General features: G+C 65.6%; 411 protein-coding genes, 9 tRNA genes, 25 pseudogenes and 2 riboswitches (2 of these 447 running past the window's edge). Of the genes and pseudogenes, 240 read left to right on the top strand and 205 right to left on the bottom strand.

All coding sequences use genetic code 11. The features are described from left to right. Together ACQ858_RS16140 and ACQ858_RS16135 are read left to right on the top strand one after the other, a co-directional pair. Window positions 1-94 (top strand): annotated as a pseudogene (locus ACQ858_RS16140) (MmgE/PrpD family protein) (it extends 1,263 nt beyond the left edge of the window). Window positions 95-98: 4 nt separating this feature from the next. Beyond that, entirely contained in the window at window positions 99-923 is an 825-nt protein-coding gene (locus tag ACQ858_RS16135; RefSeq protein WP_431273684.1) for an HpcH/HpaI aldolase/citrate lyase family protein, read from the top strand. Here ACQ858_RS16135 and ACQ858_RS16130 read toward each other — a convergent pair. From ACQ858_RS16130 to ACQ858_RS16105, 6 genes and pseudogenes are all read right to left on the bottom strand, one after another. After that, the gene (locus ACQ858_RS16130; RefSeq protein WP_431273683.1) at window positions 883-1,635 is read right to left on the bottom strand and encodes an arylmalonate decarboxylase; all 753 of its coding nucleotides are present in this window, start codon (window positions 1,633-1,635) and stop codon (window positions 883-885) included. The genes ACQ858_RS16135 and ACQ858_RS16130 overlap by 41 nt on opposite strands. Before the next feature lies 1 nt (window position 1,636). After that, window positions 1,637-2,631 (bottom strand): annotated as a pseudogene (locus ACQ858_RS16125) (Bug family tripartite tricarboxylate transporter substrate binding protein). A 198-nt stretch (window positions 2,632-2,829) separates the two neighbouring features. Next, complete coding sequence (locus ACQ858_RS16120) at window positions 2,830-3,984, bottom strand: mandelate racemase/muconate lactonizing enzyme family protein (RefSeq protein WP_431273682.1); 1,155 nt, start codon at window positions 3,982-3,984, stop codon at window positions 2,830-2,832. A 110-nt stretch (window positions 3,985-4,094) separates the two neighbouring features. After that, complete coding sequence (locus tag ACQ858_RS16115; RefSeq protein ID WP_431273681.1) at window positions 4,095-4,988, bottom strand: LysR substrate-binding domain-containing protein; 894 nt, start codon at window positions 4,986-4,988, stop codon at window positions 4,095-4,097. A 10-nt stretch (window positions 4,989-4,998) separates the two neighbouring features. Continuing rightward, a complete protein-coding gene (locus ACQ858_RS16110; RefSeq protein WP_431273680.1) occupies window positions 4,999-5,901 on the bottom strand; it encodes a LysR family transcriptional regulator in 903 nt (300 codons plus the stop codon). A 155-nt stretch (window positions 5,902-6,056) separates the two neighbouring features. Then, window positions 6,057-6,962, bottom strand: coding sequence for an SDR family NAD(P)-dependent oxidoreductase (locus ACQ858_RS16105; protein ID WP_431273679.1), 906 nt, complete (start codon window positions 6,960-6,962; stop codon window positions 6,057-6,059). Between the two features lie 161 nt (window positions 6,963-7,123). On the opposite strand from ACQ858_RS16105, the pseudogene ACQ858_RS16100 reads away from it, so the two are divergent. Further along, window positions 7,124-9,360: pseudogene (locus ACQ858_RS16100) on the top strand (NADP-dependent isocitrate dehydrogenase). Between the two features lie 36 nt (window positions 9,361-9,396). Here ACQ858_RS16100 and ACQ858_RS16095 read toward each other — a convergent pair. The 4 genes and pseudogenes from ACQ858_RS16095 to ACQ858_RS16080 form a co-directional block, all read right to left on the bottom strand. Continuing rightward, window positions 9,397-10,344, bottom strand: coding sequence for a pseudouridine-5'-phosphate glycosidase (locus tag ACQ858_RS16095; RefSeq protein WP_431273678.1), 948 nt, complete (start codon window positions 10,342-10,344; stop codon window positions 9,397-9,399). Between the two features lie 68 nt (window positions 10,345-10,412). Next, window positions 10,413-11,917: pseudogene (locus ACQ858_RS16090) on the bottom strand (class I adenylate-forming enzyme family protein). 13 nt (window positions 11,918-11,930) lie between these two features. After that, window positions 11,931-13,564 (bottom strand): annotated as a pseudogene (locus ACQ858_RS16085) (acyl-CoA dehydrogenase family protein). Between the two features lie 36 nt (window positions 13,565-13,600). Continuing rightward, the gene (locus tag ACQ858_RS16080; protein ID WP_431273677.1) at window positions 13,601-14,407 is read right to left on the bottom strand and encodes a thioesterase family protein; all 807 of its coding nucleotides are present in this window, start codon (window positions 14,405-14,407) and stop codon (window positions 13,601-13,603) included. Window positions 14,408-14,520: 113 nt separating this feature from the next. Here ACQ858_RS16080 and ACQ858_RS16075 point away from each other — a divergent pair, with 113 nt between their 5' ends. Together ACQ858_RS16075 and ACQ858_RS16070 are read left to right on the top strand one after the other, a co-directional pair. Further along, the gene (locus ACQ858_RS16075; RefSeq protein WP_431273676.1) at window positions 14,521-15,156 is read left to right on the top strand and encodes a TetR/AcrR family transcriptional regulator; all 636 of its coding nucleotides are present in this window, start codon (window positions 14,521-14,523) and stop codon (window positions 15,154-15,156) included. Between the two features lie 16 nt (window positions 15,157-15,172). Further along, window positions 15,173-16,606: an alpha/beta hydrolase gene (locus ACQ858_RS16070; RefSeq protein WP_431273675.1), complete on the top strand. Its 1,434-nt coding sequence runs from the start codon at window positions 15,173-15,175 to the stop codon at window positions 16,604-16,606. A 338-nt stretch (window positions 16,607-16,944) separates the two neighbouring features. Here the strand turns inward: ACQ858_RS16070 and ACQ858_RS16065 are convergent, their stop codons facing one another. The 5 genes from ACQ858_RS16065 to ACQ858_RS16045 form a co-directional block, all read right to left on the bottom strand. Beyond that, window positions 16,945-17,766, bottom strand: a complete 822-nt coding sequence (locus ACQ858_RS16065; RefSeq protein WP_431273674.1) for an NYN domain-containing protein — start codon at window positions 17,764-17,766, stop codon at window positions 16,945-16,947. 583 nt (window positions 17,767-18,349) lie between these two features. Further along, on the bottom strand, window positions 18,350-18,712 hold the full coding sequence (locus tag ACQ858_RS16060) for a hypothetical protein (RefSeq protein WP_431273673.1): 363 nt from the start codon (window positions 18,710-18,712) through the stop codon (window positions 18,350-18,352). Window positions 18,713-18,720: 8 nt separating this feature from the next. Further along, window positions 18,721-19,635, bottom strand: coding sequence for a DNA primase family protein (locus ACQ858_RS16055; protein WP_431273672.1), 915 nt, complete (start codon window positions 19,633-19,635; stop codon window positions 18,721-18,723). Between the two features lie 600 nt (window positions 19,636-20,235). Continuing rightward, the gene (locus tag ACQ858_RS16050; RefSeq protein WP_431273671.1) at window positions 20,236-20,556 is read right to left on the bottom strand and encodes a single-stranded DNA-binding protein; all 321 of its coding nucleotides are present in this window, start codon (window positions 20,554-20,556) and stop codon (window positions 20,236-20,238) included. A gap of 57 nt (window positions 20,557-20,613) precedes the next feature. Further along, window positions 20,614-21,591 (bottom strand): DNA-binding protein, encoded by a 978-nt coding sequence (locus ACQ858_RS16045; RefSeq protein ID WP_431273670.1) that lies wholly within the window; start codon window positions 21,589-21,591, stop codon window positions 20,614-20,616. A gap of 1,100 nt (window positions 21,592-22,691) precedes the next feature. On the opposite strand from ACQ858_RS16045, the gene ACQ858_RS16040 reads away from it, so the two are divergent. The 6 genes from ACQ858_RS16040 to ACQ858_RS16015 all read left to right on the top strand — a co-directional run bounded on the left by ACQ858_RS16040 (window position 22,692) and on the right by ACQ858_RS16015 (window position 29,711). Next, window positions 22,692-22,895, top strand: coding sequence for a hypothetical protein (locus tag ACQ858_RS16040; protein ID WP_431273669.1), 204 nt, complete (start codon window positions 22,692-22,694; stop codon window positions 22,893-22,895). Further along, the gene (locus tag ACQ858_RS16035) at window positions 22,892-23,287 is read left to right on the top strand and encodes a hypothetical protein (protein ID WP_431273668.1); all 396 of its coding nucleotides are present in this window, start codon (window positions 22,892-22,894) and stop codon (window positions 23,285-23,287) included. The genes ACQ858_RS16040 and ACQ858_RS16035 overlap by 4 nt, the downstream gene beginning before the upstream one ends. 170 nt (window positions 23,288-23,457) lie before the next feature. Further along, a complete protein-coding gene (locus ACQ858_RS16030; protein ID WP_431273667.1) occupies window positions 23,458-23,613 on the top strand; it encodes a hypothetical protein in 156 nt (51 codons plus the stop codon). Continuing rightward, a complete protein-coding gene (locus ACQ858_RS16025) occupies window positions 23,610-25,199 on the top strand; it encodes a type I restriction-modification system subunit M (protein ID WP_431273666.1) in 1,590 nt (529 codons plus the stop codon). The genes ACQ858_RS16030 and ACQ858_RS16025 overlap by 4 nt, the downstream gene beginning before the upstream one ends. 64 nt (window positions 25,200-25,263) lie before the next feature. Then, window positions 25,264-26,532, top strand: a complete 1,269-nt coding sequence (locus ACQ858_RS16020) for a restriction endonuclease subunit S (protein ID WP_431273665.1) — start codon at window positions 25,264-25,266, stop codon at window positions 26,530-26,532. Continuing rightward, window positions 26,529-29,711 (top strand): type I restriction endonuclease subunit R, encoded by a 3,183-nt coding sequence (locus ACQ858_RS16015; protein WP_431273664.1) that lies wholly within the window; start codon window positions 26,529-26,531, stop codon window positions 29,709-29,711. The genes ACQ858_RS16020 and ACQ858_RS16015 overlap by 4 nt, the downstream gene beginning before the upstream one ends. 89 nt (window positions 29,712-29,800) lie before the next feature. On the opposite strand, the gene ACQ858_RS16010 is transcribed toward ACQ858_RS16015, so the two are convergent. The 3 genes from ACQ858_RS16010 to ACQ858_RS16000 form a co-directional block, all read right to left on the bottom strand. Next, window positions 29,801-30,283, bottom strand: a complete 483-nt coding sequence (locus ACQ858_RS16010; protein ID WP_431273663.1) for a hypothetical protein — start codon at window positions 30,281-30,283, stop codon at window positions 29,801-29,803. A gap of 222 nt (window positions 30,284-30,505) precedes the next feature. After that, entirely contained in the window at window positions 30,506-32,182 is a 1,677-nt protein-coding gene (locus ACQ858_RS16005; protein WP_431273662.1) for an ATP-binding protein, read from the bottom strand. A gap of 819 nt (window positions 32,183-33,001) precedes the next feature. Beyond that, entirely contained in the window at window positions 33,002-35,278 is a 2,277-nt protein-coding gene (locus tag ACQ858_RS16000) for an AAA family ATPase (protein WP_431273661.1), read from the bottom strand. A 376-nt stretch (window positions 35,279-35,654) separates the two neighbouring features. Here ACQ858_RS16000 and ACQ858_RS15995 point away from each other — a divergent pair, with 376 nt between their 5' ends. Then, window positions 35,655-36,395: a class I SAM-dependent methyltransferase gene (locus tag ACQ858_RS15995; protein ID WP_431273660.1), complete on the top strand. Its 741-nt coding sequence runs from the start codon at window positions 35,655-35,657 to the stop codon at window positions 36,393-36,395. 87 nt (window positions 36,396-36,482) lie between these two features. Beyond that, window positions 36,483-36,716: a type II toxin-antitoxin system VapB family antitoxin gene (gene vapB / locus ACQ858_RS15990; protein ID WP_431273659.1), complete on the top strand. Its 234-nt coding sequence runs from the start codon at window positions 36,483-36,485 to the stop codon at window positions 36,714-36,716. A 212-nt stretch (window positions 36,717-36,928) separates the two neighbouring features. On the opposite strand, the gene ACQ858_RS15985 is transcribed toward vapB, so the two are convergent. Together ACQ858_RS15985 and ACQ858_RS15980 are read right to left on the bottom strand one after the other, a co-directional pair. Continuing rightward, window positions 36,929-37,189: a hypothetical protein gene (locus tag ACQ858_RS15985; protein ID WP_431273658.1), complete on the bottom strand. Its 261-nt coding sequence runs from the start codon at window positions 37,187-37,189 to the stop codon at window positions 36,929-36,931. Between the two features lie 31 nt (window positions 37,190-37,220). Then, window positions 37,221-38,450, bottom strand: a complete 1,230-nt coding sequence (locus tag ACQ858_RS15980; protein ID WP_431273657.1) for an FAD-dependent oxidoreductase — start codon at window positions 38,448-38,450, stop codon at window positions 37,221-37,223. Window positions 38,451-38,793: 343 nt separating this feature from the next. On the opposite strand from ACQ858_RS15980, the gene ACQ858_RS15975 reads away from it, so the two are divergent. The 8 genes and pseudogenes from ACQ858_RS15975 (at window position 38,794) to ACQ858_RS15940 (ending at window position 47,800) form a co-directional block, all read left to right on the top strand. Next, window positions 38,794-39,609, top strand: a complete 816-nt coding sequence (locus tag ACQ858_RS15975; protein WP_431273656.1) for a GSU2403 family nucleotidyltransferase fold protein — start codon at window positions 38,794-38,796, stop codon at window positions 39,607-39,609. Window positions 39,610-39,731: 122 nt separating this feature from the next. Further along, complete coding sequence (locus ACQ858_RS15970) at window positions 39,732-39,920, top strand: DUF1778 domain-containing protein (RefSeq protein WP_431273655.1); 189 nt, start codon at window positions 39,732-39,734, stop codon at window positions 39,918-39,920. A gap of 558 nt (window positions 39,921-40,478) precedes the next feature. Next, window positions 40,479-41,039 carry a T6SS immunity protein Tdi1 domain-containing protein gene (locus ACQ858_RS15965; RefSeq protein WP_431273654.1) on the top strand — a complete coding sequence of 187 codons (561 nt, stop codon included), beginning with the start codon at window positions 40,479-40,481 and terminating at the stop codon, window positions 41,037-41,039. A 125-nt stretch (window positions 41,040-41,164) separates the two neighbouring features. Next, a complete protein-coding gene (locus ACQ858_RS15960) occupies window positions 41,165-41,896 on the top strand; it encodes a hypothetical protein (RefSeq protein WP_431273653.1) in 732 nt (243 codons plus the stop codon). Between the two features lie 15 nt (window positions 41,897-41,911). Continuing rightward, window positions 41,912-42,838, top strand: a complete 927-nt coding sequence (locus ACQ858_RS15955) for a DUF2971 domain-containing protein (protein WP_431273652.1) — start codon at window positions 41,912-41,914, stop codon at window positions 42,836-42,838. A gap of 1,002 nt (window positions 42,839-43,840) precedes the next feature. Then, window positions 43,841-44,730 (top strand): annotated as a pseudogene (locus ACQ858_RS15950) (restriction endonuclease). A 12-nt stretch (window positions 44,731-44,742) separates the two neighbouring features. Then, window positions 44,743-44,931, top strand: a complete 189-nt coding sequence (locus ACQ858_RS15945; protein ID WP_431273651.1) for a hypothetical protein — start codon at window positions 44,743-44,745, stop codon at window positions 44,929-44,931. A gap of 850 nt (window positions 44,932-45,781) precedes the next feature. Continuing rightward, window positions 45,782-47,800 (top strand): alkyl/aryl-sulfatase, encoded by a 2,019-nt coding sequence (locus ACQ858_RS15940; protein WP_431273650.1) that lies wholly within the window; start codon window positions 45,782-45,784, stop codon window positions 47,798-47,800. A gap of 306 nt (window positions 47,801-48,106) precedes the next feature. On the opposite strand, the gene ACQ858_RS15935 is transcribed toward ACQ858_RS15940, so the two are convergent. The 8 genes from ACQ858_RS15935 to ACQ858_RS15900 all read right to left on the bottom strand — a co-directional run bounded on the left by ACQ858_RS15935 (window position 48,107) and on the right by ACQ858_RS15900 (window position 52,702). Further along, window positions 48,107-48,409, bottom strand: a complete 303-nt coding sequence (locus tag ACQ858_RS15935) for a type II toxin-antitoxin system Phd/YefM family antitoxin (protein ID WP_431273649.1) — start codon at window positions 48,407-48,409, stop codon at window positions 48,107-48,109. A 353-nt stretch (window positions 48,410-48,762) separates the two neighbouring features. Continuing rightward, the gene (locus tag ACQ858_RS15930; RefSeq protein WP_431273648.1) at window positions 48,763-49,032 is read right to left on the bottom strand and encodes a hypothetical protein; all 270 of its coding nucleotides are present in this window, start codon (window positions 49,030-49,032) and stop codon (window positions 48,763-48,765) included. A gap of 130 nt (window positions 49,033-49,162) precedes the next feature. Continuing rightward, entirely contained in the window at window positions 49,163-49,705 is a 543-nt protein-coding gene (locus ACQ858_RS15925; RefSeq protein ID WP_431273647.1) for an RNA 2'-phosphotransferase, read from the bottom strand. Beyond that, window positions 49,695-49,940: a BPSL0761 family protein gene (locus ACQ858_RS15920; RefSeq protein ID WP_431273646.1), complete on the bottom strand. Its 246-nt coding sequence runs from the start codon at window positions 49,938-49,940 to the stop codon at window positions 49,695-49,697. The genes ACQ858_RS15925 and ACQ858_RS15920 overlap by 11 nt, the downstream gene beginning before the upstream one ends. Next, complete coding sequence (locus ACQ858_RS15915) at window positions 49,940-50,494, bottom strand: HAD domain-containing protein (RefSeq protein WP_431273645.1); 555 nt, start codon at window positions 50,492-50,494, stop codon at window positions 49,940-49,942. Before ACQ858_RS15915 ends, ACQ858_RS15920 begins: the two co-directional genes overlap by 1 nt. A gap of 138 nt (window positions 50,495-50,632) precedes the next feature. Beyond that, window positions 50,633-51,914, bottom strand: a protein-coding gene (locus ACQ858_RS15910; RefSeq protein WP_431273081.1) for an IS3 family transposase whose coding sequence is annotated in 2 segments (ribosomal slippage) — window positions 50,633-51,575 and window positions 51,574-51,914 — 1,284 coding nt in all. Because the reading frame shifts where the segments join, the coding sequence is not laid out codon by codon here. A gap of 47 nt (window positions 51,915-51,961) precedes the next feature. Further along, window positions 51,962-52,258, bottom strand: a complete 297-nt coding sequence (locus ACQ858_RS15905) for an HAD domain-containing protein (RefSeq protein WP_431273644.1) — start codon at window positions 52,256-52,258, stop codon at window positions 51,962-51,964. Window positions 52,259-52,516: 258 nt separating this feature from the next. Beyond that, entirely contained in the window at window positions 52,517-52,702 is a 186-nt protein-coding gene (locus ACQ858_RS15900; protein ID WP_431276878.1) for a hypothetical protein, read from the bottom strand. Window positions 52,703-53,036: 334 nt separating this feature from the next. Between ACQ858_RS15900 and ACQ858_RS15895 the strand changes: the two genes are divergently transcribed. The 3 genes from ACQ858_RS15895 to ACQ858_RS15885 all read left to right on the top strand — a co-directional run bounded on the left by ACQ858_RS15895 (window position 53,037) and on the right by ACQ858_RS15885 (window position 54,052). Continuing rightward, entirely contained in the window at window positions 53,037-53,312 is a 276-nt protein-coding gene (locus tag ACQ858_RS15895; RefSeq protein ID WP_431273643.1) for a DNA-binding protein, read from the top strand. Window positions 53,313-53,410: 98 nt separating this feature from the next. Further along, window positions 53,411-53,602 (top strand): DUF7706 family protein, encoded by a 192-nt coding sequence (locus tag ACQ858_RS15890; protein ID WP_431273642.1) that lies wholly within the window; start codon window positions 53,411-53,413, stop codon window positions 53,600-53,602. 282 nt (window positions 53,603-53,884) lie between these two features. Then, entirely contained in the window at window positions 53,885-54,052 is a 168-nt protein-coding gene (locus ACQ858_RS15885; protein WP_431273641.1) for a hypothetical protein, read from the top strand. On the opposite strand, the gene ACQ858_RS15880 is transcribed toward ACQ858_RS15885, so the two are convergent. The 6 genes and pseudogenes from ACQ858_RS15880 to bktB form a co-directional block, all read right to left on the bottom strand. Beyond that, a complete protein-coding gene (locus ACQ858_RS15880; protein WP_431273640.1) occupies window positions 54,049-55,227 on the bottom strand; it encodes a hypothetical protein in 1,179 nt (392 codons plus the stop codon). The genes ACQ858_RS15885 and ACQ858_RS15880 overlap by 4 nt on opposite strands. A 63-nt stretch (window positions 55,228-55,290) precedes the next feature. After that, entirely contained in the window at window positions 55,291-55,950 is a 660-nt protein-coding gene (locus ACQ858_RS15875; RefSeq protein WP_431273639.1) for a hypothetical protein, read from the bottom strand. 55 nt (window positions 55,951-56,005) lie between these two features. Continuing rightward, window positions 56,006-56,287 carry a helix-turn-helix transcriptional regulator gene (locus tag ACQ858_RS15870; protein WP_431273638.1) on the bottom strand — a complete coding sequence of 94 codons (282 nt, stop codon included), beginning with the start codon at window positions 56,285-56,287 and terminating at the stop codon, window positions 56,006-56,008. A gap of 183 nt (window positions 56,288-56,470) precedes the next feature. Continuing rightward, entirely contained in the window at window positions 56,471-57,982 is a 1,512-nt protein-coding gene (locus tag ACQ858_RS15865; protein WP_431273637.1) for a tyrosine-type recombinase/integrase, read from the bottom strand. 375 nt (window positions 57,983-58,357) lie between these two features. Further along, window positions 58,358-58,433: transfer RNA gene (locus ACQ858_RS15860), tRNA-Lys, on the bottom strand. A 72-nt stretch (window positions 58,434-58,505) separates the two neighbouring features. Next, window positions 58,506-59,685: pseudogene (gene bktB / locus ACQ858_RS15855) on the bottom strand (beta-ketothiolase BktB). Between the two features lie 104 nt (window positions 59,686-59,789). Between bktB and ACQ858_RS15850 the strand changes: the two are divergent. After that, complete coding sequence (locus ACQ858_RS15850; RefSeq protein ID WP_431273636.1) at window positions 59,790-60,497, top strand: SDR family NAD(P)-dependent oxidoreductase; 708 nt, start codon at window positions 59,790-59,792, stop codon at window positions 60,495-60,497. Between the two features lie 202 nt (window positions 60,498-60,699). Further along, on the top strand, window positions 60,700-62,094 hold the full coding sequence (locus ACQ858_RS15845; RefSeq protein WP_431273635.1) for a DUF1254 domain-containing protein: 1,395 nt from the start codon (window positions 60,700-60,702) through the stop codon (window positions 62,092-62,094). 110 nt (window positions 62,095-62,204) lie between these two features. On the opposite strand, the gene ACQ858_RS15840 is transcribed toward ACQ858_RS15845, so the two are convergent. Continuing rightward, window positions 62,205-62,279 (bottom strand) — tRNA-Ala (locus ACQ858_RS15840). 100 nt (window positions 62,280-62,379) lie between these two features. On the opposite strand from ACQ858_RS15840, the gene ACQ858_RS15835 reads away from it, so the two are divergent. Next, the gene (locus ACQ858_RS15835; RefSeq protein WP_431273634.1) at window positions 62,380-63,246 is read left to right on the top strand and encodes an alpha/beta hydrolase; all 867 of its coding nucleotides are present in this window, start codon (window positions 62,380-62,382) and stop codon (window positions 63,244-63,246) included. Window positions 63,247-63,281: 35 nt separating this feature from the next. On the opposite strand, the gene ACQ858_RS15830 is transcribed toward ACQ858_RS15835, so the two are convergent. Then, the gene (locus ACQ858_RS15830; protein ID WP_431273633.1) at window positions 63,282-64,259 is read right to left on the bottom strand and encodes a GMP reductase; all 978 of its coding nucleotides are present in this window, start codon (window positions 64,257-64,259) and stop codon (window positions 63,282-63,284) included. A gap of 240 nt (window positions 64,260-64,499) precedes the next feature. Here ACQ858_RS15830 and ACQ858_RS15825 point away from each other — a divergent pair, with 240 nt between their 5' ends. Beyond that, complete coding sequence (locus ACQ858_RS15825; RefSeq protein ID WP_431273632.1) at window positions 64,500-66,872, top strand: UvrD-helicase domain-containing protein; 2,373 nt, start codon at window positions 64,500-64,502, stop codon at window positions 66,870-66,872. A gap of 126 nt (window positions 66,873-66,998) precedes the next feature. Here the strand turns inward: ACQ858_RS15825 and ACQ858_RS15820 are convergent, their stop codons facing one another. From ACQ858_RS15820 to ACQ858_RS15810, 3 genes are read right to left on the bottom strand one after another with little or no spacing between them, the layout of a single operon-like run. Next, window positions 66,999-67,793: a BPSS1780 family membrane protein gene (locus tag ACQ858_RS15820; protein ID WP_431273631.1), complete on the bottom strand. Its 795-nt coding sequence runs from the start codon at window positions 67,791-67,793 to the stop codon at window positions 66,999-67,001. A gap of 9 nt (window positions 67,794-67,802) precedes the next feature. Next, window positions 67,803-68,846 (bottom strand): homoserine kinase, encoded by a 1,044-nt coding sequence (locus ACQ858_RS15815; protein ID WP_431273630.1) that lies wholly within the window; start codon window positions 68,844-68,846, stop codon window positions 67,803-67,805. A 7-nt stretch (window positions 68,847-68,853) separates the two neighbouring features. Next, window positions 68,854-69,237 carry a hypothetical protein gene (locus ACQ858_RS15810; protein ID WP_431273629.1) on the bottom strand — a complete coding sequence of 128 codons (384 nt, stop codon included), beginning with the start codon at window positions 69,235-69,237 and terminating at the stop codon, window positions 68,854-68,856. A 98-nt stretch (window positions 69,238-69,335) separates the two neighbouring features. On the opposite strand from ACQ858_RS15810, the pseudogene polA reads away from it, so the two are divergent. The 3 genes and pseudogenes from polA (at window position 69,336) to ACQ858_RS15795 (ending at window position 74,562) form a co-directional block, all read left to right on the top strand. Then, window positions 69,336-72,129 (top strand): annotated as a pseudogene (polA, locus tag ACQ858_RS15805) (DNA polymerase I). Between the two features lie 129 nt (window positions 72,130-72,258). Beyond that, complete coding sequence (locus ACQ858_RS15800; protein ID WP_431273628.1) at window positions 72,259-73,536, top strand: M20/M25/M40 family metallo-hydrolase; 1,278 nt, start codon at window positions 72,259-72,261, stop codon at window positions 73,534-73,536. A gap of 126 nt (window positions 73,537-73,662) precedes the next feature. Further along, window positions 73,663-74,562: a LysR family transcriptional regulator gene (locus ACQ858_RS15795; RefSeq protein ID WP_431273627.1), complete on the top strand. Its 900-nt coding sequence runs from the start codon at window positions 73,663-73,665 to the stop codon at window positions 74,560-74,562. An 11-nt stretch (window positions 74,563-74,573) separates the two neighbouring features. Here ACQ858_RS15795 and ACQ858_RS15790 read toward each other — a convergent pair whose 3' ends face one another. From ACQ858_RS15790 to ACQ858_RS15780, 3 genes are all read right to left on the bottom strand, one after another. After that, complete coding sequence (locus ACQ858_RS15790) at window positions 74,574-75,518, bottom strand: LysR family transcriptional regulator (protein WP_431273626.1); 945 nt, start codon at window positions 75,516-75,518, stop codon at window positions 74,574-74,576. A gap of 154 nt (window positions 75,519-75,672) precedes the next feature. Continuing rightward, window positions 75,673-76,902, bottom strand: a complete 1,230-nt coding sequence (locus ACQ858_RS15785; protein ID WP_431273625.1) for a CaiB/BaiF CoA transferase family protein — start codon at window positions 76,900-76,902, stop codon at window positions 75,673-75,675. Window positions 76,903-76,965: 63 nt separating this feature from the next. After that, window positions 76,966-77,847, bottom strand: a complete 882-nt coding sequence (locus ACQ858_RS15780; protein ID WP_431273624.1) for a 2-keto-4-pentenoate hydratase — start codon at window positions 77,845-77,847, stop codon at window positions 76,966-76,968. A 41-nt stretch (window positions 77,848-77,888) separates the two neighbouring features. On the opposite strand from ACQ858_RS15780, the gene ACQ858_RS15775 reads away from it, so the two are divergent. Then, a complete protein-coding gene (locus ACQ858_RS15775) occupies window positions 77,889-78,863 on the top strand; it encodes a Bug family tripartite tricarboxylate transporter substrate binding protein (RefSeq protein ID WP_431273623.1) in 975 nt (324 codons plus the stop codon). Window positions 78,864-78,913: 50 nt separating this feature from the next. Beyond that, window positions 78,914-79,285 (top strand): PaaI family thioesterase, encoded by a 372-nt coding sequence (locus ACQ858_RS15770; protein WP_431273622.1) that lies wholly within the window; start codon window positions 78,914-78,916, stop codon window positions 79,283-79,285. Between the two features lie 8 nt (window positions 79,286-79,293). Here ACQ858_RS15770 and ACQ858_RS15765 read toward each other — a convergent pair whose 3' ends face one another. From ACQ858_RS15765 to ACQ858_RS15755, 3 genes and pseudogenes are all read right to left on the bottom strand, one after another. Beyond that, window positions 79,294-81,120 (bottom strand): IlvD/Edd family dehydratase, encoded by a 1,827-nt coding sequence (locus ACQ858_RS15765; protein WP_431273621.1) that lies wholly within the window; start codon window positions 81,118-81,120, stop codon window positions 79,294-79,296. Beyond that, window positions 81,117-82,135, bottom strand: a pseudogene (denD, locus tag ACQ858_RS15760) (D-erythronate dehydrogenase). Before denD ends, ACQ858_RS15765 begins: the two are co-directional and overlap by 4 nt. Then, window positions 82,132-82,959, bottom strand: coding sequence for a FadR/GntR family transcriptional regulator (locus ACQ858_RS15755; RefSeq protein WP_431276877.1), 828 nt, complete (start codon window positions 82,957-82,959; stop codon window positions 82,132-82,134). The pseudogene denD and the gene ACQ858_RS15755 overlap by 4 nt, the downstream one beginning before the upstream one ends. Window positions 82,960-83,120: 161 nt before the next feature. Between ACQ858_RS15755 and ACQ858_RS15750 the strand changes: the two genes are divergently transcribed. The 4 genes from ACQ858_RS15750 (at window position 83,121) to ACQ858_RS15735 (ending at window position 87,454) form a co-directional block, all read left to right on the top strand. Further along, on the top strand, window positions 83,121-84,194 hold the full coding sequence (locus ACQ858_RS15750) for an ABC transporter ATP-binding protein (RefSeq protein ID WP_431273620.1): 1,074 nt from the start codon (window positions 83,121-83,123) through the stop codon (window positions 84,192-84,194). Between the two features lie 38 nt (window positions 84,195-84,232). Continuing rightward, window positions 84,233-85,561, top strand: a complete 1,329-nt coding sequence (locus ACQ858_RS15745; protein WP_431273619.1) for an ABC transporter substrate-binding protein — start codon at window positions 84,233-84,235, stop codon at window positions 85,559-85,561. Window positions 85,562-85,676: 115 nt separating this feature from the next. Beyond that, window positions 85,677-86,579 carry a carbohydrate ABC transporter permease gene (locus ACQ858_RS15740; protein ID WP_431276876.1) on the top strand — a complete coding sequence of 301 codons (903 nt, stop codon included), beginning with the start codon at window positions 85,677-85,679 and terminating at the stop codon, window positions 86,577-86,579. Then, on the top strand, window positions 86,576-87,454 hold the full coding sequence (locus ACQ858_RS15735) for a carbohydrate ABC transporter permease (protein WP_431273618.1): 879 nt from the start codon (window positions 86,576-86,578) through the stop codon (window positions 87,452-87,454). The genes ACQ858_RS15740 and ACQ858_RS15735 overlap by 4 nt, the downstream gene beginning before the upstream one ends. Here the strand turns inward: ACQ858_RS15735 and ACQ858_RS15730 are convergent. Together ACQ858_RS15730 and ACQ858_RS15725 are read right to left on the bottom strand one after the other, a co-directional pair. After that, a complete protein-coding gene (locus tag ACQ858_RS15730) occupies window positions 87,444-89,204 on the bottom strand; it encodes a tetratricopeptide repeat protein (RefSeq protein WP_431273617.1) in 1,761 nt (586 codons plus the stop codon). The two genes, ACQ858_RS15735 and ACQ858_RS15730, sit on opposite strands and share 11 nt — an antisense overlap. Further along, window positions 89,204-89,599, bottom strand: coding sequence for a DUF6165 family protein (locus ACQ858_RS15725; RefSeq protein WP_431273616.1), 396 nt, complete (start codon window positions 89,597-89,599; stop codon window positions 89,204-89,206). Before ACQ858_RS15725 ends, ACQ858_RS15730 begins: the two co-directional genes overlap by 1 nt. Window positions 89,600-89,710: 111 nt before the next feature. Between ACQ858_RS15725 and ACQ858_RS15720 the strand changes: the two genes are divergently transcribed. Then, entirely contained in the window at window positions 89,711-90,073 is a 363-nt protein-coding gene (locus tag ACQ858_RS15720; protein ID WP_431273615.1) for an SPW repeat protein, read from the top strand. Window positions 90,074-90,208: 135 nt separating this feature from the next. On the opposite strand, the gene ACQ858_RS15715 is transcribed toward ACQ858_RS15720, so the two are convergent. The 4 genes from ACQ858_RS15715 to ACQ858_RS15700 all read right to left on the bottom strand — a co-directional run bounded on the left by ACQ858_RS15715 (window position 90,209) and on the right by ACQ858_RS15700 (window position 94,074). Further along, window positions 90,209-91,375, bottom strand: coding sequence for a mandelate racemase/muconate lactonizing enzyme family protein (locus ACQ858_RS15715; protein WP_431273614.1), 1,167 nt, complete (start codon window positions 91,373-91,375; stop codon window positions 90,209-90,211). Between the two features lie 40 nt (window positions 91,376-91,415). Further along, window positions 91,416-92,114 carry an SDR family NAD(P)-dependent oxidoreductase gene (locus tag ACQ858_RS15710; protein ID WP_431273613.1) on the bottom strand — a complete coding sequence of 233 codons (699 nt, stop codon included), beginning with the start codon at window positions 92,112-92,114 and terminating at the stop codon, window positions 91,416-91,418. Further along, window positions 92,104-93,069 (bottom strand): Bug family tripartite tricarboxylate transporter substrate binding protein, encoded by a 966-nt coding sequence (locus ACQ858_RS15705; RefSeq protein WP_431273612.1) that lies wholly within the window; start codon window positions 93,067-93,069, stop codon window positions 92,104-92,106. Before ACQ858_RS15705 ends, ACQ858_RS15710 begins: the two co-directional genes overlap by 11 nt. A gap of 66 nt (window positions 93,070-93,135) precedes the next feature. After that, the gene (locus tag ACQ858_RS15700) at window positions 93,136-94,074 is read right to left on the bottom strand and encodes a dihydrodipicolinate synthase family protein (RefSeq protein ID WP_431273611.1); all 939 of its coding nucleotides are present in this window, start codon (window positions 94,072-94,074) and stop codon (window positions 93,136-93,138) included. A gap of 125 nt (window positions 94,075-94,199) precedes the next feature. On the opposite strand from ACQ858_RS15700, the gene ACQ858_RS15695 reads away from it, so the two are divergent. Then, window positions 94,200-95,162, top strand: a complete 963-nt coding sequence (locus tag ACQ858_RS15695; protein WP_431273610.1) for a LysR family transcriptional regulator — start codon at window positions 94,200-94,202, stop codon at window positions 95,160-95,162. Here ACQ858_RS15695 and ACQ858_RS15690 read toward each other — a convergent pair. From ACQ858_RS15690 to ACQ858_RS15650, 9 genes are all read right to left on the bottom strand, one after another. Next, on the bottom strand, window positions 95,148-95,570 hold the full coding sequence (locus ACQ858_RS15690) for an acyl-CoA thioesterase (RefSeq protein WP_431273609.1): 423 nt from the start codon (window positions 95,568-95,570) through the stop codon (window positions 95,148-95,150). The genes ACQ858_RS15695 and ACQ858_RS15690 overlap by 15 nt on opposite strands. A 296-nt stretch (window positions 95,571-95,866) precedes the next feature. Next, on the bottom strand, window positions 95,867-97,168 hold the full coding sequence (locus ACQ858_RS15685) for a TRAP transporter large permease (RefSeq protein WP_431273608.1): 1,302 nt from the start codon (window positions 97,166-97,168) through the stop codon (window positions 95,867-95,869). Between the two features lie 2 nt (window positions 97,169-97,170). After that, window positions 97,171-97,716, bottom strand: coding sequence for a TRAP transporter small permease (locus ACQ858_RS15680; protein WP_431273607.1), 546 nt, complete (start codon window positions 97,714-97,716; stop codon window positions 97,171-97,173). Beyond that, the gene (locus ACQ858_RS15675; protein WP_431273606.1) at window positions 97,716-98,762 is read right to left on the bottom strand and encodes a TRAP transporter substrate-binding protein; all 1,047 of its coding nucleotides are present in this window, start codon (window positions 98,760-98,762) and stop codon (window positions 97,716-97,718) included. Before ACQ858_RS15675 ends, ACQ858_RS15680 begins: the two co-directional genes overlap by 1 nt. A 132-nt stretch (window positions 98,763-98,894) precedes the next feature. After that, complete coding sequence (locus tag ACQ858_RS15670) at window positions 98,895-100,499, bottom strand: indolepyruvate oxidoreductase subunit beta family protein (protein WP_431273605.1); 1,605 nt, start codon at window positions 100,497-100,499, stop codon at window positions 98,895-98,897. A gap of 101 nt (window positions 100,500-100,600) precedes the next feature. Beyond that, a complete protein-coding gene (locus tag ACQ858_RS15665; RefSeq protein ID WP_431273604.1) occupies window positions 100,601-102,754 on the bottom strand; it encodes a thiamine pyrophosphate-dependent enzyme in 2,154 nt (717 codons plus the stop codon). Between the two features lie 161 nt (window positions 102,755-102,915). Next, complete coding sequence (locus tag ACQ858_RS15660; protein ID WP_431273603.1) at window positions 102,916-103,527, bottom strand: c-type cytochrome; 612 nt, start codon at window positions 103,525-103,527, stop codon at window positions 102,916-102,918. Further along, on the bottom strand, window positions 103,524-104,096 hold the full coding sequence (locus tag ACQ858_RS15655; protein ID WP_431273602.1) for a PQQ-dependent sugar dehydrogenase: 573 nt from the start codon (window positions 104,094-104,096) through the stop codon (window positions 103,524-103,526). The genes ACQ858_RS15660 and ACQ858_RS15655 overlap by 4 nt, the downstream gene beginning before the upstream one ends. Further along, a complete protein-coding gene (locus ACQ858_RS15650; protein ID WP_431273601.1) occupies window positions 104,093-104,713 on the bottom strand; it encodes a hypothetical protein in 621 nt (206 codons plus the stop codon). The genes ACQ858_RS15655 and ACQ858_RS15650 overlap by 4 nt, the downstream gene beginning before the upstream one ends. Window positions 104,714-104,806: 93 nt before the next feature. On the opposite strand from ACQ858_RS15650, the gene ACQ858_RS15645 reads away from it, so the two are divergent. Further along, entirely contained in the window at window positions 104,807-105,718 is a 912-nt protein-coding gene (locus ACQ858_RS15645) for a LysR family transcriptional regulator (RefSeq protein ID WP_431273600.1), read from the top strand. Between the two features lie 67 nt (window positions 105,719-105,785). On the opposite strand, the gene ACQ858_RS15640 is transcribed toward ACQ858_RS15645, so the two are convergent. Next, window positions 105,786-106,145, bottom strand: a complete 360-nt coding sequence (locus ACQ858_RS15640) for a hypothetical protein (RefSeq protein WP_431273599.1) — start codon at window positions 106,143-106,145, stop codon at window positions 105,786-105,788. 353 nt (window positions 106,146-106,498) lie between these two features. On the opposite strand from ACQ858_RS15640, the gene ACQ858_RS15635 reads away from it, so the two are divergent. From ACQ858_RS15635 to ACQ858_RS15570, 14 genes and pseudogenes are all read left to right on the top strand, one after another. Continuing rightward, window positions 106,499-106,825 carry an ArsR/SmtB family transcription factor gene (locus tag ACQ858_RS15635; RefSeq protein WP_431273598.1) on the top strand — a complete coding sequence of 109 codons (327 nt, stop codon included), beginning with the start codon at window positions 106,499-106,501 and terminating at the stop codon, window positions 106,823-106,825. A 105-nt stretch (window positions 106,826-106,930) separates the two neighbouring features. Further along, window positions 106,931-108,013 carry an ACR3 family arsenite efflux transporter gene (gene arsB / locus ACQ858_RS15630; RefSeq protein ID WP_431273597.1) on the top strand — a complete coding sequence of 361 codons (1,083 nt, stop codon included), beginning with the start codon at window positions 106,931-106,933 and terminating at the stop codon, window positions 108,011-108,013. Beyond that, on the top strand, window positions 108,010-108,429 hold the full coding sequence (gene arsC, locus ACQ858_RS15625; protein ID WP_431273596.1) for an arsenate reductase (glutaredoxin): 420 nt from the start codon (window positions 108,010-108,012) through the stop codon (window positions 108,427-108,429). The genes arsB and arsC overlap by 4 nt, the downstream gene beginning before the upstream one ends. A 22-nt stretch (window positions 108,430-108,451) precedes the next feature. After that, window positions 108,452-109,144, top strand: coding sequence for an arsenical resistance protein ArsH (gene arsH, locus ACQ858_RS15620; protein WP_431276875.1), 693 nt, complete (start codon window positions 108,452-108,454; stop codon window positions 109,142-109,144). Between the two features lie 288 nt (window positions 109,145-109,432). After that, a complete protein-coding gene (xdhA, locus tag ACQ858_RS15615) occupies window positions 109,433-111,016 on the top strand; it encodes a xanthine dehydrogenase small subunit (protein ID WP_431273595.1) in 1,584 nt (527 codons plus the stop codon). Window position 111,017: 1 nt separating this feature from the next. Next, window positions 111,018-113,444: a xanthine dehydrogenase molybdopterin binding subunit gene (gene xdhB / locus ACQ858_RS15610; RefSeq protein ID WP_431273594.1), complete on the top strand. Its 2,427-nt coding sequence runs from the start codon at window positions 111,018-111,020 to the stop codon at window positions 113,442-113,444. Window positions 113,445-113,511: 67 nt separating this feature from the next. Beyond that, window positions 113,512-114,474 (top strand): LysR family transcriptional regulator, encoded by a 963-nt coding sequence (locus tag ACQ858_RS15605; protein ID WP_431273593.1) that lies wholly within the window; start codon window positions 113,512-113,514, stop codon window positions 114,472-114,474. Window positions 114,475-114,553: 79 nt separating this feature from the next. Continuing rightward, window positions 114,554-115,926 (top strand): annotated as a pseudogene (locus ACQ858_RS15600) (NCS2 family permease). A gap of 66 nt (window positions 115,927-115,992) precedes the next feature. Further along, on the top strand, window positions 115,993-117,534 hold the full coding sequence (locus tag ACQ858_RS15595) for an ABC transporter ATP-binding protein (protein ID WP_431273592.1): 1,542 nt from the start codon (window positions 115,993-115,995) through the stop codon (window positions 117,532-117,534). Continuing rightward, window positions 117,527-118,678, top strand: coding sequence for an ABC transporter permease (locus ACQ858_RS15590; protein ID WP_431273591.1), 1,152 nt, complete (start codon window positions 117,527-117,529; stop codon window positions 118,676-118,678). Before ACQ858_RS15595 ends, ACQ858_RS15590 begins: the two co-directional genes overlap by 8 nt. Next, window positions 118,678-119,598: an ABC transporter permease gene (locus ACQ858_RS15585; RefSeq protein WP_431273590.1), complete on the top strand. Its 921-nt coding sequence runs from the start codon at window positions 118,678-118,680 to the stop codon at window positions 119,596-119,598. The genes ACQ858_RS15590 and ACQ858_RS15585 overlap by 1 nt, the downstream gene beginning before the upstream one ends. A 111-nt stretch (window positions 119,599-119,709) precedes the next feature. Continuing rightward, window positions 119,710-120,872: pseudogene (locus ACQ858_RS15580) on the top strand (BMP family ABC transporter substrate-binding protein). A gap of 73 nt (window positions 120,873-120,945) precedes the next feature. Then, window positions 120,946-121,944 carry a Rieske 2Fe-2S domain-containing protein gene (locus ACQ858_RS15575; RefSeq protein WP_431273589.1) on the top strand — a complete coding sequence of 333 codons (999 nt, stop codon included), beginning with the start codon at window positions 120,946-120,948 and terminating at the stop codon, window positions 121,942-121,944. Beyond that, a complete protein-coding gene (locus tag ACQ858_RS15570; RefSeq protein WP_431273588.1) occupies window positions 121,944-122,996 on the top strand; it encodes an adenosine deaminase in 1,053 nt (350 codons plus the stop codon). The genes ACQ858_RS15575 and ACQ858_RS15570 overlap by 1 nt, the downstream gene beginning before the upstream one ends. On the opposite strand, the gene ACQ858_RS15565 is transcribed toward ACQ858_RS15570, so the two are convergent. Then, window positions 122,954-124,234, bottom strand: a complete 1,281-nt coding sequence (locus ACQ858_RS15565; protein WP_431273587.1) for an MFS transporter — start codon at window positions 124,232-124,234, stop codon at window positions 122,954-122,956. The two genes, ACQ858_RS15570 and ACQ858_RS15565, sit on opposite strands and share 43 nt — an antisense overlap. An 82-nt stretch (window positions 124,235-124,316) precedes the next feature. Here ACQ858_RS15565 and ACQ858_RS15560 point away from each other — a divergent pair, with 82 nt between their 5' ends. Further along, complete coding sequence (locus ACQ858_RS15560; protein ID WP_431273586.1) at window positions 124,317-125,255, top strand: LysR substrate-binding domain-containing protein; 939 nt, start codon at window positions 124,317-124,319, stop codon at window positions 125,253-125,255. A gap of 24 nt (window positions 125,256-125,279) precedes the next feature. Here ACQ858_RS15560 and ACQ858_RS15555 read toward each other — a convergent pair whose 3' ends face one another. Genes ACQ858_RS15555 through ACQ858_RS15545 form a run of 3 tightly spaced genes read right to left on the bottom strand, consistent with a single transcriptional unit; the run spans window position 125,280 to window position 127,980 of the window. Then, the gene (locus tag ACQ858_RS15555; protein ID WP_431273585.1) at window positions 125,280-125,546 is read right to left on the bottom strand and encodes a hypothetical protein; all 267 of its coding nucleotides are present in this window, start codon (window positions 125,544-125,546) and stop codon (window positions 125,280-125,282) included. 2 nt (window positions 125,547-125,548) lie between these two features. Continuing rightward, a complete protein-coding gene (locus tag ACQ858_RS15550) occupies window positions 125,549-127,750 on the bottom strand; it encodes a phosphocholine-specific phospholipase C (protein ID WP_431273584.1) in 2,202 nt (733 codons plus the stop codon). A gap of 14 nt (window positions 127,751-127,764) precedes the next feature. Then, window positions 127,765-127,980: a hypothetical protein gene (locus ACQ858_RS15545; protein ID WP_431273583.1), complete on the bottom strand. Its 216-nt coding sequence runs from the start codon at window positions 127,978-127,980 to the stop codon at window positions 127,765-127,767. Window positions 127,981-128,185: 205 nt separating this feature from the next. Here ACQ858_RS15545 and ACQ858_RS15540 point away from each other — a divergent pair. Continuing rightward, window positions 128,186-129,282, top strand: a pseudogene (locus ACQ858_RS15540) (BMP family ABC transporter substrate-binding protein). A gap of 24 nt (window positions 129,283-129,306) precedes the next feature. Here ACQ858_RS15540 and ACQ858_RS15535 read toward each other — a convergent pair. Together ACQ858_RS15535 and ACQ858_RS15530 are read right to left on the bottom strand one after the other, a co-directional pair. Next, window positions 129,307-129,969, bottom strand: coding sequence for an acyltransferase (locus ACQ858_RS15535; RefSeq protein ID WP_431273582.1), 663 nt, complete (start codon window positions 129,967-129,969; stop codon window positions 129,307-129,309). Beyond that, the gene (locus ACQ858_RS15530) at window positions 129,966-131,147 is read right to left on the bottom strand and encodes a glycosyltransferase family 4 protein (protein WP_431273581.1); all 1,182 of its coding nucleotides are present in this window, start codon (window positions 131,145-131,147) and stop codon (window positions 129,966-129,968) included. Before ACQ858_RS15530 ends, ACQ858_RS15535 begins: the two co-directional genes overlap by 4 nt. Before the next feature lie 176 nt (window positions 131,148-131,323). Between ACQ858_RS15530 and guaD the strand changes: the two genes are divergently transcribed. From guaD to ACQ858_RS15510, 4 genes are all read left to right on the top strand, one after another. Further along, window positions 131,324-132,613, top strand: a complete 1,290-nt coding sequence (gene guaD / locus ACQ858_RS15525; RefSeq protein ID WP_431273580.1) for a guanine deaminase — start codon at window positions 131,324-131,326, stop codon at window positions 132,611-132,613. Between the two features lie 209 nt (window positions 132,614-132,822). Beyond that, a complete protein-coding gene (gene dcd, locus ACQ858_RS15520) occupies window positions 132,823-133,389 on the top strand; it encodes a dCTP deaminase (RefSeq protein ID WP_106555705.1) in 567 nt (188 codons plus the stop codon). A 73-nt stretch (window positions 133,390-133,462) separates the two neighbouring features. Then, complete coding sequence (gene ypfJ, locus ACQ858_RS15515) at window positions 133,463-134,344, top strand: KPN_02809 family neutral zinc metallopeptidase (RefSeq protein ID WP_431273579.1); 882 nt, start codon at window positions 133,463-133,465, stop codon at window positions 134,342-134,344. A 161-nt stretch (window positions 134,345-134,505) separates the two neighbouring features. Further along, the gene (locus tag ACQ858_RS15510) at window positions 134,506-135,969 is read left to right on the top strand and encodes a DEAD/DEAH box helicase (protein WP_431273578.1); all 1,464 of its coding nucleotides are present in this window, start codon (window positions 134,506-134,508) and stop codon (window positions 135,967-135,969) included. A 95-nt stretch (window positions 135,970-136,064) separates the two neighbouring features. Here the strand turns inward: ACQ858_RS15510 and ACQ858_RS15505 are convergent, their stop codons facing one another. Then, a complete protein-coding gene (locus ACQ858_RS15505) occupies window positions 136,065-136,907 on the bottom strand; it encodes a symmetrical bis(5'-nucleosyl)-tetraphosphatase (protein WP_431273577.1) in 843 nt (280 codons plus the stop codon). Between the two features lie 23 nt (window positions 136,908-136,930). Between ACQ858_RS15505 and ACQ858_RS15500 the strand changes: the two genes are divergently transcribed. Together ACQ858_RS15500 and ACQ858_RS15495 are read left to right on the top strand one after the other, a co-directional pair. Further along, the gene (locus ACQ858_RS15500; protein WP_431273576.1) at window positions 136,931-138,235 is read left to right on the top strand and encodes a hemolysin family protein; all 1,305 of its coding nucleotides are present in this window, start codon (window positions 136,931-136,933) and stop codon (window positions 138,233-138,235) included. Between the two features lie 62 nt (window positions 138,236-138,297). Next, entirely contained in the window at window positions 138,298-139,431 is a 1,134-nt protein-coding gene (locus ACQ858_RS15495) for a zinc-binding dehydrogenase (RefSeq protein WP_431273575.1), read from the top strand. Between the two features lie 12 nt (window positions 139,432-139,443). Here ACQ858_RS15495 and ACQ858_RS15490 read toward each other — a convergent pair whose 3' ends face one another. From ACQ858_RS15490 to flgA, 3 genes are all read right to left on the bottom strand, one after another. After that, window positions 139,444-139,899, bottom strand: a complete 456-nt coding sequence (locus ACQ858_RS15490) for a flagella synthesis protein FlgN (RefSeq protein ID WP_431273574.1) — start codon at window positions 139,897-139,899, stop codon at window positions 139,444-139,446. Then, entirely contained in the window at window positions 139,896-140,183 is a 288-nt protein-coding gene (gene flgM / locus ACQ858_RS15485; protein ID WP_431273573.1) for a flagellar biosynthesis anti-sigma factor FlgM, read from the bottom strand. The genes ACQ858_RS15490 and flgM overlap by 4 nt, the downstream gene beginning before the upstream one ends. A gap of 111 nt (window positions 140,184-140,294) precedes the next feature. After that, on the bottom strand, window positions 140,295-140,999 hold the full coding sequence (gene flgA, locus ACQ858_RS15480; RefSeq protein WP_431273572.1) for a flagellar basal body P-ring formation chaperone FlgA: 705 nt from the start codon (window positions 140,997-140,999) through the stop codon (window positions 140,295-140,297). Window positions 141,000-141,174: 175 nt separating this feature from the next. On the opposite strand from flgA, the gene flgB reads away from it, so the two are divergent. The 21 genes and pseudogenes from flgB (at window position 141,175) to flgL (ending at window position 164,598) form a co-directional block, all read left to right on the top strand. Further along, complete coding sequence (gene flgB / locus ACQ858_RS15475; RefSeq protein ID WP_431273571.1) at window positions 141,175-141,582, top strand: flagellar basal body rod protein FlgB; 408 nt, start codon at window positions 141,175-141,177, stop codon at window positions 141,580-141,582. 38 nt (window positions 141,583-141,620) lie between these two features. After that, a complete protein-coding gene (gene flgC, locus ACQ858_RS15470) occupies window positions 141,621-142,016 on the top strand; it encodes a flagellar basal body rod protein FlgC (protein ID WP_431276874.1) in 396 nt (131 codons plus the stop codon). Window positions 142,017-142,042: 26 nt separating this feature from the next. Continuing rightward, a pseudogene (locus ACQ858_RS15465) lies at window positions 142,043-142,210 on the top strand (flagellar hook capping FlgD N-terminal domain-containing protein); the annotation flags it as partial. A 67-nt stretch (window positions 142,211-142,277) separates the two neighbouring features. Beyond that, the gene (locus ACQ858_RS15460) at window positions 142,278-142,730 is read left to right on the top strand and encodes a FlgD immunoglobulin-like domain containing protein (RefSeq protein ID WP_431273570.1); all 453 of its coding nucleotides are present in this window, start codon (window positions 142,278-142,280) and stop codon (window positions 142,728-142,730) included. Window positions 142,731-142,765: 35 nt separating this feature from the next. After that, window positions 142,766-143,998, top strand: coding sequence for a flagellar hook protein FlgE (flgE, locus tag ACQ858_RS15455; protein ID WP_431273569.1), 1,233 nt, complete (start codon window positions 142,766-142,768; stop codon window positions 143,996-143,998). A 22-nt stretch (window positions 143,999-144,020) separates the two neighbouring features. After that, complete coding sequence (gene flgF / locus ACQ858_RS15450; RefSeq protein ID WP_431273568.1) at window positions 144,021-144,761, top strand: flagellar basal-body rod protein FlgF; 741 nt, start codon at window positions 144,021-144,023, stop codon at window positions 144,759-144,761. Window positions 144,762-144,807: 46 nt separating this feature from the next. Further along, a complete protein-coding gene (gene flgG, locus ACQ858_RS15445) occupies window positions 144,808-145,590 on the top strand; it encodes a flagellar basal-body rod protein FlgG (protein WP_431273567.1) in 783 nt (260 codons plus the stop codon). Window positions 145,591-145,708: 118 nt separating this feature from the next. Next, window positions 145,709-146,356, top strand: coding sequence for a flagellar basal body L-ring protein FlgH (locus ACQ858_RS15440; protein ID WP_431273566.1), 648 nt, complete (start codon window positions 145,709-145,711; stop codon window positions 146,354-146,356). Between the two features lie 139 nt (window positions 146,357-146,495). Next, window positions 146,496-147,557, top strand: coding sequence for a flagellar basal body P-ring protein FlgI (locus ACQ858_RS15435; protein ID WP_431273565.1), 1,062 nt, complete (start codon window positions 146,496-146,498; stop codon window positions 147,555-147,557). Window positions 147,558-147,565: 8 nt separating this feature from the next. Next, window positions 147,566-148,549: a flagellar assembly peptidoglycan hydrolase FlgJ gene (gene flgJ / locus ACQ858_RS15430; RefSeq protein WP_431273564.1), complete on the top strand. Its 984-nt coding sequence runs from the start codon at window positions 147,566-147,568 to the stop codon at window positions 148,547-148,549. A 52-nt stretch (window positions 148,550-148,601) separates the two neighbouring features. Continuing rightward, a complete protein-coding gene (locus ACQ858_RS15425; protein WP_431273563.1) occupies window positions 148,602-149,120 on the top strand; it encodes a chemotaxis protein CheW in 519 nt (172 codons plus the stop codon). Between the two features lie 51 nt (window positions 149,121-149,171). After that, on the top strand, window positions 149,172-150,833 hold the full coding sequence (locus tag ACQ858_RS15420) for a methyl-accepting chemotaxis protein (protein WP_431273562.1): 1,662 nt from the start codon (window positions 149,172-149,174) through the stop codon (window positions 150,831-150,833). Beyond that, window positions 150,830-152,386: a methyl-accepting chemotaxis protein gene (locus tag ACQ858_RS15415; protein ID WP_431273561.1), complete on the top strand. Its 1,557-nt coding sequence runs from the start codon at window positions 150,830-150,832 to the stop codon at window positions 152,384-152,386. Before ACQ858_RS15420 ends, ACQ858_RS15415 begins: the two co-directional genes overlap by 4 nt. A 99-nt stretch (window positions 152,387-152,485) precedes the next feature. Continuing rightward, window positions 152,486-154,039, top strand: coding sequence for a methyl-accepting chemotaxis protein (locus ACQ858_RS15410; protein WP_431273560.1), 1,554 nt, complete (start codon window positions 152,486-152,488; stop codon window positions 154,037-154,039). Between the two features lie 99 nt (window positions 154,040-154,138). Further along, window positions 154,139-155,689 carry a methyl-accepting chemotaxis protein gene (locus ACQ858_RS15405; RefSeq protein WP_431273559.1) on the top strand — a complete coding sequence of 517 codons (1,551 nt, stop codon included), beginning with the start codon at window positions 154,139-154,141 and terminating at the stop codon, window positions 155,687-155,689. A 6-nt stretch (window positions 155,690-155,695) separates the two neighbouring features. Then, complete coding sequence (locus ACQ858_RS15400) at window positions 155,696-157,291, top strand: methyl-accepting chemotaxis protein (protein ID WP_431273558.1); 1,596 nt, start codon at window positions 155,696-155,698, stop codon at window positions 157,289-157,291. A 25-nt stretch (window positions 157,292-157,316) separates the two neighbouring features. After that, entirely contained in the window at window positions 157,317-157,799 is a 483-nt protein-coding gene (locus ACQ858_RS15395; protein WP_431273557.1) for a chemotaxis protein CheW, read from the top strand. A 31-nt stretch (window positions 157,800-157,830) separates the two neighbouring features. Further along, a complete protein-coding gene (locus tag ACQ858_RS15390) occupies window positions 157,831-159,537 on the top strand; it encodes a methyl-accepting chemotaxis protein (protein ID WP_431273556.1) in 1,707 nt (568 codons plus the stop codon). A gap of 17 nt (window positions 159,538-159,554) precedes the next feature. Beyond that, the gene (locus tag ACQ858_RS15385) at window positions 159,555-161,267 is read left to right on the top strand and encodes a methyl-accepting chemotaxis protein (RefSeq protein WP_431273555.1); all 1,713 of its coding nucleotides are present in this window, start codon (window positions 159,555-159,557) and stop codon (window positions 161,265-161,267) included. A gap of 174 nt (window positions 161,268-161,441) precedes the next feature. Continuing rightward, window positions 161,442-163,346 (top strand): flagellar hook-associated protein FlgK, encoded by a 1,905-nt coding sequence (gene flgK, locus ACQ858_RS15380; protein WP_431273554.1) that lies wholly within the window; start codon window positions 161,442-161,444, stop codon window positions 163,344-163,346. A gap of 43 nt (window positions 163,347-163,389) precedes the next feature. Continuing rightward, window positions 163,390-164,598 (top strand): flagellar hook-associated protein FlgL, encoded by a 1,209-nt coding sequence (flgL, locus tag ACQ858_RS15375; RefSeq protein WP_431273553.1) that lies wholly within the window; start codon window positions 163,390-163,392, stop codon window positions 164,596-164,598. 57 nt (window positions 164,599-164,655) lie between these two features. Here the strand turns inward: flgL and ACQ858_RS15370 are convergent, their stop codons facing one another. Beyond that, entirely contained in the window at window positions 164,656-166,071 is a 1,416-nt protein-coding gene (locus ACQ858_RS15370) for an esterase-like activity of phytase family protein (protein ID WP_431273552.1), read from the bottom strand. Window positions 166,072-166,303: 232 nt separating this feature from the next. Between ACQ858_RS15370 and ACQ858_RS15365 the strand changes: the two genes are divergently transcribed. The 11 genes from ACQ858_RS15365 to ACQ858_RS15315 all read left to right on the top strand — a co-directional run bounded on the left by ACQ858_RS15365 (window position 166,304) and on the right by ACQ858_RS15315 (window position 176,824). Next, entirely contained in the window at window positions 166,304-166,696 is a 393-nt protein-coding gene (locus tag ACQ858_RS15365) for a type IV pilin protein (protein ID WP_431273551.1), read from the top strand. Continuing rightward, window positions 166,690-167,262, top strand: a complete 573-nt coding sequence (locus ACQ858_RS15360) for a type IV pilus modification PilV family protein (protein WP_431273550.1) — start codon at window positions 166,690-166,692, stop codon at window positions 167,260-167,262. The genes ACQ858_RS15365 and ACQ858_RS15360 overlap by 7 nt, the downstream gene beginning before the upstream one ends. A 17-nt stretch (window positions 167,263-167,279) precedes the next feature. Next, complete coding sequence (locus ACQ858_RS15355) at window positions 167,280-168,473, top strand: PilW family protein (RefSeq protein WP_431273549.1); 1,194 nt, start codon at window positions 167,280-167,282, stop codon at window positions 168,471-168,473. Continuing rightward, entirely contained in the window at window positions 168,470-168,778 is a 309-nt protein-coding gene (locus ACQ858_RS15350; protein ID WP_431273548.1) for a pilus assembly PilX family protein, read from the top strand. Before ACQ858_RS15355 ends, ACQ858_RS15350 begins: the two co-directional genes overlap by 4 nt. Before the next feature lie 14 nt (window positions 168,779-168,792). Next, window positions 168,793-169,023, top strand: a complete 231-nt coding sequence (locus ACQ858_RS15345) for a hypothetical protein (RefSeq protein WP_431273547.1) — start codon at window positions 168,793-168,795, stop codon at window positions 169,021-169,023. A 43-nt stretch (window positions 169,024-169,066) separates the two neighbouring features. Then, window positions 169,067-169,999: a hypothetical protein gene (locus tag ACQ858_RS15340; RefSeq protein WP_431273546.1), complete on the top strand. Its 933-nt coding sequence runs from the start codon at window positions 169,067-169,069 to the stop codon at window positions 169,997-169,999. Window positions 170,000-170,025: 26 nt separating this feature from the next. After that, window positions 170,026-172,233, top strand: a complete 2,208-nt coding sequence (locus ACQ858_RS15335) for a pilus assembly protein (RefSeq protein ID WP_431273545.1) — start codon at window positions 170,026-170,028, stop codon at window positions 172,231-172,233. A gap of 31 nt (window positions 172,234-172,264) precedes the next feature. After that, a complete protein-coding gene (locus ACQ858_RS15330; RefSeq protein WP_431273544.1) occupies window positions 172,265-172,780 on the top strand; it encodes a GspH/FimT family pseudopilin in 516 nt (171 codons plus the stop codon). A gap of 195 nt (window positions 172,781-172,975) precedes the next feature. Further along, entirely contained in the window at window positions 172,976-173,752 is a 777-nt protein-coding gene (locus ACQ858_RS15325; protein ID WP_431273543.1) for a DUF6502 family protein, read from the top strand. Then, a complete protein-coding gene (locus ACQ858_RS15320; RefSeq protein ID WP_431273542.1) occupies window positions 173,749-175,086 on the top strand; it encodes a DUF5666 domain-containing protein in 1,338 nt (445 codons plus the stop codon). Before ACQ858_RS15325 ends, ACQ858_RS15320 begins: the two co-directional genes overlap by 4 nt. Window positions 175,087-175,168: 82 nt before the next feature. Then, a complete protein-coding gene (locus tag ACQ858_RS15315) occupies window positions 175,169-176,824 on the top strand; it encodes a Na/Pi cotransporter family protein (protein ID WP_431273541.1) in 1,656 nt (551 codons plus the stop codon). A gap of 77 nt (window positions 176,825-176,901) precedes the next feature. Here ACQ858_RS15315 and ACQ858_RS15310 read toward each other — a convergent pair whose 3' ends face one another. Continuing rightward, a complete protein-coding gene (locus ACQ858_RS15310; protein WP_431273540.1) occupies window positions 176,902-178,527 on the bottom strand; it encodes a purple acid phosphatase family protein in 1,626 nt (541 codons plus the stop codon). A 570-nt stretch (window positions 178,528-179,097) separates the two neighbouring features. On the opposite strand from ACQ858_RS15310, the gene ACQ858_RS15305 reads away from it, so the two are divergent. Further along, window positions 179,098-180,375: a lactonase family protein gene (locus ACQ858_RS15305; protein WP_431273539.1), complete on the top strand. Its 1,278-nt coding sequence runs from the start codon at window positions 179,098-179,100 to the stop codon at window positions 180,373-180,375. Between the two features lie 34 nt (window positions 180,376-180,409). Here the strand turns inward: ACQ858_RS15305 and map are convergent, their stop codons facing one another. From map to fliF, 15 genes and pseudogenes are all read right to left on the bottom strand, one after another. After that, complete coding sequence (gene map, locus ACQ858_RS15300; RefSeq protein ID WP_431273538.1) at window positions 180,410-181,201, bottom strand: type I methionyl aminopeptidase; 792 nt, start codon at window positions 181,199-181,201, stop codon at window positions 180,410-180,412. After that, entirely contained in the window at window positions 181,201-181,455 is a 255-nt protein-coding gene (locus ACQ858_RS15295) for a ParD-like family protein (protein ID WP_431273537.1), read from the bottom strand. The genes map and ACQ858_RS15295 overlap by 1 nt, the downstream gene beginning before the upstream one ends. A gap of 138 nt (window positions 181,456-181,593) precedes the next feature. Beyond that, a pseudogene (fliR, locus tag ACQ858_RS15290) lies at window positions 181,594-182,384 on the bottom strand (flagellar biosynthetic protein FliR). A gap of 13 nt (window positions 182,385-182,397) precedes the next feature. Then, window positions 182,398-182,667 carry a flagellar biosynthesis protein FliQ gene (fliQ, locus tag ACQ858_RS15285; protein WP_431273536.1) on the bottom strand — a complete coding sequence of 90 codons (270 nt, stop codon included), beginning with the start codon at window positions 182,665-182,667 and terminating at the stop codon, window positions 182,398-182,400. A gap of 10 nt (window positions 182,668-182,677) precedes the next feature. Beyond that, entirely contained in the window at window positions 182,678-183,436 is a 759-nt protein-coding gene (gene fliP, locus ACQ858_RS15280) for a flagellar type III secretion system pore protein FliP (protein WP_431273535.1), read from the bottom strand. Further along, a complete protein-coding gene (fliO, locus tag ACQ858_RS15275; RefSeq protein WP_431273534.1) occupies window positions 183,433-183,870 on the bottom strand; it encodes a flagellar biosynthetic protein FliO in 438 nt (145 codons plus the stop codon). The genes fliP and fliO overlap by 4 nt, the downstream gene beginning before the upstream one ends. Window positions 183,871-183,998: 128 nt before the next feature. Beyond that, complete coding sequence (gene fliN / locus ACQ858_RS15270; protein WP_431273533.1) at window positions 183,999-184,433, bottom strand: flagellar motor switch protein FliN; 435 nt, start codon at window positions 184,431-184,433, stop codon at window positions 183,999-184,001. Further along, entirely contained in the window at window positions 184,426-185,427 is a 1,002-nt protein-coding gene (fliM, locus tag ACQ858_RS15265; RefSeq protein ID WP_431273532.1) for a flagellar motor switch protein FliM, read from the bottom strand. Before fliM ends, fliN begins: the two co-directional genes overlap by 8 nt. A gap of 21 nt (window positions 185,428-185,448) precedes the next feature. Next, window positions 185,449-185,847: a flagellar basal body-associated FliL family protein gene (locus ACQ858_RS15260; RefSeq protein ID WP_431273531.1), complete on the bottom strand. Its 399-nt coding sequence runs from the start codon at window positions 185,845-185,847 to the stop codon at window positions 185,449-185,451. Between the two features lie 197 nt (window positions 185,848-186,044). Then, window positions 186,045-187,418: a flagellar hook-length control protein FliK gene (locus ACQ858_RS15255; RefSeq protein ID WP_431273530.1), complete on the bottom strand. Its 1,374-nt coding sequence runs from the start codon at window positions 187,416-187,418 to the stop codon at window positions 186,045-186,047. A 16-nt stretch (window positions 187,419-187,434) separates the two neighbouring features. Beyond that, window positions 187,435-187,890, bottom strand: a complete 456-nt coding sequence (fliJ, locus tag ACQ858_RS15250; RefSeq protein WP_431273529.1) for a flagellar export protein FliJ — start codon at window positions 187,888-187,890, stop codon at window positions 187,435-187,437. A gap of 14 nt (window positions 187,891-187,904) precedes the next feature. Then, window positions 187,905-189,326 (bottom strand): flagellar protein export ATPase FliI, encoded by a 1,422-nt coding sequence (gene fliI / locus ACQ858_RS15245; RefSeq protein ID WP_431273528.1) that lies wholly within the window; start codon window positions 189,324-189,326, stop codon window positions 187,905-187,907. A 52-nt stretch (window positions 189,327-189,378) separates the two neighbouring features. Next, the gene (gene fliH, locus ACQ858_RS15240; RefSeq protein WP_431273527.1) at window positions 189,379-190,155 is read right to left on the bottom strand and encodes a flagellar assembly protein FliH; all 777 of its coding nucleotides are present in this window, start codon (window positions 190,153-190,155) and stop codon (window positions 189,379-189,381) included. Continuing rightward, complete coding sequence (gene fliG, locus ACQ858_RS15235; RefSeq protein ID WP_431273526.1) at window positions 190,142-191,140, bottom strand: flagellar motor switch protein FliG; 999 nt, start codon at window positions 191,138-191,140, stop codon at window positions 190,142-190,144. The genes fliH and fliG overlap by 14 nt, the downstream gene beginning before the upstream one ends. Beyond that, on the bottom strand, window positions 191,130-192,851 hold the full coding sequence (gene fliF, locus ACQ858_RS15230; protein WP_431276873.1) for a flagellar basal-body MS-ring/collar protein FliF: 1,722 nt from the start codon (window positions 192,849-192,851) through the stop codon (window positions 191,130-191,132). Before fliF ends, fliG begins: the two co-directional genes overlap by 11 nt. Before the next feature lie 323 nt (window positions 192,852-193,174). Here fliF and fliE point away from each other — a divergent pair, with 323 nt between their 5' ends. From fliE to ACQ858_RS15115, 23 genes and pseudogenes are all read left to right on the top strand, one after another. Further along, entirely contained in the window at window positions 193,175-193,501 is a 327-nt protein-coding gene (gene fliE, locus ACQ858_RS15225; RefSeq protein ID WP_431273525.1) for a flagellar hook-basal body complex protein FliE, read from the top strand. Between the two features lie 163 nt (window positions 193,502-193,664). Beyond that, window positions 193,665-194,972, top strand: coding sequence for a FliC/FljB family flagellin (locus ACQ858_RS15220; RefSeq protein WP_431273524.1), 1,308 nt, complete (start codon window positions 193,665-193,667; stop codon window positions 194,970-194,972). A gap of 146 nt (window positions 194,973-195,118) precedes the next feature. Then, window positions 195,119-196,572: pseudogene (fliD, locus tag ACQ858_RS15215) on the top strand (flagellar filament capping protein FliD). A gap of 19 nt (window positions 196,573-196,591) precedes the next feature. Further along, on the top strand, window positions 196,592-197,014 hold the full coding sequence (gene fliS, locus ACQ858_RS15210; RefSeq protein WP_431273523.1) for a flagellar export chaperone FliS: 423 nt from the start codon (window positions 196,592-196,594) through the stop codon (window positions 197,012-197,014). Between the two features lie 32 nt (window positions 197,015-197,046). Continuing rightward, window positions 197,047-197,376, top strand: a complete 330-nt coding sequence (locus tag ACQ858_RS15205; RefSeq protein ID WP_431273522.1) for a flagellar protein FliT — start codon at window positions 197,047-197,049, stop codon at window positions 197,374-197,376. Window positions 197,377-197,396: 20 nt separating this feature from the next. Next, the gene (locus ACQ858_RS15200; RefSeq protein ID WP_431273521.1) at window positions 197,397-198,698 is read left to right on the top strand and encodes a flagellar hook-length control protein FliK; all 1,302 of its coding nucleotides are present in this window, start codon (window positions 197,397-197,399) and stop codon (window positions 198,696-198,698) included. Beyond that, the gene (locus ACQ858_RS15195; protein WP_431273520.1) at window positions 198,695-198,988 is read left to right on the top strand and encodes an EscU/YscU/HrcU family type III secretion system export apparatus switch protein; all 294 of its coding nucleotides are present in this window, start codon (window positions 198,695-198,697) and stop codon (window positions 198,986-198,988) included. The genes ACQ858_RS15200 and ACQ858_RS15195 overlap by 4 nt, the downstream gene beginning before the upstream one ends. 349 nt (window positions 198,989-199,337) lie before the next feature. Next, the gene (flhD, locus tag ACQ858_RS15190) at window positions 199,338-199,664 is read left to right on the top strand and encodes a flagellar transcriptional regulator FlhD (RefSeq protein ID WP_431273519.1); all 327 of its coding nucleotides are present in this window, start codon (window positions 199,338-199,340) and stop codon (window positions 199,662-199,664) included. Beyond that, the gene (flhC, locus tag ACQ858_RS15185) at window positions 199,661-200,266 is read left to right on the top strand and encodes a flagellar transcriptional regulator FlhC (RefSeq protein WP_431273518.1); all 606 of its coding nucleotides are present in this window, start codon (window positions 199,661-199,663) and stop codon (window positions 200,264-200,266) included. Before flhD ends, flhC begins: the two co-directional genes overlap by 4 nt. 65 nt (window positions 200,267-200,331) lie before the next feature. After that, complete coding sequence (motA, locus tag ACQ858_RS15180) at window positions 200,332-201,192, top strand: flagellar motor stator protein MotA (protein WP_431273517.1); 861 nt, start codon at window positions 200,332-200,334, stop codon at window positions 201,190-201,192. Between the two features lie 237 nt (window positions 201,193-201,429). Then, complete coding sequence (gene motB, locus ACQ858_RS15175; RefSeq protein WP_431273516.1) at window positions 201,430-202,356, top strand: flagellar motor protein MotB; 927 nt, start codon at window positions 201,430-201,432, stop codon at window positions 202,354-202,356. 17 nt (window positions 202,357-202,373) lie between these two features. Next, a complete protein-coding gene (gene cheA, locus ACQ858_RS15170; RefSeq protein ID WP_431273515.1) occupies window positions 202,374-204,413 on the top strand; it encodes a chemotaxis protein CheA in 2,040 nt (679 codons plus the stop codon). 145 nt (window positions 204,414-204,558) lie between these two features. Further along, window positions 204,559-205,821, top strand: coding sequence for an EAL and HDOD domain-containing protein (locus tag ACQ858_RS15165; protein ID WP_431273514.1), 1,263 nt, complete (start codon window positions 204,559-204,561; stop codon window positions 205,819-205,821). A 34-nt stretch (window positions 205,822-205,855) separates the two neighbouring features. Continuing rightward, the gene (locus tag ACQ858_RS15160) at window positions 205,856-206,698 is read left to right on the top strand and encodes a CheR family methyltransferase (RefSeq protein WP_431273513.1); all 843 of its coding nucleotides are present in this window, start codon (window positions 205,856-205,858) and stop codon (window positions 206,696-206,698) included. 61 nt (window positions 206,699-206,759) lie between these two features. Beyond that, window positions 206,760-207,425 (top strand): chemoreceptor glutamine deamidase CheD, encoded by a 666-nt coding sequence (gene cheD / locus ACQ858_RS15155; RefSeq protein WP_431273512.1) that lies wholly within the window; start codon window positions 206,760-206,762, stop codon window positions 207,423-207,425. A gap of 65 nt (window positions 207,426-207,490) precedes the next feature. Further along, window positions 207,491-208,516, top strand: a complete 1,026-nt coding sequence (locus ACQ858_RS15150; protein ID WP_431276872.1) for a protein-glutamate methylesterase/protein-glutamine glutaminase — start codon at window positions 207,491-207,493, stop codon at window positions 208,514-208,516. Window positions 208,517-208,675: 159 nt separating this feature from the next. Then, a complete protein-coding gene (gene cheY / locus ACQ858_RS15145; RefSeq protein ID WP_431273511.1) occupies window positions 208,676-209,065 on the top strand; it encodes a chemotaxis response regulator CheY in 390 nt (129 codons plus the stop codon). Between the two features lie 41 nt (window positions 209,066-209,106). After that, entirely contained in the window at window positions 209,107-209,748 is a 642-nt protein-coding gene (gene cheZ / locus ACQ858_RS15140; RefSeq protein WP_431273510.1) for a protein phosphatase CheZ, read from the top strand. A 293-nt stretch (window positions 209,749-210,041) separates the two neighbouring features. Further along, window positions 210,042-211,187, top strand: coding sequence for a flagellar biosynthesis protein FlhB (flhB, locus tag ACQ858_RS15135; protein ID WP_431273509.1), 1,146 nt, complete (start codon window positions 210,042-210,044; stop codon window positions 211,185-211,187). Then, on the top strand, window positions 211,184-213,277 hold the full coding sequence (flhA, locus tag ACQ858_RS15130) for a flagellar biosynthesis protein FlhA (RefSeq protein ID WP_431273508.1): 2,094 nt from the start codon (window positions 211,184-211,186) through the stop codon (window positions 213,275-213,277). Before flhB ends, flhA begins: the two co-directional genes overlap by 4 nt. Next, window positions 213,274-215,721 carry a flagellar biosynthesis protein FlhF gene (gene flhF / locus ACQ858_RS15125; RefSeq protein ID WP_431273507.1) on the top strand — a complete coding sequence of 816 codons (2,448 nt, stop codon included), beginning with the start codon at window positions 213,274-213,276 and terminating at the stop codon, window positions 215,719-215,721. Before flhA ends, flhF begins: the two co-directional genes overlap by 4 nt. A 10-nt stretch (window positions 215,722-215,731) precedes the next feature. Further along, the gene (locus tag ACQ858_RS15120; protein WP_431273506.1) at window positions 215,732-216,544 is read left to right on the top strand and encodes a flagellar biosynthesis protein FlhG; all 813 of its coding nucleotides are present in this window, start codon (window positions 215,732-215,734) and stop codon (window positions 216,542-216,544) included. Window positions 216,545-216,580: 36 nt separating this feature from the next. Continuing rightward, on the top strand, window positions 216,581-217,315 hold the full coding sequence (locus ACQ858_RS15115; RefSeq protein WP_431273505.1) for an RNA polymerase sigma factor FliA: 735 nt from the start codon (window positions 216,581-216,583) through the stop codon (window positions 217,313-217,315). Window positions 217,316-217,322: 7 nt separating this feature from the next. Here the strand turns inward: ACQ858_RS15115 and ACQ858_RS15110 are convergent, their stop codons facing one another. Next, window positions 217,323-218,501 (bottom strand): M20 aminoacylase family protein, encoded by a 1,179-nt coding sequence (locus ACQ858_RS15110; RefSeq protein WP_431273504.1) that lies wholly within the window; start codon window positions 218,499-218,501, stop codon window positions 217,323-217,325. A 9-nt stretch (window positions 218,502-218,510) separates the two neighbouring features. Continuing rightward, a complete protein-coding gene (locus ACQ858_RS15105) occupies window positions 218,511-219,488 on the bottom strand; it encodes a tripartite tricarboxylate transporter substrate binding protein (protein ID WP_431273503.1) in 978 nt (325 codons plus the stop codon). 166 nt (window positions 219,489-219,654) lie between these two features. Here ACQ858_RS15105 and ACQ858_RS15100 point away from each other — a divergent pair, with 166 nt between their 5' ends. Next, window positions 219,655-220,539, top strand: a complete 885-nt coding sequence (locus tag ACQ858_RS15100; protein ID WP_431273502.1) for a LysR family transcriptional regulator — start codon at window positions 219,655-219,657, stop codon at window positions 220,537-220,539. Between the two features lie 173 nt (window positions 220,540-220,712). Here the strand turns inward: ACQ858_RS15100 and ACQ858_RS15095 are convergent, their stop codons facing one another. From ACQ858_RS15095 to ACQ858_RS15065, 7 genes are all read right to left on the bottom strand, one after another. Then, window positions 220,713-220,985, bottom strand: a complete 273-nt coding sequence (locus ACQ858_RS15095) for a hypothetical protein (RefSeq protein ID WP_431273501.1) — start codon at window positions 220,983-220,985, stop codon at window positions 220,713-220,715. A gap of 178 nt (window positions 220,986-221,163) precedes the next feature. Continuing rightward, a tRNA-Thr gene (locus ACQ858_RS15090) sits at window positions 221,164-221,239 on the bottom strand. A gap of 11 nt (window positions 221,240-221,250) precedes the next feature. Then, window positions 221,251-222,258 (bottom strand): class 1 fructose-bisphosphatase, encoded by a 1,008-nt coding sequence (locus tag ACQ858_RS15085; protein WP_431273500.1) that lies wholly within the window; start codon window positions 222,256-222,258, stop codon window positions 221,251-221,253. A gap of 18 nt (window positions 222,259-222,276) precedes the next feature. Then, entirely contained in the window at window positions 222,277-224,967 is a 2,691-nt protein-coding gene (gene pepN / locus ACQ858_RS15080; protein WP_431273499.1) for an aminopeptidase N, read from the bottom strand. Continuing rightward, window positions 224,954-225,628, bottom strand: a complete 675-nt coding sequence (locus ACQ858_RS15075; RefSeq protein WP_431273498.1) for an HAD family hydrolase — start codon at window positions 225,626-225,628, stop codon at window positions 224,954-224,956. Before ACQ858_RS15075 ends, pepN begins: the two co-directional genes overlap by 14 nt. Before the next feature lie 11 nt (window positions 225,629-225,639). Next, window positions 225,640-226,744 (bottom strand): peptide chain release factor 2 gene (gene prfB, locus ACQ858_RS15070; protein WP_431273497.1). Its coding sequence is split into 2 segments (ribosomal slippage): window positions 225,640-226,662 and window positions 226,664-226,744, totalling 1,104 coding nucleotides; the frame shifts between segments, so codons are not numbered across the junction. A 93-nt stretch (window positions 226,745-226,837) separates the two neighbouring features. Further along, complete coding sequence (locus ACQ858_RS15065; protein WP_431273496.1) at window positions 226,838-227,755, bottom strand: alpha/beta fold hydrolase; 918 nt, start codon at window positions 227,753-227,755, stop codon at window positions 226,838-226,840. 218 nt (window positions 227,756-227,973) lie between these two features. Here ACQ858_RS15065 and ACQ858_RS15060 point away from each other — a divergent pair, with 218 nt between their 5' ends. Genes ACQ858_RS15060 through ACQ858_RS15045 form a run of 4 tightly spaced genes read left to right on the top strand, consistent with a single transcriptional unit; the run spans window position 227,974 to window position 230,511 of the window. Beyond that, complete coding sequence (locus ACQ858_RS15060) at window positions 227,974-228,975, top strand: aldo/keto reductase (RefSeq protein WP_431273495.1); 1,002 nt, start codon at window positions 227,974-227,976, stop codon at window positions 228,973-228,975. After that, complete coding sequence (locus ACQ858_RS15055) at window positions 228,972-229,463, top strand: aminoacyl-tRNA deacylase (protein WP_431273494.1); 492 nt, start codon at window positions 228,972-228,974, stop codon at window positions 229,461-229,463. Before ACQ858_RS15060 ends, ACQ858_RS15055 begins: the two co-directional genes overlap by 4 nt. Window positions 229,464-229,515: 52 nt before the next feature. Beyond that, window positions 229,516-230,148 (top strand): glycerol-3-phosphate 1-O-acyltransferase PlsY, encoded by a 633-nt coding sequence (gene plsY / locus ACQ858_RS15050; RefSeq protein ID WP_431273493.1) that lies wholly within the window; start codon window positions 229,516-229,518, stop codon window positions 230,146-230,148. A gap of 9 nt (window positions 230,149-230,157) precedes the next feature. Then, window positions 230,158-230,511: a RidA family protein gene (locus ACQ858_RS15045; RefSeq protein ID WP_431273492.1), complete on the top strand. Its 354-nt coding sequence runs from the start codon at window positions 230,158-230,160 to the stop codon at window positions 230,509-230,511. A gap of 7 nt (window positions 230,512-230,518) precedes the next feature. Here ACQ858_RS15045 and ACQ858_RS15040 read toward each other — a convergent pair. Both ACQ858_RS15040 and ACQ858_RS15035 read right to left on the bottom strand, forming a co-directional pair. Next, window positions 230,519-231,150 (bottom strand): annotated as a pseudogene (locus ACQ858_RS15040) (retropepsin-like aspartic protease family protein). A 47-nt stretch (window positions 231,151-231,197) separates the two neighbouring features. Beyond that, window positions 231,198-231,683, bottom strand: a complete 486-nt coding sequence (locus ACQ858_RS15035; protein WP_431273491.1) for a YajQ family cyclic di-GMP-binding protein — start codon at window positions 231,681-231,683, stop codon at window positions 231,198-231,200. 83 nt (window positions 231,684-231,766) lie between these two features. Here ACQ858_RS15035 and murB point away from each other — a divergent pair, with 83 nt between their 5' ends. Next, entirely contained in the window at window positions 231,767-232,819 is a 1,053-nt protein-coding gene (gene murB / locus ACQ858_RS15030) for a UDP-N-acetylmuramate dehydrogenase (protein WP_431273490.1), read from the top strand. Window positions 232,820-232,842: 23 nt separating this feature from the next. Here murB and argG read toward each other — a convergent pair whose 3' ends face one another. From argG to ACQ858_RS15010, 4 genes are all read right to left on the bottom strand, one after another. Then, window positions 232,843-234,177, bottom strand: a complete 1,335-nt coding sequence (gene argG, locus ACQ858_RS15025; protein WP_431273489.1) for an argininosuccinate synthase — start codon at window positions 234,175-234,177, stop codon at window positions 232,843-232,845. 14 nt (window positions 234,178-234,191) lie between these two features. Next, complete coding sequence (locus ACQ858_RS15020; RefSeq protein ID WP_431273488.1) at window positions 234,192-234,515, bottom strand: pyrimidine/purine nucleoside phosphorylase; 324 nt, start codon at window positions 234,513-234,515, stop codon at window positions 234,192-234,194. Window positions 234,516-234,642: 127 nt separating this feature from the next. Beyond that, window positions 234,643-235,161: a hypothetical protein gene (locus tag ACQ858_RS15015; RefSeq protein WP_431273487.1), complete on the bottom strand. Its 519-nt coding sequence runs from the start codon at window positions 235,159-235,161 to the stop codon at window positions 234,643-234,645. Window positions 235,162-235,237: 76 nt separating this feature from the next. Beyond that, complete coding sequence (locus ACQ858_RS15010; RefSeq protein WP_431273486.1) at window positions 235,238-235,591, bottom strand: ArsC family reductase; 354 nt, start codon at window positions 235,589-235,591, stop codon at window positions 235,238-235,240. A gap of 34 nt (window positions 235,592-235,625) precedes the next feature. On the opposite strand from ACQ858_RS15010, the pseudogene folC reads away from it, so the two are divergent. The 11 genes and pseudogenes from folC to ACQ858_RS14955 all read left to right on the top strand — a co-directional run bounded on the left by folC (window position 235,626) and on the right by ACQ858_RS14955 (window position 246,586). Then, window positions 235,626-236,932, top strand: a pseudogene (gene folC, locus ACQ858_RS15005) (bifunctional tetrahydrofolate synthase/dihydrofolate synthase). Between the two features lie 61 nt (window positions 236,933-236,993). Further along, a pseudogene (locus ACQ858_RS15000) lies at window positions 236,994-237,852 on the top strand (SPOR domain-containing protein). 16 nt (window positions 237,853-237,868) lie between these two features. Further along, window positions 237,869-238,354, top strand: coding sequence for a CvpA family protein (locus tag ACQ858_RS14995; RefSeq protein WP_431273485.1), 486 nt, complete (start codon window positions 237,869-237,871; stop codon window positions 238,352-238,354). Window positions 238,355-238,366: 12 nt separating this feature from the next. Further along, window positions 238,367-239,867: pseudogene (gene purF, locus ACQ858_RS14990) on the top strand (amidophosphoribosyltransferase). A 111-nt stretch (window positions 239,868-239,978) separates the two neighbouring features. After that, on the top strand, window positions 239,979-241,193 hold the full coding sequence (locus ACQ858_RS14985; protein ID WP_431273484.1) for an O-succinylhomoserine sulfhydrylase: 1,215 nt from the start codon (window positions 239,979-239,981) through the stop codon (window positions 241,191-241,193). Next, on the top strand, window positions 241,190-242,578 hold the full coding sequence (gene gltX / locus ACQ858_RS14980) for a glutamate--tRNA ligase (protein WP_431273483.1): 1,389 nt from the start codon (window positions 241,190-241,192) through the stop codon (window positions 242,576-242,578). Before ACQ858_RS14985 ends, gltX begins: the two co-directional genes overlap by 4 nt. A gap of 65 nt (window positions 242,579-242,643) precedes the next feature. Next, window positions 242,644-242,719, top strand: a tRNA-Ala gene (locus ACQ858_RS14975). Between the two features lie 34 nt (window positions 242,720-242,753). Further along, a tRNA-Glu gene (locus ACQ858_RS14970) sits at window positions 242,754-242,829 on the top strand. A gap of 59 nt (window positions 242,830-242,888) precedes the next feature. Next, window positions 242,889-242,965, top strand: a tRNA-Asp gene (locus ACQ858_RS14965). 204 nt (window positions 242,966-243,169) lie between these two features. Beyond that, window positions 243,170-244,717 carry a DUF6538 domain-containing protein gene (locus ACQ858_RS14960; RefSeq protein WP_431273482.1) on the top strand — a complete coding sequence of 516 codons (1,548 nt, stop codon included), beginning with the start codon at window positions 243,170-243,172 and terminating at the stop codon, window positions 244,715-244,717. 168 nt (window positions 244,718-244,885) lie between these two features. After that, window positions 244,886-246,586: a DUF6538 domain-containing protein gene (locus ACQ858_RS14955; RefSeq protein WP_431273481.1), complete on the top strand. Its 1,701-nt coding sequence runs from the start codon at window positions 244,886-244,888 to the stop codon at window positions 246,584-246,586. Between the two features lie 47 nt (window positions 246,587-246,633). On the opposite strand, the gene ACQ858_RS14950 is transcribed toward ACQ858_RS14955, so the two are convergent. The 7 genes from ACQ858_RS14950 to ACQ858_RS14920 all read right to left on the bottom strand — a co-directional run bounded on the left by ACQ858_RS14950 (window position 246,634) and on the right by ACQ858_RS14920 (window position 253,240). Next, a complete protein-coding gene (locus ACQ858_RS14950; RefSeq protein ID WP_431273480.1) occupies window positions 246,634-247,482 on the bottom strand; it encodes an OST-HTH/LOTUS domain-containing protein in 849 nt (282 codons plus the stop codon). Between the two features lie 778 nt (window positions 247,483-248,260). Then, window positions 248,261-249,542 (bottom strand): IS3 family transposase gene (locus ACQ858_RS14945; RefSeq protein ID WP_431273081.1). Its coding sequence is split into 2 segments (ribosomal slippage): window positions 248,261-249,203 and window positions 249,202-249,542, totalling 1,284 coding nucleotides; the frame shifts between segments, so codons are not numbered across the junction. A 60-nt stretch (window positions 249,543-249,602) separates the two neighbouring features. Next, window positions 249,603-250,244, bottom strand: coding sequence for a replication protein C, IncQ-type (repC, locus tag ACQ858_RS14940; RefSeq protein WP_431273479.1), 642 nt, complete (start codon window positions 250,242-250,244; stop codon window positions 249,603-249,605). Next, a complete protein-coding gene (locus tag ACQ858_RS14935) occupies window positions 250,241-251,227 on the bottom strand; it encodes an AAA family ATPase (protein WP_431273478.1) in 987 nt (328 codons plus the stop codon). The genes repC and ACQ858_RS14935 overlap by 4 nt, the downstream gene beginning before the upstream one ends. A 656-nt stretch (window positions 251,228-251,883) precedes the next feature. After that, complete coding sequence (locus tag ACQ858_RS14930; protein WP_431273477.1) at window positions 251,884-252,231, bottom strand: hypothetical protein; 348 nt, start codon at window positions 252,229-252,231, stop codon at window positions 251,884-251,886. Further along, complete coding sequence (locus ACQ858_RS14925; protein ID WP_431273476.1) at window positions 252,221-252,370, bottom strand: hypothetical protein; 150 nt, start codon at window positions 252,368-252,370, stop codon at window positions 252,221-252,223. Before ACQ858_RS14925 ends, ACQ858_RS14930 begins: the two co-directional genes overlap by 11 nt. Window positions 252,371-252,610: 240 nt before the next feature. Next, complete coding sequence (locus ACQ858_RS14920) at window positions 252,611-253,240, bottom strand: hypothetical protein (RefSeq protein WP_431273475.1); 630 nt, start codon at window positions 253,238-253,240, stop codon at window positions 252,611-252,613. An 861-nt stretch (window positions 253,241-254,101) separates the two neighbouring features. Here ACQ858_RS14920 and ACQ858_RS14915 point away from each other — a divergent pair. The 3 genes from ACQ858_RS14915 to ACQ858_RS14905 all read left to right on the top strand — a co-directional run bounded on the left by ACQ858_RS14915 (window position 254,102) and on the right by ACQ858_RS14905 (window position 255,807). Further along, on the top strand, window positions 254,102-255,124 hold the full coding sequence (locus tag ACQ858_RS14915) for a hypothetical protein (protein WP_431273474.1): 1,023 nt from the start codon (window positions 254,102-254,104) through the stop codon (window positions 255,122-255,124). Further along, window positions 255,082-255,429 carry a hypothetical protein gene (locus ACQ858_RS14910; RefSeq protein ID WP_431273473.1) on the top strand — a complete coding sequence of 116 codons (348 nt, stop codon included), beginning with the start codon at window positions 255,082-255,084 and terminating at the stop codon, window positions 255,427-255,429. The genes ACQ858_RS14915 and ACQ858_RS14910 overlap by 43 nt, the downstream gene beginning before the upstream one ends. Window positions 255,430-255,624: 195 nt before the next feature. Next, window positions 255,625-255,807 carry a hypothetical protein gene (locus tag ACQ858_RS14905; protein ID WP_431273472.1) on the top strand — a complete coding sequence of 61 codons (183 nt, stop codon included), beginning with the start codon at window positions 255,625-255,627 and terminating at the stop codon, window positions 255,805-255,807. A gap of 198 nt (window positions 255,808-256,005) precedes the next feature. Here the strand turns inward: ACQ858_RS14905 and ACQ858_RS14900 are convergent, their stop codons facing one another. The 10 genes from ACQ858_RS14900 to ACQ858_RS14855 all read right to left on the bottom strand — a co-directional run bounded on the left by ACQ858_RS14900 (window position 256,006) and on the right by ACQ858_RS14855 (window position 264,175). Further along, on the bottom strand, window positions 256,006-256,275 hold the full coding sequence (locus ACQ858_RS14900) for a hypothetical protein (protein ID WP_431273471.1): 270 nt from the start codon (window positions 256,273-256,275) through the stop codon (window positions 256,006-256,008). Between the two features lie 73 nt (window positions 256,276-256,348). Then, window positions 256,349-257,065, bottom strand: coding sequence for a hypothetical protein (locus ACQ858_RS14895; protein ID WP_431273470.1), 717 nt, complete (start codon window positions 257,063-257,065; stop codon window positions 256,349-256,351). A gap of 127 nt (window positions 257,066-257,192) precedes the next feature. Continuing rightward, complete coding sequence (locus tag ACQ858_RS14890) at window positions 257,193-257,900, bottom strand: hypothetical protein (RefSeq protein WP_431273469.1); 708 nt, start codon at window positions 257,898-257,900, stop codon at window positions 257,193-257,195. Window positions 257,901-257,982: 82 nt separating this feature from the next. After that, window positions 257,983-258,273 carry a hypothetical protein gene (locus ACQ858_RS14885; RefSeq protein ID WP_431273468.1) on the bottom strand — a complete coding sequence of 97 codons (291 nt, stop codon included), beginning with the start codon at window positions 258,271-258,273 and terminating at the stop codon, window positions 257,983-257,985. Window positions 258,274-258,871: 598 nt separating this feature from the next. After that, entirely contained in the window at window positions 258,872-259,855 is a 984-nt protein-coding gene (locus tag ACQ858_RS14880) for a hypothetical protein (protein WP_431273467.1), read from the bottom strand. A gap of 512 nt (window positions 259,856-260,367) precedes the next feature. Further along, window positions 260,368-261,528, bottom strand: coding sequence for a hypothetical protein (locus ACQ858_RS14875; RefSeq protein ID WP_431273466.1), 1,161 nt, complete (start codon window positions 261,526-261,528; stop codon window positions 260,368-260,370). A gap of 139 nt (window positions 261,529-261,667) precedes the next feature. Next, window positions 261,668-262,258 carry a DUF4272 domain-containing protein gene (locus ACQ858_RS14870; RefSeq protein ID WP_431273465.1) on the bottom strand — a complete coding sequence of 197 codons (591 nt, stop codon included), beginning with the start codon at window positions 262,256-262,258 and terminating at the stop codon, window positions 261,668-261,670. A gap of 2 nt (window positions 262,259-262,260) precedes the next feature. Next, window positions 262,261-262,869, bottom strand: a complete 609-nt coding sequence (locus tag ACQ858_RS14865; RefSeq protein WP_431273464.1) for a hypothetical protein — start codon at window positions 262,867-262,869, stop codon at window positions 262,261-262,263. A 40-nt stretch (window positions 262,870-262,909) separates the two neighbouring features. Beyond that, complete coding sequence (locus ACQ858_RS14860; RefSeq protein ID WP_431273463.1) at window positions 262,910-263,473, bottom strand: ASCH domain-containing protein; 564 nt, start codon at window positions 263,471-263,473, stop codon at window positions 262,910-262,912. An 81-nt stretch (window positions 263,474-263,554) separates the two neighbouring features. Next, window positions 263,555-264,175: a T6SS immunity protein Tdi1 domain-containing protein gene (locus ACQ858_RS14855; RefSeq protein WP_431273462.1), complete on the bottom strand. Its 621-nt coding sequence runs from the start codon at window positions 264,173-264,175 to the stop codon at window positions 263,555-263,557. Between the two features lie 335 nt (window positions 264,176-264,510). On the opposite strand from ACQ858_RS14855, the gene ACQ858_RS14850 reads away from it, so the two are divergent. The 4 genes from ACQ858_RS14850 to ACQ858_RS14835 all read left to right on the top strand — a co-directional run bounded on the left by ACQ858_RS14850 (window position 264,511) and on the right by ACQ858_RS14835 (window position 267,352). Then, window positions 264,511-265,002: a GIY-YIG nuclease family protein gene (locus ACQ858_RS14850; protein WP_431273461.1), complete on the top strand. Its 492-nt coding sequence runs from the start codon at window positions 264,511-264,513 to the stop codon at window positions 265,000-265,002. 132 nt (window positions 265,003-265,134) lie between these two features. After that, complete coding sequence (locus ACQ858_RS14845; RefSeq protein ID WP_431273460.1) at window positions 265,135-265,533, top strand: hypothetical protein; 399 nt, start codon at window positions 265,135-265,137, stop codon at window positions 265,531-265,533. Beyond that, window positions 265,533-266,363 (top strand): hypothetical protein, encoded by an 831-nt coding sequence (locus ACQ858_RS14840; protein ID WP_431273459.1) that lies wholly within the window; start codon window positions 265,533-265,535, stop codon window positions 266,361-266,363. The genes ACQ858_RS14845 and ACQ858_RS14840 overlap by 1 nt, the downstream gene beginning before the upstream one ends. After that, a complete protein-coding gene (locus ACQ858_RS14835) occupies window positions 266,363-267,352 on the top strand; it encodes a hypothetical protein (protein WP_431273458.1) in 990 nt (329 codons plus the stop codon). Before ACQ858_RS14840 ends, ACQ858_RS14835 begins: the two co-directional genes overlap by 1 nt. 1,081 nt (window positions 267,353-268,433) lie before the next feature. Here ACQ858_RS14835 and ACQ858_RS14830 read toward each other — a convergent pair. The 6 genes from ACQ858_RS14830 to ACQ858_RS14805 all read right to left on the bottom strand — a co-directional run bounded on the left by ACQ858_RS14830 (window position 268,434) and on the right by ACQ858_RS14805 (window position 276,901). Next, entirely contained in the window at window positions 268,434-268,733 is a 300-nt protein-coding gene (locus tag ACQ858_RS14830; RefSeq protein ID WP_431273457.1) for a hypothetical protein, read from the bottom strand. A 634-nt stretch (window positions 268,734-269,367) separates the two neighbouring features. Next, the gene (locus tag ACQ858_RS14825) at window positions 269,368-269,787 is read right to left on the bottom strand and encodes a KAP family P-loop NTPase fold protein (protein ID WP_431273456.1); all 420 of its coding nucleotides are present in this window, start codon (window positions 269,785-269,787) and stop codon (window positions 269,368-269,370) included. A gap of 134 nt (window positions 269,788-269,921) precedes the next feature. Continuing rightward, window positions 269,922-270,449: a hypothetical protein gene (locus ACQ858_RS14820; RefSeq protein ID WP_431273455.1), complete on the bottom strand. Its 528-nt coding sequence runs from the start codon at window positions 270,447-270,449 to the stop codon at window positions 269,922-269,924. Next, entirely contained in the window at window positions 270,404-271,066 is a 663-nt protein-coding gene (locus tag ACQ858_RS14815) for a hypothetical protein (RefSeq protein ID WP_431273454.1), read from the bottom strand. The genes ACQ858_RS14820 and ACQ858_RS14815 overlap by 46 nt, the downstream gene beginning before the upstream one ends. Continuing rightward, window positions 271,048-273,792, bottom strand: a complete 2,745-nt coding sequence (locus ACQ858_RS14810; RefSeq protein WP_431273453.1) for a hypothetical protein — start codon at window positions 273,790-273,792, stop codon at window positions 271,048-271,050. Before ACQ858_RS14810 ends, ACQ858_RS14815 begins: the two co-directional genes overlap by 19 nt. Continuing rightward, window positions 273,785-276,901 (bottom strand): hypothetical protein, encoded by a 3,117-nt coding sequence (locus ACQ858_RS14805; RefSeq protein ID WP_431273452.1) that lies wholly within the window; start codon window positions 276,899-276,901, stop codon window positions 273,785-273,787. The genes ACQ858_RS14810 and ACQ858_RS14805 overlap by 8 nt, the downstream gene beginning before the upstream one ends. A gap of 189 nt (window positions 276,902-277,090) precedes the next feature. On the opposite strand from ACQ858_RS14805, the gene ACQ858_RS14800 reads away from it, so the two are divergent. Continuing rightward, entirely contained in the window at window positions 277,091-277,411 is a 321-nt protein-coding gene (locus ACQ858_RS14800; RefSeq protein ID WP_431273451.1) for a hypothetical protein, read from the top strand. A gap of 230 nt (window positions 277,412-277,641) precedes the next feature. Continuing rightward, complete coding sequence (locus ACQ858_RS14795; RefSeq protein WP_431273450.1) at window positions 277,642-278,292, top strand: hypothetical protein; 651 nt, start codon at window positions 277,642-277,644, stop codon at window positions 278,290-278,292. A gap of 700 nt (window positions 278,293-278,992) precedes the next feature. On the opposite strand, the gene ACQ858_RS14790 is transcribed toward ACQ858_RS14795, so the two are convergent. Beyond that, window positions 278,993-279,406 carry an HAD domain-containing protein gene (locus ACQ858_RS14790; protein WP_431276871.1) on the bottom strand — a complete coding sequence of 138 codons (414 nt, stop codon included), beginning with the start codon at window positions 279,404-279,406 and terminating at the stop codon, window positions 278,993-278,995. Window positions 279,407-279,758: 352 nt separating this feature from the next. Between ACQ858_RS14790 and ACQ858_RS14785 the strand changes: the two genes are divergently transcribed. Continuing rightward, the gene (locus ACQ858_RS14785; protein ID WP_431273449.1) at window positions 279,759-280,313 is read left to right on the top strand and encodes a hypothetical protein; all 555 of its coding nucleotides are present in this window, start codon (window positions 279,759-279,761) and stop codon (window positions 280,311-280,313) included. 797 nt (window positions 280,314-281,110) lie between these two features. On the opposite strand, the gene ACQ858_RS14780 is transcribed toward ACQ858_RS14785, so the two are convergent. The 6 genes from ACQ858_RS14780 to ACQ858_RS14755 form a co-directional block, all read right to left on the bottom strand. Continuing rightward, complete coding sequence (locus ACQ858_RS14780; protein WP_431273448.1) at window positions 281,111-282,556, bottom strand: lactonase family protein; 1,446 nt, start codon at window positions 282,554-282,556, stop codon at window positions 281,111-281,113. A gap of 276 nt (window positions 282,557-282,832) precedes the next feature. After that, window positions 282,833-283,596, bottom strand: a protein-coding gene (locus tag ACQ858_RS14775; protein ID WP_431273447.1) for an IS5 family transposase whose coding sequence is annotated in 2 segments (ribosomal slippage) — window positions 282,833-283,281 and window positions 283,281-283,596 — 765 coding nt in all. Because the reading frame shifts where the segments join, the coding sequence is not laid out codon by codon here. A 52-nt stretch (window positions 283,597-283,648) separates the two neighbouring features. Beyond that, the gene (locus tag ACQ858_RS14770) at window positions 283,649-284,137 is read right to left on the bottom strand and encodes a trimeric intracellular cation channel family protein (RefSeq protein WP_431273446.1); all 489 of its coding nucleotides are present in this window, start codon (window positions 284,135-284,137) and stop codon (window positions 283,649-283,651) included. Then, entirely contained in the window at window positions 284,092-284,310 is a 219-nt protein-coding gene (locus ACQ858_RS14765; protein WP_431273445.1) for a TRIC cation channel family protein, read from the bottom strand. Before ACQ858_RS14765 ends, ACQ858_RS14770 begins: the two co-directional genes overlap by 46 nt. Next, window positions 284,307-285,569 (bottom strand): M20 family metallopeptidase, encoded by a 1,263-nt coding sequence (locus ACQ858_RS14760; protein WP_431273444.1) that lies wholly within the window; start codon window positions 285,567-285,569, stop codon window positions 284,307-284,309. The genes ACQ858_RS14765 and ACQ858_RS14760 overlap by 4 nt, the downstream gene beginning before the upstream one ends. Window positions 285,570-285,633: 64 nt before the next feature. Further along, the gene (locus ACQ858_RS14755; RefSeq protein WP_431273443.1) at window positions 285,634-287,148 is read right to left on the bottom strand and encodes an MFS transporter; all 1,515 of its coding nucleotides are present in this window, start codon (window positions 287,146-287,148) and stop codon (window positions 285,634-285,636) included. A gap of 214 nt (window positions 287,149-287,362) precedes the next feature. Between ACQ858_RS14755 and ACQ858_RS14750 the strand changes: the two genes are divergently transcribed. Both ACQ858_RS14750 and ACQ858_RS14745 read left to right on the top strand, forming a co-directional pair. Then, window positions 287,363-288,142: a hypothetical protein gene (locus ACQ858_RS14750; protein WP_431273442.1), complete on the top strand. Its 780-nt coding sequence runs from the start codon at window positions 287,363-287,365 to the stop codon at window positions 288,140-288,142. Window positions 288,143-288,249: 107 nt separating this feature from the next. Next, window positions 288,250-288,411, top strand: a complete 162-nt coding sequence (locus ACQ858_RS14745) for a hypothetical protein (protein WP_431273441.1) — start codon at window positions 288,250-288,252, stop codon at window positions 288,409-288,411. Between the two features lie 25 nt (window positions 288,412-288,436). Here ACQ858_RS14745 and ACQ858_RS14740 read toward each other — a convergent pair whose 3' ends face one another. Then, the gene (locus ACQ858_RS14740; protein WP_431273440.1) at window positions 288,437-288,589 is read right to left on the bottom strand and encodes a hypothetical protein; all 153 of its coding nucleotides are present in this window, start codon (window positions 288,587-288,589) and stop codon (window positions 288,437-288,439) included. A gap of 93 nt (window positions 288,590-288,682) precedes the next feature. Here ACQ858_RS14740 and ACQ858_RS14735 point away from each other — a divergent pair, with 93 nt between their 5' ends. Continuing rightward, window positions 288,683-290,236: a M30 family zinc metallopeptidase gene (locus ACQ858_RS14735; protein ID WP_431273439.1), complete on the top strand. Its 1,554-nt coding sequence runs from the start codon at window positions 288,683-288,685 to the stop codon at window positions 290,234-290,236. On the opposite strand, the gene ACQ858_RS14730 is transcribed toward ACQ858_RS14735, so the two are convergent. The 3 genes from ACQ858_RS14730 to ACQ858_RS14720 are packed head-to-tail and all read right to left on the bottom strand — an operon-like array spanning window position 290,237 to window position 295,358. Beyond that, window positions 290,237-292,216 carry an alkyl/aryl-sulfatase gene (locus tag ACQ858_RS14730; RefSeq protein ID WP_431273438.1) on the bottom strand — a complete coding sequence of 660 codons (1,980 nt, stop codon included), beginning with the start codon at window positions 292,214-292,216 and terminating at the stop codon, window positions 290,237-290,239. A gap of 44 nt (window positions 292,217-292,260) precedes the next feature. After that, a complete protein-coding gene (locus ACQ858_RS14725) occupies window positions 292,261-293,874 on the bottom strand; it encodes a GMC family oxidoreductase (RefSeq protein ID WP_431273437.1) in 1,614 nt (537 codons plus the stop codon). Then, complete coding sequence (locus ACQ858_RS14720) at window positions 293,871-295,358, bottom strand: coniferyl aldehyde dehydrogenase (RefSeq protein ID WP_431273436.1); 1,488 nt, start codon at window positions 295,356-295,358, stop codon at window positions 293,871-293,873. Before ACQ858_RS14720 ends, ACQ858_RS14725 begins: the two co-directional genes overlap by 4 nt. 138 nt (window positions 295,359-295,496) lie before the next feature. On the opposite strand from ACQ858_RS14720, the gene ACQ858_RS14715 reads away from it, so the two are divergent. After that, entirely contained in the window at window positions 295,497-296,627 is a 1,131-nt protein-coding gene (locus tag ACQ858_RS14715; protein WP_431273435.1) for an AraC family transcriptional regulator, read from the top strand. Window positions 296,628-296,649: 22 nt separating this feature from the next. Here ACQ858_RS14715 and ACQ858_RS14710 read toward each other — a convergent pair whose 3' ends face one another. Both ACQ858_RS14710 and ACQ858_RS14705 read right to left on the bottom strand, forming a co-directional pair. Continuing rightward, window positions 296,650-297,039 carry a DUF3597 domain-containing protein gene (locus ACQ858_RS14710; RefSeq protein ID WP_431273434.1) on the bottom strand — a complete coding sequence of 130 codons (390 nt, stop codon included), beginning with the start codon at window positions 297,037-297,039 and terminating at the stop codon, window positions 296,650-296,652. A 119-nt stretch (window positions 297,040-297,158) separates the two neighbouring features. Next, complete coding sequence (locus ACQ858_RS14705) at window positions 297,159-297,563, bottom strand: hypothetical protein (protein WP_431273433.1); 405 nt, start codon at window positions 297,561-297,563, stop codon at window positions 297,159-297,161. Window positions 297,564-297,690: 127 nt separating this feature from the next. Between ACQ858_RS14705 and ACQ858_RS14700 the strand changes: the two genes are divergently transcribed. The 6 genes from ACQ858_RS14700 (at window position 297,691) to ACQ858_RS14675 (ending at window position 302,260) form a co-directional block, all read left to right on the top strand. After that, the gene (locus tag ACQ858_RS14700) at window positions 297,691-299,436 is read left to right on the top strand and encodes an IlvD/Edd family dehydratase (protein ID WP_431273432.1); all 1,746 of its coding nucleotides are present in this window, start codon (window positions 297,691-297,693) and stop codon (window positions 299,434-299,436) included. Continuing rightward, the gene (locus ACQ858_RS14695; RefSeq protein WP_431273431.1) at window positions 299,433-299,897 is read left to right on the top strand and encodes an EVE domain-containing protein; all 465 of its coding nucleotides are present in this window, start codon (window positions 299,433-299,435) and stop codon (window positions 299,895-299,897) included. The genes ACQ858_RS14700 and ACQ858_RS14695 overlap by 4 nt, the downstream gene beginning before the upstream one ends. A 38-nt stretch (window positions 299,898-299,935) precedes the next feature. Continuing rightward, window positions 299,936-300,283 (top strand): GlpM family protein, encoded by a 348-nt coding sequence (locus tag ACQ858_RS14690; protein WP_431273430.1) that lies wholly within the window; start codon window positions 299,936-299,938, stop codon window positions 300,281-300,283. A 43-nt stretch (window positions 300,284-300,326) separates the two neighbouring features. Beyond that, the gene (locus ACQ858_RS14685; protein WP_431273429.1) at window positions 300,327-300,896 is read left to right on the top strand and encodes a DedA family protein; all 570 of its coding nucleotides are present in this window, start codon (window positions 300,327-300,329) and stop codon (window positions 300,894-300,896) included. A 148-nt stretch (window positions 300,897-301,044) separates the two neighbouring features. Further along, window positions 301,045-301,647 (top strand): HEAT repeat domain-containing protein, encoded by a 603-nt coding sequence (locus ACQ858_RS14680; protein ID WP_431273428.1) that lies wholly within the window; start codon window positions 301,045-301,047, stop codon window positions 301,645-301,647. A gap of 148 nt (window positions 301,648-301,795) precedes the next feature. Next, on the top strand, window positions 301,796-302,260 hold the full coding sequence (locus ACQ858_RS14675; protein ID WP_431273427.1) for a tetratricopeptide repeat protein: 465 nt from the start codon (window positions 301,796-301,798) through the stop codon (window positions 302,258-302,260). Between the two features lie 26 nt (window positions 302,261-302,286). Here the strand turns inward: ACQ858_RS14675 and cueR are convergent, their stop codons facing one another. Together cueR and ACQ858_RS14665 are read right to left on the bottom strand one after the other, a co-directional pair. Next, on the bottom strand, window positions 302,287-302,685 hold the full coding sequence (gene cueR / locus ACQ858_RS14670) for a Cu(I)-responsive transcriptional regulator (protein WP_431273426.1): 399 nt from the start codon (window positions 302,683-302,685) through the stop codon (window positions 302,287-302,289). After that, the gene (locus ACQ858_RS14665; RefSeq protein WP_431273425.1) at window positions 302,682-304,856 is read right to left on the bottom strand and encodes a heavy metal translocating P-type ATPase; all 2,175 of its coding nucleotides are present in this window, start codon (window positions 304,854-304,856) and stop codon (window positions 302,682-302,684) included. The genes cueR and ACQ858_RS14665 overlap by 4 nt, the downstream gene beginning before the upstream one ends. A gap of 220 nt (window positions 304,857-305,076) precedes the next feature. Here ACQ858_RS14665 and ACQ858_RS14660 point away from each other — a divergent pair, with 220 nt between their 5' ends. Next, window positions 305,077-306,039: a JmjC domain-containing protein gene (locus ACQ858_RS14660; protein WP_431273424.1), complete on the top strand. Its 963-nt coding sequence runs from the start codon at window positions 305,077-305,079 to the stop codon at window positions 306,037-306,039. Window positions 306,040-306,067: 28 nt separating this feature from the next. Here ACQ858_RS14660 and ACQ858_RS14655 read toward each other — a convergent pair whose 3' ends face one another. Genes ACQ858_RS14655 through ACQ858_RS14635 form a run of 5 tightly spaced genes read right to left on the bottom strand, consistent with a single transcriptional unit; the run spans window position 306,068 to window position 311,113 of the window. Beyond that, window positions 306,068-307,336 carry a c-type cytochrome gene (locus ACQ858_RS14655; RefSeq protein ID WP_431273423.1) on the bottom strand — a complete coding sequence of 423 codons (1,269 nt, stop codon included), beginning with the start codon at window positions 307,334-307,336 and terminating at the stop codon, window positions 306,068-306,070. Window positions 307,337-307,351: 15 nt separating this feature from the next. Then, on the bottom strand, window positions 307,352-308,083 hold the full coding sequence (locus tag ACQ858_RS14650) for a c-type cytochrome (RefSeq protein WP_431273422.1): 732 nt from the start codon (window positions 308,081-308,083) through the stop codon (window positions 307,352-307,354). Continuing rightward, a complete protein-coding gene (locus ACQ858_RS14645) occupies window positions 308,080-309,048 on the bottom strand; it encodes a DMT family transporter (RefSeq protein ID WP_431273421.1) in 969 nt (322 codons plus the stop codon). Before ACQ858_RS14645 ends, ACQ858_RS14650 begins: the two co-directional genes overlap by 4 nt. Further along, window positions 309,045-309,545, bottom strand: a complete 501-nt coding sequence (locus ACQ858_RS14640) for a methylated-DNA--[protein]-cysteine S-methyltransferase (RefSeq protein ID WP_431273420.1) — start codon at window positions 309,543-309,545, stop codon at window positions 309,045-309,047. The genes ACQ858_RS14645 and ACQ858_RS14640 overlap by 4 nt, the downstream gene beginning before the upstream one ends. 14 nt (window positions 309,546-309,559) lie before the next feature. Further along, window positions 309,560-311,113, bottom strand: a complete 1,554-nt coding sequence (locus ACQ858_RS14635) for a DNA-3-methyladenine glycosylase 2 family protein (RefSeq protein ID WP_431273419.1) — start codon at window positions 311,111-311,113, stop codon at window positions 309,560-309,562. Between the two features lie 111 nt (window positions 311,114-311,224). On the opposite strand from ACQ858_RS14635, the gene ACQ858_RS14630 reads away from it, so the two are divergent. Both ACQ858_RS14630 and ACQ858_RS14625 read left to right on the top strand, forming a co-directional pair. After that, a complete protein-coding gene (locus tag ACQ858_RS14630; RefSeq protein WP_431273418.1) occupies window positions 311,225-312,607 on the top strand; it encodes a phosphomannomutase/phosphoglucomutase in 1,383 nt (460 codons plus the stop codon). An 11-nt stretch (window positions 312,608-312,618) separates the two neighbouring features. Beyond that, entirely contained in the window at window positions 312,619-313,992 is a 1,374-nt protein-coding gene (locus tag ACQ858_RS14625; RefSeq protein ID WP_431273417.1) for a 3-deoxy-D-manno-octulosonic acid transferase, read from the top strand. A 27-nt stretch (window positions 313,993-314,019) separates the two neighbouring features. Here ACQ858_RS14625 and ACQ858_RS14620 read toward each other — a convergent pair whose 3' ends face one another. The 7 genes from ACQ858_RS14620 to ACQ858_RS14590 form a co-directional block, all read right to left on the bottom strand. Then, window positions 314,020-315,144 (bottom strand): autotransporter outer membrane beta-barrel domain-containing protein, encoded by a 1,125-nt coding sequence (locus ACQ858_RS14620; RefSeq protein WP_431273416.1) that lies wholly within the window; start codon window positions 315,142-315,144, stop codon window positions 314,020-314,022. A gap of 129 nt (window positions 315,145-315,273) precedes the next feature. Beyond that, a complete protein-coding gene (locus tag ACQ858_RS14615; protein WP_431273415.1) occupies window positions 315,274-316,812 on the bottom strand; it encodes a TolC family outer membrane protein in 1,539 nt (512 codons plus the stop codon). A gap of 125 nt (window positions 316,813-316,937) precedes the next feature. Next, window positions 316,938-317,273 (bottom strand): rhodanese-like domain-containing protein, encoded by a 336-nt coding sequence (locus ACQ858_RS14610; protein ID WP_431273414.1) that lies wholly within the window; start codon window positions 317,271-317,273, stop codon window positions 316,938-316,940. A 16-nt stretch (window positions 317,274-317,289) separates the two neighbouring features. Then, window positions 317,290-317,976 (bottom strand): protein-L-isoaspartate O-methyltransferase family protein, encoded by a 687-nt coding sequence (locus ACQ858_RS14605; protein ID WP_431273413.1) that lies wholly within the window; start codon window positions 317,974-317,976, stop codon window positions 317,290-317,292. Between the two features lie 19 nt (window positions 317,977-317,995). After that, window positions 317,996-321,235 carry an efflux RND transporter permease subunit gene (locus ACQ858_RS14600; RefSeq protein ID WP_431273412.1) on the bottom strand — a complete coding sequence of 1,080 codons (3,240 nt, stop codon included), beginning with the start codon at window positions 321,233-321,235 and terminating at the stop codon, window positions 317,996-317,998. A gap of 13 nt (window positions 321,236-321,248) precedes the next feature. Then, window positions 321,249-322,436 (bottom strand): efflux RND transporter periplasmic adaptor subunit, encoded by a 1,188-nt coding sequence (locus tag ACQ858_RS14595; protein WP_431273411.1) that lies wholly within the window; start codon window positions 322,434-322,436, stop codon window positions 321,249-321,251. Further along, window positions 322,433-323,107 carry a TetR/AcrR family transcriptional regulator gene (locus tag ACQ858_RS14590; RefSeq protein WP_431273410.1) on the bottom strand — a complete coding sequence of 225 codons (675 nt, stop codon included), beginning with the start codon at window positions 323,105-323,107 and terminating at the stop codon, window positions 322,433-322,435. The genes ACQ858_RS14595 and ACQ858_RS14590 overlap by 4 nt, the downstream gene beginning before the upstream one ends. A gap of 86 nt (window positions 323,108-323,193) precedes the next feature. On the opposite strand from ACQ858_RS14590, the gene msrA reads away from it, so the two are divergent. The 3 genes from msrA (at window position 323,194) to ACQ858_RS14575 (ending at window position 325,147) form a co-directional block, all read left to right on the top strand. Then, window positions 323,194-323,742 carry a peptide-methionine (S)-S-oxide reductase MsrA gene (gene msrA, locus ACQ858_RS14585; protein WP_431273409.1) on the top strand — a complete coding sequence of 183 codons (549 nt, stop codon included), beginning with the start codon at window positions 323,194-323,196 and terminating at the stop codon, window positions 323,740-323,742. Between the two features lie 105 nt (window positions 323,743-323,847). After that, window positions 323,848-324,156: an acylphosphatase gene (locus ACQ858_RS14580; protein WP_431273408.1), complete on the top strand. Its 309-nt coding sequence runs from the start codon at window positions 323,848-323,850 to the stop codon at window positions 324,154-324,156. A 43-nt stretch (window positions 324,157-324,199) separates the two neighbouring features. Beyond that, a complete protein-coding gene (locus ACQ858_RS14575) occupies window positions 324,200-325,147 on the top strand; it encodes an AEC family transporter (RefSeq protein ID WP_431273407.1) in 948 nt (315 codons plus the stop codon). Between the two features lie 6 nt (window positions 325,148-325,153). Here ACQ858_RS14575 and pdxH read toward each other — a convergent pair whose 3' ends face one another. Beyond that, window positions 325,154-325,801 carry a pyridoxamine 5'-phosphate oxidase gene (pdxH, locus tag ACQ858_RS14570; RefSeq protein ID WP_431273406.1) on the bottom strand — a complete coding sequence of 216 codons (648 nt, stop codon included), beginning with the start codon at window positions 325,799-325,801 and terminating at the stop codon, window positions 325,154-325,156. A gap of 45 nt (window positions 325,802-325,846) precedes the next feature. Between pdxH and ACQ858_RS14565 the strand changes: the two genes are divergently transcribed. Continuing rightward, entirely contained in the window at window positions 325,847-326,425 is a 579-nt protein-coding gene (locus ACQ858_RS14565; RefSeq protein ID WP_431273405.1) for a nucleotidyltransferase family protein, read from the top strand. On the opposite strand, the gene ACQ858_RS14560 is transcribed toward ACQ858_RS14565, so the two are convergent. Both ACQ858_RS14560 and ACQ858_RS14555 read right to left on the bottom strand, forming a co-directional pair. Next, complete coding sequence (locus ACQ858_RS14560) at window positions 326,412-326,951, bottom strand: superoxide dismutase family protein (protein WP_431273404.1); 540 nt, start codon at window positions 326,949-326,951, stop codon at window positions 326,412-326,414. The two genes, ACQ858_RS14565 and ACQ858_RS14560, sit on opposite strands and share 14 nt — an antisense overlap. 20 nt (window positions 326,952-326,971) lie before the next feature. Then, on the bottom strand, window positions 326,972-327,586 hold the full coding sequence (locus ACQ858_RS14555; RefSeq protein WP_431276870.1) for a gamma-glutamylcyclotransferase: 615 nt from the start codon (window positions 327,584-327,586) through the stop codon (window positions 326,972-326,974). 150 nt (window positions 327,587-327,736) lie between these two features. Between ACQ858_RS14555 and ACQ858_RS14550 the strand changes: the two genes are divergently transcribed. From ACQ858_RS14550 to ACQ858_RS14535, 4 genes are read left to right on the top strand one after another with little or no spacing between them, the layout of a single operon-like run. Further along, the gene (locus ACQ858_RS14550; RefSeq protein ID WP_431273403.1) at window positions 327,737-328,276 is read left to right on the top strand and encodes an OmpA family protein; all 540 of its coding nucleotides are present in this window, start codon (window positions 327,737-327,739) and stop codon (window positions 328,274-328,276) included. A 45-nt stretch (window positions 328,277-328,321) separates the two neighbouring features. Then, window positions 328,322-330,160 (top strand): phosphogluconate dehydratase, encoded by a 1,839-nt coding sequence (gene edd, locus ACQ858_RS14545; protein ID WP_431273402.1) that lies wholly within the window; start codon window positions 328,322-328,324, stop codon window positions 330,158-330,160. Next, entirely contained in the window at window positions 330,151-330,786 is a 636-nt protein-coding gene (gene eda, locus ACQ858_RS14540) for a bifunctional 4-hydroxy-2-oxoglutarate aldolase/2-dehydro-3-deoxy-phosphogluconate aldolase (protein ID WP_431273401.1), read from the top strand. Before edd ends, eda begins: the two co-directional genes overlap by 10 nt. Window positions 330,787-330,844: 58 nt before the next feature. Next, window positions 330,845-331,585 carry a haloacid dehalogenase type II gene (locus ACQ858_RS14535; RefSeq protein WP_431273400.1) on the top strand — a complete coding sequence of 247 codons (741 nt, stop codon included), beginning with the start codon at window positions 330,845-330,847 and terminating at the stop codon, window positions 331,583-331,585. 15 nt (window positions 331,586-331,600) lie between these two features. Here ACQ858_RS14535 and gloA read toward each other — a convergent pair whose 3' ends face one another. Further along, window positions 331,601-332,011 (bottom strand): lactoylglutathione lyase, encoded by a 411-nt coding sequence (gene gloA, locus ACQ858_RS14530; RefSeq protein ID WP_431273399.1) that lies wholly within the window; start codon window positions 332,009-332,011, stop codon window positions 331,601-331,603. Between the two features lie 55 nt (window positions 332,012-332,066). Then, a complete protein-coding gene (locus ACQ858_RS14525; protein WP_431273398.1) occupies window positions 332,067-332,603 on the bottom strand; it encodes a PaaI family thioesterase in 537 nt (178 codons plus the stop codon). 53 nt (window positions 332,604-332,656) lie between these two features. On the opposite strand from ACQ858_RS14525, the gene ACQ858_RS14520 reads away from it, so the two are divergent. Genes ACQ858_RS14520 through ACQ858_RS14505 form a run of 4 tightly spaced genes read left to right on the top strand, consistent with a single transcriptional unit; the run spans window position 332,657 to window position 337,940 of the window. Next, on the top strand, window positions 332,657-333,121 hold the full coding sequence (locus ACQ858_RS14520) for a MarR family winged helix-turn-helix transcriptional regulator (protein ID WP_431273397.1): 465 nt from the start codon (window positions 332,657-332,659) through the stop codon (window positions 333,119-333,121). Continuing rightward, window positions 333,114-334,364: an MFS transporter gene (locus tag ACQ858_RS14515; RefSeq protein ID WP_431273396.1), complete on the top strand. Its 1,251-nt coding sequence runs from the start codon at window positions 333,114-333,116 to the stop codon at window positions 334,362-334,364. The genes ACQ858_RS14520 and ACQ858_RS14515 overlap by 8 nt, the downstream gene beginning before the upstream one ends. Then, the gene (locus ACQ858_RS14510; protein WP_431273395.1) at window positions 334,361-335,785 is read left to right on the top strand and encodes an MATE family efflux transporter; all 1,425 of its coding nucleotides are present in this window, start codon (window positions 334,361-334,363) and stop codon (window positions 335,783-335,785) included. The genes ACQ858_RS14515 and ACQ858_RS14510 overlap by 4 nt, the downstream gene beginning before the upstream one ends. Window positions 335,786-335,843: 58 nt before the next feature. Next, complete coding sequence (locus ACQ858_RS14505; RefSeq protein WP_431273394.1) at window positions 335,844-337,940, top strand: site-specific recombinase; 2,097 nt, start codon at window positions 335,844-335,846, stop codon at window positions 337,938-337,940. Between the two features lie 272 nt (window positions 337,941-338,212). Here ACQ858_RS14505 and ACQ858_RS14500 read toward each other — a convergent pair. Together ACQ858_RS14500 and ACQ858_RS14495 are read right to left on the bottom strand one after the other, a co-directional pair. Continuing rightward, window positions 338,213-338,853 (bottom strand): annotated as a pseudogene (locus ACQ858_RS14500) (2-dehydro-3-deoxy-6-phosphogalactonate aldolase). Then, window positions 338,850-339,752 carry a 2-dehydro-3-deoxygalactonokinase gene (locus ACQ858_RS14495; RefSeq protein ID WP_431273393.1) on the bottom strand — a complete coding sequence of 301 codons (903 nt, stop codon included), beginning with the start codon at window positions 339,750-339,752 and terminating at the stop codon, window positions 338,850-338,852. Before ACQ858_RS14495 ends, ACQ858_RS14500 begins: the two are co-directional and overlap by 4 nt. Before the next feature lie 169 nt (window positions 339,753-339,921). Here ACQ858_RS14495 and ACQ858_RS14490 point away from each other — a divergent pair, with 169 nt between their 5' ends. The 7 genes from ACQ858_RS14490 to ACQ858_RS14460 all read left to right on the top strand — a co-directional run bounded on the left by ACQ858_RS14490 (window position 339,922) and on the right by ACQ858_RS14460 (window position 347,444). Continuing rightward, a complete protein-coding gene (locus tag ACQ858_RS14490) occupies window positions 339,922-341,193 on the top strand; it encodes an amino acid deaminase (protein ID WP_431273392.1) in 1,272 nt (423 codons plus the stop codon). A gap of 210 nt (window positions 341,194-341,403) precedes the next feature. Continuing rightward, a complete protein-coding gene (locus ACQ858_RS14485; protein ID WP_431273391.1) occupies window positions 341,404-342,297 on the top strand; it encodes a 2-hydroxyacid dehydrogenase in 894 nt (297 codons plus the stop codon). A gap of 9 nt (window positions 342,298-342,306) precedes the next feature. After that, window positions 342,307-343,053 carry a FadR/GntR family transcriptional regulator gene (locus ACQ858_RS14480; RefSeq protein WP_431273390.1) on the top strand — a complete coding sequence of 249 codons (747 nt, stop codon included), beginning with the start codon at window positions 342,307-342,309 and terminating at the stop codon, window positions 343,051-343,053. 75 nt (window positions 343,054-343,128) lie between these two features. Continuing rightward, a complete protein-coding gene (locus ACQ858_RS14475; protein ID WP_431273389.1) occupies window positions 343,129-344,505 on the top strand; it encodes an ABC transporter substrate-binding protein in 1,377 nt (458 codons plus the stop codon). Between the two features lie 27 nt (window positions 344,506-344,532). Further along, complete coding sequence (locus ACQ858_RS14470) at window positions 344,533-345,408, top strand: carbohydrate ABC transporter permease (RefSeq protein WP_431273388.1); 876 nt, start codon at window positions 344,533-344,535, stop codon at window positions 345,406-345,408. Further along, entirely contained in the window at window positions 345,405-346,256 is an 852-nt protein-coding gene (locus ACQ858_RS14465) for a carbohydrate ABC transporter permease (protein ID WP_431273387.1), read from the top strand. Before ACQ858_RS14470 ends, ACQ858_RS14465 begins: the two co-directional genes overlap by 4 nt. 117 nt (window positions 346,257-346,373) lie before the next feature. Then, entirely contained in the window at window positions 346,374-347,444 is a 1,071-nt protein-coding gene (locus tag ACQ858_RS14460; protein WP_431273386.1) for an ABC transporter ATP-binding protein, read from the top strand. Between the two features lie 65 nt (window positions 347,445-347,509). Here ACQ858_RS14460 and ACQ858_RS14455 read toward each other — a convergent pair whose 3' ends face one another. Next, window positions 347,510-349,309, bottom strand: coding sequence for a DEAD/DEAH box helicase (locus ACQ858_RS14455; protein WP_431273385.1), 1,800 nt, complete (start codon window positions 349,307-349,309; stop codon window positions 347,510-347,512). 231 nt (window positions 349,310-349,540) lie between these two features. Beyond that, window positions 349,541-350,773: a methyltransferase domain-containing protein gene (locus tag ACQ858_RS14450; RefSeq protein ID WP_431273384.1), complete on the bottom strand. Its 1,233-nt coding sequence runs from the start codon at window positions 350,771-350,773 to the stop codon at window positions 349,541-349,543. Window positions 350,774-350,995: 222 nt separating this feature from the next. Between ACQ858_RS14450 and ettA the strand changes: the two genes are divergently transcribed. After that, a complete protein-coding gene (gene ettA, locus ACQ858_RS14445; protein ID WP_431273383.1) occupies window positions 350,996-352,657 on the top strand; it encodes an energy-dependent translational throttle protein EttA in 1,662 nt (553 codons plus the stop codon). Here ettA and ACQ858_RS14440 read toward each other — a convergent pair whose 3' ends face one another. After that, complete coding sequence (locus ACQ858_RS14440) at window positions 352,658-354,028, bottom strand: TAXI family TRAP transporter solute-binding subunit (protein ID WP_431273382.1); 1,371 nt, start codon at window positions 354,026-354,028, stop codon at window positions 352,658-352,660. 157 nt (window positions 354,029-354,185) lie between these two features. Here ACQ858_RS14440 and ACQ858_RS14435 point away from each other — a divergent pair, with 157 nt between their 5' ends. Then, entirely contained in the window at window positions 354,186-354,413 is a 228-nt protein-coding gene (locus tag ACQ858_RS14435; protein ID WP_431273381.1) for a hypothetical protein, read from the top strand. Here the strand turns inward: ACQ858_RS14435 and ACQ858_RS14430 are convergent. Beyond that, window positions 354,383-355,398 (bottom strand): annotated as a pseudogene (locus ACQ858_RS14430) (P1 family peptidase). The gene ACQ858_RS14435 and the pseudogene ACQ858_RS14430 sit on opposite strands and share 31 nt — an antisense overlap. 190 nt (window positions 355,399-355,588) lie before the next feature. Between ACQ858_RS14430 and ACQ858_RS14425 the strand changes: the two are divergent. Beyond that, a complete protein-coding gene (locus ACQ858_RS14425; protein ID WP_431273380.1) occupies window positions 355,589-356,083 on the top strand; it encodes a Cd(II)/Pb(II)-responsive transcriptional regulator in 495 nt (164 codons plus the stop codon). A 3-nt stretch (window positions 356,084-356,086) separates the two neighbouring features. On the opposite strand, the gene ACQ858_RS14420 is transcribed toward ACQ858_RS14425, so the two are convergent. From ACQ858_RS14420 to ACQ858_RS14395, 6 genes are all read right to left on the bottom strand, one after another. After that, window positions 356,087-357,064, bottom strand: a complete 978-nt coding sequence (locus ACQ858_RS14420) for a glycerophosphodiester phosphodiesterase (protein ID WP_431273379.1) — start codon at window positions 357,062-357,064, stop codon at window positions 356,087-356,089. Beyond that, a complete protein-coding gene (locus tag ACQ858_RS14415; RefSeq protein WP_431273378.1) occupies window positions 357,061-357,603 on the bottom strand; it encodes a DUF1439 domain-containing protein in 543 nt (180 codons plus the stop codon). Before ACQ858_RS14415 ends, ACQ858_RS14420 begins: the two co-directional genes overlap by 4 nt. Before the next feature lie 83 nt (window positions 357,604-357,686). Beyond that, a complete protein-coding gene (locus ACQ858_RS14410) occupies window positions 357,687-358,469 on the bottom strand; it encodes an amino acid ABC transporter ATP-binding protein (protein WP_431273377.1) in 783 nt (260 codons plus the stop codon). Beyond that, window positions 358,453-359,106 carry an amino acid ABC transporter permease gene (locus tag ACQ858_RS14405; RefSeq protein WP_431273376.1) on the bottom strand — a complete coding sequence of 218 codons (654 nt, stop codon included), beginning with the start codon at window positions 359,104-359,106 and terminating at the stop codon, window positions 358,453-358,455. Before ACQ858_RS14405 ends, ACQ858_RS14410 begins: the two co-directional genes overlap by 17 nt. A 7-nt stretch (window positions 359,107-359,113) precedes the next feature. Continuing rightward, on the bottom strand, window positions 359,114-359,776 hold the full coding sequence (locus tag ACQ858_RS14400; RefSeq protein WP_431273375.1) for an amino acid ABC transporter permease: 663 nt from the start codon (window positions 359,774-359,776) through the stop codon (window positions 359,114-359,116). Window positions 359,777-359,788: 12 nt separating this feature from the next. Further along, complete coding sequence (locus ACQ858_RS14395; protein WP_431273374.1) at window positions 359,789-360,580, bottom strand: transporter substrate-binding domain-containing protein; 792 nt, start codon at window positions 360,578-360,580, stop codon at window positions 359,789-359,791. Between the two features lie 204 nt (window positions 360,581-360,784). On the opposite strand from ACQ858_RS14395, the gene ACQ858_RS14390 reads away from it, so the two are divergent. The 4 genes from ACQ858_RS14390 to ACQ858_RS14375 all read left to right on the top strand — a co-directional run bounded on the left by ACQ858_RS14390 (window position 360,785) and on the right by ACQ858_RS14375 (window position 365,735). After that, on the top strand, window positions 360,785-362,479 hold the full coding sequence (locus ACQ858_RS14390) for a long-chain fatty acid--CoA ligase (protein WP_431273373.1): 1,695 nt from the start codon (window positions 360,785-360,787) through the stop codon (window positions 362,477-362,479). Window positions 362,480-362,585: 106 nt separating this feature from the next. Then, window positions 362,586-364,343, top strand: coding sequence for a SulP family inorganic anion transporter (locus tag ACQ858_RS14385; protein ID WP_431273372.1), 1,758 nt, complete (start codon window positions 362,586-362,588; stop codon window positions 364,341-364,343). 79 nt (window positions 364,344-364,422) lie between these two features. After that, on the top strand, window positions 364,423-365,364 hold the full coding sequence (locus ACQ858_RS14380) for a metallophosphoesterase family protein (RefSeq protein ID WP_431273371.1): 942 nt from the start codon (window positions 364,423-364,425) through the stop codon (window positions 365,362-365,364). 14 nt (window positions 365,365-365,378) lie between these two features. After that, complete coding sequence (locus ACQ858_RS14375; RefSeq protein WP_431273370.1) at window positions 365,379-365,735, top strand: plastocyanin/azurin family copper-binding protein; 357 nt, start codon at window positions 365,379-365,381, stop codon at window positions 365,733-365,735. A 7-nt stretch (window positions 365,736-365,742) separates the two neighbouring features. Here ACQ858_RS14375 and ACQ858_RS14370 read toward each other — a convergent pair whose 3' ends face one another. Continuing rightward, the gene (locus ACQ858_RS14370) at window positions 365,743-366,606 is read right to left on the bottom strand and encodes a LysR substrate-binding domain-containing protein (protein WP_431273369.1); all 864 of its coding nucleotides are present in this window, start codon (window positions 366,604-366,606) and stop codon (window positions 365,743-365,745) included. A 66-nt stretch (window positions 366,607-366,672) separates the two neighbouring features. On the opposite strand from ACQ858_RS14370, the gene ACQ858_RS14365 reads away from it, so the two are divergent. The 4 genes from ACQ858_RS14365 (at window position 366,673) to ACQ858_RS14350 (ending at window position 371,636) form a co-directional block, all read left to right on the top strand. Beyond that, complete coding sequence (locus ACQ858_RS14365; protein ID WP_431273368.1) at window positions 366,673-367,857, top strand: YbfB/YjiJ family MFS transporter; 1,185 nt, start codon at window positions 366,673-366,675, stop codon at window positions 367,855-367,857. Window positions 367,858-367,874: 17 nt separating this feature from the next. Further along, window positions 367,875-368,468, top strand: a complete 594-nt coding sequence (locus ACQ858_RS14360) for a carboxymuconolactone decarboxylase family protein (protein ID WP_431273367.1) — start codon at window positions 367,875-367,877, stop codon at window positions 368,466-368,468. Window positions 368,469-368,562: 94 nt separating this feature from the next. After that, a complete protein-coding gene (locus tag ACQ858_RS14355) occupies window positions 368,563-370,284 on the top strand; it encodes an ABC transporter permease (protein ID WP_431276869.1) in 1,722 nt (573 codons plus the stop codon). A gap of 23 nt (window positions 370,285-370,307) precedes the next feature. Continuing rightward, window positions 370,308-371,636 (top strand): nitrate/sulfonate/bicarbonate ABC transporter ATP-binding protein, encoded by a 1,329-nt coding sequence (locus tag ACQ858_RS14350; protein WP_431273366.1) that lies wholly within the window; start codon window positions 370,308-370,310, stop codon window positions 371,634-371,636. Window positions 371,637-371,639: 3 nt separating this feature from the next. Here the strand turns inward: ACQ858_RS14350 and mnmH are convergent, their stop codons facing one another. Further along, window positions 371,640-372,707, bottom strand: coding sequence for a tRNA 2-selenouridine(34) synthase MnmH (gene mnmH / locus ACQ858_RS14345; protein WP_431273365.1), 1,068 nt, complete (start codon window positions 372,705-372,707; stop codon window positions 371,640-371,642). 243 nt (window positions 372,708-372,950) lie between these two features. Here mnmH and ACQ858_RS14340 point away from each other — a divergent pair, with 243 nt between their 5' ends. Continuing rightward, window positions 372,951-373,502 (top strand): ABC transporter ATP-binding protein, encoded by a 552-nt coding sequence (locus tag ACQ858_RS14340; RefSeq protein ID WP_431273364.1) that lies wholly within the window; start codon window positions 372,951-372,953, stop codon window positions 373,500-373,502. Window positions 373,503-373,597: 95 nt separating this feature from the next. Next, window positions 373,598-373,673, top strand: a tRNA-Gly gene (locus ACQ858_RS14335). Between the two features lie 33 nt (window positions 373,674-373,706). Here ACQ858_RS14335 and ACQ858_RS14330 read toward each other — a convergent pair. Together ACQ858_RS14330 and ACQ858_RS14325 are read right to left on the bottom strand one after the other, a co-directional pair. Beyond that, entirely contained in the window at window positions 373,707-374,036 is a 330-nt protein-coding gene (locus ACQ858_RS14330; protein WP_431273363.1) for a hypothetical protein, read from the bottom strand. A gap of 97 nt (window positions 374,037-374,133) precedes the next feature. Next, window positions 374,134-374,763, bottom strand: coding sequence for a flavin reductase family protein (locus ACQ858_RS14325; protein WP_431273362.1), 630 nt, complete (start codon window positions 374,761-374,763; stop codon window positions 374,134-374,136). A 35-nt stretch (window positions 374,764-374,798) separates the two neighbouring features. On the opposite strand from ACQ858_RS14325, the gene ACQ858_RS14320 reads away from it, so the two are divergent. The 6 genes from ACQ858_RS14320 (at window position 374,799) to ACQ858_RS14295 (ending at window position 380,369) form a co-directional block, all read left to right on the top strand. After that, window positions 374,799-375,686: a DUF3014 domain-containing protein gene (locus ACQ858_RS14320; protein WP_431273361.1), complete on the top strand. Its 888-nt coding sequence runs from the start codon at window positions 374,799-374,801 to the stop codon at window positions 375,684-375,686. A 147-nt stretch (window positions 375,687-375,833) separates the two neighbouring features. Further along, entirely contained in the window at window positions 375,834-376,700 is an 867-nt protein-coding gene (locus ACQ858_RS14315; RefSeq protein ID WP_431273360.1) for a branched-chain amino acid ABC transporter permease, read from the top strand. Continuing rightward, the gene (locus tag ACQ858_RS14310) at window positions 376,700-377,701 is read left to right on the top strand and encodes a branched-chain amino acid ABC transporter permease (RefSeq protein WP_431273359.1); all 1,002 of its coding nucleotides are present in this window, start codon (window positions 376,700-376,702) and stop codon (window positions 377,699-377,701) included. The genes ACQ858_RS14315 and ACQ858_RS14310 overlap by 1 nt, the downstream gene beginning before the upstream one ends. Then, a complete protein-coding gene (locus tag ACQ858_RS14305; protein WP_431273358.1) occupies window positions 377,694-378,458 on the top strand; it encodes an ABC transporter ATP-binding protein in 765 nt (254 codons plus the stop codon). The genes ACQ858_RS14310 and ACQ858_RS14305 overlap by 8 nt, the downstream gene beginning before the upstream one ends. Next, entirely contained in the window at window positions 378,445-379,152 is a 708-nt protein-coding gene (locus ACQ858_RS14300) for an ABC transporter ATP-binding protein (protein WP_431273357.1), read from the top strand. The genes ACQ858_RS14305 and ACQ858_RS14300 overlap by 14 nt, the downstream gene beginning before the upstream one ends. 35 nt (window positions 379,153-379,187) lie before the next feature. Then, entirely contained in the window at window positions 379,188-380,369 is a 1,182-nt protein-coding gene (locus tag ACQ858_RS14295; RefSeq protein ID WP_431276868.1) for an ABC transporter substrate-binding protein, read from the top strand. Between the two features lie 96 nt (window positions 380,370-380,465). Here the strand turns inward: ACQ858_RS14295 and ACQ858_RS14290 are convergent, their stop codons facing one another. Continuing rightward, a complete protein-coding gene (locus ACQ858_RS14290) occupies window positions 380,466-381,026 on the bottom strand; it encodes a DUF4124 domain-containing protein (RefSeq protein WP_431273356.1) in 561 nt (186 codons plus the stop codon). Between the two features lie 125 nt (window positions 381,027-381,151). Between ACQ858_RS14290 and ACQ858_RS14285 the strand changes: the two genes are divergently transcribed. Beyond that, window positions 381,152-381,532: a hypothetical protein gene (locus tag ACQ858_RS14285; protein ID WP_431273355.1), complete on the top strand. Its 381-nt coding sequence runs from the start codon at window positions 381,152-381,154 to the stop codon at window positions 381,530-381,532. A gap of 13 nt (window positions 381,533-381,545) precedes the next feature. Further along, on the top strand, window positions 381,546-381,779 hold the full coding sequence (locus tag ACQ858_RS14280) for a hypothetical protein (protein WP_431273354.1): 234 nt from the start codon (window positions 381,546-381,548) through the stop codon (window positions 381,777-381,779). Between the two features lie 18 nt (window positions 381,780-381,797). On the opposite strand, the gene gcvP is transcribed toward ACQ858_RS14280, so the two are convergent. From gcvP to ACQ858_RS14260, 4 genes are all read right to left on the bottom strand, one after another. Continuing rightward, window positions 381,798-384,725 (bottom strand): aminomethyl-transferring glycine dehydrogenase, encoded by a 2,928-nt coding sequence (gene gcvP, locus ACQ858_RS14275; RefSeq protein WP_431273353.1) that lies wholly within the window; start codon window positions 384,723-384,725, stop codon window positions 381,798-381,800. Between the two features lie 28 nt (window positions 384,726-384,753). Continuing rightward, window positions 384,754-385,131, bottom strand: a complete 378-nt coding sequence (gcvH, locus tag ACQ858_RS14270; RefSeq protein ID WP_431273352.1) for a glycine cleavage system protein GcvH — start codon at window positions 385,129-385,131, stop codon at window positions 384,754-384,756. A gap of 42 nt (window positions 385,132-385,173) precedes the next feature. Beyond that, window positions 385,174-386,265 carry a glycine cleavage system aminomethyltransferase GcvT gene (gene gcvT, locus ACQ858_RS14265; protein ID WP_431276867.1) on the bottom strand — a complete coding sequence of 364 codons (1,092 nt, stop codon included), beginning with the start codon at window positions 386,263-386,265 and terminating at the stop codon, window positions 385,174-385,176. Between the two features lie 124 nt (window positions 386,266-386,389). Further along, window positions 386,390-386,511, bottom strand: a riboswitch (glycine riboswitch). A 15-nt stretch (window positions 386,512-386,526) separates the two neighbouring features. Then, window positions 386,527-386,624, bottom strand: a riboswitch (glycine riboswitch). A 21-nt stretch (window positions 386,625-386,645) separates the two neighbouring features. Beyond that, window positions 386,646-388,178 (bottom strand): glycine betaine ABC transporter substrate-binding protein, encoded by a 1,533-nt coding sequence (locus tag ACQ858_RS14260; protein ID WP_431273351.1) that lies wholly within the window; start codon window positions 388,176-388,178, stop codon window positions 386,646-386,648. 127 nt (window positions 388,179-388,305) lie between these two features. Here ACQ858_RS14260 and ACQ858_RS14255 point away from each other — a divergent pair, with 127 nt between their 5' ends. Continuing rightward, complete coding sequence (locus ACQ858_RS14255) at window positions 388,306-389,397, top strand: ROK family protein (RefSeq protein WP_431273350.1); 1,092 nt, start codon at window positions 388,306-388,308, stop codon at window positions 389,395-389,397. Window positions 389,398-389,410: 13 nt separating this feature from the next. Here the strand turns inward: ACQ858_RS14255 and ACQ858_RS14250 are convergent, their stop codons facing one another. The 3 genes from ACQ858_RS14250 to ACQ858_RS14240 all read right to left on the bottom strand — a co-directional run bounded on the left by ACQ858_RS14250 (window position 389,411) and on the right by ACQ858_RS14240 (window position 392,861). Continuing rightward, window positions 389,411-390,100, bottom strand: coding sequence for a dienelactone hydrolase family protein (locus tag ACQ858_RS14250; protein ID WP_431273349.1), 690 nt, complete (start codon window positions 390,098-390,100; stop codon window positions 389,411-389,413). An 84-nt stretch (window positions 390,101-390,184) separates the two neighbouring features. Continuing rightward, window positions 390,185-391,564 carry a phospholipase D-like domain-containing protein gene (locus tag ACQ858_RS14245; RefSeq protein WP_431273348.1) on the bottom strand — a complete coding sequence of 460 codons (1,380 nt, stop codon included), beginning with the start codon at window positions 391,562-391,564 and terminating at the stop codon, window positions 390,185-390,187. 46 nt (window positions 391,565-391,610) lie between these two features. Next, complete coding sequence (locus tag ACQ858_RS14240; protein ID WP_431273347.1) at window positions 391,611-392,861, bottom strand: 5-methyltetrahydropteroyltriglutamate--homocysteine S-methyltransferase; 1,251 nt, start codon at window positions 392,859-392,861, stop codon at window positions 391,611-391,613. A gap of 147 nt (window positions 392,862-393,008) precedes the next feature. Here ACQ858_RS14240 and ACQ858_RS14235 point away from each other — a divergent pair, with 147 nt between their 5' ends. From ACQ858_RS14235 to ACQ858_RS14210, 6 genes and pseudogenes are all read left to right on the top strand, one after another. After that, window positions 393,009-393,773, top strand: coding sequence for a GntR family transcriptional regulator (locus ACQ858_RS14235; protein WP_431273346.1), 765 nt, complete (start codon window positions 393,009-393,011; stop codon window positions 393,771-393,773). Window positions 393,774-393,975: 202 nt separating this feature from the next. After that, window positions 393,976-395,145: an ABC transporter substrate-binding protein gene (locus ACQ858_RS14230; RefSeq protein ID WP_431273345.1), complete on the top strand. Its 1,170-nt coding sequence runs from the start codon at window positions 393,976-393,978 to the stop codon at window positions 395,143-395,145. Between the two features lie 131 nt (window positions 395,146-395,276). Next, window positions 395,277-396,149 (top strand): branched-chain amino acid ABC transporter permease, encoded by an 873-nt coding sequence (locus ACQ858_RS14225; protein ID WP_431273344.1) that lies wholly within the window; start codon window positions 395,277-395,279, stop codon window positions 396,147-396,149. Continuing rightward, window positions 396,149-397,102: pseudogene (locus ACQ858_RS14220) on the top strand (branched-chain amino acid ABC transporter permease); the annotation flags it as partial. The gene ACQ858_RS14225 and the pseudogene ACQ858_RS14220, both read left to right, overlap by 1 nt. A gap of 70 nt (window positions 397,103-397,172) precedes the next feature. After that, window positions 397,173-397,895 carry an ABC transporter ATP-binding protein gene (locus tag ACQ858_RS14215; RefSeq protein WP_431273343.1) on the top strand — a complete coding sequence of 241 codons (723 nt, stop codon included), beginning with the start codon at window positions 397,173-397,175 and terminating at the stop codon, window positions 397,893-397,895. Beyond that, a complete protein-coding gene (locus ACQ858_RS14210) occupies window positions 397,888-398,592 on the top strand; it encodes an ABC transporter ATP-binding protein (RefSeq protein WP_431273342.1) in 705 nt (234 codons plus the stop codon). Before ACQ858_RS14215 ends, ACQ858_RS14210 begins: the two co-directional genes overlap by 8 nt. Before the next feature lie 156 nt (window positions 398,593-398,748). On the opposite strand, the gene ACQ858_RS14205 is transcribed toward ACQ858_RS14210, so the two are convergent. Continuing rightward, window positions 398,749-399,363 carry an NAD(P)-dependent oxidoreductase gene (locus ACQ858_RS14205; protein ID WP_431273341.1) on the bottom strand — a complete coding sequence of 205 codons (615 nt, stop codon included), beginning with the start codon at window positions 399,361-399,363 and terminating at the stop codon, window positions 398,749-398,751. Window positions 399,364-399,407: 44 nt separating this feature from the next. Beyond that, window positions 399,408-400,076 carry a DsbA family protein gene (locus ACQ858_RS14200; RefSeq protein WP_431273340.1) on the bottom strand — a complete coding sequence of 223 codons (669 nt, stop codon included), beginning with the start codon at window positions 400,074-400,076 and terminating at the stop codon, window positions 399,408-399,410. Between the two features lie 77 nt (window positions 400,077-400,153). On the opposite strand from ACQ858_RS14200, the gene ACQ858_RS14195 reads away from it, so the two are divergent. After that, a complete protein-coding gene (locus ACQ858_RS14195) occupies window positions 400,154-401,104 on the top strand; it encodes a LysR family transcriptional regulator (RefSeq protein ID WP_431273339.1) in 951 nt (316 codons plus the stop codon). Here the strand turns inward: ACQ858_RS14195 and ACQ858_RS14190 are convergent. The 4 genes from ACQ858_RS14190 to dnaG form a co-directional block, all read right to left on the bottom strand. After that, window positions 401,049-402,182, bottom strand: coding sequence for an HPP family protein (locus ACQ858_RS14190; RefSeq protein WP_431273338.1), 1,134 nt, complete (start codon window positions 402,180-402,182; stop codon window positions 401,049-401,051). The two genes, ACQ858_RS14195 and ACQ858_RS14190, sit on opposite strands and share 56 nt — an antisense overlap. Before the next feature lie 10 nt (window positions 402,183-402,192). Then, the gene (locus ACQ858_RS14185) at window positions 402,193-403,431 is read right to left on the bottom strand and encodes a multidrug effflux MFS transporter (RefSeq protein ID WP_431273337.1); all 1,239 of its coding nucleotides are present in this window, start codon (window positions 403,429-403,431) and stop codon (window positions 402,193-402,195) included. A gap of 76 nt (window positions 403,432-403,507) precedes the next feature. Continuing rightward, window positions 403,508-405,820 (bottom strand): RNA polymerase sigma factor RpoD, encoded by a 2,313-nt coding sequence (gene rpoD, locus ACQ858_RS14180; protein ID WP_431273336.1) that lies wholly within the window; start codon window positions 405,818-405,820, stop codon window positions 403,508-403,510. A gap of 303 nt (window positions 405,821-406,123) precedes the next feature. Beyond that, window positions 406,124-408,058: a DNA primase gene (gene dnaG, locus ACQ858_RS14175; RefSeq protein WP_431273335.1), complete on the bottom strand. Its 1,935-nt coding sequence runs from the start codon at window positions 408,056-408,058 to the stop codon at window positions 406,124-406,126. A gap of 81 nt (window positions 408,059-408,139) precedes the next feature. Between dnaG and ACQ858_RS14170 the strand changes: the two are divergent. After that, window positions 408,140-409,021: pseudogene (locus ACQ858_RS14170) on the top strand (YihY/virulence factor BrkB family protein); the annotation flags it as partial. A 27-nt stretch (window positions 409,022-409,048) separates the two neighbouring features. Here ACQ858_RS14170 and ACQ858_RS14165 read toward each other — a convergent pair. Together ACQ858_RS14165 and ACQ858_RS14160 are read right to left on the bottom strand one after the other, a co-directional pair. Further along, window positions 409,049-409,808, bottom strand: a pseudogene (locus ACQ858_RS14165) (3-hydroxyacyl-CoA dehydrogenase). A gap of 163 nt (window positions 409,809-409,971) precedes the next feature. Beyond that, window positions 409,972-410,529, bottom strand: a complete 558-nt coding sequence (locus tag ACQ858_RS14160) for a phasin family protein (protein ID WP_431276866.1) — start codon at window positions 410,527-410,529, stop codon at window positions 409,972-409,974. Window positions 410,530-410,695: 166 nt separating this feature from the next. Here ACQ858_RS14160 and ACQ858_RS14155 point away from each other — a divergent pair, with 166 nt between their 5' ends. The 7 genes from ACQ858_RS14155 to ACQ858_RS14125 all read left to right on the top strand — a co-directional run bounded on the left by ACQ858_RS14155 (window position 410,696) and on the right by ACQ858_RS14125 (window position 418,357). Further along, window positions 410,696-411,625, top strand: coding sequence for a histone deacetylase family protein (locus ACQ858_RS14155; protein ID WP_431276865.1), 930 nt, complete (start codon window positions 410,696-410,698; stop codon window positions 411,623-411,625). Next, window positions 411,622-412,059, top strand: a complete 438-nt coding sequence (locus tag ACQ858_RS14150) for an acyl-CoA thioesterase (RefSeq protein ID WP_431273334.1) — start codon at window positions 411,622-411,624, stop codon at window positions 412,057-412,059. Before ACQ858_RS14155 ends, ACQ858_RS14150 begins: the two co-directional genes overlap by 4 nt. A gap of 126 nt (window positions 412,060-412,185) precedes the next feature. Continuing rightward, on the top strand, window positions 412,186-413,400 hold the full coding sequence (pncB, locus tag ACQ858_RS14145) for a nicotinate phosphoribosyltransferase (RefSeq protein WP_431273333.1): 1,215 nt from the start codon (window positions 412,186-412,188) through the stop codon (window positions 413,398-413,400). Further along, the gene (locus tag ACQ858_RS14140) at window positions 413,397-414,821 is read left to right on the top strand and encodes a sodium:proton antiporter (RefSeq protein ID WP_431273332.1); all 1,425 of its coding nucleotides are present in this window, start codon (window positions 413,397-413,399) and stop codon (window positions 414,819-414,821) included. Before pncB ends, ACQ858_RS14140 begins: the two co-directional genes overlap by 4 nt. A 2-nt stretch (window positions 414,822-414,823) precedes the next feature. Continuing rightward, window positions 414,824-415,810 carry a 2-hydroxyacid dehydrogenase gene (locus ACQ858_RS14135; RefSeq protein WP_431273331.1) on the top strand — a complete coding sequence of 329 codons (987 nt, stop codon included), beginning with the start codon at window positions 414,824-414,826 and terminating at the stop codon, window positions 415,808-415,810. 19 nt (window positions 415,811-415,829) lie between these two features. Beyond that, window positions 415,830-417,173, top strand: a complete 1,344-nt coding sequence (locus tag ACQ858_RS14130; protein WP_431276864.1) for a DNA recombination protein RmuC — start codon at window positions 415,830-415,832, stop codon at window positions 417,171-417,173. After that, the gene (locus ACQ858_RS14125; protein WP_431273330.1) at window positions 417,170-418,357 is read left to right on the top strand and encodes an MFS transporter; all 1,188 of its coding nucleotides are present in this window, start codon (window positions 417,170-417,172) and stop codon (window positions 418,355-418,357) included. Before ACQ858_RS14130 ends, ACQ858_RS14125 begins: the two co-directional genes overlap by 4 nt. Window positions 418,358-418,474: 117 nt before the next feature. Here the strand turns inward: ACQ858_RS14125 and ACQ858_RS14120 are convergent, their stop codons facing one another. From ACQ858_RS14120 to earP, 3 genes are all read right to left on the bottom strand, one after another. Continuing rightward, a complete protein-coding gene (locus ACQ858_RS14120) occupies window positions 418,475-419,368 on the bottom strand; it encodes a TIGR00730 family Rossman fold protein (RefSeq protein WP_431273329.1) in 894 nt (297 codons plus the stop codon). Between the two features lie 90 nt (window positions 419,369-419,458). Then, window positions 419,459-420,013: an elongation factor P gene (gene efp / locus ACQ858_RS14115; protein WP_431273328.1), complete on the bottom strand. Its 555-nt coding sequence runs from the start codon at window positions 420,011-420,013 to the stop codon at window positions 419,459-419,461. Window positions 420,014-420,140: 127 nt separating this feature from the next. Then, window positions 420,141-421,211: an elongation factor P maturation arginine rhamnosyltransferase EarP gene (earP, locus tag ACQ858_RS14110; RefSeq protein ID WP_431273327.1), complete on the bottom strand. Its 1,071-nt coding sequence runs from the start codon at window positions 421,209-421,211 to the stop codon at window positions 420,141-420,143. A 48-nt stretch (window positions 421,212-421,259) separates the two neighbouring features. Here earP and ACQ858_RS14105 point away from each other — a divergent pair, with 48 nt between their 5' ends. The 4 genes from ACQ858_RS14105 (at window position 421,260) to ACQ858_RS14090 (ending at window position 425,300) form a co-directional block, all read left to right on the top strand. Then, entirely contained in the window at window positions 421,260-421,742 is a 483-nt protein-coding gene (locus ACQ858_RS14105) for an OsmC family protein (protein WP_431273326.1), read from the top strand. Between the two features lie 4 nt (window positions 421,743-421,746). Next, window positions 421,747-423,708, top strand: coding sequence for an excinuclease ABC subunit UvrC (gene uvrC / locus ACQ858_RS14100; RefSeq protein ID WP_431273325.1), 1,962 nt, complete (start codon window positions 421,747-421,749; stop codon window positions 423,706-423,708). A gap of 138 nt (window positions 423,709-423,846) precedes the next feature. Beyond that, on the top strand, window positions 423,847-424,413 hold the full coding sequence (pgsA, locus tag ACQ858_RS14095; RefSeq protein ID WP_431276863.1) for a CDP-diacylglycerol--glycerol-3-phosphate 3-phosphatidyltransferase: 567 nt from the start codon (window positions 423,847-423,849) through the stop codon (window positions 424,411-424,413). Then, entirely contained in the window at window positions 424,410-425,300 is an 891-nt protein-coding gene (locus ACQ858_RS14090; protein WP_431273324.1) for a DMT family transporter, read from the top strand. Before pgsA ends, ACQ858_RS14090 begins: the two co-directional genes overlap by 4 nt. Before the next feature lie 6 nt (window positions 425,301-425,306). Here the strand turns inward: ACQ858_RS14090 and ACQ858_RS14085 are convergent, their stop codons facing one another. Beyond that, window positions 425,307-426,251, bottom strand: coding sequence for a LysR substrate-binding domain-containing protein (locus ACQ858_RS14085; RefSeq protein WP_431276862.1), 945 nt, complete (start codon window positions 426,249-426,251; stop codon window positions 425,307-425,309). Window positions 426,252-426,326: 75 nt separating this feature from the next. Between ACQ858_RS14085 and ACQ858_RS14080 the strand changes: the two genes are divergently transcribed. From ACQ858_RS14080 to ACQ858_RS14050, 7 genes are all read left to right on the top strand, one after another. Then, entirely contained in the window at window positions 426,327-427,223 is an 897-nt protein-coding gene (locus ACQ858_RS14080; RefSeq protein WP_431273323.1) for an alpha/beta fold hydrolase, read from the top strand. Continuing rightward, entirely contained in the window at window positions 427,220-428,305 is a 1,086-nt protein-coding gene (locus ACQ858_RS14075; RefSeq protein ID WP_431273322.1) for a tartrate dehydrogenase, read from the top strand. The genes ACQ858_RS14080 and ACQ858_RS14075 overlap by 4 nt, the downstream gene beginning before the upstream one ends. 222 nt (window positions 428,306-428,527) lie before the next feature. Further along, complete coding sequence (locus ACQ858_RS14070; RefSeq protein WP_007830705.1) at window positions 428,528-428,800, top strand: HU family DNA-binding protein; 273 nt, start codon at window positions 428,528-428,530, stop codon at window positions 428,798-428,800. Between the two features lie 17 nt (window positions 428,801-428,817). Then, a tRNA-Val gene (locus ACQ858_RS14065) sits at window positions 428,818-428,893 on the top strand. Between the two features lie 76 nt (window positions 428,894-428,969). Next, the gene (locus ACQ858_RS14060) at window positions 428,970-430,883 is read left to right on the top strand and encodes a SurA N-terminal domain-containing protein (RefSeq protein WP_431273321.1); all 1,914 of its coding nucleotides are present in this window, start codon (window positions 428,970-428,972) and stop codon (window positions 430,881-430,883) included. Between the two features lie 29 nt (window positions 430,884-430,912). Beyond that, window positions 430,913-430,988 (top strand) — tRNA-His (locus ACQ858_RS14055). A 116-nt stretch (window positions 430,989-431,104) separates the two neighbouring features. Further along, window positions 431,105-431,443, top strand: a complete 339-nt coding sequence (locus ACQ858_RS14050) for an H-NS family nucleoid-associated regulatory protein (RefSeq protein ID WP_431273320.1) — start codon at window positions 431,105-431,107, stop codon at window positions 431,441-431,443. A gap of 67 nt (window positions 431,444-431,510) precedes the next feature. Here ACQ858_RS14050 and ACQ858_RS14045 read toward each other — a convergent pair whose 3' ends face one another. After that, complete coding sequence (locus tag ACQ858_RS14045; protein ID WP_431273319.1) at window positions 431,511-432,497, bottom strand: NADPH:quinone oxidoreductase family protein; 987 nt, start codon at window positions 432,495-432,497, stop codon at window positions 431,511-431,513. Between the two features lie 128 nt (window positions 432,498-432,625). Between ACQ858_RS14045 and surE the strand changes: the two genes are divergently transcribed. From surE to rlmD, 5 genes are all read left to right on the top strand, one after another. Beyond that, window positions 432,626-433,390, top strand: a complete 765-nt coding sequence (gene surE / locus ACQ858_RS14040) for a 5'/3'-nucleotidase SurE (protein ID WP_431273318.1) — start codon at window positions 432,626-432,628, stop codon at window positions 433,388-433,390. Between the two features lies 1 nt (window position 433,391). Beyond that, window positions 433,392-434,165 carry a protein-L-isoaspartate(D-aspartate) O-methyltransferase gene (locus ACQ858_RS14035; RefSeq protein ID WP_431273317.1) on the top strand — a complete coding sequence of 258 codons (774 nt, stop codon included), beginning with the start codon at window positions 433,392-433,394 and terminating at the stop codon, window positions 434,163-434,165. A gap of 11 nt (window positions 434,166-434,176) precedes the next feature. Continuing rightward, window positions 434,177-435,103, top strand: a complete 927-nt coding sequence (locus ACQ858_RS14030) for a peptidoglycan DD-metalloendopeptidase family protein (protein ID WP_431273316.1) — start codon at window positions 434,177-434,179, stop codon at window positions 435,101-435,103. A gap of 173 nt (window positions 435,104-435,276) precedes the next feature. After that, entirely contained in the window at window positions 435,277-436,152 is an 876-nt protein-coding gene (locus ACQ858_RS14025) for a sigma-70 family RNA polymerase sigma factor (protein ID WP_431276861.1), read from the top strand. Between the two features lie 41 nt (window positions 436,153-436,193). After that, the gene (gene rlmD, locus ACQ858_RS14020; RefSeq protein ID WP_431273315.1) at window positions 436,194-437,630 is read left to right on the top strand and encodes a 23S rRNA (uracil(1939)-C(5))-methyltransferase RlmD; all 1,437 of its coding nucleotides are present in this window, start codon (window positions 436,194-436,196) and stop codon (window positions 437,628-437,630) included. Between the two features lie 53 nt (window positions 437,631-437,683). On the opposite strand, the gene ACQ858_RS14015 is transcribed toward rlmD, so the two are convergent. After that, complete coding sequence (locus ACQ858_RS14015) at window positions 437,684-438,385, bottom strand: Bax inhibitor-1/YccA family protein (RefSeq protein ID WP_431273314.1); 702 nt, start codon at window positions 438,383-438,385, stop codon at window positions 437,684-437,686. Window positions 438,386-438,554: 169 nt separating this feature from the next. On the opposite strand from ACQ858_RS14015, the gene ACQ858_RS14010 reads away from it, so the two are divergent. After that, on the top strand, window positions 438,555-438,962 hold the full coding sequence (locus ACQ858_RS14010; RefSeq protein ID WP_088957639.1) for a GlcG/HbpS family heme-binding protein: 408 nt from the start codon (window positions 438,555-438,557) through the stop codon (window positions 438,960-438,962). Between the two features lie 184 nt (window positions 438,963-439,146). Here ACQ858_RS14010 and hemP read toward each other — a convergent pair whose 3' ends face one another. From hemP to bfr, 6 genes and pseudogenes are all read right to left on the bottom strand, one after another. Further along, complete coding sequence (gene hemP, locus ACQ858_RS14005; RefSeq protein ID WP_431273313.1) at window positions 439,147-439,362, bottom strand: hemin uptake protein HemP; 216 nt, start codon at window positions 439,360-439,362, stop codon at window positions 439,147-439,149. A gap of 100 nt (window positions 439,363-439,462) precedes the next feature. Then, the gene (locus ACQ858_RS14000; RefSeq protein WP_431273312.1) at window positions 439,463-439,876 is read right to left on the bottom strand and encodes an ExbD/TolR family protein; all 414 of its coding nucleotides are present in this window, start codon (window positions 439,874-439,876) and stop codon (window positions 439,463-439,465) included. A 5-nt stretch (window positions 439,877-439,881) separates the two neighbouring features. Beyond that, window positions 439,882-440,596: pseudogene (locus ACQ858_RS13995) on the bottom strand (MotA/TolQ/ExbB proton channel family protein). A 19-nt stretch (window positions 440,597-440,615) separates the two neighbouring features. Beyond that, entirely contained in the window at window positions 440,616-441,302 is a 687-nt protein-coding gene (locus ACQ858_RS13990; protein WP_431276860.1) for an energy transducer TonB, read from the bottom strand. Between the two features lie 98 nt (window positions 441,303-441,400). Then, entirely contained in the window at window positions 441,401-441,673 is a 273-nt protein-coding gene (locus tag ACQ858_RS13985; RefSeq protein WP_431276859.1) for a (2Fe-2S)-binding protein, read from the bottom strand. A 143-nt stretch (window positions 441,674-441,816) separates the two neighbouring features. Beyond that, window positions 441,817-442,293: a bacterioferritin gene (gene bfr, locus ACQ858_RS13980; protein WP_431273311.1), complete on the bottom strand. Its 477-nt coding sequence runs from the start codon at window positions 442,291-442,293 to the stop codon at window positions 441,817-441,819. Between the two features lie 216 nt (window positions 442,294-442,509). On the opposite strand from bfr, the gene ahpC reads away from it, so the two are divergent. Both ahpC and ahpF read left to right on the top strand, forming a co-directional pair. Further along, window positions 442,510-443,082 (top strand): alkyl hydroperoxide reductase subunit C, encoded by a 573-nt coding sequence (gene ahpC, locus ACQ858_RS13975; RefSeq protein ID WP_431273310.1) that lies wholly within the window; start codon window positions 442,510-442,512, stop codon window positions 443,080-443,082. 81 nt (window positions 443,083-443,163) lie between these two features. After that, complete coding sequence (gene ahpF, locus ACQ858_RS13970) at window positions 443,164-444,738, top strand: alkyl hydroperoxide reductase subunit F (protein WP_431273309.1); 1,575 nt, start codon at window positions 443,164-443,166, stop codon at window positions 444,736-444,738. Between the two features lie 129 nt (window positions 444,739-444,867). On the opposite strand, the gene ppsR is transcribed toward ahpF, so the two are convergent. Next, window positions 444,868-445,689: a posphoenolpyruvate synthetase regulatory kinase/phosphorylase PpsR gene (gene ppsR / locus ACQ858_RS13965; protein ID WP_431273308.1), complete on the bottom strand. Its 822-nt coding sequence runs from the start codon at window positions 445,687-445,689 to the stop codon at window positions 444,868-444,870. 191 nt (window positions 445,690-445,880) lie between these two features. Between ppsR and ppsA the strand changes: the two genes are divergently transcribed. The 7 genes from ppsA (at window position 445,881) to dnaB (ending at window position 452,068) form a co-directional block, all read left to right on the top strand. After that, the gene (ppsA, locus tag ACQ858_RS13960; protein WP_431276858.1) at window positions 445,881-448,274 is read left to right on the top strand and encodes a phosphoenolpyruvate synthase; all 2,394 of its coding nucleotides are present in this window, start codon (window positions 445,881-445,883) and stop codon (window positions 448,272-448,274) included. 169 nt (window positions 448,275-448,443) lie between these two features. Then, window positions 448,444-448,929: a hypothetical protein gene (locus ACQ858_RS13955; protein ID WP_431273307.1), complete on the top strand. Its 486-nt coding sequence runs from the start codon at window positions 448,444-448,446 to the stop codon at window positions 448,927-448,929. A gap of 93 nt (window positions 448,930-449,022) precedes the next feature. Then, the gene (rpsF, locus tag ACQ858_RS13950; protein ID WP_184528076.1) at window positions 449,023-449,397 is read left to right on the top strand and encodes a 30S ribosomal protein S6; all 375 of its coding nucleotides are present in this window, start codon (window positions 449,023-449,025) and stop codon (window positions 449,395-449,397) included. A 4-nt stretch (window positions 449,398-449,401) separates the two neighbouring features. Next, on the top strand, window positions 449,402-449,704 hold the full coding sequence (gene priB, locus ACQ858_RS13945; RefSeq protein ID WP_431273306.1) for a primosomal replication protein N: 303 nt from the start codon (window positions 449,402-449,404) through the stop codon (window positions 449,702-449,704). Window positions 449,705-449,724: 20 nt separating this feature from the next. Then, window positions 449,725-450,006: a 30S ribosomal protein S18 gene (gene rpsR / locus ACQ858_RS13940; RefSeq protein WP_019655919.1), complete on the top strand. Its 282-nt coding sequence runs from the start codon at window positions 449,725-449,727 to the stop codon at window positions 450,004-450,006. 13 nt (window positions 450,007-450,019) lie between these two features. Then, window positions 450,020-450,472: a 50S ribosomal protein L9 gene (rplI, locus tag ACQ858_RS13935; protein WP_431273305.1), complete on the top strand. Its 453-nt coding sequence runs from the start codon at window positions 450,020-450,022 to the stop codon at window positions 450,470-450,472. Window positions 450,473-450,664: 192 nt separating this feature from the next. Then, window positions 450,665-452,068, top strand: a complete 1,404-nt coding sequence (gene dnaB, locus ACQ858_RS13930) for a replicative DNA helicase (RefSeq protein ID WP_431273304.1) — start codon at window positions 450,665-450,667, stop codon at window positions 452,066-452,068. Here dnaB and ACQ858_RS13925 read toward each other — a convergent pair. Then, window positions 452,065-452,775 (bottom strand): helix-turn-helix transcriptional regulator, encoded by a 711-nt coding sequence (locus ACQ858_RS13925; RefSeq protein WP_431273303.1) that lies wholly within the window; start codon window positions 452,773-452,775, stop codon window positions 452,065-452,067. The genes dnaB and ACQ858_RS13925 overlap by 4 nt on opposite strands. Window positions 452,776-452,783: 8 nt before the next feature. Next, window positions 452,784-452,912, bottom strand: the 3' portion of a protein-coding gene (locus tag ACQ858_RS13920) for a GyrI-like domain-containing protein (RefSeq protein ID WP_431273302.1). 414 nt of this gene lie beyond the right edge of the window; the window shows 129 of its 543 coding nt (coding positions 415-543); the start codon falls outside the window, past its right edge; its stop codon occupies window positions 452,784-452,786.

Raw genomic sequence — 452,912 nt, 5'->3', positions numbered from 1 at the left:
CGGCGAGAGCGCGACGGCGGACGAGGCGAAGGCCGCGTGCACCAGGATCTGGAACCTCACGGGCGAGGCGCGCATCGGCCGCCTGCTCGGGTGACGGCATGGCCTCGACCGTCCGCAGCCTGCTGTTCGTCCCCGGCCACCAGGGCGCGCGTTTCGACAAGGCCTGCCAGAGCGGCGCCGATGCGATCGTGCTCGATCTGGAAGACGCGGTGCCGCTCGACCGCAAGGACGAAGCCCGCGCGCAGGTCGTGCAGTGGCTGGCCGTCCGCAGCAAAGGCAGCGCGAGTCCGCAGATCGCGATCCGCGTGAACGGTGCGGAGACGCCCTGGCATGCGGATGACCTCGCCGTGTGCGCCAGCGCGGGCGTCGATGCGCTGATGCTGCCCAAGTCCGAAGACCCGGCGGTGCTGCGCGCCGTCGCGGCAAGGCTGCCGGCGGTCGCGCTGCTGCCGCTGGTCGAGACCGCGCGCGGCATGGCGCGGCTCAAGGAGATCGCTGCCGCGCCCGGCGTTCAGCGACTGGTGTTCGGCACCATCGATTTCCAGGCCGATCTGGACATCGAAGGCGAAGGGCTGGAACTGCTGTATTTCCGCTCGCGCATGGTGCTTGCCTCGCGCGTGGCCGGCATCCAGCCGCCGGTGGATGGCGTGAGCACCACGATCGACGACGCGGGGCGCATCGAGGCGGATGCGTTGCAGGCGAGGCGGCTTGGCTTCGGCGCGAAGCTGTGCATCCACCCGAAGCAGGTCGCGATGGTGAACCGGGGCTTCTCGCCGACGCCGGCGCAGATCGACTGGGCGCGGCGCGTGATCGAGGCCGATGCCGCAAGCGGCGGTGCACCGGTCGCGGTCGACGGCAAGATGGTCGACCGGCCGGTGGTGCTCAAGGCGCAGGCGCTGTTGCGTGGGGCTGAAGGGCGCTGAAATCCTGCGCGAAGAGCCGCCCGTGCCCGGGTGCGCGCGGGTCCAGTCCGGCGCAGCGCACCAGATCCCAGAATCCGGCGGGTGAGCTCGACACCACGGGTGTACCGAGTTCGGCTTCGACCTGCCGCACCGCGTCGAGCGTGACCAGTCCGCCGCACGAGATCAGGATGCCGTCCGCGCCCGGGCTCGCCTTGAAGACCGTCCTGCAAAGGTCCACCAGCACCTCGGTGGGCACGGCGGCGACCGCCTGCACGTCGGAGATCGAAAGGCCCTGGATGGCCAACGGCTGGAAGCCGCTGTCGTCGAGATAGCGGCGCAGCAGCAGGTTGACCTCCTCGATGTAGGCGGTCGCGACCGCCACCCGCTTCACGCCGAGGCTGCGAAGGCCGTTCACGATGGCATCGCTCATCGTGCTGCTGGGCAGGCCGGTGGCCCGTGTCAGCTCGGCCTGCAGCTCGCGGTTGAATGCGGCGCCGCGGAAGAAGCTCAGCGAGGTGCCCATGAGCGAGACGGCCTGGACCCCCTCGGCGGCCAGTTCGCGCGCCTTGCCGATCACCGCGTCGATGACTTCGACATAGCCGCGCGTGGAGATCTCGCCAAGGCCCAGGCCGCGCGCGCTGAATCGGATGCGGTCGCCGTAGAGGAGCGGGCCGTCCACCGGCACGGCACCGGCAGCCGGCGGCACGATCAGGCCCAGATGAGGCTGCGTCATGTCAGTTGCCCTCCGCCACGATGTGCTGGTCCGCGATGATGCCTTTCCAGCGAGCGGTCTCCTCGGTCAGGGCGCTGCGCAGTTGCGCCGGACCGGCGTAGGCGCGCAGCATGCCCTGCGCGGCCGCGGCGCTGGCGGCCTCGGGCGTGTCGAGCACGTTCTTCACCGCGGTCGAGAGCCGCTCGACGATCTCGTCGGGCGTGCCCGCGGGCGCGAGCACGAAGATGCGCGGCGCGACGTCGAAGCCCGGCAGCGCATCGGACAGCGGCGCGACGTTTTCCGCGCCTTCGAGCCTGGCCGTGTTCATCAGCGCCACCGCGCGCAGCTTGCCGGCCTTGGCCTGCGCCATGCCGGCCGTGGCGCTGACGACGCCGATCGGCACCGGCCGCCGACCACGTCCGGCACGATCTGGGCGGCGCCGCGGTAGGGCACGTGCAGCACGAAGCTGCCGGTGCGCTGCTTGAGCACCTCGAAGCCCAGATGCTGCACCGTGCCGACGCCAGAGGTCGCGAACGAATAGCGGCCCGGGTGGGACTTGAGCTCGGCAATGAAGTCCTTCGGCGTGCGCGCCGGGAAGTCGTTGCCGGTGACGATCATCAGCGGCGAGACGAAGGCGCCCGCCACCGGCTTGAAGCTGGTCAGCGGATCGATCGCGATCTTCGGCTGCAGCAGCTTGGCGGTCAGCAGGGCGCTGTCGCCCAGCATCAGCGTGTAGCCGTCGGGCGCGGCCTTGGCGACCATGTCGGCCGCGATCAGGCCGGTCGCGCCAGTGCGGTTTTCGATCACCACCTGCTGGCCCAATGCCGTCGTCAGGCGGGCGCCCAGCAGGCGGGCGGCGGCGTCCACGCCGCCGCCCGCCGAATAGCCGACCACGAGGCGGATGGGTCTTTCGGGGTATTTCTGGGCCCAGGCGGCCGGCGCTGCGAGTGCGCCGGCCGCGCCGAGCGCGAGCGCGAGGGCCGTGGCGCAGATCGCCCGCCGGCGCGGCTGCTTCATCGTGAGAAAAGGTGTTGTCTCCATCGTGTCTCCGTGATTTCGGTTCTATATGGCGCTGCGTGCCACCCGCACCCCCTGAACCCGGCACCGCCGAGGCCAGAAACCCCGCGGAGCCGGCTCCGCCGGTCCGCCGGGGTTGCCCCCTGCAAGGGGTGCCCGAGCCACACGAAGTGGGCGAGGCTGGGGGTGAGCGTCATCTCAGGCTTTGCCCTTGCCGTGGGATGTGGGCAGCTTCGCCAGTTCGCGCACGCGATCCGGGTTCGGTGCAAAGCCCAGGCCGGGCGTTTCGGGCAGCGTGAGCCAGCCTTGCTCGGGCACCGGCAGGCCGTCGAAGATCTGGCGCAGCATCTGCACCGCCACGTAGTGGTATTCGACCAGCCCGCCATTGGCGACGCCCGCATGCAGGTGCATGTTGTGAAAGGGCCATGCGCCGCCGTTGTCGATCGGCACATTGAAGGCCTGCGCCATGCCGGCGATCTTCAGGCACTGCGAAAAGCCCCCGGAGATGGTCACGTTGGGCTGCAGCACGTCGACGGCCTGGTGGACCAGCAGGTCGCGGAAGCGGAACGCCAGGCCTTCGTTCTGGCCGCAGGCGAGCGGAATCCGCGTGCGACGGCGCAACTCCGCCATCTGGCGCACGTCGTTCTGTGTCAGCGGCTCTTCGAAGAAGCTGATGCCGTAGGGCTCGATGCGCCGCGCGAGCTCGCTCGCATGGAACAGGTCGAGACCGCAGTTGGCATCCACATAGAGCTTCGCGTCGGGGCCGATCGCCTCGCGAACCGCGGCGACGCGCCGAACGTCCTCGTCGATCACCTCGTCGATCGGCCGGGGTTCGTCGCGACGCGCCAACGCATGGCCGCCGACCGTCATCTTGAGCCGCTGGAATCCCTGCGACACCCACAGCTTCGCGGCCTCGGCGAGCTGGTCGCGCTCGAAGAAGCCGAAGCCGAAGGTGGCATAGACCGGCACCCGCGCCCGCGCGCCGCCGAGCAGGCGCCACAGCGGCTGGCCCAGCGCCTTGGCCTTGAGGTCCCACAAGGCGACATCGAGCGCCGCGATGGCGTGGCTCGCGTAGCCGGTCTGGCCGCGCGGCGACATCAGCCAGTAGAGCTTGTCCCAGAGCCGCTCGGTGGCCATCGGGTCCTCGCCGAGCAGCGCCGGCGCCGCCACTTCGCGCACGGCGGCAGCGATGATTTCCTCTTCGGTGATGGCGGTCATGCCGTGGCCGACCAGGCCGGTGTCGGTTTCGATCTCGGTCAGGCAAAGCGAGAGCGAGGTCTGCTTGTCGAGGCCCAGCACATCGATGGTGACCGGGACGTTCAGCGGCGTGGCGCTGACGCGGATGATTTTCAAGAATGCCTCCTTCTATTCTTCGGCCCGTCGATTCTTGACGCGCCGCCCAGGGAGAACAATTCGTTTGTGGTCATCGCGAGCCTTCGCCGGACGCGAAGGCTCGCGCGAGGTCAAGCATTGTCCGGCCTCAGCAGATGCTCCAGCACCGACCGCGCGGCTGCCGTCAGATCCTGCTCGCGCCGCACGCACAGCAGGTGGCGCCGCGAGGCCCAGGGCGCATCCAGCCGGAGGCAGCGCAGGCGCAGCACCTGCAGCTGCGGCAGGATCGCCGCGAACGGGAGCACGCCGATGCCCACGCCCTGTTCGACCATGCGGCACACCATGTCGAAACTGCCGACCTGCATGCGTACCTTGAGCGGCGCCTGCGCTTCCTGCGCAGCGGCGAGCAGCACCCGATGCAGCGCGGTGCCTTCGCGTACCACGATATGGTCATGGCGCAGGAGTTCCAGGGTGCCGATGCGCTTGCGCCGCGCCAGCGGATGGTCACACCCGACCACCACCGCGAGCTCGTCGCTGCGGTACGGCAGGCATTCCAGTCCCTGTGCCGGCGTGTGGCCTTCGATCACCCCGATGTCGGCCAGGCCGGCGCTCACGGCCTTGACGATGTCGGTGCTCGCGCGCTCCTGCAGGTCGATCTTGAGCACCGGATGCAGCTTGAGGAAGGAGCCGATCTGGTCCGGCAGGAACTGCGCGATGGCCGAGGCATTGGCCGTGATGCTGACCACGCCGCTCACGCCGTGCTGGAAATCGTCGAGCTCCGCGTTGAGCCGGTCCATGGCCGACAGCACGGCGCGCGCGTGCAGCAGGAATCCGTGGCCGGCCGAAGTCAGCGCGACGCCGCGCGCATGACGCACCAGCAGCGGCAACCGCGCCCGCGCTTCCAGATCGGAAATCCGCTTGCTGGCTGCTGCCAGTGCGATGTGGCAGCGTTTGGCGCCTTCGCTGATGCTGCCGTGTTCCGCCACGGCGACGAACAGGCGCAGCGATCGGAGATCGGCCGACATCGCGCGCCGCCTACGCCTGGCGCGGCTGCTGCGCGAGGTAGTCGAACAGCTCGCGCGCCGATGCGGGCAGTTGCCCGCGACTGCGCGCGACGATCTTCAGCTCGCGCTCGGCCCAGGCATCGGCCAGCGGGACGATGGTGATCCGCATCGACCGCGCATGGCGCCGGGCGGAGGAAGCGGGCAGCACGCCGACGCCCACGCCGGCCTCGATCATCAGGCAGATGGCCTCGAAGCTGCCGACCTGGATGCGCGGGTGGTAGCCGCGGCCGGCGAGTTCGGCCTTCAGCAGCAGGAAGCGGTGGATCGCGCTGCCGTGGTGCAGGCCGACGTGCTGTTCTTCGAGCGTGTCGACGAAGGACACCGCGCGGGCGCCCGCGAGGTGGTGGGTATCCGGCGCCACCAGCACGAGCTGGTTGCGCCCGAACGGCCGGGCGTCGAAGTCGCCGGTGTGCACGTCGCCTGCGAGGATGCCGAGGTCCGCGCTGCCGTCGGCGACCGATCGCACGATCTCCTCGCTGAGGTGCTCGCGCAGATCCACCTGCACCGCGGGATGCTGCGTGAGAAAGCCCGCAAGCTTTTCGGGCAGGTACTCGGTGATCGAGGTGGTGTTGGCGAACACCCGCACATGCCCCTTGATGCCCTTGCCGAAATCCTGCATGTCGATGCGCAGGTGCTCCATCTGCTGCATGACGCGCTTGGCGTGGTAGAGCAGCGCCTCGCCGGCGGCCGTCAGGCTCACGCCCTGCGCATTGCGATGCAGCAACTTGCCGCCGATCGCTTCTTCCATCTGCTTGATGCGGGTCGACGCCGCCGCGAGCGAGATGCAGGCCCTGTCGGCGCCCCGCGTGAGGCTGCGCGCGTCCGCCACATAGGCGAACAGCTTCAGGTCAAAGAGGTCGAAATGCAGGTTCAAGCGACGAGGGCGCGGTCACGCGCGTCGGAATGAAAGCGTCCATTGTCCCGCGAAGCGAGGCGGGGAACACTGCGGAACCGGCTCTGCCGGGCCGCTGGTGTTGCCCCCGGCAGGGGGTGGAGAGCGACACGAAGTGCGCGAGCCTGGGGACGAGTCTATACAGGGTCCCAGCTAAACACGTCCGCCGAGCGATCCAGCGGAAAGAAGCTCGCCCGCATTGCCGGCATCGCATGCTCGGCGATCGTCCGCGGCGTCCAGCCTTCGGATCGGTGGATCGTGCGCACCGGCCGCGGCTGGCTGATCAGCGAAATCTCGTTGTTGCGCACCGAGAAGATCTGGCCGTTGACCTCCTTCGCCGCGTCGCTCGCGAGATAGACCGCCAGCGGCGCGATCTTGGCCGGCGTCATCTGCTGGATTCTGGCGACGCGGGCCTTCTGCTCCTCGGTGTCGGTCGGTATGGCGCCGATCATCCGGCTCCAGGCGAAGGGTGCGATGCAGTTGGAGCGTACGTTGAACTTCTGCATGTCCAGCGCGATGGATTTGGATAGCGCCACGATGCCCAGCTTGGCGGCCGAGTAGTTGGCCTGACCGAAGTTGCCGATCAGCCCGGAGGTCGACGTCATGTGGACCATCGCGCCCGAGTTCTGCTCCTTGAAGAAGGTCGCGGCGGCGCGGCTCACGAAGTAGGCGCCGTACAGGTGAACCTTGATGACCGCGTCCCATTCGCCCTCTGACATCTTGTGGAAGAAGCGGTCGCGCAGGATGCCGGCGTTGTTGACCACCACGTCGATGCGGCCGAAGTGCTCGACCGCGCACTGCACGATCCTTGCCGCGCTCGCGGCCTCGGCCACGCTGTCGGTGCTGGGCACCGCCTCGCCGCCCAGGGCGCGGATCTCGTCCACCACCTGCTGGGCCGGGCCGGCGTTGCGGCCTTCGCCATCGACGGCGGCGCCGATGTCGTTGACCACCACCCGTGCACCGTGGCTCGCCATGGCGAGCGCGATGTCACGGCCGATTCCGCCGCCCGCACCGGTGACGACCACGACTTTTCCTTCAACCATGCGAAATGCTCCAGAAATTGCTGCTCGATGACCCCGGAAGAATGCCACGGAGGGGATTGCGGCGGTTCGCCATTCCGAAAGAGGGGTTCGGCGACAATCGCGAGTTGGGCGAACCGGCTACCCCCTCGGTTCGGACATTCCAGTATCACGAAAGTAAGCGCATGAGCACGACTCAACCTTCCATCATCTACACGCTCACCGACGAAGCGCCCTATCTGGCGACCGCCGCTTTCCTGCCGATCATCCGAACGTTCGCGGCGCCGGCCGGCGTGAATATCGCGACGAGCGACATTTCCGTGGCGGCGCGGGTCCTGGGGGCTTTCCCGGAGTGCCTGACCGATGCGCAGAAGGTGCCGGACACCCTCGCCGAACTGGGCCGTCTGACCTTCAAGCCCGAGGCGAACATCATCAAGCTGCCCAACATCAGCGCCTCGGTGGGCCAGCTCAAGGTCTGCATCAAGGAACTGCAGGACAAGGGCTACAAGATTCCCGATTTCCCCGAGAACCCGCAGACGGCCGAAGAAAAGGACATCCGCGCGCGCTACAACAAATGCATCGGCAGCGCCGTGAACCCGGTGCTGCGCGAGGGCAATTCCGACCGCCGTGCGCCCAGGGCGGTGAAGGAATACGCGCGCAAGCACCCGCACAGCATGGCCGAGTGGAGCCAGGCCTCGCGCAGCCACGTTTCGCACATGCACCACGGCGACTTCTATCACGGCGAGAAGTCGATGACGCTGGACCGCGCGCGTGACGTCAAGATGGAGTTGGTCACCAAGAGCGGCAAGACCATCGTGCTCAAGCCGAAGGTCGCGCTGCTGGACCGCGAGGTCATCGACAGCATGTTCATGAGCAAGAAGGCGCTGCTGGACTTCTACGAGCAGCAGATCGAGGACGCCCACAAGACCGGCGTGATGTTCTCGCTGCACGTCAAGGCCACCATGATGAAGGTCTCGCACCCGATCGTGTTCGGTCATTGCGTCAAGATCTTCTACCGGGATGCCTTCGCCAAGCACGGCAAGCTGTTCGATGAACTGGGCGTCAACGTCAACAACGGCATGGTCGATCTCTACAACAAGATCGCCACGCTGCCCGAGAGCAAGCAGGAGGAAATCAAGCGCGACCTGCACGCCTGCCACGAGCATCGCCCCGAGCTGGCGATGGTCGATTCGGCCAAGGGCATCACCAACTTCCACTCGCCCAACGACGTGATCGTCGATGCGTCGATGCCCGCCATGATCCGCAACGGCGGCAAGATGTGGGGCGCCGACGGCCGCCTGAAGGACGTCAAGGCCGTGATGCCCGAGAGCACCTTCGCCCGCATCTACCAGGAGATGATCAACTTCTGCAAGTGGCACGGCGCCTTCGACCCGAAGACCATGGGCACGGTGCCCAACGTCGGCCTGATGGCGCAGCAGGCCGAGGAATACGGCTCGCACGACAAGACCTTCGAGATCCCCGAAGACGGCGTGGCCAACATCACCGACCTCGCGACCGGCGAAGTGTTGATGAGCCAGAACGTGGAGCAGGGCGACATCTGGCGCATGTGCCAGGTCAAGGACGCCGCCATCCGCGACTGGGTCAAGCTGGCCGTCACGCGCGCGCGCAACTCCGGCATGCCGGCGGTGTTCTGGCTCGATGCCTACCGTCCCCACGAGGCACAGCTCATCACCAAGGTCAAGATGTACCTGCATGAGCACGACACCACGGGGCTGGACATCCAGATCATGAGCCGGTGCGCGCGATGCGTTACACGCTGGAGCGCGTGGTGCGTGGCCTGGACACCATCTCGGTCACCGGCAACATCCTGCGCGACTACCTGACCGACCTGTTCCCGATCATGGAACTCGGCACCAGCGCGAAGATGCTCTCGATCGTTCCGCTGATGGCTGGCGGCGGCATGTACGAGACCGGCGCCGGCGGCTCGGCGCCCAAGCATGTCCAGCAACTGGTCGAGGAGAACCACCTGCGCTGGGATTCGCTGGGCGAGTTCCTCGCGCTCGCGGTGTCGTTGGAAGACCTTGGCATCAAGACCAACAATGGCAAGGCCAAGCTGCTCGCCAAGACGCTCGACGCGGCCACCGGCAAGCTGCTGGACAACAACAAGTCCCCGTCGCCGCGCACCGGCGAGCTCGACAACCGCGGCAGCCAGTTCTACCTGGCCAAGTACTGGGCGGAAGAACTCGCCGCGCAGACCGAGGACAAGGAACTGGCGTCCCGTTTCGCCCCGCTGGCCGAAGCGCTGGCCAAGGACGAGCAGAAGATCGTCGGCGAACTGGCTGCCGTGCAGGGCAAGCCGGCGGACATCGGCGGCTATTACCTGCCGGACGCGAAGAAGATCGAGGCCGTGATGCGCCCGAGCGCGACGCTGAACGCCGATCTGGCAGCCGTGAACGCCTGAGCGCTGCGCGCCGCGGCCGGGGCGCGGGGGCCCCGGTCAGCCCCTGGCGCCACGCCGCGTATGCGCGAGCGCCAGTGCCAGCCGTGCGCCGACCGCCGCGTTGTGCTTCACCAGCGCGATGTTCGTGGCCGGGCTGCGGTCGCCTGACAGCGCCTTGATGCGCGCCAGCAGGAAGGGCGTGACCGCCTTGCCGGTGATGCCTTGGGTGCCGGCCTCGGCGAGCGCCTGCCGGGTCAGCGCATCGATCTCCCCGAGCGACATTTCCGCCGACTCCGGCACGGGCGTGCTGAGCACGACGCCGCCCGTGAGGCCCAGGTCCCATTTGGTGCGGATGAAACGGGCCTGTTCGGTCGGGTCGTCCAGCCGATAGTCGGCGCGAAAGCCGCTGTCGCGTGTGTAGAACGCGGCGAAGTTGTCCTGCTCGCAACTGAGCACCGGCACGCCGTGCGTTTCCAGGTATTCGAGCGTGAGGCCGATGTCGAGGATGGACTTCGCGCCCGCGCACACCACCGCGACCGAGGTCCTCGCCAACTCCTGCAGGTCCGCCGAGATGTCGAAGCTTTCCTGTGCACCACGGTGCACGCCGCCGATGCCGCCGGTGACGAAGACCTCGATGCCCGCGAGCGCGGCGCAGATCATCGTCCCTGCCACTGTGGTGGCGCCGATGCCGCCGTTCGTGAGAACCGCCGGCAGGTCGCGCCGGCTCACTTTCTGCGCCTGGCCCGAACGGCCGAGAAATTCGAGTTCTTCATCGGAGAGCCCGATGCGGATTCGCCCCCGCATGACCGCGACCGTCGCGGGCTCCGCGCCGAGGCTGCGGATCACCGCCTCCACCTCGCGTGCGGTTCGGACGTTGTCCGGATAGGGCATGCCGTGCGCGACGATGGTCGATTCGAGCGCCACCAGCGGCCGGCCCGCGGCCTGCGCCGCCATCACCGGGGCGCTGAAGGTGAGCCAGGATCGGGGGAGATCGGCCAGGGCCATCACGGCACTATGCCAGAGCCCCGGTCGCGACCCACCAGGAAATTCGCATCGACGGCGGGCCGGTCGGGCTACGCCCTGATGAGGTGCTTGAGCAGCTTGCCGGTGGCCGTGCGCGGCAGCGAATCGATGAATTCATAGCCGCGCGGGATCTTGTAACGGGCCAGCTTCGGTACCAGGAACTCGCGCAGCGCCTCCTCGTCGAGCGTGCGGCCGGGCTTCGCAACGAGGACGGCTGTCACGGTTTCGCCCCACTCGGCGTGGGGCCGGCCGATGACCGCCACGTCCTGCACGTCGGGGTGGGCGGCGAGCACGTCCTCGACCTCCTTGGAGTACACGTTCTCCCCGCCCGTGATGATCATGTCGCGCAGCCGGTCGACGATGAACAGGAAGCCGTCTTCGTCGACGCGCGCCGGTCGCCGGTGCGATACCAGCCCTGGGGATCGAAGGCTGCCGCCGTGGCTTCGGGATTGTCGAGATAGCCCTTCATCATCGCGGGCGTGCGCAGGTGGATTTCGCCGACTTCGCCGGCGAAGCAGCGCTGGCCATCTGCGCGACGGACTTCGATCGCCACGCCCGGCACGCCCGAGCGGCCGATCGAGCCCGCCTTGGCGATGGCTTCCTCGGGATAGAGCACGGTGCCGAGCGGCCCGGACTCGGTCATGCCGTAGACCTGCACGAAGCGGTCGCTGCCGTAGCTGTCCGCCAGCTTGCGCGCCATGTCGGCGCCGAGCGGCCCACCGCCGTAGGCCCACATGCGCATCGCGCCGAAGTCGTAGGACTTGACGTCAGGCACCACCGCGAGCGGCGCAAGGAAGGCGATGGGTGCGCCGAAGGTGAAGCTGATGCGCTCATCGGCGAGCGCGTCCAGAAAGGCCTTGGGCGCATATTCGCGCAGCAGCACGGCGCTGCCGCCCATCAGGAGCGTGCCGAGCAGCCAGTTGTTGAGCGGTGACGAATGCCAGATCGGCATCGCGATCAGGGTGCGCTCGTTGCGCGTGAGACCGGTGCCCGCGGCGGCGCAGATCGCGGCAAAGAAGACGTTGCCGTGGGTGTGCAGGCAGCCCTTGGGTTTTCCGGTGGTGCCGGAGGTGTAGAGGATCTGGGCGAGCGCGTCGGAGGAGGGCGCCGGCGAGTCGGCCATGGGCTCGGCCCGTTCCACCAGCGCTTCGAGCAGCGGCATGCCTTCGGCTGCGCTATCGGTGGCGATCCACGTCAGCGAATGCCTGATGCGCTGCGCGACCGGGGCGAGCGCGCCGTCCACCACGCAGAGCCTGCTCCCCGAATGGGCGAGGATGTAGTCGATCTCCGGTGCCTGCAGCTTGTGGTTGATCGGCACCACGGTCGCGCCGAGCCGCCATGCGCCGAACATCGCGACCACGAAGCCGGGGGTGTTGAAGCAAAGCAGCGCGACCTTGTCGCCCGCGCCGACGCCCTGCGCGCGCAGCGCGGCGGCGGCGCGGCGCGAGAGTTCGGCAAACTCCGCGTAGCTGTATGAGTGGCCGGCGGCGCGCAGGCATTCCTTGTCGGCCTGCACGCGCGCGTGCTGGTCGATCACCGAAACGAAATCCGTCATCGTGCGCCTTGCCTCACTGCCGGGCGGCGCGCAGCAATGCGGCCGGATCGGTGGTGCCCGCACTGATGCCGGTCACCGGCCCCCAGTCGGGATCGAAGCGGCTGCCGATGAAGGCGGCCGATGCTTCGGGGCGCGCGTGCTGCAGCATCAGGCAGGCCTGCGCCGTGAGCACCAGCCGCTGCGTGAAGCGGCGAGCCCGGCGTTCGAGCTGCTCGGGCGGAAGCTGGATCGCGTCGCGCAGCCACTGCGTCTGCGCGAGCAGCGCCCTGTCCTGCGAGGCGACCTCCTGAAGATGGTCGAGCACGCGATGCGCGTCGTCGGGGTTGCGCGAGACGGCGCGCAGCACGTCCAGGCTCATCACGTTGCCGGAGCCTTCCCAGATGGAGTTGACCGGCGCTTCGCGGAACAGCCGACCCATCGGGCCGGTTTCCACATAGCCGTTCCCGCCGAAGACTTCCATCGCCTCGCCGGTCAGCGCCACCGCGCGCTTGCAGTTCCAGAACTTGGCGGCGGGCGTCATCAGGCGGCGCCATGCGACGTCGAGCGGCTCGGTCGAGCCGAAGTGCGAGGCGAGGTCCATCGCCAGCAGCGTCGCGGCTTCGGACTCCAGCGCCATGTCGCCGAGCAATTCGGTCATCACCGGCTGGTCGACCAGCGCCTTGCCGAAGGCATGGCGGTTGCGCGTGTAGTGCAGCGCCTGCGCGAGCGCCTGGCGGATGAAGCCCGCGCTGGACAGCGCGCAGTCGAGCCGCGTGTAGGTCGCCATTTCGATGATGGTCGGGATGCCGCGGCCTTCCTCGCCGACGAGCACCCCCAGGCTTCCTTGAACTCGACCTCGCTGCTGGAGTTGGAACGGTTGCCCACCTTGTCCTTCAGGCGCTGGATGTGGATCGCGTTCTTGGTGCCGTCAGGCCGCCAGCGCGGCACGAAGAAACACGACGAGCCGCGCTCGTCGGTCTTCGCGAGCACCAGGTGGCCGTCGCACATCGGCGCGGAGAAGAACCACTTGTGGCCGGTGATGAGGAACTCGCTGCCCCACGATCCCGCGCCGAGCGGCACCGCGCGCGTGGTGTTGGTGCGCACGTCGCTGCCGCCCTGCTTTTCGGTCATGCCCATGCCGACCGCGATCGAACGCTTCTGCTCGATCGGCACATCGCGCTCGTCGTGCTCCATGGCCGCGAGCTTCGACGCGACCGCGCCGTAGAGTGCGCCGTTGTGCCGCAGCACCGGGATGCAGGCCTTGGTCATCGTGGTCGGGCAGGTCGAGCCCGATTCGATCTGGCTGTGCATGTAGAGCGATGCGCCGTAGGCGGTCCAGGCGGAAGGCCGTTCGTCGAAGAAGGGCAGGTTGGCGATGCCGTTGCGCCGCGCGATCGACATCATCGTGTGCCACGCGGGATGGAACTTCACGACGTCGATGCGCTGGCCGGTGGCCGAATGCGTGTGCAGCTCGGGTTCGTAGTGGTTGGCGTCCTCGGCGGCGCGCAGCGTGGCTTCGCTGCCGTATTCGGCGCCCTGGCGCACGAGTTCGGCGTCGCGCCACTCGGCGCCCCCGCGCGCCACGGCGCGGCGCAATGCCGGGTCGCTGGTGTAGACGTTGTAGTCCTTGAGCTCGGGAACCTGGTTGTCCGGATGGATGCCGATCATGGCGTGTCTCCCTGAAGGGTGGTTGAGAAGAAAAGGTCAGCTGCGCTCGCGCAGCACCAGCGTCTGGATCGCGACGCCGATGGGCCCCTGCGCGTCGTACAGCCGCGACAGCGTCGTGCCCGTGCCGGCGCCGTCGGCCTGGGTTTCGGCGGCGACGCCGATCCATTCGCCGACGGGTTGGCGCATCAGGTGCACACTGAGGTCGGCGTTGGAGAACAGGTAGCGCTGCGCCGGCAGCACCCAGCTCAGTCCGTTGCCGAAGTCGGCGGCTGCACATGCGCGCATGGCCGGCGAGGTCGGCGTGTCCTGCACCATCGGCACGATGAGCCGGAACCATGCGGCGGCGGGGCCGGGTTGCGACGGATCGCCGTGCGCCACGCGCGATTCGATCGCGCCGCGGTGGAAGGACAGGCCTTCTGGCAGGCCGGGAATGCGCACCTGCCGATCGCATTGGTGCGGCTTCGGCAACAGTTGCGCGGACGACCAGCCGGGCAGCCCGGCGGGCAGATGGAGCGCCTGCGTGCGCAGCAGGAGCGCATGCGCGCGTGCGACCAGCGTGTCGCCGGCCAGCAGGTCGACACCGATGCGTGTGGTCGAACGGGAGGCCTGCGTGGTGCAGCGCGACGTCAGCGCGCCGAGCGGCACCGGCTTGACGAGCTCGACGCTCAGGCGTGCGAGTTGCCAGCCCGGTTCGGTCGCGGTGGATTCGGCGATGTGCGCGAGAAGCGCCGAGGGCGCACCGCCATGTTGCGCGCGCGGGTCCCAGGGCCCGCGTGCCAGTTCGGTGGCATGCCAGGTTTCGCCTTCGCGGACGAACACGGCGGACGGTCGGCTGTCGGTCATGGTGTCTCCTTGCGGCTTCTTTTGTGCGGCTCCGACCGGGCTGCACAATGCGCTCCGATGGGCGTCAAAAATTCTAGGAAGAACACGCGTCGCAGGTGTTCGGTTTCCGCCGCATGAAGACGAAGGTCAGCCGTTCCGCGTCTCTCCCCAGGAGAAAGCCGCGCCAGTCACGTGCGCGCCACACCTCGCAGGCGCTGCAGGATGCCTTTGTTCGGCTTTTGGTGGAACGCGGCTATGCGGGCATCACCATCCGCGAATTGGTCGCGGTGGCCGGCACCGGGCTCGGCAGCTTCTACGAGTATTTCGCGAGCAAGGAAGACCTCGCGCGCGTCTGCCTGCACCTTCGCTCGAAAGCGCTGCTGATGGCGCTGCACGATGCAGTGTCGCGGAACACCGGCCGGCCGTTTCGCGAGATCGTCGAGGCGGTCATCGAATCGCAGGTGGAGGCCCATCGCGAGCAGCCGCAGGAGTGGGGCGCGCACTACCTGTTGGAGCGGCACCTGTCCGGTCCCGAGGCCTATCGCAAGATGTACGAGCGCTTCGTCGACGAATGGGTCGCGGCGCTCGATGCGGCGGTCGATCTCTCCTGCGCTTGCGACAGGCGGGAGGCCGCGCGCGTGAGCTTCACCATCATGTACGGTCTCTTCGCCCACGCGCACATCGGTGCCGGCGGAAAGCCCGATCTGCAGGCGTTGTCGCGGCAGGCGTGCACCGCGATCTGCGCGTATCTCGAAACCCAACGGAAGTGAGGAACGGATGCTCAGGATGGTGAAACGGATCGCGCTGGTGGCGGTGACGGCCGTCGTGGTGCTCGTCGGTGTGCGCATCTACGACATCCAGCGCGGGCCCCCGCTCTCGTCGTGGCACACGCATGTGCCGCACGAGCTCTCGCGCGACGCGCTGCGCACCGCCGATTGGGTGGCCTACCTCGCGGCCGAGAACGCGGCCTTTGCGGAGGTGCGCACCGAGGTCACCGACAAGCTGCCGCCCGAGGCGCGCGTTCCGATCAACCGTTACTTCGAGGGCAGCCAGATGTATCCCGGGCGTTTCAGGCAGGACTGGAATCGCTCGTACGTGCTCGAACCCGAAGGCCCGCCCAAGGGGGTCGTCGTGCTGCTGCACGGCCTGACCGATTCGCCTTACAGCCTGCGCCATGTCGCCGCGATCTACCGCGATCGCGGCTTTGTCGCCATCGGCATCCGCATGCCGGGCCATGGCACGGTGCCCGCGGGGCTCACGCGCGTCGAATGGCCGGACTGGCTCGAAGCCACGAAGCTTGCGGTACGGGAGGCACGCCGCCGTGTGGCGGCGCCGCTGCCGCTGCACATCGTCGGCTATTCCAACGGCGGTGCGCTGGCGATGAAGTACGCGCTCGACGCGCTGGACGACAAGAGCCTCGCGCGGCCCGACCGGCTCGTGCTCCTCACGCCGATGATCGGCGTCACCGAGCTGTCGCGCTTCGCGGGCCTGCTCGGCTGGCCGGCCGTCTTCCCGTCCTTCGCGAAGGCGGCGTGGCTGGGGATCGTGCCGGAATTCAATCCGTTCAAGTACAACTCGTTCCCGGTGAACGGGGCGCGGCAGTCGTCGCTGCTCACGCGCGACCTGCAGGAGCACATCGTGCGCGAGGAGCGCGAGGGGCGGCTCGCGCAGTTGCCGCCGATCCTGACCTTCCAGTCGCTCGCGGACGCCACCGTGAGCACCAGTGCAATCGTCACCGGACTTTATGCGCGGCTGCCGGCCAACGGCAGCGAGCTGGTGCTGTTCGACCTCAACCGCAACGCCAAATTCGGCCCGCTGCTGCGCGATGCGAGCGATCCGCAGAGCAGCCGCCTGCTGCCGCCCGCGCCGAGAAGCTTCCGGACCACGTGGATTGCCAACGGCGACCCGGATACGCCACGGATGGTCGAGCGCGTGACCGAGGCCGGGGCGTCTGCCGAGCACACGCGGCCGCTCGCGCTCGAATATCCGCCCGATGTGTTTTCCCTGTCGCACGTCTCGCTGCCGTTTCCGGTGAGCGACGCGCTGTACGGGCTGCATCCCGACGGCAGGGAAGACTTCGGCATCAGCATCGGCGCCCTGGCCGTGCGCGGCGAGAACCGCACGCTGGTGGTGGGGTTCGACATGCTGTCGAGGCTGCAGTCGAACCCGTTCTATCCGTATGTCGCCGAGCGCATCGGCGAAGGCATCCCGGGACGCTGAGCTTTCTGGCGCCCAAAGAAAATGCCCCGCATGATCGAACATGCGGGGCATTGTGTGTTGGTGGGCCCTGAGTGACTCGAACACTCGACCTACGGATTAAGAGACGTTGGCTGGGCCCCGGTACGACTTTTCGTCGTCATCGAAAACCATTGTACATCAAGCACTTAGCCGAATTGCCCCGTCCACGACCGCCGTCATCCGCCGTCCTCCGGCGCTATCAGCGCTATCAAATGCGCTATCAAAAGTGCCCCTCGCGCCTATGCAGTTCGACGACCGAGCGACTCCGGTCTGGCCGCATCGAAGTGCCCGGGGATGCTGGCGTTGGGCAGCGAGCTCGCCTATGCGGCCGCGACTTGGCCGTCGTGTTGCTCATCCGCAGCATGGCTGCGAGGCGCCAGGCTCACCGACCAGTGCCCCCCGTTTTCCTGCTTGGACGACAGCAGGTCGTACGTCCTCACCATCGCGAGCAACCCCGAGTGACCGTACACCGTGGGTGAAAAGGCGGGGTCCGTGCGCTTGAGGTACTGGCCCAGCTGGCCCAGGCTCACTTTGCCTTCGGAGGTGTCGCTGGCGAGGAGCGTGACCGCGTCGACGACAAAGCGCGGCCGGCGCTTGACCGGCGGCTTGGAGGTTTCTGCATTCGCGGATTCCGTCTTGGCGTTCGGTGCTTTGGATGCCACCTTGGCTGCCGCCTCAAGGGCCGCATCCGTCGCCACTTCGGGACGAACCCATTCGAAGAACTGGTCGCTCGCGTTGCGCAGGGCATCCGGGGTCTTGGGCTCACCCACGATGCACACGGTGGCGCCGCGCTCGCGCAGTTTGCGGCACAGGTAGGCGAAATCGGAGTCGCTGGTGACCAGGCAAAAGGTGTCCGCGCGCTCGTCAAACATCGCCTCGAGCGCATCCAACGCGAGCGCGATGTCCGCCGTGTTTTTGCCTGACGCGTACTGGTACTGCAGGCACGGCGTGAATGCTTGACAAACGAGGGCCTCCTGCCACTTCGCGGCCAACGTGTTGTGGTTGCCGTACCCGCGTCGCAAGACGACCCGCCCAAACTGCGCGACCACGCGCAAAGCGTATTCGAGAACCTCGGGCGAGACGTTGTCGCAGTCCACGAGAACTGCAACGCGCGCCTCACCCCCGTTGGCGCCTGCCTTCATCTGGAAACCTCCTCCGATGTGCGCCCCATCATATCCATGGGCATGAAGGCGCCGGGAGGAGAGAGTCGGCCTGGGCGTCGGAATGCGCTACCGACCGGCCGACCGACAGTAGGTCGGTGCGTTGGGAAGGAGTGCTCGTTGGGGCCTTTGTCCTCCCTCGGTGCCGGGCGTCGTCGCGCCGCACTGCAGCAGGACTCTCGGCGCGAACGAACGCGGGCTACTCGGCGCAGCATTCATGGAGTTTTCTCGAACGCGCGCTTCAGCCTCCCCATTCCTTGGCCAAGGGCGCCTTTGGCGCCGCAGGTGCCCTTTGGGAGAGCGGGAGCCTTGCCTCCGTCAGTGGGAGCGTGCATGGCGTGGTGGGCCTGCTCTCGGCCGCATGCGGTCGGTGAGAGTCAGTCCCCGGGTTGGGCGTGTCGAGCGTGTCGGGGTGCTTCTGAAACTTACGCAAGAAGAGGATTTATGAGATAGAGGTTCGACGGGAGGAAGTTGTCGTTGTGACCCGGCACACCAGGCACGCTCGGCCCGCCTGCCCCCGAGTAACGGGACCGCAAATGCGGTCCCGGAACGCCTGACTACCGAGTCATCGCTGGCGCGATGGCACCGGACACACCTGAATGTTGCAGACGCGTCGGGGCACGCCATCGATGCGGGTGCGCCCCAGCGCCAACTCGCGGAACTGCTCGTGCATGCGCTTCCAGAACTGGGGCGAACTCACGGGACGCATCGCGTGTGTTGAGCACCATGTGTGATAGTGCTCGAAGACGGTGTCCTTGAGCGTGGAGCAGGCCGTTCCGAGCTCGATGCTGCAGTCGTCAACCCAGGCGGCGACGGAGTTCGTTTCGGCCTTGACCTCCTGCAGTACCGCGGTCATAGCCTTCGGCATATCGGGGTCGAACATTCCGCGCTGCTGCAGTCGAATCAGGCCTTCCAGTGCCCAGTTCAAGACGCCTGTCAGTTCGCGGTTAATGATGTGCTGGGCCAGAAGGGGTCCCGCTCCCGCTCGGGGACAGTGACCGCGAACGGGATGATGTCCCAGCGCCGCCAGAAGCCTGCACTATGGTCGGTGATGGCGGGGAGGTGGTTGCCGAGCACCAACCATTTGCCGCGGACGTGAATGCTCACCGGTTCGCGGTATTTGCGGTCGACGGGGACGCGTTCGCCAGCAATCATCGATTTGAGCCGCTGTTCGTCGATGGGCTTGCGAGGGACCTCGTCGACGTAGACCAAGCTCGCGCCCACCAGGACGGAGAGATGGAAGCCCACCAACTGGTCCAGGGCGATGGCGGCGACCCGTCCGTGCAGCGCCTGCACGACGTTCGCGAGGACGCCTTTGCCGTTCGCGCCCTCCCCGAGCCAGAACTGAGCTCGTTGATACCGGGCATCGGACAGCAGCGTGTACCCGATGTACTCCTGAACGCGGGAGCGGACGCCGACATCGGGGAGCACGCGCGCGAGAAACTGCACGAACATGGTCGGCGCCGGCGAATCCGGTTGATATTCGCACTCTAGGGCATGCGTCAGGCCGAGCGCGGGGTCCGCAGGTCGCAACTCCAGTGTCGTCCCGTTCAGATGAACGTAGCCATTCCGGGTCGGCACCACGACCTGGTCGGTCGGCGGCGGAAGCGCGGGTGCATAAAGGTTGGCAGCGCGATAGGCCTTGCGGGCGTTCTCAAAGCTCGCCCAGTCCGGTTCACGGTGTACGAGCCAGTGGTAAGCCTCCCGCTCAGCCGCGTCTTCGTCGACAGGGGACCAATGGGTTCCCGTCCAGCGATACATGAGCGACCCATCCGAGGCGACCTGGCCTGTTGAGACGACGTGGCTGGCGTATTCGTGGGGCCGGAAAGGCTTGCGGGTCGACTTCGTCATGCCCGCTCCCCCAGGTGGGGGGTCGCCTGGCGTCGGCCGCGCAGGGGCGTCGGACGCGCGCCGGGTGAGGACAGCGATGAGAGCCAGGCTTCAACATCCTCCTGTCGCCACCGCAGGAGTTTCGTGCCGGGCAATTGAAGACGCGGTGGAACGGCCTCGGGGTTGCGACGCAAGTCGCTCTTGATGGTGTTTGGGCTGCGCCCGAGCAGGTGGGCGACTTGGTTCAGGTCAAGTAGGGGAGTCATTCGAACATAGGAAGCGCGTTCCAGCACCGGATAGCTCAGTGAGCCCCGCGATGCCGCCAGGCGGTGCGCGAAGACGCCTGGAGACTCGTTTAGCCGCCGGATTTAAATGTTTGCGCGAATCCCTGGGACGCCGCACAAGAACGCCGATGTGTACCAGCGCATGGCGGCTTCAATTCGTTCAGGGGCAGCGGGAAGGTCAGAGCTCCGGGCCGTCAGGCCCACACGGCGACACCGAGCCGATGAGCATCCGCGCCCAGGCCATGCCTTCCGGCTCACGGCAAGAGCGGCCTACGCGAGGACGAAGAATATCGGCCACCGCGATGGTGGCCGATGTCAATGAGTGTGTGCTTGCCGGTCAGGTTGTCGGCGCTTCCGCCGCCGGCTGCGCGGCGGGCTTGACGAGCTTCGAGGCTTCGAAAGCGATGATGAGCAGCGTGCCAGTCGGCTTGCCCTCACGCGAAAGATAGAAGTCCGCCTTGAGCTTGCCGGTGACTTTGACGAAATCCCCTTTGGCCAGGCCGGGGTCTGAATCTTTCATAACCCTCACTGAGTACCAACACGGGTCCGCATCCGCGCCGCGTTGGCTCTCGCACATCCGAAACTCGTAGTAGCCCTTGCCCGAAGCCTTCGTTTCTTTTCTCACCGGTGGCGTGGCGACATTGCCAAATGCTTGCATGCTTGTTGTCCTATAGGTTGCTGATGGACTTCCCATCGCCTTCTATAGCGACCTCAATCAATTGGGGTCGGGCGCGCCGGAAAGGAACGGGGAGCGAGGTTCAGGCCAGCTGCCGAGTAAGGCCGGGCGGCGGTACGGCAGGTAGTTCTCCGAGAACCAACCGCCCGTCGAATGCTCTTCGCCTTTAGAAATGCGGACCTTGGGCAGCCAAGTTGGCAACATCTGGATGATGACGTGGCCCAACACCCGTCTCTCAGTGCTTGACGTTCCATCGGAGTACCTGACTAACGGGACACCGACCACTTCGAACAGCCCGCATTGAATCTCTCGCAGCACGTTGTTTGTTGTCGTAAGCGGATTCTCCTTCGACTCCAACTTCGCACGGGCAATCGCGACGGCCCGCCCCAGGATGCGGTCAGTTTTCGCCAGAACGACGATGCGCCTCAGCGGCTGACCGTCCGACGTCCTCGCGCCCATACTTTTGAACAAGGCACCGAGCGAGGCCTCGCGTGCGGAGCCCCTTTTGCTGCGGTCAATCTCGAACCACGTCGCACCGTCAGGCTCATATGCAACCACATCGGGGCGCAGAGCGCGCCACTTGTAGGCGTTGCCAACTCCCACATCTACGTTGAGCAATCCCTGGACAAGCGCGCCTTTCTCTTTGCCTCGATTGAGCTCGCGGAGGAACTCGGGCTCCGTGAGGGCGCGAAGCCCGCGCACTTCGCAGCAGACGGCGATGAAGCTGGCCCAAAGCATATGCTCCGGATTCGTCATGTCATTCACGCGCCGAACCGATGAGGCCGAGTCGATGCCGTGCTCCTGGAGCAGGTCTGCACCCTTCTTCGTCAGTCCGTAGACATGCTGCTGGCGGTCAGTTCGGTACCATTGCACTAAGCCAGCCTTCTTCATCCCGCGCACAGCCTTCTGTGCCGCTGTCAACGCGGCTTTGAACGGACGCTCGGGCCCGCAAAGCGCCGCGATGTCGAACGTTCGGATGACGCGGAATCTATTTAGCGCGGAGAGCGCGCGGAGCACGGTGGCGTCTCGCAACCTGCGTGGCGACACCACTGTGGTGAGCCCTCGGTCGACACCGGGGCGCGAAGGCGTCGAGTTCGCACCGCCCGGTGGTAGCGTAGATTCCTGCGCGGTGGCGGAGCCCGCACGCACCGGTGGCAAGGAGTCTGCGCTCCGTGGCCGATTGCGAATGGCTTTCAGGGCATGTGTGTTGTTATTGGGTGCGTCGGTGGAGCTCTCCATACTTGTTGATTGAGCCTGTTGCTGCGCTGTGAGCATCGGTGGTCCCTGTGGGGCAGAGTTTTCAAGGCCGCACTGAGTCGCTGGTCCTTCGAGCGGTGCGGGGTGTTCAACGTGTAGTGAACCGTTGCGCCACCGCTTTGCATAACAGCGGCCACCACGCAATGCCGCTGCTCCTCCATGCCCATCAATGGTTCGCAGCACGGCCGCTCGAGGGCAGGGGTCAGCTGTTCTTTCCCCTCGTGCAGCCTCTCGCGCCACGGGCGCTCGTCTCCGACGTTTTCGTCGCGACGTGCATCAATGCCGGCTGTGCGGTCGCCCGGCTTCGCCGGTGCAAAACCCCGCCGCCGACCGCACACCTTCTCTCAATGCCCGATGTCTTTCATGGTCGTCGGCCGCAACTGTCTCGTCAGCAAGCCGTCCCTCTACGCTTGCCCCATGTCCCGATATCAAACGTGCTCTCTCGGCCCATGGGGACCCCGTGCGTAGCCGTACGAAGTCGCCGACTTCGTACCCGCCATCGATGAGGGCTTGCGCTGGCCGGCGGCGGGGTTTTGCCCCGCCTCAGCCCGGCCGGTCGCGAGCAACTCGGTCCTCGTAGCTCTCCTGGCTAGGCCCTTCGCGACCCGTACACGCAACTACTGTGCACCAACGCCAGCGGCTGCACGCCGCTCCGTCCGCCCGCTGGCTCGGTCGATGAGATGGCGTGAGCTCCCATCAGGCCGGATGCTCAGGAAGCTGTTTGCTCAAGGCTAAGGGTGCCCTCGCCTCCCGTGGCGCGCACGGCTGCGCCATCCACGCCTGTCGTCCAGCCTTCCCGTGGCGAAGCCGATTCGCGACGAGCGCTATACGACGCATATCAACTCCCATGGGAACAAGAAATGCTCGTCATCGATTTCGGCAAACACTCTGCTCGCATCTATCGCCGCAAGGAGGTGCGGCAACCCGACGGCTCGTACAAGCGCCCCGATGTGCGCCTCGGAACGCTGCCCCTGACGGCAACCTCCCTTCCGCCGGACTTCCCGCGCCTGACCGATAAGGAGCTCGAGTCGCTGCAAAAAAATTCTTCGACAAGGCGCGGGTGAAGCTCGAGCAGCGCCGGATAGATGAGCAGGAGCGCGCACTGGACCCAACGCGACGTATCGTCGCTGTGCGCGAACTCCTTCAAGAGCTGATTCGCCTGAGCGAGGAGCGTCCGGTTGATGACATGGACTTGATGGAGCTGTTCAAGATGCTCCTGGCCTTGCGTAGTGCCGACCCGCTTTTTCCGATGCAGGCTGTCACAGCCGCCGCTTTTGCTGCCGCATCGGCGGCGGAATGCGGCGCATTTGGTACTCGTTCCGATGAGACGCCCCTGAAAGGTTCGGCGGTCACGATGAGATGGAACGAGGTCCGAGATGCGGTCATCGGCGCGGGCGAGTCGAGTCTCATGCGCGCCCTCCAGCGCAGGAAATGGGTCAAGGTCAAGGAAGACTGAAACGCCGACAGCCTCAGAAGTGCCGCCCACCCGAGGCGGCATTTCTCTTCCTCAACAATGAGTAGGCGTCCAAGTACATCAGTCGGATACATTCTGAAATCCGTAAAGAACTCGTAAAGATGCCTCGCACTTCCGACCGCCAAACTGCTCCGGTCAATCTCCGCATGTCCTTGGAGGTCAAGGACCTCTTGCGCTTGGCTGCCGGCCGCGAACACCGCACGCTCTCGAACATGCTGGAGCGCTTGGTGTTGCAGCACTGCGAGCGCGAAGGCATAGCGCTGCCGCCGGCAGTCGTGCCCGGCAGGGACAAGAAACAAACCCAATGAATCAAGACCTCAAGAAAACCCTCTGGGCAGCTGCCGACAAGCTCCGCTCGTCGATGGACGCCGCCGAGTACAAGCACATCGTCCTTGGCCTCATCTTCCTCAAATACATCTCCGATGCCTTCGACGAACGTCGCGCTCAGCTCCTGGCCGCGTTCAAGGACGAAACTAGCGAGCTCCATCTGCCCGACGCGGCGGACCACGCCGAGGCGCTGGAGGAGCGCGACTACTACACGATGGCCAACGTCTTCTGGGTGCCCGCTTCGGCGCGTTGGGAGGCCATTCGCGCGCAGGCAAAACAGGCCGACATCGGCGTGCGCATCGACGCCGCGCTGGAAGCCATCGAAGCCGACAACCCGCGCCTGAAGGGCATCCTCGACAAGCGCTTCGGCCGCACCCAACTCGAACCCGGCCGCCTCGGCGAATTGGTCGACCTCGTCTCGACCATCGGCTTCGGCGAGGGCCACCACGCGAAAGACCTGCTCGGCGAGGTCTACGAATATTTCCTCGGCCAGTTCGCCAGTGCCGAGGGCAAGAAGGGCGGCCAGTTCTACACGCCAGCCTCGGTGGTGAAAGTGCTGGTCGAAGTGCTGGCGCCGCACCAGGGCCGTGTCTACGACCCTGCCTGCGGCTCTGGTGGTATGTTCGTGCAGAGCGAGAAGTTCATCGAGGCGCACGGGGGCAAGGCTGACGACATCAGCATCTACGGCCAAGAGGCCAACCCGACCACCTGGCGTCTGGTGGCAATGAACCTCGCCATCCGCGGTTTTGCGGCCGACCTGGGCAAGGAGCCGGCTGACACCTTCCACCGCGACCAACACCCCGACCTGCGCGCCGACTACGTGCTGGCCAATCCACCTTTCAACATCAGCGACTGGGGCGGCGAGCGTCTGGCCGAGGACCGGCGCTGGACCTACGGCACGCCGCCGGCCGGGAATGCGAACTACGCCTGGCTGCAGCACATCCTGCATCACCTGAGCCCGCGTGGTCAGGCCGGCGTTGTCCTGGCCAATGGCAGCATGAGCAGCAACCAGAACAACGAAGGCGCCATCCGCAGGGCCATGGTCGAGGCAGATGTGGTGGACGTCATGGTGGCGCTGCCACCGCAGCTCTTCTTCAACACGCAGATTCCGGCCTGCCTGTGGTTCCTGGCCAAGGACAAGAGTGGCGCGTCGGTGCCCGGCGGCAAGAAGGGGCGCGACCGGCGGGGCGAGGTGCTGTTCATCGACGCGCGCAAACTCGGGCGCATGGACACGCGCGTGAACCGCGTGTTCGACGATGAGGACGTGGCGCGCATCGCCGCCACGGTGCACCGCTGGCGCGCCGATGGCGAGGACGGTGCCGCCGACGAGGCCTACGCCGACGTAGCGGGCTTCTGCCGCGCCGTGAAGCTCGCCGAGATTGCCGAGCACGGCCATGTGCTGACCCCTGGGCGCTACGTGGGCGCCCAGGCGGCCGAAGAAGACGACGAGGCTTTCAACGAGAAGATGGAGCGGCTGACTGCGCAGCTTGCTGAGCAGATGGCAAAAGGAGCGGAGTTGGATGCGGTGATTCGCGAGAGATTGGGGGCCATGGGATATGCGGTCTGACGGTCGGCTCGTTCAACTTGGTGACCTTATCGAGGTCAAGCACGGCTGGCCGTTCAAGAGCGAGTTGTTCTCGCAAGAGCTGACCGGCAAGGGGGTCGTCGTCGCGATTGGCAATTTTCGCTACTCAGGCGGATTTCGCTTTTCGGAGACCGTCTGCAAAGAGTATCGAGGCGACTACCCGGCCGGGTATGACCTGTCGCCTGGCGACATCCTTCTCGTAATGACTTGCCAAACGGCGGGCGGCGAAATCCTAGGTATACCTGCAAAGGTGCCAAGCGATGGACGCCTGTACCTTCACAACCAACGAATCGGGAAGGTGGTGCTGACGTCTGATGATGTCCGAGAGGACTTTCTATATTGGCTCTTTCTCAGCCCAGACTTCAATCGCTCACTCGTCTCGACCGCATCGGGAACGAAAATCCTTCACACGTCGCCATCGCGCATCTGTGACTATCGTTTCCTCCTGCCGGCGCCTGAAATTCAGCGCGAAGCCGCTCGGACCTTGGATGCGCTACAGGACCGCATCGACCTCCTGCGCCAAACCAACGCCACCTTCGAATCCATCGCCCAAGCCCTGTTCAAGAGCTGGTTCATTGACTTCGACCCGGTGCGAGCCAAGGCCGAGGGTCGGGAGCCCGCAGGCATGGATGCCACAACAGCCGCGCTATTCCCGGCCGAGTTCGAAGAATCGTCACTAGGGTTGATTCCGAAGGGGTGGCGCGTTTTGCCGTTTCTGGATGCCTGTGACCTTGCGGGTGGGGCGCAGCCGCCCGCGTCTACTTTTGTCGACGAACCGAGAGAGGGCTATATCCGGCTCCTACAAATTCGCGATTTCTCCTCTGATGCTCATCTGACTTTTGTCCCTGACTCAAAGAAGCTGAAGCGAGCTGGCGAAGATGACGTCTTCATAGGCCGCTATGGGTCAGCAAGTGGAGACAAGACGAAAGATTCGCTTGGTCGGGTGTGTCGCGGCTTAACTGGCGCCTACAACGTTGCCCTAATGAAGCTCGTGCCAAAGGAGGTCGGTAGAGAGTTCGCTGCTCAGATGGTTGATGCACCATCGTTCTATAGCTACTTGCAGGGCGTCAGCTCAAAGGCTGTTCAGTCCGGCTTCTCCAAGTCCGAGCTCGGGAATCTTGCTGTCGTAGTTCCGCCCAAACCACTTTCTAACGTATATGAAGCTACCGGGCTTGCAGTCTGGCGTCGAATAAAGGCAAATAGGGAGCACTCGCGTAGTTTGGAGGCATTGCGTGACTCGCTGCTCCCCCGCCTCATCTCCGGCACGCTCCGCCTCCCCGAAGCCCAGGCCCAACTCGAGGAGGCTATCGCATGAGCGGCATCAGCGAGGACGCTGTCGAGCAAGCCATGCTCGAATGGTTGGCCGACCTGGGCTGGTCCAGCGCCCACGGCCCCGACATCTCCCCGCCTGATGCCAAGACCCCCGGCACTGACCGCGCCAGTTATCGTGAAGTGGTACTGCCCGGCCGGCTACGCGAGGCCATCGCGCGGCTGAACCCACACATCCCGCCCGGCGCCCGCGACGATGCGCTGCGACGCGTGCTAAACCCCAACGTACCGGGCCTGGTCAACGTCAACCGCCAAATGCACCGATGGCTGGTGGACGGCGTGCCAGTCGAGTTCCAGAAGGATGGCGAGACGCGCGGCGACCGCGTGCGGCTGCTGGACTTCGGCGACGTGACAGCCAACGATTGGTTGGCCGTCAACCAGTTCAGTGTGCAGGGGCCGAAGCTCATGCGCCGGCCCGACGTGGTGCTGTTCGTCAACGGCCTGCCGCTGGTCGTCGTCGAGCTGAAGAACCCCGGCGACGAAGACGCCGACATCTGGGCTGCCTGGAACCAGCTTCAGGCCTATCAGCAGGACATCCCCGACCTGTTCCACGCGAACGTGCTGCAGGTCATCAGCGACGGCATACAGGCGCGCATGGGCTCGCTCACGAGCGACCGCGAGCGCTTTATGGTCTGGCGCACCATCGACGGCGTGGCCACTGACCCGCTGGGCGCGATGCGCGAGCTGGAGACACTGGTGCTGGGCTTGTTCCAGCGCGACCTGCTGCTGGAGTACCTGCGCCACTTCGTTCTGTTCGAGGACGATGGCCGGCTGGTCAAGAAGGTGGCGGGCTATCACCAGTTCCACGCGGTGCGGGCCGTGGTGCAGAGCGTGCTCAAGGCCTCGGCACCGGGCGGCACGCGCAAGGGCGGTGTCGTGTGGCACACGCAGGGCGCCGGCAAGAGCATCGAGATGACCTGCCCGGCCGGGGCGCTGATGGCGCACCCGGCCATGGGCAACCCCACGCTGCTGGTGGTGACCGACCGCAACGACCTGGACAACCAGCTTTTCGGCGTGTTCGCCGCGGCCAGCGAGATGCTGCGCGAGACGCCTGCCCAAGCCGACACTCGGCCCGAACTGCGCCGGCTACTGGCCAATAGGCCCTCGGGTGGCATCATTTTCACGACCATCCAGAAGTTCACGCCGGGCGAAGACGAGGACACTTTCCCCGTGCTCTCCGACCGACGCAACATCGTTGTCATCTGCGACGAGGCACACCGCACGCAGTACGGCTTCGAAGCGCGCTTGGTCAACGGCAAGGGTCAGCCGGCCGAGCCGGCGGCCAACGACAGTCAGGCACTTCGGGTGGCCGAGCCGCCGGCCGACTACCAAGCGACCAGCGCAGTGCGCTACGGCTACGCGCAGCACCTGCGCGACGCGCTGCCGGGTGCCACCTTTGTCGCCTTCACCGGTACGCCAGTAAGCTTGAGCGACCGCGACACCCGCGCCGTGTTCGGCGACTACGTCCATATCTACGATATCGAGCAAGCGGTGCGCGATGGCGCCACGGTACCCATCTACTACGAGAGCCGCTTGGCACGGCTGGAGCTGAAGGAGGCCAACGTCTCCACGCTCGACAGCGAAGTCGACGAGCTGACCGAGGACGAGGAGGGCGACGCCGCCAAGGTGGCCAAGCTGCGCCGTTGGGCCGCACTGGAGCAGCTAGTGGGCGCACCGCCACGCATCCAGAAGGTGGCGGCTGACATCGTGGCCCACTTCGAGAACCGACTGACGGCAATGGATGGCAAGGCGATGGTAGTGGCGATGAGCCGCGACATCTGCGTGCACCTCTACAACGCCATCGTTGCCCTGCGGCCCGAGTGGCACAGCGACGACCCGATGCAGGGCGCCATCAAGGTGGTGATGACCGGCTCGGCGTCCGACAAGGCTCTGTTGAAGCCGCACATCTACCCGAAGGAGGTGCGCAAGCGGCTGGAGACGCGCTTCAAGAACCCTGCGGACCCGTTCAAGCTGGTCATCGTGCGCGACATGTGGCTAACCGGTTTCGACGCGCCGTGCCTGAACACGATGTACGTGGACAAGCCGATGCGCGGCCACAACCTGATGCAGGCCATCGCGCGGGTCAATCGAGTCTTCAAGGACAAGCCGGGCGGCTTGGTCGTGGACTACATCGGCATCGCCAACGAGCTGAAGGCGGCCTTGGCTGACTACACCCAGGCCCACGGGCGCGGCAAGCCGACCATCGACGCACACGAGGCGCTGGCGGTGCTGCAGGAACAGATGGACGTGCTGCATGACATGCTGCATGACGTCGCGTACGCCGATTTCCGCAGCAAGGCCCGGCAGCTACTGCCGGCCGTGGCCAATCATGTGCTCGGACTCGACGAGGGAAAGAAGCGCTTCGCCGACACGGTGCTGGCCGCCAGCAAGGCCTTCGCCCTGTGCTGCACGCTGGATGAGGCGCTGGCCTACCGCGACGAACTGGCCTTCTTGCAGGCAGTGAAGGCGGCGCTGACCAAGCACGCGGGCACCGATAAGAAGCTGACCGACGAGCAGAAGGAACACGCACTTCGCCAAATTATCAGCAGAGCGGTCGTGAGCGATGAGGTCGTCGACATCTTCTCGGCCGCGGGCCTGAAGCGGCCGGACATCGGCGTACTGTCGGACGAGTTTCTGGAAGACGTGCGCCACATGAAAGAGCGCAACCTGGCCGTCGAGCTGCTGGAACGGCTGTTGAAGGGCGAAATCAAGTCGCGCTTCAAGACCAACGTGGTGCAGAGTGCGAAGTTCTCGGAGCTGCTGCAGCAGAGCCTGACGCGCTACCGCAATCGCGCCATCGAAACGGCGCAGGTCATCGAAGAACTCATCGAGATGGCCAAGAAGTTCCAGGAGGCCGCGCAGCGCGGCGAGAGCCTGGGATTGAACAGCGATGAGATGGCCTTTTATGACGCGCTGGCCATGAACGAGGCCGCTGTACGGGAACTGGGCGACGCGACCCTGAAGAAGATTGCGGTCGAGCTAACGCAGAACCTCCGCAAATCCATCACCGTGGATTGGGCCAAGCGCGAGACAGTGCGTGCCAAGCTGCGCGTCATGGTGAAGACGCTGCTGCGCCGCTACAAGTACCCGCCGGACCGACAGGAAGAAGCCACTGATACGGTGCTAAGGCAGGCGGAATCGCTGTCGGCAGAGTGGGCTATCTGAATCTCGAAAAAGGGGCGGCATAAGTTCCTGGTACGGGGTGCATAAGAAGGCCGAGCCCATGGCTCGGCCTTAAATGAACTGGCCAGTGCTCAGCTTTTCACCAGAGGGTTGTCGTACCCCCTCCATACCTGCTCACATGCATCGACGAGCGCGGCATTCTCGAGCGGCGAGAGCTTGACGAGCTTGTCGAGCAAAGGCCCCAACACATCGTCTGAAGCAGCGTCGTCTGCAGACTCGATGCCGTTGTCGTCTGCAACCATCGTTGCAACCGACAACTCGGCATCCCATTGCCAAATCTGGTTGCACTCCGTGTTGAGGATGTAGCTCCACTCCGCCTCGGAGAAGCGACCCTTCAGGCTGCGCTGCGCTTTGGCAACGAGGGAGAAGAATCGGGCGCCTGCCAATTCCAGCACGACTTCGGGAGCGACGCGGCTTTCGCGCAAGCCGACGCGCGCTGAGATGGCCTCGCTCAACTGATGACGTCGGACCGGCTGGTCGAAGTCGACAGGGTGGGGTGCGTCACCGTTCAGGGTGCGCAGGTCGATGAAGAAGGATTCGAAGGATTGAGACATTGAAATTTCCTTGAGATTGAAGGGTTGCTTTCGGGAACCTGCACCTGATACGCCTTGTTTGACGAGTCAGATGCAGGCGGTTTAGGTATGTGGTTTAAACGCTTCCGGAGAAGCAGGGCCGGGAGCTCGCGCGGTCATGGGTCGCTCGCCGCGGTGCGCCCGTATGCGGGGAACTGAGGTAACAAGGTAACGGCGACGCGCCGCCGCGCGGCGCGCCGTTTCTTATGCCGCGTCCAAGAACTCGTGCTCGTTGGTCGGCTGCAGGTCCTGGGGCACTTCGAACATCGTGACCTTTGCGGCGCCGAATCCGACGCCCATCCGCTGGGTACTTTCCTGGCCGCCTGCCAATCGGCGAAGAACGATTCCCCAGCCGCCGGTGGACCACTTGGTGCCGGCGAACACCTTGCGCAGCTCCTGATGTTCCGGGCTATTGACCACGTACAGCTTCCAAGTACCGTTTACCAGGACGACACGCATTCCAAGCTGAGCGAGCCGGGACATGATTTCGGGGTTGCCCGCCGGGTCGTCGCAGACGCGCTTCACAGCCTCGCCAATCGACAGGTTCCGGGTGACCTCGTAGATGCCCTGGATGTACCGGAAGGGCATCACCTTGGACAGCAGCGCTTCCAGGCACCGTTGCTCGTCGCTGACCGCGTGGATTTCGAGGCGCTCCTTGATGTCAAGTCGGCTCACGAGCTCGGCTGCATCGTCCGTGGTTGCCGGCCGGTCTTTCACGAACGTCCAATAGGACGCGAGAAGGGTCCCGACGGTGTCCGCCATGCGCCCGTCGCCGCCCGCGCGCAGAACCTCCTTGCGCACGACTTCTTCCGACAACTTGTAGATGTCCCAGCGGTCGATGAACCGGCGCGCCAGGCGAGGACCGATGTCCCGAGCCTGTGCTTCGGTCAGTTGTACCGCATCCGACTTGCGCCCCTTCGCTTCCAGCACGACCCAACGTGTCAAGTCCGCCGGCTCCATCTTGCCGGGGCTGATGCCCGCCGCGATGAAAGGGGAGAAGAACCGATAGCTCCGGGCTGTGCCGCTCGTAGTGCCCCGGACGATGCCGCTATCTCCTTCCTGAAGGCTGTACGACATCCGGGCAATCTCGAAGGTGTCCCTGCAACCCTTCTTAGCGGGGTCCGCCTCGAATTCATCGACGATGGCTGCACGCGAAGTGCCTCCGAGTTGCTGGTAGTACCCAGCCATCGTCTGCGGCCCGGTGCATGCGAAGGCGAGGGGCCCGAGCAGCCACTTGACGGATTCGAGGATGGTCGACTTGCCGCAGCCTGCAGGCCCGGTCAGCAGCACATGGGGCCTGCGCCGAACCGCGGTCGACACCAGGGCGACGCCCAGCCAGCCGAGTATCAGCTCGGCTGCCAGTGAGTGGTCCCACCGGAGAGACCCGAATGCGTCCAGGACGAGCCGCACGTCGTCATCGGTGGCCTGTGGCGTGCCGAACTCAAAACCGATTGCCGAGCTATGCGGGTAGACGTGCCTGCCGTGGACGCCGTGCGGCACGTGCCCGTCGGCTCGCCACATCTCGCGGCTGTTGACGGCAAGGTGGCCATCTTCCATCAGCCAAACACCGGTTCGACGTTCCGACGATTCGTTGTATGGGCCCTTGGCCTGGCAATCTCTGATGATGTCGGTGGCAAGTTCCCGATGGTCGAAGATGTTTGCCTTCTTCTTCTCGTCGAATCTGGTGTAGTTTTGGTCGCACCACTCAGCGCCGCAGAGCTGCCTGAGGTTCAATTCCGACAAGTCGGTAGGCGCGACCTTGACGACAGCCTTGTCCAGGCTGGTCAGGACAACGAGCTTGCCGCCGATGGTGCCAAGCGCGGTGTAGCCACCTGCGCAGGTGGAGGTCTGGGGAGCGTTGGTGTTGTTGGTTTTGTTCATGTGATGTCTTTCAGATGGCCTCAATGAGGCCGAGGCCGCTCACGTGTCGGCACCGGGTCGCATTGAGGAACCGGTTCGCCGAGGGGCTGGCGGGATGCCGTCGCGTGAGAGGTGAATGGGATTGGTGGGCGCGGGGGAGGCCGCGACAGTGGTGTGTATCGTGGAAGGGGCCCGGAGGCCTCAGTCCATGCTGATGCGGTTTTGTAGCCATTCGGGATGCCGCGAGGGCGGGTATTAGCCCGGCTCTACGGGTCGCTGGCTACGTCGGGTTGTTAATGAACCGGTCCGACGCTGGACGCGATGGGACGACAGAGCTGCGATGAGCTCCTGCGCGGAGGTGTTGCGGGTTGACCGAACTCGGAAAGGAGCGCGGCTTGAAGCAAACGTGCGCTTGATGGCACGACTGGCTTCGGGTGGCGTGTGGGCCCTAAGGCCTGCCTTGTGATGACCTAGTGGTCGAGATGTAACGAATTCTAACGTGACACCGACGAAAGCGCAAGGGTTGGGTGTTTTTATTGCGGCGGGTTGCCTGCCGCAACGTGCTTGGAGTTACCCAACAAATATGCGTTTTGTTGGGTAACTTCCAGGTGTCCTTGCGAGGCCAACGAGGGACAGGATACGGCCAGCGCCCGGCCGCTCGACGGCACTGCCTGGCCCCCGACTACGCCAGAGAGGTCAGAATGCGGCCAAACCTGACCATCGACCCAGCCGTTACTTCGCCTAGAAGCTGTCGTTCGCGGGTCACGACTAGCTCATCAACTTTGTGGGAGGCTCGACGAGCTGCCTCGCAGCAGGACTCCGATTACGTCGACCGGCCGACTAAATCGGGCCCGATGGGATTCCGAGCTTCTCGCGGTCTTCCTTCGCCTTGCGCTGAGTCTCTTCAACGCTCTTGAGCGCAGCTTGCAGCGCTTCAATGTCCTGGAGGAACTCGGGAATTGTTGGAAGCGTCGGCGGTGCCTCTACACCGCCTTCGTGGGTGTACATTGAAGTTCTGGTCATGCCGTCGTAGATGGCCTTGACGTGCTGGTCTTCCACTCGGACCGACCTAAGTCGCTGGGTTTGGATAGGCCGGCGGAAGCGCTTGACTGTCCCCGCGAACAGGTTCTCCTCAACCAGCAGTTCCCAACTGTCTCTGAGCTTTCGGTAGCCACTTCGGATGGAGTCGTTGAATGCCTCATAGTCGCCGCTTTCCTCAAACGCTGCGTCGGCTTTGCGGCATAGCTCTTTGAGCTCCTGGATGCGAGTGGCTATTTTTTGGGCCTCGAAGGGCAGCTTGTCGTCGCAGCGGCCCTTGACGTCTCTGCTGGCAAACACGTGCCGCACGGCCCACTTCTGACCCTGACGCTTTGCACTTTCAATTAGCTCGTAGGCAAACGCGAGGTCGTGGGTGAACACGATGACCTGGCGGCGCTTTGCTTCTTTCGCCAGACGAGCAGCAATGAGCTCCCGCCGGTGGTGGTCCAGGGACGTGACCGGGTCATCGAAGACGATGCCGGACTCTCCAGGCTCAAGCCCGACTTCCGCAAGGAAGGAGGCTAGGGCGATGGCTCGCTGCTCACCCTCGCTCAGTATCTCGGACGGCTTGATGCCCTTGATGGACTGGTTTGCGGTAACCAGCCGCAGCTGCTGCACCGTGCGACCCCGCTGGCCGGCCAAGTCGAGCTGGAGCGCTATGTCCTGAACACCCAGCTGGGCGAGTTCTCGCTTCAGAGCCTCCTGCAATTCGACGGTGACGACCAGCTGGTACAGCTCGGCGCCCTTCCTTGACAGCGCGGCGGTGTTACAGCACTTGATGGCCTCACCAAGCTTCCAGTCCATGTCATCCGCCTTGATGGCGGCCAAGACCAGAGGCACCAGTGGCTGGAGCCGAACGCGCGCGCCCAGTTCCTCAAGGCGTTTGGCCATGTGGGCACACTGCTCAGGCGTCAGCCCCTTGGTCAGCGCTTCGACGTCTTTCAGGAGCCTTTCGCGCAGCGCGACGAGTAGCTGCTCTGGAGAGTCCGGCAGCGGCGGCAGTTCAGTGATTTCCCGGCTTGGCGCCATCTCCTGAATGCGTGCCCTGCGCTCCTCGAGTGCGTTGACGTACTGAGTGATGCTCTGAGTCGACCCGGGCACCTTTTCTTCGAGCTCCGTCAAGAACGCTTTGTCGGAGGGGAATCCAGGCACTTGCGTTTGAACTAGGGGTTGGTAGAGCTGCGCGGTGCTCGCCCGCAACTCGCGGTACTTGGCTTGTGCATCCTCCTGCAAAAAGGCCAGGAAGTGCTCGATGCGGTGGCGCGCCGAGTCGGACAGTGGCTGCTGGCAAAGCACGCAGCTTGCGCCATCTGGGCCTGGATAGGCGGACCCCGAATATGGCAGCTTGGCGAACTCGATGGCGCTGTGCAGCAGCCGTTCCCAGGGCTCACTTCCGGTGCCTGGCAGGCATCCTTCGGCGAGCGCCCTGGAGGCCACTTGGCTGGCGTCGTATGCGGCGCGCAGCTGCTGGAATGAAGCGCGCAACCTTCCGACAGTCTCATCAGACAAGGCGGCCGATAGAGTGCCAAACTCCCTCGTCAAGGCTTCGAGCCTGATGCAGAACTGCCTCAATTCCTGCGCCATCTTCTGCGCCATGTCTGCTTGCATCTGATTCTTGATGCTCTGGAGGTCTGCCGTCTCCTGCTGGCTCAAATTCGCGAGCTTCTGGACATCCTCCGGTTTGGTAGCCCTGCTCAGGTTGTCAATCAACCTGCCGACCTCCGTAGCACCGCGCAAGCCGCTTAGCTGGCTGCGGTCGAAAGCCTTATCTTGCCGCTCCTGCATCAAGCGCTTCTGAATTGCCTGAAGCGCGTCAGAGACCTGTGTCAGCAAGTCCATCCCGTAAGGCACGTACGAGATGGCTGCCTGCTCGTCGATGAACACGCGAGCGCAGTGCGCATCGAAGACCGCGATGTGCGACAGCGCCGCCGGCCCGGTCGTGCCGTCTTGCCAAGACCCGCTGAATGGCTGGCCGCCGTCCGCCCATTCGAACTTGGCGGTGGCGGCGCCAGCAGCCAAGACCGTGAAGACGTTCGGCCAGATTCGCTCCGGTTCCTTGGCGCGGCAGGCTTTCTTCAAGGCGCGCGTGTATCCAGACTTACCGGAGCCGTTGTTGCCGTAAACAACGGTCAGTCCACCTGCCTCGAAGGTGAGGGATTCGTTCGCACCGATGGCGTTGATGTTCCTCGGCTCGCGGATGGCCGTCAGGCTGACGGAGCTGCCGGCTCCCCGCCTTGCGGCCGCTCCTTCGGCTGGAGTCGGACTGGAACGCGGCCCTGAGGGTCCGCGATACCGACGCCGGACTTGATGAAAGCTTCGAGGTCGTCGATGTCCTGCCCACTCAGGACGCCGTTGTCGACGAGGCGGCGCATCGTGTCCGACATCCAAGCTGAGTGTGACTCCGCCCACCTGCAAATCTCGGCCACCAACGTCATGCGAGCCTCCCTTCCTACCCATGATAGTTCAGCTCAACCGGGAAGCCGTCGGGACCGGCCCAGTCGTCACGATTGCAAAGTTGCGCCAATCGGCAGAATGCGGCCAACCCGACATTCACCAACATGGCCCGGTTCGCCCGGCGGCAACACGCATGATTCCAGGAACCGAGGGCTACGCGGAGCACGCTGCAGAACTGGTCAAGCGCTTTGAAGCGGTTTCGTTTGCCGAGAAGCACGCAGCCGTCATGCACCTCCTGCCTTCGGTGCCGTCGACCGTGCTCGACGTGGGTGCCGGGAGTGGTGCCGATGCTGCATGGTTTGCCTCAAAGGGCTACCGGGTTGTCGCAGTTGAGCCTACGGATGCGCTGCGCCTCGCAGGCCTCGAACTGCATCGAGCGCATCCCTTCGAATGGGTTGACGACAGCTTGCCCGACCTCGCCCGTATGCGGGCTCGCGACGAGAGGTTCGATGTCGTCATGCTCACAGCTGTCTGGATGCATCTTGACGAGCTGGAGCGTCAAAGGGCGATGCCGCGGCTTGCATCACTGCTCGCACCTGCTGGAATCCTGGTGATGTCCATCCGCCATGGCCCGGCGCCAAGCGAACGGCGCATCTTTGACTTGTCGGACGAGGAGACCATCGCTCTGGCCTTGGGATGTTCGTTGAAGAAGGTGTTTGGCCTGCGCACTGCATCTGTCCAAGCTGCGAACCGCCCGGCAGGAGTGACATGGTCGCGTCTTGCATTCCAACGGGTGACTTGACCGCCATGCGGGTGCCGGTGGGCGTCGCCGCTGAGAGGCAGAATGCGGGCCAATAGTAGCCGTCCAACCCGACATGAGGAGATTGGCATGTCCATCGGAACTGTATTCGTCAGCAAACGCACCCAGGCGGTCCGCCTCCCCTTGGACGTGCGCCTGCCTGAGGGCATGCACAAGGTAGAAGTACGCGTCAGGGGCAACGAGCTCATCATCGCGCCGCTCGGCCAAACTTGGGACAGCTTTTTCCTTGACGGCCCTCGCATCAGCGACGACTTCCTGCCCGAGCGCGCCAATCCGCACCAGTCGGAGCGGGAAGCGCTCTGATGCTGCGCTACCTGCTGGACACCAACATCTCCGTGTTGCAGCGGCGCCCTGTCGAGGGGTCTGGCTACTACCTTCAACGCGAACGCTGTTCCCGTCCGTCAAAATTCGGCCACACACCAGACACTCACGCCTGCCTTCCAATTCACGACAACCGGCCGGTCGACACGCCCGCAGAGCACATGAAAGCCGTCGCTTGCCGAGCCAAGCGACCTTCAGTCGCGGTCTATGAAGACCCCAAGACAAAGTGCTGCGCCCACGACGTACAGCAACCAGGTCTGCGGAGTCGCGTAGGGATAGAGCATCAGGGCCACGCCGAGCCATTTGGTGCGCGGACGACCGACACGCTTCCCGTAGCGGTAAACCGCAATTCCGATGAGGCCGAACAGAACGGTGCCAATGATGTAAGCCGGGCTCGGTAGCGAAATTCCGAGCGACTGCAGTGCCTGGAGGCTGTCCATGGAAGATTGGGCCATCAATAGGGTGCTCCTCCGGACGCCCGCGGCTTCAAGCGAGGGGAGCCGGTCCGCTAGGCTCGTTGGATGGCAGCGCAGGTGCGTGCGCCGTCGCTCCAACAGTACGGGACCTTGCGGGCGCCGCCAAGCTGCGCTTCATGAGCCAAGGTACGCCAGGGATGTGCAATCCCGTTGCGAATGCCACATCTCGCCAAAGTCCCTGGCCTTGTGCCTGGAAGCATGGCGTGAGCAGACGGCTCAGGGTCTGGAAGCCCTGGGAACGTCGAAGCCGTCGCGACGAATACGCCCGCGCCGCGCCCGCCACCCCGTATTGCTCCACTGCATGAGCGAGTGCGAGGGCGTCCTCCATGGCCAAGGTCGTTCCCAGTCCGAGCTGCGGGCTCATTGCATGGGCCGCGTCGCCAACTACGCATAGGGGGCCGCAGCCCATGGAGCGCGGCCAGGTATGGCGATACTTCGCGAACGCCAGGTCATCGTGGTGCCGAACCTGGCCGACAACAGGCGCTGCCTCCGGCCACAAGGTAAGGACATGACGCTTCCATGAGTCCAGGTTGCCTTCCCTCCAGTTGGCGTAGCGGTCGCCGCGGATGCTCCAGAAGAAGGAAAGACGAACGACCTCGCCTACAACCTCAGTGGGCAGGAGGCCCATCATTTCCGAGGTGCCTCTGAACCTCTGCAGCAGCAACGACGGATGCTCCCAGGCAGATACCCAGAACTGCCCCCACAGGGCGCCCCATCGGTAAGTCCTGGAAGGGCCGGCGATGCCGGTACTCTCTCGCAGGCTTGAGGCCGCCCCGTCGGCGATTGCGAACAGGTCGAAATCCAAGGAAGCAGTCTTCGTTGTCGTCCTCGCAAGGCCCTCGACGACGGTGAGGGACTCGATTTCGCGGCCCAGGGAAAAGCGAACGCCGGCGGCTTGTGCTGCCGTGTGGAGGACGCGAGCGAGCGCTGCTCGACCGACAGCCCGAGCGGGGGAGTCCTCATAGTCGATGTCGACCACGCGCCAGCCTCGGTGGGTGGTACCCAGAAGTCGTGCAATGGGGACACTGACCTCATCGAACTCTCGCCGCACACCTAGTTCTCCGAGGGCGCGAAGTCCTTGGGGCTGGATGAGCAAGCCAGCGCCCAGCGGCTCGAGCGTTGGATGCTTCTCGAAGACCTCGACGCGATGGCCTAGCTTGGCCAGCGCGATGGAGGTCGCCAAGCCGGCGGGACCGGCGCCGGCGATGCCGATGTTGAGTCTTGTTGACGGTTGGTGCATGCGGCTCGGACGATGGGTCAGCATATATCAGCCCAGGAGCGAGGAGCGCGTCTGGCGCGCGCTCGGCCGGCTGGCCTGCAAGCACGGAGTTACCCACTAAAATCCAGTTTTATTGGGTAACTCCGCGATGCCATCACTGAGGCCCCTCTTTCGCGTACAAGAACTGGCGTTCCGAACGCAGTACGCTGAACTGAAGGAGCGTAGTTCGTCGGGCGAGCCTCTGCTTCTTGGTACGCCCGGTACGCTCGTCAAGCGCGAGGGAACAGGCTATTCGTATTGGTACAGGGTCTACTACCCTGCGCCAGGGAAAAGGGCGGAGCAACTGATTGCCAAGGATGGCGACTTGGACGCGCTTGCCGAGGCTCAGCGGCAGATTGATTTTGCGCAGTGGGCTAACGCGCAGGTCCGCAATCTTCGGACTCTCGGTTTTCAGATGGCTGACAAGGGCGTCGCAAGCGTCCTAGTCGAGTTGCACAATCGGAACATGCTTGATGCGGGTCTCGTGCTGGTTGGAACGCTGGCTTACATGGCCTGGCTCAACGAACTGGGCGCAAGAGCAGTTGCAGTTCGAACCCAGGATGTGGACCTTGCGACACGCAAGCACCTCAGGTTGGGTGCGCCGCAGTCATTCCTCGATGCAATGGCAGCGACGAAGCTGGGCTTTTCGCCCGTGCCGGGCATTCCGAGCCAGGCGCCCTCGACGTCTTTGAAGTTGAAAGGGCGAGAGGGCCTTCGCGTCGACCTCCTGGTCCACGGCAAGGAACTGGGTAAGGCAGTCCCCATCCCACAGTTGATGTGGCACGCCGAGGCCGTACCGTATTTCGACTACCTGCTGGAGCAACCGCAACCTGGCGCATTGCTGGCGGGTGGCCACTGTATCCCCTTGATGCTGCCTCGGACCGAACGCTTCGTCTGGCACAAGCTCTACTCGAGTTCGTCGCGCAAGGGCTTTCCGGAGAAGGCGGAAAAGGACCTGGTTCAGGCCGCCACTCTGGCCGCAATTTTGGTTGAGCAGCAAGACGAGGCAATGGTCGACTCGTTCGGCGAGGTGCCAACCGGCATGCGAGCGGTCGTGAGGAAGCGATTGCCAGGCCTGCGCCGGGCGCTGGGCAGTCATCCGCAAACGCTTGAACAATTTGAGATGGCGCTTGCTCCATGAGTCTCGGCGTAGGCCCAACGACCGGATGCGGGCCATAGACCAGTCATTCGATGACAACGCCAAAATCGTTGTAGGAGGCGGTCTCTCGGGCCCGCGTCCTCCAACCCGTGCATACTGCGGCCATGCACGACGTACTCCCCGACCCAGCCGACCAGGTGCTGTTCAGCGTCGACGCGGAGCAGTTCTGCCAGTTCGCCGCGATGCTCAATGCCCCTCCGACGCCAAACCCCGGGCTGCAGCGCTTGATGAAAGTGCAGGCTCCGTGGACCTCCGGTCCGTCTGAGAGCCCAGATTCGGCGGGACAGCGATAGCTGCGAGCACCCCCTCGCTGACACGAATCGGGCCATGAGCGGACGGTCGGCGGTCTTTGCGGCGTGGTCGCGAACCCGAAGGGGTTGCTCTCGCGCACCCACGGCATGCTTCAAGACGCCTCTTCGCACGGGGGCATTTGTTCGCGTATTGTGTGAGCAGCATGAAAGTCAGCGAACTCACCGAACTCCTGAAGGGTTACGACCCAGATGCAACGGTCGTCATCTGCGACAAGTCGGACTTCGTCCGTGCGGGACTGATTCGCCCGCTCACATATTCTGAGCTCCGTCCGATGCAGTTGGGCGAGGTCGTCGAAGACTGCGGCCGATGGACTTGCCGGTGGAGCGAGCGACCCATAGATTGCGACGTCGACGGCCCATTGACTGGAATTTGCCTTGGGCCAGAGTAGCTGAGCCGATTCGACAAGTATTGGCTCAAATCAGCTCACACTGAGCCGATTCTCGCGGCTCAGGGGCCAAGAGGCCCGCCGGACACGAACAGCGCACGTGCGCTATGGCACAGTTCGGGCCAGGAGCGGACCTAGCGCAGGCCTGTCCAAATTGAACGCTGAACGCGTTGCCTTCCTCGACAACAGACCGGGTACATTTGCCCGCAAGCAGTCATTGACAGGTACGTCTCGCATGTCGGTCGCTTGGTCTTCGCTCACCTTTGCTCCTCCGCCTGAGGCCGTTCAAGAACTCGGTGCGTCGTGGGGGTGGCTCCTTCGCGAGCCGTTCACGCCAGTGCTCTTCTCGTCGCTCGGTGATGTGTTTATCGAGCCGGATTCCGGTGGCGTCTGGTGGCTGAACACCGGCACAGCCGAACTGACACGGGTGGCCGACTCCGTCGCGCATTTCGAAAGCCTTCTGAGCTCGGAGCTGGCGGACGAATGGTTCCTGCCGAACCTAGTCGGGAAGCTTCACGCCGCCGGCAAGGTGCCCAGACCTGGCGAGTGCTATACGTTCGTCACCTTGCCGGTTTTCCGCGAAGGGAAGTACGAAGTCGAAAACCTCAACCCGGTCCCGGCGCGCGAACACTACGGACTGACTGGTTCGATGCACAAGCAGCTGCGCGGTGTGCCGGACGGTGCACAGGTGCAGGTCAAGGTGGCCACGTCGTGACAACCAGTGTGTCCCCGCAGCGGGCAGGATGCGGGCCAACAGCAGCCGGTCGACGCCGAGGCAGAACTCGGCACGAACAGACATTCCGGCATCCATTCCAACACACGCAAAACTGGAGCATCACCATGGCCGGTCCCAGGGACGGTCTTTCTATGACGAAGGTCAACTACTCCGAACAACTCGGTATCGAACTTGGGCCTCTCATCGACGCGGCGCTAGCTGAGCGCGTCAGCGCCGAAGCAAGGCGGGCCCTGAGCGGAAACCAACATGCGGTTCAACTGTTCTACGCGGGCCTCCTCGGTACCCTGTATCGCGCGAAGGATGCGGCTCAGCACCTCGAGGTATTCAAGTCAGCTTGGGCGACCGAGCCGCGTGCGACACCTCAGGAGCGAGCGACGCAAGAGGAAGTGCTATTCGGCGCCGTGACTGCGGCAGCCTCCGCGGTAGAGAACCAAGTCTTCGCCGGCTTTGTGTTGGTTCAATCGACTCTGCAAGGGGGCTTCTCGAAGGGTGAACTCAAGGCGTCGCGAGAAAGGATGGTCAGGGCAATCGAGGCTGAGGCGCGGACCGCGGACCTGGGCAGATTTCTTCGGAGCAGCTTTGCTGACGCGGACTGTGCGGCCCTCTACGAGCTTCGAGACTTTCTCGTTCATCGCGGCAAGCTTCCTCGGAATCATTGGGTGGGCGGGCCTCACCACGGGACAGTCACCATCGCGCGCAACGTCAAGGACGACCCTGCAGTTTGGCTCACCAACCTAGCCATGAACGACGCAATGCTTGATAAGCCAGTGGCGTGGGCCGAGCGGCACCTTCACCAAGGCCTAGCCCTTCTTGAAGCGGCCCTAAAGCTGTTCTGAGGGGCCATTCAAAAGATGAACACAGCCTCGATTGCTTTTGCGCTGGCGCGGGCCGCTGGTGAAGCTATGGACGAATTTGAATCCGGCGAGCCGGATGAAGTTTTCCACTACACAGATGCGGGTGGCCTCATCGGAATCTTGGCCGCAAAGGGCGAACTTTGGGCCACTGACGTCCGCTGCATGAACGATGCCAATGAGATGACGCATGGGAACGTCCTGCTCCAGAAGGCCATTGAAGAACGCCGAGGTGACCCGGCCTGCACTCTTCTGTCTGGTCTGTTAGAGCATCCTGCGTTTCTCTCCGGAATAGTCTTCACAACGTCGTTCAGTTCGGAGCGCGACCTACTCAGTCAGTGGCGGGCCTATGCCGACAACGGCGCGGGGTTCGCCTTGGGGTTTCGGTCTGCGGGGTTGAAGGAGCTTACGTTGGACGGCAACAGGGTGGTGCAATCGCTGGTTAGAGTTGAATACGGTGCGGATGTTCAGAGACTACGCGCGCAGCGGCTTGTCAACGGCATTCTTGAAAAGCTCGAACCCCTGGGGCAGCGTACGCTCGATGCACAGGACGAACAGATGCTGGCGACGGCTCTCGGTCTTGTTCTTACAGCGGCGTCGGCAGCATCAAAGAACTCCGGCTTTGAGGAGGAGGCAGAGCATCGAATTGTTCTTCGCTCGCATCAAGACCCTCTCTTGGCGCTCGATGCGAGCCCCTCGTTGACGATGCCCGTATGTCAATTTCGTTCGGGGAAGTACGGCATCACGCCCTTCCTTAAGCTTCGCTTTCCCGATGGGATGCTTACGCGTGCGCTGAGTCGCATCGTGATGGGTCCAAGGGTTGCAGCGCCTGATTCGGAGCAGAAGGTCAGAGCGCTCTTGGCCAACGCAGGCGTGCAGAACTGGTCGACGTTTCCCATCGAGCGGGCTATGACTAGCTATCGATGATGCCAGTCGGTGACAGGAGGGCCCACCCCGGCGCGAGCGCGGACGTACTTGTCCAGAAGCAAGTCATGGTTCACCCCAACGAGCAAAATGCGGGCCACAACCGGTCAGTCGGCTTTGACGCAGAATTTGCGCAACAGACATCCCCACAAGCTCCATGAACTTGCTTGCAGCCGTCACCACCGGACTTTGCGCCACGTTGTTCCTGGTCGCCGAGGCCCACGCTCGTCGGGGGCGTCACGGCAGTGGCGAAGACCCGTTCCCAGAGCTCACTTACTACGTTGGCATCGTCCTCCTGGGGTTGTTCGTCCTCGGTGTGCTTGGCGCCGTCTGGAATCGTATTCGTCAGCCATCCAGGGATTCGAGAGCCCGCCAGGACGCCGCCCGGCGAAGAGCCGACAAACGTGCGGCACGCCGGGAGAGCAACACGGCTCGACGCCGGTAACGGAGCCAGGAGCGGCCGGTCGGAAGAGCCGCAGAATTTGGCCAGCAGCAGGCCCTGTAGGCCATACTGAAAGACACCATGCTTGCATGTCCAATCTGCGGCGCCACCACGCTGAAAGCGTATTTCGCGAAGTGCCTCACCTGTGCCAGTTGCCATACCGATTTGACGAGCAACGTGGGGACCGTAACGACGTGGGAGGGAATCATTGGTCTCTTCCTCCTCTGGATACCTCGCACGCTCCTATTTCAGCTTTTCGGGAGCGCCTGGTACGTCGATTGGGCAATCTTCTTACCCTTGTTTGTCATAGTCCACTTCGCCTTGCTGAGCGCGCTGGTCGAGCTTGTTCCCGCGCGTTCCAAGTAGGGCGCGCCGGAGTCCGTGGGCGTGTGGCACAGTTCGGGCCACAACCGTAGCCAGAAGCGGCCACTCGGCGTCGTCGAAGAATTTGTGCCGGATTGCGGTCTTTCGCGGCAAAGGCAGGGCGGAAGTGTCGAATCCGTCACGTTCGCCAGGAAGTGCCTTGAGGCAAACTGCCGACGTTTTTCACAACCTTCCACGCCATGGCACGACGAAGAAAGAGCAGCTTCGCGGAGGATGTCATCGACCTAGTCGCAATGCTTCCCTGGTATGTCGGCTTTCTCGCCGCCGTTGTTTCGTATCTCCTTCTGCATAGCGTGGCCACCTCCGCCGTTCCGGTGGTCACGAAGCCCGGAGATATGGCGAGCGTCATGACTGGTGCAGTCTGGCGAGGCCTGGGCAATTTCGCCCAGTACGTCATTCCGCCTCTATGTCTTATAGGCGCGGTCGCATCCGCATGGCGCCGCCGCGTGCGTCGAAGCCTTGTTGACAACGTGACCGCCTCACCGGCCTCAAGCGTCCTGGAAGGAATGACTTGGCAAGAGTTCGAGCTGCTCGTTGGAGAGGGCTTTCGGCTGCAGGGCTACAGCGTGCTGGAATCCGGAGGCGGCGGAGCAGATGGCGGCGTCGACCTGGTTCTGCGGAAGGGCGGCGAGAAGTTCTTGGTTCAGTGCAAGCAATGGCATGCCTTCAAAGTGGGCGTGCAAGTCGTGCGCGAGCTGTACGGCATCATGGCCGCGAAAGGCGCGGCCGGCGGCTTCGTGGTCACGTCGGGCCAATTCACGCAGGATGCGAAGGACTTCGCCAAAGGGCGCAACGTCACGCTGGTGGACGGCCCGATGCTGCACAAGATGCTGCAGCAGGCACGAAGCTCTCGCCCCGCTCGAACTCCGTCGGGGCCGCCAACGTCCCGACCCGTTGTGAGCAAGGCTACTGTTAGCGCTCAGACACCTCCGTCGTCGGCCGCAAGCACAGTTCCTGCATGCCCAAGATGCTCGCAGCCGATGGTCCGTCGGACCGCGAAGAAGGGGTAAACGCGGGGAACGACTTCTGGGGGTGTTCGGACTATCCGCGGTGCAGAGGCACGGCGTAGGCCGCCATCCAGGTGTCGGCCTTCAAGTCTCTGGGGCTGATGTTGGGCGTCTACGTCGCCTACAGCGTCGTCACCGGCGCCGTCTATGCGAGGCATCGAATGCGGGGTCGCACCTTTCGTCGTGAAGACGAGCCGGTTGCGTATTGGTCAGCCATCGTGGCATATGGGGCGCTCGCACTGATGCTCGTGTTCATCTTCTGACCTCATTGGCTTGGAGGCTTCTAGGACAGAATTCGGGCCATGAGCGGACGGTCGGCGGTCTTTGCGGCGTGGTCGCGAACCCGAAGGGGTTGCTCTCGCGCACCCACGGCATGCTTCAAGACGCCTCTTCGCACGGGGGCATTTGTTCGCGTATTGTGTGAGCAGCATGAAAGTCAGCGAACTCACCGAACTCCTGAAGGGTTACGACCCAGATGCAACGGTCGTCATCTGCGACAAGTCGGACTTCGTCCGTGCGGGACCGATTCGCCCGCTCACATATTCTGAGCTCCGTCCGATGCAGTTGGGCGAGGTCGTCGAAGACTGCGGCCGATGGACTTGCCGGTGGAGCGAGCGACCCATAGATTGCGACGTCGACGGCCCATTGACTGGAATTTGCCTTGGGCCAGAGTAGCTGAGCCGATTCGACAAGTATTGGCTCAAATCAGCTCACACTGAGCCGATTCTCGCGGCTCAGGGGCCAAGAGGCCCGCCGGACACGAACAGCGCACGTGCGCTATGGCACAGTTCGTAGCCATGAGCGGACATCGGGACCAGCGACCCGATTGGCCTTCAAAGAAGCCCACCAGGACCATCGGTACGGTGAAGCGCGAATGAAATCAGCACTAGCGGGCAACCGGCCTTGCACCAACGTGCAATGGCGGTGATTGCGTGGCGCGTTTAACGTAGACCGGCAATCTTTGAGCGGAGAGCAAATGCGTTAGCCCGCCGCGCCGGGATTCTGTGCGCACGTTTTCCGCCTATCGACCAGCAGGTTCGAAATCGCCGCGGCCCAACCGGCTGTGTAGCGCCCTCCCGGTCCATCTCTGTCGACATGAAAGGACTCGAAACCATGAAGGCCAAACTCCCGCTCCTCGCTTCCAAGATGAACGGAATGTGGCGGCGAAATCGTTTGCTTCTATGGACCGCAGCGGTTTCAATCGGATTTCTGTCGTCGCTCGCGCAATCGCAAGAGCAACCAAAGCCGGCCACCGACGCCACCAAGGCGGCCAACGCCAAGCTGCTTCAGGAACTGCCCTTCAACGACAAGACATCCTTCGAACTCGCGCACAAGGGCTTCGTCGCGCCGCTCCCGCAGAACGTGCTTACAGGTCCCAACGGCAATCCCATCTGGGACCCGGCCAAGTACGGTTTCATCAAGGAAGGCATGGCTGCGCCCGACACGGTGAATCCGAGCCTATGGCGACAGTCCCAGCTCATCAACATCTCGGGTCTCTTCAAGGTTGCGGATGGCATCTACCAAGTGCGCAACTATGACCTGTCGAATATGACCATCGTCGAGGGCAAAAGCGGCATCACGGTGATGGACCCTCTGGTCTCGTCGGAGACGGCCAAGGCGGCGCTCGACCTGTACTTCCAACATCGCCCCAAGAAGGCCGTCGTGGCAGTCATCTATACCCACAGCCACGTGGACCACTACGGCGGAGTGCGCGGCGTCGTGAACGAGGCGGACGTCAAGTCTAAGAAGGTGAAGATTTACGCGCCGGCCGGCTTCCTGGAGGCCGCTGTGGCCGAGAACGTGATGGCAGGCACGGCCATGAGCCGCCGCGCGAGCTACATGTACGGGAACCTGCTGCCGCCCAGCCCCACGGGCCAGGTCGGCGCGGGCTTGGGTACGACCACCTCAGCCGGAACCGTCACGCTTATCCCGCCCACAGACATCATTGGCAAGACCGGCGAAACGCGCACCATTGACGGGCTCACCTACGTCTTCCTGTATGCGCCGGGTAGTGAGGCGCCGGCTGAGTTCCTCTTCTATATCAAAGAGAAGAAGGCGCTGAACTCAGCAGAGGATTCGTCGCACACCCTGCACAACACCTACTCGCTGCGCGGCGCCAAGATTCGTGAGCCGCTGCCTTGGTCCAAGTACTTGAACCAGGCCATCAGCATGTGGGGAGGCGATGTGCAGGTGATGTACGGCATGCACCACTGGCCGGTGTTCGGCAACAAGCAGGTCAACGACCACCTGGCCCAACAGCGCGACATGTACCGTTACATCAACGACGAGACGCTGCGCATGGCCAACAAGGGCATGACCATGACGGAGATTGCCGAGCAGTTCAAGATGCCCAAGGCGATTGCCAGCAACTTCTCCAACCGCGGCTACTACGGCTCGGTCAACCACAACGTGAAGGCCACGTATGTGCTGTACCTGGGGTGGTTCATTGGCAATCCGGCCACGCTGAACGAGCTGCCGCCTGAAGAGACAGGCAAGCGCTACGTGGACATGATGGGCGGCGCCGACAACCTGATGAAGAAGGCCAGGGAGTACTACGACAAGGGTGACTACCGCTTCGTGGCGCAGGTAGTGAACAACCTCGTGTTCGCGGACCCGAACAACCAGGCCGCAAAGAACCTTCAGGCCGATGCGTTAGAGCAACTGGGTTATCAGGCCGAGAGCGGCCCGTGGCGCAACTTCTACCTGACCGGGGCCAAGGAACTGCGCGAGGGCATCAAGAAGCTCCCGACGCCGGACACGGCTAGCCCGGACACCGTGCGCGCGATGGACACGGAACTCTTCTTCGACTACCTGGCGATGCGCCTCGATGGCGAGAAGGCCGACGGCAAGACCATCCGCATCAACTTGGACTTCACCGACCTGAAGAAGAAGTACGCATTGGAAATGGAAAACGGGGTGCTCAACCACACCGAAGGCCGCGTGCTCAACAACGCGGACACCAGTCTCACACTGACGCGAGACACCATCAATAAAATCCTGCTCAAGGAAACTACTTTGAAGGATGCGGTTTCGTCAGGTGCGGTCAAGGTGCAGGGCGACCAGGGCAAGCTTGATGAGCTAGTCTCGTACCTTGACAACTTCGACTTCTGGTTCCCTATCGTCACACCATGACGACAGGTTGCCGGCGAGAACGCATAGCGCGCCGGCAACTATTTGCTGAACGGCGATGTGTTATCGAATGCCGCCTGCTTTCTCCGACACTCTAGGTTTGCTCAGAAAGCAGAACTGGCGTGCCAACGGGAGGTCCGCTTTCGAGGAGTTGCTAGTTCCGCTTTGGAGCACACACCGGCCGGTCGACGCAGCCGAAAGCAGCCGCTCGCGCAAGGAGGGAATGGGCACTACCCGGACATCTATCGCGCTTCAGACCGGACAACATGCCGTGGTCGCGGCATGCCGCGCAGCCGGCCGTCATGTCTTTCAGCGCAGTTTGCCGGTCGGCGTAACCCCGAGTGCTCTATCGAGCTCCCGTTCGTCCACAATCCGCCCGGCGGCAAGGTCCGCGAGTCCTTCCAGGGCTTCGCCGACCAGCACCAGGTTCGCATGCTCGGCTTCCAAAGCGTGGTAGTAGTCCAGTCTGCGCGCATCCACGAGCGCTACATAGCCGACCCCGTTCCTTGTCAGCAGCTTTTCGTTCCCACGAAGGACGACGTCATCGGCCAGTTCGGCCAGTCGGGCGCGCGCCTCGCTGAGCGGCACTACATCACTTGCGCGGATTGACATGGGAGTTCCTCGAAGAAGTCAACAGATAGCTGCCCAGGAGCCGACTTGAACTTTGTCGTCAATCGGAGGGCCCGTGCTCGACCGGCAGGTCGCCCATGGCTATTCGCGGCACTGGTAACAGGGTAACGGAGGTAACAACTCAACAACTCAAGCGCGGGACGCGAAGGACTCCGCAGCGGCAGGATGAGCGGACGGCCACGGAGGCCGGCACCGCCATCAGCCGATGCAGCCCAGCATTTGGCGGCAGGGGAACATCCAGTAGCACGGCGAATTTCCGAAAGGTCATCTCATCGACGATGAAGAGCACCTGGAAGTCGACGCCGAGCCATGTTCCGGACTGCCGCTCCCGCACATCAACCTCCGCCGTTGCTGCTTGCCGCGGTGATGGCACGCTGCGCCCAGTGCAGCGTGGCCGGACCGCTGAGATGCGCATCGGCGGCATATCGACGCTCGGCGAGTGTGGCGGCGAACTCCACATCGTCGCGACACAAACCGAGTGCGCGGGCTCCCATTGCCGCCAGTTCAGCGCAAGGATGGTCATGCACCCGGCGGATGACGTCTGGGTGCAGAGCTGATAGCAACGCGTAGTAGGCAGCATCGAACATCACGAGCGGTCGATTCATCTCGCTTGTCCACGGAGACCGCGCATCGCGCATTAGGTCACTTGCAATGCGCAGGTAGCGCTCTTTCCGGGCGGCTAGTTCTGAGCTCATTGCCGAATGCCTCCACTACACCTCCCGTGGTGTTGCGACGTCATGAATGCCGGAGGTACCGCGGCGGTACGAAGTCGGTCAGCCACACTCCGTTCTCCGAGAGCTGAAATTTCCGGCCGTCGCGATGCATTGAGTGACTGTCGACCACGAGCACGACCGCCGGCCCGCGCCGACCGCCGACCGAGAGCGCGGTCTCTTTGGTGGCAGACAGGTGCACTGCATGCCTTGTCATTGGCAGCAAGCCGTCTCTGAGAATCGCAGCAACGTGCTTTCGAACGGTGCCGTGATAGAGAACTGACGGTGGCGGAATGTCGAGCAGTCGAAGTTCAACAGGAACTGAATGACCCTGCGCCGCTCGAATGCGGCCGCCATCAGTTGATAGCACGAAGCGCCGCTTGTCGTTGGTCGCGACAATCTCCAGGAGCTCATCCAGCGAAACAGGTTCACCGTGCGCTTCTGCGCCCCTCGTCAAATCGGCGACATGGCACCATCCCTGCGGGTCCAGCGTCAGCCCCCAGCGGGCCGGGCTATGCCGTAGAACTTGGGCGAGTCTTCGCGATTTGCGAACGAGCTCAGGCCGCATCGCGCCTATCTTTCGCTACGTTGTTCGCAGTCACGGAACGACTCGGGATACGACCACCAAAGCGGGAGCGCGTCGGCGTGAGTCGCATATCAGCGATGTTCGGATAGTGCCGCAACAAGCGCATGGCATGTTCCCTCAGTTGCGCATCGCTCAGGTGTGCGTGGCCATGGGCCAATTGTTCTAACAGACGGCGAGTTTCGATGACGGCTCGCGTGTGCTCGCTAGGGACGGTCATCAACCCGCCCCTGCGCCGGTATGCATCGCCGCCAGCTTTTCCCTGAGCTCCCGAAGAACGTCGGGGTCGCTGATACCCATTTCCGCGTGGGACCGCACGAGTTTGCTGCGACAACAGTCGGGCCAGCCCTCGTCGTCGTCGTCGATGGCCAGCCAATCCCGCGGTTGGCGGCGCTGAACATCTTCCAGGACTTGGATGCCTCGGGGCTTCGCATCGAACGAGCTGGCATTCATCTCGCGATGGTACGTGGCACCGACGACGCGCTTGCGCAGAGCGTCTGGCAGCCGGCGCACTGCCTTGGAGTAGGAATAGTGGCGCACCCAGCTGGTCGACAGGACGATGCGAACGGAGGGGTACGGGACGAGGACATCAACGAGTAGTGCAGTGTGTTGGAATAGCACGAAGCTGGGGTCCGCTTTGATGTATGCGCCTCGGCGCGGATGCCACCAGACTTCGTGATGGTGTGCGACACCATCGAAGTCCAAGTAGATGAGAAGCTCGTCTCTGCCCGCTGGCGGGCGCGAACCGCGGCTCTCAGAGGACGTCGTCGTCATGTCGAAGCTCCCGGGCCGCCAGGCGTAGCCGAAATGCGGCTTGCAGCATGTCGTATTCGATATCGGTGAGCCCGAGACCTGGGGCGCAAAGGACGATGAACGCTCGACTGATGTTGCCCCTGTATTCCCGGCCCCGTCCTATTCGCAATAAAGCGCCTGGTCTGTTGATGGCACCTGGCGCGCGCGTGCGGCCTGTTGCCGCCTGAACTCCCGAGGCGAGCGCATTTTCAGCGATGAGTGCGGATGCACCTCGTTGAAGTGCTCGAAGGCGGCCGGCAACTGCGACAACACGGTCTGTGCGTCACGCAGGTCCATGCGCGCCACGTAGTCGCGTTTGAAGGTGTTGACGAAGCTCTCGGCCATGCCATTGCTCTGCGGGCTGCACACCGGTGTGTTGATAGGCGTCAGGCCCAGCGAACGTGCCAGCGCCCGCGTGTCCGCCGCGATGTAGGCCCCGCCGTTGTCGCTCAGGAACTCCAGCCGATGCCCCGCCGGGAGCGCCTCCACCGCCCCGAAGCGCCGCTCCACCGCTTCGATAAGCATCTCGCGCACCGGTTCGCCCGGCAGTCCCTTACCTTCCCAGGCCCGCCATGCCATCACCTCCCGGTCGCAGCAGTCTTTGGCGAAGGTGGCCGTCACCGTCTGGCCCGAGTCGCATTTGATTTCCAGGCCATCGGAGCACCAGCGCAGGTCGCTGCGCGCCACAGCCACGCGGCCTTCGTGCGTGCGGGCCGACTGGCGTCGTCGCGGCGCCTTGGGCAATAGCAGCCCGGCCTGCGCCATCACACGATAGACGCGCTTGGCATTGACCCGAGCATCGCCCCTGGCCACGCGCTGGCGGTTCACCAGGGCGCAGGCACGCCGGTAGCCATAGCTCGGCAACTCGGCAATCTCCTGCCGCAACTCGGCCAACAAGCCGGCATCGTCGCTGGGCGTGCGATGCGCGCGCCCGTCCTTCCAGTCCTCGTCGCGTCCCAGCAGGTCGCGCATATGCGAGCGCGCCAACCCCATCGTCCGGCAGACCGTCTTCACTGGTCTTCCCCGGGCAACAAGGGCGAGCGCGCAATCCACTTTTTTCCGCGGCGTACTCCACGGCTTCCTTGAGGATTTCGTTCTCCAAGGTCTTCTTACCCAGCACGCGCTGCAGCTTGGCGATTTCCGCACGGGCGGCTGCGAGTTCGGATGCCGGCACCACCGCTTCGCCTGCAGAGACGGCCGTCAATGCCCCTTGCCGCTCGAGCTTGCGCCACTGGAACAGCAGGCTGGCAGCCACGCCTTCCTGTCGGGCCACGAGGGAAACACTCATGCCCGGCTCGTAGGTGCGCCGCACGAGCGCTGCTTTCTCCGGGAGGGACCAGCGCCTGCGGCGCTGGTCTTTCAAAATCACCTCTACCGACTCCGTATGCCTAGTCGTATTCATAGTCCTATTCCTATCTGAAAGATAAGCGATAGGACGGGACCGGAGAATCAGGGGGCTATCTCACGACTGTCCGGCGGATGGGCTCTGACGAGGCCGGTACCGGACAAATAGTCGTCCAGCACGACCCAGTCGTCCTTCGCTTCGGGATGCGCCCCAAGCCATGCGCAAATCTCGTTCCAACGCAGGTCCGGCTTCGGACCTTTTGGCGTTGCGCAGTCCTCATGCAGGTTTTCGACGACAAAGCCAAGCCCTACCCGTTCAAGGACTTGACGCAAGGTCTCGTCGTCGAGAATCCACCACCACGATGTGGTCAGGACGTACAGCGGCCGAAAAGTCTGGTCCAAGCGCGCGAGAAGCGAGCAGGCCAGGGGTCGAAGAGCGTGTCCCAGAAATCAGCGCTCCAGTCAATGTCCCCTCGCCGGCGGCGAGGCGGGCTTGTGCGACGTCATAGCCGCCGTAGGCCGTGTCGATGACGAGTACGTCATCGATGTCCAGAAACAGAATGGGTCTGGGTCGGGAGCCAGCCTCTTGAGGAACCGCCGAGACCGAGGGTGCGTTCGCGACGAGGGCTTGCCCGGCCGCCAACGGCTCTTTGGATTCGTTCATCGGGTTGGTTGATGCGGCGGTCGTTCGGGAGAAACTTGGTATCTGTGCGGCCCCCACTCATGAGGCAACGCCTTTGCAACTTGCTTCAGGTCCTGGGCACTCGGGTAGTGCTCCAGGAGCCGCTTTGCGTGCGTCTCGAGCAGGTCGAGCGAGACTTCACGGAGTGCGCCCGTGGCCAACATGTCCAGAAACTCACGAGCGTTCGAAACGGCCTCTACGCGCTCGTTGGGCTCAGTGCGAATGAACGTCGCGGAATGCTGCATGAGTAGGTCGATGAAGTTCGGGCGCCTGGGCCTGAGTTTTCTGAGGGGATTCACGCCATTTCCCTGCCAGCGTTGTCGGGCCTCGCAATGTCGCTGGAGTAGCGAACGGGTCGGGTCTCGCCCGACAGTGATTGCGCCGGTTGGGCTCTGAGCGATGGCTGCATCGCTGGATGTTTTCAGAGGGCAAGCAGGCAGGCAAGCAATTTCGATTACACCCCGCGATGGGCGCGTCATCGAGTGATGGCTACACGTGATGCAGACGAGGTCTGCATTGCAAAGGCCATCGATGACGGAATCAAAAGGACAGACCTACATCACATTGGAACAAGTACGTGAGGCCTGCATTGCCTTGCTCACGCAGGGGAGGCGGGTAGGCCCCGTAAATGTCCGACTGCAGCTGGGCAACCGCGGCAGTTACGCGACCATCACGCGACATCTGCGGACACTCGGGTTCGCGGCGCCGAGCCCGAGGGGCAGCAAGAAGGAGGGGGTGACACAGGCTGATGGCTCACGCCAACTACCTCGCTGATTTGCTTCGCTCGGCTCTAAAAGGCTCGCGGTGCATGGTCAGCTGGGAGGTGCCTATACGTTGTCCCACCACCTTCAACTCATTTGAGGAACATCACCATGGATACCAACATACCCATTGACCTGAACCTGCCCGAGGACGAGGCCTACGCAATGGCGGAGCTATGCAAGCGCTTGTCCTGGCGCGACGCCCGGGACCTCTCGGTCGACGACCGAGAGGCACGGACGATGCTGCGAGCCTGCGACCATGTTCGCATCGCTCTCGCCAAGGCGGGATTTTCCGTCAGGTAAGGGCGCGCCCCCGAACCTATTTAATGTTTGATACTTCGAGCCCGCATTCGTGCGGGCTCTTTTCGTTGTCGCGTGCAGCCCATTTCGTCGCGTAGTCGCTTCGATTTTGTCGACGAAATCGCGCAACGGAGCTCGGTCCCAAATGCCTCGAGCACTGAGGTCAGGAGAGCTAACGCTGGCGCGCTTCATCAACTTTTCCGAGAAAGTGCACAGTTCCCCGGGCACGCTGGCAAACACTCCTCGATGCCACACCGTTGTGGCGCACATTGACGAGGAGTACTGATGACCCAGCCCAAGCAGACCCCGATGACCCGAGAAGCCGCGGACCGCATCCGCGTCCACGAGGCCAAGAACAACAACGGCAAGATTCCCGCGGGAGGATTCGGAGCCCGCGCCGACCGCGTGGTGCAGCAAAGACAGGCGCGCCAGGGCGGCAACAAGTCGCGCTAGGAAGACGTGGTGTCGTCCTTTGCCGGGGGCTGAGCAGCCTGGAGCCGGTACGCCTGCGCATATCGGCTTCGCAGCTGAGCCTGAACCTCATCCCAACCGGGCCTCGGACCGTCGGTGCCGGCACGCAGCAGGGCACACAGGAACGTCAGCAGCCGCGCGGCATAGAAGCGGCTCCGGAGGGCTGGAGCGCCGGTTGGCAACCGGACCGCCCCGAGCACCGGCCCGAGGGCAGCCGCCGGCATCACGGTTCGTCTGCAGCTCGACCATTTGCGTAGCAGGTCGTGCGCAATGGGGCCTTTGCCATACGTCGACCGCCACTCGAGTTTGGCGCTCAGCTCCCCGAGATTGCGGCAATCAGAGGCGTCGCAAACTTCCGAGAGCCAGTGTCCGATGGGACGATGTCCAGGCAGCAGCAAGCCGTCGAGGGATGTCTCGGGAGGCGGGCTCGCTTGAGGGTTCGAGGAGCGGCATTCGAGCCAGGCGACGGTTTTGAGCGCAACCTCTACCAGCGCGTACAGCATCACGTGCAGCGACGGATTGAGCTCCACCCACGCGGCGACGTCGGCTTCGAGGAGCGCGGCGACATGCGCTATTGCCGCGTCGGGCTTCCGGGCAACGGCGAGGGCGCGGACGTGCAGTGCGTGGGCGTCGCAGGCGGCCAGGCATCTGCAGACGTCTTTCAATGCTTCGTCCGAACCGTTTTGTAGTCCGTCGAGGACCGTTTGCCAGCCCGACCTGGGGTGAACGCGTTCGTCGTGTGCGGCGAGCGCTCCTAAAGTGACGTCCGTCGGCGCGGCCGGCGCCAAGTGCCGCGCAATCAGACTTCTGGTTGTCTTGGACGGTCGGTGCTTCCCGGCTGCAACGTAGGCGACTTGGCGCAGCCTTTGGTGCGCGAGGTCGGCCCACTTGCGCATGCCCGCATCGAGGCTCACGTCAGCCACCGCCCTTGAGATGGTGTCGGGATTGAAAGTGAAATGGGTCGAGACATGCACCTTGAGCTCTTTGCCAAAGAGTTCCAAGGGGTGTGGCAGGTCGAGGCCCGGATAGGCGCTGACCGGGATGCCTGCGATGGCGTTGAACGCCTGTGGTGCGCGGGGTCGGCGCGTGGGGGGCGGCGGCCCGGCCTGTTCGCTGTTGGCTGTACGAACAGGCTGCCTGCTTCGTTGCGGCTTCATCGGGGGCCAATGTAGTGGCCGGCATGAAGCCGCTCGCTCGTTCGCTCGCTGGTGAAAACCGTCCTAGTCGTCGAGCGCCGCACGCTGCTCTGCAGTGGGTTCGAATTTGTCGTCGTGGTCCAGCTTATGTTGCAACCGCTCGAGCAGTTCGGCCTCGACGTCATCCGAATCTCCGCAAATAACGCGCTCGTCGCGCGCTTGCTTGAGGATGGCGGCGACGGCTTGGGCCAAGGTCTTTCCTGCCGGCCACAACTCGCTCAAATCGGACATGGCGAGCCACTCGTCCGTCGACCAGACCGGCCAACAGGCTCCAAAGTCCGCGAAATCTCCGCCCAGCGTCGCGAACAGCCTTTCCAACTCGTCGTAGGCCTCGGTGGCGTCGTCGTCAAGCATGCCGGCGTAGTTGTTGCCATCCCAATCGATGCTGTGACCGTCGTACACCCGTTGCAGCAGTTCGATGGTGTCCTCATCTGTGAGCAGGGTGTGCAATGCGACGCCGGAAGCGTTCGCCGGCAGTGCCCACATCTGGGTGCGGCCGTGCCACTCGGCGGCAGGGGATAGGTTTTCCCAGGGAGCGCGGGTTTCCAAAGTGCACACACCATCCTCGTCGAGCAGCAGATAGGCGTTGCCCATCTGGCCTTGCCATTGCTCGAAGAGCGGTGCGTCGCTGTTGTCCAGGTTCTTGAAAGCTTGGGTGTCGATGGTGATTTCGTAGATGGTCATAGGTTGCTTGCGACTGGGAGGAATGCGGTGATTCGGAAGGTGGGTCTCGGGCGTATCAGGCCGCAGCAATCAACGGCTGCCCGTCGTTGGTTCCCGCGCGGTCGATGGAAGCTGCACGGGCGGCGCGTCGGCGCTTGGGAGGCTCCCAGTTCATCTGATTGGCCAGCGCTTCGCGAAGCCAGCGGTGGACGACCGGAGCCGCCCACTTCTTATGCTTTCCCAAAAGAAGTCCCGGCGGGAACTTGCATTGGGAGACGAGCTTTTCCAGGGTGCGTTCGCTGACGTCCAGCAGGCCGCAGACGTCTTGTTTGGTGAGGAGATGGATATCGTCGTTCATGGTCATGGGTCCGGAGTGGGTGAGACCCAGTGAAGCGAGCTCATTTATGCGTTCAGGAGGCCATGCGCTTTAGGTGCCGAGAGAGGCTCCAGCTCAGGGCACCGGGCTCCGGACGAGCGCAGCGCAAAAAGCCCACATGGCACGAGCCATGTGGGCTTGAAGGGCGCGTCTGCGCCTGCAGCTTCAGGCCCGCTTGCGCGGCCTGAAGGCAAGAACGTTCGAGTTCTGCGCCGGCGCGAGGGAATCTCTGGCCGAGGCTTTCGGCTCGTCACGTGCCGGGACAACGCCCCATGCAGCCTGGATGACATGCAACCGCTCCTCGTGGAGGGGGTCTGTCGACCCCGTGTGCGGGCGGGTCGTCTCAGCAGTCTTGGCGGACGCTGTCGATGCCGCTTCCGGGTTGTCGGCTCGAGCCTCGACCGACACCTGCGTCCCTCGCCGCTTGGCCATGCGCTGTTCCGTCACGTGCGCCATCCGCTCGGCGCGCTTGGCGCTGATTCGGTCGCCGGCCTCCGGATTGGTGGTCGTCGCCGGGGCTTGCCATACGCCGCCATTCTTCGAGGCCGCATCCAGGACTTCCTGCATGTCGCCGCCGGCAAGGTCCACGTAGAACTCGGCCGTCTGAATCGTCGTGTGTCCCAGCACCTGCTTGAGCTCGTGCGCGCCAAGGCCACGGCGCACCCAGTCGGTCGCGCCCAGGTGGCGAAGGTCTCTGAACTGCAGCGCGAGAAGGTTGGCTCTTTGCCGCACGCGTGTCCAATTCATCTTGACGGCGTTGGCGCTCAGCGGAAACACCTTCCCGGAGGGGTGGCGGGGCACGTTCGCCAGGATTTGCTGCACGCCCAGTGACATCTTGTAGTTCTGCTGGCCCGTCTTCGTCTTGAGCATGCCGTTGCGGTTGGCGACATCGAGTTGGTCCCAGCGCATGGCCAGCAGGGTGCCTTTGCGCAACGTCGACTCCTTGGCCATGGCGACCAGAGGAAGGAAGTACGGGTTGTCGCATTCCAGCAGCGCGTCGGAGAGCGCCTGCTTTTGCGCCTCCGAAAGCGCGACGAAGCGACGCTCGGATTTCCCCAGCTTGATGGGGTTGCAGGGGTTCTCAAAGTCGCTCCAGGACCACTCCTTGATGGCGGTGTTGAAAACCACCTTGAGCATCGCGATTTCTTTCTGGATGGTGCTGTCCGACAATCCTTCGGTCTGCATCGCGGTGGAGAACCGCCGAATGTCAGCCGGGGAGATGGCGCTGCAGCGCTTGCCGGCGAGTTGCGCGATGGTCGTGTACGTGCGCTCGCGCTTGGCACGACGAGCGTCGTTGTGCCGCTGCCAACCGTCGGGCAACGCCTTGCGATGGTGCTCGGCGATTTCCCGGCCGCCCAGGTCGTTGCGCACGGCCTTGAGCAACGGCATGTTCACTGCCTCGAGGTAGTGATTGATGCGATTGAGCTCCGCGTCGACGCCGCCCTTGGTGATGGAGTACTGCCGCGCATAGTGGTCGAGCGCTTGCGCGAGGGTGGCGACTTTGGGGCCGCCGAGGACCGGCCCATGCTCGGTGTTGGCCTCGGCGAGTATCTTGGTGGCCCACTTCTTGGCAAGGTCGTGCTGGTCAAAGTCCTTGAAGGGGCGAGTGCCATTCTTCAGGGTCACCTGGATGCGCCATCTGCCGCGGTACGGGAAGGGTTTTGCCGGGTTAGCCATGGCGGGCTCCCGACTTCAGGGTGTTGCCCTGCGCCGTCTGGCGAGTGGTGGTCCGTGTCTGCGTCGTTGTCATCGGTCATCTCCGAGAGTTGAGGGGATGACGCGTGAAGCGGAAAACTTTTAGCCACGGCGCACTCGAAAGCGTGTGAGCGGCCCAAAGGACGGTCGCGGTGGCCTATGGCGCGCAGTGCCGAAGCATGGCGTCCTCGACCGCAGCCAGGCGCAGGGGTACGCCTTGACCGTCCGGACCGAACCGCATGAGCAGCGCTATCAACCGCGCTATCAAATGCGCGCGAAAGCCGTGCCGGAGCCGGAAAAGACAAAGGCCTCCGCGAGGGAGGCCTTTGAAATCAAGCACTTACGTGCTCTTTATGTTGGTGGGCCCTGAGTGACTCGAACACTCGACCTACGGATTAAGAGTCCGCTGCTCTACCAACTGAGCTAAGAGCCCCTGAGTGACGACATTTGACGTGTCGTTTCAGGCAATCCAACGATTATAGCCATAAATTTGGCAGGTTTCGCCTCAGACCCGTTCAAAGATGCACGCGATGCCCTGGCCGCCGCCGATGCACATGGTCACGAGCGCGTAGCGGCCCTGGATGCGTTCCAGCTCGTACAGCGCCTTGACGGTGATGAGCGCACCGGTCGCGCCGATCGGATGGCCGAGCGAAATGCCCGAGCCGTTGGGGTTCACCTTGGCGGCGTCGAGCCCGAGGTCCTTCGAGACGGCGCAGGCCTGCGCGGCGAAGGCTTCGTTGGCTTCGACCACGTCCATGTCCGATGCCTTGAGCCCGGCCTTCTCCAGCGCCTTGCGCGAAGCGGGGACCGGGCCGATGCCCATGTACGCCGGGTCCACGCCCGCGAAGGCATAGGCCACGACGCGGGCCAGCGGCTTGAGGCCGCGGCGGGCGGCTTCTTCCTTCTCCATCAGCACGACCGCGGCCGCGGCGTCGTTGAGGCCCGAGGCGTTGCCCGGCGTGACCGTGCCGTTCTCCTTCAGAAAGGCGGGCTTGAGCTTGGCCATGTCCTCGATCTTGGCGTCGAAGCGCGGATGCTCGTCCGTGTCGAAGTGCGACGGACCCTTGCGGCTTTCGAGCGGCACCGGAACGATCTGCGACTTGAAGTAGCCGCTCTCGATCGCCTTCTGCGCGCGCTGGTGGCTGGCGAGCGCGGTCTGGTCCTGCTGCTCGCGGCTGATCTCCCACTTCTTGGCGACGTTCTCGGCCGTGATGCCCATGTGGATGTTCTGGAACGGGTCGTGCAGCGCGCCGATCATCATGTCGACCATCTTGGTGTCGCCCATGCGGGCGCCCCAGCGCGCGGTGAGCGAAGCGAAGGGGCGCGGCTCATGCTCTCGGCGCCGCCGCCGACCGCCACCTTGGCGTCGCCGAGCTGGATGCTCTGCGCCGCGCTCACGATGGCCTGCAGGCCCGAGCCGCACAGGCGGTTGACGGTGAACGCGGGCGTTTCGTGCGCGCAGCCGCCTTCGATCGCGGCCACGCGGCCCATGTACATGTCGCGCGGCTCGGTGTTGATGACGTGGCCGAAGACCACGTGCTCGACGTCCTTGCCGTCGACCTTGGCGCGCGCCAGCGCTTCCTTGGTGACCAGCGCGGCCAGCTTGGTGGGGGCACATCCTTCAGGCTTCCGCCGAAGGAACCGATGGCGGTGCGAACCCCGCTGACGACGACAACTTCTTTCATGACAACTCTCCAATGCAGACGAAACGAAACGCGAATGATGCCAGCGAGCGGTTTGTTACGACTGACGCCAGCGTTACCATGCCCGCCCGAACCAGGAGACTGCGATGAACGAAGCCAACACCCCCGGTCACGTGGTGATCACCGGCGCGGCCGGCGCGCTGGGCCGTGCCGTGGTGCAGCACTTTCTCGACCGGGGCGCTCGCGTGGCGCTGATCGACCATCACATGGCGCACCTGACCGGTGCATTTCCGGGTCTGGACAATTCGCAACATCTTCTGGTGGAGGCCGACGTGACCTCGGCCCTGTCGATGGCCCAGGCGGCGCGGGGCATCCTCGCGGCGTTCAGGCAAGTCGATGCGCTCATCCACATCGCCGGTGGCTTCGAGATGGGCGACGCGGTGCATGCGCTCGACCGCGCTGCGTGGGACCGCATGATGAATCTCAATGCCTGGTCTTTCGTGGCGGTCACGCAGGCGCTGGTGCCTTCCATGATCGAGCGAAAGAGCGGCAGCGTGATCGCAGTCAGCGCCAAGACGGCGTCGCGCGGCCTGGCGGCGATGTCGGCCTACATCGCGTCGAAGAGCGCGCTGCAGCGGCTGGTGGAGGCGTCCGCTGCCGAGCTGCTTGCGCACGGCATCCGCGTCAACAGCATCGCGCCGAGCGTGCTCGACACGCCGGCCAACCGCAGCGCCATGCCGAATGCAGATCCCGCCGGATGGGTCTCCACGGGCGTGGCGGCAGAGACCATCGGCTTCCTCGCCTCGCCGGCCGCGGCGGCGCTGCACGGCCAGCATCTGACGCTCGACGCCTGAGTCTTCGCAGCGTCTGACGGAGCCTCGGCCTGCGCTTGCACCAAGGTGCAGGCGGCTTCTCACCATCGGACAAGTGCCGGGTGCGCGCGCCTTGGCGCATGCTATGGGACTTGCGACACCGCGGTCGCCCACGAGCCGCGCCCGCATCCGTCGATCGCCCTAAATGCCCGAGGTATCCGGCCCGAACGAGGAGGAGATGGCGATGGCTTACGTGATCACCGGACCCGACACGCAGGGCAGGCTCAGCGACGACTATGTGCGGCTGGTCGCCCGTGACGCCTTCTTCTGGACCTGGCCGATCATCAACGTCTGCAGCCGGCGCGTCGCTTTTGCGCGGCTGCCGCACCAGGTGCTGCTCGGTGGCGTGCTGCCGGTGGGGCCGGCCAATACGCTCACCATGCTCACCGACTATGTCTCGCCCAGCCAGCGGGCAGTAGCGTGCCCGAACCGCGACGTGGTGATCGGGCATGCCATCGTCGCGCTCGACCTGTCGCCGGTGGTGGTGCAGGTGCCGGACTTCGGCGGCCGCTTCTGGGTGATCCAGGTGCTGGATTCGCGCACCGACAGCTTCGCCGAGCTCGGCAGCATGTACGGCACGTCGCCCGGCTTCTATCTGCTCGCGGGGCCGAACTGGGTGGGGGCGGTGCCCAAGGGCATCCAGAAGGTCTTCGTCTCGCAGACCAGTACCGGCGTGGTGATCCCGCGCGTCTTTCGCGAGGACACGCCGGAGGACCTGCGGGCGGTGCAGGCCGTCATCAACCAGATCGGCCTCTACCCGGTGGACGCCTTCGACGGCCAGATGAAGTTCATGGACTGGCGGCAGGTGCCGGTGGGCCCCGCCACGCAGGAAGTGGGCGCCGATGGCAGCGAGACGCGCTGGGTACGGCCGGAGAAGTTCCTCGACATGCTCCCCGTCGCGCTCGCCGATGCGCGGCCGCTGCCCGGCGAGTCGGCGCGCTATGCGCAGGTGCTGGCGGTCGTGGAGGCGGTGCGCAGGGACCCGCGGCTCAAGACCGTCTTCAACGAGGCGGTCGCCGCGGCCGAGCGCGAGCTGGTCGAGCCGCTCTTCCAGTTCCACAACTTCGGCCGGCCGCTGCCGCACCACTGGTCGACCATCGCGAACGGCGCGTGCTTCGGCACCGACTATTTCATGCGCACTGCGGTGGCGAAGTCGAACATCTTCGTCAACAAGCAGAATGAGACGAAGTACTTCTACCAGGACCTCGACGCGGGCGGCCACCGGCTCAACAGCGCGCACCGCTACACCGTGACCTTCGCGCCGGGGCAGGCGCCGCCGGTGCGGGGCTTCTGGTCGCTGTCGCTCTACGACCGGCACCATTTCTTCGCGCCGAACGCGCTGTCACGCTTCTCGGTCGGCACCACGAGCCCGACGCTGCGGTACGACGCGGACGGATCGCTCACGATCCTCGTGCAGGCCGCACCGCCCGACGATGCGCACAAGGGCAACTGGCTGCCCGCGCCGGCCGATGGCGCGGGGGACTTCTCGCTCTGCATCCGCGTGTACTGGCCCGAGCCGTCGGTGCTCGAGGGCCGCTGGACGCCGCCGGCGGTAGTCAGGCTGCCGGCTGCGGAATAGATGCGCAGGATCGACTTTGTGACGGGCGCGAGGGCATCGGGACCGACGCAGGCGCAAAAAACGCCCCAAGGCCGTGAGGCTTGAGGCGTCGATTCGGAAAACTGCAATGTTGGTGGAGAGGAGGAGGATCGAACTCCCGACCTCCGCATTGCGAACGCGGCGCTCTCCCAGCTGAGCTACCCCCCAACGCACTTGGAATTCTAACCGGATCCGCATGCCCTTGCGCCCGGCCGAGGCATGCCAAGATGCGCGCCTCTTCATGACAACGACCGGAGACCGAGAACCATGCCCTCGTACGATCCCGCCTGGCTGGACCGCATGTACAACAACCGCGCGCTCGTGCCCGCGCATCCGGCGTATTTCGAGCGATGGGCGGCTGAGTCGGCCGCGTTGCGCGATTCGCTGCCCGTGCATGTCGATCTGCGCTACGGCGAGGGGCCGAACGAGACGCTCGACGTGATCCCCGCCGAGAAGCCGGGAGCGCCCGTGCTGGTCTTCATTCATGGCGGCTATTGGCGGGCGCTGGACAAGAGCGAGCATTCCTTCGTCGCCCGGCCGTTCCACGACCACGGTGTCTGCGTGGTCGTGCCCAACTATGCGCTGTGCCCCGGCACGCCCGAGCGGCCAATCGGGATCCCCGACATCGCGCTGCAGATGGCCCATGCGCTCGAATGGACGTGGCGCAACATCGCGGCATACGGCGGCGATCCTTCGCGCATCACGGTGGCCGGGCATTCCGCCGGAGGCCATCTCGCGGCGATGCTCCTGGGCTGCGACTGGAAGGCCGTCGCGCCCGACCTGCCGGCCGGCCTCGTGCGCAACGCGCTGTCGATTTCGGGGCTTTTCGATCTGCGGCCGATCCAGCACACGCCGTTCCTCGCGCCCGCACTGAACCTGACGGATGCGGATTCGCTGCGGGTCAGTCCCGCGCTGTGGCCGGCGCCCGCACGCGGCAAGCTCTATACAGTGGCCGGCGGTGACGAGAGCGCGGAATTCCTGCGTCAGAACCGGCTGATCCGCGATGCCTGGGGCGCTGGCGTGGTCCCGGTCTGCGAGGCGCTGCCGGGGCTCCATCATTTCAGCGTGCTGGACACGCTGGCCGATCCGGGGCTGCGCCTCCATGCGCTGGCGATGGAACTCCTCGAGGCCTGAGAGCCGGGCTGGCCGGCGCTCAGGCCCCGTGGGCGCTACATCAGCAGGTGTTCGCCCGCGTTGTCGCCGCCGAGGGTCACGTAGTTGACCTTGCGGATGTCCAGGAGCTTGCGGCCGCCCGCGTAGCTGATCGAACTCTGGATGTCCTGTTCCATCTCGATCAGCGTATCCGCCAGCTTGCCCTTGACCGGCTCCAGGATGCGCTTGCCCTCGACGTGGCGGTATTCACCCTTGTTGAAGTCGCTGGCCGAACCGTAGTACTCCTTGAAGAGTTCGCCATCGACTTCCACCGTCTTGCCGGGCGACTCCTCGTGGCCGGCGAACATCGAGCCGATCATGACCATCGACGCGCCGAAGCGGATGCTCTTGGCGATGTCGCCATGGTCGCGGATGCCGCCATCGGCAATGATCGGTTTGGTCGCGACACGCGCACACCACTTGAGTGCCGACAACTGCCAGCCGCCGGTGCCGAAGCCGGTCTTGAGTTTGGTGATGCACACCTTGCCCGGGCCGATGCCGACCTTGGTTGCGTCGGCGCCCCAGTTCTCGAGGTCGATCACCGCTTCGGGCGTTCCCACGTTGCCGGCAATCACGAAGGTCTTCGGCAGCTTCTTCTTGAGGTAGCCGATCATGTTCTTCACGCTGTCGGCGTGGCCGTGCGCGATGTCGATGGTCACGTATTCAGGCGTCATGCCGGCGTCGGCGAGCCGGTCGACCGTGTCGTAGTCCGGCTGCTTCACACCCAGCGAAATCGATGCGAAGACCCCCTTCGCGTGCATGCGCTTGACGAACTGGAAGTTGTCCAGGTCGAAGCGGTGCATCACGTAGAAGTAGCCGTTCTGCGCCAGCCAGGTGCAGATCGGCTCGTCCACCACCGTCTTCATGTTGGCGGGCACCGTCGGGATGCGGAAGCTGCGGCCGCCAAGCGTGACGCTGGCGTCGCACTCCGCGCGGCTTTCCACCACGCATTTGCGCGGCAGCAACAGGATGTTGTCGTAGTCGAAGATTTGCATGAGTTCCAAGCTCCTTAGAAAGGTCGCTGCCGAAGGATTTCGGGCGGCGATGGGGCGCTTGGCTTGGAGACCGGATCTGCGGGTGGCGTGTGGTGGCGGCACCGGACCCTGCTTGCGCAGGCACAAAAAACCGGACCTCAAGAAACTTGGGCCCGGTGATTGATTCTACCGGCCGCGTCGCGCATGCGCATTCAGGGACTTCGTATAACCCGCATACGCCGCGCTTTCTACAATCGGTGGATGTTCACCGACCTCGCGGCTCCTGCAGATTCGCCGCTGCTTGACAACCTCAATCCGGAGCAGCGGGCGGCCGTCACGCTGCCGGCCGGAAATGCACTCATCCTTGCCGGCGCCGGCTCCGGCAAGACCCGCGTGCTCACCACCCGCATCGCCTGGCTGTTGCAGACCGGCCAGGTCTCGCCGGGCGGCATTCTGGCCGTCACCTTCACCAACAAGGCGGCCAAGGAAATGATGACGCGCCTCGGCGCGATGCTGCCGGTCAACGTGCGCGGCATGTGGATCGGCACCTTCCACGGCCTGTGCAACCGCTTCCTGCGCGCGCACTGGAAGCTCGCCGGCCTGCCTTCGACCTTCCAGATCCTCGACACGCAGGATCAGCTCTCGGCCATCAAGCGGCTGATGAAGCAGTTCAACGTCGACGACGAGCGTTTTCCGGCCAAGCAGACGCAATGGTTCATCGCCGGCGCCAAGGAAGATGGCCTGCGCCCGCGCGACATCGAGGCGCGCAGCGACGACGACCGCAAGAAGATCGAGCTCTACCAGCTCTACGAGGAGCAGTGCCAGCGCGAAGGCGTGGTCGACTTCGGCGAACTGATGCTGCGCAGCTATGAGCTGCTGCGCGACAACGACCCGGTGCGCGAGCACTACCAGCGGCGCTTTCGCCACATCCTGATCGACGAGTTCCAGGACACCAACCGCCTGCAATATGCGTGGATCAAGATGCTGGCCGGCAACACCACCGACGGCCGCTTCGTGCCGGGCGACAACAGCGTGGTCGCGGTCGGGGACGACGACCAGAGCATCTACGCCTTCCGCGGCGCGCGGGTCGGCAACATGGCCGACTTCGTGCGCGAGTTCGAGGTGTCGCACCAGATCAAGCTGGAGCAGAACTACCGCAGCTACAGCAACATCCTCGATTCGGCCAACGAGCTGATCAGCCACAACAAGAAGCGCCTGGGCAAGAACCTGCGCACCGACCAGGGCCCCGGCGAGCCGGTGCGCGTCTATGAATCGACCAGCGATTTCGCCGAAGCGCAATGGGTGGTCGAGGAAATGCGCCAGCTGGTGCGCGACGGCATCGAGCGCAAGGAGATGGCCGTGCTCTACCGCAGCAATGCGCAGAGCCGGGTGCTCGAAACCGCGCTTTTCAATGCCGCGGTGCCGTACCGCGTGTATGGCGGATTGCGCTTCTTCGAGCGCGCCGAAATCAAGCACGCGCTGGCCTACCTGCGGCTGCTGGAGAACAAGGACGACGACACCAGCTTCCTGCGCATCGTGAACTTCCCGCCGCGCGGCATCGGCGCGCGCAGCATCGAAGTGCTGCAGGACGCCGCTCGCGCGGCCGGCCGTTCGCTGCACGACGCGGTCAGCGCGGTGGGCGGCAAGGCGGGCGGCAACCTCTCGGCCTTCGTTGCGAAGATCGACGTGCTGCGCGAGCAGACGCAGGACATGTCGCTGCGCGAGATCATCGAGCTGGTGCTCGACCATAGCGGCCTCATCGAGCACTACAAGGCCGACCGCGAAGGCGCGGACCGCATCGAGAACCTGGAGGAACTGGTCAACGCGGCCGAGAGCTTCGTCACGCAGGAGGGCTTCGGGCGCGACGCGATCGCATTGCCGGTGGACGAACTTCGCCAGTCACCCGCGAGCCAGGGCTTGGACCCGAACCAGCCGGTGCAGGACGAGCCGCTCGCGCCCGATGTCGAAACCGGCGAGACGCTCAGCCCGCTCGCGGCTTTCCTCACGCATGCCGCGCTCGAATCGGGGGACAACCAGGCGCAGGCCGGCCAGGACGCGGTGCAACTCATGACCGTGCACGCCGCCAAGGGCCTGGAATTCGACTGCGTGTTCATCACCGGCCTCGAGGAGGGCCTGTTCCCGCACGAGAACTCGATGAGCGACTTTGAAAGCCTCGAGGAAGAGCGCCGCCTGATGTACGTCGCGATCACGCGCGCCCGCAAGCGCCTGTACCTGAGCCATTCGCAGACGCGCATGCTGCACGGCCAGACCCGCTACAACATCAAGAGCCGCTTCTTCGACGAACTCCCCGAAAGCGCGCTCAAGTGGCTGACTCCGAAGAACCAGGGCGGCTTCGCGCCATCGGGCTTCGGCTACGGTGGCGGCTATGCCACCTCGCGCGGCGCCGGCAGCAGCTACGGCCGCGAGACCTTCGCCAACCCGCCCGTTCCGCCGCAGAAGGCAGCCCCATCCCATGGCTTGCGTTCCGGCATGCAGGTGTTCCACAACAAGTTCGGCGAAGGCACCGTCACTGCGCTCGAAGGCACCGGCGACGATGCCCGCGCGCAGGTCAATTTCCCGCGCCACGGCGTGAAGTGGCTGGCGCTCTCTGTCGCCAAGCTCACCCCCATCTGAGCCCCAACCCAAAGGCCGGCGCAGCCCGGCCCGCTGGTGAAACACCGCGGAACCGGCTCCGCCGGGCCGCCGGTGTTGCCCCCTGGAAAGGGGTGGAGAGCGACACGAAGTGCGCGAGCCTGGGGGTTATTCCCGAAAACTATCTCTGAAGGTGAACCAGGTGCTGGTGAAGAACATCGCTGCCATCACCAGCGCGCCGCCGATCATCACTGCACCGCCGGCCGCCGACGCGCCGGCACCGACGCCCATCGCGCCGATGGCGACCAGCAGCGTCGCCAGCAGGCTCAGCACGATGCCGGCGCCGATGAAGACGCCCGCCCAGACGAGGCCGAACACGGTCAGCGCACCGAAATTCTTGAAGCACGCGACGAAGCTGAAGAACAAGCTCTTGGCTGGCGGCACCCGATGCCAGTGCACCAGCGCGGGTGCATGCCAGAAAGCCAGAGACAGCGGCAGGTACAGCCCCATCGCAATCCACAGCGCGACCTGGAACTCGGTGGTTTCGGCCATTTCGCGCGTCAGTTGCCCGCCCAGCAGGTAGACGCGGGCAAACTGCCCGCCATCCGCGAGCGCGGAAATTGCCATGACCGCGAGGAACAGCGCGGCGTACATCGCGCCGAGCACCGTCATGGGACGCACATCGGCGCGGATCGCATGGATTGCCGCCTGGAACACTGCGCCGGCGGCCGGCTTTTCGGGGCCGGCGGCCTGCGCGGTCGCGGCCATGAGGCCAAGCGTCATCGTCGGCAGCAGCATCAGCGCGATCGCGGCGCCGACCAGCGGCAACTGCGAGGCCAGCGACACCATCGTCATGAAAAAGAAGAAGAGCGAGATGAAGGCCAGCGGCTGTCGCGCGAAGGCCTGGAGTCCGGTCCGGACCCAGATCACGCCGGTGCGCGCCGGCACGAGGTTGAGTTTCATTGGGTCGACTCAGGCAGCCAGCGGTTGCGTGCCGCCGGGGAACTCGAAGCTCGCGTGGGCGCGTTCACGCAGCACCCGCTCGAAATGGCCCGGGTCGTGCGGCTTGAGCATGCTGGCCTCGCGCGGCAGGTAGAAGTCCCACAGGCGCGAGATCCAGAAGCGCAGCGCCGCCGCCCGGAGCATGGCCGGCAGCATCGCGCGCTCGGCGCCGGTCAGCGGGCGCACCGAGCCATAGGCCGCGAGCAGGGCATCGGCGCGGTCGGCGTCGTGCCGGCCGCTTCGCAGGTCGATGGCCCAGTCGTTCAGGCACACCGCCAGGTCGAACAGCCAGGTGTCGGTGCCCGCGAAATAGAAGTCGAAGACGCCCGTGAGCTTCGGCGCCTCGGCGCTCGCGTGGGTGTCGAACATCGCGTTGTCGCGGAACAGGTCGGCGTGGACCGGGCCGCGCGGCAGGGCCGCGTAGCTCGACGATTCGGCGATGTGGTTCTGGTAGGCGAGCTCGCTGCGCAGCAGCGCGGCCTGCGGGGCTTCCAGATAGGGCAGGACGACCGGCGCGGTGTCGTTCCACCACTGCAGGCCACGCAGGTTGGGCTGGATGCGTGGGAAGTCGCGCGCCGCGATGTGCATGCGCGCGAGCAGTCGGCCGAGCTCGGCGCAGTGGCGCGCGCCGGGCGCCAGTTCGCTCTTGCCCTGCAGGCGCTGGACGATCGCGGCCGGCTTGCCGGCGACCGAGTGCAACAGCTCGCAGGGCGCGTTCGCCGGGATCGACAGCGCATGGCCGTCCGGCGGAGCGACTGCGGGATCGGCCACCGGCTCAGGCACCGGCAGGCCGCGGGCCGCGAGGTGCTTCATGAGGCAAAGGTAGTAAGGGAGCTGCTCGGCGCCGAGGCGCTCGAACAGCGTCAGCACGAATTCGCCCGACGCCGTGGTTGCGAAGTAGTTGGTGTTCTCGATGCCGCCCTCGATGCCGCGAAGTTCGCGAAGGGGGCCGAGCTCCAGGCGCTGGACCAGCGCGTCGGCTTCGTCGAATCCGACTTCCGTGAAAACCGCCACCGTGCGCTCAGAACTTGAAGACGTTCCACCAGACCCGCGACCCGCTGTCGCTGGCGCTCGAATCTGCCTGGCCTTCGTTGCGCGAACGTTCGCCGTTGGGCATGACTTGATAGGCCGGCGCGTTGGATTTGGGCTGCACGGTGATGTTCTGCGTCTGGCCGCCGACGCGAAGCTCGTCGATCTTGTTGCGGCTGTCCTCGATATGGATGCGCTCGATCTTCTGGTTCTGGCGTCCGGCTGCCTTGTCCTGGTCGGGCTGCTGCTGGGCCGGGCGGGCCGACGACTCCGCGGGCGGAGGATTCTGGGCCTGGACGGCCGCGAACGGCGCGATGCAGCCCACCAGGACGGCAGCCAGCCGCGTGCGGGGGACGAGAAGACGGGGGGACGACATGGCACGATTGTAGGTCCGCGTTTGCGTCAGGGATACCCGCGAGCGCGCCTGCGGACGCGTCTGGCGGGCGCGTTGCCCCGGCACGGCAAAATGCCCCGATGACCGACAAGAAAACGCTGCTGCTCGTCGACGGATCGAGCTACCTCTACCGTGCCTTCCATGCGATGCCCGACCTGCGCGCCGTCCCCGGCGACAGCAGCAGTCCGGCGACCGGCGCGATTCGGGGAATGATCAACATGATGACGGCCCTGCGCCGCGAGGTGCGGGCTGACTACGCCGCCTGCGTGTTCGACGCGCCCGGCAAGACCTTCCGCGACGACTGGTATCCCCAGTACAAGGCCAACCGCTCGCCGATGCCGGACGACCTGCGCAGCCAGATCGAGCCGATCCACCAGGTGGTGAAGCTGCTGGGCTGGCCGGTGCTGTGCGTGCCCGACGTCGAGGCCGACGACGTGATCGGCACGCTTGCGCGCACTGCGGCGAACCAGGGCATCGAGGTCATCGTCTCCAGCGGCGACAAGGACCTGAGCCAGCTCGTCGACGAGCACGTGACGATCATCGACACGATGAACGGAAAGAAGCGCGACATCGCCGGCGTCACTGCCGAGTTCGGCGTGCCGCCGAACCTGATGATCGACTACCAGACGCTGGTGGGCGATGCCGTCGACAACGTGCCGGGCGTCGAGAAGGTCGGCCCCAAGACCGCGGCCAAGTGGCTCGGCGAATACGGCTCGCTCGACGGACTCATCGCGCGTGCCGGCGAGGTGAAGGGCCAGTGCCGGCGAGAACCTGCGCAAGGTGCTCGACTGGCTGCCGCAGGGCCGGCGGCTGGTGACCATCCGCACCGACTGCGACCTCGACGGCCATGTGGCCGGCCTGCCTGCTCTGGACGGGATCGCGATCGGTCCTCAGCAGATCGACGAGCTCAAGGTCTTCTATGAGCGCTTCGGATTCAAGACCCTGGTGAAGACGCTCGAGGCGCATGAGGTGCCGCCCGAACTCGTCGAGGAAGGCGGGAAGCGCAATGCGCCGGGAGGCGGCACGGGATTGTTCGACCAGCCCGGCTTCGAGGCGGCCGAGAAGGCATCCAACCTCGTCTACGACACGATCCTGACCTGGGAGGCGTTCGACAGGTGGCTCGCCAAACTGCAGTCGGCCGAGCTCGTCGCGCTGGACACTGAAACCACGTCGCTCGACGAAATGGTGGCCGAGATCGTCGGCATCAGCTTCAGCGTGACGCCGGGCGAGGCGGCCTACATCCCGGTCGGCCACAACTACCCTGACGCGCCGGCTCAGTTGCCGCAGGGCGAGGTCCTTGCGCGCCTCACGCCGTGGCTGGAAGACGGCAGCAAGAAGAAGCTCGGCCAGCACATCAAGTACGACCGCCATGTGTTCGCCAACCACGGCATCGAAGTGAAGGGCTATGCGCACGACACGATGCTGCAGAGCTACGTGCTCGAAGTGCACAAGCCGCATGGGCTCGCGAGCCTCGCTGAGCGGCATCTGGGCCGCACCGGCATCGACTATGAGGATCTGTGCGGCAAGGGCGCGCACCAGATTCCGTTCAGCCAGGTCTCGATCGAGAAGGCGGCGGAATACGCCTGCGAGGATTCCGACCAGACGCTGGACGTGCATCGCGCACTCTGGCCCAGGCTGGAGGCCGACGAGAAGCTGCGCTTCATCTACGAGCTGGAAATCGAGACCAGCGAGACACTCTTTCGCGTCGAACGCAACGGCGTGCTCATCGACGCGCCAACGCTCGCCTCGCAGAGCAACGAGCTCGGCAAGCGCATCATGGCGCTGGAGCAGGAGGCCTACGAGCTCGCCGGCCAGCCCTTCAACCTCGGATCGCCCAAGCAGATCGGCGAGGTGTTCTTCACCAAGCTGGGCCTGCCGGTGGTCAAGAAGACGCCGAGCGGAGCGCCAAGCACCGACGAGGAAGTGCTCGAGAAGCTCGCCGAGGATTTCCCGCTGCCGGCCAAGATCCTGGAGCACCGCGGGCTCTCGAAGCTCAAGGGAACCTACACCGACAAGCTCGGCCTGCTGGCGAATCCGAGAAGCGGGCGGGTGCACACGCACTATGCGCAGGCGGTGGCGGTGACCGGGCGGCTGTCGAGCAACGACCCCAACCTGCAGAACATCCCGATCCGCACCGCAGAAGGCCGCCGCGTTCGCGAAGCCTTCGTGGCGCCGGCGGGCAGCGTGATCGCGAGTTCCGACTACTCGCAGATCGAGCTGCGGATCATGGCGCACATCAGTGGCGACGAATCGCTGCTGCGGGCCTTCACCGAAGGCATCGATGTGCACCGCGCGACCGCCAGCGAGGTGTTCGGCGTGGCGGTGGACCAGGTGTCGAGCGAGCAGCGCCGCTATGCGAAGGTGATCAACTTCGGTCTGATCTACGGCATGAGCAGCTTCGGCCTCGCGCGCAACCTGGGCATCGACAACAAGGCCGCGGCCTCGTACATCGACCGCTACTTCGCGCGCTATCCCGGCGTGAAGGTGTACATGGACGAGACCAAGGCGCGCGCCAGGGAGATCGGCTACGTGGAGACGGTGTTCGGCCGGCGCCTGTACCTGCCCGAGATCAAGTCGCCCAACGGCCCGCGTCGCGGCGCGGCCGAGCGCGCGGCCATCAACGCGCCGATGCAGGGCACTGCGGCCGACCTGATCAAGCTCAGCATGGTGAAGGTGCAGGACGTGCTGGATGCCGAGAAGCGCGGCACGAAGATGATCATGCAGGTGCATGACGAACTGGTCTTCGAGGTGCCGGAGAGCGAAGTCGAATGGGTTCGCACCGAGATCCCGCGCTTGATGGCGAGCGTGGCGGACCTGAGGGTGCCGCTGCTGGCGGAAATCGGCTTTGGTCCCAACTGGGACAAGGCGCATTGATTGTTGCTCGCCCCCAGGCTGCGCGCACTGCGTGTCGCTTCGCCGACCCCCTGCCGGGGGCAACACCGGCGGCCCGGCGGAGCCGGTTCCGCGGTGTTTCTTGAATGACTTGATGGAGTATTGGTCTGAATGACTGCTGTTGCTTTGGCCCGCAAGGCCTTTCTGTGGGCCGCCCTGAGCGCCGCATGCGCATGCGCTTTTGCCGCCCCCGATGAACGCCTGGCCGCGCTGGCCGCCAAGGAGAAGCCGGCGCTGCTCGAAACCCTGAAGGAGTTCGTCTCGGTCGAGTCCGGCAGCCGCGACCTCGAAGGGCTCGACAAGATGGCCAGCCTCGTCGCCTCGAAGTTCAAGGCGCTCGGCGGTCAGGTGGAACTGATCGATGTGTCCGAAGGCGCCTATCGCATGGAAGACACGCCGGAGAAGATCGGCAAGGTGGTGCGCGCGACGTTCAAGGGCACGGGCACGAAGAAGATCATGCTGATCGCCCACATGGACACGGTCTACCAGATCGGCATGTCGAAGCAGCAGCCATTCCGCATCGATGGCGACAGGGCCTATGGTCTCGGGATCGCGGACGACAAGCAGGGTGTCGCGGTGATCGCGCACACGCTCGCAATGCTGAAGGCGATGGACTTCAAGGACTACGGCCTGCTCACGGTCCTGATCAACGGCGACGAGGAAATCAGCTCGCCGGGCGCGCGTTCGCTGATCACCAGGCTGGGCGGCGAGCACGACGTCGTGATGTCGTTCGAGGGTTCGTCGGCGCGCGACGACAAGCTGTCGCTCGCGACGGCTGGCATCGCGTCGGTGACGCTCAATGTCACGGGCAAGGCCTCGCACGCGGGTTCGATGCCGGAGGCGGGCGTGAATGCGCTCTACGAGCTGTCGCACCAGATCCTGCAGATGCGCGACCTGTCGGATCCGGCGACCGGGCTCAAGCTCAATTGGACGATCTCGCGTGCCGGCACCAATCGCAACGTGATTCCGGCGACCGCGACGGCCGGCGCGGATGTGCGCGTGCTGAAGGTGAGCGACTATGACCGCATCGAGCAGCAGGTGATGGAGCGCGTGAAGAACCAGCTCATTCCGCAGGCGAAGGTCGAGGTCAAGTTCGAGCGTCGTCGTCCGCCGCTGGAGGCGACCGATGCATCGCGCGCCCTCGCCACGCATGCGCAGCAGATCTACAAGGATCTGGGCAAGACGCTCGGCGCCGACGACAAGGTGGCGGGTGGCGGCACGGATGCGGCCTTTGCGGCGTTGAAGACGAAGGCGGCCGTGGTCGAGCGCTTCGGCCTGCAGGGCTTCGGCGCGCATTCGATGGATGCGGAGTACGTGCTGATCGATTCGATCGAGCCGCGGCTGTATCTGGCGACGCAGCTCATCATGGACGTGTCGCACGAGAAATGATGCTCTCCCCCAGGCTCGCGCACTGCGTGTCGCTCTCCACCCGCTCGCCGGGGGCAACCCCCGCGGCCCGGCAGAGTCGGTTCCGCGGGGTTCCTGGCTTTGCGATGCAAAGGCTGTTGAGCTGAAATGCGGCTGAGGCACATCGAGGTCTTCAACGCGATCATGCTCACGGGGAGCGTGAGCGCGGCGGCGCGCCTGATCAACATCACGCAGCCGGCGGTGAGTCGTACCTTGCAGCATGCGGAGATCCAGCTCGGGTTTTCGCTGTTCCAGCGCGCGAAGGGCCGGTTGACACCGACCACGGAGGCGCTGGCGCTGTATCCGCATATCGAGCGGCTGTTCGCGCAGCTCGACGAGGTGCAGCGGCTCGCGGCGAATCTGCGTGCGGGGACCGATTCGGGCGAACTGCGCATCCTCACGGTGCTGGCGCTGAGCTACGAGGTGCTGCCTCGCGCGCTCAAGCGTTTCCGCGAGAAGCACCCGGGTGTCGCGGTGACGGTGGAGTCACTGCACTCGCCGCAGATCATGTCGGCGCTCTTGTTGCAGGAGGCGGATGTCGGTTTCGCGTTCAGTCCGGCGGTGCATCCTTCGTTGACGCAGGAGTCGTTGGCGGACAGCCGCATGACCTGCATCGCGCCGAAGGGAATGCTGCTGCGGGCGCTGCTGCGCAATGGTTCCGTGGCTTTGCACGATCTGGTCAAGCTGCCGGTGGTGGGGCTCGACAGCCGCGATCCTGTGGGGACCAGCCTGAGCCAGGCTTGTCGGCAGGCGGGGGTGGGGTTTCAAGCCGTTGTGACGGTGCAGACCTATCACGCGGCCTTGGCCATGGCGCACCACGGGCTTGGAGTCGCGCTCGTCGATGGATGCACGGCCAAGTCCGCAGATCGGGAGAAGGTGGATGTGCTGGCCCTGGAGCCGCTGATTCCGGTGCCTATCCGGGCGCTGAGATTTGCGGGGCGGCCGGATTCTGTGGCGGTGAGGAGCATCACGCGGTTCATGCGGGAAGCCATCGAAGAGATGCAGTGAGGCTGGGCGGGTCAGCGGGGCCCACCTGCCGCGGGCGCGTGCTTCATCGCATGAGCGGTCGGGTTGCCGATGCGACGAACATAGTCGAGCAGGCGAGCGACCAGCGGGCTCTGCTGCTCAGCCAGCCACATGCACTGGATGGTCGATATCGCGGCGCTGTCGGGAAGCGGGCGAAACGTCACACCTGCCATTCCGGTTCTCGACAGGCACTCCGGAACGATGGCGACACCCATGCCCCTGCCGACCATGGCGACCACCGTCAACCACTGGCGCACCGAGTACCTGATGGTCGGCGTGAAGCCTGCCTCGACGCAAAGCGAGACGATCCGATCGAAATATGCCGGCGATGCCGGGCGCGAGAACATGATGAAGTTCTCGTTGCGCATCATCGAGAGCACGAAATCGGCTTCGACCGCGAGCAGGTGCGCTGCGGGAAGGCAAGCCAGAAAGGGTTCCGAATACACCGTGGTCGACGCAAGGCTTTCGGGAACGAGCATGGAATGCGCAAAGCCGATGTCGATGCGACCGGACAGCAGGGCGTTGACCTGGTCCTGCGACGAGATTTCCACCAGCTCCAACTCGACCTGCGGCTCATCTCTTTCGAGCGCAGCAACAGCTTCGGCAAGGCCCCGGAAGATCATCGACGCGTGAAAGCCGACACGAAGACGCCCGCTCTTGCCTTCCGAGACGCGTCGGGTGACGGCGAAGGATTCCGCCGATTGCGCCAGCAGCCGCTGGGCTCGCTGATGGAGCGCCTGTCCCGCCTCCGTCAATCGCACCTGGCGGCTGTTGCGTTCGACGAGGACAACGTCAAGATGGCCTTCGAGCTGCTGGATTGCGACACTGAAGGGCGGCTGCGAAACGTTGCAGCGTGCGGCGGCGCGGACGAAACTGAGCTCTTCGGCCAATGCGACAAAAAAACGTAGATGTCTTAACTCGATGGCGTCCAGGCTCATGATGTCGATCGACTTCGTGCGTGCAACCGGCGCGGGGCCTCGTGCACGGTGGCCGGCAAGTATGCACGCGGAAGCGGCTATGGTCGGCTGTTGCCGGCAACAGGGAGAGCCGCCGTGGCGTTCTCACGGTCTTCGGATGAATGGCGCGGTGCGCTCATGAGTCTTGTCGCTCCGCCGCCCGTGTGGAAGGGTCACTGCCGCGCTCGCCGTGCGGGTTGGGCCTGAGTGGAGGTGCATACCGGTACGTGGCGGGTGTGCGGTCAAGCACGACGGGCGAACCGAGTCCGCGGTACGCATCGCCGATCCCGACGACCATGTTTCGGTGCAGGGTATGAGGGTGCGACAGCGCCTGGTCGACGTGCATGACCGGTGCGCAGGGAACCCCGGCCTGAATCAGTGCTTCGCACAGCGACGGACCATCCGTTTCGGCGAGCAGGCCGACGAGAATCTCGCGCAGCGCATCCCGGTGCGCGGATCGCTGGGCGTTGGTGGAGAACCGGCCGTCCTGCGCCAGGCTCGGGCGACCCAGGCACTCGCAGAGCCGTGCGAATTGCTTGTCGCTGCCCACCGCCAGGTAGATGAGTCCGCCCTTTGTTGAAAAGCTGTCGTAGGGATAGATGCTCGGATGGGCGTTTCCGGTCTGCCGAGGACGCACGCCATTCATGAGGTAGTTCGCGGCATGGGGGTGAAGCAGGGACAGCGCGGAGTCGTACAGCGCCGCCTCGACCCGTTGGCCGAGTCCGCTCCGAGACCGCTCGTGCAGCGCGAGCAACACGCCGATCGCGGCGTTGAGCGCCGTGGTCATGTCGACGACTGGAAGGCCCGTTCGCTGGGGTCCGGTCGACGCCTCGCCGTTGACGCTCATGATTCCGCACAGAGCCTGCATGGCGGTGTCGTAGGCGGGCCGTCTCCCCAGTGGGCCATCGCCTCCGAATCCGGTGACGCTGCAATGGATCAGCGCGGGGAAACGGTCTCGCAATGCTTCGGCCGTCAGGCCCCAGCGTTCGCTCGTGCTGGGCTTGAAGTTTTCCACGAGCACGTCGGCTTTTTCGAGCAGGCCGAGGAAGCGCGCCCGCCCGGCCGTGGTCGAAAGGTCCAGGCATAGGGATCGCTTGTTGCGGTTCAGTCCCGTGAAGTAGGCGGACTGGCCGTGCGCGAAGGGCGGGCCCCAGTTGCGTGTCTCGTCGCCCTCGGGGCCCTCGACCTTGAGCACGTCCGCACCGTGATCGCCGAGGATTTGTGCGCACAGCGGACCTCCCAGTACGCGCGAAGCATCGAGCACCCTCACGTCGGCGAGTGCACCCGGACGGCCTGGCACAGGAGGAAGCCAATCTTCTGGCGCTTGATCGAAGAGATTGGATGCGGCGGAGGGTTCAGTGTGCATGAGAGGGGCTCTAGTGACGGGACGATGGATGTGGAAAACGTGGATGGCTGGCGTGCCGGGCCTTCAGTCGAAGGCGACTTCGACAGTGCCGTACTGGCCGAACCGGGCGAGCATGCGGTCGCCGGCTTTCGCGCGAACCATGCCGGTGCAGCTGCCCGAGCTGATGATTTCGTCGCGCGCCAGCGGAACGCCCAGCCCGGACAGGCGATTGGCCAGCCATACAACGGCGTTGACCGGATTGCCCATGACCTCCGATGAACTGCCGCGAGCTCGCTCGGCGCCGTTCTTTTCCAGGACGACCGCCATCGGCGCTTCCAATGCGGCTTGCCAGTCCGGGAGCGCGGGCCCCATCACGTAGCGGCCGCTGGCATAGCCGTCGGCCATCACTTGCAGCGGGTCCGGCGGTGGATTGAAGGCAAGGCGGCATTCGGCGACTTCGATGCCGACATGCACGGAGGCAATGCAATCGACGACCTGCTCTCGCGTATGTCCGCCCCTGTTCACCGGCAGCTCGCGCCCCATCCGGAAGAAGAACTCGCACTCGACCACCGGGTCGAGCAGGCCCTCGTGCGAGATGACGGCGGGTGAATGCAGAAGAAATCGTCGAAAGGTTCGACCCAGCACCGGTGCGGTGGTGCGCAGGCGCCGCTGCATCTCGGCATTGGTGGCCGCGATCTTCCAGCCCAGGGGCTCCCAGGCCAATTGCCCGGCGACCTCGAGCATGGTGAGGCAGGCCTCTTCCTCGTTGGCTGGTGTACCGATGGCTCGGTGTTTCAGGATTTGCGTGCCCTGGCGGCGGGCATCGACGAGCGCCTGAACAAGAGTGGTTTGCATGGCGTCATCATCAGAGCCGAATGCCTGCCCGAGGCCGTCGTTCCGGCAATCGTATGGATCGATACCGGCTCGGTATCGTTCTCGTGTTCCCGAGGCGCCAGACTTGCCCAAGGCGACCAAGATGGAGTTCGCCAGCTTCCACCAGAAAGAACATGAGACAAGCCCTATCCCTTCTTCTGACTGCCTTCGTGGTGTTGTTCGGTGGCGCGGCCCAGGCGCAGGACACCTTTCCGAATCGCCCGATCAACATGGTGGTTCCCTTTCCCGCGGGCGGGCCCGCCGACATGATCGCGCGGGTGATCTCCGTCCGTCTGGCTGCTCGGCTCGGCCAGCCCATCGTGGTGGAGAATCGTTCCGGCGCGGCCTCGAACATCGGGGCCGAATATGTGGCCCGGGCGCGCGCCGATGGCTACACGCTGATGTTCAGCTCGTCACCGACGCTTGCCATCAACACCAGCCTGTACCAGGGACTCAAGTACAACCCGCTGACCAGCTTCGAGCCCCTGGTGCACGCCGGCAGCCTGCCGAACGTTCTGGTGGTCAATGCCGACGTGCCGGCGAAGACGCTGGGTGAACTGATCAAACTCGGCAAACAGCCAGGGCAAGGACTGAGCTATGCGTCTGCCGGGAGCGGAGGCACCTCGCACCTTGCAGGCGTCCTGTTCTCGAAAATGACAGGCGTGCCCCTCATGCATGTGCCCTTCAAGGGGACGGCACCTGCGATACAGGCTCTGCTGGGTGGACACGTCACCATGACGTTCACGGACGTCCTGACCGCATTGCCGCACATCCAGTCGGGCAAGCTTCGTCCCATCGGCGTCACCTCGCTCCAGCCTTCGCACGTCCTGCCTGGGGTCGCACCTCTCGCCGATCAAGGTCTCGCTGGCTTCGATGTCAGTGTGTTCTTTGGCCTCGTGGCGCCCAAGGGGTTGCCGCCGGCGGTTCGGGACAAGTTGTCTGCCGCGCTGCAAGCGGTCTTCGCGGAACCCGAGGTGCAGTCGCAGCTTCGTTCCCAGGGGTTGCAGTTGCCCCCGTCAACCACACCCGCCTATCTGGGCGACGTGATGCAACAGGAAGTGCCGAAGTGGCGCAAGCTGATTCAGGAGACGGGCGCCACGCCGGATTGACGATGGAATCCGTGACGTCCCCTGGTGATCTGTTCGGCCTTCACGTTCCCATGGCCGCCACGCTCGGCATTCGCGCGGTCTCCATGGAGTCGGACCGCGTGGTTCTGAAGATGAGCCTTTCGCCGGCGCAATCGAATCACCGTGGCTCGGTCAGCGGAGGTGCGCTGGCGACGCTCCTCGACCTGGGGCTGGCTGCCGCGGTCCGTGCGGACGCTCCGACGCGCTATTCCGTCGCGACGGTGGAGCTGTCACTGCGCTTTCTTCGGCCATGCATTGGCGACGTGTCGGTCGTGGCCCACTGCGAACGCCGGGGCCGTTCGATATCGTTCGCGCGCGGTGAAGCCATCGATCAGGAGGGGCGGGCGGTGGCCAGTGCCACCGGCGTCTTTTGCAGATTGCCGCGGGCTCCCCACGAACCCTGATTACGGAGTCAATGGTTATCCCGAGGAATCCCAAACGTCGCGTGGATCCGCTGGTACTTCACCGCAGGCTTCAAGACCATCCCTTCCGAAAGCTCATCGACGACGCCTCGTTGAATCTCCTGCCAGGGCGTCTGGCTCTTCGGATACGGATAGCCGCCTTTCTTCTCGAGCTCGGCACGGCGTTTCGCCAGTTCCTCATCGGACACCAGCATGTTCGCCGTGCGCTTCTTGAGGTCGATGCGGACCCGATCCCCGGTGCGCACCAACGCCAGCCCACCGCCCGTCGCAGCCTCCGGTGAGGCATTGAGGATCGACGGCGAGCCGGACGTGCCCGACTGCCGCCCATCTCCAATGCAGGGCAGCGCCGTGATGCCCTTCTTCAGGAGGTACGAAGGCGCCCGCATGTTCACCACCTCGGCAGCGCCCGGATAACCCACCGGCCCCACGCCGCGCATGAACAGCACGCTGCGCTCGTCGATCTTCATCTTCGGATCGTCGATGCGCGCGTGATAGTCCTCCGGCCCGTCGAACACGATCGCCGTGCCCTCGAAGGCCATCGGGTCGTTCGGGTCTTCCAGATAGCGCGAATGGAATTCGGGCGTGATCACGCTCGTCTTCATGATCGCGGAATCGAAGAGATTGCCCTTCAGGTTCAGGAAGCCCGCGTTCTTCTTCATCGGCTTGTCGTACGGGAAGATCACCTTCCGGTCGCTCGTGAACTTGCCTTTGCAGTTCTCGGCCAGCGTCTTGCCATTGGCCGTCATCGCCGGCTTGATCTTCTTCTGCGCGACCAGTTCGGCCACCACCGCAGGCAGCCCGCCCGCGCGGTAATAGTCTTCGCCGAGATACTCGCCCGCCGGCTGAAGATTGACGAGCAACGGAATCTTGTAGCCGTGCTTCTCCCAGTCGTCCGTCGTCAGCTCCACGCCGATGTGCCGCGCGATCGCATTCAGATGCACTGGCGCATTGGTCGAGCCGCCGAGCGCCGAGTTGACAACGATCGCGTTCTCGAACGCCTCGCGCGTGAGGATGTCCGAAGGCTTCAGGTCCTCGCGCACCATCTCGACGATGCGCTTGCCCGTCATGTACGCCATCTCCTGGCGGTCGCGATAGGGTGCCGGAATCGCCGCACTGCCCGGCAGCGTCATGCCCAGCGCCTCGGCGAGCGAATTCATCGTCGAGGCCGTTCCCATCGTGTTGCAGTGCCCCGTCGAAGGCGCCGACGAAGCGACCAGTTTCAGGAACTCCTGGTAGCCGATCTTGCCCGCCGCCATCATCTCCCGCGCACGCCAGACGATCGTGCCCGAGCCGGTGCGCTCGCCCTCGTACCAGCCGTTGAGCATCGGGCCCGAATTCAGCGCGATCGCGGGAATGTCCACCGTCGCCGCCGCCATCAATTGCGCAGGTGTCGTCTTGTCGCACCCCGTGGTCAGCACCACGCCGTCGATCGGATACCCGTACAGCACCTCGACCAGCGAGAGGTACTGCAGATTGCGGTCGAGTGCCGCCGTCGGCCGCTTGCAGGTCTCCTGGATCGGATGAATCGGAAACTCGAACGCAATGCCGCCCGCGTCGCGAATGCCTTCGCGTACCCGCTCGGCCAGCACCAGGTGGTGCCGATTGCACGGCGCGATGTCCGAGCCCGTCTGCGCGATGCCGATGATCGGCCGGCCCGATTGCAGCTCGTCGAAGCCCAGGCCGAAATTCATCGTGCGTTCCAGATAGAGCGCGGTCATGTCGGCATTGGCCGGGTTGTCGAACCAGGCCTGCGAGCGCAGCTTGAACTTCGGGGTCTTGCCCGTCGAGGCCTTGGTGTTTTTCCTTTTGGATTTCATGAGGACATTCCCTTCAGGGTCTGGTCTGCGTTCGGTGCTGCTGTGCAATCGGCGATGTATTGGCGAACGATATCCGCGAAGTTCTCGTGCGGATGCAGCCCGAGTCGCGCGGCACGCGCCGCCGACGCGCCGCTTGGCCAGTTGGCGACGATGCCCGCGATGCGCTCGTCGCGCTCGAAGCGCACGCGCGCACGCACCGCGGGTCCGGCGACTTCTTCGAGCGCATCGAGCATTTCGCGCACCGTCACGTTGAGGGCGGGCAGGTTGAGAGCAGTGCGTCCGCAGAACGCCTCCCGGCTGGCTTCGTAGACGGCAATCAGCCCTTCCACCGTGCGGGCCGGCGACGACATCGGATGCGACACGTCGGGCGAGACCGGGCAGATCGACTCCACCCCCGCCAGGGGCTCGCGGATGATGCCGCTGAAGAACGACGACGCCGCGCCGTTCGGCCGGCCGGGGCGAACCGTCACCGTCATGAGCCGCGCCGCACGGCCGTCGATGTAGCCCTTGCGGGTGTAGTCGGCGATGAGGTGCTCGCAGATCAGCTTCTGGATGCCGTAGGACGTCTGCGGAACGGGCAGCGTGTCGTCGGCGACGATCTTCGGCATCGGATGGGCCGGGTCGGGCCCGAACACCGCGACCGAGCTCGAGAACACCAGGCGCGGCACCTTGCCGCCGGCGTTGACGCGCGCGCGGATGGCATCGAGCAGCGCGCGCGTGCTGTCGAGGTTGGAACGCAGGCCGAGGTCGAAGTCGAGCTCGCATTCGCCCGAAACGGCGGAAGCGAGGTGGAACACGCCGTCGAACGCCTCGTCGCGCAGCGCGTCGGTCTGCGCGAGCAGGGGCCGGTGCGCGCTTCCACGCGCGGGTCCGCGAGCAGGCTTGCGGGCGGCGGCGCGATGTCGGTCAGCACGAGGCGGCCGATGCGCTCGCCCGCGAGGGTGCCGCGCGCGAGCAGCGCCTGTGCAAGGCGCGATCCGACGAAGCCACCGCCGCCGGTGATCATCAGTTTCATGGGGACTCCTTCATGGATTTCTTGCCCTTTCTGGCTGTGCTGGCCGAGGCGGCGCGAACGGCCTTGACTGCCGCCCGGCGACGGCGGCCGTCGATGACGCCGCCTTCGATCAGGCGCTGCTCGCCGCGAGTGATGTGCTCGGTGGCCTGGCGCCGTGCCGCATCGGGATCGCGCGCGGCGATCGCTTCGAAGATGGCGCGGTGCTCGCGCTGCACCTCGGTCATGAAGTCGAGCCGCCGCGCCTCGTTGCCGCGCGTGATCCGCATGCCTTCGCGCAGGTACTGCTCCAGGAAGCCGAGCAGCAGCCGGAATTGCGGGTTGCCGGTGGCCTCGCCGATGACGCGGTGGAAGGCCAGGTCCTCGGCGACGCCGTCGTGGCCGGCGGCCACGGCGGCATCGATGGCCTTGAGGGCGCGGCGCAGCTCGGCGATCTGTGCGCGCGAGGCGCGCTCGGCCGCCAGCGCGGCGATCTCGCCCTCGAGCACGCGGCGGACCTCGACCACATGCACCACCGCCTGCACGGAGGTCAGTACGGCCGGATCGAAGGCCAGCGGCTGGTTGACCGGGCGCGCTGCCACGTACACGCCGGAGCCCTGCCGCGAGTTCACCATGCCCTTGGATTTGAGCTGGTGTACCGCCTCGCGCACCACGGTGCGCGAAACGCCGTGGGCCTCGGCGAGCTTCTGTTCGGTCGGAAGACGGTCGCCGGCGCGCAGGGCGCCGGACTCGATCTGCGTGGCCAGCAGCGACGCCAACCGGTCCGACAGCCGATCGACGATCAGCGGAAGGGGTTGGGAGGATGCCGAAACGCGCACGGCGTGGATGGAGTTCAACTCGGTTATCTGGTCATCATACAAATTGACCGGGGGTTAATGCGTACCGGTTTGCCCTGATGCGCGGGCCATTGCGGATGCCAATACTGCGCGGTTGCGAAGCGGCTCCAGAGCCGGCTTCAGGATTCCGCGTACTTTCAAGGCTCCAGTGCATGGCAAGTGTCACGATCCAGGCAGTCAAGAAGAACTTCGGTGATGTCCCCATCCTTCACGGCGTGGACATCGACATCCGGGACGGTTCCTTCACCGTTCTCGTGGGGCCATCGGGTTGCGGCAAGTCGACCTTGCTGCGGATGATCGCCGGGCTCGAGGAGATCAATGGCGGCGAGATCCGGATCGGCGACCGGCGCGTCAACGACCTCCCGCCCAAGGAGCGCGACATCGCGATGGTGTTCCAGAACTACGCGCTCTATCCGCACATGACGGTGCGCGACAACATGGCATTCGCGCTCGCGCTGGCCAAGACCGACAAGGCCACCATCGAGCAGAAGGTCGGCCGCGCGGCCGAGATCCTCGCGCTCACGCCGCTGCTCGATCGCTATCCGCGCCAGCTCTCGGGCGGGCAGCGCCAGCGGGTCGCCATGGGAAGGGCGATCGTGCGCGACCCGCAGGTGTTCCTCTTCGACGAGCCCTTGTCCAATCTCGACGCCAAGCTGCGCGTGGCGATGCGCAGCGAGATCAAGGAACTGCACCAGCGGCTCAAGACCACATCGATCTACGTCACGCACGACCAGATCGAGGCCATGACCATGGGCGACAAGATCGTGGTGATGCGTGACGGCCGCATCGAGCAGACCGGCAGTCCGCTGGAGCTCTACGACCGCCCGGCCAACCAGTTCGTCGCCGGCTTCATCGGCTCGCCCGCGATGAACTTCCTGCCCGGTACCTTGCGGCGCAACGGCAGCGCGGCGACGGTCGAGCTCGCGGACGGCACGAAGCTCGACGCGCCGACGGATGCCGGTGGTGTCGACGGTCAGCCGGTCGTCTATGGCACCCGGCCCGAGCACCTGAGCCTCGCCGACGGCGGCGGCATTCCGTCGCGCGTGGTCGTGATGGAGCCCACCGGCATGGACACCTTCGTGGCATGCCGCCACGAAGGCACCGAGATTTCAGCGGTGTTCCGCGAGCGCTATGACTTTGCGCCGGGGACCACCATCCACCTGCAGCCCGATCTACAGCGCGCGCACCTTTTCGACGCAGGCACCGGCCAGAGGCTGGTGGCTTGAGGTTCTTCTTTTGGCCCTTTCAACATCAGGAGACAGGAATGAGTGACTTCAATCGCCGCACGATTCTCAAGAGCTCGGCGGGCTTCGCCGCCGCCGCGTCGCTCGGCGTCGGCACCGCCATCTTCACGCCGCTCGCCAATGCCCAGTCGATGACCTTCAAGCCCGAGAAGGGCGCCAAGCTGCGCGTGCTGCGATGGAGCCGCTTCGTGCAGGGCGACATCGACGCCTACATGGCCAACGTCAAGAAGTTCAGCGAAGCCACCGGCGTCGAAGTGCGTGTGGACAACGAGAACTGGGAAGACGTGCGGCCCAAGGCGGCGGTGGCGGCCAACACCGGCGCCGGCCCGGACATCATTCTTTCGACCAACGACGACGCGAACCTGTACCCCGACAAGCTGCTCGACGTGACCGACCTCGCCGAATACCTCGGCAAGAAATACGGCGGCTGGTATCCGGCGGCCGAGCTGTTCATGCGGCCCAACGGCAAGCGCTGGATCGGCCTTCCGCTTGGTGCGGCCGGGTCGCTCATGGTGTATCGCGAGAGCATGCTGAAGGCGGCGGGCTTCGACACCTTTCCGAAGAACACCGACGACTTCCTCAAGATGTACAAGGCGCTCAAGGAAAAGGGCACGCCGGGCGGCATGGCGCTGGGCAATGCGACCGGCGACAGCACCTGGACCAACTGGCTGGTCTGGACCTTCGGCGGCAAGCTGGTCGACAAGAACAACAAGGTGGTGATCGATAGCCCCGAGACGCTCAAGGCGCTCGAATACGCCAAGGAGCTCTACGTCAACTTCATCCCCGGCACGCTCTCGTGGCTGGACCCGAACAACAACAAGGCCTTCCTCGACGGGCAGATCAGCGTCACGAACAATGGCATCTCGATCTACTACGCAGCCAAGAACTCGCCGGACCCGAAGCTCAAGGAGATGGCCTTGGACATCAACCACGCGGTGTTCCCGGTCGGGCCGGTGGGTGTGCCGACCGAGTCGCATCTGTTCTTCAACCAGATGGTGATGAAGTACACCAAGTACCCGCAGGCCGCGAAGGAGTTCCTGCGCTTCATGATGGAGCGGCCCCAGTTCGACGACTGGCTCAAGGGCGCGGGCGGCTACGTCGCTCAGCCGCTGCGCGCCTTCGAGGCCAACGAGATCTGGACCGTGGACCCGAAGAACACGCCGTACCGCGATTCGGTCAAGAACCTGCGGCCGGCGGGCTACGAAGGCAAGCTGGGCTATGCCTCGGCCGGTGCGGCGGCGGACTTCATCATCGCGAACATGGTGGCTGAAGCCGCGAGCGGTTCCAAGTCGCCGAAGGAAGCCGCGGAACGGGCGCAAAAACGTGCCGAGCGCTACTACAAAGTATGACCCCCAGGCTCGCGCACTTCGTGTCGCTCTCCACCCCCTTCCAGCGGGCAACACCAGCGGCCCGGCGAAGCCGGTTCCGCGGTGTTCCTGAAAGGGGAGACGCCTTTCGATGACCTTGCTTGCGCGGTTCCAGAACAGCCGCAACGCCCTCGGCTTCGCTTTCATGCTGCCGGCGGCGGTGCTGCTGCTGTTGTTTCTGACCTATCCCCTCGGCCTCGGCACCTGGCTCGGCTTCACCGACACCAAGGTGGGCCGGGGCGGGGAGTGGGTCGGCCTGGAGAACTACGTCTTTCTCTGGAACGACTCGGTCACGCGGCTGGCGCTGTTCAACACGCTCTTCTACACGGCGGTCGCGAGCGTGTTCAAGTTCTTCCTCGGGCTGTGGCTCGCGGTGCTGCTGAACAAGAACATCCGCCTCAAGACCTTCTTCCGCGCGGTCATCCTGCTGCCGTACATCGTGCCGACGGCGCTGTCGGCGATCGCGTTCTGGTGGATCTACGACTCGCAGTTCTCGATCATCAGCTGGGCGCTGGTGAAGATGGGGCTGATCGACCACTACATCGACTTCCTCGGCGATCCGTGGAATGCTCGCCTGGCGGTGATCGCGGCCAATGTGTGGCGCGGCGTGCCTTTCGTCGCGATCACGCTGCTGGCGGGGCTGCAGACGATCTCGCCGTCGTACTACGAGGCCTCCGCCATCGACGGCGCGACGCCGTGGCAGCAGTTCCGGCACGTGACGCTGCCGCTGCTCACGCCGATCATCGCGGTGGTGATGACCTTTTCGGTGCTGTTCACCTTCACCGACTTCCAGCTCATCTACGTGATCACGCGTGGCGGTCCGCTCAACGCGACGCACCTGATGGCGACGCTGTCGTTCCAGCGCGCGATCTCGGGCGGCGCATTGGGTGAGGGCGCGGCCATCGCAATCGCGATGGTGCCTTTCCTTCTGGCCTGCATCATGTTCAGCTATTTCGGGCTCCAGCGGCGCGCGTGGCAACAGGGAGGATCGGACAAATGAGCGACAGACCCGGGCAGATGGATGTCGTCGGCATGAGCTACCTGGAGTCCGTGCCGCGCAAGGTGGTCACGGTCTACCTGCCGCTCCTGGTCTTCCTGATCGTGCTGCTGTTCCCCTTCTACTGGATGGCGATCACCTCGGTGAAGCCCGATGCGGAGTTGCTCTCGCGCGAGGGCAATCCGTTCTGGGTGGTCGCGCCGACCCTCAACCACTTCCACAAGCTGCTCTTCGACACCTCGTACCCGCAGTGGCTGTGGAACACGTTGCTGGTGTCGGTGGTTTCGACCTTCGCGTCGCTCGCCTGCTCGGTGTTCGCGGCCTATGCGATCGAGCGGCTGCGCTTCAAAGGCTCGCGACAGACCGGGCTCGCGATCTTCCTGGCCTACCTGGTGCCGCCGTCAATCCTGTTCATTCCGCTGGCGAACGTGGTGTTCAACCTCGGCATGTTCGACACGCGCTGGGCGCTGATCCTGACCTATCCGACCTTCCTGATCCCGTTTTGCACCTGGCTCTTGATGGGCTACTTCCGCTCGATCCCGGCGGAACTGGAGGAATGCGCGCTGATCGACGGCGCGAGCCGCTGGCAGATTCTCATCAAGATCGTGCTGCCGCTTGCGGTGCCAGGGCTCATCTCGGCGGGCATTTTCGCGTTCACGCTGTCGTGGAACGAGTTCATCTACGCGCTGACATTCGTCTCGTCGTCGGAGATCAAGACGCTGCCCGTCGGCGTGGTCACCGAGCTGGTGCAGGGCGATGTCTATCAATGGGGCCCGCTGATGGCCGGGGCGCTGCTCGGCTCGCTGCCTGTGGCGTTCATCTACTCGTTCTTTGTCGAGTACTACGTGTCGGGGATGACCGGTTCGGTCAAGGAGTGAGGGCTTCGAGCCCAGCGCGCAACTGCGAAAGCACGCCCTTCCAATCGCCGGGCGACGGCTGACGGAACACGCTGAAGGCCGGATACCACGGCGTCGTCGGGCTGTTCGTGAACCAGCGCCAGTCGGCCGCGAAGGGCAGCAGGAGCCAGGCCGGCGCACCGATCGCGCCTGCCAGGTGCGCGATCGAGGTGTCGGTGGTGATCAGCAGGTCCAGCGCCATGATCTGCGCGGCCGTGTTCGCGAAATCGGATGCGTCGAAGCACTGGATTGCCGGGCCTTCGGTGCCGGCGTCGGCCTGCTTCAGCGTTTCGGGAAGCAGCAGGCTCCACGCGCTCGCATTGGCGGGCAGGGCCGCGCGCAAGGGCGCCAGCGGGATCGAACGGCGGTGGTTCTCCGGGTGGTCGGGATTGCCGGTCCACACGATGCCGATGCGTGGCCCCGGCTGCGAAGCCATCGCCTGCCGCCAATGGACGACCCGGTCCGGATCGGCCTTCAGATAGGGAACCTCGCCGGCGAGGTGCGCCATATCGAAGAGCCCCAGCGCCAGCGGAAGGCTGATCAGCGGGCAATGGAAGTCGTACCCCGGCAAGGCATCGCCGCGGCCCACCAGGACATCCACCCTCTTCAGCGAGCGCAGGATGTCCAGCAGCGGCCGCTGCGCCTCGAACACGACCCGTGCGCCGAGCGATGCCAGAAGCGGGACGTAGCGGCAGAACTGCAGCGTGTCGCCGAGGCCCTGCTCGGCGTGGATCAGCAGTGTCTTGCCCTGGAGCGGCTGTGCGCCGGTCCAGCGGGGCGCGTCGAAGCCTCTCGCGTGGCCGAATCGCTCCTCCTCGATCCGCTGTTCGTAGGCGGGCCAGCCGTGCGCGAAATCGCCGGCGCCGAGCAGGCACAGCGCCCGGTTCCATCGCACGCCCGCCGGTGCATCCGGGTGCGCCAGCAGTTGCTCGTAGTGCGGGATCGCCTCGCGGTGGCGCTGCACGTCGCGCAGCGCGTTCGCGAGGTTCATTCGCGCGTGTCCGTCGTTCGGGTTCCGCGCGAGCAGGCGTTGGTAGATCGCGATGCCTTCGCCGAAGCGATCGACCGCGCACAGCGCATTCGCGAGATTGAATTCGATCTCCGGCCGGCCGGGGTCGAGCTTGCGCGCCTGCTCGAGCCCGGCGAGCGCGGCGTCGTGCCGCAGCAGCGCAAGCTCGACGACGCCGAGGTTCATCAGCAGCTCGGCGCTGTCCGGCGCCGCGCGCAGGGCTTCGGCGAACGTCGCGCGGGCTTCTTCATGGCGGCCCGTCTCGAAAAGCGATTCGCCGAGGCGGCGGAGCAGGTCCGGATTCAGCGCCCCGAACTGCCGCAACTGCATGAAGCAGGCAATGGCGTCTTCGTGCCGGCCCAGCGCCTGCAGCGCTTCGGCCTTGTGCGGTAGGACGCGCACCTCGCCGGGGCGCTGCGCGAGCACGTCCTCGAAGCCGGCGAGGGCCTTGTCGAGGTCGCCGGCCTGCCGGTGCAGCAGCGCGAGGTTGAAGCGCATCGCCACATTGCCGGGATCGCGCTGCAACGACTCGCCGAGCAGGCCGATCGCGCGCGCGGTGTCGCCCTTGCCGGCCGCGATCAGCCCGAGCATCGCCAGCGCGCGTGCATTGTCCGGGTCGGCGTCGAGCAACGCCTTCCAGGCAGCTTCCGCCAGATCCACCCGGCCCTCGCGCTGATGCGTCAGCGCGCGGTTCGCCAGATCCGACTTCTGCTGGGGCGACATCAGCGGTGTTCTTTCACCTCGTCGAGTTCCGAGCCGAGCAGGGCGTTGATGCGCTGCTTGAGCGCCGCGCGCCGGTCGTTCGTCAGGTATACCTGACGCGCGGCCTCGATGAATCTCGCGTCGAAGCGGGATTCGCGCTCGGCGTGGCGCATCTCGTTCTCGATGTCCCACAGCCGCATGTTGATCGCGAGCAGCTCGGCCTGGACCTGTTCGATGGCCGCGGCTTCGGAGGTGGCTTTCAGCACCTCGGCGGTCGCCCTGGAGAGCAGGTCGAGTTCGCGCCTGACGAAAACCAGCTTGGATTCATCGGTCACGCGTTGCAGCTTGATTTCGAGGATCGTCTTCTTGTCGAAGAGTTCGCCGGGCGAGACTGGGACCAATACGGGTGCGTGCACGAGAGATCCGCCATCAAACCAAAGACCTCGCGAATTGTAAGGAACGCGGCTGAATCCGTTTGATCCAATTGGTTGCCGGTGGAGTTGTTCAGCGCCGGCAGGAGGTGTGAGATGAAGCAACTCAAGCACTGGCAGGACGTGGTGAATGCCTTGCTGGGCGTGTGGCTGGCAATTTCGCCTTGGCTCGTGGGCTACCAGGACATCCCGTCGCCCACCGCGAACGCGGTGCTCGTTGGCGTGGCGCTCGTGGCCGCGGCGCTGGGCGCGATGATCGTGCCGCGTGCCTGGGAGGAATGGACCGAATGCGCGCTCGGCGCGTGGCTGGTCATTTCCCCGTGGGTGGTGGGCTTCGGCATGCATCGCCCGGCGATGCTGACCGCCGTGATCACCGGCGCGGTGATCGTGGCGCTGGCACTCTGGACGCTGGTGACCGACAAGGAATACAGCGGCTGGCTGCATCGCCCAGCGCACTGACCGCGCGCCGGCCGAAGTTGGTGGATGGCGGGACCAGCGGGTCGGCCATCCTCCGGTGGCGTCGCCGTCGCCCGTGAGAAGCGGGCGCGGAACAGGATCGACAGCTGTCGAGGTGGTCGATCGTTGTGTCGATGTTCAGGCGCCGAGCGCCTTCATCTCCGCATACAGGTCCGCCTTGCCTTCGAACCCGATCCCCGGCAAAGCCGGCAGATTCACGTACCCGTTGTCCACCCGGACGCCATCGGGGAACCCGCCATAGGGCTGGAAGAGGTCGGGGTAGCTCTCGTTGCCGCCCAGCCCCAGTCCGGCCGCAATCGCCAGCGACATCTGGTGGCCGCCGTGCGGAATGCAGCGGCTCGGTGACCAGCCGTATTCCTTCAGCATGTCCAGCGTGCGCAGGTATTCGACGAGGCCGTAGCTGAGCGCACAGTCGAACTGCAGCCAGTCGCGGTCGGGGCGCATGCCGCCGTGGCGGATGAGGTTGCGCGCGTCCTGCATCGAAAAGAGGTTCTCGCCGGTCGCCATCGGGCCCGCATACACCTCCGAGAGCTTCGCCTGCAGTTCGTAGTCGAGCGGGTCGCCCGCTTCCTCGTACCAGAAAAGCGGGTATTGCGACAGCGCCTTGGCGTAGTCCACGGCCGTCTTGAGGTCGAAGCGGCCGTTGGCGTCCACCGCCAGTTGCTGGCCGGGGCCGAGGATCCTGAGCACCGACTCGATGCGTTCGCAGTCTTCGGCCAGCGTGGCGCCGCCGATCTTCATCTTGACCACCGAATAGCCGCGCGCGAGGTAGCTCTCCATTTCCTGCCGCAGGCCGTCGAGGCCCTTGCCGGGGTAGTAGTAGCCGCCCGCCGCATAGACGAAGACGCGCGGATTGGCCTTGCCGTTGCCGTAGCGCTCGGCCAGGAGCTGGAAGAGCGGCTTGCCGGCGATCTTCGCGACCGCGTCCCACACCGCCATGTCGATGGTGCCAACGGCCACCGAGCGCTCGCCATGGCCGCCGGGCTTCTCGTTGATCATCATGCGTGCCCAGATCTTGTGCGGGTCGAGGTTCTCGCCGGTCGCGTCGACGAGCGTCGCCGGGTCGGCTTCCATGAGGCGTGGACGGAAGCGGTCGCGGATCAGTCCGCCCTGCCCATAGCGCCCGTTGGAGTTGAACCCGTAGCCGATCACCCGCTTGCCGTCTCGGACCACGTCGGTGACCACGGCGACGAGGCTCAGGGTCATCTTCGAGAAGTCGATGTAGGCGTTGCGGATGTCCGATTTGATCGGTCGGGTGGATTCGATGATGTCGACGATCTTCATGATGCTTTCGATGAGTGACAGGAAGTGAAAGGGCGGGAATTCAGCGCGGCAGCGACGAACCGCCGCAGATGGCGATGTCCTGGCCGGTGATGGCGGCGGCGGATGGCGAGAGCAGGAAAGCGACGAGGGCGGCAATCTCGGCCGGCTCGATCAACCTTCCGATGGGCGGCAGGCGCGGTGCACTGCCGGCCCGCGCGGGATCGGCCAGCATGCCGGTGGCCGTCGCGGCGGGCGAGACGACGTTCACGGTCACGCCCTGGTCGGCGACTTCGGCCGCCCAGCTTCTCGCCAGCGCGATGAGCGCCGCCTTCGTCGCCGCGTACTGGCCGCGCCCGGGCATGCCTTGCGCCACGCGGCTGCCGATGAACACCACACGTCCGCTCTTGCGCCGTGCCATCGCGGGCACGATCGCATCGGCGATTCGCGTCGCGGCATCCACATGCAGGCGCCACATCAGCTCGCCGCCCGCATGGTCCAGCTGGCCGAGCGGTCCGACGCGCAGCACGCCGGCGGCGTGGACGAGCGCATCGGCGTCTTGCAGCGCGGCGGCGGCAGCGGCCACGCTCTCGCCCTTCGCCAGGTCCACATCGACCGGCATGAAGGCCGCATGCACGATGGCCGGCGGGGCAACATCCAGCCCGCTGACGCGCCAGCCCGAAGCCAGCAGCGATTCCGCGATCGCGCGACCGATGCCGCTGCTGCTGCCGGTGACTACGGCATGCCCCAGGTCATTCGACATGGATGTTCCCCTCGGTCACGATCTTCTGGGAGCGCGCCATGTCGCTGCCCTGGAACTTCGCGAATTCCTCCGCGCTGCCGGGTGCGAGCAGCAGGCCCTGTTCCTTGAGCTTGTCCTTCATGTCGCCGGCCAGCGCCTTGTTCACCTCGGCATTGAGCCGCTGCACGATCTCGGGCGGCGTCTTGCCCGGCGCCCACAGGCCGTACCAGCTGTAGAACTCGAAGCCGGGAATCGTCTCCGCCACCGTCGGCACATCCGGCAGGCTGGATGCGCGCTGTGCCGACGTCACCGCGACCACGCGGAGCATGCCGCTCTTGTGATACTGCAGCGACCCGAGGATGGGATCGATGAAGCCGTCGATCTGCCCGCCGATCAGGTCCTGGAAAGCCGGCGCGGTGCCCTTGTAGGGCACGATCAGGTAGTCGATGTTGCCCGCGCGCCTGAGCAGCTCGGTGGAAAGATGCCCGGCGGAGCCGATCGAACCCACCGCGAAGGTCATCTTGCCCGGATGCTCCTTCGCGTACGCGATGAGCGACTTGACGTCGGTGATCGGCAGCTTCTTGTTGATGGCCACCGACAGCGGCGCCTTGGCCACCAGTGCCACGGGCGCGAAGTCGCGGTTCACGTTGTAGGGCACCGACTTCATCGTCATCGGGGCGGTCGTGAACGTCGAGGCGTTGAAGAGCAGCGTGTAGCCGTCGGCCGGCGCCTTGGCCACCACATCGCCGCCGATCACGCCATTGCCGCCCGCGCGGTTCTCGACGACGAAGGGCTGCCCCATCTGGTCGCTGAGCTTCTGCGCCAGCAGCCGCCCCACGAAGTCCAGCGTGCCGCCGGGCGGGAACGGGATCACCATCTTGATCGGCTTGCTCGGATACGTCTGCGCAAAGCCGCTGGCGGTCGCGGCAAGGGCGAGGGCGCCCAGCGCGGCGCGGATGAAGTGCTTGCGTCGCATGTCTTGTCTCCTGGATTTCTTGGATGGCAGAGCCGGCCGAACCGGCACCGGCTCCGGGCGGCGGAATCAGCGCCTGAGCAGGCCCGCGCGCTTCACGGCGGCGCGCAGGGCTTCCACTTCCTCGGCGTTGGGCGCCTCGGTGGGCGGGCGCACCGTCGCGTCGTCGAGCACGCCGGCGAGGTACATGCCGCCCTTCATGCGCGCGTGGGCTTCGCCCGTGGGCTCGCCGCCGCCGTAGACCGCGTCCTTGAGCGGCGTGATGACCGCCTGCACCTCCATCGCGCGCTTGAGGTCGCCGGCCTTCACCGCGTTCCAGAGGTCGATGATGAGTTGCGGGATGAAGGTGGCGAAGCCGACCAGTGCGCCGTCGACGCCCTGCACCATCGAGGCCAGCAGGTACTCGTCATGGCAGGTCAGGATGGCCTTGGACGCGTTGGCCTCGCGGATCGCCTGGATGTCGCGGGCGTACTTGTTCATGTCGCGCTGGCCCACCTTGAAGGCCTGCACGTAGGGCAGCCGGGCCAGGTCGGCCAACAGCTTCGACGAGTACGAGGCGCGCGTCCATGCCGGGTAGACGTGACACACGAGGTCCAGCTCGGGCGCCGCCTTGTGGATCGCCTCGAAATACTGCAGCGCGTGGCCCGACGTGAAGCCGAAGCGCAGCCAGTGATGGGGCGGCATGACGTCGAGCGCTGCGGCTCCGGCAGCCTTGGCGGCGCGGGCGTGCTCGGCGGCATCGGCCAGCCCTTCGCAGACGATGGACGAGATCACCGGCAGGCGGCCCTTGAGCTCGTCGGCCACGATGCGGGTGACCTCGGCGCGCTCCGCGGGCGTCAGCGCGAACACCTCGCCGGTGTGGCCGTTGGTCATCACTGCGACCACGCCGTCGTGGCTCGCGAGCCAGGACGCCAGCTTGCGCAGCGCGGGTTCGTCGATCCTGTGGTCACGGGTGAAGGGGCACGAAATGGCGGGGATGATCCCCTTGTAGTTCGCGATGGAAGGCATTCGGTGGTCTCCTGTTGAGTGCTTGGGTGTCGATGGGGCGATCTTCCCGTCGGTGGGCGCATGCGGTCCAATACCCGATTCGCATACAACTATCTCCGCGGAGAAACCGAGAAAGGACGCACCGCATGGGCCCGGGAAACCGACCGCTGGATCTGGAATGGCTGGAGGACTTCCTGGCGCTCGCGGAAAGCGGCAATTTCTCCCGCGCGGCGCAGGCGCGGAACATCGCGCAACCCGCGTTCAGCCGGCACATCCGCGCGCTGGAGGAATGGGTCGGCGTCGACTTGTTCGACCGCAGCGCGCATCCGGCCGCGCTGACGGCCGCGGGACGGCGCTTTCAGCCGTTGCTGGAAGACACCCTGGCTCGGCTGGAATCCGCACGCATCAAGGCGCGGGCTGCGCACGACCAGGCGGCGGCGAGCCTGCTCTTCGCGGCGACGCATGTGCTGTCGTTGACCTTCTTTCCGCAGTGGTTGGGCGGGCTGGAGTCGCAGTTGCGGCTCGGGCCGATCCAGACCATCTCGGACAGCTTTCATGCCTGCGAGGACCTGGCGCTGCAGCGTCGCGTGCAGTTCGTGCTGTGCCATGGGCATCCGGAGGTACCGGGGCGGCTTGACGAGGCGGAGTTCCCGATGCTGCGGCTCTCGGACGATGTGCTGCTGCCAGTCTCCGCGCCGCAAGGCGCGGGCGGCGGCGCGATGCACTCGCTGGAGGCCGCGGATGCGCCGGTTTCCGTGCTCGCCTACAGCGAGCCTTCAGGGCTCGGCCGCATCATGCGGGCGCGGATGCGCCAGGTTTTCGGTGACGGCAGCGTGCCGACGCTTCCGCAGGGCGTGGAGACCGTGTTCACGGCGCACCATGCGGCGCTGCTCAAGGCGATGGCGCTCGAAGGGCGCGGCGTGGCGTGGTTGCCGAAGAGCCTGATCGCGGCTGAATTGAAGACTGGCGCATTGGTCGCGGCCGCGTCTGCAGAGTGGAACGTGCCGGTCGAGATCAGGCTCTATCGCCAGCGCGCGGAAATGGCGCCGGCGGCCGAGGCGCTGTGGGCGCTCGTGCAGGAGCGCCCACCGGGCTCAGGCGGGCGCTGAGCAGAGGCTGCGAATCGACGCCGGAATCGGCACCGCGCGGATGCCGCCGCCTTCGCGCTTGGCCGCGAAGATGCGAACCTCTTCGCATTCGAGGATCAGGTCTTCTCCACGCATCACGCGGTAGCGCTGCACGAAGCTCTTCTCGCGCCACTCGGGAATCGTGACCGTGATGTTCAGCGTGTCGCCGTAGCTCGCGCTCTTGACGAAGCGCGTGTGCGTGTCGACGAGCGGCGTGCCGATCACGCCCATGGTCTGCGCCGTCTCTTCCCAGCGCGGCACGCCACGCTCGGCAAAGAAATGGCGCGACGCGGCATCAATCCAGCGGAAGAAGTTGGGAAACCAGACGATGCCGGCCGGGTCGCAGTCGCCGAATTCGACGCGTACTGTGTAGATGACTTCGATGCTCATGTCAGTGTGAAGTTGAAATTCGCAGAGGAGCGGTTGGGGGGCGTGGTGAGGACGCCGGGTGGTCCCCTCCGCGAATGTCCCCCGGCCTTCGGCCTCCTCCTTTATTTCGCTGCGGGGACCACCCGGCATCCTCGCCACGGGAAACGCCGCGTTGTGCCGGCCGATCAACCACCGCCGTGACGGATCACGACGATGGTGTGCTCTGCGCAGCGAAGTAAAGGAGGAGGCCGCAGGCCGGGGGGCATGAGTGAAGCAGAGCACACCGTCGGCGTGATCCCGACCCGATCCGCCGAACATCACCCCATTCTGGTCGGCAGCCACAAGGCAATGATCGGAAAGGCGATAAGAATGATCAGCCGCAGGATGTCGGTCAGGATGAACGGCAGCACGCCCTTGAAGATCGTGGTGAAGGTCACCTCCTTCACCACGCTCTTGATCACGAACACGTTCATCCCCACGGGCGGATGGATCAGCCCGAGTTCCACCGTCATCACGATGATCACGCCGAACCAGATCGGATCGAAGCCCAGGTGCACGATGACGGGATAGATGATCGGCACCGTGAGGATGATCATCGCCATCGCGTCCATCAGGCAGCCAAGCACGAGGTACATCAGCATGATGAGCGCGAGCACGCCGTAGCGGCCGATGCCGAGGCCGGTCAGGAACTCGGTGAGCTTCTGCGGGCTTTGCGTGATCGTCAGGAAGTAGCCGAAGAGCAGGGCGCCGATCAGCACCGTGAACACCGCCGCCGCGGTGCGCGTGGCCGACAGCAGCGCCTCCCGGATCTTCGGGCCGTCGAGCTTGCGCCGCAGCACGCCGAGGATGAAGGCGCCGCTCGCGCCCACGCCGCCGGCTTCGGTCGGCGTGAAGAAGCCGCCGTAGAGCCCGCCGATCACGAAGATGAAGAGCACCAGCGGCGCCCACACGTTCTTGAGATCGGCCACACGCTGTGACCACGGCTTCACCTCGCCGCCCGGCAGCCAGTCGGGCCGCAGCTTGACGATGAGCACGATGGTCAGCACGTACATGGTCATCGCAAGGATGCCGGGCACGATGCCGGCCATGAACAGCTTGCCGATGTCCTGCTGCGTGAGGATCGCGTACACCGCCAGCACCGTCGACGGCGGCAGGATCGCACCCAGCGTGCCGCCCGCGGCAATCACGCCGGTGGAAAACGACTGCGGGTAGTTGAAGCGGCGCATCTCCGGATAGGCCACCGCCGAAAATGTGGCCGCGGTGGCGACCGACGATCCGCAGATCGCAGCGAACCCGCCGCAGGCCAGCACCGTGGCGACCCCGAGCCCGCCGCGCAGGTGGCCGATCATCGAGTTCGCGGCCTTGAACAGCTCGCGACTCACGCCCGACACCGAGACCAGCGAACCCATCAGCATGAACATCGGGATCACGCCGAAGGTGTAGTCGGTCACGGTGCGCATCGAGGTCTGGCCGACCAGCTTGAGCGCCGGGCCGATGCCCACGATCGATGCATACCCGGTGACGCCGACCAGCCCCATCGCCATGCCGACCGGCACGCGCAGGAGCATCAATGCAAAGAGGGCGAAGAAGCCAAGAATGGCGATTGCATCAGTGCTCATGCTTACTCATCGGCTTTCATCTCGGGCTTCTCGTCATGAAGAAGTTCAGGGTGGAAGATCAGGCGCCAGGTGCGGATCGCGATCAGCAGCACGGCGGAAACGTCGCCGAGCCAGGCCACTGCATAGAACGGCCAGGTCGGGATGTTCATGTCGTAGGTCAGCACATGGTCGACGTAGGTGCCGCGCACCTTGTCGAACAGCGTGGCGGTCTGCACCGTGACCACGAAGAGCAGCACCACGGTGGCAAAGACGTCGATCCAGCGCTTCATGCGCGGGCTCGCGGCGGTCCACACGAGGTCGACCGTGATGTGGCCGCCCCGGTAGCTGGTCGCCGCGATGCCCCAGAAGATCAGGATGCCCAGCAGCATCCGGCCGAAGTCGTACGAATCGGGGATCGACGCGTTGAAGAACTTGCGCAACACCACCGCCAGGAAGATGTTGAGCGCGACGATCCCCACGAACAAGGCGGCGAGCCATTCGATCGCATTGATGAAACGGTCGCCGGCGGCCCCGACCTTCTTCGGGGCGTTGTCGCTTCCAGACGCCATCACAGTGCCGAGTTGTACTTGGCCAGACTGGCCTTCAGCGAATCAAGCACGGCCTTCGGATCCTGGCCGACCTTCTTCACGCTCTCTGCCCACTGGGCTTCGACCGGCGCCGTGGCCTTGCGCCATGCATCGAGCTGCTCGGGCGTGAGCTTGTAGACCTCATGGCCGGACTGCGCGGCGATCTTCGCGCGGCCGCCGTATTCGAAATCGGCCCACGGCGTGGCGACCTTCTCGGCCCACTCGCTCGTGCAGTGGTCGTCGATCACCTTCTTCTGCGCGGCCGACATGCTGTCGTACTTGCCCTTGTTCATCGCCCAGACGAAGGGCGTGACATAGAGCGGCGCATCCATGTGGTAGCTCACCACCTTGTCGATGCCGAAGAGGCCGATCGAGCCCCACGGGAAGGTGATCGCATCGGCCACGCCGCGTTCGAGCATGTCGCGCGATTCGGGCGCCGAGGCCTGCACATTGGTGCCGCCGAGCGAGGTGACCATCTGGCCGATGGTGCTGGTGGCCGGGCGGATCTTCATGCCCTTGATGTCGCTGGGCACGAGGATCTTCTTGCGCGCGTGGAAGGTGCCGGGGTCGTGCACGAAGGCGAAGCAGACCTTCACGTCCTTCATCTCGGTCGCTGCGTACTGGCGGTACCACGCATCGATGGCGGCCGTTCCGCCCTTGCCGTTGGCGAAGAGGAAGGGCAGCGAGGCGCCCGCCATGATCGGGAAGCGGCCCGGCTGGTAACCCGGGTTGATGTAGGCGAAATCGGCGATGCCGTCGCGCGCCATGTCGTAGTGGTCGAAGGCCTTGCCGAGCTGCTCCGAGGGGAACAGGACCGCGGTGATGGTGCCGTTGGATGCCTTCTTGATGTCATCCGCCCAGGCCTGCAGCGACGGATTCAGCGGGTGCTGCGCCGGCACCCAGCTCGACATCTTGAGTTGGACGGGCTTGTCCTGCGCCTGCGCGGGTGTGCCAGCCAGGGCCAGCGCCGCCGAAAGCGCGAGGACGGCGCGCGTGGCGGCCGAGGGCATGAAGCGGGTTGTCGACATGGATGTCTCCTTCGAAGGTGTTGTTGAAATCGTGGATGGGGTTGCGCGCGTCTTGTGGTGTTTGTGCAGTGCGCAATTCAGTTATTTTTTGTAAGAGTTCGCGTGGCCGTAAATCGGCGTTTACCTTGAGGGTCAACGCGCATGCGTCGCCGAATTCGGCGCGCGTTTCACCCAGCGGATCGGCTGTTCCTTGACGGGGCGCGGCGGGGCGCCATGGCGCACCAGTGTGGCGTCCAGCGCAGCGCCCGCTTCATCGGCCAGGGCGGCTTCGCGCGCCGCGGCGATCGCATCGGCGCGCGCTCCGGGCGAACCATCGGGCAGGGGCGCGATCGCGAGATGGTCGATGACGTGCAGCAGGTTGTGCTTGCCGCGTTCGTTGGTGCTGCCGTAGCCCTTGATGAGCCGGCCGCACAGCGCGATCTCGTGGCCCAGCCGCCAGTGCGCACGCGTGCCCCGGGCGACGGCGTCGAGCCAGCGGTCGATCAATGCCTGCTCCTGCGCGAAGCGCTGCCCGCGTCGGCGCAACCAGCGCAGCGATGCGAGCAGACGCAGCGATGCCATGCCGAACACCGAATGGCTCCCGACCTTGAGCGGCAGCGCCCAGGGCGTGGACCGTCGCCGATCCCATGCCGTCACGCGATCGGCAAGCGACGGCGGCAGCAGTGCGGCGAACTCGGGAGCACCGGGCTTGAAGTGGTCGTAGACCTTCACGAGGTCGTCCGCGCCGGCCTTGACCTCGTCGCGCACGCGCCGCGAACGGCTTGCGCGGCTCTTGAGTTCGGCGACGCGAACGATGTCGTCGAAGGCCATCCACAGCGCAAGCCAGCGCGCCGTCTCGCGCGTGATGGCGAAGCCCCGGGCGCCGGCCGGATCGGCGGTGCGCTCGGCGGCAAGCACCGCCTGGAGCCGGTCCACGTAGCGCTTCGCGTAGTCCGCATCCTGGTAGTCGAGCACGCGCGCGTGGCCGAGTGCGAGCATGTCGTGCACCGCCGGCGGAAACTGGCTGGCGACCGTCTGCGGCAGCGCGGACGTGGCGGGCGTTTCATCTTTCGATGTCGCGAGCAGGCTGGTGACCATGGCGGCCTGCTGGCGAGGCGCGTGCACGGCATCGAACGCCTTCGCGAAGCCGCGCAGGCTGGCTTCGGCCATCCTGCTGACCTTGTCGTCGTTGCCGCGCACCACCTGTTCGTAGGCTTCGCGCGGGAACGGAAAGAGGCCGCTGCCGGCGATCGCGCCGAGCATCACCGCGCTCACCACGGTGCCGGCCTCGCGCGCGGCGGCGCCCATGTCGAACACGTGATGCTCGCGGCTGAACGCCTTGACGACGCCGAGCAGCCGCTCTGCATCCGCGCGACCGTCACCGAGCTGCATGCGCTCGGCCGTGGTGAGCGTGCGGCTCGATGAGCTGATGACGAGCGTGCGCTGCGGCGTGCTCATGCCGTTGCCGATCTGGCGCGTGGTTTCGAGCAGTTCCGACGACACGATCGCATCTAGCGCGCCGGGTACCGGGCTCAGGCTGAACACCGGCCGCCGCCCGCCGAGCTCGGCCAGCGGCACCGGGAAGACTTCGACGTAGTAGGTGGTCGCGCCGGTGCGCTGCGCGACGCCGGGGATCGAGGTGCTCTGCGCGGCATAGCCGGCGTGCCGCGCGATGTCGACCAGCCATTCGGTCAGGACGCCGCCGCCCTCGCCGCCGAGGGCGCAAATGAGAAGGGTGATAGGTTGCGAGTTCGTCATAGGAAGTACCAGGAATCCCGTGGAACCGGCTTCGCCGGGATTGCCCCCTGCAAGGGGGTGCAGAGCCACACGAAGTGGGCGAGGCTGGGGGTGTGCCATGTTCATGCCGGCTGAAGGGCGCGAACGATCGCGCCTTGCAGGCTGTGCAGCAGCCGTTCATGCCATTTGGGGTTTTGCACCACTTCGGCGCGGTAGAAGCTCGGGCACAGCGTGGCCGCATGCGCGTTCGCGCCGCACAGGCCGCAGCCCACGCAGCCATCGATGACCACCGCCACCGGGTCCACCTTCAGCGGATCGGGGTTGTCCTTGATCGTCAGCGTCGGACAGCCCGACAAGCGGATGCACGCATGGTCGCCGTTGCACACGTCTTCATCGACGCCGTACTTCACGCGCACCACGCGCTCGCCCTTGCGCAGCAGGCTTGCGATCCACGGCTTGATGCGGCGCTGGCGCTCGAGCTGGCATTCGCCCTCCGCGATGATCACCTTCAGGCCGTTGAAGCTGCTGGTGAAGGCCTCGTTGAGCGTCTTGCGCATCTTATCCACGTCGTAGGTGTGGACGGTGCGCATCCATTGCACGCCGAGGCCCTTCAGCGTGGATTCGATCGTCTGGTTCTTGTCGACCAGGCTCTGCTGCTTGTCGACCGCATGCGCCTTCACCTCGTCGTCGGGCGTCGAGATGATGTCCTGCGTGCCGGTAGCCGAGGTGTAGCCGTTCTTGAAGATCATCAGAACCGCATCGTCGCCGTTGAAGAGCGCGCTCTGCACGCCGGTGAGCAGCCCGTTGTGCCAGAAGCCGCCGTCGCCCATGATCGACAGCACGCGCCGCTGCATCATCGGCGACACGCCCGCGCGGCTCGCGAGGCTCATGCCGTAGCCGAGGATCGAATGGCCCATCGAGAAAGGCTCGAAGGTGCCGAAGGCGTGGCAGCCGATGTCGGCGGCGATGTGCACCGGGCCGCTGTCCTGCTGGGCGAGCTTGAGTGCCGAGAACACCGGCCGCTCCGGGCAGCCGATGCAGAAGCTCGGCGGGCGGTTGGGCAGCGGCGTTTCGAGCTTCGCCGCGACGGCCGCGCGGCGGTCGCGGTTGCCGGAGAGCCAGCCTTGCGCGGAATCCTGCGCATGATTCGGAAGATGGCGCTGCACGAAGAGTGCGAGCCCGCCCGCGAGCGCTTCGACGCCGAGTTCGCCCGCCGGCGGCAGCATGTCGCAGCCGTGCAGCGCGGTCTGGATGTCGCGGCGGCGCAGCAGGGTGGCGATTTCCTGCTCGATGTACTCGGGCTGGCCTTCCTCGACCACGAGCACCGCGCGCTTGCCGGCGCAGAAGTCCGCGACCTCCTCGGGCACCAGCGGATAGGTGACGTTGAGCACCAGGAGCGGGATGTCTGTCGCACCGAAGGCATCGGCGAGCCCGAATTGCTGCAGGCTGCGGATGAGCGCGTTGTAGAGCCCGCCTTGCACCACGATGCCGAGATCGGCGTGCCTGCCCGGCATCAGTTCGTTGAGCTTGTGTTCGGCGATGTAGCGCCGCGCGGCGGGCAGCCTTTCCTCGCCCTTGAGCTTTTCGTGGCGGAACGTGACCGGCGGATGTGCGAGCCGCATGTAGTCGAAGCCGGCCGGCTCCTCGATCAGGGCGCGCGTGGAGACCGGCGGCGGCAGGTTGTCCTTGCACTCGAAGCTGCCGCGCACGTGGCAGGTGCGAATGCGAAGTTCCATCATGCAGGGCATGTTGGACGTCTCCGACAGCCGGAAGCCGTGCTCGACCATGTTCACCATCACGCCGAGATCGGGCCGCGGATCGAGCAGGCACATGCTCGACTTGAGCGCGTAGGCATGCGTGCGCTCCTGGATCACCGAGGCGCCTTCGCCGTAGTCCTCGCCGACCACGATCAGAACGCCGCCCTTCACGCCCGGCGATGAAAGATTGGACAGCGCATCGGCCGCCACGTTGGTGCCGACGATCGACTTCCACGTCACGGCGCCGCGCAGCGGGTAGTGGATCGACGCACCGAGCATCGCGGCCGCCGATGCCTCGTTGGAACAGGCCTCGACGTGCACGCCGAGTTCGTCCATGTACGCCTTGGCCTGGACCATGACGTCGAGCAGATGCGAGACCGGCGCACCCTGGTAGCCGCCGACGTAGGCCACGCCCGACTGCAGCAGCCCCTTGGTGATCGCGAGGATGCCCTCGCCGTGAAAGGTGTCGCCACTGCCGAGACGCAGGGCTTCGATTTCCTTGCTGAATGAGACTTCCACTGTTCAAACTCGCTGAAAAAATGCATTTGTTCCTGGTGCCGCTCGAAACACTGGCGCGGCCGAGGCCAAGGCACCCGCGGAACCGGTTTTGCCGGGCCGCTGGGTGCGCCCCTGGAAGGGGGTGTCAGAGCCGCACGAAGTGGGCGAGGCTGGGGGTGAGCCTATTTCCTCGAGATGTAGTAGGCGAGGGTGTCGAGGTCCTCGGGCGGAATGCCGTTCAACGCATCGACCATCGCCATGGTGTAGCCGGGGCGCTTGCCGGAGCGGAATTCGCGCAGCGTCATCTGCAGGTAGTCCTCCTTTTGCTGCGCGATGCGGGCGACCTGCTGCCCGCCGCTGAAGTCGGCGCCGTGGCACATGGCGCACTTGTATTGCTGCGCGAGCACCTGGCCGCGCGTCATGCGCGCGGCATCGGCCGGCGTGGCCGGCGTCGGTGCGGGCACCGGCGGCAGCGTTGCGATGAATTCCGAGAAGCCGCGCATGTCCTGGTCCGTCATCGTCTTGGCGACTGCGCTCATGGCCTCGTTGGAACGGCGGCCTTCGCGGAAGAGAAAGAGCTGCGTGATCGCATAGAACGAATGCTGCCCGGCGAGCACCGGCGTGCCCGGCATCTCGCTGCGGCCGTTGGCACCGTGGCACGCTGCGCACAGCGCCGCGTAGCGCTGTGCGTAGGTCCCTGGGCCGGCCGCGGACTGGGCGCCCGCGGCCGGTGCCACGAGCCACAGGAGCGTGGCCGTCGCTGCGGTGATGGCGTGTCTGGCCGTCCTCCTCATTTGCCGTAGCTGATGCGGTAGATCGCGCCGGCGTGGTCGTCGCTCACCAGCATCGAGCCGTCCTTCAGGATCAGGAAGTCCACCGGCCGGCCGAGGTAGTTGTTGTTCTCGACGAAGCCGGTCATGAAAGGCTCGACCTTGGCGCCGCCCTTGCCGTCGGGCCAGGCGACCGAGATGTCGGCGTACTTGACGGTGCGGTTCCACGGGCCGTGGCGCGCGATGAACATCGCGCCCTGGTACTTCGCCGGGAACATCTTGCCGTTGTAGAACTTCAGGCCCAGCGCGGCGGCGTGCGGGCCGAGCAGCGCGTTCGGCTTCTTGTAGTCGGCGCAACTCTTGCCCCAGCCGAATTCGGGGTCGGGGATGCTGCCCTGGTGGCAGAACGGAAAGCCGAAGTGCTGGTTCGGGCCGGTCACCTCGTTGAGCTCGTCGTTGGGCAGCTCCTCGCTGAGCCAGTCGCGGCCGTTGTCGGTGAACCAGAGGTGGCCGGTCTTCGGATCGAAGTCGAAGCCGACCGTGTTGCGTACACCGGCGGCCACCGTCTCCATGTTGCTGCCGTCGAGGTTCATGCGGTAGATCTTTCCGTACTCGCCCGGGTCGCAGATGTTGCAGGGTGCACCGATCTCGAAATAGAGCTTGTTGTCACGGATGCGCAGGAACTTCCAGCTGTGGTCTCCGCCCCCGGCAGCTTGTCGTAGATCGTGGTCGGCGTGCCGAGGTTGTCGAGCTTGCCGTCGACGTTGTCGTAGCGGTAGATGTGCGTGTTGGTCGCAAGGAAGAGCGAGCCGTTCTGGTACTCGATGCCCGTTGCGAAGGGCATCTTGTCGATGATCACCTTGGCCTCGTGCTTGCCTTTCTCGGGAATCGCATAGACCTTGTTGCCCACGAAGAGGGTGCTGACGAGGATGTGGTCGTTCGGGCCCTGGCGCAGGCCGCGCGCGTCGAGCACGCCCGAGGCCCAGGTCTCGACCTTGAAGCCCGGCGGCAGCTTGAATTTCTTGGTCGGCAACTCGTCGGCCGCGGTCGGGATCGGGAAGGCGGGCACCGGCGCCATGCGCATCGCCGTCTCGGTCTTGGGTCGGCCTTTGGCCCAGCCCGGCTCCTCGGTCGGTTGCTGCTGGGCCCATGCGGCGGTCGCCGCGCAAAGCAGGGCGGCGATCACCGCGTGCTGACGGATCTTTGCCATGTTCTGTCTCCTTCTCTTGGGGTCGGCTCGAGGCCGCCTGCGAGTGTGCGGGGACCGGCGCAGACCTTCAATAAAATGATCGAGCTAAGCAATATGAATGGCATGCATATCGATGCGATCGACCTGAACCTCCTGCGACTTTTCGACGCCATCTATCGCGCGCGCAGCGTGAGCAAGGCGGCCGAGTCGCTCGGCCTCACCCAGCCGGCGGCCAGCCATGGGCTCGGGCGGCTGCGCCTGCTGCTCAAGGACGCGCTCTTCATCCGCGCCCCCGGCGGCGTCGCGCCGACCCCGCGCGCCGAGCGCCTCGCGCGCGCGGTGCAGTCGGCGCTGGCCACGCTCGAGGATGCGCTCAACGAGCCCGACCGCTTCGAGCCCGGCGCGTCGCGCAAGACATTCCGCATTCACATGAGCGACATCGGCGAGGGCCGCTTCCTGCCCGCGCTCATGGCGCGGCTGGGCGAACTCGCCCCGGGCGTCCGGCTGGAGACGCGGCCGCTCCTGCCCGACGAGATCGCGCCCGCGCTCGACAGCGGCCACGTCGACTTCGCCTTCGGCTTCCTGCCCAAGGTGCGCGACACCCAGCGCGTCACGCTGCTGAAGGACCGCTACATCGTGCTGCTGCGCAAGGGGCATCCCTTCGCGCGGGCGCGGCGCACCGGGCAGGCCATGCTCGAGACGCTGCGCAAGCTCGAATACGTGACGGTGCGCACGCATGCCGAGACCATCCGCATCCTTCACCTGCTGAACCTCGAAGACCGCGTGCGGCTGACCACCGAGCACTTCATGGTGCTGCCGGCCATCGTGCGGGCGACCGATCTTGCCGTGGTGATGCCCCGCAACATCGCCCGCGGCTTTGCGGAGGAGGGCGGCTACGCGATCGTCGAGCCGGCCTTTCCGCTGCGCGATTTCACGGTCGCGCTGCACTGGAGCAAGCGCTTCGAGGCCGATCCCGCGAACCGGTGGCTGCGCGAAGTGATCAAGGCGCTCTTCATCGAGCGGTGAAGTTGCCGACTGGAGCACTTGGAGCGGCCGGGATGGCCGCGAGAAGCGCCCAAGTCTTCGTCACACTTCAATGCAGCACCTTCCGCGCCGCGTGAATCGCCTCTCCTACCGTCTGGATGCGCCGGCCCATCTCCGCATTGATCACCTCCATCAAGGCCGTCAATTCGCTGGGCTCGATCCAAAACTCCTCGACGTTGCGCGCATTGAGAGGCGCTAGAAAATTCTGTACGCAATCGTAGGCGCGATGCGCCCAGCGCAAGTTGTTGAACTCGTCCTCGACGAGCAACGCGGCCGCGCTGGCTGCCTTCTTCCTTGCTGACTTCTTGGTCTCCGCGCTTGTTGTCGCCTCGCCATTGACGACGACTTTGCGCTTGATGGATTTCGACTTGGCGGATGGACTCGCCACCGTGCGAACGGTCTTAGCCATTTTGGGGTCTCCCTGACTGCGGTTTGCTGAAACCGCCGCCCGCTGATGGAAGGGGGCGGCGGCTCGAACGGGTTGGAAGACCGGAGAAAATTCTTACGAAAAAACCGGCAGGGCTTGCGCCCTCCCGCCCGAGCCGCCAAAACTGGAGCACGAGCGGCGAGAAGCCGCAGGCCCAAAGGCAACTGCGGCTTCCGCCGTAATAATTTTCTTGACGGGCTTCCAAACCCGATCGCGTCCTTTTTCGACGCGACTCGCGCAGTATGCCAGCGCCTTGGCGTGCGGCACGCGATCCGGGAACTTCCTTCAATGGCCGGCTCGGCTGACGACCAAAATAATTCTAGTATCATGGAAGAATGGAAGAACAGGACGTCGTCCGCTCACTCGCGGCACTTGCGCAAGCCGCCCGCCTGCAGGTGTTCCGCGCCCTGGTCATTGCCGGACCGCGCGGCATGACCCCCAGTGTGATGGCGGAGGGCCTGGGCACGCCGGCCAACACGCTGTCGTTCCACCTCAAGGAACTGCTGAACGCGGGCTTGGTCACGCAGGAGCGGCAAGGTCGAAATCTCATCTACCGCGCCTCGTTCGACCGAATGAATGCCCTGCTCGGGTACCTCACGGAAAACTGCTGCCAAGGTGCCGCGTGCGAGGTCGAGGCAATGGGCGACGCCTGCAAGTGCTGACTTTCAACAGGGAGCCCATGACAGCCGCTGGCACTTCCGCTGGCCGACATGAGCGGGACCGGCCTTCAGGCAGCGCTCACCCGAATCTCGAAGAACTAACGATCGATGGCCAGTTCCACTCTCACGGCTTCCTCGCAGCCCCAGCCCGCCATGAGCTTTTTCGAGCGCTACCTGACGGTGTGGGTTGGCCTTTGCATCGTCGTTGGCATCGCCGTGGGCCAACTGCTTCCTGGTGTCTTTCAGGCGGTGGGCCGCCTCGAGGTGGCCAAGGTGAACGTTCCTGTCGGGGTGCTCATCTGGGTCATGATCATTCCGATGCTGCTGAAGATTGACTTCGGCGCGCTCGGCCAGGTGACCTCGCACTGGCGAGGCATCGGCGTCACCCTGTTCGTGAATTGGGCGGTCAAGCCGTTTTCCATGGCTTTGCTCGGGTGGATTTTCATCCGGCATGTGTTTGCCCCATTTCTTCCCGCCGACCAGCTCGACAGCTATGTCGCAGGCCTCATTCTTCTCGCTGCGGCACCGTGTACGGCCATGGTGTTCGTATGGAGTCAGCTCTGCAAGGGAGACCCGTACTTCACGCTCTCCCAGGTCGCATTGAACGACGCCATCATGGTGGTGGCCTTTGCTCCCGTCGTGGCACTGCTACTCGGCCTTTCCTCCATTGCCGTGCCATGGGACACGCTGCTGGTTTCCGTCGGGCTCTACATCGTGGTGCCGGTCATCATCGCCCAGGTCTGGCGCAAGACGCTCCTTCGCCGTGGCGCCGGGCATTTCCAGGCCGTCGTCGCGAAGCTTGGGCCGCTTTCCATTGCCGCGCTGCTGCTGACCCTTGTCCTGCTCTTCGCCTTCCAGGGCGAAGCCATTCTCGAGCAGCCGCTCGTGATTGCGCTGTTGGCCGTGCCCATCCTCATTCAAGTCGTCCTGAACGCGGGATTGGCGTACTGGCTGAACCGGAGGATGGGCGTCGCGCATTGCGTCGCCGGTCCCTCCGCACTGATCGGCGCCAGCAACTTCTTTGAACTCGCGGTGGCAACGGCCATCAGCCTGTTCGGCTTTCAGTCGGGCGCGGCCCTGGCAACCGTCGTCGGTGTCCTCATCGAGGTGCCGGTGATGCTGGCGGTGGTCGGAGTCGTCAACCGTTCAGTCGGCTGGTACGAGCGCGGCCAGGGCAAGAGCACTTCATGACCATCAAGATTTACCACAACCCCGCATGCGGCACGTCGCGCAACGTGCTCGCAATCATCCGCCACGCCGGCCTGGAGCCGACGGTCATCGAGTACCTCAAGACGCCGCCTTCGAAGGATGAACTCAAGCAGCTGGTTGCAGCCATGGGCATCACCGTGCGCGAGCTGCTGCGTGAGAAGGGCACACCTTACGCCGAACTCGGCCTGGCCGACCCCACGTTTTCGGACGACCGGCTTCTTGACTTCATCGGCCAGCACCCGATCCTCATGAACCGGCCGGTCGTGGAGACACCGCTCGGAACGAAGCTCTGCAGGCCTTCCGAGGAAGTTTTCGAGCTGCTGCCAGTTGGCAAGCTGCCCCCGTTCACGAAGGAAGACGGTGAAGTCATTGTCGATTCGGGGGCTCGTCGTGCTTGACTCGAACCCCGCGTTCCCCGCGCTGAACCTGGAGTTCTTCGAAGCACCCACTCAGGAAAAGCTGGCTGTTCGGGCGCCGTCGCGCCACCCGCCTCGCTTCTTGATGCTCTACGGTTCCCTGCGCGAGCGGTCGTACAGCAAGCTGGCGACTCTCGAAGCAGCACGTCTGCTGCAGGCCATGGGCGGTGAGGTGAAGGTCTTCGACCCTTCTGCCCTTCCGCTGCCGGATGGAGCACCGGAAACGCATCCCAAGGTGCAGGAGCTGCGTGCGCTGGCTGCCTGGTCCGAGGGCATGGTGTGGTGCTCCCCTGAGCGTCATGGCGCGATGACCGGCATCATGAAGGCCCAGATCGACTGGATTCCGCTGAACGCCGGAGCGGTTCGGCCCACGCAGGGCAAGACATTGGCCGTCATGCAAGTCTCCGGGGGCAGCCAGTCGTTCAATGCGGTCAACCAAATGCGAGTGCTTGGACGATGGATGAGGATGGTCACCATCCCCAACCAGTCCTCGGTCGCCAAGGCCTTCAATGAGTTCGATGAGGCCGGTCGTATGAAGCCATCCGCGTACTACGACCGTATCGTGGATGTCATGGAGGAGCTTTTCAAGTTCACGCTGCTCACCCGCGACCTCAGTCCATACCTGGTGGACCGATACAGCGAGCGTAAGGAGAGCGCGGAAGAGTTATCCAGGCGCGTCAATCAAAAATCCATCTGAGTCGAGTCCCATGCCTGGCCCCGGCGGCTTCTGGCCGCATTCTTCCTTCCGGGGGCCGGCGTTCAGCCTTCTGCCCTGAGCCGCTTTCGCATGCGCGCCGAACGCCCGAGGCCGTGGGATCCGGGCCCGGGCGCCTGCACCGCGCTGGCCCGCAGCGGCCTCCGATCCGAGGGTTTTCCCGAGAGTCGCATACCAGCGCCCACATAGCCCATATGGGCATGCCCATATGCATCGGGGGCACTAAAGGAATAACTTCCAGTTGGCCCGATTCTTGATCGCCCCACGAGCATGAGCATGACAACCAGTACCCAACCCATCCAGTTCTTCCACCGTGGCCGGATCGTCGACGTCAGCGGCGTCCACCCGACCCGTTCGGTGCTCGACTGGCTGCGCGAGGATGCCCGCTGCACCGGCACCAAGGAAGGCTGCAACGAGGGCGACTGCGGGGCGTGCACCGTGGTGATCGGCGAACTGGCCGATCCGGGCGAGAAGGGCGCCATCGGCGGGCTGCGGCTGTCGACGGTCAACGCCTGCATCCAGTTCCTGCCGACGCTGCACGGCAAGGCGCTCTTCACGGTCGAGGACCTCAAGGCCCAGTGCAGCCACGGCCACGACGCGCAGCAGCACGACAAGCATCCGGTGCAGCGTCTCCACCCGGTCCAGCAGGCGATGGTCGACTGCCACGGCTCGCAGTGCGGCTTCTGCACGCCGGGCTTCGTGATGTCGCTCTGGTCGACCTACGAGCACCACCAGCAGGACCAGACCCGCCCGACGCGCCAGCAGCTGGCGGACGACCTCTCGGGCAACCTGTGTCGCTGCACCGGCTACCGGCCGATCCTGGATGCCGGCCAGCGGATGTTCGACCTGCCGGCGGTGCGCCTCGATACGAAGCCGGTGGTGGACGCCCTGACCGCGCTGAAGCACGACAGCACCTTCGACTACGCCGCGCCGCTCGGTCAGCGGCTGGACCATTTCCACGCGCCCACCACGCTCGCCGAACTGGCCGCGCTGCGCGAAGCCAAGCCGGCGGCGCAGCTGCTGGCCGGCTCGACCGATGTCGGCCTGTGGGTCAACAAGCAGTTCCGCGACCTCGGCGACATCATTTACATCGGCGACGTGGCGGCGCTGAAGGCGATCGAGGAACGCGCGGATGAGCTGTACCTGGGCGCCGGCGCTTCGCTCGAGTCCGCCTTCGCGGCACTCACGCGGCGCGTTCCGAGCCTGACCGACGTGTGGCTGCGCTTCGCCTCGCCGCCGATCCGCAACGCGGGCACCATTGGCGGCAATGTCGCCAACGGATCGCCGATCGGCGACTCGCCGCCGGTGCTGATGGCGCTCGATGCCGAGATCGAGCTGCGCCGCGGCAGCCACGTGCGCCGCATGCCGCTGCCCGACTTCTATGTCGATTACATGAGGAACCGCCTGGAGCCGGGCGAGTTCGTGCAGGGCCTGGCGGTTCCCAAGGCCGCGCTGGCGCGGCAGGTGCGGGCCTACAAGATCAGCAAGCGCTTCGACTGCGACATCTCCGCCCTGTGCGGCGGCTTCGCGATCGAACTCGACGGCGATGTGGTCAAGGAAGTGCGCCTCGCCTTCGGCGGCATGGCCGCGGTCGTCAGGCGCGCCGCGAACGCCGAGGCCGCGCTCGTCGCCAAGCCGTGGACGCAGGCGACGGTGAACGCCGCCAAGCTGGCGCTCGCCAAGGATTTCACGCCGCTGACCGACATGCGCGCGAGTGCTGACTACCGCCTGCAGGTGGCGCAGAACCTGCTGCAGCGCCTGTGGCTGGAAACCCGCACCACCGACCCGCTGCCAGTGGAGGCCACCAGCGTGTGGAGCGTCATGCCGCACGCCGTCGCCGTGGAAGGAGTCTGAAATGAACAAGCCGATCGATCCGAAGCTCTTCAAGTCGGCCGAGGCCTTTGCCGACTACGTCTCGAACACCGCCGCGCGCATCGACGTGAACGCGGAAGCCAAGGCGCATGGTGACGGCGCCCGTGTGGGCATCAGCCGCCCGCACGAGTCGGCCGCGCTGCATGTCGCCGGCGAAGCGACCTACATCGACGACATTCCGGAACTCGCGGGCACGCTGCATTGCGCGCTGGGCCTGTCGCCGGTGGCCAATGGCCGGCTCAAGGGCATGAACCTCGATGCGATCCGTGCGATGCCGGGCGTGGTCGCGGTGCTGACCGCGGCGGACATCCCGGGCAGCAACGACTGCGGCTCGATCGTCCACGACGACCCGATCCTGTGCAGCGGCGACATCCGCTACGTGGGCCAGCCGGTCTTCGCCGTGATCGGGGAGACCCGTGACGCGGCACGCCGCGCGGCCGCGCGCGCGAAGGAGGCGCTCGACATCGAAGCCGAGCCGCCGGTGCTCACGCCGCAGGAAGCGCACGCGAAGGCGCAGTACGTGGTGCCGCCGATGCATCTGGTGCGCGCCACCGACGAAGGCGGCGCCAAGGCCGCGATCGCGAAGGCGCCGCGCCGGCTCAAGGCGCAGCTCGACGTGGGCGGGCAGGAGCAGTTCTACCTGGAAGGCCAGATCAGCTACGCCATCCCGAAGGAAGGCGGCGCGATGCATGTGTGTTGCTCGACGCAGCATCCGAGCGAGATGCAGCACCTGGTCGCGCATGCGCTGCACCTGCATGCCAACGAGGTCCACGTCGAATGCCGGCGCATGGGCGGCGGCTTCGGCGGCAAGGAATCGCAATCCGCGCTCTTCGCCTGCGTGGCGTCGGTGGCGGCGAACAAGCTCAAGCGGCCGGTCAAGTTGCGGCTGGACCGCGACGACGACTTCATGATCACGGGCCGCCGGCACTGCTTCTGGTACGAGTACGAGGTCGGCTACGACGACGACGGGCGCGTCCTCGGCGCCGAGATCACGATGGTCTCGCGCGCCGGCCACTCGGCCGATCTTTCGGGCCCGGTGATGACCCGCGCGCTGTGCCACTTCGACAACGCCTACTGGCTGCCGAACGTGGAGATGCACGGTTTCTCGGGCAAGACCAACACCCAGAGCAACACCGCGTTCCGCGGTTTCGGCGGCCCGCAGGGCGCGATCGCCATGGAGAACATTCTCGACAGCGTGGCCCGCGCGCTGGGCCGCGATCCGCTGGATGTGCGGCGCATCAACTTCTACGGCAAGACCGGGAACAACGTGACGCCCTACGGCCAGACGGTGGTCGACAACGTCATCCACGAACTGGTGGCCGACCTGGAAGCCAGCAGCGACTACCGGGTACGCCGGGAGGAGATCGCGGAATTCAACGCGAAGAGCCCGGTGCTCAAGCGCGGCATCGCGCTCGCGCCGCTGAAGTTCGGCATCTCGTTCAACGTCAAGCATTTCAACCAGGCCGGTGCGCTGGTCCATATCTACAACGACGGTTCGATCCTGGTGAACCACGGCGGCACCGAAATGGGGCAGGGCCTGAACACCAAGGTGGCGCAGGTGGTGGCGCACGAGCTGGGCGTGAGCTTCGAGTGCGTGAGGGTCACGGCGACCGACACGACGAAAGTCGCCAATACCTCGGCCACCGCAGCCTCCACGGGCGCCGACCTGAACGGCAAGGCCGCGCAGGACGCCGCGCGCCAGATCCGCGAGCGTCTGGCCGCCTGTGCTGCGGCGCGTCACGGCGGCGATGCGTCGGCGGTGCGCTTCGCCAACGACAAGGTCGAGGTCAACGGCCGCACGCTGCCTTTCTCGACGCTGGTCGGCGAGGCGTACCTGGACCGCGTGCAACTGTGGTCCGACGGCTTCTACGCCACCCCCGGCCTGAGCTGGGACAAGGACACGATGCAGGGCCGCCCCTTCTTCTACTACGCGTACGGCGCCGCCGTGAGCGAAGTGGTCGTCGACACGCTCACCGGCGAATGGAAGCTGCTGCGCGCCGACATCCTGCACGACGCCGGCAAGTCGTTGAATCCGGCAGTGGACATCGGACAGGTCGAAGGCGCCTTCATCCAGGGCATGGGCTGGCTCACGACCGAGGAACTGGTGTGGCATCCGAAGACCGGCCTGCTCACCACCCACGCGCCGAGCACCTACAAGATCCCGACGGCCAACGACTGCCCGCCGGTGCTCAACGTGCGCCTCTACGAAGGCCAGAACTTCGAGGACTCGATCCACCGCAGCAAGGCGGTGGGCGAGCCGCCGCTCTTGCTGCCGTTCTCGGTGTTCTTCGCGATCCGCGATGCGGTCTCGTCGGTGGGCGACCACCAGGTCGATCCGCCGCTGCGCGCGCCGGCGACCAGCGAGTCGATCCTGCGGGCCATTACCGCGGTGCAGAACGCGGCCGCCTGAGGGCGCTTCATGTAGCGGCGCGCTGTCTGTATAACTGCCCGCACCTTCCAGACCATCGCGGGCAGTCATGAGAGACCAGGCGCTACTCGACAAGATCGACCTCCACCTAATCAGGGTTCTACACACCGTGTTGACCGATCGCAGCGTCTCGCGTGCAGCCATCCGATTGGGGATGTACCAGCCCGCCGTGTCCGCCGCCCTCAAGCGGCTGCGCGAGCTCTCGGGCGACCCGCTGCTGGTGCGCTCCGGCTCGGGCATGGTGCCGACCGACGCGGGCCTGCGCATGATCGAGCCCGCGGCGGCGATCCTGCGCTCGGCCGAGATGCTGTTCAGCGACGCGCGCGGCTTCGATCCGCAGACGGCGCAGACCACCTTCCGGATCGCCGCGAGCGACTACATGGACCCGCTCTTCCTGCCGCAGCTCGTCGCGCGTATCAAGAGCCAGGCGCCGATGTGCCACATCGAGATCCATCCGCTGTCGTCCGATTCGGACTACCACGCGCATCTGTCGCTCGGGCAGGTGGACGTGGTGATCGGCAACTGGCTCAAGCCGCCGGAAGACCTGCACATGGCGCGGCTCTTCGGCGACGACATCGTCTCGCTGGTCAACAAGGACCACCCGGCGGTGCGGCGTGGCTGGGACTTCGAAAGCTGGCTCTCGGCCGAGCACATCGCGCCGACGCCCACGCACCCCGGTGCGCGCGGGATCATCGACCAGATGCTCGACGAGATGGGCCGCCAGCGGAACATCACCGCGCGTTGCGCGCACTTCGGGCTGATCCCGGACATGGTGGCGTCGAGCCTTCTGGTGCTCACCACCGGTCGCCAGTACTGCGAGCGTTTCGTCGACCGGCTGCCGCTCGCGATCCTCGAATGCCCGGTGCCGTTGCCGCGCCTCATGTACTACCAGCTGTGGCATGAGCGCACCCATTCATCGAGCTCGGCGCGCTGGCTGCGCGAGCGGACCAAGGAAGTGGCCGCGTCGTTGCGGCCCTTGGCGGCGGCCGCCGCCGCAAGCGGCACGGGATAGACCTGGATTTCTTCGCGCCGGGCGTCGCGAAGCAGCACGAAATCACGCCATCGACCCATAAAGACTCGGAGACAAGACGATGAACCGGACAGAACAAGTGCTCGACCTCGGCGGGCAGGACCTCTCACGACAGCGCACTTCGCCCGCCGCCAAAGGCTGGGCCGAACGCCTCTTCAAGCTCGAGGAACACGGCACCACCGTGCGCACCGAGATCGTGGCGGGCCTCACCACCTTCCTCACGATGGCCTACATCATCTTCGTGAACCCGACGATCCTCGGCGACGCGGGCATGCCCAAGGATGCGGTGTTCGTCGCCACCTGCCTGATCGCGGCGCTCGGCACCGCGATCATGGCGCTCTACGCCAACTACCCGATCGCGCTCGCGCCGGGGATGGGGCTCAACGCCTACTTCGCCTACGTGGTGGTGCTGCAGATGGGCTTCACCTGGCAGGCGGCATTGGGGGCGGTGTTCATCTCGGGGTGCCTGTTCCTGCTGGTCACGGTGTTCAGGGTGCGCGAGCTGATCATCAAGGGCATCCCGCATTCGATACGCGTCGCGATCACGGTCGGCATCGGGCTCTTCCTCGCGATCATCGCGCTCAAGAGCGCCGGCATCGTCGCACCGTCGAAGGCCACCTACATCACGCTCGGCGACCTGCACACGCCGCAGGTGGTGCTGGCGACCATCGGCTTCTTCCTGATCGTGGTGCTCGACCGGCTCAAGGTGCCGGGCGCGATCCTGATCGGGATCGTCACGGTCACGGTGCTCTCGTTCTTCTTCGCGGGCAACACCTTCCACGGCATCTTCGCCGCGCCCCCTCGATCGCGCCGACCTTCCTGCAGCTGGACATCAAGGCGGCGCTGTCGGGCGGCATTCTCAACGTGGTTTTGGTGTTCTTCCTGGTCGAGCTGTTCGATGCGACCGGCACGCTGATGGGCGTCGCGCGCCGGGCGGGTCTCCTGGTGCCGGGGCGGATGGACCGCCTCAACAAATCGCTCCTGGCCGACAGTGGCGCGATCTTCGCCGGCTCGCTGCTCGGCACCTCGAGCACCACCGCCTATGTCGAAAGCGCCGCGGGCGTGCAGGCCGGGGGCCGCACGGGCCTGACCGCGCTCACCGTGGCGGTTCTGTTCCTCGCCGCGCTGGTCATTTCGCCGCTCGCCGGGGCGGTGCCGGCCTATGCGACCGCGCCTGCTCTGTTCTTCGTGGCATGTTTGATGCTGAAGGAACTGACGGAACTGGAATGGGAGGAAACGACCGAGGTCGTGCCCGCCGTCGTGACGGCGCTGACCATGCCCTTCACCTATTCCATCGCCAACGGGTTGGCGTTCGGCTTCATCTCCTATGCGGTGCTGAAGCTGTTCACCGGCCAGGCCAGGCAGGTCCACTGGATGGTCTGGCTGATCGGCGGCGTGTTCCTCTTCAAGTTCATCTACATAGGCGGACACTGACGACAATATGGCGATCGCCGAGAGGCGATTCAGGGCTCACACACAACCCACAGGCCAGGCATAGGCATGACAATCCATAGACTGCAGCTAGCGCACATCACCAAGCGCTACCCCTCGGTGGTCGCCAACAGCGATGTGTCGCTCGCGGTGGCGCCGGGCGAAACCCACGCCGTGCTCGGCGAGAACGGCGCGGGCAAGTCCACGCTGATGAAGATCATCTACGGCTCGGTCAAGCCGGATGAAGGCAGCATCATGTTCAACGGCAACCCCGTGAACGTGCGCAACCCGCAGGAGGCGCGGGCGCTGGGCATCAGCATGGTATTCCAGCATTTCAGCCTGTTCGACACCCTCACGGTGGCCGAGAACGTCTGGCTCGGCCTCGAAAAGAGCCTGTCGCTCGCCGAAGTGGCCCGCCGCGTCGAGGCCAAGGCCGGCGAATACGGGTTGGACATCGACCCCTCGCGCCCGGTGCACACGCTCTCGGTCGGCGAGATGCAGCGCGTCGAGATCATCCGCGCGCTGCTCACCGATCCCAAGCTGCTGATCCTCGACGAGCCGACCTCGGTGCTCACGCCGCAGGCGGTGCAGAAGCTCTTCGTGGTGCTCAAGAAGCTGGCCTCCGAAGGCTGCAGCATCCTCTACATCAGCCACAAGCTCCACGAGATCCGCGAGCTGTGCACCGCGTGTACCGTGTTGCGCGGCGGCAAGGTCACCGGGGTGTGCAACCCGCAGAACGAATCGAACGAATCGCTCTCGCGCCTGATGATCGGCGCCGAGCCGCCGCCGCTCACGCACCGGCCGGTGCATGCGGGCGGGGTGGCACTCAAGGTCAAGGCGCTGACGTTGGCGCGCGAGGACCAGTTCGGCGTCGATCTCGACGGCATTTCGCTCGACGTGCGTTCGGGCGAAGTGGTGGGCATCGCCGGTGTTTCGGGCAATGGCCAGAAGGAGCTGCTCTACGCGCTTTCGGGCGAAGACACGCGCGCCGAGGCCGGGATGATCGAAGTCTTCGGCAAGGCGGCGGCGCACTTCCGGCCCCGCCGGCGCCGCGCGCTGGGCCTGCATTTCGTGCCCGAGGAACGCCTCGGACGCGGCGCGGTGCCCACGCTCGGGCTCGCGCACAACCTGCTGCTCACGCGCAGCAACGCGGTCGGCCGAGGCGGGTGGATTCGCACCCGCGCGCTGAACCAGCATGCGGCCGACATCATCAAGCGCTTCAACGTGAAGGCCGGTGGGCCGAGCGCGGCGGCGCGGTCGCTGTCGGGCGGCAACCTGCAGAAATTCATCGTCGGTCGCGAGATCGACGCCAACCCGAAGATCTTCATCGTCTCGCAGCCGACCTGGGGCGTGGACGTGGGCGCCGCGGCGCTGATCCGCGGCGAGATCCTCGCGCTGCGCGACGCGGGCTGCGCGGTGCTGGTGGTCAGCGAAGAACTCGACGAACTGTTCGAGATCAGCGACCGGCTCTACGTGATCGCGAAGGGGCGGCTGTCGCCCTCGATCGACCGCGCCGCCGCCACGGTGCCGCAGATCGGCGAGTGGATGAGCGGCCTGTGGGACAAGTCGCGCCATGCCGCCGCGGCGCCTTCGGAGGTGGCCCATGCTTAAGCTCGAACCTCGCCCGCAGTTGTCGCGCTTCTGGAGCTACGGCTCGCCGATCCTGGCGCTCTTGATCACGGTGCTGATCGGCATGGCGCTGTTCGCCGCGCTCGGCAAGGACCCGGTCAAGGGCCTGCTGGTTTTCTTCTGGGAGCCGATCAAGAGCGGCTACGCACTCGGCGAGCTGATGGTCAAGGCAACGCCGCTCCTGATCATCGCGCTCGGGCTCGCGGTGTGCTTCCGCGCCAACGTGTGGAACATCGGCGCCGAAGGGCAGTTCGTCTTCGGCGCGATCGCGGCCGGTGGCATGGCGCTGCTGGCCGACAAGAACACCAGCCAGATGATCGTCGTCGCCATCCTGATCGCAGGCGTCCTGGGCGGCATGGCGTGGGCGGCCATCGTGGCGTTCCTGCGCGACAAGTTCAACGCCAACGAGATCCTCGTGAGCCTGATGCTGGTGTACGTCGCGACGCTGCTGCTCGGCTACATGGTCTACGGACCGTGGAAGGACCCGCATGGCTACAACTTCCCGCAGACCAAGACCTTCGAGGCGGTGACGCAGATCCCGCGGCTCATGAAGGGCTCGCGCGTGAGCATCGGTCTCGTCATCGCGCTGCTCGGGGCGGGCGCGCTCTGGGTGTTCCTGTTTCGCACGCGCGCGGGCTTCGCGCAGCAGGTGGGCGGGCTCGCGCCGGCGGCGGCGCGCTATGCGGGCTTCTCGGCGCGGCGCGCGGTGTGGATCGCGCTGCTCACCTCGGGCGGCGCGGCCGGTCTGGCCGGTGCACTCGAAGTCGCAGGGCCGCTCGGGCAGCTCACGCCGTACGTGCCGGCGGGCTACGGCTTCGCCGCGATCATCGTCGCCTTCGTCGGGCGGTTGCATCCGGTGGGGATGATCTTCTCGGCGGTGCTCATGAGCATGTTCTATATCGGCGGGGAACTGGCCCAGTCGCGCCTCGGGCTGCCGAAGTCGCTGACGGGTGTGTTCCAGGGCCTGCTGCTCTTCACGCTGCTGGCCTGCGACACGCTGATCGCCTATCGACTTCGGCGCAAGGTGGCGCCGAAGGCGGTGTCGGCGACGCCCGGCACTTCTTCGCTGCAAGCCAGTACGCCGTTGACGGCGCCTGTTGCACGTCCCACCGAAGGAGCCGCATGATGGAAAGCTACGCACTTCTCCTGGGGTCCACCCTGAGCGCCGGCACGGTGCTCGCGATCGCGGCGCTGGGCCTCCTGATCAACGAGAAGGCCGGCATCGTGAACCTCGGCGCCGAGGGCATGATGCTCTGTGCCGCCATCGCGGGCTTCGCGACCGTGGTCACCACGCACAACACCTGGCTCGGCTTCCTGGCCGGCATGGCCGCGGGCGCGCTGCTCGCGGCCTTCTTCGGCGTGCTGGTGATCTGGCTCAACACCAACCAATACGCCACCGGGCTCGCGCTGAGCCTCTTCGGTGTCGGCTTCTCGGCCTTCGCGGGCATCAACTTCGTGCAGGCCAAGCTGCCGGCGAGCACCTCGTATGCGCTGCCGGTGCTGGGTGATCTTCCGCTGATCGGCCCGGCGCTGTTCCAGCATCACCCGATGGTGTACTTCGCGGTGCTGCTCACCTTCGGGCTGATCTGGTTCCTCTACCGCACGCGCTCGGGCCTGGTGCTGCGCTCGGTGGGCGAATCGCCGGAGTCCTCGCACGCGCTGGGCTATCCGGTGCGGCGGATCCGCTTCCTGGCGGTGATCGCGGGCGGTGCGCTGTGCGGACTCGCGGGGGCGTACCTGTCGACGGTCTACACGCCGCTGTGGGTCGAGGGCATGGTCGCCGGCCGGGGCTGGATCGCGCTGGCACTGACCACCTTCGCGACCTGGCGGCCGATCCGCGTGTTGCTCGGCGCGTACCTGTTCGGGGGCGTCTCGATGCTCGGCTTTCACCTCCAGAGCACGGGGGTCCAGGTGCCCAGCCAGTTCCTGAGCATGCTGCAGTACATCGCGCCGATCGTGGTGCTGGCGCTGATCTCGCGCAACCCCGCGTTCATCCGCGCCAACATGCCGGCTTCCATAGGAAAACCGTTCTACCCCGGCTCATAGAGAGTTCTCGCGCAGCAGCGCTTCGGAATTCGCCTTCGGAGCGGCCGTGCGGCTCATAATCGCGTTTCGTTTTGTTTCGTCGCCAACCCGTCCTTTTGAGGATTTCAAACAATGAATGATCTGAACAAGCGCACCCTGCTCAAGCTGGCCGCTCTGACGGCGGTCGCTTCCGCCGCCCTCGTCGGCTGCGGCAAGAAGGAAGAGGCGCCGGCCCCCGCGCCGGCCGCTCCGGCGCCTTCGGCGGCGGCTCCCGCGCCCGCCGGGCCGCTGAACATCGCCTTCGCTTACGTCGGGCCGGTGGGCGACGGCGGCTGGACCTTCGCGCACGACACCGCCCGCAAGGCAATCGAGAAGGAATTCGGCGACAAGATCAAGACCACCTACGTGGAGAGCGTGCCCGAGGGCGCCGACGCCGAGCGCGTGCTGCGCGACATGGTCAGCCAGGGCAACAAGCTGATCTTCGGCACCACCTTCGGCTACATGGAGCCGATGCTCAAGGTCGCGGCCGACAACAAGGACGTCAAGTTCGAACATGCCACCGGCTACAAGACCGCCGAGAACATGCGCACCTACGACAGCCGCACGTATGAAGGCGCGTACATGGCCGGCATCATCGCGGGCGCGATGACCAAGACCAACACGCTCGGCGTGGTCGGCTCGGTGCCGATCCCCGAAGTGCTGCGCAACATCAACAGCTTCACGCTGGGCGCGCAGTCGGTCAATCCGAAGATCACGACCAAGGTGGTGTGGGTCAACGAATGGTTCAGCCCGCCGAAGGAAACCGAAGCGGCCACCGCCCTCATCAACGGCGGCGCGGACGTGCTGTTCCAGAACACCGACTCGCCGGCGGTGCTCAAGACCGCGCAGGAAAAGGGCAAGCGCGCCTTCGGCTGGGACTCGGACATGACCGCCTATGGCCCGAAGGCCCACCGGCCTCGTCGATCATCAACTGGACCCCGTACTACACCAAGGCCGTGCAGGACGTGCTCGACGGCAAGTGGACCACCGGCCAGAGCTGGTGGGGCGTGAAGGAAGGCGCGATCGATCTCGTCTCCATCGCCGAGGACGTGCCGGCCGAAACCAAGGCCAAGGTCGAGGAGGTCAAGAAGGGCCTGAAGGACGGCAGCTTCGCGATCTGGAAGGGCCCGATCGTCGGCCAGGACGGCAAGGAACTCGTGGCAGCCGGCACGGTCGCCGACGACAAATTCCTGACCGGCATCAACTTCTACGTCAAGGGCGTCGAGGGCTCGGTGCCCGGCGGCGAGAAGAAGTAAGCAGGAAAGACTGGACGCTTCCGGCACGAAGGGGTTGCTCATGGGCAACCCCTTTTTGTTTCAGGCCCCAACGATGATCGAAAAAGAACTTTGGCATCCGGTTGCTCTTGCGAGCGATGTGGCGGATGCCCTGCTCGCAGTGCGCCTGCTCGGCGAAGACCTCGTGCTGTGGCGCGACGGCGCCGGCGCGGTGCACGCCTGGGCAGATCGCTGCCCGCATCGCGGCGCGAAGCTGTCGCTCGGCCGCGTGGTCGAAGGCGAGGGCGGACCGCAGCTCGAATGCCCCTACCACGGCTGGCGCTTCGAATCCGGCGGCCGGTGCGTGCATGTGCCCGCGCTGCCGACCTTCGTGCCGCCGGCCACGAACTGCGCGACGACCTATGCGGCGTGTGATGCAGGCGGGCTCGTATGGGTGCGTATCGATGTCCCGGCCGAAGGCGAACCGCCCGTGCCCGTGTTCGCTGCCGAACACGACGCCGGCATGCGCAAGATCGACTGCGGCCCCTACGACGTCGAGACCAGCGCGCCGCGCATCGTCGAGAACTTCCTCGACATGGCGCACTTCGGTTTCGTGCACGAAGGCTGGCTCGGCGCACGTCACATGGCGGTGATCGAGGACTACCGCGTCGAGCCCACGCCCAACGGTCTTCTCGCCACGGGCTGCAAGGCGTGGCAGCCGCAATCGACCGTCAACTCGACCGCCCCCGCGCAGGTCGAATACAGCTATGAAGTCACCGCCCCGTACATCGCGGTCCTGACCAAGGTGCCTGATGCCGTGAGCGTCGGCCTCGACGACTACCGCGAATCCATCGCGCTCTACATCTGCCCGATGGAGCACGAGCGCTGCCGCGTGTGGTTCCGCTTCGCGACCTCGGACTTCACACGCGATGAAGCCTCGGTGCGCGCGTTCCAGGACACCATCTTCCTGCAGGACAAGCCGGTGCTGGAGTCGCAAAGCCCCAAGCGCCTGCCGCTCGACCTGCGCGCCGAACTCCACACCGTGGCCGACAAGGCTTCGTCCCTCTACCGCCGCCATCTGAAGACGCGCGGCATCACCTTCGGAGTCTGCTGATGAACACCTTCTCCCGCACCGTTCCGCCCGTGGCTGCGGACCGCCTGCCCGACCTGCTGCGCGCCATGCCCAAGGCCGAGCTGCACATGCACATCGAAGGCTCGCTGGAGCCCGAGCTGATCTTCGCGCTCGCCCGGCGCAACGGGGTCTCGATCCCCTATGCGAACGTGGAAGACCTGCGCCGCGCCTACGCCTTCACCAACCTGCAGAGCTTTCTCGACATCTACTATGCGGGCGCGAGCGTGCTGCTCAAGGAACAGGACTTCTACGACATGGCCTGGGCCTACCTCGAACGCGCAGCCGCCGACAACGTGGTGCGCACCGAGATGTTCTTCGACCCGCAAACCCACACCGAGCGCGGCGTGTCGATGCAGACGGTGGTCGACGGCCTGCATCGCGCCTGTGTCGATGCGAAGTCGAAGCTCGGCGTGGATGCCGAGCTGATCATGTGCTTCCTGCGCCACCTGAGCGAAGACGACGCCTTCGCCACGCTGGAACAGGCGCTGCCATTGCGCGACCGCTTCATTGGCGTCGGCCTCGATTCGAGCGAGCTGGGCCATCCGCCCGAGAAGTTCGCGCGCGTGTTCGCGCGCTGCCGCGAACTGGGCTTCCATCTCGTCGCGCACGCGGGCGAGGAAGGTCCACCGGCCTACGTCTGGAGCGCGCTCGACGTGCTCAAGGTCGAACGCATCGATCACGGCGTGCAGAGCACCAAGGATCCGGTACTGATGAAGCGGCTCGCGCGGGACCGCATTCCGCTCACGGTGTGCCCGCTCTCGAATCTCAAGCTCTGCGTGTTTCCCGACCTGGGCCAGCACAATCTGCGCGAGCTGCTCGACGGCGGACTGGTCGCCACCGTCAACTCCGACGACCCGGCGTATTTCGGCGGCTACATGAACCGGAACTTCACCGAGACCTTTGCCGCCACCGGGCTCACCGCGCAGCACGCGTGGCAGCTCGCGGCGAACAGCTTCGAAGGCAGTTTCACCGACGCGGCGACCAAGCGCAGCTACGTCGACCGGCTGAGCGCCGTCTTCGACAGCTTCGCCTGAGTGCGCGCCGGGCTCGCAAGCAGTGGCAGCGCCACCAGCGCGCACGCCGCCCCGGCGAACCACACCATCGGCCAGTCCTGCCAGGCGAGCAGGTGCGGGATCGACCACGGCGTGATGAAGCACGCGACGAACACGCTGGTGTTGGCCATGCCGAGCGCGGTGCCCGCGCGAGCCGGACCCGAGAAGGTGGCGAGCTCGGTGTACCCCACGCCGTGCCACGCGGAGACGCACACGCCGCAGACCAGGACGAGCAGAACCAGCAGCGCGCGCGATGCGAGCGAGGCGGCGGCCGCACCTTCGGCCGATAGCGCGACAAGGCCCAGCGCCACGAAGAGCCCCGCGCTCAGCGTGCTGCATGCGCGCAGGTAGACGGGCCGGTTCCGTCGGCGATCGGTCCAGCGGCCGCTCCACACGCGCATCGCCATTGCGCCGATCTGGACACCGACCATCGTGGCGGTGATCGCCGCGAAGCCGACGTGGCCGAAGTCGTGGAGAAAGACCGTGCCGAAGGACAGCACGGCGAATTGCGGCGCGCACAGGATGCCGATGCCCACGACGATGCGCCACACCCGTGCATCGCGCAGCGGCCCGCGATCCGGCGCTGCGGCAACGGTGGGCGCGGCCTGCTGCGCGATCGGCGGCTCATGCACCCATCGCCATGTCAGCCAGCCACTGAGCAGGCAGAGGCCGGCCAGGAAGGCGTAGAGCGCCGCGAATCCCGCATGCAGTGCGATGGCGGGCAGCAGCAGCGCCCCGATGCCGCCGCCGAGCGGCACCGCGGTCTGCCGGATGCTCATCGCAAGGCCGCGCTCGCCCTCGGCGAACCAGCCCATCACGGCCCGGCCGCTGGCGCCGTTGACGCTGCCGCCCAGCAGCCCCACGAGCAGCAGCCCGGTGCCGAGCCAGCCAGTCCCCGGCACGTGGCCCGGTCGCGGCGCGGCCAGAAGCGCCATGGCGATCAGCGCCAGCGCGGTCGATCCGAGGCCGGTCAGCAGCACGGGGCGGTCGCCCCAGCGGTCGGTCAGCAGGCCCCACGGCAGCTCGCTGACCGCGATGCCCAGGCCGATGAGGCCGAGCATCAGGCCGAGCGTGGCGTTGTCGAGCTGATACCCGGCGCGCATGACCACGGCGGTCATCGGAATGCCGCTGAAGGCGACGGAAAAGGCGGCATTGGCCGCGACGCCGGCCGCGAGGATCTTCCAGCGATGGCGGTGGGTGGAGAAGGAGGGATGTTGCATCGTGCGGCGCAGTGTGGGTTGCCTGCACTGTTTTGAAAATCAGAAAATAATCAACCATCAGTTCCGAAAAACAGGACGATTCATGGCCCAGGTGCTGTTCGATCTCGATGTACTGCGCAGCTTTTCGACTGGCATCGCGCTCGGCAGCTATGCCCGCGCGGCCGACCGCCTCGGGCGCTCGACCTCGGCGGTGAGCGCCCAGCTCAAGAAGCTCGAATCACAGGCGGGAACGCCCCTGTTCCGCCGGGCCGGCCGGGGCCTGCAGCTCACCGATGCGGGCGAGACGATGCTGGCCTACGCGCGCCGCATGCTGGAGATCAACGATGAAGCCGCGGCCGCGATGCGCGGTGCCGATCTGGAAGGATGGGTGCGCCTCGGGGTGCAGGAGAACCTCGGCGAATCGGTGCTGCCGGCCGTGCTGGGCCGGTTCTCCCGCGCGCATCCGAAGGTGCGCATCGAGGCCTGCATGGCGCGCAGCGGCGAACTGCGCGAGCGGCTGCGCCTCGGGCAGCTCGACCTCGCGCTGATCTGGGAGATCAAGGGGGCAGTCGTCGGCGCCGAATTGCCGCATCGCGAGCGGCTGGTCCGGCTGCCTTTGCAGTGGGTGGGGCCGGCCGAGCCCGAGACCCTCGACGTGCCGTGGTGGACGGAGCGCCGCCAGCCCGGCGCCCGCAGGTCGCGCGAGCCCCTCCCGCTGGTGCTGCTCGATGCGTCATGCCCGCTGCGCGCGACGGTGACGAACGCGCTCGATCGCGCGGGCATGCCATGGCGGCTTGCCTTCACGAGTTCGAGCCTCTCCGCATTGTGGGCGGCGACATCCGCGGGATTGGGGCTTTCGGCGCTCACCGCATTCGGCCTGCCGACCCATGTGCGTGCGCTCGATCCGGCGTCGATCGGCCTGCCGCCGCTGCCGCCCATGACGCTGGCCATGTACCGCGCGCAGGCCGAGCCGGAGCCCTCGGTCGCGAGACTGGCCGACCTGCTGCGGGATGCGGTGCGCGAGGGCACGCGCGCCTTCTGAGGTGCGGTGCCCGCGGCGCCTGCTTCAGGACGACAGCGCGCCGTCGTGCAGCAGCAGTTCGTCCCGGCCCTTCTGCGTGATGCCGACGACCTGCGCCGGGCGTTGCAGGAGCATCGCGATCGAGGGATGGTGCGCCGCCGGCACGAAGGCCACCACCAGCCCCGCGGCGCGCAGGATCCTGACCCTCTCGATGTCCGCGGTGCGCGTGAACGACATCGGCAGGGGCGAGCCGGCAATGCGGCGCAGAAGGTCGAGGGCCATGGTCGTCTCCTTGCCGATGCTCAGGTGCATGTTCAGAGGTCCTGCATGCCGAACGCGGGATCGCTCACCGTATGGCGGCCGGTTTCGATGCGGCCGGCCAGGCGGCGATAGAACGCCGGGTCGGAATCGCAGGTGACGGCGAAGTCGTACCAGTAGCCCTGGTCCTCGGTCTCCCAGTGCAGCTCGGCATCGTCGCCGCCCTTGACGCGCACCGTCCACGGGCCGTCGTGGCGATAGGCCTTGGCCTTCACGGTGAACACGCAAGGCGTCTCGCCCTCGTTGCGCAGCTTCAGGTGCAGCCGGCCGCTCTTCGCGTGGTAGCCCGCGCGGATCTCGGGGTCCGGCGCGTTGCCGGCGCGCAGCTTGTTGAGGTCGCCCTTGAAGTGACGGTGCCAGCCGTTGGGGCCGAGCACCCAGAGGTCGTACAGGCCGGCGTTGTCGGTCATCGCCGCCCAGGTGTCGTCGAGCCTTTCGCGCGGCTCGACCATGTAGCGATGCGGCAGCCGTTCGAGATGCAGCTTGTCGTAGACGTGGAACACCGCGCCCGCGTCGCCGGTGTTGGCGAAGACGAGCTTCACGCGGCCTTGCCGAACATCGGCGCGCAGGCTGGCATGCAGCTCGTAGGGCAGGGCGCGCGAGGGCCGCGTGCCGGTCGCCTGCTGCGGGAGCATCGGATTGGCTGGCGGCGTGATCTTCGCGAGCTTTTCCTGGTCGGCGCGCAGCAGATCCGCCTGATCGCGGGTCTTGCGGCCGGCGAGCGTCGGCAGCACTTCGTCATTGGGGCGTTCGAAGTTGAAGGCGCTGGTGAGGTCGCCGCACACCGCACGGCGGAAGCGGCCGATGTTCGGTTCCTTGACGCCGAAGCGCTTCTCGATGAAGCGGATCACCGAGGTGTGGTCGAACACCTGCGAGTTGACCCAGCCGCCGCGGCTCCACGGCGAGATCACGTACATCGGCACGCGCACGCCCGGGCCGTAGACGCGGCCGTCCGGCTTCGGCTGGCCGGTGGTGCCGGGCGGGTTCGGGTGGTTGAAGCGCTCGAAGGCGATATCGGCTTCGGGCAGCGTGGTCTTGCCGGCCGGCGTGCCGTCGGCGTTGATCGACGGCGCGGAAGGCGAGGGAGCGTGATCGAAGTAGCCGTCGTTTTCGTCGAAGTTGACGATCAGCACCGTCTTGCTCCAGACCTCCGGCACGGCGGTCAGGGCATCGAGCGTCTCCTGGACGTACCACGCGCCCTGCACCGGGCTCGACGGTCCGGGGTGCTCCGAATAGGTGGCCGGCGCGATGATCCAGGACACCTGCGGCAGCTTGCCGTTCTTCACGTCCTGGCGGAATCGTTCGAAGTAGGTTTCGGGGTTGTTGAAGTCGCCCGGCATCGTGTTGGCGATGCCCTTGTAGAGCGGGTTGCCGACGTCGTCGCTGGCCGGGTCGTAGGCCGGCGAGAGCGCGTCGTTGCTCACCGGCTTGCCGGAGGCTTCGTTGGCCTTGCGGTACTGGCGGAAGCCCGCGAGCGGGTTGTCGCCGAAGTTGTCGGGCATGTTCTGGTAGACCATCCAGCTCACCTTCGCGGCCTGCAGGCGCTCGGGGTAGGTCTTCCAGTCGTAGCCGAGCGTCGATGCATCGATCGAGTCCCACTCGTTGTTCACGGTGGCCACGCCGGCGCCGGTCGGGCCGTTGGTGCCGGTCCACACGAACATGCGGTTGGAGTTGGTGCCGGTGTGCATCGAGCAGTGATAGGCGTCGCAGACCGTGAAGGCATTCGCCAGCGCGAACTGGAAGGGCAGCTCGGCTTCCTTGAAGTAGCCCATCGAAGCCGCGGTCTTGTAGCGTGGCCATTGCTCCATGCGGCCGCCGTCCCATGCGTTCTGGCCGTCGACCCACGTATGCGGCGTGCCGCTGAAGCGCTGCGCGTTGCCCTTGCTGCTGTCGAGGTAGAACGGCAGTACCGGATTGCCGGTGGCATCGTTCTGCTGCCACACGCTGCGGCCTTGCGGCAGCGGAATGGTGAAGCGGTCACCGAAGCCGCGAACGCCGCGCAGCGTGCCGAAGTAATGGTCGAAGGACCGGTTCTCCTGCATCAGGATCACGACGTGCTCGACGTCGCGGATGGTGCCCGTCTCGTTGTGCGCGGGAATGGCGAGTGCGCGGCGGATGCTCGGCGGAAATGCGGCGAGCGTGGCGGCGGCGATGCCGGCGGAGGCGGAGCCCTGGATGAAGCGGCGGCGCGAGGTCATGGTTCTGTTTCTCCTTAGGGTGCGTAGCTGACGTCGGACGACGAGCTGCTGGCCGTGCCGGACGACGTGGCGGCTGCATCGCTCTTCTGGGTGGCGGTGGCGCTCTGGCTCGAGGACGATGCGCCGAGGGCGGCGGCCGAGCCGCTGCTGCTGCCGCCGCCGCAGGCGGCCAGCGGCAGGATCAGCGCGAGCGCGCTGATGAAGCGGGGAAACTGGGGAAACCCGTGCATGGGAGCTCCTTGATTCGTGTTGGTTGGCATGAGCGCCGCAAGACTAGGGAGCCGCGATGACACCGCCATGAACCGGCGATGACCTCCAGGCGACGTGGGCGTGACATGCCCGCCCGCCGCGCGAAAGGGACCCGGGTAAAATTCAGGTTCGGCGCTGGTGCCCCCCAGCGCCGAAGTTCATTCCGGGGCCATGTAGAGGAACACCATGTACAAAAACCTCGCAGCCGCGCTCGCGGCCGCCTGTTTTTCCTTCCCGCTTTTTCCCAACCCGCACCGAAGGCCGATCCGCTGAAGATCGGCTTCGTCTACGTCACGCCCGTCACCGATGCCGGCTGGACGCGCCAGCACGACGAGGGCCGCAAGGCCGTCGAGGCCGCGCTGCCCGGCAAGGTGAAGACCACCTACGTCGAGAACGTGGCCGAAGGCGCCGATGCCGAGCGCGTGATCCGCGACCTCGCGCAGCAGGGCAACAAGCTCATCTTCACCACGAGCTTCGGCTACATGGAGCCCACGATGAAGGTGGCGCGCGACTTCCCCGACGTGAAGTTCGAGTCGATCACCGGCTACAAGACCGCGCCCAACGTCGCGATCGCGAACGCGCGCTACTACGAAGGCCGCTACCTCGCGGGCGTGGCGGCCGGCCGCATGACCAAGACCAACGTCGCCGGCTACGTCGCGGGCTTCCCGATCCCCGAGGTGCTGCAGGGCATCAACGCCTTCACGCTGGGCATGCGCTCGGTCAATCCGAAGGCGCAAGTCAAGGTGGTCTGGCTCGACGAGTGGTTCGATCCGCCGAAGGAGCGTGAGGCCGCGATGACGCTGTTCAACCAGGACGTGGACGTCATCGCCTTCCACACCGGCTCCACCGCGGTAATGGCCGCGGCGCAGGAACGCGGCAAGCTCGCGATCGCCTACCACTCGGACATGCGAAAGGTCGCGCCCGATGCGCAGCTCGTCGCGGTGACGCACCACTGGGGCGACTACTACACCCGGCGCGCGCGCGCCGCGCTCGACGGCGCCTGGAAGAGCGGCAACACCTGGGGCGGCGTCAAGGAAGGGATGATCCGCGTGGGCGATTTCGGACCGAAGGTGCCCAAGCCGGTGCAGGACGAAGTGATCGCCCGCCAGAAGGACATCGGGAGCGGCAAGCTGAAGCCCTTCCAGGCAGTTGCGGCCGACGTGCGCGACAACGAGGGCCATGTCGTCATCGCCAAGGGCCAATCGCTCGGCGACGAGCAGATCCTCAACATGAACTGGCTGGCCGAAGGCGTGCAGGGACACGTGGCGCGCAAGACGCCCTGAGGCTCTGTTCAGCGGCCCGGCCGTTCAGTGAACAAAGCCGCGCTCGCGGTGGAAGTAGGCTCCTGCGGGGTCCAGGTTCTTGACCTTCTTCGCCGGCTGGCCGGCGTACACCACGTATTCCTCGGTGTGCGCCTTGTTCAGCAGCGATCCCGCGCCGAGCACCGTGCGATCCGGCAGTACCGCCCCGCCCAGCACGGTGACGCGGGTGCCCACCAGGCAGTAGGCGCCGATGCGGATCGGCTTGCAGTCCTGCAGATTCCGAAACACGTCGATGCCATGCGTGATCAGTTGCGAGCCGTAGCCGGCGATGGTGGTGAAGGGGCCGATCTCGATCCGGTCGGTGCAGTCGATGGTGTGCTGCTTGGTGATGGCCGAGTGCTCGCCCAGGACGAGCGCGGGATCGCGCTCGGCACGATGCCGGAAGTGCTCGCCGTGCCCCGGATGTCCGGTGATCCAGTTGGACCGCCCGATGTACGACTGCGCCCCGCACTCCATCCGGTCCAGGTGAATGGCCACGGTGAAGTGGTCGATGCGCGCGCCCTCGTGCATCACCAGTTCGCCCGGGAAGACATAGGCGAGCCCGATGCGCGCGCCGTCCGCGATCCGGTAGCCCCAGAAGCGCCGAAGCGCCCAGCGCTTGATCTTCCAGGGCAGTACGACGACGCCGAGCGCGAGCAGCCGCTTCATGATGCGCGTGTCCTGTGTTCGGCGATGGCGCGCTCGTAGGCGGCGCGGTAGCTCCTTGCCATCTGCGCCGCGCTGTAGTGCGTGGCGTTTTCCAGGCCGAGGCGGCGCATCTCGCCCAGGCGCGGTTCGGCCGCCTCCATCGCCGTGGCCATGGCGGCGGGATCGTAGGGGTCGACATACACCGCGCCCGTGCCACCGATCTCGTTCATCGGCGCGAGATCGGAGGTGAAGACCGGGCAGCCGCAGGCCTGCGCCTCGATGATCGGCCAGCCAAAGCCTTCCTGCAGCGAAGGAAAGATCAGCGCCGTCGCGCTCGCATAGAGCGCGCACAGCTCTTCGTGGGACACTTTTTGCACGGCCTTGACGCGGTCGGCCACGCCATGCTTGCGCGCCAGTTCGGCCATCTCGGGCACCAGTTCCGGGCCGACGAAAAGGAGGCGGTCCGCCATGGGCGGCTTGCCGGCAGCCGCGGCGCGCTCCTGCAGCGCGATGAAGGCTTCGAGGATACGGCGGCGGTTCTTGCGGTCCATGTCCAAGCCCACGTGGACGAGGTACTTGTCCTGCACCGAGGTCCCGAAGCGCTCGATCAGGCGTTGTGCCTCGTCCGGTTCCACCGGCGCGAAGTTGTCGTTCAGGCCGTTGAGGATGATGGTGACACGGCGCGCATCCGCAAGGCCGAGCGCGAGCAGTTCGCGCTCGGTCATGGCCGACACGCAGGCCACGATGTCGGCTTTCCCGAGTCCCGCGGAAATCAGGCGCTGGAACTGGCGGCCGGTCCAGCCGACATTCCAGCCTTCCACCATCCCGAGCGCGGCCTGCACCGCGATCACGTCGTGGCAAGTGATGACGTTCGGCTTGTCCTTCACCCACGGGATGTACATGCCGTTGGAATGGTCCGCCACGTGCACCACATCGGCCCAGCGCAGGTGCCGCCTGAGCATCGGGATGAACAGCACGAACTTGTCGACATAGCCCAGCCACTTCCACCAGCGCGAGCTCGCCGGCACGCGCAGCACCCGCTGGGGCGGCGAGATCACCCGGAGATCGCAGCCGACGCGGGGCATCTCGCGTTCCAGCATGCGCCCGAAGGCGAGCATGCTGGTCTGGCCGTCGGGCACGTAGTTGGCGATCAGAAGCACTTTCAAATTGGCGCTCTTGGCGGCGTCGCGTGAATTCATCGATCTACCTGGGGAAGAGGGAGGAACCGCCGGGTCGGCACCCGGAACGGGTGGAGCGTACCATCGGTCACCGCGACACCCTGTCGGCATGTGGCTTGCATGTAGCGCCCATCCATATAGCGCCCATATGTGCAAGCACATCGTGTACCCGCATTGCTGCCTTACCCTTCGAGCCCATGCAAGCGTACCGTGCCTCTCTTTTGCGATTCGATTCCGCCGGCCAGCCGGTCCATGACGAAGACGGCCTGCTCGTCGTCGGCCCCGATGCCGACGGGCGGCAGCGCGTGCAGGACGCGGGTGCCCATGCCGCGCTCGCCCGGCGCTATCCCGACGTGCCGGTCACGCACTGGCCGGGCCGCATCATCGCGCCGGGCTTCGTGGACATGCACATCCACTATCCGCAGACCGACATCATCGGAGCGCCGGCCGACGGCCTTCTTCCCTGGCTCGAGAACTACACATTTCCGGCGGAAGCCCGTTTCGCCGATCCGGACCATGCGGCCGAGGTGGCGGAGGTGTTCCTCGACGAGCTGATGCGCAACGGCGTCACGACCTCGCTGACCTTCGCGACCTCGCATCCCCAGTCGGTCGATGCCTTCTTCGAGGCCGCGCAGCGCCGCCGCCTGCGCATGATGACCGGCAAGGTGCTTCAGGACCGTCATTCGCCCGACGGCGTCCGCGACGAGGCCGAACAAAGCCTGATCGACTCGGAGTCGCTCATCCGCAAGTGGCACGACGTCGACCGGCTCGGCTATGCGATCACGCCACGCTTCGCGCCCACCAGCTCCGATGCCCAGCTTCGCGGCGCAGGCGAGCTCGCGGCCAAATACCCGGGCACCTGGATTCACTCGCACGTGGCCGAAAACAAGGACGAGGTCCGCTGGGCCCGCGAGCTGTTCCCGCGGGCGCGTTCGTACCTCGACGTCTACGCGGGCTTCGGCCTGATGCGCGAGCGCGCCGTGTACGCGCACTGCATCCACTTCGACGACGACGACCGTCGCCTCATGCGCCAAACCGGCACCGCGACCGCGGTGAGCCCGACCAGCAATCTCTTCCTCGGCAGTGGATTCTTCGATTTCGAAGGCGCCGACCGCATCGGCTACCCCTACGGTCTCGCGAGCGACGTGGGGGGCGGCACCAGCTTCAGTCCGTTCGCGACCATGCTGGCCGCCTACTACGCCGGCCGCGAGGGGCAGACCAAGCCCGGCATCAGCATTCCGCCGTCACAGCTCTGGTGGCGCCACACCGCCGGCGCCGCACGGGCGCTGGGGCTGGAGGGCGTGATCGGCAACCTGCAGCCGGGCTGCGAGGCCGACTTCGTGGTCATCAACCCGAAAGCCACGCCGCTGCTCGCGCGCAAGACCTCGCTGGCCGCGAACCTGGAAGAACTGCTGTTCGCGATGATCGTGCTGGGCGACGACCGCCTGATCGAGCGCACCGTGATCTCGCAGGCGCTGGCCGGCTGAGCGGTACAGACACCGGCCAGGCCCCTAGAATGGCGGCCCCCGAAACAGTTTTCCACGGCGCCCACCCTGTGCGCCACCAATGAAACCGGCGCACCCCAGGCCAGGGCACCCGCGGAACCGGCTTCGCCGGGCCGCCGGGTGCGCGCCCTCCCGCCGAAGGCGAGAGAGGGGAGCCGCGAAGCGGCTTGGGGGTGTTTACTCAAGACATCATGAGCATCAAGAGCGACAAGTGGATCCGGCGCATGGCCGAGAAGAACGGAATGATCGAGCCTTTCGAGCCCGGCCAGATCCGCGAGCAGGACGGCCACAGGATCATCAGCTACGGCACCTCCAGCTACGGCTACGACATCCGGTGCGCACCCGAATTCAAGGTGTTCACCAATATCCACAGCACGGTGGTCGACCCCAAGAACTTCGACGAGAAGAGCTTCGTCGACTTCCACGGCGACAGCTGCATCATCCCGCCCAACAGCTTCGCGCTCGCGCGCACGGTCGAGTACTTCCGCATCCCGCGCAACGTGCTGACGATCTGCCTGGGCAAGAGCACCTATGCGCGCTGCGGGATCATCGTCAACGTCACGCCCTTCGAGCCCGAGTGGGAGGGCTACGTGACCCTCGAATTCAGCAACACCACGCCGCTGCCGGCCAAGATCTACGCAGGCGAGGGCTGCGCGCAGGTGCTTTTCTTCGAGAGCGACGAGGTCTGCGAAACCAGCTACAAGGACCGCGGCGGCAAGTACCAGGGCCAGCGCGGCGTGACCCTCCCCAAGGCCTGAGCTTGCAGCGGGAGGATTCGCCTGCGCGTACCATCGTGCGGGCTCCGCGCGGAGCGCGGTCAAGGAGCGTGTCATGAGATGGGAAGGCAACGAACAGTCCGACAACGTCGAGGATCGGCGTGACGATGGCGGTGGTGGTGGATTCGGCTTTCCCGTCGGCGGGCGCGGCATCGGCATCGGCACCGTGGCGGTCGCCCTGATCGCCGGGTGGATCTTCGGCATCAACCCGCTGACGGTGCTCGGGCTGCTCAGCGGCGGCGGCGGGCCCGCTCCGCAGGTGCAGCAGGCGCCGGCGCACAGGCCGCCGTCGGACGACCGCGAAGCGGCCTTCGTTTCCACGGTGCTGAAAAACACCGAAGTGGTCTGGAGCGACATCTTCCGCCAGCAGGGCGGCACCTACATCCCGCCCAAGCTGGTGCTGTTCCGCGGCGCGACGCCGACGGCCTGCGGCACCGGCGAGTCCGCGATGGGCCCGTTCTACTGCCCGGGCGACAAGAAGGTCTACATCGACCTCGGTTTCTACGACACCCTGAAGAACCAGCTTGGCGCCCCGGGCGTGTTCGCGCAGGCCTACGTGATCGCGCACGAGATCGGCCACCACGTGCAGGACGAGCTCGGCATCACCGCCAAGGTGGACCAGATGCGCGGCCGCCTGAGCCAGACGCAGAACAATGCGGTCAGCGTCCGCGTCGAGCTTCAGGCCGATTGCCTTGCCGGCGTCTGGGCGCACCATTCGCAGCAGTCCAAGCAGTGGCTGGACCCGGGCGACATCGAATCCGCCATGAATGCCGCGCAGAAGATCGGCGATGACGCTCTCCAGCGCTCCGCCGGCCGCGCGGTGGTGCCGGACAGCTTCACGCACGGGACCAGCGCCCAGCGCCAACGCTGGTTCTCTACCGGATTCAAGAGCGGCGACCTGCGCGACTGCGATACGTTTGCGTCTAGAAGTCTCTGACCCCCAGCCTCGCGCACTTCGTGTCGCTCTGACACCCCCTTCCAGGGGGCAATCCCAGCGGCCCGGCGGAGCCGGTTCCGCGGGATTTCCGGGTTTGGATGTACCCGTCCGACGGGCTTGGGCATAGGGGTAACCCCATTCCTGCGACAATAGCGGGCTTCATGAGTAGTTCTTTCTCAAATCTCTCCTTGGCCGAACCCCTGGCGCGCGCCGTAGCCGAAATGGGCTACGAGACGATGACGCCCATCCAGGCACAGGCCATTCCGGTGGTGTTGTCGGGCCAGGACGTCATGGGTGCCGCCCAGACCGGTACCGGCAAGACGGCCGCCTTTTCGCTGCCGTTGCTGCAGCGGATGCTCAAGCACGAAAACAGTTCGACCTCTCCGGCACGCCATCCGGTGCGCGCCCTGGTCCTCCTGCCCACGCGCGAACTCGCCGACCAGGTCGCGCAGCAGGTCAAGCTCTACGCCAAGTACACGAACCTGCGCAGCACGGTCGTGTTCGGCGGCATCGACATGAAGCCGCAGACGCTCGAACTCAAGAAGGGCGTCGAGGTGCTGGTCGCCACGCCGGGCCGCCTGCTCGACCACATCGAGGCCAAGAACGCGGTGCTCAACCAGGTCGAGTACGTGGTGCTCGACGAGGCCGACCGCATGCTCGACATCGGCTTCCTGCCCGACCTGCAGCGCATCCTGTCCTACCTGCCCAAGCAGCGCACCACGCTGCTGTTCTCGGCCACCTTCTCGCCCGAGATCAAGCGGCTGGCCGGCAGCTATCTGCAGAACCCGGTCACCATCGAAGTGGCACGGCCGAACGAGACCGCCTCGACCGTCGAGCAGCATTTCTACAGCGTGGCGGATGACGACAAGCGCCGTGCGCTCAAGCAGATCGTGCGCCAGCGCGGCATCACGCAGGCCTTCGTGTTCGTCAACAGCAAGCTCGGCTGTGCGCGCCTCGCGCGTTCGCTGGAGCGGGACGGCCTGAAGACGACTGCGCTGCACGGCGACAAGAGCCAGGACGAGCGCCTCAAGTCGCTCGCTGCGTTCAAGGCCGGCGAAGTCGATCTGCTGGTGGCCACCGACGTGGCCGCGCGCGGCCTCGACATCAAGGACGTGCCGGCGGTCTTCAATTTCGACATCCCGTTCAACGCCGAAGACTACGTGCACCGCATTGGCCGCACCGGCCGCGCCGGCGCATCCGGCCTCGCGGTGAGTTTCGCGAGCGGCGGCAACGATGTCCGGCTGGTGGCCGATATCGAGAAGCTCATCAAGAAGAAGATCGACCTGGAGCCCGTCGAATTCGAAGAGGACCGCCCGCGCGGCCGCATCAACGACGGCCGCCGCCACTGGCGCGACGAGGGCGAAGCCGGCGACGAGCGCGACGTGCTCGACGCCCTGGACCGTCCGCGCGACCGCGCCGATTCGCGTCCGACCCGCAACGGCCGTCCGCATCGCGCACCGGCCGCACCGCGCGACCCCTTCTTCGAGAAGCCGTACGAGGCGCCCGAGCGCGAGGCCGCCCCCGCGTGGGAAGCCACCGCGAAGGCCACGCCGGTTCGTGGCGGCATCTCGAGCAACATCAAGACCAAGCGCAAGGTGGCGGCGCTTTTCAAGTCGTCTGAATAGGCAACCCCCCGCCTCGCTCACTGCGTGTAGCTCGGGCACCCCTGCTGGGGGCAACTCCAGCGGCCCGGCGGAGCCGGTTCCTCGGCGTTTCCCGATCAGCCTGGTTTCTGGGCTTGCGGGCACTTCACCTGGATCAGCTCCCGGTCTTGCGGTGTCTGGCCGATCCGCACCGCGCTCAGGCAGCCGCCCCAGACGCAGCCGGTGTCCGTCGAGATCAGGTCCGGCCGGGACAGCCAGCCCAGCGTCGACCAGTGCCCGAAGGCCACGGTGGCCGAGGCGGTCTTCCGGCCCGGCACGTCGAACCATGGCATGAAGCCCTTGGGCGCACCGGCCTGCGCGTCCTTCGACTCGAACTCCATCACGCCCTCGGCGGTGCAGTAGCGCATCCGCGTCAGCGCGTTGACGATCACGCGCAGGCGCTCGGCGCCGGTCAGCGAATCGCTCCATCGGGCAGGTTCGTTGCCGTACATGGTGCGGAAGAAGTCCGCGACGTCCGGTCCGCGCAGCGCCGATTCGAGCTCGGCCGCAACGCGCATCGTGTCATCGACCGTCCATTGCGGCAGCACGCCCGCGTGCACCGTCAGCAGCGTGCCGCCGCCGATGTCGTGGCGCACGGCCATGTGCTGGTGGCGCAGCCAGTCGAGCATCGCCTCGCGGTCCGGCGCCTCCAGCACGGCGGCGAGCGTGTCCTTGCGCCCGACCTTGCGCGCGCCGTGCGCGACGCCCAGGAGATGCAGGTCATGATTGCCGAGCAAGCTCTGCGCCGCGTCGCCATAGCCCTGCATGCGCCGCAGGACCTTCGCCGATGCGGGCCCGCGATTGACCAGGTCGCCAAGCACGAGCAGCCTGTCGCGGCTGGGTGAGAAGGCGATCGCGTCCAGCAGGCGCTGCAGGGGTTCGTCGCAGCCCTGCAGATCACCGATCAAGTAAAGTGCCATGATTCCCATTCTCTCCTGCGTTCATGGACGTTCTCCTCCTGGCCTTGCTGACCACGCTCAACGCGCTGTTCGCAATGTCCGAAATGGCCCTCGCCACCAGCCGCCGCGCGCGCCTTGCTGCGCTGGCGGAAACGGGGGATGCGGGCGCCGCCGCGGCGCTCAAGCTGATGGGAAACCCGACGCAGTTCCTCTCCACGGTGCAGATCGGCATCACTTCGATCGGCATGCTCAGCGGCATCGTCGGCGAGGCCGCCTTTGCCGAGCCGCTCGGCGCCTGGATGGAGCAGATGGGCCTGGGCCGGGGCGCCGCCAGCGTCGCTTCGACCGCTTTCGTGGTGACCTGCATCACCTTCTTCACGATCATCTTCGGCGAGCTGGTGCCCAAGCGCATCGGGCAGCTCTATCCCGAACCCGTGGCCCGCTACGTGGCGCGGCCGATGCGCGGGCTCGCTTCCATCGCCAAGCCCTTCGTGCTGCTGCTGTCGAGCGCGACCTCGGCCATGCTCAAGATGCTGCGCATCGACACGAGCGCCGCCCGTCTGGTGACCGAGGAGGAGATCTCCGCGAGCCTGGAGGAGGGCGTCGATGCCGGCGTGATCGAGATGCACGAGCACCAGATGGTGCGCAACGTGTTCCACCTCGACGACCGTCGCTTGACTTCGCTGATGGTGCCCCGCGCCGACATCGAATGGCTCGATGCCTCGTTGACCATCGCCCAGAGCCTGCGGTGGGTGTCGGAAGCGGGCGCGCGTGACCAGATTCACTCGTGGTATCCGGTGTGCCGCAATTCGCTCGACGACGTGGTGGGCGTCACCAGCGTCGCGCATCTTCTCAAGCTCGGCCCGGAGCATCAGGGCACGGTGGGAGAAGCGGTGCAGGCCGCGGTGTTCGTGCCCGAGACGCTGACCGGCATGGAGCTGCTCGAGCAGTTCCGTTCGCACGCCGGCCGGTTGGTGTTCGTGGTCGACGAATACGGCGTGGTCCAAGGGCTCATGACGCCGCGCGACCTGCTCGAGGCCATCACCGGCGAGCTGCAGGTGCCGACGCACGCCGAGGCCTGGGCGCGGCAGCGCGCCGACGGTATCTGGGAGCTCGATGGCCTGATGCCCGTGTCGGAGCTGCGCGCGCGGCTCGGCATCCGCGAACTGCCGGACGAGGACCGCGGCCGCTACAACACCGTCGCGGGCCTCCTGATGTTCGTCTCGGGCCAGTTGCCGGAGGTCGGCGAGCGCATCGATTGCGCCGGCTGGTGCTTCGAGGTGGCCGCGCTCGACGGCAGGCGGATCGACCGCGTGCTGGCGCGTGCCGATACGCGCGCGCCTGAATAGGCGCCCTGAGCGAAGAACCGACCCCGCTCCTATACTGGCCGGCCCCCTTCCGGAGACCCGCCATGACCGTGCCGAGCAAGACCCTGCAGATCCGTTCCCTCGTTCGCAGCATCGGCGAACTGGAACTCTCGCTTCAGGAAGATGCCCTCCCGCAGCCCGCCGCGAACGAGGTCGTGGTGCGCGTCGAGGCATCACCGATGAACCCATCCGACCTGGGTCTGCTGTTCGGTGCGGCGGACCTACGCACCGCGAAGGCCTCGGGGACGCCGGAGCGGCCCCTCGTGACCGCAACCATCCCCGAAGTGGCCATGAAGGGCATGGCCGGCCGCGCGGACCAGTCCATGCCGGTCGGCAACGAGGGTGCAGGCATCGTCGTGGCAGCCGGTGCTTCGCCGCAAGCGCAGGCCCTGCTGGGCAAGGCGGTGGCGATGATCGGCGGCGCGATGTACACGCAATACCGCTGCATCGACATCGCGCAATGCATGGCGCTGCCGGCAGGTGCGACACCGGCCGAAGGCGCTTCCTCGTTCGTCAACCCGCTCACGGCACTCGGCATGGTCGAGACGATGCGGCGCGAAGGCCACAAGGCGCTCGTGCACACCGCGGCGGCATCGAACCTCGGGCAGATGCTCAACCGGATCTGCATCAAGGACGGCATCCCGCTCGTCAACATCGTGCGCAAGAAGGAGCAGGAAGACATCCTGCGCGCCATCGGGGCGAAGTACGTGTGCAATGCCAGTTCGCCAACCTTCATGCAGGAGCTGACCGATGCGCTGGTCGAGACCGGCGCGACGCTGGCTTTCGATGCAACCGGCGGCGGCAAGCTGGCCGGCCAGATCCTCAACTGCATGGAAGCGGCGCTCGTGAAGACGGCGACCGAATACAGCCGCTACGGCACCAGCACGCACAAGCAGGTCTACATCTACGGCGGGCTCGATCGCGGTCCGACCGAGTTCACGCGCGGCTTCGGCATGAGCTGGGGGATGGGGGGCTGGCTCTTGTTCCCGTTCCTGATGAAGATCGGCCCGGAAGGCGCCGCGAAGCTCAAGGCGCGCGTGGCGGCCGAACTGAAGACGACCTTCGCGAGCCGCTACACGAAGGAAGTGTCGATGGTCGAAGCGCTCTCGCTCGATGAGATCGCCGTCTATTCGAAGCAGGCAACGGGCGAGAAGTACCTGCTCAATCCCAACAAGTGATCGTTCGCGGGCTCAGCCCATCGCGAGTCGCGTGCCGCCGCCGGACGTGGTCTTGCGGTTGCCGTCCGGCCCGTAGAAGAGCTGCACGCTCGACTGCAGGAACTGCAGCGCCTTGTGCGTGAAGTCCAGGTGGGTATGGACGATCGATCCGTTGCGCAGGTTCTGGGCGCGGGCCTTCTGGGCCAGTTCCTGCAGCGCTTGCCAGGCCTGGCGAGTGGCTTCGCCGCCGGCCGCCGCGGCGGCATCCGCACCTGCCGCGCCGGGCTCGAAGCCAAGCGCCGATTGCGCGGTTTCGCGCTGGCGGTCGATTTCGGCGATGCGGTTGAGCAACTGCACCTTCTGTTCGGTGATCTGCTCGAGGTCGCCGAAGCGGCGCTCCGTCATGGCGCTCTCTTCCTGCGCGAGCAGCACCAGGAACTCCTCGACGCAGGATTTCTCCGCATGAAGGTACAGCAGCATCGTGTTCATGAGTTCTTTCCGGAATCGAGCAGGTTGCGCACGCTGTCCATCAGGCCGTCGGCAATGCGCTCGGGGTTGACCTGGTAGCGCCCGGCGCGGATGTCCTCGCGGATCGCCGCGACGCGGGCGGCGTCGAAATCACCGCCGTTGGCCTCCGGCAGCGCGTGAACCTGCGCCGACATCTGTACGGCGTCCTTCGACGAGGCGGCTCCAGCAGGGGCCGCCGACGCGGAGCCTGACTTCGCGTGGCGGATGAGAGGCGTCGCCGAAGACGCTGGTTGATTGATTTTCAAGATGGTTCCTCAAAGGGCTCGCCCCTATATCGGCGCAACGGTCCGGAACTTTAGGGCTCGAAGGCCGCATTGACGATCCATGAAGACCACTACGTTTCCCTACGTATTCCGCTACTGCGCGAGCCGGATCTGGCCTTCTTCGTCGGCGATGCCGCTCACCAGACGGCCGTCGCGCGTCTTGGCCTGCACGGCGGCGCCCACTTCGGCGCGCGTCATGGCCTTGCCTTCGGTGCTGACGGTGAAACCCGCGCCTTGCGCGACCACCTGCACCGTCTGTCCCTGCTGGATCACGATCATGCTGCGCATCTGTTCCTTGCGCAGCGGCGCACCGGCTGCGATGCGCTGGGCACTGGTGACGCCGCGCAGGGCGGTCGCATCGGTGAGGACCGAGCGCGGCAGCGCGGTGAGATCGCCGGTGCGCTCGATGAAATCGCCGGCGCCGAGCGTCATGCCGGGCTCGATCGCGCGTGCCGCGACGAAATAGCGGCCTTCCACGGCCACGTTGGCTGAAACGAAGCGGGTCCACGGCTTCTCGCCGCGACAGCGCAGGCCGATGGACACACGTCCCCGCGGCGCCGTGCCGGTCGGCATGAAGGCCTCGAAGTCGCTGCACGGTGGAAGCGCACCGGCGGTGGGCGCGAACGTCACCATGGCTTTGCCCGGGAGGCCCGCAGTCTGCGCCTGGAGGTAGCGCTCCACGGCCTCGCGCGCCTCCTCGGGCAATTGGGAAGCCGCGAACGAAGCCGCGCCGACGCCCGCCATGCACGCCGGCAGAACGATACGGAGGAGGCGACTGAAGGTCTTGCGTTGGTCCATGGGAGTCGAAGTGTTGCCGGGGAATTCTAGGAAGACACCCATTGAGGCGAAGTGGCGAAGTGCTGGCTAAAACCCCCTTTGTTCGGCCCATTGCAAAAACGTCTCGTGCATAGACTCGCTTTCCATCTGTCGCCATGCCCAGTGCGGACGCGACGCCACAAAGGATGGAAAGAAGATGATCGACAAGCTGGATGCAGCGCTTCGCTTCAACCGCGAAGCCCTCAATCTGCGGGCCGAGCGCCAGGAAGTGCTGGCAGCCAACATCGCCCACGCCGACACGCCTAATTACAAGGCGCGCGACTTCGATTTCAGCAGCAGGCTCTCGCAGGCCGTCGAACAGGGCCGCCAGGCGCAGTCGTTCGCGATGAGCACCACCTCGTCGCGACACCTCGCGGGCGAGGCCAAGTCGATGCCCGACCAGGACCTTCTCTACCGTGTGCCCACGCAGTCGAGCATCGACGGCAATACCGTCGAGATGGACGTGGAGCGCATCAACTTCGCCGACAACGCGCTGCGCTACGAGTCGAACCTCACGGTCCTGAGCGCGAAGATCAAGACCATGCTGGCTGCCGTCCAGCAATAAGCAAGAGGAGCCATCCGATGCCACTCCCCGTTGCTTCCATGAACATCTTCAGCGTGGCGGGCTCCGCCATGACCGCGCAGTCGCAGCGCATGAACGTGACCGCGAGCAATCTCGCCAACGCGGAGAGCGTCGCGGGTCCCGATGGCCAGCCGTACCGCGCCAAGCAGGTGGTCTTCGAAGTCGCGCCGTCGGGCCAGCAGGACATCGGCGGCGTGCAGGTTTCCCGCGTGGTGGAGGACCAGTCGCCCGCCAAGATGGTCTACGACCCCAAGAACCCGCACGCCAACGGCGACGGCTATGTCGCGATGCCGAACGTCAATGTGGTCGAGGAGATGACCAACATGATCTCCGCCTCGCGCAGCTACCAGGCCAACGTCGAGGTGCTCAACACCGCCAAGACGCTGATGGTCAAGACGCTGACCATCGGCCAGTAATCCAACCGCGAAGAAAGAAGAAAGCCATGGCCATCGCCGATACCTCATCCATCAGCGGCGTCAACGCCGCCAGCGCCGCGGCCAGCACCGCGAGCGTTTCGGGCAACGACAACGAGCAGCGATTCCTCAAGCTGCTGGTCGCGCAACTCAACAACCAGGACCCGCTCAATCCGATGCAGAACGCGGAGCTGACTTCGCAACTGGCGCAGATGAGCACCGTGAGCGGCATCGAGAAGCTCAACAGCACGCTCTCGGGCACTGGTGAGCCAGACCGGCTCCAACCAGGTGCTGCAGGCCGCTTCGCTGATCGGCTCGCATGTGCTCTCGCCGGGCAACACCCTCACCACCACCACGCCCGCGAGCGGCGCGGACCCGACCCCCCAGGCCTTCGGGGTCGAACTCCCGGGTTCGGCAGCCGACGTGCAGATCAAGATCGTCGACGCCAGCGGCAAGACGGTGCGCACCATCGACGCGGGCTCGATGAACTCGGGCGTCAACGCGGTCACCTGGGATGGCAAGGACGACCAGGGCAACGCCGTGCCGGCAGGTAGCTACACCTTCACGGTCGCCGCGGCCAACGGCAGCACCGCGGTGAGCTCGACCGCGCTCACGTTCGCACAGGTCGCCGCTGTCAAGCAGGGCGCCAGCGGCGTGACGCTCGAACTCGGCAGCGGCCAGAGCATCGGCCTGTCCGACGTGCGCATGTATCTCTGACACCAACCCAACGCATTCGATCGAAGGAATCCATCATGAGTTTTTCCCAGGGCATCAGCGGGCTTGGCGCCGCGGCCGCGAATCTCGACATCATCGGCAACAACATCGCCAACTCGGGTACGGTGGGCTTCAAGTCCTCCACCGCCACCTTCCAGGACATCTATGCCGGCTCACGCGTCGGCCTCGGTGTCGCGGTGTCGGGCGTGGTGCAGAACTTCACGCAAGGCGTGACGCAGACCAGCAGCCGTCCTCTCGACGTGGCGATTCTCAATGGTGACGGCTTCTTCCGCCTCGCCAGCTCGACCGGCGAAGTCGTGTATTCGCGCAACGGCCAGTTCACCAAGGACAAGGACGGCTACATCGTCAACTCGTCCGGCCTGCGCCTGACCGGCTACGGCGTCAACGCCAGCGGCGGCATCAGCGGCGGGACGCCCTCCGCGATCCAGATCCCGACCGCCGGGATGTCGCCGAACGCCACCACCGGCGTGCAAGCCGAATTCAACGTCGACTCGCGCAGCACCGTGCCGACAAAGACGCCTTTCGACCCGACCGATTCCGCCACCTTCAACTACTCGAACGCCGTCGGTCCGGTGTACGACTCGCTCGGCAACCCGCACGATCTCGCGGTGTACTTCGTGAAGACCGGCGCCAACTCGTGGGACACCTACGGCACGATCGACGGCACCCAGATTCAACAGGCTGCGCCCGCACCGGCCGGCTCGCCGTTGGGTTCGCTGACCTTCGACAGCAACGGCAACCTCACCGCGCCGGCGGGCGGCAAGATCACGCTGCCGGGCCTGACCTACACCAACGGTGCCGCCGCGTCGAACATCACGGTCGACCTGAGCGGCACCACGCAGGTCGGCGCGGCCAACGGCATGAGCAAGCTCGCGCAGGACGGCTACGCCTCCGGCCAGCTCACCTCGTTCTCGATCAACGCCGACGGCACCATCACCGGCAAGTTCTCCAACGAGCAGACCAAGCTGCTCGGCCAGGTGGTGCTGTCGTCGTTCGCGAACCCCAACGGCCTGGAGCCCAAGGGCGACAACGTGTTCGCCGAGACGCAGGCCTCCGGCGCCGCGCTGACCGGCACGCCGGCCGAGGGAAGCAAGCTCGGCTCGCTCGCCTCGGGTGCGCTCGAATCGTCGAACGTCGACCTGACCTCGGAACTCGTCAACCTCATCGTCGCGCAGCGCAACTACCAGGCCAATGCGCAGACCTTGAAGACGCAGGATCAGGTCACGCAGACGCTGATGAACATGCGCTGACGCGACGAGCCAGGAGTCACCAGTGGATCGAATGCTGTATGTCGCGTTGAGCGGCGCCAAGCAGGCCATGGAGCAACAGACTTCGGTCGCCAACAACATGGCGAACGTGTCGACGCCGGGCTTCCGTGCGCAGATCAACGCCTTCCGGGCAGTGCCCGTGGTCGGCGAGGAATCGCCCACGCGCGCCTTCGTGGTTGCGACCACGCCGGGCGCCGACTTCCGGCAAGGTCCGGTGACGGACACCGGCCGCGAGCTCGACGTCGCGGTGCGCGGCGACGGCTGGCTGGTGGTCCAGACGCCGACCGGCGAGGCCTACACCCGTGTGGGCAACCTGCAGGTGGCATCCGACGGCCGGGTCACGACCATGGGCGGACGCCCCGTGGTCGGCGACGGCGGCGGGCTGGTGATCCCGCCGGGGTCGTCCGTGACCATCGCGGCCGACGGCAGCATCACCGCGCACACGCCCGGCGATCCGTTGACCGGCCTGAACGTGGTCGGCCGCCTGAAGCTCGTGAACCCGCCGACCGCCAACCTGGAGCGTGGCGAGGACGGTCTGTTCCGCATGCGCCAGGGCCTGCCGCCGGCCCAGGCCGACGCCGCGGTGACCGTCGCGGCCGGCGCGATCGAAGGCAGCAACGTCAATCCCGTCGAAGCCATGGTGGCCATGATCGCCAACGGACGCAGCTTCGAGATGCAGATGAAGTCCATCCAGTCCGCCGATATCAACGCGCAGTCGGCCAACAAGCTGCTCGCCTACGGCTGATCCCCCATCCGCAGTACCCCGCAGCAACCCCGCAGGAGCCCCCTCCATGATTCGTTCCCTCTACGTGGCCAAGACCGGCCTCGAAGCCCAGCAGACGCAACTCGACGTCGTCTCCAACAACCTCGCCAACGTGTCCACCACCGGCTTCAAGAAGAGCCGTGCGGTGTTCGAGGACCTGCTCTACCAGAACATCCGCCAGGTCGGCGGCCAGTCCTCTGACCAGACGCGCCTGCCTTCGGGCCTGCAGGTCGGCACCGGTGTGCGCGTGGTCGCCACCGAGCGCATGCACTCGCAGGGCAACATGACCAAGACCGACAACCCGAAGGACGTCGCCATCAACGGATCGGGCTTCTTCCAGGTCCAGATGCCCGACGGCACGATGGCCTACACGCGCGACGGCTCGTTCCAGACGAACGCCGACGGCCAGCTCGTGACCGCGAGCGGCTACACGATCGAGCCCGCGATCAACATCCCGCAGAACGCCACCAGCCTCACGATCGGCCGCGACGGCATCGTGTCCGTCACGCAGGCCGGCAGCCAGGCGACGGTGCAGGTCGGCCAGCTCCAGATCGCGACTTTCCTGAATCCCACGGGCCTGCAGAGCATGGGCGAGAACCTCTACACCGAGACCGATTCGTCGGGTGCGCCCAATGTCGTGAACCCCGGCGTCGATGGCGCGGGCATCCTGACGCAGGGTTACACCGAGGCGTCCAACGTCAACGTGGTCGAAGAGCTGGTCAACATGATCGCGACGCAGCGCGCGTACGAGATCAACAGCAAGGCGATCCAGACCTCCGACCAGATGCTGGCCCGTCTCGCGCAGCTGTGAACACCCCCAGCCTTGCCCACTTCGTGTGGCTCTGCACCCCTTGCAGGGGGCAACCCCAGCGGCCCGGCAAAGCCGGTTCCGCGGGGTTTCCCGCTTCGGGGGTGCTGCGCTGTCGCTCTTGGCGGTGGCGCTCGCCGGTTGCGCGCAGATTCCGCGCGATCCGCTGGTCCATCAGCCGATGACCGCGCGTGCCGACGAGATCAACCAGCTGCCGAACCGGTCGCGTTCGGGCGCGATCTTCCAGGACAACGGGCGCGGCATCGCGCTGTTCGAGGATCGGCGGCCGCGCAGCGTCGGGGACATCCTGACCATCGTCATCAGCGAAAAGCTCAACGCGAGCAAGAACTCGGGCGCGAACGCGAGCCGCAATGGAAGCATGACCGCGGCCTTCAACCCGATCCCGAAGGTGCTGGGCGGCCTCCTGGACAACCAGGACGCGAAGCTCGCCGGCACGAACGCGCTCACTGCCAAGGGCGGCGCCAATGCAGCCAACACCTTCAACGGCGTGATCACGGTCACCGTGACCGACGTGCTGCCCAACGGCAACCTGCTGGTGAGCGGCGAGAAGCAGATGGGCATCAACCAGGGCACGGAATTCATCCGCTTCTCCGGTGTGGTGAACCCGCGCACCGTCACCGGCGTCAACACCGTGCTTTCGACCCAGGTGGCGGATGCGCGCATCGAATACACGGCCAAGGGCTACATCGACGAAGCGCAGAACATGGGTTGGCTGCAGCGCTTCTTCCTGAATGTTGCCCCCTTCTAGATATGACACACCCCCAGTCTCGCCCACTTCGTGTGGCTCTGCACCCCTTGCAGGGGGCAACGCCGGTGGACCGGCAAAGCCGGTTCCACGGCGTTTCAACAACGGTCGCTTCGCTGCGCTCGCTTTCTCTTGCGCGCTCTTGTTTGTTGGTCCTGTGCATGCGGAGCGGCTCAAGGAGCTGGCGACGATCCAGGGGGTTCGGGACAACCCGTTGATCGGCTACGGCCTGATGGTGGGCCTGGACGGCACGGGTGACCAGACGATGCAGACGCCGTTCACCACGCAGAGCCTGAACAACATGCTGCAGCAGCTCGGGATCACGATTCCTCAGGGCGTGAACATGCAGCTCAAGAACGTGGCCGCGGTGATGGTCACGGCGACGCTGCCTTCGTTCGCGCGGCCGGGGCAGGCGATCGACGTGACGGTGTCGTCGATGGGCAATGCCAAGAGCCTGCGCGGCGGCACGCTGCTGATGACGCCCCTCAAGGGCGCCGACGGCGCGGTCTACGCGATCGCGCAAGGCAACATGGTCGTGGGCGGCGCGGGTGCATCGGCCAACGGCAGCAAGGTGCAGATCAACCAGCTCAGCTCCGGCCGGATTCCAGCCGGCGCGATCGTCGAGCGTACGGTGGAGTCCACCGTGGGCGGCGAGGGCGCGCTCACGGTGGAGCTCACGCGGTCGGATTTCGGCACGGCGCAACGCACCGTCGAAGCCATCAATCGCCAGTTCGGCTCCGGAACGGCCGATGCGGTGGATGCGCGTGTGATCCAGGTCCGTGCGCCGCAATCGCCGCGGGAGCGCGTCGGCTTCCTCGCGCGCCTCGAAAGCCTCGAAGTCACGCCGACGCAGGCCGTTGCGCGCGTGGTCATCAACGCGCGCACCGGTTCCGTGGTCATGAACCAGTCGGTGCGCGTGAGCGAATGCGCGGTGGCGCACGGCAACCTGTCGGTGGTCATCAACACCGAGCCGGTGGTCAGCCAGCCCGAGGCGTTCTCGCGCGGCCGAACGGTCGAGGCGGCGCAGTCGGAGATCTCGGTGACCCAGGGCAGCGGTGCGCTGCAGATGGTGCGCGGCAGCGCTTCGCTGGCCGACGTGATCAAGGGCCTCAATGCGCTGGGCGCGAATCCGCAGGATCTGGTGTCCATCCTGCAGGCCATGAAGACCGCCGGCGCTCTGCGCGCCGAGCTCGAAATTATCTGAGCCCCGGCATGGCGATCACTGCAATGCCTGCTTCGAGCGCCGCCGACACGAGCCGCAGCGGCGCGCTGGACCAGCGCTTCGCGCTCGACGTGCAGGGCGTCGATGCGCTCAAGCGCACCACCCGCACCTCGCCGGAAGAAGGCCTTCGTCAGGCCTCGCGCCAGTTCGAGGCGATGTTCATGAACATGGTGCTCAAGAGCATGCGCGAGGCGACGCCGCAAAGCGGCCTGTTCGACAGCCAGAGCGAGAAGATCTACACCTCGATGCTCGACCAGCAGCTCTCGCAGAACCTCTCGGGTCGCGGGGTCGGCCTGGCCGAGGCGATGCTGGTGCAGCTCCAGCGGCAGGTCGCATCGGGGTCGACCAACATGGATGTCGAGGCAGCGCCGATGTCGCTCCTGCCGCGCGGTGGACTGCCGCTCAAGGCGGACTCGGGTATTCCGCTCGGCTCGGCGCCTTCGCCGTCCACGCGCGTCGACCTCGGCCTCTATCAGGTGAACAACGACCGCGGCGCAAGCTCGGCCGCGACCGCGTCGCTGCAGGGCCATGTGGACGCCTTCGTCGATCGCATGGGTGCATCGGCACAGGCTGCGAGCGAGGCCAGCGGCGTGCCGGCGCCGCTCATCCTCGCGCAGGCCGCGCTCGAATCGGGCTGGGGCAAGCGCGAGATCCGCGCCGACGACGGCACGCCGAGTTTCAACCTCTTCGGCATCAAGGCCGACAAGAGCTGGCAGGGCCGCGTGGTCGAGACCACCACCACCGAGTACGTCGACGGCGAGCCGCAGCGCGTGCGCGCGAAGTTCAGGGCCTACGACTCCTACGAGGAAGCCTTCACCGACTACGCGCGTTTCATGACCCGCAACCCGCGCTATGCGGGCGTGGTCACCGCCGGCGACCCGGCCGAGGCCGCACACGGCCTGCAGCGTGCGGGTTACGCCACCGATCCGCAGTACGGACAGAAGCTCGTCCGGATCATGCAGAAGTTCGGCTGACCTGCCGATAGCCAACAAACCCCTTCTCACAGCCAACGCAAAAAGGAGCCCCATGGCAGAGATCACGACCCTTCAGCCCCGCTCGGGCGGTGCCGCTTCTCAGTCTCTCGCCGATGCGGGCCGGCTGGAGGTGGTCACCTTCACCCTCGGCGACGAGGAATACGGCATCGACATCCAGAAGGTGCAGGAACTGCGCGGCTACGACGCGGTGACGCGGATAGCGAATGCGCCGGAATTCATCAAGGGGGTGGTGAACCTGCGGGGGATCATCGTGCCGATCATCGACATGCGCATCCGCTTCGGGATCGGAACGCCCAGCTACGACCAGTTCACGGTGGTGATCGTGCTGAACATCGGCGGGCGAGTGGTGGGCATGGTGGTGGACAGCGTCTCGGACGTGATCACGCTGTCGCACGAGCAGATCAAGCCGGCGCCGGCGATGGGTTCGGTGCTGGACACGGACTATCTGATCGGCCTGGGCACGCTGGAGGAGCGGATGCTGATCCTGGTGGACATCGACCGGCTGATGTCCAGCGAGGAAATGGGCCTGATCGAGAAGCTCGCCGCCTGAGACGGCAATCGCGCAAAGCGGACAAACAAGCCTCTTTGGAGGAGACAACGGATGAAGGACTGGAAGATCGGCGCACGCCTCGGCGCCGGGTTCGCTCTGGTGCTGGCGCTGGTGGCCGCCATCGCGGGCATCGGCGTGGTGCGCCTGCAGGACGTCGGCGACGCCACGCACGAATTGGCGCGGCAATCGCTCGAGAAGGAGCGCCTCGCGTCGAGCTGGCTGCTGGCCACGAGCACCAACAGCGTGCGGACCTTCGCCCTGCTCAAGAGCGACGACGTCGAGGTGCAGGAGTTCCTGCAGAAGAGCATGGCCAGGACGAGCACGGTCATTACCGAGACCCAGAAAAAGCTCGAGGAGATGCTCAGCTCCCCCGAGGAGCTCGCGCTGAGCCAGGACATCAAGACCCGGCGTTCGGACTACGTGGCGTTGCGCAACGCCATCCTCAAGCTCAAGTCGGACGGCAGGCTCGATGAAGCCGCGAAGCTGGGCCGGGACAGACTGCTGCCCATGCTCGATGCCTACGACGCGAGCATCCGCGCGATGGTGACTCACCAGAAGGAGCAGATCGACAAGACGGCGACCTCCATCGACGAGCTCTACCGCTCCGGCCGCAACCAGGTGATCCTGCTTGCGGCCGTGGCGCTTGCCGTGGGTTCGGTGCTCGCGTGGCTGTTGACGCGCAGCATCGCCCGGCCGATCGACGAGGCGCTGCTGATCGCCGAGGCCGTGGGTTCCGGCGACCTCAGCCAGGAATTCGAGTCCGAGCGCGGCGGCGACTTCGGGCGCCTGCTGCGCGGCATGGGCGAGATGGAAGACATGCTCACCCACGTGGTGGGCCGCATTCGCACCGCCACCGATTCGATCGTGGTCGCCTCGAGGCAGATCGCCGCGGGCAACCAGGATCTGTCGTCGCGTACCGAGGAGCAGGCGAGCTCGCTGGAACAGACGGCCGCCTCGATGGAAGAGCTCACGAGTACGGTGAAGCAGAACGCGGACAACGCGCGCCAGGCCAACCAGCTCGCCGTCTCGGCGTCCGACGTGGCGACGAAGGGCGGCAAGGTGGTGAACGAGGTGGTCGACACGATGGCGTCGATCAATGCCTCGTCCCGCAAGATCGTGGACATCATCGGCGTGATCGACGGCATCGCGTTCCAGACCAACATCCTCGCGCTGAACGCGGCCGTCGAAGCGGCTCGCGCGGGCGAGCAGGGCAAGGGCTTCGCGGTGGTCGCGGCCGAGGTGCGCAGCCTCGCGCAGCGCTCCGCGGCGGCAGCCAAGGAGATCAAGAGCCTCATCGACGATTCGGTGGGCAAGGTCGACATGGGAAGCGCGCTGGTGGGCGAGGCCGGCAAGACGATGGACGAGATCGTCGGCAGCGTGCGGCGCGTGACCGACATCATGGGCGAGATCACCGCGGCGAGCCAGGAGCAGACCTCGGGCATCGAGCAGATCAACCACGCGATCACGCAGATGGACCAGGTGACGCAACAGAACGCGGCGCTGGTCGAGCAAGCCGCTGCTGCGGCGGCGTCGCTGCAGGAGCAGGCCGGCGGGCTCTCGCAGGTCGTCGGCATGTTCAAGCTGGGCGACGATGCCGCGCCCACCAAGGCTTGCGCTGCGATCGCCGCTGCCGGCGCAGGCGATCGGACCGAATCCCGAGCATTCCACCAACTGAACGAAAGCAGGCGCGCTGAGGCGCACACACCACCATGACTTCCTTATCCAACTTCAAGATCGGTGCGAGACTGGGACTGGGCTTCATGCTCGTCCTCGTGTTCATGGCGGCCGTTGCCGGCCTGGGCTTGAACTCGCTGTCGAACCAGAACGGCCGTCTCGACCGCATCGTGAACGACAACAACGTGAAGATCGCCGCGGTCAACGTGATGTTGACCACGGTTCGCGACATCGCCAACTACGGCACCGAGCTGGTGCTGATCGATGACGAGCCGGGCATCAACGCGCAGATGAAGAAGATCGCCGGCGCGCGAGAGCGCTTCACCGAAGCCAGCAAGACGCTGCGCAAGCTGATCGTCGCGCCCGAGGGCAAGGCCTACCTTGCCAAGGTCGACGAAGCGCTAGCCGTTGCGGCTCCGCTCAGCGAGCAGCTCATCGAGCTTGCGCGCCAGAACAAGAACGCGGAAGCGACCGAACTGCTCATGAAGAAGTTCGCACCAGCGGTGCGAGTGACCCTGGCCGCGCTGGATGATCTGAACGCACAGCAGGTCAAGCGCGCGGACGGCATCAATGCCGAGGCGATCGCCGACTACCAGAGTGCGCGCGACCTGATGATCGGTCTGGGCGTGCTTGCGGTGCTGCTCGGCGCGGGCGTCGCGTGGCTCATCACCCGCTCGATCACGCAACCGATTCGCGAGGCGGTGAAGGTGGCCGAGACCGTGGCCGCGGGCGACATCACATCACGCATCGAGGTGCGCTCGAAGGATGAGACCGGGCAGCTCATGCAGGCGCTGCGCGATATGAACGACAGCCTCGTGAAGATCGTCGGCGAAGTGCGCACGGGCACGGACACGATCGCGACGGCGTCGAGCCAGATCGCGACGGGCAACCAGGACTTGTCCTCGCGCACCGAAGAGCAGGCGAGCTCGCTCGAAGAGACGGCCGCCTCGATGGAAGAGCTCACCAGCACGGTCAAGCAGAACGCGGACAACGCGCGGCAGGCCAACCAGCTGGCGGTGTCGGCGTCGGAAGTCGCCGTGCGCGGCGGCAGCGTGGTGAGCCAGGTCGTGGACACGATGGGCTCGATCAATGCGTCCTCGCGCAAGATCGTGGACATCATCGGCGTGATCGACGGCATCGCGTTCCAGACCAACATCCTTGCGCTGAACGCGGCTGTCGAGGCGGCACGTGCCGGCGAACAAGGCCGCGGCTTTGCAGTGGTCGCTTCCGAAGTGCGCAACCTGGCGCAACGCTCTGCGGCGGCCGCCAAGGAAATCAAGACGCTGATCGGAGACTCGGTCGACAAGGTCGAGGAAGGCAGCAAGCAGGTGGCCGAGGCCGGACGCACGATGGACGAGATCGTCGACAGCGTGAAGCGGGTGACGGACATCATGGGCGAGATCACTGCGGCGAGCCAGGAGCAGACCTCGGGCATCGAGCAGGTCAACCAGGCGATCACGCAGATGGACCAGGTGACCCAGCAGAACGCGGCCCTGGTCGAGGAAGCCGCTGCCGCCGCGGGCTCGCTGCAGGAGCAGGCGGGCAGCCTGTCGCAGGTCGTCAGCGTCTTCAAGCTGGCGCGCGAAGCGTGACGGCACCTTCAACTTTGGCTGTGTCGTGCCGATAAGAAGGCGATTGTGCTGGTGGTCAATCGCCAGTCCCGACAGTTCAAATCCTTGAAGGAAAGTGGGATGAAATTGAAAGATCTGAAGATCGGTACGCGCCTGGCCTTCGGCTTCGGCGCCATGCTGGTCCTGATGGTGCTCATCGCCGGTACCGGCATGCATCGTCTGTCCAATGTGGGCAACGCGACCGAGCAGATGGTCGGCGGCCCGCTGGCCAAGGAGCGCATGGTGGCCGAGTGGTCCCAGAACCTCGCCGCCAGCACTGTACGGATCATTGCGATGGTGAGGGCGACCGACCCTGCCACGGAAGCCTTCTTCAAGAAGGAACTCGCCGCGGGTCAGGCCATCATCAATCCGCTGCAGAAGAAGATCGAGGAAATTGTCTCAACGCCGGAAGAGAAGAAACTCTACGGCGAAGTGGCGGAAGCGCGCCGCAACGCGCTTGAAGTGCTGGGCGCGTTGAACAAGCTCAAGGCCGCCAATGACTTGGAAGCGGCGAACAAGATGGTCGATGGCCCGTTCGCCGTGAGCCTTGCGAAATACGAGAAGGCAGTGATTGCACTGGCCGACTACGAGCGGTCGCAGATCGACGAAGTCGCTGCGGCCATCGCGCAGGACCATGCGACGGGTCGCAATATGCTGATCGTGCTGTCGCTCGCGGCGCTCGTGCTGGGTGCGTTCGCGGCGTGGCGTCTGACGGTGGGCATCGTGCGGCCGCTGGGGCAGGCGGTGTCGGTGGCGGAGACCGTGGCGGCGGGCGACCTCGGCAGCCGCATCGAAGTCCAGAGTCGCGACGAGACGGGCCAGTTGCTGCAGGCGCTCAAGAAGATGAACGAGAGCCTCGCGCGCGTTGTCGGCGAAGTGCGCACGGGCACGGACACGATCGCGACGGCGTCGAGCCAGATCGCGACGGGCAACCAGGACTTGTCCTCGCGCACCGAAGAGCAGGCGAGCTCGCTCGAAGAGACCGCGGCCTCGATGGAAGAGCTCACCAGCACGGTCAAGCAGAACGCGGACAACGCGCGGCAGGCCAACCAGCTGGCGGTGTCGGCGTCGGAAGTCGCCGTGCGCGGCGGCGGCGTCGTCTCGCAGGTGGTCGACACGATGGGCTCGATCAATGCGTCCTCGCGCAAGATCGTGGACATCATCGGCGTGATCGACGGCATCGCGTTCCAGACCAACATCCTTGCGCTGAATGCGGCTGTCGAGGCGGCGCGTGCCGGCGAGCAGGGCCGCGGCTTCGCGGTGGTCGCCTCGGAAGTGCGCAACCTCGCGCAACGCTCCGCCGCCGCCGCCAAGGAAATCAAGACCCTGATCGGCGATTCGGTCGACAAGGTCGAGGAAGGCAGCAAGCAGGTGGCCGAGGCGGGCCGCACGATGGACGAAATCGTCGAGAGCGTGAAGCGGGTGACGGACATCATGGGCGAGATCACCGCGGCGAGCCAGGAGCAGACCTCGGGCATCGAGCAGGTCAACCAGGCGATCACGCAGATGGACCAGGTGACCCAGCAGAACGCGGCCCTCGTCGAGGAAGCCGCCGCAGCCGCGGGCTCGCTGCAGGACCAGGCGGGCAACCTGTCGCAGGTCGTCAGCGTCTTCAAGCTGGCGCACGAAGCGTGACGGCGTCTTCAATCTTCGTTGTGGCCTGCCGATAAGAAAGCGATGGTGCTGGTGGCCAACCGCCAGTCCCGACAGTTCGAACCCTCGAAGGAAAGTGCGATGAAACTAAAGGATCTGAAGATCGGTACGCGCCTGGCCATCGGCTTCGGCGCCATGCTGGTCCTGATGGCGCTGATTGCCGGTACCGGCATGCAGCGTTTGTCCAACGTGGGCAACGCGACCGAGCAGATGGTCGGCGGCCCGCTGGCCAAGGAGCGCATGGTGGCCGAGTGGGCCAAGAACCTGGCCGCGAGCATCGTGCGCACCTTCGCGATCGTGAAGGCGACGGACCCCGCCGTCGAGGCGTACTTCAAGAAGGAGCTCGCCGCGGGTCAGGCGATCATCAATCCGCTCCAGAAGAAGATCGAAGAGACCCTGGCCACGCCGGAAGAGAAGAAGCTCTATGGCGAAGTGGCCGAGGCTCGTCGCAGCGTGCTCGAGATGCTGGGCGTGATGAACAAACTCAAGGCCGACAACGACATCGAGGGCGCGAACAAGCTGGTCGATGGCCCGTTCTCTGCGGGCCTCGTGAAGTACGAGAAGGCGGTGGGAGCGCTTGCCGACTACGAGCGGTCGCAGATCGACGAAGTCGCTGCGGCCATCGCGCAGGACCATGCGACGGGTCGCAATATGCTGATCGTGCTGTCGCTCGCGGCGCTCGTGCTGGGTGCGTTCGCAGCGTGGCGTCTGACGGTGGGCATCGTGCGGCCGCTGGGGCAGGCGGTGTCGGTGGCGGAGACCGTGGCGGCGGGCGACCTCGGCAGCCGCATCGAAGTCCAGAGCCGCGACGAGACGGGCCAGTTGCTGCAGGCGCTCAAGAAGATGAACGAGAGCCTCGCGCGCGTTGTCGGCGAAGTGCGCACGGGCACGGACACGATCGCGACGGCGTCGAGCCAGATCGCGACGGGCAATCAGGACTTGTCCTCGCGCACCGAAGAGCAGGCCAGCTCGCTCGAAGAGACGGCCGCCTCGATGGAAGAGCTCACCAGCACGGTCAAGCAGAACGCGGACAACGCGCGGCAGGCCAACCAGCTGGCGGTGTCGGCTTCGGAAGTCGCCGTGCGCGGCGGCAGCGTGGTGAGCCAGGTCGTGGACACGATGGGCTCGATCAATGCGTCCTCGCGCAAGATCGTGGACATCATCGGCGTGATCGACGGCATCGCGTTCCAGACCAACATCCTTGCGCTGAATGCGGCTGTCGAGGCGGCACGTGCCGGCGAACAAGGCCGCGGCTTTGCAGTGGTCGCTTCCGAAGTGCGCAACCTGGCGCAACGCTCCGCGGCGGCCGCCAAGGAAATCAAGACGCTGATCGACGACTCGGTCGACAAGGTCGAGGAAGGCAGCAAGCAGGTGGCCGAGGCCGGACGCACGATGGATGAAATCGTCGAGAGCGTGAAGCGGGTGACGGACATCATGGGCGAGATCACCGCGGCGAGCCAGGAGCAGACCTCGGGCATTGAGCAGGTCAACCAGGCGATCACGCAGATGGACCAGGTGACCCAGCAGAACGCGGCCCTCGTCGAACAGGCCGCTGCCGCGGCCGCATCGCTGCAGGAGCAGGCGGGCAGCCTCTCCGGCGCGGTGAGCGTATTCCGATTCGAAAGCAACTGAGCCCCCATGCGCGTCAATCTCCCCATCAGCAACAACGAATATCCGCTGCCGCAGGACGTGGCACTGGTTTCACGCACCGATCTCAAGGGACGGATCACCTACGTCAATCCGAGCTTCGTCGAGGTCAGCGGCTACGCGGTCGAAGAACTCATGGGCAAGGCGCACAACATCGTGCGCCACCCGGACATGCCGCCCGAGGCCTTCGCCGACATGTGGGAGACGCTGGGCCGGTGCCTGCCGTGGACCGGGCTCGTGAAGAACCGCCGCAAGAACGGCGACTTCTACTGGGTGCAGGCGAACGTCACGCCCATCCGCCGCAACAACGAGACGGTGGGATTCATGTCGGTGCGAAGCCGGCCCGAGCGCGCGGACGTCGCGGCCGCCGAACAGGTCTACCGCCGATTCCGTGAAGGCAAGGCCGACGGCCTGAGGATCAGGCGAGGCGAAGTCGTCACGCGGGGCTGGTCGGACCCACTCGGCCGCCTGCGCCGCATCCCGGTGCGCCGCCGCGTCTTCGCGGTGACGAGCATCGCGGCTTTGCTCTCGCTGGGCTTGGGCGCGGCGGCATGGTCGGAGGTTTCGGCGCTCGTCGCGAAGGCGGGTACGCAGAGCTGGCTGCCCAGCCTGATCGCCACGGCTGCCATCGGTGCGACGCTGGCGTGGGCCGGGCTCGGCCACTTCCTCGGCCGTACCGTCTTTCGCTCGCTGGATCAGGCATTGGACGTCGCACGCACCATCGCGGGCGGCGCGCTGGTCAAGTTCGAGATCCGTCCGGAGGACGAGACCAAGGACCTGCTGCGCGCGCTCAACCAGATGAGCGCCAACCTGTGCGCGATCGTCGCCGATGTCGGCGTCAACGTGTCGGGGGTGATGAGCACCTCGGGCCAGATCGCATCGGGCAACCAGGACCTTTCCGCACGCACCGAGCAGCAGGCCAGCTCGCTGGAGGAGACCGCTGCGTCGATGGAACAGCTCACCAGCACCGTGAAGCAGAACGCCGACAACGCGCTGCAGGCCAACCAGCTCGCCGTGATGGCATCGGACGTGGCGGTGAAAGGCGGCAGCGTGGTGTCCCAGGTGGTGGACACCATGGCCGCCATCGACGCATCGTCGCGCAAGATCGCCGACATCATCAGCGTGATCGACGGCATCGCGTTCCAGACCAACATCCTCGCGCTGAACGCGGCCGTCGAGGCCGCTCGCGCGGGCGAGCAGGGCAAGGGCTTTGCGGTGGTCGCGGCCGAGGTGCGCGGGCTCGCGCAGCGCTCGGCGGCGGCGGCCAAGGAGATCAAGGGCCTGATCGACGACTCGGTCGGCAAGGTCGGCGCGGGCAGCGCGCTGGTCGGTGAGGCTGGCAAGACCATGCAGGAAATCGTCGGCAGCGTGAAGCGCGTGACGGACATCATGGGCGAGATCACCACCGCGAGCCAGGAACAGACCGCGGGCATCGAGCAGATCAACCAGGCCATCACGCAGATGGATCAGGTCACACAACAGAACGCGGCGCTCGTGGAGCAGGCCTCGGCCGCCGCGCAGGCGCTGCAGGAGCAGGCCGGCGGTCTCGTCGACGCGGTCAGCGTATTCAGGCTGGAGCGCAACTAGTTCAAGTGGAGTCAAGGACATACAGATGAAGACTACAGATACATCGAAGGCGGACATGCCGCTGGAATTCCTGTCGTTCACCCTCGGCCACGAGGAATACGGCATCGACATCCAGAAGGTTCAGGAGCTGCGTGGCTACGACGCGGTGACGCGGATAGCGAATGCGCCGGAATTCATCAAGGGGGTGGTGAACCTGCGGGGGATCATCGTGCCGATCATCGACATGCGCATCCGCTTCGGGATCGGAACGCCCAGCTACGACCAGTTCACGGTGGTGATCGTGCTGAACATCGGTGGGCGGGTGGTGGGCATGGTGGTGGACAGCGTGTCGGACGTGATCACGCTGTCGCACGAGCAGATCAAGCCGGCGCCGGCGATGGGTTCGGTGCTGGACACGGACTATCTGATCGGCCTGGGCACGCTGGAGGAGCGGATGCTGATCCTGGTGGACATCGACCGGCTGATGTCCAGCGAGGAAATGGGCCTGATCGAAGCCGCGGCGGCCTGAGCCGGGCGACATCGACTTCTATCGCCTGATCATGAAACTCCTGTCCAACGTACGCATCGGCACGCGTCTGGCCATCGGCTTCGGCATCGTGCTGGCATTGACGCTGCTTTCGAGCGCTTTCTCCCTGGTCACGGCCAGGAGCAACGCCGAGGCTACGCGGCACATGATGGAAAGCCCGCTGGCCAAGGAGCGGCTCATCTCCGACTGGTATGTGCTGATCTACTCGGGCATCGCGCGAACCTCGATGATCGCGAAGACCAGCGACGAGACCTTGCCGGTCACCTTCGCCGACGTGATCTCCGACAGCGTGAAGAAGGGCAGCGAGACCATGGCGAAGGTCGAGGCCCTGCTGGTCGTGGAAGAAGAGAAGGCGATGTTCAGGTCCATCGTCGATCTTCGCGACAAGTACCAGGCGGCCAAGGACGCGGTCGGCAAGGCCAAGGCGACCGGCAACGCGGCGGAGGCCGAGCGCGTGTTCAAGGAGCAGTTCCAGCCCGCTGCCAGGGCCTATGAGGCCCGCGTGCTGGACCTGCTCTCGATGGAGCGCAAGGCCATCAACGACATGGGCCAGGCGATCGATGCGGCGAACGCTCGCGCGTTCACGCTGCGCATGGTTCTGTTCGCGCTGACGATGGTGCTCGGCGTCGGCTTCGCAGTGCTGATCTCGCGCAGCATCGTCAGCCCCCTGGGCGAGGCGGTGAAGGTAGCGGAGACCGTGGCGGCCGGCGATCTGCGCTCGCGCATCGAGGTGCAGTCGAAGGACGAGACCGGGCAGTTGATGCGTGCGCTCAAGAAGATGAACGAGAGCCTCGCGCGCGTTGTCGGCGAAGTGCGCACGGGCACGGACACGATCGCGACGGCGTCGAGCCAGATCGCGACGGGCAACCAGGACTTGTCCTCGCGCACCGAAGAGCAGGCGAGCTCGCTCGAAGAGACCGCGGCCTCGATGGAAGAGCTCACCAGCACGGTCAAGCAGAACGCGGACAACGCGCGGCAGGCCAACCAGCTGGCGGTGTCGGCGTCGGAAGTCGCCGTGCGCGGCGGCGGCGTCGTCTCGCAGGTGGTCGACACGATGGGCTCGATCAATGCGTCCTCGCGCAAGATCGTGGACATCATCGGCGTGATCGACGGCATCGCGTTCCAGACCAACATCCTTGCGCTGAATGCGGCTGTCGAGGCGGCGCGTGCCGGCGAGCAGGGCCGCGGCTTCGCGGTGGTCGCCTCGGAAGTGCGCAACCTCGCGCAACGCTCCGCCGCCGCCGCCAAGGAAATCAAGACCCTGATCGGCGATTCGGTCGACAAGGTCGAGGAAGGCAGCAAGCAGGTGGCCGAGGCGGGCCGCACGATGGACGAAATCGTCGAGAGCGTGAAGCGGGTGACGGACATCATGGGCGAGATCACCGCGGCGAGCCAGGAGCAGACCTCGGGCATCGAGCAGGTCAACCAGGCGATCACGCAGATGGACCAGGTGACCCAGCAGAACGCGGCCCTCGTCGAACAGGCCGCTGCCGCGGCCGGCTCGCTGCATGAACAAGCGAACGTCCTTGTCCAGGCCGTCAGCGTTTTCCGTCTGGACGCGCATGTGCAAGTCAAGCCGGCGCCTGCGGTGAAGCAGGCGCCGGCCGTCGCGCCGAAAGGTCGCGCCAAGCCGGCACCCGCCGTGCGCGGCAAGGAAGTGAAGACCGAGCCCCAGCTCGTCGCGTCCGGCAGCGCCTCAGGCGACTGGACCGAGTTTTGAACAAGGAAGAAGAAATCATGAAAGCATTCGCCAATCTCCGGATCGCAGCCAAGCTGCTCGTGTCCTTCATCGCGGTCCTCGCATTGACCGTCGTCGTCGGTGCGATCTCGATCGTGGAGCTCTCGAAGGTCAACGCCATGTCGACCGAGATCACGAGCAACTGGATGCCGTCCACGCGCACCTTGCTCGAGACCAAGAGCCTCATGGCGCGCTACCGCTCGATCGAGCTGCAGCACATCCTTTCGGACACGCTGACCGAAATGGGCGAGTACGAGAAGGCGATGGGCAGCACCTGGAACGACTTGCAGAAGAACGTCGCCGAGTACGAGAAGCTCGTCTCCGAGCCTGAAGAACGTGAGATCTTCCCCGTGTTCAAGAAGACGCTCGCGGGGTACGCGGCGGAGCATGAGAAGGTCGTCGCGCTCTCGCGTGCGCAGAAGAAGGATGGCGCGACCGCGGTGATCCGCGGCGAGTCGCTGAAGCTCAATCGCGACCTCAACGAAATGCTCGACAAGCTGGCCGCGGTGAACCTGGCCGGCGCGAACAAGGCCAGCCAGACCGCCGACGCGGTCTACGCCAGCGCGCGGGCGTGGGTCATCGGACTTCTGATCGGCAGCGTCGCGGCGGGGCTGATGCTTGCGGTCGTGATCGCCCGCCTCGTTTCCAGGCCCCTGTCCGAGGCGGTGAAGGTGGCCCAGTCGGTCGCCGCGGGCGACCTCACCAGCCGCATCGATGTTGAGACCACGGACGAGACCGGCATGCTGCTCTCCGCGCTGAAGGAAATGAACGGCAGCCTCGTGAAGATCGTCGGCGAAGTGCGCACGGGCACGGACACGATCGCGACGGCGTCGAGCCAGATCGCGACGGGCAACCAGGACTTGTCCTCGCGCACCGAAGAGCAGGCGAGCTCGCTCGAAGAGACCGCGGCCTCGATGGAAGAGCTCACCAGCACGGTCAAGCAGAACGCGGACAACGCGCGGCAGGCCAACCAGCTGGCGGTGTCGGCTTCGGAAGTCGCCGTGCGCGGCGGCAGCGTGGTGAGCCAGGTCGTGGACACGATGGGCTCGATCAATGCGTCCTCGCGCAAGATCGTGGACATCATCGGCGTGATCGACGGCATCGCGTTCCAGACCAACATCCTTGCGCTGAACGCGGCTGTCGAGGCGGCGCGTGCCGGCGAACAAGGCCGCGGCTTTGCAGTGGTCGCTTCCGAAGTGCGCAACCTGGCGCAACGCTCCGCGGCGGCCGCCAAGGAAATCAAGACGCTGATCGGAGACTCGGTCGACAAGGTCGAGGAAGGCAGCAAGCAGGTGGCCGAAGCGGGCCGCACGATGGACGAGATCGTCGACAGCGTGAAGCGTGTGACGGACATCATGGGCGAGATCACTGCGGCGAGCCAGGAGCAGACCTCGGGCATCGAGCAGGTCAACCAGGCGATCACGCAGATGGACCAGGTGACCCAGCAGAACGCGGCCCTTGTCGAGGAAGCCGCCGCAGCCGCGGGCTCGCTGCAGGAGCAGGCCACGAGTCTCGTGAAGGCGGTCAGCATCTTCCGCCTCGGCAGCGACAACGACGCCGCACGTGTGATCGCGCAAGCCCGCGCGAAGAGCGCGCCCGCCGCATCGCCGCGCGCAGCGAAGGCTGCGCCGGCCGCTAAGCCCACGCCCGCCGCAGCGCGGCCCCAGGCCGTCGCGCGCACCGAACCCTCCGGCGACTGGACGGAATTCTGACCCGCGCGCCCGCGCCGCAGGTCTTCAACATCCGCGCCAGGCTGCCGATATAGACGGGGAGGGCATCGCAGCGATGCCACCCCGCCGAATCCTCACCACACAGGTCAACAGAACATGTCAGGAAGCTTGTTTTACACGGGTCTGAGCGGCCTCAGCGTGGCGCGCTCCGCGTTGATGACCACGGCCCACAACACCGCCAACGTCTACACCGCGGGCTACAGCCGCCAGGTCGCCGAAGTCGTGACCAACAGCGCGGTGGCCACCGGTTCCGGCTACATCGGCAGCGGCGCGCGCGTCATCACCGTCACGCGCAGCTACGACCGCTACCTCACGGCGCAGCTCGCGTCGGCGCAATCCGATTCGGCCGCGCTCAGCGCCTACAGCACGCAGATCGGCCGCATCGATTCGCTGCTGGCCGACAAGACCGCCGGCCTCAGCCCGCTGATGCAGAGCTTCTTCACGGCGGTGCAGGGCGTTGCCAACACGCCGGCCGATTCGGCCGCACGCCAGCAGCTCATCAGCTCGGGGCAGTCGTTGTCGACCAAGTTCCGTTCGACGGACCAGTACCTGTCAGACATGAACTCGTCGGTCAACGATCAGATCGTCGGCAGCGTCGAACAGATCAACACCTATTCCAGCAAGATCGCGAGCCTCAACCAGCAGATCAGCATGATGACCGCCGTTGCCGGCGGCCAGCCGCCGAACGACCTGCTCGACCAGCGCGACCAGCTCGTCAGCGACCTGAGCCAGATCGTCGACGTGAAGGTGCTGCAGCAGGACAACGGCAAGTACAACGTCTTCATCGGCTCCGGCCAGTCGCTGGTCGTCGGCGACCAGGCTGCGACGATGAAGGCGGTGAATTCGTCCGCCGACCCCACGCGCAAGGCCCTTGCGCTCGTCGGCATCGCCGGCAACGTGCAGGAACTGAACGACAAGACCGTCACCGGCGGCTCGCTCGGCGGGGTACTGAGCTTCCGCAACGATTCGCTCATCCCCACGCAGAACGCGATCGGCCGCCTGTCGATGGCGCTCTCGAGTGCGGTCAACGACCAGCAGAACCTCGGCGTCGATCTCAACGGTGTGCTCGGCCAGAACTTCTTCACCACCGCCGCTCCCGGCGTGTTCTCGAACGCCAGGAACACCGGCAACCTCGTGCTGACGGGTACCGTCGCCAACGCCGGCCAGCTCACCACCAGCGACTATTCGGTACAGGTCAAGAACGTGGCGGGCACGCTGAACTACATTGTCACCCGCAGTTCCGACAACCAGGCCGTCGGCACCTACACCAGCTTCCCGATCACCTTCGACGGCGTGAGCCTCTCGGCCGCCAGCGGCACCGCGCAGGACGGCGACACCTTCCTCGTGCAGCCGACGCGCTACGGCGCGCGCGACATGGACGTGCTGGTGACGGACCCGGCCAAGGTCGCCGCCGCATCGCCGGTCATCACCGGCACCACCGCGGGCAACCAGGGCAAGGGCGCCATCACCGCCGCGACCGTCGATTCCAACTACCTCGCATCGCCGCTGGCCGCCAACGTCACGCTGAGCTATGACGCCGCGACGAACCAGCTCTCGGGCTTCCCGGCGACCTCGGCGGTCACCGTGACGCTGTCGAGCGGCACGTCCACCACCTATGCCGCCGGCACCCCGGTTCCCTACACGGCGGGCGCGAAGATCAACTTCGACGGCATCACGGTCACCATGAGCGGCGCACCGGCGCAGGGCGACACCTTCACCATCAACAAGAACGTTGCGGGTGTGTCGGACGGCAGCAATGCCCTGCTGATGGGTGCACTGCAGCGCCAGGCCCTCGTCGGCAACGGCACGACCACCTTCAACGGCGCGTATTCGCAGCTCGTGAGCGAAGTCGGCAACAAGTCGATGGAGATCAGCACCGCCAGCACCACGCAGGCCAGCGTCACCAGCCAGATCAAGGCAGCGCAGCAATCCATCTCCGGCGTCAACCAGGACGAGGAAACCGCCAACCTGCTGATGTTCCAGCAGATGTACCAGGCCAACGCGAAGGTGATCCAGACGGCGTCGACCATCTTCGACGCGATCCTCGCCATCAACGCCTGATGGCCACCGACCCACAGATGACCCCCAGATTCAAGGAGCCGTGATGCGCATCAGCACCAGTTCTTTCTACGAGCAGAACGTCAAAGCCATGGGTCTGCAGCAGCAGAACCTGTTCAATGTCCAGCAGAAACTTTCGGCCGGCACCAAATTCCTCACCGCCGGCGACGATCCGGTGGCCGCCGCGCGCGCGCTCGGCGTCAGCGAGTCGCTCGCCGAATCGTCGCAGTACGCGACCAGCCGCGACCGCGCGACGCTGTCCCTCTCGCGCGAGGAGACTGCGCTGAACGGCGTGACCAGCATTCTGCAGAACATCAAGACGCTCACGGTGCAGGCCGGCAACGGCACGCTGTCGGACGCCGACCGCGCTGCGGTCGCGACCACCATCCAGAGCAACCTCGACCAGCTCGTCGGCCTCGCCAACTCGGACGACGGCAACGGCCAGTTCCTCTTCGCCGGTTACAAGAGCGCGAGCGCACCCTTCGCGCAGCAGGCGGGCGGCGGTGTGCAGTACATCGGCGACCAGGGCCAGCGGCTCATGCAGGTGGACGTGGCGCGGCAGATGTCCACCGGGGACGACGGCCGCACCGTGTTCCAGTCGGTGCAGGGCGGGGCGGGCTACGTCACCTCGAGCGGCAGCAACACCGGGACGGGCGTCTTCGGCAGCGTCGGCATCACCGACGCGACCGATCCCAACTACGGCAAGGACTTCCAGATCAGCTTCGCCGGCGGCAACTACACCGTCACCACCAACGACACGCCGCCGGTGGTCGCCGCCACGGGCACCTACACCGCCGGCTCGCCGATCACTTTCGGTGGTCTGCAGATCAGCATCACCGGCACGCCGGCCAATGGCGACACCTTCAACGTCACGACGGCCAAGAACGCCGGCACGGACATCTTCGCGTCGATCAGCGCGCTGGTCACCGCGCTCAAGACGCCGCTGACCGGCGGTGGCGCCGCGGCGCAGGCGAACCTGCAGAACGCGCTGAGCACCGCCAACGTCAAGGTCACGAACGCGCACGACAACGTGCTGACCGTGCTGTCGTCGGTGGGCTCGCGCATGACCGAGCTCGATTCGCTCAACACCAGCGGGTCATCGCGCGACCTGATCGACAAAGGCTACCTGTCGGACATCCAGGATCTGGACGTGACGTCGGCCATCTCCGAGTTCTACCAGCGCCAGAGCTCGCTGCAGGCGACGCAGATGACGTTCGCGAAGCTGAACTCGATCGCGCTGTTCAACTACCTGTGAGTCTTCATGCCCGCCTCGGCCTTCGCTGCGGCGGTGGCCTTGGCGAGCTGTCCACGTTTATTGCGTGTCGTCGTCCCCACGGTCGTCGCCGCGGGGCCCGTGCTCGTCGCGCAGGCGCTGGTTGACGAACCGCGAGCCGCCCAGGTCGGCGTCGGTGAACGCAAAGACGAACCACTTGTTCGGATTGGCGAGCCCGCCGGGCGTCGTGGCCAGGAAGTCGTTGTCGTTGCCCACGTACAGGGTGTGCTGGGTCACGCCGTCGACCACCACGTCTTCGCCGAAGGCCATGCCCTCGAGCTTGGCGGGGATCTGCGCTGCGGTGAGGCCATGCGCCTTCAAGGTCGCCGCGATATCCAGGAACAGGGACTTCGGCACCGCCTTCTGCAGCAGCGCAGCCTGGCCGCTCAGCCCCGACACGTCGGCAGCGCCCTGGATGTCGATCTTGTAGATGCGCTTGACATCGGCGTTGCTGTCGTCGCCGAGGCCTTTGCCGTCGCGTTCGAGCACGAGCAGCTCATGCTCGTTGAGCGCCAGCAGTTCGCTGCTGTTGTAGGACTTGGACTTGTCGGCGAGGTAGTTGTCGTAGGCGTACTGCGACGTCGTGCCGGTCTTGATGTCCACCGCGATGATGCGGTTGGCGCGGCCCCCGTCGCCGCCATCCTGGATCAGCGGGCTCTGCATGAAGCCGAACAGCGTCTTGCCGTCCGGCGAAATGGCCAGGCCTTCCATCCCCTTGTTGGCAACGCGTCCCGTGGTGTTGCCGGAGATCTCCTTGGAACCCATCGGCGACTTGTGGCTCACGGCCAGGATCGCCGGCAGCGTGAACACGCGCAGGCGCTCGCCGGTGCGGCGGTCGAACTGGTAGAGGTAGGGCCCGTACTCGTCGGAGATGAACACGCTCTTGCCGTCGCGCGACAGACGGATGCCCTCCGTGTCCAGCCGGGCATCCAGCGGGTCCGATGAGCTGGTGCTGGCGTCGAAGTTGTCCGAGCGACCGGAGAAGTAGAAGCGGCCGCGCGTGTTGCTGGCCGGCGTGGCGCCGTAGCCGGCCACCACGCCGCCGTAGTGCAAGGGCTCGCGGCTATGGAGCAGCGTGGTCTGCGCAAGCACCGGCTGCAGCGTGAAGGGCAGCCCGGTGGCCGCATCCGCCTGCCGCTTCAGGTGCAGGTGCAGCGTGTGGAAGCGCGGAATGTAGCTGGTCGTGTTGTCGACGGTGGCGTTCCAGGCGACTGCATTGGGCCCACGGTCCGGCAGCGCCAGAAATGTGCTGCCGCCGGCCCAGGCCAGGCCCGACCCGATGCCGCCGAGCAGATCGCCGCGCACGCCGTTCTCGAGCAGCGCGCTCTGGCCTGAATGGTCGATGCTGTCTCCAGGCAAGGCGCCGATGGCGATCAGATCGACGGCTTGAGCGGTGGTACATGCCAGCGCGCAAGCAACGTATGCGGCGGCGAATACGCCCTTCCTCCAGTTCATGGGAGCTCCTTTTTGAAAACAAAAGTCGCATCGTCATGAGGTTGGGTGACAGCGGTATGACGGAGGCACTTGGGCGCCATCAACCGTTCGTCGGTCAAAACGATCCACTTGTCGGGATGGCTTCGAGAAAAAAATAAATGTGATAAGTTCACATTTACAAATGTTCACGTTTTGACACAGACGTTGATGAACGTGGGAGCCGAGTGCCGCAAGAAATGATTGGAGAGAACCCATGCGCGGGCGAAACGGGTTTACGTTGATCGAGATGCTGATTACGGTGGCGATGGTCGCCATCCTGGCGGCCATCGCCCTGCCGGTCTACACCCAGTACATCATTCGCTCCAAGCGCTCGGCGGCGGAGGCGCAGATGATGGACATCGCCACCCGCCAGCAGCAGTTCTTGGTGGTCAATCGCAACTACGCCGACAAGACCGCACTGGAAGCCAGTGGCTACGCACTGCCTGCCGAAGTCAGCGCGAACTACAGCTACGCCATTACGCTGTCCGCTACCGCCGTGCCGGGCTTCACGCTGACTTTCACGCCCACGTCCACCGGCAGTCAGACCAGCGACGGGGCGCTCACACTCACCAGCGAAGGCGTGAAGTCGCCGGCCGGCAAATGGTGACGCGCCGCCCCTCCGTCCTGCGCCGGCAGGAGCAGCGTGGTACCTCGCTGCTCGAAGTCATGGTCACACTGCTGATCGTGGCCTTCGGCCTGTTCGGTCTGGCTGCTCTGCACACGCGGCTGCAGACCTCCGAGATGGAGGGCTACCAGCGTTCGCAGGCGATCACGCTGCTCAACGACATGGCCAGCCGCATTGCGACCAACCGCCGCGTGGCCGCCAGCTACGTCACCAGCGCACCGATCGGCGGGTCGGCCGCCTGCCCGGCCGCCATCGGGACGCGGCAGCAGATTGACGCGGCCGAATGGTGCACCGCGCTGCAGGGCGCGGCTGAAACCTCGGGTGGGAGCAAGACCGGCACCGTGATCGGCGGGCGCGGCTGTGTCGAAGACCTTGGAAACAACGAGTACCTTGTGACCGTGGCGTGGCAAGGCCTTGTGCCCATCGCCGCGCCGCCCGCCGGTGTCGCTTGCGGCAAGAACCAGTACGACGACGCCAACACCAATTGCAAGAACGACCTGTGTCGCCGCACTGTCACCACGCTGGTGCGTATTGGAAAGCTCTCGTGATGCGCGGTCACGTCCCTATGGCTCACCTGCGTGCACCTGCACGTCGCAAGCAACGCGGCCTGACGCTGATCGAGCTCATGGTGTCGATCACCATCACGCTGATCGTCGTGGCCGCGCTCATTGCGCTGTTCCTCAACGTGAGCAGCGCGCAGCGTGAGATGGCCAAGATCAACCAGCAGATCGAAAGCGGCCGCGTCGGTGTATTCGTGCTCGAGAACGAGATTTCGCACGCTGGCTTCTGGGAAAACTACGTGCCCCAGTTCACCGACCTGTCGGTTTCCGGCATCCCGGCCAATGTACCCACCGGTACGCCCCCCGACCCCTGCCTCGCCTACTCTGCGACGAACTGGACCGACGCCTACAAGCGCAGCCTGCTTGACATACCCCTGCAGGTGTACGACGCAGTGCCCGCAAACTGTTCCGGGCTGTTGAAGGACTGGAGGGCGGGCACCGACGTGCTCGTCGTGCGGCATGCCGAGAACTGCCTGCCCGGTACGTCCAACTGCGAGGCCGATACGGCTGGGAAGCTGTACTTCCAGTCCTCCCTGTGTGGTTCGGAGCCGGCGTCCAGCTACGATCTTTCGACGAGCGGCTTTGCCAACATGCACGCGCGGGATTGCGCTACGGCTTCGCCCAAACGCAAGTTCATCTCTGACATCTACTACGTACGCACCTACGCGGACAAGGCTGCCGACGGCACTCCCGACGGCATTCCGACATTGGCGCGATCGCGCTTCGACTGTGTCGTCGATCCTGCCAGTACGCCCCCTGCATGCCTTGCCGGCACGCTGGCCCAGCAGGCCCCGGTTCCCTTGGTCGAGGGCATCGAAGGGTTCCGCGTCGAATTGGGGCTGGATACCCTGAGCTCGACAGGCGCAGCCGTCAACTACACCCAGGCCATCGCCTGGTCAGACCCACTCAACCGAACCACCCCTACCAATCGGGGGGACGGCAGCCCGGACGGCGCCTTCGTTCACTGCAGCACTGCAGCGCCGTGCACCGCAGATCAGCTGATCAATGTGGTGGCCGCCAAGCTCTACGTGCTGGCACGCAGCACGACGCAAACGGCCGGCTTCACCGATACCAAGACCTATACCCTGGGTAGCGCTGCCGCCTATACGCCACCGACCGCGGACCAGCACTACAAGCGGCACCTGTTTAGCACCAGCATTCGCCTCAACAACGTGGCGGGCCGGAGGGATGCGCCATGAACCGCCGAATGTCCGCCGCTGGCGCACAACGTGGCGCGGCCCTGATCGTCGGTCTGATCATGCTGGTGCTGATCACGCTGACGGTGGTCGCTGGCTTCTCCCTGAGTAATGGCAATCTCAAGGCCGTGGGAAACATCCAGGTGCGCGACGAGGCCGTCGCCGCGTCCAACCGCGCGATCGAAGAGGTGCTGACCTCGCTGTTGTTGCCTAACCCTGACGGAACCCCCACGCTGGCCACGCCGGTGGCCACCCAGAGCAGCGTGGACATCAACAACGACGGCGTCGTTGACTACCAGTGCAGGTAGCGGCCCCAACTTGCGTGCGGGCCTCCCAGGTGGCCGGCAGTACCGGCGGCGCGGCTGGGCCAGGCGGTATCACGGGTGGCGGATCCAGCAGCGGCTCGGGCCTGAATGGCGTGCCCAACCAGTACAGCGCGGTGTGGGACATCAACACCTCGGTGGCCGATGCAGCAACCGGCGCCACGACCACCGTGCGCGAGGGCGTACGCGTGCTGATCAACCAGGCGCAGTACGACGCCTTCTGCCACTAGCCCAGCCGTCGGGCTCCTTGCAAACCTTCCAGGGCTTCCCTCCATGAGAAAAAATCTTTTCAAGCTGTGCGTGTCGCTGGCGTTGGCGTTGCCGATGGCGGTCACTCAGGCCGAGGACATCGACCTGTTCACGGGCAACAACCCGTCGAGCACTGACATTCCAAACGTGCTGTTCGTGGTGGACAACACCGCCAACTGGAATTCTCCTTTTACTGCCGAGATGGGGGCACTGGCGAGTGCCTTCAGCGCACTACCCGTCGATGCGTCCGGAGCGGCCAAGTTTCGAGTGGGGGTCATGATGTTTTCGCAAACGGGTTCCCCCAATGCGAATTCGCAGGGCGGCTATGTCCGAGCTGCCATCCGCAGCATGGACAAGGCGACCCAAGCCAAGTACGGCGCACTGATCAGCAACCTGAACTCCAACAATGACAAGGCGCAGGGCGGCGAGGCGGGCGTAACCATGGCGGAGGTCTATCGCTATCTCTCGGGGGGCGCTCCTGTTACGGGCACCAGCAGGGTCAGGGCCGACTACACCGGGAACAGTATCAGCAGTGGTACCGGCAAGAACCCCATTACCGCCGGCGACACTGCCTCGAACGCAATCTACGCGTTGCCGGGCAACGCATTGAGCACGTTCGCGGGAACCCAATACACAGCGCCGGCCTCGAGCGGCTGCGCCGGCACCTTTGTGATCTACATCAGTAACGGCCCTGCGCAGGACAGCAACGGAGCGAACGGCAGCCCGCTCGCGAACAGTCTGCTGCAGGCGGCCGGCGGCGACACGACGCCGATCGTGCTCAACCCCAGTGGCTCTCAGGACACAGTGGCCGACGAGTGGTCGCGCTTTCTGTACAAGAACATGGGGGTCAGGGTCTTCACCCTCGACGTTCTGCCCGGCACCACCGGCCAGGGCCCTGGTTGGTCGGCGCTTCTGCAGAGCATGGCCAACGTGAGCAACGGCACTTACTTCCCCTGAAGAACAACGCCACGTTGCAGATGGACATGACCAATGCCCTCAACGACATCTTCAGCAAGATCCAGTCGGTCAACAGCGCCTTCGCGACCGTGAGCTTGCCCATGAGCGTGAATACGCAGGGCTCCTACCTCAATCAGCTCTTCGTGGGCATGTTCCGGCCCGACGGCAGTGCGCTGCCACGCTGGAACGGCAACATCAAGCAGTACAAGCTGGGGCTCGATGCGAGCCAGAACGTGCAGTTGCAGGACGCGGCCGGCGCCGGCGCCATTGACCTGGGCACGGGCTTCATCAACGCTTGCGCGCTGAGCTTCTGGACAAACGTGACCAAGGACGCCTATTGGGCCTTCAATCCCTCGGGCAACTGCCTCGGAGCACAGTCGTCCAACAGCCCCGACGGCAACGTCGTGGAAAAAGGCGCCCAAGCCTACATGCTGCGCTCGCTCGCGGTGAACAGCGGTGCCATCACCCGCACCGTCAAGACCTGCTCCGACAGCAACTGCACCGCCCTCGCCAACTTCGACACGAACCTGAGTACGACGGCGGTGCCGCCGAGTGCCTTTGGCGCCAGCATCACCACCACCAGCACGCCGAGTCGCGACAACCTGATCAACTGGGCGCGCGGCGTCAACAACGCGCCAGGTCCGAATAGCAACGATCCCGATCTGCTGGCCCTACCGGTCACCAGCTATCCGGTGCGCCCCATGGTGCATGGCGACGTGGTGCATTCGCGGCCCGTGGCGATCAACTACGGCACCGACGCGCTCGCGGGTCGGCAGGTGGTCGTGTACTACGGCGGCAACGACGGCATGCTGCGTGCCGTCAACGGCAACCCGAGCATCACGGCGAACGGCGTGCCGGCCGGCGGCGAGTTGTGGTCCTTCATGCCACCGGAGTTCTACGGCAACATCCTGCGCCTGTACAACAACAGCCCGCAGATCAGCTATCCGGGGCTCACCCCGATGACGAGCATGCCCACACCTCAGCCCAAGACCTATGGCATGGACGGCCCGGTGACGGCCTACCGCAGCGCCGACGGCCAGAAAACCTGGCTGTACGCCAGCATGCGCCGCGGCGGCCGTGCCATCTACGCCTTCGACGTCTCAAGCCCAGCCGCACCCACGCTCAAGTGGAAGCTGGGATGCCCGCATTTGGCGGACGACACGGGCTGCAGCACGGGCTTCTCAGGTATCGGGCAAACCTGGTCTGCGCCCAAATCCTTCACCTCCATCGGCTACAGCAGCGGCGCGAGCCCCATGTTGGTGTTTGGTGGCGGCTACGACAAGTGCGAGGACGCTGACCCCGCCAACTGCACCAGCAGCAACAAGGGCAACCAGATCTACGTGGTCGACGCCAACACCGGTAGCCTGCTCAAGAGCTTCAGTACGGCGCGTGGCGTGGTCGGCGAGGTGACAGTGGTCAATAACGCCGCTGGCCAGGCCCAGATCGCCTACGCGGCCGATCTGGGGGGCAACGTGTATCGCATCGACGGCATGGCCAGTGGTGCACCCGGCACCTGGACGCTGACGCAGGTGGCCTCGTTGGGCTGCGACACGGTGACCACCTGTAGCCCGAACCGCAAGTTCATGTTTGCGCCCGATGTGGTGCAGGACAGCGGCGCCTATGTGATCCTGATCGGCTCGGGCGACCGCGAGAAGCCGCTGCGCAGCTACACGAGCGCTCTAAGCGTGGCGAACCGCTTCTACATGCTCGTGGACAAACCCACCGATGCGACCTGGCTCAGCAACGAGGGCCCGAGCGGCAACGCCGACTGCGGTCAAGGGCTGCTGTGCCGGGCGTCGCTGCTGGCCATCACCTCCACTGCGACGCCAGCGCCGGCGGACTTGTCGAGCAAGAAGGGCTGGTACCTGACGCTGGCCGCGGGCGAACAGGTGGTGACTGCCTCGGTCACGGCCTACGGCACGACCACCTTCGACACCCACATCCCCAGCGACCCCAGCCGCCTCCAGTCGTGCAAGGCCGACCTGGGGATGGCCAATGTCTATAACGTCGCCTACACCAACGCCGCGGGATCGAACAATGGTCGTTTCCAGAACGTGACCGGCGGCGGTCTGGCACCCTCACCCTGGCTGGGCCCAGTGCAATTCGAGGATGGGAGCACGCGGGACGTGTGTGTGGGTTGCAGCGCATCCTCCTTCCTCAACCCCAAAGGCAGCACGCCCCAGGCTGCCTTCAAGCAGCCCAAGGGCCGCGTTTACTGGTTCATCCAGCGGTAGGGCGAACAACATGGCCGGCCCGCGATCTCCCATGCACCAGCCGCCCCTCCTGCGCGCGCGGGGACGCGGCTTTACGCTGATCGAACTGCTCGTCACCGTCACGGTGGCCGTGATTCTTCTCACCGTCGCTGTACCCGCTTTCGACAGCGTGAGTCTGAGCAGCCGGCTGAACGCCTATGCCACTTCGCTGGTGGCGGCCAACCAGCTTGCGCGCAGTGAGGCCATCAAGCGCAACGCGTCGGTGACGCTCTGCGCCTCGGCGGATGGCAGCACCTGCGCTACGGACGGCCACTGGGAGGCAGGCTGGATAGTGCTCAGCGGCACGACCGTGCTGCGGCAGCAGCCGGCTGCCGCAAGCGGCTATCTGATGCGCGAGGCAGGGGGCGCGTCGTCGCTGAATTACGACGCCACGGGGCTAGGTGCCACCCAGGCCAGCATCAACATCTGCCGCGCCACTCCAACCGCAGGCAGCCAGGAGCGCGTGGTCAAGATCAGCGCGACGGGGCGAACCTCGATCACGAGCACGACCCTCGGTGCTTGCGCTTGATGCGGCCCGAATGCGGGCATGCGACCATGAAGCGCTTGTGCCAGGGCGGGCGCTGCGCCGAAAGAAATCCGCTGACATGACTCAAATGTCACTCGCTTGTTACATTAGCGTCTGATCAACCGGAATCGCTTACAGACTTGCCGTACCTCCATGGATGACCGACTCGTATGGGCTCAGGCTGCCTGCGCGCGCATCATGCGTCCGGTCGTCAGGCTCGCGTTGGCCATGGGGCTGAAACATGTCCAGCTCGAAGAACTGCTGCGCGATCTGCTCCTGGACGAGGCGCACCGTTTGTGGCGTGCCAAGGGCGTGAAGGCGCCGAACATCAGCCAGTTGTCGGTCACGACCGGGCTGAATCGCAAGATGGTGACCGCCAAGGTGCGGGAGACGGCCGACCCGCTGCCGAACACGGACGTCTCGCCATCAGCGAAGACGGTCACCCTCTGGCTCCAGTTCTTGTCGGACGACGCTGCATACCGGCGGCTGCCCATCATGGGCGACGCGGAAACACCGTCATTCGAAAAGCTCGCCAGGGAGGGCAGCCGCGGCAACGTCCATCACCGTGCCATCCTCGATGAACTGGTGCGGCTCGGTATGGTGGACGAGGATGACGGCTACGTCGAACTCAAAGCCGATGCCTTCGTTCCTGCGCAAGATCTTCGGTCGATGCTTGCATTCCTTGGAGACAATTCCCGCGATCACCTGTTCGCGTCGGTATCGAACATCCTCGGCGAACGGCCACCCATGCTGGAACGTTCTGTCTATGCGAATGGGGTGACCCCCGAGGACTGCGAACGCATCCATGCATTCGTCCGCCAGCGCTGGAGCACGCTCCATCACGAACTTGTCGACAAGATGACCCATGCTGTCGATACAGCGGGCGATTCGGCTTTGGGCAGAATCCGCGTCGGTATCTACACGTATTTCGAGAACGCCGAGAAGCCGTCAGGCACTGGCGACGGCGAATCATGAACATCAGATATTTGCTCCGCGGCTTGTCGCCTTTGCTGTTGGCCTTGCTGCTTTCATGCGGCGGCGGCGGCGATGCCGGCAGTGGCCTGGCGGGTTCCGTCGCATCGGCGGGCGCGGGCGGCAGCACGTCCACGATCGCCTCCGCCGGAGCGCCCCTCGAATCAGCGGGTGGCGCCGACAGCGGCGGTGCCGGTTCGGACAGCGGATCGACGACCACCGCCTCGAATGGCGACGGATCGGGCGTCGGCTCCGGCGGGACCGGCGTCAGCACGGCCGACGCAGCGACCAGCGTCGGCGCGGTCGATGGCATGGGGAGCATCATCGTCAATGGCCTGCGCTACAACGTCGACAACGCGGCCATGCGCCTCAGCGACGCGACGGAGTTGCAGATCGGGATGTCGATCGCCGTCACCGGCCCGGTCGATGGTTCCTTCAGCAATGGCGTCGCCACGCGCTTGACATCGGCGGCGGACCTGCGCGGACCCGTCACTTTCGTGGATCCGGCCGCAGGCACCTTCGTGGTCATGGGCACCCTGGTGACCCTCGATGACGCAACCGTGTGGGCCGATCTTCCCGGCGTGGCGAGCCTCGCGGTCGGTGCGAACGTTCAGGTCTGGGGCCTGCCGGCAAGTCCCGGCGTGTTGCGCGCGACGCGCGTCCAGAAGCAGGTATCGAACACGACACCCATCGTCACGGGCACCGTCCAGCAACTCGATGCGGCGAGCCGCACCTTCATGCTGGGCAACCTGAGCGTTGCCTACGGTTCAGCCAACCTGGCCGGCGGCCTCGGCGCAGGCGGGCTGGCGAACGAAATGATCGTGCGTGTCCGTGCCGATGCGCAGCCGACAGCGGGGCTGCTCGCCGCCACGCAAGTCGAAGCGTGGTACCCGATCCCCACGGTGAACGGGCTGCCGGTGCAACTGGAAGGCGTGATCACGAACTACACGTCCCTGAGTGCGTTCCGGGTCCTGGGTCAATCTGTCGATGCCTCGGGTGCCAAGGTCACCGGCGGCGCCGCCAGCAAGATCAACAATGACGTCAAGGTCCAGGTTGGCGGAACGCTCACCCATGGCGTGCTCGTCGCGTCCGAGCTCAAGATCAGGCATATCCCGGGCGCTGGCGCATTGCCCTCCTACACGCTCATCGGAAGCATCGGCAACTATGTCTCGCCCGCGAGTTTCCGCGTGCGCGGACAGCTGGTGGATGCCAGCGGCCCCGGCGTGGTGTTCGTGAACGGGACGCAGGCCAGCCTCGCGAACAGCGTCAATGTGACGGTGCTGGGCACCCGGATCGTGAATGGCGCCCTGATCGCCGACCAGGTGAGCTTCAACTAGCCGACGAGCACCCCGAAGGCTTGACCTTCGCCCTCGGCCTTGCACAATCCTCTCCCTGCGTTGCACGTTGGAGGATTCAGGGTTGAAGCTCATCCCGATGCTGGGCTCGCTGCTGGGCGGCCTTGCGCTCTTTCTCTTCGGCCTGGAGCTGATGACGGACGGGCTCAAGACGATCGCCGGACCGAAGCTGCAGGTGATGCTGGGCAAGATGACCGCCAACCGGTTCCGGGGCGTGCTGGCCGGCGCCGCGGTCACCGCCGTCCTCAATTCGTCCACGATCACCACCGTGCTGATGGTGGGGTTCGTCTCGGCCGGACTCATGACGCTCGCCCAGTCGGTGCCGATGATCATGGGCGCCAACATCGGCTCGACCGTGACCGCGCAGATCATCGCGTTCAACGTGTCGGCGCTTGCGCCTTTCATGCTGGCGGTCGGCTTTCTCTGCCATGCGTTCGCGGGCCGTGCCTTGATCAGGCAGCTCGGCGGCGTCGTGCTCGGATTCGGCCTGCTCTTTCTGGGCATCCAGTTCATGAGCGACGCAACCCGTCCGCTGCGCACGTTCCAGCCCTTCATCGACGCGATGCAGAACATGAAGGGGCCGCTCCTGGGCATCGTGGCGGGGGCGGTGTTCACGGCGATCGTGCAGAGTTCCGCGGCGACGCTGGCGGTCATCATCGCGCTGGCAGGGCAGGGCTTGATGCCCCTCGAAGCCGGGATCGCCCTGATCCTGGGCGCGAACGTCGGCACCTGCGGAACGGCGCTGCTGGCTGCGATCGGAAGGCCGCCCGAGGCGCTGCAGGTCGGTATCGTGCATCTGCTGTTCAACGTGCTGGGCGTGCTGTTCTTCGTCTTCGTCATCCCGCAGTTCGCCGATCTCGTGAGGGCCATCTCGCCGTCCTCGCCGGAGCTCGAAGGCGTCGCCCGCCCGGCGGCCGAGACGCCGCGCCAGGTGGCCAACACGCACACGATCTTCAGCGTCGCCAGCACGCTGATCCTGATCGGGTTCGTCGGGCCGATCGCGAGGTTCGCAGAGTGGCTCGTTCCGGCGCGTCACAAGCCGACGAGCGAAGGCGAACCGATCTACCTCGACGACGCCTCGCTGGCGGCCGCGTCACTCGGGCTCGAAAAGGTCTACCTGGAGGTGGAGCGGCTCGGCGGAATGGTCCTTCGGATGGTCAGGGCCGGCCTTGCTGCCGGTGCTGAAACGAAATCGCCGGATGTCCAGAGCCTGCTCGAGGAAGACAAGGAAATCGACCGGCTGACGTCGGCGATCCTGCACTACCTCGGGCGCCTGTCGCAGGAGGAACACTCGGAGGACGAGGGCCGCAAGATGGTCGGACTCACGCAGGTCACGACCAGCCTGGACGGTATCCGCGATGTCGTGACGAGCAGCCTGATCATCGGGCGCCAGCAGAGGATGGAGGACGGCGTCGACCTGGCCCGCCTGCGCGATGAGCACACCACCCGGTTCGTCGAAGCTGTCGTCGGCCATCTCGAGCAGGTGATCGGAATGATCCACCGGCCGGGTGGAGAGGACGCGCCGACGGTCAAGGGAGTGAAGGCTGAGATCGATACGCTGGCCGTCGCGGCGCGGCAAAGCGTGCTCGACAAGCTCCGGCTGAACGAGAAGGTCGACGTGCTGGACTTCCGCCGGGCCACGGACCTGATCGAGGCGATCCGGCAGATCGCGCGATTCTCCCGGCGGATTGCGAAGACGGTGAGGGAGCAGGGTCTGTAATCGCCGATGCCGACCGAACGCCGATGACCAGAGGCGACAGCCGCGATCCGCGGCGCGGCCGTCGCCTCCGACGAGGTTCAGTTCGCCTGAAAGCCGGCGTCGCGGCGGGGTCGGCGCAGCGTGAAGGTCTCGAAGGGGGCCAGTTGGCCGTCCGGACCCACCACGTCATAGTAAGTCACCTTCATCGTGGTGTAGCCGCCTGCGTGGGCGCCCGGATCGACTTCGAAAGCGGCAAAGCCGTAGGAATGCGCGGCGTTGCGCACGGCCGACCAGGCCGCGTATTCCGGGTCGCCGCCGAAGTTGTAGATCGGCGCACGCTTTCCCGTGGTGGGGTCCGGCGCCGCGACGCCGGTGATGACGCGGCACTGGGGCGGGTTGAAGAACAGCTGGTTCGACGGCACCGAGGTGCCCCCACCGCCGATGACCATATGCACCGTGCCTTTGGTGGTGTCGACCACCGTGGTGTTGAAGTCGGCCGGCTGCGGCGTCAGGAGCTTGCTGAGCGCCCCGCGGATCGGATGAGAGCGCTCGTAGTGGTGCTCATGGCCGCATACCACCAGATCGACCTGGTACTTGTCGAACAACGGCATCCACTCCTGGCGAATCCCCAGGTCGGCGCCGTTGAAATTGTTGGCGCTCGAGACGGCCACCTGGTGCATGCAGATCACGACCCAGTCGATGCCGCGGTCCGCGCGCGCCGCGGCCAGTTCCTGCTCCAGCCAGGCCTTCTGGGCGCCGCCCGAGTAGCCGTGCACATAGGAATTGCCGCCGTCCTGGTAGCACACGTCGTCGTTGTTGATGCTCAGCACGCGCACCGCGCCGGCGGTGAAGGCGTACCACAGTCCCTTGGTCACGGGAGTCTGCCCCTGTGCTTCCGGCACGGAGAAGTAGGTTTGGTAGGCCTGGAACCCGATCGGCCCGTTGCCCAGTTCGTTCTCGTGGTTACCCGCGGATGGCATCCAGGGCCGGTTACGGGCGCTGCGGGTGTTGTTGTTCCAGAAGTCCCACCAGGTGCGCACCCGGTCGGTGGCCAGGTTCGCGTAGCACAGGTCGCCGTTGAACAGGTGGAACAAGGGCTTGACCCGCTCCACGCCAAGGGTGGTGTCGCCCGCCGCCGGCGAACCAAGGTTGTCGTTCACGTAGATCGGGTTGGTCGAGCCCGCCGGCGTGATTTGTTTGCCCAGCGTGGGCGTGCCCTGGTCGCCAAAGCTGGTGAAGGTGAAGGCCGCGCGGCCGCGCGGCGCGGTGCGGAAGGTTCCGAACTGGGGCTCGGCGCCTTCGTGCAGGGCGGCATAGAGATAGGCCGAGTCTGGCTTCAGGCCGTTGACCAGGGCATGGTAGGCGTAGACGACCTGCTTCGACTTGGCGTCCGTGTAGCTCACCTCCTTGGCCGCGACGTGGTATTCGAGCCGGCCGTCGAGTCCTCCGATCAGCGCCCGCGGATTCCGCACGGGCTGCAGCGTGTGCCAGGACACCACGACGCTCGACGATGCATCCGCACCGAACTGCAGGTGCAAGCCGGCCACCGGCGGCGTCGCCACCGGGTCGGATTCGACGCGGTGACTGCGATCCCCAGCGCGATCGGAAGCCGCGTGGGCCGACCCGCTCGTCAGCACCGGCGCTACCGTGACGACGATGCCGGCGGCGGCCAGCAGCTTCCGTCGGCTGAGTTGGAGGTTGGTTTCGTCGTGCTCTAGTGTCATGTCCTCACTCCTCTCGATCTTTCGAGTTGAAACGCCGGAGGATGCCGGCTGGCATCTTCTTGCAGCGCGGCGAGATTAGTGTTGCCATATGACGGCACCAATAAAGCGACCCGTCACCCCTCCAGAAATCGTAACGAAGTAATTCAGGGGGCAATGACTGGAATGCGGTCAAGAGCCCTCAGTCCTTGAAGAAACCCACTCGCCGCATCACCGACGTTCGCGTCTGATGCCTTGCGCGACGACGTCTGATTGGTCGATGGCGAATGCCCCCTGCCCGGCAAAGCTGATACCGTACGCCATTTGTATCATTTAGTTTCATTCAGAGGATTGCCTGATTCCATGTACGAGTCCTTCATTGCCTGCGTGTGCGCTGCAACTCGGCCCGCACCGAGCCGCATCGGTGCCATTCTTGTTGCCAGCGCGGCGCTTGCTCTCGCTGCCTGTGGTGGCGGCGGCAGCACGCCCCTAGCCGCGACCGGGGCAACTTCAACACCTGCGGTGCCGTCAACGCCAGCAACGCCGTCAACGCCTTCAACGCCTTCAACGCCTTCAACGCCAGCCACCCCCGAAGTGCCCGCGCGCACTTATGTTGTCAGCGGCACCGTCAGCGGCCTCCTGGGCACAGGGCTGGTCCTGCAAAACAACGGCGGGGATGACTTGACCATTGCGGCCAACGGTGGCTTCACCTTCGCCACGGCACTTGCCAGCGGGGCAACCTATGCCGTGACGGCCAAGTCTCAGCCGAGCATCCAGACCCGAGTCTGTAGCGTGACCAACGGCAGCGGCGCCGTCGCCGCCGCAGATGTCGTCAACGTGACGGTGACGTGCGTTGCACCTGCCGCGCGCTTTGCCTACACGGTGAACCAGTTCGCCAACAGCGTTACGGCGCTTTCCGTCGACGCTTCGACGGGTGAGCTGCGTGCTTTGCCTGGGCCTGATTTGGCGACGCAGATGCAGCCCGTATCCATTGCCGCCACGCCGTCTGGCAAGTTTGTCTACGTGGCGAACTTCAGCGCTGACACCCTGTCGGCCTACTCCGTCGACGCCACCACGGGCACGCTGAATCCAATGACCGTCCCTGCCGTCGCAACGGGGGCCGGCCCCGTCTCCGTGACGGTGCATCCCACAGGCCGATTCGCCTACGTGGTCAACCGTACCGCCAACACCGTCTCCGGCTACGGCATCGATGGCACAACCGGGGCGTTGAGCCCGATCGCCACGGCGCCGGTGGTCGCCGGGACGGGCCCATTCCCCATCGCGATAGACCCCACGGGCCGCTTTGCCTACGTGGCCAACCAATCGCCAGGCTCTGTTTCGGCGTACTCCATCGACGTCTCAACTGGCGCGCTGACCCCATTGACTGGGCCGACGGTCACTACAGGCAGCGGTCCAATCTCCATCGCTGTTGACCCCACCGGGCGATTCGTCTACGTGGCAAACGCTGGGTCCAACAATGTGTCGGGCTACACCATCAATGCTGTATCAGGCGAACTGACTCCGATGGCGGTGCCGACAGTGGCCACGGCGGGCAGCGCTTTCAGTATTGCAGTGGACCCCACGGGACGGTTCGCCTATGTTGCCAATTCGACGACCGGCAACGTATCGGCCTACAACATCGACGCCGTAACCGGCGCACTGGGTCCCATGGCCACGCCGACGGTAGCCGCAGGGACCAGCCCATACTTCGTGACCACGGACCCGACGGGTCGCTTTGCCTACGTGGCTAATTGGAATGCCAGCACCGTGTCTGGCTACGCGCTTGATTCCACGAGCGGCGCGTTGAACCCGATAGCAGGGCCTGCAGCAGCGACGGGAGGAGGACCTCGAGGCATCGCTTTTGCACGATAGGCCACGCCATCCGCAAGGCCCCGACAGCTGAGCGTCAAACCGGTGCGTAGGCACCGGTGCCTCCCGGCCAACGCGTAAGCACCTCGTACCCCTCCAAGGTGACGGCCACCATGTGCTCCCACTGCGCGGACAAAGACCTGTCCTTGGTCACGACAGTCCACCCATCAGGCAATTGCCTGGTATCGCGTCTGCCTGCGTTGAGCATCGGTTCGATGGTGAAGACCATCCCCGGCTCCAGCTTGAGCCCTTCCCCAGGCCGCCCATAGTGCAACACGTCCGGCTTGTCGTGGTAGACCTGACCGATACCGTGTCCGCAGTACTCGCGCACCACGCTGAAGTGCTCCCGCTCGGCGACCGACTGGATGGCATGGCCGATGTCGCCGAGAGTGGCTCCAGGCCTGACCTGTCGGATTCCTGCCCGCATGGCTTCGTAAGTCGTCTCCACCAGGCGCCGCGCCAAGGTGCTGGGCGGTCCGACGAAGTACATGCGACTGGTGTCGCCGAACCAGCCATCCTTGATGACGGCGACATCGATGTTGATGATGTCGCCCTTCTTCAGAATCTTGTCGGGCGAGGGGATGCCGTGACAAACCACCTGGTTGACGGAAGTGAGGATGGTTTTCGGATACCCCTGGTACCCCACGTTGGCTGGGATTGCACCCTGGACATTCACGATGTGCTCGCGGCAGATTCGGTCCAGTGTCTCCGTACTCACCCCCGGCACGACGTGCGGCTCGATCATGCTGAGAACCTCCGCGGCAAGCTGGCCGGCGCGTCGCGCCATCCCGATGTCTTCCGCGGACTTGATGGATATGTCCCGCGCCATTACCGCTTTCCAGTCGAGGATGCTCGAGGCCTGGCAGCAGGGGCGGCGACCGCGACGGCGATGTCCAGGCCTCCAGCGAGCTCAGCCCGTATCAGCATTTGGCAGATTTCCCGGTGGTCCAACTCCGGGTGCATCTCGGTCAACATGCCGACCCGCATCCAGTGCTCTGCCTGCGCGTTGATGGACCTGCTGAGGGCATTCCCTGCCACCCTCAGGTTCTCGTGCATCTGGTCGGAAATTTTCACGATACCCACTAGGAACTCCGAATATACGAAACGTATATGAAGTATAGCGGTACTTGTTGCGGAGCGACACGGGTGGTGAGCTGCACGCCGTGTTTGTCGGTGGCACCGTTGCCAGGAAGGTGAAGATGCGCCCCCGGGCCCCGTCTTCTACCTCAACCCCTGCACCAACCGCACCATCGCCTCGATCCCCGCATCGAACCGCGGCGTGAGCATCGAGCCCAGGTGCGGCATCAGCAGTTGCAGCATCCCGATGCCGGCGAGCAGCGTCAGCGGAAATCCGACTGCGAAGATGCTGAACTGCGGCGAGGCGCGGTTCAGGATGCCCATCGCGAGGTTGAGCGTGAGCAAGGCGGTGACGAGCGGCAGCGACAGCATCAGCCCGCTCGCGAAGATCTGTCCGCCGCCGGCCGCGATGACCATCCATCCGTTTGCGTTCAGCGGCGCGTCCGAGACCGGCAGCGCCTGGAAGCTCTCGGCCAGTGCGGCGATCATCATCAGGTGGCCGTCGACCGCGATGAAGATCAGCATCGCGAGCATGTTGAGAAAGCGCGCGACCACCATGGTCGCGCCGCCGCTCATCGGGTCGAAGAAGGACGCGAACGACAGGCCCATCTGCAGGCCGATGTATTCGCCCGCCGCGAGCACCGCGGCGAAGACCAGCTTCATCGTGAAACCCATCGCCGCGCCGATCAGCACCTGCTGGATGATGATCCACACGCCGCCGGCCGAGACGACCGGCACGTCGGGCATCGGTCCGAGGGTGGGGAGAGAAGAATCGCGAACAAGGCCGCGAAGCCGACCTTGACCTGGCGCGGCACGGTCCCTTCGCCGAGCACCGGCGCGGTGCTGACCAGCGCCAGCATGCGCACGAAGGGCCAGAGAAAGGCCACCAGCCACGCGGTGAGCTGTGCGGAGGTGACCGAGAAGACCTGCGGCATCCGTGAAGAGGCCCTAGCCCACGAGCTGCGGAATGCTCATGAACAGGGCGCGGATGTAGTCGAGCATCTTCTCGAGCATCCACGGTCCGGCGATGATGAGCGTGAGGAAGATCGCGACCAGCTTGGGAATGAACGAGAGCGTCGCTTCGTTGATCTGCGTGGCCGCCTGGAAGATGCTGATCACCAGGCCGATCACGAGCGCCACCAGCAGCAGCGGCGCACCGAGCATCAGCGACACCTGGATGGCCTGGCTGCCGATGGTCATGACTGATTCGGGTGTCATCGCGGTCTCTTTAGGTGAAGAAGCTTTGCGCCAGTGCGCCGATCAAGAGCTGCCAGCCGTCGGCCAGCACGAAGAGCATCAGCTTGAAAGGCAGCGCGATGCTCGCGGGCGGCACCATCATCATCCCCATCGACATCAGCACGCTCGCGACCACCATGTCGATGATGAGGAACGGGATGAAGATGGTGAAGCCGATCTGGAAGGCTGTCTTCAGCTCGCTGATGACGAAGGCCGGCAGCAGGATGCGCAGCGGTACTTCCTCGGGCCCCTGCATTTCCGGCGCCTTGGCGAGCTTGGCGAAGAGCGCGAGGTCGTTCTCGCGCGTCTGCCGCAGCATGAAGGTCTTGAAGGGCTCGATGCCGCGCTCCAGCGCCTTCTCGGCGCTGATCTTGTTGTCCGAGAAGGGCTTGTAGGCGTCGGTGTAGGCCTTGTCGAGCACCGGCGACATCACGAAGAAGGTGAGGAAGAGCGACAGCCCGACGAGGACCTGGTTGGGCGGCGACGCCTGCGTGCCGATCGCGGTGCGCAAGAGGCCCAGCACGATCAGGATGCGCGTGAAGCTGGTCATCGACAGCAGCAGCGCGGGCAGGAAGGTGATCGAGGTCAGCATCACCAGCGTCTGCACGCTGAGCGACCAGGTCTGGCTGCCGCCGGGTCCGGGCGTGCTGGTCAGGCCCGGCAGGCCTTGCGTCCAGGCCGCGAGCGGCAGCATGGCCGCGAGCAGCACCACGCCGCCCCGAAGGCTTCGGCGAAAAACGTTGCGCATCATGGAGCCGTTCGGGTCTTGCCGGTGATCGATTCGCGCAACTTCTGCGCGAAGAGGTCGATGGGTTTCAGCGGCGCCGTGTGCGCGGCGTCAGAGGCTTGCGACACCGCCTGCGCGGGCAGTGTGTGCAGCGTATTGATCTGGTTGGGCGTGACGCCGAGCACGAGCCATGTACCGCTCACTTCGACCACCACGACACGTTCGCGCTGCCCGACGTTCGAACTCGACACCACCTTCACCACATTGCCGCCATTGAAGCGCTGCAACCCGAAGCGCCGCGCGAGCCACGCACACAGAAAGATCAACCCCAGCACCACCACCATGCCGAACCCCGCCTGCAGCAGCCCGCCCGCGCCGACGGCCGGTGCGGCTTCAGCAGCGGTGTGCGAAGGCACAGTGGGCAGCACCGCGTGCGCCGGCAGCACCGCAAGCGTCACCAAAGCCGTCAGCCAACGCGCGCCCAAACCCGGAAATCCCGTGGAACCGGCTTTGCCGGGCCACTGGGATTGCCCCCTGCAAGGGGGTGCAGAGCCACACGAAGTGGGCGAGGCTGGGGGTGTGCTCATCACCGGGCGAGTTTCTGCATCCGCTCGGAAGGCGTCACGATGTCCGTCAGCCGGATGCCGTACTTCTCGTTCACCACCACCACTTCGCCTTGCGCGATGAGGTAGCCGTTGATCAGCACGTCCAGCGGCTGGCCGGCGAGCCCGTCGAGCTCGACGACCGAGCCCTGCGAGAGCTGGAGCAGGTTCTTGATGGTGATGCGCGTGCGGCCGATCTCGGCGGTGAGCTGCACCGGCACTTCCATCACGCGGGCGATGTCGAGCGCCGTAACCCCGGCCGCGGCCGAAGCCGCTTCCTGGATCTGCTGGAAGACCTGCGTCGTGGCGGGCGCCGGCGTCGGCTCGGGCGATGCCTCGGGCGCACTGGCTGCGGTCTGCTCGGCCAGTGCGGCTGCCCAGTCGTCGGCTTCGCTGGCGGGAGAAGTGTTGTCAGTCATGGTCGTTCTTCGAATCGCTGTCTTGGTGATTGATCATGTTTTGCACGCGCAGGGCGTAGCGGTCGTTCGAGATGCCGTAGCCGCACTCCATCACCGGAACGCCGTCGACCTTCGCGACGACGCTGGCCGGCAGGTCGATGGGCAGCACGTCGCCGACCTGGAGCTTGAGGATGTTGCCGATCGTGGAGGACATCGTCACGAAATCGGCGGTGAGCTCGACGTCGGCTGACTGCATCTGCCGGGACATCTGCTTGACCCAGCGCTTGTCGACCTCGACCTCGTCCTGGATCGGGTTCGACAGCAGGTCGCGGATCGGCTCGATCATCGAGTAGGGGATGCACACGTGCAGGAAGCCGCCGAGGGGGCCGAACTCGATCTGCAGCGTGGTGTTCACCACCACCTCGTTGGGCGCGACGATGTTGGCGAGCTTGCCGTGCATCTCGGCACGGATGTAGTCGAAGACCAGCGGGTGCACCGGCTGCCACGCCTCGGCGTAGCACTGCAGCGAGAGGTCGAGCAGGCGCTTGATGATGCGCTGTTCGGTCCGCGTGAAGTCGCGGCCTTCCACGCGCACGTGGTAGCGGCCGTCGCTGCCGAAGAGGTTGTCCACCACGAGGAAAACCAGCTTCGGGTCGAACACGAAGAGGGCAGTGCCGCGCAGCGGCTTCATGTGCAGCATGTTGATGTTCGCCGGCACCGGAAGGTGGCGCACGAACTCGGCGTACTGCTGGATCTGCACCGGCCCCACCGAGATGTCGGGGCTGCGGCGCATGAAGTTCAGGAGCGCGCTGCGCAGGCCGCGCGCGAAGCGGTCGTTGATGACCTCCAGCGTGTGCATGCGGCCGCGCACCACGCGGTCGGGCGCACCGAGGTCGTAGGCCGGAAGGCCGTCTGCCCGTGGCGCGGGTTTCGATGTCTGGTCGACGCTGCCGCCGGTGACGCCATTGAGCAGCGCATCGACCTCGTCCTGCGAAAGGACCTGTTCATAGGCCATGGGTCGCTTGCCTCGAGGTCTTTACTGCACCACGAAGGTGTTGAACGAGACACTGGTGATGCCTTGCGGCGGCAGGGTGTCGTTGAGCGGGCGGTTCAGCTCGCTTTGGACCTCCGCGGCGATCCGGGTCTTGTCCTCGGTGGACATGAGCGTGTCGGGCGTGCGGTTGGACAGCAGCAGCAGCGCACGGCTGCGCAGCTCGGGCATGAACTCGACGATCTGCGCCTTCGAGGCTTCGTCCTTCACCTTGAGCGAGATGCCGACGTGCAGGTACTTGCGGCCCTCGGCCTGGAGGTTGACCGTCATCGGTTCGAGCGTGACGAAGATCGGCTTCTCGGGCACGGGCTTCGCGGCTTCGGCCGGGGCGGCGCCCGACTTGTGCTGGAAGTACATGTAGCCGGCCGCGCCGGCGGCGAGCACGGCAACGCCGACCAGCAGGCCGATGATGAGCTTCGACGAGCGGGGGCTGCGGCGGGCGCGGCGGTGGCGGCGGGAGATGAAGTAGCCATGTTGAAGCGAGGTAACTGGTTCGGTCTATTCTTTGCGAACTCCCCGGCAGGCGAACGGCTGATCAAGCGTGGAAAAGCGCTTCAGATCGTTCATTGCCTGGAAGGTGTTCACGCGAAGGTGTCGAGGCCCGCCGTGGCGCGGCGCAAGGCGGATGCGGCCGAAGGCGCCGCGGCGACCGTCTGCGCGGCGGCGCTGTCGGCGCGACCCGATCCCGGGTAGTCCGGCTGGCCCTGCGGGCGCGATGGGTTCTGCTGGGCGAAGGCATTGCCGCCGTTCGGCTGGCGGGTATCCGCACCGACCGAGGTCTGGCCGAGATTGATGCCCTGTTCGGCCAGCGTGGTGCGCAGTTGCGGCAGCGCGGCCTCGACGGCCTTGCGCACCGACTCGTGCGCCGAGACGAACATCGCCTGTGCCTGGTTGTCGCCCATCGTCAGCGTGACCTTGAGAGGGCCGAGGTTGGCCGGATTCAGGTTGAGCTCGGCCACCTGGTGGCCGGTGGTGCTCATGCGGATCATCTGGTGGCCGATGGCCGGACCCCACTCGGTGCTGCCGACCTGCGGCGCCACCGTCAGCACCGGCGCGGACTGCGCCGGCGCAGCGTCGCGGCCGGCGATGGGCGCGGCACCGGCCTGCAGCGCCGACAGGGCCTGCGCATCGGGCGTGGCGGCCGGTTCGATCGATGCGGTGTCGGGCCGCGCGGCCGGTGCGTCGGCCTTGGCGGTTTCGACGGCTGCTGCGGCTTGCGTTACGACGGCGGGCTTGTCCGCGCTCGCTGCCGTGGCAGTGGCGGCCTCGGCAGCGGCGGGGGCATCGGAAGCGGCGGCTGCCGCTTTCACGGCGGGCGCTTTGGCATTCGTGGTTGCGCCGGCGGTGGGCGAGGGTGTCGTGACGGCGGCCTTGGGGCTTGCGTCCGTCGGCGGTGTCGCCGCGGCGGCTGCGGCGGTCGCGAGCGGCAGTGCGGCGTCGTCCGGCGGATTCGCTGCCGGTGCTTCGGCATGGTCGTCGTGCGCCGGCGCGGCCGCGGCGCGTGCAGTCTTCGCGGCGGCCTGATCCGCCGCAGTCTGCGCTGCACCGTCGGGGAGGACCGGCGCCTCTTCGGGCAGCGTGCCCGATGCCGAGCCGGCAGCGAGTCCGTCGACCGTCGCTCCGGCACCGCCCTTCGTTGCCTGCTCGGGCGCGAGCCTGCCGGGCGCCGCGGCGGGGACGACGGGCGCCTGCAGCGGCGTCAGAAGGGCCATGACGTCGTCCGCGCTGAGCTCGCTCTTCTTGTCTTCGGCGCGTGCGGTCTTGCGGCCTGCAAGCGGCGCGGTGCCGGACGTTTCGGCGGATTCCTGCGTGTCTGCGGCGCTGGTCGCGCGCGAGCGGTCGAGCGCGGCGCCGAAGCTGCGGCCTTCGGGCTGCTCGGCATTGCGGCCGCGCGGACCGGAGGCTGCGCCCTGCGGACCCAATAGGTTGATGGAAGGCGAGATGACGGTGGGCATGTGGGCTCCGGAAGCTTCAGATGGTCGGGTTGGCGGCGCGGTCGAAGAACTTGCGCGCCGCGCGTTCGTCGCTGTCGCGCTGCTCGCGCTTGGCCTGCGCCATCAGTTCCTGGCGACGCACGCGCTCGGCAAGCGTGTCGAAGGAGTTGAGGCGGCGCTTGTTGTTGCGCCAGTCGTCGCGGCCGTGGTCCAGCCGTGTCAGCGCCTGCGCGACGATGGCGCGCTGCTGTTCGATCGCGCTGTCGAGCGTGACCAGAAAGGCCTGGTAGTTGCGCAGCTTGGCCGTGGCCAGCCCTTCGCTCATGAGCGCCTGCAACTGCAAGGCGTAGTCCTGCCGGTACTTGAGCAGCATCTCGAGCTTCTGGCTGGCGCTCTGCTGTGCGTTCTGCAGCGTGCCGAGCCGCCTCGCGGACTCGTCGGTCTGCGTGCGGGCCAGGTCGGTCAGCATTTCAAGAGGGAGTCGCTGGGGCATGGTTGTTCCTTGGGTCAGCCGGGTTCGAAGAGCTTGGTCATGCGCGCGATCGACGCCGTGTAGTCGGTGCGTTCTTCCATGGCCTGCTGGAGGAAGGCCTCGATGCGCGGATACATCGCGATCGCCTGGTCGAGCTGCGTGTCGTGCCCGGGGGCGTACGCGCCGACGCTGATGAGGTCCCGGTTGCGCTGGTAGCGCGAGAGCATCTGCTTGAAGCGGCGCACCACGTCGAACTGCGCGGGCGGGATCAGGGCGGTCATCGCGCGGCTGATCGACGCCTCGATGTCGATCGCCGGATAGTGACCGGCCTCGGCGAGCGAGCGCGACAGCACCACGTGGCCGTCGAGGATCGCGCGCGCCGAATCGGCGATCGGGTCCTGCTGGTCGTCGCCCTCGGAGAGCACGGTGTAGAACGCGGTAATCGATCCGCCGTGTCCATTGGCGTCTCTCGCGCCATTGCCGGCGCGTTCCACCAGCGCCGGCAGCTTCGCGAACACCGAGGGCGGGTAGCCCTTGGTGGCGGGCGGCTCGCCCACTGCCAGCGCGATCTCGCGCTGCGCCATCGCATAGCGGGTAAGCGAATCCATGATGAGCAGCACATCCTTGCCCTGGTCGCGGAAATACTCCGCGAGGCAGGTGGCGTAGGCCGCACCCTGCAGGCGCAGCAGCGGCGAGTTGTCGGCGGGCGCGGCCACGACGACCGCGCGCGCGAGGCCTTCCTCGCCCAGCGTGTTCTCGATGAAGTCCTTCACCTCGCGGCCGCGTTCGCCGATCAGGCCGACCACGATCACTTCGGCGCTGGTGTAGCGCGCCATCATGCCGAGCAGCACGCTCTTGCCGACGCCGGAGCCCGCGAAAAGGCCCATGCGCTGGCCGCGGCCGACGGTGAGCATCGCGTTGATCGCGCGCACGCCGACGTCGAGCACCGAATCGATCGGTGCGCGCGTGAGCGGGTTGATCGGCGGCGACGACAGCGGCACCTTGCGGGCGATGTCGAGCGGGCCGAGCCCGTCGAGCGGCCGCCCCGCTGCATCGACGACGCGGCCGAGCATGCCTTCGCCGACCGGCAGGCGCTTGGCGTGGCCTTCGCCGGCCAGAGTCGAACCGGTGCTGCCATTGCGCGGAATCACGCGCGCGCCGGGAAGCAGGCCGGACACTTCGCTTTGCGGCATCAGGAAGAGCTTGTCGCCCGCGAAGCCGACCACCTCGGCCTCGGCATAGCGGTGCGTGTGGCCCGGCGGCAGTTCGACGAGGCAGTCGCTGCCCACCGGCAGCTGGAGTCCCACCGCTTCGAGCACGAGGCCCACCGCGCGCGTGAGGCGGCCCGATTGCACGCTGGTCGGCGCGCGGCGCACGTCCTGGCGCGCACGGGAGAGCCTGTCAAGCCAGGCTTGAAGATGCTCGCCAGCCAGATCGATCGGCGTGTCGGTCGTCATGTCAGTTCTCCGGAACCCCGCGGAGCCGGCTTTGCCGGGCCGCTGGGGGTGTTCATAGGATTGCGGTGGTGACGTGCTTCCAGCGGGTTTCCAGGCTGGCGTCCAGCTCGCCGCTTGCGGATTGCACGCGGCAGCCGCCGCGCGTCATCGTGTCGTCGGCGCGCACCTGCCAGCCTGCGGCCTCCAGTTCGTTGCCGAGGCTGTTCTTCACCAGCGCGACGTCGTCCGGATGCATCAGCAGGCGCGGCTCGCCCTGTAGGGTGGGCTCGGCGTGGAGCAGGTCGTGCACCAGCGGCAGCACCCATTCGGGTTCGGCGCGCAGGGTGCGGTGCACCACCTGCCGCGCAATGTCGAGCGCGAGCGTGAGCAGCGCATCGGCCACTTCGCTTTCGGCGCGGTTCAGCGCGGCCGGCAGGCTGGTCGCCAACGCGCGCAGCCGTTCGGCGTGCGCGCTGGCGGCGGCGAGTCCGGCCGCAACGCCTTCGGCGTGGCCTTCCGCCAGGCCTTGTGTGCGGCCGTTCGCGAGGCCTTCCTTGCGGCCTTCGGCTTCGCCGGCGGCGCGCGCTTCGCGGCGCAACTGCGCAAGCTCGGCCGCATGCAGCAAGGCGGGGGAGGGCGCGACCTCGGCGGGCGCGGCGGCGAGGCGCTGCGAACCCGATGCGGGTTGCGCTTCGGTCAGCGTGTCCATCTCCCAGCGTTGCCATGCGGACAGAACCGGCTTGCCGGGCCGGGGCGACGAGGGCGCGATCGGCGCGCTGGCGGGCGGCGCATAGGCCGACGCGAGCAGCGCGCGCGCACCCGGGGTGAAGGCGTGCTTAGACAAAGTCATCGGTGCCAGGCGCTGCGATCACGATTTCGCCGGATTCGGCAAGGCGGCGGGCGACCTGCAGGATCGACTTCTGTTCGGCCTCGACCTGCGACACGCGGACCGGCCCGCGCAGTTCCATGTCTTCGCGCAGCGTCTCGGCGGCGCGCTGCGACATGTTGCCGAGGAACTTGTCGCGCAGCTCCTGCGTCGAGCCCTTGAGCGCGATGATGAGCGAGTCGGCTTCGACGTCCTTGAGCAGGCGCTGGATGCTGCGGTCCTCGAGGCCCAGCAGGTTCTCGAAGACGAACATCTCGTCCACGATGCGCTGCGCGAGCGTCTCGTCGACTTCGCGCACGTGGGCGATGGCTTCTTCCTCCTGCGCGCTGGCCATGAGGTTGACGATCTCCGCGGCGGTGCGCACGCCGCCGAGCCGGCTGCGCTTGAGGCCCTGGCCCGAGAGCATCTCGGTGAGCACGTCGGTGAGTTCGTTGAGTGCGGACGGCTGCACGCCGCCGAAGGTGGCGATGCGCATGATCACGTCGTGACGCAGGCGCGTCGGCAGCTTCTCGAGCACTTCCGAGGCCTTCATGCGATCCAGGTGGATGAGCACCGTTGCGAGAATCTGCGGATGCTCGTCGCGGATGAGTTCGGCCACTTCGCTGGCTTCGAGCTGGTTGAGGCGCTCGATGCCGCTGTGCGGCTCGTCGGCCTGCAGGATGTCCTCGAGCAGGTTGCTCGCGCGGTCCTCGCCGAGCGCTTTCCTGAGCACCGCGCGGATGTAGCTGCTCGATCCGAGATGCAGGGCGGAGAGCTGTTCGGTCTCCTGCCGGAACTCGGCGAGCACCGATGAGAGTTCGTCCTTCGAGACGGCGTTGAGCTTCGCCATCGCGAGGCCGAGCGTCTGCACCTCGGCGGTGGGCAGGTGGTGGAGCGCGGCGGCCGCGCGGTCTTCACCGAGCGCCAGCAGCAGGATGGCGCTCTTGCGGGTTCCGATGTCACTGATCATTGCTGTTCATCCAGTGCTGTATCAGCGTCGCGACGAGCTTGGGGTCCTGCTCGGCGAGCTGATGGGCGTAATCCATGTCGGCCTTCTGGCGTGCGGCTTCGCGCACGCGCAGGGCCTCGTCCGGCGAGATCTGCGGCAGGTCGTCCTCCAGCTTCGGCTCGTCGCTGGCGGGCGTTTCGGTCGCGGCCGCGGGTTGAGGTGCCGGCGGCGGTGCAAGCTGCTTGCGCAGCAGCGGACGCAGCACCGCGAACCACGCGAAGAGGGCCAGCATCGCGACCAGCAGGTAGCCGCCGATCGTCTTCGCCAGATCGATGTTCTGCGGGTCGCGCCACAGCGGCACTTCCGGCGCCGGCGGCTCGCGGTCATCGGCGAAGGCACTGTTGACCACGTTGAGCGAATCGCCGCGCTCCTGGCTGAAGCCCATCGCTTCCTTGGCGAGGTTGCGGATCTGGTCGATCTCGACCGGCGTCAGCGCGCGTTGCGTGGTCTTGCCGGCTTCGATCGCATCCTTGTAGTTCACGACCACGGCGACCGACAGGCGCCTGACGCCGCCGGCGCTCTGTTGCACGTGGCGGATCGAGCGGTCGAGCTCGTAGTTGGTGGTGACGTCCTTGCGGGCGCTGCCGGGGCCGGCGGTCGCGGCAGTCGAGACGGCCGAGTTGGCGGCGTTCGCGGCGGCAGCGTTCTGGGCGCCGCGGGCGCCCGGCGCGTTCTGCGCGCCGGGTTGGCCGGGCGGGGGCGGAGTGGTGATCGGGGCGGTCGGGTTCACCGGCGGCTGGTTCGACAGCGCGCCCGGCACGCCGCCCGGCGGCACCGCGCCACGCTGCGTCGATTCGCTCGACTGCTGGCTGCGGATCGCGGCGCGCGCCGGGTCCGCGTTGGGGCTGTACTTCTCGTCGGTGTGCTCGACGACCGAGAAGTCGATGTCGGCCGCCACCTGCGCGCGCACGTTGTTCGCGCCGACGATCGGCTGCAGGATCGCCTCGATGCGGCGGATGTAGCCCTGCTCGATCTCCTGCGTGTACTTGAGCTGGCTCACATCCAGCCCGCGCGCCCCGCTGTTGGCGGCCGAGAGCAGGTTGCCGCGCTGGTCGACCACGGTCACGCTCTTGGCATCGAGCTCGGGCACGCTGCTGGAGATCATGTGCACGATCGCGCTGACCGTGCCTTCGTCGATGCTGCGGCCGCGCTGCAGCGTGAGCACCACCGAGGCCGAAGGCTTCTTCTGCTCGCGCACGAAGAGCGAGGGCTTCGGGATCGCGAGATGCACGCGCGCCGAATCGACGTTGCCGATGGACTCGATCGAGCGGGCGAGTTCGCCCTCGAGCGCGCGCTGGTAGTTGACCTGCTCGGCGAACTGGCTGGTGCCGAACTTCTGGTTGTCCATGAGCTCGAAGCCCACGCCGCCCGCCTTGGGCAGGCCCTGCGCCGCGAGCTTCAGGCGTGCCTCGGGCACCTTGTCGCCGGGGATGAGGATCGCGCCGCCGCCTTCGGCGAACTTGTAGGGCACGTTCATCTGCTGCAGCGACGCGATGATCGCGCCGCCGTCGCGGTCCGACACGTTGGTGTAGAGCACCTTGTACTCGGGCCCGTGGTTCCACAACGTGAAGGCGGCGGCTGCCGCGACCAGCGCGGCGCCGCCGACGATCATGGGCAGCCTGGGCTGCGCGCGCAGTCGTTCGAGGAACGGGGGAAGCGAGGAGGCCGCCATCGGCGCCGCGTTCGCTGGCGTTGCCGCGGCGGTCACGCCCCGGTCCTCGTCATGGCTGTCGCGCAGTCGCGGTCCGTCGTCATGTTGATGCTTGAAGTTTGTTGTTCAGATTTCATGCCGGAGGCCGATGACAAGGGTCAGCGGACTTTTCGTTACGCGATCGATTGTCAGGAGACGGTCGGAAATCGATCGCCCGAACAACGGGGGGTTTTGCCGTTTGTTGGCGGCTTGAATCCGGGTCTTCCCTTGTTACGCTGAAAGGACGACGGAGCGCCTGTGCGCTTCCCTAGCCACCTCGAAGCACGAATCAAGAAAGAACCCGAATGTCGATCTCCGCCATCGAATCCGTCCTGCAGCAGATGCGCGCCACCGCCGTGCAGGCAGGCTTCGCACCCGCGTCGACCGCGTCCGCCGCGCCCGCCGAATCGGGCGGCTTCGCGGCCGAGCTCAAGCGCTCGCTGGACAACATCAGCGGCGCACAGAACCACGCCTACGGCCAGGCCGAAGCCTTCGAACTCGGCAAGCCGGGGGTTGCGCTCAACGACGTGATGGTCGATCTGCAGAAGGCGAACGTGGCTTTCCAGACCGGTTTGCAGGTGCGAAACCGCCTGGTCGCGGCCTACCAGGAAGTGATGAACCTCCAGGCCTGATGCCCGCCTGAGTCTCGGGGCGCCCCTTTTTTGAAGGCCGCCCTAAAGGTTTGTGGACCCCTGTCGATAACTCACTCAACGATGGCTTGAGTCTCTCGGTGGGAGCGGGTCCAGCGTTACGGCCTAGGCCGGAGTCCACAACCTTTGTAAACAGGAGTCGAACATGGCGTCAGTCATCAACACGAATAGCCTCTCTCTGCTCACGCAGAACAACCTGACCAAGTCGCAGTCGGCGCTGAATTCTGCGATCCAACGTCTGTCGTCCGGCCTGCGCATCAACAGCGCCAAGGACGACGCCGCCGGCCAGGCCATCGCGAACCGCTTCACCGCGAACATCCAGGGTCTCACGCAAGCTTCGCGCAACGCCAACGACGGCATCTCGCTGGCGCAGACGACGGAAGGCGCGTTGACCGAAGTCAACAACAACCTGCAGCGCATCCGCGAACTGGCCGTGCAGTCGGCCAACGGCAGCAACTCCGCCGCCGACCAGGCATCGATCCAGGCTGAAATCTCCCAGCGTCTCGCGGAAATCGACCGCACCTCGCAGCAAACCGACTTCAACGGCGTGAAGGTGCTCGCAGGCAACAACAAGCTGTCGATCCAGGTCGGCGCGGCGGACGGCCAGACCATCGGTATCGACCTCAAGCAGATCGATTCCAGCACGCTCGGCCTGAGCGGCTTCTCGGTGGCCTCGAACTCGCTGCCGGTCGGCGCCGCGCTCTCGAGCATTGCGCAGCCCTCGGGCACCGGTTCGTCGAACGTCAACCTGAGCGCCGCCGCGACCACCCTGGGTGTGAATGCCTCCGGCCTGAGCCTGCACGAAGTGCAAAACGCCGCCGGCACCGGAACCGGCCAGTTCGTGGTCCAGTCGGGCTCCGACTACTACGCGGCCTCGGTGGACCGCGCGACCGGCAACGTGACGCTGAACACGGCCGTCGTCAAATATGCCGACGCTGTCAACGGCATCGTGACCGGCAGCGCCGTCACGCTCGCTGCGCAGCCGGTCAAGGTCGGAGTCAGCGCTGCCGGCACGGTGACCGGCTACGTGACCATCCAGGGCAAGAACTTCGGCGTGACCGACGTCAACCCGCTCGTCGATGGCGGTGCCACGACCACGGCCGTCACGTCGGCGACGGTCGACGAGCTCAGCACGAAGGGTGCAACGACCGCGACGGCCCAGTTCGCCGGCGCCGCTTCGGCCAACCCGCTCGCCAAGATCGACGCCGCGCTCAAGCAGGTCGACGACCTCCGCAGCTCGCTGGGTGCGGTGCAGAACCGCTTCGACTCGGTGATCGCCAACCTCGGCACCACGGTGACCAACCTGTCCTCCTCGCGTTCGCGCATCCAGGACGCCGACTACGCGACCGAAGTGTCGAACATGAGCCGCGCTCAGATCCTGCAGCAGGCTGGTACCTCGGTGCTCGCCCAGGCCAACCAGACCACGCAAGGCGTGCTGTCGCTCCTGCGCTGATCCGGGTGACAAGCCGGTGCTCTTCCCGTCCGGGAAGGGCATCGGCAACCTCAGGCCGTCGGGCTCAGGCCCGATCCGCCTGTGCTGTCCTCTGGGGCCTGGTCCGGGCCAGGCTCCAGAGGACAGCAAACAGAACGGATACGAACATGGCAACGATTAGCAGTCTGGGCGTCGGCTCCAACCTTGATCTGAGCACCCTGCTGACCCAGCTCCAGACGGCGGAAAGCCAACCGCTGGTGGACTTGCAGAACCGCGCAGCGAGCTTCACGAGCAAGCTCTCGGCCTACGGCACGTTGCAGAGTGCGCTCGGCGTGCTGAAGACGGCATCCGACAGGCTGTCCGACCCCGCGCTCTTCCAGGGCTGGGGCGTCAACGTCGGCTCGACCGGCGTGCTGACCGCTTCGGCCGGCAGCACTGCGGCGGCCGGGAGCTATTCGGTCAACGTGTCGCAGCTTGCGCAGTCGCAATCGCTGGTGAGCGCGGGCCAGGCCAGCGCCACCACGGCGATCGGCAGCGGAACCATCACCATCGATTTCGGCACGATCAGCGGCGGCACGCTCGGCTCCACCACCGGCCAGTACACGGGCGCGAGCTTCACGGCCGATGCCAGCCGCACGGCGGTGCCCATCACCATCGGAAGCACCAACAACACGCTGCAGGGAATTCGCGACGCGATCAACAGCGCCAACGCGGGCGTCACGGCGAGCATCGTGAACGACGGCAGCGGCACGCCCAACCGGCTCGTGCTGGCCTCCAACCAGACCGGGGAAGCATCGAGCATGCGCATCTCGGTGACCGGCGACGCGGCATTGCAGAACCTGCTGAACAACGACCCGGCCGGCACCCAGAACCTCCAGCAGACGGTGGCGGCTCAGAACGCGAAGCTGACAGTCAACGGGATTGCCGTCACGAGCGCGACCAACACCGTCAGCGAGGCGGTTCAGGGCGTGACCATGAACCTGCTCAGCGTCGGAACCACCAGTGTCGTGACGCAGCCCAACACCTCGTCGGTGCAATCGGCGGTGAGTGATTTCGTCAACGCCTACAACAAGCTGCAAAGCACGGCTAACACCCTCACGGCGTACGACGCCAGCACCAAGACCGGCGCCGTTCTGATGGGCGATTCGACGCTGCTCGCCCTCCAGGTCCGCATCCGGCAGGCACTGACCACCCCCAGGCCGGCGGGACCAATGACATGAAGGTGCTGTCGGAGATCGGCGTGTCCTTTCAGAAGGACGGCACGCTGTCTCTCGATTCGACCAAGCTCGGCTCGGCCCTTTCCACCAATCTCGCGGGTGTCTCGAAACTCTTTGCGAGCGACAGCAGCAGCACGAGCGGCTACGGCAAGCAGATGAGCGCGCTGATCGACAACGTCACCGCGACCGGCGGCCTGCTGCAGGCGGCCACCGCTGGTGTGTCCACCACGATCAAGCAGCTCGGCGACCAGTACGACGCGATGAAGCTGCGCGTCGACGACACGGTGGCGCGCTACCGCACGCAGTTCACGCAGCTGGACGTGATGATCAGCAGCATGAACAACACGATGAGCTACCTCAAGCAGCAGTTCGCCGCGATGTCCGGCACGAGCAGCGGCGCCTGATTTTCTGGTGGAGACGTCGATGTACACATCTCACAGCTTCAGGACCGGCGCGGGCGCCTATGCGCGCATCGGCGTCGAGTCCGGCGCGATGAGCGCCTCGCCGCATCAGCTGATCTGCATGCTCTTCGACGGCGCGACGACCGCCATCGGCATGGCGCGTCATCACATGGCCGGTGGCGACGTCATTGCCAAGGGACGTGCAATCTCGAAGACGATCAACATCGTCGAGAACGGCCTCAAGGCGAGCCTCGATGCCGACGCGGCCGGACCGGCGGGGGCCGGGCTGGTGGGGAACCTCGCCGCGCTCTACGACTACATCGTGCAACGGCTGCTCCAGGCGAACCTGCACAACGACGCGAACGCGCTCGACGAGGCGGATCGTCTGCTGGGCGACATCGCCGGCGCCTGGCGCGAGATCGATCCCGGCGCAGCGGCCGCCTGATGCCGCCGCAGATGAACAAGATGAAGGACAACATGGCAGTCACGAGTGAAGTCGTCCATTGCTACAGCGAACTCGCGATGCGCGTCTCGCTGATGGCTGAACTGGCGCGTGCGAAGGAATGGGGCCGGCTGCCGGAGCTCGAGGCGCAGTGCTCGGCGCTCGTCGACAGGCTCAAGGTGCTGCAGCCGATGGAGGTGCTCGATCCGGCGCAGTACGACGAGACGCTGCGGCTGATCGCACGCATCCGCGCCGACCAGGACGAGGTGTGCGGCCTCGTGAAGCCGCAGATCGAACAGTTGATCGCGCGCATGAGCTCGCTGCATCAGCAGCAGACGCTGGGCAAGGCCTACTCCTCGCACTGAACGGGCACTGACGGCGCGCCATGACAGCTTTGCCCGGGTCGATCGACACGCCGCTCGCCGCGAAGGCGTCGCTGCGAATGGACGTGCTCGCCATCACGAACGAGGCCGAGATCGGCCCGCCCGGGCCGGTGCTGCAGGTGGGGCGCGTCGCGAACGACGTCCGGCTTCCCTCCAATGCGGCACTCGAAAGGCTGCTGCCCGGCGCCACCGGCGACGCGGCGTACCGCGAAGGGGTTTCGACGCGCGCCGCGAAGGCCGAGCTGTCGGCCACCGCGCGTGTCATCAGCGCCGTGCTGGCGGACGTGCATGGCGATCCCGGTCCGGTGCGCGCAACGGCGCCCGCATGGGCTTCGGCGAAGGCGCCGGATACGGGGGTGCTCGCGGCCATGTTGTCGCGGAACGTCTCGAACAGCGGGCTCTTCTACGAATCGCATCTGGTGGAGCTCGCGGCGGGAAGCCGCACGCTGGCGCAGTTGGCCGAGGAGCCTCAGGCGCGCTGGTCGGGTCCGGGGCTCGCGGCCGCGCTGGCGGCCGAGGCGGACCCGCTTTCGGCGCGCGCGGCGGCACCGGCGGCACCGGCGGCACCGGCCGACGCATCGCAGCAGGCGGTCGCGCCAGTCATTGCGCCGGTGATCGATGCGCCTGCTTCGGACATCGGAAGGTCGGCGGCGCCGGCGGGGCACGCCCGTACCGTCGAGCCACAGAAGCCGGCGCAGGCCGCGACGCCCGCAGTTGCGCCGTCACCTTCGGGCGATGCGCCGCTTTCCGACGGCGGCGAAACCCATCCGGAAGCCTCGCGTGTCCAGGCGGCCTACCGCTGGGCCGAAGCGCCCGCGGCGATGGCCGAGGCCGTGCCCGAGCGTGCCGTTGCAGAAAGCGCCACGGTTCGCCATGCAGGTCATGCAGCGACGACCGGGCTCATGCCCGCCGCCGCCGAGATCATCCATCCGCAGTCCGTCGCGCTGGTGCACCAGCAGCTCGACCTGCTCGCCACGTCAGTCTTCCGGTGGAGCGGCGAGGCGTGGCCCGGTGTGCCGATGCAATGGTCGATCGAGCAGGAGACCGACGAACGCGAGTCGCATGCCGGCAGCGAAGAAACTGCCCGCCCCTGGTCCACCACGGTGTCGATGCAGCTGCCGCGCCTGGGCGTGGTCGATGTGCGGCTCAGCCTCGCGGGTGAGGGCGTGCATGCGCGCCTGAGTGCTGCCGAAGCGTCCACGGTGGAGCGCCTGCGGGCGGACGGCAGTGCGCTGGCCCATCGGCTCGACGCGATCGGCCTGCGGCTTCAGGACTTCCGTGTTTCCGGAATGGACCGGCCATGACCGCCGGTGCGGGCGAACGCCAGGGCGCGGTGGCGCTGTCGCATGCGGACACCTCGAAGGCGCCCGTGGTCGTGGCGAAGGGCTACGGCGTGGTGGCCGAATCGATCATGCGCGAGGCGAAGGCGAACGGCCTTTACGTGCACGAGTCCGCGGACCTGGTCCGATTGCTGATGCAGGTGAACCTCGACCGGCAGATCCCGCCGCAGCTCTATCGCGCGGTGGCCGAGCTGATGGCCTGGGTCCACCGTCTCGAAAGCGACACGGGCGCGATTCCGGGGCGAGTGCCATGAATTATTTCACGCAGGAAATTCGGAATTGATACTTTCTGTTTCATGTTAATGAAATCTCATAGAAAGAATCAGGATTTGATCTGGGAAATTTAACCATATTGAAGAGTTGAATACTTTTTCATCATTTTCAATGCGGCCGGAGATGTGAATGCTTTGTATGCATTCTACTTACTTTTCCCAGGTGAACGCTTTGATGAATTGGGGCTTCGTTTCGGCTGTGTCAGATAAGTCTCACTTTCTTGGGAGAGATCTAGTTAAGTTGTTAAGGTTTGTTAATTTCTGTCGATAGACTAGAGCCTGTATCAAACGGAGTGCAGAGTGGAATTGAAAAAAGACGGCGCCGTGACTAATGGCGACATCTCGAAAGAAAGAGATCGGCGACATCAATCTCGCCTATATGCTGCTCGCTCAAAAGCTGGCCAAGCAGGATCGCGCAGCAGCCATGTATCGTTTGGGGGTTGGTCGCGAACTGGCTGATTTGCTGGCCAATATGTCTCTGACCCAGATCGTCAAATTGGCGGCGTCGAATTTTCTGCTTTGCAGTTTCCGCCTCGACGATCATCCGATGTTTGCCGTATTTGGCGAAGAAAAGGATACGACGCTCCAGCAGGCGCATATGTCGATCCTGATGTCGGCGAGGAAAATCCATTCGCGCGAAGCGGATGCAATGGCATGAGCAAGAAAAGCGTCCTGGGCGAGGTCCGCGAGGTCAAATTGGCCATCGAGCTGATCGAGCTCGGCGCGCGGCTGCAATTTCTCGAATCGGAAGTCGGCCTCAGCCGTGAACGCCTGATTCGTCTCTACAAGGAATTGAAAGGCGTTTCGCCGCCCAAGGGTCTTTTGCCTTTTTCGACGGATTGGTACATGACCTGGCTGGCCAATATCCATTCCTCGATGTTCTACAACATGTACCGCTTCATGCTGGAAGAGGCGTACGAGACGCCGCTGCGCGCGCTCATCAAGAGCTATCGCCTGTACATGGAGCAGATCGAGGCACACGGCGGCGAGGTCGTGCTGGACTTCACGCGTGCGTACACGATGGTGCGCTTCTTCGAGAGCGACATGCTCCAGCTGAGCGTCTGCAGCCGCTGTGGCGGACGCTTCGTGGCGCACGCGCACGACAACAAGCACGGCTATGTGTGCGTGCTCTGCCGCCCGCCGTCTCGCGCGGGCAAGGCGCGTGGTCCGAAGCGGGTGGAGGCGCCCGTCGAATCCGATTCCGCTTCCGACACCGTTCTGGCGCGCGCCGAACCGCAGGCCGCCATCGGAGGCCACTGAGGCGATTCATTCACTTCGAAATTCGAATCCATTGATTTGATGCCTGAGGGCAAAAGGGGAAACGTGTGCTGGTGCTGGTCGGATACCTGGTGGTGGTGGGAACCGTTTTCGGGGGCTATGCCCTCATGGGCGGTCATTTCGGCGTCCTGTTCCAGCCGATCGAAGTGCTGATGATCGGGGGCGCCGCGTTGGGCGCCTTCATTGCGGGCAACAACGGCAAGACGATCAAGGCGACGATGAAGGAGTTGCCGTTGCTCCTGCGCTCGTCCAAGCACAACCAGCAGCTCTACATGAACCTGCTCGCATTGCTGTACGAGCTGCTCGCCAAGGCGCGCAAGGACGGCATGATGAAGCTCGAGTCCGACGTGGAGAACCCGAAGGACAGCGAGATCTTCAACCGCTACCCGGAAATCATGGCCGAGCACGAACTGATGGAGTTCCTCTGCGACTACCTGCGCCTGATGGTGAGCGGCAACACCGACGCCTTCGAGATCGAGGCGCTGATGGACCATGAAATCGAGACCATCCGACACGAGGCCGAAGTGCCTTCGCACAGCCTCGCTCGCGTCGGCGATGCGCTGCCGGCGCTAGGCATCGTGGCTGCGGTGCTGGGCGTGGTGCATGCGCTTGGTTCGGCCAACCTGCCGCCTTCCGAGATGGGGTCGCTGATCGCCCACGCGATGGTCGGCACCTTCCTCGGTGTGTTGATGGCGTATGGCTTCGTGATGCCGCTGGCGACCGTGATCGACCAGAAGGTCGAAGAGGGCATGAAGGTCTTCCAGTGCGCGAAGGTCACCCTGCTCGCGAGCCTGAACGGCTATGCGCCCCAGCTGGCGGTGGAGTTCGGCCGCAAGGTGCTGTTCTCGACCGAGCGTCCGACGTTCAGCGAGCTCGACGAGCACGTCCGCGAAGTCAAGGCCCGCTGAAATGAAAACACCCCCAGCCTCGCCCACTTCGTGTGGCTCTGTCGGGCGGCCGCCAGAGGCGGCTGCTCTTCGGGCACGTCCAAGCCTGCGCAGGCAGGCTCGGAGCCGCGGTCCTCAGCCCCCTCGAGGGGGCGCACCCCGGCGGCCCGGCGAAGCCGGTTCCGCGGGTGCTCCCGCAAGGGACTGCTTCGCGGCTATGGGGTTCATGCCCTGCCATAGGCGCGTGGAGGTGACGCGGTGAGCGCAGACAAGCTTCGCGTCGTCGTCAGGAAGGTGGCCGGGAACGGCGCGGGGCACCATGGCGGTGGCTGGAAGATCGCCTACGCCGACTTCATGACGGCGATGATGGCCTTCTTCCTCGTGATGTGGCTGCTGTCGATCTCGACGCCCAAGCAGCGCGAGGGCATCGCCGAGCACTTCCGCATGCCGCTCAAGGTGGCCCTGAGCGGCGGCGAGAAGAGCAGCCTCAGTTCCAGCGTGATCCCGGGCGGCGGGCCGGACCCGATCGCGCAGGAAGGCGAGGAGAGGCTCTCCGACGCCGAGCGCGCCGAGATGGAGGACGCCGCGCGTCTCGCCGACATGAAGAAGCGCCTGGACAACCTGATCGAGAGCAGCCCGGTCTTCAAGCAGTTGCGCTCGCAGATCCTGATCGACATCACGACCGAAGGCCTGCGCCTGCAGATCGTGGACAGCGACAAGCGCCCGATGTTCGACCTCGCAAGCGCGCGGGTCGTGCCGCACATGCGTGCGATCCTGCGCGAGCTGGGCCCGACGCTCAACGACCTGCCGAACAAGATCACCCTGTCGGGCCACACCGACGCGATGGTCTACACCAACGGCGACAAGTCCTACGGCAACTGGGAACTGTCGGCCGACCGCGCGAACGCATCGCGGCGCGAACTCGTGACAGGCGGCATGAACGAGAACAAGGTGCTGCGCGTCGTCGGTCTCGCCGACAGCATGCACCTGGACAACGCCGAGCCTCGCAACCCGATCAACAGGCGCATCAGCATCATCGTCCTGAACCGTCAGACGCAGGACCGGATCGAGCGCGAGAACAGCGGCGAGCTCGACAAGCCGAGAGTCGGAACGTCATTGCCCGCAAGTGCGCAGGGTGCCGACGCGAAGCTCACGTCGCTCAAGCCAGCCGTGCCAATCCAGTAGCAGCAGCGAAACACAAAATGGACCTCAGTCAGTTTTCCCAAGCGTTCTTCGTCGAAGCGATCGAGCTTCTGGCCGAGATGGAGCAACTGCTCCTCGAGCTCGACGTGGATTCGCCCGGCAGCGAGCAGCTCAACGCCATCTTTCGCGCGGCCCATTCGATCAAGGGCGGCGCGGCCACCTTCGGCTTCACCGCGTTGACCGAGACGACGCACCTGCTGGAGACCCTCCTGGACCGGGCACGCCATGGCCAGCTTCGCCTGAGCGCACCCATGATCGACGCCTTTTTGGAAACGAAGGACGCCTTGCAAGAACAACTCACTGCCTACCAGGCGGGCAAAGAACCCGAGCCTGACAGGGTGGCGCATATCTGCGCCGTGCTGAAACAACTCGCGCTCGAGACCGCCGACGGCAAGGCCCTCGCGCCGGCACCTGCAGTGGCGTCAGCGCCGGCGCCCGTGGTGGCCGCCGCGCCTGCACCCGAGGAATCTGACGTGTCCGGTGCGCTGCGCATCCGCCTGAGCCGCCTGTCGGACAGCGAGTGCGACCTGCTCGCGGACGAGCTGGCCAACCTCGGCAAGATCGTCTCGCGCACGCGCAGCAACGACCAGTTGACCGTGGTGCTCGACACCACCTGCGAACCCGACGAGATCATCGCGGTGTGTTGCTTCGTCATCGACGAATCGCAGATCGAGATCGCGCGCGAGTGCGCAGCGCCCGCCGCCGCGGCGGAGCCCGTCGCTGCCGCGCCGGCGCCTTCGGCTGCCGAACCCGTGCGGACGCAAGCCCCGGCACCGGCGGCTGCTGCGCCCGCGGCGGGCGCGGCTGCGGCTGCAAAGGAATCGAGCTCGATCCGCGTGGACGTCGAGAAGGTCGACCAGCTGATCAACCTCGTGGGCGAACTGGTCATCACGCAATCGATGCTCACGCAGGCCGCGACGATGCTGGACCCGGTGGCCTACGAGCGCTTCCTCAGCGGCCTGGGCCATCTGGAGCGCAACGCGCGCGACCTGCAGGAATCGGTCATGTCCATCCGCATGATGCCGATGGACTATGTCTTCAGCCGCTTCCCGCGCGTGATCCGCGACGTGAGCGCCAAGCTCGGCAAGCAGGTGCGCCTGGACACCTTCGGCAAGGAAACCGAACTCGACAAGGGGCTGATCGAACGCATCATCGATCCGCTCACGCATCTCGTGCGCAACAGCCTCGACCACGGCATCGAAACACCCGACATCCGGACCGCCAAGGGCAAGGAGGCGACGGGCCAGTTGCTGCTGTCCGCGCAGCACCATGGCGGCAACATCGTGATCGAGGTCAGCGACGACGGCGCCGGCCTGAACCGCGAGAAGATCCTCGCCAAGGCCATGCAGCAAGGGCTCCCGGTGAGCGAATCGATGCCCGACGAGGAAGTGTGGCAACTGATTTTCGCGCCGGGCTTCTCGACCGCGGAGCAGGTGACCGACATCTCGGGTCGCGGGGTCGGCATGGACGTGGTCAAGCGGAACATCCAGGAAATGGGCGGCCACGTCGAGATCCAGTCGCGCGGCGGCTACGGGACGACCACCCGCATCGTGCTGCCGCTGACGCTGGCGATCCTCAACGGCATGTCGGTCAAGGTCGGCAGCGAGGCCTACATCCTGCCGCTTTCCTACGTGATCGAGTCGCTGCAGCCGCTGCCGGAGCACCTGCATTCGATCACCAGCGACGGCCACGTGATCAAGGTCCGCGGCGAATACCTGCCGCTGATCGAGCTGCACCGCGTGTTCGACGTGGCGGACGCGCAGGTGAACCCGACGCAGGGCATCCTCGTGATCGTGCAGACCGACGACGCGCGCTTCGCGCTCCTCGTGGACGAACTGCTCGGCCAGCACCAGGTGGTGGTGAAGAACCTCGAGACCAACTACCGCAAGGTGCCCGGCATCTCCGCCGCCACCATCCTCGGCGACGGCAGCGTGGCTTTCATCATCGACGTCGGCGCGATGCCCCGCATCCAGCGGGCGCAGGCCGTCAGCGCCGCGGCGCTGGCCGGGGCTTCGAGGATGACGCCCATCGAAGCCTGAGCGCAATACATGCAATTGGCCCGTGCACCCGGCACTGACCGGGTGGCAACTCGCGAATCTGACAGAGGCGTTTGCAATGCGTTTTGACTTCTTTCGCCGCCCCGGATCGAAGGGTGACGTCACAGCCGATGAACTGGTGCCACCCGTGACGCAAACCGCGTCGGAACCCTCGCCGGAAAGTGCGCTGCTGGATGAAGCGGAGGCCAACGGCTACGTGGGATTCGCGCTGCAGCTCGACGCACAGATGCGTGTGCAGGGCCTGCGCTTCACGTGGCGCGATGCAGTCGGCGGCGCTGATGCTTCCGCCCAGTGCAGGGCGCTGATCGCGTGCATCGCGAAGCACCTCAATCCGCCCAAAGGCTGGCGGCTCGGGCGGCTGACCGTCTACCTCGATGTCACGGTCGATGCGCTCTTCCTCAACGAGCTCCAGGCGCTCCCGCCCGAGAACGTGGTGCTGTGCATGGGCATGGACGATCTCGCCGATCCCGACACGCGCTCGATGCTGCTCTTCCTGCGCGAGCAGGGCTTCGGCTTCATGCTGCGCGACGCACAAACGCTGCCGAAGGACCCGGAGCTGCTGGAGATCATCACGCATCTCGACGTGGGTGCGGGCAATCCTTCCCTCATCGCCGGCGCGCGGCCGGACGAGCCGACCGGCCGCGCGCCGATCCGCCTCGTCGCGACGCGCATGGAGGGCTGGGACGACTTCGAGACCTGCGCGGCGCAGGGCGTCGATGTCCTCGTCGACGGTCGGCAATCGCCGCCGCCGGTGAAGGAAGTCGGCGAGTTGCAGCCCGAGTCGCTGCTGATCGTGCGGCTGATGCAGATGCTCAAGCGCAACGAGAACGTGCGTTCCATCGAAGCCGCGCTCAAGCGCGATGCGGCGCTCACCTACCGGCTGCTGCGCCACATCAATTCACCGGCGATCGGCGTCGGGGTGGAGGTCACTTCGCTGCGGCACGCCGTGGCGATGCTCGGCTACCAGCCCCTGTTCCGCTGGCTTTCGTTGCTGCTGGCGACCAGCAACCGCAGGAGCTCGCATTTCATGATGAAGCGCGCGATCATGCGCGGCCGCTTCGTCGAGCTGATGGGGCAGGGCATGCTGCCCGCGGGCGAATCCGACAACCTTTTTGTGGTGGGCATGTTCTCGCTCATCGACCAGCTGCTCGGCGTGCCGATGGAAGAGGTGCTGAACAAGGTGCAGCTGACCGAATCGGTGCAGCAGGCGATCCTGGTGCGCCAGGGGGTGTACGCGCCGTTCCTGTCGCTGGTCGAGGCATGCGAGACGGACAGCCGCGACGCCCCGCGCCTCGCGGAGGCGCTCTTCGTCAGCGCCGGCCAGGTCAACGCGGCGCACCTGTCGGCATTGGTCTGGTCGCAGGAGGCGAGCGCGGTCGAAACGCCCTAAATCCCGGGGGGCTGGCTGCCGATATACGAGCACGATGGCAGTGAACACCGAATTCCCCTTCACCGATAGTGACTTCTCGAAAGTCCGAACGCTGATCCACCGCCGCGCAGGCATCGCCCTCGGCGAGCAGAAGCGACAAATGGTCTACAGCCGGCTTTCTCGACGGTTGCGCGAACTGCGACTGCCGGAATTCGCGGCGTACCTGGAGCTGCTCGAGTCGCGACAGGATGGCGAGGAGTGGCAGTCGTTCATCAATTCGCTGACAACGAACCTGACCTCCTTCTTCCGCGAGGCGCATCACTTCCCGGTGCTGGCCGAGCATGCGCGCAAGTCGCAGCAACAGGTCACGGTCTGGTGCGCGGCGGCCTCGACCGGCGAGGAGCCCTACTCGATCGCGATCACGCTGATGGAGGCGCTCGGTGCGCGCGCCGGCGTCGCAAAGGTGATTGCGACCGACATCGATACCGCGGTGCTGGCGAAGGCCGAGGCGGGCGTGTTCACCGCCGAGCAGGTGAGCCGGCTGTCGCCCGAGCGGCTGCGGCGCTTCTTCAACAAGGGCACCGGTGCGAACGCGGGCAAGGTCCGCGTGCGGCCCGAAGTGGCGGCGATGGTGAAGTTCTCGCGGCTCAACCTGCTCGACCCGTCGTGGTCGGTGAAGGAGCCGGTGGATGCGATCTTCTGCCGCAACGTGATGATCTATTTCGACAAGCCGACGCAGAAGACGGTGCTTGACCGCTTCGCGCCGCTGCTCAAGCCGGGCGGGCTGCTGTTCGCCGGGCATTCGGAGAACGCGTCGCTCGTCAACCAGACTTTCAAGCCGCTGGGGCATACGGTCTATGAGCTGGCGCGCGGCGCGGCGAAGGCGGTGCCTGCATGAGCCCCCGCCCGGCCGTTCCGAAGGGGGCCCGCACCGCATTGCGCAGCACGAGGGCTTCCCAATGAGCTTCGTTGCACCGGGCTCCGTGGCCAGTCTCCACTACTTCGACCGCGACGTGGGCAGCATGGCGGTGAAGCTGCTGCCTTCGGAGTACTACGTCACGACGACCGACACGGTGCTGACCACGGTGCTGGGCTCGTGCGTGTCGGCCTGTCTCGTCGACATCGACAACGGCGTGGCCGGGATGAACCACTTCATGCTGCCGGACGACGGCGACGCAAGCGCGCGCGACCAGACCGAGTCGATGCGCTACGGCGCCTACGCGATGGATGTGCTGATCCGTGAGCTGCTGCGTGCCGGCGCGCGGCGCGAGCGGCTCCAGGCGAAAGTCTTCGGGGGTGGCGCCGTGCTCGCCAACATGACCACGCTCAACATCGGCGACCGAAACGCGGACTTCGTGCTGCGCTACCTGCGCGCGGAGCGCATCGCCGTCGCCGCGCAGGACCTGCGCGGTCCGTACGCGCGGCGCGTGTGCTTCATGCCGTCGAGCGGCAAGGCCGTGGTGCGCAAGCTGCGCGGGCAGGCCGACGTGCAGTCCATTCAGCGGGAGGAGGGCGAGCTGCTTCGCAAGCTGGCCGGCCCCTGCGCAAGCCCCGGCCCTGCGAGGCCGAACAACAATGCCGTCGGCCCAACGGGCCCACTGGCGAAGAACAGAGGTAGCTGGTGAGCACGAACAACGCAAACAAGATCAAGGTGCTGTGCGTCGACGATTCGGCGCTGATCCGCAGCGTGATGACCGAGATCATCAACAGCCAGCCCGACATGACGGTCGTCGGAACGGCGGCCGATCCGCTGGTCGCCCGCGACCTGATCAAGGTGACCAAACCCGACGTGCTGACGCTCGACGTCGAGATGCCGCGCATGGATGGCCTGGAGTTTCTCGAGAAGCTCATGCGCCTGCGGCCGATGCCGGTGGTGATGGTCTCGTCGCTGACCGAGCGCGGCTCGGAGATCGCCTTGCGCGCGCTGGAGCTCGGTGCGATCGATTTCGTGACCAAGCCGCGGCTCGGCGTGCGCGACGGACTGCTCAACTACACCGAGCTGATCACGGGGAAGATCCGCACCGCCTCCTGCGCGCGGTTGCTGCCGGCACGCGGCGCCGCGGGAGCGAGGCCGCACGGCGAGGTGGTGCAGGAAGCGCCGCTGCGCAGTCCGCTGCTGAGTACCGAGAAGCTGATCATCATCGGCGCGTCGACCGGCGGCACGGAGGCCATCCGCGAGGTGCTGCAGCCGCTGCCGCCCGACTGCCCCGCGGTGCTCATTGCCCAGCACATGCCTGCGGGCTTCACCAAGTCCTTTGCGCAGCGGCTGGACGGCCTGTGCCGCATCACCGTCAAGGAGGCCGAGCATGGCGAGCGCGTGCTGCCGGGCTATGCCTACATCGCGCCGGGCGCCTACCACCTGTCGCTCGCGCGCAGCGGTGCCAACTACGTCGCGCATCTCGACCAGGAGCCGCCGGTGAACCGGCACCGGCCGTCGATCGATGTGCTGTTCGATTCCGCCGCCAGGCATGCGGGCAAGAACGCGATCGGAATGATCCTCACCGGCATGGGCAAGGACGGCGCCGAGGGCCTTCTGCGCATGAAGAAGGCCGGCGCCCACACCCTCGCGCAGGACGAGGCGAGCTGCGTGGTCTTCGGCATGCCGAAGGAGGCGATTGCATTGGGCGCGGCGGACGAGGTCGCGCCATTGGGAGAGATGAGTCGCCGCGTGCTGGCCCATCTGCGCACTTTCGGTGCGCGTACGAACCGTGTCTAACCCCCAGCCTCGCCCACTTCGTGTGGCTCTGCACCCCCTTGAAGGGGGCGCACCCGGCGGCCCGGCGGAGCCGGTTCCGCGGGTGCCCTGGGTTGTGAGGCGTCTTTTTTGGGCGTGAGTGTGTGAAGTTGCAGTGAACTTTTGGAGCAAATGAACGTGATGGACAAGAGTATCAAGATCCTGGTCGTGGATGACTTCCCGACCATGCGGCGTATCGTGCGCAACCTCCTGAAGGAACTCGAGTTCCTCAACGTCGACGAGGCCGAGGACGGCGCGGCGGGCCTGGAGAAGCTGCGCGGCGGCAGCTTCGGGTTCGTGGTGTCGGACTGGAACATGCCGAACATGGACGGCCTGACGATGCTGCAGAACATCCGCGCCGATCCGGAGCTGTCGAAGCTGCCGGTGCTGATGGTGACTGCCGAGGCGAAGAAGGAAAACATCGTCGCCGCCGCGCAGGCCGGTGCGAACGGCTACGTGGTCAAGCCTTTCACCGCCGCGACGCTGGAAGAGAAGATCACCAAGATCTTCGAGAAGCTGGCGGCCAAGTGAACTTTTGCGGTGCGCATGGCGCGCGTCGCGGAGCAAACCAAATGAATGAACACTCCATCGACAACGATCACGGGAACACCGCCGAAGAGTTGCTGGGCCGCATCGGTCAGTTGACGCGCCAGCTGCGCGAGGGCATGCGCGAGCTGGGTCTCGACAAGCAGGTCGAGAAGGCCGCGCAGGCGATTCCCGGTGCGCGGGACCGCCTCAACTACGTGGCGGAAACCACGGAACGGGCGGCGCATCGTGCGTTGAACGCGATCGACATCGCGCAGCCGCTGCAGGAAGGCCTTGCCACGGATGCCAAGGGCCTCACCCATCGCTGGGACGAATGGTTCAAGAACCCGATCGAGCTCGACCATGCGCGCCAGCTCGTGATGGACACGCGCGAGTATCTGGGCGACGTGCCGCAGAAGGCCAGCGCGATCAACGCGCAGCTCATGGAGATCCTGATGGCTCAGGATTTCCAGGATCTGACCGGCCAAGTCATCAAGAAGATGATGGAAGTGGTCAACGAGGTCGAGACGCAGCTGCTGCAGGTGCTGATCGACAACTCGCCGGCCGAGAAGCGGCAGGAGATCGCCTCCAACAGCCTGATGAACGGCCCGCAGATCAAGGCTGGCAATCCCGAAGCGGTGACCGACCAGTCGCAGGTCGACGATCTGCTGGCAAGCCTGGGGTTCTGAGCCGGCTCGCCTCCGGGGCGGGATCGCGCCGACGGCGTACTCTGCTCCGCGAATGTCCCCCGGCCTTCGGCCTCCTCCTTTATTTCGCTGCGCAGAGCACGCCATCGTCGCGATCCATCACGGCGGTTGTTGATCTCCAGGCGTAGCGCGGCGCCTCCCCACGCATCCCCGAAAGTCTCGTGATTGCGCGAGATAGGGGCAGTTACCCCCTTGATCGGGCGATTGCTTCAGCAGGCCGGATCGAATAATCAGTCACGAGCCGGTGGTCTTCGCCGATGCTCGATGGAGCATGAATGGCTGAGGAAAGCGATCTCGAAAAAACGGAACCTGCCTCCGCGCGGCGCCTGGAAAAGGCGCGCGAAGAAGGCAACGTCGCCCGGTCCCGCGAGCTGACCACGCTGGTGATGCTGGGCACCGCCATCGGCGGCCTGTGGTTCACCGCCGGGTCGCTCGGCGGAACCATGGAGAACGCGCTGCGCAAGGGCCTGCGCTTCGAGCGCGACTCGGCGTTCGATCCGTCGCAGATGATGGTGCAGGCCGGAACGATGGTGCTGCATGCGCTCACGGCCATCGCACCGCTGTTCGTGATGATGGTGGTGGCCGCCGTGGTCGCGCCGATGATGCTCGGCGGCTGGCTCTTCTCGGGCAAGGCGGTGTCGCCCGACTTCACCAAGCTCAACCCGGTCGCGGGCATCGGTCGGATGTTCTCCGCGCAGTCGCTCGTGGAGCTCGTCAAGGCGCTCGCGAAGTCGGCGCTGATCGGCAGCGTTGCCTACCTCGTGATCGTGCGCGATCTCGACGGTGTGATGCAGCTGATGGCGCTGCCCGTGAGCGCCGCGATTCCCCAGACCATCATGATCGTCGGGCGCGACTGCGCGCTGATCGCGGCCGCACTCCTGCTGGTGGCGATGATCGACGTGCCGTGGCAGCTCTTCAGCTACTACCGCAAGCTGCGCATGTCGCGCGAGGATCTTCGCCAGGAGCACAAGGAAAGCGAAGGCAATCCGCAGATCAAGGCGCAGATCCGCCGCCAGCAGCAGGCGATCGCGCGGCGCCGGATGATGACCGAGGTGCCGAAGGCCGACATCGTGGTGACGAACCCGACGCACTTCGCCGTGGCCCTGAAGTACGTCGACGGCGACATGCGCGCCCCGCGCGTGGTCGCCAAGGGTACCGACCTGATCGCACAGCGCATCCGCGAGATCGCGGCGGCGCACAAGGTGGCGGTGCTCGAAGCGCCGCCGCTCACGCGGGCGCTCTACAAGCACACGCGGCTGGGTGACGAGATCCCGTCCGGCCTCTACACCGCGGTCGCCGAAGTGCTCGCCTGGGTCTACCAGCTCAAACGCTGGAAGGACGATGGCATCGGCGAAGCGCCGCGCACGCCGACCGACCTGCCGATCCCCGAGGCGCTCGCCTACACACCGAAGACCGCATGAATTCCGTGGCCAACCTGATGCGTCTGCCGACGCAAGTGTTCTCCGGCAACCAGTTCAAGGGGCTGGCGGGACCGATCCTCATCGTGCTCATCCTGAGCATGATGGTGCTGCCGCTGCCGCCCTTCCTGCTGGACCTGCTGTTCACCTTCAACATCGCGATGTCGGTGATGGTGCTGCTGGTAGGCATGTACACCATGAAGGCGCTGGACTTCGCCGCCTTCCCGGCGGTGCTCCTGTTCTCGACGCTGCTGCGCCTGTCGCTCAACGTCGCGTCCACGCGCGTGGTGCTGATGCACGGCCACACGGGGCCCGACGCGGCGGGGAAGGTGATCGAGGCCTTCGGGCACTTCCTGGTCGGCGGCAACTTCGCGGTCGGGGTGATGGTGTTCATCATCCTCGTGATCATCAACTTCATGGTGATCACCAAGGGCGCGGGCCGTATCGCCGAGGTCGGCGCGCGCTTCATGCTCGATGCGATGCCCGGCAAGCAGATGGCGATCGATGCCGACCTCAACGCCGGCCTGATCGGCGAGGACGTGGCCCGCAAACGCCGCACCGAGGTCGCGCAAGAAGCCGACTTCTACGGCTCGATGGACGGTGCCAGCAAGTTCGTGCGCGGCGATGCGGTCGCGGGTTTGATGATCATGGTGATCAACATCATCGGCGGCCTGGTGGTCGGCGTGGTGCAGCACGGGCTGGACTTCTCCACCGCCGGTACGACCTACACGCTGCTCGCGATCGGCGACGGCCTCGTGGCGCAGATCCCGGCGCTTGTGATCTCGACCGCGGCCGGCGTCATCGTGTCGCGCGTGACGACCGAAGAAGACGTGGGCCGTCAGCTCACCGGCCAGCTCTTCTCGAACCCGCAGGTGCTGTTCCTCACGGCCGGCATCATCGGCCTGATGGGGATGATCCCCGGCATGCCGAACCCGGCTTTCCTGCTGATCGCGGGTGCGCTGGCCGTCGGGGGCCGGGCCGTGCTGCGCCGCAAGCCGCAGCTGGCGGCGGAGCAGGCCGCATCCGCCCAGGTTGCGCTGGCGCCGGCGGTCGAAGCCACCGAAGCGAGCTGGGACGATGTCGCGATGGTCGATCCGCTGGGCATGGAAGTCGGCTACCGCCTGATCCCGCTGGTGGACCAGTCGCAACAGGGCGAGCTGCTGGGCCGCATCAAGAGCATTCGCAAGAAGATCGCCCAGGAGATCGGCTTCCTGGTGCCGGTCGTGCACATCCGCGACAACCTGGAGATCAAGCCCAACAGCTACGTCATCAGCTTGAAGGGCGTGGAGATCGGCCGCGGCGAAGCCTTTCCGAACCAGTGGATGGCGATCAACCCGGGGCAGGTCACCGGCAGTCTGCCCGGCACGCCGACGACGGACCCGGCCTTCGGGTTGCCCGCGGTGTGGATCGACGGCAACCTGCGCCAGCAGGCGCAGATCTACGGCTACACCGTGGTCGATGCGTGCACCGTCATGGCGACGCACCTGAACCACCTGATCCAGACGCATGCCGCGGAATTGCTCGGTCGGCAGGAAGTCCAGCAACTGCTCGACCAGATCACCAAGACCGAACCGAAGCTCACCGAGGACCTCGTGCCCAAGGTCGTCTCGCTCAGCACGCTGCACAAGGTGCTGCAGAACCTGCTCGACGAGGAAGTCTCGATCCGCGACATGCGCACCATCCTCGAGGTCATCGCCGAGCATGCGCCGACCATCAAGGATGCGACCGAGCTCACGTCGCTCGTGCGCCTCGCGCTGGGCCGCGCGATCACGCAGCAGCTGTTCCCGGGCGATGCCGAGCTGAACGTGATCGGCCTCGATGCCTCCCTCGACGCGGTCCTGCAGCAAGCCATGACCAGCAGCAGCGGCATCGAGCCGGGCCTCGCCGACAACCTGCTGCGCCAGACACAGGCAGCGATGACGCGCCAGGAGCAGATCGGCCTTGCGCCGGTGCTCGTGGTGCAGCACTCGCTGCGCGTGCTGCTCGCGCGCTTCCTGCGGCGCAGCCTGCCACAACTGAAGGTGCTCTCCCACGCGGAGATTCCTGACACCCGCAACATCAAGATCACCGCCACCATTGGAGGAAGAGCGTGAGTATCCCGACAGACGTGCGGACCACGGCCCGCAGATTCGTTGCCGCCACCAGCCGCGAGGCGCTGCGCCTGGTGCGCGAGGCGCTCGGCGCGGAAGCCATTGTTCTCAGCAACCGCGCATCGGCCGATGGGGTCGAGATCGTGGCGATGGTGGAGAGCGATGTGACCGAGGCGCTGGAAAGCGCGGCGCCGGCCGCTCCGGTCGTTGCAGCCGCGCCCGTGCAGCCGGTCGCTGCCGCCGTTCCGGCGCCGGCGCCCATGGTCTCGGCACCCGTGATCCAGGCAAGGTCCGAGCCGCAACCCGCCGCGGCGCCAACCGATGCGGTGCTCAACGAACTTCATTCCATGCGCGGCATGATCGAGGAACAGCTCGCCAGCGTCGTGTGGAACGACAAGCAGCGCCAGGACCCCGTGCGCGGCCGTCTGCTGCGCACCCTGCTCGGCGCGGGCTTCAGCGCGCGCCTGTCCAAGGCAATGCTCGAGAAGCTGCCCATCGGCCAGACCTACGCGCAGGGCATGGCCTTCGCGCGCTCGGAGCTGATCCGTGCCCTGCCCGTGCATGAGGACGAGGACGCGCTGCTCTCGCAGGGCGGTGTCTATGCGCTGATGGGCCCGACGGGCGTCGGCAAGACGACGACCACCGCCAAGCTCGCCGCGCGTTGCGTGATGCGCTTCGGCGCCGACAAGCTCGCCCTGGTGACCACCGACAGCTACCGGATCGGCGCCTACGAGCAGCTGCGCATCTACGGCCAGATCCTCGACGTGCCGGTGTACGGCGTGAAGGACGCGGCCGACCTGCACCTCGTGCTGCAGGACCTGCGCGACAAGCACATGGTGCTCATCGACACCGTCGGCATGAGCCAGCGCGACCGCGCGGTGTCGGACCAGATCGCGATGCTCTGCAGCAGCCACCGGCCGGTGAAACGGCTGCTTCTGCTCAACGCGTCGAGCCATGGCGACACGCTCAACGAAGTGGTGCACGCCTACCGCCACGGCGGCGGCAACGAGCTCGCAGGCTGCATCTTCACCAAGATGGACGAGGCCACGCACCCGGGCGCGCTGATCGACACCGTGATCCGCCACCGCCTGCCGGTGCACTACATCTCCAGCGGCCAGAAGGTGCCCGAGAACCTGATGCCCGCCGACCGCGCGCAACTGGTGGACAGCGTCTTCCAGCCGCGACGCCACAACCCGCTGTTCGTGCCGTCCGAGGTGGAGATGCACGACGAGCCGGCCGGCGCCGCGCCTTCGGCGCAGGTGGTGCAGGCGCAGGCCGAGGCCGACCGTCTGCGTGCGCAATACCAGAACCTCATCCGCGCCATGGCGCACGACGCGCAGGAACTCGCGACCGTGGCGGGTGCGCTCGCCGGCGCGCAGATCGGCTTCGAAGCCGCGCGCCGCCTGTGGCGCCATGCGGGTGACGAGAGCATCGGCCAGAAGGCGGTACAGGACGACCTGATGGTGCATGCCCGCAGCGAGGTCGCCGTCGGATGCGACAGCCATGTGCTTGCCCTGTCGGGGCAGGTCGGCCTCCGTTCGAACGGCGGGGACGATGTCTACGAATGCCAGAGCAGCCTGCTGCTGTCGGATCGCAGCGGCCAGCCGTTGTCGGCACCCGGCCAGTGGCTCTCCACCGCCGCGACGCGTGGCAGCGATACGCGCCGCAGGCCGGGCGCGCGCCAGGTGCAATGGCTGCGCCAGCAAGCGCTGGGCAAGCCGTTGGTGCATCTGCTGCCGAGAATGCCCGCGGTGGAACTGATGGCCGAGTGGCAGTCGCAGAGCCAGCAATGGCTCGCGCGCGTGCCGGGCTCGACCAGCGTGATCGAACTGCGCACCGGCGAGTCGAGCGCGCTCGCGCGCATCGATGCCGAGTTCAGCGAGCCGGTGCCTACTGTCTTCAAGGGCGGGCCGGCGATGCAATGCGAGGCGCACGCGATGGTCCAGCTGCGCGTCGGTGCGGACAAGCCCGGGCTGCCGCCGCTGCGCGGCGTGGTGCGGCGCGTGCTCGACGCGCGCGGCCAGAAGATCCTCGCGCAGACCTGCATGCTGTCGAACGTGGACATGCGCGTCAGTCCGCGCCAGCTTGCGCAGTGGCAGGCCTGGGCAGCCGACGCGGAGCCGTGCTTCCGCCTCATCCGCCAGGGCCTGCAGCTCGCGGGCGGCATGGGCGAGCTGGGCGATCCGGACATGCTCAAGCGCCTGCTCATCGCGGGCCAGGTGACCACCACTGCGTGGCGGCTGCTGCATGCCAAGGGCGAATGGGCGGACCGCGCGCGCATGCTGCTCAACGAGTTGACCGGGCGTCCCGCCAAGTCGACCCGGCCGCTGACCGGCAATGCGCTGTACGTCGGCGTGAGCAAGCTCTTCGTGCTGCTGGAGGCGCTCGGCACCGAGTCCACCGCGCCGATGCAGCCGCAATTGCGCGCCATGGAGAACGAGGCTTGAGGAGCATGGCATGAGCAAGCTGGTTGCGGATCAGGCGGACGGACTTCGCCGCCTTCTGGCGCACACGCCGACGCGCGTCATCGCGATCGCGGGCATGAGCCGCGGCGATGGCGCGACCACCACCACCATGAACCTTGCCGCGGCGCTGGTGCATCAGGGCAAGGACGTGCTGCTGATCGACGAGCAGGACTCGGATCACGCTTCGGCCGGTGCGCTGTGGCGCATCGACGTGCCGGGCGTGGCGGCGGAATGCGGCGTCGAAGTGTTGCCGGCGTCCCATGCATCGGCCGATCCGCGGACGCTTCGCCACGGCGGCGTGGTGCTGATCGACGCCGCACTCGACGACGAAGGCCGGCTGTCGCCGCTCGCGCAGCGTGCGGACGAGCTGGTGCTGGCGCTGCAACCGAATGCCGCGTCGATCACGGCGGCCTACGCGGGCATCAAGCGCCTGCACTACGCGCACGGCTTGAGGCAGCTTCGCTTCCTGGTCAACCGCGCATCGGGCGCGGGCGAGGCACAGAAGATCATGACCAATCTCGCCAACACCGGCAGCCGCTATCTCGCGGTGTCGCTGGAGCCGGCGGGCTGGGTTCACGCCGATGCGCACCATGCCGATGCCCGTCGCCTCGGCCTGACGGTGGTGGAAGCGTTCCCGGCGAGCCCCGCCGCGGTGGACTTCCGCCGCATTGCTGCCGACGTACTGCGTTGGCCGTGGCGTGCACCCGAGCGCGTCGGCCGACCGAACGACCATGCCATGAACGACAGCCGCATCGCGATGACGGTGCCGCGTGCCCTTCACGCGCCCGGTGCCGCCGCCGCCTGAAGCAGATCAACCCGAACAACGCAACAAGGACCGCACGTGTACACCGCCCAGGGAACCATCGAGAAGTCCCATCTGCTCGAACAGCACCAGCCGCTGGTTCGGCGCATCGCGCTGCAGATGATCGCCAAGCTCCCCGCCAGCGTCGAACTGGACGACCTGATCCAGGCCGGCATGATCGGCCTCCTGGATGCATCGAGCCGCTACCAGGAGAACAAGGGCGCGCAGTTCGAGACCTTCGTGAGCCAGCGCATCCGCGGCGCGATGCTCGACGAGCTGCGCTCCAGCGACTGGGGCTCGCGCGGCCTGCGCCAGTCGGCGCGAAACGTCGAGAAGGCCATCCAGTCGCTCGAGCATCGCCTCGGCCGTCCGCCCACCGAGGGCGAGATCGCCAAGGAGCTGAAGATGGATCTGGAGGCCTACCAGTCGCTGCTGCAGGAGATCCAGGGCTGCCAGCTTCTCTACGTGGAGGACTTCGCCAAGGGCGAAGCCGAGAACCCGTTCATCGACCTGCATGCGCAGAACGCGCGACGCAGCCAGCGCGGCAGCGACGATCCGCTGGAGCAACTGCTCGAAAGCGGATTCCGTCATCAGCTGGTGGAAGCGATCCAGCAACTGCCCGAGCGCGATCAGCTTCTGCTGAACCTCTATTACGAGGAGGAGCTGAACCTGCGCGAGATCGGCGCGATCCTCGAAGTGAGCCAGAGCCGCGTCTGCCAGCTCCACAGCCAGGCGATCAGCCGGCTGCGCGGGCGCCTGAAGGAGCTGCTGTAGTCTTCCGTCACGCGCGCAGAAAGCGCTCCGCCAGCAGCACCCAGTACGCTGAGCCGACCGCCACGTTGGCGTCGTTGAAGTCATAGCCCGGGTTGTGGACCATGCAGGCGCCATGGCCGTCGCCGTCGCCGTTGCCGATCAGCACGTAGCAGCCCGGCACCTTCTCGAGCATGAACGCGAAGTCCTCGCTGCCGGACAGCGGCTGTCCTTGCAGCGTGACGCGATCGGCGCCGACCAGCTCGATCGCCACCTCGCGCGCGAAGGCGGTCTCTTCCGGCGTGTTGACCAGCACCGCGTAGCCCCGCCGCCAGTCGATCTTCGCCTGGACGCCGAAGCTCTCGGCTTGCGATTCGATCACCGACTTGATCCGCTTCTCGAGCGTGCCGCGCACCTCGCGATCGAGCGCGCGCACGCTGAGTTCGAGCGTTGCCGACTGCGGGATCACGTTGTTGGCCTTGCCGGCGTGGATCGCGCCGACCGTGACCACGGCCATCTGCAGCGGGTCGATGTTGCGAGACACGATGGTCTGCAGCGCCATCACGATGCTCGCGGCGGCCACGATGGGGTCCGTGGTGCGATGCGGCAGCGCACCGTGTCCGCCGATGCCGGTGAGCGTGACCGTGGCGTAGTCCGACGAGGCCATCGCCGCGCCTTCGCGCAGCACGAGCCGGCCTTGCGGCATGCCGGGCATGTTGTGCATCGCGAAGATCGCGTCGCAGGGGTACTTGTCGAAGAGTCCGTCCTCCATCATGCGCAGCGCGCCGCCGCCGCCTTCCTCGGCCGGCTGGAAGACGAGGTTCAACGTGCCGTCGAAGCGGCCGCGCTGGGCCAGATGGTGCGCGGCCGCCAGCAGCATCGCGGTATGGCCGTCGTGCCCGCAGGCGTGCATCACCCCGGAATGGCTGCTCGAATAGGCGAGGCCGGTGGCTTCGTCGATCGGCAGGGCATCCATGTCGGCGCGAATGCCGAGGCGACGCTTGCCGTTGCCGCGAACCATGCGACCGACCACACCGGTTCCGCCGAGTCCGCGCTCGACCTCGTAGCCCCACGCTTCGAGCTTCTCGGCGACCAGCGAGGAGGTGCGGTGCTCGTCGAAGGCGAGTTCCGGGTGCTGGTGGATGTCGCGGCGCAGGTCGATGAACTCGTCGGCCTGTTGGTGCAGTTGGTCGAGCAGGGCGCTGGTCATCGGATTTCCTTACTGCGGCTGCAGGTTGATGGACTTGGCGATCGCACGGTAGCGGGCCGTTTCGGCTTCGTAGAACTTCGCGGCTTCCGCGAGCGACATCGCGGGCGAGGCCAGCTGCGTCTGCACCGCCAGTTGCGAACGCACCGCCGGGTCCTTCAACGTCGCGCCGATGGCCTTGTGCAGGCGCTGCACCACGTCTTCCGGCGTGTTCTTCGGCACCATGAAGCCGCTCCAGATCTTGTAGGAGAAGTCCTTGAGCTCCTTGCCTTCGCTCACCGTGGGGACGTCCTTGAGCAGCTCGGAGCGCTGCGCGCCGAGTTGGCCGATGACCTTGAGGCGGCCCTGGTCGGCCATCGCACCCATCGCCGCGCTGTAGACCAGCACCGCGAAATCCACCTGGCCGCCGCCGATGTCGGTCAAGAGCGGCGCGTTGCCCTTGTAGGGCGCGTGGATCATCTGCGTGCCGGTGCGATGCTGCACGTCTTCCATGATGAGGTGATAGAGCGATCCGACACCGACGCTGCCGTAGGTGAGCGGCTTGTCCTTGGACTTGCGCGCGAGCGCGATCAGCTCGTCGACGCTGTTCGCGGGCAGGTCCTTGCGCGCGACGAAGACCATCACCGCGTCGGTCACCGGATGGACCAGCCGGAAGTCCTCGGCCTTGAGCTTGACGGCCGCGTTGGCCAGCGGCGCGAGGATCACTTCATTGGGCGAGCCCTGGAAGAGGTAGTAGCCGTCGGCCGGCGCCGAAAGCACCTTTTGCGCCGCGATCGCGCCCGAGGCGCCGCCGAGGTTCTCGACGATCACCGGCTGCCCCAGCTCCTTGCCGAGCGGCGTGGTGAAGATGCGTGCCGCCGCGTCGGACGGTCCGCCCGCAGGGTAAGGCACCATGAGATTGACCGGCTTGGTGGGATAGGCCTGGGCGAACACGGCGCCTGCCGCTGCCAGGAGCAGGCCGGCGATCGAACGCTGGAAGAACTGTTTCATGAGACTCCTGGGTGCGCTGGCGTGAGCGTCTACGTGTGGTGGATGACGATGGCGTGACCGGAAAAACGGACCGCGCTCGCATCGTAGGAGTGAGTCATGAGAACATCCAATGCATTGTTGTGCGAAATAGCATGAGTTCAAGGCATACATCGACGCGAGGTTTTCCATGACGCTGGTTCAGCTTCGGCACCTGATTTCGTTGGCGGAAAGCGGGTCGTTCAGCAAGTCTGCGCAGGCGCTCTACATCACGCAGCCGGCGCTCAGCCGGAGCATCCGCGCGCTCGAGGACGAACTCGGCATGCCGCTGTTCGACCGCTTCGGGCGACGGATCGAACTGACCGCCTTCGGCCGCGAGGCGGTCGAGCGCGCGAAGCAACTGGTGTTCGAGGCCGGCGAACTGCGCGACAGCGGCCGCCGCATGCGGGAAGGCCGGGGCGGCGTTCTGCGTATCGGCATGGGTTCCGGGCCCGGTGCGATGCTGATGACGCCGCTCCTGATGCGCATGGCGGTCCGGCATCCGAAGGTGCGCGTGGTCGTCGCACGCGGCGGCACCGACATGCTGGCGCAGTCGTTGCGCGACCGCCTGCTGGATGCGCTGGTGGTCGATGCCCGGTCGCTCAAGCCGGCGGACGATCTGCTGGTGAGCGAGCTTCGCGAAATGCGCGGTGTCTTCATGTGCCGCCGCGGCCATCCGCTGACGCGCCTGCGCAATGGCGTGACCTTCGAGGCGGTGCTGCGCTATCCGATCGCCTCGACGCCGCTCAGCGATGAAGTGGCGCGCGGGCTGATCGAGACCTACGGCCCCGAGGCGCATCCGGATCGCTGTGTGACCGTGCAGTGCGAGGAGGTGGCGAGCCTGGTCGACGTGGCCCGACAGAGCGATGCGGTGCTATTGGCCATCCGCGCTGCTGCGCCGGACCTGGTCGAACTGAAGATGACGCCACCGATCGACCGCGTCGCCCGCTTCGGGCTGGTGACGCTGCGCCACCGCACCGAGGCGCCGGGCTTGTCGATCGTGAGGGAATTGATGCGCGAGCTGATGCGCGACTGAGCCGGATGGAGCGTGCGAGATCACCCTTGGGGTGATCTCGCCGTTCTCTGGTTGGCGTGTGACAGCTTGAGTTGCAGTGATCTTCGCCGGATCGGCGAATAGACCGGACTTTATCGTTCCCGCTTGACGCGGGCCATCAGACGGCTCTCAAAGTGTCGCCACGAAGCGCGACTTCAATCTTTGTCGTGGTGCCGGCCTTCGTGCCGACCATGGTCCCCGTGGCGATGGCCTCGATCGTCCTCGCCATGGCCGCGCCCGTAGTAGTAGCCCGGCGCGGGGCCGTAGTACACGGGAGGCGGAGCCACGTAGACCGGACGCGGCGGAGCGACGTAGACCGGCGCCGGGACGTACACAGGGGCAGGTGCAGGAACGGGGAGCACGCCAGGAAGGTTGATGCCCACACCCACGCTCACGTCGGCGGCATAGGCCGGTGCGGCAAGAAGCATCGCGGCAACCGCAGCCCCAGCTGCGGCCAATTGGAGTAAGGAAGATCGATCGAGGCTCAAGGCCGGCTCCTGTCGACAAGGGGGCGGATGACGCTGAAACCTGTGGTTTCAACTCCGCACAGCCAAAAAGGAAAAGGGTCTGCTGCAATTCCTGATGGCAACAGACCCTTATCTACATTGGTGCCGGAGAGATGATTCGAACACCCGACCTTCTCATTACGAATGAGCTGCTCTACCGACTGAGCTACACCGGCTAAGCCTTCAATTATAGCGGGTCGTGATAGCCGGTAACGCGCTCGACCTCATTTTTTGACCCCAAAACCACAGCCACCCGTTCGTGCAGCTTGGTGGGCGCGACGTCGAGGATGCGCTGGCGGCCGTTGGTGGCGGCGCCGCCGGCCTGTTCGACGATCCAGCTCATGGGGTTGGCTTCGTACATCAGGCGCAGCTTGCCGGCCTTTTCGGGCTCGCGCTTGTCCCACGGATACATGAAGACGCCGCCGCGCATCAGGATGCGGTGGACGTCGGCCACCATGCTCGCGATCCAGCGCATGTTGAAGTCCTTGCCGCGCGGGCCTTCCTTGCCCGCGAGGCATTCGTCGACGTAGCGCTTCACCGGGGCGTCCCAGTGGCGCATGTTGCTCATGTTGATCGCGAATTCCTTGGTGTCGGCCGGAATCTGGATGTCTTCCTGCGTCAGGATGAACGAGCCTTGCTCGCGGTCGAGCGTGAACATCGCCACGCCGTTGCCGACGGTCAGCACCAGCGTGGTCTGCGGGCCGTAAATGCAATAGCCAGCCGCAACCTGCTTGCTGCCGGCCTGGAGGAAGTCGGCTTCCTGCACACCCGGCGTGTCATCGGGCTTCTTGAGCACGCTGAAGATGGTGCCGATGCTGACGTTCACGTCGATGTTGCTCGAGCCGTCGAGCGGATCGAACAGCAGCAGGTATTCGCCCTGCGGGTAGCGGTTGGGCACCACGTAGATGCTGTCCATCTCCTCGCTGGCCATGGCGGCGAGATGGCCGCCCCATTCGTTGGCCTCGATCAGCACTTCGTTGGCGATGATGTCCAGCTTCTTCTGGACTTCGCCCTGCACGTTCTCGCTCCCGGCGCTGCCGAGCACGCCGCCGAGCGCCCCCTTGTTGACCGCCTGGCTGATGCTCTTGCAGGCACGAGCGACCACTTCGAGCAGCAGCCGGAGCTGGCCGGGGATGAGTCCGTCTGCGCGTTGCTGCTCGACGAGGTAGCGGGTGAGTGAAATCTTTTGAGCCATGAGTTTCCTTGGGGGAGGTCAGATCGCCAGCGCGCGAGTGACGACTTCGAGGGTGTCCTTGCTGAGATCGGGCCGTGCGGCCACGCGCGCGATCGCCTCGCGGGCGGCGCTGCGGTACGGCTCGGCGAGCTTGCTCCAGCGGTCGAGCGCACGCGCGAGGCGGGCGGCGACCTGGGGGTTGATCGCGTCGAGCTCGATCACGCGGTCGCTCCAGAACACGTAGCCGGCGGCGTCCGTGCGGTGCAGCGCGCCCGGGTTGGCGTTGCAGTAGCTGAAGATCACGCTGCGCGCACGGTTCGGGTTCTTGATCGAGAAGTCCGGGTGCTTCATGAGCTGCTTGACCAGCGGCAGGATGTCGCCGCCGCGGTCGGGTGCGCCGGCCTGCAGAGAGAACCACTTGTCGATGACCAGCGCCTCGTTCTTGAAGATCTCGTGGAAGCGCGCGAGCGCCTGTGCCGCCAGCGCATGGCCCGAGGAGACCAGGGCGCTGAGTGCATTGAAGCGGTCGGTCATGTTGCCCGCGTCCTTGAAGCGCTGCAGCGTCTTGCCCGGCCAGACCGCATCGCCGGAGCTGCGTGCGGCCAGGCACAGATTCACGAGCGCGATGCCCGCGAGTGCGCGGCGGCCCGAGGAGACCGGGTCGGGCGTGTAGGCGCCGGTGTCGCGGTTCTGCTCGTAGGTGTGCTCCCAGTCGGCGAACAGGGCCGTCGCGAGCTGGGCGCGCATCGCTTCGCGCACCGCATGCACGCGCTGCGGATCGACCACGTCGAGCTGCTCGGCGATGTAGGTTTCCGACGGCAGCGTCAGCACCAGTTCCTTGAACGCGGCATCGAGTTGCGGATGGCGCAGCACGCTGCGCATCGCCTCGATGAAGGCATCGTTCAGCGGCGGCGCGTGCGTGTCGCCGGGCGTTGCGATGGCATGCAGCGCGGCACGCAGGGCCAGGCGCTGGCCGGCTTCCCAGCGGTTGAAAGGATCGGTGTCGCTCGCGAGCAGCGTGAGCAACTGGGCGTCGCTGTAGTCATAGTCGAGGATCACGGGCGCGCTGAAGCCGCGCAGGATCGATGGCACCGGTTCGGCGTCGACGTTGACGAAGGTCAGCTGTTCGCCGGCGCGCGTGAGCACCAGCGTGCGCGTGCCGTGCGTGGCCTCGGCGTCGCCTTCGAGCTGAACCGGCAGTTCGCGGCCGTCCGCGCCGAGCAGGCCGATGTTGACCGGGATGACGAAGGGTTCCTTGACCGGCTGGCCCGGAGTCGGCGGGCAGTTCTGCACGAAGCTCAGCGTGTAGGTGCGGGCGACCGGGTCGTACACGCCGTGTGCCGTGAGGCGCGGCGTGCCGGCCCGGCCGTACCAGCGCTTGAACTGGGGCAGCAGTCGCGCGAGGTCCGAATCGGGATTGGCATCGGCGATCGCCTGCGCGAAGTCGTCGCAGGTGACGGCCTGGCCGTCGTGGCGCTCGAAGTACAGCGTGATGCCGCGCTCGAAGCCCTTGCGGCCGACCAGCGTCTGCATCATGCGCACCACTTCCGCACCCTTCTCGTAGATGGTGACGGTGTAGAAGTTGCTGATCTCGATGTAGCTGTCGGGCCGCACCGGATGCGCCATCGGGCCCGCGTCTTCCGGGAACTGCGCGGTGCGCAGCACGCGGACGTCCTCGATGCGCTTGACCGCGCGCGCGGAGGCTTCGGCGCACAGGTCCTGGCTGAACTCCTGGTCGCGGAAGACGGTGAGGCCTTCCTTCAGAGAGAGCTGGAACCAGTCGCGGCAGGTCACGCGGTCGCCGCTCCAGTTGTGGAAGTACTCGTGGCCCACGACGCTTTCGATGTTGCTGTAGTCGGCATCGGTCGCGGTGGCCTGGTTGGCGAGAACGTACTTCGTGTTGAAGATGTTCAGGCCCTTGTTCTCCATTGCGCCCATGTTGAAGTCGCTGGTCGCGACGATCATGAAGCGGTCGAGGTCCAGCGACAGGCCGAAGCGGGCCTCGTCCCACATCACCGAGTTGATCAGCGAGTTCATCGCGTGCTCGGTCTTGTCGAGGTCGCCGGCGCGCACGTAGACCTGCAGCAGGTGCTCCTTGCCGCTGCGCGCCTTGATGCGCTGCTCGCGCGCCACCAGCTTGCCCGCGACCAGCGCGAACAGGTAGCTCGGCTTGCGGAACGGGTCGACCCACTTCGCGAAGTGGCGGCCTTCGGGCAGATCGCCCTGTTCGACGAGGTTGCCGTTCGACAGCAGCACCGGGTAGGCCGACTTCGACGCACGGATCGTGACCGTGTAGCTCGCCATCACGTCGGGACGGTCGAGGAAGTAGGTGATGCGGCGGAAGCCCTCGGCTTCGCACTGCGTGAAGAAGGTGTCTTCGCTGACGAACAAGCCCATGAGCTTGGTGTTCTTGTTCGGGCAGCAGGTGGTGAAGATCTCGAGCTCGAACGCATCGGGCAGGTTGTCGATCACGAGCTGGTCGGCTTCCATGCGGAAGGACGCGCCCTGGCCATCCACCAGCACGCGCGCGAGGTTCAGCTCGTCGCCGTCGAGGCGCAGCGGCTCGGGCGCCACCGCGGGATTGCGGCGCAGGCGCATGCGGTTGAGCACGCGCGTCTTGGCCGGGTCCAGGTCGAAGGTGAGGTCGACCGTGTCGATCCAGTAGGCGGGTGCGCTGTAGTCCTCGCGGCGGATCGCGACGGGCTGGTCTTGGGCATCACGCAACAGCATCGAATGTCTCCAGGAAGTTTGAGTGGGTGAGTTCGTTGTAGTCGCGCACGGCCGCGATGACATGCGGCCCTGCGAGTTCTGCGGCACTGTGGGTGGTGCACACGGCGACGGCCATCATGCCGCCGCGGCGGGCGGCCTCGATGCCGAATGGAGCGTCTTCGAAGACGACACAGCGCGACGGCGCGACGCCGATGCGCCGCGCGGCTTCGAGGAAGATCGCCGGCTCGGGCTTGCCCGGCAGGCCCTCGTCGCCCCCGACGATCGCGAGCGGGTGCGGGTCCAGGCGCAGGTTCGACAGCGTGAAGGCGATGTTGTGCCTGTCGCCCGCGGTGCCGACCGCGATCTTCAGGCCGCGCGCCGCCGCCGATTTCTGGAAGGCGCTGAAGCCGGCCACTTCGCGGAACTGTGCGCCGAACAGCTCGCGGTAGATCGATTCCTTTTCGTGCGTGATCTCGGCGCCTTCGGCCTCGGTCACTTCGCGACCCATCAGCTCGCACGCGCATTCGAACGCGGTGCGGCCGGTGGTGCGGCGCATGAAGTCCGGCACGTCGATCGCGAGGCCCTTGCGCACGCCGTATTCGACCCAGGCCTTGGCGTGCCATGGCATGGAGTCGACCATGGTGCCGTCCATGTCGAAGATCAGCGCTTCCGCCTTGTGCATCGGCCCCTTCATCAGACGCCTTGCTTCAAGGAGGCTTCGATAAAGGGGTCGAGGTCGCCGTCGAGCACCTTCTGCGTCGCCGAGATTTCGACGTTGGTGCGCAGGTCCTTGATGCGGCTGTTGTCCAGCACGTAGCTGCGGATCTGGTGGCCCCAGCCCACGTCGGTCTTGCTGTCCTCGAGCTTCTGCTGCTCTTCCATGCGCTTGCGCATCTCGTGGTCGTACAGGCGCGAGCGCAGGCGCTTCCAGGCCACGTCGCGGTTGCTGTGCTGGCTGCGGCCGTCCTGGCACTGCACCACGATGCCGGTCGGGATGTGCGTGAGTCGCACCGCCGAATCGGTCTTGTTGATGTGCTGGCCGCCCGCGCCGCTGGCGCGGAAGGTGTCGGTTCGCACATCGGCCGGGTTGATATCGATCTCGATCGAGTCGTCGACTTCCGGGTAGACGAAGATGCTCGCGAAGCTGGTGTGGCGGCCGCCCGACGAATCGAACGGCGACTTGCGCACCAGGCGGTGCACGCCGGTCTCGGTGCGCAGCAGGCCGAAGGCGTAGTCACCTTCCACCTTGATCGTGGCGCTCTTGATGCCGGCGGTGTCGCCCGGGGTTTCGTCCTCGATCTGCGTCTTGAAGCCCTTGCGCTCGGCGTACTTGAGGTACTGGCGCAGCAGCATGCTGGCCCAGTCGCAGGCTTCGGTGCCGCCGGCGCCGGCCTGGATGTCGACGAAGGCGTTGAGCGGGTCGGCCGGGTTGTTGAACATCCGGCGGAATTCGAGCTGCTTGATGTCGGCTTCGAGCTTGGCGGCGTCGTCGGCGATGGCCTGCAGGCCGTCGATGTCGCCTTCTTCCTTCGACATCTCGAAGAGCTCGGTGTTGTCCGAGAGGCCGCTGGTCAGCCGGTCGATGGTGACGACCACGTCATCGAGCGACTTCTTTTCGCGGCCCAGTTCCTGGGCCTTCTTCGGGTCGTTCCAGACGTTGGGATCTTCGAGCGATGCGTTGACCGTCCTCAGACGTTCGGCCTTGGCATCGTAGTCAAAGATACCTCCGAAGATCGACGGTCCGGGCGCTCAGGTCCGCAAGGGTTGCGCCGATTTGGTTGATTTGCTCTGCATCCATGGGGTGTCCTGACGGTAATCGGGGAAAACCGGCCATTTTCTCATGCCGGGCAAGGCCGGGTCCGCCGCATGGCGGCACCCCGGGGGAGCGGCATCAGTCGGCGAAGAACGCCTCGATCAGCGCGGCCACGCGGGCGGGCTGGTCGTGATGCAGCATGTGGCCGGCGTCCTCGACGCGGGCGATGCGGGCATCGGGGACCTTCTTGAGGCGCTCGTGGTACTCGTCCAGCGAATAGCGGCCCTTCCACCAATGGGACAGGCTGTCGTCGGAAGCCTCGACCGCGAGCACCGGCGCGGTGATCGATGCATAGAGCGCCAGTATCTCGTCGACCCGGAAGATGTGGGCGTTGATGATCTTGTGCGCCGGATCGCCGAGGATTTCCCAGCGGTCGCCGCCGTCGGCGTGCGGCCTGCCGACCGACCAGTGCGCGGCGAGCCAGTCGGCCTTGTCCTGCGAAAGGCGCGGATTGGTCTTCATGAGCCGGCGCGCGACGCCATCGACGGCCGGGTAGCGCGCGAGGTCCATCTCGCCGCGATGCAGGCGCTTGATCTCGTCGATCCATTTGCCGTAGCGCTCGGGCGCCTGCTCGGGCTTGAACGCCGGCATGCCGAAGCCTTCGAGGTTGACCAGTCGCCGGATGCGTCGCGGCCGCACACCCGAGTACTGCATCGAGACATTGCCGCCCATGCTGTGGCCGACCAGGTCGATGGGCCGGTCGCCCGCATAGTGGTCGAGCAGCCAGTCGAGATCGGCGAGGTAGTCCGGCATCCAGTAGTTGTCGACCTTGCCGCCGTCGGTGAGCCCGAACCCGCGCCAGTCAGGGGCGATGATCCAGCGCTCTTGCTCCATGGCATCGACCACGAACTGCCACGAAGCGGCGACGTCCATCCAGCCGTGCAGCAGCACCAGCGGCGGCCGATCGGTGGCGGGCTCGCCCCACAGGCGCACGTGATAGTTCAGGTTGCGAACGGGGACGAATTCGCTGCGGGAGATTCGGAGGGCTTGGTACATGGAGCCGGAATGATACGAACTGTGCGACCCCGGAGACTGACACAGCCCAGGCCAAGGCACCCGCGGAACCGGCTCCGCCGGGCCGCCGGGTGCGCCCCCGGAGAGGGGTTGGCGAAGCGACACGAAGTGCGCGAAGTCTGGGGGAGATACCATGCTTTCATGAAAAAATCCAACTCGGTCAGAGCGACCTTCATGTCACGCCGATCTGCCTCGGCACCATGACCTTCGGTGAGCAGGTCAACGAACCCACCGCCCATGCGATCCTGGACCGCGCGCTCGAACGCGGCATCGATTTCATCGACACGGCCGAGATGTATGCGGTGCCCGCCCGCAAGGAAACCTTCGGGGCGACCGAGACCATCATCGGCAACTGGTTCGCAAAAAACCCCGGCCTGCGCCAGAAGATCGTGCTCGCGACCAAGGTGGCCGGCCCTTCGCGCGGCATGCCATGGGTGCGCCAAGGCAGCGGCATGACGGCGGCCGACATCGCCGCGTCGTGCGAGGCCAGCCTCGAGCGGCTGAAGACCGATGTGATCGATCTCTATCAGATCCACTGGCCGGAGCGCCACGTGCCGGCCTTCGGCTCGATCTACTACGACCCGACGAAGGAAAGGTCCGCCACGTCGATCCACGAGCAGCTCGAAGCGCTCGGCAAGCTGGTGAAGGCCGGCAAGGTGCGGGCGATCGGCTTGTCGAACGAGACCCCGTACGGTGTTCACGAGTTCGTCCGCCTGGCTGAACAGCACGGCTTGCCGCGCGTCGCGACGGTTCAGAACGTCTATTGCCTGATCAGCCGCGCGCTCGAAAACGGCCTCGACGAGACGATGCACCGCCTCGGCGTCTCGTTCCTGGCCTATTCGCCGCTGGCCTTCGGCCTCTTGACCGGCAAGTACGACCAGAGCGGCACCGAGGGGCCGGATGCGCCCAAGGGTGCGCGCATCTCCAGCTATGAGTCGGTGCGCAAGCAGCGCTGGGGCCGCGCCGACGCGCTGGCTGCCGCCCGCCGCTACAACGCACTCGCTCGCGAGCACGGCATGACGCCCGCCAAGCTGGCGCTGGCCTTCTGCTACACCAAGTGGCAGGTGGCGAGCACGATCATCGGCGTGACCTCGGTGGCGCAGCTCGATGAAGACCTCGACGCATGGGGCACCACGCTGTCGCCGGAACTCCTTGCCGAGATCGACAAGATCCGCTGGGAATTGCGCGACCCCGCTGCATGACCAAGAAGACGCACGTCTCCGAAACGCCCGCAACGCAGTTGTTGCGGGCCAACGGCATCGCGTTCACCGAGCATCCCTACGAATACGTCGAGCACGGCGGTGCGCAACACAGCGCCCAGGTGCTCGGCCTTGATCCGTTCAGCGTGGTCAAGACGCTCGTGATGCAGGATCAGGACGCCAAGCCGCTCATCGTGCTGATGCACGGCAACCGTACGGTGTCGACCAAGAACCTCGCGCGGCAGATCGGCGCGAAGTCGGTGGAGCCGTGCAAGCCGGAGGTTGCGAACCGCCACAGCGGCTATCTGGTCGGCGGCACCTCGCCGTTCGGTACGCGCCGCGCGATGCCGGTGTACATCGAGTCGACCATCTTGGGCCTGCCGCGCATCGCCATCAATGGCGGACGGCGCGGCTATCTGGTCGGCATCGATCCACAGGTGTGCGTCAGGCTGCTGGACGCGAAGCCGGTGCAATGCGCGCTGGCAGAATAGCCGGCTGCCTCGATGGGAGGCGAGCCGCCGGGTTTGCCGGTCCGGAGACACCGTGAGTTCCTACTTCCCCACGATCGTCGCGATCGTTCTTTCGTATCTGCTTGGTTCGCTGTCCTTCGCGGTCATCGTCAGCAAGGCGCTCGGCATGGCCGATCCGCGAAGCTACGGCAGCAAGAACCCTGGCGCCACGAATGTGCTGCGCTCGGGCAACAAGGGTGCCGCATTGGCGACCTTGCTGCTCGATGCGCTCAAGGGATGGGTTCCGGTCTTCCTGGTCAATCATTACGGCGCGAACTGGGGCATGGGGCAGGGCACCGCTGCGGTAGCGGGTTTTGCGGCCTTCCTGGGGCACCTTTACCCCGTGTTCTTCGGGTTCCAGGGTGGCAAGGGCGTCGCGACGGCAGCGGGCGCGCTGGTCGGCATCGACTGGCTGCTGGGCCTGGCGACCGGATGCACCTGGCTGATCATCGCGGTCTTCTTTCGCTATTCGTCACTCGCTTCGATCGTCGCGGCATTCTTCGCGCCGGCCTACTATCTGATCGGCGGCCGGATCGCCTGGCCGCTGGACCTTGTCGTGCTGCTGTCGCTGGTCTCCATCAGCCTGCTGCTGATCTGGCGGCACCGCGAAAACATCCGTCGGCTCGCAGCCGGCACCGAGTCGAAGCTCGGTTCCAAGAAGAAATAGGAGTACCCCATGGGAACCATCCAGCGCTTTCACGTCGGCCCGCGCCTGAGCGAGACGGCGGTTCACAACGGCACCATCTACCTGGCCGGGCAGGTGCCCGACGACACCACGCAGGACATCCGCGGCCAGACCGCCCAGGTGCTCGCGATGGTCGATCGCTTGCTGGCCGAGGCCGGCAGCGACAAGTCGCGCATCCTGATGACGCAGATCTTCCTGGCCGACATCAGCGAGATCGGCGCGATGAACGAGGTGTGGGACGCCTGGATTCCCGCCGGCAACACGCCGCCGCGCGCGACCGTGCAGGCCGCGATGGCCAATCCGGGCTACAAGATCGAGATCGTGGTGACCGCCGCCGCGATCTGATGAGTACCTAGTACCGTTTTTCCAGCACCATCTGGTCGGCATCGCGCCGCATCGAGAAGCGGCTGATGAAGCTGTTGCCGAGCAGGATGTACGGCATCGGCTGCTGCGAGACGACCGCATCGATGTCATACACCTCGACATCCCCCACCCGCACCGAATTGAGGCGCACGCGATAGGCCCGCGCCGTGCCGTTCGCCGTGTTCATCTGCACCGGCTGGCCCTTGGTGTAGTCGAGGCCGATGCGCTGCGCGTCGGCCTCGGACATCGCCACCGCGGTGGCGCCGGTGTCCACCATGAAGCTGACGGCGCGACCGTTGATCGCGCCCTGCGTCATGAAGTGGCCGCCGCTCGATACCGGCAGCACGATGCGCGAACCACCGGCCCCCCGCCTCCGCCACCACCGATGCTGACCGGCGTATCCATGCGAATCGAAACGCGCTTGCCGGCGGACTCCACAGTCGCCTGCTCGCCCTGGAGCGCGACGAGCTTCACGCCCTGGAAGGTTTCGCCGACCGCCACGGTCTTCGGCGCGCTGCCGTCCACGATCAGGATTGCGCGGCTGCCGATGGTGCCGGTCAGCATGACCGATTGGGCCTGCGCGAAGCCGCATGCGCTCGCGGCCACGAGCGCCGCGATCATTCGGGGGTGGAGAGCGACGCGAAGCGCGCGAGCCTGGGGGTGAGCCATCAGTCTCTGAAGTTATTGAAGGTCAAGGGCAGGTCGGCCACATCCTTCTTGATCAGCGCCATCGCCGCCTGAAGGTCGTCGCGCTTGGCGCCGGTCACGCGCACCGCGTCGCCCTGGATCGCGGCCTGCACCTTGAGCTTGCTGTCCTTGATGAGCCGCTGGATCTTCTTCGCGGTGTCGGATTCGATGCCGCTCTTGACCTTGATGACCTGCTTGACCTTGTCGCCGCCGATCTTCTGGACGTCGCCCTTGTCGAGAAAGCGCACGTCGACGCTGCGCTTGGTGAGCTTGTTGCGCAGGATGTCCTCGACCTGCACGAGCTGGAATTCGGCGTCGCCGATCAGGGTGATTTCCTTGTCCTTGAGCTCGACGGCGGCCGCGGTGCCCTTGAAGTCGAAGCGGGTGGCGATTTCCTTGGCGGTGTTCTCCACTGCGTTCTTGACCTCGGGCAGGTTGGGTTCACAAACAGTGTCGAAAGACGGCATGAAGGCTCCGGCAGCAACAGAATGAAAAATGAAAAGAGGGCCGCACGCAGTGCCGCGCGGCGTACGAATGCGACAATTCTCCCATGATCGTGGAGCACAACGTACCGCTGCAGCAGCACAACAGCTTCGGCATCGTCGCGCGCGCACAGCACCTGGTGCGCATCGGTGAAGAAATCGATGTGACGGCGCTGCTGGCGGACGAGAAATGGCGCAGGGCGCCGAAGTTCGTGCTCGGCGGCGGCAGCAACATCGTCCTGACGGGCGACGTCAAGCCGCTGGTGCTCAAGGTCGAGATCAAGGGCCGACGGCTGGTGGAAGAGAGTGCCCGCGCATGGATCGTCGAAGCCGGCGCCGGCGAGATCTGGCACGACACGGTGAGCTGGACCCTGGATCAGGGCTACCACGGGCTCGAGAACCTCGCGCTCATCCCGGGCACCGTGGGCGGCTCGCCCGTGCAGAACATCGGTGCCTACGGCGTCGAGCTGCAGGACCGCTTCGACTCGCTCGACGCGATCGATCTCGAAACCGGCCGGCCGTTCACGCTCGATGCGTCGCAGTGCGCCTTCGGTTATCGCGACTCGGTGTTCAAGCACCTCGGTGCCGGCGAGAACGATTTCGGTCTTGCCGGTCGGGCGCTGATCACGCGGGTCCGTTTCAGGCTGCCCAAGCCTTGGAAGCCTGAGCTCGGCTACCTCGATCTCGAACGAAAGATGGCCGAGGCGGGCAACTTCGCGCCGAGCGCGAGGGAAATCTTCGACTGGATCTGCGCCATCCGCCGCGCGAAGCTGCCCGACTGGCGCGTGCTCGGCAACGCCGGCAGCTTCTTCAAGAACCCGACCGTGACGCCGGAGCAGTGCGCCGACATCATCGCGCGCGACCCCAAGATCGTTCACTACCCGATGGCCGACGGCAGCATCAAGCTGGCGGCCGGATGGCTGATCGATGCCTGCGGCTGGAAGGGGAAGTCGGTGGGCAACGCCGGCGTCTACGAACGCCAGGCGCTGGTGCTCGTGAACCGCGGCGGCAAGGAAAACCCCGTCACCGGCGGCGAAGTGATGACGCTGGCCAAGGCGATCCAGACCAGCGTCTACGAGCGCTTCGGCATCCGCCTGGAGCCCGAGCCAGTCGTGGTCTAGCTCGGCCCAGGCTGCGCGCTTACTTACTTCTCGTCGTTCTTCAGTTGGGGCAGGGACGCGCCCTGCTTTGCCGACAAGAGGCCCGTTTGCGTGTAGATCTTGAGCTTGTCGCGCGTGTCGGTGATGTCGAGGTTGCGCATCGTCAACTGGCCGATCCGGTCCGCCGGCGAGAACGTCGACTCGCCCTTTTCCATCGTCAGCCGCTCGGGCTGGTAGGTCAGGTTGGGCGACTCGGTGTTCAGGATCGAGTAGTCGTTGCCGCGGCGCAGTTCGACGGTCACTTCGCCGGTGATGGCGCGTGCGACCCAGCGCTGGGCGGTTTCGCGCAGCATGATCGCCTGCGGATCGAACCAGCGGCCCTGGTACAGCAGGCGGCCCAGGCGCCGGCCGCTGTCGCGGTACTGCTCGATCGTGTCCTCGTTGTGGATGCCGGTGACCAGGCGCTCGTAGGCGATGAACAGCAGCGCGAGCCCGGGGGCCTCGTAGATGCCGCGGCTCTTCGCTTCGATGATGCGGTTCTCGATCTGGTCGCTCATGCCCAGGCCGTGGCGGCCGCCGACGCGGTTGGCTTCGAGGATCAGGTCCACGAGGCTCGCGTATTCGACGCCGTTGATTGCCACCGGACGGCCTTCGACGAAGCGCACCGTCACTTCTTCGCGCTTGACCTCGACCTCGTCCTTCCAGAAGGCGACGCCCATGATCGGCTGGACGATCTTCATGCCGCTGTTCAGGTGTTCGAGGTCCTTGGCCTCGTGCGTCGCGCCGAGCATGTTCGAGTCGGTGGAGTAGGCCTTCTCGGCCGACATCTTGTAGGCGAAGCCGGCCTTCTGCATGAACGCCGACATCTCGGCGCGGCCGCCCAGTTCGTCGATGAAGGTCTGGTCGAGCCAGGGCTTGTAGATCTTCAGCGCCGGATTGGTCAGCAGGCCGTAACGGTAGAAGCGCTCGATGTCGTTGCCCTTGTAGGTGCTGCCGTCGCCCCAGATGTTGACGTCGTCTTCCTTCATGGCCGACACCAGCATCGTGCCGGTGACCGCGCGGCCGAGCGGCGTGGTGTTGAAGTACGTCAGGCCGGCCGTCGTGACGTGGAAAGCGCCGGCCTGCAGCGCGGCGATGCCTTCAGCCGCGAGTTGCGAGCGGCAGTCGATCAGGCGGGCCTTCTCGGCACCGTAGAGCATCGCCTTGCGCGGGATCTCGTCGTAGTCGGGCTCGTCGGGTTGGCCGAGGTTGGCTGTATAGGCGTAGGGAATGGCGCCCTTGTTGCGCATCCAGTGCAGCGCGGCGCTGGTGTCGAGGCCGCCGGAGAAGGCGATGCCGACCTTCTGGCCGACGGGGACGTTTTGAAGAATGGTGGACATGCTCGAATCCCGTTTCAACCGAAGTGGCAGATGTAGCTGTAGGGCTCGCCGCTCACGCGGATCTCGAAGGACGAGTTGCCGGGTACGCTGAACTTTTCGCCCACACCCGAAGCCACCCAGGTGTCGCTGCCTGCCAGCTTGTATTCGCAGCGGCCGCCCGTGCCTTCCATGATTTCCGGCGCACCGGTGTTGAAGGTCAGCGTGGACGGCAGGATCACGCCGACCGATTTCTTGGTGCCGTCGGCGAGTGTGAGGCTGTGGCTCACGCACTTGCCGTCGAAATACACATTCGCCTTGGTCGTGACCGAGACGTTCGGGAGGGATTCGGTTGTGCTCATGAGATAGGAGGGCGTGGCGCCGGCTGCGCTTGGCATCCGGCGGCGCATCCCTTGCAGGACGCGCCCGTGCGTTGATTGGAAAGCCCGTGATTTTAGGCTTCCGGCCGGCCCTCCCGGCCGGTTGGCCTCAATGCCAGCCGCGCGAGTAGCCGAAGCCCAGCGAGATGCCGATCGGCGGCCAGGCGTAGGCGGGCGGCGGGTAGTAAGCCGGGGCGGGGTAGTAGACCGGCGCCGCCGGCTGCACGTAGACAGGCGCCGGGCCATAGCCATAGACCGGCGCCGGTGCGACGGCGCCGCCGCCGGACACCACCACGCCCTGTTCGGGTACGACGTTGTCCCAGCTCTGGGGAGCCGGCGCCTGCGGCTGCGCGTACTGCTGCTGCGGAGGAACGGGCGACGTGATGCCGTAGCTGTTGGCATCGACCCAGATGCTTGGGCCGGGCGGGGTGCTGGTTTGCGTCGTGTACTGGCGGCCCGCGTACTCATAGGTCACGTGGTAGCGGACGCTGCCATTCGATTCGGTCACCGGTGACGACGAGATCACGCGTGCCTGCACCTGTTCCGCGTGGGCCACCGTGGCACTGGCGCCGAGCACGGCGGCGAGCACCGAAATGGCGGAAATCCTGCGAAGGGTGTTCGTGTTCATCTCAAAAAACTCCTGAAAAGGGCGTTGGACCCTCGTAGCGGGATTTGACGCGGTTCGATGGTCCCGGTTCAACCGTTTACACAACGTGGCTTTTCCACTGGGCCGCATCGAAGCCTGTGGTCACAACGGCGCCGTCGTTCCATTGGACGACCGGCCGCTTGATGAGACTCGGATTCGCCAGCAGCACTGCGCGTGCGGAAGGCGCATCGACCACCGCTTCGCGGGTCGCCTCGTCGAGACGGCGCCACGTGGTCCCCCGGCGGTTGACCAGGGCTTCCCAACCGGGCGATTTCAGCCAGCGGTCGAGTTCGGACGCCGGTACGCCGTCCTTCTTGAAATCGTGGAAGCGGTAGGCGACGCCGTGCTCGTCGAGCCAGGCTCGGGCGCGCTTCACTGTGTCGCAGTTCGGGATGCCATAGAGAGTCGTCATCCCCCGATGATGCCCGCGGGGCTCCTCGGCGACAATTGAAGGCTCCATGAAAACCCTTGCCGACTGGCTCGCGCACGCCGAGCACCTGCATCCCAAGAACATCGAACTCGGGCTCGACCGGGTCCGCGCCGTGGCCGAAAAGGTCGGCCTCTCCTTCGAATGCCCCGTGATCACGGTGGCCGGCACCAATGGCAAGGGTTCCACCTGCGCGATGCTGGAATCGATCCTCACGCATGCGGGTTATCGCACCGCCGTGTTCACCTCGCCGCATCTGGTGCGCTTCGAGGAGCGCCTGCGCCTGCGCGGAGAAGCTGTCGACGGTGACGAGCTCTCGAAGCATTTCGAAGCCGTCGAGCGCGCGCGCGGAGAGGTCGCGCTGACCTACTTCGAGTTCACGACGCTGGCCATCCTTCTGTGCATCGCCGCGAACAAGCCGGACGTCGCGATCCTCGAAGTCGGCCTGGGCGGGCGGCTCGATGCGGTCAACATCGTCGATGCCGACTGCGCCGTGATCACCAGCATCGATCTCGACCACATGGAATACCTCGGCCCCGACCGCGAGAGCATCGGGCGCGAAAAGGCCGGCATCCTCCGCGCGGGCCGTCCCGCCATCGTGAGCGATCCGATGCCGCCGCAAAGCGTGATAGCCCACGCCGACGCGATCGGCGCGGATCTCTGGCTCGTCGGGCGCGATTTCAATGTCGCGGGGGACAAGCAGCAATGGGGCTGGAGCGGCCGCGGCCGGCGCTACAGCGGGCTTGCGTATCCGGCGCTGCGGGGCGCCAACCAATTGATCAATGCTGCGGGCGTGCTGGCCGCGCTCGAATCGTTGCGGCCGCGTCTTCCGATCACCGCGCAGGCGGTGCGCAATGGCCTCGCGATGGTCGAGCTCCCCGGGCGCTTCCAGATCGTTCCGGGCGAGCCGGCCCTCGTACTGGACGTCGCGCACAACGCGCACGCGGTCGCGGCGCTCGCCGAGAACCTCGACGCGATGGGCTTCTATCCGACGACGCACGGCGTGTTCGGCGTGATGGCCGACAAGGACCTCGACCCGATCCTCGCGCGCATCGGGCCGATGATCGACCGCTGGTATTTCACCGATCTGCCGACGCCGCGCGCCGCGAAGGCGGACGAGCTGCTGGCCCGGTGGCAGGCGCAGAACAAGCGCAGCGATGTCGCCGGCAGCGTGCATCACTCCCCCATGGAGGCACTGCAGGCGGCCATCGATCGGGCGGACCCCACTGATAGAATCGTGGTCTTCGGATCGTTCTTCACCGTGGGTGGTGTGCTCGAGCACGGAACCCCCGTCTGCGGGCCAGGCACCTGTCGTCCGGTTCCTGAATCAGCCTGATTTCCGCGCTCTTTCCACTTTACGCTGCACTCCATCAGGAAAACGAATTTCATGGCGTTCTTCAAGTTCCGCGAACGCGGTCCTCAGGGCAACGAAGGGCGAAACTCCGCCGGCGCCGCAGCTCCGACGGAAAGCATCGAGGCCATGCGCCGCCGGGCGAGGCACCGGCTTCTCGGCGCCGCAGTGCTGGTGCTGATCGGGGTGGTTGGTTTCCCCTGCTGTTCGACACGCAGCCGCGGCCGGTCGCCGTCGACATTCCGATCGAAATTCCGGACCGGAACAAGGCCAAGCCCCTGGTTGTCCCGCCCACCCCTGCGCCCGCCAGCGCGGCGAGCGGCAAGCCGAGCGCGGCGGCCGCGCCGGCGGTTGATGACGGCATGATCACCGAGGCTGCGGATGGAACCGAGATCCCCTCGTCGAAGCTGGCGGCCGTGACACCACCCCCTGCGGTCAAGTCGGAGCCCGCGTCCGCACCGAAGCCGGAAGCTAAGCCGGAGCCCAAGCCCGAACCCAAGGCCAAGCCGGAGCCCAAGCCCGAGGCCAAATCGGAGCCGAAGCCCGAGCCCAAGCCCGCACCCCCAAGCCCGCGACTTCCGATGACGGCAGCCGCGCGCGCGCCCTGCTGGAAGGCAAGACCGCCGCCGCGACGGCAGCCAAGCCTGCGGCAGCGGCCGAAGACAGCGGTCGCTTTGTCGTCCAGGTCGGGGCGTTCGCCGACGTGGACAAGGCCAAGGAAGTGCGCCAGAAGCTTGAAAAGGCTGGCCTCAAGACCTATACGAATGTCGCCAAGACGTCTGACGGCGAGCGCACGCGCGTGCGTGTCGGGCCCTTCGCCTCGCGTGCCGAGGCGGACAAGGCGGCGAGCAAGGTCAAGGGCTTGTCTTTGCCGGCGGCCGTCCTCAGCTTGTAGCCCGCGGCGAAGCGACGTGATTCTTCTCGACTGGATCGCGGTCGTGCTTGTCGTGGTGTCGATGTTGCTGGGGCTTCTGCGCGGGCTGGTGTTCGAAGTCGTGCTGCTGGCGGGATGGGTGGCTGCCTTCCTGTGCGCCCAGTGGCTGGCGGACGACGTCGGTCGCTGGCTGCCGTTCGGCGAGCCCGCGGCGACCTGGCGCTATGCGGCGGGATTCGTGCTGGTGTTCGTCGCCGTCGCCTTCAGCGTGGGGCTGGTTGCATCGGTGACGCGCAAGCTGGTGACCGCGATCGGATTGCGTCCGGTCGATCGCGTTCTTGGCGGTGTCTTCGGCGTGGCCCGCGGCGCAGTGGCGCTGCTGGCCGTGGCGGTTGTTGTTCATTTGCTGGCGTTGAGCGACAGTGCCTGGTGGCACGAATCGCGCAGCGCCAATGTTCTCGACGCGGCATTGCAGGGCCTGAAGCCTGCCTTGCCTGGAAAGTTGGCAAGCTACCTGCCCTGAGAGGATCGCTTCATGTGTGGAATCGTCGGCGTTGTCAGCAACGCGCCCGTCAATCAACTGCTCTACGACGCGCTGTTGCTTCTGCAGCACCGTGGCCAGGATGCCGCCGGCATCGTCACCTTGCAGCAGCGCAAGTTCTTCATGCACAAGGCCAAGGGCATGGTTCGCGACGTGTTCCGCACGCGCAACATGCGGGCCCTGCCGGGTGATGTCGGACTGGGGCAGGTGCGCTACCCCACCGCCGGCAATGCCTACAGCGAGGAAGAGGCGCAGCCTTTCTACGTCAACGCGCCCTTCGGCATCGTGCTGGTGCACAACGGCAACCTCACGAACGCCCACGCGCTGCGTGCCGAGCTGTTCTCCACGGATCACCGCCATACCAACACCGAGAGCGATTCGGAAGTTCTGCTCAACGTGTTGGCGCACGAGATCGATCGCGCGACGCGCGGCGGTTCGCTCACCTCGGCGACGCTGTTCGAATCCGTGCGCAATGTGCACAGGCGGCTGCGTGGTTCGTACGCCGTCGTCGCACTGATCGCCGGGCACGGTCTGCTCGCCTTCCGCGATCCCTATGGCATCCGGCCGCTGGCCATTGGTCGCGGTGCCGACGGCACCGTGATGGTTGCCAGCGAATCGGTCGCACTCGAAGGTTCGGGTCATGTGTTCGAACGCAACATCGCGCCGGGCGAGGCGGTCTTCGTCGACCTGCAGGGCCAGGTGCATTCGGAACAGTGCGCCGACTCGCCGACGCTCAATCCGTGCATCTTCGAGTTCGTCTACCTGGCGCGGCCCGATTCGGTGCTCGATGGCATCTCGGTCTACCGAGGCGCGGCTCAATCTCGGCGAAACGCTGGCCAAGCGCGTGGTCTCGACCGTGCCGCCGAACGAGATCGACGTCATCATCCCCATCCCCGAATCGAGCCGGCCGAGCGCGACGCAACTGGCGCATCTGCTGGGCATTCCGTACCGCGAGGGCTTCGTCAAGAACCGGTACGTGGGCCGGACCTTCATCATGCCGGGGCAGGGCGTGCGCAAGAAGTCCGTGCGCCAGAAGCTCAACGTGATCGGCAGCGAGTTCAAGGGCCGCAACGTGTTGCTGGTCGACGACTCGATCGTGCGCGGCACCACCAGCCGCGAGATCGTGCAGATGGCGCGCGACGCCGGTGCCCGCAAGGTGTATCTCGCCAGCGCCGCGCCGCCGGTGCGCTTCCCCAACGTCTACGGCATCGACATGCCGACCAAGGATGAACTCGTGGCGCATGACCGCACGGTCGAGCAGATCCGGGAACTCATCGGCTGCGATGCATTGATCTACCAGGACGTCGATGCGATGAAGCGCGCGATCGGCTCGCTCAATCCCAAGCTCGACGGCTTCGACGCCTCGTGCTTCGACGGCGTCTATGTGACCGGCGACATCGACACCGAGGCGATCACGCGCATGAACGGCAACCGCCCGCGCATCGAAGAGACCGAGGAAGACTCGTCGCGCCTCGTGTTGCCCAACTTGTCATGATCACCCCCAGGCTTCGCGCACTTCGTGTCGCTGCTCCAACCCCCTCTCCGAGGGCGCACCCAGCGGCCCGGCAAAGCCGGGTCCGCGGGTGCCCTGGCTTTGAAGAAATACATGACTGACCATTCCCTTCCGCCCGGGCTGCATCGCGACACGCTCGCCGTGCGAACCGCGCTCGAGCGCAGCCAGTACGGCGAGAACTCCGAGGCGCTGTTCCTCACCAGCAGCTTCGTCCAGCCCGATGCCGAGACCTCGGCGCGACGCTTCGCCGGCACCGAAGAAGGCTTCACCTACACCCGCACTTCCAATCCCACGGTCGCCAGCTTCGAGCGCCGGCTCGCGGCGCTCGAAGGCACCGAGGCAGCCATCGGCGCATCGAGCGGCATGGGCGCCATCCTCATGATGTGCATGGGGCTGCTGAAGGCGGGCGACCATGTGGTGTGCTCGCGTTCGGTGTTCGGATCGACGCTCAACCTGATCGGGCGCGAGTTCGGCAAGTTCGGGGTCGAAACCACCTTCGTGTCGCAGACCGACGTCGCTGAATGGAAGGCCGCGATCCGTCCGACCACGAAGCTGCTGTTCGCCGAAACGCCGACCAATCCGCTGACCGACGTGTGCGACATCCGCGCGCTCGCCGATCTCGCGCATGATGCGAGCGCGCTGCTCGCAGTGGACAACTGCTTCTGTTCCCCGGCGCTGCAGCGCCCCACCGAGCTGGGCGCGGACCTCGTCATCCATTCGGGCACCAAGTACCTCGAAGGGCAGGGCCGTGTGCTGGCTGGCGCGATCTGCGGATCGGCCAAGCTGATCAACGAGGTGTTCGGCCCGGTGGTTCGAACCGCGGGCATGGCGCTTTCGCCGTTCAACGCATGGGTCGTGCTCAAGGGACTCGAAACGCTCGGCATCCGCATGCAGGCGCATTGCGCCGGTGCGCTGGCGCTGGCGCAATGGCTGGAAACGCAGCCGGGTGTCTCGCGCGTCTACTACCCCGGGCTGAAATCACATCCCCAGCATGAACTCGCGATGCGCCAGCAGTCCGGCAAGGGCGGCGCGGTCGTGTCCTTCGACGTGCTGGGCGACAGCCCCGAAGTGGCCCGCGCCAATGCCTTCCAGGTCATCGACAGCACGCGCGTATTGAGCATCACCGCCAACCTCGGCGACACCAAGACCACCATCACGCATCCGGCCACGACCTCGCACGGCCGCCTCACCGAGGCGCAGCGGCAGGCGGCCGGCATCAGCCAGGGCCTGATCCGCGTTGCGGTCGGCCTGGACCACATCGACGACATCAAGGCCGACCTCCTGCGCGGCCTCACCACCCTCGCATGACACAAAAGACCCGTACCCGTTTCGCCCCTTCGCCGACCGGCTTCATCCACCTCGGCAACATCCGCTCGGCGCTTTATCCCTGGGCCTTCGCACGCTCGACCGGCGGCGACTTCATCCTGCGCATCGAGGACACCGACCTCGAGCGTTCGACGCAGGCGGCGGTCGATGTCATTCTCGAAAGCATGCAATGGCTGGGCCTCGACCATGACGAGGGGCCTTACTACCAGATGCAGCGCATGGACCGCTACAAGGCGGTGCTCGCCGAGATGCAGGTCGCGGGGCTCGTGTACCCGTGCTACATGAGCGTCGCGGAACTCGACGCGCTGCGCGAGAAGCAGATGGCCGCAAAGGAAAAGCCGCGCTACGACGGTACGTGGCGTCCCGAGCCGGGCAAGGTCCTGCCGCCGATTCCCGAAGGTGTGCAGCCTGTGCTGCGCTTCCGCAATCCGCAGGGCGGGGTGGTTGCGTGGGACGACAAGGTCAAGGGCCGCATCGAGATCAGCAACGACGAACTCGACGATCTCGTCATCGCGCGTCCGGACGGAACGCCCACCTACAACTTCTGCGTGGTGGTCGACGATATCGACATGGCGATCACGCACGTCATCCGTGGCGACGACCACGTGAACAACACGCCGCGCCAGATCAACATCTTCCGCGCGCTCGGCAAGGAGCCGCCGGTCTACGCGCACCTTCCCACCGTGCTGAACGAGCAGGGCGAGAAGATGAGCAAGCGCAACGGGGCCAAGCCCGTCACGCAATTCCGCGATGAAGGCTTCCTGCCCGACGCGATGGTGAACTACCTCGCGCGGCTCGGCTGGAGCCATGGCGATGACGAGATCTTCTCGCGCGCGCAGTTCATCGAGTGGTTCGACCTCGATCACCTGGGCCGGAGCGCCGCGCAGTTCGACGAAGCCAAGCTTCGCTGGGTGAATGCGCAGCATCTGAAGGCCATGGCCGACGATGCATTGGCACCGCTCGTGGCGGACCAGTTGAAGAAGCGCGGCATCGCCGCCGATGAACGCCTGCCGGCAATCTGCGGCCTGTTCAAGGATCGCTGCGAAACGACGGTCGCACTGGCCGACTGGGCCGCCGCCTTCTATGCCGATGTGAGCGCGAGCGAAGCCGATCGCGCGCAGCACATTACCGATGCGGTGCGTCCTGCGATCGCCGCACTGGCGGATAGACTCGCTCATGTTGCTTGGGACAAGGTCTCGATCGCTGCCGCGATCAAGGAAGTGCTCGGCGCGCATGGCCTCAAGATGCCTGCTCTGGCGATGCCGGTGCGGGTTCTCGTGATGGGCACGCCACAGACGCCGTCGCTCGATGCAGTGCTCGCACTCTTTTCTCGCGAAAAAATTTTGGAGCGTTTGAAGAAAGCCTAAAAAGCTGTATATAATTTGAGGCTCGACACCTGCAACGGAATCCTTCAAAAGGGGAGTCCTTCAAAGGGGGTATAGCTCAGCTGGGAGAGCGCTTGCATGGCATGCAAGAGGTCAGCGGTTCGATCCCGCTTACCTCCACCAACGGGGCGTCGAGAAGTTAGTTAGTCCAGGTTTTGACCCTATCGTCTAGAGGCCTAGGACATCACCCTTTCACGGTGAGTACCGGGGTTCGAATCCCCGTAGGGTCGCCAAGTTTTGTGGCACTTGGCTCAGGCATCGCAAGATGCAAGAGCGAAAGTCACACCGACGCGGAGTGGTAGTTCAGTTGGTTAGAATACCGGCCTGTCACGCCGGGGGTCGCGGGTTCGAGTCCCGTCCACTCCGCCAAGTAAAGCGAAAAGCCGTTGCAAATCATTGATTTGCAACGGCTTTTTCCTTTTCTGCTCCTGATTCTGCTACCCCATTTACGAGCGCTGGTGCTACCCCGATGGCCCTTCGGGGTAGCAGCTTTCAACGGCTCGGGTGGTACGTTTCACTCCAAGCTCTGGCTGCCCCGAGGGGTCGATGACCAACCGACCATGGAACATCGACATGTCCGCTCGCCTGGCGCTCGTCCCCACCAGCGCTCCTTCTGGAAAACCGTCCGCTACGTTGCCCCGGTACCTGTACCGGCGTGGCAGCACCTACTACTTCAAACGGAAAATTCCGACTGACTGCGCCGCGGCATTTCCGCAATGCCAAGGCACCCTGTGGAAGTCCTTGGGCACGGAGCTGCTGGAAAAAGCCCGCGTGCTGTTGGCCGTCGAGAACACCGAGTTCGACTTGGCCGTGGCCGCCCATCGGAAGGCGCATGCCGGGCAACGACTGAATCAAGCCGGCTTCGGCTCCAGTTCCGGGTCGCAACCTCCGGAACGCGGTATATCAACAGCGGGCGTTGCGCCGTCGGGCACATCGGCACATCAGGTTGAACTGCTCAAAGGCATCGAGGCGACCTTGGCCGAGCTTCGTGCGCTCGTCCTTCCCGGGTCGAATCCACCGAACGGCGACAACTCGCGCGCAGTTCCGGCGATTCCGCGACGGGTTGAACGAGCCGCTGAACGTGGTTCCACGCGCGACAGGCGCCCGACGATGCTTCACCTGCTCGAAGACTGGAAGCTGAAACAGACGCGTGAGCGCAGCATCGCCGCGGTGGAGTCGGTCGTCATGGACTTCCGCAAGCTCCATGGGCCGCTTGCCGTGGAGGCCATCACGCGTCAGCATGCGCGAGCGTTTCGTGACCAGCTCATTGAGCGGCAGTTGGGCGTGCGAACCATCGAAAACCGCATCGGCTATCTGTCCACCCTGTTTCGGCACGGCCAGCGCGAAATCGTCGAGCACCTGGCGCTCAATCCCTTCGAAAACATGGCAATTCAGTCGGTGACTGTCGCCCGTCCTCCGAAGGAGCGGCGCGCGTATGAAATCGCGGAACTCAACCGTCTTTATAGCAGCCGCCTGTACACCGAAGGCGAGCGGCCGAAGGGGCAGGCGAGGGAGGCGGCCTACTGGACGCCGCTGCTGGGGCCCTTCGTGGGGGCTCGCATCGAGGAGGCCGCCCAATTGCGGACCGCCGACATCCAGCGTATCAACGGCGTGTGGTGCATCCGAATCTGCAACCTGGCCGACGACCAGAACGTGAAGAACATCGGGAGCTTCCGGCGCGTGCCGTTGCATGAAGAGCTGATTCGCTGTGGCTTCCTGGCCTATGTGGCTGCCCAGGTACGCGCAGGTCATGACCGAGTGTTTCCGTCGCTGAGCAACGACAACATCCATGGCACTTGGTCGAACGCGCTGGGCAAGTGGTTCGGACGGTACCTCGACACGATTGGCCTCGATGACCACCGACTCGACTATCACTCCTTCCGATACACGTTTCGCCAGCAGTGTTCTCTTTGCGGCATCGACAACGAGGTTCGTGACGCGCTGACAGGGCACTGGGTCAGCAACTCGGACGCCGGGCGGACCTACATGAAAGCGGAGAACCGGCAGTACCCGTTTCCCAAGCTCGTTGAGGCGATGAAGCTGCTGCGGTACGACGAGTTGCGCATCTCGCATCTGCATGTCGAAGAACCCACGCGCGGTGTCGAAATATTGATGGCGTGAGTTCCGCCAGTGACGTGGCGTAGCACTACGGAGCTGCTGTCCTCCAACTATTTGAAGTGTTTTGTGAGCGCGCTCACAAAACACTTCAACTTTTGCTTGGCCTCGAAAAGGTCGCTGCGCAGAATTCTTGGCACACAACACCCAGCGAATCCTTCAGCGACTTCACATATGTTCGACCCTGCAACTGAATCTACCCCCGCCAGCAACGAACCGGCGGGCGATGCGACCGAAACGAGCCATCAGTACCTGTTTCGGCGTGGCGACGTGTACTACTTCAAGCGAAGGTTCCCTTCCGATGTTCTTCATTCGCTCGGCCGGGGCCAAAAGAAAGCGCACTGGCAATCGTTGAAGACGGCCTCGCTTCAGGAGGCGCTTCGCAAGCTTCCTGTGGAGGTTGAGAAGTTTGACGCAGCGGTGGCGAAGGCTCGCGCACGCAAGAGCCAAGTCAAGGTCCCAACCGCACCGAGGTCAGAGGGGACGACGAAGTATCTTCTGCTCGAGCACATCCCGTTCATCGTCGGGCGCTTTGAGTACTTGCATTTGGAGACCGATATCGAGGAACGTCGGGCCATGGAGGACGACGGTGAGCTCGACGCCCGCTTGGCAGACTTCGAGCATGGACTGAAGATGAAACGACGTGCTGCAGCGCGAGAAGACTTCTCCCATGTGGAGGAGGTGGCGCAGACTCTTCTTGCAGAGGAGTGCCTCATCGCTCCGCCGGGCTCGGTCGCTCACACATCGCTTCTGCGGGAGTTGATGCGCGCCGACATCGAGACCCTTCAGAAGCAGTGCGATGCCATAGAGGGAGAACTGTTCGTACTGCCACCGAACGCTCCTGTCGCCCCCCGGCTGCTCCCGACGATGCAAACGGCGTTTGCTGAATGGCAGCGGTCGCAGAGTGATGACCGGACCATCGATGCCTATGGCCGCTTCGTTAACCAGTTCGAATCCAGAAATCGTGGACTTCCGATGGCGAGTATCGACCTTGAGCGAGCGAACGGGTTCCGGGACCACTTGCATGAATGCGGCCTTGACAGGCGAAGCATCATGAACAGCGTAGGCGGGCTGGCGACCATCTGGGACTTCTATGAAACGAAGTTCAACCGAGTCACCAGCAACCCGTTCAGGCGTGTCCGATACGACGGCCTTTCGCGCCGAGCGCCGTCGGAGGACCGTCGACGCTTCGAAGTGTCTGAGCTGGCGACGCTATTCAACTCCCCCATCTACACGGGCGAACAGCAACTTCAAGGGCAGGTGAAGGAGTCAGGGTATTGGGCACCTCTGCTCGCCACCTTTGCTGGAGGACGCATCGAAGAGATTGCTCAGCTTCGCGTCGCGGACATCTTGCAAATCAACGGTACCTGGACTATTCGAATTGAGAACTTGGAGCATGACCAGGGCACGAAGACGATGAGCAGCCATCGGCTTGTGCCAATACACCAAGAGCTCATCAAGTGCGGATTTTTGAGCTACGTCGCAAAACAAAAGCTTGCCGGTCGGACTCATGTCTTTCCGTCACAGGGCAACAAGAACACGTACGGATTGTGGTCGAACGCCCTCGGAAAGTGGTTCGGGAGGTATTTGGACAAGATTGGGTTGGACGACTCTCGTCTGGTGTTCCACAGCCTTCGGTATTCCTTCAAGCAGAGATGCGCCGAGTGCGGTATCACGGAAGAGCCGAGAGATGCTCTGACGGGGCATTGGCTTTCGAAGGACTCATCGCGCGAATACATGAAGGCCAAGGGCCGACAGTACCCGTTTCCGCTACTGGCACGCGCCATCGAGCAGCTGCGCTATGACGAGCTCGACCTTCGGCATCTGTACGTGGCCGACCCGTATGACCAGGTGGACCGTGCCTGGAGGTTCTGAGGTGGTCCGGTGGCTAGAAACTTCCCGCGGGAGCGGTTGGACGGCAACTACTTGCGCAGGCGGAACCAGGCGGTCTTTTGGCCGTTCTCGTCCGGTCGATATTCAAGGTCGAAAAGGCGCGATTCATTCAAGACCTGCGGCCATGTCCGGCATCCATACTTGGTTGGCGTCTGTTCGGGCGAGGTCTCGTCAATCAGTGTCTTGGCTTTGCTCAGGGATGTCCATTCGCCTACGGCCAGCATCTTGGCTGAATGGCGAAGCGCTCTCACAATGCCCGAGTCTTGCCATTCGAAGCTGCCGTCCGGCGCGATTCCGTTGAGCAGCATGTCGTGAAACTCCGGGGTCTGGGCGAACGACGCCATCATGGCTCGAGCGTTGTCCATCCCTTTGGCCCAACTGACCAGTTCTTCATAGTGCTGGTCGACGCGCTCGTAACAAGTTTCCAGGTGTCGCATCGCGTCCATGCACCCCTGTTCAGACCAAAGGTCGAACCGCTCAATCAAGTGGTGCACGAACTCGTTGCGCATCTCGACCAAATCCTCAATCGCGGCTTTGGTCGCGGCCCATCGTTCCTCCGGCATCGACATTCGGAAGCGAAAGGCGAACGAAACTTGGTCGGTAGCCACCTTCTCGTCCGGAAGCACTTCCTTTTCGTGTCCTTCAGGCACTACGTAGTTTTCGAAGAGTGTCTTGACCAAGGTCCCGAGGCTCTTGTCCGACCACTTGGCGACGCGCTCGGCACGCTGGGCTTCGAGAGAGGCGACTGGCCCAGCCAGCTCGTGATGTGCAACGATGGCCTTGATTTGGCGCTCGTATTGTTGGATGCGCAGCACGCATCGACCCAACAGTCTCTGCACACTACTCTGAAGTTCGGGCATGGCGTCGTTGCTCTTCATCGTCTTTTCAATTCCATGGTTCGAAACCCGTTGAGGATTGTCAAGCAGGAATCCGTCGTCCCGGTCTGGCGGCCGTCGGGAAGGCGCCAATGGATGCGCAGCCTGCCACGCTAACCTTGGCAACGCGCCGAAGGCGCCTAAAGTTCACGACAAAGGGACGAGGGCGTCGACGTTCGTTCTTTGGTCCAAAGTGCGGCGCTCCATCTGCCGCACTTGAGCGCCTGGCGGCGCCGCTGCCACGGGGGCGGGGTGAACCCGCACCGTAAGACAGTGTGTGCCGCGACCCCAAGGAGCGTGCACTAAATCGCTCTTAGGAAAGAAATAGAGCGGAAGCGTCAATCGGCTGGAAGCCCGCGCCAGTATTGGATTTGACCAATTTGTTGTGTCCGTGAACGGCCACGTCCTCGCTCGCATTCGGACATGTCCTTTTGCGAACGCTACTGCGACGTGCAGGGGCTTGTTTCGTCGCCTCGTGGCCCCTGCCCTTCAGGTCGCTCGCCTTCGTGCGAGCTATCGTGACCACTGGTTCGTCGACGTCTGCTACGGACCACCCAGGGAGCCCGTTGATTTCTTCCAAAGCCGCCTTCACTTCCCCTGGTGCCGGCGCAGTGTGCTGCCCGGACGCTTCTTTGGCTTGCTCTTGCTGTCGATTTCCTTCGGCCAGATGCGGCCGGCGAGCGCATCCTTGCCAACCTTTTGTGACTCTCCATATCGCATCCAGACCGAGAGGAACGCATGCAAAGCCTTCTGATGTTGCCCCTGTATTCCCGGCCCCGTCCTATTCGCAATAAAGCGCCTGGTCTGTTGATGGCACCTGGCGCGCGCGTGCGGCCTGTTGCCGCCTGAACTCCCGAGGCGAGCGCATTTTCAGCGATGAGTGCGGATGCACCTCGTTGAAGTGCTCGAAGGCGGCCGGCAACTGCGACAACACGGTCTGTGCGTCACGCAGGTCCATGCGCGCCACGTAGTCGCGTTTGAAGGTGTTGACGAAGCTCTCGGCCATGCCATTGCTCTGCGGGCTGCACACCGGTGTGTTGATAGGCGTCAGGCCCAGCGAACGTGCCAGCGCCCGCGTGTCCGCCGCGATGTAGGCCCCGCCGTTGTCGCTCAGGAACTCCAGCCGATGCCCCGCCGGGAGCGCCTCCACCGCCCCGAAGCGCCGCTCCACCGCTTCGATAAGCATCTCGCGCACCGGTTCGCCCGGCAGTCCCTTACCTTCCCAGGCCCGCCATGCCATCACCTCCCGGTCGCAGCAGTCTTTGGCGAAGGTGGCCGTCACCGTCTGGCCCGAGTCGCATTTGATTTCCAGGCCATCGGAGCACCAGCGCAGGTCGCTGCGCGCCACAGCCACGCGGCCTTCGTGCGTGCGGGCCGACTGGCGTCGTCGCGGCGCCTTGGGCAATAGCAGCCCGGCCTGCGCCATCACACGATAGACGCGCTTGGCATTGACCCGAGCATCGCCCCTGGCCACGCGCTGGCGGTTCACCAGGGCGCAGGCACGCCGGTAGCCATAGCTCGGCAACTCGGCAATCTCCTGCCGCAACTCGGCCAACAAGCCGGCATCGTCGCTGGGCGTGCGATGCGCGCGCCCGTCCTTCCAGTCCTCGTCGCGTCCCAGCAGGTCGCGCATATGCGAGCGCGCCAACCCCATCGTCCGGCAGACCGTCTTCACTGGTCTTCCCCGGGCAACAAGGGCGAGCGCGCAATCCACTTTTTTCCGCGGCGTACTCCACGGCTTCCTTGAGGATTTCGTTCTCCAAGGTCTTCTTACCCAGCACGCGCTGCAGCTTGGCGATTTCCGCACGGGCGGCTGCGAGTTCGGATGCCGGCACCACCGCTTCGCCTGCAGAGACGGCCGTCAATGCCCCTTGCCGCTCGAGCTTGCGCCACTGGAACAGCAGGCTGGCAGCCACGCCTTCCTGTCGGGCCACGAGGGAAACACTCATGCCCGGCTCGTAGGTGCGCCGCACGAGCGCTGCTTTCTCCGGGAGGGACCAGCGCCTGCGGCGCTGGTCTTTCAAAATCACCTCTACCGACTCCGTATGCCTAGTCGTATTCATAGTCCTATTCCTATCTGAAAGATAAGCGATAGGACGGGACCGGAGAATCAGGGGGCTATCTCACTTCGCCGCTGTCGATTTGAGCTGGAGGCGTTCGGCGAGGGAAACTGGCATATATCGGTGAGACACGATAGCATCGGAAAGTCGCACGTTCAGCGCGACGAACAGGCGTTTGTCGTCGCTGTATGTCATGGCCATCAGAAACGACTGGAACTCGGTCGTGTCACCGTCTTCCGTCGTGTATCTTTCCCAGACCACGCATTCGCACAGCCGCTTCAGCTGCTTCTTTAGCGGCGCAACTACGGAGCCGCCGTATGACTTTTTACCCGTTCGCCGTGCGAGTTCATACCAGGAGGTAGGGAACCATAGCGTTTCAGGCCGTATGCCTTCGGTCTGCTGGTACAGGTTCTTCCACAGTGTCTGCCCTTCTGGCAAAGGCGAGTCGCTCTTCAGGAAACTGTGGTCGGCAGACCAGCGCCATTCTTGCGCGAGCTCCAGAAGGACCAACATCAAAGTCTGCTCATCCAACCCTAGGGCGTCGGGACCACGAAAGTGCAGGGTCAGCTTACCCCCGGCGGGTTGATATTCCACGTCCAGCTTGGGGCGGGTTTCTTTTGCGTAGAGCCGGAATAGCGCGCTCAGGCCGATGTGCGGGTCATGGCAAACCACGCGGAGGCTGTCCAGAGGAGGCTGCATGTTCATGCCTTGACCCCTCGGGTCTGACGGCTGGACGGACTACGGCCTCTCGCTGAAGCGTTACCGCTGACGCCGCCGTCTTGAGGAGGTTGCACCAGGTCCAGTACCCCTCCATTCATGCGCCGCAACAGGGAAAATTGCTTGGGCCTCGCCATGTAGTTCGCCTTGGGATAGCTCAAAACAACGTATTGCGACTCGTCTTCCTGGGTGATGTGATACGACCGGAGCAACTCAGGAGCCGGACGGGAGAGGTTGATATGCCAGCGGACTCCATCGTTTAAGGCTGTCGAGCCGCGCGACGCGTCGGATGAGTGCCCATGGCCGTCGATGGTCGAAGAGCGGTTCGTGTGGTGCGCGGCAACCACCGCTGCGCCGGTCCGCTTGGCCAGATACTGGAGAAGCTGTGAGACGGCGTTCATGGCCAAGCTGCTGTTCTCGTCACCGTGATGAAACTGTCGAAGCGGGTCCAAAACGACCAGGCGCGCTGAATGGCAGACCTTCAGGAGTTCCTCGAACGATGAGGTGGGTTCGTGGTTGGAATCGAGCAGCGCGACGCTTTGTTGGCCGCTCAGTCCAAAGAGAACCAAGTGCTGGTCCAGGAGACGGAGCATGTTCTCGCGCTCTTCCTTGTTCAAAGCCGGGCTGCGGGTCAAGACATGTGCAGCGATGGCATGCAGGCGATGCCAGAGGATTTCTTGACTCTCTTCCGCGCAGACCATTACGACCTTGGCTGGCGTACGGGCGGCGTCTGCACCAGCTGAGTGGTCTTCGAACAGCCCTCCGCAAATTGCCTGACCGGTGGCGAGGGCAAAGCAGGTCTGCAGCAGAAGCATGGTCTTGCTAAATCCACCGGGAGCAACGCAGATGCCGGCGCTTCCCGCAAGCAACCCTGGGAGAACTTGGTCCAGCACCGGTGGGGACTCGGTGAACACCCGCTTCATGTTGAGGGGAGAAGAGAACACCTTGAGCTTGGGCGACGACTCAGACACGGCATTCCTCCTTGGAGGAGTGCGAGTCTTGTTGGACAAGCGATGAAAGCCAGGTCGCAACGTCGACTTCGCGCCAGCGAAGCAGCTTGGTGCCGGGAAGGTGCAGGCGCGGCGGAACTGCTGCTGGATTGCGACGTAGGTCGCGTTTGATGGTTTCCGGGCTACGCTTTAGGACCAAACTAAGGTCCTGGAGGTCGAGAAGAGGTTCCATAAGAGTTCGAGGCGAGTTGGGCACGCCGAACCCCAGTGGCTCTCGCTGTGCCGCCGAACGCCGCCTAGGTGCGTCCAGTGGCTCGTATAGCCGTCCGATTTATGCCGTGGTTCGATTTAGCTGCAGACCCTGACTCGTTTTAGGCGGTACGCCCCGCGGGCGCGCGGGCGGAACAACAGCCATGAATGACATCAACTCATATTGACTCGACGTCGACATACATCCGGTCCGCGGACTGCTGGCTCGAAGTGAGGGTTCGAGCAGAACGCTCGGAACTGGCGGGAGGGCTACGACGAGGAAATGCGGGATTCGTCGTACTTGCGCCGCTCGCTCATATATAAGTCCTTTCTCGATGAGTCAAGGCCTATAGCGAGTGCTACTACAGGTGAATGCAAAATCGGCCGGGTCCTAGAATCGGGAACGCGCTACCAACCTCGTTCGCCAATCACTTCGTCCAGTTCCCAGGCAGAACCAGGCGGTTGAGAACTTCCAAAAGCGTGGCCGGGCCAAAGGGGCGGACAGTCGGCTGGCTGTTGAGATAGCGCAACACCTCCTCAGCTCTTACCTGCCTGCAATCAGCACCGCCGCTATAGCGCTCTGGCTCGCTTTTGAATGAGTCCCAACTGTCCGCACCAGCAAGGATTGCAATCGCATTGAGTTCTTGAAGTGGGCCCAGTGGTAGGGCGCGGTCGTCAAGCAACTGGCCAAACTGCATTGCGAGTTCCTTGGCTATGCGAATGGGCGCATTGTTTGGGGAGGACGGCGCCCGCTCTCCATCGCCGCTATTGTCCATTCCAGTGGTCATTCTCGGCCTTGGCCATGATGCGGCGTGCGGTCTGGTTGGTGAGCGCATCCGTATCAATGCGTGGGGAAGGATTCCAGTCGCGGAGCCGTCGTCCAGGCAACATGCATCGCTCAAGCTCGAAATTCATCGGAAAGGCCCGGTCTTGATAGTCGTGTCAGAGGGGTTTGCGCAGCAGTCTACGGCGCCGCAGCTGAGCGCGGGCGCAACGCCACGTACAACTGCGCTGGGCCCATCAGGATACCGCCCCGGCATCCGGCGAAGACCCCGCCTGGGTTCAGGGATACCCGCAGCTGATGAAAAAAGCCGGGCCTGTGCCCGGCATGAAGCTTTCAACGGAAGCCCCGGTGGCCGAGTGCGTCGGTTGAAGTCAGCGAGCTGCAGTCTTCGGTCGTCGGCCGGAACCCTGGTGGGTCTCCTTCTTGGTGAGCCCGTACCGGCGCAGGGGAGCGACCAACTGGCCCAGGGCCTCGCTGAGCTTGGACCGCACTTGGTTAACCGGCATGTCCGCCAAGTTGACGCCATCAGGGCGAACGCCGAACGCACCGGCTTCGGCCTTCTCGACAGCAGCAAGCACACTCATGGTTGCCGCTTCGAGGCAGAAGGTCGGGTCCTCGCACCGCACGCGCAACAGCAACGCAAGCAGGCCCTGCAAGACCTCCATGTCGACTGCGCGTTCCGTGCTGCGGGCCACGATTTCCTGGAGCGCATCGCGCGCTGCATTGAGGTGCTCTTGTGGGTCCAGTCGCTTCTCCAGTTCCGCGCGTTGCTGCTCTTTCAGCTTTGCCGGAGCAAGGTCGAAGAATTTCTCTTGCAGCTCGACTTTCTCCCTATCGGAAAGCACAGAGCCGTCCTCGGGGAAGCCAGGCGGAATCTCGGTTGCGGTGTACGGGATGTTGCCGAGATTGAACTCTTTCGGAACTCGAATCTTCGGCGTGACGGACACATAGATGCGGCGGACGATTCGCGCGTCATTCTTGTTTGAGAAAACTCTGAGCATCGATTTGTCTCCAAGACAGTTGTTGATGCTTCGTATAGAGCCGGGTGTTAGCTCACCCTACGCCCCGGTGCCAAAAGGTTCGGCAACACCGTGGGCGGTTGCAGCCGACCTCGGTGCTGAGGGAGCTCACGACGGCACCCTCGCCATCGGTCAGAACAGTTTCTCGAACGCCCGGCCCGAGGGCACCTGACGGCATTTCATCGGTCAAACCAGCGGGCGGACAGAGCGGCGTGCAGCCGCTTGCCTTGACGGTCCACTGCCGCGTGCGTGGGTCGCGTATGGCCTTGAGAGCACATGAAAGAGGGACAGTTGCTCGCGACAGGGCCGGGCTGAGGCGGGGCGAAACCCCGCCGCCGGCCAGCGCAGGCAGGCATCGAGGGTGGGACGAGGTCGGAGACGTCGTCCGGGTACGCGCGGGGTCCCCGCATGTCGATGAGAGCACATTTGCCTTCGACATAGGGGGCAAGCGTCGATGGGACGGCTTGCTGAGGAGAGAGTTGGAGCCGGCGACCAAGAAGGACATGTGGCTTTGAGGAGAGGTCTGGGGTCGGCGGCGGGGTTTCGCCACGGCGAAGCCGGGCGACGGAACAGTCGCCTTGATGGACGTCGCGACGAATACATCGAGGACGCGCGCCCCCCGGCGCGCGAGGCTGCACAAGGGGAAGAAACAGTTGACCCCCGCCCTTGAGCGGCCGTGCTGAGAGGCCTTGAAGGAGGTTTTTTCGAGAGCTCGCCTACGTGGTGCAAGGTCCTCGTAGGACATATACAGGCTCATTAACAGGGATGGCTACACGCAGGTACATCCCGCACCACCGAATGTCGGCGAATCGTGCGGCCTTGAATACGTCTACGCCTTGCCCAATGCCAAACGACAACCAACAACAGGCTCTACCAACAGCCGAGCAGCTCTTTAATTCGACTCGCCCACTGCAACAGCCCCCATCAAAAGTGTCGCTCGATACTCAGGGGCAGCTCGAGGAAGGCCACGGTGGCGCGCTGGCCAGCGCTGCCGTGACGGAGGAACCCGTGCCACCGCGGCAGCGGCAAGGCCACGGTAAGCGCCACCGTGTCGACCGCGGTGCTTCCGAGGGGCTCAATCCGCGTCTCTTGCAGGACAGGATTCGTCTCGAAGTGCTCACGTTGCTGAACCGCTTCAGGTCGATTCGCACCTTCGATGCTGTGGTCGGCTGCTTTGCCAACCGAGGATTCAACGCTGCACTGAAGGCGGCGCAACGAGCCATGGGCGGCCTGAAGGCTGCCGGATACGTCAACGAGTACTTGACCGACCGCAGTCAACACATCTACGGGCTCACGGAAAGGGGCGCGCGCTATCTGCGCGCCCGTGGAGTCGATGCGCGGGCATCTGTTCAGGGCGTGAGTGGAAAGCACAACCCAATACACCAGCTATGGGCGTCGTTCATCGTGATGTGCAGCAAAGCACGGCAACTGCATGCGGTCACCGAGGATGAACTGAAGGCAGAGTTGAATGCGGAACGCCGGCGGCGCGGTTTGGGCAAAGCGCCGGGATTGCTACGGGTCGCCTTGCCGGTGAACCGTAAGCCAGAAGGAGGCAATGACGGCGTCCAGACACCGCCAAGAACAGCGTTCCTTTGGCCCGATGCACTTGCCAACGACGGGCAGGACGCGACCTGGTTCGAGGTCGACTGGAGCAAGCGCGGAGGCCCGAGGGAAAAGTTCTCGTCGAACTTTTCAAAAGCGTTGGCAAGAGACTGGAGAACGGCATGGAACTGCGCAACGTCGTGGTCTGGGCGCGCACCGATGCCATTTGGAAGCGCACCTACGACCTGGCATGCAAGCTCCTGCCCAAATCAAACGAGCCAGTGCTTGAACTCAACGGGGCCCAACCCAACACCGTCTACCTGAAGTGGCGGCCCTGCGATGAGCCGCGTGCGCACAACTTCGAAGTGTGGAGCGACGTTGAGAGCAAGACGCCTGACGGGCGGAATGTGAAGGTGGCCGAACGCCGTGGATACATCGTCATCCAGCAGATACCGACCTGGCTCTCAAAGGTGCGCGGTGATGAGAGTAGCAAGCACACGCCCGATGGTTGGCTTCCCGAGAACTATCTGCCGTACTTCCGGCCGAAGGACTTGAGTCCGTGGCCAGAGGCGAAGTCGCCACTGCCTCCGCCGAAGCGGCGGCCAAAGCGCCAGGCGGTTGAATCCTGATGCCTATATGAAGTGATGGACCGGTCCATCACACAATCATTGAAGGACATAAAAATGCAAGTCTATTGCAACGTAGCTGTGCCGCCGACCCGGAAGGAGTCGAAGTCATCTCCAGGAAGGGGCTACTACGAGCTGAGAGTCTGCGAGAGTCAGCGTGGCGTTGATGCGGACCCAACGTGGTACACCGTGCGAATCATGAAAGACGTCGACCCTGGGCTCGCGAAGGGGGACTTCGTGAAAGTCACTGGCAAGCTGAAGGCTGACTTCTACCTCTCCCGTGAAGGCAAGCCGACGGGCACCTTGCTCATCATCGCTTTCGAAGCCTCGAAAATCGCGAAACCTGCAGCAAACGCGGGCGCCGAGAACGCGGCAGCCTGACCAGCAGAACCCAAGTTCAATGAGCCACCCGCTGGGTGGCTCATTCTTTGAGGCGGCGCAACCATGTCCGCCCGAACTACTGGCCGATTTCGTCGACGAAGTCGGGAGCTCAAGGAGCGAGGTTAAGCTCCCGAAGAGTGAGAGCAGCGAACCCGCGAGGGAGCGCTGCTCAGAATCAAGCTGGTGCTGGTCGAAGGCTTAGCCGACCCGCATACCGACGAGGCTGGGTCTCCCCCACGTCTCGAGAATCCAACGTTGCAGCAACCCGTCCAGCGACAGGAAATCGAGGATGGGGGTGCGAAGTTCAGTCTCTCGTCCAGCGACCATCGCTAAAGCGCGGTACTCACCCGAAGAGAGCGTGCCCGTTTCCGGTGGGCACTCGCCGGTTCTTCGCCACTGCTCCGCGAGCCGGTCAAGATGCGCGAGGGTCGAGTAATATGCGGTCGGGAGTTCCTGAGTCGTGTACATGTTGTTCCTTTGAAGTGGGATGCAACGTGTAGGCACTCACGCCCGCTTGAGCCGCGTCTAAAACGGAAGGGTGCTACGCGGTGTTCTGGTCCCTCCATGTCGCCGGAGACTTTCCGTCCAACTTCTGCGCGACATTCCATATCAGTCGTAGCGGGTCAAGCTGCCCGACGTTCGACTTGTCCCAGGTCTGGATTCCATGTGCGACTCCCGCGTGAGACCATTCGACAGACCACTCGTCACCGCTGAGCGAAGCCGAAAGCAGGAGCAGCGGTGAATCCAGAACATGGTCCGTATGTTCATGTATCGTAAGGACGACTTGTGTGAATTGTTCCGGATAGTCGCCTTCGACAAGCGGCAGTTCGGCCGCTCCGAAACGAGCTAGGCAGTAGCACCGCAACACCGTCTCCGCGAGCCCCATCCCACGACCGTTGAACTGCTTCCAGCTCGCGAGGAGCGTTTCGCGGCTTAGGTCGTCGCCGACGCACACAGAAACGTATGCAGTTTCGGCTACAGGTATGTCGCACTCGATGCGATATCGTTCTATCGTTTGTCGAGGTGAGACGAGTGAGTTCGTGACGTAATAGTCGGCTGCCAGTGCAAGAAATCTCTGCGCTGGCGCGGGCCTAGAAGGAGGAGTGTCAGGGGGCAGCGGCGGCTCGACGACCTCCCGAGATGGGGACTGCTGGAGCGAAGCCTCGAGCGATTTGTAGTATTCCAGGCGTCTTGCATCAATCAGCGCTACGTCGAACTCGCCTGGCCTTTTCAGGACGAGCTCCAGGTCTTGGCTCACGACCAAATCGCCAAGCTGCTCGAGCCGCGCTTGCGCATCTTTGAACGCAACCTCCATTCGAATCGGCGTTTTAGGCGCTGGACTGCTCATTCACAAATCTCAGGATGTTGCGGGAAGGGGGCGCGCGTCAGCGCTCGGCGAGGCCTTCAGCGGCCTCTTCGACTTGGGCGGTGAGCCCGTGCTTGAGGGCGTCGATGGGGGTCATGCCGTCGAGTGACGTTTGCGGCGTTGTGAAGAACTGATATCTGCCCCATACATCGAGTCCGACGAGCTTTCGCATGACCCGCTCGACCCTTGCCGGATTGAGTTTCTTGTCGAGAAAGAAGGTGGGGTAGAACCGCGTTCCATCGACCTCGACGTAGAAAACGCGTCCCCTCGAAATCGCTTCGAGAAGTTCTATGGGCCCTCCGAGGAACGAGGACATCGCATTGCTGGCAACAAGGTGACCGTCGGCGACGAGTTGCCGCTTTCGAAGAAGCGCCGTTTGCTCATGCTCTTCGGTATCAATCCCTTCGTCGGTGTGCCCGCGGACGGTCGCTTTCAGTTGTGCGGCTGCGGAAATTGCGGCTTCGTACTCTTCTGTGACCTCCACGAATTCCGGCTCACCGCGCTCACGGCACCAGTGCCGCCAAGCGCGTCGGGCGGGGACTGAGACGAGTCCGATGTCGGTCAGTTCATACGACTGACCATCGCTGTCGTCGACGAGACGGTCTTCTGGGGAGAACGACTTTAGAGGCGCCGAGATGATGGCCTCGCGGGTATTCCGATTTACGCCCATGAGGTATCGCTCGTCGGCTGGTAGTTGCAGCACCGCCCACTCGACGACACGAATCATTCGATTCTCCAAGAGGCCGGCTGCAACAGTGTGAATCACCGCACGCAGCAGGTGACGTCGGGGTCCTGCGGGTATGTCACGGTCAGCCCTTCCTTTCCGGGGAGTCCACCCCTGGTACCGGGTCGACGAAGGGGAAGTCCAGCTGGGTTGGGTAGTACAACAGAAGTTGCTTCGCGCGCTGCGCGAAGGCGCGGCCGCGGGGGTCGTGCAACTCGCTCGCTGCGAGCTGCGCAAGAAGTTCTCGTGTGTCTAGTACAGCTTGAACCCGCGTACGGCGAAACTCCTGCTGGTCGCGAATAGCCTCGCATTGCTCGATGAAGAGATGAATAAATGTGCGAGGACGGACGGTCTTCGGCCAGGAAGTATGGTTCAAGGGTCTGCTCTCCGATTCGAGTTGCACCTGAGGAATGACGACCAACTCTTGCGCTGCGAGATTGACGCGCGACGTTGGCCTACCAGCCCTCGAGTGCTGGGCTGGCAGGGGACTACGGACGCCTGACGGGCAGCGATGAGGGCTGGCCCTCGACTATGGCGCTTCGTGATATGAAGCCGCAATTCCGGCGATGGGGTGTGGGACTTGTGGTTCGTAAGGGGCAGGCAGCGATATGAGTCAGCGCCCCGATTCGGCGCAACCGAGACTCGACGGCGTGTGCCGCGCGGTGGGCACCTGACCGCGAGGTCCGCCCGCTCATCGTTGCCAACTTGCTCATCTTGGTTGTGCCGCATACCTCGACAGCAGCGTGTCAAGCGTCCGCTTCGGAGCGCGGCGGATGTCCGGTACGTGCCCCTAACCGGTCATCGGGCTCGCTCCGAAGCGGCCGTTCGTCGCGTGCCCAAAGCGGTCAGACGCTTCGATAGCCAACCCATCGGAAGCCCGCTTGCCCGCGCAACTTCGTCAACTCAAAAATGGCATCGGGTGCGTGGCCGAACTGCCAACCACTGATGGAACCAAGAGCGACTTCGAGCACGTTCTATTTGGAGTCGGGCTTAGCTTGAGCGCGGTCGCGCTCGTTGTCAGCGTTCTTGACGAAGGTTTCCAGCAATCGGTTTGAGGCGTGAACGGCATCCGTCAGATGGCCGTTGTCGGCAATCTGCAGGAAGTATTGGATATTGAGACCCTTCATCAGGACATCGCCTCTGCAGAAGGACACGTCGCAGCGAACGGCGAGTTCGTAGGAAGCGCTGGGTGGTGCTTGGTACGTGATGTCATTGGGGTTGTGCGGCGAAGGAGATTTAGGCCAAGTCTTAACCAAGTCGGGATGTTCCTTACGGAATTTTTCCATCTCGGCAGTTGCTCGCGCGCGACTCTGCGCTTCCTCGGGAGTTCGAGGTGGGGCGAGCAAATACGCCCGCTCCGGATGGTCTTTGAGAATTTGCTCAATAGACTCGGAGGCATCCAGCAACTCGGGATACTTTTTCGATGGCCGGAGCAATATCGGGTCACCCCAAGCAGCAAGGCCAAAGCCGTCGTGTCTGTTGCTCATCTCCGAAGGAGTGGGCCGGCGCGACAGGGCCATCCCATGTGTGGTGTCAGGCAGCGGAATCGAGGGGTCGGTGCGGTCGGCCGTGAGCACCAGCACCTTGAAGCTCCTTGGGCTGGGCGGCGGACGTTGGTCCCAAAGCCACGTGGGGGTTAACTCAGGGTACCAGAAGCCAAAGCCGAAGCGGTGCTTGCCATCCACATGGTGGATAACGTGCGATGGCACGTTGGCCGGAATGCGCAGAAGCAGCCCTTCGAGGTCCACCAAGTCCGAGTTCTCGGGAGTGGTTGGCGTGTCCAGGGGAAGCGGCGGTGTCGGCGGTACTGCCTGCGCTGCGGAGGCTGGGTTGGGCGATGCGCTGGGCCCAGCAACTTGCGAGATGGCGCAGCGCAACACTGACATGGATGCGATGCCGGTCACAAGGCATAGCGCCAGCACCCGCCATTCGAATTTGGGTCGAGTTTTTGGGGTCATGGTCGAATACGTCTGTCGAGGCCCGTCCTTAGGCACTCGTCCAGCATGTCGTCTCTCGGCCGATTGTTCCTACGGACTGGTTTGTGTGCACCCGCTTCAGGCAATGCACTCCCGACTCGCAATCAAACCGTTGTGCGCGCGCCGCGAGCGTCCGGTTTTCTTTGATTTCTGAGGCGGGGTCGACCGCCCGCTTGTGGCTACGCAACCAGACGGACGGGCTGTGAGGGGCCGCCGGTGGGCGGCGCATGGAGCCATACTGTCGGCCTCAAATGAAATACATCGCAAAACTACGGTCCTTTGCCGTGGAACTCATCTTGGGATGTGCAGTCGTGGCCGCTGTTCCTGCAGGGGTGCTCCTCCTTGCCTTTATTCTCGCTGGCATCCTCGGTCTCGTTGATGCACTCGGACCGCCCCCTTAGCCCGTATTTGAAGGCCCCGGCTCCGCCGAAACATTTGATGACGCGGCCCAGAGGACCGCTCTTGGCCCGGAAGCCAAATGTTGGGGAAGCGCTTTATTTGACCTCTGAATCAAATTTAATTTTTCCTTTTGGATAGTATAGAAGTCGCTCCACAACAGAAATAATCACAAATTCCTGATGAGCCTCGTCAAATAGAACCCGCACCGAATTGCGAGTTGCCTGCACATCTATTAAAGAGCTACCATAGCGAACCTGTCGTATGTAGCTTCTATTTTCAAATTTTTCTCCTTGCACTTCAGGAGATGCTGGCATTGGATAAAAATCTGCCGCAATGTCGGAGTTTTTCCTAGGTGTCCAGGTGGCGCCATCTGGTGACTCGAGGAAATCGGACTGTAGTTCGTTCATTGCCGAAAAAGAGCCAAAAGTTCCGCTCCTCAACTTTCCTCCTCGCTCAGGGTATGGCGCCACTCCATCTTGCAAATTTGGAATGACGCCATTGTTCCACGGCACGAAAATATACTCCCGGAATGGGCCGTTACGCGACGCCGCCTCCAATGAAATCTTGGCCAAAGTTATCGAGTAAAAACTAATTCTGTCTTGTTCGCCCGGTGTGTTGGGCTTCGGGATTTCCTCTCCGATTGAACTCAACCTGATATTTGATTCGTCGAAATAAATTGGAAGCCCGCGATATTTGTCTCCGTTCTGATTGGCAAACAAAAGGTGGACCGGGTTTTTCTTGTCCGTAATAAACAGCTCGCTACCCACGGCTCTTAGGGGATTCGGCTTGTCGTTTGCCCAAAATTCAGGTATCGCCTGAACTCGAGGTCCGAGCATTGCGACAAAATTACTCCCGTCTGGGAAACTACCTTGAGCGGTGAACCGTTTGTCGCAAGACCATCTTGGACCTCGACCTGAAGGAGCTTGCGGGTCCCAGAAATTGCAATGGATTGGAGTGTCGGCAACCACCGTTCGCCCATCATATTTCAAGCTCACCCTGTATTCGTAATCTCTGCTTGGCGCGGGAAAGATGGGCGCCCCGCCGCAACCGGAGAAAATCAACATTGCGGCGCAGCCTGCACCGAAACTGCGTATTTTTCTTTTCATTTTTGGTTTATGTGGCCCACCCGCGCCGAGAGCAAAGAGAAATAAGGCTATGCCGCTGCGGTTTCTGTTACTGAGACCTACCTTCAGCGAACTATGCAGCAATAGCTGCAATATAACTGCAAGCCGATGCATTGATACCGGGGCAAGCAACCGACTTCCATCAATCTAGCCGGACGTGACGAGTGTGCGCATCTGGGTCATGTCCGTCGGTCAGTTCTTGGCAAATTGGAAGGCAGGCATGAAGGTCCGATGCTGGCCCGATTCTGACCTAGGGGAAGCGCTCGCTGGCTCAAGTATCAAGCGATACCTCGTCCCACCTCTGTGTGCTCAGCGACCATTCAAGCGCCCTGCGTCGCTCTTCGAGTCCTTCAAAGCGCACCGACGAACCGGTCTCTCGGACGCCCCAGTGAACGCAATAGAACACGTCCAGCATCGCAAGGGCGTCCGCTTCCGTCACGCAACGAACTTTCGAGCGAAACCGCTCGCTCGACTCATTTGATTTCAGGTCTGGCAGCAGCTTGACGAGGTCACCGGGTATCGGCGAAATCGGTGACAGCAGCGGCTCCAAACCCAATAACCAAGCGAACGCGCACAACGAATGGACGGAACCTCGAAAGGTGGACGCAGCCAGCGCCGGTCCAGCGAGAAGCTTCCGCTCCGCTGAGGTCAGGCCGAACCAGAGTCCCTCGCGCTCGACCCACCTGCGGCCAGTCTGCGACGGAAGGCCGAACGAGACGGCTGCTACGACATTGAGACACAGCGCTCGTTCGAGGAGGGCGGTAGGTGGCCGAAGGCGCCCTCCGACTGGTGGTAAGTGCCTTCCCACGGGGAGGCCCAACGACGCGGCGAGCGCAAGCGCCTTCTGCCTGGATGCTTCCATAGTCAAGGCGTCACTCGAACCTGGAACGGCGAGCCGTCAGGAATCTGAGCAACCTGCCGAGCGAAGTCGGCTAGGAAGTCGAGCGCCTCCTCACATGGGACTGCTTTGATTGAGACTCCATTTTTCGACTCGCGAGTACTAAACGGCGGGTAGACATGGAGGACCTGTCCCGGCGCCAGTCGGTCGCCGCCCCTGAGGAACTGCAACAAAGGTTGCATCTGAAGAAATCCCACAGGGTCAGTGCCCGCTTGGGCGAGGAACTCCAACGGCCCAAGATTGAGCGACTCCAACTCTCCGGTCTCAGCCCAGAGCTTCCACACCACTCCGTCCCTCAGCAAGAATTGGTCGGTGAGGCAATCTTGCGCAAAAGGGATGTCCGTCGCCGACAACCCGGGATAGCGAAGATGTAGAGCCTTCGGACCGAACATGACCGCCGATAGGCTATGCCAGGTCGGGCTCTCGCAGACCCCTCGAACGTGCAGGCCACCATCAAACTGAACGAACCCATTCACCTGCTCAAGCAGGCGCGCCAGCACCCTAGGCAGGCCACTCAGCACGGGGTCGGCCGGGTCAAGGTCGGGGCCGACGTAAGAAATGTGGTCCAGTTCCACCTTCGAGCTCTCCTTGCTCATGCGCAATGAGCGACTGGTTTCAGGCGAATTCTGCCTCGGCGGCGAACGACCGGTACTGGCCCGACTGTAGCCGGACGATGCACTCGACGGACGGATTGGCGCAGCTACCGTCAAGGGCTGCCTCTGTACAGGACACGGAACCGCTCGCACGCAACAGGCATGACCAGACTTGGTTCTCGGCCCACGCGCACGCACTCGCGGCCGAAGTAGGCCCAGTGAACGCGCCGCCAGTACCCCAGCGACCCGTCGCCTTCCCCTCGCTGGCCGCGAACGCGGCGTCGACCTGTTCGAATGGTAAGACCTCGACCTCCAGGGTCTCGATGACGCACGCGGGTCTTCCATCCCAGTAGGTGACGACGCTGAGAGCACCCGGCTCTGGTGGCGAGCGTCCCTCGTTCTCGAAGGACCAGACCAGGCTGGCCGTTGCCCGCTTTACGCCCGCGAGTACGAGGCTCGCAAGTGCATTGGCATCGAATTCGTTGTCCGCGAAGTGGAACGCTTCGTAGAACTTGGCGGAGCAAGCTCCTCCGCCCTCGGCGCGGATGGCTTCCCAGAACGTCGCGATGCTTGAGGGAACGTTCATAGCTGGCGAGCAATTGGAGGCCCGAAGACAATGACTGGTTGTGGCCCGACAGCATCATGTCGGGGCGGGGGCACAGCTCGCTCAATTGATGCTGATATTGTTCACGTGCGTGCCGACGGGCAAGTCGCGCGTCTTGTCGAGCAGCTGCGCCGAAGTCTCCCAGTACACCTCGAGCTTCGCGAGTTCAAGGTTGTCCGTTGTGTCGGCGCCGCCAAGGAAGAGAGGTCTTTTGTACCCGACACATTGACCGACACGAGGCGCAGCACCGCCCGTTGCACGCCATTTCTTGTAGAAGCCCTCGGCCAGTGCTTCTTCCATGTACTGGACGAGCTCGGCGTCGTGGAACGCGACGAGGCCACAGGGCACTTCCAGTGCTTGCCCGGTTCCCGGCTCCAGCATCACGACTGCGGTCATGCCGTCCACGTGACGCGCCGAGTCCAAAGCAAACAACCGGCCTAGCCAATCCACCCCAAATGGAGTGACTCGTCCTACGAAGCGAGGAAATGCGTTGGTCGCCCGCTCTGCCCAACGCGCTACCGCGCCGGCCGAGATGACCCGATAGATGCCTTGGTTGAAGGACTGCCCCCCGAACTGCTCCAACAATTGGTCAACCTCCGGGTCGCCCGACTTGGGGGTAGCTTGCGCGACGGCGAGGTCCTCACGCTCGTCTGGCTGGAACACGTTCCTGAAGGTCTCGAACACTTGGAAGTCCTTGAGCTTGGTTTGGTGGTGCGAGCAGTGTCTGCTTCAGGCCAGATTCTGGCTCGTTGCCGAATGACCGTTCCTGGCCCGACTGTAGCCGGGCGAGGCCGTCAATACATCACTACAGGGGAGCCATCGCCAGGGCGGGCTTGGCGCGGAATTTTCCTGTCCGCTACAGTCCATCTCGCACGTACTACAGGAGCGAGGATGAGCGAAGAGACGTTGACCGTGAGGCAGATGGTGCTGGCTGTGCTTAGGCAAAACGGCGAGCAGATGTCGTACGCGACCTCAGTACGGCGGTATGGGCAATGTTTCCCGCGCACCACGCGCACATCATGGGCCTGTACGACCAAGACGAGGCGAAGGCCCGTCGAGAGTACCGCATTCGCCTTGGCCTCCTTGTCAAGCAAAGTCCGTCGATGTTCACTGCGACCATGAGCGATGGCATCGTGCTCGTTGGGCTTGCGGCTACAGAAACAGAGACTGCGGTCGAAGAGGATGAAGAGGAGATAGCCGAATCCACGGGCGTACAGCCGGCTGTGTACTGGTACACCTTCCCGGCATACAAACGACCAGACGGCCCGTTCCCAATCAAAATTGGCCGTGGGAACAGTCCGGAAATTCGTATTGCCCAGCAGGTCACATCAATGCCGGAGCAGCCAGAGGTTCTTGGGACATATGAGCACGCAGATGTAAACAATCTGGAGCGTGCACTTCATGCCGTACTTACGCTGCGAGGTAAACGCAAGCACGATGCGCCTGGTACAGAATGGTTCATGACCACTCCGCAGGAAGTCAGTCAACTCATCAAAGTCGTGCTTGGCTAGGACATCCCCTATTGGCCGCGAAACGTCACAGCAACCCCGGGCGCGTTCCCGCGTCAAGACGGCTTTTGCTTCCGGGTCCCGGAGCAACAAGTGCCGCCTCCTAGAATTTCCCGAACAAGCCAGGAGCGAGGAATGGTCAAAGGAGCCCGTGCGTTGGTCGTGGGTCTAGCCGGTGCTGCCGTCATGTGCGGCTTCGGCTACTTCCGGAATTGGCAACACGAGCGCCAGCTGATGCAGGCCATTGAGCGCTGTGAGGCCGAAGAGGTCGTCGAGCGAAAACAGACTGGCTTGGACCTCCGCCTGTTCTGCAACGTCTTCGAGATAGACGAGCTCAAAGGCAAGGGCACTCAGCTGGTCGGCACACAGAAGGAGATTGCGGACCTCCTTGATGAAAGCCGGCAAAGGGCACCGTACCTCTGGTATGCCCTCGGCGCGCTGGTCTTGGTTGTCTTCGCAATTCCGTACCTCTGGTACTTCTTGCTCCGTCGGCTCCGAGAGGTGCGCGACGCGCTGACTGGCAAGGAGGCGTGATGGCGACGACGACAGTTGGCTCCGTCGATGCGCTGAGTCGGTGGGAAGACCGAAGAGCAGTACCTGAGCGCTGGCGGCGTGACGCACTCACCGAGTTTCTCGGCCTCACCGAAGAGCAGGTGTTGGCCTCAGTCGCGGGCCTCCCTGAATGGGTCGACGTCTTGATTCGCATTGACCACGCGCTTGTTGGTCGCTCGGAAGTCCTCTTCCACGAGGTAGATGCGGCAAGACGGCCTTCGGTGCAACTCTTCATGCGGGCCTTCGGCACATTTCGTGCGGCCTGCCGCCTTGCACTGAGTGGTCAGCTCTTTGAGAGCACAGTTCTGCTTCGCAGCATCATTGAGTCCGCGGTGTACGCGTGGAAGTGCGCGAGGTCGGATGAACACCGGGTCGCATGGCTAGGTCGGGCAGACGACGAGGCAGGGCGCAAAGCATCGAGAAAGCTGTTTGCATGGTCGCCGCTTATTCAGGAGGTCATCACCGAGTACCCTCGCTTTGGCCCGGCATTGAGCGAGGCGTACGAAAAGTCAATAGACCTGGGCGCACACCCCAACGTAGAAGGAATTCAGCTCAACTCGTCCGTCACCCCCAAGGGCGACGACAAGTTCGAAATCCAGGCCATCTTCATGCATGGCCCCGACGCGGTCGTCCTGGCAGTCTTGGAACTCGCAAAGGTCATGAACTTGGTGTACGAGCTGATGTGCACGGTCGTCGGCGAGCGCATGCGAATCCTGGGCATTGACACCCAGATACAGGAAGAGGCAAAGGCCTTCATTGAGCAGTTGCACCGCTTGGAGAGAGACCTCTCGCAGGCTCGGGAGAAACGTTGATGACTGAGGTCGCGACCCAACCTACGCCAGCGCCGTACTCCGTCTCTACCATCGTCCCGGCGACGCAGGCCATCACCATCCAGCTTCCGCCGAAATCGCAGGACGACAGGTACCTCGGCCTTGAGCCCGCGATGTGGGGTCCAGTTCTGACCGGCATCGCCCTCATCGTGACAACGGCCTACCAAGTCTGGAACACGAACAGGCAGCTCAAGGAAGCACGTGATGCCGCCGCAAGGCAGGTCGAGAGCGACCGCGAACAAGCGCGGCTCGACCGCACACTTGAGTCACGCAAGACGCTGTTTGACGTGTTCATCGACGACTTCAAGAAGACCGCCAGTCTCATCGGTGGTCTCGCAGGCCAGGAAATGACCAGGGCCGGCCCGGAAATTGAGGAGCTCGCCGCCATGAACGCCACGGTGAACAAAATCTGGCTGTGGGCCGAGGTCGAAACCGTCGCCGAGGTGCGAGCTTTGCAAGCCGACATCAACGAGCTGTTCTTCGACGCGATGGTGCAGTGCCAGCCTGTCTGGCTCGCGAGAAAGAGGCTGGCTCGTATCGACGCCGAGATTCAGCGGTTGGAGATGGAGCGGGAATCGCACCTTGTCGCGGCACGCCTATTCGTGCCCCATCCCGACCCCATTCAAGAGCAGCGACAGCGCTTGGTGCAGGACTTCTTGGCGAACGCAACGGCAGGCATCAATCAAGGCCGGGTTGAGAGAAACGACCAGATTGCAGAAGAGGCAAGGCTGCGAAGCGAATACCTGACATTCGTCGGCGCACGAACGTCCAAGCTGATGGAGCGTCTTGCCAAGGTCATGGCCCTCGCTCGCAAAGAATTGGACGTGCATGGCGACACGTCGGTACTTGAAGCCCAAACCGCTGAGTTCAAAGCGCGCGTCAGCTCAGCCATCACAAAGGTGCAGCGGGACTTGCAGAAAGAGGCCGCGAAGGTGCAGCGACCATATCCTGACCCGGAGAAAAGCCCTTGAGGTGCAAACAACAGCGCCCATAGTTGCCTGGAGGCGCGAAGGGTACCCGGTCTAGAGAGAATTTGGAGGCGTTGGCGAATGACGGGTTCTGGCCCGCGTACAGCCTGCCGCATCCGGCGGCGCCGACAGGTCAACTGCCGCGGCCCGTTCAGACGGGGGTGACAGCCAAGACGTCCGCTGGCGGGACAGGTTGGCGGATATTCGTCTCTGCCTCCCACACGTGCGCATCAGGCCGGATGGTGCGATGGTATGCGCTCAGAAGCGGGAGCGCCAAGCGCAGCGGGGCCGTCGTCCCAGGCTGCAGGCGCACTTCAACGATGACCGGAGTCCCAATCTTCCCCAGTTTCGGAGCAATGGTTGGATGGTCCTTCAGCGGCATGAACACTGCCTCCCCACCGAAGAGGTCGAAAAAGACTCGCGTCCCGTATGACCGCGCCGTGCACTCAGTCAGGCAAAACCAGAGCATCCCATTTCGCGCTCGCTCTTGACCGGTACCGACGAAGTGTCTGGTCCACGCGCGGCGTATGTCCTCCTTCTCGCTGTCGGTGAAAAGGTGGCCCCACTGCGCGAGAAACTCCGCCTGATGGCCTGCGATATCCGTCAAACGGAGACCTTGGGTGCTGAAGTACCCTGGCATCGGCTCCCGCGTGCAGTGGTACCCACGGACGGATTGAGTCCGCAGGTAGTCTTCCAAGTCGTCCTGCAGCCGCCCCGCACGAGGGTCTCGCGTGAGCGAGTCTATGTACTTGTGTTGCCTAAAGAGAGGCTCTAAAGGCGTGAGGCGCGCGAGGAACGCGGCCGGTATGGCCCCAACATCGTCTAGCCGAGCCGGCTCCATCTCACGTTCCGGGTTGTCGGAGCTTCTTTTTTCAGAGCACATGCATGTATTGCTTAGCCATTGGGAGTCGATGCTGAATGTCTGGTCCTGGCGCGCGGTGCGGTCAGCCCTTCGCGGCCGCGGCTTCAACCCCAACGACGGTAGGCGCTGCTGGTCGATGGTCACGAGTGCGCCCTTCAGGACAAGCGGCATCCTGGCCCCCTCTAGGTCGACGGTCTTCACCGTAACGCTACTGGGGCAGCGCTAGCTGCGGCTGAAACTCATCACAGCTGCCAACGCCGCGAGACATGACGCCGACGCCGCCAGAAGGTTCGCGTTCACCGACAATGTATTGAAGATTGCTGCTACGGGTAAATCGGCGACGGTCGTCGCGCTCTTTTGTCCAGCGGCAGAGGAGAACCAACCCACCGCGGCACCCAGCGATAACGCCGCTGACACCGCAGCCCAGATGTTCCCGCCTCGTGTCTCCAATCGACCCAATCGCCGCTCCAGGTCGGTGAGCATCTTCTTGGTGTCGTCCTCGCTCGCATTTTCTAACTTCATTCTCGATTTCCTTGATGTTCTCGATGAAACGTAGCCGAGACCGCTTCTCCTAGGCTCGCCTACTGAATTGAGATGGAGTCCAGGTTAAAGAACTCAAGGGTCGAGTCGATTGCAGAGAACAACTGGTGAGCCTGGTGACTTCTCATTCTGAAAGAAGCGGCCTCGGTACGAACGCCCACCCCGGGCGGCCATCAAGAATGGTCGTAGCTGAATTGTGGTCGCCCAGCTGGTTGGCATGCGCCTCACAACGGGCAACACCTGAACTCGGAGAAGCCGTTGTGCACGCGCCGCAAAGATTGGCAATGGGCAGGTTGAGCCCGGGCGCCGAGTGACTGGTTCTGGCCGCGAACCGCGTCATTCATTCTGCCGGGAATAGCTACCCTCAGTCAGCAATGTGTCCGCGCCTTCAATTGCGACGCTGCGTTCCTGTGCGATAAGTCTGTACTCCTTCTCGTACGACCATGCATCGCCCTTAGCGAGCAGCACCTGCAGGGCCCCTCTTCAGAATCGTCGTAGACCCTCATCAGCGGGAATGCTGCCAGATAGTCACACCGCAATGCGCCCGAAAACACGTTGTTATCAAGGTCGAACTCCAGGCAAATGCCCCGATGGCTGTCAGCGTCGTGCGCCCACATCAGCAGGTTGCCCACATCTGGTCGGCGCCCGGGACCAGCTTGATGAAGTCAAAGACCTTGGCGTAAGCCTTAAGCTCGCGAGCGACCCTCTTGCCGTCGGAAGCGTGGTCCGCGAGCTTGACTGCGGCGGCAATCTTCGACAAAAAGTGCCGCAGCAACGCGTCCCTGTCGCCGACGAGCCATGGGTTGAAATGGACGATGACCGGAGTCGACTCTTGGCTTTGGAGCAGCGCCTGCATCATTGCCAGGGTCGAAGTCTTGCCACTGCCCCATGCGCCTTCAACCGAGAGCACGAAACCTGCTGCGGAGGCGACCCGTCCCAAGGCGTTGATTGCCGCCTGAGCGAAGCCGTGGCGGCCAAGCTTGTCATCGTCCAGCGCAGTCGTCGAAGACAGCGGCCGGTCGAATCCGAGTTCCACCTTTTGGTCTTGCTTTGTCAATGTGTTTTACCTCCAAGGGAACGTCCAGGTGGACTGGGCATCCCGGCCAGCGCCTCCATCCAAGCCATGAATGCGTGGGAAGGAATTCGTGACCGCTTGGGTCGTCAGCGTAGTCACTTGATTCCCTCCTTCGAATCTTCCTCGTTGTCTGCTGCAAGCAGCAGCGTGTTCAGCAAGTTCAGCTCGTTTGACGCCATGAAGTACCGGTCGTCGAAGACGGTGTCCAGCTTCAGCGGGTTGGGGTTCCCGACGGACGCCGCCCAAGGGCACTCGGCGTAGCGCGAAATCGGGGGCATCACCGCGCTCGTTGCGGACAGGCTTAAGGCGAGCGCGACCCGCCAGGAATCCGGGTCTTCGACTTCGAAAGGTTTGCCATCCAAACGTCGGTCACGAGCCATGAACTGGATGTACCCAGAAGGCACGGCAACCCAGGTGTTCGGCGACTTCAGGCTTTTGAGCGTGTTGAACTCATTCGCTGCATCCTTCTTCTCGCGCTGCAGGATGCGCAGCAAGTTGGCTGCCGGCTGTCGCAGGGCTTGCGGCAAGGTGCGGTCTTCGTCGATGGTGAGCAGCTGCGCGATTACGCGCTTGCCGGTCAGGGTGACCTCTGTCGTGTGCCCCTCGAAGCTGAAGACCTCCATTTTGTCGAAGTCGCCCCAGTTTTCCAGGAAAGCCGGGCCGGCGACGAAAACGTGCTCAGGGATGGATGTGCCTTGGGCGGCGTAGACAAGCAGCGGGCGCAGCGGTCCGGAAGCCGGTCGCACAGCTCCTTGGCGTCGCCGTATCGAACCATGGTTCGTCGGTCATCCGCCTTCGCCATCACGGCCTGCAGCTTCGTTTGCGAGAAGAGCTCGATGATGTTGGCCTGCGCATTCTTGATAAGGCCAACCTTCTCCTGGTCCTTGATGCGTCGCCAAGCTACGTCGGCCTCTTTGACGAACTGCGTCACGTTTTGGGACATCAGGCTGACGAGTTCCTCCAGCCCGACGCCGCCGACTGGGACGAGGGCCAATGACTGGCGCAGGCCAGCGTCGCCGGTGATGCGCGTGACGATGGTTGACCGCAGCATGACGAGCAGCGTGAGTAGGTCAACCGACTGCCGCAGCCACTGCCGCGGGTCAGGCTCCCCATCACTCTCCACCAAGTAGTCGTCGACCAGCATCACCAGCCGGCGCGGGACCTTGTCGCCGGAAACCCAGTTGCCGTCTTCGTCCTGGTAGTTGCCACGACCCCGGTAAATCAGCTGCGCAATTTCCATGAGCGCTGCCTCGATGGCAAAGCGGGGCACCGCCGCAATGATGCAGTCGGTCTTCGGGAAGGAAACCCCCGAGCCCCGGAAGAGGTCATTAAGAAGACCTTCATCGTGTCGCGTGTGCTGGGCTCGACCAGCTTTTTGCGGCGATGACCAGGAACAGAGGAGTCCAGAACAGCGACGCCGAGCGGGCCGACTTCTTCCTCCGCAGCGAGGTGGGCCGCGAGGTCGCTCAGGAAGTTCTTGTCTTGAGCGAAGTAGATGACCTGCGCAGAACCCGTTCGCAAGGCGTGAAGAATTTCTTCCTTGGCACCGTCGAGCACCGCGTCACCAACGGCGCGGCGCACGGCTTGGCGCGCGGTCTCCATCTCGCCGGTGCTGCGCACTTCCGGTCCGACCGACGTAAGCCGCACCTTGTACTCCACGGTTAGCCGGCTGGCCGGGAAGCTGTTGGTCATCACATGCAGCGTGGTTTTCGGGCCGCCGCCGCCCAAGGGCATCTGCGACACGGTTAAGTCGAACTCCCGCTGGCCGTGTGACTTGGACACCAAGACCTTGTCGGGGGTGCGTTGCCCAGCTGCCAGATAGCGGGAGAGGACCACCTCGTTCGCCAGCGACGCGTCGGAGATGACGAGAGTCACGGTGAACAGGCTGGGCTCTTCCTCGAAGCAGCCGATGAACTCGTTGTGCAGCCAGGTCGCCACCGCATGGACGAACGGCGAACCTGCGCCGTCGCCGGCCAGCTCGTCCACCATGACGACGACGTTCGGGATGCGCTGGGCAAACACGCGGCGCTCGCGCACGCCGGCCGGGTCGCCCGCCTTGCTCTTGAACAGGCTCGAGAGCGCATCCATGGTGGTCTTGCCACCGGCTTTCTCTCGAAAGCCTTGGAGAGCCGCCGTCATGACGACCCGGTTCACGTCGGGGTTCAGCGCCAGCAGGTCACGGGTCGTGGTGGACATGCTGGAAAGCACACCGGCCATCGAGCGTTCGTCGACGATGTCCTCGTTTTCCGAGATGGTCGTTTTGCCAATGCGGGAGCCGGCGTGCGCCGCCTCGATTTCCTGCTCGTCATCCGGGCTGATGACCAGAATCGCGCCGTTCGGCTTCACCAAGTCTGCTACGCCGTCGACCACGACCGCTCCGTCCACCTGCTTGCGAGTGGCTCGCCCAGCGCTCACCTCGTTCATGTGCCACCGGGGCGCTGACGAGATGAGAGCGGCGTTTGTGGTAATGGTCAGGATTCCGGAGGGTTCGCCACCCTTGCGGGCGAGACTCTGGGTCACGTCGCGATTGATGACCACCCGCGGGCTCACGTATAGGAAAAGGTAGCCCTCAGGTTTCTTCTCCAGGTGCTCGCGAACGGCGGTCGTCTTCCCGATGCCGGGGTTTCCTTCGAGGGCGATGACGTTCACCTTCCCGGGCACGGACCGCCCCATTGCTGCGACGATGGCCGCCGCATGGATGTCGCGCAGCGACACCTTGCCGTCTTTGGCACGGGCCTTCAGCAGCGGCTCCAAAGCCGCTGCCGCTGCCTGCCCGAAAAACGCGTCAAGGCTCGTTGTCTTCGGCACCAGGGCGAGCGCGGCCTCGAGGCCGTAAAGGTCCGCTGGGTTGGCGAACTTACCCATGTCTTCTTTGAACTCGAAGATGTAGTCCTCTCCGGGTTCCGGCAGATGGGACAGCTCCTTGAGGCCGTCCTTCAGGTTCTTGGGCAGGCGCCGCAGCATGTTCTGGAAGACGCTCTTGACCTGCAGCAGCAGGCCTTCCTCATCCCCGTCGGCCAGCTTTCGAGCCTGCCTGTACGCCTTGCCCATCTGCTCCATCAGCTGCCTGCGCGGGTCTGCGACGTCGCCTTCAAGGAACTTGGCCGCGATACTTTCGAGGCCATTCGGCGTGATGGCGAGCGCGCGGACCTTGCACGGCTTGGTCAGGACGCCATCTCGACGCAGCCACTCGGCGGTGTTTGCTGAGTAGGAGCATCCTTGGCAGAGCTTGTAGAAGGGCTTGTTGCCGCTGGTTAGGGCGCTGAGGTGATGCTTGATGTCCTCGGAGAGTTCGAACGACTCACCCTCGACTTCCGCAGTGACGCGTGCGAACACGCTACGGCTGTCGATGAGGCGGCGGTGCCGCGTCAGCTCCTCGAGGTGCGCCTCCTGGTCGCTGAAGTCGGCGACGGTGCGCGGCATGTCGAACGAGTACTCCTGCACCAACAGGTAGTCCTCCCGGAAATCGCCCGAGAGCCAGAGGATGAAGTCCGCATTTGCCGGCTGGCCCTTGCCAGACAGCTGCGGGTCAAGCGCTCCATTCAGCCCGAACTCCTGGTGGAAGGCGACGCGGTCACGGCGCATGCGCTCCTCCGGCTCCTCCTTGTCGCCCGGAAGCAGCAGCGGGCACCAGAGCGCACGCAGCTTGAGCTTCATCTTGGCAGCCTTGGGCAGGTTGCGCAGGTACTCACGCATGGCGGTATATCCCACGCCGTAGGCGGTGAGCGCCATATGCTCCACGGCGGCCTTCACTCGGTCCCGCATGGTCTCATCAATGATTTCGAGACCGCGGTTCAGCGCCTTCGAGACATCGAGCAGTTGGTTCTGCTTCCACGCCACGAGCTGCGGGTGCTCCGGGTCCAGCAGCTTGGATTCGACCAGGTGGGCGAGCACGCCCCTCTTGACCAGCACTTCGTAGGCCTGGCCCCAGAGCTCGGCCTGTTTCTGGAAAGGTAGCTCACTCATCGCCGACCTTCTCCTTGTGAAGGACGCGCGTAACGTGCGCCAGCACCGCCGGCAGGGACAGCAGGATGGTCCGCCCACCGCGGCGAGAGACCACTTCGAGCTCGCCAGCTGCGGCGGCATTCGTTGGGGTGGCCCAGTCGAAAGGGTCCAGCACCGGAAGAAGCCGAGTTTTGTCCGACGGCTTCTCGCTCTCCATGAAATGGATGGCGCGCAACGCGCTGACCAGGGAGCGGCGCTTCTGTTCAGCTTCGCCCGTGCCGAGAATGTTCGCGCGTGTGGTCTCCCGCAGGTTGAAGTCACTGAGCCGGTGCTCCGCGTCGAAGAAGTACGTGCAGAAGCCGGACTGCGGGCGCCCCGCGTCGCCGACGACGTGAAGGGTGGCGAATGTGTACACAGGCAGCAGGCTGCGGAGCACGTCGGTCGCTCCGTCCTGATACATCTTCTGGTGCGCGTCGTACCGCACCACCTCAAATGCGCTCTCCTGGCTGTCCCGCTTGCGCAGGCGCGTAGCAGGGAAGACATCTCGGCGCAGCGGGTAGAGGAACACGTCAGGGAATCGGTTGGCCGCCTCGTCCAGGAACTGAAGGGTGGCGTGGGGCGAATGCCGCTCCGCCGCGCGCCCGATGTGACGGTTCCCAAAGTGGTGCGACAGCATCAGGATGTGCTGATAGCCCGCTTTACGCAGCCGCGCGATTTCTTCGAGGATGAGGTGCGGAATGCCGAAATCTTTGCGGCTCTCGACGAGGCGCGAAAGCATCTGGTCAAGCTTCACCGTGGTCTGGCCACCGGCGCTGTCAGCAACGTAGGTGCGACTGGTGAAGAGATAGCCGTCGGCTTCAGGGTAGACAGGATGAATGTCGCACGGGCGGGTGACGTAGCTGACCACCGCAACCTTGTCGAGCGAGCCCTCCTGCGCGAAGGTGACAGGCTGACCACCCAGCAGAGCGGCGAGCGCACCACGGTTCTTCCAATAAATGCTGTTCTTCGCGTCGTTTTCGGTAGTCAGACCTTGGAGCTTCACCGGGAGCTCGCGGCAAAGAGCTTTCTCAAGTGCCTGGCTGATTGCGTAGATGGCAGTGTTTCCGTCCTGCGCGTCCGACTCTCGGTCCTTGAGTTTGCCAGTCTGCTGGAGACGAACGAGTGTCATCGTGAGGCCCGGCCGGGCAGCTTTCGCGCGCAAGACCAACTCGAACAACACCACGTACACGAGCACGCCCATGGCGGCGACCATGGCGGTGCGCAGCTGCTCGGCACGCGCCTTCTCGTCGTCCTTCTTTTTTGTGAGGGTCAGAGGCCGCAAGGCGTACTCAACGTCGATTCCGTGGCCGGTCGCCAGGACCTGCGGGTTGGGGACGGCCGGCACCCCGGCCTCTTCGCGCCACGCGTAAGGGACCAAGCGCACCGGAAGCACCGGGCTGTCCAGGCACTTGCTCATAGCCATTTCGCGGGCGTCGCCAGCGACGGTTAACGAGCGCTCCTGAAGGTTGGTCTCAACCCATACTGAGGCCACGCTGGACGGCCACGGGTCTTCGCTCACTCGGATGCGGCTGAACCAAGCAATGGTGTCCGGTCCGCTGTCGGACTTGACCAGCACCTCTTCCTTGTCGGAGGTCAGCCCGCGAACCACTTCCCATTCGAAGATGTCCTTCTGGACCGAGATGAGCAGCTTGTCCGCTGTGCGGTTGGCAGTGGTGACAAACGAGGTGGACTTTGTCTTGAGCAGACGCACCATCTCGTCCGCGATGTCCTCCATGACTCCAGCACGCGAGGCCAAGCTTTGATGAATGCGCTTCAGCTCGTTGACCGGGTCGATTTTCAGGGCCAGCGCTATGGCCGCTGCGCGCGAACTCACATCGCTGGAGGGCGCCTCGTTGATGGACGGCGGCAGGACCAGGTCGAGAAAGACCAGTTCCGCAATCTGGCGCTTCAGGTTGTCGCCAGGCCCGGGAGCGGAGAGCAGCCGGTCTTCGAGGCGGTTTAGCCTCGACTCGAACGCAGTGCGGCCTGTCTCTGGCTTGATGCCATTGACCCGAAACCGGTAGGAGACTTCGCGAACCGTGGGCTGGTTCTGCTCGGGGTCGATGCGCCGCTCGAAAAGCTGAACGGAGCCCTCACACCACACCGGAAGGCAGCCGTAGAACATCGCCTTGCGCAGCTGCTCGGTGAGGTCGGTGTTGTTCATCACGCCGTAGACCGAGCTCACATCCAGCGGCAGTGGCTCGCCATCGCGACCGGCGAACGCCTCGAAGGCCTCGCGCACCCTGTGCACGTAGCTCTTGAAGCCCGCCTTCGGGCTCTGAGCAGCCACCGCTTCCATGATTCGCATGCAGACCTGCATGCGAACGCGTGCCATGGCCTCGTCTTCGAGGAAGTCCAGGAACTGCCGAATCTGGGAGCCTAACCGCTCGCTCTGGCGGCGAATGGCGTCGGTGATTGCCTCAATGTCGTCCGCGTCCTCGTTTTCCGCCTGGAGCTTGTGCGCGACGCCCGTCAAAAGAAGCTGAAGCCAGTCGCGGCCGTCCACGGTTTCGATGGCGGACAGCACGCGGCCGATGTCGTGCTCACGCTCGGCCGACGGCCGGGCCGCTTCAGCAAACTCCACCGGAACCATCAATGCCTTCTTCGCGACCTGCGGCGTGGGCGCATCGACGGTTTCAGCCATCGCCTTGATGGCTTCACCAAACTCGCTTTCGCTAAGTGCTGCGAAGTCGAAGTCGGCGAGGGCGCCGTCAAGTTGTTCGACCACTGCGTCACGAACGGCGTTGAGCGCTTTAGCGTTTGCGGACTGAGTGCCATGAAGAAGACGGCCACCCATCTTGGCCGTCGTGCCATAGGGTGGCGGGTCCGCATCGCGCAAGAATCCCGTTTCCTCACCTGGCGCGAACGCTGATTGGAAATCGGGATGGGCGAGGAGCCGGGAGAGCGCGCCCCGCGTGTTCACGCGGACACGTGCACCCTGGCGCGAAAACAGCCGCAGGCCGTCCGCGCCGGCGCTCTCGACTGGAGCGATGGACTTTGAGAGGAGTTCCGCCAGCTTCGCGAGGTTGACGGACGGAGCACGGTCGCGCGCAGAAATACGCGAACCGCCGCGGATGCGGGGTGTTGTCATGGTCAGCTCCTTTCATGGCAGGTGAGCCACTTCACCAAGCGAACGGACCAAAGTCCGCGAGGCGGATTCACGTTTGGGTGGCGTCAATGTAACCAGAAACGCTTAGAAACAACGTGGTCTCTTCAACTCTCATTCAGATATCCACAGGTGAACCCCAGCTTTGGTGCCAAAATTGGCCTACTGTTGCACATGGACCTGAATCGCGAACACGAGTATTTGCGCGCCTGCTCGGACGAGGAGGCCTGCCAGTACTTGGCGACCAAGGTGAGGCAGTGGCGGCGGCGAGAGAGCCTTTCGCAGGCCCAGCTGGCCACCAGGGCGGAAGTACCGTTGCGGACCTACAAGCGCTTCGAAACGCACGGTAAAGCGAACCTGGTCACATTCGTCCAAGTGCTCCGCGCACTCGGGCGCACCCAGTACTTGTTCATGCTGTTCCCTACGCCCATCGCGCACAAGCCGAGCGTGGACGAGCGCCTCAAGAAGCTGACACCGACCAAGTTCAAGTCCTAGCACACCGCTGGGAACTGCGGCTAGAGGGCCGCTGCGGGCCTCACTGCGGAGGCACAGCCGAACCGCTCGCGAATCGGTCGGCGAACTGAAAGGGGAAAAGATAAAAGCCCGGCGCTAGATAAGGCATCTGCTTCCTCAGTTTTCTGGTGACCTTCCGCCAACTGCAGCAGTCTGATACCCAACCTGACGCGCGCCTTCGAGCCCGTCACATTCCCAATGAAAGCAACTTCATGACAACTCTCAAAATTACCATCAACACCGAAGCTTTCAACAGCCTTGGCGGCCACGACGCCCCGCTTCTCGAGCACTGCGGCGACCAAGAATTTCGGGCCCTACTGCTTCTCGACGAGGACGGCGCGTGCGCCCTTGAGACCCGAGCTCCTTGGGAGAATGGACGCCCGACGGAGGAGTGGTACGGCTGCACCCGAACCTGGGCGCTGCCTGCGAACGTGCGCGGCGATGCGCTGCACAGCCTGCTCACAGACGAAGAGACCGTTGCGCTACTGCAGCGCGTGCACAACGGCCGCAGCATCGATTGGAATGGCAACAATCATGTAGGCTCACTGGACGACGACGCAGGCGACGCCAGTGACGAGTTGGAGCAGAAGTTCGAGGAACTTCGCGGCGATAGTGGTCGCTGCTGGTCAGTTTGGTCGGTCGGAGACTTTCTTGCCAACTGCCGTCTGGACGAGTGGTGGCCCGCAGGCAGGAGCCTCGTCCAAGTGGCCGAGGCCATCCCCAAGGAGGCACACGTTGAAGGCATCTTGTTCAGCGATGGGGACGAAATCGAGACTGTCCTTCGCGACCTCCTGCAGCGTGAGCTAGACGAGGACGAGGAGTTCGAACCCACCATGGAGCAACGGACCGCACTCAAAGGCTGAGCAATCGGTCGTAGGATTCAATTGCAGACCCTTCCTCGTCGTAGACAGTCAAATCCGGATGGGAGCCAGCCGTCGTCGGCTGGACTCCCCCACACCACCCGGCAAAGGGTCCGCACCGGTTGGTTCTGGAGCTTGAGGTCAATGAGTGAGAGATGGGGCAGCCCCAATGAGTCGAATTGTTCGACGGTCATCCAATGCTTCCGTCGCCTCGGAACGAAATGGAGCTTTCAGGCCCAACTGGCCGCCGCGCTACCTTGATATGACCATCTGCCGCGCAAGAAGCTCGATGCGCTTGGCGTCAATGCGCCTTTGGATGCGGTCAAAAACTTCGTCTAGCGGGCGCGATAGTCCAGTGCGTTGGTATTCCTGCCAAGCTGTCTCGCCGCGGCACTCGCTGGCGGTTGGCGGCCTCCGACGCGGTGTCGAGGTGCTTGACTGGTAGAGCGGTGTGCTTCACGGTATGACGGTAGCACGGACGTACAGCAGTCGCCCTCTTATAGACGAAAGAGAGCGGGGGCTTGGCAACCGATTTCGTCAACGAAATCTTGCTGCAGAAGGTGGCCGGGCGAATTTTGGACGCTCTGGATTTCGTTGACGAAAGTGAGGACTGCGGGCCGCGAGCGATATGGCCGAGCGCATCTATCTGACTGCTCCCATGCGGCCTGTCACTTGTAAGACTCAGGAAGAGGCGACCGGAAGCCTAAAGTGGCCGGGTCTGGGACAGCCAAGTTTCCAGAGCCGTGAGTGCCTCGGGCGCGGAGACACCGCGCTGCCCGTCACAGAGAATAAGTTCTGCGGGGGAGGGGACGGGGAATTCAGCAGCGTCGTCGTCCAGGATGCGGTAGGCCGAAGTTGGGTTTGCCTCCAGCCAGCTAAGGATGGCCGCATACCGGTCGCCGGGAGAAGTCACGTGAATGGTCCGGTTCCCCAGTTCGGCGAGCATGTCTGCCAGTTCGGGGAGCGGATAGACCTCCCGCCAAGTCGAGTGGACCACGATTTCGACGTCCCGATGCGCTTGGAGCACCTGTGCGAGGTAAGGCAGCCAACCGAATGGGCCGACCCGCATGTAAAGGTCGGAAGGACCTGGTGCTCCGGGAACTCGGGCGGGATGCATGACGCCATCGATGTCAATGAACAGTCGGCGGGGAGCGGTGACCGGCATATGAGGCGCTGAGCTACAGGGGACGCAACACTAGGAGGAGCTTCGGGCCAAGTCGGCAGAAGAGCTGACCCGGGACGGAGACCGGCTCGGCCTTCGATTTCGTCAACGAAATTTTCTTTGACGAGGAAGTTTCGTTGACGAAATCTCTGGGCATAGCATGGCCGAAACGTGCTTCGGGACAGCCGCTTCGTTGACGGACGCGATGCCTACCGGTTGGCGGGCATGCGCGTCGACAGTTTGGGAAGGAGGGTTGTGGTCGCTACACGGTTGGACAGCGCCGTGCTGTCGCAGAAACCCAAAGCAGATGAAGAACCCCAAGAATGAAGCTACTCGACGAGGGCCGCCCGCCAGATTTCCCGAAGACCCGCTGCTGCGGGCGCTGGTTGCCAAGGCGCAGGCACGAGGTGACACCCTGACAGAGCTTGCCCGGTGCCTAGGCGTTACTTATGAGCGTTTCGCGCAGTTGCGCAGAGGTAAAGGTCGACTGAAGACGGCGCGACGTGAGTTGCTTGCGAACGCAGCACGATATCTCAACGTCCCCGTAGCACTGGTGCTTGTGCTCGTGGGCATCATCACGCTCGATGACTTCTCATGGCCGGATGAGTCCGAATCCTTCGAGGCGCAGCTTGACAAGGAACTAGAGGCGCTGCGCCTTGACGCCTTCTACGGCGCCTTTATGCCAGCGTCGCTGCTGACGGCGCCCCCTGGGCTCAAGCAATATGTCCTTTTCATGTATCGAGAGATTCAAAGGGACGCGGAGGGGGACGAGCGAGGGCCGAAGTGGCTTAGGCTGCTGTATCAGGCCACTATCGCCAATCAGGAAGGGGCCCCGGATGAGGGCGCGTTCCGCGGCAGCTGAGCTGCTGGTTTGATTTCAAGACGGGCCCCCTTGGGGGCCTGTTCTTTTGCCACTAACCAATCGCACGTCCCGTGGCCAACTTCGGCAACCAGCTAAAGGAGCCGGTCTCAGGGGGCCGCCTTGAGCGTCCACGACGGCTGCTTACCGCGCAAATTCTCAATCTGAGCCCTCACGCGTCGGGCTTTACCAGCCACCTAGGGGACCCCCGCGACAAGTTCCGTATCGCGCAGCAATGTGGCAGGCAATGGGCGACCGAGCTATCGGCGTTGCGAAATGGATACCCTTGGCAAGAGGTACGTGGTCGGCTACTTGCTGTGCTACCCGGGTTACGGTACCCTAGGGCACCACCGGCACTTCGAAATGTGCTGCAGATTCAACGGCTTGGAAGTGGCCGGGGCTAGTCCCGTCCACTCCGCCATAGTTAAAGAGGGTTAGCAGTCACTGTGCTGCTAGCCCTTTTTGCTTTGTGCTCCCTTGGAGAATAGCGTGCCAAAGGGAGGCTGCTGGATCACGGAGCGTTTAACCTAACCGTGTGACAGAAGACGTGCCTCGATACCCTGGCGTACATCGCCGCCGTGACACCGGCGTATATCAATTCGCCTAGACCTCCATGGATTGCGCGGGGCGCTTCTGGAGCGGATCTCCGCGCATCGGGACGCAGTGTGAGTCGCTGCCCCATCGCTTTCCGGGTCGACTGGCTTCGAGACCCGTGATCTTGCTCGACCTTGGCTCGGACGCTGCCTTGCCGCGCTGCAAAGCCGTGGCCCGGCAGATGCCAGGCCGACGGGTCGCGCGATTTACCGGAAGCCCAGCACGGTAATGCCGATGGGTGCTCCGCCCACAGACACGTTTCTCTGTGCTGTCAGATTGCCAGTTTGCGGGTCTGGCGTGTGAACGGCCAAAGCATTGGTGCTTTGCTGGGCCACATACACCGCGCCAGATACCGGATCGGTGTTGACTCCTTCAGGCAAGCCGCCCGTGGGGAGCTGTCCGAGGAGAGTCAATGCGCCCGTCATTGGGTCAATGCTGTAAGACCCAACGGTTGCGCTGGTTTCGTTGGTGACGTACAGAGACTTGCCACTGGCGTCGATCACCATGTTCTGCGCCGTGGTGCCGGCCGGGAAAGGCGCCCCGGCCATGATCGTCAGATTGCCTGTCGCCCCGTCGATGACGAAGCCGCCGATCTGATTGCCGCCGCTCGTGGTGTACAGGAAGCGGCCCAACGGATCCATTGCGAGAAACCGGGTGTTAACCCCTGAGGGGATCTCGCCCAACGCAGTGGCCGCGCCGGTCGTGGCGTTCAGCGAGTAAATGCTGATTGAGCCGGCAATGTAGTTGGCTACGTACATGTACCGGCCATCCGGCGTCATCTGCACAGCCAAGGGGTATGTGCCTGTTGGCACTGTGCCTTGCAGCGTGAGTGCGCCAGTAGCGGTGTTCACTGCAAACATACTGAGGGTATTGCTTGCGCGATTGGCCGCATAGAGATATTTCCCATTCCGCGATATGCCCATGGCTTGAGGCTGGGACTGCCCGGATGCTGCGGGAGAGCCAGGCAACTGCGTCAGCTCGCCCGTATCAATGTTGATTGCGTATGAGCGCACGGCATTGGTGACCACATCCGCCAGGTAAAGGAATCGGCCGCTCGGTGCGAGAGTGCCGCCAAATATGCCGCCTTGCGAGACTGAAAAGCCTGTCAGGGTCAGATCCCCCGTCACATCATCTACGGTGAGAACCCTGGTCGCCGACAAGAAAGTGGCAAAGGCGAAGTGCGGCGGCCGGTTGCACGTCACAGAAACGGTGGGCGATACCCCATCAGCCACTTGGCCTGCGCCGTCGCTCACGGTACACGTCTGGGGAGGCATCTCCGGCGGCGCTTTGACGCTGACCTGATAGGACGCGCCCACGGCGATGGTCGTAGAGAACGAGGTGGTGCCGTCTGCCGAAATGACGAGATCGTCGCCCAGGTTGTTCTGCAGTGTGAGACCAGCACCTTTCAAGCCCTGCACTTGTACCCTGACCGTCTGTGGCGCCGGCGGCTCGGTGACTGGCGGCTGAACGACCGGCGGCTGAACGACGGGCTGCTGAACGACGGGCGGCTGTGTCGGCGCAACGGGGCCCGGTGTACTGCTGCCGCCACCACAGGCAGTGAGGGCAAGCGCCAGCATGGCCGCGGCAAACGGTGGCACCAAACGCGCGCGCGCAGGCGGCGTGCTGCCAGAAAGGACAGAGGGTGAAAGCATTGAGGTCTCCGGCGGAGGGGCGGGTGAACGAGCCGCTCGATGCCTGCGCAGAAACGACTTTGCCTAAGGATACAAATTGTAATAGGTTGACCGCAATCAAGGGTGGCGGGCAATCGAGCGTCGCTGTCACGCAGCACGCGTTGACCAGGCCGGAGCGAGACCGCGATCGGCGCCTCCGCATCCGCCCCGACGAAAACTACGCGCGTCGCCGGTGACGTGTTCGACGGAATGCAGGTCGGTATGCCGTCCTCACTGGTCTCGAACAACTAGGGCGTGTTAACACAAACGGAGGCCATCGGCGACCAGGACGAAGCTGATGAAACCGAGGAACATCAGGTCGAGCTTGTCGAAGCGCGAGAAGATTCGGCGGTAGCCCTTGAGGCGGCGGAACAACCGCTCGACCTCGTTGCGGCGCCTGTACATCGCTCGGTCGTACTCCCAGGGCTCAACGCGGGTCTTCAGAGGCGGCACGACAGGAATGAACCCCAGGTCGAGCGCGAGTTGGCGCGTTTCGTTGCCCTCATAGGCGCGATCCATGAGCAGGTGCAGCGGCCGACCAGGAGCACCAAGCCGGCTCAGGAGTGCCCGACCTTCAGGTGCATCGTGCGCTTGACCCGGCGACAGCGAGAACGTTATGGCCGTTCGAGCATCCGCGGCAACCATATGAATCTTGGTGTTCCATCCGCCTCGGGACTTGCCGATGGCCTGTGGGCCGTTTTTTTTAACGCCCCAGTGCCGTCCGGATGCACCTTGATGCTCGTGGAATCCAGCGAGACAGCCTCGATCCTGATGCGAACCACCTGCGCCCTCTGAAGCTCCTCGAACATTCGATCGAGCACGCCGGCCTTGGCCCAGCGGTTCATGCGCGTATAGATCGTGTGCCAGTTGCCAAAGCGCTTGGGCAGCCCTCGCCACTTGCAGCCATGCTCGGCCACGTACAGGATGGCGTTGACGACCTGAAGGTTCGTCAGGCTCACATTGCCTCGCTGCGTCGGCAGACAGTGCTCAATCCAGGCAAATTGCTCGGGCGTGATTTCCATGCCTAGAGTATCGGCGAGTGGGCATGGTCGGCACCATTAGTGTTAACACGCCCTAGTCGCGCTTGCGGTCGCGGGCGGACGCACGTGGCAGGTTCCACTCGTAACGCAGCGACAGGTAACGCAGTGCAAAGCACGCCATCAAAGCGACCCAGGTTCGCCCGCTCGATACCCATCCCAGGCGCTCGCCGGCCACTTCGATGACGGCGCCGACCAGCGCGGCCGACGCATAGATCTCTCGCCGAAGGATCACCGGTACCCGATTGAGCAGCACGTCACGCGCCACGCCGCCGCCCACGGCGGTGACCACGCCCAGCAGCACCGCCACTTCGGCGTTGTGGCCAAAAATCATGGCCTTTTGCGCACCCGTTACCGCAAACAGCCCCAGGCCCAAGGAATCGAAGAGGGTGACCGGGTGGGTAAGACGCACGACCAGCGCGCTTGCAGCAATCGTCATCCATGCTGCGGCCATCGCGACGGCGAGATAGCGCCAATCGGTCAGCCCGGCCGGCGGAACGGCGCCGATGCACAGGTCGCGCAGCACGCCCCTCCGCACGCCACCGCGAAGGCGATGACCATGACACCGAACCAGTCGAGGCCGCGATCCCTTGCCGCAACCGCCCCGCTGATGGCAAAGGCAAACGTGCCTGCCAGATCGAGGACGGTGAATAGGCGATGGTCATTCAGGCCGGCAAGGGCCAGTTCCTGGACGCTCATGCACTAGGGCACAGCCATGCGCTGGCGGCCGTCAGCATGGCTTGCAAGCCCGTCTCCAGCGTCGGGTGAATCTGCGGCGCGAACTTTGGTGAATGGTTGCTGGGAATCTTGTTGACGGTCCCGTCCTGCTTGGCTTTCGCGTACACCTCCGGGTTTGTGCCACCGACGAACCAGAACACGTACGGCACGGCCCAGGTACGGCCGAAGATGCTGAAGTCTTCGCTGGCTGACGCTGGGCTGGATGCGAGCGAAGCGTTTTCGCCAAACTGATGGCCGAAGACCTCGGCCACCTTTTGCGTAGCGACAAGGTCGTTCTCAGTTAACGGGTAGCTGTTGATCGTGGTGAACTCGGGCGGACGTTCCGCGCCAGAGGCGTCGCACTCGGCGCAACAGATGCGACGGATCGACTTGAGCATGTACTCGCGTGTGTCGTCGCTGAAGGTGCGCATGTTCAGCTTGATGGTCGCGTCGTCAGGAATGATGTTCTCCTTGGTACCAGCTTGCAGTGATCCGATGGTGAGCACCGCCGGCTCCGTCGGAGCGATCTCTCGCGAGACGATAGTCTGTAGACGCAACGTGGTCGCCGCGGCCATGATCACCGGGTCGATGGACGTCTGCGGCTGCGAGCCGTGCGAGCCGCGCCCGAACAGCTTGATCTTCAGGCTGTCGCCGGCCGACAGCGTGACGCCGGGGCGGTAGGTCACGGTGCCGGCCGCGCCGACCATCACATGCTGGCCGAGGATGATGTCGGGCCTGGGGAAGCGGCCTTCGCCCCAGTCGCGCACCATGGAGGTGGCACCCTCTGCCGTTTCCTCACCCGGCTGGAACACAATCAGCAGCGTGCCATGCCACGCGACGCGGTTCGTGGACAAGATGCGAGCGGCGCCGATCAACCAGGTCACATGCATATCGTGGCCGCACGAGTGCGCAACGCCTGTCTCGACGCCGTCCGCGTCGCGCGCCGTCACGGTGCTTGCATAGGGCAGTCCGGTGTTTTCGGCCATCGGCAGCGCATCCATGTCGGCGCGCAGCATCACGGTCGGGCCGGCGCCATTCTTCATCACGCAGACCACGCCGGTCACGCCGACGTTGCGCGTCACTTCGTAGCCGAGATCCTGCATCGTGTCGGCGACGATCTTCGCTGTGCGGACCTCCTGCATGGACAACTCGGGGTGCTGATGGATGTCCTTGTAGAGTGCTTCAAGATCGGCCAGCAGGGCGGAATCGGCAGAGCCGAGCGCTTGGGTGAGGGCATTCATAGAGGCTCCAAAAGCGACGAAAGTACGGTCGACAACGTTTGAGATCGAGTTCGAGGGCAGGGAGTCAGCGCTTGATTTGAAGCTCAGCGCTTCCGGTCTTCACTCTCGTTCCCGAGGGCACCGTGAGCATGATCGAGATGATGGCCATCACAACCATCAGCACGTTGAAGCTCAGTGCAACGATGGCGGCTTCGCGCACCGCCAGGTTGTCCTGACGGCCCACGAAAGTGATCATGCCATCGAGCCAGTTCACGCTTGCACTGTTGCCGCTGAGCGCCGTGAAGATGGCGGCGGAAATCGCCACGCCGAAGGCGGCGCCGAGCGATGAAGCCATCTTGTAGATGCCCGAACCCGACCCCGTCTGTGCGGCCGGAAGATTCGACAGCGCTGCGTCGGTGGAGGGAGTCGCATAGAACGCCAGACCGACGCCGAACAGCGTGTAGCCGGCGCTCGCGAGAATCTTGTATTCCGACAGCAGCAGGTTGGCGGGCGAGACCATGAGGATCGCCAGTCCGGTGATCAGGCAACCCCAGATCATTGGCTTGCGTGGGCCAAAGCGTTGCAGCAACTTCTCACCCACGCGGATGAAGGCGATGATGGCAACCGCATAGCCCAGCGTCAGGAAGCCAGCCTGCTGGGCGTTCATGTTGCCGCCGATCTGCACCAGTTGCAGCGACACGATCAACGTGCCGGCCGTGCCGTTGATCAGGAAGTTGGAGATCGTCGCGCCGGTGTAGGTCGCGTTCCTGAAAAGGCTGAAATCGAAGAACGCGTTGGATGCCTTGTCTTCGATGCGGACAAACAGCCAGCCGAACAACACCGTGACCGCCAGCAGACCCAGACCGATCAGACTGGTCCAGCCCAGCTTGTTGCCCTGGGTCACCAGCACCTGAAGTGCCACCATGGTGACCATGAACGCTAACACGCCGGGCATATCGAACCTGTACTCGCCCGTGGTTTCTGCCTTGCTCTCGGGCGCGCCGCGAATCATCCACAGGCCGAGCGCGCTCACCAAGGCGGCCACCCAGAAGATCGAGCGCCAGCCGAAATTCTGTGACATGAGGCCTCCGACCAGCGAGCAGAGGCCCGAACCTCCCCAGGAACCGATCGACCACATGCTGATCGCGCGTTGGCGCTCGGGGCCGTCCCAATAGGCTTTCACCAGCGCCAGGCTCGCCGGCATGATGCAGGCCGCAGACAGGCCTTGCAACGCGCGGCCCACGAGCAGGACCGGCGCGGCGAGCCAACCCTGCGGCGTGATGGCCACCAGCAGCGAGCCCGCGATGCTCAGGTAAAAGCCGATGCGAGTGATCTTCAACCTGCCTATACGGTCGGCCAAGCCGCCCACCACGACGATGAAGATTCCCGAGAACAGCGAGGTGATCGCCACTGCGACGTTCATCATGCTCGCATCCATGCCGAGGTCGCGGCTCATGTCTGGCGCAATGTTGAGCGTCGTCTGGGCAAAAAGCCAGAAGGCGACAACGCCCATGATGATTCCGAAAAGCAGCCGATCGTTGCCCTCGTATGGCCGCTCAGCCCTGACGCTGGAATCCATGTCGTTCTCCATCGCGCCCATACGCGCCCTGGCTTATCTCGGCAGCTTCACCGCCTGTAGAGCAACATCGATCGACAACGCTATGGTGTTGTCGATGATGAGGGTCATACCCCCGCGGTCCTGACCCGCTCCTGACCGCACACCTCACGCGTCTCGTTATTGCAAAATCCTAACGGATATCCGGCGATTATTTGATATGGCTATGATTTGGGCCGCACTTCGATCACTCGCCCGAATGAAACCCCGAATTGGATTCCGCAGCCTGCTAGGCGCCCTGGCGGCAAGCTGGCTGTCCGCGCACGCCGCACTGCCGGACGAGATTCAGGTCTATACCGGCGACATCAACGCGCCGGGCGAAACCGGCCTCGAACTCCACCTGAACACCACGCCCAGCGGCAGTTCAAGGCCGTCCTACCCGGGTGAAGTCACGAACGCGCACGGCTGGCGTGCCACGGCGGAGTTCTCTTACGGACTCACGCCGTCCTGGGAGCTCGGGTTGTACATCCCGACCGTCCTCACGCGCGAGAACACCTACTACGTGACGGGACCCAAGTTCCGCGCGAAATGGATGCCCCTTCAGGCGACCGACGGCGTGGGCTATTTCGCGGGCGCGAATGTCGAACTTGCGCACGTTGACCAACGGTTCGACCAGGCCACGAACGGGCTGGAACTGCGTCCAATCTTCGGCTACCAGGACGAACAATGGCTCTTGGCCTTCAACCCTGTGCTGGACTGGAGCCTGTCCGGTCCGGACAAGAGCGGCACGGCCGACTTCGCGCCGTCTTTCAAGGCCGCACGCACGGTCCTTCCCGGGGTCCGCGCCGGCCTGGAGTACTACATGGACCTGGGACACATCGATCACATGTCGACCGGTTCCGAGCAGCCGCAAACCCTGTATCTCGCTTTCGACGTCGATCGCGCTCCATTCGTCTTCAATTTCGGCATCGGCCGCGGGCTCACGCATGCGGCGGACCGTTGGACGCTCAAGTGGATCTTCGAGATCCCGCTTCGTTGAGGCGCTGCCACCCCAGTTCATTCGTTCCGCCTCCTCAATTCGAGGGATGCGCAATGCTGCACTTCACCGGCAGACTCGCCGCCTCATAACAAATGAGGAGGTTGCCGATGGGTTTCGTTCACGTCGTCTGGGGAGGCGCAAGTCTTGTCGCGCTGGCGTTGGGATGGGTGGTGATCGCCTGGCGGGGCGGCAAGCATCTGAACGAACGTCTCACCGAGCAGCTTTCGCGATCGGCTGCGCTTGAAAGGGAATGCAGCACCCTTCGCTGACCGAACACCCGCGATTCACCCTCCTTCAAGTTTCTTCTTCCCCTGTCGATAAGCGGTAGCGGCGCGCGAACGCTTTCGGTTTCACGTGCCGTGCACCGTGGAGCCAGGAAGAAGTGATACGCAGTAAATCGCGAACCGAATCGGTCTTTGGAGCAAGCGCCGCATTGATGCTGGCCATGGCGCTGTCCGCCTGTGGCGGCGGAGGGGAGGTGGCGGAGGCGGTTACATCCCTGCGCAGACGACGACGGCGGCGGCCGGCTCGAGCCCCGGGGTGAAGGCGGGAGGCAGCAACGCGGTCAAGGCGTCCTGCGTCGGCTGCGCGGCGATCGATGACAGCACCTACGCCGGTTCCGGCACCGGTGTCTGGCAGGCGGCGAACGGCTCTTCCGTTCCGGTCGATGTGCCGGTCTCGATTTCGGGCCTCAACGGCCAGACGGTCACGCTGGTATTCACGAACGAAAGCGGCACCCCTGAAGGGCTCCCCGGCCTCGTGGTGCGATCGAGTTCCGAGATCGCCGCGACCGCCAACAAGGCGCTGGTGCAGCAGCCGATCGACGAAGACGACGCCGCCAAGGATGCGATCCGCGAATTCAACCGCTCCGGCTTCGCCAAATTGCTCGATCCGCTCTCGAAGTCGGCGCCTGGCGTCCTGAAGTCGATGGCGCCTTCGGCGGCCTATGCGGTCGCCGACCAGCGCAGCATCTTTCTCTACGACCATACGCAGCGCACGGTACAGCTCGCGGCGCAGCGCGCGACCGCCGACGGCGTCACCGTGAACCTGTGGGTCGAAACCGGCGAGCTCGACCCGGCGCGCGTCTCGAGCGCACTCGCCGTGCGGATGCTCGACAAGTTCGCCGCGCCGGGCGGCATCTACGACATGCTGGTCCGCGTCGGTGGCCCGCTGTGGGGCGATCACGGCATGAGCCAGTTGATCGCCGGTAGTGGCCAGCCGCTGGACATCTTCATCGTGAACTTCAAGCCTGACCACCAGCCCTACGGCCTCGTGGGCTATTTCTGGGGACTGAACAACTTCAAGACGGGCAGCGGCGATCTGGCCTACAGCAATGAATCGCTGAGCTTGTACCTCGATTCCGAATCGCTCTACCTCGACGGCGAGAACGGCGTCCAGCAGATTTCCACCGTCATGGCGCACGAAGGCATGCACATGCAGAACTTCTATCGCCGTGGCGTGAAGATGGGCTCGGACTACACCTTCGATACCTGGCTGGAGGAGATGTCCGCGTTGATGATGGAGGACTGGGCGAGCTTCAACATCGACCCGAGCCACAACGCGATCCGCGATTCGCGCTATCCGTACTACCTGAGCTACAACGGCGCCGGCAGCTACAACTGCGGCCTCACGGAGTGGACGCCGATGGGCGCGACCTGCGAGAGCTATGCCGTGACGGGCTCGTTCGGCGGCTTCCTCAATCGCCAGCTCGGCCTCGATTTCTACAAGGCGCTGCTGACGAGCGCCGGCGTGAAGGACTCGACCGAAATCCTCGACAAGGCGATCAAGTCGCGGCGCCCCGATTCGGGCATCGGCCAGGAACTGCGCCGCTTCGCCGCCGCTTCCGCCGGCTTGATTCCGCTCGGGGCCGGCATCGCCGCCTACAGCATGCCCGCGCGCAGCGAAGACGTGTTCAGCCTGCCGGCCATCGACCCCGCGAGCCTCGGCAGCAGCAACCGCAAGCTGCCGCAGTCCGCGCCGTCGCTGCTGGAGGCACTGGCGAGCTTCCCGGTGATCCGGTCGAACGTCGCAGGTACTTACAGCGAGACGGTGCGCGTTCCGCCGGGCAGCACGCTGTCGGTGATCATCAACTGATCACGGCGTCACGATGTTGAAGTAGGGGTCGAAGGTCTCGACGTTGCGGAACACCGAGGACAACGCGAACGGATTGCCGCTGACCTTCACCTGCCCGGTCAGCACCATCTCCGGAAGCTTCTTGCCCTGAAGCAGCATCGCGAGAAACGCCGGCCGTGTGAGCGTGATCGTGGCGTCGGGGTTCTTCAGCACGCGGCCCTTCGTGTTGTTGAGCACCGAGTTCGACAGCTCCAGCGCCCAGGTCTCGCCCAGGTCGGTGAACACCATGTTGATGTTGACCTTCTTGCCGTCGGCCTTCTCGTGGTCGAGGCGCATCGCGATCAAGTCGAACAGCAGTTCGTTGTTCATGCCGCGCACCACGTCCGGCCCCTGGCTGGACGCCGGTGGCTTGATGACGCCGCCCCGCAGTTCGCGCGCACCGGTCAGATAGGCGTTGCGCCAGGTACCGGCCTCGGACTGATAGCCGAGCTGTTCGAGCGCATCGGCCTGCAAGGCGCGCGCCGCCGCGTTGTTCGGGTTCGCGAACACGACGTGGTTCACCAACTCGGCCACCCAGCGGTAGTCACCCGCGTCGAAGGCCTTGCGTGCGCTGGCCAGCACTGCTTCCTCGCCGCCCATGGCCGCGACGTAGCGCTTGGCCGTCTCGGTGGGCGGCAGCCGGTTCAGCGTCGCCGGATTGCCGTCGTAGAAACCCAGGTAGAAGTTGTAGACCGCCCGCAGGTTGTGGCTGAGCGTGCCGTAGTAGCCGCGCGAACTTGCGTCGGCAGCCAGGGCTTTCGGGAAGAAGGTCGCATCGCCGATCTCGTCCATCACCTGACCCTTGTTCGCGAGCTTCAACGCCTGGTCGTGCAGGAACCGGTAGGTGTCGCGCTGGTTCGCGAGGTACTGGCGGATGTTGTCGCCGCCCCAGGTCGGCCAGTGATGACTCGCGAAGGCCACCTCCACGTCGGGGAACATGTCGATGGTTTCGTTGATGTACTTGCTCCAGCCGAGCGCATCGCGCATCTTCGCGCCGCGGAGGGTGTAGATGTTGTGCATGTGCTTCGTCGTCACCTCCGAGAGGCACAGCGCCTTCCTGTCGGGGAAGTAGAACATCATCTCCGACGGCGCCTCCGTGCCTTGCGCCATCTGGAACACGATGCGCACGCCGTCCACCGTCATCTCCTGCCCGGTCTTCGCGATGATGTCGGTGGGCGGAATCAACCCCGTCGTGCCGCTGCTGAGTGCCTTGCCGAGCCCGCTGCCGACGCCTTGCCGTTCGTTCGAATCGAGCCCGGCGCCGAACTGGTAGACCGCGCGCCGCGTCATCGCATTGCCGGCCAGCACGTTCTCGGCGATCGCGTTGTCCATGAAGCCCTCGGGCGCGATCACCTTCACCTTGCCGGCCTGCACGTCGGCTTCGTCGACCACGCCGCGCACGCCGCCGAAGTGGTCCACGTGGCTGTGGGTGTAGATCACCGCGACCACGGGCTTGGTGCTGCCGAGCTTCTCCATCGCGAAGGCGAGCGTGCTGTGCGCGATCTCGGCGGTGAGCAGCGTGTCGATCACGATCCAGCCTGTCTGGCCCTCCACCAGCGTCATGTTCGCGAGGTCGTAGCCGCGGATCTGGTAGATGCCGTCGGTCACCTTGAAGAGGCCGCGTGCGTTGTTGAGCTTCTCCTGCCGCCACAGGCTCGGGTTGACGGTGGCGGGCGCATCGCCCTGGATGAAGTCGAAGCGGTTCGCGTCCCATACGAGCTTGCCTTGCGGGGTCTTGACCAGCGGATCGGGCAGGGTGGCGATCAGGCCGCGCGTCGCGTCCTCGAAGTCGCGCCTGTCGTCGAAGGCCATGCTTCGCGCGACCGCCCGGTTGGCTCGCTCGGTGGCCGGCGTCGCGGGCTTCGGGACGGCCGGTGCCCCGTCCTGCATCTGCGCAAAGGTGCCGGAGGCCAGCGAGGTCGCGACGAGGGCGGCGAGCATGCCGCGGATGGCTGTTTTCATGGAGTCTCAGGTTTCTCGAAAGAGTGGAATGGCGTCGCGCCGTCTCAGGCCCGCGCATCGGCGCGGATCATGTCCGCTGCCTTCTCGCCGATCATGATCGTGGGCGCATTGGTGTTGCCGCCGCACAGCGTCGGCATGATCGATGCATCGACCACGCGCAGCGCGTCGATGCCGTATACGCGAAGCCGTTCGTCCACCACGGCCATCCCGTCGGCGACGGGGCCCATCTTGCAGGTGCCCACCGGGTGGTATTGCGTGTCGGCGCGGTTGCGGATGTCCTGTGCGATTGCCGCGCGGTCGTTGCGGTCCACCGGGTGCAGCATCTTTCCGCGCCAGGGATCGAAGGGGCTCGATTGCAGGATGTCCATCTGCAGTTCGACGCCCTTGACCAGCAGTTCGAGGTCGCGCTCGTCATCGAGGAACTTCGGGTCGATCAGCGGCGCAGCGCGCGGGTCGCGGCTTGCGAGGCGGACATGGCCGCGGCTCTTCGGACGGAGCACCTCGATGTGGCACGAATAGCCGTGGCCGAGGTGCAGCTTGCGGTTATGGTCGTCCACCATCGCGACGACGAAGACCATCTGCAGGTCCGGCACCGCAATGTCGGGCGACGAGCGCACGAAGGCCCCGGACTCCGCGAAGTTGGAGGTGACGAGACCCGTGCGCTGCCTCTTCCATTCGAGCATGGCGCCGGCCATCTTCACGCCGCCGCGCATCGAGACGCCGAAGGTGGGCGAGCTGCTCGCAGAGCGATAGGCCTGCACGTGGTCGATGTGGTCCTGCAGGTTCTCGCCCACGCCGGGCAGGTCGCGCAGCACCTCGATGCCGAGCTCCTGCAATTGCGCGCCCGGTCCGATGCCCGAGAGCATCAGCAGTTGCGGCGAGCCGAAGGCGCCCGAGCTCACGATGACCTCGCGCCGCGCGCGCAGCGTCCTGTCCTGCCCGTCCACGTGGCAGACCACACCGGTCGCACGCCGGCCGTCGAAGACGATGCGCGAGGAGAGCGCGCCTGTCTTCACCATGAGGTTCGGCCGCGCGAGATTCGGCGTGATGTAGCCCTTGGCCGCGCTGCAGCGCTCGCCGTTCTTTTGCGTGACCTGGTACATGAAGGCGCCGAACTGCTCGGCCCCGTTGTAGTCCGTGACGGTCGGGATGCCGTTCATCGCCGCGGCGGCGAGGAAAGCCTTGTTCAACGCGCTGGGACTGCGCAGTTCGGCCACGTTGAGCGGCCCACCGGTGCCATGGAAGGGGCAGTTCCGGTGCGTCTCGTTGTTCTCCGCGCGTTTGAAGCAGGGCAGCACCTCGTCGTAGGACCAGCCCGCGCTGCCGAGCGAAGCCCAGTGGTCGTAGTCCCAGCGGTGGCCGCGCACGTAGAGCATCGCGTTGGTCGAGCTCGATCCGCCCAGCACCTTGCCGCGCGGCTGGTAGCCCTGCCGGCCATTGAGGCCCTTCTGCGGCACCGTCTTGAAGGCCCAGTTCTTGAACGGCACCGGCAGCATGGCCGCGACACCCGCGGGTGCGTGGATGAAGACGCTGTTGTCCGGCCCTCCCGCTTCCAGCAGGCAGACGGAGACGCGCGGGTCTTCGCTCAGCCGCGATGCGACGACGCACCCGGCCGAGCCGCCGCCCACGACGACGTAGTCGAATTCTTCAGTGCTCATACGGTCTCTTTGCCGGAATGGGTGAGCGCGGGGTCCGCGCTGCGCAGGTAGAACTGCAGCACCAGCCGTTGGACGAAGCCGCCGTAGGGTGGGTAGAACAGGTCGATGGGAAAGAAGCGCTGGCGCTGGAACACGGTGCGCGCGTGCGACAGCTCCCGAAATCCCTCCACGCCGTGATAGGTGCCCATGCCCGAATTGCCGACGCCGCCGAAGGGCGCGTCGTGGTTCACCACCTGCCAGCCCCAGTCGTTGACCGCGACGCCGCCCGAATGGGTGCGCCGCAGCAGCGCATCGCGCTCGGCATCGTCGTGGCTGAAGCAGTAGAGCGCCAGCGGCCGGGGCTTCGCGTTGATGAAGGCGATGGCGTCGTCGTTCGTGTCGTAGGGCACCACCGGCAGGATGGGGCCGAACAGCTCCTCGTTCATCACCCGCATGTCCGGCGTGAGCTGCGTCACGATGTGCAGCGGCATCTGGCGGCTGTCGCCCGCCGGTGCGGGCGCGCAAGGCTCGATGCGGGCGCCCTTGGCGCGCGCGTCGTCGAGCAGCTCCCGCATGCGCTGCCATTGCCGCTCGTTCACCACGCCCGTGTAGTCCGCATTGCCGTCCGTGCGGCCGTCGTAGAAGCGCTGGAAGGTGCTCCGCACGCCTGCGATGAAGTCGTCCACGCGCTCGCGTGGCACCAGCGCGTAGTCGGGCGACACGCAGATCTGCCCGCAGTTGGTCGACTTGCCGTGCGTGATGCGCGTGGCCGCATCGGCCACGGGATAGTTGCGCGTGACCAGCGCGGGCGACTTGCCGCCGAGTTCCAGCGTGACCGGCGTCAGGTTCCTGGCCGCGGTGCGCATGACGATACGGCCCACCGCCGGGGAACCGGTGAACACGATGTGGTTGAAGGGCTGGGACGTGAAGGTGTCCGGGTCGGCCAGTTCCTCGCCCACGACTGCGACGAGGTTCTCGTCGAACACCTCGCCGAGCAGCCGCTTGAACACCGCGTTCGTCGCGGGCGTCACCTCGGGCATCTTGATCATCACGCGGTTGCCCGCGGCCAGCGCGGCGGTCAGCGGCCCGGCAGCGAGGTAGATCGGGAAGTTCCACGGCACGATCACGCCCACCACGCCCTTGGGCTGATAGCGCACCTCGACCCGGTTGCTCAGGAAGAGGAGTTCGGTGGAGCGCCGGCTGGGCTTCATCCAGCGCCGCAGGTGCGAGACCGCGTGGTCGATGTCGAGCACCGAGCCCAGCAGGTCGAGCATCTTCGATTCGGCTTCGGCGCGGTAGCCGAAGTCGCGGCTCATCGCCTCGGCGAGCAGGTCCTGGTAGCGCTGGATCTGCCGCTTGAGCGCCTTGAGCCATGCGCGCCGCTCATCGGCGGTCGGACAGGGCTGCTGCGCGAAGGCCGTTTGCTGCGCCGCAAAAAGTCGTTGCACGCGCTCTTGCGCAGCCAGGGCGGCCGCGGTGTGCCGCAGGTCCGTGGTGTCGTTCAAATGAGTCTCCTTCGTTCGCGGCACGGGTGGACGGCGCCGCGCGGGCCACTATCGAATGTAGGTCCAGGCAGGGTCTGCGCCTAGGTTCAAGTTCGACACAATCGGGTGAAAATCTGCCAAACAGTCCGTTCCAGCACCGTGTCCAGAACAGCCCCTGACGCAAGGCCCTACGCGACCCCTGTCGTCGGTCGTTATGTCCACGACATGGACGCGCCGGCCCACAGCATGCTCGGGCTCGCGCCCCTCACCGAAGCACTGGCGGAACGCGGCGTCGACCTCGCCGGGCTGCTCGCGGGCACCGGCATCTCGCCGGAAGCCATGTCCGATCCGCAGGCGCGGATTTCCCACCGGCAGAAGATCGCGCTTTTCGGCAATGTGCTGCGGCTCACGCCGGAGCCGGCCATCGGGCTGATCGCCGGGCGCAGGCAGCGCCTCTCCGACTTCGGCGTGTTCGGCTACGCGGTGATGAGCAGCGCCACGCTGGCCGATGCGATCGCCTTCGGCATCCGGCATGTGCGGCTGGCCGGGCCTGTGCTCGAAAAGAGCTTCCGCGTCGAAGGCGACACCGCGATCTTCGAGGCCCGTGACGTCATGGCGCTTGGCGCGCTGCTGCCGCTGGCGACCGAGTTCTGGTTCAGCTCGATCCAGGTGCTGACCGAGCATGTGCTCGGACGCGAATTCCGGGGCCGGCAACTGCTGCTTCCCTATCCCGCGCCTTCGTACGCCGCACGTTACGAGGATTTCCTGCACTGCCCGGTGGCGTTCGATGCCGATGTGATGCAGTGGCAGTTCGATGCGTCGATGCTCGGCATGCCGCTGCCCAACGCCAATCCGATCACGGCGGATGTCTGCGCGAGCTTCTGCAGCCGCATGCTCGAGGAGCTCACGGAGGAACCCGCCCTGGTCAGGAGCATCAAGGAAGCCTGCCTCAACAGCATGAGCGACCTGCCGCGCGCGGAGCAGATGGCCGAGCGGCTGCAGCTTTCGCCGCGCACGCTGCATCGGCGGCTGGTCGACGCCGGCACCAGCTATCAGGCCATCATCGACGGACTGCGCGAGCGGCTCGCGATCGAGTTCCTCGAACGCACGGACCTGTCGGTCGACGAGATCGCGGAGCGCAGCGGCTTCTCGGACGTCTCCAACTTCCGCAAGGCCTTCAAGAAGTGGACCGGCCAGACGCCGGCCTATTACCGGGACTCACCCCCAGGCTCGCGCACTTCGTGTCGCTCTCCACCCCCTTCCAGGGGGCGCTCCCAGCGGCCCGGCTGAGCCGTTTCCTCGGGAGCCCTGCTCAGGCAATGAGCTCGGGCGGCACCTTGCCACCGTTGGCCGCGAGCTTCGTCATGACCTGGCGATGCAGCCAGATGTTCATCTTGGCGGAGTCGCTCGTGTCTTCGCCGTAGCTCAGCTCGAAGGCGAGCTGCTTGCGCGCGGCGAGGCTGCTGTCCAGGCCGAGCAGCTTCATCAGGTCGACGATCGATGTGCGCCAGTTGAGGCTGCTGGCGCCGGGCATGCCGTCGAGCAAGGCTTCGACGTCGACCACCGTGATCGCTGCCGGCGGCGCCGCGGGGGTGGTGCTCGTGGCGGCGGCTTCCGTGGCCGCCGGTGCCGGCTGCTGTGACGCGGTGTCGGCGCTGGCCGACGGGAAGATCTTGGCGAGGATGCTGCTGAAGATGCTCATGAATGACTCCGATGAGTGGTTGAAGGGTTGCTGCACCGGCGGATTCTGAGACCGGTGTGTTTCACAAGAGTCCGAATACTTGCGCATTTCGCCACGATGGGCGTTCGGGAGAGACTTTGTTACATCGGGCCGCGGCCCGGCGGCGCGGCCTTGACGCCGGGCGTCGCGAGCGACTCGCAGGAGGTGCCCGGCTGCACCGAGACGAACCGGTCGACCACCATGTGCTCGCGAGCCGGGCCTTCCATCGGTTCGCGGACCTCGACGCGCCCGTCGAAGTTCGCGAGCAGCGGTGCCTTCGGTGCACCCTGCCAGCGTAGATAGGCCTCCTCCAGCGCGAGATAGTCGCCAGCTTGCGCCACGGGCCACTGCTGGCCGGTCTTGCAGTCGGTAAAGATCGCGGAGTCGGCGAAGTAGATGAAGTCGCCGCGCCAGCGCACGGCCGGCTGCGCCTGCAGGCTCGTCGCGAGCGCGGCGAGCAGGAGGCTGGCGGCAGTCCGCCCGGCGAGGCGCGATGGTTTGCGCATGGGCTGTCGATTCATTTCCGGCTTCCCTGTGTGATGCACATGGGCCGACAGCTTAAGCGGTGTGCAGGAAGGCGCGGATCGCGTACAACCCTCCTTCCCACGACTTCCACGATCGCGAAGGCATTTCATGTCCAGTTCTCCTTTCGATCCCGAGAACGCGGCCGACAGCGGCGGCATGCGCAAGGGATTGACCAGCTACGGCGACCAGGGCTTTTCGCTCTTCCTGCGCAAGGCGTTCATCAAGGGCGCGGGCTTCACCGATGCGGCGCTCGACCGCCCGGTCATCGGCATCGCCAACACCGGGAGCGCCTACAACCCGTGCCACGGCAACGCGCCGCAGCTCATCGATGCGGTCAGGCGCGGCGTGATGCTCGCGGGCGGGCTGCCAATGGAGTTCCCGACCATCTCGATCCACGAGAGCTTCGCGGCGCCGACCAGCATGTACCTGCGCAACCTGATGTCGATGGATACCGAGGAGATGATCCGTGCCCAGCCGATGGATGCGGTGGTGCTCATCGGCGGTTGCGACAAGACCGTGCCCGCGCAACTGATGGGCGCGGCATCGGCGGGGTTGCCAGCGATCCAGCTCATCACCGGTTCGATGCTCACGGGCAGCCATCGCGGTGAGCGCGTCGGCGCCTGCACCGACTGCCGTCGCTACTGGGCGCGCTTCCGCGCCGAGGAGATCGACGCCGACGAAACGGCCGAGGTCAACAACGAACTGGTGGCGAGCGTCGGCACCTGCTCGGTGATGGGCACCGCGAGCACCATGGCCTGCCTTGCCGAGGTGATGGGCATGACGATGCCGGGCGGCGCGTCGCCGCCGGCGGTCACGGCCGACCGCATCCGCATCGCCGAGCAGACCGGCGCGCAGGCGGTGCAGATGGCGCGCGACCGGCTCACCATCGACAAGGTGCTCACGCCCGCCGCCTTCGAGAACGCCATGCGCGTGCTGCTGGCCATCGGCGGCTCGACCAACGGCATCGTGCATCTCGCGGCGATCGCGGGCCGCGTGGGCCTGGACATCGACCTCGCCACGCTCGATCGCATGGGCCGCGAAACGCCGGTGCTGCTCGACCTCAAGCCCTCGGGCCAGCACTACATGGAGGACTTCCACGCGGCCGGCGGCATGGCGACGCTGCTGCGCGAACTCAAGCCGCTGCTGCGGCTCGATGCGCTCACGGTCACCGGCCGCACGCTGGGCGAGGAGATCGAACGCGCCGGCCCCGGCTTCAGGCAGGACGTGGTGCGCAGCATTGCGAAGCCCATCTATCCGCAGGGCGGCATCGCGGTGCTGCGCGGCAATCTCGCGCCGGGCGGCGCGATCATCAAGCAATCTGCGGCCGATGCGGCGCTCATGGAGCACGAGGGCAGGGCGGTGGTGTTCGAGAACCTCGAGGACCTGGCGCGACGCATCGACGGCGACGAGCTCGACGTGACGCAGGGCGACATCCTCGTGCTGAAGAACATCGGGCCCAAGGGCGCCCCGGGCATGCCGGAGGCGGGCTACATGCCGATCCCGCGCAAGCTCGCGCGTGCGGGCGTGAAGGACATCGTGCGCATTTCCGACGGCCGCATGAGCGGCACCGCCTTCGGCACCATCGTGCTGCACGTCACGCCCGAATCGGCGGTGGGCGGCCCGCTGGCCTACGTGCGCAATGGCGACCGCATCCGCCTGAGCGTCGCGAACCGCGAACTCTCGCTGCTCGTGAGCGACGAAGAACTCGCGCGCCGCGCGGGCGAATCGCCCATCACCCCGCCGACCGCCGAGCGCGGCTATCGCAAACTCTTCCTCGATGCGGTGACGCAGGCGGACCAGGGAGCCGACTTCGATTTCCTTCGCGCAACCCGGAAGACAGGACCCCGACCATGACGCAGTACTGGCTGATGAAATCCGAACCCGACGATGTCTCCATCGACGACGCGATCGCCGCACCCGACTCGACGGTGGGATGGACCGGCGTGCGCGGCTTCCAGGCGCGCAAGTACATGAAGGAAGTCATGAAGGTCGGCGACGGCGTGCTGTTCTATCATTCCAGCTGTCCGCAGCCGGGTATCGCCGGCATCGCGCGTGTCGTCTCCGGACCCAAGCCCGATCCGACCCAGTTCGATCCGAAGTCGCCTTACTACGACCCGGACTCCAAACCCGACAAGCCCCGCTGGGTGCTGGTCGACGTGCAGGCGCTGCGCAAGACGCGGCTGCTGCCCTTGCCCGAGATGCGCGCGAATCCGGCGCTGGCCGACATGATCGTGCTGCGCAAGGGCAACCGCCTGTCGATCATGCCGGTGGATGAAGTGCACTGGAACCTGATCACCGGGCAACTGCTGGCCTGATATAGGCGCTCCACGAGCCCGACTTTGCCTTGCATCCCGTGTCGCTGCGTTTCAAGTGCCTCCTCGGCGCCGTCGCGGTCTTTCTCATCGCGCTGCTGTCGAAGACGAAGAACTTCTATGTCGCGGGCCTCGTGCCGCTCTTTCCCACCTTCGCGCTGATCGCGCACTACATCGTGGGCACCGAGCGCCCGGCGGTGGATCTGCGCACCACCGCGCTTTTCGGGCTGCTGTCGCTGATGCCTTATGCGATCTACCTCGCGGTGGTCTATTGGCTCAGCGTGAAGACTTCCCTGACGGTCACGCTGATCGCGGCCACCGTGGCGTGGTGCGTCGGCGCGGCGCTGCTTCTGGGCCTCTGGTCTCACTGGACCTCCGGCCCCGGTTGAACGGCGGGCGCACAATGCGTACGAGATTGGAGGAGCGGAACGCATGCGGCTCATTCTTCAACTGCTCGTCGACTATGGCTACCTGGCCGTCTTCATCGGCTGCCTGCTCGAGGGCGAGACCATCCTCATCCTCGCTGGATTCGCCTGCCACCACGGTCACCTCACGGTGCCGCTGACCCTCGCGGTCGCGGTGACCGGCGCGACGTTGGGCGACCAGGTCTTCTATTGGGTCGGCCGCTACCGGGGGCCGACGCTGCTTGCCCGCCTGCCCGTGCTGGCGCAGCAGGCGGAGCGCGTCGCCGCCTCGCTGACGCGCTACGACGGGCTGGTGGTCATGGGCGTGCGCTTCGTCTACGGGCTTCGCATCGCGGGTCCCATCGTGATCGGCGCCATGCACATGCCGCCGCGTCGATTCGCCTGCTTCAACCTGCTCGGCGCGATGCTCTGGGCACCGCTGGTGGGGGCGGTCGGCTACCTGTTCGGCTCCGCGCTCGACGCGCTGATCGGCGATGTGGAGCGGATCGAACTGATCGGCACCGTGCTGATCGTCGGACTCGCGCTCGTTGTCGCCCTGGTCCGGCGGTGGAGGCGGTCTCGGGCGGCGGTGCGTTAGTGCGCCTGGCCGGGGCCATTCGCCGCACAATGGCACCCACCAGACCAGGAGCGATCAAGGCGATGAGTTCCAGCGTCGAAATTTCACGTCCTGACGTCGGTGCGCGATGTGTGCGCACCGGCGCACCGGCGCCCGCACCGGCAGGACCATGAACATCCCGGTGGGTCTCGGCGGCCTCGACGCGGCGGACCCGGCCGACCGCGCAAGTGCGTATGAGGCGCTGGTGGTGGCGGGGCGGGTGTCGACGTCGGTTTTCCTGCGCGGACTCGCGAGCGCCGATGCCGACGTGCGCGAGAAGTCCGCGCAGGGGCTCGCCGAGACCGGCGATCCCGCCGCGGCCGATGCGTTGGCCGAAGCGCTTTCGGACCCGGAGCCGCTCGTGCGCGGCCGCGCCGCACAGGCGCTGGCCGCGATCGGCGACTGGCGCTCGCTCGATGCGCTGGTCCGCACCATCGACGACTACCCCGACGTCTTGCATGCGCCGCACACCATCGCGACTTATGTGCTGATCGCTCGTGGCCGCGACGTGCTGCCGTCGGTGGCGCCGCTGCTCGATGCGCCGCAACCGGTCACGCGGCAGCGCGCATTCCTGGTGCTGCAGACGCTGGTCTCGGCCATGCCCGAAGCGGGTGGCGACTGGGGCGCGCTGTGGCAATCGCTCGGCGCCTACGACCCGACCGGCCGCGACGATGCAGCACGCGCGGTGGCCGCCGCGAAGTGGGGGCAATGGATTGCGGTGCACTGCCCATAGAGCCCGGCCGCATTCATTGCCCGGGAGGCCGTTCGCTGGTGTTCCGACGCCGAGATGAGACGTTTCTCATGGACGGCTTTTTGCGGCTTTTCTAGAGTGCTCCGGCAGCGCCCCGACCCCGGGGCGTGCATCTCCAGGGAGAACAAGCATGCCCGCAGGAAGCATCGCGCGTCGCGCCTATGTCGATCGCGACAGTCACCGACCTCCGGCCCGCAGCGCTAAGCTGAAGCCCGACGCACGCGGCCGCGCGCGGGTCGCGCTGGAAGACGTGCTCGAACTCGTCGATTGCGGTCTGCCGCCCGACGACATGGCGCTCCTGGGGCAAGCCGATGCCGGGGACGCAGAGGCGCAGTCGGATGTCGGCGAGATGTTCATCTCGGCCGGAAGGCACGAAGCCGGCCTTTACTGGCTCGAGTTGGCGGCCGAGCAGGGACATTCCAATGCCATGCAATGTCTCGCGCGATGCTATCTGTCGGGCGAAGGCGCACCGAAGGATGAGGACATGGCGATCCGCTGGCTGGCAGATGCGGCGGCGCGCGGGCACTTCATTGCGCGGGAGCAGATGCGGGGGCTGCGAGAACGGCTCTTTGCGCAGAGTCGCCCCGCGTCTTGAATGGCACGGGGCGCGCGCGTCCGGTTTCAGTCCGCCAATTCGTCGAGGATCGGACAATCCGGCCGGTGATCCCCATGGCAGCAATCCGCCAGCCGCTCCAGCGTCCGCTTCATCGCCTCCATCTCCTCGATGCGCCGATGCAAATCCTGCGCATGCGCGAGTGCGATGCGTTTCACGTCAGCGCTCGCGCGCTGCTTGTTCTGCCAAAGCTTCAACAGCTCCGCGATCTCCGCCATGCTGAACCCGAGATCGCGCGCTCGGCGGATGAAGCGCAGCGTGTGCACATTGCTCTCGGTGTATTGCCGATAGCCCGCATCGGTCCGCGCCACGCCGGGCACGAGGCCCAGCGATTCGTAGTGCCGTACCATCTTCGCCGACACGCCCGAGCGCGCGGCCGCCTCGCCGATGTTGAAGGGGCCGCTCATTGCACGATTCCTTTCCAGCGCCGCAGCGTCAGCGCATTGCTCACCACACTCACGCTGCTGAAGGCCATCGCCGCGCCCGCGATGACGGGGCTGAGCAGGCCCAGGGCCGCCAGGGGAATGCCGACGACGTTGTAGGCAAAGGCCCAGAACAGGTTCTGCCGGATCTTGGCGTAGGTACGGCGCGAGATGTCGATCGCATCGCTGACCAGCGCCGGATCGCCGCGCATCAAGGTGATGCCGGCCGCGTGCATCGCGACGTCGGTGCCGGTGGACATCGCGATGCCCACGTCGGCCGCCGCCAGCGCCGGCGCATCGTTGATGCCGTCGCCGACCATGGCGACGCGCTCGCCGTCGCGCTTGAGGTGGGCGACGATGGCGGCCTTGTCTTCGGGCAGCACTTCGGCGCGCACGGTGTCGATCTTCAGTGCGCGCGCCACGGCCTCGGCGCTGCCGCGGTTGTCGCCGGACACGAGCGCGGTGCGGATGCCTTGGGCGTGGAGCCGACGGATGGCCTTGGCGGCGCTGGGCTTGGGCGTGTCGCCGAAGGCGAGCAGGCCGATGAGGATGGGACGGTCGGCCGCCGTCACGTCCGCCAGCCACGAGACGGTGCGGCCTTCCGACTGCAGTTGCGAAGCGCGCGCATCGAGCCTGCCGAGCGGCACGGCGAGTTCATGCATGAAGCGCGTGCTGCCGAGGCGGAGCTCGCGCCCGTCGACGATCGCCGACATGCCGCGCCCCGCCACGGCGCGCACGCCGGTCGCGCGCGGGGTGTCGATGCCGTCGTCCTTCGCGGCGGCAAGCACGGCGCGCGCGAGCGGGTGTTCGCTGCCCGCCTGGATCGCCGCGCTGGCGCGCAGGAGCGCGATCTTGTCCCCATCGGCCGCCTCGCAGGCGACGAGCACGGGCCGGCCTTCGGTCAGCGTGCCGGTCTTGTCGAAGGCGACGACCTTGATGCTGTGCGCGACCTCGAGCGCCTCGGCGTCCTTGATAAGCACGCCGTGCCGCGCGGCGACGCCGGTGCCGGCCATGATCGCGGTCGGCGTGGCAAGGCCCAGTGCACAAGGGCAGGCGATGACCAGCACCGCGACCGCGTTGAGGATCGCGGCCTCCCAGTTACCGGTGCCGATGCCCCAGCCCAGGAAGGTGAGCGCCGCGATGCCGATGACCACCGGCACGAAGACGCTGCTGACCTGGTCGACCAGACGCTGGATCGGGGCCTTCTTCGCCTGCGCCGATTCGACCAGCCGCACGATGCGCGCCAGCGTGGATTCGGCGCCCACCGCCGTGGTCCGCACGACCAGCAGGCCCTGGCCGTTGACGGAGCCGCCGGTCACCGAATGGCCCACGCCTTTGGAGACCGGCAGGCTTTCGCCTGTGATCAGCGATTCGTCGATCTCGCTCGCGCCTTCGACGACGACCGCATCGACCGGCACGCGCTCGCCGGGGTGGATGATCACGAGGTCGTCGATCCTGACCCTTTCGACCGGCACTTCCTGATCGGTGCCGTTGCGCCGCACGCGCGCACGTTCCGGGCGCAAGGCATTCAGCGCGCGGATGGCTTCGGTGGTCTGCCGCTTGGCCCGCGCCTCGAGCCACTTGCCGAGCAGCACCAGCGTGATGACCACCGCCGAGGCCTCGAAATACAGATGCTGCATGCCGTGGCCGCGATGCGCGAAGAGCTGGTAGACGCTGAGCCCGTACGCGGCCGAGGTGCCGAGCGCCACCAGCAGGTCCATGTTGCCGGCGTGCGCCTTCAGCGCCTTCCACCCCGCGCGGTAGAAGCGTGCGCCCAGCCAGAACTGGACCGGCGTCGCGAGCGCGAGCTGCAGCCAGCCATCGAGCATCCATTCCTGGCCGAAGACGAGGCCGAGCATCGGCAGCACCAGCGGTGCCGAGAGCAGGGCGGCCGCGATCACCGGCCAGGCGTCGTTGCGGCTGCGCTTGCGCGCCGCCGCGCCAGATGATGCCGCGGTGTCCGGTTCAGCCGGGGCTTCTTCCACGCCGATGCTGTAGCCGGCCTTTTCGATGGCGGCGCGCAACGCATCGCGCGCAACCGAGCCGTCGGTGCGGACGGTGGCGGCCTCGGTGGCGAGATTGACGCTGGCTTCGGTCACGCCGGGAACGCTCGTCAGCGAGCGTTCGACGCGGGCAACGCACGACGCGCAGCTCATGCCTTCGATGGGGAGTGACCACTCCCGGGTGCCGGGGGTCGATGGGGGAGAAAGCGTCAGACTCGAATTCATAGGGCGCAAGTTTCAACCTTTCCATCATGGGAGGGTCAAGGCTCGGCAAAACGACCACAAATACCGATCTTTCGGAATACGGCCTTTAGCTCTTCGCGTTTTTTATGTTTCATAAAGTATTCTTTGCCGCTTCCTGAAGGAGCAATGCATGGGTGCCAGCCATATCGACAAGATGTCCTTGATGAGTTCTGACTGCCGGATGTGGGTGGACGATCCTGGCGGTTTTTCGACCGGCAGGGTGGGCCGGCTTCATCACGACTACCACCGTCATCCGCTGTTCCAGCTTCCTGAACTCGAGGCGCTGGCGAAAGAGCTGGCACCGCTGAAGCAGTGCCGCTTCGTTCGCCCGGGCATGACGCAGGCCTCGGCCTTCGCCCATGACAGCGTTCCGCCGGATGGGCGCAACATCGAGGAGGTGTTCCGCCGCATCGAGGAGCCCGGCTCCTGGATCGCGCTGTACGACGTCGAAGTCATCCCGCGCTACAAGGAACTGCTCGACAACATCCTCGGGAACGTGCGCGAGATCATTGAGCGCGAGCAGCGCGGGATGTTCCACGTGACCGGCTTCATCTTCATTTCGGCGCCACCTTCGGTGACGCCATTCCACATCGATCGCGAGAACAACTTCTGGCTGATGCTGCATGGCCGGAAGGTGCTCAATGTGTGGGACCACGGCGATCGCACCGTGGTGCCGCTCGACGCGGTGGAGGACTTCATCGTCGCGCATTCGCTGCGCCGGGTGCGGCTCAAGGACGAGTACCGTGCGCGCAGCCACGAGTTCGACGTGCGCGCGGGGGACGGCGTCTATTTCCCGAGCACCTCGCCGCACATGACCCGGTCCGATCCCGAATGGGCCTCGCCCGGCGACCGGGTCGCGATCTCGATCGGCGTCAATTTCTACACGCCTGTGACCCGCCGCGCGGCGCAGGTGCACCAGATCAACCGGGTGTTGCGCAAGTGCGGCCTGTCGCCCTCGGGGCCCGGCGAATCGGCGGCGCTGGATGCGATCAAGGCGCCGCTCGGCAAGATCACCGGCATTGCGCGCTCGTCGCTCACGCGCATCGTGCACAAGGGGATGGGCGGCTACAAGGCGCCGACCGGTTCCTTCTGAGGCGACCGGCGGGTGTCTTGGCGGCGCATCACTGTCGAGACAGGTCGCGCGCCGTCACGGGCGGCGCGTCATTGCCCCATGAACCGCGGATGTAGGTGAGCACGGCGGCCACGTCGCTGTCGTCCAGCACGATCCGGAACGGCGGCATGCCGTACGGACGCGGGTTGCCCGCGGTGGTCGGCAGGAAGCCGCCATGGCGCAGGATCTGGATCAGGTTGACCGGCGAATTCATCAGCACCGCGCGATTGCCGGCCAGCGGCGGATAGGCGCCGACTGCGCCCTGGCCCTGGTCGCCATGGCAATACGCACAGCGCTGGTCGAAGATGCGCTGGCCGCGTTCCATCACGCGCGCGTCGCGCCTGGGCGAAGTCGTCGGCGCCACCGCCGCCGACGTGCTCGGCAGTTCCTTGAGGTAGCTGGCCATCGCCAGCAGGTCCGCCTCCTTCAGATGCTGCGTGCTGCCGTAGACCACGTCGGCCATCGGTCCCATGACCGAGCCGCGCTCGGAGCGCCCGTTCTTGAGCAGCTCGACCACGTCATGCGGTTCCCACTCGGCCACGCCGGCCTCGCGGTTCGAGGTCAGCGACGGCGCATACCAGTTCTGCACCGCGATGAGCCCGCCCGAGAGGCCGAGATTTTCCTGCGTGGCGCCGAGCACGTTGCGCGTGCCGTGGCATGCGATGCAATGGCCGAGCCCGTCGACCAGATAGGCGCCGCGATTCCATTCCGCCGACTTGCCGGGATTCGGCTCGAAGGTGCCTGCCGTGAACGAGAGCGCCCGCCAGACTGCGAGGGCGGCCTGCGTGTCGTACGGAAAGCGCAGCTCATGCGCCCGGTTCGGCATCGGCGATGGCGGGACGGTGCGCAGGTACGCGAAGATCGCGTCCGAATCCTCGCGTGTCACGCGGGTGAAGTTCGGGTAGGGGAAGGCGGGATAGAGCAGCCGCCCGTCCTTCGACCGCCCGTTGTGCAGCGCGCGCCAAAAGTGGTCGGAATTCCAGCTCCCGATGCCGGCTGCGGGGTCGGACGTGAGGTTGCTCGCAAAGATGGTGCCGAAGGGCGTCTCGATGCCGACACCGCCGGCATAGGGCGCGCTGCCGAGCGCCGAGTGGCAGCCGGCGCAATTCCCGGCTAGCGCGAGGTAGCGGCCGCGCTCCACGAGCTCGGGCGTGGAGTTGAAGGCGGTCGGCGGGTCGGGCAACTTGGTCTCGCCGCGCAGATTGAGTCCGACGACGGCGAACGCGGCGAGGATGCCCAGCGTCGCCAGGAAGAGCAGTACGTAGAGAAGACGTCGCATGGCAGCTGGGCACACTCAGTTGTTCAGCGCGCTGCAACCCATCGGCACCGGACTCGGCGGTGCGGCGATGGGCTTGGGGTTCGCGGGTACGGGCTGCATCGCGAGCCAGCTCGCGACCGCGTTGATGTCCGCGGCGGTGAGCTTGCGCCCGACCTTCGTCATGCAATCGGGCTCGAGCGCGTGGCGGTCGTTGGTGAGCCACGCGCCGAGCTGCGACGAAAGATAGAGCCTCGGCAGGCCCACGAGCGCGGGAATCCCCGGCAGCACGCCGGTGAGCGCCTCCCCATGGCAGCGCACGCAGGCCGGGATGTCGCGCCCGGGATCGCCTTCGAACACCAGCGCCTTGCCGCGCGCGAGCATCTCCGGCGTTGCATCGGTGGTGGTGGGCGGTGCGGGATAGGGCAGCTCGATCGACGCGAAGTAGTCGGCGATCTCGTGCAGGTAGGCATCCGACATGTGCCGCACCATGTGCGTCATGTCGGAGTTGAGGCGCCTGCCATCGCGGAAGCTCTGCAACTGGTTGAAGAGATACGCCGCCGGCTTGCCCGACAGCCGCGGGAAATAGCCCGCCTCCGTGCTCGATCCTTCGCGGCCGTGGCATGCGATGCAGGCGGCCACGCGCTGCTCGATGGTGTCGGGAACATGCCCGGGCGGCGGTGCCGCGAGGCCTGGTGCCACCGTCAGCGCACAGGCGGCGAACAGGGCCGCCATGCCGACACGGCGCGGGAATCGTGGGTTGTTCTTCATTCGCGGCGAGCGTAACCCGGGCACGGGAATCGCGACAGTCCCCGCCCGGCCGGCTCAGGCGCCGTGCCTTCCACCCCCAGCTTGACCAGACCGGTCGACAGCGCGACGCCGCACACGATCACCACGGCGCAGATGAGCATCCACTGCGTGATCTCTTCGCCGAGGAACACCGCGCCGTAGAACACCGCGAACACCGGCACGATGAAGGTCACCGTCAATGCGCGCGCCGGCCCCGCGTGCTCGATCAACCTGAAGAACAGGATGTAGGCCAGACCGGTGCAGGCAATGCCCACCGCGGCCAGCGCCAGCCATGCGCGCAGGCTCGGCATCTGCGCGGGCCAGAGCCACAGGGCCGGCAGCGCGAGCGCGAGCGTGGCGCCGATCTGGCTCCCGGTGGCGGTCGCAAGCGCGGGCACGCCCATCAGATGCTTGCGCGTGAGACTCGCCGCGAAGGCGTAGCAGATGCACGCGGCCAGACATGCCGCGATCGCCCAGCGCGCTGCGCCTTCGTTCGCATCCGAATGAAAGCCTGCTCCGCGCCCTGCGAGCATTGCCACGCCGATGAAGCCGATCACCAGACCGACGATGCGCGAGCGGGCCGGCCGATCGCCGAACCATGCCCATGCGACGAGCGCGCCGAACATCGGCACCGTGGCGTTGAGAACCGCCGCGAGCCCGCTGTTGATCGTCAGCAGCGCGAATGCAAAAAAGGCGAAGGGCATGCCCGAATTGAGCACACCGATGCCGAGCGCCGGCTTCCAGTGCTGCTGGAACGCCGACCATTGCCCGCGCAGCACGAGCAGCGGGAGCAGGAAGACCGTCGCGATCGCCACGCGCACGGCGGCCGTCGGCAGAGCGCCGAACTCGGCCGCACCGATGCGCATGAACAGGAAGGATGCGCCCCACAGTGCGCCGAGCAGCAGCAGATCGACCAGCCAGCGCCCGCTGGCGGCCCGGCCGCTCATGGATGGGCACCTTCGAGTTCGAGCAGCGCGCTCTTGCGTTCGAGTCCGCCCGCATAGCCGGTCAGCGAACCATCCGAGCCCAGCACGCGATGGCACGGGACGATCACGCTGATCGGGTTTCGTCCCACCGCCGCGCCGACGGCACGCACCGCCGCCGGCCTGCCGATGCCGACGCTGAGCGCACCGTAGCTGGTGGTCTGCCCGGCCGGGATCGCGAGCAGCGCGCGCCACACGGATTGCTGGAACGCGGTGCCGTGCGCGAGATCGAGCGGGAGGTCGAAATGCTGGCGCCGGCCGGCGAAGTAGTCCGTCAGTTGCACGGCCGCTTCACGCAGCACCGGATGGTCGTCGCTGCGTTGCCAGTCCTTCATGTCGGGTGAGTGGCGCTGACGGTCGAACCAGACGCCGGCCAGTCCCTGGTCGGTCGCGGCCAGGGTGATGCCGCCGAAGGCACTGTCGAAATGCGTGGTGTGGACGGTGGAGCTCTTGAATTTCATGGTGATGAATGCGTTCACGCGGGCGTGGGCGCGGGTGGGGCGGCCGACGCAATGGCCGCCGATGGGATTTCGGGCGCAGGAGCGGGGCTGTACCACGCGCGGAGCACCGCGTAGCCGCGCCACGGCCGCCATGCGAGCGAGGCTTCGGTGGCGGCGCGCGCGCTTGTCACGCCCAGCGCCTTCTGCAGCGCGACGTCACCGGCGGGAAAGGCATCGGGCCAGCGCAGTGCACGCATCGCGATGTACTGCGCGGTCCAGTCGCCGATGCCGGGCAGCGATTGCAGCGTTGCGATGGTCGACGGCACATCGGCGCCCGGATGCAGCGCAAGACGGCCGTCGATCACCTCGCGCGCCATCGCGAGCAGGGCGGCCTGCCGCTGGCGCACGATGCCGAGCTGGCCGAGGGCATCGCCGCTCGCGTTGGCGATGGCGGAAGGCGTCGGGAAGAGCCGGTCCAGCCCCTCGACGGGGGTCGTGATCGGCTCGCCGAAAGCCTGCACCAGCCGCGAGCCCAGCGTGCGCGCCGCCGCGACCGTGACCTGCTGCCCGAGCACCGCGCGCACCGCGAGCTCGAAGCCGTCGAGGGTGCCGGGCACCCGCATGCCGTCGCCGTGCGGAAAGCTCGCGTGCAATGCGGCGTTGACCGCCATCGGATCGGCGTCGAGATCGAGCATCGCGCGAACGCGGCTGATGACGATCGGCAGCACCGTCGCGAGCGAATCGCCCACGCGCAGCACCACCTGCTCGCGTTGCGCGTCGAAGCGAAGCCGCAGCCACCCCTGCACGGTGTGTCCGCCGTGCATGACGCGAAGGGTGCGCGCGAACGCGGGCGCACCGCGCTGCTCGCCAGTGGCCTCGACGCCACGCAGGCCGCGCCGGGCGAAGAAGTCGATCATCGCGGTGCTGTCATAGGGCGGGCGAAAGCCGAGGCGGACTTCGGTGCTTTCGTCCTCGCGCTTGCCGCTCGATGCGCCCGCGCGCCGCAGCGCGCTGGGATTCAGTCCGTAGTGCGCGAGGAAGGCGGCGTTGAATCGGCGCACGCTCGAAAAGCCGCTCGCGAGCGCGACCTGGGTCATCGGCAGCCGGGTGTCCGCGATGAGCTGCTTGGCCGCGAGCAGGCGCCGCGTCTGAAGGTATTGCAGCGGCGAGACGCCGAATTGCGATTCGAAGATCCGGCGCAGATGCCGGTCGCTGACGCCGAGCCGCGCGGCGATGCTTGCCGCGCCGGGACCATCGTCGGACCAGGCGTCCGGCTCGTCGATGAGTCGCGCCGCCTGCAGCGCGAGGATGCGCGACGCATCTTCGGTCGACCAGCTCGCCGCGCGCGGCGCGAGCTCGGGCCGGCAGCGCAGGCAGGGCCGGAAGCCGGCGGCCTCGGCCTGCGCCGCATGGCGGAAGAAGCGGCAGTTCTCCCGGCGCGGCAGCTTCACGCGGCACACGGGCCGGCAATACACGCCGGTGGAGGTCACGCCGGTGAAGAACGAGCCGTCGAAGCGCGCATCGTGCGCCTTCATTGCCAGGTAACAGGCGTCGCTCTCGAGTCCTTCAGTGGAAGCCGCGCAAGACATGGCGGCATGATACGGCTGGCCCTCGGCTGAAGTAGCCGTTTTCGGACATGTGGCTCCCAAAGGCAATGCCTACAATCGTCCTCATTTGTGAACTTCCAGGGGTAGCTTTTCATGCAGCTCAGTGCATCGATCTTCAAGGCCTACGACATTCGCGGGGTCGTCCCCTCGACCCTCAACCCGGAAGTCGCCGAGGCGCTCGGCAAGGCCTTCGGGAGCGCGGCGCGGGCCGCGGGCGAGAAAGCCGTGGCGGTGGGGCGTGACGGACGTCTGTCGGGCCCGTCGCTTTCCGCGGCGCTCATCAAGGGGCTGGTTGCCACCGGCATCGAGGTGATCGACGTCGGCGCGGTGACCACGCCGATGCTGTACTTCGCGGCGCACACGCTGTGCGCCAGCGGCATCCAGGTGACCGGCAGCCACAACCCCAAGGACTACAACGGCTTCAAGATGGTGCTCGCCGGCCGTGCGATCTACGGCGACGAGATCCAGGGCCTGCGCAAGGTGATGGAGGCCGACAGCGCCACGCTCGCCCCTGGCGGCAGCGTGCGCAAGGTCGACATCACCGAGGCCTACACGAAGCGCATCACCAGCGACATCAAGCTCGCGCGGCCGCTCAGGATCGTGGTGGATTCGGGCAACGGCATCGCGGGCGCATCGGCGCCGGCGATCCTGCGTGCAATTGGCTGCGAGGTGACCGAGCTCTACAGCGAGGTCGACGGCGACTTTCCCAATCACCACCCCGATCCCAGCAAGCCCGAGAACCTGCGCGACCTGATCGCGGCCCTGAAGGCCGGCGACGCGGAACTGGGACTGGCCTTCGACGGCGACGGCGACCGCCTCGGCATCGTCACGAAGGACGGCAACAACATCTTTCCCGATCGCCAGATGGTGCTGTTCGCGCAGGACGTGCTCTCGCGCGTGCCGGGAGCGACCATCGTCTACGACGTCAAGTGCTCGCAGCGCCTCGGCCCGGCCATCGAGGCGGCGGGCGGCAAGCCGCTGATCTACAAGACCGGCCATTCGCTCATCAAGGCCAAGATGAAGGAAATCGATTCGCCGCTCGGCGGCGAGATGAGCGGCCACATCTTCTTCAAGGAGCGCTGGTTCGGCTTCGACGACGGCACCTATGCGGGTTGCCGCCTGCTCGAAATCCTCAGCAAGAGCCCCAACGCGAGCGACGTCCTCAACGCGCTGCCCACCAGCTTCTCGACGCCCGAACTCAACGTGAAGTGCGCCGAAGGCGAGTCGCATTCGGTCGTCGACCAGTTGGTCAAGACGGCGAAGTTCGATGCGCCGGCCAAGGTCTCGACCATCGACGGCCTGCGCGTGGATTGGCCGGACGGCTTCGGGCTGATCCGTGCGTCCAACACGACGCCGGTGCTGGTGCTGCGCTTCGAAGGCCAGACGGACGCCGCGCTCAAACGCATCGAAGGCGAGATGCTCGCGCTGCTCAAGCGCGTGAAGCCCGACGCGACCCTCGGCGAGGCTGCGCACTGAGTTTGCCCGACGTGCGATCGCTGTTGCTGCGCCTCTACGGCGCCTTCACGACGATGGTCAAGCCCCTGGTGCGCCGCAAGCTGCGGCGGCGTGCCGTGGCCGAGCCCGGCTATGCGGTGGCCGTGGAGGAACGCTTCGGCCACTACGACGAAGCGGCCCAGGGCACCGGCTGGTGCTGGATTCACGCGGTTTCGCTGGGCGAGGCGCGCGCCGCGGGCATCCTGATCGCAGAACTGCGTCGGCAGATGCCCGGCATCCCGATCCTCTTGACCAACGGCACCGCCACCGGCCGGGAAGAGGGCGCCAAGCTGCTCGAACCCGGCGATCTGCAGGTGTGGCAGCCATGGGATTCGCCCGACGCCGTCGCGCGTTTTCTCGATCGCTTCCGCCCCCGCATCGGCGTGCTGATGGAAACCGAGGTCTGGCCCGAGATGACGGCTGCCTGCGCGGAACGCCGCATTCCGCTGGTGCTCGCCAACGCCCGCCTGAACGAGAAGTCGCTCGCCGGTGCCGAGCGGTTCGCCTGGCTCGCGCGGCCCGCCTATTCGTCGCTTGCGGCGGTCTGGGCACAGACCGAGGCGGATTCGCACCGGCTGGTGTCGCTCGGGGCGAAGGTCTCGGGCATCTTCGGCAATCTCAAGTTCGACGCCACGCCCGACGGGCGGCAGCTCGCGGCCGCGGCCAAGCTGCGGGCGCAGCTCCCGCGGCCGGTGATCGTGTTCGCGAGTTCGCGCGACGGCGAGGAGCAGCAACTGCTCGACGCGCTCAAGCGCTTCGGCGCATTGGCACCGGTGCCGCCGGAGCGCGAGGGGGTGCAGTCGATCGTCAAGCGAGTGCACGACGTGCAGTGGATGATCGTGCCGCGGCATCCGCAGCGCTTCGACGAGGTCGCGGCGCTGATCGAGGCGAACGGCTTTGCGGTGGCGCGGCGCAGTGCCGCCGGCGCTCCGACGGAAGCCGAGATCTGGCTCGGCGATTCGCTCGGCGAGATGGCGCTGTACTACGGCCTCGCGGACGTGGCCCTGCTCGGCGGCAGCTTCGAGCCGCTCGGCGGGCAGAACCTGATCGAGGCCGCGGCATGCGGTTGTCCGGTGATCATGGGGCCATCCACCTTCAACTTCGCCGAGGCGGCCGAGTTGTCGCTCGCGGCGGGCGCTTCGATGCGTGTGCCCGACATGGAGCATGCGGTAACGGCGGCGCTCAAGCTGGTCGAAAAGACCGAGCGGCGCGAGGCGATGGCGCAGGCGGCACTGGCGTTCGCATCGTCGAACCGCGGCGCGGCCGAGCGCACCGCCTCCGCGCTGCTCGCGATCGCTGAAAAGGCGGAAGTGACGGAACCGGCATCGCCGCCGCCGGAGGAGCGCACCGAACCGAGCCTCGACTGAACGCGCAGGACGATCGGCGCGCGGCGCCTACCGGGCGTACCGCATGCCCGCGCGCACCGTCCACGCCTGGTAGGACTGCTGGCCCCACTGCATGCCCAGGTCGCCCCAGGCGGCCATGCCCGGCGAGACATCGACGTTGACGCCGGTCTTCAGTTCGTAGCGGTTGTTCGGATAGAGCGCGTTGGGCGTGTACGTATTGGCGATGACCTCGCTGGTCGATTCGTCATGCCACCAGTTCGCCGCGGCGTACGGACGCAGCTTCACGCCCCAGGCCTGGAAGCTTTCCGGCTGGACGCGCACCCCGAAACGCGACATCCAGCCGTTGCGCCGCAGGCCGTCGACGGTGGTGAACTGGGTATCTGCAAGGTTGTAGTTGTTGCTGCGCAGATAGATCAGCTGCCCCTGCGGCTTGATCGTCCATGGGCTGGCATCGCCCAGCTGCAACGAATAGCCGGCTTCGGCGGACGCCATGCCGGCGTTCGAGGGGTAGTTCGTGCGATTCACCCAGGGCGCCTCGGCGCTGTTGTCCACCCAGGCGACCTGGCCGTAGACGTCGGTATACCAGCCGAGGCGCGAGCGGTCATCCTGGTACCAGGTGCTGTAGACGCCCGCACTGCCGCTGCTCGTGCGGCTGGTCGCGTCGAACGCATTGCCGGACGAACCGCCGCCGGTCCCTCCGGAGTCGTAGCCGGCCATGGCGCCGAGGTGCAGCTTGTCCGTGCTGTTGAAAAGCGACCACTGGCTGGCGTCGCCGCCGAAGCGGGCGGTGCCGGTGCGGCTGTCGGTCCTGAAACCCGTCGCCCCGACGGTCGAACCCATCCCCTGGCCGGCCACGCGCAGCGTAAGTGGCCGGGCGCCGGAGCGACCGGCGAGCGACTGGCCCGTGAAACGCGATGGATCGCCCCAGCGCTCATCCAGCGAGTGGACGAAAAGGATGCCCGAGGTCTGCTGATCGCCGAGGTAGGCCGCCATGGACGGACTGGACGGGCCAATCGGCGCGCAAAGGCTCGTCGATCCCGCCGCTGGCGGGCCGCACTGGGCGAAAGCCGCGTAGCTGCTGGCGCAAAACAGGCCCGCGACGACTCGTGGCAGCACGGGTCGCCCCAGTCTCTCCCCAGTTTTTCTCGCCTTGCGTGTCAGTACCCAACGCATGGTGCACCCCCATCGGGCAAGTCCGGCGATTTGTAAGAACCGTCAGGAAACGGATCAGCCCGCGGACATTCTGCTTCGGATCGGCGGCCGAAGCCAGCCCCCGCCGATATGCGGGGGCGAGTCGGCGTCTCAGCGGGTCGGCGGGGAGACGATCGTCGGCGGCGGCAGGGGAACCCCCAGGCCCGGCGACGGCTGCGGATTGACCGGCGGCGCCTGCACCGCCGGCGGCGCGAACGGCGTGACAGGCGGCACCGGCACCGAGCTCTGCGTGGCCGCCGAAGGCTGGTTTGGCGATGCTGCGTTCTCGCCGCTCGCGGGGCCGTTGGTCGCCAACGTGTTGTTGATGGCCTGCAGATCGTCGCGCTTGAGCGAGCCGTTGGCCTGCCGCAGCTTCAGATTGCCCACCAGCACGTTGTAGCGGGCCACCGCGAGGTCGCGCTTGGTCTGGAAGAGCTGGCTCTGCGAGTTCAGCACGTCGATGTTGATACGCACGCCGACCTGGTAGCCCAGGCGGTTGGCGTCGAGCGCGCTCTGGCTCGATGATTCGGCGGCTTCGAGCGCCTTGACCTGCCCGGCGCCGGAAATCAGCCCGAGATAGGCCGAGCGCGTTGTCTGCGACACGCTGCGGCGCGTGGATTCGAGCGTCTGGCGCGATTGCTCCTCGAGCGCCAGCGTTTCCTTGATGCGGTTTTCGGTCGCGAAGCCGGCAAAGAGCGGCAGGTTGAACACCACCCCGATGCTCGCCGCGCGCACGTTCACGCGGCCGGTGCTGGTGCTGGTGGTGGTGCCCACCGGGTTGTTCGTGGCGTTGTAGCCGAGCTGCGCGTCGAGCGTCGGCTTGTGGCCTGCGCGCGCCTTGTCGACTTCGAGCGAAGCCACATCGAGGCCGAGCCGGGCCTGCTGGATCGCCGGATGCGTCGCATCGGCCTGCGAGACCCAGGCTTCCATCTCGGCCGGGACCACCGCCGGCAGCACGACAGGGGCGGCGAGCGGGATCGGGTTGGTGCCCGGGCGGCCAACGAGCTGGTCGAGCGCGATCTTCTTGACCTGCAGGTCGTTCTCGGCGGCGATCTCCTGGGCGATGACGAGGTCGTAGCGGGCCTGCGCTTCGCGCTGGTCGGTGATGGTCGAGGTGCCGACCTCGAAATTGCGCTTGGCCGAAGCGAGCTGCTCCGCCGTCGCGACCTTCTGCGCGCGCACGAGCGCCAGCGTGTCCTGGCTCGACAGCACGTCGAAATAGGCCCGGCTCACGCGCACGATCAGGTCCTGCTCGGCGAGCGTGAGCGTGTCCTGGGCGATGTCGACTTGCCGCTTGCTCTGTTCGTACGCGGCCCAGTTGGCCGGGCGGTACAGCGGCTGCGTCGCGTTGATGCCGGCCGTCTGCTGCGGGAGTCCTCGGCGGATGCTCGCGTTGGCGGTCGACAACTCCTGCTCCGTCGAGGTTGCATTCGCGGACAGCCCGACCTGCGGAAGGATTCCCGCCTTGGCCTGCGCGGCCCGCGCCACGCTTGCGTCGTACTGGGCGAGGGCGCCCTGGTACGTCGCATCGTAGCCTCGCGCGGATTCGTACAGATCGATCAGGCTCTGGCCATGAGCCGGCAGCGCGAGCGCGGCGGCGAACATCGCCGCGAGCGCTGCCGAGAGGGGAAGAGGCCTGGGAACGGGCATGAATCGTCCTTGAAGTCAGTAACTTGATTGGGTTCGGTTAATTCAGCAGCTTCCAGGCCAGGAACACCGCGGAACCGGCGCTGCCGGGCCGCTGGTGTTGCCCCCGGCGCAGCATGGGGCGAGCATCAATATCTTGGGATGCTCGGATCGTGACCCGCCCACGCATCGATCCCGCCGGCGATGTTCGCGACCTCCGTGAAGCCGTTCTGCACCAGGAAGGCCGCAACGCGCAGGCTGCGTGCGCCGTGATGGCACAGGCATGCGATCCGCTGGTCGGCGTTGAGCTCCGAGATGCGGGCCGGGATCTCGTTCATCGGGATCGTCGCGAGCGTGAAGCCCTTGGGCTGGATGCTGGCGGTCTGCAGCTCCCAGGGCTCGCGCACATCCAGCACGACCGGCGTCGCACGGGGGTTCTGGGCGAACCAGTCGGCAACGTCGGCCGGGCGGATTTGATCGATCATGAAAGTGGGAGGCGGGTCAGAAGTTGAAGCGCGACGGCACCGGGAAGTTCAAGAGGCGCGGCGCGACCGTGTCCCAGGGCTGCACCGTGTCCCACTTGCCTTCGCCGACGCGGGTGACGAAGTGGGCGCGCATCATCGGCTCGTCGCCGACGATCGCCGCGAGGCGGCCGCCCATCTTCAGCGAGCCGAGCAGGCCCTGCGGAATGCGCGCGACCGAGCCGCTGAGGACGATCACGTCGAAGGTCGGCCCGCTGGGCAGCGGTTGCGCACCGTCGGCGTTGCGCACCTCGACATTCATCACGCCGTTGCGGCGCAGGGTCTCGGCGGCGGCCTGAGCGAGCTTGGGGTCGATCTCGAGCGTCAGCACCTGCGCGGCACGATGCGCGAGCAGGGCGGCCATGAAGCCGGAGCCGGTGCCGATCTCGAGCACGGTCTCGTGCTTCTGGATGTGCAGGTCCTGCAGCATCCGCGCTTCCCACCTTCGGGGAAAGCATGCACTGGCCGGGCTCGCGTGTGGTCGCGACGTCTTCGAGGGGGATCTCCATGTCGAAGAAGGCCAGCGCGCGGTGCGCGGGGGCACGTAGTCCTCGCGGTGGATCTTGGCGAGGAGGTCGAGGATCTCGAAATCGAGCACATCCCAGGGACGGATCTGCTGTTCGATCATGTTGAAGCGAAGGTGCTCCAGATCAGGGGTGGCGTTCATGTACTTTTCCTAGGTGGGCTCAGGACAAACCTTCAATTTTAGAGGCCGCGTCCGGCGCCCCCGTGACAGCGGCTGCCTTCGGCTCGCGGTGCCACTTGCGGCGTGCCCAGTTCGCGAGGTCGTCCATGTAGCAATAGACGACCGGCACCACGACCAGCGTGAGCAACGAGGAAGTGATCACGCCGCCGATCACCGCCTGGCCCATCGGCGCGCGCTGCTCGGAGCCTTCGCTGATCGCGAAGGCCAGCGGCACCATGCCGAAGATCATCGCGAGCGTGGTCATGAGAATCGGGCGCAGGCGCACGCGGGCGGCGAGCAGCAGGGCTTCGGAACGCGGCAGGCCCGGCACGGGATGGCCCTGGTCGTCGACCCCCGGCTCGCGGGCGCGGATCGCGAAATCCACCAGCAGGATCGCGTTCTTGGTCACGAGGCCCATCAGCATCACGATGCCGATGATCGAGAACATCGAGAGCGTCGAGCCGAAGATGAGCAGCGCCAGCACCACGCCGATCAGCGTGAGCGGCAGCGAGGTCATGAGCGCCATCGGCTGCAGGAAGCTCTTGAACTGGCTCGCCAGGATCATGTAGATGAAGATGATCGCGAGCGCCAGCGCCGACACCGCGTAGCCGAACGATTCCTGCATGTTCTTGGTCGAGCCGCTGAACTGCCATCCGTAGCCCGGCGGGAAGGCGATGCCGGCGAGCGCCTTGCGGATGTCGGCCGACACTTCGCCTGCCGAGCGGCCGTCGACGTTGGCGGTGATCGCGACTTCGCGCGAGAGCGCGCGCCGGTTGATCTGGTTCGGGCCGGTGGATTCGCGCACATCCGCCACCTGCGCGAGGCGCACGATGCGGCTCGATCCGTCGGCGTTCGCGCCCACCGTGGTGCTGATGAAGGGCAGCCGCGAAAGGTCTTCGGGCGAGTTGCGCACTTCCGGCGCTAAGCGCACGTTGACGTCGTAGGTCTGGTCGTCCGGCGCGCGCCAGTTGCCGACGGTGGTGCCGGCCACCAGCGTACGCAGCGAAGCGGCGATCGGCGCCACGCCGAGACCGAGGTCCGAGGCCGCATCGCGTCGCACCACGACGCTCACCATGGGCTTGTTCGGTTTCTGGCTGGTGTCGAGATCGACCAGGCCCGGGATGGGGCGGACGGCGTCCAGCACCTGCTGCGCGAGGCGTTCGAGTTCCTTGAGATCGGTGCCCTGCAACGAGAACTCGATCTGCTTGTTGCCGCCGACCGAGTCGCGCAGGCCGACGTGCGTGACCGTGATGCCCGGGATTGCGCGGAGCCGCTCGCGCAGCACGCTCGACATCTGGTCGACACTGCGTGTGCGCGCCCTGCGATCGACCAGCCGCACGTAGATGCTTGCGTACATCTTGCCCTGCGCATCGCCGGTGTTGATGGTGGTGAGCGTGTAGCGCACCTCGGGCATCTCGCGCAGCACCGCCTCGACCTGCCGGGCCTTGGCTTCGGTGACTTCGAGCGCGGAACCGACCGGTGTGTAGAAGCTGATCGTGGTTTCGGAAAAGTCCGCCTTGGGCACGAACTCGGTGCCCAGCAGCGGCACCATGAAGATGCTGCCGACGAAGATGCCGATGGATGCGAAAACCGTCGCGAGCTTGTGCTTCAGCGCCCAGCGCAGGATCGACTGGTAGCCCTCGGCCAGCCGGTCGGTCGCCGCGTCGAACCAGCCGGTCACTCTGCCGATGGTCTTGTCATAGAAGGTGACCGGCGCAGCCATGTCGCCGGGCTTGCCATGCCTGTCGATCGACGGGTCGTGCCAGATGCTCGACATCATCGGGTCGAGCGTGAAGCTCACGAACATCGAGATCATCACCGCCGCGACGATGGTGATGCCGAACTCGTGGAAGAACTTGCCGATGATCCCTTCCATGAAGCCGATCGGCAGGAACACCGCGACGATCGACAGCGTGGTCGCCAGCACCGCGAGGCCGATTTCTTGCGTGCCGTCGAGCGATGCCGCATAGGGCGACTTGCCCATCTGCACATGGCGCACGATGTTCTCGCGCACCACGATCGCATCGTCGATCAGGAGGCCCACGCACAGCGACAGCGCCATCAGCGTGACCATGTTGATCGTGAAGCCGAACATCGCCATGAACCAGAAGGTGCCGATCAGCGCGATCGGCAGCGTCAGGCCGGTGATAACAGTGGAACGCCACGAGTTCAGGAACAGGAACACGATCAGCACGGTGAGCACCGCGCCTTCGATCAGCGTCTGCTGCACGTTCTGCACCGCGACGCGGATGGGGCGCGATGCATCGGCGATCGGTTGGAGCTTCACGCCCACCGGCAGTTGCGGCTGGATCTCGGCGATGGCATTGGTGAGGCCGTCGACCACCTGGATGGTGTTCTCGTCCTGCGCCTTCTGGACCGACAGCAGCAGCGTGCGCTCGCCGTTGTAGAGCGCGAGGCTGTCGAGTTCCTGCGCGCCGTCCTTCACGGTCGCGACCTGGTCCACGCGGATCGGCGCGCCGCCCTTGCGCGTGATGATGATGCGGCCGAAGTCTTCGGGCCGCTCCATGCGCGCATCGACCTGAACGACCCGATCCTGCTCCAAAGAACGCACCGAGCCCACCGGCAACGCCTGGTTCTCGTTGCGCACCGCGTCGACCACCTGCGTGGCGCTCACGCCGAAGGCTTCCATCGCCTGCGGATTGAGATAGATGTTGATCTCGCGCTTGGTGCCGCCGACCAGCGTGACCGAGCCGACGCCGCGGACGTTCTCGAGGCGCTTCTTGAGCACCTGGTCGGCCCAGTTGGTCAGTTCGACAGCGCTCGGTTGGTTGCCCTTCTCGCCCTCGGGCAGCACCGCCACCGACCACACCGCGCGCGATGCCGGGTCGAAGCGCAGCACGCGCGGCTCCTTCACCTCGTCGCGGAAGAGCGGTCGCACCGAAGCGACCTTCTCGCGCACGTCGTCGGCTGCCTTGCGCCCTTCGACATAGAGCTGGAATTCGATGATGACGACCGACTGGCCTTCGTAGCTGCGCGAGGTGAGGGCGTTGATGCCGGCGATCGAGTTGACGCCTTCCTCGACCTTCTTGGTCACTTCGCTCTCGACGATCTCGGGGGAGGCGCCCGGGTATTCGGTGATGACCACCACCACCGGGAAATCGATGTTCGGGAACTGGTCGACCTGGAGGCGCTGGTACGAGAACGCTCCCAGCACGACCAGCGCGAGCATGAGCATCGTCGCGAAGACGGGGTTCTTCAGACTGACGCGGGTGAACCACATGGCGCTGGACTGCTCAGGGTGCGCTGCGTGCCGCTGCCGGCGTGCCGCCGGTGGCCGCCACCGGTGCGAGGCGCACGGCGGTGCCGTCGCGCAACGTGCCGACGCTGCCGGCCACCACCACGGCACCTTCGTCGATGCCGCGCACCGCGACCATCATCTGCCCGTCGGCCTGTCCGCGCAGTCCGGTCTCGACCTGGCGATGGACGATGCGTCCTTCTGTCACGAGCTGCACGTAGGGCGCAGGCTTGTCGGTGCGCACAGCGGTCAAGGGGAGGGCGATCGTGTCGGTGCGGCCCACGTCGATCGAGCCCTGCGCGAACAGCCCCTGGCGGAAACCGGTGCTGCGGTCGAGCTCGAGGTAGACGAGCACGCTGCGGCTGCCCGCCTGGGCGGAGGGATTCACGCGCACCACCGTCGCGCCGACACTGCGTTCGCCGCTTCGGGGGTCGGTCGCGCCACCGCCTTCGATCTGCAGCGTTGCGCGCTGGCCCACACGCACCGCCACCGAGTCGGCGGCGGCCAGCGTGGCCTCGACCTCGATGCGGCTGAGGTCGACCACCTCGATCACCTTGGCGTCGATGCCCACGCGCTCGCCGGGTTGGGCGAATCGCTGCGACACCTGTCCGTTGATCGGGCTCTTGAGTACGGTGTCGTCGAGCGACTTGCGCATCACATCCACCGCCGCCAGGGCCGCGCGATGCGTCGCCAGCGCGGCATTGAGGTTCGACTGCGAGGTGTCGAGCGCGGTGCGCGAGATGAAGCCCTGATCCACCAGCGCCCGGTTGTTGTCGTAGTTGCGCTGCGCGACTTCCGCCTGGGCGCGCGCCGAGTCGGCCTGCTCCTGCGCCTGCCGCATGCGCGAGTGGAATTCGATCGGATCGATGCGCGCGATGACCTGTCCCGCCTTGACCGTATCGCCTTCGCGCACCGTGAGTCCGATGAGCTCGCCCGCCACGCGGGCCTTGACCTGCGCGGAATCGACCGCGCGGAGCGTGCCGGAGATGGGGAGCGCTTCGGCCAGCTCGCGCCGCTTCGCGCGGACCACGTCGGCGGCTGAAAGCTCGATCGTGGTTTCAGCGGGCTTCGTGCTGGCCGCGGCGGCCGCCTGATGCGCCCTGCGCGCACCGATGGCGCGCAGCACGCCGCCGATCGCGAGGACGAGGATGAGGGCCACGATGACCCACTTGACGGAGCGCTTCATGCCGCCGCCTTGGGCGCACACAGCCCATTGATGACGATCTCGGTCTGGACTGCCAGATACGTTTCGGGATTGATGTCGGATTCTCCGTCGACACAGATGGGAGCCGAGTGCTTCCACAGCATCAGAAAGATCATGGGTGCGATGACGGCATAGATGGCGCTGTCCACGTCGACCGGTGCGAATTCGCCGCTGTCGACGCCGCGCCGGATGATCCGCCGAAGCAGCGTGTGCCCCGGCTTGACCACCTCGCGGCGATAGAACTCCGCCAGTTCAGGGAAGTTGCGCCCCTCGCTCAGCATGAGCTTGGTGAGGCCCGATGCCTTGGTCGACCCGACGCGCTCCCACCAGATGCGCATGCAGTAGCGCAGCATGTCGACGGTGGAGCCTTCGAACTCGTCGAATTCGCGGTTCCACACGGTGAAGCGGCCGGCGAGGTTCTCCACGACCACCGCCTTGAACAGCTCTTCCTTGCTCGGAAAGTAAAGGAAGAGCGTCCCCTTGGACACGCCGGCACGGGCCGCGACTTCCTCGGAGCGGGTGGCGGCGAAGCCCTTTTCGACGAAGAGATCGAGCGCCGCCTCGAGCAGTTCGCCAGGACGGGCTTCCTTGCGACGTTCGCGCTTGGCGCGCACGGGGCATAGCTTGTCACTGAGGAATCGGGGGGCGGGCATGGAGGTTAATGACTGGCGGGTTAGTAATGTAGTGAGGCCCCTGGTTCGCGTCAAGCCGCCACAATGTCAGGTTCTCGGAGTACCTCATGACCAACCCATCTCAAAGCGAAACCATCGTTCTCGGCGGCGGCTGCTTCTGGTGCACCGAGGCGGTGTTCGACCGTGTGCGGGGCGTGATCGATGTCGAGTCGGGCTACAGCAACGGCCAGACGCTGAACCCGAGCTACGAGCAAGTGTGCACCGGCCGCACCGGGCATGCCGAGGTCGTCAAGGTGGTGTTCGACCCTGAGGAGATCTCGCTGCACGAGATCCTCGAGATCTTCTTCGTGGTGCACGACCCGACCACCCTCAACCGGCAGGGCAACGACGTCGGGACGCAGTACCGCGGCGGCATCTACTACACGAACGACGAGCAGAAGCGGGTGGCCGAAGAGGTGATCCGCGAGATCACCGACAGCAAGACCTACCGCTCGCCCATCGTGACCGAGGTGCAGCCGCTGGCCAACTACTCGGCCGCCGAGGCCTACCACCAGGACTACTTCCTGAACAACCCGAACCAGGGGTATTGCGCCTTCGTGGTCGGTCCCAAAGTCGAGAAGTTCCAGAAGACCTTCGCGAAGTACCTCAAGGCTTGAGAGGACCAGCCTGCGAGCGAGGGTCAGCCGCTCACCAATTGAAACTTGGCGCGGCGGCCTCGTTCGACGATGCTGCGGGCTTCATCCGGAGCGGGGGCCTTGGCGATGGAATCTGTGGAAAGAGATGGCACCGTGGACTGCCGCCTGGTCCGGGTGGTCGGCAGGGTGCAGGGCGTGGGCTATCGCCAGGCCTGCGTCCGCCATGCCCGCGGGCTGGGCATCACGGGCTGGGTTCGCAACCGGCTGGATGGCTCGGTCGAAGCCATGCTGCAAGGCTCGCCGAACCGGATTGCGCACATGTGCGACTGGCTGCGCACCGGAGTGCCGGGCGCGCGGGTGTCGTCGCTCGAAGTGAAGGAAGTGCAGCGGCCCTTCGATCGCTTCGCCGAGTTCGAGCGCTGGCCCACGGCGTGAGCTGCGGGGTTTGCGCCTGGCGGGCGCGGGTATCCTCGCCGCGGTGAATGCGTCCGTCCTTTCCTCCCTGCTTCCCGTTGTCCTGCTCATTGCCGTCGGATTCGTGGCGGGGCGCCGGGGCTGGGTCGGCGGCGGCGCGGTGCGCGACCTGTCGAACCTGATCTTCCTGCTGCTCGCGCCGGCGCTGCTGTTCCACTCGATGAGCACGGTGCATGTCGAGCAGCTCAGCCTCCGCCCGGTGGCCGCGTACTTCATCGCAGCGGGGCTCATCTTTGCGGGCACGCTGCTCTGGCGCGGCTTCAATCGCACGGCGGCCGTGCTCGCGCTCGCCAATACCTACAGCAACACCGTGATGATCGGGATCGCCCTGATCGGGCTGGCCTACGGTCCGGAGGGCACGGTGGTGCTGCTCACGCTCATCTCGCTTCACTCGCTGGTGCTGCTGACCAGCGCCACGGTGGCCCTGGAGCTTGCCGTGGCGCACGAACAGGCCTCGGCGAGCGGCGAGGCGCGGCGCCCGATCATGCGCATCGTCGGGCGGGCGCTCTGCAACGCGATCATCCATCCGGTGCCCCTGCCGATCGTGGCGGGGCTGCTGTTCGCCCAATCGGGTCTGCGGATGCCCGATGCCATCGACACGACGATCGGGCTGCTCGGCGGTGCGTTCAGCCCGGTGGCGCTGGTCATGGTGGGCGTCACGCTGGCGCTGACGCCGGTCGGCGCGCATTGGCGCGGCGCGCTGGTGCAGGCGCTGATCAAGAACGTGGTCCATCCACTGCTGGTCGCCGCGCTCGGATGGGTGCTCGGGCTGCGCGGATTGCCGCTGACCGTGATGGTGGTCGCGGCCGCGTTGCCGATCGGCGCGAACGTCTTCCTGTTCTCGCAGCGCTACCGCACGGCGGAAGAGTTGGTGACCGCGAGCGTGGCGGTTTCGACGGGGCTCGCCTTGGTCACGCTGACGGTCGTGATGGCGCTGGCGGGGCGGCTCTGAGCTGTCTCAGGGGGCGAGCCGCTCGCGCACCCATTCGCCGCCTTCGATCCGATAGCGCAGCCGGTCGTGCAGTCGGCTCTTGCGGCCCTGCCAGAACTCCCAGCGATCCGGCACGAGCCGGAAGCCGCCCCAGTGCGGTGGGCGTGGCGGCGAGAGCAGATGCTTGGCCGCGTAGACGGCGGCGTTCTTCACCAGCACGTCGCGGCCGCTGATCACCTCGCTCTGCGGGCTGGCCCAGGCGCCGATGCGCGAATCGAGCGGTCGGCTCGCGAAGTACTCGTCGCTCTCGGCGTCACTGACCTTCTCGACGCGGCCTTCGATGCGCACCACGCGCTCGAGCTCGACCCAGTGGAACTGCAACGCCGCAAAGGGATTGCCGGCGAGATCCTGGCCCTTGCGGCTCCGGTAGTTGGTGTACCAGACGATGCCGCGCTCGTCATAGCCCTTGATGAGCACGATGCGGGTGGAGGGGCGCAAATCGCCGCTGACGGTGGCGAGCGTCATCGCGTTCGGTTCGGGCAGCCTGGCGTCGATGGCCTCGGCGAGCCAGCGCTCGAATTGCTTGAGCGGGTCGGCGGCGCTGCTGCCTTCGTCCAGTTCGGCACGCTCGTAGCTTTTGCGCAGCGCGGCCAGCGATTCTTTGTGAGAGCTCATCATGGGCGCCATTGTTGCGCAAGCCGGGCGGAGATACTGCGAGACATGACCCCCGAATCGTCGCCCGCCAGCCTGCCCACCGTCATCGTCCTCGCTTCGGGTCGCGGCGAGCGGTTCCGCGCCGCGGGCGGCGCTGGGCACAAGCTGCACGCGCCGCTGGCCGGGGCGACGGTGCTGGAGCACACGCTGGCCGCCGTGCGTGCGAGCGGCCTGCCGTGGCATCTGGAAGACGTCGGACATCCGGGCATGGGCGATTCGATCGCCGCTGCCGTGCGCGCGACGGCCGAGGCGCATGGATGGCTGATCCTCCCGGCCGATCTGCCGCTGGTCGAGCCCGCGACCCTGCGCGCGGTGGCGCAGGCGCTGCAGGGCGCGGTGCAGGCCGCGCAGCCGAGCTATCGCGGCACACGCGGGCATCCGGTCGGCTTTGCGGCGCCCTGCGGACCCCGGCTCGCGGCCTTGTCGGGGAACCAGGGCGCGGCGCCGGTGCTGCGCGCCCTGCGAGAGGCTGGGCAGGTTGCCGAACTCGAGCTCGACGACACCGGCATCGTCACCGACATCGACACGCCCGAAGAGCTGGCGCGCGCCGAGGCTCTTCTGCGGGAACGGCTCAGCCGCGCGTGATCACGCCGCAGGCGACGCGCGGGCCGGAGTTGCCGGCCGGCTGCGTCGTGAAGTCGTCGCGATCGCGATGCACCACGACCGCGCGGCCCACCACGTTATTGGTGGCGCCGTCGGTCAGGGAGATGGCATGCACCTCGACGCTGAACCGCGCGACACCGCTCGCATCCGCCACCAGGCTCGGCAGTTCGCCGGCATGACTGCCGGGTGCGGCGAACTTGCCGTGCATGCCGCCCGAGGGGTTGAAGTGACCGCCAGAGGCATTGCCGTTGTCGCCGCAGTCGCCCTTTTCGTGGATGTGGAAGCCGTGCTCCGTGCCCGGCGGGAGCCCACGCACTTCGCCGGACACGCGCACGCCTTGGCTGACCGGCGTGAAGGTCACCTTGCCCACGGTCGGATTCGGCGAGATCGCGCCGGTGGGTGCGAGAGCGGCCGTGGCCCCTGCGCCCTGGCCCATCGTGCCGCAGGCGGACAGCGAGCTGGCGGCGCCGAGGGCGGCGGCAAGGGCGATGATTCGACGACGGGACATGTGAACTCCTTGAATGTTGATCAGGTTTGGGATTCAGGAGGGTATAGCGAAGACGGCGGTTTTTCGCCATCAGCTTCGGCCGACAAACGGAATTCGGCCAGCTTGATGAGCCGCGCGAGCGCGGCGTCGTGGATCGAGTGGCGGCTGAGTTCCAGCAAGGTCTGCTGCGCATAGTCGAGCGAACTGCCATAGCGCCCGACCGCGCTCGCGAAGATATGGCGGTAGCGCTCGTCGCTGAGCTCGCCGGTGAAGTTGGGGCTGCGTCTGGACAACGTGAAAGCCAGGGCCCTGACTCTGGAATGCGGGGTGGCGCATTCGAGCCAGCGCGGATCGTAGACGCCCGTGGGCATCTCGCGCAGCCAGAGGCGGCCGAGCGTTTCGAGCCCGTCGGCCGCCGGCACGCGGAACACCATGCCGCGGCAACTGCCGCCCGACAGCAGCCCGAACACGAGGCCCGGGTTCTCCACCGTGCCGCGATTCACCCGGCTCCACATCTTGAGCGCGCGATGCCAGCCGTGCACGCGCGCCGGATGACGCTCGACGAACCCGAACTCGGGCCGCCAGATCAGCGAGCCGTAGCCGAAGAGCCACAGGTCCTGGTGACCTCCCCATTCCTCGATCACGCGATCGAGCATCGGCTTGGGATCGCGCAGCGGCGTGGGCAGCGGATCGAGCCCTGGAGGACCCGGATCGCCCTTCGGCGGCTCGGAGGCCGCACCTACAATTTCGCGGTCATGGTTCACCGCACCATTATTTACCGACCCCTCAACTACGGAGATCCGCCCATGTCTGCGACCAGCAACGACGAGAGCCAACAGAACTTCATCCTTGCCTTCGTGCTCGGCCTGATCGCGCTGGTGATCTTGTTCGTGATCGGTATCGTGCTCTATTCCACGAGCCACAACGTGGCCGTGGCGGCTCAGCCCGTCACGGCAGCGGCGCCTGCGACGGCCGTGGCCGTGGTGACCGAGACCGTGACGGTCGTGATTCCCGAGGGCGCGAGCATCCGCGTCGTGGGTGGGGTCGTGAACTTCTACTTCGCCACCGCGAGCGCCGATATCGCGCCCGGCGCGGCCGAGGCGCTGGCCATCGTGCTCAAGGGCGTCGAGGGCGGCAAGAAGGCGCTGGTGTCCGGCTTCCACGACACCACCGGCGACGCGGCGCTCAACGAGGAACTCGCCAAGAAGCGCGCGCAGACTGTTCGCGACGTGCTCGTCGGCCTCGGCTGCCCGCCCGACAAGGTCCAGATGGAGAAGCCCGCCGTCACCACCGGCACCGGCAACAACGCCGAAGCGCGGCGCGTCGAGGTCAAGCTCATCGATTGATCTGGGAATACCATCTGGCGGTTCAACGGCAGTGCGACATATCCCATGACTACACACCCCACAGTCCGCGATGTCACCGACCGCATCCGCGAGCGCAGCCGATCGATGCGCAGCGCCTACCTCCAGCGCCTCTCCGAGATCCGCCACCGCGATCGCGGCTCCGAGCGCATGGGCTGCGCCAACGTGGCGCATGCGGTCGCCGGGATTCCGGCCAACGACAAACTCAAGGTGGTGGCCGAACGCGCGCCCAACGTCGGCATCGTCACCGCCTACAACGACATGCTCTCGGCGCACGCGCCGTTCCAGGGCTATCCGGACATCGTCAAGCATGAGTCGCGCCGCCACGGCGCCACCGCGCAGGTGGCCGGCGGCGTGCCCGCGATGTGCGACGGCGTCACGCAGGGCACGCCCGGCATGGAGCTCAGCCTCTTCAGCCGTGACGTGATCGCCATGGGCACCGCGGTGGCGCTCACGCACGACATGTTCGATGCCGCGCTGCTGCTCGGCGTGTGCGACAAGATCGTGCCCGGCCTGCTCATTGGCGCGCTGCACTTCGGCCACCTGCCGATGGTCTTCGTGCCCGCGGGGCCGATGCCGTCGGGCCTGTCGAACAGCGCCAAGGCCAAGGTGCGCGAGCAGGCGGCGCAAGGCCTGGTCGGCAGGCAGGGCCTGCTCGATGCAGAGATGCAGGCCTATCACGCGCAGGGCACCTGCACCTTCTACGGCACCGCCAACAGCAACCAGATGCTGCTCGAGGCCATGGGCCTTCACGTGCCCGGAACCGCGTTCATCCAGCCCGGCGATTCGATGCGCGAGGCGCTCACGCGCGAGGCGGTGCGTACCGTGCTCGGACGGGCTTCCGACAAGGCCTATGCGGTGCCGCCGATCGGCGAGCTGGTCGACGAACGTGTGATCGTCAACGCGATGGTCGCGCTGCTGGCCACCGGCGGATCGACCAACCATCTGATCCACTGGGTCGCGGTCGCGCGGGCGGCCGGCATCCTGATCGACTGGAATGACTTTTCCGAGCTCTCGGAAGTGGTGCCGCTGCTCACGCGGGTCTATCCCAACGGGACCGCCGACGTGAACGAGTTCCAGGCCGCGGGCGGGCCGGGCTTCGTCATCGGCGAGTTGCTCGACGCGGGGCTGATGCACGCCGACGTGCAGACCGTGCGCGCCGGCGGCATCCGCGAGTACGCGAACATCCCGTCGCTCGCCGCGACGCCATCGGACGAGCATGCGCTCGTGTGGCATCCCGCCGCGCCGACGAAGAACGACGCGGTCGCGCGGCCCGCGGCGTCGCCGTTCAGCGCCACGGGCGGGCTCAAGGTGCTGGTCGGCAATCTCGGCCGCAGCGTGATCAAGGTCTCTTCGGTGCCCGACGACCGGCACGTGATCGAGGCTCCGGCCCGCGTGTTCGATTCACAGGGCGCGCTGCAGGAGGCGTTCAAGGCCGGCGAACTCGAGCGCGACGTGGTCTGCGTCGTGCGGTGGCAGGGCCCGCAGGCCAACGGCATGCCCGAGCTGCACAAGCTCACGCCGCCGCTGTCCGTGCTGCAGGGCAAGGGCTTCCGCGTCGCGCTGGTCACCGATGGCCGCATGAGCGGCGCTTCCGGCAAGGTGCCGGCCGCCATCCATGTCTCGCCGGAGGCCGCCGCCGGCGGTCCGCTCGCCAAGGTCCGGGACGGCGATCTCATCCGCCTCGACGCGATTGCCGGCACGCTCGCCGTGCTGGTGCCCGACGACGAATGGGCCGCACGCGAAGTCGCCAGGCACCCCGAAGGACAGCGCATCGCGAACGGTCACGGCCTGGGCCGCGAACTTTTCGCCGGCATGCGCCGCAATGCATTGACAGCAGAAGAAGGAGCCTGCACATGGCTGTGAATTTGACCGCGCTCGACGTGATGCGCGATGCACCGGTGATCCCCGTGATCGTGCTGCATGACGTGAAAGACGCGGTGCCGCTGGCGCGCGCACTCGTGGCCGGCGGCATCCGCATGCTCGAAGTGACGCTGCGCACGCGCGAGGCGCTCGAATGCATCGAGGTCATCGCCAAGGAAGTACCTGAAGCCGTGGCCGGCGCCGGCACGATTCGCAGCGCCGCGGATGCCCAGGCCTCGGCGCTCGCCGGCGCGAAGTTCGGCGTGAGCCCGGGCTACACGCGCGCGGTCGGCAAGGCGTGCCACGACCTCGGCCTGCCGCTCTTGCCCGGCGTGGCGACCGGCAGCGAAATCATGCTGGCCCAGGAAGACGGCTTGAATGAGCTCAAGTTCTTCCCTGCGGTGCAGGCGGGCGGCCTTGCGATGCTCAAGGCGTGGCAGGGGCCGTTCGGCGACGTGAAGTTCTGCCCGACCGGCGGCATCCACGCGGGCAATGCGGCCGAGTTTCTTGCCCTGTCGAACGTTGCGTGCGTCGGCGGCTCGTGGATCGTGCCGACCGATGCGATCGCCGCCGGCGACTGGTCGCGCATCGAGTCGCTCGCCCGCGAAGCGAGCCAGCTCGGACGATGAGCGCCGCCCGGCCGCCCGAAGGCGCTCGCACCGCAGTGCGAAGCACGGAGGTTTGGTGATGAGTGCCGCTCCGCTGCCGGCCGCATTCGACGCCAGCGACCTGAAGGTCATCGCATTCGACGTCTTCGGGACGGTGGTCGACTGGTACTCGGGCATCGCCGCCGAAGCCGAGCGCATCCTGCCGGGCATCGACGGCGGCGCGTTCGCACTGGCCTGGCGCGCGGGCTACCAGCCGGCGATGAAGGGTGTGATGGAGCGCCTGGCGGCGGGTGAGGGCGGCTTCACGCTGCTCGACGAACTGCACATGAGCATCCTCGGCGGCGTGCTGCGCGACTTCGGCATCGAGGACCTCGATACGGCCCGCAAGCGGGATCTCAACAGGGCCTGGCACCGGCTGCCCGCATGGCCGGATTCCGTCCCGGGTCTCACGCGGCTCAAGCGAAAGTTCATCATCTGCTCGCTGTCGAACGGCAACATCGGCCTGCTGACCGAGATGGCGAAGAACGCCGGCCTGCCGTGGGACTGCGTGCTCTCGGCCGAGGTCTTCAAGGCCTACAAGCCCGATCCGCGTACCTACATCGGCGTCGCGGCGGTGTTCGATGTGTCGCCGGGGCAGGTGATGCTGGCCGCCGCGCACCACGACGACCTCGCGGCCGCGCGCACCTGCGGCCTGCGTACCGGCTACATCGAGCGGCCTCGGGAGTTCGGCCCGTCGCGGCCGAAGGATGTCTCGCCGGAGCCGGACAACAACCTGCACGCGCGCAGCATCGAGCATCTCGCGGATCTGCTCGGCTGCTGAGCGCGCGGCGCGCGCTCAGCGCAATCCGGTGCCCGCGGCGCCTTCCGCGCGCTGGATCAGCTCGATCTTGTAGCCGTCCGGGTCCGTCACGAAGGCGATCACCGTGGTGCCGCCCTTCACCGGGCCGGCTTCGCGCGTGACGTTGCCGCCGGCGGCCTTGATCCTTTCGCAGGCCGCATACGCATCGGGCACGCCGAGCGCGATGTGGCCGTAGGCGGTGCCGAGCTCGTAGCTTTCGGTCCCCCAGTTGTAGGTCAGCTCGATCTCGGCCTGCGCCGGATTGCCCTCGTAGCCGACGAAGGCGAGGCTGTACTTGTACTCGGGGTTCTCGGACGTGCGCAGCAGTTGCATGCCGAGCACCTGGGTGTAGAAGTCGATCGAGCGCTGGAGGTTGCCGACGCGCAGCATGGTGTGGAGGAATCGCATTTCGTGGGTCGCCATCAGAGGTTGTCGATCCGCGATTGTCGCGTTCCGCCGCAGGTCAGCGCATCTCGAAGACCAGGCAGGTGGTGGTGGCGTGCGCGTAGAGCGTGCCGTCCGCGCCGATCAGCCGCGCTTCGGCCGTCGCGAGCTGGCGGCCGCAATGGATCACCTTGCCTTCGGCGCGCACGCGTTCGACCCTGGGCGTCAGCGCCTTGACGAGGTTCACGCCCAGTTCGGCGGTGGTGTAGGCGCGGCCGGCCGGCAGCATGGTGTGGACCGCGCAGCCGAGGGCCGAGTCGAGCAGCGTCGCGAACCAGCCGCCATGGATGGTGCCGAGCGGATTCAGGTGCTCCAGCCGCGGCGTGCCCTGGAACACCGCGCGACCGGGGCCGACTTCGATGAGCTGGAAGCTCAGCGTCCTGGCGATCGCCGCGTAGGGAATCTCCGCGCGAAGCATCGCTTGCATCATCTCGAGGCCGGTCTTTCCCGCGATCTGGTCCGGACGCGCGAGGCCGGGGCCCGGGCCGGCGTCGAGGCGCTCCGCGACGGCCTTTTCCTCGGCGATCCAGGCGGCGAGTTGTTCAGGTGCGGTCATCGGCGATCTCCTTGAAGGTTGCATATACAATGATTGTAGCTACAATCTTCTTCATGAATGCCATCGCGAAGCCCCAAGGCTGCACCAACTTCAGACTGCGTCACCTGATGCGGCAGGTGGCGCGGCTGTATGACGCCGAAGTCGCCAAGAGCGGCCTGAAGACCACGCAGTACTCGCTGCTGTCGCACGTGCTGCATCTGGGCCCGATCCGTCCGGTGGATCTGGCGCAGGCCATGGGTGTCGATGCATCGACGCTCACGCGCAACCTCAAGCCCTTGATCGCCGAAGGGTGGCTCGTGCAGGGGGAGGGCCCCGATGCGCGCAGCCGCCTGATCGAAATCACCGAGGAAGGCCGCAAGAAGCGCAGCGAGGCTCAGCGCCACTGGCGCACCGCGCAGGAAAAACTCAATGAACTGCTCGGCGTGGAGCGCGTGCTCGCACTGCACGCGCTGATCGACCAAAGCATCGCGGTGCTGCAAGCCGCCGACGAAGCCCATGAAGGAGACCTCGATGACTGACCGCGCCGCTGCCGACTCGCCTTCTTCCACCTCGCACCACGCCATCTGGCTGGTGCTGCTTGCCGCCGCGGGCACCTTCGCGCTGACGATGGGCGTGCGGCAGACGATGGGTCTCTTCCTCTCGTCGCTCAACACCTCGACCGGGCTGGGTCTCGGCAGCATCAGCCTGGCGTTCGCGTTCGGGCAGCTCTGGTGGGGCCTGACGCAACCCTTCGCGGGCGCCGTCGCGGATCGCATCGGTACCGGGCGCGTGATCTTCATCGGCGTGCTGCTGGTGGCGCTCGGCACTTTCATCACGCCGCTGATGACGACGACCGCCGGGCTCATCCTGGCGATCGGCGTGCTGGCGGCGGGCGGTGCGGGCATGGCCGGACCCTCGGTGCTCATGGCGGCGACCACGCGACTGGTCCCACTGCACAAGCGCGGCCTTGCCACTGGCGTGGTGAATGCGGGCGGCTCCTTCGGGCAGTTCGCGATGGCGCCGATCGCGATCGGTCTGATGGCAGCCGTCGGGTGGGCCAGTGCGATGCAGTGGCTCGCGGTGCTGATCCTCGTGGCGCTGCCCGCGGTCTTCGTGCTGAAGGGCAATGCGAACGCGCTCGCCGCGCAGGCGGCTGCCAAGGGCGCCAGTCCGCTCACTGCGCGTCAGGCGATCGGCCAGGCCATCGGTACGCCGAGCTACCGCTATCTGAGCCTGGGCTTCTTGGTGTGCGGATTCCACGTCGCCTTCCTCGCGACGCACCTGCCCGGCGTGGTCGCTGCCTGCGGACTTCCTCCCGAGATTGGTGGCTGGGCGCTGGCCATGATCGGTCTCTTCAACATCGTCGGCAGCCTGCTGATGGGCTGGGCGGTCGGCCGCTGGCGCATGAAGTCGCTGCTCGCACTGGTGTATGCCGCACGGGGGCTGGCGGTGCTGGTGTTCCTGCTCGCGCCGAAGACACCGGCGGTGATGCTGATCTTCGCGGCGGTGATGGGCGTGACCTTCCTCTCGACCGTGCCGCCGACCGCAGGCCTGGTGGCGAAGATGTTCGGCCCGGCCAACATGGCGATGCTGTTCGGCATCGTCATGCTGGCCCACCAGATCGGCGGCTTCCTCGGCGCGTTCCTCGGCGGCTACGTGTTCCAGGCCACGGGCAGCTACGACATCGTCTGGTACGTCGACATCGCGCTGGCTGCCGGTGCGGCGCTCGTCAACCTGCCGATCCGCGAATCGCGGCCGGCGCTGATGGCGAAGCCCGCATGAGCTCCAGCCCGACGTTGGCGAGCGACCTGGACGCGCGAACCCGCCTGTTGCTCGAAGCGCCGATCGTCCCCACATTGCTGCACCTCGCGTTCCCGAACGTGCTGGTGATGGTCGCGCAGGCCGCCGTCGGCCTGATCGAGACCTACTTCGTCGGCAAGCTCGGCACCGACGCGCTCGCGGGCATGGCGCTGGTGTTCCCGGTGGTGATGCTGATGCAGATGACGTCTGCCGGTGCGATGGGCGGTGGCATCGCCTCGTCCATTGCACGCGCGCTCGGCGCGCGGCGGCGTGATGCGGCGGATGCGCTGGTGCTGCACGCGATCGCCATCGCGATCGGCTTCGGCATCGTCTTCATGCTCGCGCTGCTCCTCGGCGGGCGCTGGCTCTTCACGCTGATGGGTGGCTCGGGTGCTTCGCTCGAGGCGGCGATGCTCTATTCCAACGTGGTCTTCGCGGGCGCGGTGCTGGTGTGGATCTTCAACTCGCTCGCTGCCGTGCTGCGCGGGACCGGCAACATGGCGGTGCCGGCGAATGTGACCGTGGCGGGCGTCTTCATGCTCATCCCGCTGTCGCCGCTGCTGATCTTCGGCTGGGGCCCGATCCCGGGTCTGGGCATCGCAGGCGGGGCGGTCGCGCTGCTGGTCTATTACCTCGGCGGGACGATCGCGCTGTGGCTCTACTTGCGTTCCGATCGCAGCCTGTTGAAGCCGTCCTGGACCCACGCGCACTTCCAGTGGCCACTGTTCCGCGACATCCTGCGCGTCGGCCTCGTGGGCGCGGTATCGACGGTGGCGACCAATCTGTCGATCGGCATCGCGACTGCACTGTCCGGCCACTTCGGTCCGGGGGCGATCGCGGGCTATGGCACCGCGTCTCGTCTCGAGTACCTGCTGGTGCCGCTGGTCTTCGGGCTCGGGGCGCCGCTGCTCGCGATGATCGGCACCTGCATCGGCGCGGGCCACCGCGAGCGTGCATTGCGCGCGGCATGGACGGGCGCCGCGATCGCATTCGTTCTCGCGGGATCGGTGGGCCTCGCGGCCGCGTTGTTCCCTCGCCCGTGGCTGATGCTGTTCGGCAGCGATCCCGCGATGCTCGATGCCGGCTCGCAGTACCTGCGCGCCGTCGGGCCGTTCTATGGCTTCTTCGGCGTCGGGCTGGTGCTGTATTTCGCGTCGCAAGGCGCCGGCCGTCTGCTGTGGCCGGTGCTCGGCAACATCGCACGGCTGATCGTCGCGGGGCTCGGCGGCTGGCTGGCGTTGCGCTGGGGCGGCGAGCTCGTCCAGGTGTTCGTCGCGCAGGGCGCGGCGCTCGTGGTGTACGGCGTCGTCATCGCCTCGGCCATCGCCGGCGGCGCGTGGTTCGGCCGTGTCGGCTGGCCGCGCACCACGGCCGGGCTGATGCGCCGCATTCAGCCTTCCTGATTTCGACGCGGTCGATCCCGATGCGGTGCCGGGCCGCAGTTATCATCGGCGCCCCTGCATGCTTCGATCGCTCACCGCCTTCATCAAGACCTGGCGCAACGCGCACAGCGCCGGTCATCAACTCGACGTCCTCCTGGCCATGGCCGATGCGGGCGCGTCCTATACCGAGCGCAGCGAATGGCTGATCGAGCTCGCGCACTGGATTCGCCGGCCGGGCAGGCTGCAGGCCGAAAGCGGCGACGAAGGGGCAGCGGCGGCGCGGCCTTTCGCGGAGCACACGCGGCTGCGCTACCTGCTGAACGTGCTCGACCGCAATCCGGGCTGGCGGGCGAACGTCGCCGGCATCCTGCGCGCAATCCTGCGCGAGAGCGACGGCATGTCGCTGCTGTGCGATGCGGGCATGCCGGTCCATTCGGGTTTCGTCGGCGCGCTGGTCGAGCGGGTGCAGACCTTGATGATTCCGCCGGCGCCGAACCGGCGCGAGCTCAGCGCGCTGTTCACGCTGATGTTCACTTCCACTCACGACGCCGAGTGGATCGACGCGCTGCCCATCGAGCTGCTCGACCGTATCCGCGCGCTGTTCCAGCACGATGAGGCGGACGACGCGCGGCGCACCGGTGCATTCTCGCTCGACCTCCTGGCGGCGCTGCACAACCTGACCTGCCAGATCAGCTCGACCGGCATGTCGCAGCTGGTCCGCAGCCGGCTCGGCGATGCCGATGCGCGCGTGGCGACCGAATCGCAGCCGTTCTACCGCCTCCCGCGCGCGATGCTCGCGGTCGAGGCGGCGTATCAGCTGGTGGAAGAGGGTGCCGAGCCCGCGCAATTGCTGCGCGAGGTCAACTACCTGCGACTGGTGCTCGACCAGTGCCGCATCGCCACCGACGACGTGTTCGCCAATCTCTACCGCAACGGCGTCAGCGTCGACATCGTGTTCCAGGTGGAGCGCATGCGGATGCGCATCACGCGCACCGAGCATCTGCTGGACGCCTGGATGGCCTCGGACGACATGCGTGCCGTGTCCCGGCTTGCCGCGGAGCTCGTCAAGGCCAACCGGGAAAGCCGCAGCATCTCGCACCTGCTGAACAGCAATGTCTCGCTGCTCACGCGCAAGGTGGTCGAATACAACGCGGACACGGGCGAGCACTACATCGCCCGCGACCGGCAGGAATACCTGAAGATGCTGCGAATGGCGGCGGGCGGAGGGCTCGTGACGGTGATGACCGTCTGCGTCAAGTTTTCAATCACGGGCGCCCATCTGCCTTCGATGCTCGAAGGGCTGCTTGCGGGCATCAACTACGCGGCGAGCTTTCTGCTGATCCACTTCCTGCATTTCTCGCTTGCCACCAAGCAGCCCGCGATGACCGCGCCGACGCTCGCGCGCGAGCTCGACGGGGCCGGCACGCCGCAGGGCATGGACGAGTTCGTCGCTTCGGTGTTCGCGCTGATCCGGACGCAGGCGGCAGCGGTGCTCGGGAACGTGATGGTGGTCTTTCCGGTGTGCCTCGGGCTCCAGTTGCTGATGCGCCGGGTGCTCGATGCCGACATCATTTCGCCGGCGAAGGCGCAGGCGACGCTCGAATCGTTCTCTCTGCTCGGGCCGACGCCGATCTATGCCGCGCTGACCGGCGTGCTGCTGTGGTCGTCGAGCCTGCTCGCGGGCTGGGTGGACAACTGGTTCATGCTGCACCGGGTCGGCGACGCGCTCGAGCACAACCGCCGCCTGCGGCTGACGCTCGGCGCGGCGCGCGCGGCACGGCTCGCGGCGTTCTGGCGCTCGAACATCGCGGGCGTGGCGGGCAACATCTCGCTCGGGCTGATGCTGGGGCTGGTGCCGGCGCTTCTTTCATCCTTCGCCTTCAGCTTCGACGTACGCCATGTGACGCTGAGTGCGGGCTCGATCGGCGTGGCGCTCGGCGTGCTCGGCACGGACACCCTGCGGACCGCCGCCCTGTGGTGGGCGGTGGCCGGCGTGTGCAGCATGGCGGTGCTGAACGTGGCGGTGAGTTTCGCGCTGGCCTTCCACATGGCGATCCGCTCGCGCGACCTGCGGCGCGCGCATGTGCGCTCGTTGTACGAGGGCGTCTGGCGCCGCGTGCGAAGCCGGCCAATGGATCTGGTCTGGCCGGGGCTCGGTCAGCAGCGCGCTGGGTAGGGCCTGTTCACGCTATTTCCGGGGATCGCGTTGCCGCGCCAAGGGGCTGGATGCAAGACGCCCGCGCGCAGCAAGGCGTGAGCCTTGCAGGCGCGGGCAACGCAGCAGACGGCCCCTTGGCGCGGCAACCCGAAGGGAAGGTCTGCCAGGGCCTGCCACTCGGCGTTGCGCTCCTTGCATGTGCCAACGCACATGCGGCGTCACGCGCCTTGACTGGCAAGCCCTGGCAGACCTTCGCGACCCCGGAAATAGCGTGAACAGGCCCTAGTCGCTCAGGCCCGCAGCGCGCCGCCGAACGCCGCGACGAATCGCAGCGCATCCTCGCGCACCGCCGCCGCGCTCTTGCCGGGCTTGTACAGCGCCGATCCGATACCAAAGCCCGCGGAGCCCGCCCCGCGCCAGGCGTCCATGTTGTCGGGCGTGATGCCGCCGACGGGCATCAACGGCGTGCCCTTCGGCAGCACCGCGAGCAGCGCCTTGACCGCCGCCGGCGACGCCAACTCGGCCGGAAACAACTTGAGCCCGGTCGCGCCCGCCGCGAGCGCGCCGAAGGCCTCGGTGGGCGTCATCACGCCGGGCAGGCTCACGAGCCCGAGCCGTTTCGCTTCGGCGACCACCTCCGCGTTGAAATTCGGCGCCACGATCAGCTCGCCGCCGGCGGCGTGCACGTCGCGCACTTCCTGCGCGGTCAGCACCGTTCCCGCGCCGACCAGCGCCGGCGGAAGACGCCGGCTCAGCAGCGCGATGCTTTCGAGCGGACGCGGCGAATTGAGCGGCACCTCGAGCAGCCGGAAGCCCGCTTCGACGATGGCATCGCCGACGGCGGGCGCCTCTTCGGGCGTCAGGCCGCGAAGGATCGCCACCAGGGAAGCTGCCGCATGGCGGCGATGAACTTGTCGTGCGGAGCGGTCATTGCTTGCGTTGGGTTGGATTGGGTGCGTGGAGCGCGTGCAGGCCGGCCCAGGTGGCTTCGGAGCCCAGTGTCCGCGCCTTGATGCCGGAGGCCTGCAGCGCGAGCATGTAGCGCTGCGTGAGCGCCGGCGTGCCGATCAGCACGACCTCGCCGGCCGCATGCAGGGACTGGGTGCGAAGCTCCTCGCCGATCAGGATGCCCGACAGGTAGCTGGTCAGCTCGCGCGCCGGCATGCGGTCGAAGAGCGAGAGCGTCCGGGCGCCGAAGGCGTTGTGCAGCAGGCCCTGTCCGTTGTCGGACTGCGTCACGCCCTGCAGGAACGCGGCTTCGTCGAGCGCGGCGGAGGTGTCGAGCGTGCGCGAGAGGATTGAGTGCTGGCTCAGCAGCGCATAGAACTCGCCGGTCATGAAGGTGCGAAAGCCCGTGACCATGCCGTTCTTCACGCGGGCCCACTTGTTGTGCGTGCCGGGGAGCACGAAGAGGCCGTCGCGCAGACTGGTGAGCACCATCGCGCCGAGGATCTGCACCTCTTCGCCGCGCATCACGTCGGGCACGCCGTCGTGCGTGTCACTGAGGCCCGGCACGATCGAGATGCGGCCGGGTTCGATCTCCATGATCTTGCTGCGCACTTCGGCGAGGCCCGCGGGACAGGCGCAGTAGGGCGCTTCGACCCAGCCCTGCTTGCTGCCCGCCATGCCGGAGATGAGGCAGCGCGTGCCGGGCGGGCGCATCCAGTCGGCGAACAGCGTCTCGAACACGTCCGTGAAGCCGCCGCTCTTGACCGTGAGGATGCCGCGCGGGTGGCTCTGTTCCTCGACGATGCGCCCGTCGGGTTCGAGCAGTGCGCCCCGGAGTGAACTCGTTCCCCAGTCGACGGCGACAAGACGCGTGTGACTCATGATGTCGCCCTCCTGGGTGGCTCGGTTGAATGCGAGGACTTTCGCAAGGAAACTACATTGATCGCCAAGATAGACCCCATTTGACGAATGGGCTCGAAAAACCGCCACCACTTTACCGATGTTGGTGGCCGCAAGCATGCCGCGACGATTTTCTGAGAATGGAACGAATATGACTGAAGAGCTGATCCTCGACCACCGTAGCAAGAGCTACCCGCTCGAGGCCGCGCCCTGTCGCGCCACCGAGATCGGCAGCAAGGGCTGGAACGTGCTCGCCGACGACCTGGCCTATCCGCTGGCGGTCATCCTCGGTTCGGCGCTTGCGCACAACATCGCCTGGATGCAGGACTACGCGAATCGCAAGGGCGTTCTGCTCGCGCCGCACGGCAAGACCACCATGTCGCCCGAGCTGTTCGAGTTGCAGCTTGCAGGCGGCGCCTGGGGCCTGACGTTCGCCACGATCTACCAGTTGGCGGTGGGCGTCGAGGCCGGTGCGCGCCGCGCCATCATCGCCAACCAGGTGATGTGCGACGCCGACCTCGACGGGCTGGACATGCTGCTCGCCGGGCACAGCGACCTGCGCGTGTGGTTCCTGGTCGATTCGCTCGCGCAACTCTCGCTCATCGAGGACTGGGCCGCTCGCAGGCAGTCGCATCGCACCTTCGACGTGCTGCTGGAGATCGGCATTCCCGGTCAGCGCACCGGTTGTCGCACGCTGGGCGAGGCGCTCGAGCTCGCGCGGGCCATGTCGCAATCTCCCGTGGTGCGTCTCGGCGGTATCGAATGCTATGAGGGCGGCGTCGCTCGTTGCGACAGCGAGCACGACGCACGCGAAGTCACGGCGCTGGTGGAGCGCGTCCTCGAAGTCGCGCGGCGCTGCGATGCGGAGCACCTCTTCGGAGAGGACCTGCCGATGCTCACGGCCGGGGGCTCCGCGGTGTTCGATCTCGTGATCCCGCTACTCCGCGCGCAGGGACTCTCCCGGCCCATGCAGGGCGTGCTGCGCTCGGGCTGCTACATCACGCACGACAACGGCAACTACGCCCGCTTCCTCAAGCAGGTCGAGCAGCGCGAAGGATTGGACAGCTCCCTGCGTGCCGCGCTCGAAGTCTGGTCGTTCGTGCAGTCCGTGCCCGAACCCGGACTCGCGTTGCTGACTTGCGGACGGCGCGACATCTCGTACGACATCGAAATGCCGATCCCGGTACGGCACGCGCCCCGCGGCGCGCGTGTCGCGGACGACGCGCCGGCCGACTGGAAGGTCAGCGCGCTCAACGACCAGCATGCCTATCTGCGCTTCGATCCGGCAGGCACGGTGCCGCAGGTTGGCGATCGCGTGGCGCTCGGCATCTCGCATCCGTGCACCACCTTCGACAAATGGCGCTGGCTGGCGCTGGTGGATGACGATCTGGCCGTGACCGGCGCGGTCAGCACCCGTTTCTGATCCCGCCGCGTCGTCCGGCGTCACAGAGGGCCGAGGCGCTGTCCCTGCCCATCAGGGTTTGTCCTGCCGGGCGTCGATTTCAATCATCATATGATTTGATCGACATCGCCCGGTGGCGGCAGAGGGGACAAACGCATGACAGGGACCAGTGCTCCAAACGCTAACGCTCGCCCCGAGTTGCTGGCCGTCGCGCCCCTGATGCCTTTCCTCATGGATGCCTTGCGCCGCGAATACATGGTGCACGACCGCATCCACGCCAGCGACCCGGCGGCTTTCGCCGAAGTCGCTCCGCGCATCCGCGGCGTGGTCGCGAATGGTGAGGCCAAAGTCCCGCGCGAACTGATCGCGCAGTTGCCCGCGCTCGAAGTCATCTCGGTGTTCGGCGTGGGCTACGACGGCATCGACGTCGCTGCGGCGCACGAGCGCGGCGTGCCGGTCACCAACACACCCGACGTGCTGAACGACGACGTGGCCGATCTCGCGATCGGCCTGATGCTCGCGGTGGCACGGCGCATTTCGCAGGCGGATCGATTCGTGCGCGGCAACGAATGGCCGAAGGGGCCGATCGCGCTCGGTCGCAAGGTCACCGGCAGCCGCCTCGGCATCGTCGGCATGGGCCGCATCGGGCAGGCCATCGCGCATCGCGCCAGCGCATTCAGGATGGACATCGCCTACACCGCGCGTTCGCCGCGCGGGAACCTCGACTACGCCTATTACCCGGACGCTGCCTCGCTCGCGGCGGCGGTGGATTTCCTCGTCGTGATCACGCCGGGCGGCGCCGCCACGCGGAGAATGATCGATGCGCGCGTCCTCCAGGCGCTGGGGCCGGAGGGCTACCTGATCAACGTCGCGCGCGGCAGCGTGGTCGACGAACCCGCGCTCATCGAGGCATTGCAGAAAGGTGTCATTGCCGGCGCGGCGCTCGACGTGTTCGCGAACGAACCCCATGTGCCCGAGGCACTGCGCGAGATGCCCAACGTGGTGCTCACGCCGCACATCGGCAGCGGCACGCGGCAGACGCGCGAGGCGATGGGGCAACTCACCTTCGACAACCTGCGTGCGCACTTCACCGGTGCGCCGCTGCTGACACCGGTCGACGCCTGAGAGCACTGCATGACCAAGAGCACCCACGGGCGCCGCACGCTGGATCTGCTGGGGGAGGCCATCGTTTCGCGACGCTATGCGATCGGTGCACCGATGCCTTCCGAGCCGCTGCTGTGCGAGGAATTCGGCGTCAGCCGCACGGTGGTGCGCGAGGCCGTGAAATCGCTCGTCGCCAAGGGGCTCATCGTGACCGGGCCCAAGGTCGGCACGCGCGTGCTGCCGGATGACCAGTGGAACTGGTTCGACCCCGATGTCATCACCTGGCAGGCGCGTGCGGGGCTCACGCCGGAGTTCCTGCGCGACCTGCAGGATCTGCGCCGCGTCGTGGAGCCTGCGGCGGTGCGCCTTGCCGCGGAGCGCGCCACCCCCGAGGACATCGAGGAAATCGAGGCCGCCTTCGCCGGCATGAAGCATGCGGTCGAATTCGGCGGCGACTATGTCACCTTCGACCTGCGTTTTCATCACGGCCTGCTGCGCGCCGCGCGCAACCGCATGCTCGCGCAGATGAGCAAGGCGCTGCATGCGCTGCTTCGCACCAGCTTCGAGATCTCCACCATCAAGAAGGACGGCCCGGCGATGTCGCTGCCGATGCACCGCGCGGTGCTCGACGCGGTGATCGCGCACAACCCCGCGCGGGCGGAGCGAGCCATCATCAAGCTGATCGATGGCGCGCGCGAGGACATCGAGGAAGTCCTCGGCTCGCGCCGCCGCCTGCCCCGTCTCGGGCGTCCTCCGCCAAAACTCAAAGCTGCCTGAAGCAGCCAGAAACCCTTCCTTCCTGCCAGTGCTCGTGTACCGAGCCAATCCCAATCACAACAAGGAGACAGCTGTATGAAACTGAAGGCATTGATGGTCCCGGTCCTGATGGCGATGGGCCTCACGGTCGCCGGCCGGGCGGCGGCGCAGGAGAAGCTCACCGTCTGGTGGGTCAAGGGCTTCTACAAGGCCGAGGACGATGCGCTCTTTGCTGCCATCAAGAAGTTCGAAGAGAAGCACAAGGGCGTCAAGGTCGAGCTGTCGCAATACCCGGTGCAGGACATGATCCCGAAGACGGTTTCTGCGCTCGATTCGGGCAGCCCGCCGGACGTGGCCTATGCCGACGTGTACGACTTCCAGGTCACCGGCAAGTGGGCCTTCGACGGCAAGCTCGAAGACATCAGCAGCGTGATTGCGCCGATGGTGGGCCGCTTCGCGCCCAACACGGTCGAGACCACCTTCCTCTACAACGACCAGACGAAGTCGAAGGCCTATTACGCCTTCCCGATCAAGCAGCAGACGATGCACGTCAACTACTGGATCGACATGTTGAACGAAGCCGGCTTCAAGGAATCGGACATCCCGACCACCTGGAAGGACTACTGGTCCTTCTGGTGCGAAAAGGTGCAGCCCGCCAGCCGGCAGAAGAGCGGCAAGCGCACCTTCGGCATCGGCATGCCGATGGGCGTGGATTCGAGCGACTCGTTCTACTCGTTCCTGACTTTCGCCGATGCGTACAACGTGAAGATGGTCAACGACAGCGGCAAGCTGCTGGTGGACGATCCGTCGGTGCGCGCCGGGCTCATCGCGGCCATGACCGACTACGTCGCGCCCTACCAGAAGGGCTGCACGCCGCCGTCCTCCACGAGCTGGAAGGACCCGGACAACAACGTGGCCTTCCACAACAAGACCACGGTGATGACGCACAACGCGACCATCTCGATCGCCGCGAAGTGGCTCGACGATTCCAACAATCAATCACTCACGCCTGAGCAGCGCGAGGAAGCCAGGAAGAACTACACCGAGCGCATCCGCACGGCTGGCTTCCCGTCGAAGCCCGATGGCAGCAAGATGGTCTATCGCACGGCCGTGAAGACCGGCGTGGTGTTCAAGGACGCGAAGAACAAGCAGCGCGCGAAGGAATTCGTGTCGTTCCTGATGCAGGAAGAGAACCTCACGCCTTACGTCGAGGGTGCGCTGGGCCGCTGGTTCCCGGTCACCAAGGCGGGGCAGGCGAGCCCGTTCTGGCAGGCCGACCCGCATCGCAAGTCGGTCTACAACCAGTACGCGGCCGGCACGGTGACCTTCGAATTCACCAAGAACTACAAGTTCACCATTCTCAACAACGAGAACGTGTGGGCGAAGGCGATGAACCGCATCGTGAGCGACAAGGTGCCCGTGGACAAGGCGGTCGACGAGATGATCGAGCGCATCAAGGTCGTGGCTAGATGAAGCGTTGAGATTCGGGAGTAGCCAGCCATGAGTTCCACCGCAAGCGCCGTCGTAGCGCCCGGCGCCGCGGAGGCGCCGGTTTCGAAGGCCGGGCGCTGGCAGTTCTGGGGGCGGCTGATGGTCGTTCCCTACCTGCTGGTGTTCGCGGTCTTCGTGCTCTATCCGGTGTGCTACGGGCTCTGGCTGGCACGCCATCCGCAGAGCTACGAGCACCTGGTCGCCGATCCGATCTTCTTCCGGTCGGTGATCAACACGATCCTGTTTCTCATCGTCGCGATCAATCTCAAGATGGCGGTGGCGCTGCTGCTGTCGGGCTTCTTCGTGCAGGGACGGTGGTGGATCAAGATCCTCTCGGGCATCTTCATCCTGCCGTGGGCGGTGCCATCGATCCCGACGATCCTGTCGGTGCGCTTCATGCTCAATCCGGAATGGGGCGTGATCAACAGCACCATCTTCCGGCTGACCGGGCTCGACGGGCCCAACTGGCTCAACGATCCGACGCTGGCGCTGGGCCTTGCGATGCTGATGCACATCTGGAAGTCGCTGCCGTTCTGGACGCTGATCCTGGTCGCCGGCCGGCTCGCGATTCCGACCGAGCAGTACGAGGCGGCGTCGGTCGACGGCGCGAGCACCTGGCAGAAGTTCCGCTTCATCAGCTGGCCGGCGCTGCGCACGCTCTACGTGACCTCGCTGATCCTTTCGATGATCTGGACGCTCGGTGACTTCAACAGCGTCTATCTGCTCACGGGTGGCGGGCCTGCCGATCTGACGCACGTTCTGGCGACGCTCGGCATTCGCTATCTGCGGCTCGATCAGGTCGATCTCTCGATGGCTTCCATCGTCGTGGCATTGCCTCTGGTTCTGCCGCTGGTCTATCTCATGATGAAGAGGCTTTCGAAATGAAGCGCTGGACCCTCAAGTCCGTCGGCAACGAGGCCAAGCTGCTGCTGATCGGCATCCCGGTGCTGCTGTGGACGCTGATTCCCGTCTACCACATGGTGCTGTTCGCGATCTCGCCGCGCGGGCAGGCAACGAGCGGGAAGCTGTGGCCGGACTCGCCGACTTTCGACAACTTCGCGACCGTCTTCCAGCAGAAGCACTTCTATCTCGATCACTTCTGGGTGCAGCTCGGGAACTCGGTGCTGATCGCGGTGGCGGTCGGCGCCATCACCCTGTTCGTCGCAACCACCGCGGCCTTCGCGATCAGCCGGCTAAGGGTGCGGGGAGGGCGCACGGTGATGAACATGGCGCTCTTCACGTACTTCATCCCCGCGGCGTTCCTCGCGGTGCCGATGTACAAGACCATGGGCAACTACGGGCTGCTCAACAGCCAGTGGTCGCTGATCCTCGCCATGGTGACCATCGCGTCGCCGTACTGCATCTGGGTGCTGAAGCAGGCGTCGGACAAGCTGCCCTACGAGCTCGACGAAGCTGCGCGCATGGATGGCGCATCGCCGCTGCAGCTCTTCCGGCTGGTCTATCTGCCGCTGATGGTGCCGTCGCTGGTCGCAGTCGGCACCTATGCGCTGCTGCTCGCGTGGAACGAATACCTCTACGCCTTCCTGCTGCTGTCGAACGACCGCAGCGTCACACTCGCGGTGGCGCTCGGCAATTTCCTGGCGGCGGACGATTCGCCCTGGGAACTGCTGATGGCGACGGGCCTCATCTATGCGCTGCCCCCGGCAGCCATTTACTACGCATTCAAGCGCTACATGGTCGGCGGCATCACCGCCGGGGCGGTGAAGAGCTAACCCCCAGGCTTCGCGCACTTCGTGTCGCTACGCCGACCCCTTTCAGGGGGCAACACCAGCGGCCCGGCGAAGCCGGTTCCGCGGTGTTTCCCGAAGTTAGTTGGAGAGAGAAACGCTATGGCTTCCGTCACCTTTCGCGACATCCAGAAGTTCTACGGCAAGACGCGCGTCATCGAGCGCCTCGGCTTCGAGATCGAGGACGGCGAGTTCGTCGTGCTGGTCGGTCCCTCGGGCTGCGGCAAGTCCACGCTGCTGCGCATGCTCGCGGGCCTCGAGGACATCACCGGTGGCGAGATCCTGATCGACGGTCGCGTGGTCAACGAGCTCGAATCGAAGGACCGCGACATCGCGATGGTCTTCCAGAGCTACGCGCTCTATCCACACATGACCGTCGGCGAGAACATGGGCTTCAGCCTGCGCCTGCGCAACGCCGACAAGGTGGTCACGCAGCAGCGCGTGACGGCCGCCGCGAAGATCCTCAATCTCGACCACCTGCTGGAGCGCTATCCGCGCGAGCTGTCCGGCGGCCAGCGGCAGCGCGTCGCGATGGGGCGCGCGATCGTGCGCGATCCCAAGGTGTTTCTCTTCGACGAGCCGTTGTCCAACCTCGACGCCAAGCTGCGCGTCGCGATGCGCGCCGAGATCAAGGCGCTGCACCAGCGGCTCAAGACCACCACGGTGTACGTCACGCATGACCAGATCGAGGCCATGACCATGGCCGACCGCATCGTGGTGATGCACGACGGCGCGGTCGAGCAGATCGGCACGCCGCTCGAGCTTTACGACCGGCCGGACAACCTCTTCGTCGCGCAGTTCATCGGCTCACCGGCGATGAACGTCATCGAAGGGACCGTGCGGCGCAACGACGGCGTCAGCTTCGTCGAGGCGCAGGGCGAGCGCTGGCCGGTGCCGGCGGGGACCTCGGCAGCGGACGGGCAACTGGTGCACTACGGCATCCGTCCCGGCGACATCACGCTGTCAGCACCCGAAAACGGCGTGCCGGCCCGCGTGGTGGTGGTCGAGCCGACCGGCGCGGAAACCGAGCTGCTCGTGCAGGTTGGCGGGGCGAGCCTCACGCTGGCGGTGCACGGCCGGGTCGATGCCCAGCCGGACCAGATCGTCGGGCTGGCGATCTCGGGCGGCAGCGTGCATCTCTTCGACCGGCAGAGCGGACTGCGGCTGGGGTAGCCCGCCGTTCAAGACAAAAGCAAAGGGCGCCCGAGGGCGCCCTTTTCGCATGCGGAGGGATTCGCTCAACGACCGAACGAGCGGCCGCCGCCGAATCCGCCGCCGGAGCGGTTGCCGCCACCGCCACCGCCGCCGCCGGAGCGACCGCCAGCCGAGCGGCCACCGCCGGAACGGTTGCCGCCGTAGCCGCCACCGCCACCGCGACGGCCACGGCCGCCAAGGCTGTCTACGCTGGTGCGCAACGGATCGGGCTGGCCCGCGGCGCCTGCGACCGCTTCGGCGCGCAGATGCGCCACCGCGTCGGCTTGCGTCGGGCTGTGGCTGTTGCCGTGATGGCGCGGTTGACGCTCCTCATGCGGATCATGCGCATGGTGATGCGGCGGCGCGTGGTGCGGCGTGCGCGCCGGTCCCTGCGGCCCGCGTGCCGGACCTTGGCCACGGCCGCCTTGACCGCGTCCGCCCTGGCCGCCGCCGTTGGCGTTGGCGTTGCGGCTCGGCTGTGCGCCTTGCCCCTGGCCGTTGCCGCCACCGCGACGCTGGCCACCGCCGTTGCCGCCGCCGCTGCGTTCGCCCTGGCCGGCTTTGTTCTCGCGGATGCGCTGCATCATCTCCTGGCGCGCAGCCTTGGCTGCGGCCTGCATCACCTCGCGGCTCGGAGGACGGCCGGCGCCGCCCCATATGGTCTGGCGGCCCATGGCGATGGGTTCGGCGCGTTCGCCTTCCTCGGGCCCGAAGCCTTCGATGACCTGGACCGGGATCTGCTGCTTGGTGAAGCGCTCGATCTCCTGCATGAAGCCTTCTTCGTCGAGGCAGACCAGGCTCACCGCTTCGCCGCTGGCGCCGGCGCGGCCCGTGCGGCCGATGCGGTGCACGTAGTCTTCGCTGACGTTCGGGATCTCGTAGTTCACGACGTGCGGCAGCTCGTCGATGTCGATGCCGCGCGCCGCGATGTCGGTCGCGACCAGTGCACGGATGGCGCCGCTCTTGAAGCCCGAGAGCGCCTGAGTGCGGGCGCTCTGGCTCTTGTTGCCGTGCAGCGCCATCGCCTCGATGCCGTTCTTGGTGAGGAATTCGGCCACGTTGTTGGCGCCGAACTTGGTGCGGGTGAAGACCAGCACCTGGCTCCAGTTGTGCTCGTTGATGATGTGCGCGAGCAGCGCCTTTTTCTTGGTGCGGCCGACCGGATGGATCACCTGCGTGATGCGCTGCACGGTCGTGTTGCGCGGCGTGACCTGGATGTGCTGCGGATCGCGCAAGAGGCCGGCGGCGAGCTCGCGGATCTCGTCGCTGAAGGTGGCGGAGAACAGCAGGCTCTGCTTTTCCTTCGGCACCAGCGCGAGCACCTTGCGCACGTCGTGGATGAAGCCCATGTCGAGCATGCGGTCGGCTTCGTCGAGCACGAGGATCTGCACGGTCGAGAGGTCGAGCATGCCCTGCTGCTGCAGGTCGAGCAGGCGGCCGGGCGTGGCCACGAGGACGTCGACGCCGCGCTTCAGGCGGTCGATCTGCGGGTTCATGCCGACGCCGCCGAAGATCACGGTCGAGCTCAGCTGCAGGTACTTGCCGTAGGCGCGGACGGATTCCTCGACCTGCGCGGCGAGTTCGCGCGTGGGTGTGAGCACCAGGGCACGGATGCCGGTGCCGCCGAACTTGTTGTTGGCGCTGCGGCTCATCGTGAGCTTGTGCAGCAGGGGAAGGGTGAAGGCGGCAGTCTTGCCGGTGCCGGTCTGGGCGCCGCCGAGGAGGTCATGGCCTTCGAGCACGGCCGGAATGGCCTGGGCCTGGATGGGGGTGGGGTTTTCGTAGCCTTGCTCGCGCACGGCTTTCAAGATGGCCGGGGCCAGCTTCAGATCGTCAAAGTTCATTGAATTCAAAAAGCGCCCTACACGGCGCAGTGTGTATCCACCCGCAGGGGCGTCTCGTTGACGCCCTGCCAGTAAGGGTGGATGAAGGTCAGAGGTGGGAGCCTGAAGGCCTGATTCACCGAAAGGAGATAGGCCTTCTTCGTCCCCGGCGGAGAGCCGGCGTTGCGGGCAACTGGACCCGACAACAGGCGGTATTGTCGCATGAGTCGCGCCGGGCCGCCACGCGCCGGCTCAGTGGCCGGCTTCGGGACGCTTGAGATAGACGAACATGCCCGCAATCGCCTCTCGCTGGTCATCACGGATCGGCGCGCGCTCGAGTCGGGCGACGTCGAGGCCATGGCGTGCGGCGAGGCCGCGAAGGTAGCGCTCCGAATGCGCATAGCGCAGGCTCGGCAGCAGTTCGAAATCCGAGCTTTCCTCGGCCGCCGCCTCGGCAGAGAAACAGAACATGCCGCCCGGTTCCAGCACCCTGTCGAGCGCGGAGAAGACGGGTGCCAGATCGCCGAGATAGATGAAGACATCGGCCGCCGTCACGAGGTCGTGGCGCGCATCCGTCTGTTCCAGGTGGCTGACGATGTCGGCATGCACCAATCGCTCGTAGAGGCCGAGCGCCCTGGCCTTTTCCAGCATCTGGCGGGAGAGATCGACGCCGGTGAGCTCCTGCACCATCGGCTTGAGGTGCGGCGCGCACAGGCCGGTCCCGCAGCCGAGGTCGAGCGCCGAGCGGAAGCCGCCGTGGCCCAGTCCGGCGAGATGCTTCGCCAGCGTGCCGGGCGCCTGATAGCCGAGCAGGCCGACCAGATGCGCATCGAAGTCATGGGCGTAGTCGTCGAAGAGCGTTTCGACGTAGCGGCCGGGGGCCGCGGAGGGCGTCGCCTCCCCGGACACGGAGGCGAGGTAGTAGCGATGCAGCTCGGGATCGGCGCCATGCGCCAGCGCCTGCCTGAACGCGACTGCGGCTTCGTCGCTGCGCTTCATGTCGCGCAGGATGCTCCCGCGGTTGGTCCATGCCTGTGCGATGGCAGGATCGGCGGCCAGCGCCCGGCCGTACGAATCCAGGGCCTGTTCCGGCCGTCCGAGCGCCTGCAGCGTCTGGCCGTGGCGAAACCACGGTTCCCCGGCCGGCAGGGTGCCGAGCTGCAGGACCTTCTCATGGCTCGCCAGGGCCTCCGGGTGCCGGTTCAGTTGCCCGAGGGCATCGGCCTTGTGGAACCATGCTTGCGCGTTGTCGGGCTCGGCGGCGAGGATCTGCTCGATCACGCTGAGCGCCTCCAGCGGCCGCGCCAGCCGGAGCCGGGCGGCGGCGAGGTTGATCAGTGTCGAAACCCGACCCGGAAGCAGCGCGAGCGAGGCGACATAGGCCTGCTCCGCATCGGCGAAGCGTCCGGCCTGGAAGGCCTCGAGTCCCTCGAAAAAGCGCTGTCGGGCCTGTTCGAAGGCTTCGGGTTCGGACGTGGTGCTCATGGATGGGGCGGAGAATAGCAGCGGCGGGGCGGTATTACGGCCCTGGATTCCACGGGCCAAGGGGCCCTGCGGTAGACTTCACCCCCAAACCCCGGTCGGAAATCGCGCTGCAGCAGCAAGCGCCTGCCACTTGAGGCAGATCCGCAATCGAGCCTCGCGCAAGGCGCGTTGCTGGTTTCCCGATCACCCCGAGCAGTCCCCCATCATCGAGCAGAGATAGACATGGCCCAGTACGTCTACACCATGAACAAGGTCAGCAAGACCGTGCCGCCCAAGCGGCAGATCTTGAAGGACATTTCGCTTTCGTTCTTCCCCGGCGCCAAGATCGGCGTGCTGGGCCTCAATGGCTCGGGCAAGTCCTCGCTGCTGAAGATCATGGCCGGTGTGGACAAGGAAATCGAGGGTGAAGCCATCCCGATGCCCGGCCTGTCCATCGGCTACCTTGAGCAGGAACCCAAGCTCAATCCCGAGCACACCGTGCGCGAGTCCGTCGAGGAAGCGATGGGCGAAGTCAACGCCGCCCGCGCGCGTCTCGAAGAGATCTACGCCGCGTACGCCGAACCCGATGCGGATTTCGACGCGCTCGCCGCCGAGCAGGGGCAGCTCGAAGCCGTGATCGCCGCCGCCGGCACCGATTCGGAGCACCAGCTCGAAATCGCCGCCGATGCGCTGCGCCTGCCGCCGTGGGACGCCAAGATCGGCCTGCTTTCCGGCGGCGAAAAGCGCCGCGTCGCGCTGTGCAAGCTGCTGCTGTCCAAGCCCGACATGCTGCTGCTCGACGAACCGACCAACCACCTGGACGCCGAATCGGTTGAGTGGCTCGAAGTGTTCCTGAAGCGCTTCTCAGGCACCGTGGTGGCCATCACCCACGACCGCTACTTCCTCGACAACGCCGCCGAGTGGATTCTCGAACTCGACCGCGGACGCGGCATTCCCTGGAAGGGCAACTACAGCACTTGGCTCGAGCAGAAGGAAGCCCGTCTCGAGGCCGAGCAGAAGGGCGAGGAAGCCCACGCCAAGGCCATGAAGAAGGAACTCGAATGGGTTCGCCAGAACGCCAAGGGCCGCCAGGCCAAGAGCAAGGCCCGCATCCAGCGCTTCGAGGAACTGTCCGACTACGAATACCAGAAGCGCAACGAGACGCAGGAGATCTTCATCCCCGTCGCGGATCGTCTGGGCAGCCAGGTCATCGAGTTCAAGAACGTCAGCAAGAGCTTCGGCGACCGCTTGCTCATCGACAACCTGAGCTTCAACATCCCCGCGGGTGCGATCGTCGGCATCATCGGCCCGAACGGCGCCGGCAAGTCGACACTGTTCAAGCTCATCGCCGGCAAGGAGCAGCCGGACAGTGGCGAGGTGGTGATCGGCCAGACCGTCAAGATGGCTTTCGTCGACCAGACGCGGGATGTCCTTTCCAACGAGAAGACGGTCTGGGAAGACATCTCCGGCGGCCTCGACATTCTCAATGTCGGCAAGTTCCAGATGGCGAGCCGCGCCTACGCGGGCCGCTTCAACTTCAACGGCGGCGACCAGCAGAAGAAAGTCGGATCGCTGTCCGGCGGTGAACGCGGCCGCCTGCACCTCGCAAAGACGCTGATCGCCGGGGGCAACGTGCTGCTGCTGGACGAGCCCTCGAACGACCTCGACGTCGAAACGCTGCGTGCGCTCGAAGATGCGCTGCTCGAATTCGCGGGCAGCGTGCTCGTCATCAGCCACGACCGCTGGTTCCTCGACCGGATCGCCACGCACATCCTCGCGGCCGAAGGCGACAGCCAGTGGACCTTCTTCGACGGCAACTACCAGGAATACGAAGCCGACAAGAAGAAGCGCCTGGGCGAAGAGGGCGCGAGGCCCCACCGGATGCGCTTCAAGGCGCTGAAGTAATCAGGCCGACCGGAACGGGGGCATCGCGGCCCCGTCGGCGGGCGGCGCGCCCGCCAGCACCCGCTTGCGGACCGCATAGATGTTGTTGCGCAGGGCGTAAAGCTCATCCGCGTACGACAGCGGCACCGCCACCTTGTTGACGACGCGGTCCAGGTCGTCGAGCTCCTTCAGAAGCGCATCGCGCTCGCCCTTGTGCGCATCGAGCTTGTGTTCGACCTCGCGAAGCCGCGCATACCAGCGAAACACGCGCCGCCGCACGCGGAACTGGTAGAGCGGCGGCACCACGCGGCTCAGCGGCAGCATCAGCACCAGCAAACCACCAAGCACCAGCCACATCCGGTCCACCAGATTGCTCGCCCAGAACGGCAGATAGCGCTGCCAGAGCGACGGCGTGCCGTTGATGGCGCGGTCGCCCTCGGGGCTCACCGGCAGTTCGCTGGTGCGGGTGTTCGGGAAATCACGCGTGCGATGGAACCAGCCCGCGCCGCCGTGCAGCGTCTGCGCGCTCTGCGCGAACAGCTGCCGGATCGCGGGATGCGTTTCCTCGCGCGACAGCAGCGACGTGGTGGCCGCGAGCAGCGACAGATCGTGCGAGGGCAGGTCGGCCGCGAGATCGACCACGCCGCGCGGCAGCGTGACCGGCTGCAGAAAGGCGAAGCGGCGCGAGTAGGCGTCGCTCTGCGCGAAATCCATGAGCTGGATGTCGTGCGCGCGCAGCAGCCGCTGAACCAGCGGCGATTGGGGCGCCGACGCGAGCACGATCACGTCCAGCAGTCCGGCCTGCAGCGCCTCGGTGGCCGGCGTCTGCTCGAGGTTCGACAGGTTCAGCGTGGCCGGGTCCATGTGATTGGCGCGGAACATCCGGTCCATGATGTCCGGCACGCCGCTGCCCGGCTTGTCGACGTTGATGCGCAGGCCCTTCATCTGTGTGAGCGAGGTCAGCGTCGCGGTCTTGCGGTCGATCTTGCGCGCGGCGTCGGTGCGGTAGAAGAACCACAGCGGTTCGAAGAACAGGCTGCCCAGCGATGTCAGTCCGGCCTCGTCGTCCTTGACCGGATCGGCGCTGCCGCCGCGGACGAAGCCGACGTCCGCCTCACGCTTGCGCAGCAGTTGCAGGTTGTCGAGCGAGCCATCCGTCGGCTTGAGGATCACCTCGATGCCGTCGACCTTGAGTGCGGCCGCGTAGCGCTTGCCGAATTCCGCGTAGGCACTGCCGGACGGACCGGTCGCGAGGGTGACCTGCTTGGGCGGTTGCGGCTGGAGCCACCAGTACGCCGCGACGAGCAGACCGACGATGAGAAAGACCACGGGGCCGGCGGAGGCGATGAGATCGCGGATCGAGAGAAGAAAAAGTCGGATGGCTTGAGGCATGGGCACGGCATTTTCTGTGGGTTTGACGCAGCGTCCGTTACAAAGCGCTCGCATTCGGCGCGCAAGGCATAGCGCGTTCAGCCGAAAAGACTAGGCCTTCGACACTGGCGCACGGCGTATTGATGCAGTGCAGCGCGCCGGGCCCAATAGAGGCACCATGACCAACCTCAAGACCTGTCTGCTGCTTCTGGGCAAGATGCTTGTGGTCCTGCTTGCGATGTCGCTGCTGCTGCTCATCGCGGGGCAGGATCTGTTTCCGCTGATGTCGCCCGCCGATCTGCTGCTGAGCGCCGGCTTCGGCGTCATCCTGCTCGTCGCCGTGGTGTACCTGCCCGTGGTGGCGTGCAAGGCTCTTCAGGCGAGGTCTGCTGCGCACGGGAAGTGAGCCTCGGCGGTGCGCACGCTGCGCGCCGCACGCACCGCGCGTAGCGTTGCGCGCGCCACCACCTCTGCGGCCAGCGCACTCAGCACCGTCATGCCCGGTGCTTCGCCCTGGAGCGGCACGCGGCCCGTTGCGAGCGCGAACAAGGTGTCGCCGTCGCTCATCGTGTGCACCGGATTGATCGCACGTGCGAGCCCGTCGTGCGCGGCGGTCGCGAGCCGGTTCGCCTGTACCTTGGTCAGCACCGCATCGGTCGCGACCACGCCCAGCGTGGTGTTGGTGCCTGCGAGCAGCGGCTTCGGCAACTCGCCGCGAAGCAGCGCCCGGCGCGTGTCGAGGAGCGCATGGCCGTCCTCGGTGCGCGCACCGGCGACGACACGGGCGGTGTCGGGATCGACCACGTCGCCGAGCGCATTGCACGCGATCAGCGCGCCCACCGTGACGCCGTTGACCGTGACCGATGCGGTGCCGATGCCGCCCTTCATCGCGCGGTGCACGCCGAACAGCTTGCCTACCAGCGCGCCGCTGCCGGCGCCGACATTGCCCTCGGCCGGCGCCGCCGACGAGGCGGCGTCGCACGCCGCATAACCGGCCGCCGCGTCGGGCCGGATGCGTGCATCGCCGACGGGCAGGTCGAACAGCACGGCCGACGGAACGATCGGCAGCGTTCCGTAGCGCACATCGAGACCGACGCCGCGTTCCTCGAGCCAGCGCGTCACGCCGTCGGCCGCCGCCAGGCCCACGCGCTGCCGCCGGCGAGCATCACTGCATGCACCTGCTGCACGAAGTTGCCCGGCGCCAGCAGATCGGTCTCGCGGGTGCCGGGTGCGGCGCCGCGGACGTCCACACCCGCCACCGCGCCCTCGCGGGCCAGGATCACGGTGCAGCCGGTGGGGCGGCGCGTGTCGGTGAAATGGCCGACCTCGATGCCGGCGACGTCGGTGATGGCGCCCTGGTGCGAGGCGGAGGAAGGGGAGAAATCGGACATCCGAGGATTATGGTTGTTCATGTGCCTCATTTGCGGGCAACTCAGTCGCAACCCGCATGGAATGGACGTGCGGCACCTGCTGTCCTCGCGCAACCCACAACGTTATCCACAGAAGTGCGGCGTAACTCGGGACAAATTCCGGTCGCGGGTTGCCGTGAGCCCCGCGTACTGCGACCATCGGCGGACATCGATGTCCGACCCAACTATGACCATGCTGGATGCAAGCCAGGCCACCGGGGCCGTCTACCGCATCGGCGATGCCGCCGCGCGCAGCGGCGTGAGCGCCGCAAATATCCGCTACTACGAAAGGGAAGGGCTGATCGCACCGCAGGGACGCGCCGACAACAGCTACCGCGTCTACAGCGACGCCGACGTGCACCGCCTGCGTTTCATCCGCCTGTGCCGTGCGATGGACATGTCGCTCGACGAAGTGCGCACGCTGCTCGCACTCGACCTGCGCAGCAAAGCCGATTGCGACGCGGCCTGCGTGACGCTCGATGCGCACCTGGGCCATGTGCGCGAGCGCCTGCGCGAGCTGCGCTCGCTCGAGAAGGATTTGATCGCGCTGCGCGACTGCTGCGACGGCACCGATGCCGAGTGCCACATCATCGGAACGCTGCACGCGCGCGCCGATCGGGAATCGCCGCCCGACCCGCCGCGCGCGCGGGCCACGCGCCACGTGTGAGGCTCAGCGGCCGCGCGGCGGCAGTGGCATGTTCTTCTCGCTCATCACGTCGCGAAGGATCGCCGGGTCGTCCGTGATGATGCCGTCCACGCCCCAGTCGATCAGCCGGATCATGTCCGCGCGCTCGTTGACGGTCCACGGCAGCACCTGCAGGCCGAGCGCGTGCGCTTCCTTGAGGAGCTCGGGCGTGAGGTCCTTGAATGCCGGCGACCAGATGACCTTGCCCGGGCCCTCGCCGGCCGCGGCTTTCACGAGGCGCGGCGCGGAACCGAAATCCTCGAAGCGCAGGCCCGCGGTCCAGCGGCTGTCGCGTAGCGTGCGGCCGCTGGTGAGATAGGCGCGCTGGATCTTCGGCGCTTCATCGCGCACCAGCGCGAGGGTGCGCCAGTCGAAGCTCTGGATCGTCACGCGCTGGGCCATGCCGGCCTTGTCGATCTCGGCGAGCAGCGCCCGCACCATCTGCTCGGGCGACGCGGTTTCGTCGGGCCGCGAGGGATCGACCTTGGTCTCGATGTTGAAGCGAACCTGGTCCGCGCCCGCAGCGCGCACGCGCTCGAACAGCGAAGCCAGGGTCGGGATGCGCTCGCCGTCGCGGACCAACTGCTTCCGGAACGGCTTGCCGTAGTCGCTGCCCGGGTCGATGCGGCCCACGTCGTACGTCTGCAGCTGCGCGAGCGTCAGCGTGTGGATCGCCGGTCCCTTCGAAGCCAGGAATTCGCCTTGCGCGTTGCGCGTGTGGTCGGGGTTCAGCGCCGTGTCGTGCGAGATCACCACGACGTCGTCGGCGGTCAGCCCGATGTCGAGTTCGAGTGTGGTCACGCCCATGGCGATCGCATTCGAGAACGCGGCCAGCGTGTTCTCCGGCATCAGCGCGCGACCGCCGCGATGCGCCTGCAGATCGATGGCCTGCCGCGGCGTGGGTGCCAGCGCCGTGCAGCCCGCAACGACGACTGCTGCCGCGATGAGAACGCTGAGTTTCATTTGAGCTCTACCGTAATGCCGTCGTTCTGCACAGTGATCGCTCCGATCTCGTAAGTCTTGCGTCCAACGGTCAGCTCCTCGGCCGTGAAGGTGCGCAGGGGCTGGTCGCGAAGCAGTTCCTGCGCGACGACGGCGCCGATCTGCTGGAGCCGCTCGGCGTCGCGGCCGGTCACGCCCTGCAGTTCGAGACGCTCCGCCTGAGGCTGGTCCAGCCGCAGGGCACGCGCGGGCGCATCGTACTTGAGCGCGCTGCTGACCGAGACGACGCCCTGCACGGTCGAGGGTCGCAGCAACGGGCTGCTGATGGTCAGCGCCGCCGTGATCGCCGCGCGATTCCTTTCGCCATCCAGCCCGAGTTGGGGATTGGCCAGGCTCACGGTAAAGATGTCTGCATAGCGCTTCTGCACCGGGAAGTGCCTGGCGATCTGCGTTTCAAGTTCCTGCCGGCTCGCGGTGTATTCGCTGGTGAAGAAATTGAAGCCTGCCGATGCGGCGAACGGCGCGGGCAACGCCGCAGCGCCCAGCAGCGCGCGCAGCACGAGACGGCGGGATGAGGGAGGGGAGCGGTAGCGCATATCGCTCCGAGCTTGCCACAGGCGGGCGGGTTCCCGCCGGTCGCCGCTCAGTCGTGCAGCGACGAAAGGAACTGTTTCAATTCGGGCGTCTGGGGATTGCCGAACAGCGCCTCGGGCGGTCCCATCTCGTGCACGCGGCCCTGATGCATGAAGATCACGCGATCGCTCACCTTGCGCGCGAAGTTCATCTCGTGCGTCACCATCAGGAGCGTCATGCCTTCCTCGGCGAGTGATTCGACCACGCGCAGCACTTCGCCCACCAGTTCGGGATCGAGCGCCGAGGTGATCTCATCGCACAGAAGCACGGCCGGCTCCATCGCCAGCGCGCGGGCGATGGCCACGCGCTGCTGCTGGCCGCCCGAAAGCTGATCGGGCATCGCGTCGAACTTCTCCGCCAGCCCGACACGCGCGAGCAACTTGCGCGCCTGCGATGCGGCCTCCATGCGGCTGCGCTTCTTCACCAGCGTCGGCGCGAGCATCACGTTGCGGCCGACGGAAAGATGCGGGAACAGGTTGAAGCTCTGGAAGATCATTCCCACGTGCTGCCGCAGCTCGCGCATCGCCATCGCGCTCTCGTGCAGCAGCGGCTTGCCGTCGACGGTGAGCGAGCCTTCCTGGAACACCTCCAGCCCGTTGATGCAGCGCAGGAGCGTGCTCTTGCCCGAACCGCTCTTGCCGATGATCGCGATCACCTCGCCGCGCTTCACGTCGAGGTCGATGCCCTTGAGCACCTCGTTGCTGCCGTAGGACTTGCGCAGCGCGGTAATGCGCACGATGGGCGCGGCCGTCGCAGCGACGGCTGGCCTGGGGGCGTCAGCGACGAGCGCCATGGAATTTCCTCTCGAGGTTCTTGGCGTACAGGCTCACGGGAAAGCACAGCACGAAATAGAGCAGGGCGACGAAGCTGAACACCACGAAGGGTTTGAAGGTCGCATTGGAGATCATGCTGCCCGCCTTGGTGAGCTCGACGAATCCGATCACCGACGCGAGCGCCGTGCCCTTGATCACCTGCACCAGAAAGCCCACCGTGGGTGCGACTGCGATGCGCACCGCTTGCGGCAGGATCACATGGCGCATCTGCTCGCCGAAGCTCAGTGCGAGGCTGCTGCCGGCCTCCCACTGGCCCTTGGGGATCGAGGCCACGCAGCCGCGCCAGATCTCGGTGAGAAAGGCGCTGGTGTAGAGCGTCAATGCGACCGAAGCGGCGGTCCAAGCCGACACATCGACGCCGAACAGCGCGATGCCGAAGTAGGCGAGAAAGAGCTGCATCAGGAGCGGCGTGCCCTGGAAGACCTGCACGTAGAGGCCAATCAGGCGCCCTGCGACGCGACCGCCTGAAAGCCGCAGGAAGAGCAGCAGCGCGCCGACCGCGCCGCCGCCCACGAAGGCGATCAGCGACAGCACCACCGTCCAGCGCAGCGCCATGAGCAGGTTGCGCAGGATGTCCCAGATCGAAAAGTCGCTCATGCGCGCCTCACCGTCCGAAGAACCAGCGCGGGCCGGCCCAGTTGAGCAGCCGCCGCGCGGCCACCGACAGCGCAAGGTAGATCACCGTCGCGATGATGAAGGCCTCGAACGCTCGGAAGTTGCGGCTCTGGATCAGGTTGGCGGCATAGCTCAGTTCCTCGGTCGAGATCTGGCTGCACACCGCCGAGCCGAGCATCACGATGATGATCTGGCTCACCATCGCGGGCCACACCTTCTTCATCGCCGGCGGCAGCACCACGCGCGTGAACACCTGCACCTTGTTGAGCGCGAGGCTCACGGCGGCCTCGATCTGCCCGCGCGGCGTCGCCTCGATGCCGGCGCGGATGATCTCGGTCGCATAGGCGCCGAGGTTCATCACCATCGCGATCACCGAAGCCACCTCCGGCGAGAGCTTGAAGCCCGCCGCCGGCAGCCCGAAGAAGATGAAGAAGAGCTGCACGATGAACGGCGTGTTGCGGATCAGCTCCACGTAGGCGCCCACGATCCAGCGCAGCCACGCCGGGCCGCTCGCTCGCGCCCATGCGCAGGCGACGCCCACCACCATGCCGATCACCGTTGCGATCACGGTCAGGCCGAGCGTCCACAGCACGCCCTTGGCCAGCAAGGGCCACTGGCCGAGAACGGCGCCGAAGTCGAATTCGATGCCCATGCGGCCGACGGATCAGACCGGCAGGTCGCCCGCCGGGCGGCCGAGCCACTTCTTCGCCATCGCATCGAGCGTGCCGTCCTTCTTCGCGTTGGCGATGATCTCGTTGACCTTGGTCTTCAGCGCGTCTTCGCCCTTGGCGATGCCGATGAAGCAGGGGCTGTCCTTCAGCAGCAGCTTGTATTCGGCGCCGAGCTGCGGGTTCTTCTGCATCATGTCGCCCGCGACCGCCGCGCTGGTGGCGAGGGTCTGCGTCTGGCCGGCGACGAAGGCGGCGATGGTGGCGTTGTTGTCCTCGAAGCGCTTGTAGTCGACGTTCGGGGGCGCGACCTTGGCGAGTTCCTGGTCTTCCATCGCGCCGCGCGTCACCGCCACGCTCTTGCCGCCCAGGTCGGCGAAGCTCTTGATGTTGAGGTTCTTCGAGGCGTACACCGCCTGGAAGAAGGGCGCGTAAGCGGCGGAGAAATCGATGACCTTCTCGCGTTCCGCGTTCTTGCCCAACGTGGAGATCACCAGGTCCGCCTTGCGGGTCTGCAGATACGGAATGCGGTTGGCGCTCGTCACCGGCACCAGCTCGACCTTGGTGCCCAGTTTGCTCGCGATGAGCTGCGCCATCTCGATGTCGAGCCCCTGCGGCGTCATGGTCTTGTCGACCGAGCCGTAGGGCGGGTAGTCGGTCGGCACCGCGATCTTGATGACCTTGGCCTTCAGGATGTGGTCGAGCGCGTTCTGCGCGTGCGCTGCACCGGTGGCGAACAGCGCGGCGCCGGCGAGGATCGCCGCGAACCGGCGCTTGGAATGTTGCATGGAGTGGCTCCTGGACAGGTCGGGGAATTGCTTCCTCCTGCCGTACGCAAGAGCTGTGCCGACTCGATCCGCGGGCGGATGCCGGCGGCGACCGATGGACAGGAGATTGCATCTTTCGGAGTCGCCGATGTGACGATTTTCGGGGCTTCCCCCATGCTGCACTGCCGCGTGGCGTCGTAGGCTTCCGGGCTGTTTGGAGACCGTATGGAACGACCGCATTACAAGTTCTGGCCAGAGCGCCTGCCTCGCTCGATCACCGTCCCTGCCACCTCGCTGTGGCACAACCTGAAGACCAACGCCGAGCGCTTTCCCGACAAGTCCGCGCTGGTCTTTTTCGGCAGCGAGATCACCTACCGCGAGTTCGCGGCGCAGACCGAGCGCCTCGCGGGCACGCTGCACGCCCTGGGCGTGAAGCGCGGCGACCGCGTGATCCTCAATATGCAGAACTGCCCGCAACTCGTGATCGCGCACTTTGCGATCCTGCGCGCCAATGCGGTGGTGGTGCCGGTCAATCCGATGAACCGGGCCGAGGAGCTCAAGCACTACATCACCGACCCGGACGCCAAGGTCGCGATCACGACCAGCGACCTCGCGGCCGAGCTGGCCAAGGCCAGCAATGCGCTGGCGCCGAAGGACCGGCTCGCGCACATGATCGTCACGCAGTTCACCGACTGCTTCGATCCGGAGGTGACCGGCGACGAGGCTCCGCCGGCCGCGTGGCGCGACTGGCTGCTCACGCGCCATCCGCTGCCCGAGCTGCAGGACGGGGCCACGATGCGCTGGACCGATGCGATGAATGCCGGCCATCCGGCGCCCGAGCACGTCGTCGGCGCCAACGACATGGCGCTCCTGCCCTACACCAGCGGAACCACCGGGCTGCCCAAGGGCTGCATCCACCACCATTCGAGCCTCAATCACAACGCCTTCGCGGGGCAGATCTGGGGGCTGGGTTCCTCGGAGGCCGTGGTGCTGGCGGTGGTGCCGATGTTCCACATCACCGGCGTGGTGAGCGTGATGCACACCACCGTCGTCTTCGGCGGAACGCTGGTCATCATGCCGCGCTGGGACCGCGACACGGCGGGCCGGCTGATCTCGCGCCGCAAGGTCACGAGCTGGACCAACATCCCGACCATGGTCATCGACCTGATGGCCAGCCCGAACTTCGCGAACTACGACTTGACCAGCCTCACCTACATCGGCGGCGGCGGCGCGGCGATGCCGCAGGCGGTCGCGCAGCGCCTGCTGGAGCAGTTCGGCCTGAAATACCAGGAAGGCTACGGGCTGACCGAGACCGCAGCCCCGTCGCACGCGAATCCGTTCGAGAACCCGAAGCAGCAATGCCTGGGCATTCCCTACATGAGCACCGATTCGCGCGTGGTCGACCCCGACACGCTGCAGGAAATGCCCATCGGCGAATCGGGCGAGATCATCACCCACGGTCCCGAGGTGTTCCAGGGCTACTGGAAGCGGCCCGACGCGACGGCAGCCGCGTTCGTGGAATTCGAGGGCAAGCGCTTCTTCCGCTCCGGCGACATGGGCCGGATGGACGAGGACGGCTACTTCTTCATGACCGATCGCCTGAAGCGCATGATCAACGCGAGCGGCTTCAAGGTGTGGCCGGCCGAGGTCGAACTCCTGATGTTCAAGCATCCGGCCATTCAGGAGGCCTGCGTGATCGCCACCAAGGACGCCTATCGCGGCGAATCGGTCAAGGCGGTGGTGGTGCTCCGCCCGACGCACAAGGACACCACCGAGCAGCAGATCATCGACTGGTGCCGCGAGAACATGGCGGTCTACAAGATCCCGCGCGCGGTGCAGTTCGTCGATGCGCTGCCCAAGAGCGGCAGCGGCAAGGTGATGTGGCGGCTGCTGCAGGAGGCGGAGAGCGACAGGAAATAGACCGGCGCGCGCGGCTGGCTGGGCGGCAGGACTTGACATTCATCAAGCTGCCGCAACAGCCGCGCCGGATACTGTCGTCGGCATATTCTTCGCGTGAGGCCCTCTCATGACCCAGGAAGCACGACCGGCGGGCGTGTTCTCGGCAGATACCGAGCATGGATGGCGCGCGGCATTTCCCCCGGCCCGCTGGCTTCGGACCTATCAGCCCAGGTGGCTGGCGAACGACGCCATTGCAGGCGTGACGCTGGCCGCCTACGGCATCCCGGTGTCGCTGGCCTACGCCTCGCTCGCCGGGCTGCCGCCGCAGTACGGCGTCTACTGCTACCTCGTGGGCGGTTTGTTCTATGCCCTCTTCGGATCGTCGCGCCAGCTGGCGATCGGCCCCACCTCGGCCATCTCGATGCTGGTCGGTGTCACCGTCGGCGCAATGGCGGGGAATGATCCGGAGCGATGGGCCGGCATCGCGGCGCTGACCGCGTTGCTGATCGCGGTCATGTGCGTCCTGGCCTGGTTGCTGCGACTGAGTTCGCTGGTCAACTTCATCAGCGAGACGATCCTGCTCGGGTTCAAGGCCGGCGCCGCGTTCACGATCGCGCTGACCCAACTGCCCAAGCTGTTCGGCGTGAAGGGCGGCGGCGAAGATTTCCTGGAGCGTCTCGTCATCCTGGCCGGCCAGATTCCCGACACGAACCTGGCGGTGCTGGCTTTCGGTCTCGTCGCGCTCGCCTTGCTGCTGCTGGCCGAGAAGTACCTGCCGGGCCGGCCGGCCGCCCTGTTCGTGGTGGTCGCGTCCATCGTCGTGCTGTCGGTGACCTCGCTGGGCGATCTCGGCTTCAAGGTCGTCGGCGCCTTGCCGCAGGGCTTGCCGACGTTCAAGCTCCCCGGCCTTCGCGTGCGCGACGTGCAAGGCGTGGTGCCGCTCGCGTTCGCCTGCCTGCTGCTTTCCTACGTGGAGAGCGTCTCGGCCGCGCGCGCGCTGGCAGAGGCGCACAACTACGAGATCGACCCGCGCCAGGAATTCCTCGGCCTCGGTGCGGCCAATCTCGGCGCGGGGCTGTTCCAGGCCTATCCCGTGGCCGGCGGACTCTCGCAGTCGTCGGTCAACGACAAGGCGGGCGCCAAGACACCGCTGGCGCTCGTCTTCGCATCGATCACGATCGGCCTGTGCCTGATGTTCCTGGCCGGCGGACTGAAGAACCTGCCCAACGTCGTCCTCGCCGCCATCGTCCTGGTGGCCGTCAAGGGGCTGGTGAACATCAGCGAGATGAAGCGCCTCTGGCGTGTCAGCCGCTATGAGTTCGCAGTCTCGATGATCGCTTTCGTCGCGGTGCTGCTGCTGGGCATCCTCAACGGCGTGATCGTCGCTGTGCTGGCTTCGCTGATGTTGCTCATCGGTCGCGTCGCGCGGCCGCACGTCGCGATCCTCGGCCGCATTCCCGGCACGCGCAAGTTCTCCGACATCGAGCGCAATCCCGACAACACGCTCGTGCCGGGCACGCTGATCTTCCGCGTCGACGCCGCCATGCTCTACTTCAACGTCGATCACGTGCACGAAAGCGTGCGCCGCATGCTTCACTCGGCACCTGACAAGCCGAAGCTGGTGATCTGCGATCTGTCGACCTCGCCCCAGGTCGACCTGGCGGCAGCGAAGATGCTGCTAAAGCTGCATCGGGAAATGGAGCAGGCGGGCATTCGGCTGCGGATGGTTGCCGCACACGCGCCGGTGCGCGACATCCTCCGCGCCGAAGGGCTGGAAGAGAGTCTGGGCTATTTCGGGCGCAGGATCTCGGTCGCCGATGTCGTCGACGAGTTCGAAGGAACCAAGATGGCGGGAGCGCCGGCGACTGGACTCGCACCGGCCTGAGGCCGACCAGGAATAAATCCCGGCCTGCTTGCGTATTGCAGCTTGCAACGACCTTCAACCCGTTGCAAGGAGCAAGCAGATGAATACGCACAATCCCGGCCGTCGCGAAGCCCTCCGGTGTCTGTCCGCTTGGAGCGGCGCAGCCGTCGTCTGGACCGTGAGCGGCGGCATACCGCGTGCCCTGGGCGCCACCGGTGGCGCCACGCCGCCGGCGGCTGCACGCGATACGTTGACCTTCGTCCAGATCAGCGACACCCACATCGGCTTTCGCAGGGAAGCCAATCCCGATGTCGTCGGCAGCCTGCGTCACGCCATCGCCGACATCAATGCCTTGCCCCTGGCGCCGGCATTCGTCGTGCACACGGGCGATGTCAGTCACCTGTCGAAGCCCGAGGAATTCGGCAACGCCAGGGAGATCCTCAAGGAGATCCGCGTCGACCGCGTCCATACCGTGCCGGGTGAGCACGACACGATCGACGATGGGGTCAATGGCTATCTGAAGTTCTTCGATCACGACGGCAAGGGCCGCGCCTGGTACAGCTTCGACCAGGGCGGCGTCCACTTCATCGGGCTGACCAACACGCTCAACTTCAAGGCCGGCATGCTGGCCGGCCTGGGCGACGAGCAACTGGCCTGGGTCAAGAGCGACCTCGCCGGTGTCTCGCGCTCGACGCCGATCGTGGTGATGGCGCACATCCCGCTCTGGACGGTCTGGGAGCCCTGGGGCTGGGGCACCGCCGATGCGGCCCAGCTGGTTGCGATGCTGCGCCCGTACGGATCGGTCACGGTCCTCAATGGGCACATCCACCAGGTGCTGCAGAAAGTCGAAGGCAGCGTTGCGATGCACACGGCGATGTCGTTGGCCTATCCCCTGCCCACACCGGGCCAGGCAGGGATCGGCGAGCCGGGCCCCGTCAAGGTTCCCGCCGGCGAACTCGGCAAGCTGCTGGGCACGCGCCAGATCAGCCTGGTCCGCGGCAAGAGCGAGCTGGCGATGGTCGACCGGCCGCTCGAAGGCTGAGGAGGAGCTGTGCCATGTTCCATGGAAGCCACCTGAAACCCTGGGGCGCCGGGCTCGCGCTGGTCGCATGCGTCGCGGCGGGCCTGTCGGCCAGCGTTGCCGCCGACGCCGTCAAGACCGTCGACGTCAGCAAGTTCAGCTTCGGACCCAAGGAGATCACGATCGCGCCCGGTTCCAGCGTGCGCTGGATCAATCACGACGAGGTGCCGCACACCGTGGCCAGTGTGCAGGGGCAGGAAAGGGTCATCGCGTCGAAGGCGCTGGATACCGACGATCAGTACGAGGTTGCGTTTCCGAAAGAAGGAGACTATGCGTACTACTGCACCGTGCATCCGTTCATGACCGGCATCGTGCACGTGCACAAGCCGTAGACCCTGGCTAAGGCTTCCTGAGCATCTCGATCAGCCGCGCGAGCGCCACCGAGGGCGTTCCCTTCCAGATCAGATGGGTCCGGTTATGGCGCATCCGTTCCGGCAGTGGATGCTGCCGGACATCCGCCGTCGCACGCAGCGCCTTGAGCACCGATACCGGAACGATGGCGAAGCCGGTGCCCGCAGCGACGCACGCGATCATCGCCTGATAGGAAGAAAACTCCAGCGAGCGTGAGGGCGACACGCCGCCCTTGCCGAGCCACTGTTCGAGCAATCGGCGATACGAGCAGCCTTGCGCGAACGCGATCAGCGTCGAGTTCGCAAGATCGCCCGGGCGCGTCACCGAGGTCACGCTGAGTGCGGTGACCAGCACCAGCTCTTCCTCGAACACCGGCAGCGATTCCAGTCCGGTGGGCGTGAACGGTTCCGACACGAATGCGGCCTCGATCTCGAAGCCGTTCACGCGCTTGATCAGCGCACCCGTGGTGCCGCTGACCAGCTCCACCACCACCCCCGGATAGAGCTTGTGGAAGCGCGAAAGCACCGGCGCGAGCCGGCTGCCCGCGGTGCTTTCGAGCGAACCCAGCCGGAAGGTGCCGAGCGGCAGGTCGCTGCGCAGCTCGGACTCCGCCTCGTCCGCGAGGCGCAGCAGCCGGTCGGCGTAGGGCAGCAGCTTGTGGCCCGCCGGCGCCAGCGCGAGGGTGCGGCCCTGCCGATGGAAGAGCTTGTGCCCGAGACGCTCCTCGAGCTGCTGGATGCGCGTGGTGATGTTCGACTGCACGCGGTTGAGCTTGTCCGCCGCGCGGATCACGCCGCCTTCCGCCACCACGGTGCGGAAGATCTCCAGGGAGTCCAGGTCGATAGTTCTCATAAAAAGAATGATCGTTCTGAATAATTCATTTGTGGACGATCCGCATTCTGCGTCTAATGACATGCCATGTCGAATCCCTCCATCACCATGACGCGGCCTTCCTACCTGTCCGTCTGCGTCGCCGGCCTGCTGGCACTGGCGATCGCGATGGGCATCGGCCGCTTCGCCTTCACCCCGATGCTGCCGCTGATGATCCGCACCGGGAGCCTCGACGTCGCGGCAGGTGGCTGGCTTGCCGCGGCCAATTACGCGGGCTATCTGCTGGGCGCGCTGACGACCGCGCGCCTGCCCCTCTCGCCGCAGCGTGTCGGGCTCGTGGCGCTCGCGATCATCGTGATCTCCACGGCAGCGATGGGGTGGTCCGGCTCGGTCGCGTTCTGGCTGGTGCTGCGCTTCGTCGCGGGTGCGGCGAGCGCATGGGCGCTGGTGAGCACCAGCGTCTGGTGTCTCGCGTGGCTGGCGCGGCTGGACCGGCCATCGGGTGCCGGCCTTCTCTATGCGGGCGTCGGCGTGGGTATCGCGCTCGCCGGGCTCTACTGCTGGCGTGCCGGTGCGGCGGGCGCGGCGCCGGACAGCCTCTGGCTGCAGCTCGGCATCCTCGCGCTGGTAGGGCTGCTGGTCGTCGCGGCGCTCATGCCGCGTGATGCGGCGGCCATCGCCGCCGCACCGCGGGTGGGCGACGGCGCGGCCGCATCGGGTGCCGTGCCCTGGGGCCTGGTGCTCAGCTACGGCGTCCTCGGGTTCGGCTACATCCTCCCGGCGACCTTCCTGCCGGTGCTGGCGCGTGCGGTGGTCGACGATCCTTCGGTCTTTGGTGCCGCGTGGCCGGTGTTCGGTGCCGCAGCGGCGGGGTCGACGCTGCTTGCCGCGGCTGTGCTCGGGCACGTCTCGCGGCGGCGCGTGCTCGCCGGAAGCCACGCGCTGATGGCGCTCGGGTGCCTGCTGCCGGTGGTCCATCTTTCCGCGCTCACCGTGCTCGCGGCGGCCCTGCTCGTCGGCGGCACCTTCATGGTCGCGACCATGGCCGGCATGCAGGAGGCCAAGGCCCGCACCACCGGCGACCCCACACGCTCGCTCGGCCGCATGACCGCGGCCTTCGCGATCGGCCAGATGGCGGGCCCGATCCTGTCGTCCGCTCTGAGCGGATCGTCGCAGGGCTTCGGCGGGCTCTTCATCGCGCTGGCGGTCGGCGCGGTGGCGCTGCTGGGCAGCGCCGTCTGGCTGGTGCGCGAGCCACGACCGATTGCCTGAACGAAAGGAACCCCGACGTGCTTCAACAAGGCCACACCCGACCCTGGGCCGAGCGACTGCCGATGCCTTCGGCCGAATCGATGACGGATGCGCAGCGTGCGGCCGCGCAGGCGCTGATCGACGGACCGCGCAAGGCGGTGTTCGGCCCCTTCATCCCGCTCTTGCAAAGCCCCGTGCTCATGGAGCGCATCGGCAGCCTGGGCGAATACCTGCGCTTCGACAGCTCGCTGGATGCCCGCGTGCGCGAGCTCGCGACCTGCGCGGTCGCGCGGCATGTCGGCAACCAGTTCGAATGGGTCGTGCACGCCGCGGCCGCGGTCAAGGCCGGTGTCAGCGCCGAAGCGATCGAGGCGCTGCGGCTCGGCCGCCGCGCCGCGCCGCTGGCGGAAGACGAGCAGCTCGCGCTCGATTTCGCGCAGGAACTGCTCTGCAACAACGGCGTGAGCGAGCCCACCTATGCGGCGGTCGAGTCGCACCTCGGCAAGCCTGCGGCAGTCGATCTCAGTGCGCTTGTCGGCTACTTCGCGATGGTCTGCTGGGTGATGAACGTGGCCCACACGCCGGTGAAGCCGACGGAGGGGCAGGCGGGGCTCGACGCCTTTCCGCTGTAGAAAAAGATCAGTTGCGGGTCAGTTTTCCTGAGGCTTCGGCGAGACAATGCGCGCTGCGCGGACAGGGTCCGTGAAACGACCCTTCGATCCGCACATGCTCGACAAACGCTTCTTCCCGCGTCAGGCGGTCGCGTCCGGCGGCAACCGCTGGGACTGGGCGCTCCTGCCCCTGGTGCTCGCGACGCTGTTCGCGCTGGCCTACGGCGGCGCGCAGATGGCCCGGCCCTATGAGCTCGGGCAGCCGCTACCGATCAGCCTCGATCCGTGGATGCTGCCGTACTACCTGCTGCGCACCACGCTGCGGATGTTCCTCGCGCTGGGCGCGTCGCTGGTCTTCGCCTGCGTGTTCGCGGTGCTCGCGACGCGCTACCGCGTGGCGGAGAAGATCCTGGTGCCGATGCTCGACGTCCTCCAGTCGATCCCCATCCTCGGCTTTCTGTCGATCACGGTCACCGGCTTCATCGCGCTCTTCCCCGGCAACCTGCTCGGAGTGGAATGCGCGGCAATCTTCGCGATCTTCACCTCGCAGGCCTGGAACATGGCCTTCAGCCTCTACCAGTCGCTGCGCACGGTGCCGCCGGAGCTGCGCGAGGCGTCGTCGGTGTTCCAGCTTTCGGCATGGCAGCGCTTCTGGCGGCTCGAGCTGCCCTTCGCGGCGCCGGGGCTGCTGTGGAACATGATGATGTCGATGTCCGGCGGCTGGTTCTTCGTGGTCGCCTCGGAAGCGATCTCGGTGTCGAACCAGAACATCAAGCTGCCGGGCGTGGGCTCGTACATCGCGATGGCGATCGAGGCGCGCGACCTCGGCGCGATCGGCTGGGCCATCGGCGGCATGCTGATCGGCATCTCGCTGTACGACCAGTTCTTCTTCCGTCCGCTCGTCGCATGGGCCGACAAGTTCCGTTTCGAGGAGGGCAGCACGGAGGAGGTCCCGCGCTCGTGGCTGCTGACCTGGCTGCGCCGCACCGACCGCATCAAGCGCCTGATCATCGGGGCAATGCGACCGCTCGAACGGGCGCTGGTGCTGTTCCGGCGCGATTTCGACGGCACCTCGATCAAGGCCCGACCGCGTCCGCCCGATCCGGCCGTGGTGCGCGTCTGGGACGCCACGATCGCGGCCGCGGTGCTGCTGGCGGTGGTGTGGCTCGTGCGCTTCATTCATGCCGAAGTCGGCTGGTCCGAGGTGGTGCATGTCTTCGTGCTGGGCTTCTACACGCTGCTGCGCGTGCTGGTGCTGATCGCGCTCGCGGCCCTGGTGTGGGTGCCGATCGGCGTATGGATCGGCATGAACCCGCGCTGGGCCGGGCGGCTTCAGGGGGTCGCGCAGTTCCTGGCAGCCTTTCCGGCCAACCTGATGTTCCCGGTGGCGGTGCTGTTCATCGTGCGCTGGCACCTCAACCCGAACATCTGGCTTGCGCCGCTGATGGTGCTGGGCACGCAGTGGTATCTGCTCTTCAACGTGATCGCGGGTGCGTCGACCATCCCGACGGAGCTGCGCTATGCGGCGGAGAACCTCGGGCTCACCGGTTGGCTCAAGTGGCGGCGCTATCTGTTGCCGGCGGTGTTCCCGAGCTTCGTCACCGGCGCGATCACCGCGAGCGGCGGATCATGGAACGCGAGCATCGTCGCCGAGTACGTCACCTGGGGCGACACCACCCTGCAGGCGGCGGGCCTGGGCAGCTACATCGCGCACATGACTGCGATCGGCGACTTTCCGCGCATCGCGCTCGGCATCGGGGTGATGTGCGTGTTCGTCATGAGCATGAACCATTTCGTCTGGCGCCGGCTCTATGAGCGTGCAGAGACCAGAGTTTGAATAGGCGGAGTAGAGGAGCACGCATGGCCGAAGCCATCATCGAACTCAAGGGCGTGGGCAAGTCCTTCCGCTCGGCCGACGGCTCGGCGCGCGCAGTGCTCGAAGGCGTGGATTTCCGGCTGGCCGAAGGCGAGATCGTGGCGTTGCTCGGCCAGTCCGGCTCGGGCAAGTCGACGCTGCTGCGCATCCTGGCCGGCCTCATCGGCGCGGACGGGGGCAGCGTGAGCTATCGCGGCCAGCCGCTCTACGCGCCGGCGCGCGGCATCGCGATGGTGTTCCAGTCCTTCGCGCTCTTTCCGTGGCTCACGGTGCAGCAGAACGTCGAGCTCGGGCTTGAGGCGCGCGGCATTGCAGCCGACGAGCGCGCACGCCGCGCGAGCGCGGCGATCGAGCTCATCGGCCTCGCCGGCTTCGAGGGTGCCTTGCCGCGCGAACTGTCGGGCGGCATGCGCCAGCGCGTGGGCATCGCGCGTGCGCTGGTGATCGAGCCCGAGGTGCTGCTCATGGACGAAGCCTTCTCCGCGCTCGACGTGCTGACCGGCGAGCGCCTGCGCGACGACATCCTCCAGCTCTGGGGCAGCGGCGCGATGCCGACGAAGGCAATGCTCATCGTCTCGCACAACATCGAGGAAGCGGTGCTGATGGCCGACCGCATCCTGATCTTCGCGGCCGATCCGGGGCGGGTGCGCGCCGAGCTGCCGATCCATCTGCCGCGCCCGCGCGATGCCGACAGCCTCGAGGTGCGCGCACTGATCGACGAGGCCTATGCGCTCATGACCGAGCGTGCGCCCGCCGCCGGCCGCGCCGCCGAGGAGCCGGCGCGCATGCACCTGGGCGATCGCCTGCCCGAAGCGGACATCGGTCGCATGGAGGCGCTGCTGGAAATGCTGGTCGACGACGACCGCAATGGACGCGCCGACCTGCCGCAGCTCGCCGAGGAGACCGAACTCACCGACCACGACCTGCTGCCGCTCGCGCAGGCGCTCGCGCTGCTGGGCTTTGCGCAACTGGCGGATGCGGACCTGCATCTCACCGAACTGGGCCGGCGCTACGTTGCGGGCACGCACACGCTCAGGCAGCAGTTGCTGGGCCAGCAACTGCTTGCGCATGTGCCGCTGGCCGCGCACATCCGCCACAGCCTGGAGCAGGCACCTTCGGGCGAGCTGCCGCAGGAGCCCTTCCTCGAATTGCTGAAGGAAAGCCTCGACGAACCCACCGCGGAGCGCGTGCTGCGTACCGCGATCGAATGGGGTCGCTATGGCGAGGTGTTCGAGTACGACCTGCGCACCGGCCTGATCCACCTGCCGGTGGGCGAGGAGGACGCCGCCGAACCATCGGCGGGACCGGGCTGAAGCTCAGGGCTCGCGGGTGTCGCGTGTTTCCAGTGCGAGGATCGAATCGGCCAGCCGCTCGATGCCCTGCTCGGAGAGGTCGTCGGACGCCACCCGCTGGCGTTCGGTCCACGATGCGAAGTGCTGCGCCTGCGAGCGCGCGTAATGCGGGTCGTAGTGAAGCGCCATCAGTTCGGCGAAGAGCGGGGCAAGCTCGCCGCCGCGCGCCCAGTCCTGCCAGCGCTGCACGGTTTCCTTGCCCTGCAGCTCCTTGAGCAGCCCGAGCTGCGTGGCGAGTGCTTCGCCGTCGTCGCCCAGATAGGCGTAGTCGCGCAGCAGATAGGCAAGCCGTGCCTCGGGCGTCGCCGCGATCTCGATGCAGGGGCTCGCCCGCATGCGCGACACCAGCGGGATCGGCAGGGCCACGCGGCCGATGCGCGGGCTTTCGCCTTCCACATACAGTGGACGGGCGAGATCGACGCCATCGAGCACCTCGGCGACGCACGTTTCGAAATGCTTCTGCGAAGGCTGCGGCGTGCCCGGCAGCGCCCCGAGCAGCGAGCCCTTGTGCCTCGCGAAGCCTTCGAGATCGAGCACCTGTGCCCCGCGCGCGGCGAGCGCCTGCAGGACGCGGGTCTTCGCGCTGCCCGTGGCGCCGCACAGCACGCGCAGCGGCAGGCGAGGGGAGAGCGTCTCGATCTGCTCGATCACATGATGGCGAAAGCTCTTGTAGCCGCCGGCGAGCTGCTGTGCGTCCCAGCCGACCAGGCGCAACCACGTCACCATCGAGCCGCTGCGCATGCCGCCGCGCCAGCAGTAGACGAGCGGCTTCCAGTTGGGAGGCCGGTCGGCGAAGCGCTCGCGCAGGTGCTTTGCGAGATTGGCGGCCACCATCGCGCCGCCGACGCGCCGCGCCTCGAACGCGCCCTGCTGCTTGTAGAGCGTGCCGACGATGCGGCGCTCCTCGTCGTCGAGCACCGGGCAATTGATGGCGCCGGGAATGTGGTCGAGCGCAAACTCGGCCGGCGAACGTGCGTCGATGAGGGTGTCGAACGCGGGCAGGTCTGCCACGCGGACGGGGGAGCGAATCATGGTTCTTTCAGGCGGTCATGGAAGGCGCGCAAAACTTACGGACTTGGCACAATGCCGGGCAGTTCCGCAGGCCTGGAAGAATCATCCAGACGAAGCGGATTGTCCTGATGCAGTTTTCGCACAATGGCGATTGCAGTTGCAAGGCTGCAGCGGGTCTTCAATCGGGGATTCTGGCATGCGCGCCAGGCGTGCCGTCCGGCAGGGCACGAGGCCGGACTGGTCGCTCAAGAAAAAGGGGTATTCATGAATCATCGTGCCACTGCGGGCATCGCCTGCCTGCTGACCGCGCTGTCCTCAACCGCCGTCAGGGCTCAGGAGGCACAGCCTTCGCCGCAGCCGCAGGAAGCGGCGGCCGCGCGCTTCGACGGCAAGCCTTACTGGGAGCTGCTGATCGGCCCTTTCGCGTGGCATTGGAGCAACGAGACCGACCACAAGCATGTCTACCTGCTGGGCATCGAGCGCAACTTGCCCGGGGCGCCGCAGTGGTCTCACGCCGATGCGACCATCTGGGGCTTCTCGGCGTTCAACAACTCGTTCGGCCAGCCCTCGGCCTATGCGTACTACGGCTACCGCTGGGACAACCTGTTCGGCTATCCGTCGCTCTACGCGAAGATCAGCGGCGGCATCCTCTACGGCTACAAGGGCGAGTACGAGAACAAGGTGCCCTTCAATCATGACGGCTTCGGGCTGGCGATCATTCCCGGCATCGGCTATCGGATAACGCCGTTCGACGCAGTGCAGATCAACATGCTCGGCGCGGCCGGGCTGATCTTCACGTACAGCCGGCGGTTCTGAGGCATGGCGCGAAGCCGGCGAAATTCTTTTCACGCGATCCGGGGCATGCAGGATTTCAAGCTATACTGCAAGGCTTCGCAAAACGCGAAGAAAACGCGGGAATAGCTCAGTTGGTAGAGCGCAACCTTGCCAAGGTTGAGGTCGCGAGTTCGAGTCTCGTTTCCCGCTCCATTCAAAAAAGAGGCTTCGGCCTCTTTTTTCGTCTCAGGCCTTGGACTGCCCGTCGCGCCGATTGGCGCCCAGCGCGTAGACGACCGGCTTCTCGTCCGGAAGCTTCGATGCCGTGCCGCCTTCGCCCAGAGGAACGTGCGACGTCCCGTAGACCTCGCGCTCCAGCCGCTTGACCCGTTCCGCATACATGCGGGCGAGGGCACCGTGGTGTTCCGCGGCGGCCTGGTGCTCGATTCGCGCCAGGTTGGCCTCCTCGAGCAGGGTCATGATGCGGCGAAGATGGCCGTTCCGATTGGGCTGGAAGATGTTGAACATCGGGACCTCCGGATGCGCAAACTCGCGCGGAAGCAGTTTTAACGTCATTCGCCGTTTTCGTGCTTGTCAGCCGGATTCGACTGTCGACGTAGGCCGCCCGGCCAGTGACCCGGCGGCGCCCGAAGCGCTAGAGTGGAAAGATTGCCTACATCTCGTCGATCTGCGTGGCGCGCGTGCCGCCCTGCGCTGCCAGTGAATAGCGCTCGCGCGTCTTCACGTAGAAGCTTGCGCCGAAGCGGCCGACCGGGAAGTAGTGCTGCAGCCGCACGCGCCAGGTTTCGGTGTCGATCAGCTCGTCGCGCGCATGCATCCAGCGTACCTGGCCGATGAAGATCTGCCGGCTCTCGGTTTCCAGCGTTTCCCACAGCGTGCATTCGAAGGCCACCGGTGCCTCGGCGATGCGCGGCGGCTTGACGGCGCTGCTTGGCAAGGCGGTGAAGCCGACGACGTCGAGCTCGCTCACGTGCGGCGGATGGCGATCGCCGCAGCGGTGCATCTGCTCTGCAATGTCCTCGTCGGCGAGGTGGACGACGAACTCGCCGGTGCGCACGATGTTGGCCGCCGTATCCTTCAGCACGTTGTCCTGAAGGCGGTTCACGCTGATCATCACGATCGGCGGCTCTTCGCCGAGCATGTTGAACATGCTGAAGGGCGCCGCGTTGACCACGCCGTCTGCGCCGATCGTCGTGACAAGCGCGATCGGGCGCGGCACGATCAGGCTTGCCATCAACTTGTACCGCTGGTACTCGGTGAGCTGCGAGAAATCAACGTCCATGATTTTTTTGAGAAATGAGAGAGGAGCATTCCACCATGCCCCAGAACGACCCAGCAGAATTCAGGCCAGCACGCGAATCCTCGATGTGGTTTCCGGTGATCGTCATCGTGGCCGTTCTGGCGGCCGCGTTCGGCTGGTGGCGTTGGTCGCAAAGGGAGGTCGCGCCCGAGGCACCGCCCGCCGCGACCGCGCCTCAACCGCCATCCACGCCCGCCGACGTGCCGCCGCAGCCGCCGGTCGCGACGGGGCCGCAGAACCCGATGGACAACCTCGCGGAGCCCGAGAAGGCGCTGCCCGCGCTGAGCGATGCCGACGCGCGCGTGACCAGCGCGCTCAACGATCTGCTCGGCCGCAAGAACGTCACGTCCTTCCTGCAGCTCGACGGCTTCGTGCGGCGCGCGGTCGCCACAGTCGACAACCTGCCGCGCGAGCACGCGACCGCGCGCATGTGGCCGGTGCTGCCGACGCCGCAGCGCTTCGCGGTCCAGGGCAACGGCGATGTGAAGACGATCAGCCCCGACAACGGCGCGCGCTACACGCCTTTCGTTCTCTTCGTCGAATCGATCGACCCCGCGCGTGCGGTCGCGCTCTATGCGCGGCTCTATCCGCTGTTCCAGGAAGCCTTCGAAGAACTCGGCTACCCCAACCGCTACTTCAACGATCGGCTGGTGGCGGTGCTCGACCATCTGCTGAAGACGCCCGAGCCCGCCGGGCCGGTGCAGGTGAAGATCACCGAAGTGAAGGGCGAGATGCCGCTGGAAAACCCCTGGACGCGCTACGAATTCGCCGACCCGCAGCTCGAGGCGCTCTCGGCGGGGCAGAAGCTGCTGATCCGCATGGGGCCGGTCAACGAGCGTCGCATGAAAGCCCGGCTCTCCGAACTGCGCCGCCTTGTCGCGACCGGGACAATGGCGAAGAAGTGACCTACCCAGCGGTAGGAAAGCGAGTCTCCTAGGCGACGCGATCTCAGGAGAAACCTTAGTCGGCGTGGTGCAGCACGCTCCCACAATGGGCCGCTTCGATACAGCCGGTACGCATGTTCGATGCGCATCGGCCAGCCGAGGAACCCAGTGGAACTGTTCTTTCAGCAACTTCTCAACGGCCTCACCATCGGCGGCGTCTACAGCCTCGTGGCCCTGGGCCTGACCCTCGTCTACGGCATCCTGCACGTGCCGAACTTCGCGCACGGGGCCTTCTACATGGCGGGTGCGTTCGCCGGCTACTACCTGATGGCCAAGCTCGGCCTGAACTACTGGCTGGCGATGGCCGGTGCGGCCGTGGTGGTCGCGGTGATCTCGATGCTCGCGCAGCGGCTGGTGTTCCATCCGCTGCGCAATGCGCCGGAGCTGCACGACATGATCGCGGCGATCGGCATCCTGCTGTTCCTCGAAGCCGGTGCACAGGCGCTGTTCGGCGCCGACTTCCATCGCATGCCGACGCCGTACGGGCAAGTGGTCGAGATCTTCGGCCTCACCGCGCCGTTGCAGCGCCTGCTGATCATCGCGGGCGCGTTCGGTCTGATGGCGCTGCTGCACCTCTTCCTCAACCATACGGTGATCGGCTCGACCATCATCGCGATGGCGCAGAACCGTGACGGTGCAGCGCTGGTGGGCATCGACGCCTCGCGCGTCACGCTGCTGGTGTTCGCGATCTCGGGTGCGCTCGCGGCGATCGCCGCGGTGCTTTACGCGCCGATCAATCTGGTCTATCCGGCGATGGGCAATCTCGTCATCACCAAGGCCTTCGTGATCATCATCCTCGGCGGCATGGGGAGCTTTCCGGGGGCGATCGTCGGTGGGCTGATCATCGGCATGGCGGAGAGCTTCGGCGGCTTCTACGTCTCCACCGACTACAAGGACATCATCGCCTTCGTGCTGCTGGTGGTGATCCTTTCGTTTCGCCCGCAAGGCCTGTTCACCATGAAGGGAGCTCGCTGATGCGCCTGTTCGAAGGAAAGGCCGGCTGGGCATTGCTCGCCGCGCTGGCGCTGGCATTCCCGCTCGTGGCGCCGAACAGCTATCTGATCTCGGTGGCGACGCTGGCCTTCATCATGGCCATCGCTGCACTGGGGCTGAACCTCATCACCGGCTATACGGGGCAGTTCAATCTCGCGCACGGGGCCTTCATGGCGATCGGCGCGTACACGGTGGGCATTCTCACGGTCGATCACCAGGTGCCGTTCTGGATTGCCTTCGCGCTCGCGGGCGTGGTGACCGGCGTGCTCGGCTATTTCATCGGCCGGCTGTCGCTGCGGCTGCGCGGCCACTACTTCTCGATCTTCACGCTGTGCGTGAGCTACATCCTGTTCCTGCTCATCGAGAAGTGGGAAAGCCTCACGCATGGGCCGGTCGGCATCATGGGCATCCCGGCGCCGACGGGCATCGGGCCGGTGCAGTTCGGCACGCCGCTCGCGCAGTACTACCTCGTGCTGGCCTTTCTCGCGCTCGGCCTCTGGGTGATGGCGCGCATCGTGCGGTCGCTGGTCGGCCGCAGCTTCATGGCAGTGCGCAACAGCGACGATCTGGCGGAGGCGCTCGGCATCGACCTGATGCGCACCAAGACGCTGTCTTTCGTGCTGTCGGTGATCTACGCGGGCTTCGCGGGCGCGCTCTACGCGGGGCAGGTTCGATTTCTCGGACCGGATCTCGCAAGCGAAGCCGTGACCTTCGACCTGATCATGTTCGTGCTGGTCGGCGGCGTGGGCACGCTGCTCGGGCCGCTGGTCGGCACCTTCCTCGTCACCTGGCTCACGCAGAGCCTGCAGTTCCTGCAGGACTTCCGCATGGTCGTCTTCGGCCCGGTGCTGGTGGCGCTGATCATCTTCCTGCCCGACGGCATCGTGGGGACGTGGCTCAAGCGCCGTGCGCGTCGCGCGGATGCCGCTCAGGCCGATACCCGATCGCTGGTCGCCGTGACGGAGGCGAAGTCCAATGCTTGAGATTGACGCACTGACCAAGCAGTTCTTTGGCCTCACGGCCGTCGACTCGGTGACCACGCGCTTCGAGCGCGGACAGGTCAGCGCCATCATCGGACCGAACGGTGCGGGCAAGACCACGTTCTTCAACCTCATCGCCGGCACGCACAAGCCGACGTCGGGCCGCATCACCTTCAAGGGGCAGGATGTGACCGGCGTACGGCCCGACCATGTGGCGCGGCTCGGCATCGCGCGCACCTTCCAGACCACGCACCTGTTCGACAACGCGAGCGTGCTCGACAACCTGATCGTCGGCCACCGCCTGCGCACCCGCTCGGGCCTGTGGGACGTGCTCGCCAACTCGAAGCGGCTGCAGGAGGAAGAACGCCTGTGCCGCGAGAAGGCGCGCGAGGCGCTCGACTTCGTCGGCGCGTCGCACATCGCCAACCGCATCGCGGCCGACATCACGCAGGAGGAGCGCAAGCGCGTGGCCTTCGCGCTCGCGCTCGCGACCGATCCGGAGCTGCTGCTGCTCGACGAACCCGCGGGCGGCGTCAATCCTGAAGAAACCGTCGGCCTCGCGGCCCTCATCCGCAAGCTGGTGGAGCACGGCAAGACCGTGTGCCTGATCGAACACAAGATGGACATGATCATGCGACTGGCCGACAAGATCGTCGTGCTCAACAACGGCGCGAAGATCGCCGAAGGCACGCCGGCGGAGATTCGCCGCGATCCGCATGTGATCGAAGCCTACCTGGGGGCGGACCATGTTGCGGTTTGAGAACGTCGACCTGCACTACGGGACTTTTCGCGCACTCTCCGGCGTATCGCTGCATGCGGCGCCCGGTGAACTGGTGGTGCTGCTGGGCGCGAACGGCGCGGGCAAGACGTCGATCTTCATGGCGGCCAGTGGCATCCAGAAGCCGAGCGCGGGCAGCATCCGCTTCGGCGAGCGCGAGCTCATCGGCCAGCGGCCCGCACAGATCGTCGCCTCGGGGCTCGTGCATTGCCCCGAGGGACGCAAGCTGTTCCCGATGATGTCGGTGCGCAAGAATCTCGCGCTCGGCGCGTATGTCCATCGCCGCGACAAGGCCGGCATCCAACGCTCGATCGACGAGGTGTTCGGCCTTTTCCCGATCCTCGAGAAGAAGCAGGACCATCCCGCCGGATCGCTCTCCGGCGGTCAGCAGCAGATGGTCGCGATCGGGCGTGCGCTGCTGGGGCGACCCAAGCTGCTCCTGCTCGACGAACCCTCGCTCGGGCTCGCGCCGCTGATCGTCAAGCAGGTGTTCGAGGTGATCCAGCGCATCAACCAGGCCGGCACCACGGTGCTGCTGGCGGAGCAGAACGCGTACTCGGCACTGGCGATCGCGCATCGCGCCTATGTCATCGAGCGCGGCTGCATCACGCTCGAAGGCGATCGCGAATCGCTGCTGAACAACGAAGCCGTGCGCGCTGCCTACATCGGTGGCTAGCCGTTCATTTGATCAACCACAAGGAGATATTGATGCTGAGACATTCATCGACCCGCCGCCGTTTCGCGCTGCTGCCCACTGCGCTGGCGCTTCTGGGTGCGTTCGGAGCCGGTTCGGCCTTCGCGCAGGACACCGTGAAGATCGGTTTCACCGGCCCCTTGAGCGGCGGTGCGGCGCTCTACGGCAAGAACGTGGTGAACGGCATCGAGATGGCGATCAAGGAGATCAACGCCGCCGGTCTCGAAGTCGGTGGCAAGAAGGTCAAGCTCGAACTGGTGGCGCTGGACGACAAGTATTCGCCGGCCGATGCCGCGATCAATGCGCGCCGCCTCGCGCAGCAGCATCAGGCGCCGGTGGTGTTCGTGCCGCACTCGGGCGGCATCTATGCGATGCAGGCCTTCAACGAGCAGGAGAAGTTCATCGTGATGGCGTACTCCAGCACGCCGAAGATCACCGAGACGGGCAACAAGCTCACCATCCGCATTCCGCCGACATTCAATTCCTACATCGAGCCCTTCACGCGCTACGAGATGAAGAAGTTCGGCAAGAAGGTCGGCATGCTGCCGGGCGATCATGAATACGCCAAGAACTGGACGCAGCTCTTCGGCCCCGCCTGGGAGAAGGCAGGCGGCACGATCGCATCGAACAATCCGATGTCCTATAACCGCTCGGCGGACTTCTACAGCGGCGTGAGCCGCGTGCTCGCCGAGAAGCCCGATGTGCTGTTCGTCGGGGGACCGTCGGAGCCGACCGCGCTGGTGGTCAAGCAGGCGCGCGAGTTGGGCTTCAAGGGCGGCTTCCTTATCATGGACCAAGCCAAGCTCGACGAGATGGCCAAGGTCACCGAGGGTCTGGGGCCGCTCGAAGGCTCGATCGGTGTGCTGCCGGTGTCGTACGACGAGCGCGTGGGTCCCAAGACTTTCGCGGCGGCCTATCGCAAGGCCTACGGTGCCGACAAGGACCCGACCACCGAGTCTTCGTACAACTACGCGATGACGCACGCAGTGGCCGCCGCGATGAAGCTCGCGGGCACGACGAGCGATGCCACCGCGATCCGCGCCAAGATGAGCGAGGCAATCAGCAAGCTGCCGAAGGAAACGAACGCCGGCGAGTTCAAGGGCGTCGATGCCGTGGGCGGCACGGTGGTCGATCCGCTCGTCGCCACGGTCGAGGGCGGCAAGATCAAGCCGGTGAATCTCAGCGACCTGATGAAGTAAACGCCGCCGGCTCAGGCGGGGCTGGTCGAACAGGCGAGCGCCCGCGTGAGCAGATGGCTCGTTGTTGTCATAGGTTCCAGCGCCGCGTTGCAGTGCTCAGTTGCAGACAGTCGTGGTGCCGACCGGGCGGCAAGTCCTGCCGTCGATGCTGCGGTAGCGGTCGAGCTGGCCTGTGGTGCGATCCCAGTGGTTGCCCTGGGTGTCCTTGCAGGTTCGGTCGCCGCAGTTGCGGATACGCGGCCGCATGTCGCGCGGGCGGTTGGGCGGGCGGTTGACGCCGGGGCTGTAGTAGCCGTCATCGATCCACATCGGATCCTCGCCGCGATCGCTCCAGCGCGATGCGTCGGACCGGCCGGCGTCGTTGCCGGTGCGGCGGCCGTCGATGATGATCGGGCCCGCGGGGGCTTGCGGCGGCGCCGCTGCGACGCTCGAATCATGATCCGGCGGGGCGCTTGGCACGGGAGCCGCCTGCCGATCCCCGCCCACGATCGCGATGGGGTCCGTCGTGGTCACGTTCGCCACCTTGTGCGCGCCGCGCGGGCAGGCGCCGTCCGTGTAGCTCACGTTGCCCGCCGCATCGGCGCAGCGGATCACCTCGGCGCCGGCGGGGAGGCCGAAGGTCGCGAGAGCAGCGGCAAGGATCAGCGATGCACGCATGGAGAACATTGTCCTCCTCGATCAAGAGAGCGCGCACTCGCAGTGGTTGATTGCAACTTCGATGCGCTTGACATGCCTCGACGGCGCAGAGCAGGATCGCTCGCGCATCAACAGCGGAGAACGCAATGTCATCCAAACTGCAAATGCGAACGGTGCTGTCGGCGGCCTGCATGGCGCTGGCGCTGGCGTGCGCCCCGGCCAAGGCGGCCGAAGTACCGATCGTGACCGGCGAGCAGTGGACCTCATCGAGCGAGGCGGTGAAGAAGGCCTATCTTGTCGGGCTCGCGAACATGGTCCAGGTGGAGATGGCCTACTACGGGAGGAACCAGCCGACCGATGCCCAGAGCTTCGTGCCGCGTCTCTCGAAGGGCATGCAGGGCCAGTCGCTGGACGGCGTGCGCCAGGGCGTGGATCGCTGGTACGCGGCGAATCCCAGCGGCCTGAAGCGCCCGGTGCTGGACATCATCTGGTTCGAAATGGCCGTGCCCGGCCTGCAGAAGAAGTGAAGGGAAACAGATCATGAAACGAATGAACTGGCTCCTGGCAGTCGCGGCGCTGGCCTTGGCCGCGGGCTGCACGGACATGACGCCGCAGCAGCAGGGCACGATGAGTGGTGCAGCGATGGGCGCCGCCGCTGGCGCCGGCATCGCCGCCATCGCCGGAGGCGATGCCTGGACGGGTGCAGCGATCGGCGGTGTGGCCGGCGGTGTCGCCGGCAACATCCACGGCGGACGGCAGCAGCAGCGCTGGTAGGTCCGGCGCCCGGCGGGCCTACTCGGCGGCCGAAGCCGCGCTCGACGCCAGTTCGGCGACCGGCACGCAGCTGCAGAACAGGTTGCGGTCGCCGTAGACGTTGTCGACCCGGCCGATCGGCGGCCAGTACTTGCCGCTCCTCAGCGTCGCGAGCGGAAAGGCGGCCAGCTCGCGCGAATAAGGCCGCGTCCATTCCGCCCCGAGCAGGCTCGCGGCGGTGTGCGGCGCGTTCTTGAGCGGGTTGTCCTCCTTCGGCCAGACGCCTTCCTCGACCCGGCGGATCTCGCCGCGGATCGCGATCATCGCGTCGATGAAGCGGTCGAGCTCGGCGAGCGGCTCGCTCTCGGTCGGCTCGACCATCAGAGTGCCCGGCACCGGGAAGCTCAGCGTCGGCGCGTGGAAGCCGTAATCGATGAGCCGCTTGGCGACGTCTTCGGCGGTCACGCCGCTGGCATCCTTCAACGGGCGCAGATCGAGGATGCACTCGTGTGCCACGTGCCCGTTGGGACTCGAATACAACGTCGGGTAGTGGCCCTTGAGGCGGGCGCTGATGTAGTTGGCACTGAGGATGGCCGTTTCAGTCGCGGCCTTGAGGCCGGCTGCACCCATCATGCGGCAGTACATCCAACTGATCGGCAGTACCGCCGCGTTGCCGAGCGGCGCGGCGGAGATGGCCCCCACGCCATGCGACGTGACGCCGCCGGTTGCATGTCCGGGCAGATAGGGCACCAGGTCCTCGACCACGCACACGGGACCCACACCCGGCCCGCCGCCGCCGTGCGGAATGCAGAAGGTCTTGTGCAGGTTCAGGTGACTCACGTCGCCGCCGAATTCGCCCGGCGCGGCGATGCCGACCAGCGCATTCATGTTGGCGCCGTCGACGTAGACGCGCCCGCCGTGGGCATGGACGATCTCGCACAGTTCCTTCACGCGCGTCTCGAACACGCCGTGGGTGCTGGGGTAGGTGATCATCACCGCCGCCAGCTTGTCGCTGTGCGTCTCGCAGGCGCGCTTCAGGTCGTCGATGTCCACGTTGCCTTCAGCGTCGCAGGCGGTGACCACCACCTTCATGCCGGCCATGTGCGCGCTCGCCGGGTTGGTGCCGTGCGCGGAGAACGGGATCAGGCACACGTCGCGATGGCCTTGTCCTTTCGCCTCGTGATAGGACTTGATCGCAAGCAGGCCCGCATATTCCCCCTGGGAGCCCGCGTTCGGCTGCAGGCTGATGCCGGCGTAGCCCGTGGCTTCGCACAGCCAAGCGCGCAACTGCTTGTCGAGCTGGTCGTAGCCCAGGCGCTGGTCGGCCGGTGCAAAGGGATGGATGTTCGCGAACTCGGGCCAGGTGATGGGGATCATCTCGCTGGTGGCATTGAGCTTCATCGTGCAGCTGCCGAGCGGGATCATGCTGCGGTCGAGCGCGAGGTCCTTGTCGCCGAGGCTGCGGATGTAGCGCAGCATCGCGGTTTCGCTCTTGTGCGTGTTGAAGACCGGATGGGTGAGGAACGCGGAGGTGCGCCGCAGGTCCTCGGGAATGCGCGAGGTCACGGGGGCAGCCAGTTCCTCGAAGCGCGGCATCCGCGTGCCGGCCGGCACGAAGAGCGCCCACAACGTCTCGACGTCGGCGCGCGTGGTGGTCTCGTCGAGCGAGATGCCCAGATGGTTCTGCACGCGCTGGCCGAGGTTGATGCCGGCGGCTTCGGCGCGCTCGACGATCTTCGCTGTGTCCTCGCCGGTCTTGACGGTGAGTGTGTCGAAGGCGGTGGCGTTGACCAGTTCGCGGCCCATCTGCTCGAGCCCTTGCGCGAGCACGGCGGTCAGCGCCGCCACGCGCTGGGCGATCCGCTTGAGGCCTTCCGGGCCGTGATAGACGGCGAACATGCTCGCGATCACCGCCGGCAGCACCTGCGCGGTGCAGATGTTCGAAGTGGCCTTCTCGCGGCGGATGTGCTGCTCGCGCGTCTGCAGCGCGAGCCGGTAGGCCGGCTCGCCATGCGCGTCGACGCTGACGCCGACGATGCGGCCCGGCAACGAGCGCTTGAAGTCGTCGCGGCAGGCGAGGAACGCCGCGTGCGGACCGCCGTTGCCCATCGGCATGCCGAAGCGCTGCGTGGAGCCGCAGACGATGTCGGCATCCCATTCGCCCGGCGGCGCCAACACCGTGAGCGCGAGCAGGTCGGCTGCGACGCAGAAGGCGGCGTCGAACTGATGCGCATGGCCGGCGAGCGGGCGCAGGTCATGCACATGGCCCGTCGTGGCCGGGTACTGCGCGAGCACGCCGAAGAATTCGCAGCTCGCCATCAGGTGCGGCAGCGTTTCGGACACCGTGCTCACGCGCACTTCGATGCCCAGCGGGGCGGCACGCGTCCTGATGACTTCGATGGTCTGCGGATGGCAGTCGCCCGAGACCAGGAAGACGTTGCTCTTGCTCTTCACGCTGCGGCGCGCGAGCGTCATCGCTTCCGCCGCGGCCGTCGCTTCGTCGAGCATCGACGCATTGGCGATCGCCATGCCGGTGAGGTCGCACACCATGGTCTGGAAGTTGACCAGCGCTTCCATGCGGCCCTGCGAGATCTCGGCCTGATAGGGCGTGTAGGCGGTGTACCAGGCCGGGTTCTCCAGCACGTTGCGCAGGATCACGCCGGGCGTGTGCGTGCCGTAGTAGCCCTGGCCGATGTAGCTCTTCGCGACCTTGTTCTTCGCCGCGATGGCCTTGAGTTCGGCCAGCGCCTCTGCTTCCGTCACTGCCGGCGGCAGACGCATCGGCTTTGAACGCCGGATGGCCGGCGGCACGATGCCGTCGATCAGTTCCGCCCGCGTGGCGGAGCCGATGGCCGGCAGCATGCGTGCTTCGTCCTGGGCTTCGATTCCGATGTGGCGTGCGATGAATTCATCGGCGTTCTCGAGATCGCCGATGGAGGGGGTGAGGGGCAGGACGGGCGTCGACATGTGCGGATCGGAAAATGTGCGCAGCGGCTCAGGCTTCGGAGGAGAACTTCTCGTAGGTGGTTTCGTCGAGAAGCGCGTCGAGTTGAGCTGGATCGCTCACGCGCGCCTTGAAGAACCAGCCGCCTTCCATCGGCGCGCTGTTGGCCAGCGACGGATCGGCGCGCAGCGCTTCGTTGACTTCGGTGATTTCGCCGGAAACCGGCATGAACACGTCCGCCGCCGCCTTCACCGACTCGACCACGCCGGCCACCTCGCCCTGGGCGAAGGACTTGCCCACGTCCGGCAGATCGACGAAGACCACGTCGCCGAGCGCATCCTGTGCATGGACAGTGATGCCGACGGTGACGAGCGCCGCATCCGACTCGGTGCGGACCCACTCGTGATCCTTGGTGAACTTGGTGGTCATGAAAAAAGCTCCTTGATGAAAAAATGGTGAAAGCGTGTGACTTCAGCCCCGGTAGTAGCGGGCGGGAACGAAAGGCATGGTGCTGACTTCCATCGGCACCGGCTTGCCACGCACGATCGCCTGGATGCGCGTGCCGGGCTCGGCGTACGCGAGCGCGACATAGCCCATGGCGATCGGCCGGTCGACCGTCGGACCGAGCAGGCCGCTCGTGACATGGCCGATGGCCGCGCCTTCGAAGGATTCGAGCAGCGTGCCGTCGCGCACCGGGATGCGTTCCAGCGCGACGAGGCCCACGCGCTGGCGCGTGAGGGTGTCGTGGTCCAGGTGGCCGGCCGTGCCGGTCGATGCGGTGAGCTGCGCGAGGATCTTCGCGGCACCCGGGAAGCCGCCTTCGCGCGCGCCGCCGGTGCGGCGGACCTTCTGCATCGCCCAGCCGAGCGCGGCCTCGACCGGCGTGGTGGTCTCGTCGATGTCGTTGCCGTAGAGGCAGAGGCCGGCCTCCAGCCGCAACGAATTGCGCGCGCCGAGCCCGATCGGCTTGACTTCGGGTTGCGCGAGCAGCAGCCGTGCGAGCGGCTCGGCGTCGGCCGCAGCAACGGAAATCTCGAAGCCGTCTTCGCCGGTGTACCCGCTGCGGGTGACAAAGGCCGCGATGCCGCCGATGCGCACCGCGCCGCCGGTCATGAAAACGAATCGCTCGATGCCGGGCGAAAGCCGTGCGAGCGTCGCCGCGGCCTGCGGACCCTGCAGCGCGAGCAAGGCGTGGTCGGGCATGGGCTGGACCCGGCAGCGGTTGCCGATCTTCGCGGTGATGTGCGCGATGTCGGCTTGCTTGCAGGCGCCGTTGACCACCACGAACCACGAATCGTCGCCCTCGTTGAAGAACATCAGGTCGTCGAGGATGCCGCCGTCGTCGTTCAGCAGCAGGCCGTAGCGCTGCTTGCCCGGCGCGAGGCCGATCACGTCGACCGGCATCAATGTCTCGAAGGCGGCCGCAGCGTCGGGGCCGGCCAGCTGCAACTGGCCCATGTGGGAAATGTCGAACAGGCCGGCGGCCTCGCGGGTGTGCCTGTGCTCGGCCATGAGGCCGCCCGGGTACTGCACGGGCATCGAATAGCCCGCAAAAGGCACCATGCGGGCGCCGAGTTCCACGTGCAGGGCGTGGAGCGGGGTCTTGAGAAGTTCGTCGGTCGATGCGGAAGCCAAGGCGTTCTCCTGAGGCAAAAGGGGCAGTTCGAATCCATGACCGAAGCCATGGGCCACCCCTGCTGTCCGCTTTACCTGAGAGATTCACCCCACGATCGGGGCTTGCTCCTTCGGTGGACGATCCCGCCACTGCGTCATCGCGGGGGCGGGCCATCTCTCTCCAGCAAGGAAACGCCCGGAAAACGGGCGCTTCGTCAGTCCTTTTGCCTGAGCGTTCGGGCCCTTGCACGCTGGGCCCTGCGCCTTCGGCGGCCCCGCCTGACGGGGCTCTCTCCTGACTGGGCGAGTGTAAGGGATCGACGGTCGCTTCAGCGCCTGCGTCGCATCAGGTACTCGATCATTTCGAAGACCGCTTCGCTCAGCAGCGCCAGCGCCGCGGCCGGAATCGCGCCGGCTGCGAGCAACTGGCGGTCGTTGAGCGCGAGGCCGGTCACGATCCGCTCGCCGAAGCCGCCCGCGCCGATGAAGGCGGCGATGGTCGCGGTGCCGATCGCGATGGTGGTCGCGGTTCGCACGCCGGCCAGGATGGTGGGCAGCGCCAGCGGCAGTTGCACCAGCCGCAGGCTTTGCCCGGCGCTCATGCCGAGCGCGGTGCCGGCCATCCGCAGCCCGGCCGGGACTTCGGCCAGCCCCGTGACCGTGTTGCGCATGATCGGCAGCAGCGAATAGAGGGTGAGGGCGATCAGCGCGGGCAGGGTGCCGATCACGCCGACCAGCGAAATCAGGATCGCCAGCAGCGCGAGCGACGGAATGGTCTGCAGGAGGCCGGTGAGCCCGAGCACCACCGCGCGGGCGCGCAGAGATGGAAACACCAGGATGCCGAGCGGCACGGCGATCAGGATCGCGAGCCCCACCGAGATCGCGACCAGCAGCAGGTGCTGCCGCGTGAGGCGGCCGAGGTCGGGGCCAAAGAGCTTGGCGGTGAAGCCCCGCGCGGCGGTGTCCCCGGATGGCGCTGCGCCGCTGGGCGGCTGCGGCTTGCCTTGCCCGAGGAAATCGCGCGCGATGGCATCGAAGCCCACGCCGCCCAGTTCGGCGCGCGCATTCATCGCGATCATCGCGCGCTCGTCGATGCGGCCTTCGAGCTTCTGCAAGGCGGCCCAGGCGGCGGGCCAGCGCTCCGGCAGGTCGAGCCGGTAGAGCACCACGGCGTCGTAGCGCGGAAAGTACCGCCGGTTGTCCTCCAGTACGCGCAGGCCGAGATGCTCGATCTTCGCGTCGGTGGTGTAGATGTCCATCACGTCGATCTGGCTCGCGGCGATGGCGTCGTAGGCCAGTCCGTGATCGAGGCCGGTCGGCGTCTGCTTGAAACCGTAGCGTTCGGCCAGCCCCTGCCAGCCGTCGGCGCGGCCGATGAACTCGTTCGACAGGCCCAGCTTCAGCTCCGGATGGTTCGCGAGATCGCTCAGGGTGCGGATGGCGAGCCGGTCCGCGTCCGCGGCGCGCATCGCGAGCGCGTAGCCGTCGTTGAAGCCCAGCGGGATCGCCACGCCCAGACCGAGCGGGCGCAGCGCGGCGTTCATCTGCTCCAGCGTCATCGATCCGCTGCTCTTGAGGACCTCCAGTGCGATGGTCCCGGTGTATTCGGCATAGAGGTCGATGGCGCCGGAGGTCAGGGCCTCATAGACGATGGCGGTGTTGCCGAGCCCCTGACGCACCACCGGCGGAGCCGGCAGGTGCGGTGCGGCGGTCTGCGCCAGAACCTCGGCGAGGATGTACGACTCGGTGAACCGCTTGGACCCGACGCGCAGGGTGTCCTGCTGGGCGTTCGAGGGCGCGGCGCCCCACAGGAACCCCAGGCAGGCAAGGGCGGTGAACCAGATGCGGCGCAGCGGCTTCATCGATTCAGTGTATCGGCGGCGGTGCCGCGCGCGCCAGTGGGCGTGCGTCGATACCGAGGCGTTTTCCTACAGCGTCTTGTGCGCCGGGCCGATGTCGCGCCGGCGTCGCCGAACGCAAGCTGAAGAAGTGCTCATCGATGACGTTCGCCGCGGCGAGGGCAAACCGTTGCTGTGCGACCGGCTACCGCTCGCCGGCGTGCACGGCGCGCGCGAGCTGGCCTCGGTGGTGGTCGAGGGCTACAGCCTCCAGTTGCGCGACGAGGACGGCTTCGTCGGCGACCAGGCCAGCCAGACAGCCTTCAGGGACCTGCTCGAGCGCTGGCGCCAGCGGCGCCGCAGGCAGGGCAACGACCCGCTCGGCGGACGGCACTCCAGGAAGATGACGAAAAGTGCGCTGGACGAGGTGCTCGGCAGGAAAGCTTCGGAGGCGGCCGACGTGGTCCACGGCGTCATCGAGGAATTCGCCGAAGAGCTGGCCTGGGTGATCGGTCGCTTCATGCGCCATCCGTCATGGAAAGGCGTGGAGCGCATCGTGATCGGTGGCGGCTTTCCCGAAAGCGACGTGGGCGAGCGCGCGATCCTGCAGACGGCGGCCCTGCTCCCGGACATGCGGATCTCCGTGCAGCTGGGCCGCCTCGGCCATGCAACCGACGACGGCGGGCTGCTTGGATGGGTGTACCTCGTGCCGCCGTCGCTGCTGGAGGGGTACGACGCGATCCTCGCTTTGGACATCGGCGGCACCAACGTGCGCTGCGGCATCGTCAAGATGCGCATGAGGCGCGCGCCCGACCTGTCGAGGGCCAAGGTGATCCACCGCGAAAAATGGCGGCACGCCGACGAACGGCCCAGCCGCAAGGCGCTGGTCGAGCGGCTGGTGGAGATGCTCGAAGAGCAGATGCGCTACTGCGGCAGGAAGGGCATCCGGCTCGCGCCCTTCTTGGGCATCGGCTGCCCGGGGTTGATCCGCAAGGACGGATCGATCGCGCGTGGTGCGCAGAACCTGCCGGGCGACTGGGAGAGCGAGAACTTCCACCTGCCGAGCCGGCTCGGCAAGCGGATCCCTACGATCGGGGGCGAGCCGACCGTGGTGCTCATCCACAACGACGCGGTGGTGCAGGGTCTGAGCGAGCTCCCCTTCATGCGCGACGTGAAGCGCTGGGCCGTGCTGACCATCGGCACCGGGCTCGGCAACGCGAGCTACTGCAACAAGGCGCCGTAGCAGGCGCCCGGATTCAGCTCGCCAGTTCCTTGCCGAAGAAACGCAGGGTGCGGTCCCAGGCGAGTTGGGCCCAGGCGGCGTCGTACTGCGTGATCGGAATGCGGCCCGGCCCCTGCGCGGTTTCGTTGGCGAAGGCGTGGTGCGCCAGGTAGCGATGGCCCTCGTAGCGCACGCCCGCGCCGCGCAGTTTTTCTTCGAGCGCATCGACGCCCGCGATCGCGAAGGCCTGGTCCTGCGTGGCCCAGTGCGCCATCACGGGCGCCTTGATCTTCGATGCGTCGACGTATTCGAGCGGCGGGTAGCCGTACCAGACCACGCCGGCGGCGGCTTCGGGTGCCATCGTGAGGCCCAGCACCGTCAGCGCGCCGCCCATGCAGTAGCCGGTGACGCCCACCTTTCCGCCGCGCGCCTTCAGGTACTGGACCGCGCCGCGCACGTCCTGAGACGCGGCGTCGCCGAAGTTCAGGCCGCTCATGAGGTGATGCGCCTCTTCGGCTTCGACGGTGGACTTGCCGCGATAGAGATCGGGCACCAGCGCGGTGAAGCCCGCCTGGGCAAAGCGGTCCGCCACGCCGCGGATCTGGTCATTGATGCCCCACCATTCCTGGATCACCACGACCGAGCCGAACGCCTTGTCGGCCTCGGCCAGATAGCCATTGACGCTGCCGCCGTCGGGGCGGTTGAACTGCACGACTTTTCCCATGGAGCGCTCCTGAAGGTTGGGTTTCGGTTCGGGCGACGAGTATCGGCCAAGTTGCCGTGCAAGTCACAGCGTGCCCCTCGAGGCTCAAAGCTGGAAGGCGATGGTCAGCAGCAACCCTTCGGCCACGTCGCGAATCAGCCCGGGTTGCCGCGCCCGGTAGGTTTCCCCTGCCGACGCGGTGGTCTCGATCCATTGCGCGAGCCAGTCGATCTGTTCCTGACCGTAGAACACCACCGCCGCCTCGTGGTTGATGAGGAGGCTGCGCATGTCGAGGTTGATCGAGCCGCACAGCGCGAGATCGTCGTCCACCACCACCGCCTTGGCGTGCGCCATGAATGGCAGCATGCGGAAGACCGCGCCGGCGCGTGAGAGGTCGCGCATGGCACGCGCGCGCACGAAGTCGGCAAGCCGGTGGTTCGACTGCGCGGGGATGGCGATCGTGACCTGAACACCGCGCCTTGCGGCAAGTCGCAGCGCGTCGCGCAGGCCGTCGCCGGGCACGAAGTAGGGCGTGATCGCGAGCACCCGGTGCTCGGCGCGGAAGCAGGCATCGATGAGCAAGGCTTGCGCGGTGTCCTCGGTCTGGTCCGGGCCGCTCGGCAGCAGTTGCGCGAGCTCACCATCCGCATACCCATCGCCCGCGGCCGGCTCGCGCGGCTGGTGGCTGCGGACCGAGGACCAGTCGTGATCGAACTGCGTCGCCGCCGCCGCCGCGACGCTACCGTGCAGGTCGAAGGAGAGATCCCGCCACGGCACCGGATGGTCGTCGTTGCCGGTGAAATATTCGCCCGCGAGATTGCGGCCGCCCGACCACAGCCACCGGTCGTCCGCGATCGTGAACTTGCGGTGGTTGCGCAGATTGCGCGGCCCCGTGCGGCGCAGGCTGAAGATGGGGCGGAACACCGCGACCTCGGCGCCCGCATCGCGCAGCGTGTCGAAGTGTGATCGCGGCAGCGACAGCGCGCCGAAGCCGTCGAGCAGCACGCGCACCTTCACGCCCTCGCGAGCGCGCCGCGCCAGCCGGTTGATGACGTCATGGCCGAGGGTGTCGTCGCCGATGATGAAAGTGCAGATGTCGAGCCGCGCGCGGGCGCCTTCGACGACCTCGAAAAGTGCCTCGCGCGCCGCCGTGCCGTCGGAATGGAAGCGAACCGCGCACGGTCCCGGCGGCGCGAGGCCGAAGCTCTCGATCAGGTCGGCGGCCCAGTGACCCGCGGGGGTCGCGCGCGGCGGCCGCGGCGAACCTGCCGGCCGCAGCTTGCGCTGGCCGAACAGGAGGTACATCGGGAGGATCAGGTAAGGCAGCAGCGCGAGTCCCATCACCCAGGCGATGGCGGTCGAAGGCGCGCGCTGCTCACGCTTGGCGCGGCTGGTCAGCACATAGACAAGCAACGCGAAAGTGACGACCAGCAGGTGCTGCGACGGTGAGGGCAGCCAGTCGAGCCAGTCGTCGATGCGGTTCACGCGCGCAGCCGTGTTTGCTTCATAGGCTGGAGCCTACTTCACCGCGTCAATGATTCAAACAGCCCGGCGCAGCCCGGGTCGTTCGCGAAACACCGCGGAACCGGCTTTGCCGGGCCGCTGGTGTTGCCCCCGGCAGGGGGTTGGCGGCTACACGAAGTGAGCAAGCCTGGGGGCGAGCCTTATCCCCCCAGACTTCCTTCGCGGTCTCGATGACGAGGCGCAGCTTGGCGCGCTGGGCCTCGACCGCGATGTTGTTGCCATGCACCGTGCTGGAGAAGCCGCACTGCGGCGACAGCGCGAGCTGGTCCAGCGAGACGTACTTGGCGGCGGCCTCGATGCGGGCCTTGAGCTCGTCCTTGTCTTCCATCTCGCCGAACTTGGTCGTCACAAGGCCGAGCACGACGGTCTTGCCCTTGGGCAGGAAGCGCAACGGGCGGAAGTCGCCCGAACGTGCGTCGTCGTATTCGAGGAAGTAGGCGTCCAGGTCCATCTCCTGGAGCAGCGCCTCGGCCACCGGCTCGTAGTTGCCGGCGGCCGCGTGCGTGCTCTTGAAATTGCCGCGGCACAGGTGCATCGCCAGGATCATGCCTGCGGGTTTCTGCGCGACCACCTTGTTGATGAACTGGGCGTAGCGGTGCGGGAGCTCGTTGGGGTCGTCGCCGCGCTGGCGGGCAGCTTCGCGCATCTTCTCGTCGCAGAGGTAGGCGAGGTTGGTGTCGTCCATCTGCACGTAGGTGCAGCCGGCGGCGGCGAGAGAGCGCAGTTCGTCGCCATAGGCCTTGGCGACGTCGTCGTAGAAGTCGGGCTCGAGCTCGGGGTAGGCCTCCTTGCTGATACCGGCGCGGCCGCCGCGGAAGTGCAGCATGGTGGGCGAGGGGATCGTGACCTTCGGCGTGTTGCCGGCCGACACCTGGCTCTTGAGGTACTCGAAATCGGCGAGCTGGATGTTCTTGGCATGGCGCACCTTGTCGATCACGCGCATGACCGGCGGCGCCAGTTCCTCGGTGCCGTCGGGCTTGCGGATGGTGACCGGGATGTCGGTCTTCACGCCGCCGAGCTGCTCGAGGAAGTCGATGTGGAAGTAGGTGCGGCGGAACTCGCCGTCGGTGATGCTCTTGAGGCCGACGTCCTCCTGGAACTTGACGATCTCGGCGATCGCCTTGTCCTCGACCTTGCGAAGCTGTTCGGGCGTGATCTCGCCCTTGGCCTTTTGCTCGCGGGCTTCGAGCAGGTACTTGGGGCGCAGGAAGCTGCCGACGTGGTCGTAATGTGCGGGCAGGCGGGCATGTTCTGACATGGTTGGCTCCGTCGAAATCTGGAAAAGAACGGTCGATCGTATCCGCACAGAGGCGTGTGCTTGCGGATACACCGGCATGAGTGTTTACCCTTGTATTGGTGCAAAAATGGCCGACTCTCGGCGATCTTTGGATACATTCCGTATCCCGTGCATCCCCCCAGTCCTTCCGTTTCATCCCACGCCGAAGCCGGCGGCTCGCAGGTCGTCAAGGCCCAGTTGCGCCTGCGCGAGATGGTGCTCGCCGGCGAACTGCCGGGCGGCGCACGCATCGCCGAAGTGGCGATCTCGGAGCTTCTGGGCGTGTCGCGCACGCCGGTGCGCAGCGCGCTGATGCGCCTCGAACAGGAAGGCCTGCTCGAAGCGCTGCCGAGCGGCGGCTATGCGGTGCGGACCTTTTCCGAGCGGGACGTGAGCGATGCGATCGAGCTGCGCGGCACGCTCGAAGGCCTGTCGGCCCGGCTCGCCGCCGAGCGCGGGGCGCCGCAGATGGTGCTGCGCGAGGCGCGCGCCTGCCTCAAGCGCATCGACGAGTTGATGCGCGAGCCGGCGCTCGACGATGCGGCCTTCTCACGCTACGTCGCCTACAACGCGGAATTCCATCGCCTGCTCGCCGAGATGTCCGGCAGCCCGGTGATCGCGATGCAGGCCGAGCGCGTGACCAACCTGCCATTCGCTTCGCCCTCCGGCTTCGTGGTCGCGGAGGCGAATTCGCCGAGTGCACGCGACAGGTTGCTGATCGCGCAAGACCAGCACTGGCAGGTGCTCGACGCCATCGAGAACCGCGAAGGCGCACGCGCGGAGGCGCTGATGCGCGAGCACAGCCGCATCGCGCAACGCAATCTGCGCGATGCCTTGCACGGCCCGCAGACCGATGCGTTGCCGGCCGTGAAACTCATCCGTCGCCGCGATTGAGGAACCGCAAGAAATGAACCTTCCCACCCCGAACCGCGCAGGCGGTCTTTGCGCGATGATCGCGCACCGCAATCGCTGATCGCGCAGAAACCTTTTGTCCGCGGCGCAAGCTAGGTGTTTGCCGACGCCCCCACGAGTTTGCACTTCGTCACAATAACCCCCGATTTTTACCGTTCCAGAATCACCGCAGAAGGAGATTTCCATGCTTCGTCGTCAACTCGTCCAGGCCGCCGGCCTGACCGCCATCGCGCTGGCGATGCCGCTGGCCCATGCCGCGGACACTTTCAAGATCGGCCTGATCCTGCCCATGACCGGGCAGCAGGCGTCCACCGGTCGCCAGATCGAAGCCGCGGCGCGCCTGTACATGGCCCAGAACGGCGACACCGTCGCGGGCAAGAAGGTGGAACTGATCGTCAAGGATGACACGGGCCTGCCCGACGTCGCCAAGCGCATCGCGCAGGAACTGGTGGTGAACGAGAAGGTGAATGTGCTCGCCGGCTTCGGCCTCACGCCGATCGCGCTCGCCGTCGCACCGATCGCCACGCAGTCGAAGACCCCGGCCATCACGATGGCGGCCGCCACGTCGGCGATCACCGAGGCCTCGCCCTACATGCTGCGTTCGAGCTTCACGCTGCCGCAGGTGTCGGTCGCGATGGGCGACTGGGCGCCGAAGAACGGCATCAAGTCGGTCGTGACGCTGGTGTCCGACTACGGCCCGGGCAACGATGCCGAGAAGTTCTTCGCCGAGCGCTTCCAGCTCAATGGCGGCAAGGTGCTCGACAAGCTGCGCGTGCCGCTGCGCAATCCCGACTTCGCGCCGTTCCTGCAGAAGGTGCGTGACGCCAAGCCTGACGCGCTGTTCGTCTTCGTGCCTTCGGGCGCCGGCGCGGCCGTGATGAAGCAGTTCCTCGAGCGCGGCATGGACAAGGCCGGCATTAAGCTCATCGGCACCGGCGACCTGACCGATGACGATCAGCTCAACGACATGGGCGATGGCGCACTGGGTGTGGTCACCTCGCACCACTACTCGGCGGCGCATCCGTCGGCGATGAACAAGAAGTTCGTCGAGGCTTTCGAGAAGGCCAACAAGAACATGCGCCCGAACTTCATGGCCGTCGGCGGCTATGACGGCATGCGCATGATCTACGAGGCGCTCAAGATCACCAAGGGGCAGGGCGGCGGCGACGCGCTGCTGGCCGCGATGAAGGGGCAGGTCTTCGAAAGCCCGCGCGGCCAGGTGCTGATCGACGCGCAGACACGCGACATCACGCAGGACGTGTATCTGCGCAAGGTCGAGAAGAAGGACGGTCAGCTCTACAACGTCGAGTTCGACGTGATCAAGTCCGTCAAAGATCCCGGCAAGTCCAAGTGATTCCGTTTTTCAGATCCGGCCTGCGTAGCCAGGCCCGTTCGGGAACTCCCGCGGAACTGGCTTCGCCAGGCCGCAGGGAGTGCCCCCGGAAGGGGGTGTCCGAGCACACGAAGTGAGCGAGGCTGGGGGCCGTGTTAACTATTCTTTTTGACGGCATTGCCTACGGCATGCTGCTGTTCGTGCTGGCGGTCGGATTGGCCGTGACGCTCGGCTTGATGAACTTCATCAATCTCGCGCATGGCGCCTTCGCCATGGCGGGCGGCTACATCACGGTCTTCGCCATGCAGAAGCTGGGCGTGCCGTTTCTCGCCTGCCTGCCGCTCGCGTTCATCGTGGTCGGTGCGATGGGTGCGTTGCTCGAACGCACGCTCTACCGCCCGATGTACGGCAAGACGCACCTGGACCAGGTGATGTTTTCGATCGGGCTTGCCTTCATGGCGGTGGCGGGCATCGACTATTTCGTCGGCTCGTCGCAGCAGAACATCCACCTGCCCGAGTGGCTGCGCGGCCGCACCGAGATCGGCGACGGCGCGCTGATGCTCGGCATGGGCCACTACCGGCTCTTCATCATCGCGGTGTGCGCGCTGCTGACGGTGGTGCTGCAGCTCATCCTCACGCGCACGCGCTTCGGCAGCCGGCTGCGCGCGGCGGTGGACGATCCGCGCGTGGCCGCAGGCATGGGCATCAACGTGAACGTGGTGTTCCTCATGACCTTCGCGGTCGGCTCGGGACTGGCCGGTCTGGGCGGCGCGCTGGGCGCCGAGATCCTCGGGATGGACCCGACCTTCCCGCTCAAGTACATGATCTATTTCCTCATCGTGGTGTCGGTCGGCGGCACCACCTCGATCACCGGACCGCTGCTGGCGGCGCTGCTGCTCGGCGTCGCCGATGTGGCGGGCAAGTACTTCATCCCGAAGATGGGCGCCTTCACCGTCTACCTGCTGATGATCCTCATCCTGATGTGGCGGCCGCAGGGCCTGTTCACCCGCAAGGGAGGCCGGTGATGGATTTCCAATCCCTGCTGCTCGCGAAGGCGCGCTGGCGCCCGCTGGAATTCGTGGTCTGGGCGGTGGCCTTCGTGCTGCCGCTGGTGCTGCCCTCGCACGCACTCATGATCAACGAGATCGCGATCGTCGCGCTGTTCGCGATGTCGCTCGATCTGATCCTCGGCTACACCGGTGTCGTGTCGCTGGGCCATGCCGGCTTCTTCGGACTGGGCGCCTACGCGGCCGCACTGTTCGCCAAGCACGTGATGCCCGATCCGACGGTCGGCCTGGTGGTGGCGATTGTGGTTTCCGCGCTGCTGGGCGCGGTCGCGAGCGTCACCATCCTGCGCGGCAGCGATCTCACGCGGCTGATGGTCACGCTCGGCACGGCGCTGCTGCTGCTCGAACTCGCGAACAAGCTCGACTGGCTCACTGGCGGTGCCGACGGTCTGCAGGGCGTGGTCATGGGGCCGGTGCTCGGCATGTTCGATTTCGATCTCTACGGCCGCACGGCTGCGTGGTATTCGCTGTCGGTCATGCTGGTGCTTTTCCTGCTGATGCGGCGGCTGGTGAATTCGCCTTTTGGCGCAACGCTCAAGGCGATCCGCGACAACCGCCTGCGCGCAATGGCGATCGGAATCCCGGTGATCCCGCGGCTCGCGGTGATCTACACCATCGCCGCCGCGGTGGCGGGTGGCGCGGGCGCGCTGCTCGCGCAGACCACGGGCTTCGCATCGCTGGACGTGCTCGCCTTCGACCGCTCGGCCGACGTGCTGCTGATGCTGGTGATCGGCGGGGTGGGCTGGCTCTACGGCGGCATCGCCGGCGCGATCGTCTTCAAGGTGCTGCAGGACACGCTCTCCGCCGTCACGCCGCAGTACTGGATGTTCTGGATCGGCCTGATCCTGGTGCTGCTGGTGCTCGTCGGCCGTGACCGGCTGCTCAAGCCCTGGACCTGGTTCGGTGCTCGCGGGGGGCCAAACCGTGAGCAACGACAACAACGTGAAGAACGACATCGTCCTCTCGGCCACCGGCCTCGTGATGCGCTTCGGCGGCATCACGGCGACCAACAATGTGTCGCTGAACCTGCGGCGCGGCGCGCGTCATGCGCTGATCGGCCCGAACGGCGCGGGCAAGACCACGCTGATCAACCTGCTGACCGGCGTGCTCACGCCGACCGAAGGCCGCATCGTGCTCGAAGGCGAGGACATCACGCGCCTGGCGCCGCACAGGCGGGTGGCGCGCGGGATGGTGCGCACCTTCCAGATCAACCAGCTGTTCGATTCGATGTCGCCACTGGAGACGCTTGCGCTCGTGGTGTCGCAGCACACCGGCGTTGGCACCGATTGGTGGCGGCCGCTGGGCAGTTCGAAGCAGGTCGCCGAGCGGGCAGGGCAGTTGCTCGAGCAGTTCCGGCTCGCCGATGTCGCCAATCAGCAGACCCAGCATCTGGCCTACGGGAAGCGCCGCTTGCTTGAAATCGCGATCGCGCTGGCCTGCGAGCCGCGCGTGCTGCTGCTCGACGAGCCCGTGGCCGGCGTGCCGGCGGGCGAGCGCGAAGAGCTGCTGGAAACCGTGGCCGCGCTGCCGGCCGATGTGTCGGTGCTGCTCATCGAGCACGACATGGACCTGGTGTTCAGCTTTGCCGATCGCATGACGGTGCTGGTCAACGGCACGCTGCTGACCGAGGGCGACCCGGACACGATCGCGAACGACCCGAAGGTGAAGGAGGTCTACCTGGGCCACGGAGAGGAACATGTCTGAGCTGCTGCGCATCGAGAACCTGAGCGCGGGCTATGGCGAAGCCGTGGTCCTGCACGACATTTCCTTTTCGCTCGGCGAAGGACAGACGCTGGCGCTGCTGGGCCGCAACGGCACCGGCAAGACGACGCTGATCAACACGCTCGCGGGCGCAACGCGCCAGCACGGCGGCACGATCACGCTCGGCGGCAACGCCTTGCACAAGCTGCCTTCGCACCAGCGCGCTGCGGTCGGTATCGGCTGGGTGCCGCAGGAGCGCAACATCTTCAAGTCGCTGACGGTGCACGAGAACCTCACCGCGGTCGAGCGGCCGGGCAGGTGGAATGCGCAGCGCGTCTACGAGATGTTCCCGCGCCTGGCCGAGCGCAAGAGCAACCTGGGCACGCAGCTTTCGGGTGGCGAACAGCAGATGCTGGCCGTCGGCCGTGCGCTGGTGGTGAACCCGACGCTGTTGCTGCTGGACGAGCCGCTCGAAGGGCTCGCGCCGATCATCGTCGAGGAGCTGCTGCGCGCCATCCGCCGCATCACGCGGGACGAGGGACTGGCGGCGATCATCGTCGAGCAGCATCCGCAGGCGATCCTCGCGATCTCGGACGAGGCGGTGGTGCTCGACCACGGCACCGTCGTGCACGCGGACCATGCCGCGACGCTGCGCACGCAGCCCGACCTGCTGGACCGGCTGCTCGGCGTTTCCCGCTGAGCGGCGCGGGCGCGCATGGCCATCAAGCGCCCCCTGAAAGCCAGCGCCAGCCACCCGAAGCCAGGGATACCGTGGATCCGGCTCGGTCGGTCCACCGGTATCGCCCCCTGAAAGGGGGTGGAGAGCGACACGAAGTGCGCGAGCCTGGGGGTGAGCTCAATACCCCACGGTGAATCGCCGGCGCGAGTGCTTGGGATGTTCGAGTTCGTCGGCCATCGCGATCGCGAAGTCCTCCATCGAGACCCAGCTCTTGCCCTGTTCGTCGGACAGCACGCCGTCGCCGCCGAGGCGGAATTTGCCCGAGCGCTCTCCCGGCATGAAAAGCGCGGACGGCGAGAGAAAGGTCCAGTCGAGGTCTTTCTCGGCGCGGAGGGCGTCGAGGAACACGCGACCCGCGAGCGCTTCGGGTTTGTAGGCTTCGGGGAAGTCGGGGGTCTCGACCAGCGCCTTGCCCGGCGCCACCTCGAGGCTGCCTGCGCCGCCCACGACCAACGCGCGCGGCACGCCCGCCTTTTTCGCCGCCGAAATGAGCGTCGCTGCATCGATGCCGCCGACGAAGCGGGTGGCACTGATGATCGCGTCATGGCCGTGCAGCAGCGGCGCCAGCGCATCGGCCGAGGTGGCATCGGCCGCTTTCAGGGTCAGGTTGGGGCGCTCGGTCACGCCGTCGATCTTGCGCGCGATGCCTGTGATGGTGTGGCCGCGCTGAAGCAGCTCGTTGGCGATCCGCGAACCGACGCGGCCTGAAATGCCGAGGATGGCAATCTTCACGATGAACTCCCTTTCTGAGATTGGAGAAGCAGGATGGGGATGGGTTAGAGGGCCTGCGCGATCAGCTGTTCGAGCTGTGTAGCCCAGGCGTCCGGCTGGCCGAGAAAGCGTCCGGCTCCGATGGGCGTGACCTGCGCGGCGGGCGTTTCCAGCGCGAAGGTCGGGAAGCCCTGTCCACCCGCTCGCGCGAGCCATTGGCGGCTGTGGGCGATGTGGCGGTGGGTGCTTTCGCCCGTCAGCTCGTCGAAGGCCGTGCCGAAGTTGGGTGCGAGGCCGATATCGGCCGCCAGATCGTTCAGGACGGGCCGTTCGGCGATGCGGCGGCCTTCGACATAGTGGGCGCGCTGCACGCGGTTGAGCATGTCGAGGCCGCGATCGGCCACCGCCTGTGCCGCGAGCACTGCGGTGAGCGGTGGGGTCGAGTCCAGCATTGCGCCGCCATCGTTGAGCAGGCCGTCGAAGTAGCCGGCACCGAACGGCTGTCCACTGAGCTCGGCGATCCGGCGGTCGTGGGGTATCACGTAGCTGCGCCATTCCGGGGTGACGGGGCGCCGGTTGGGCCCTGTCATCATCCCGCCGCCGTGGAGCTCGATCTTCAGTCCGGGGATGGCGCGGGCCGCGTCGACCAGCGGCGCGGCGGCATAGCACCAGCCGCAAAGCGGGTCGAAGACGTAGTGAAGCGTCGCGCGGCGGGTCGTGGGCTTTCTGGTCATGGCCATGATCGTATGTTTCCCGGTTCGATCGAAAAACGTCTTAGGATGGGCAAGTTTGTTGCTCAAATCGATCGAATATGGACCGCGTGATCGCCGCCGAAGTCTTCGTCTGCATCGCCGAAAAAGGCAGCATGACCGCCGCCGCTGACGTGCTGGACATGTCGCGTGCGATGGTGACGCGCTACCTGGCGCAGATGGAGCAGTGGGCGGGCGCGCGCCTGCTGCACCGCACCACGCGGCGGCTCAGCCTGACCGAGGCGGGTCGAGAGACGCTTGCACGCTGCCGCCGGATGCTCGAGTTGGTCGCGGACATGGCCGTCGTCTCCGCGGAGGAAGCCGACACGCCGCGCGGGCTCTTGCGCGTCGCCTGTTCGCAGTCGCTCGCGCAGGATGTGCTGGTCGCCACGGTGGCCGAGTTCCTGCGCCGCTATCCGCTGGCGGCGATCGATCTGCTGATCGGGCCGCGATCGGTGAATCTCGTGGAGGAGCGGATCGACCTCGCCATCCGCATCACCAACGACCTCGACCCGAACCTGATCGCGCGCCCGCTGGGCCGGTGCGATTCGGTGATCTGCGCCTCGCCGGACTATCTGGCCGCGCACGGCAGGCCGCATCGGGTGCAGGATCTGGCGACCCACAACTGCCTGACGTACTCGTACTTCGGCAAGAGCCTGTGGGAATTCGATCTCGCGGGCGAGCGATTGGTCGTGCCGGTCAGCGGCAACCTCAGCGCCAATGAATCGAACGTGCTGCTGGCGGCGGCAGTCGAGGGCGCGGGCATCGCCATGCAACCCGTCTATGCGACCAGGAGGCTGATCGCGGAAGGGCGCCTCGTCGCGCTGCTGCCGGAGGCCGCGCCGCAACCGCTCGGCGTCTACGGCCTGTATGGATCGCGGCGGCAGACGCCGGCGGCGCTGCGCCTGCTGCTCGACCTGCTGGTGGAACGTTTCGCCGACCCGGCGTACTGGCCCGTCAGGCCTCAGGCCCCACGGCCCGATACAGCGCGCGCACGAAATCGGACTGCGTGATCATGCCGACCAGCCGCTTGTCGGCGTCGATGATTGGAATGTGATGGTGGCCGCCTTCGGAGAAGAGCGGCACGAGCTCGGCGAGCGGCCGCTCCTGGCTCGCGACGCGAACCTGCCGGGTCATGATCTGGCCGACCACTTCGGGTTTGCTCGACATCACGGTGCGCGTGGCGCGGATGAAATCGCGCAGACGCCCGCCGATGCCTTCGTGGTGCTGCAGGTCGATGTGCCGGAAGAAATCCGCCTGCGTGATGATCCCGATCACGCGCCGGCTGCGGTCGACCACCGGCAGGGCCTTGATGCGCCGCTGGTGCATCAGCGTCCAGGCTTCCTGCAGCGGTGTTCCGAACTCCACGTGGACCAGGTCGCGCGACATGATGTCGGTGCAATGAACGGTGCCGAGCCGGCGGTGCCAGGACTCGACCTCCGTCTGGCGGATCAGCGACTCGAGATCGTCGCGGCTGATGTCGAGCACCTGGTTGTAGCGCGCCAGAACCGCATCGATGTCGGCCGAGCTGAACCGGCTGTCTGCCGGTGAAGGCTTCGGTGCGATCTGGACGTGCGGATAGCGCCGCCCGGTCAGGGTGTTGTAGACCACGCCCGCCAGCACCAGCAGCACCGAGTTGGTCAGGGTCGGGAACAGGGCGAACGAAAAGTTCGTGGTGTGCGTCAGCACGATCAGAAGCGCGGCTGCGCCGCCCGGCGGATGCAGGCAGCGCAGCGAGAACATCACACCGATCGCCAGCGCGGTCGCGAAGGCATCGAGCCACACGCCGTCCGGTAGCCAGTTCACGCAGGCGATGCCGACCAGCGCGGCGATGGTGTTGCCGCCGATCACCGGCCAGGGCTGGGCGAGCGGGCTCGCCGGCAACGCGAAGACCAGCACGGCGCTCGCGCCCATCGGCGCGATGAGCCAGGCGGCGCTGGAGGAGATGCCGGTGAGCCAGTGGCAGATCAGCGCGGTGAAGAGCAGGCCGACCGCGGCGCCCACCGTCGCCCGAAGGCGCTCCTGGGCGTTGGCGGACGTGGGGCCCGGAATCCAGGCGCGCGCAAAGTCGGAGAGAGTTTGGAAGCGCATGAAATCAGAATCAACTTGCCTCTTTGGCGGCCTGCCGCCCAATCTCCGGCCAACGCCGATGCAGCCAGACCCAGGCGACGAGGCCGATGCCCAGCATCAGGATCGAGGTGCCGGCCAGTGCCAGCGTGGACTGCATCACCAGCGGCGCCACCATGCCCGCGACGATGCCGTTGGCCGTGGAGGCGATCACCGCCTGCAATGAAGACGCCATGCCGCGGCGTTCGGGATGCAGGTCGAGCACCAGCAGCGTCACGACCGGAACCATCAGCGCCCACCCGAAGGCGAACACCGCCAGCGGCCACAGGGCCCAGGCGGCGTGCGGCGTGAAGAGGGCGTTGGCAAGCACGTTGACGATCGAGGTCGCCAGCATGATCACGAAGCCGTCGCGGATCTGCCGCTTCGGCGCCACCTTGCCGGCCATGCGGCCGCTGGCCCAGGCGCCGAGCATGATCCCGCCGATGGTGAGCAGGAAGAACCAGAAGAACTCGGTCGGCGCGAGGCCGAGGTGTTCGCCGAGAAAGGCCGGCGCCGCCAGCACGTAGAGGAACATGCCGTTGAACGGCACCCCGCTCGCGAGCGCCAGCAGCAGGAAGCGCGGATCCGAGCAGAGGCTCCAGTAGCCCCGGAGCAGGTGCCGGACCTCGAAGGGCTGGCGGTGGTCCCGGTGCAGCGTCTCGGGCAGCAGCTTGTAGTTGGCGATCCACAGCACCATGCCCACGGCGACCAGGAACCAGAAGATGCTGTGCCAGCCCAGATGCACGAAAAGGAACCCGCCCACGATCGGGGCGATCGCCGGCGCGATGCCGAAGTAGATCGTGACCTGGCTCATCACCCGCTGCGCCTCGGCCGGCGGGAACATGTCGCGGATCACCGCGCGCGAGACCACGATCCCCGCGCCGGTCGACAGGCCCTGCAGCGCGCGGAAGAAGACCAGCCACCCGATCGTCTGCGACAGCGCGCAGCCCAGCGATGCGGCCGTGAACACCACCAGCCCCCAGAGCACCACCGGCCGCCGCCCGAAGCTGTCCGACAGCGCGCCGTGGAAGAGGTTCATGAACGCGAAGCCGAAGAGGTAGGCGGAGAGCGTCTGCTGCATCTCCACCGGTGAGGCGCCGATGGAACGGGCGATGCCCGAGAACGCCGGGATGTAGGTGTCGATCGAGAACGGCCCGAGCATGCCCAGCACCGCGAGCAGCACCGCCAGCGCCCAGCGGGGCGCGCGCCAGATCTTGTGCGCGTCGGGGTTCATCCGTCCTGGGTCTCCTTCTTGTTCTTGAGCAAAAAGAAGGCGCCCTCAGGCGCCTTCAGATTCCGATCGCTGGAGATCAGAGGGTATCAATAAAGCTCCGGAGCTTGTCGGAACGGCTCGGGTGCTTCAGTTTGCGCAGCGCCTTCGCTTCGATCTGGCGGATGCGCTCGCGCGTGACGTCGAACTGCTTGCCGACTTCTTCCAGCGTGTGGTCGGTCGACATCTCGATGCCGAAGCGCATGCGCAGCACCTTGGCTTCGCGCGGCGTGAGGCTGTCGAGGATGTCCTTGACCACGTCGCGAAGACCTGCCTGCATCGCCGCCTCGATCGGCGCCGTGTTGCTGCTGTCCTCGATGAAGTCGCCCAGATGCGAATCGTCGTCGTCGCCGATGGGGGTTTCCATCGAGATCGGCTCCTTCGCGATCTTCATGATCTTGCGGATCTTGTCTTCGGGGATCTCCATCTTCGCGGCCAGGATGCCGGCATCGGGCTCGAAGCCGAACTCCTGCAGGTGCTGGCGGCTGATGCGGTTCATCTTGTTGATGGTCTCGATCATGTGCACCGGGATGCGGATGGTGCGCGCCTGGTCGGCGATCGAGCGGGTGATCGCCTGGCGGATCCACCACGTCGCGTAGGTCGAGAATTTGTAGCCGCGGCGGTACTCGAACTTGTCGACCGCCTTCATCAGGCCGATGTTGCCTTCCTGGATCAGGTCGAGGAACTGCAGGCCGCGGTTGGTGTACTTCTTGGCGATGGAGATCACGAGGCGCAGGTTGGCCTCGATCATTTCCTTCTTGGCGTCGCGCGAAGACGATTCGCCTTCGTTCATGCGCTTGTTGATGTCCTTCAGCTCGGAGAGCGGCACCACCACGCGGGCCTGGATGTCGGCCGGGCGCTGCTGCAGTTCCTGCACCGGCGGAATGTTGCGCTGGAGCACCGCGCTCCACGGCTTGCCCGCGGCGGCCTGCTTCTCGACCCAGCTCAGGTTGAGCAGGTTCGAGGCCACGCGGTTGCCGTTCTTGTCGTAGCCGCTGAAGTCGCGGATGAAGTCGTCCTGCGGGAAGCCGCACTTGTCCACGATGATGCGGCGCAGTTCGCGTTCCTTCTTGCGCACGTCATCGACCTGCGTGCGCACCAGGTCGCACAGCTTCTCGATGGTGCGGGCCGTGAAGCGGATGGTCATCAGCTCCTCGGACAACGCATGCTGGGCCTTCTGGTAGGACGGCGTGCCATAGCCTTCCTTGTCGTAGATCTTGTGGATCTTCTCGAACAGGCCCGCGATGCGGTCGAAGCGGGTGAGGGCCTCGTTCTTGAGTTCCTCGAGCTTCTTGGTGAGCGCCTTGGAGCCGCCCTTGCCGTCGTCGTCGTCTTCCTCGTCGAACTCGTCGAAGTCTTCCTCGGCCACGTAGTCGTCGGCTTCGTTCGGGTTCGAGAAGCCGTCGACGATGGTCGAGATGACGACCTTGCCTTCACGGATGTCCTCGGCCGGGCGCAGGATCTCGGCGATCGTGGCGGGCGAAGCCGAGATGGCTTCCATCATGGACATCAGGCCGCCTTCGATGCGCTTGGCGATCTCGATTTCGCCTTCGCGGGTCAGCAGCTCGACCGTGCCCATTTCGCGCATGTACATGCGCACCGGGTCGGTGGTGCGGCCGAATTCGCTGTCCACCGTCGACAAGGCAGCTTCGGCTTCTTCTTCCGCTTCCTCGACCGTGGTGGCCGTGGGCGCGGTGTTGTTCAGCAGCAGGGTTTCGGCGTCCGGCGTCTGCTCGTAGACGGCCACGCCCATGTCGTTGAGCATGGTGACCACGACTTCCATGGTCTCGGCATCGACCAGCTTGTCGGGCAGGTGGTCGGAGATTTCGCCGTGCGTGAGGTAGCCGCGGGTCTTGCCCAGGGTGATGAGGGTCTTCAGGCGCGAGCGGCGCTTGGCCAGGTCTTCTTCGGACAGAACGGTTTCGTCCAGGCCGAATTCCTTCATCAAGGCGCGTTCCTTCGCCTTGCTGATCTTCATGCGCAGCGGCTTGGCCTTTTCCTCGGTCGATGCAGCCGCCGGCTCATCACCGGTCAGATCGTCCTCGATGTCGGACAGGTCGATATCGCTGGCCTCAGCGCTTGCTGCCGCCTTCGGCTTGCGGCCCCGCTTGGCGCCGGTCGTCGTGCCGGCTGCCTTGGGAGGACGGCCAACCTTCTTCGCGGCAGGTTTCGTCGTGGTTTCGTCGGTGGTGGTCGATTTGGTGGGCACGGTTTTCACTTTCGTAGCTGCAGACGCCTTGGACGCGGCGGCGCCGGTCTTGGTTGCGGGCAGCGCGGCTTTCTTCAGCGGCTTCTCTTCTGCTGCGGGCTTCTTGGCGGCGGCGGACACGGCGGGCTTCTTCGAACTGGGCATAAAACCTCGTAGAACAAGATGGACCAAGCGGAATCACAAGCGCCACAAACCCGGCGCAGGCAGGAGCACAAACAATGAGGCCATGAGGACGCAAGTCCCCGAAGAGCCTTTCAACAGGCAAGATGTCGGGCGATCATTTGGTGTGCAGTCCTTGCGGTGTATTGACCCGTTTCCCGTTGGGAAGTGCATTGCGCTTGGGGCCGGCCCGGAGGTGCTGCTGTCGCTCTTGCCTTGTTGCCAGACGCTACTTGCGTCCGGCGAAGCCTTAGATTATAGCGTGTTACAGCTTTTTCAAGTGCCGCTTCACGTACCCGGTCTCAGGCGCCTGCGCAACTCGAGCCGTCGGATTTCCAGGGCCTTGTAACGCTCCAGGGCCAGCGGATCGCTTCCGACGGCCCCGATCGCCTCGCTCTGCTGGGCCTTGAGGAGGTCGTCGAGCATGTAGCCGAGCACGTTGCGCAACTCGTGCGCCGCGTCGGCGGCGCCTTCGCCCTCGGCGCTCACCAGCGGGCCGCCTTCGGGGCCGGTCATGACGCGCAGGGCGAGCGCTTCGAAGGGCTGGTCCCGCAATCCCTCGCGCAGCGCCGCCCACGGCTGGACGCCGTGCTCGTGCAGCTGGCTGTCGAGCCAGGCGAAGAGCGGCCCATGATCCCCGGGCAGGTCGCAGAGCATGGCGTGGAGCTCGTGCGACAAGCCCTCCCATTCGGCCATGTTCGACAGGATCAGCCGTGCCGCCACGTCGGGCCGGCTCGTGGGCAGCTTGCGGCCGCCCGGCGGTGGACGCGGCGGCGACGGCGGGCGGGAGGATTTGAAGCGCCGCCGGTCCGGAAAGCTCCGGGGCGCGTCTTCGACCCATTCGCCGCGGCCGGCCCAGGCGCTCCAGTCGCCGTCGCTGGCGGCGGCTGGCACGGGCGGAGGCGCCTTGCTGGTCGTCGGCGCCCAGAGGTCGCCGAGCTCCTGGCCGCTCAATTGCACCAGCGCCGCGATTTCGCCGAGCAACTGACGTTTGAGGGCGCCCTCCGGCAGCGCAGTCCATAGCGGCCGGGCATTGCTGGCCATGTGCGCGCGGCCTTCGGCCGTTCCCAGGTCGCAGCCTTCGCGCGCGGCTTCGATCATGAATCGGCTGAGCGGCGTGGCCTCGTTGACGAATCGTGCGAACGCATCGGCGCCGAATTCCCGGATGAAGCTGTCCGGGTCGTGCTCCGCCGGCAGGAAGAGGAACTTGATGTTGCGCACGTCCGTCGCGTAGGGCAGCGCGCCGTCGAGCGCCTTGCGCGCCGCGCGCCGGCCGGCGGCGTCGCCGTCGAAGCTGAAGACCACGGAGTCGGTGAAGCGGAACAGCTTCTGCACGTGCTCCGGCGTGCAGGCGGTCCCCAGCGTCGCGACCGCGTTCGGAAAGCCGAGCTGGGCGAGCGCCACCACGTCCATGTAGCCCTCGGTAACGAGGGCGTAGCCGCGCTCGCGGAATGCGGCGCGGGCTTCGAAGAGCCCATAGAGCTCGCGTCCCTTGCTGAAGACCGGCGTTTCCGGGGAATTCAGGTACTTGGGCTTCTCGTCGCCGAGAACCCGGCCGCCGAATCCGATGCATTCGCCCTTCACGTTGCGGATGGGGAACATCACCCGGTCACGGAACCGGTCGTAGCGCCTGCCTTCGCCGCTGTCGTCCGCTTCGGCGGCGATCACGAGTCCGCTTTCGGTCAGGAGCGGGTCGTCATAGTCCGGGAACACGCTGGCCAGCGTGCGCCAGCCCGCCGGCGCATAGCCGATGCCGAAGTGGCGTGCGATCTCGCCCGAGACGCCGCGGCCCTTGAGGTAGTCGATCGCGCCTTTCGACTGCCGCAGGTGCTTGCGGTAGGCGTCGCCCGCCCGGGCGAGCACCTCGGTCAGCGTGGCCTGCTTCTGGCGCTGGCCGGCGGCGCGTGCGCGTTCCTCGGGGGAGGCGTTGTCCTCGGGGACCTGCATGCCGTACTGCCCGGCGAGGTCGTGTACCGCCTCGACGAAGCCCATCCCGCCGTGCTCCATCAGGAAGCCGATCGCATTGCCGTGCGCGCCGCAGCCGAAGCAGTGATAGAACTGCTTGGTCGGGCTGACCGAGAACGATGGCGACTTCTCCCCGTGGAACGGGCACAGGCCCATGAAGTTGGCGCCCGCCTTCTTGAGCTGGACGTAGCGCCCGACGATCTCCACGATGTCGGCGCGCGCGATCAGTTCCTGGATGAAAGAGGCGGGGATGGTCATGGAGGCGGAGAGCGGCAAATGATACGCAAGCCATCAAATGGTCGCCGGCCGGCGGCATACTCGTCTTCCCGAAACCGACCAATGATCCGCCGATCCATCCATCACGCCGTGCCGCTGCTGCGACACCCACTCCAGTTCATGTGGGAGGCGCTCAAGGGCTTCAAGGCCAACCAGGGGCTGCTGCTTGCGGGCGCGGTCGCCTATTACGCGCTGCTGTCGATCGTGCCGCTCCTGATCGTCAGCGTGATGGCGCTGTCGCACTTCATCGACCAATCCGCGCTGCTCGACGCGGTCGGGCGCTACCTCGAATGGCTCGTGCCGGGGCAATCGCGCGCGCTGGTCGCCGAACTGTCGAATTTCCTTGCCCATGCCGGCGTGCTCGGGCCGGTGCTGCTGCTGACGATGATCTTCTTCAGCTCGCTGGGGTTCACGGTGCTGGAGAGCGCGATGGCGGTGATCTTCCACCATCGCAAGGCGGACCATTCGAGGCATTTCCTGATGTCGGCGGTGATGCCGTACATCTACATCTTCTGTCTGTGCATCGGGCTCATGCTCGTCACGCTGGTGTCCGGTGCGCTGCAGATCATCGGCGAAGAGCGTGTCGAGTTGCTCGGCCGCAGCTGGTCGCTCTCGGGTGTATCGGGGGTTCTGCTGTATCTGCTGGGGTTGACCGGCGAGATTTTCATGCTGACCTCGCTCTACCTGGTGATGCCGGTCGGTCATTTGCGGTGGCGGCACGCGCTGCTCGGCGGAGTGACCGCGGCGCTGCTCTGGGAAGTGACGCGCCGGGTCCTGGTGCTGTATTTCGCGACGCTGTCGCAGGTGAGCGTGGTCTACGGCTCGCTGACGACGGCGATCGTGGTGCTCCTGAGCCTGGAGATCGCCGCGACGCTGGTGCTGTTCGGCGCGCAGGTCATCGCGCAATACGAGCGCCTGGAGCGCACGGGCAGCCTGAAGCCGCCCGACGATTCCGAAGGCGCCTTGGGGGCTTCAACGAGGCGCCAGCCGGATCGCGCCGTCGAGCCGGATCACCTCGCCGTTGAGCATGTCGTTCTCGATGATGTGCCGGGCAAGCTTCGCGTAGTCCTCGGGCGTGCCCAGGCGCGAGGGGAAGGGCACGCTCGCGGCCAGCGCGTCCTGCACTTCCTTTGGCATGCCGAACAGCATCGGCGTGCCGAAGATGCCGGGAGCGATCGTCATGTTGCGGATGCCGCTGCGCGCCAGGTCGCGCGCGATAGGCAGCGTCATGCCGACGACGCCACCCTTCGATGCGCTGTAGGCGGCCTCGGCCGATCTGGCCGTCGTAGGCCGCGACGGATGCGGTGGAGATCAGCACGCCACGCTCGCCGGTCGATTCGGGCTCGTTCCTGCTCATCGCGTCTGCTGCCAGGCGGATCATGTTGAAGCTGCCCACCAGGTTGACCGTGACCGTCTTGCTGAAGACCGCCAGGCCGTGCGGCCCGTTCTTGCCGACGGTCTTTTCGGCGGGCGCGATGCCGGCGCAATTGACGAGGCCCACCAGCTTGCCCAGCTTGAGGGCGGCCGCCACGGCGGCCTGGCCGTCTGCTTCCTGGCTCACGTCGCATTTGACGAAGACGCCACCGATCTCCTCGGCGACCGCCTCGCCCTTGTCGGCCTGCATGTCGGCGATGACCACCTTGCCGCCGTTCGCCGCCAGCATGCGCGCCGTGCCCTCGCCGAGCCCCGAGGCGCCGCCGGTGACGATGAAAACCTTGCCTGCGATCTGCATGAACTTTTCTCCTGTGTGTCTCGTTGGGGGTAATTATTGATTGCGCGCCGGGATGGGCGAAAAAAGGCCTCGTCGCAAGACGAGGCCCTGGAATTGGATCCCGAAGGACCCAAGGAGACAATCTTCGCCCGCTCGAGGCAGGCGGTTGTTGCTGATTGATTTCTTAGCGCTTGCGCGAAGCCGTTTGAGCGGTGCTCTTGGCGGCGTTCACGGCGGTGGTGGACACGGCCTGGAAGTTGGCTTCCGCGACGTCGGTGGCTTGCTTGACAGCCTTTTGCACCGATTCGAAAGCGTTGTTGGCGGCGGCCACGGCGCTCTTCATCACGGCGACGGCGGTTTCCGAACCGGCGGGAGCGTTCTTGGCGGCGCTGTCGACCAGGCCGACGAAGGCTTGCTGGGCTTCAGCGGCCTTGACTTCGAACGCCTTGGTGAACTCGGCGCCGGTGCCTTGGGCGATGTCGTACAGGTGACGGCTGTAGGCGGCGGTCTTCTCGGCGAGGGGCTGGAACAGGCTGGCTTGCAGCGTGAGTAGTTCCTGGGCGTCCTTGACGTTCAGCAGGGCCTGGCTGGCGTCGGCGGCTTCGGTCAGAGCGGCCTTGGAAGCGGTCACGTTGAGTTCGACGAGCTTTTCAACGCCTTCGAAAGCCTTGTTGGTCAGGCCGAAGAGGGTTTCGAGGTTGGCTTTTTGAGCAGCGATCAGTTGGTCAGCGGTGAGGGCCATTTGGGAGCTCCAGTTTGAGTTGACGGGTGGTTTCACTTGAAGCTGCTCCTCTAATGGTGCGGTGCAGCATGGCCTCAAGTATTAGCGAGGCAATCGCTCCGGACAAGGGGTTTTTGTTGCTTTGCAGCAATTTAGACGGCAATTTCTAAATCGCGAAAATGTCGCGATGCGTGCGTTTTATTCGGGCCAATTCGTTCTGCCGCTGCCGCCGGGTCACCGTTTTCCGATGGGACGGTACGCCCTGCTGCGCCAGGGGCTCGAGCGCCAGTTGGAGGAGGTCCGCATGTTCGAGGCGCCGCGCGCCACCGACGGCGAGCTCGCCCTGGTTCATACCCCGCAATGGATAGGAGCGATCAGCGACGGCAGCGTGAGCGCCGCGGCGATGCGCGAGATCGGCTTTCCGTGGAGCGAGGCGATGGTCGAGCGGTCGCGGCGTTCGACCGGCGCGACCATCGCGGCCTGTCGGGCGGCCTTCGCCGAAGGCGTGTCGGGCAACATGGCCGGCGGCACCCACCACGCCAGCGCCGGCAAGGGCGGGGGCTTCTGCGTCTTCAACGACGCAGCCGTCGCTGCGAGGCTCATGCAGGCGGAGCATGGCCGTCGCGCGCACGCGCCGTTGCAGGTCGCGATCGTCGATCTGGACGTGCACCAGGGCAACGGCACCGCAAGCATCTTTCAGCGCGATCCGAGCGTGTTCACGCTGTCGATCCACGGGCAGAAGAACTTTCCCTTTCGCAAGGAGGCCAGCGACCTCGATGTCGAATTGCCCGACGGCTGCGGGGACGCCGACTACCTCGCCGCCGTGGAGCATGCGCTCGACGAACTGGAGCGCCGCTTCACGCCGGGGCTCGTCATCTACCTGGCCGGCGCGGACCCGTTCGAGCGCGACCGGCTCGGCCGTCTCAAGCTGAGCTTCGACGGCCTGGAGGCGCGCGACCGGCGGGTGTTCGACTTCGCGTGGCAGCGCCGCATTCCTCTGGCATTCGCCATGGCAGGAGGCTATGCAGCGGACATCGCGGAGACGGTGCAGGTTCAGCTCGGCACCTTCCGCGTGGCCTTCGAATACTGGCGCCGCTGGCAAAATGCCGCGCCATGAGCGACCGACCGACTCCCCAACTGCGCAGCAGCTACCGCGTCTTCCGCAAGATCCCGACACGGTGGATGGACAACGACATGTACGGCCATGTCAACAACGTCGTCTACTACAGCTGGTTCGACACGGCGGTCAACACGCACCTGATCGAGCGCGGCGCGCTGGACATCCATCACGGCAGCACGATCGGCTTCGTGGTCGAGACGCAGTGCAACTATTTCGCGCCGCTGGCGTACCCGCAGACGGTCGAGGCCGGCATCCGGGTGGTGCGGGCAGGGACTTCGAGCGTTCAGTACGAAATCGGCCTCTTCGCCGAGGGTGCCGAAACGGCTGCGGCGCAGGGGCATTTCGTGCACGTCTATGTGGATCGCGAGACGCAGCGGCCGGTGAAGCTGCCGCCGGCGCTCCAGGCGGTGGTTGACGAGTTGCGCGTCTGAACGGCCTCTTCGCGTGGCCATGAAGAAATAGCGTCCTCGGACGGGGAAGGGGGCTTAAGCGCATGCGGACGCCCGCCGTGATAATCGAATGCACGCCGATTACCCCGGGGACAAGCGCGCCACATCATGATCATCCAAAGCCTGCTCGACACCGATCTCTACAAGTTCACCATGATGCAGGTCGTGCTGCATCACTTCCCGGGTGCGCGCGTCGAATATCGCTTCAAGTGCCGCAACCCGGGCGTCGACCTCGCGCGCTTCGCCGGACAGATCCGCGAGGAGATCCGCCATCTGTGCTCGCTGCAGTTCAAGGATGCGGAGCTCAGCTACCTGCGTTCGATGCGCTTCATCAAGAGCGACTTCGTGGACTTCCTCGGGCTGTTCCGCCTGAACGAGAAGTACATCAACATCATTCCGTTGCCTTCCGGCGAGCTCGACATCCGGATCCGGGGCCCCTGGCTGCACACGATCCTGTTCGAGATCCCGGTGCTGTCGATCGTCAACGAGGTCTACTTCCGCAACACACAGCCGCGGCCCGACTATGCCGAGGGGCGCCGCCGGCTGGAGGCCAAGATCGTCCAGTTGCAGGACGACCGGCTGGCCGACCTCAAGATCGCCGATTACGGTACGCGCCGCCGTTTCTCCAACGAATGGCACGAGGAAGTGCTGCGCACGCTCGCCGACCGGCTCGGCGCGGTGACCCCGCAGCCGCCGCATGGCCTGTCCAAGCTGCCGCAGTTTGCGGGCACCAGCAATGTGCTGTATGCGATGAAGCTCGGCCTGATCCCCCTCGGCACCATGGCGCACGAGTACCTCCAGGCCTGCCGTGCGCTCGGTCCGCGGCTGCGGGACAGCCAGGTCTTCGGCTTCGAGATCTGGGCGAAGGAATACCGCGGCGATCTCGGGATCGCACTCTCCGACGTCTACGGCATGAGCGCCTTCCTGCGCGACTTCGACCTGTACTTCTGCAAGCTCTTCGACGGCGCGCGCCACGACAGCGGCGACCCGTTCCAGTGGGGCGAGCGCATGCTGGCCCATTACGCGGCCAACCGCGTCGACCCGCGCACGAAGACGCTGATCTTCAGCGACAGCCTCACGGTGCCGCGCACCATCGAGCTCTACCAGCAGTTCAGCGGGCGCTGCCAGCTCGCCTTCGGCATCGGCACCAACCTGACCAACGACCTCGGCTATGAGCCGCTGCAGATCGTCATCAAGATGATCGCCTGCAACGACCAGCCGGTGGCCAAGCTGTCCGACACGCCGTCCAAGAACATGTGCGAGGACGAGCGGTATCTCGCCTACCTGCGCCAGGTCTTCGACATCGAGCAGCCTGCCGCATGACGGCGCCGGTGCCGCCGAAGAGAGTCCTTCGCTGTCTCGCCTTCGTTCTGCTGGCGTCGCCGGCCGCCGTGTGGGCGGCCGATATCGACGGCGCCAGGCTTTCGGCGTGGTGGAGCCTGCCGTTCGTGGGCACGCTGGTGTCGATCGCGCTGTTGCCGCTCGGGGCGCCGGCCTTCTGGCATCACCACTACGGCAAGGTCATCGCGGGCTGGGCGCTGGCTTTCCTGCTGCCTTTCGCCGCGATCAACGGGGTGCATCTCGCAGGCGCGCAACTGGTGCATGCACTGGTCGCCGAATACATCCCTTTCATCGCCGTGCTGGCCGCGCTGTTCGCGGTCTCCGGCGGGATTCACATCCGCGGCAATCTGCGCGGCTCGCCGCGGCTCAATACCGCGATCCTCGCGATCGGCGCCGTGCTCGCGAGCCTGATGGGCACCACCGGTGCCTCCATGCTGCTGATCCGGCCGCTGATCCGGGCCAACGACAACCGGCGGCACAAGGCGCATGTGATCGTCTTCTTCATCTTCATCGTGTCGAACGTGGGCGGCGCGCTCACGCCGCTGGGCGATCCGCCGCTCTTCCTGGGCTTTCTGAAGGGCGTCGACTTCACCTGGACGCTGAGAAACATCCTGCCGGAAACCCTGTTCGTGACCGGCATCCTGCTCGTGCTTTTCTACCTGCTCGACGCCTGGTACTTCCGCCACGAGGCGCTGCTGCCTTTCGATCCGACGCCGGACTCGCGCGGCGTCGCCTTCGAGGGCGCGATCAACTTCTGGCTGCTGGGCGGCATTGTGTTCTTCGTGCTGCTGAGTGGCGTGTGGAAGTCGAAGATCGGCTTCGACGTCTTCGGCACGGAGGTGGGGCTCCCGGGCCTGGTGCGCGACGCAGCGCTGGTCGCGATCGTCCTGATGTCGCTGCGCATCACGCCGTCCCGGGTGCATGCGGCGAATCATTTCGGCTGGGGGCCGATGATCGAGGTCGCCAAGCTCTTCGCGGGCATCTTCGTGACCATCGTGCCGGTGATCGCCATGCTGAAGGCCGGCACGGGCGGTCCCTTCGGCGCCATCGTCGCGGCAGTCACCCGGCCCGACGGACAGTCCGATCCGGCCATGTACTTCTGGGCCACCGGCATCCTCAGTTCCTTCCTGGACAATGCGCCGACTTACCTGGTGTTCTTCAATACGGCCGGCGGCGATCCGCAAGCCCTGATGACCACCTACGCGACGACGCTGGCCGCAATCTCCGCCGGTGCCGTGTTCATGGGCGCCAACACCTACATCGGCAACGCGCCCAACCTGATGGTCAAGGCCATCGCGGAAAGCCGCGGCGTTCGGATGCCGAGCTTCTTCGGCTACATGCTGTGGTCGGGAGGCATCCTGGTGCCGCTCTTTGTTCTTGCCACCTTCATTTTTTTCCGTTGATCATGAACAAGCCCAAAGTCCTCGTCGCCCGTTCGATCTTTCCCGAGACCATCGCCCGCCTCGAAGAACATTTCGAGGTGGAGGCCAACCCGCGCGACGAAAGCTGGAGCAAGGCGCAGCTCATCGCCAAGCTGAGGGGCAAGCAGGGCGTCTTCACCACCGGCAGCGAGCGCATCGACGCCGAGGTGCTCGACGCCTGCCCGGACCTGAAGATCTGCGCCAACATGGCGGTCGGCTACAACAACTTCGACATCGATGCGATGACCGCGCACGGCGTGCTCGGCACCAACGCGCCGGACGTGCTCACCGAGACCACCGCCGATTTCGGCTTCGCGCTGCTGATGGCCGCCGCGCGCCGCATCGCCGAGAGCGAGCATTTCCTGCGCGCCGGCAAGTGGGAGAGATGGAGCTACGACATGTTCGCCGGCTCCGACATCCACGGCTCGACGCTGGGCATCATCGGCATGGGCCGCATCGGGCAGGGCATCGCGAAGCGGGGCGCGCATGGCTTCGGCATGAAGGTGATCTATCACAACCGCTCGCGGCTCGATGCGAAGCTCGAGGCCGAGTGCAAGGCCAGGTATGTCGGCAAGGAGGAGCTTCTGAAGAGCGCCGACCATGTCGTGCTGGTCGTCCCCTACACGCCGGCTTCGCACCACACGATCGGCGCCGCCGAGATCGCGCTCATGAAACCGACCGCGACCCTCGTCAACATCGCGCGCGGGGGCATCGTCGACGACGCGGCGCTCGCCGTGGCGCTGCGCGAGAAGCGCATCGCCGCCGCCGGCCTCGACGTCTTCGAGGGCGAGCCGAAGGTGCATCCCGACTTGCTCAAGGTGCCGAACGTGGTCCTGACGCCGCACATCGCCAGCGCAACCGTGCCGACGCGCCGCGCGATGGCCGATCTCGCGGCGGACAACCTCATCGGCTATCTGGTGCACGACAAGCCGGTCACGCCGCTCAATCCTTCCGTTCTCGCAACCCGATAAGAAAACCTGCAGACCCGTGATCGAAACCTGGATCCTGCTGGCCCTCGCGGCCCTGAATTTCATCCTCGTCGTGTGGCTGCTGGCGCGCAAGCCGTCGCCGCCGGACCACTCGGCGCTGATCGCCACCCTGGCCGCCAGCAACGAGCGCATCGAGCGCGAGTTGCGCCACGAGATCGGCGAGTCGTCGCGCGGCGCCCGGCAGGAGACCGCCCAGGCCTTCGTCACCTTCCAGCAGGCGCTGGTGCACCAGGGCGCGGAATCCACGCGAACGCAGAACGCGCAGATCGACGCCTTCGCGCAGCAGCTCGCCCTGCTGCAGAAGTCGCTCGCCGACACGCTCAACACGCAGTTGCAGGGATTGAGCGAATCCAACGCACGGCGGCTCGCCGAAGTGCGAGCGACGATGGAGACGCAGCTCGCGCAGCTCCAGCAGACCAACACCGCCAAGCTCGACGAGATGCGCAGGACCGTGGACGAAAAGCTCCAGAGCACGCTCGAAGCCCGTCTCGGCGAAAGCTTCAAGCAGGTCGCCGACCGGCTCGAGCAGGTGCACAAGGGGCTCGGCGAGATGCAGACGCTCGCAGTCGGCGTTGGCAGCCTTCAGCGTGTGCTGACCAACGTGAAGACGCGCGGCGTGTTCGGCGAAGTCCAGCTCGAAGCCTTGCTCGAACAGGTGCTGACGCCGGACCAGTACGCCAAGCAGGTGGAAACCAAGCCGCGCAGCGGGCAGCGCGTCGATTTCGCGATCCGCTTCCCGGGGCGGGGCGGCGATGGTGCGCCGGTGTGGCTGCCGATCGACGCCAAGTTCCCGCGCGACGACTACGAGCGCCTGCTCGATGCGCACGAGCGTGCCGATCCCGGTGCGGCCGAAGCGGCGGCCAAGGCGCTCGAAGCGCGCATCCGGACCGAAGCGAAGTCCATCGCGGAGAACTACCTCGCCGCGCCGCATACCACCGATTTCGCGGTTCTATTCCTGCCGGTCGAAAGCCTCTATGCCGAAGTGCTGCGCCGTCCCGGCTTGATGGACGCGATCCAGCGGCAGCACCGGGTGACGCTGGCGGGGCCGACCACGCTGCTCGCGATGCTCAACAGCCTGCACATGGGCTTTCGCACGCTGGCGCTGGAGCATCAGGCTTCCGAGGTCTGGAAGGTGCTCGGCGCGGTCAAGACCGAGTTCGAGCGCTATGGCGACTGGGTCGCACGCATCAAGGAGCAGGTGTCCAAGGCTTCCGACACCATCGACAAGGCCGATACGCGGGCCAAGCAGATGCGGCTGGCGCTTCGCAAGGTGGAAGCCCTGCCGGAGTCGCAGACGCAGGGGCTGCTGCCGCTCATCGATAGCGAGGACGACAACGCCTCGTGACCGCCGGCTTGCTTCGCCTGATCCTCGCGCAGGTCTGCCTGCACGCGGCGATGACGGGCACCCGGCTCGCGGCGCCGTTGCTTGCGCTGCGCGAGGGCCGCAGCGCCGCGTCGGTCGGCGTGCTGCTGTCGCTGTTCGCGTTGACGCAGGTTTTTCTCGCGCTGCCGGCGGGCCGCTTTGCGGATCGTCATGGACTGCGCCGGCCGCTGTCCATCGCGGTGGTCTCGGCGGCCAGCGGCGCAGCGCTGGCAGGGACGTTTCCCGTGTTTCCGGTGCTCTGTCTCTCGGCCCTGCTCACCGGCGGCGCGACCGGCATTGCGGTGATCGCGTTGCAGCGCCATGTCGGTCGAGCCGCGGGCGGACCGGCCCAGCTCAAACAGGTGTTCAGCTGGCTCGCCATCGCCCCGGCTGCGGCCAACTTCGTGGGGCCGTTCGTGACCGGGCTCCTGATCGACCACGCGGGCCCGACGCCGGGTGATCTGATCGGCTATCGCGTCGCTTTCGCGTTGCTCACCCTGCTGCCGATCGTCTGCTGGCTCCTGGCGCGCGGCGCCAAGGAGCTTCCCACCGGGCGCCGTCACGAAGGCACTGCCGTGCCGCGCGCCTGGGACCTTCTGGCCGAGCCGATGTTCAGGAGACTCCTGTTCGTGAACTGGCTGCAGTCCGCCGCATGGGATGTGCACACCTTCGTGCTGCCGATCCTTGGGCACGAGCGCGGCCTCAGCGCCTCGACGATCGGCAGCATTCTCGGCGCCTTCGCGGTCGCGGCCGCCGGAATCCGCGTCGTGCTGCCGCTGGTGGCTTCGAGGTTCAGCGAGCGCGTCGTCATCACCGCATCGAACGTGATCACGGCGCTCGTCTTCGCCGTCTATCCGCTGATGACCTCGGCCATCGGCATGGGCGCGTGCTCGGTGGTTCTGGGCATCGCACTCGGCGCGGTGCAGCCCATGGTGATGAGCATGCTCCACCAGATCACGCCGCATGCGCGTCACGGCGAGGCGCTTGGCTTGCGTGTGATGACCCTGAACGCTTCCAGCGTCGCGATGCCGATGCTCTTCGGCGCGGCCGGCGCGGTGACCGGCGTGGCGGGCGTGTTCTGGATCGTCGGCGGGGTGGTCGCCCTGGGCACCCGCTCCGTCTGGGGCCTTCAGGCCCCGCCGCCTGAAAACCCTGCGACGCATTGAGACCAGGCACGGAGAAGCCAGAAACACCGCGGAACCGGCTTCGCCGGTCCGCCGGTGTTGCCCCCGGCAGGGGGTGGAGAGCGGCACGAAGTGCGCGAGCCTGGGGGCGAGCTGGAACTACAGCTTGTAGAAGTCCTTGACGTAGGCCCAGGCGTCCTCGGGGGTGTCGACATACTCGATCAGCTTCACGTCCCCCGGCGAGATCACGCCTTCCTCGGCCAGAAAGTCGAAATTGATGAGCTGCTTCCAATAGTCCGACCCGAAGAGCACGATCGGCACCGGCTTGGCCTTTCGCGTCTGCACGAGCGTGATGACTTCGAACAGTTCGTCCAGCGTTCCGAAGCCGCCCGGAAAGGCGACGAGTGCCTTCGCGCGCATCATGAAATGCATCTTGCGGATCGCGAAGTAGTGGAACTTGAAGCTCAGAGCCGGCGTGACATAGGGGTTGGCTTCTTCCTCCATCGGCAGGGCGATCGCGAGCCCGACCGAGATCCCGCCGCCTTCATACGCCCCGCGGTTGGCCGCCTGCATGATGCCCGGGCCGCCGCCGGTGCAGATGAAGAGCTTGTCTTCCGGATCGCAGTCGTTGCCGTACTGCGCGACGAGCTTGCCGAAGGCCCGTGCCTTCTCGTAGTAGTGCGAGCTTCGGGCCAGCTTGCGCCAGCGCTCCGCTGCCGCGGTGTCGCCTGCTGCCTCGGCCTGCGCGATCAGCGCGCCGGATTCTTCTTCACTGCGGAAGCGCGCGCTGCCGAACACCACGATGGTGTTCTCGATGCCGTGCGCGCGCATCTCGATGTCGGGCTTCATGAGCTCCAGCTGCATCCGGAGCCCGCGGGTTTCGCGGCGAAGGAGGAATTCGGGATCGGCGAAGGCCAGCCGCGAGGGATCGGTATGGAGCGGAAGCCCCTTGTCCGCATGGGCCTGCAGGGTGGCCCATGCGTCGGCGAGTCGTTTGTCGTGAAGGTCGTGTGTACTGTTGGGCATGTTCTTGCGCGGGAAGCGGGTGAGCATTGTGCGCCTTGCAGGTTCCGGAGCCCGCCGGTGGCGTTCAGACGAAAAAAGGCTCCCGAAGGAGCCTTTTAGAGTGAGCACTCGAATCGCTCAGACGCGCTTGCGGTATTCGCCGGTGCGGGTGTCGATTTCGATGCGGTCGCCTTGCGAGACGAACAGCGGCACGCCGATTTCGAAGCCGGTCGAGATCTTCGCGGGTTTCATGACCTTGCCGGAGGTGTCGCCCTTGACGGCCGGTTCGGTCCAGGTGATTTCGCGCTCGACGCTGGTCGGCAGCTCGACCGAGATCGCCTTGCCGTCGTAGAAGACCACTTCGACCGGCATGCCGTCTTCGAGGTAGTTCAGGGCGTCGCCCATGTTCTCGGCTTCGACTTCGTACTGGTTGTATTCGGTGTCCATGCAGACGTACATCGGGTCGGCGAAGTAGGAGTAGGTGCAATCCTTCTTCTCGAGGATGATCTGCTCCATCTTGTCGTCGGCCTTGAAGACCACTTCGGTGTTGAAGTTGGCGATCAGGCTCTTGAGCTTCATGCGCACGGTGGCAGAGTTGCGGCCGCCGCGGCTGTATTCGGTCTTGAGGACGACCATGGGGTCCTTGCCGTGCATGATCACGTTGCCGGCGCGAATTTCTTGAGCGATTTTCATAATCAGGATCTCTGGATGTAAGCCGCTCGTTGCATTTGCACCGCGGCGGGTTCGGCGGAAAAGCTGGCGCCGGGGGCGATCTGGCGATCGGGGCTGGCCAAGCCGGAATTCCGCAAAGCCCGTAATTTTAGCTTTTTTGGGTCACGAAACGGAGCAGACGGGTCAAAAGATCCTCCTGCGCCAGCAGAGACTCCCTTGCCGCCTGTACCGCCGAGCCCCATTCCGCAAGCGTTTGCCGGTCGATCAGGGGCAGCGGGGCTGGCGAAATGCCATTCCAGCGGTGATGGAAGTCGCGCAGCGAACGCGGTGCGCTCAGCCAGTCGAGGAAGGCATCGAGCTTGGTGTGGTGCGCGTCGTCGTCCTGCGGATAGATCTGCCACACGAAGGGGGCGCCCGCCCAGAGCGCACGGACCAGCGAATCCTCACCCCGGACGAAATTGAGGTGAGAGGCCCAGAGCAGGTGATCGAATTCGGTCTGCGAGACGTAGGGCAGCCAGGAAATCGACAGAGCGCCGCGCTGGGAAGGCCCCGGCGGGAGCGCGGCGGCGGCGCGGCCGGCCGTCACCAGCAGCCGGGTCGGCTCGCCGGCGTTTTCCAGCTGCGCAAGCAGGTTGTCGAGTGCGCGCGGTTCGTAGCAGAAGAGCGAGACCAGCCGCTCGCCGCGCCGGGCAATGTCGTGTGCCGAGAGCCACGCGGCGCGGTCGAATCGTTCGCGCCGCGCGATCAGGTCGGGCTCGCGCAGCAGGCCGCCGGTCGCGGTGGTGAAGCCGGGATAGAAGAAATGCTTGGTCAGGCCCGCGCCGGGATCCCTGAAGACCGGGGAGGGCAGGCGATGGAGCCGCTCGACGTAGGGTTCGGCGGAGAGGTATTCGAGGTTGATCCACCGATGCCGCGCCCCGTCGGCGTGCCGCTGGCGGGCGAAAAGAGAGACGACTTCGGGCGCCGGATCGCAGCCGAATGCCTCGATCAGCACGTCCGGCGCGGGCGCGGCGGCGGCGTGCCGCGCGGCATCGCGTTCGGTCCAGCGGACCACCGTGATGCCGGGGCATCCGGCCGGCGCCATCCAGGCCAGCGCGGAAGGCTCGTCGATCCAGAGCCGCACCGTTTCACCCCGGCCCGCGAGTCCGGCCGCGAGCCGCCAGCAAACGCCGACGTCGCCGTGGTTGTCGATCACCTTGCAGAAAATGTCCCAGCGCATCGCGGGATACTCTACAGCCCCCCACCCGATTCACCGGAGACAGCATCCATGGCCCAGTACTCGGCCGAAATCACCTGGCATCGCGGCGACCAGGACTTCGTCGGCAATCGCTACAGCCGCCGCCATGCGATCCGCTTCGATGGTGGCGCCGAATGGGCGGGTTCGTCGTCGCCGCACGTGGTGCCGGTGCCGTTGTCCGATCCGTCCGCCGTCGATCCGGAGGAGGCCTTCGTCGCCTCGCTCTCGAGCTGCCACATGCTGTGGTTTCTGTCCATCGCGGCGAAAAGAGGCTTCTGCGTGGAGCGTTACGTCGACCGCGCCGTCGGCCGGATGGGCGCCAACGCCGCGGGCAAGATCGCGATGACCGTGGTCACGCTGCGGCCGGAGGTGCAGTTCTCGGGCGGGCGCCTTCCTTCCGCCGCGCAGATCGAGGAAATGCACCATGCGGCGCATGACGAGTGCTTCATCGCCAATTCCGTGAAGACCGAGGTCCGGTGCGAACCGGTGCTCACGGAAGTGGCTCCCCGGTAAATCGATGTCAGAAACGCATTCGGAACAATTGCTCAATGAGGTCGCGGCCCTGCCGCAGCTGCCGGGCGTCTACCGCTATTTCGATTCGGCGGGGGCGGTGCTCTACGTCGGCAAGGCGCGCAACCTGAAGAAGCGCGTCGCGAATTACTTCCAGAAGAACCACGCCGGCACCCGCATCGGCCACATGATCTCGAAGATCGCGCGCATGGAGACCACGGTGGTGCGCTCCGAGGCCGAGGCGCTGCTGCTCGAGAACAACCTGATCAAGACGCTCAAGCCGCGCTACAACATCCTGTTTCGCGACGACAAGAGCTATCCGTACCTGAAGATCGCCTCGCACGAGTTTCCGAGGTTGGCGTATTACCGCGGCTCGGTGGATCGCAAGCACCGCTACTTCGGGCCCTACCCGAGCGCCTGGGCGGTGAAGGAATCGATCCAGCTCCTGCAGAAGGTGTTCAGGCTGCGGACCTGCGAGGACACGGTCTACAGCAATCGCACGCGGCCCTGCCTGCTCTACCAGATCAAGCGCTGCAGCGGACCGTGCGTCGGCTACATCGCTCCCCAGGACTATGCGCAGGACGTGGCCAATGCCGAAGCCTTCCTCCTGGGCGACACGCAGGCGGTGCTCACGCAGCTCGAGGCGCGGATGATGGCGCACGCCGAGAAGCTCGAGTTCGAGCAGGCGGCCGAGCTGCGCAACCAGATGTCGGCGCTGTCGCGCGTGCTGCACCAGCAGTCGGTCGAGATCGCATCGGACAAGGACGTCGACATCCTCGCGGTCAAAGTCCAGGGCGGAAAGGCCTGCGTCAATCTCGCGATGGTGCGCGGCGGGCGGCACCTGGGCGACCGGGCGTACTTCCCGGTGCATGTCGAGGACGCCACGTTGATCCAGCATGGCGAGAGCGCCGCGGAAGGCGACGACGATGCGCCGGCGCCCACGCCTGTGGAGGTGCAGGTGCTGGAGGCCTTCATCGCGCAGCACTACATCGACGTCCCGGTGCCGGCCACGCTGGTGCTGAGCGAGCTGGTGAGCCGCGAGCTGATCGAGGCGATCTCGCAGCAGGCCGGCGCGCGCGTCACGGCGGTGTTCCAGCCGCGCGAGCAGCGGCGCCACTGGCTGGAGATGGCGAGCAAGAACGCCAGCCTGCAACTCGCGCGGTTGCTCGCGGAGGAGGGCTCGCAGCAGGCGCGCACCCGCGCGCTGGTCGATGCGCTCGAACTCGCACCGGATGATCTCGAGAACTTCCGCGTCGAATGCTTCGACATCTCGCACACCGCCGGCGAGGCGACTCAGGCGTCTTGCGTGGTGTTCGAGCGTCACGCGATGCAGAACCGCGAGTACCGCCGCTACAACATCGAAGGCATCACGCCCGGCGACGACTATGCCGCGATGCGGCAGGTGCTGCATCGCCGCTACGGCAAGCTCGCCGAGGCGATGGCCGCCGAAACCGATGCACCACCGGCCGGCGATGCGGCGGGTGCGGGTTCGGATGCGCCGGCGGGCACCCGCTCCGCGCGGATGCCGGACCTCGTGCTGGTCGATGGCGGCAAGGGACAGGTGTCGATGGCGCGCGAGGTGTTCAGCGAGCTCGGCCTGCCGCTGTCGCTGATCGTCGGCGTCGAGAAAGGCGAGGGCCGCAAGGTCGGGCTCGAGGAACTCGTGTTCGCCGACGGGCGCGAGAAGGTCTATCTCGGTCGCGATTCGGCGGCGCTGATGCTGGTCGCGCAGATCCGCGATGAGGCGCATCGATTCGCGATCACCGGCATGCGCGCCAAGCGGGCCAAGGTACGGGTCGGCGGCAGCCAGCTCGAAGACATCCCGGGCATCGGCCCGAAGCGCCGCGCGCGACTCTTGCAGCGCTTCGGTGGCATCCGCGGCGTCGCCGCAGCAAGTGTCGAGGACATTGCCTCCGTCGAGGGCATCGCTCAGGACCTGGCAGAAGAGATCTACAGAGCCCTGCACTAAGCTGCTCGGCCGGCGTAGCCAGGCCCGTTGGTGAAACACCGCGGAACCGGCTTCGCCGGTCCGCCGGTGTTGCCCCCTGCAAGGGGTGCAGAGCCACACGCAGTGGGCGAGGCTGGGGGTGTGCATATACTCGCCGGAATGTTCTGGACCTTGCCAACGATCATGACCTGGGCGCGCATCGTCGCGATTCCGCTGATCGTGGGTGTGTTCTACCTGCCGCTGTCGGAGCCGATGCGCAATCTCATCGCCACGGTGATGTTCATCGTGTTCGCGGCGACCGACTGGCTCGACGGCTTCCTGGCCCGCAAGCTCAACCAGACTTCCGCCTTCGGCGCGTTCCTCGATCCGGTGGCCGACAAGTTCCTCGTGTGCGCGTCGCTGCTCGTGCTCGTGCACCTCAATCGCGCCGACGTCTTCGTGGCGCTGATCATCATCGGCCGTGAGATCGCCATCTCCGCCCTGCGCGAATGGATGGCGCAGATCGGCGCCGGCAAGAGCGTCGCGGTCCACATGGTCGGCAAGATCAAGACCACGGTGCAGATGGTCGCGATCCCGTTCCTGCTCTTCAACGGCATGCTCTTCGGCTCGATCGACACGGGTGCGTGGGGGCAGTGGCTGATCTGGATCTCGGCTGTGCTCACCGTCTGGTCGATGGTCTATTACCTGCAAAAAGCCATTCCAGAAATCCGGGCGCGCGCGAAATGACGGCGACGGCCACGGCGGCCCGTCCGGCAGGCTGGCTGCGGGCCATGCCGGCGGTCTTCGTGCTGATCTGGAGCACCGGCTTCATCGTGGCGCGCTATGGCATGCCTTACGCGCCGCCGCTCAAGTTCCTGGTCGTGCGCTATGCGCTCTCGGTGATCTGCTTCCTCGTGTGGGTCGTTTCGGCGCGTGTCGCCTGGCCGCGCGATCGGGTGCAGTGGGGGCATCTCGCGCTGACCGGCGTGCTGATGCAGGCCGGGTATCTGGGCGGCGTCTGGGCCGCCGTCAGGGCAGGAATGGGCTCGGGGCTCGTTGCGTTGATGGTGGGCGTTCAGCCGGTCCTCACCGCCGTCTGGCTTTCGTTGCGCGGCGGCAGGGTGAGCGGCCGACAGTGGCTCGGACTGCTGCTCGGCTTCGCAGGCTTGGTGCTCGTGGTGTGGCGCAAGCTGGAGCAGGGCGGCGAAGTCAGCGTGCCGACGATGTCGCTGGCGATCACCGCGCTGCTCTCGATCACGGCGGGCACGCTCTACCAGAAGCGATTCGTCGCGCCCTGCGACGTACGAAGCGCCAATGCCATCCAGCTCGGTGCGGCGTTCATCGTCACGCTGCCGTTCGCGGCGCTGGAATCCGAAGGCATCCAGTGGAACCTGTCGTCGGGCGCTGCGATGGCGTGGTCGGTGCTCGCCCTGTCGCTCGGCGGCAGTTCATTGCTCTACATGCTGATCCAGCGCGGTACCGCGACCGCGGTCACGAGCCTGCTGTATCTGGTGCCGCCTTGCACCGCAGTGATGGCCTGGATTCTCTTCGCCGAACCGATCACGACGGTGACGCTGGTGGGAATCGCAATGACGGCCGTGGGCGTGAGTCTCGCGGTCCGCGGCCAGCGCTGAGCGCGGTCAGGGCAGGCGGCTGCCTTTCGATTTCCACGGCTCGCTGCGAAAGCGTTCGACGAGAAAGTCGATCAAGAGCCGGACGCGCTTCGGCGTCTTCGGCCGCCACGGTGCGATCCACTGGATGTCGGCGTCCGGCATCGCGAATTGAGGCAGCACGCGCACCAGGTCTCCCGACGCGAGGCTGGGTACGATGTCCCAGAGGCTGCGCAGCATCACGCCGCGGCCGGCGAGGCACCAGTCGCGAACCAGCTCGCCCGAATTGCTCGAAAGCGGGCCACGCACGCGGACGCGGGCGCTGCTCCCGTCCTTGAGGTGGCGCAGCGTCCAGAGGGCGAACTGGCGTTCGTCGCCGCTGCTGTTTTCACGCGCCACCAGACAATCGTGCGAGGCGAGCGCCGCGACGTCGGCTGGATGGCCTCTCCGTGCCAGATAGGCAGGTGCCGCTGCGAGCACGCGCTGGTTGCGCGCGATGCGCCTGGTCACCCAGCCGCCCGCATGGCGGGGCTGTGGCGCCCATAGCCACACCGCGCCGTCGTAGCCCTCGGCGCCGAGGTCGGGGAGCTTCTCCGCCAGAGTGAGCTGGATGTGCAGGCCGGGATGGCGCTCGTTGAACGCAGCCAGCGCCGGTCCGAGCCAGAGCCGGCCGAACCCGAAGGTCGCGACCAGACGGATCGTGCCGCTGAGTTCGGTCTGGCGTTCGCCGAGCTCGTTTTCCATCGCGGCGAAACCGTCGAGCAGCGCCCGGGCATGCAGGCACACCGTTTCGCCCTCGGCTGTCGCGCTCAGCCGGCGCGTCGTCCGGTCGAACAGTCGTTGCCCCAGCCGGGCTTCGAGGGCGCCGAGTCGCTTGGTCACGACCGACGGAACCACGTCCAGCGCGAGTGCTGCCGCGGCGAGGCTGCCGCGGTCGCGGATGGCCACGACGAGTTCCAGATCACTGCGTTCCATTGCTGCCATATCGGAAAGTATGAATTGGCTGATTGTTGCTTGATGCCGCAGCAACGCGCAACGCACAATGGACGCATGTTTGCTTCGTTCTCTTCCTTCGACCTCTCGCGAGACGGCGTGCGCCTGCACGGGAAGGTCGGGGGCAGCGGTGCGCCGCTGCTGCTGCTGCACGGGCACCCGCAGACGCACGCCATCTGGCACCGCGCGGCGCCGATGCTGGCCGAGCGCTTCACCGTGGTCATGATGGACCTGCGCGGCTATGGCGACTCCGACCGGCCCGAGGCGGACGAGGCGCATGCCCGCTACAGCAAGCGGGAGATGGCGCTCGACGCGCTGTCGGCGATGCGGGCGCACGGCTTCGAGCGTTTCGGCGTGCTCGCGCACGACCGCGGCGCGCGCGTGGCGCATCGGCTGGCGGCGGACCATCCGCAGGCGGTGGAGCGCATGATGCTGCTCGACATCGCGCCGACGCTTGCGATGTACCAGAACACCTCCGACGGCTTTGCGCGTGCGTACTGGCACTGGTTCTTCCTCATCCAGCCGCCGCCGTTGCCGGAGGCGCTCATCGCCTCCGATCCGGCGCGCTACGTGCGCAGCGTCATGGGCAGCCGGCATGCGGGGCTCGGGGCGTTTTCGCCCGAAGCACTTGCAGAGTACGAGCGATGCGCAGCCATCGACGGCACGGCGCGCGCAGTCTGCGAGGACTATCGCGCTTCGGCGACCATCGACCTCGATCACGATCGCGCGGACATCGCCGCCGGCCGCAAGCTCGACATGCCGCTGCGTGTGCTGTGGGGCGAGCATGGCGTCGTGGGTCGGTGCTTCGACGTGCTCGCGCTTTGGCGCGAACGGGCGCGGGATGTCACCGGCGGCACGCTGCCCTGCGGCCACTACATTCCCGAAGAAGCGCCCGCCGAGCTGGTCGCCGAAGCGCTTTCGTTTTTCCACGCAACCCCAAGGATTGAGACATGAGTACCCAACGAATCGCTGTCATCGCCGGCGACGGCATCGGCAAGGAAACCGTGCCCGAGGGGCTGCGCGTGCTCGACGCGGCAGCCCGCAAATTCGGCATCGACCTGAAGTTCGACCACTTCGACTTCTCGAGCTGGGATTACTACGAGAAGCACGGGAAGATGCTGCCCGACAACTGGAAGGACCAGATCGGCGGCCATGACGCGATCTTCTTCGGTGCGGTCGGCTGGCCCGAGAAGATCGCGGACCATGTGTCGCTGTGGGGCTCGCTGCTGCTGTTCCGGCGCGAGTTCGACCAGTACATCAACCTGAGGCCGGCGCGTCTGATGCCCGGCATCGTCGCGCCGGTGGTGCGCCGCGACGGCACGCCGAGGCAGCCCGGCGAGATCGACATGTACATCGTCCGTGAAAACACCGAGGGCGAGTACTCGAGCATCGGCGGCCGCATGTACGAAGGCACCGCGCGCGAGATCGTGATGCAGGAAACGGTGATGTCACGCCTCGGCGTGGATCGGGTGCTGAAGTTCGCGTTCGAGCTGGCAGCGGCGCGGCCGAAGAAGCACCTGACCAGCGCGACCAAGTCCAATGGCATCTCGATCACGATGCCCTATTGGGACGAGCGGGTCGCGGCGATGTCGAAGAGCTATCCAGGCGTGAAGCTCGACAAGTTCCACATCGACATCCTCACCGCGCACTTCGTGCAGCGGCCGGACTTCTTCGACGTGGTGGTGGCCAGCAATCTCTTCGGCGACATCCTCTCGGACCTCGGTCCGGCATGCACCGGAACGATCGGCATTGCGCCGAGCGCGAACCTGAATCCGGAGCGCACGACGCCGTCGCTGTTCGAGCCCGTGCACGGTTCGGCGCCGGACATCGCGGGCAAGGGAATCGCCAATCCGATCGGCCAGATCTGGTGCGGCGCCATGATGCTGGAGTTCCTGGGCCACAAGGCTGCGCACGACGCGATCCTCGCCGCCATCGAGAAGGTGCTGGACCCTCGAAGCGGCGCACCTCGGACGCCGGACATCGGCGGCACCGGACGCACGGTCGAACTCGGGAAGGCCATTGCAGAGGCCCTCTGACAGGGCATCGCAAAAACGCCACTAGAATCGCGCTCCTCGTTGTGGTCTATGGGGTGAGTGTCGTATTGACACCCCTTGGACCAGTGGTTGTAATCCCTGTCGGCAGTGCGCTGCCGGCGCGTCAGAACTGTCACCCAATTCCAAATTCGCAACTTGCGGCATTCGTCGCGAGCACGTGATCGCTTCTGACCCTGATCAACATTTTTTCTACAAGGGGCCCTTGTGAACAAGACCGAACTGATTGAGCACATCGCAAAGAACGCCGACATTTCCAAAGCCGCTGCCACGCGCGCACTCGAGTCCACCATCGGCGCCATTCGGACCACGCTCAAGAAAGGCGGCTCGGTGTCGCTCGTCGGTTTCGGTACTTTCGCTGTCGGCAAGCGCGCGGCGCGCACCGGTCGCAATCCGCGTACCGGCGACGCGATTAAAATCAAGGCCGCCAAGATTCCGAAGTTCCGTCCCGGCAAAGCGCTCAAGGACGCCTTGAACTGAGATCAGTGTTTCCGGTGGGGTGCTTAGCTCAGCTGGTAGAGCGGCGCCCTTACAAGGCGTAGGTCGGGGGTTCGAACCCCTCAGCACCCACCACCCGATACAAGAAGGCGAACTGAGTGTTCGCCTTTTTTGTTGCCGTTTCGCAATCCGTCAAAGAGAGTGCTCCAGCATGTTTGATTCCTTCCGCAAGTACAACAAGATCATCATGGGGTTCTTGTTCTTGCTGATCATTCCGTCGTTCGTGCTGTTCGGCGTCAATCGCTATGAGGGAAGCGGCAAGGCCGATAAGGTGGCCCGCGTGGACGGCGCCGACATCACCCGCCCGGAATGGGAGCAGCAGCATCGCAACGAAGTCGACCGGATCCGCCAGCAGGCGCCGAACATCGAGCCGGCTTTGCTCGATTCCGATGCCGCGCGCTATGCGACGCTCGAGCGCATGGTCCGCGATCGCGTGCTCGCAGCGGCAGCCTCGAAGTCGAACATGACGGTTTCCGAGGAGCGGCTTGCACGTCTCTTCGCCGAGAATGCCGGCCTCGCCGCCTTCCGTACGCCCGATGGAAAGTTCGACCGCGAGGGCTTCATGCGGGCTACCGGCCGCACGCCGGAGCAATACGAAGCCGCTGTCCGCGCAGAGCTCGCCACGCAGCAGGTGTCGCTCGGCATTTCCGGGACCGCGTTCGCGAGCGCCGCGCAAGCCGCGGCGACACTCAATGCGTTCTATGACCGTCGCGAGATCCAGGTGGCGCAGTTCAAGCCGGCCGATTTCGCCTCGAAAGTCAACGTGACCGATGCCGATCTGCAAGCTTTCTACAAGGATCATTCCGCGCAGTTCCAGGCGCCGGAAGCGGCCAACGTCGAATACCTCGTGCTCGATCTCGACGCGGCCAAGAAGAACATCGTGGTCAGCGACGCGGATCTGCGCAGCTACTACGACCAGAACAGTGCCCGCTTCGGCAGCAAGGAAGAGCGGCGCGCGAGCCACATCCTGATCGCCGCTCCCGCCGGTGCGCCTGCGGCCGAGCGCGAAAAGGCCCGCGCGAGAGCAGAGCAACTGCTGGCCGAAGTCCGCAAGGCGCCCGGCACCTTCGCGGAGGTGGCGCGCAAGAATTCGCAGGATTCCGGTTCGGCCGAAAAGGGCGGTGACCTCGACTTCGTGACACGCGGTGCGATGGTCAAGCCTTTCGAAGATGCCCTGTTCGCGCTCAAGAAGGGCGAGATCAGCGACGTGGTCGAAACCGAGTTCGGCTTTCACATCATTCACCTCAATGACATCAAGCCGGCAGTGGTGCCGCCGTTCGAAAAGGTCCGTGCCACCATCGAGAACGAAGTCCGCGGCCAGCAGGCGACGCAGGAGTTCGCCAAGGCGGCCGAAACCTTCACCGACATCATCTATCAGCAGCCCGACAGCCTGAAGCCGGCGGCCGAGAAGTTGAACCTCGCCATTCAGACGGCGAACAACGTTCGACGGGTGCCCCTGCCGGGCGCCGCGGGGCCTCTCGGAAACCGGAATTTCCTGAACGCGCTTTTCGCCCCTGATTCGCTCGAACGCAAGCACAACACCGAAGCCATCGAGATTGGCGCGAACCAGCTCGCAGCCGGTCGCGTGACGCAGTACTCGCCGGCGCGGGCCCTGCCGTTCGACGAAGTGAAGGACAAGGTCCGGGCGCAGCTCGTTGCGGAGCGCTCCGCGGCGCTCGCGAAGGCAGAGGGCACGGCCAAGCTCGCGGCTTGGCAGGCTGATCCGGCTGGCGCCGCCTTCGGTTCGTCGGTCACGGTGTCGAGGCTGGAGGCGCAATCCCAGCCGCCGCAGGTGATCGAGGCCGCCCTGCGCGCCGATAGCGCCAAGCTGCCGGTGCTGGTCGGGGCCGATCTTGGCGCCCAAGGCTTTGCCGTCGTGCGCGTCATCAAGACCGTGCCGCGCACGGCGCCGACGCCGGAAGGGGCCAAGCAGGAAAGCGAGCAGTACGGACAGGCCGTCGGTGCTGCCGAGACGGCCGCCTACTACGAGATGCTGAAGAACCGATTCAAGGCGGAAATCTTGGTCCCGAAGCCATCGGATTCCGCCATCGGCTCCGAAAGGTAGTTTTTCACGCTACAATCGCGGGCTCTGCGGTGGCTGTAGCTCAGTTGGTAGAGTCCCAGATTGTGATTCTGGTCGTCGTGGGTTCGAGTCCCATCAGCCACCCCAAACTGCATTGATCAAAAGCGCCGACCCCCGGGTCGGCGCTTTTTTTGTGCGCCTCGTTTGCTGTAATTGCAAACTCAATTAGAATTTTTACTTTCCAATTCGGAGGATTAGCACCGATGGCCTCGACACTTGCCGACATCAATTCCCAGATCAAGAAGCACGATGAACAGATCGCGCAATTGCGCAAGCAGGCCGAAGAGCTCAGGAATCAGGAGCGGGCCGGTGTGATCGAGGAAGTGCGCAAGAAGATCGCGGAATACGGTTTGACTGCCTCCGATCTGAAACTCACGGGACGCGGTAGCAGAAGGAACACGGTGGCGGTTCCTGCAAAGGCGGCCGCAAAGTACCGCAGCCCGACGGGAGAGACCTGGTCCGGCGGTCGCGGTCGCAAGCCGCGCTGGGTGTCCGAGGCGCTGGCTGCGGGTAAATCGCTGTCCGACTTCGAAATCAAGTAAGTCCTTGGGCCTCAACTAAAAAAGCCCGCGGATCGCGGGCTTTTTTATTGGGCGGTCTTGTGGCGCTTCAGTTGACGAGAACCAGCTTGCCCTTCACGCCGCGCGAGCCCATGTGCGCGTAGGCGGCCTTGAGGTCCGCCATGGGCATGGTGCTGTCGATGACGGGCTTGATCTTGCCCTGGCCGTACCATTTGGCCAATTCGGCCATCATCTGCGCATTGGCCTTGGGCTCGCGCTTGGCGAAATCCCCCCAGAACACGCCCACCAGCGATGCGCCTTTGAGAAGCGCCAAATTCAGAGGCAGCGAGGGAATGGGGCCTGCGGCGAAACCGACGACCAGATAGCGGCCACGCCACGCGATCGACCGGAATGCGGGCTCGGCGAATTCACCACCGACCGGATCGTAAATGACATCCGGTCCTTTGCCATCGGTCGCGGCCTTGACCGCGTCGCGGAATGCATTGGGGAGACCGTGTGTCGTGTAGTTGATCGTCGCATCCGCACCAATGGACTTGCAAAGTTCGCATTTCTCGTCGGTGGAGGCCGCGGCAATCACCTTGGCCCCTGCTGCCTTTGCAATCTGAATTGCGGCCGTCCCGACACCGCCGGCGGCGCCGAGAACAAGGACGGTTTCGCCGGCCTTCAATTGAGCGCGATCCATCAGCGCATGCCACGACGTTGCGTAAATCATGATGAAAGCCGCCGCATCGACATAGCCAAAGCCATCGGGCAGGGGCATGCACAGTGCCGCCGGTGCGAGCGTGTGCGTCCCGAAGCCGCCGGTGCCGGAAAGACACGCGACGTTCTGGCCCACGCGCAGGTTCGTGACGCCGTCGCCGACTGCCGCGACCACGCCCGCGTATTCGGATCCCGGAACGAAGGGCAGCGGGGGCTTGATCTGGTATTTGTTCTGGACGATCAGAAGATCGGGAAAATTCAGGCTCGCGGCCTTGATTTCAACCAGGACCTGACCCGGACCGGGCTGCGGCGTCGGCAGTTCTTTCCATGTCAGCGCATCGACGCCGACGGGGTTTTCGCAGAGCCATGCATGCATGCTCGTGTCTCCTGTAGATGGGGCGGGGGATGAAGAAAAGTGCGGGCGATGATAGGCCTCGCATGATGGCGATGTTGTCCCAGTCGTGACGCACCCGCGGCCTACAATCTTGCGGACTCCCAGACGCCATGAAGATACTTATTTCGAACGACGACGGTTATCAGGCCCCAGGCATCGTGGCGCTGCACGATGCGCTCAAGGATGTGGCCGAGGTCGAAGTGGTCGCGCCCGAGCACAACAACAGCGCCAAGTCGAACGCGCTCACGCTGGCGGCACCGCTGTATGTGCATGCCGCGCACAACGGTTTTCGCTATGTCACCGGTACGCCCGCCGATTGCGTGCACATTGCGCTGAAGGGTTTGCTCGACTATCGGCCCGATCTCGTGGTTTCGGGCATCAACAACGGTGCCAACATGGGTGATGACACGATCTACTCGGGCACTGTCGGTGCGGCCATGGAGGCCTATCTGTTCGGCATCCCGGCCATTGCCTTTTCCCAGATCGAAAAGGGCTGGGCGCATATCGATGCCGCCGCGCGTGCCGCGAGAAGACTCGTGCAGCAAATTGAACGCGAGAAGATGATCGGGGGGCCCGCCTTCCTGCTCAACGTCAACATTCCCAATCTGCCGTTCGAACAACTGAAGCCGGTCAAGGTGTGCAGACTCGGTCGTCGTCATGCCGCCGAGAAAGTGATCACGCAGGACAGCCCCCGCGGCGAAACCATGTACTGGATCGCCGGCGCCGGCGGCGCGAAGGACAGCAGTGAAGGCACGGACTTCCATGCGACGGCGGCGGGCCATATCGCTTTGACACCTTTGCAGATCGACCTGACCGACCACGCCCGTCTGAGCCACTGGCGAGACACGGTGGTTCGACTCGGCGAGTCTTCCTGACATGGCAGGCCAACGTCCCGGGTTTCCGGCGCGGCTGACGACTGGGGCGCCCGCGGCAGTTCGCGGGCGGACTCCCGCAGTTCCCGCAAGACCGGCGGTGCATGCGACACCGTCGATGGCATCCGATGCCGTGCGAGCGCGCATGGTGCAGCGTCTGGCTGCGCAAGGGATCGCCGATGCACGTGTGCTGCGCGCGATGGGCGCGGTCGAGCGACACATGTTCGTCGACAGCGCGCTGGTCAATCAGGCCTATGAAGACACCAGCCTGCCGATCGGATTGGGCCAGACCATCTCGAAGCCCAACGTGGTGGCGCGCATGATCGAGCTGTTGCTCGCTGCGCCCTCGCTGGCGAACAAGCCGGGCGATCGACTGGGCCGCGTTCTCGAGATCGGCACGGGTTGCGGCTACCAGGCCGCGGTACTGAGCCACGTCGCGACCGAGGTCTACAGCATCGAGCGTCTGCGAGGTCTTCATGAACGTGCGCGCGCGAACCTCCGGCCGTTTCGACTAGCGACCGTCCACCTGTTGCTGGGCGACGGCATGGTGGGCTATGCCAAGGGGGCACCGTACGCTGGAATCATCGCCGCGGCAGGCGGCGAAGCGGTGCCGGAAGCTTGGGTCGCACAGTTGGCTGTCGGCGGGAGAATCGTTGCACCGACCCAGTCATCGACCGGAGGACAAGCCCTCGTCGTCATTGACAAAACCGCGCGTGGAACGGAGCGTCGCGTTCTTGAGGCGGTTCACTTTGTCCCCCTAAAATCGGGAATTGCTTGAAGGAAGAACACATGCAGGGTATTGGCAATCGGGGCTGGCTTGCCGGCATCACGCTGGTGGTTGCGCTCGTGATTGTGGGGTGTTCAACGCCGAGCGGTCCGGTGCCCGTCGAAGACCGCGGCACCATGACGCGCGCGCCGGGTGCAGGCACGACAAACGTGCCCCCGGCGATCGGTGTCCCTCCGATCACTACCGATCCATCAGGCAAGCCGTTGGCTGGCATCGAGAACTACGGCAAGCCTGGCTACTACGCGGTACGACCCGGCGACACGATTCGTCGCATCGGTGCGGAGACGGGCCAGAGCTGGCAGAACATCGCGAAGTGGAACAACCTCGACAATCCTGACCTCATCGAAGTCGGACAGGTTCTGCGCGTGATCCCGCCAGTGGGTACGGCGACGGCGTCGGCACCTCCTGTTGCATCGGCCACGGAGGCGGCCGGTCGACCAGCGACGCAGCCGGTCGTCGCGCCGGCCACTGCAGCGGCGGCATCGTCGGCGAATGGCGCCGCGGTCAAGCCGTCCGTGCCGGTGACCGCGTCGCCGACGCCGCCTGCGGCGTCGGGTGACGAAGACGTGGGCTGGATCTGGCCTGCGCAAGGCACCTTGATCGCGGGCTTCGATGAAGCCAAGAACAAGGGCCTCGACATCAGCGGCAAGGCGGGCGATTCGGTTCTCGCAGCCGCCGATGGCCGTGTCGTGTATGCGGGTGCGGGCTTGAGAGGCTACGGCAACCTCATCATCCTGAAGCACAACAACACCTACCTGACCGCTTACGCGCACAACCGTACGCTGCTGGTCAAGGAGGACCAGTCCGTGCAGAAGGGGCAGAAGATTGCCGAGATGGGCAACAGCGATGCGGATCGCGTCAAGCTGCACTTCGAAATCCGCCGTCAGGGCAAGCCGGTCGACCCGGCGCGCTACCTGCCGCCACGCTAGCGTGCCATGGCCAACGCCCGCCCTTATCGCACTCCCGTCGTGCGGCGAGGGGCGGGTAACGGGGGACGTCGGCATTCGACCCGGCGCACGCGGCCGATTCAGAACTCACGAACGCCCACGAATCGATCGATGGCGCCGGGGGCGACAGGCACGACGCGAACCCGCGCAGCACCATTGCGGTCGATCTGTCCGGCGAGAGTGGCGATTCGCTGACGCTCTATTTGCGCGAGATTCGCCGGACGGAGCTTTTCACCCCCGAAGAGGAATATCGAACCGCATGTGCCGCGCGCAATGGCGACTTCGCTGCGCGGCAATCGATGATCGAGCACAACCTTCGTCTCGTCGTCAATATCGCCAAGGGCTATCTCGGCCGCAGCGTGCCGATGGCGGATCTGATCGAGGAAGGCAATCTCGGGCTCATGCATGCGATCAACAAGTTCGAGCCGGAGCGGGGCTTTCGCTTCTCGACTTACGCGACCTGGTGGATCCGCCAATCGATCGAGCGTGCCGCGATGATGCAGGCGCGGGCGATTCGCCTGCCTGTCCATGTGGTGCGCGAGCTTCAGCAGGTGATGCGTGCGCGCCGCACGCTGGAGGGTGATCCGGAGTTCGTCGCCCGGCGGCCCGACGGCATCCGCGTCGAAGACGTTGCCGCATTGCTCGGCCGCGAGGTCCAGGAAGTGGCCGATCTCATGGCGCTCGCCGAGGCGCCGCGTTCGCTGGACGCCGGAAGCGAGCGTGGCGAAGACAGCTTCACGCTCGCCGACACGGTGGCGTCGGACGACGAGGGCGGCAACCCCACCGGCGTCACGCAGAGGCATGAGATCGAGCGGCTTCTCGATCAATGGATCCTCGCTCTCACGGAGCGCGAGCGCGAGGTGCTCGAAGGGCGCTACGGCCTGCATGACCGCGATCCGGAAACGCTGGAAGTCCTGAGTGTCCGTCTCGGCCTGACGCGCGAGCGCGTGCGTCAGATTCAGAACGAGGCGATCTCCAAGATGCGGCGGCAGTTGGCGCGTGCCGGCGTTCAGCGCGACGCGCTGTTGTGAGCCTCGCGCGGGCGGCCGGCCTCGCCTGAGACAATCGGCGCATGACGGATCCGAAAGCGAAGAACGAGGAGCAGCAGCGCTCCAGCGATGAATGGCTGCAGGTCGAATCGCTCGACCTCGATGCGCAAGGCGTGGCCCACAAGGCCGATGGAATGGTGGTGTTCGTGGAAGGCGCATTGCCTTTCGAAGAGGTGCAGTTCAATGTGCACCGCAAGAAGAACAACTGGGAGCAAGGAACGGTCACGAAGATCGGCCGCGAGTCGTCCCAACGTGTGCGGCCCGGCTGCCCGCATTTCGGCTTGCACCCCGGTGCGTGCGGCGGCTGCAAGATGCAGCACCTCGAGGCGGCCGCGCAGGTGGCCGTGAAGCAGCGTGCGCTCGAAGACAACCTCTGGCACCTCGGCAAAGTCCGGCCGGACAACATCCTGCGTCCGCTCGAGGGGCCCGCGTGGCACTACCGCTATCGTGCGCGCCTTTCGGTGCGGCACGTGGTGAAGAAGGGCACGGTGCTCATTGGCTTCCACGAGCGCAAGAGCCGCTATCTGGCGGACATGAAGGTGTGCCCGGTGCTGCCGCTGCAGGTCAGCGACATGCTGATGCCGCTGCGCGAGCTCATCGGTTCGCTGGATGCGCGCGATACCTGCCCGCAGATCGAACTCGCATGCGGCGACGCGGCGGACGGGCTCGGGCTGGGCGTGATCGCGCTCGTGCTGAGGCATCTGGAGCCGCTTTCCGGTGCGGACATCGATCGCCTGAAGGCGTTCGCCGCGCAGCACCAGGGCGTTCAATGGTGGCTGCAAGCCAAGGGACCGGACTCCGTCAAGCTGCTGGAGGAGGGCGGACCGGCGCTGGCCTACGAACTGCCGGAATTCGGCGTCAGGATGCCGTTCAAGCCGACCGATTTCACGCAGGTCAATCCGCACATCAATCGAGTCCTGGTCAGCCGTGCGCTCCGGTTGCTCGATGTCCGGTCGGACGAGCGTGTCATCGACTGGTTCTGCGGATTGGGCAACTTCACCTTGCCGCTGGCGACCCGGGCGCGCGAAGTGCTGGGCATCGAAGGCAGCGACACGTTGGTGGCTCGCGCAACCCAGAATCTCGAGCGGAATCGTCCTGCGACGGCAGGTCGGCGCGCGCTTGCTGCAACGCGCTTCGTCGCGCGGAATCTCTTCGAAATGACCCCCGAGATGCTCGTGGCCGATGGCCCAGCGGAAAAGTGGTTGGTCGATCCGCCGCGCGAGGGTGCGTTCGCGCTTACGAAGGCGCTGGCAGACCTGCATCAGCAGCCCGAGCTGAGAGGAAAGAGCTGGGTGCCGCCCAGGCGCATCGTCTACGTGAGCTGCAATCCATCGACACTGGCCCGCGACGCGGGCTTGCTCGTCCACCAGGCGGGGTACGGGTGCACGTTCGCGGGGGTGGTCAACATGTTCCCGCATACCGCGCACGTGGAGTCGATCGCGGTCTTCGATCTGGCATGAAAAAAGGGTCCGCGAGGACCCTTTTTCGTGAGGTGAGGTGAGGTGCGCTGGGCTCAGTCGCGTTCGCCGCCGAACACGCCCAGCAGCGCCAGGAGGCTCTGGAACACGTTGAACAGGTCCAGATAGAGCGCCAGGGTGGCGCTGATGTAGTTGGTTTCGCCCCCGTCGATGATCTGCTTGAGGTCGTACAGCATGTACGCCGAGAAGATGCCAATCGCTGCCACCGAAATGGCGAGCATGCCGGCGGTCGAGCCGACGAACACGTTGATGATCGCGCCGATCATCAGCACCATTGCACCGACGAACAGCCACTTGGCCATGCCGGACAGGTCGCGTTTGATCACCGTTGCGAGCGAGGCCATCACGAAGAACACGCCAGCCGTGCCGCCGAATGCGGTCATGACGAGTTCGGCCCCGTTCCTGAAACCGAGCACGGCCGCAATCAGGCGCGAGAGCATCAGGCCCATGAAGAAGGTGAAGCCCAAAAGAACCGGAACGCCGGCGCCTGAATTCTTGGTCTTCTCGATGGCGAACATGAAGCCGAAGGCGCCCCCGAGGAACACCATCATCCCGAGGCCGCCCGTGAGCGAGCGGGTGATGCCGGTGGCGACGCCGAGCCATGCGCCCAGGACGGTGGGAAGCAGGCTCAGGGCGAGCAGCCAGTAGGTGTTGCGCAGGACGCGCTGGCGGTCCGCCTGGGTCAGTGTCTGGCCATAGCCGACGGAGGTGGCGAGAGTGTTGACACGGTCGTTCATTGCTGAAGCTCCACAAATAATGTGCTGCACCGCTGCAGTTGGGGCGCATTCTAGGGCGCGACAAGAGGTGGAAAAAACAAATACCTGGATTCGAACGGTCTTGACGCGGCGCGTGTTCCCCCTGTGCGAGCGCTATGCTTCGAGGTTACGCAACTTTCCCGGACGATCCATGAAAACCAAGTCATTCCTCGAACTCGCCGATGTCAAGGCGATCGCTGCGGCAGCCGAGGCCGAAGCTGTCAAGAACAACTGGGCGGTGACCATCGCGATCGCCGACGATGGCGGTAACCTGCTGTGGCTGCAGCGTCTCGACGGCGCCGCGCCGCTCTCGTCCCACATTGCACCCGCCAAGGCCCATACCGCTGCGATGGGCCGCCGCGAAAGCAAGACCTACGAGGACATGATCAATGGTGGCCGGACGTCCTTCCTTACGGCGCCGGGCGTTCAGGGCTTGCTCGAAGGCGGCGTGCCGATCGTGAAGGACGGGAACGTCATCGGTGCCGTCGGCGTGAGCGGCGTCAAGTCCAACGAGGACGCGCAAATCGCTCGAGCGGGCATTGCAGCGCTCGGTCTCTGATCGATCGCGTCGGACGACCAAAACAAGAACGCCGACTCCCTGGGTCGGCGTTTTTTATGGCGGCGTCATTGTGGAAAAAGTGCATGGCTAGTCGGCGGACCGTTGGCTAGCAAAAAACGACCCGTCGGAGATGGCCTCCGGGAGTCGCCCCACGATGAAACTTGCGCGAGGGGCGGGCTGAGCCTCATTTGGTCAGGATCAGCTTGCCGAGCTTGGTGGCCTGCAGGCGATAGAGCGAACCGTTGTGCATGATGCCGACGGTCTTGCTGCCCTTGAGGAGTTCGGCGCTCTCCACGAGGGGGGCGGGACGCTCTGCCGCATCGCCGGAAGCGCGACCGCCGCCCGAGTGGTCCAGCGAGGGATGGTTCAGGACGGAGAAGGCATTGGGCGTGGCTTGCATCTTGAGAAATCCCGGTGATCGAGGCGATGTGCAAATGATAATGATTCGCAATAAAAAGTCAACGGGCGCGGCAGGTTTCTTGTGCCCTTCTGACGCCGACCTACTTCGGCTCGGGCTCCGTCACGAAGCCGATCTTGCGCACGCCCGCTTCGCGAGCGGCTGACATGACCTGTGCGATGCGCTCGTAGCGCACGGCTTTGTCCCCTCGGATGTGCAGTTCGGGTTGAGGCTCCTTGGCGGCTTCGGCGGCCATGCGCGACTTCATCTCCGAATCGTCGATCTTCTGATCGTTCCAGTAGTAGCTGCCATCGGCCGCCACCGTGAACAGGATGTTCTGCGGCTTGGTCTGTTCCGGCTCACTGCTCGCGCGCGGCAGATCGATGTTTACCGCGTGCTTCATCACCGGCACGGTGATGATGAAGATGATCAACAGGACCAGCATGACGTCGACCAGCGGCGTCATGTTGATCTCGTTCATGACCTCATCGGGTTCGTCTTGGGTTCCGAAGGCCATCGCGATCAGCCCTTCTTGAGCGCAACAACCGTGGCTTCGCTCGCGCTCTGAACGCGGGCGCCGGTGACGAAGTAGGCATGCAGGTCATGGGCGAAGCTGTTGAGCTTGGTCAGGACGAACTTGTTGCCACGGACGAGGGCGTTGTAGCCGAGCACGGCGGGAATGGCGACCGCCAGTGCCCAATGCCGTCATGATCAGAGCCTCGCCGATCGGACCGGCGACCTTGTCGATCGTGGCCTGGCCGGCGGAGCTGATGCTCATCAGCGCGTGATAGATGCCCCACACCGTGCCGAAGAGCCCGATGAAGGGCGCCGTCGAGCCCACCGATGCCAGCACGGCAAGGCCGGTTTGAAGGCGCGCGGTGAACTCGTCGATACCGTTGCGAAGTGCGCGCGTGATCCAGTCGCTCACGTCCAGCGCGTCATGCAGATGCGCCTTGGTGTTGCGATGGTGCGCAGCCGCCTCACGGCCTTCCAGAGCGAGTGCGCGGAACGGATTGCTGTCGTCCTTTCCCAACTTGTTGAGCGCGGTGGCGAAATCTTCGCTGTGCCAGAAGTCCTGCGAATGCTTGGCGAGGCGCTTGTACTTGATGACATCGAGCGCCTTGATCAGGATGACGATCCAGGATGCGAGCGACATGCCGATCAGCAGCAGTGCCACGGCCCGGGTCACGAAGTCACCTTGATGCCAGATATTCACCAGGCCGAATTGGGAATCCATACGAAGCTACTCCAGAGAATTAATTGAGAACCCAGTTGATCGGGACATTGAACTCCATCGGCTCAGCGACGCCGTTGCGCTTGCCCGGCACGTAGCGCCAACTCATGACGGCTTGGCGCGCAGCTTCGTCCAGTCTCTCGTAGCCGCTCGACCTGAATATCGTTGCCTGCTTGGGCAGACCGTCCACACCGATCAGCACGCGCACGATCGTCTTGCCTTGTTCGCCCAGCCTCCTGCTCATGGCGGGGTACGCGGGCTTCGGGTTCTGCAGGTAATCTGCGCTGCTCGAAGGCAACTGAACAGAAGGCGGTGCCGGCGGAGCAGGCGCAGGAGCAGGCGGCTCGGGCGGCGCAGGTGCCGCCATCGGTGCCGGCGGCGGAGGCGGTTCGAGGCTGCCTGTCGGCGCGTTGGGCGCGGGCTTTGGCTCGCGAATCGCCTGGGGCCGGGGCGGTGGAGGTGTCCTGGTGATTTGCCGCTTGGGTTCCGGCGGGGGAGGTGGCGGTGGCGGAGGCTCCTTGGGCTTCGGAGGCTCGACGAAGTCGCTCAGGATCTCGACCGGAATCACCACTTCCGCCGCTCGCCGCAGGAGGCCGCTCTGCAGTGCCCACAGCGCGGCGACATGAAGCAGCACCACGCCGCCCGCAATGACGACGTTGCGCGAGAGCCCGAAAGCCGAAGGGGGAGCTGAAAAGCGGTCAGACACGATGAGCCATTGGAGTGCGAGCACCCTTGGAGGTGCCCGTTGCGGCTGAACCGCCACGAGTCACTTGCGAAAGATCCACCAGACCGAGCTGGCGACGAAGATCAGGCTGCCGCCGAGGGCCGCGAAGAGTTCCATGCTTTGCTTTCCTTGATGGAATTGGCAAGCTGGATCGCCGCGGGCCCGGTGTCGCGATGCAGTGCCGCGATCGGATGCGAGGCGCTGCATTGAGCAACGACCTCGCGCGCGCAACTCTCGCATTGGCCGCATTGGGTGGCAACGCCGAGTTCGAACTGCACTTCGTCGAACGTCATGCCGGCTCGCACGTGGCGCGCGATTTCGCGGTCGGAGACTCGGCGGCATACGCAAACGATCATGGCGTGAAAGCGACTGGCTGGCTGTGTTGAAGAGGACTCGATTATAAATACGAATTCTTCGCATTTGCAATAACTATCGTCTAGAGCCGTTGTCCAGGGATGCCCGGCCACCTTGCCGGGACGCGAGGTGATCGGGGAGGGGCTTACTCGATCTCGCCCATCTGCGATTGCAGATAGTTCTGCAGGCCGACCTTGCCGAGCAGATCGATCTGGGTTTCGAGGAAGTCGATATGTTCTTCGGTGTCGTCCAGGATTTCCTGAAGGATGTCGCGCGACACGTAGTCACGAACCGACTCGCAGTGCGCGATGCCGGCCTTGATCGTCGCCTGCGCCCCCATTTCCGACTTGAGGTCGCACTCGAGGATCTCGGGGACGTCTTCGCCGATGTTGAGCTTGGCCAGATCCTGAAGATTCGGGAGCCCGTCGAGCATGAAGATGCGATCCATCAGCTTGTCCGCATGCTTCATCTCGCCGATGGATTCTTCGTACTCCTTCTTGGCGAGTTTGTCGAAGCCCCAGTGCTTGAGCATCCGGTAGTGGAGGAAGTACTGGTTGATCGCGGTCAACTCGTTCTTGAGTTGAGCCTGCAGATGATCGATGACTTGTGGGTCGCCCTTCATGATCTTCCCTTCTTCTTGAAACGATCGATTGTGAACGTGTTCCGACGGGCCGCAAGCGATTCGATGCTTGGTGCTCTGCATGAATTCGAGGCTGCCGGCACCGCTCGCATGCATAGGGGTACCCAATACTTTTGATAGCATGTAACTATCAATGACAGAGTATTGGTAGTTATACTAGTGGCTCGCCTTTTTCATTAGCCAACTAGGAACTCATCAATGTCCCTGATCAATACCGAAGTCGTCCCGTTCAAGGCAACCGCCTATCACAACGGCAAGTTCGTGCCCGTCTCGGAAGCAAGCTTCAAGGGCAAGTGGTCTGTTGTCGTGTTCTATCCGGCTGACTTCACTTTCGTGTGCCCGACCGAGCTCGGTGACCTCGCCGACCACTACGCCGAATTCCAGAAGCTGGGCGTGGAGATCTACGGTGTGTCGACCGACACGCACTTCACGCACAAGGCGTGGCACGACACCTCGGAAACCATCGCCAAGGTCAAGTACCCGCTGATCGGCGACCCGAGCCAGCAGCTCGCGCGCGCCTTCCAGGTTCTGATCGAAGAGGGCGAAGACGCCGGCCTTGCATACCGCGGCACCTTCGTGATCGACCCCAGCGGCAAGATCAAGACGATCGAAGTGCACGACAACGGCATCGGTCGCGACGCTGCCGAACTCCTGCGCCGCGTGAAGGCTGCGCAGTACGTTGCGGCACACCCGGGCGAAGTCTGCCCCGCCAAGTGGACGGAAGGCGCCGAGACGCTCAAGCCGTCGTTCGACCTGGTCGGCAAGATCTAAACCGTCTTCCCGCGCCATGGCCCGGGCGCGCGAGCTCCCGGGCCTTTTTGTTCCCGTTTGCATTCAAGGAAGTGAGTCCACATGCTCGACGCAGGTACCCAATCGCAACTTAAAAGCTATCTCGATCGCATCACGCAGCCGGTCGAAATCGTCGCATCGCTCGACGATAGCAAGGCCTCCAGCGATGTTCAGGCGCTGCTGAAGGATGTGGCCGAGTCGTCCTCGCTCATCAAGGTGGTCGAGAGCCGCGGCGACGACCATCGCAAGCCGTCTTTTTCGATCAATCGCCCCGGTGAAAACCATGGCCCCCGTTTCGCCGGTCTGCCGATGGGGCATGAGTTCACCTCGCTGGTGCTGGCGCTGCTGCAGGTCGGCGGCTACCCGCCCAAAGTGGAGGAAGCGGTGCTGGAGCAGATTCGTGCTCTCGACGGCGACTTCGAGTTCGAGGTCTATGTCTCCCTGACCTGCCACAACTGCCCGGACGTCGTGCAGGCGCTCAACCTGATGGCGGTGCAGAACCCGCGGATCAACGCGACGATGATCGACGGCTCGTTGTTCCAGGATGAAATCAAGGAACGCCAGATCATGGCGGTGCCGACGGTGTTCCTCAACGGCGCCGAATTCGGCCAGGGCCGCATGACTTTGGAGGAAATCCTCGCAAAGCTCGATTCGAGCGGCGTGGAGCGCGAGGCGAAGAAGATCGCCGCGAAGGACCCGTTCGACGTCCTCATCGTCGGTGGTGGGCCTGCGGGTGCGGCGGCTGCTGTGTACGCGGCGCGCAAGGGCATTCGCACCGGCGTGGCCGCTGAGCGTTTTGGCGGCCAGGTCCTCGACACTATGGGCATCGAGAACTTCATCTCGGTCAGGAAAACCGAAGGTCCCAAGTTCGCGCTCGCATTGGAGGAGCACGTGCGTGACTACGACGTGGACATCATGAATCTGCAGCGCGCCTCGGCTCTGGTGCCGTCCGGCGACTTGATCGAGGTCAAGCTCGAAAGCGGCGCTTCGCTCAAGAGCCGCTCGGTCGTGATCGCGACTGGCGCACGCTGGCGCAACATCAACGTGCCGGGCGAGCAGGAGTACAAGAACAAGGGCGTTGCGTACTGCCCGCACTGCGACGGCCCGCTCTTCAAGGGCAAGCGTGTCGCGGTGATCGGCGGCGGCAACTCGGGCGTCGAAGCGGCGATCGACCTCGCCGGCGTCGTGGGTCATGTCACGCTGATCGAATTCGACAAGCAACTGCGCGCCGATGCGGTGCTGCAGCGCAAGTTGCGCAGCCTCGCGAACGTGACGGTCGTCACCCATGCGCAGACCATGGAAATCACCGGCGACAAGCAGAAGGTCAATGGCCTGGTCTACAAGGACCGCGCGACCGGTGAAAGCCATCAGGTGGAGCTCGAGGGCGTGTTCATCCAGATCGGCCTCGTGCCGAACACCGACTGGCTCAGGGGCACGGTCGAGCTGTCGAGTCACGGCGAGATCATCGTGGATGCACGCGGCCAGACCTCGGTCCCTGGCGTGTTCGCGGCGGGCGATGCGACGACGGTGCCGTTCAAGCAGATCATCATTGCGGCCGGCGAGGGCGCGAAGGCGGCGCTGAGCGCCTTCGATCATCTGATCCGCACCTCGGCGCCCGCCGATGCCGCGGCCGCCTGAATCCACCAGCCTCAACCCGACGCGACCCAGCCCAGGGCACCCGCGGAACCGGCTCTGCCGGGCCGCCGGGTGCGCCCCCGGAGAGGGGGTGGCGCAGCGACACGAAGTGCGCGAAGCCTGGGGGAGAGCTCAGTACGTCAGGCGTTCCGGCCGTAGCTCTTGCAGGATGGTCGTCGCGATCTCTTCGATCGACTTGGTGGTGGTCGACAGCCAGCGGATGCCGGCGCGTCGCATCATGGCCTCAGCCTCGCTGACCTCGTGCCGGCAATTGTCGATGCTGGCATAGCGGGAATTCGGCCGGCGTTCGTTGCGGATTTCGGCCAGGCGCTCCGGCTGGATCGTCAGGCCGAAGATCTTCTTGCGGTGCGGCAGCAGAGCGGGCGGCAACTGCCTGCGATCGAAGTCTTCCGGGATCAGCGGGTAGTTGGCGGCCTTCAGTCCGTGCTGCATGGCCAGGTAGAGCGAGGTGGGCGTCTTGCCGCTACGGCTGACGCCGACCAGGATGACGTCGGCGTTTTCGAGGTCGCGGTTGCTCTGGCCGTCGTCATGCGCCAGGCTGAAATCGATCGCCTGGATGCGTTCGTTGTATTCCTTGCTCTTGCTCACGTCGCTGAAGCGGCCGATCCGGTGGTTGGATTTCGTCGCCAGCTCGATCTCCAGGGGCCGCACGAAGGTGCCGAACATGTCGAGCAGCATCCCCTTGCACTCGGTTTCAATCACCTCGAGCACTTCCATGTTGGCCAGCGTCGTGAAGACGATGGGGCGAACGCCTTCCAGTTCGGCGGTGTGGTTGATCCGCCGGACCGCCTGGTGCGCCTTGTCGACGGTGTCGGTGAACGGAAGCCTGATATGACGCGGCTTCATCTCGAATTGGGCCAGGACGGCGTTGCCGAAGGTCTCGGCGGTGATGCCAGTCCCGTCGGACACGAAGAAAACGGTGCGCGTGTGCATGATCTGTGGGCCTCGTCCAGAACCGCGCGCCGGTCTCGGCACGCCTACAATTCGGCTCATTATCGGGAATGCCACCGATCGTTCCCCAGCCCGAATTCCTCCCATGCATCCGACCCGGCGCCCAGAGCAACAAAAATGATCGCGTTGTGCCGTCTGTATGCAGCATCAGTTTCAACTTCTGGAGCTTTCCCATGTCTGCACTCTTCGAAGCGACCGCCCTGGTCGTACCGTTCGAAAACCTGAGGATGACCGACGTCGAGTCGGTCGGCGGCAAGAACGCCAGCCTCGGCGAGATGATTTCCCAACTGCCGCAGGGCGTGCGGGTCCCGACGGGCTTCGCAACCACTGCCCATGCCTTCCGTCAGTTCCTGGCGCATGGCGGCCTGGCCGACAAGATCAGCGCGCGCACGGCAAGCCTGGACACCGAGGACGTCCGCGCGCTGGCCGCAGCCGGCGCCGAGATCCGCGCCATGGTCGAGGCCCAGCCTTTCCCGGCCGACCTGCAGAAGGCGATCGAATCGGCATTCGCAACCCTTTCCGCCGGCAATCCGCAGGCAAGCTTCGCTGTCCGCTCGTCGGCCACGGCGGAAGATCTGCCGGATGCCTCTTTCGCCGGCCAGCAGGAAACCTTCCTGAACGTGGTCGGCATCGAGGACGTCCTTCACAAGATGAAGGAGGTTTTTGCGTCCCTTTACAACGACCGCGCGATCAGCTACCGGGTGCACAAGGGTTTCGCGCACGACGTGGTGGCGCTGTCGGCCGGCGTCCAGCGCATGGTTCGCAGCGATCTCGGGGCGGCCGGCGTCATGTTCACCATCGACACCGAATCGGGCTTCGAGGACGTGGTGTTCATCACTTCGAGCTACGGCCTCGGTGAAACGGTGGTGCAGGGCGCGGTCAATCCCGACGAGTTCTACGTCCACAAGCCGACCCTTCGCGCCGGCAAGCGCGCGGTGATCCGCCGCAATCTTGGCTCGAAGCTGATCCAGATGGAATTTGCCACGGCAGCCGAAAAGGCTGCCACCGGCAAGCTCGTCAAGACCACGGACGTCCCGGCCGAGCAGCGCAACCGCTACTCGCTGACCGATGCCGACGTCGAGCAGCTCGCCAAGTACGCGCTGGTGATCGAGCAGCACTATGGCCGGCCCATGGACATCGAGTGGGGCAAGGACGGCACGGACGGTCAGCTCTACATCCTCCAGGCCCGCCCGGAAACCGTGAAGAGCCAGCAGTTCGGCAAGTCGGAGCAGCGTTACAAGCTGCTCGGCAAGGGTGCCGTGCTCGCCGAGGGGCGTGCGATCGGACAGAAGATCGGGACCGGCCCGGTCCGTTTGGTCCACAGCATCAGCGAAATGGACAAGGTGCAGCCCGGCGACGTGCTCGTGACCGACATGACCGACCCGAACTGGGAGCCGGTGATGAAGCGCGCTTCCGCCATCGTCACCAACCGGGGCGGGCGCACCTGCCATGCGGCCATCATCGCGCGCGAGCTGGGGATCCCTGCGGTGGTGGGATGCGGCGACGCGACCGATCTCTTGAAGGATGGCACGCTCGTTACCGTCAGCTGCGCCGAGGGCGATACCGGCTTCATCTACGACGGGCTGCTGGAAACCGAAGTGACCGAGGTCCAACGCGGCGAGATGCCGCCGATCGATGTGAAGGTCATGATGAACGTGGGCAATCCCCAACTGGCGTTCGACTTTGCCCAACTGCCGAATCAAGGCGTCGGGCTGGCCCGTCTCGAATTCATCATCAACAACAACATCGGCGTGCATCCGAAGGCCATCCTCGACTACCCGAACGTCGATGCCGACCTCAAGAAGGCGGTCGAATCGGTGGCGCGCGGCCACGCCTCGCCGCGTGCGTTCTACGTCGACAAGGTGGCGGAAGGCATCGCGACCATTGCCGCTGCGTTCTGGCCCAAGCCGGTGATCGTGCGGCTTTCCGATTTCAAGTCCAACGAGTACCGCAAGCTGATCGGCGGGAGTCGCTACGAGCCCGAGGAAGAAAACCCCATGCTCGGCTTCCGCGGTGCGGCGCGCTATCTCAGCGACGAATTCAGCGAGGCGTTTGCCATGGAGTGCGAGGCGCTCAAGCGCGTGCGCGGTGAAATGGGCCTGACGAACATCCAGATCATGGTGCCGTTCGTGCGCACGCTGGGGCAGGCCGAGCGCGTCACCGGTCTCTTGGCAGAGCACGGCCTGAAGCGCGGCGAGAACGAACTCAAGCTGATCATGATGTGCGAGGTGCCGAGCAATGCGGTGCTGCCGGAGGATTTCCTGAAGCACTTCGACGGGTTCTCGATCGGCTCCAACGACCTGACTCAGCTCACGCTCGGGCTTGACCGCGATTCGGGCCTGGAACTGCTTGCGGCGGACTTCGACGAGCGTGACCCGGCTGTGAAGGCACTGCTCGCCCGCGTCATCAAGGCCTGCAAGTCGCAGGGCAAATACGTCGGCATCTGCGGCCAGGGGCCCAGCGACCATCCGGACTTCGCCTTGTGGCTGGCGGAGCAGGGCATCGAGTCGATTTCGCTCAATCCGGACAGCGTGATCGACACCTGGACGCAGCTCGCTGCGCGCTGATCCGCAGGCCGGCGTTGCGCGGCGGGCGACTGTCATCGCCGCGCAACGACTTCTGTCACACGAAACGCTGTAATCCCCGCGTCAGCTTGATGTATTTGCAACGAAATGCATCTTTGGTGTCAAACTTGTGACCCCAGAGGGGTGCTCCCCGTCTGGCGTCGAGGAAAGCATGATTCTTATCAAGACAGAAACCGGGCACCGGGTGCTCAAGGACCGGTCGGTGCGGCTCACTCCGCGTCAGCGGTCTGCATTCATCCTCTTCGACGGCCGCCGCTCGGTGAACGAGGTGATCGAGGCTGGGATGGGCATCGTCCCGGAGGACATCGATCAACTTGTCGAGCTCGGATTGCTGGAGCAAATCGTTTCGCAGGTGCCGGCACCCAGCCCGGTGCAGGCAGACTCGCCTGCTTCTCATCCGGCGCCCGGGGCTGCAACCCCGCCGCCGTCGGGCCGTTCATCGCAGCAGCGCTACAAGGACGCCTATCCCATCGCGACACAGCTCACGGCAAGTCTCGGCCTGCGCGGATTCAGGCTCAACCTGGCCGTCGAGGGGACGTCGACCTTCGAGCAACTCCACGAACTGTTCCCGAAAATCCAGTCCGCCGTAGGTCCCGACAAGGCAGCTGCACTGGAGCGTGCCCTCATTGGCGACTAAGCCTCTGCTATAATTGCCGGCTTTGCCTTGCCACACTGCGACTGACGCTGCGGGTGGCTTTATCCCTTCTACGGAAGATCCACAAGGAGTGCCATGCGTCACTACGAAATCATTTTGCTGATCCATCCGGATCAAAGCGAGCAAGTTCCGGCCATGCTGGAGCGCTATAAGGGCATGATCACCGCCGGCGGCGGCAAGATCCACCGCGTCGAAGACTGGGGTCGCCGTCAACTGGCCTACCAGATCAACAAGCTCAACAAGGCGCACTACCTGTGCGTGAACATCGAAGCTGAGCAAGCCGTGATGGCCGAACTCGAGCATGCGTTCAAGTTCAACGACGCCGTTCTGCGCCACCTGACCGTCGTCAAGAAGAAGGCCGACACCGGCCCTTCGTCGATGATGAAGACGGTCGAGCGCGAAGAGGCTCGCAAGGCCCAGCAGGCCGAGTACGCCGCCAACAACAACTGATGGTGTGAGTGCCGTCGCAGTCAATCAGCTCGTGCTGACTGCCTGCGTCGCCGAAATCGGAGCCCTGCGTTTCACGCCCGCCGGCCTGCCTGCAGTCGACGCCCGACTCGAACATGAGTCAACGATCGTCGAAGCGGGCCAATCAAGGAACGTGAAGGCGGCCATCAAGGCGGTGGCGTTCGGTTCAGTCGCAGAGCGGCTGGCACGGCAGGCGCTGGGAAGCCTCTGGCGATTCCAGGGCTTTCTCGCCACTCCGGGAAACGGCAAGCATCCGGTTCTGCACATCCAGGATTTTCAGCAAGATTAATTTTCGACAAGAGGTCCCCAATGGCCACGTTCAAGAAATTCAACAAGGACAAGCGTCCGAAGCGCAACACCCAGTCGCTGCTGTTCAAGCGCAAGCGCTTCTGCCGTTTCACCGTCGCCGGCGTCGAGGAAATCGACTACAAGGACGTCGACACCCTGCGCGATTTCATCAGCGAGAACGGCAAGATCATTCCCGCGCGCCTCACTGGCACGCGCGCCATCTACCAGCGTCAGCTGAACACCGCGATCAAGCGTGCGCGCTTCCTCGCCCTGGTGCCGTACAGCGACCAACACCGCGTCTAAGGAGCCGGACATCATGCAAGTCATTCTTCTGGACAAGGTCGTGAACCTCGGCGTGCTCGGCGAGATCGTCAAGGTCAAGGACGGTTACGCACGCAACTACCTGATCCCCTCGGGCCGCGCTCGTCGCGCAACGGAAGCCGCCAAGGCCGAATTCGAAGCCAAGCGCGCCGAACTCGAGAAGGCTGCTGCCGCCAAGCTGACGGAAGCGCAAGCCCAGGGCGAAAAGCTTGCCGGCACCGCCGTCAAGCTGACCCAAAAGGCCGGTGTCGATGGCCGTCTGTTCGGGTCGGTGACGAACCACGACGTCGCCGACGAGCTGAACAAGCTCGGCTACAAGGTCGCCAAGTCGCAAGTTCGCATGCCCAGCGGCCCGATCAAGGTTGTCGGCGACAGCACGGTGAGCGTTGCCTTGCACACCGACGTGGTCGTCGAGATCAACGTGACGGTCTACGGCGAAAGCGCGTAAGCCATCAGCAAAGAGAAGACAAGGTCGCTGGTGCGCGACCTTGTTCATGCAAGCCGCCTTCGGGCGGCTTTTGTTTTCTCGCGCGGCCGGGTTGTCCCGCGTCGTGCACCGGAAGATCACCGAATATTCACAGCCTTGTCCACGTGACGTCGCGCATCGCGCGGCTTAGCATGCAGGGTTGCAAGGAGCCCCATGTCCGCAGTCTTCTCCTACGCCGATAACGATCCCTCGAACGATCGCCAGATCGCGCAGTTGCGCATTCCGCCGCATTCGATCGAGGCCGAGTCGAGCGTCCTTGGCGGACTTCTTCTGGACAACGGCGCGTGGGACCGGATGGGTGATGTCGTCGTCGACAGCGACTTCTACCGTCACGAACACAAGCTGATCTACGCTGCCATCGGCACGCTGATCAATGCCAGCAAGCCGGCCGACGTGATCACGGTCTACGAGCAATTGCAGAACCTCGGCAAGGCCGAGGAAATCGGCGGACTTGGCTATCTCAACTCGCTTGCCCAGTACGTGCCGAGCGCGAGCAACATCCGGCGCTACGCAGAGATCGTTCGCGAGCGATCGATCCTGCGCAAGCTCGTCGCCGCGAGCGATGAAATCGCGACCAATGCCTTCAACACGCAGGGCAAAGCGGTCGACAAGATCCTGGACGAGGCCGAACAGAAGATTTTCAACATCGGCGAAGAAGGCACGCGGATGAAGCAGGGCTTCCAGGGCATGGATGCCCTGGTCGTCGAACTGCTCGATCGCGTGACGGAGATGGCCGAGAACCCGAACGACATCACCGGCGTGCGCACGGGCTTCTACGAGTTCGACAAGATGACCTCGGGGCTGCAGGCGGGCGACATGATCGTGCTCGCGGCGCGTCCGTCGATGGGGAAGACCTCGCTCGCCATCAACATCGCCGAGCACGTGGCGCTCAACGAGGGCTTGCCTGTCGCGGTGTTCTCCATGGAAATGGGCGCGTCGCAGTTGGCGGTCCGTATCGTCGGCTCGATCGGCCGCATCGACCAGGGCCACCTGCGAACCGGCAAGCTCACCGACGACGAGTGGCCGCGGCTCACCGAGGCCATCGAAAAGTTGCGCAACGTTTCGCTCCACATCGATGAAACACCGGGCCTGACCACCAGCGAACTGCGTGCCAATGCGCGTCGGCTCGCGCGGCAATACGGAAAGCTTGGCTTGATCGTGGTCGACTACCTGCAGCTCATGAGTGTCTCGAGCAGCATGAACGATGAGAACCGTGCCACCGCGGTGGGTGAAATCTCGCGCGGCCTGAAGATGCTGGCGAAGGAGCTCAAGTGCCCGGTGATCGCGCTGTCGCAGTTGAGCCGCGGCGTGGAAAGCCGTACCGACAAGCGTCCGATGATGAGTGATCTGCGCGAATCCGGCGCGATCGAACAGGATGCCGACCTCATCATGTTCATCTACCGCGACGACTACTACAACAAGGACAGCAAGGAGCCGGGTGTTGCGGAGGTGATCATCAGCAAGCACCGGAACGGACCGACCGGCACCGTGAAGCTGGCGTTCCTGAAACCGCTCACCAAATTCGAGAATCTCGCTACCGGCGGCGACGATTTCTAGTCCTGTTTCGCCGAATTGGCCTTCTGCGAAGCTTCCCGCAGGCTTCTGAGCATGTCCGCCAGCGTCTTCCCAGCCTCGTCGCGAAAACGCTCCGGCAACACCTCGATCTGGTCGATGCGGTCGAGCCTGAAGGCGCGAAAGTCTTCCCGCAGCTCGCACCAGGCGGAAAAGGTCCAGACCTTTCCCCAGTAGAAGCACCCGAGCGGCCGTACCGTGCGCTGCGTCGGCGCACTGACGACATCGTGATAGTCCATCCGGACCTTGTGCCGCGATTGCACGGCTTCCCGCAGCACCTGCAGGCGCGCGCGCGTGCCATCGTCGAGGATGTAGGCGGGTGCGTAGAGCGCAAGACTCTCCGCGGACACGCGCGCCGCCGTCGGTAGCACGGAAAGAATCTTTCCAAGCGCGGACTCGATATCTCGCGCCATCGCGGTGTCGACCCAGCTCTGCGCGAGCCGGGCCGATGCCACCAGCGCCGCCGCCTCATCCTGGGTGAACATGAGCGGCGGAAGGTCAAAGCCTGAACCGATGCGGTAACCGACGCCGGCTTCACCATCGACCGGTACGCCTTGGCGCTGAAGATCGGCGATGTCGCGGTAAACGGTGCGCTCGGAAATCTCGAGGCGTTGCGCGAGGAACGCTGCGGTGGTGAGCCGTCGCCCGCGAATGATCTGGACGATCTGAAACAGACGATCGGCGCGGCGCATGAAGGAGGTCAGCTTCCGATGAACCTGGGCAGGCGCACACAATCGGCGAGGCATTCCCGCCGAGTCTTGCCGCGCGCGCCAAAAGTCGGGTTCATGTCAGTCCAGTTCAACTCCGACGTGGATGGCGACCTGCTCGG

The sequence above is a fragment of the Variovorax ureilyticus genome, assembly GCF_050632185.1.
GTDB lineage: Bacteria > Pseudomonadota > Gammaproteobacteria > Burkholderiales > Burkholderiaceae_C > Variovorax > Variovorax ureilyticus_A.
This window is presented reverse-complemented; position numbering and strand designations above follow the sequence as displayed.

Excerpts from the sequence above, each read along its gene's own strand:
- ACQ858_RS15220 (WP_431273524.1), top strand. The coding sequence starts at position 193,665 with ATGGCGTCAGTCATCAACACGAATAGCCTCTCTCTGCTCACGCAGAAC.
- ACQ858_RS14250 (WP_431273349.1), bottom strand. The coding sequence starts at position 390,100 with ATGGGAAAAGTCGTGCAGTTCAACCGCCCCGACGGCGGCAGCGTCAAT.
- ACQ858_RS15420 (WP_431273562.1), top strand. The coding sequence starts at position 149,172 with ATGAAGGACTGGAAGATCGGCGCACGCCTCGGCGCCGGGTTCGCTCTG.
- ACQ858_RS14455 (WP_431273385.1), bottom strand. The coding sequence starts at position 349,309 with ATGAACTTTGACGATCTGAAGCTGGCCCCGGCCATCTTGAAAGCCGTG.
- ACQ858_RS15490 (WP_431273574.1), bottom strand. The coding sequence starts at position 139,899 with ATGAACACGATGCTGCTGTACCTTCATGCGGAGAAATCCTGCGTCGAG.
- ACQ858_RS15735 (WP_431273618.1), top strand. The coding sequence starts at position 86,576 with ATGAGCGACAGACCCGGGCAGATGGATGTCGTCGGCATGAGCTACCTG.
- ACQ858_RS14135 (WP_431273331.1), top strand. The coding sequence starts at position 414,824 with ATGAACAAGCCCAAAGTCCTCGTCGCCCGTTCGATCTTTCCCGAGACC.
- ACQ858_RS16005 (WP_431273662.1), bottom strand. The coding sequence starts at position 32,182 with ATGAACAAAACCAACAACACCAACGCTCCCCAGACCTCCACCTGCGCA.
- ACQ858_RS15075 (WP_431273498.1), bottom strand. The coding sequence starts at position 225,628 with ATGCACAAGGCGGAAGCGCTGATCTTCGACATGGACGGCACCATGGTC.
- ACQ858_RS14695 (WP_431273431.1), top strand. The coding sequence starts at position 299,433 with ATGACGCAGTACTGGCTGATGAAATCCGAACCCGACGATGTCTCCATC.
- ACQ858_RS14870 (WP_431273465.1), bottom strand. The coding sequence starts at position 262,258 with ATGGAAGCATCCAGGCAGAAGGCGCTTGCGCTCGCCGCGTCGTTGGGC.
- ACQ858_RS14785 (WP_431273449.1), top strand. The coding sequence starts at position 279,759 with ATGAAGAACCCCAAGAATGAAGCTACTCGACGAGGGCCGCCCGCCAGA.
- ACQ858_RS15200 (WP_431273521.1), top strand. The coding sequence starts at position 197,397 with ATGACAGCTTTGCCCGGGTCGATCGACACGCCGCTCGCCGCGAAGGCG.
- rpsF (WP_184528076.1), top strand. The coding sequence starts at position 449,023 with ATGCGTCACTACGAAATCATTTTGCTGATCCATCCGGATCAAAGCGAG.
- ACQ858_RS15850 (WP_431273636.1), top strand. The coding sequence starts at position 59,790 with ATGAACGAAGCCAACACCCCCGGTCACGTGGTGATCACCGGCGCGGCC.
- ACQ858_RS15355 (WP_431273549.1), top strand. The coding sequence starts at position 167,280 with ATGGCTCACCTGCGTGCACCTGCACGTCGCAAGCAACGCGGCCTGACG.
- ACQ858_RS15635 (WP_431273598.1), top strand. The coding sequence starts at position 106,499 with ATGGAAGAACAGGACGTCGTCCGCTCACTCGCGGCACTTGCGCAAGCC.
- ACQ858_RS14645 (WP_431273421.1), bottom strand. The coding sequence starts at position 309,048 with ATGAGCGGCCGGGCCGCCAGCGGGCGCTGGCTGGTCGATCTGCTGCTG.
- ACQ858_RS15985 (WP_431273658.1), bottom strand. The coding sequence starts at position 37,189 with ATGGCCCAATCTTCCATGGACAGCCTCCAGGCACTGCAGTCGCTCGGA.
- ACQ858_RS14300 (WP_431273357.1), top strand. The coding sequence starts at position 378,445 with ATGTTGCGGTTTGAGAACGTCGACCTGCACTACGGGACTTTTCGCGCA.
- ACQ858_RS15120 (WP_431273506.1), top strand. The coding sequence starts at position 215,732 with ATGAGCAAGCTGGTTGCGGATCAGGCGGACGGACTTCGCCGCCTTCTG.
- ACQ858_RS15745 (WP_431273619.1), top strand. The coding sequence starts at position 84,233 with ATGAGTGACTTCAATCGCCGCACGATTCTCAAGAGCTCGGCGGGCTTC.
- ACQ858_RS14650 (WP_431273422.1), bottom strand. The coding sequence starts at position 308,083 with ATGAAGAACAACCCACGATTCCCGCGCCGTGTCGGCATGGCGGCCCTG.
- ACQ858_RS14755 (WP_431273443.1), bottom strand. The coding sequence starts at position 287,148 with ATGGGCGCGATGGAGAACGACATGGATTCCAGCGTCAGGGCTGAGCGG.
- dnaB (WP_431273304.1), top strand. The coding sequence starts at position 450,665 with ATGTCCGCAGTCTTCTCCTACGCCGATAACGATCCCTCGAACGATCGC.
- ettA (WP_431273383.1), top strand. The coding sequence starts at position 350,996 with ATGGCCCAGTACGTCTACACCATGAACAAGGTCAGCAAGACCGTGCCG.
- ACQ858_RS14370 (WP_431273369.1), bottom strand. The coding sequence starts at position 366,606 with ATGAGAACTATCGACCTGGACTCCCTGGAGATCTTCCGCACCGTGGTG.
- ACQ858_RS15340 (WP_431273546.1), top strand. The coding sequence starts at position 169,067 with ATGAGAAAAAATCTTTTCAAGCTGTGCGTGTCGCTGGCGTTGGCGTTG.
- ACQ858_RS14350 (WP_431273366.1), top strand. The coding sequence starts at position 370,308 with ATGGCCGAAGCCATCATCGAACTCAAGGGCGTGGGCAAGTCCTTCCGC.
- ACQ858_RS15775 (WP_431273623.1), top strand. The coding sequence starts at position 77,889 with ATGAGACAAGCCCTATCCCTTCTTCTGACTGCCTTCGTGGTGTTGTTC.
- ACQ858_RS15810 (WP_431273629.1), bottom strand. The coding sequence starts at position 69,237 with ATGTCGTCCCCCCGTCTTCTCGTCCCCCGCACGCGGCTGGCTGCCGTC.
- ACQ858_RS14660 (WP_431273424.1), top strand. The coding sequence starts at position 305,077 with ATGGGTGCCAGCCATATCGACAAGATGTCCTTGATGAGTTCTGACTGC.
- ACQ858_RS14800 (WP_431273451.1), top strand. The coding sequence starts at position 277,091 with ATGGACCTGAATCGCGAACACGAGTATTTGCGCGCCTGCTCGGACGAG.
- ACQ858_RS15395 (WP_431273557.1), top strand. The coding sequence starts at position 157,317 with ATGAAGACTACAGATACATCGAAGGCGGACATGCCGCTGGAATTCCTG.
- cheZ (WP_431273510.1), top strand. The coding sequence starts at position 209,107 with ATGAATGAACACTCCATCGACAACGATCACGGGAACACCGCCGAAGAG.
- ACQ858_RS15065 (WP_431273496.1), bottom strand. The coding sequence starts at position 227,755 with ATGTACCAAGCCCTCCGAATCTCCCGCAGCGAATTCGTCCCCGTTCGC.
- ACQ858_RS15870 (WP_431273638.1), bottom strand. The coding sequence starts at position 56,287 with ATGAACGACGATATCCATCTCCTCACCAAACAAGACGTCTGCGGCCTG.
- ACQ858_RS15900 (WP_431276878.1), bottom strand. The coding sequence starts at position 52,702 with ATGTTGGCCACGGGCGCACTCCGTGAAGTCTCGCTCGACCTGCTCGAG.
- ACQ858_RS16055 (WP_431273672.1), bottom strand. The coding sequence starts at position 19,635 with ATGACGAAGTCGACCCGCAAGCCTTTCCGGCCCCACGAATACGCCAGC.
- ACQ858_RS15330 (WP_431273544.1), top strand. The coding sequence starts at position 172,265 with ATGCACCAGCCGCCCCTCCTGCGCGCGCGGGGACGCGGCTTTACGCTG.
- ACQ858_RS15560 (WP_431273586.1), top strand. The coding sequence starts at position 124,317 with ATGGCCCAGGTGCTGTTCGATCTCGATGTACTGCGCAGCTTTTCGACT.
- ACQ858_RS14215 (WP_431273343.1), top strand. The coding sequence starts at position 397,173 with ATGCGCTTCGGCGGCATCACGGCGACCAACAATGTGTCGCTGAACCTG.
- ACQ858_RS14450 (WP_431273384.1), bottom strand. The coding sequence starts at position 350,773 with ATGAGCACCACGTCCGAACCCGAAGCCTTCGAACAGGCCCGACAGCGC.
- ACQ858_RS15685 (WP_431273608.1), bottom strand. The coding sequence starts at position 97,168 with ATGAGCACTGATGCAATCGCCATTCTTGGCTTCTTCGCCCTCTTTGCA.
- ACQ858_RS14120 (WP_431273329.1), bottom strand. The coding sequence starts at position 419,368 with ATGCTCACCCGCTTCCCGCGCAAGAACATGCCCAACAGTACACACGAC.
- ACQ858_RS14495 (WP_431273393.1), bottom strand. The coding sequence starts at position 339,752 with ATGAGTCACACGCGTCTTGTCGCCGTCGACTGGGGAACGAGTTCACTC.
- ACQ858_RS14615 (WP_431273415.1), bottom strand. The coding sequence starts at position 316,812 with ATGCCCGTTCCCAGGCCTCTTCCCCTCTCGGCAGCGCTCGCGGCGATG.
- ACQ858_RS15405 (WP_431273559.1), top strand. The coding sequence starts at position 154,139 with ATGAAACTAAAGGATCTGAAGATCGGTACGCGCCTGGCCATCGGCTTC.
- ACQ858_RS14465 (WP_431273387.1), top strand. The coding sequence starts at position 345,405 with ATGAAGCGCTGGACCCTCAAGTCCGTCGGCAACGAGGCCAAGCTGCTG.
- ACQ858_RS16015 (WP_431273664.1), top strand. The coding sequence starts at position 26,529 with ATGAGCGGCATCAGCGAGGACGCTGTCGAGCAAGCCATGCTCGAATGG.
- ACQ858_RS15020 (WP_431273488.1), bottom strand. The coding sequence starts at position 234,515 with ATGAGCACAACCGAATCCCTCCCGAACGTCTCGGTCACGACCAAGGCG.
- ACQ858_RS14050 (WP_431273320.1), top strand. The coding sequence starts at position 431,105 with ATGGCCTCGACACTTGCCGACATCAATTCCCAGATCAAGAAGCACGAT.
- edd (WP_431273402.1), top strand. The coding sequence starts at position 328,322 with ATGACTACACACCCCACAGTCCGCGATGTCACCGACCGCATCCGCGAG.
- ACQ858_RS14240 (WP_431273347.1), bottom strand. The coding sequence starts at position 392,861 with ATGTCAGAACATGCCCGCCTGCCCGCACATTACGACCACGTCGGCAGC.
- ACQ858_RS14740 (WP_431273440.1), bottom strand. The coding sequence starts at position 288,589 with ATGGCCAGCATCAATGCGGCGCTTGCTCCAAAGACCGATTCGGTTCGC.
- ACQ858_RS14470 (WP_431273388.1), top strand. The coding sequence starts at position 344,533 with ATGAGTTCCACCGCAAGCGCCGTCGTAGCGCCCGGCGCCGCGGAGGCG.
- rlmD (WP_431273315.1), top strand. The coding sequence starts at position 436,194 with ATGACGGATCCGAAAGCGAAGAACGAGGAGCAGCAGCGCTCCAGCGAT.
- ACQ858_RS15845 (WP_431273635.1), top strand. The coding sequence starts at position 60,700 with ATGGCTTACGTGATCACCGGACCCGACACGCAGGGCAGGCTCAGCGAC.
- ACQ858_RS14880 (WP_431273467.1), bottom strand. The coding sequence starts at position 259,855 with ATGACCCCAAAAACTCGACCCAAATTCGAATGGCGGGTGCTGGCGCTA.
- ACQ858_RS14490 (WP_431273392.1), top strand. The coding sequence starts at position 339,922 with ATGACTGAAGAGCTGATCCTCGACCACCGTAGCAAGAGCTACCCGCTC.
- ACQ858_RS15790 (WP_431273626.1), bottom strand. The coding sequence starts at position 75,518 with ATGAGCCTGGACGCCATCGAGTTAAGACATCTACGTTTTTTTGTCGCA.
- ACQ858_RS14630 (WP_431273418.1), top strand. The coding sequence starts at position 311,225 with ATGCAGCTCAGTGCATCGATCTTCAAGGCCTACGACATTCGCGGGGTC.
- ACQ858_RS14320 (WP_431273361.1), top strand. The coding sequence starts at position 374,799 with ATGCCCCAGAACGACCCAGCAGAATTCAGGCCAGCACGCGAATCCTCG.
- efp (WP_431273328.1), bottom strand. The coding sequence starts at position 420,013 with ATGAAAATCGCTCAAGAAATTCGCGCCGGCAACGTGATCATGCACGGC.
- ACQ858_RS15390 (WP_431273556.1), top strand. The coding sequence starts at position 157,831 with ATGAAACTCCTGTCCAACGTACGCATCGGCACGCGTCTGGCCATCGGC.
- ACQ858_RS16040 (WP_431273669.1), top strand. The coding sequence starts at position 22,692 with ATGCTCGTCATCGATTTCGGCAAACACTCTGCTCGCATCTATCGCCGC.
- ACQ858_RS14510 (WP_431273395.1), top strand. The coding sequence starts at position 334,361 with ATGAGCTCCAGCCCGACGTTGGCGAGCGACCTGGACGCGCGAACCCGC.
- ACQ858_RS14365 (WP_431273368.1), top strand. The coding sequence starts at position 366,673 with ATGTCGAATCCCTCCATCACCATGACGCGGCCTTCCTACCTGTCCGTC.
- ACQ858_RS16075 (WP_431273676.1), top strand. The coding sequence starts at position 14,521 with ATGAAGACGAAGGTCAGCCGTTCCGCGTCTCTCCCCAGGAGAAAGCCG.
- ACQ858_RS14310 (WP_431273359.1), top strand. The coding sequence starts at position 376,700 with ATGCGCCTGTTCGAAGGAAAGGCCGGCTGGGCATTGCTCGCCGCGCTG.
- ACQ858_RS14475 (WP_431273389.1), top strand. The coding sequence starts at position 343,129 with ATGAAACTGAAGGCATTGATGGTCCCGGTCCTGATGGCGATGGGCCTC.
- gltX (WP_431273483.1), top strand. The coding sequence starts at position 241,190 with ATGACACAAAAGACCCGTACCCGTTTCGCCCCTTCGCCGACCGGCTTC.
- ACQ858_RS15100 (WP_431273502.1), top strand. The coding sequence starts at position 219,655 with ATGACGCTGGTTCAGCTTCGGCACCTGATTTCGTTGGCGGAAAGCGGG.
- fliQ (WP_431273536.1), bottom strand. The coding sequence starts at position 182,667 with ATGACACCCGAATCAGTCATGACCATCGGCAGCCAGGCCATCCAGGTG.
- ACQ858_RS16010 (WP_431273663.1), bottom strand. The coding sequence starts at position 30,283 with ATGTCTCAATCCTTCGAATCCTTCTTCATCGACCTGCGCACCCTGAAC.
- ACQ858_RS15110 (WP_431273504.1), bottom strand. The coding sequence starts at position 218,501 with ATGACCAGCGCCCTGCTCGACCAACTGCACCAACAGGCCGACGAGTTC.
- gloA (WP_431273399.1), bottom strand. The coding sequence starts at position 332,011 with ATGCGATTCCTCCACACCATGCTGCGCGTCGGCAACCTCCAGCGCTCG.
- ACQ858_RS15980 (WP_431273657.1), bottom strand. The coding sequence starts at position 38,450 with ATGCACCAACCGTCAACAAGACTCAACATCGGCATCGCCGGCGCCGGT.
- fliP (WP_431273535.1), bottom strand. The coding sequence starts at position 183,436 with ATGATGCGCAACGTTTTTCGCCGAAGCCTTCGGGGCGGCGTGGTGCTG.
- ACQ858_RS15645 (WP_431273600.1), top strand. The coding sequence starts at position 104,807 with ATGAATGGCATGCATATCGATGCGATCGACCTGAACCTCCTGCGACTT.
- hemP (WP_431273313.1), bottom strand. The coding sequence starts at position 439,362 with ATGCAAGCCACGCCCAATGCCTTCTCCGTCCTGAACCATCCCTCGCTG.
- ACQ858_RS15325 (WP_431273543.1), top strand. The coding sequence starts at position 172,976 with ATGCGTCCGGTCGTCAGGCTCGCGTTGGCCATGGGGCTGAAACATGTC.
- ACQ858_RS14290 (WP_431273356.1), bottom strand. The coding sequence starts at position 381,026 with ATGCGTGCATCGCTGATCCTTGCCGCTGCTCTCGCGACCTTCGGCCTC.
- ACQ858_RS14105 (WP_431273326.1), top strand. The coding sequence starts at position 421,260 with ATGGCCCAGTACTCGGCCGAAATCACCTGGCATCGCGGCGACCAGGAC.
- ACQ858_RS14815 (WP_431273454.1), bottom strand. The coding sequence starts at position 271,066 with ATGGAAATTGCGCAGCTGATTTACCGGGGTCGTGGCAACTACCAGGAC.
- ACQ858_RS14600 (WP_431273412.1), bottom strand. The coding sequence starts at position 321,235 with ATGTGGTTCACCCGCGTCAGTCTGAAGAACCCCGTCTTCGCGACGATG.
- fliM (WP_431273532.1), bottom strand. The coding sequence starts at position 185,427 with ATGGCCTATGAACAGGTCCTTTCGCAGGACGAGGTCGATGCGCTGCTC.
- map (WP_431273538.1), bottom strand. The coding sequence starts at position 181,201 with ATGGCGCGGGACATATCCATCAAGTCCGCGGAAGACATCGGGATGGCG.
- xdhA (WP_431273595.1), top strand. The coding sequence starts at position 109,433 with ATGAGCATGACAACCAGTACCCAACCCATCCAGTTCTTCCACCGTGGC.
- ACQ858_RS13955 (WP_431273307.1), top strand. The coding sequence starts at position 448,444 with ATGATTCTTATCAAGACAGAAACCGGGCACCGGGTGCTCAAGGACCGG.
- ACQ858_RS14375 (WP_431273370.1), top strand. The coding sequence starts at position 365,379 with ATGTTCCATGGAAGCCACCTGAAACCCTGGGGCGCCGGGCTCGCGCTG.
- gcvP (WP_431273353.1), bottom strand. The coding sequence starts at position 384,725 with ATGTCGACGCCCGTCCTGCCCCTCACCCCCTCCATCGGCGATCTCGAG.
- ACQ858_RS14595 (WP_431273411.1), bottom strand. The coding sequence starts at position 322,436 with ATGAAGCGCTCCGTCAAGTGGGTCATCGTGGCCCTCATCCTCGTCCTC.
- ACQ858_RS14925 (WP_431273476.1), bottom strand. The coding sequence starts at position 252,370 with ATGAATTTCGAGCTTGAGCGATGCATGTTGCCTGGACGACGGCTCCGC.
- ACQ858_RS15955 (WP_431273652.1), top strand. The coding sequence starts at position 41,912 with ATGAACACAGCCTCGATTGCTTTTGCGCTGGCGCGGGCCGCTGGTGAA.
- ACQ858_RS14420 (WP_431273379.1), bottom strand. The coding sequence starts at position 357,064 with ATGAAACTCAGCGTTCTCATCGCGGCAGCAGTCGTCGTTGCGGGCTGC.
- ACQ858_RS15670 (WP_431273605.1), bottom strand. The coding sequence starts at position 100,499 with ATGACGAACTCGCAACCTATCACCCTTCTCATTTGCGCCCTCGGCGGC.
- ACQ858_RS14560 (WP_431273404.1), bottom strand. The coding sequence starts at position 326,951 with ATGTCCCGTCGTCGAATCATCGCCCTTGCCGCCGCCCTCGGCGCCGCC.
- ACQ858_RS14000 (WP_431273312.1), bottom strand. The coding sequence starts at position 439,876 with ATGGCCTTCGGAACCCAAGACGAACCCGATGAGGTCATGAACGAGATC.
- ACQ858_RS16130 (WP_431273683.1), bottom strand. The coding sequence starts at position 1,635 with ATGACGCAGCCTCATCTGGGCCTGATCGTGCCGCCGGCTGCCGGTGCC.
- ACQ858_RS14905 (WP_431273472.1), top strand. The coding sequence starts at position 255,625 with ATGAAAGACGTCGACCCTGGGCTCGCGAAGGGGGACTTCGTGAAAGTC.
- ACQ858_RS15590 (WP_431273591.1), top strand. The coding sequence starts at position 117,527 with ATGCTTAAGCTCGAACCTCGCCCGCAGTTGTCGCGCTTCTGGAGCTAC.
- ACQ858_RS15370 (WP_431273552.1), bottom strand. The coding sequence starts at position 166,071 with ATGAACTGGAGGAAGGGCGTATTCGCCGCCGCATACGTTGCTTGCGCG.
- ACQ858_RS15935 (WP_431273649.1), bottom strand. The coding sequence starts at position 48,409 with ATGTCAATCCGCGCAAGTGATGTAGTGCCGCTCAGCGAGGCGCGCGCC.
- fliJ (WP_431273529.1), bottom strand. The coding sequence starts at position 187,890 with ATGCCCCAGCGACTCCCTCTTGAAATGCTGACCGACCTGGCCCGCACG.
- flhC (WP_431273518.1), top strand. The coding sequence starts at position 199,661 with ATGAGCAAGAAAAGCGTCCTGGGCGAGGTCCGCGAGGTCAAATTGGCC.
- ACQ858_RS16105 (WP_431273679.1), bottom strand. The coding sequence starts at position 6,962 with ATGGTTGAAGGAAAAGTCGTGGTCGTCACCGGTGCGGGCGGCGGAATC.
- ACQ858_RS15710 (WP_431273613.1), bottom strand. The coding sequence starts at position 92,114 with ATGTCGAATGACCTGGGGCATGCCGTAGTCACCGGCAGCAGCAGCGGC.
- ACQ858_RS16070 (WP_431273675.1), top strand. The coding sequence starts at position 15,173 with ATGGTGAAACGGATCGCGCTGGTGGCGGTGACGGCCGTCGTGGTGCTC.
- ACQ858_RS15795 (WP_431273627.1), top strand. The coding sequence starts at position 73,663 with ATGCGGCTGAGGCACATCGAGGTCTTCAACGCGATCATGCTCACGGGG.
- fliN (WP_431273533.1), bottom strand. The coding sequence starts at position 184,433 with ATGACTGACAACACTTCTCCCGCCAGCGAAGCCGACGACTGGGCAGCC.
- ACQ858_RS15575 (WP_431273589.1), top strand. The coding sequence starts at position 120,946 with ATGATCGAAAAAGAACTTTGGCATCCGGTTGCTCTTGCGAGCGATGTG.
- ACQ858_RS14150 (WP_431273334.1), top strand. The coding sequence starts at position 411,622 with ATGAGCGACCGACCGACTCCCCAACTGCGCAGCAGCTACCGCGTCTTC.
- ACQ858_RS14605 (WP_431273413.1), bottom strand. The coding sequence starts at position 317,976 with ATGAACGCCACCCCTGATCTGGAGCACCTTCGCTTCAACATGATCGAA.
- ACQ858_RS14405 (WP_431273376.1), bottom strand. The coding sequence starts at position 359,106 with ATGAGCGACTTTTCGATCTGGGACATCCTGCGCAACCTGCTCATGGCG.
- ACQ858_RS14820 (WP_431273455.1), bottom strand. The coding sequence starts at position 270,449 with ATGGAGGTCTTCAGCTTCGAGGGGCACACGACAGAGGTCACCCTGACC.
- gcvT (WP_431276867.1), bottom strand. The coding sequence starts at position 386,265 with ATGGTGCCTTTTGCGGGCTATTCGATGCCCGTGCAGTACCCGGGCGGC.
- dcd (WP_106555705.1), top strand. The coding sequence starts at position 132,823 with ATGAGCATCAAGAGCGACAAGTGGATCCGGCGCATGGCCGAGAAGAAC.
- ACQ858_RS15835 (WP_431273634.1), top strand. The coding sequence starts at position 62,380 with ATGCCCTCGTACGATCCCGCCTGGCTGGACCGCATGTACAACAACCGC.
- ACQ858_RS15800 (WP_431273628.1), top strand. The coding sequence starts at position 72,259 with ATGACTGCTGTTGCTTTGGCCCGCAAGGCCTTTCTGTGGGCCGCCCTG.
- flgB (WP_431273571.1), top strand. The coding sequence starts at position 141,175 with ATGATCGACAAGCTGGATGCAGCGCTTCGCTTCAACCGCGAAGCCCTC.
- ACQ858_RS14505 (WP_431273394.1), top strand. The coding sequence starts at position 335,844 with ATGCTTCGATCGCTCACCGCCTTCATCAAGACCTGGCGCAACGCGCAC.
- ACQ858_RS15825 (WP_431273632.1), top strand. The coding sequence starts at position 64,500 with ATGTTCACCGACCTCGCGGCTCCTGCAGATTCGCCGCTGCTTGACAAC.
- ACQ858_RS14140 (WP_431273332.1), top strand. The coding sequence starts at position 413,397 with ATGACGGCGCCGGTGCCGCCGAAGAGAGTCCTTCGCTGTCTCGCCTTC.
- ACQ858_RS15640 (WP_431273599.1), bottom strand. The coding sequence starts at position 106,145 with ATGGCTAAGACCGTTCGCACGGTGGCGAGTCCATCCGCCAAGTCGAAA.
- gcvH (WP_431273352.1), bottom strand. The coding sequence starts at position 385,131 with ATGACCACCAAGTTCACCAAGGATCACGAGTGGGTCCGCACCGAGTCG.
- rpsR (WP_019655919.1), top strand. The coding sequence starts at position 449,725 with ATGGCCACGTTCAAGAAATTCAACAAGGACAAGCGTCCGAAGCGCAAC.
- ACQ858_RS15530 (WP_431273581.1), bottom strand. The coding sequence starts at position 131,147 with ATGAATTCACGCGACGCCGCCAAGAGCGCCAATTTGAAAGTGCTTCTG.
- ACQ858_RS14900 (WP_431273471.1), bottom strand. The coding sequence starts at position 256,275 with ATGTACACGACTCAGGAACTCCCGACCGCATATTACTCGACCCTCGCG.
- ACQ858_RS14395 (WP_431273374.1), bottom strand. The coding sequence starts at position 360,580 with ATGCAACATTCCAAGCGCCGGTTCGCGGCGATCCTCGCCGGCGCCGCG.
- ACQ858_RS14590 (WP_431273410.1), bottom strand. The coding sequence starts at position 323,107 with ATGCCCGCCCCCCGATTCCTCAGTGACAAGCTATGCCCCGTGCGCGCC.
- ACQ858_RS14725 (WP_431273437.1), bottom strand. The coding sequence starts at position 293,874 with ATGAGCACTGAAGAATTCGACTACGTCGTCGTGGGCGGCGGCTCGGCC.
- ACQ858_RS15715 (WP_431273614.1), bottom strand. The coding sequence starts at position 91,375 with ATGAAGATCGTCGACATCATCGAATCCACCCGACCGATCAAATCGGAC.
- ACQ858_RS15940 (WP_431273650.1), top strand. The coding sequence starts at position 45,782 with ATGAAGGCCAAACTCCCGCTCCTCGCTTCCAAGATGAACGGAATGTGG.
- ACQ858_RS15585 (WP_431273590.1), top strand. The coding sequence starts at position 118,678 with ATGGAAAGCTACGCACTTCTCCTGGGGTCCACCCTGAGCGCCGGCACG.
- vapB (WP_431273659.1), top strand. The coding sequence starts at position 36,483 with ATGTCCATCGGAACTGTATTCGTCAGCAAACGCACCCAGGCGGTCCGC.
- ACQ858_RS15015 (WP_431273487.1), bottom strand. The coding sequence starts at position 235,161 with ATGAACACGAACACCCTTCGCAGGATTTCCGCCATTTCGGTGCTCGCC.
- cheY (WP_431273511.1), top strand. The coding sequence starts at position 208,676 with ATGGACAAGAGTATCAAGATCCTGGTCGTGGATGACTTCCCGACCATG.
- ACQ858_RS14760 (WP_431273444.1), bottom strand. The coding sequence starts at position 285,569 with ATGAATGCCCTCACCCAAGCGCTCGGCTCTGCCGATTCCGCCCTGCTG.
- ACQ858_RS15565 (WP_431273587.1), bottom strand. The coding sequence starts at position 124,234 with ATGCAACATCCCTCCTTCTCCACCCACCGCCATCGCTGGAAGATCCTC.
- ACQ858_RS14060 (WP_431273321.1), top strand. The coding sequence starts at position 428,970 with ATGTTTGATTCCTTCCGCAAGTACAACAAGATCATCATGGGGTTCTTG.
- flgC (WP_431276874.1), top strand. The coding sequence starts at position 141,621 with ATGAACATCTTCAGCGTGGCGGGCTCCGCCATGACCGCGCAGTCGCAG.
- ACQ858_RS14610 (WP_431273414.1), bottom strand. The coding sequence starts at position 317,273 with ATGATCGATCAAATCCGCCCGGCCGACGTTGCCGACTGGTTCGCCCAG.
- ACQ858_RS15720 (WP_431273615.1), top strand. The coding sequence starts at position 89,711 with ATGAAGCAACTCAAGCACTGGCAGGACGTGGTGAATGCCTTGCTGGGC.
- ACQ858_RS15425 (WP_431273563.1), top strand. The coding sequence starts at position 148,602 with ATGGCAGAGATCACGACCCTTCAGCCCCGCTCGGGCGGTGCCGCTTCT.
- ACQ858_RS14930 (WP_431273477.1), bottom strand. The coding sequence starts at position 252,231 with ATGGACAATAGCGGCGATGGAGAGCGGGCGCCGTCCTCCCCAAACAAT.
- ACQ858_RS15500 (WP_431273576.1), top strand. The coding sequence starts at position 136,931 with ATGGACGTTCTCCTCCTGGCCTTGCTGACCACGCTCAACGCGCTGTTC.
- ACQ858_RS14655 (WP_431273423.1), bottom strand. The coding sequence starts at position 307,336 with ATGCGACGTCTTCTCTACGTACTGCTCTTCCTGGCGACGCTGGGCATC.
- ACQ858_RS14765 (WP_431273445.1), bottom strand. The coding sequence starts at position 284,310 with ATGAGCGTCCAGGAACTGGCCCTTGCCGGCCTGAATGACCATCGCCTA.
- ACQ858_RS14400 (WP_431273375.1), bottom strand. The coding sequence starts at position 359,776 with ATGGGCATCGAATTCGACTTCGGCGCCGTTCTCGGCCAGTGGCCCTTG.
- ppsR (WP_431273308.1), bottom strand. The coding sequence starts at position 445,689 with ATGCACACGCGCACCGTTTTCTTCGTGTCCGACGGGACTGGCATCACC.
- ACQ858_RS14805 (WP_431273452.1), bottom strand. The coding sequence starts at position 276,901 with ATGACAACACCCCGCATCCGCGGCGGTTCGCGTATTTCTGCGCGCGAC.
- ACQ858_RS14390 (WP_431273373.1), top strand. The coding sequence starts at position 360,785 with ATGGAACGACCGCATTACAAGTTCTGGCCAGAGCGCCTGCCTCGCTCG.
- ACQ858_RS14790 (WP_431276871.1), bottom strand. The coding sequence starts at position 279,406 with ATGCATCCCGCCCGAGTTCCCGGAGCACCAGGTCCTTCCGACCTTTAC.
- fliE (WP_431273525.1), top strand. The coding sequence starts at position 193,175 with ATGTCGATCTCCGCCATCGAATCCGTCCTGCAGCAGATGCGCGCCACC.
- ACQ858_RS14090 (WP_431273324.1), top strand. The coding sequence starts at position 424,410 with ATGACGGCGACGGCCACGGCGGCCCGTCCGGCAGGCTGGCTGCGGGCC.
- flgL (WP_431273553.1), top strand. The coding sequence starts at position 163,390 with ATGCGCATCAGCACCAGTTCTTTCTACGAGCAGAACGTCAAAGCCATG.
- ACQ858_RS14640 (WP_431273420.1), bottom strand. The coding sequence starts at position 309,545 with ATGAAATTCAAGAGCTCCACCGTCCACACCACGCATTTCGACAGTGCC.
- ACQ858_RS14200 (WP_431273340.1), bottom strand. The coding sequence starts at position 400,076 with ATGACCAGAAAGCCCACGACCCGCCGCGCGACGCTTCACTACGTCTTC.
- ACQ858_RS14960 (WP_431273482.1), top strand. The coding sequence starts at position 243,170 with ATGTCCGCTCGCCTGGCGCTCGTCCCCACCAGCGCTCCTTCTGGAAAA.
- ACQ858_RS14550 (WP_431273403.1), top strand. The coding sequence starts at position 327,737 with ATGTCTGCGACCAGCAACGACGAGAGCCAACAGAACTTCATCCTTGCC.
- ACQ858_RS15555 (WP_431273585.1), bottom strand. The coding sequence starts at position 125,546 with ATGCACCTGAGCATCGGCAAGGAGACGACCATGGCCCTCGACCTTCTG.
- flgJ (WP_431273564.1), top strand. The coding sequence starts at position 147,566 with ATGGCGATCACTGCAATGCCTGCTTCGAGCGCCGCCGACACGAGCCGC.
- flgE (WP_431273569.1), top strand. The coding sequence starts at position 142,766 with ATGAGTTTTTCCCAGGGCATCAGCGGGCTTGGCGCCGCGGCCGCGAAT.
- ACQ858_RS15570 (WP_431273588.1), top strand. The coding sequence starts at position 121,944 with ATGAACACCTTCTCCCGCACCGTTCCGCCCGTGGCTGCGGACCGCCTG.
- ACQ858_RS15960 (WP_431273653.1), top strand. The coding sequence starts at position 41,165 with ATGGCCGGTCCCAGGGACGGTCTTTCTATGACGAAGGTCAACTACTCC.
- ACQ858_RS14425 (WP_431273380.1), top strand. The coding sequence starts at position 355,589 with ATGTCCGACCCAACTATGACCATGCTGGATGCAAGCCAGGCCACCGGG.
- arsB (WP_431273597.1), top strand. The coding sequence starts at position 106,931 with ATGGCCAGTTCCACTCTCACGGCTTCCTCGCAGCCCCAGCCCGCCATG.
- fliF (WP_431276873.1), bottom strand. The coding sequence starts at position 192,851 with ATGGCGGCCTCCTCGCTTCCCCCGTTCCTCGAACGACTGCGCGCGCAG.
- ACQ858_RS15415 (WP_431273561.1), top strand. The coding sequence starts at position 150,830 with ATGACTTCCTTATCCAACTTCAAGATCGGTGCGAGACTGGGACTGGGC.
- flgA (WP_431273572.1), bottom strand. The coding sequence starts at position 140,999 with ATGGACCAACGCAAGACCTTCAGTCGCCTCCTCCGTATCGTTCTGCCG.
- ACQ858_RS14850 (WP_431273461.1), top strand. The coding sequence starts at position 264,511 with ATGGGCCTGTACGACCAAGACGAGGCGAAGGCCCGTCGAGAGTACCGC.
- ACQ858_RS15675 (WP_431273606.1), bottom strand. The coding sequence starts at position 98,762 with ATGTCGACAACCCGCTTCATGCCCTCGGCCGCCACGCGCGCCGTCCTC.
- flhD (WP_431273519.1), top strand. The coding sequence starts at position 199,338 with ATGGCGACATCTCGAAAGAAAGAGATCGGCGACATCAATCTCGCCTAT.
- pgsA (WP_431276863.1), top strand. The coding sequence starts at position 423,847 with ATGTTCTGGACCTTGCCAACGATCATGACCTGGGCGCGCATCGTCGCG.
- ACQ858_RS14075 (WP_431273322.1), top strand. The coding sequence starts at position 427,220 with ATGAGTACCCAACGAATCGCTGTCATCGCCGGCGACGGCATCGGCAAG.
- bfr (WP_431273311.1), bottom strand. The coding sequence starts at position 442,293 with ATGAAGGGCGACCCACAAGTCATCGATCATCTGCAGGCTCAACTCAAG.
- argG (WP_431273489.1), bottom strand. The coding sequence starts at position 234,177 with ATGTCCACCATTCTTCAAAACGTCCCCGTCGGCCAGAAGGTCGGCATC.
- ACQ858_RS15895 (WP_431273643.1), top strand. The coding sequence starts at position 53,037 with ATGCAGACGAGGTCTGCATTGCAAAGGCCATCGATGACGGAATCAAAA.
- ACQ858_RS14795 (WP_431273450.1), top strand. The coding sequence starts at position 277,642 with ATGACAACTCTCAAAATTACCATCAACACCGAAGCTTTCAACAGCCTT.
- fliG (WP_431273526.1), bottom strand. The coding sequence starts at position 191,140 with ATGATCAGTGACATCGGAACCCGCAAGAGCGCCATCCTGCTGCTGGCG.
- ACQ858_RS14635 (WP_431273419.1), bottom strand. The coding sequence starts at position 311,113 with ATGTCTTGCGCGGCTTCCACTGAAGGACTCGAGAGCGACGCCTGTTAC.
- ACQ858_RS14685 (WP_431273429.1), top strand. The coding sequence starts at position 300,327 with ATGCGGCTCATTCTTCAACTGCTCGTCGACTATGGCTACCTGGCCGTC.
- mnmH (WP_431273365.1), bottom strand. The coding sequence starts at position 372,707 with ATGATTCGCTCCCCCGTCCGCGTGGCAGACCTGCCCGCGTTCGACACC.
- ACQ858_RS15365 (WP_431273551.1), top strand. The coding sequence starts at position 166,304 with ATGCGCGGGCGAAACGGGTTTACGTTGATCGAGATGCTGATTACGGTG.
- ACQ858_RS15920 (WP_431273646.1), bottom strand. The coding sequence starts at position 49,940 with ATGACCGTCCCTAGCGAGCACACGCGAGCCGTCATCGAAACTCGCCGT.
- ACQ858_RS15995 (WP_431273660.1), top strand. The coding sequence starts at position 35,655 with ATGATAGTTCAGCTCAACCGGGAAGCCGTCGGGACCGGCCCAGTCGTC.
- ACQ858_RS15035 (WP_431273491.1), bottom strand. The coding sequence starts at position 231,683 with ATGCCGTCTTTCGACACTGTTTGTGAACCCAACCTGCCCGAGGTCAAG.
- ACQ858_RS15160 (WP_431273513.1), top strand. The coding sequence starts at position 205,856 with ATGGCAGTGAACACCGAATTCCCCTTCACCGATAGTGACTTCTCGAAA.
- ACQ858_RS15085 (WP_431273500.1), bottom strand. The coding sequence starts at position 222,258 with ATGGCTCAAAAGATTTCACTCACCCGCTACCTCGTCGAGCAGCAACGC.
- arsC (WP_431273596.1), top strand. The coding sequence starts at position 108,010 with ATGACCATCAAGATTTACCACAACCCCGCATGCGGCACGTCGCGCAAC.
- ACQ858_RS15410 (WP_431273560.1), top strand. The coding sequence starts at position 152,486 with ATGAAATTGAAAGATCTGAAGATCGGTACGCGCCTGGCCTTCGGCTTC.
- ACQ858_RS15205 (WP_431273522.1), top strand. The coding sequence starts at position 197,047 with ATGGCAGTCACGAGTGAAGTCGTCCATTGCTACAGCGAACTCGCGATG.
- ACQ858_RS14985 (WP_431273484.1), top strand. The coding sequence starts at position 239,979 with ATGACTGACCATTCCCTTCCGCCCGGGCTGCATCGCGACACGCTCGCC.
- eda (WP_431273401.1), top strand. The coding sequence starts at position 330,151 with ATGGCTGTGAATTTGACCGCGCTCGACGTGATGCGCGATGCACCGGTG.
- ACQ858_RS14840 (WP_431273459.1), top strand. The coding sequence starts at position 265,533 with ATGGCGACGACGACAGTTGGCTCCGTCGATGCGCTGAGTCGGTGGGAA.
- ACQ858_RS16025 (WP_431273666.1), top strand. The coding sequence starts at position 23,610 with ATGAATCAAGACCTCAAGAAAACCCTCTGGGCAGCTGCCGACAAGCTC.
- ACQ858_RS15150 (WP_431276872.1), top strand. The coding sequence starts at position 207,491 with ATGACCGAGATCATCAACAGCCAGCCCGACATGACGGTCGTCGGAACG.
- ACQ858_RS14485 (WP_431273391.1), top strand. The coding sequence starts at position 341,404 with ATGGATGCCTTGCGCCGCGAATACATGGTGCACGACCGCATCCACGCC.
- ACQ858_RS14435 (WP_431273381.1), top strand. The coding sequence starts at position 354,186 with ATGACCAACCTCAAGACCTGTCTGCTGCTTCTGGGCAAGATGCTTGTG.
- guaD (WP_431273580.1), top strand. The coding sequence starts at position 131,324 with ATGCAAGCGTACCGTGCCTCTCTTTTGCGATTCGATTCCGCCGGCCAG.
- ACQ858_RS14620 (WP_431273416.1), bottom strand. The coding sequence starts at position 315,144 with ATGCGTTGGGTACTGACACGCAAGGCGAGAAAAACTGGGGAGAGACTG.
- ACQ858_RS15535 (WP_431273582.1), bottom strand. The coding sequence starts at position 129,969 with ATGAAGCGGCTGCTCGCGCTCGGCGTCGTCGTACTGCCCTGGAAGATC.
- ACQ858_RS14340 (WP_431273364.1), top strand. The coding sequence starts at position 372,951 with ATGAATCATCGTGCCACTGCGGGCATCGCCTGCCTGCTGACCGCGCTG.
- ACQ858_RS14330 (WP_431273363.1), bottom strand. The coding sequence starts at position 374,036 with ATGACGTTAAAACTGCTTCCGCGCGAGTTTGCGCATCCGGAGGTCCCG.
- cheA (WP_431273515.1), top strand. The coding sequence starts at position 202,374 with ATGGACCTCAGTCAGTTTTCCCAAGCGTTCTTCGTCGAAGCGATCGAG.
- ACQ858_RS14035 (WP_431273317.1), top strand. The coding sequence starts at position 433,392 with ATGGCAGGCCAACGTCCCGGGTTTCCGGCGCGGCTGACGACTGGGGCG.
- ACQ858_RS14015 (WP_431273314.1), bottom strand. The coding sequence starts at position 438,385 with ATGAACGACCGTGTCAACACTCTCGCCACCTCCGTCGGCTATGGCCAG.
- ACQ858_RS14860 (WP_431273463.1), bottom strand. The coding sequence starts at position 263,473 with ATGAACGTTCCCTCAAGCATCGCGACGTTCTGGGAAGCCATCCGCGCC.
- flhB (WP_431273509.1), top strand. The coding sequence starts at position 210,042 with ATGGCTGAGGAAAGCGATCTCGAAAAAACGGAACCTGCCTCCGCGCGG.
- ACQ858_RS15360 (WP_431273550.1), top strand. The coding sequence starts at position 166,690 with ATGGTGACGCGCCGCCCCTCCGTCCTGCGCCGGCAGGAGCAGCGTGGT.
- ACQ858_RS14535 (WP_431273400.1), top strand. The coding sequence starts at position 330,845 with ATGAGTGCCGCTCCGCTGCCGGCCGCATTCGACGCCAGCGACCTGAAG.
- rplI (WP_431273305.1), top strand. The coding sequence starts at position 450,020 with ATGCAAGTCATTCTTCTGGACAAGGTCGTGAACCTCGGCGTGCTCGGC.
- ACQ858_RS14045 (WP_431273319.1), bottom strand. The coding sequence starts at position 432,497 with ATGCATGCATGGCTCTGCGAAAACCCCGTCGGCGTCGATGCGCTGACA.
- ACQ858_RS14355 (WP_431276869.1), top strand. The coding sequence starts at position 368,563 with ATGCTCGACAAACGCTTCTTCCCGCGTCAGGCGGTCGCGTCCGGCGGC.
- ACQ858_RS15060 (WP_431273495.1), top strand. The coding sequence starts at position 227,974 with ATGACCTTCGGTGAGCAGGTCAACGAACCCACCGCCCATGCGATCCTG.
- ACQ858_RS15010 (WP_431273486.1), bottom strand. The coding sequence starts at position 235,591 with ATGACGACTCTCTATGGCATCCCGAACTGCGACACAGTGAAGCGCGCC.
- ACQ858_RS14920 (WP_431273475.1), bottom strand. The coding sequence starts at position 253,240 with ATGCTCAGAGTTTTCTCAAACAAGAATGACGCGCGAATCGTCCGCCGC.
- ACQ858_RS14950 (WP_431273480.1), bottom strand. The coding sequence starts at position 247,482 with ATGAAGAGCAACGACGCCATGCCCGAACTTCAGAGTAGTGTGCAGAGA.
- msrA (WP_431273409.1), top strand. The coding sequence starts at position 323,194 with ATGACCAACCCATCTCAAAGCGAAACCATCGTTCTCGGCGGCGGCTGC.
- ACQ858_RS14285 (WP_431273355.1), top strand. The coding sequence starts at position 381,152 with ATGTCATCCAAACTGCAAATGCGAACGGTGCTGTCGGCGGCCTGCATG.
- ACQ858_RS16065 (WP_431273674.1), bottom strand. The coding sequence starts at position 17,766 with ATGAAGGCAGGCGCCAACGGGGGTGAGGCGCGCGTTGCAGTTCTCGTG.
- ACQ858_RS15765 (WP_431273621.1), bottom strand. The coding sequence starts at position 81,120 with ATGAAATCCAAAAGGAAAAACACCAAGGCCTCGACGGGCAAGACCCCG.
- ACQ858_RS14280 (WP_431273354.1), top strand. The coding sequence starts at position 381,546 with ATGAAACGAATGAACTGGCTCCTGGCAGTCGCGGCGCTGGCCTTGGCC.
- ACQ858_RS14955 (WP_431273481.1), top strand. The coding sequence starts at position 244,886 with ATGTTCGACCCTGCAACTGAATCTACCCCCGCCAGCAACGAACCGGCG.
- ACQ858_RS14380 (WP_431273371.1), top strand. The coding sequence starts at position 364,423 with ATGAATACGCACAATCCCGGCCGTCGCGAAGCCCTCCGGTGTCTGTCC.
- ACQ858_RS15195 (WP_431273520.1), top strand. The coding sequence starts at position 198,695 with ATGACCGCCGGTGCGGGCGAACGCCAGGGCGCGGTGGCGCTGTCGCAT.
- ACQ858_RS15970 (WP_431273655.1), top strand. The coding sequence starts at position 39,732 with ATGCACGACGTACTCCCCGACCCAGCCGACCAGGTGCTGTTCAGCGTC.
- ACQ858_RS15505 (WP_431273577.1), bottom strand. The coding sequence starts at position 136,907 with ATGGCACTTTACTTGATCGGTGATCTGCAGGGCTGCGACGAACCCCTG.
- ACQ858_RS15885 (WP_431273641.1), top strand. The coding sequence starts at position 53,885 with ATGACCCAGCCCAAGCAGACCCCGATGACCCGAGAAGCCGCGGACCGC.
- ACQ858_RS15055 (WP_431273494.1), top strand. The coding sequence starts at position 228,972 with ATGACCAAGAAGACGCACGTCTCCGAAACGCCCGCAACGCAGTTGTTG.
- ACQ858_RS14210 (WP_431273342.1), top strand. The coding sequence starts at position 397,888 with ATGTCTGAGCTGCTGCGCATCGAGAACCTGAGCGCGGGCTATGGCGAA.
- cheD (WP_431273512.1), top strand. The coding sequence starts at position 206,760 with ATGAGCTTCGTTGCACCGGGCTCCGTGGCCAGTCTCCACTACTTCGAC.
- pncB (WP_431273333.1), top strand. The coding sequence starts at position 412,186 with ATGATCATCCAAAGCCTGCTCGACACCGATCTCTACAAGTTCACCATG.
- ppsA (WP_431276858.1), top strand. The coding sequence starts at position 445,881 with ATGTCTGCACTCTTCGAAGCGACCGCCCTGGTCGTACCGTTCGAAAAC.
- ACQ858_RS15350 (WP_431273548.1), top strand. The coding sequence starts at position 168,470 with ATGAACCGCCGAATGTCCGCCGCTGGCGCACAACGTGGCGCGGCCCTG.
- ACQ858_RS15105 (WP_431273503.1), bottom strand. The coding sequence starts at position 219,488 with ATGAAACAGTTCTTCCAGCGTTCGATCGCCGGCCTGCTCCTGGCAGCG.
- ACQ858_RS16080 (WP_431273677.1), bottom strand. The coding sequence starts at position 14,407 with ATGACCGACAGCCGACCGTCCGCCGTGTTCGTCCGCGAAGGCGAAACC.
- ACQ858_RS15660 (WP_431273603.1), bottom strand. The coding sequence starts at position 103,527 with ATGAGGAGGACGGCCAGACACGCCATCACCGCAGCGACGGCCACGCTC.
- ACQ858_RS15915 (WP_431273645.1), bottom strand. The coding sequence starts at position 50,494 with ATGACGACGACGTCCTCTGAGAGCCGCGGTTCGCGCCCGCCAGCGGGC.
- ACQ858_RS15650 (WP_431273601.1), bottom strand. The coding sequence starts at position 104,713 with ATGGCAAAGATCCGTCAGCACGCGGTGATCGCCGCCCTGCTTTGCGCG.
- ACQ858_RS14260 (WP_431273351.1), bottom strand. The coding sequence starts at position 388,178 with ATGAAGCCGCTGCGCCGCATCTGGTTCACCGCCCTTGCCTGCCTGGGG.
- fliS (WP_431273523.1), top strand. The coding sequence starts at position 196,592 with ATGTACACATCTCACAGCTTCAGGACCGGCGCGGGCGCCTATGCGCGC.
- flgG (WP_431273567.1), top strand. The coding sequence starts at position 144,808 with ATGATTCGTTCCCTCTACGTGGCCAAGACCGGCCTCGAAGCCCAGCAG.
- ACQ858_RS14155 (WP_431276865.1), top strand. The coding sequence starts at position 410,696 with ATGCGTGCGTTTTATTCGGGCCAATTCGTTCTGCCGCTGCCGCCGGGT.
- ACQ858_RS15320 (WP_431273542.1), top strand. The coding sequence starts at position 173,749 with ATGAACATCAGATATTTGCTCCGCGGCTTGTCGCCTTTGCTGTTGGCC.
- ACQ858_RS15335 (WP_431273545.1), top strand. The coding sequence starts at position 170,026 with ATGACCAATGCCCTCAACGACATCTTCAGCAAGATCCAGTCGGTCAAC.
- ACQ858_RS14525 (WP_431273398.1), bottom strand. The coding sequence starts at position 332,603 with ATGACCGCACCTGAACAACTCGCCGCCTGGATCGCCGAGGAAAAGGCC.
- ACQ858_RS15705 (WP_431273612.1), bottom strand. The coding sequence starts at position 93,069 with ATGCGACGCAAGCACTTCATCCGCGCCGCGCTGGGCGCCCTCGCCCTT.
- ahpC (WP_431273310.1), top strand. The coding sequence starts at position 442,510 with ATGTCCCTGATCAATACCGAAGTCGTCCCGTTCAAGGCAACCGCCTAT.
- ACQ858_RS14845 (WP_431273460.1), top strand. The coding sequence starts at position 265,135 with ATGGTCAAAGGAGCCCGTGCGTTGGTCGTGGGTCTAGCCGGTGCTGCC.
- ACQ858_RS14750 (WP_431273442.1), top strand. The coding sequence starts at position 287,363 with ATGAAACCCCGAATTGGATTCCGCAGCCTGCTAGGCGCCCTGGCGGCA.
- ACQ858_RS14835 (WP_431273458.1), top strand. The coding sequence starts at position 266,363 with ATGACTGAGGTCGCGACCCAACCTACGCCAGCGCCGTACTCCGTCTCT.
- ACQ858_RS14830 (WP_431273457.1), bottom strand. The coding sequence starts at position 268,733 with ATGAAGTTAGAAAATGCGAGCGAGGACGACACCAAGAAGATGCTCACC.
- ACQ858_RS14565 (WP_431273405.1), top strand. The coding sequence starts at position 325,847 with ATGACCCCCGAATCGTCGCCCGCCAGCCTGCCCACCGTCATCGTCCTC.
- ACQ858_RS14515 (WP_431273396.1), top strand. The coding sequence starts at position 333,114 with ATGACTGACCGCGCCGCTGCCGACTCGCCTTCTTCCACCTCGCACCAC.
- ACQ858_RS15830 (WP_431273633.1), bottom strand. The coding sequence starts at position 64,259 with ATGCAAATCTTCGACTACGACAACATCCTGTTGCTGCCGCGCAAATGC.
- ACQ858_RS15925 (WP_431273647.1), bottom strand. The coding sequence starts at position 49,705 with ATGCGGCCTGAGCTCGTTCGCAAATCGCGAAGACTCGCCCAAGTTCTA.
- ACQ858_RS14730 (WP_431273438.1), bottom strand. The coding sequence starts at position 292,216 with ATGAAAACAGCCATCCGCGGCATGCTCGCCGCCCTCGTCGCGACCTCG.
- ypfJ (WP_431273579.1), top strand. The coding sequence starts at position 133,463 with ATGAGATGGGAAGGCAACGAACAGTCCGACAACGTCGAGGATCGGCGT.
- ACQ858_RS14675 (WP_431273427.1), top strand. The coding sequence starts at position 301,796 with ATGCCCGCAGGAAGCATCGCGCGTCGCGCCTATGTCGATCGCGACAGT.
- flgK (WP_431273554.1), top strand. The coding sequence starts at position 161,442 with ATGACCACGGCCCACAACACCGCCAACGTCTACACCGCGGGCTACAGC.
- ACQ858_RS15550 (WP_431273584.1), bottom strand. The coding sequence starts at position 127,750 with ATGACCTCGCGCCGCCGCTTCATCCAGGGCTCCGCCTCCGCCGGCATC.
- ACQ858_RS14520 (WP_431273397.1), top strand. The coding sequence starts at position 332,657 with ATGAATGCCATCGCGAAGCCCCAAGGCTGCACCAACTTCAGACTGCGT.
- fliI (WP_431273528.1), bottom strand. The coding sequence starts at position 189,326 with ATGACGACCGACACGCCGATCGATCTGGCTGGCGAGCATCTTCAAGCC.
- ACQ858_RS14190 (WP_431273338.1), bottom strand. The coding sequence starts at position 402,182 with ATGCGCTTCCAAACTCTCTCCGACTTTGCGCGCGCCTGGATTCCGGGC.
- ACQ858_RS14745 (WP_431273441.1), top strand. The coding sequence starts at position 288,250 with ATGGGTTTCGTTCACGTCGTCTGGGGAGGCGCAAGTCTTGTCGCGCTG.
- ACQ858_RS14230 (WP_431273345.1), top strand. The coding sequence starts at position 393,976 with ATGCTTCGTCGTCAACTCGTCCAGGCCGCCGGCCTGACCGCCATCGCG.
- ACQ858_RS15770 (WP_431273622.1), top strand. The coding sequence starts at position 78,914 with ATGGCCGCCACGCTCGGCATTCGCGCGGTCTCCATGGAGTCGGACCGC.
- ACQ858_RS14680 (WP_431273428.1), top strand. The coding sequence starts at position 301,045 with ATGAACATCCCGGTGGGTCTCGGCGGCCTCGACGCGGCGGACCCGGCC.
- repC (WP_431273479.1), bottom strand. The coding sequence starts at position 250,244 with ATGAACATGCAGCCTCCTCTGGACAGCCTCCGCGTGGTTTGCCATGAC.
- flhA (WP_431273508.1), top strand. The coding sequence starts at position 211,184 with ATGAATTCCGTGGCCAACCTGATGCGTCTGCCGACGCAAGTGTTCTCC.
- ACQ858_RS14030 (WP_431273316.1), top strand. The coding sequence starts at position 434,177 with ATGCAGGGTATTGGCAATCGGGGCTGGCTTGCCGGCATCACGCTGGTG.
- ACQ858_RS14185 (WP_431273337.1), bottom strand. The coding sequence starts at position 403,431 with ATGAACCCCGACGCGCACAAGATCTGGCGCGCGCCCCGCTGGGCGCTG.
- ACQ858_RS14580 (WP_431273408.1), top strand. The coding sequence starts at position 323,848 with ATGGAATCTGTGGAAAGAGATGGCACCGTGGACTGCCGCCTGGTCCGG.
- ACQ858_RS14810 (WP_431273453.1), bottom strand. The coding sequence starts at position 273,792 with ATGAGTGAGCTACCTTTCCAGAAACAGGCCGAGCTCTGGGGCCAGGCC.
- ACQ858_RS14705 (WP_431273433.1), bottom strand. The coding sequence starts at position 297,563 with ATGCGCAAACCATCGCGCCTCGCCGGGCGGACTGCCGCCAGCCTCCTG.
- ACQ858_RS15095 (WP_431273501.1), bottom strand. The coding sequence starts at position 220,985 with ATGCTTCTTGCCGCACCGGCCTATGCCGCCGACGTGAGCGTGGGTGTG.
- ACQ858_RS15385 (WP_431273555.1), top strand. The coding sequence starts at position 159,555 with ATGAAAGCATTCGCCAATCTCCGGATCGCAGCCAAGCTGCTCGTGTCC.
- fliH (WP_431273527.1), bottom strand. The coding sequence starts at position 190,155 with ATGACTTTGTCTAAGCACGCCTTCACCCCGGGTGCGCGCGCGCTGCTC.
- ACQ858_RS14160 (WP_431276866.1), bottom strand. The coding sequence starts at position 410,529 with ATGGCCCTCACCGCTGACCAACTGATCGCTGCTCAAAAAGCCAACCTC.
- ACQ858_RS15890 (WP_431273642.1), top strand. The coding sequence starts at position 53,411 with ATGGATACCAACATACCCATTGACCTGAACCTGCCCGAGGACGAGGCC.
- ACQ858_RS14480 (WP_431273390.1), top strand. The coding sequence starts at position 342,307 with ATGACCAAGAGCACCCACGGGCGCCGCACGCTGGATCTGCTGGGGGAG.
- ACQ858_RS14700 (WP_431273432.1), top strand. The coding sequence starts at position 297,691 with ATGTCCAGTTCTCCTTTCGATCCCGAGAACGCGGCCGACAGCGGCGGC.
- ACQ858_RS15045 (WP_431273492.1), top strand. The coding sequence starts at position 230,158 with ATGGGAACCATCCAGCGCTTTCACGTCGGCCCGCGCCTGAGCGAGACG.
- xdhB (WP_431273594.1), top strand. The coding sequence starts at position 111,018 with ATGAACAAGCCGATCGATCCGAAGCTCTTCAAGTCGGCCGAGGCCTTT.
- ACQ858_RS15690 (WP_431273609.1), bottom strand. The coding sequence starts at position 95,570 with ATGAGCATCGAAGTCATCTACACAGTACGCGTCGAATTCGGCGACTGC.
- ACQ858_RS14010 (WP_088957639.1), top strand. The coding sequence starts at position 438,555 with ATGAAAACCAAGTCATTCCTCGAACTCGCCGATGTCAAGGCGATCGCT.
- ACQ858_RS14385 (WP_431273372.1), top strand. The coding sequence starts at position 362,586 with ATGACCCAGGAAGCACGACCGGCGGGCGTGTTCTCGGCAGATACCGAG.
- ACQ858_RS15495 (WP_431273575.1), top strand. The coding sequence starts at position 138,298 with ATGACCGTGCCGAGCAAGACCCTGCAGATCCGTTCCCTCGTTCGCAGC.
- ACQ858_RS15820 (WP_431273631.1), bottom strand. The coding sequence starts at position 67,793 with ATGAAACTCAACCTCGTGCCGGCGCGCACCGGCGTGATCTGGGTCCGG.
- ACQ858_RS14890 (WP_431273469.1), bottom strand. The coding sequence starts at position 257,900 with ATGATTCGTGTCGTCGAGTGGGCGGTGCTGCAACTACCAGCCGACGAG.
- rpoD (WP_431273336.1), bottom strand. The coding sequence starts at position 405,820 with ATGCCCAGTTCGAAGAAGCCCGCCGTGTCCGCCGCCGCCAAGAAGCCC.
- pepN (WP_431273499.1), bottom strand. The coding sequence starts at position 224,967 with ATGCTGTTGCGTGATGCCCAAGACCAGCCCGTCGCGATCCGCCGCGAG.
- ACQ858_RS15865 (WP_431273637.1), bottom strand. The coding sequence starts at position 57,982 with ATGGCTAACCCGGCAAAACCCTTCCCGTACCGCGGCAGATGGCGCATC.
- ACQ858_RS13985 (WP_431276859.1), bottom strand. The coding sequence starts at position 441,673 with ATGATCGTTTGCGTATGCCGCCGAGTCTCCGACCGCGAAATCGCGCGC.
- ACQ858_RS14780 (WP_431273448.1), bottom strand. The coding sequence starts at position 282,556 with ATGCTTTCACCCTCTGTCCTTTCTGGCAGCACGCCGCCTGCGCGCGCG.
- ACQ858_RS15680 (WP_431273607.1), bottom strand. The coding sequence starts at position 97,716 with ATGGCGTCTGGAAGCGACAACGCCCCGAAGAAGGTCGGGGCCGCCGGC.
- ACQ858_RS14325 (WP_431273362.1), bottom strand. The coding sequence starts at position 374,763 with ATGGACGTTGATTTCTCGCAGCTCACCGAGTACCAGCGGTACAAGTTG.
- pdxH (WP_431273406.1), bottom strand. The coding sequence starts at position 325,801 with ATGAGCTCTCACAAAGAATCGCTGGCCGCGCTGCGCAAAAGCTACGAG.
- surE (WP_431273318.1), top strand. The coding sequence starts at position 432,626 with ATGAAGATACTTATTTCGAACGACGACGGTTATCAGGCCCCAGGCATC.
- ACQ858_RS15880 (WP_431273640.1), bottom strand. The coding sequence starts at position 55,227 with ATGAAGCCGCAACGAAGCAGGCAGCCTGTTCGTACAGCCAACAGCGAA.
- ACQ858_RS15730 (WP_431273617.1), bottom strand. The coding sequence starts at position 89,204 with ATGTCGCCCCAGCAGAAGTCGGATCTGGCGAACCGCGCGCTGACGCAT.
- ACQ858_RS16135 (WP_431273684.1), top strand. The coding sequence starts at position 99 with ATGGCCTCGACCGTCCGCAGCCTGCTGTTCGTCCCCGGCCACCAGGGC.
- ACQ858_RS15255 (WP_431273530.1), bottom strand. The coding sequence starts at position 187,418 with ATGCCCACCGTCATCTCGCCTTCCATCAACCTATTGGGTCCGCAGGGC.
- ACQ858_RS14710 (WP_431273434.1), bottom strand. The coding sequence starts at position 297,039 with ATGAGCATCTTCAGCAGCATCCTCGCCAAGATCTTCCCGTCGGCCAGC.
- ACQ858_RS14460 (WP_431273386.1), top strand. The coding sequence starts at position 346,374 with ATGGCTTCCGTCACCTTTCGCGACATCCAGAAGTTCTACGGCAAGACG.
- earP (WP_431273327.1), bottom strand. The coding sequence starts at position 421,211 with ATGCGCTGGGACATTTTCTGCAAGGTGATCGACAACCACGGCGACGTC.
- ahpF (WP_431273309.1), top strand. The coding sequence starts at position 443,164 with ATGCTCGACGCAGGTACCCAATCGCAACTTAAAAGCTATCTCGATCGC.
- ACQ858_RS16050 (WP_431273671.1), bottom strand. The coding sequence starts at position 20,556 with ATGCAAGCATTTGGCAATGTCGCCACGCCACCGGTGAGAAAAGAAACG.
- ACQ858_RS15545 (WP_431273583.1), bottom strand. The coding sequence starts at position 127,980 with ATGCACGGGTTTCCCCAGTTTCCCCGCTTCATCAGCGCGCTCGCGCTG.
- ACQ858_RS15655 (WP_431273602.1), bottom strand. The coding sequence starts at position 104,096 with ATGAACCTCGACGGCAGCAACATGGAGACGGTGGCCGCCGGTGTACGC.
- ACQ858_RS15785 (WP_431273625.1), bottom strand. The coding sequence starts at position 76,902 with ATGCACACTGAACCCTCCGCCGCATCCAATCTCTTCGATCAAGCGCCA.
- cueR (WP_431273426.1), bottom strand. The coding sequence starts at position 302,685 with ATGAGCGGCCCCTTCAACATCGGCGAGGCGGCCGCGCGCTCGGGCGTG.
- ACQ858_RS15595 (WP_431273592.1), top strand. The coding sequence starts at position 115,993 with ATGACAATCCATAGACTGCAGCTAGCGCACATCACCAAGCGCTACCCC.
- ACQ858_RS14555 (WP_431276870.1), bottom strand. The coding sequence starts at position 327,586 with ATGCTCGATCGCGTGATCGAGGAATGGGGAGGTCACCAGGACCTGTGG.
- ACQ858_RS15605 (WP_431273593.1), top strand. The coding sequence starts at position 113,512 with ATGAGAGACCAGGCGCTACTCGACAAGATCGACCTCCACCTAATCAGG.
- ACQ858_RS14080 (WP_431273323.1), top strand. The coding sequence starts at position 426,327 with ATGTTTGCTTCGTTCTCTTCCTTCGACCTCTCGCGAGACGGCGTGCGC.
- ACQ858_RS15310 (WP_431273540.1), bottom strand. The coding sequence starts at position 178,527 with ATGACACTAGAGCACGACGAAACCAACCTCCAACTCAGCCGACGGAAG.
- ACQ858_RS16115 (WP_431273681.1), bottom strand. The coding sequence starts at position 4,988 with ATGTCGGCCGATCTCCGATCGCTGCGCCTGTTCGTCGCCGTGGCGGAA.
- ACQ858_RS14915 (WP_431273474.1), top strand. The coding sequence starts at position 254,102 with ATGCCAAACGACAACCAACAACAGGCTCTACCAACAGCCGAGCAGCTC.
- ACQ858_RS14440 (WP_431273382.1), bottom strand. The coding sequence starts at position 354,028 with ATGCCTCAAGCCATCCGACTTTTTCTTCTCTCGATCCGCGATCTCATC.
- ACQ858_RS13925 (WP_431273303.1), bottom strand. The coding sequence starts at position 452,775 with ATGCGCCGCGCCGATCGTCTGTTTCAGATCGTCCAGATCATTCGCGGG.
- ACQ858_RS14305 (WP_431273358.1), top strand. The coding sequence starts at position 377,694 with ATGCTTGAGATTGACGCACTGACCAAGCAGTTCTTTGGCCTCACGGCC.
- dnaG (WP_431273335.1), bottom strand. The coding sequence starts at position 408,058 with ATGACCATCCCCGCCTCTTTCATCCAGGAACTGATCGCGCGCGCCGAC.
- ACQ858_RS14085 (WP_431276862.1), bottom strand. The coding sequence starts at position 426,251 with ATGGAACGCAGTGATCTGGAACTCGTCGTGGCCATCCGCGACCGCGGC.
- ACQ858_RS15700 (WP_431273611.1), bottom strand. The coding sequence starts at position 94,074 with ATGCCTTCCATCGCGAACTACAAGGGGATCATCCCCGCCATTTCGTGC.
- ACQ858_RS15695 (WP_431273610.1), top strand. The coding sequence starts at position 94,200 with ATGGGCCCGGGAAACCGACCGCTGGATCTGGAATGGCTGGAGGACTTC.
- ACQ858_RS16095 (WP_431273678.1), bottom strand. The coding sequence starts at position 10,344 with ATGGCCCTGGCCGATCTCCCCCGATCCTGGCTCACCTTCAGCGCCCCG.
- ACQ858_RS15400 (WP_431273558.1), top strand. The coding sequence starts at position 155,696 with ATGCGCGTCAATCTCCCCATCAGCAACAACGAATATCCGCTGCCGCAG.
- ACQ858_RS15510 (WP_431273578.1), top strand. The coding sequence starts at position 134,506 with ATGAGTAGTTCTTTCTCAAATCTCTCCTTGGCCGAACCCCTGGCGCGC.
- ACQ858_RS14665 (WP_431273425.1), bottom strand. The coding sequence starts at position 304,856 with ATGAGCTGCGCGTCGTGCGTTGCCCGCGTCGAACGCTCGCTGACGAGC.
- ACQ858_RS14195 (WP_431273339.1), top strand. The coding sequence starts at position 400,154 with ATGGACCGCGTGATCGCCGCCGAAGTCTTCGTCTGCATCGCCGAAAAA.
- murB (WP_431273490.1), top strand. The coding sequence starts at position 231,767 with ATGATCGTGGAGCACAACGTACCGCTGCAGCAGCACAACAGCTTCGGC.
- ACQ858_RS15750 (WP_431273620.1), top strand. The coding sequence starts at position 83,121 with ATGGCAAGTGTCACGATCCAGGCAGTCAAGAAGAACTTCGGTGATGTC.
- ACQ858_RS15875 (WP_431273639.1), bottom strand. The coding sequence starts at position 55,950 with ATGACCATCTACGAAATCACCATCGACACCCAAGCTTTCAAGAACCTG.
- ACQ858_RS14410 (WP_431273377.1), bottom strand. The coding sequence starts at position 358,469 with ATGGCGCTCGTCGCTGACGCCCCCAGGCCAGCCGTCGCTGCGACGGCC.
- uvrC (WP_431273325.1), top strand. The coding sequence starts at position 421,747 with ATGTCAGAAACGCATTCGGAACAATTGCTCAATGAGGTCGCGGCCCTG.
- ACQ858_RS15930 (WP_431273648.1), bottom strand. The coding sequence starts at position 49,032 with ATGAATCGACCGCTCGTGATGTTCGATGCTGCCTACTACGCGTTGCTA.